We start from the raw sequence: 461,373 nt of genomic DNA on the forward strand, positions 1-461,373 counted from the left end.
GAAGATGGAGATAGTAAAAGAATTAATAGAAGAACTAGAAAAAAGGCTTTTATTCTTGAATGAAGTAGGGCTTGGTTATCTTACCCTTTCAAGGAATGTAAAAACTCTATCCGGAGGAGAAGCACAAAGAATAAGACTTGCAACTCAAATTGGATCAGGTTTAACAGGTGTTACGTATGTACTTGATGAACCAACTATTGGATTACACCAAAGTGATAACGAAAAATTAATCGGCACTCTAAAAAAGCTCAGAGATTTGGGTAATACTGTAATAGTAGTTGAACATGATGAAGATGTGATTAAAAACGCAGATTACCTTATAGACATTGGCCCTAAAGCCGGAGTAAATGGTGGAAAAGTTGTATTTCAAGGGCCAATATCTAAAATTAAAAACGCAAAAAATTCAATTACTGCAAAGTATCTAACTGGAAAATTAAAAATAGAAGTTCCAGATAAGAGAAGAAAAGGAAATGGAAAAGAACTCGTGCTTGTAGGTGCTAAACACAACAATTTAAAAAACCTCACAGTTACATTTCCATTAGGAACATTTATATGCATTACAGGGGTATCTGGTTCTGGAAAAAGTTCTTTAATTTTAGATACACTATACCCAACATTAATGAACCATCTCCATAACTCAAAATTACAAACAGGTGCATATGATTATATAGAAGGTTTAGAGTATATAGACAAAGTTATTGCAATTGATCAATCTCCAATAGGTAGAACACCAAGAAGTAATCCCGCTACTTATACAAAAGTATTTGATGAAATTAGAAAACTATTTTCAATGACCCCTCTTGCAAAAGCAAGAGGATATAACTCAGGACGCTTTAGTTTCAACGTAAAAGGTGGAAGGTGTGAACATTGCAAAGGGCAGGGTGTAATAAAGGTTGAAATGTTATTTTTACCAGACGTATACGTTGAATGTGAAGTATGTAAAGGGAAAAGATACAACAGTGAAACTTTAGAAGTTACATACAAAGAAAAAAATATTTCGGAAATATTAGACATGACTGTAGAAGAAGCACTGGAGTTTTTTAAAAACATTCCCAGCATCTACTCTACACTAAGTGTATTAAACGAAGTGGGACTTTCATATATAAAACTTGGGCAACCGGCACCTACTTTATCAGGCGGTGAAGCACAGCGTGTAAAACTTGCATCTGAACTTAAGAAAAAAGCTACTGGAAAAACAATCTACATACTTGATGAACCAACAGTCGGTTTACACTTTGACGATGTCAAAAAATTAATCCATGTACTAAATAAACTTGTTGATAAAGGTAATACTGTAATAGTTATAGAACATAACTTGGATGTAATTAAAACAGCAGACTACATAATAGATTTAGGCCCAACAGGTGGAGATGATGGAGGATATATAGTTGCAAAAGGCACACCTGAACAAATAGCACATTCCAAAAAATCATTAACTGGAAAATATCTAAAAAAAATCCTAGGAGGATAAGGATGGATTACCTGGAAAATTTTAGAGATTATCTTGCACACGTTAGAAGACATTCGGAAAATACCCTAAAAGCCTACATAAAAGATGTAAGGAAATTTTTTGAATTTACAAAAAAAAATATTTCAGATATTGAGAGAAGTGACATTGAATCTTTTTTAAAAGCACTATCCAAAGGACAAATTACTGGTGATAGCCCTAGAGAAACTACTATATCAAGATACATATCCAGTTTAAATTCATTTTTTAGCTATCTTGAATTATCCGGTGTAATCTCTTCAAACCCAATGGAAAGAATTAAACATCCAAGAATTAGAAGAAAAATCCCAGATTTTTTGACCGAAGATGAAGTGCAAAAATTAATTTCTTCATTTTCTGAGGAAAATAAGTTACGGCAAAAAACTGCTATCTCTCTTTTATACTTTGCAGGTCTTCGTATAAGTGAACTTTGTAATCTAAGGGTATCGGATATTTCTTTTATTCCACCTTTTTTAAGAGTGGAAATGGGAAAGGGAAGAAAAGATAGATTAGTACCTCTTCCAGATAAGGTAGTTCCACTATTACAAAAATACATTGACACATTTAATCCAAAAATATACGTATTTGAAAACGGAAAAAAACACGTACATCCTTCTACAGTATTCAGATGGATTAAAGAAGGGGTAAAAAAAGCCCAAATAAAAAAAGATGTACATCCACATACTTTAAGACATTCATATGCCACACATTTAATCAGAAAAGGAGTCAACATAAAGGTTGTTCAAGAACTTTTGGGACATACAAATTTAAATACAACCAGCATATACCTACATGTTGCAGACCAAGAAAAATTTGACGCAGTAAGAAAATTATAGCCCTCCAAATGGAGGGCTATAATTTTATTTATCTATCGAATAAAACGCTTTTAATCCTTTGTATTCAGCAACTTCTCCAAGTTCTTCTTCGATTCTCAACAATTGGTTGTATTTTGCAATTCTTTCACTTCTTGAAAGAGAACCCGTCTTAATTTGTCCCGCATTTGTGGCAACTGCTAAATCCGCAATAAATGTATCTTCTGTTTCTCCAGACCTATGTGAAATAACATTAGTCATGTTATTTGTTTTTGCCATTTCTATTGCATTAAGTGTTTCTGTAACTGAACCTATTTGGTTTAATTTAATTAATATCGAATTTGTTGCTTTTACTTCTATTCCTTTTGCTAGTCTTTTTACGTTAGTAACGTATAAATCGTCTCCGACAATCTGAACTTTCTTTCCTAATCTTTCATTAAATTTACTATATGATTCCCAATCCTCTTGATCAAATGGATCTTCAATTGAAATAATAGGATATTTGTTCACAAGAGATTCGTAATATTCTATTAATTCGTCTGACGTTTTTTCAGAACCATCAATAAAGTATTTTTTTGTCTCCTCATTGTAAAACTCACTTGCAGCAACATCCAGCGCAATGAATATATCTTTTCCAGGAACATATCCTGCTGTTTCAATTGCTTTAATTAAAACTTGTATTGCTTCTTCATTACTATTAAGATTTGGTGCAAATCCTCCTTCATCACCAACGGCCGTAACATGACCTGCTTCTTTTAAAATTTTCTTTAATGCATGGAAGGTTTCTGCTCCATATCTTAGGGCTTCTCTAAAGCTTGGTGCACCTGCTGGTACTATCATAAATTCTTGAATATCCAAATTATTGTCCGCGTGAGCTCCACCATTAATAACATTCATTAATGGCACAGGTAATACTTTTGCGCTAACTCCACCAAGATATTTATAAAGTGGCAAATCTAATGAATTTGCTGCTGCTCTTGCAACTGCCATTGATACACCTAAAATTGCATTTGCACCTATATTACTTTTATTTTCCGTTCCATCAATTTCAAGTAATGTTTTATCAATAAAGGTTTGATCATATGCGTTTAATCCTAACAATTTAGGGGCAATTTTTTCGTTCACATTTTCAACTGCCTTTAATACTCCTTTTCCTCCGTATCTTTTATCACCATCTCTTAATTCTAACGCTTCAAATTTTCCAGTAGATGCCCCTGAAGGTACAATTGCCCTTCCAATAGAACCATCTTCAAGCATAACTTCAACTTCAACAGTAGGATTTCCGCGGGAATCGAGCACTTCTCTCGCAAAAACATCAATAATTTCAATGTACATAAACTCACCTCCAAGTTTTTTATTTCACAATTATATTATACCTAAAAAATGTTTCAATTTATATATATAAATATTACAAATAAAAACCCCCGCACAATGCGGGGGCAATTTCAAACAAACCTTATATTAGAAACTTACACTCCAGCTAAGTTTTGCATACCATTGTGCATCGTCTTTATTGATATCTGCTGAACCATTTCCATCTTTATCATAAAGTGTTCCATAGAATGCGCATATTGTTGTGTTATCATCAAGTGCATAGCTCACCTTTGCATTGTATCCAAACTCATTTCCATCTGTTAAGTATTTTACAGAAGTAGAAAGTGTAAATTTATCAACTGGTGTTACACTTGCATTTGCATCAACCGTCAAATTTGTTGCTGCTGAAACTACATCATTCCATGCTGCAGATACATCCGCATTTACCATATCATTTTCAAATGATGCGTTTACACTAACTGGAACTGTAAATTCTGTTGGTGTAGAAAGATCAGCAATTTTTAATGTTGCTTTTGCGCCTAATGTTACAGGAGAAATTTCATAGGATACTTCCGCACCAACTGTGAGTTTCTTTGCATCACTATCTCCTGCATATTCGAACATAGAAACGTTTTCTTTCCATGCAAATGTTTGGGTAAGTGTTACGATAGAAAATTCTGCCTTGATACTTTCGGAAATACCATATGCCGTTGTGTTTGTACCATCCACCATACCAAACACACCATCAAGATCTACTGTAGCAATACCAAGATCTAACGATGTCTTTGCATTTAGACCATATTCGAACGTATTTGCTGTCGCAACTGTGTCTGCATCGTAAAATGCCGCTGCTAAATCAACACCTGCAACGCTATACTTTACACCTACAAAATCGTTGAACCATTTTTCTCCAGTTAACACACCAGTGTTGTAATCAACTGTTCTTAAAATGTCTTGGTATACCAAGGTAAGTCCTTCAACTCCACTAAGTGTTACTGCAATGTTTCCTTCAGCACTCATCAATGGATTTCCATCATTATCCGTACCAACGAAATATTGGAATGCACTTGCACCATTTGCATATGTAAGAGCAAAAATGCTGTTTTCAAAGCTAATGCTAGAAAGTGTTAAAGATTTTCCGATTAAATCGATTCCAAAGCTTACTCCAAATTGTGAGTCAGAAGATGGTGACCAACTTACCTTTGGCTTAATTAATGCACCTGAAACATCCAAACCTTTTTCATCTACACCCAATGTAAAACTTGCACTACCACTCCAAGAAACTACAGGTGTAGCTTCTGCTGCAAAAACTGCCGTTAAAACAAACAACGATACTAATAATACCAAAAGCTTCTTCATACGCACAAACCTCCCTTTTTAATATAATTAATAACAATTACTTATTTTATTTAATAAATGCTGCATATACACCCAAACCAACACCAACGACACCTAAAATTAAACCAAATATCGAAAGCATATTTGTTGAATCCACTTTCTTAGATACAGCATCTAAATCTTCCTTTGCTGCTTTTGTTTCAATTGCGGATTTATTTTCATCTACTGCTGCCTTTACATTAGTTACCTCTGTTTTTAACCCTTCAACATTCTTATTAGTCTTTTCAATCTGTTTCCTTAAAGCATATTCTACTTCTCCAAGTTTTGCGGCAAGACCATTTAAAGTATCCGAATTAAATTGTGCTATATCTTTTATCTCACTTAATTTTCTATCTACACCTTTTATCTTTACGTTTATGTATTTAACCAACCTTGCATCAAGAGATTTTATACTCTCTGAATTTTGATAAACAAGATTTCTCAACATTGGAATTGCATTATTAACATTTGTTTCAACATTCAATAATTTAGCAGATAGCTCTGTATATTTTTCATCTGTATATTTAGCGGCATTTTCTTCAGCTAATGTTACTTTTTTGTACAAGAAATTAATTTGATCGTTTATTGGATCCAAAGATTTATTAATCATTTTTTCTACATCTTCAGATGAAACTTTCTTTGTTAAAGATTCATAAATCCTAATAACATCTTTATCAATAACATCTAACCTCTTTGATAAAACCTCAACATCTTCCTTTTTTGCTACATCTTTAAGTGCTTTTTTTAAGCTTCCGGAAATTTCATATAAAGCATTTATGTCGTTTTCATGAACATCAACTGTTACAGAAACCTTTTGAATCTCTTTTTCAAGTAAATTCATTACACGTGCCAAAAACACCGCAAGTTCATACCTTGTTATGTTACTAGCCCCCCTAAATGTTCCATCTGGATAACCTGTTACAATACCCGCTTTCTCTAACATCATTACTGAATCGTATGCCCAATGATTCTCTGGTACGTCTTTTAGTTCTGCAAAAATAAACGCTGAAACTAAAACCATAGCAACAATAACTAACAATCTTTTCATGAAAATACCTCCCTTCCTATTTTGTGTTACATTTAAATTACCATACAGGTTTATTATAACATTTTTTGTTAAGATATTTCAAGCCTTTTTTTAATTAAATTTAATCTTTTACAACCAATCTAAAGAATTTTCTTTTGCCAACTTTTAATACATGCTCTTTTTCGACCGTAACAAAATCTTTAAAACTTTTTACTTTATTTCCATCGAACTTCACGCCACCTTGGTTAACAATCCTTTTTGCCTCACTCCTACTTGATGTTGCTTCAACCAAAATCATCAAATCTACTATGTTGTACTCTCCCTCCTTTATTTCAATTTCAGGCATTTCATCTGGTAATTCTTTTTTCCTAAATACTTTTACAAAATTTTCTTCAGCTTCTTTTGCAATGTTCTCATCGTAAAAAAATGCCACTATTTCCCTTGCAAGTCTCATTTTTACATCTCTTGGATTTATCTTTGCTGCTTTCATCAACTTTTCGTATTCATCTATTTCGTTTTCTGGAATATTTGTCACAAGCCTCATATACTTTATTATTAGTTCATCAGGTATAGACATTACTTTACCGTACATATTATTCGGTTCATCGGTAAATGCAATGTAGTTATCGTAGCTTTTACTCATCTTTAATTTTCCATCCGTTCCTTCAATAATAGGCATTGTCATTACTATCTGAGGTTTTAGTCCAAATTCCTCTTGAATTTTCCTTCCGACTAAGAAGTTAAAAAGTTGATCAGTCCCGCCAATTTCCACATCGGCCTCTATCGCAACAGAATCATATGCTTGCGCTAAAGGATATAAAAACTCGGCAATACTTATAGGTTGCCCTTCTGATAAACGCTTAGAGAAATCATCCCTTTCTAACATCCTTGCAACTGTATACTTTCCAGCAAGTTTGACTACATCGGCAAAATCCATCTTCCCAAGCCATTCATTATTAAATCTAACTTCCGTCTTATCTTTGTCCAATATCTTAAATGCTTGATTTGCGTAAGTTTCGGCATTTTTTCTGACTTCCTCAGCAGACAGCATGGGCCTTGTTGTGTTTCTTCCAGTAGGATCCCCAATCATAGCGGTAAAATCGCCAATAATCAAAATAACATGATGACCTAAATCTTGAAATTCCTTTAATTTTTTCAAAACAACGGCATGTCCCAAGTGAAGGTCTGGCCTAGACGGATCAACTCCCAACTTTATTCTAAGTGGTCTATTTTCTTTCAATCTTTCTACTAACTCTTCCTCTGAAATTAAATCTACTACATTTCTTTTGAGTATTTCAAGTTGACTCTGCAAAAAAAACCACCCCTATCTGGAAATAAAGAAAGCTGTCAAAATGCTCGAGACAAAGAACAAAATACCAAACAAAACGGTAATTTTTCCCTCTGTATCTAACCCCTTTTCTCTTCCAAATATCGTATTCATAGATCCCGAACCAAACGCTCCACCAAGTTCCGCAAATTTTCCCATCTGTTTTAAAGAAAGATAAATCAAAATAACACTAATAATTCCATGTACTATTAGCATCACCTTGTCCACTAGACACACCTCCATCCAAGTTTTTTCTAAGCTTTATTATAACATATCAAAATATCCAAATCAAATCTTAAGGTTATTTTCCACATTTAAAATCTGGCATACTCCACAATAACTACAAACATTTCTACAATCTTTTGTACTCTCGCCTTTGAAGAATCTTTCATACTCTTTCCAAAGAAAGTATTTTGTAACCCCTGAATCTATATGGTCCCATGGAAAATCATCTTTTAAACTATATGGTCCTTTGTATTTGTCTAAATCTATATCTTTAAACGACTCTATCCACTCATCAAAATTAAAAAACTCTGTCCATTCATCATAATAAGACATCTTATATTTTTTCATAATTACCCTAAATAAATGCCTATCACCTCTTGATAAAATTCCCTCAACAAAACTTTTTTTTCCATCATTTACATCAATTTTTGCATATCTTTTGTAATTTTTCAAAATACTATAAACATACTCCATATATTCTGGTTCTCTAATTTTGACAAATTGAAAAGCCGTGTGAGGTTTTGGAACAAGTAAATTAACAGATGCAGTAACAAGTTTAAACTTCATCCTTTTTATTTCTCTTAACAACTCACCTATTTCCTTTATATCACCCTCTGTTTCATCTGGAAATCCTACCATAAAATAAAGCTTTATTTTATTCCAACCTGCCTTTTTTGCTTCCAAAGCACTGTTGTAAATTTCATTAAAATCTATATTTTTGTTTATTTTATTTCTCATCGTTTGTGAACCAGCCTCTGGTGCAAGGGTAATTCCTCTTTTTCTAACCGAAGCTATTTTTGAAAGCAACTCAATGTTAAACGCATCAACCCTTGTAGAAGGAATAGACATTGAAATTTTTTTCTCTTTAATGTAAGGTAAAAGTCCATCTACAATCTCATTTAAAGTTGTATGATCCATAGCAGATAATGATAAAAGCGAAATTTCTTCATATCCTGTTTCTTTCAAAATTTTTTTTGCATTTTCAACAACATTTTTCTTGCTTCTTTCTCTTACAGGTCTATATACATAACCTGCATGACAAAATCTACATCCTCTAGTACAACCCCTACTAATCTCAATAACTCCCCTATCGTGAATACTTTGTACATTTGGAATAATCTGTCTTATTGGGACAAAGCATTCATCAAGATCACCTATAGCATTCTTTTTAATCTTTTTTGGAACATCTTTAATTGGAACAACCTTTTTTCCCCTTTGCCTGTAAAACTGGGGAATATATATCCCCGGAATCTTTGCTGCCTCTTTTAACCTATCTAACCTTCTTGCCCCTTTTGTTTCGCATAAAAGATCTAACAATTGCCTTAAATTCTTCTCTCCATCTCCTATATAGACTATATCAAAAACACCGGCTATAGGCTCAATATTAAAAACAACAGGGCCTCCTGCAATAACTATTGGATCACCATCTTTTCTTTTTTCAGATTCAACATTTATTTTGGAAAGTTCCAAAAGTTTTAATACATTTGTATAAGACAACTCATATTCTATTGATATTCCCAAAACATTCATGTTAAAGACTGGAGTTTTTGTTTCAAGAGTAAATAGTGGTATATCTTTTTTTTCCATCAGCTCTATCATATCAACCCATGGCAAAAACACCCGTTCTGCGTAAAATTCTTCAAATGAATTAATGTAATGGTACAATAATTCAAGACCATAGTGTGACATTCCTACTTCATACACATCTGGAAAGGCAAGTGCAATTCTAAATTTATTCTCAACATCTTTCCTAACCTGATTAAACTCTCCTCCAATATATCTTGCGGGTTTTTGAACATTCAAAAGCTCCTCATTTAAAAACCTTAAGATCATATACTACCTCCTCAATAAAACATATAAAACCAAACCCAAATTCCGCTATTTTGAAATCTTATCTTCTTTGTTGCCCTTCTACCAAAAAATTTTTCAAATTGATTATCCGGTGAAAGAATGTAAAACTTGGAATTTTTAAATTTTTTCAAGAATAAAGAAAAATCCACATCTGTTTTTATCCTTTCACCATACGGAGGATTGGTAACAACCCACACATTATCAAAGGTATAATCTCCAAAAGATTTATTCCCAAAAATTAAACCCGATATTCCAAACCTTTCTGCGTTAGCTCTTGCAACCTTTAAAATAGAATTATCAATATCGTATCCATATATTCCAGAAACATTTATATTTCTTTTTATTCTTTTAGGCCACTTTAAAAATCCCCAATTTTCAGAAACAAAATCTCTAAAAATCCCCGGCGGAGTATTAGATTTTATCAAAGCAGCCTCTATGGGAATTGTTCCACTTCCACAAAATGGATCAACCAACATATTTTTATTCCACCTTGAAAGCAAAATCATCGAAGCCGCTATTGTTTCCCTTAAAGGAGCTTTAGATGTCTTTAATCTATAACCTCTTTTACTTAACGCTTTTTCTCCAGTTGTATCTAAAAGTACTTGAAGTTCATCTCTTTTTAAAACTAACCTAACGGGAAATATCGTATTTTTTCTTTGTTTTATCTTTTTCTTTATAGCAGCATACGCAACGGAAATTATCGCACCTTTTGCGGAAAGTTTTGACTTTACAGATGAAATATCCGAAATATAAACTTTACCATCCACAAAATCCGACCAATTAATATTGTATATTGCCTTGTAAAGTTCTTCAAAGCTTGTTACCTTTTTTCGCTCAAGCAATATTAAAACTCTCTCGGCTGTCCTAAGGTTAATGTTGAGGAAAGGTATATCCTTTAGCTCTCCCTTAATATACACACGTCCTGAAACCGATTCCAATATCTTATACCCCATCTTTCTCAATTCAAGTGCTACAGCTGCCTCAAGACCTGTTGTACAAGTAAGTAAAAAAGTCATATTTTCTTCTCCATATAATACGCGTTTACCGGCATTTCAACTATCAATCCGTCAAAATTTAACTCCTTTACTTTTTGTAAAAACATATCAATTTTATTCTTTTCATCTACTATATCAATAACTATTGGTAAATCTTCAGATAGAGAAAAAAAATCACTCCTATGTATATGCCTCTTGTGTCCAAAGCCAATTATTCCTTTCATAACAGTTATTCCTCTTAATCCTTCATCGTATGCAAGTTTTACAATATATTCAAAAACAGGTTTTCCAAAATGTACATCTTTTTCCCCCAAATAAATTCTGAGCAACTTCATAAAACTCTCCCCCTTCCAAGTACCATCCCCAAAAATGCGGCCAAAAATCCCAAAACTACATTTGAAGAAAAATAACAAAAAGCCCTAAACGGACTTGTTAAAAATAAAGATAAAGATTCATATGTAAACGTTGAAAAAGTAGTAAATGATCCTAGAAAACCCGTTCCAAAAAACATCAAAAAACTCCTTGAAATCTCCAACCTTTCGATATTTAAAAACATTAGAAAAGATAATAAAAAGGCACCAACAACATTAACAATAACAGTTCCAAAGGGGATATAACCAAAAGGAAGGTGGGAATTAACAAATTTTGAAACAAAATATCTTGATAATGCACCCAATGCTCCACCCAAAGCTATATAAACTATCTTCACGATATTTCACTTCTTTCAAGCTTTTCGTATAAAACATAAGACATACTATCATCTACTATTCCATTCTCTGGAAATACTCGAATATAATTTGGTCTATCTTTGAAGAGCAATATTGCAAAACACATCCTTTTCGAAATATCACTTGCAACCATTATCTGTGCTTTTCTCAAAAGAAATTTAGATGTATATACTGTCTTGTCAAACAAAAAGAAAAAATCCACATCCTCTAAATAATTTTCGGCAATTCCAATCTGAGTTCCATTAATTATTGAGACAACGTAATTTTCCAATCTAATTTTCCTTTTAGTATTTCTCAAGACTACATCAACAAGCCTGTACTGTCCGTGGATAAACACATGCTCACCGTTATAAAAAATCGTATACGGAACGTTATAACTTTCAAAATCAGTTGTAATCCAAATATCCGGATCAAATTCTTCCACTAAAAAACTTTTAGATAAAAGAATTCTCAAAATTCCTCCACCTCTTTTAAAATTTTAAACAACTTTCTAAATGCACGGCTTCTGTGACTTATCTTTCTTTTAATCTCGTCTCCCAATTCCCCAAAAGTTTTTTCATATCCGTGCGGAATAAAAAATGGATCATATCCAAATCCAAAATTCCCTTTTATTTCTCTTGAAATTTCACCTTCAACTTTTCCTTCCACAGAAATCAGCACTCCCTTTTTGGGATTAAAATAAGTTGCAACACAAACAAATTGTGCAGATCTATCAACCTTGCTCTCTAACATTTTAAGAATTTTCTCCATCTTTAAAACATAAGGTTTTCCTTCCATAAATCTTGCACTTTCAACTCCGGGAAATTTTCCCAACGCATTAATTTCAAGTCCGGAATCATCTGCAATAACCGGTGTATTTAAAGCAAGTCCATAATAATAGGCTTTTTTCATGGAATTCTCGTAAAAAGACTTTCCATCTTCAATAACCTCTACATTTTTAGGAGACCTTTCAACTTCTATACCTTCTAAAATAATCCTAATCTCTTCAACCTTGTGCGGGTTTGAAGTTGCAATGTAAATCATTTTCACACCCCTAATAGTGATATTTTTCGTTATTTATTATTTTAAATCCCCTAAAAATCTGTTCTAATAGCAATATTAGTACCATTTCATGTGTAAAAGTAAATTTTGATAACGATATCCTCTTTAAAGATAACCTCCTTAATTGCTCATCTACCCCTAATGGCCCTCCTATAACAAAAACAATCTCCCCTTCAAACATCTGCATATCCAAAAATTTAGAAAATTCCAAACTATCAATTTGTTTCCCAAAAAGATCAAGTAAAACAAATTTCCTCCCCTTTATTTTACTTAAAATCTCCTTTGCTTCATTTTTAAGTATAACACCTCTCGAAAGTTTGTTAAGATCTCCACCCAATTTAATAAAAGTTACTTTTACCTTTGCAAATCTTTTTATCTTTCCCAAATAAAAATCAAAAGCATCTCGAAGATGCTTAGAAAGTTTTCCAGGAATAATTATTTCTATGTACACTACAATCCCTCACAATATTTATCTTCACATTCCAATCTTTCTAGTTTTTTAAAGATAATCTCTCCAACTGGATTTTCTATCCCAGATAAAAAATCTGCTAAATGCAGATGCAAACACTTTACCTTTGAAAAATTTGAAATCCCACCTGTTCCTACTTTTTTTAATTCTTCTCTCCAGCGTTTAAAATCTAAGAACTCTTTTTTTAAGAAAAACTTATCTCTTAAATCTATAACTTTCTTGTGTGCTAAAAATAGACGCTCTCTAAACCTTTCATCTTTGCTTATTATTCTTTCAATTTCTTTTATCATTCCCTTTTCTTCCAATCGAGATACCTCTTTTACAAGAAAAGGACACGTTAAATAATACAATGTGGGAAAAGGTTTTCCATCTTTAACAGGCAAACTAACAACAACCTGTGGAAATCCATAAGAACAAAAACGTGTAACATTGCAAAAGTTAGTAATCTCCCGTCCAAGTTGTTTGGCAACTATTTTATTTAAAACTTTATCACCAGTGCATTCCATTCGTTTTTCCTCCGATGTTCTATAATATTTAAATGCTTAAACAAATCTAATTTTGAATCTATAATCCCGGATAAAATAACTATTCCATCCTTTTTTAAATATTTAGGCATATCCTCCAATGCTTCTATTAAAATTTCGGCAATTATATTCGATACAATCAAATCGTACTTTCCATCTACATTTTTAAATAAATCTGACTTTCTAATTTCAACATCTCCATTATTCTTTTTTACATTTTCAAGAGCAGATTCAACGGCAAGTGGATCATTATCAACACCTAAAACTCTATTTGCACCTAATTTTTTAGATAAAATACTTAATATACCGCTACCACAACCTAAGTCCAAAACATCCATACCTGGTCTTAAATACTCCTTCAAAAAAGACGCGGCAAGTTTCGTTGTATCGTGAAGTCCTGTACCAAACGCAAGTCCTGGTGTTATCTTTATAACTACTCCCTTTTTTATATCGTGAAAATCTGGATCTATCCATACCCCTTCAATGAATTCAAAAGGACGAGAAATTAAATTCTTCACCCAATCATCTGATGATGTTACCCTTTCTTCAACAATGTCAAATGAAAAATCAAAATCAAAATCCTTTTTCTCACTAACTACAACTAAAAAAATTCCCTCTTTTGTTTCATAAAAATAATAATTGTTAATTTGTTTATCAAAAAAATATTCTTCCAATTTTTCTACATTTTCATTAGATATCCTATAAACTCTCTCAAAAAATTCCATTTTTTATTCACCACCTAAATACAAACCTTCATCCTTCAACACATACATCCTTCCGTACGAAGGAAGAAAAGCCATGGGATTTGTATGCCTTCCATTTCTTCTCACTTCAAAATGCAAATGTGGACCGGTACTCACCCCTGTCGAACCTACTCTTCCAATTAATTCTCCTCTTCTTAAACTCTGTCCTTTATACACACATATTTTCGACATATGACCATAAACTATGTCGTAACTACCATAATCAACTATAACTGCAAGTCCATAACCCCCATATTCACCTGCAAATTTCACAACTCCATTTGTAGCAGAAAAGATAGGAGTCCCCATTGGTGCAGAAATATCTACCCCTGTGTGAAAACTTTTTCTATGATAAATAGGGTGCATTCTCCACCCATATGTAGAAGAAATCTTTCCAAAAACCGGCCAAATGAAATCTTTATCATATACATTAAAAGCTTTTCCAACATAATCTAGAGGGACAAATAATTTCTGTCCTACATAAATATAGGTGCTCTTCAAATCATTTGAAACTTTTATATCATCTACCGTTGTAAAAAATCTTAACGCAATCGAATAAAGACTATCTCCTTGTTGAACCTCGTATATAATACCAGAAGGTTGAGGTATCTTTAAAACTTCACCGACCTTCAAATTATACGGATCAATATCATTCCAATCAAGGATGACAGACGGTGAAACCCCAAATACCTGGGATAGCTTATATATAGTATCCCCAGGTTGTACATAATAGCTTAAAATAAAATAACTGGGAAATACAAAAACTGAGACAAGCAAAATAATAAATGAAATCTTCTTCATAGTTTAATACGCTCCTCTCATTAAAGACAAAATTATTTTACCATACAAAAACTCATAAAATCAAATAAAAAATAAAAATTTAAAAGTATCTTTGAAAAAATAAATAAAAAACACATTAAAAAAGCTAAATTAAGTTAATCATTTTTAATAATATTTTACAAATTTTGCTTAATACCCCCTGTTCTGTTAATATTAAAACTGTAATGTAAAAATAAAGGGGGGATTATGTGAAAACCACATTAAAAGTACGAATGAGTAGTGCAGATGCCCATTATGGTGGCAATTTAGTTGATGGTGCAAAAATTTTGCAGCTTTTTGGTGATGTTGCAACGGAATTACTCATTCGTCATGATGGAGACGAAGGATTGTTTCGCGCATATGAAAATATTGAATTTTTAGCACCAGTTTATGCAGGAGACTTTATAGAAATAACAGGTGAAATAATTAAAGTTGGTAAAACTTCTAGAAAAATGGAATTTATAGCAAAAAAGATTATAACTGCAAGACCGGATATAAACGATAGTGCAGCAGATGTGCTGGAAGAACCAATAATCGTTTGTAAAGCTATAGGGACATGTGTAGTTCCACTCGACAAACAAAGAAGGGGATAACATGGAAAAACTTATTATCACCGTTGCCGTAACAGGTGCAGAAGTTACAAAAGAAAAACAACCCAATCTTCCCATTACACCAGATGAAATTGCAGATGAAGTATACGAATGTTACCTTGCAGGTGCATCTATTGCGCATATCCACGCACGGAAAAATGATGGAACACCTACACAATCATACGAAATCTACAAAGAAATAAAGGAAAAGATAGAAAAAAAGTGCAACATAATCTTCCAACCTTCCACAGGTGGAGCAACGTGGCACACCTTCGAAGAAAGAATGCAACCATTACTAACAAATCCAGAAATGGCAACACTTAGTGCAGGAACTTGCAATTTTGGAAATGATGTCTTTTTAAATCCAATGGAATACATAGAAAAGTTTGCTATTGAAATGAAAAAAAGAAATATAAAACCAGAAATTGAAGTTTTCGAACGTGGAATGATTCAAAATGCATTAAATCTAGTAAAAAAAGGAATACTTGATTTACCCCTCCATTTTGATTTTGTTATGGGAGTGCCTGGGGCAATACCAGCAACGATAGATGATCTCGTTTATCTAGTTTCAAAACTTCCAGAAGGTTCTACATGGAGTGTTGCCGGTATAGGAAAATATGAACTTCCATTGGCAGTTCACGCCATACTTATGGGTGGACACGTCAGAGTGGGATTTGAAGATAACATCTATTATAAAAAAGGGGTGCTTGCAAAATCGAATGCCCAACTTGTGGAAAGAATTGTAAGAATTGCAAAGGAGTTGGGAAGGGAAATTGCAACCCCAGATGAGGCAAGAAAAATTTTGGAAATAAAAAAGGAGGAGTAAGATGATAAATAAGAAGGGATGTCCATATGGAACGCACAGGGTTATTGAACCAGAAGGTTTTTTACCACAAGCTGCAAAAAAAATAGATAACAACATGGAAATCTATTCCAACGAAATACTAATAGATGTAAAGACTTTAAACGTGGACTCTGCAAGCTTTACTCAGATAAAAAATTCGTGTAACAACAATATCGAATGCATAAAAAAAACAATTCTCTCAATAGTAAAAGAAAAGGGAAAGCTTCAAAATCCCTTAACTGGTAGTGGTGGTATGTTAATAGGGACTGTTAAAGAAATAGGAAAAGATTTAAAAACAGACCTAAAGGTAGGGGACAAAATTGCAACCCTTGTATCCCTTTCCCTTACCCCACTAAAAATTGACGAAATTTTAGATATAAAAATTGATGCGGAACAAGTGGATATAAAGGGAAAAGCAATATTATTCGAAACGGGAATTTACGCAAAACTTCCAGATGACATTCCAGAAAAACTCGCACTTGCCGTTTTAGATGTTGCAGGTGCACCAGCGCAAGTAAATAAACTTGTAAAACCTGGAATGACAGTTGCAATAATAGGTGGTGGTGGAAAATCTGGAATACTCTGCACCTATCAAGCAATGAAAAATGTTGGAAAAAATGGTAAAGTTATTGTAATAGAATATTCTAAGGAAAATGCTCAAAAAATAATTGATTTAAACCTTGCACACCACGTAATAGTCGCAGATGCCACAAAACCTGTGGAAGTATACCAAAAATTCACAGAAGTTAGTGAACTTGCAGATGTAACTATTAACAACGTTAACGTCGAAGGTACTGAAATGTCTTCTATATTAATTACTAAAGATGAAGGAATAATTTATTTCTTTAGTATGGCCACATCTTTCACTCGGGCAGCCTTGGGAGCTGAAGGTGTGGGAAAAGACGTAACTATGATAATTGGAAATGGATATACTAAGGGTCACGCACAACTAAGTTTGAATATTATCAGAGAATCTAATGAAATAAGAAAGCTATTTGAATCAAAATATTGTTAATGGGGGGATAGGATGAGACATTATAAAGATATACCACTTTGGAAAGATGTAACAGAAGAAGAATGGAATGATTGGAAATGGCAAATAAGAAACAGAATAACAGACGTAGACACTTTAAAAAAAGTAATCAACCTTACCAAGGAAGAAGAAGAGGGAATAAGACAAAGCCTTAAAACTTTGAGAATGGCAATAACACCTTATTACGCCTCACTTATGGATCCTGATAATCCAAAATGCCCCATTAGAAGACAAGCAGTACCTACAATAAAAGAACTTGAACTAAAACCTTGGGATATGGTTGATCCACTACACGAGGATGAAGATTCTCCAGTTCCAGGATTAACACACAGATATCCAGATAGGGTTTTGTTTTTAATTACCGATATGTGTGCTATGTATTGTAGACACTGTACAAGAAGAAGATTTGCAGGTCAACATGATAGAGCTAGAACAAAAAGTGAAATAGATGCAGCTATCGAATACATAAGGGAAACTCCTGAAGTTAGAGATGTATTACTTTCCGGTGGAGACGCATTACTTGCTGGAATCGATATGCTTGAATACATATTAAAAGAATTGAGAAAGATAAAACATGTGGAGATAATTAGAATAGGAACAAGGGCACCTGTAGTCATTCCACAAATCGTTACAAAAGAACTCACCAATATGCTAAAAAAATATCATCCAATATGGATTAATATGCAATTTAACCATCCAAAAGAAATAACACCTGAAAGTTCGAAAGCTTGTGAAATGCTTGCAGATTCCGGTATTCCATTGGGAAATCAATCTGTACTTTTACGTGGAATAAACGACAGTCCATATATCATGATGGAACTTGTCCACCAACTTGTAAAAATAAGGGTAAGACCGTACTATATTTACCAATGTGATCTTTCACAGGGAATTTCTCACTTTAGAACATCCATTGGAACTGGATTGAGAATAATAGAAAGCTTAATTGGACATACTTCAGGTTTTTGTGTTCCAACATACGTTGTCGATGCACCAGCAGGTGGTGGGAAAATTAGGCTAATGCCTCAATATCTAATCTCTTATTCAAATAACACCGCAATTTTACGTAATTATGAAGGTGTTATCGTTGCATATCACGAACCAGAAGAAACAAAATCAGATGTAGACGATAGTGAATACAGAAGAAAATATGAGTTTACAGGCATTGCCTCTCTTTATGAAAGCAAAAAAATATCCATCGAACCCACACACCTTGAAAGACATGAAAGAATCAAAAACTGGAAAGAAAAAAGGGGAGAAAAAAGATGAAATATGAAGAATTAAGCGTCGGCCAAACATATGAAAAGGTTATAAAGGTAGAAGAAAAACATGTATTTCAATTTGCAGAAATTACGGGAGACAAAAATCCTGTACATATTGATGAAGAATATGCCAAAAAATCTATTTTTGGAGGAAGAATTGCCCATGGCATTCTTCTCCTTGGTTATATTTCATATGTTTTGGGAATGGAGTTTCCAGGTCCTGGAACAATATACATGTCACAAAACGCAAAATTTTTAAGGCCTGTATACGTAGGAAAAAACATAAAAATAAAAATAAAAGTATTGGAAAAGCATGATGAAAAAAAGAGGATAAAAGTTTCCACGTTAATTTTTAACGAAAAAGACGAATTATGTGTGGAAGGAGATGCTCTACTTTCGTTAAAATTCCTTTGATAAATTTGTTTAAAAAATTCAAAACAATAGCAATTGTAGGATTGGAAAAAAACACAGGAAAAACAGAAACGTTTAATTTTCTGCTAAAGCATTTGCAGAAAGATTTCGTATTGGGAGTCACATCAATTGGGATTGATGGTGAAGATACAGATCAAGTAACTTTCACAAAAAAACCAAACATATTAGTCGACAATGGGATCTTATTTGTAACTACAGAAAATTTTTACAAAAGGAAAAATTTTCTTTCAGAAATACTATATGTTTCAGACAGAAGCACATCAACGGGAAGAGTAATAATTGCAAAGGCACTTGAAAAAGGAAAAATAATTTTATCAGGCCCCACTACAATCCAATGGCTCAAAGAAATAAATTCAATACTTCAAACATTTGGAGTGGAAAAAATACTAATAGACGGGGCTTTGTCTAGAATAAGTAGTTCAACATTAAGCGATGCAGTAGTACTTTCAACTGGTGCTGCAGTAAGTTTGGATATAGAAAAAATAGTTGAAAAAACATTGGATTTATTTTACAAAATAAATCTCCCTTTATACCCTGAAAAGTTGGATATAAAATCAGGTATATTTACAAAAGATTTAAAACTAATAGCACGTTCATCTTTAAATATCAATGATTTAAGTTTAATAAAAGACCAAAAGGAAATTCTAATAGGCGGGGCATTAACGGAAAAATTTTTAAGGAAATTGATAAATAATAATACCTATCCAACTTTGGTAGTTAAGGATTTTTCAAAAATATTTGTAAATAGTTTTTATTTAAAACTCTATCAAAAAAAAGGTGGAAAGATATTGGTGCTACACAAGCCAAATTTGTGTTTAGTTACGGTAAACCCATATTCCCCAAATGGCTTTGTAATAGACGACAAACTACTAATCGAAAAACTATCAAGTAAAATAAAATTACCCATATTAAACGTTAGAAAGGTTGAAGGTGAATGGATATAGGCTTTGATTACATCAAACAAAATTTGGACTTTTCCTCGCAAATTGGCAAAAGATACCTTGAAAATCTAAATCTTTTATCGGATAAAGATACAATACAATTACATCTAAAAGCTATGGAAAAATTGTTTGATATACCAATTGATAAAATCAAAAACATTCTCTCACACTTTCAGGATATACTTAAAACTATAAATAAATTAACAACTGGAACAACACTTGATGAAATTGAACTGTTTCAATTAAAACAATTCTCATACTTTTCAAACGAATTATTTGAAATTCTCAAAGATTTAAATCTTCTGGATTGCTTTAAGCTTGAAAAATTACATAAACCTTTCCAAATTCTAGATCCAGAAAACCAAAATCTTCCAACCTTTTACATATACAGTAGCTATGACAAAGAACTTGAAAATATAAGAAAAGAAAAAGCTAAAATAAAAGATGAGGAAAAATTACTCAAGCTATCTATAAAAGAAAAAGAAATAGAGGAAAAAATATGCAAAAATCTTTCCGAAAGATTATCCAGACATTCACATAATTTTTTAAAAAACTATGAAACTATTGGATTTTTGGATCTTTCCATATCAAAAATGGAACTTTCCAAAAAACTGGATCTAAAAAAACCCAATATATCGGAGCAACTTACTATAAAGCTTTCTAAACTTTTTAACCCTGAAGTAAAAGAAATACTCGAAAATACCGGAAAACATTTTCAAAAAGTAGATATAACCTTAAAAAACGGCACACAAATTATAACCGGTGCAAATATGGGTGGAAAAACTATTCTTTTAAAAACAATAGCACTTTCTCAAATTCTATTTCAAAAAGGATTTTATATTCCAGCGGAAAACGCCTTTTTGCCAATTTTTGATGATATCTTCTTTATTTCAGGAGATTTTCAAGATGAAAAACTTGGACTTTCTTCATTTGCCGCTGAAATGAAAATTTTAAATAACATATTTAAACAAATCAAAAGTAACAAAAAATTTTTGATTTTACTTGATGAACCTGCACGTACGACAAACCCATTAGAAGGAAAAGCTATAGTTAAAGCAATTGCAAAGTTATTTAACAAACCAAATATAGTATGCGCAATAACTACACATTTTGACAATGTACTATCTTCAAATATGCGTCATTTAAGAGTTAAGGGATTAAAAGATATAGAAAAAATAGACAAAAACAAAGAATTACAAGATTATTTTGACTATTCACTTGAAGAAATAACGCAAAAAAATTCTCCAAAAGAAGCAATAAAAATATTAAAATTACTAGATATAGACAACAATATAGTGGAAAAAATAGAGGAGGTATTGGAAAATGGAGAGTAAACTAGGACTTGATTTCAAAAAAGTAGACTACGCAAAAAAACTTGCCCAAAAAATAGCCAAAGATATAAAAGAATTCGTAGAACCTCGCTCCACAACTTCTATCGAAAGAACAATATGCAGATTTTTAGGTATAGATGGAACAAATAATGAAAAAGTTCCTCTTCCAAATGTCGTTGTTGATCACTTAAAAGAAAAAGGAATTTTAGAACAAGGTGCAGCATATTTTATTGGAAACGCAATGATAGAAACAGAACTCTCCCCACAAGAAATAGCAGAAAAAATAGCTAAAAAAGAATTGGATTTAAGCAAAGTAAAAACACATTCCATAGAAAATGTATTGGATATTCTAAATCCATTAGTTGAAAGTACAATAAACCGCATAAAAGAAAATAAAAACATACGAGAAAAAATGATAAATGAAATTGGTGATGGAAAGCAACCATATCTTTATGTAATAGTTGCCACGGGAAATATATACGAAGATGTCGTTCAGGCACAGGCTGCCGCACGACAAGGTGCAGATATAATTGCGGTAATTCGTTCTACTGCACAAAGTTTACTTGACTATGTACCATATGGCCCAACTACAGAAGGTTTTGGGGGAACTTATGCTACTCAGGAAAACTTTAAAATAATGAGGAAAGCACTAGATGAGGTTTCCCGCGAAGTCGGAAGATATATCAGACAAGTAAATTATGCATCAGGCCTTTGTATGCCAGAAATAGCCGCAATGGGAGCTATTGAAAGATTAGATATGATGTTAAACGATGCCCTTTACGGCATTCTATTTCGGGATATTAATATGCAAAGAACTATAATTGATCAGCATTTTTCAAGAGTAATAAATGGATTTGCTGGGATAATAATAAACACAGGTGAGGACAATTATCTTACAACGGCCGATGCATATCAAGAAGCACATACCGTTCTTGCCTCACAATTTATAAACGAACAACTTGCATTAATAGCAAATCTTCCCGAAGAACAAATGGGTTTAGGCCACGCATTTGAAATGAATCCTGATCTTGAAAATGGCTTTTTATACGAGCTTGCACAAGCTCAAATGGCAAGAGAAATATTTCCAAAAGCTCCTTTAAAATACATGCCTCCAACAAAATATATGACAGGAAATATATTCAAAGGACTAGTTCAAGATGCAATGTTCAACGTAATTTCAATTTGGACTAAACAAGGAATCCAACTTCTAGGCATGTTAACTGAAGCTATCCATACTCCATTTATGTCAGATAGATACCTCGCAATTGAAACGGCAAAATACATATTTAATAACATGAAAAACATAGGAGATGAAATATACTTTAAAGAAAATGGTTTAATACAAAATAGAGCCAAACAAGTTTTAAATGAAGCTATAGAACTCCTCGAAAAAATATCAGAAATCGGGCTTTTTAAAGCTTTAAGTTTAGGAGTCTTTGCAAATATAAAAAGACCAATAAATGGTGGAAAAGGACTTGACGGAGTATTTATGAAAGGCAAAAATTATATAAACCCATTTTTTGATAAAATGTTAGAAAGAAGGTGTCAAGAATGAGTGGATACAATCTTGAAAAAAAGAATATAGATAAAACACTAAACCTTAAAGCGGTTAAACCCTATGGTGACACCATGAATGATGGGAAATTACAAGTAAGTTTTACACTACCTGTACCATTTGGAGATGAAGCTACAGAAGCGGCAAAAATACTAATGAAAAAAATGGGTCTTGAAAATCCACAAATAGTATTTTCAAAAGAATTAACAAATGGTTTTACATTTTTCATTGGCTATGGAGATTGCATTCACACAATAGACTATACAAGTATACATGTTCCAAAAGTTCACGTTGAGGAAATGACAATGTATGAGATAGATAAATTTATAAAAGAAAAAATAGGCAGAAAAATAGTAGTAGTAGGTGCCACTATAGGAACTGACGCACACACAGTTGGGCTAGATGCTATTTTAAACATGAAAGGATTTGCCGGACACTACGGACTTGAAAGATACGAAATGTTCGAAATATACAACATGGGAAGTCAAGTACCAGTTGAAGAATTTGTAAAAAAAGCAATCGAGGTTAACGCAGATGCATTACTTGTCTCACAAACCGTTACTCAAAAAAATATACATATAAAACACCTTACCGAACTTGTGGAATTACTTGAAGCAGAAGGCTTAAGAGAAAAATTAGTATTGGTAGTTGGCGGGCCAAGAATAACACATGAGCTTGCAAAAGAACTGGGATACGATGCGGGGTTTGGCCCTAATACATTTGCAGAACATGTAGGTTCATTCCTTGCGCATGAAGTATATAAAAGATTAAATAAATAAGGGGCAAAAGCCCCTATTTTTTTATTAAAAACCTTATTTGAATAAAAAATACTATAATCGTCAACAATAGTCCAAAAATTCCAAGCCCCTTTATCCCAGAAAAATAATCCAAAAAAGTTCCACCAATTAATGGACCAAAACCAAACAAAAGACCAATTACAGCTTCATGAAATCCTCCTTGCTTTCCCTGATCATCTTCTTCAGAATGAAGCCCATAGTATATTGCAAATGTATATGGAATAGCGTAACACATTCCACTCAAGAAAGAAATTACCAAAAATAACATTGGCGATGGTTTAAAAAACATAAGAAGGGAAGTTACCGGCAATACTAATAAAAAATAAAAAGAAACCTTTGGTTTTCCCACCCAAAAGTTAAATTTCCCCATAAATAAAAAAGTCAAAAAAACTGACAAATTTGCAAAGGCAATTAAAAATCCTGTTAAACTAAGCGCCGTACCATATGAACTTATTAATTTTGGAAAAAGAGCCAAAACTGACGTATACAAAAGTCCTGAAAAAAACAACGTACTTCTATACACCAACCTATATTTTTTTATATTTTTCACTATCTTTTCCATTTTAAAATTGCAACACAAAAGTCTTATGTAATTTCCAAAGCTTTTATAATCATACCAAACAAAAATACTCATAGTAGTAGAAAGAAATAAACCATATCCAAATATTATTTGTGGATATTTTACAGTCATAAATGGTCCCAAAGCCATCCCAATGATATTTCCAAAACTCCACGAAAGATTAAATCTCATAACTGTTTTAGAATGTGGAAAGTTTGCTAACGATTCGCTTTTTGATATTAGTCCCTCAATTTGAGGATAAAAACTTCCAAAAAATAAGTTTGATATAACAGCTATTACTATTAAAGAAAATATGCCTGATAAATTTAATGAAACAACTAAAAAGAAAAAATACAGCAAAAACTCCACTATCAATATCTTTTTATAACCAAACTTATCACCAAGATGACCTATACTAATACTAGTTATCACGTAAGAAAGTGCACCAAAAAAATTTATCATACCAATCTGAGAATATGCTAACCCCAACTTCGAACCCATTGAGTTTACATATGAAGTTATTAAATAAAACAATATAGAGAAACATACTGAAATAAAATGATATCTGTGAAATCTCATACAACTCCCCCTTCGTAATTAAAAAATTTATAGCTATCCCAATAAATCTTACAGTGATAAATATAAATTTAGAAGTCATAGTATGAAAATTATCGTTATTAATCTACTTTTTCTTACCTTTCATTATAAAAAAACCTCAATAGATTGAGAAATCATTTATGCCGCAAATAACACTAATAAAAATCTCCAATTCCGTCATAAAATTGTCACAAAATGTTTTGTTATTCTACTATAAACGATGGAATTGACAACCAATGTGCTACCAAATAATATCTAGTAAATTCTAATATTCTTAAAAAGTAATATTTTGAAGATTTTACCACAACAATCTTTTCATCATCTTATGCAAAAAATCTTCAGCCTTTATAGTAATTTTCTCCACAAATTTGTAAAAAATCTCAAGAAAATTACTACGAATGTTTTCACAGTCAACAAATGAAAAACAATTCCTTCTCGATACTAACACCTAAAACGCTTCCAGACTAGATAAAAAAAGGTAGAACCATTTTCGGTTCCACCTTTTTCTGGTAGCGGGGGCAGGATTTGAACCTGCGGCCTTTGGGTTATGAGCCCAACGAGCTTCCAGACTGCTCCACCCCGCATCGTATATAACAACACTGCTATTATTCTCAAGTGGTGCCGGGGATCGGACTCGAACCGACACGGAGGTGTAACCCCCAGCGGATTTTAAGTCCGCTGCGTCTCCCAATTCCGCCACCCCGGCGTCACCGTAATTTATTTTAACATAAAATGTAAAATAGTCAATACCTTTTGAAGAGTGTTTCAAAAAATAGGATTATATAAAACAAATCTGAGGAAAAATCAAATAAAAAATTGCTTTGAAATACTGCCAAAGCTATTTTCTATCTACAGATTATAAAAAAACACCTATAGTGCACCACGTGCTAAATTTTTAGTTTTTATTTGTAATATACATGATATCGGAAAAGTTATATTTAGTACTGTACAAAACAAACATTTAAAATCTTTTTTTTATATGATCAACAATTTCCTTTTCAGACATAACATTAAATTCATATTGTTTTTTTGAAAGTTTATAACTTTCAAAGTTTATTCTTATTCCTTTTAGACTCTCCTTCATCCACTTCCTTATTTTATTATATTCCCCATTACTAATAAATTCCCTACCATAAAATGGGGTTTTTTTCTTTGGAATCAAAGGATTAACACTTAAAGTTATTGATTTATACCCCATTTTTTTTACTTTCTCTAAAAAAGACTTTAATTCTACAAAATCAGATAATTCCTCACCTACACCAACTATATAATACATCTTTATACTGTTAAAACTTACTTTTCTTCCAATATCAAGTGCAAATAACAAATCATCCTCATCTATATCCTTCAACATTAAATTTCTAATTCTTTGTGAAACCCCTTCAGGTGCAATGGTAAAGCTTTTTTGACCACTATCTTTTAACAATCTCAACAGTCTCTCAGAGATACCATCCGCCCTCATAGATGAAACGGAAAACTTTATATTATATCCCTCTAAAATATCCAATAATTCATCCAACCATGGATAATCTGTTATTGTAGCACTAATTATTCCAATTGGATAAGTTTCATTTTTTAAAAATTCTTCTATAACATTTGGATGTACAAACTTTACCGGCTTTTTATTATACCCCATCACACAAAAATTGCATCTTCTAATACATCCCCTACCAATTTCTAGAAGCTTTTTTTCACCAAATTCGGAAAATCGTGTTACAAAATGAGAAACAGGGAGTTTTTTTCCAATATCAAAGTTTGTCACTTTATCTTCCCATTTTAATCTTTTAAAATATTCCAATCCTTCTTTCCTACTTTTTAATAAAATTCGAATTCCCTCTGAAACTTCTTTAACCTTATCTTCTAAATCTCCAACAATTATTACATCTGCAATGGGTTTAATCAACTCTTCGTTAAAAAATGTAATTGCTCCACCAATCACAATAACTGGTGAATCTTCATCTCTCTCATTGGCAAGCAATGGTATTCCAAGTTTTTTTAAAATATCCAAAATATTCTCAAAATCAAGCTCAAAATGCAGAGAAAATAACAAAATTCTATTTTCATCTAACGGTTTAAAAGATTCAACGGAATAAAATTTTCTAAACCACTTTTCATAGAAATAACGCTCTGGGTATATACCACTTTCCCAAAATAGTTGTTGCACCCAACTCCACGAAAGAGATGATGCAGCTACTGTATAATTATTTGGAAAAACTAAGGCAACCCCCTGGTTGCCCATAAATTCTTTGAATCTTTTTTCAGAATCACTAAATTTTTTAACATGTGAATATTCTAGAAAATCATCTTTTTTACGTGGCTTCCTCAACTGCTTTCCTCCTAAGATAATTTCTTGAAACTACAACCCTAACAAATTCTGCCTCAGCGACTTTTTTATTATCTTTCGTCAAAATTCCAGAAAAATATATATAATTTCCATCAATTTTCGTAACTCTAACTCCCAAAACCAATTTATCACCAACCATCACGGGAAATATTTGTTTTACCTTCACACTCAAAACAACTGAAATCAAATCTTCTGGTAATACTTCTAATAAAATTTCATATCCCACTCTTACAAATTGTTTAATAATACCGGAAGTTGAAACAAAATGATAATTTCTCATTTCATCATCTTCGTCCCAAATATAAGAATCATCGGGAACAAACTCTATAGTTTTACTTATCCCCTCTATCTTCCTCCACAACACTATCATCCCCCTTAAGTAACTTCCTTAACTCTTCTCCACTAATTTCTTCTCTTTCTAACAAAATTCGAGCAAGTTCATCTAATTTTTCTCTATGTTTATTTAATATTTCTTTTGCCCTGTTATAACATGTGTTTACGATATTTTGCACTTCACTATCAATTAATTTTGCAACTTCTTCACTGTAATTTCTCATCCTTGTAATTTCTTTCCCCAAAAATACTTCTTGTTCCGTCTTTCCCCAAGCAAGTGGTCCAAAGTTATCACTCATACCAAGTTCACAAACCATTTTTCTTGCTATTTCCGTTGCTCTCTCAATATCATTTGCCGCACCACTTGTTATATCGTGAAAAACTATTTCTTCTGCCGCCCTTCCTCCCAACAAAGCTGTTATATTATCCATTAGTTCGTTTTTACTAATAAGGTACTTATCCTCTGCGGGAAGATGCAATGTAAATCCCAACGCTTTATAACCCCTAGGTATTATAGACACCTTATGAACCGGGTCAGAATTTGGTAATTCTGTTCCGACTATGGCGTGCCCTAACTCATGATACGCAACAATTTCCTTTTGCTTATTCGAAATCAATCTCGATTTTCTTGCAGGGCCAGCAATCACCCTATCAATAGCTTCTTCAAAATCATCCATAGTCATTTGTACCCTACCATCTCTTGCTGCAAGAAGTGCTGCTTCATTAACGAGATTTTCCAAATCCGCCCCAACAAATCCCGTCGTCCTTTTTGCCAAAATCCTTACATCTACATCTTCAGATATAGGTTTACCCCTAAGATGTATTTTTAAAATTTCTTCCCTTCCTTTTACATCTGGTGGGTCAACCACTACTTTTTTATCAAATCTTCCCGGTCTTAAAAGAGCGGGATCTAATATATCTGGTCTATTCGTTGCCGCCATCACGACTATTCCTTCTTTTACGTCAAACCCATCCATTTCCACCAAAAGTTGATTTAACGTTTGCTCCCTTTCATCATGTCCACCACCAAGTCCAGCTCCCCTATGTCTTCCAACGGCATCTATTTCATCGATAAACACAATACACGGTGCATTAGATTTTGCTTGGTTAAACAAGTCCCTAACTCTTGCTGCACCTACACCAACAAATAACTCCACAAAATCAGAACCACTTATATGAAAGAAAGGCACATTTGCTTCTCCCGCTACTGCTCTTGCAAGCAATGTTTTTCCAGTTCCCGGAGGTCCAACAAGCAAAACTCCTTTAGGCATCCTTGCACCTATTTTGTTAAATTTTCCAGGATTCTTTAAAAAGTCAACTATTTCCTGTAATTCTTCAACTGCTTCGTCCACACCTGCAACATCTTTAAAGGTTATCTTTTTCTTACCTGGAACCACCTTTTCGGCTCTACTTTTGGTAAAAGTAAACGCCTGATTATTTTTTCCTCCTAATCCCTTTATTAAAAAGCTAAACATAAAAAGCATTAAAATGAAAAATAGTAAATTTCCTACAATATTAACCCAAAAAGAACTATCTACACTTTTTTCACCATTTACGATTATTCCCTTATTAACCATTTTATTAATAAGGTCCATATCGTATTTAACCCATGGTGCATAAACGTTATACCTCTTTCCAGAAATAGTTCTTAATATTACACTTCCATCATCTTTTATCGTAACTTCTGCAATATCACCGGTATCTGATTCTAGTCTTTTAACAAAATCACTATACCTCATAGATGTTTCTGAGGTATTACTGTTGAAAAACACCCCCTCAAGTATCCAAAAAATACTTAAAATTATTAAAAGCCCTACAATTATTGATCCAATTCCTTTATTCAAAATAATAAACCTCCTTTCACATTCACAGATAATCCTTCTTTAGAGACACTTTCTTTATCAACGTAAACACCTGGAACAAAAAACACCGTTTCATTATCCACAAAAACGGGTATAATTCTCCTAATAAATGATGGGATCTTTTTCCTCACAAACATTTCCTTTAACTTTTTACCCCCTTTTATCTTATCTCCAAACTTCCAATTTCTTATAACAAAAGAACTCTTATTAAATATTATACCATCTTTGTCATTTTTTCCAATTTTTATATTAAAAGGTTCTACATAAATTTCCTGTGGAGCATTTATTTCGTAACGAAATTTTCTACTTAAAAAATCACCCAAAAAACCATACCCATACGATATTTCCACCCCATAATTTCCCCAAAAATTAACTTTAAAGGTTGTTTTGGAAAGATTTTTCTTCAGTCTATCAAGTTTTTCCTTATCAGGGGCAACTCCATAGTGTTTTAATGTCTGTCGTCTTACAAATTCAATTAAAACATAATCATCATCTGGTATCTTAAAAAGTATTCCATTTAAAAGTGGTACACTCTCTAAATTTATTTTTTTATCCACGAACTTTTCCAGTTCCCATAAATTCTCTACAAATCTAAAAACAGCCACCTCAAATGCCGGATTTATTTTTTTAAACTTTGGAACTATCTCATGTCTTATAAAATTTCTTGTGTATTTTACATCGTAATTTGTTTTATCTACCACAAAATCTATGTTATTTTCTTTTGCAAAAGATTCTATTTCAAATCTTGTATAAAAAAGTAAAGGTCTAATTATATCTCCACTTACAGGTTTCATTCCATAAATTCCAAATGGACCAGTCCCCCGTGAAATTCTAAAAAGTACATTTTCAACTAAATCATTCAAATTATGTGCAACTGCAATCTTTTTTACTCCTAATTTTTTCTTAAAGTTTCTCAAAATGCTATATCTTAACTTTCTTGCAGCTTCTTCAAGTGTCAATTTATTCTCTTTTGCATAACCTAATGCATCAACGCTTGATGTAAAACATGGAATATTTAACCTCTCACAAAATTTTTTCACAAAAATTACCTCATTTTTAGATTCCTTCCTTATACCATGATCAATCGTTGCACAAAAAATTTCTATTCCTATTTTTTCTTTTATCTCATTTAATATGTATAACAAAGTCATAGAATCCACACCACCTGAAACAGCAACCAAAATCTTATCATTTTCCGTGATAACACTATAATCGTTTATCTTCTCGATAAAACTCTCTATCGATAACACATTTTCACCTTCTTTTTATTTGCTAAATTCCACATTAGTAGTGTATAATAAAATTGATAAAATTAAAAGGAGGTTTTCATGTATGAAAGAATTAATAAAAAAACTTACCGAAACACATAGTCCAAGCGGTCGAGAAGAGAAAATTAGAAAAGTAATCCTCTCTGAGCTAGAAGGTTACATCGACGGTTATAAAGTAGATAAATTGGGAAATTTAATTGTCTGGAAAAACGGTTCATCTGGCAAAAAAATACTTTTAGATGCACATATGGACGAGATTGGGGTAGTAGTAACAAACATAGATGATAACGGATTTTTAAAAATTGACATGGTGGGTGGTGTATCACCTTATACGATCTTTCGTTCAAAAGTTAGATTTGGTAATGTTGTAGGTATAGTTGATGTTGAAGGAGAAACAGGTCAAATTTTAGCGGAAAACATAAAAAATATGTCCTTTGACAAAATATACGTAGATATAGGGGCAAAGTCAAAGGAAGAAGCAGAAAAAATTTGTCCTATAGGAACTTTTGGAACCTTTGATGGATACTTCATTGAAAACGGCGATTATTTCATCTCAAAATCAATGGATGATAGAATTGGTTGCGCAGTAATAATAGAAGTGTTTAAAAAACTTAAAAATACAAAAAATTCGGTATATGGAGTATTTGCAGTGCAAGAAGAAGTTGGAATAATAGGCGCAAGAGTTGCGGGCTATGATATTGATCCAGATGTGGCTATAGCAATTGATGTTACCGCCGCAGGTGATACTCCAAAAGCAAATAAAAGAGTATCAATGAAATTGGGAAGTGGAGCATGTATAAAGGTAAAGGACGGATATTCAATTAGTGATAAAGAAATGGTAAACGTATTAAGAGATCTTGCAGAAAAATACAATATACCATATCAAATGGAAGTTTTAATTTACGGTGGAACAGATGCACGTGGATATCAAAACACAAAAGCAGGTATTCCAAGTGCAACTATTTCTATTGCCACAAGGTATATTCACACACCAAACGAAATGGTACACAAAAAGGATGTAGAAGCCACTATTGAGTTGATTTTGAAATACGTAGAGGAGGGAATTTAAGCTGCGTTCTTTTACACCCTTGGAATTAAAAATACTAAGCACTCTTATACTTATTTTATCTTTAATAACATTACTACTTCTAATATCAACTATTTATCTGTACATCAAAAAATCTTCTGTAAACGTAGATGTTGTATACATTCCAAAAAAACTTGAATTCAGAAATGTAACTGGGAGTGAAAAGCTCCCAGATTTTTCATTAGATTCCACAACTACTATGATCAAATTTGAAACATTTAATTATGATAAACTGTTAGTACATTCACTTGATATCTTAGAATACAGCACAGATGTTTCCACCTTTGTGGTAGACTCACAAAATGCCCTTAAAATAGTAAAGTTAAGTAAAAATTTTTTAATCAACAAGTTATCAGAGGATACATACTTTTTAGTAGTACCATCAAAGATAAGGCTCCCAGGTCTTCTTGCCGGAAAAAGTGTATACACAATATTCTTAAAAACAGGTGAAAATGCAGAACCTATTTTTAGAGATATTCTAAATCTAAGATCAAATGGCTTTTCATCATTTGCAATAAAATTTAAAAGGAATAATAAAATCTTCTATTCACTTTGTTTAGGCGCTTTTCCAGATATCGATTCTGCTAAAGAATATTTAAACAATTTAAACGTAAAAGAATTAAAAATATATACATATAGGCCATACGCAGGGAGAATAACACATTAAGGAGGAAGAAAATGGAGATAATTCTTGGAATCATACAAGGTCTTACCGAATTTTTACCCGTTTCAAGTTCTGGACACTTAAGTATGTTCTCAAAAATTCTAAACATAGATTCAAATTTATCTATTTTTGCACTTTTACATCTTGCAACATTAGCCGCAATTATAATTTTTGTATGGAAAGAATTATTTGAAATAATAAAAGGATTTTTTAAATTTGAAAAAAATTATATAAATCTTGTACTTAAAATTATTGTCTCTACAATACCTGCAGCAATTTTTGGTCTTTTATTTGAAAACAAAGTGGAATCTTCCATTTCAAATCTTAAAATTATCTCTTTCTTCTTTTTAGTAACGAGCGCCGCGCTTTTTATTTCCGACAAACTAAAGGGAAAGAAAAATTATTTTGAAATAACATATACCGATGCATTAACAATCGGTTTATTTCAGGCGTTGGCAATATTCCCAGGAATATCAAGAAGTGGATTCACACTATTTGGCGCATTAATGATAGGATTAAAAAGAGAATTAGCGTTAAAATATTCTTTTCTAATAAGTATTCCCGTAATATTAGGGGCAGGTATACTAGGTGTAAAAAACATGTCTATTAATACAATCTATTTAACCTCTGCGCTAGTTGCTTTCATATTCGGTTTATTTAGCTTATTTATACTTAAAAAAGCTACTATCTCAAAAAATCTTAAGATATTTTCCATATATTGTCTATTTGCATCTATTCTCTCATTTATATTAGGGGGGATTTAAATGTTCAAGATACATGCTGATCATCTTTTAACTCCAACGGGAAATACTCCAAAAAAAGGAAAAGAAATGCAAGAATTATTCGAGGCATTTGACGTAGATGTGATAATTGATCATGGAAAAATTTTGGACATAAAAAAGCACAAATCAAAATCTGATTATACAATTAATGCAAAACTTGTAACTCCCGCCTTTGTAGATGCACATACACACATTCCATTCTATGGAAAACGTGCAAATGAATTTTACATGAGAGCACGTGGGAAAACCTACTCTCAAATATTCGAAAAAGGTGGGGGAATTCACAGCAGCGTAAAGATGGTAAGAAACGCAACTGTAGATGAAATAGTAAAAGAAAACATTAAATATTTAAACCTCTTAAAACAAAACGGAATATGTGCAATTGAAGGGAAAAGTGGATACGGTCTTGAAAAAGTAAGTGAAATAAAACAGCTAAAAGCGATATCAATATTAAATGAAATACAGGATGTGAAAGTGATCCCAACATTTTTGGGGTTACATGCAATTCCAAAGGATAGTGATAAAACAGAATATATAAAAAATGTAAAAGAATGGCTAGATGATATCAAAAGTTTCACAAATACAATAGACGTATTTTGCGATAAAGGTGTGTTTCTCCCGGAAGATATTGAGGATTTTTTTAATTTTGCCAAAGAAAGGGGATTTAAATTAAGATTCCATGCAGATGAAATAGCAAATGTCGGTGCAACAAAACTTGCGGTGAAGTTACATGCAGTCTCTGCAGATCATTTATTAAAAATAGATGAAGAAGAAATAGCTTTACTTTCAAAATCAAATACAGTTGCAACATTAATGCCAGGCACAAGTTTCTACCTTGGTGAAACATTTGCAAATGCAAGAAAAATCATTGATAAAGGTGCGGCAGTTGCTTTAGGTTCTGATTTTAATCCTGGTTCATGTCCAATCTTTTCACCATCGTTTGTTATGCATCTTGCCATAAGATTTTTAAAAATGGAACCAGAAGAAATCTTAACAGCTTACACTTTAAACGCTGCACATGTGCTTGGAATTGAAAATGGAAAAATAGAGCCGGGATTTCAATGTGATATTGCCCTTTGGAACACAAATGAATTTTTGGATATTCCCTATATGTTTGATCAAAACTTTCTAAGAGGTATTATAATCAACGGAAAGGTGACTATGTATGAAGTTTTTTAAACGTGCAGACATTGTTTTAATCCTTATAATAGTCCTTTTTTCCGTAATATTTTTTCCAAAAGTTAGTAAAAATTCCATTTTCGTGGTAAAAGTTAACGGGGAACTCTATTTAAAACTAACAAAACCCGGAGCATACAAAATAAAAGATAACAATGGAAAAGTCCTTTCAATTGTACACTTTGACGGCGAAAAAGCTTGGATAACAGATTCAACTTGTCCTTTAAAGATTTGCGAAAAAACTGGTAAAATAGACAAAGGAGGAAAAATAATTTGTGTTCCAAACAAGATAGTCGTAGAATCGAAAGAACAAGAATTACAAACCTGGTAATATACGCCCTTTTGGTGTCAATATCTTCCGTAATGTTTGTTATAGAAAAATACATTCCATATCCTGTACCTGCTGGAAAATGGGGGTTTTCCAATTTTGTAATATTATACACCGTATTAAACATTGGCTTTAAAGGTGGAGTGTTAGTAGGCACTTTAAAAACATTAATTGGAAGTATATTTACCGGAACAATATTTACCCCTCCTTTCTTTATGGGCTTTTTTGGTATAATCGCAGCTGTGACCTTTCAATGGTTATTTTCAAAATTAAATTTTTTTGGATACATTGGAATAAGCGTTATAGGTATGATTGCAAATAACTTTACACAAGTCTTAGTTGGAAGTATAATCATAAGGAGTAACTCTATATTTTCTTTTTTACCACTAATGATTGGACTTGGCATTATTTCTGCAATAATTAATGCCATCCTTGCACAAAAAATGGAGGAGATATTTAATGAATCTAATTTTGGCAACAACATCTCCTAGAAGAATAGACATATTCAAAATGCTAAATATCACGTTCAAAGTGATACCACCAAATATAAACGAAAACATAAATGAAAAAAATCCAGAAGAATTGGTAAAAAAACTTTCACTCACTAAAGCAAAAAGTATTAAAGAAAAAGGTATAATAATTGCAGCAGATACAATTGTCTACTTTAATGGCAAAATTTTTGGAAAACCTAAAGATTACGATGAAGCATACAATATGCTTAAAACCCTTTCAGCAAATTGGCATACAGTATACACTGGAGTAACCATTCTAACAGAAAATGAAACAATCACATTTTGTGAAAAAACAAATGTGAAATTTAAACCTTTAACTGATGAATTGATAAAATACTATATAAATACGTCAAAGCCATTTGATAAAGCAGGTGCATATGGTATCCAAGAGCTTGGTGCTATACTTGTAGAAAAAATAGAGGGGGATTTTTACAACGTTATGGGATTTCCAATTTCAAAAGTCTGGGATATCTTGTGGGATAGGGGGATAATAAATGCTTCCACGGGAAAAACTTCTGGTGGATGGCGCGGAAAAACTTTCTAATTATGAACTAATATCCATTCTAATTAGAACTGGAACAAAAGATAAAAACGTATTTGAACTCTCAAAAAAATTACTCGAATATTTTGACAACAGTCTTCTAAAATTAAGCAAAGCAAGTATAGAAGATTTATGTAATGTAAAAGGACTTGGCAAGGCAAAAGCTGCTACAATATTTGCAGCAATCGAACTCTCAAAAAGACTTTTAAATGAAGAAAGAAAAGGAAAAACATTAAATTCACCTGAATTAGTATACGAATATTGCAAAGATATGAAACAATACGATCAAGAAGTGGTAAGGGTAATAATGCTCAACTCTAAACTTTCAGAAATTACTTCAAAAGATATAACAATCGGACTTATAGACACAAGTCTTGCACATCCCAGGGAAATTTATAGAGAAGCTATTAAAAACTCCGCAGCATACATCATTCTAGTACACAACCACCCATCTGGAGATGTAAAGCCAAGTAAAAATGACAAAGATTTAACTTTTAAAATTAAGGAAGCAGGGGAAATAATAGGTATAAAGTTGCTTGACCATATAATTGTTGGAAATGGATTTTACAGTTTTAAAAAAAATAAATTACTTTAAGGGGTGTCAAAATGGAAAAAGAAGATAAACTAAAAAATATTTTAGAACTCAAAAAAAAATTGGAAAAGGAATTAGTAAAAACTGGGAAAAAGAAAAAAGAAAAGATTAAAAATAATCCTAAAAGCGGCAAAGATATAAAAAAATTAAAAGAAAAACTTATAAAAAAAGCAAACATTTCAAAAGAAGATAGCTACACTATTTTCGATATCAATAAGCAAGATTATGATGCAAGTATTGAAGAAATAATCAACACTTTAAGAAAATTTTCCATCACCGACAAAATATTTCTTGCATTAATAAACATTTTAGAGGGAAATTTCGATGAAGCTAGCAAGTTTTTAAACCAAAATACGGTAATTTCAAAATACAACTTGCTACTTACAAAACTCTATAAAAAGCAAAACATATCAAACGAAATCGTCGAATTTATCAAAAACAATACGCATTCCATATACCCTTATCTATTACTTTTGGAGTATTACATTGCAAATGGATTATCCAAAAACTTTTCAAAAATATTATCTCAACTCTCAAATATAGATAGCTTTTTTAAAATTATCCTCGATGCCTATATGGGGAACCAAATAGATACAAATACCTTAAAAAACATAATTAAAACAAAAGTTTTTCCGTCTCTCACTCTATTTTTCATCAAAAAGAAAAACTTTGAATCAGAAAACACCAAAAGTTTTTGTCTAAACACAAACTACAGTTTAATTGAAGGAAAGATACCACCAAACAGACCATACTGTATAAAATCAGTTTTTGCAAATACCGCCTGGGCACTATTAAATGGCCGTGAAATAAATCTCAATAACCTAAAAAGGTTCGAAAAAACCCCAGAATATAATCTATTTTTTGGTTTCTTCTATTACAACAACAACTTGTTTGAAAAATCAAAGATATTTTTTAGTAAATTTGAAAATCAAGTGGAAAAATACGAAATTAAACTATTTTTTAAGAAAGAAACGTTTGTTGGTTTAAAGCAATTTTATTATATTCCCAGAGGTTATCAAAAAAAATTGAGTGGAAACATATTCGACATTATCCACCAAAATCCAGAGTACGACTTCTACGTTGAATACTTTGATCCAGAAGTTGTTAGGTTATTATTTTCGGAAAAACATTGTAAACTAATATACGGTGATTAATATGAAAAAGATAATATTAATTCTTCAATTGATTTCTATAGTTGCATTTTCAAAATTTTCATTTTTTACCACAAACTATATCGAAAATTTAGAAAATGGGTTACAAATAAACCTAAGTTATGCGTTTGGAAACTGGCAGAAAAGTTATATTCTAAAAGGCGATGGACCTGGAAGGGCTTTAAATCCTGCAGAAAGCGGATTCTATATCTTTGAAAAAATCCCTCCCTATCTAAATTTTGAGATTTTATTTCAAAATAATAATTTTGTGCTCTATACCAATGTACCATTTTCCAAAGAAACAACTGTAAAAATTAAAGATCCTTTCTTAAATTTTTCATTTACATCTTTTGATATGAACGGGCCTGAAAACTTTTTACTTGGATATCTAAAAAAAGATCTATTTATAGGCATCGGAAGATATCCCATTAAATGGGGGGATTCAAAATATCCCATTACAATATCAGATACTACTTTCCAAGATAATCTTACAATTTCAAAAAAATTTGAAAATTTCACTTATACTTACCATTTTATTTCTTCTTTTCCACTTCTAACAAAAGAAGAAAAGCACATTCAAGAAAACTACTACGAAAAACACACACCAAACTTATATTTTTTTGAACCATTTAAAACTATTGTCGCACACAGATTTGAGTTCTTCTTAGATGATTTTAGAATAGCAATAGGTGAGTTAAACGTAGTAGGTGGAAAAGCACCAGATTTAATTGATTTAAATCCACTAATGTTTTTTCACAACACATATGGCGAAGGCTATTCAAACGTCTTATCATCTGTAGATTTTTCGTATAGTTTTAAAAACCTTAAAATATTTGGAGAATTTGCACTTGACGACTATATAACCCCAACAGAAACAGAAGATTACAAACCCAATGCATACGGATATAATTTAGGTATTGAATTTAATCTTGATAATTTTAATATTTGGTTTGAATACGATTTTACAAGCGAGTGGATGTATATTACAAATTACCTTCCGTATTTAAGGATAAACGTAAGACATTTTTATCTTGATAACAATAACAGTCCTGGGAGGGCACTTGCAGATTTTCCACTTGGATTCAGATATGGTCCAGACGCAACAATGGTCTCCATGGGTGGAAATTACAAAATAGAAAATTTAAAAATTTCATTTACATATAATTTTCTTGTCAAAGGTACGGTAAATGATGATGGAAAAATAAGATGGAAGTGGTTTTGGGATGCATGGAATGAAAATGTGTCACCACAAGGTATAAAAATAGAAAAATCAACTGATTTGATGTATAATATTATTGACCTTTTAGTTGTATACAACTTTTTTAAATTTAACATCTTTAAAGTAAACGACAATATACTATTTATTTTTAGTACAGAGGTGAAAATATAATGTTTACAGTGGCATTTTATGTATTAAATATACTAATCTCTTTGATAATAGTACTCTATGGAAAATACAAAAATGAAAAGAGAACAAATTACCTTCACGAAAATAGAAATCCAGATTACAATCCGCTAGTTTCTGTTATAATCCCATGCTATAACGAAGAGGAGGTAATTGAGAACACAATAAAAACTGTAGCAGACAGTAGCTACAAGAATATTGAAATAATAGTGATAGATGATAATTCTAAGGACAAGACATATGAGCTTGCAAAAAAACTCGAAACAAAATACAAAAATTTAAAAGTTATAAAAAAGAAGGGAGAAAAAGGAAAACCACAATCTATAAACGAAGCAATGAAAATCGCAAAAGGTGATATTATACTATTCATAGACGCTGATGCAAGAATTCCAAAAAATTACATTTCATCCCATATCTTTTGCTTTTCAAATCCAAAAGTGGAAATGATCTTTACAAACTTCGAAGCATACAATTTCAAATTTAAACCCGTATTCATTATTCAAGAAATTTATTTCAATTTTGTAAAAACTATTTTCTATTCAAATATAATAGTTAGAATGATATTTATGGGAAATGGTGTCTTCTTTAAAAGAAGTCTTCTTGAAAAAATACTTCCTATTGATCCGAAAACATTAGTTGATGACTTTAGCATGGCCACAAAATTGTCAAAACTAAAAGTAAAAGAATATTATTCTACTTATCCCTATATAAATATCCAATTTGCAACAAATTTCAAAGATTTATGGAAACAACATAAAAGATGGTATATAGGTGGATTTAGAGAAATGTTTCAACGTATAAAAGAGGGAAATTTTTCATTTTTATTCTATTACATGTTGGTAGGATTTATAATTTTCTTACCATTTATATCCATAGTATTAGATATGTTTTTTCACATTGGAATGTTAAAATTTGTTCTAGGATTAATAATTTCAGTATTTATTTTGATGTGGGTTAGTTCTCTTGATAGTAGACAATTTGGTTTTTTCTCACTTGTTTATTCTTTCTTTTACGTACCCATTTTAATGATTTTCGAACTCTTAGTGCTAATTTACAGTTATATTATAGGTCCGTTTAATAAAAAAATTCAGTGGTATAAAGTAAAGAGGGAAAAACTTTAATGAAACTTATGAAAATTTCTGTTGTAATTCCCGTTTTAAACGAAGAAACAAGCCTTGAAAACACGTTAAAAAGCATCAAAAATCAAACGTATAAGAATTTTGAAATTATAGTTGTAGATAACGGAAGTACAGATAAATCCGTAGTGATTGCGAAAAAATACACACAAAATGTACTTTTTGAGAAAAAAAAGGGCCCAATAAATGCAATAGTAAAAGGGTTCAAATATGCAGCTGGAGATATATTGATAACATGCGATGCAGACTCTATATATCCAAAAGATTATTTTGAAAAAATTGTAAAAAAATTCAAAAAGAAGAAAAATCTTTGTGCAATCTATGGACCTTTTCTATTTATCGAAAACAACAAATTCTCAAACTTTTTTGTGTGGCTCTTTTACATAACATCAGATTTTCTTTCAAAAATATTCACAAAGACATATATAGTAGGTGCCGCTAACTTTGCAATAAAAAAAGAGTGCTATCTAAAGTCAGGTGGATACGATACCACAAATAATTTAGCATCAAAAGATTTTCGTCTTGCAAAAAAATTATCCAACCTTGGTAAGGTCTCATTTTCTCCTTTTCTTCTAGTTCTAACATCGAATAGAAGATTTAAAAAAGAAGGATTATTAAAAAGCTTAAAAAAAGCTTTTGATTTATGGGCAGATGTGGCTTTCAATATCAACAAGATAACCTACAGCACTTATTACACAAAAGAATATTACAGGAGGAAGAATGAAAAAGAAAAATAAAATTATTATAGGAATTATTTTATCCATTATTATATCCGGAGTTATCTTGCTCTTTTACAGTTTTTCATTAAACAAAAACATAATAAAAACGATATTTTTTTCGATTAATTACAAAGAATTTTTATGTGCAATTATTCTCGTATTACTGAGCTTTATACTAGACGGCATTAAGCATTATATTGTTTTTAAAACCTTAAATCAAAAAATAAACTTAATATCTTCGATAAACTCATGTTTTGTTACGGGATATTTCTCATCAGTTACACCTTTTTCAATGGGTGGTCAACCTTTTCAAATATACTACTTAAACAAGCATGGGGTTGATTCAGCATATGCTACACAGATCGTATTTCTAAGACTATTTGAAATGATCTCATTAATGTTCTTTATTGATTTAAACTATATTGTTTTTTTATCTAATAAAATTTACGGTATTTCAAATAAAATTATATTTTTAGGATTAATACTGACACTTGCATCCTCAATTGCAATACTTTTTGGAATAGTTTTTCCAAAAACATTTATAAAACTTCTACATACTTTTAAGAAGTGGAATTTTCTTTCAAAAATAGTTAATTTTGAAAGACTGGAAAATTGGTTTCACAAGCTTGATATGGTAATAAAAAAAATATTTAACGAACATAAAAAGTTAATATTAGTGGACTTTATAATGATGTTTTTACTATTAATTTTTCAAAGTTATGTTTTTTACTACTCCATATCAATATTTACAAATATGAATTTAAGCTTTTTTAAGTTTTTTTCCATAACAAACATAGTAAACGCTGTGGCATTTTTGGTTCCAACACCTGGTGCTAGTGGAAGCTTTGAAATAGTGTATACCAATGTTTTATCCGAATTTGCTACAGATAAAGAAGCTATTATTAAAGGCGTATTATTTTATAGATTCCTCTCATATTACCTTCTAATAATAATAGGAACAATTATTTTAATACCTTTAATAAAAAAGAAAACAAACTAATTTTTATTCACTCCATTTAAGAAAATAAACACACTTACAAACCATGAAACTACCAATCCTATTACAACAAGTTCACCGAATTCCTTTAACAATTCGCCTTGTGCAAGCAGAAAACTACCAAACGCTATAACAGTAGTTAAAACAGATACAGTAACGGCTTTTTCCGTTTTCATTATGCTTTCCTTCCCATAAAAAACACTGTGAGACAAATGAACCATACTATCCACACCAATTCCTAAGAAAATGGGAATAATAAGTAAATTCAAAAACGTCAATTCTATTTTAAAAATCAAATATCCTATTCCAATTGTAGACAAAATGGATAATATAACATAAAAAGTTATTTTTAATGATTTTTTTAAACTTTTTTGATCAACAAACAATGTAAATATAATAGCCAAAAAGACAAAGTACACCGCATTTTTTGTAGAATCAACTAAATATACCATAACTTTGTAAAATAATGCAGGATATCCAAAAACCTTTTCACTTTTTAACTCGTTATCAAATATTTTCTTTAAATTGTTATTTTCCCACAAATTGAGCTTTTCTTTTGCATACAATAAAAAGTATCTGTTACCATTTGTATCGTAAAAAAACAACGCTGGAATATCCTTTTCTATACTAGAAACAACATCTTCAAACGTTTTTGCAGATTGCAAAAGTCCCAAAGTTTCAATTAAACTATTGTACAAACCATACTTCTTAAAGACTATATCAAGTATAGGCTCACTAACTATCTGGTTTATCTTCCAATAAAATGCCGGACTTATTTCTTTTAACCTCTCAGGATCATTCATAAATGATAAAATGGAAAATGTGTTAGAAAAATATCTTGAATTTTCTATCTTTTTCTTTATGTTCTTCAACGATTCAAAATCTCTTGCACCCAGCACTATCTGACCTATTCCAAATTCTCCAAACTTTTCCTCTGCAAGTTTTAAAGCTATGTTAAATTCTGAGTTTTTGGGGACAAGTCCGGGAGGAGTATACGAAAAGTTTTTAAAGGCAAAATATGCTCCAAAACTCGTAACAATAACCACACCCCAAACAAAAAAAGTTATAGGTTTAAACCTTCTTGTTAATTCCAAAAATTTGGAAAAATACTCTTTTTTTGGAACTTTAATTCTGTCAAAGAATCTCGAATACAGCGCAGGAATTAAAAAATTCATAAACGTATAAAATACCAATACACCTATTCCGGAAGAAATACCCATTTCTTTTAGTGGACGAGACGGACTTAATGCAAGCGCAAATAAAGAAATAGAAGTTGTAATTGCAGAAATAAACGAAGGTATAAAATTTTCTTTAATAGCTTCAATTATACTTTGCGATGATTTCCCATACAATCTTAAATTTTCATGAATTTTAGCGGTTATATGTATTCCATAATCTATACCAAGTCCCAATAACATTGCATTAACAAAGGATGTAACTATATTTATCTCTTTAAACAAAAACACAATTATCCCCAAACTCGTTCCCATAGCAAGAATCATAACGTATAACAAAAAAAACATAGTACTTGTGCTCCCATACGAAATTAAAAGCAAAATGGAAATCCCTACTAAAGATACCAAAGTAGTAATTTGAAAATCCTTTGACACTTGTAAATTGCCCGTATAATTACTCATTGCTGAACCACTAAAGAGTACATTCACACCAAACTTTTCAGATATATCATCGGCAATTTTCTTTAACTTGGGGATTGCCACACTTAAAAATTTAACATCCGTTACAGGTTTAACCATTGAGAAATTCATTAACATTAGAGTTTTATCATCGGAAATAAGATAATATTTTTTTATTCCACTTCTTGAAAAAAAATCATCTGCAAAATTAGATACCGCAGAAATTGCACTTCCTAAATTTCTCCAAAATCTAAAATCAATCACAGAACGTGGTTCTACATTTACAACTGCATTGTAATAACCAATTATACTGTCAATACTGTTCTCATCCACGGTAAAAATCCCATATTTTATAAGATTTTCCGGATTGTCAAATGCCTCTGCTTTTAAAATGTAACTTGTCTTTTCAAATTTATCTTTCATTTCATATGCAAGTTTACCGGCATTTACACCATTATTTAATTCAATGACTATCAACAAAGTGTTTGAAATCACCTTTTCTTTTGTAAACTTAACTAAATCTTGAAACTCCTTTATATTTTTTGGTGCAAGTTCTGTAAGTTCTGCATTCACCTTTAAATTTATAAGACTATACACGCCAAGAAATAATCCAAAAACCGAAAAAACAATTATTATCAACCTTGAATGATTTATTAAAAACTTTCCAAGGCGTTCTATCAATCATCTCACCCCCATAATAAACACATAGAACGCAAAAAGCCTTAAAATTGCAACTTTTTTTCTACTTTCAAAATCTAATTTTCTAAAATTTGAAATCAAAAAACAAAAAAGAAAAGAAAATCTAGAATCTACGGAGATATGGAAGAACACATTTATTAAAAATATTAGGTAAACAAAAACCGGAACAAATGCATAAAACCAAAAACGGGATAATTCATTAAAAAGAAAGTTTTTTCCATCTAAAGAAGCAATTATACTAAAGACGAGAAAATATATCGCAAAAAATCCCAAAACAAAAGAAGATAGTGTAAATTTTTCAACATGTAATACAAATGAAGAAAGCACATACACAACCAAAAATTCAAAAAAAACCAATATACTTCTAATCATATTTAACAACCCCATATTTTTTCAAAAGTTCTTCTTCAATCTTATTTTTTACATCAAAATTCACACTTTCACCCTTTAACACTTTGATAACTGCTTCTCCAAAGGATAAATTACTTTCACCTTTTCTTATATGTGGAACATAGTAAAACACAAATCTATCGTAAATTAAAGCCTCAAAAAATATACTCCCCCACCAATATTTCCTTAACACATATTTTTTTCTATAATCTACTTTAAAGATTTTAAAATAATATTCCACGCTATCCAAAACTTTTTTACTTTCAACTAAAAAAGGGGAATCACCGTATATCAAGTTTTCGGAAAGTATTTTTTGCATTATTAACATGTTTTTAAATTTTCTTACATAATCAAAGTAAGGATTAACAAATAAGACAAAAGGTGGAGATTGTATTTCTACAATCTCCGAATTTAAGTTCTTTACAACCAAAAAAGAAAGTAAAACAACAACATTAACAAGCAAAATTAAAAGCGAAATAAATGCAATTCTCATTTTTGTTCAAGAAAGTACTGTATTGCCCTCTTAATATAAGGATCATCTATATCCACCTTGGTAAACTCTTTTGTATAATCCACCACTTCTTCTTTGTGTTCTAACCTTGTCGCTTCATCGGTTATATATATATTAGGTTCAATTCCCACTCTATGAATATCTTTTCCGCTTGGTGTTTTGTAGTGTGCTATCGTAATAAACGCAACGCCGCCATTGCTTAATGGGAAGCCCTGTTGAACTGATCCTTTACCAAATGTCTTTTTCCCAATTACAACCGCTCTATTATTTTCTTTAAGTGCACCTGTTACTATTTCAGATGCCGATGCTGAACCTCCATTAACCAATACAACCATAGGTACTCTTGGGAAATTATTACCTTCACTCAAATATCTTTCAATTTTTCCAACCCTTGGTTCAACCGTCACAATTAACTTTTCTTTATCTAAGAACATACTTGCAACATCTATCGCACTATCCAAGTAACCTCCAGGATTATCCCTTAAATCTAGTATTAAAGCTGTAACTCCCTTATCATATATCTTTTTCAAAGCCTCTTCTAACTTTTTAGAAGAAGGTTGATTAAATTGCGTAAGTCTTACATAACCTATTCTTCCCATCTCTGTTTCAACAAATCCATACTTTACAGGAGTAATTTTTATTATCTCTCTAACAATATCAAATTCTAAAACTTCTTCTCCTCTCAACACTGTAAGCTTTACCTTGGTGCCTGGCTCTCCTCTCATCATATTAACTGCATCCATGTATGAAACGTCCTTTACAGGCGTTCCATCTATACTAATAATTAAATCACCTGACTTTAAACCAACTCTCCACGCAGGAGTACCATACATCGGACTAATTATTTTTATCGCCATGGATTTTGGATCATAAGTAACTTCTATCCCCAAGCCTCCATACTCACCTTTATTCTCAATTTCTCTTTCTTTGTAAACTTCACTGTTGTAATAATAACTAAAATCATCCCCCAATCCCTTTATCAATCCATCAATACCTAAATCAATTACTTTGTTCACATCTACGTTGTTCATATCGTAATAATAATTTAAAATATAATACAAAGTTTCGGCAAGAGGTGTTAAACGTTCTTGAAACGTCTTTTCAGTTGCTCCACTTAAAAAAATAGAACCTATAAACAAACCAATAAGAACAAGGGTAATTGTAATATAATTTTTCTTATTCACCAAAAACACCTCCCATTTTTCTCAAAACCTTAGTTGCAAAAACAAGGTAAGTAGTATGTGCCACCATCCTATCAAAAGGCCTTAGCCTCTCCGGATTTGGTTTAAACCTTCTCATTAAATTTTCCCATACTTCAACATCTATAAAAGGATATTCATACAACCTTTCGAGAACTTGTTGGACTTGATTGGTTGTAGGGCAAATTATACCTATCTTTCCTCCACCTTTTAGTGCTTGCCAACATTGCTGGATATAGTTATATGGATCGGGAACATCTAACAACAAAGCATCTATATTCATTTCGTCAAATCCTTGAGCAATATCTCGTAACTTTAACTCAACAAATTTATCCAAGTTCCAGCCTTCCAAATTTTTCTTTGCAAGGTTATAAAAATCCTCTCTTCTTTCATAACCGTAAACCTTTCCTTTGTTTCCCACAATCCTTGCAAAAGCACCACACATTGCGCCACTTCCAACACCAGTGTCTATAACTCTACTACCAGGTTTTATATCCAATTTGAATAATATGTAGGATGCATCTTTAGGATAAACTATTTGCGTTCTCCTCTTCATATTAAATATCAAATCTATATATGTAGGGGGTAATATATAAAAGGTCCTTTCCTTTTTTCCAAAAGAAATGAGATCTCCATATTCTTTTCCTATCAAATCATCCATATTAACATGTCCTAAATGTGTACCTTTTTTCTTTCCCTTTTCCACCGTTATAATAATCTTACTACCATCTTCCCCGTATAATAAGACTTTATCTCCTTCTTTAACCAAGACTTTTCCTCCTCTTTAAAACCTATATCCTATTTCAATAGGTATCGTTTGAATTTTTTCCGCTTTTACGTACAAAACAGAATAAGAAAATGAGACAAAAAAGTTTTTAAAATAATACCTTACTCCTGCTAAAACCACATATCCAAGTGAATCAAGGGAAAAACCAAGTATCGCTCCACCTTTTCCGTATATAGCAAATTCTCCAAAGGAAGTTTTTCTAATGTATTTTCCATAATTTTCAAATGAAAAACTATTCATCAGACATTGCATAGAAAAACCAAATTCCGTATTGTTGTTCATAGAAATAGGAAAACCAATACCTATTGAATAAAAGCTATTATCAGTTCCATCGAATGTAAAATTCCAACTTCCATAAAACTCAATTGCAAACAAAGATATAGAAACTATCATTAATAAAATAACTGTTTTTTTCATAATTTATCCCCCTATTTCGTTTTTCAACTGATTTAATTTTTCTAAATCAATGTACAACCTTTCCAATGTCTTATCCCCAACCTTTATCTTTATTGATGACTTCGTAATAGTTGGAAGTTCCCTTATTCTCACACTAAATTTACCCAAAGCATCAAATAACTTAGCCAAAGCAGGCTTCGTCAAAGTTGTTTCAGGTCTAAATATTTTCACCACATTATCTAATGTAAAATAATCAAACAATTTCAAACCTCTAGAAGTCATTCTTTGCAAAAACTCTCCAAAATTTGTAGAATTAAATCCATATTTCTTAGAAAGTTCCAATACTCTCCCTGATTCCAATATTGCATAATAACTATACACTGCATTTGTATTAAACATATCTTTCAAGATTTCCAAGGATAACACTGGACTTGAAAAATTTATCTCTTTGCTAAATTCAGGGTGATACATGTGATTTTTTACCTTAATTATATTCACCATCCTCATGGTTTTATCCACCACTATATAATAACCTTCACTATTTTCTTTATCAATAAACAAATATTGAGTTTTTGTTTCACCATTAAACTCTGGACTATTTTTCACGGTAAATACTTTCCAAAAGAAAAATCCAAAAATAACCAACAATACAAAGACTATCAAAAGCGTAATCCAAATTCCCACTGAATTTCTCCTTCTCCTTCTCATTTTAATCCTCCTTTTCTTTTACTTATCAAATAATTCCAACATTCAACACTCTCCTTTAAAATGAACAAATTTCTAGAAAGTGCATACATTATCTTATTTTTCATAACTTCAAAAAAAGCCATATTCAAATCTTTATAGGCAACTTCTCTTAAATAAGAAACCTTTGGATAATTTCTTGTCTCTTCCAATGAATCTGCAAGAAAAAGCAGTTTCCCATACACTCCAAAACTTTTAAATCCGGAAGTATGATATCTAACGGCGTTTAAAATATCTTCATCAACAATTCTAAATCTAAATTTAATGTATTCTGCGGCAATCTTCCCGTGTAACAAAATAGGATGCATCCTGTCTTCTAAAGTTATATCTATTCCATACGCCTTTGACATTTTTAACAATTTTTCCTCTGGTAAATCTCTGAACACATCGTGAATATAACCCAAGAATTCTGCAATCCTTGTATCTAATCCATGTATTTTCGCAAGGGTAGAGGCAAATTTTGCCGTTCCTAATACATGCGGTAACCTTTCTTTATTTACCAAAATTTGCACTATTTTATTTACCTCATCCAAATCGTAATTCGTTATCAATCATACACCTCCTTGTAAACATTTTCAACCGTGTATTTTCTCTCCAAATATTCTATCAGAGACTCTTGAGTTCTAAAGGTAGACGACTTATCTAAACTAACAAATGCTATTCCTAAGGTTAAAATTTCTTTTGAATTTTGATTAGCCAATTCAATTGCAGAAATATTATACTTTGACCTTATTTCACTAAGAAGTCTTTTAACAATAGAGCGCTTTTCCTTTAGAGAATTTATGCCAAAAAGTTTTATATCAATTTCCAAAAAACTTACCGGCATTTTACAACTCCTCGACTGTAAAATTATTATTTGTATAGATACAAATTTCACTCGCAATTTTTATAGACTCAAGCGCAATTTCCTTAGCTGACAAATCCGTATGTCTTAAAAGAGCCCTTCCCGCAGCCATGGCATAAGGTGAACCAGAACCTATAGAAGCAATATCATCTTCTGGTTGAATTACCTCCCCTGTACCAGAAATTATAAAGGTATATTTTTTATCAGCAACTAAAAGTAGAGCTTCTAATCTTCGTAGCACCCTATCAGTTCTCCAGTCCTTCGCAAGTTCCACTGCTGCTTTTAATAAATTTCCTCCCCATTCTCTATACTTTGTCTCAAATCTATCAAAAAGTGCCATTGCATCCGCCACTGATCCTGCAAATCCCGCTAAAACATTTCCATCACCCATTTTCCTCACTTTCTTTGCATTTCCCTTCATTATAGTACTTCCATACGTAACCTGTCCATCTGATACCATCACTACAGAATCACCTTTTCTTACACATACCACCGTTGTAGATCTCCACCTCATAACTGCACCTCCATACCGGCTTTCTTTAATCTATTCATCACCGAAAATAATATTCCTTTTTCTTCAAGTTTTTCAACATATGCAACATTAAATTTAGTTTTATCAAATTCCCTCAAAATCCTAAACAAATTTTGAGCTATCGTGTATGGATTTTCAAGGGTTCCCAATACAATTACCCTATCACGTGGATAAAAATCTTTATGATCCACTGGACATAAAATAACACCATTTTCTTTCTCCACAAACTTTTTTATCTTTTCTCTAATACTCAAACCAAAAATATAAACGGGCTTTTCAGGAGCATAATGTCTATACTTCATACCAGGAGCCTTCGGGTTTGTAACAGCCCTTGCATCTCTAACAAAATCAGGTACAACAATTTCTCCAAAAATCTCTTCTAACTTTTCGATTGTAACAGGCCCAGGTCTCAAAATCACAGGTCTATCCCCAGTAAGATCTATTATCGTTGATTCAATTCCAAATGGTGTTTCTCCTGCATCAATTATACATTCTACTCTCCCGTATAAATCCTCAATAACGGCATTCGCATCGGTAGGGCTGGGTTTTCCCGAAAGGTTTGCACTAGGTGCGGCAATTGGCCCAGCACATAAACAAAGTTTCTCAGCAACAGGATGTGCGGGAATTCTAATTCCCACTGTTTCAAGTCCAGCAGTTACATTATCTGGAAGCTGCATCCTTTTTTTTACAACAAAAGTAATAGGTCCAGGAGTTATATCCTCAATTATAGTCCTATATTTTTCGTCTACTTTTCCTATTTTATACAACATATCAACAGAATTAACATGAACTATTAAAGGATTATCTTTTGCACGTCCCTTAACTTCAAAAATTCTATCAACTGCCTTTTCATTAAAAACACTTGCTCCCAAACCATAGACTGTCTCAGTTGGAAAGGCAACTAACCCTCCTGTTCTAATCACCTTACAAGGATATGAAATGTTTATTTCAACCGATGATTCTATCTTTAAGACTTTAGTTTCCACTTTTTCTCCTCCACAAAAAGTTAAAAACTTCTAAATACTTCTTAGTTAAAGTTTTTGAAATATAACATATTTCGTAGTTTCTATTTAAACCATTTCTAGTAAAATTTGCAGAACCCAAAAAAACGTAATTATCCACTATCACAAACTTATGATGCAACATTCTATCTTTAATAATCTTTATAAACCTGTACGGATAATCAAAAAGTGCATACCTTTCAAACCAACTATCTGTAATTATTTTCACATCCACACCTTTTGATTCTTTATACTTCAACATTGCCAAAACATTTGGATTAGTAAACGCATACACACACAAATATATCCTTTTTCTTGCACCTTGCATTAATTTTAACAAAATTCTTTCCACATCATCGTATCCTACCACCAAAAAATCATCTAAACTAATTATAACCCCTTCATTCCAAAGTTTCAAAAATAATTTTTTAAACTCAATAACATAATTATCAAAAAACAACATATCGTTAAATCCTTCAACCAAGCCACTTTCGGTAAAATTTGCAGAACCAAACAAAACTCCATTTTCATTTACCATAAACTTTGCATGGTGCAAGGAACTTTCATAATCTTTCAACACTGGACTCTCTAACTTTGCATTCGGTACTTCCAAAATCACCCTTACATCTACACCTTTTTTATACAATTTGTTTATTGCATCTATCACTTCATTTTTATCTATACTAAACGATGAAATGTACAAAAATTGCCTTGAATTGTTTACAAAATTAACCACTACATCTGTTAAATCACAAAATTCCGTAAAATACACTTCTACTGACAAGACAACAATGGTGAAAAGTAAAAACACCAAACTACTTAGTTTCATCTTTCCCAACCTTCAAAAGTGCAAGGAACGCCTCTTGCGGAATAGAAACATTACCAATCTCTCTTAATCTCTTCTTTCCTTCCTTTTGTTTCTGCAAAAGTTTCATTTTTCTTGTTACATCTCCACCATAACACTTGGCAAGCACATCTTTTCTCAAAGCCTTTATAGTTGATCTAGCAATTATCCTTCCTCCCGCTTTAGCTTGTATTGGAATCTCAAATTGATGTTGAGGAATAAGCTCTGCAAGTTTATCCACTAATTTTCTTGCAGTGGCATATGCTTTATCTTTATGAGCAATTATCGATAAAGCATCAACAGGTTCTTTATTCACCAAAACAGTAACCTTTACAAGTTCACTCTTTCTATACCCAATAAGTTCATAATCCATTGATGCATAACCTCTACTTAAAGCCTTCATTTTATCAAAAAAGTCGAAAATAATCTCCGATAGCGGTACCTCAAAATTTAAAACCACCCTCTCAAACCCCGCATTCTCCGTACTTATCATAGTACCTCTTTTTTCATTTTGGACTAGATTCATTAATTTCCCCAAATATTCAGGAGGCGTAATTATAGAAAGTTTTACGTATGGTTCATAAACCTCTTGAATTTCCGATTCATTTGGGAACTTTGCAGGATCGTTAATTATCAATTCTTCACCGTTTTTCAAAATTACTTTATACTCAACATTTGGAGCAGTCAAAATCACCGTCATTTCAAATTCTCTTTCCAACCTTTCCTTTACCACATCCATATGTAAAAGTCCCAAAAAACCACACCTAAACCCAAATCCCAACGCCGGAGAATGATCTGGGAAAAAAGTTAAGGCTGAATCGTTTAATTTTAACTTTTCGAGGGCTTTCCTCAGTTCTTCATAGTACTCTGGAACACCTGGATACATTCCGGCAAAAACCATGGGTTTTACCTCTTTATATCCAGAAAGAGGTGTATTTACAGGATCATTTGCATTTGTAATAGTGTCTCCTATCTTTGCAAGTGAGACCTCTTTTATACCAGCAATAACATATCCAACATCTCCTGCTTCTAACTTATCTATTGGAGTCATTTCCGGGGTAAAAACTCCAACTTCCACAACTTCGTATACTTGCTTGTTTGAATAAGTCATTATCTTATCACCCTTTTTTACTTCACCATCAAAGACTCTAATATACGTAATTACCCCTCTGTATTTATCATACTTTGCATCAAATATAAGTGCAGAAAGTTTTCCATTATGATTTCCAGAAGGTGCAGGTACTTTCTCTATTATTGCTTCTAAAACCTCTTCAACACCTATCCCTTCTTTTGCACTTATCTTTAATATCTCATCACTTGGAATACCTATTAAATCTTCTATCTCTTGCTCTGTTTCGGGAATATTCGCATTTGGCAGATCAATTTTGTTAATAACAGGGATTATTTCCAAATCGTGCTCTACCGCCTTGTAAGCGTTTGCCACAGTTTGGGCCTGCACGCCTTGAGATGCATCAACAAGCAAAATAGCTCCTTCAACCGCTGCAAGGCTTCTATCCACCTCATATGTAAAATCCACATGTCCTGGAGTATCCACTATATTTATTTCGTAAACTTCTCCATCTTTCTTTGATTTGTAGAAAACCCTTAAAGGATGCGATTTTATTGTTATCCCACGTTCCCTTTCTATATCCATACTATCCAAAAATTGATCCCTCATCTTTCTCTCATCAACAGCACCGGTGAGCTCTAAAATCCTATCACTTAATGTAGTTTTTCCATGATCTATATGTGCTATTATACTTATGTTTCTAACGTTTTTCACTCTTTCCCTCCTTTAGCTGCATTACAAGTTGCTTAAAATATTCCCCTCGCTCCTCAAAATTTTTAAATGCATCAAAACTTGCACCGCCAGGACTTAACATAACTACTTCACCTGGTTGGGCAATTTCAACCAATTTATTTAACGCTTCACTAATCGTGTTTACCCTAAAATAGTTTATTCCATTAAAATATGGTATCAGATCATCGGCAATGGGGCCCACAAGCGCAACAGTCTTCACCTTTTCTTTTATTATTTTAGAAAGAAAAGTGTAATCTTCATTTTTGCCTATACCTGCCATAATTAGGTGCAAGTTGTTATCAAAATTCTCAATAGCCCTAATAACGGCAATTGCATTGGTTGCTTTAGAATCATTAAAAAACTTCACACCATCTATTTCCGTAATATATTCCATTCTATGCGGTAATTTTTCAAAATCTTCCAAAAATTCAAACTGAAATTTAAATCCCATAGTTTCAACTATAGCTTTTGCAGCAGCTACATTTTCAACTGTCTGCTTATATCTAAGGTGTACCGGCAAATCTTCCATTTTGAAACTAAACTCAAATGGAATTTTTTGCGCATTAACCCTATACAAATTATCTAAAATGTACTTATCATTTGGGTTGTACACAAAATAATCCCTTTCACTTTGAAACTTTGCAATCTTAAATTTTGAAGAAATGTAATGCTCCATATTTGGATGCCAATTCAAATGATTTGGGTATATATTCAATATAGAAGCAACGTCTGGCTTAAAGTACTTTGCCCAGAATAATTGAAAACTACTTACTTCTAAAACCAAATAATCTGCCATTAAATTATCATTTAAAAGTTTAGCTACAGGTATACCGATATTACCAGCAAGCAGAGTCCTCTTGTATTTATTTAATACATGGTATATCATGGAAACCGTAGTACTCTTCCCAACAGATCCCGTTACCGCTATAATAAATGGATGCCATCCTATTTTTTCAAATTCCTTTTGGCAAAAGGAGATCTCCGTATCCACCTCTATTCCCAAATCCATTGCCTTTCTTATTACAACATTATCAAAGTGAACACCGGGGCTCACTATTAATTTATCGCAATTTAATATATTCTCAGTATGAGCATTTTCCTCAAAAGGCACTTTATTTTCAATTAAAAAATTTCTATCGGACTTGCTTAATTTTTTTCCTTCGCTTACAAAAACTTCCTCACCTTTTTTAAGCAAATACTTTAAAATTTCCCTGTTACTTATTCCAAATCCCATTAGCGAATATTTCAAACAGATCACCTCTACTTTATTTTAACACATTTACAAACTTCCTCATTTGTTCAAGGCAAAACTCATGTAATTTCTCCCTCTTTTCTTTTTTTCGCATCTTAACATCAACAAGTCCAAAATTTGCATACATGGGCTTTAAATTCTTTGCCGTTATTACATAATCTAAAAGGGCACCTAGCATCGTCTTTTTGGGTAACTTAACCGGCGCTTTCCCTTCCAAAAATCTTGAAATATTTATTCCCACATATATACCCGTTGCTGCAGATTCAACATATCCTTCGACCCCCACAATCTGTCCTGCAAAAAATAGATTCTCATACTTTTTATGTCTTAAATACTCATCTAAAACCTTTGGTGAATCAATATAAGTGTTTCTATGCATTACGCCATATCTCAATATTTCGGCATTTTCAAGACCTGGAATCAATCTAATTACCCTCTCTTGTTCTTTCCACTTTAGTCTAGTTTGAAATCCTACCAAATTGTACATATTACCATTTTCGTCTTCTCTTCTAAGTTGTATAACCGCATATGGCATTTTACCAGTATGCGGATCAATTAATCCCACAGGTTTTAATGGACCAAAAATCAGTGATTTTTCACCACTTTTTGCTATTTCTTCAATTGGTTGGCATCTTTCGAATAATAACTTTCTATCAAAATCCTTCATTTCAATCATTTGAGCATTAACAAGTTCTGTATAAAACCTTTCGTATTCTTCTTTTGTCATAGGACAATTAACATAATCCTTTGTACCTTGACCATATCTATCTGCAAAAAAACATTTGTCAAAGTTTATACTCTCTCCAGAGATAATAGGTGCAACTGCGTCAAAAAAATTTAGAAAACCTCCTGTTAAATTTGAAAGCCAATTTGCAAAAATTCCATCTGTAGTAGGACCTGTTGCAACTACCCATATTTCATCATTTATTTTTATTTCTTCCACTTCTTCTCTAATTATCTCTACGTTATCAAATGAAGTTATTGCATCAGTTATACATTTTGAAAATGCCTCCCTATCTACAGCCAAGGCTTTACCTGCAGGCACCCTATTTTTATACGCACATTCTAAAACCAAAGAATCCAATAACCTCATTTCTGCCTTTAATATTCCTTCGGCATTCTTCAAACTCTCTGATTTTAGGGAATTACTACACACTAACTCTGCAAAATATTCACTCCTATGAACCGGTGAAAATTTCTTCGGTTTTTGTTCAAAAATTCTAACCTTTATACCTTTTTTTAACAACTTCCACGCAACTTCAACTCCTGCAAGGCCTCCTCCTACGATATTAACCACCAAAATATTCACCTTCTTTGATTAATCCACCGTTTTTTGCATCGTAAAATGTCATCTTTTTTTTCCCTGGAAATTGTATATACTTTATCTTTACATATCCACCTTCACAAGATATCAAAGCACCTTCTTTATCTATTGCAACCACTTTACCATACTCTTTAGTATTTTCTTTTATACAATCAACAACACCAAATAACTTTACAAAATTACCGTTAAAATCCACTTTTACACCAGGTAATGGATCATACGCACGAATTTTATCTTTTACCTTACAAAAATGCCTTGAAAAATCTAACACCAAGTCCTCTTTTGATATCTTCGGTGCAAATGAAACTTCTCCTTCTTGAGGAGTAAGATTTAGTGGATAATTCTTTAAGAATTCTACAAGTAACTTCTTACCAACATTCAAAAGCTTTAAATACAATTCTCCAAAAGTTTCAAAATTACCAATATTCACTTTTCCCTTAAGGGCTATGGGCCCATCATCCATACCTTCTCCTATTTTGAAAATAGTAATACCAGTAACTTTTTCCCCGTTTTCCAAAGCCCTTTGTATAGGAGCAGCACCCCTATATTTTGGGAGCAAAGACGCATGTACATTAAAAAACTCCAATGCATCTAAAAATGGAGGTTTTAATAATTTACCATACGCAACAACTACGCCTACATCAGGTTTAAATTCCTCTATAATTTTTAATCCTTCTTTATTCAAACTCTTTGGTTGGAAAACCGGGATATTGTACTTTAATGCTATTTCTTTTACCGGTGTAAAGGAAATCTTCTTTCCCCTTCCCTTTGGTTTATCAGGTTGAGAAATTACGGCAACTATATTAAAACCATTTTCAATTAGATATTCCAAATGAGTTCTTGCAAAATCAGGTGTCCCTAAAAATAGGATTTTCATATGTTCCCTCCTTTTTAATAAAAAAGGATGCTATTTGCATCCTTTAAATCTTTCAAATAGCTCTAAAAATTCTTCGTTTTCCAATTCTTGAGGTCTTCTTTTTAAATCAAATTCTGAAAAACACCCTATATCAGTAATTTTCTTTAAATTGTTGTGCAAAGTCTTCCTCTTTGCTTCAAAACACCTTGAAACAAAATTCCAAAACTCCCCAATATCGTATTTAAAGTCTTTTTTTCTTTTTAAATCCAAAACTACACTATCAACTTTAGGTTGCGGTATAAAATTTCCTTTAGATACATTCAGTAATTTCTTTGCTACGGTAAAATTTTGTACAACAACAGACAAAAAGCTTCTATCTGATCTTGGTGGTGCAAGTAAACGTTCTCCTACCTCCTTTTGCACCATTAACACCGCCCTTGAAAAGCGAGAAAACAAAATTTTTTTTAAAATCATACCTGTTATAGAATAAGGTATATTTGCAACAACCTTAAAATCTTTCGGAAGAATTGAAAGATCAAACTTTAAAAAATCTTGAAAAACTATTTGAATATTATCAAACTTATTAAACCTTTCTAGAATTGGTATCAATCTTTTATCTACTTCAACGGCAATAATCTTTGCACCAGTCAAAACAAGATATTCTGTTAAGGTCCCAGCCCCTGGTCCAATTTCCAAAACTACATCTTTTTCATCAATTTCCGCTTTTTCAACAATCTCTTTTGCTATTTTTTGATTTGTCAAAAAATTCTGTCCCAAACTCTTTAACAGTTTAATGTTGTATTCCCTTAAATAATCTGAAACTTTCAATCTATCAGCTCCACCACTACATGCCCTGGATACTCTATCCTAGTTATATTTCCCATATGGTATGTTATCTTGATACTTTCATCTCTAAAACTCAACTCAAATATCTCACCTTTTTTCTTCAATGATACATTCTCAACAGCATATTCCGTCTTTGAAGGATTAAACAAAAGCTGTGGAATAACTACATTAAAGTAAGGGCTTGGAAAATCCAATATCCTTTTTAAATGTGACAATACAAAATTATTATCCATTATAAATAAATTTTCTTTATTTAAAGTATACGTGTATGAACTTTGCAAAGTTTCAAAAATAAATTTTGCAACTTTACCATCGTACTTACCAATTATCCTTCCCGTATAACTTCCATCAACTGTAAAAGTAACTATGTAATCTTTAAATAAATTGTCAACAAAAACAGTTGTAGAATCTATCGTGTACAACATGCCATAGTCAATAATGGTCTTAGTGGTATATACATCCCCTTTTTCGTTTAACACTGAAGTCCCAAGGAGCGTTTCACCTATTTTTATACTATACATCTCTGAAAATGAAAACAACGAAAACATTAAAAAAGCAAAAAGTAGAAACTTTCTCATTTTATCACCTCTATATTGAAATTATGTTACTAACACAAATAGCAGTTATAGCATTTAGATTTCTTTCTGGATAAACTCCATTACCCGTTTTAAACTTTAGACTTACAGGACACCTTACAAGTTTTTCCAAGTTCTTTGATATTTTATCTCTATAACTTCCTAGTTTAAAATCCGTTATAACTACACAATCGATATTTTCGGGAAAATAACCCTTTTGATTTATAGCATTTAACACCTTCTCTAGCATATACACACTACTTATCCCTTCTGGAACTGTTGTCTCAGGAAATAACACTCCTATATCCTTTTTCAACGATACTCCAAGCAAAGAATCAATTATACTATGTACAATTACATCTCCGTCTGAATGTCCATTTAAACCAAATCCCGCATCTATCTTAATACCACCTAATATTAACTGCCTTCCCTTCACTATCGGATGTGTATCCCATCCCAATCCGCTACAATGCTTCATCTTTGACTTTTTAGTCATACGAATTAACCGATTATTTATTTTCTTTTCCTCTAAAAAGTTCATTGTTTTATACTTATTCAATAAGTTCTCTGTAACATCCACCAGAATTCTTGAGTAATCATGCGAATTTATAAAATTATACAAAAGTTCATATTCAATCGAAATATCCTTTCCAGAAAGAGAAATTATATACACATCATCCACGGTAAAATTTAAAAGTATCTGTCCAATAACAGACGCAAGTTTCATGCCTGTCCCCAATACTTTAAGCCCCAGTATTTTAACCCACTTTTCATATCTATGCCTAAACGCATCTTTAGGTGCATACAACAACACACCTAATACTTCTCCATTTTCCTCACAAACTAACGAATTTTGCATTAAAAACGGAGGTATAGAAAAAAGCAATGCCTTTTTAATTATCTCAAAGGCATTCATCTTAAATAAATAATCAAAATAATCTTTCTTTTCATTGTATATGAATTTTGCACACTCCTCGTAATTTTCTTTGTTTATTTTAACAAAATTCATCCACTCACCTCTACAGTATTTTTAGAAAATACAATATAATAATCAAAAGTCCAGAAAACATCATTGTTGTTATAAATGCCCAAAATATCTCAGAACCAGAAGGCATGTTTAAATTTGCGGGCTTTACAACTTTTACCTTTGGTTTTTGCTTTGTTTTTTCTTTGTTTTTTTCTTTTTCTATAATTATTTGTTCATCAAATAAAATTTTAAAAGTTGGGCTTATTATAAACTTTCCATAAATTTCATTTCCCAAATCTATTTTACACAAATAAAGCGTTCCTTTTCTTGTGGGCACTAGCTCTTTTGAAATTATCTTGCCTTGAAAAGGTAACACCTTTCCATCATCCGAAAAATTCTTAGGAAACGCATTTTTCAATTTTTCTTCAATTTTTCCAAATGTTACAGGAACAACATAAATTGCATCTCCAATATCAAAATTTACAATAGATTCTCCGTTAATAGGATCAATTACTGGGAAAAATTCTGGCAATTCTTTTAAATCCGTACGTTCATACAACTTCCTTATTATCGTTTCCTCGTAGTCTTCTTTTAAATCCATTATATTGTACGCCGAATACTCTTCAAGCGTTAACCCTTCAGCAACAACTTCTATATCAGCCTTTGGAGACCATTCTTCTAAAACATTTGAGAGAATAACTTTTAACAACTCAATATCGTTCTCTTTTACCGATGTTGTTAACTCTATTCCAAGTGCTATTTTTCCCCTTTTGTTAAAGATTGTATTTAAAAACGAGTTAAAAGACAAAGTTAAATCTTCCACCACGGAATCTAGAAGAAGTTCATTTTTCAACTTTTCAAAATTTTCTCTAAAATCCAATATATTGGCTTTTAAATCTACATCATCAAGTCTTTCTGAAAACCTAAGCGGTACCATTAAAAAATCAAATTCAGGCACGTTATTTACTTTTCCAAACAGATATCCCAAAAAAACTTCAGCAGTAGCCTTACTTCTACCTTTTACCTTAACAAAATATAGGTCCATTTAAAAACCCTCCTATATATACTCTCCTGATGGTACATCTTTATTAACTATCTTATCATTTCCCACAACACAATTTTTTCCTATTTGTACTTTGTTTTCTATAACACTATCCATACCTACAACAGTTATTTCAGAGTTATAAATCTTTTTATTTAATTTACTTTCTGAAAAATTACCTACTCCAATCTTTACACCATCCCCAATAAAGACATTTTCCGCAACAATTGCATTCTCAATCACACAATCATCACCTATCTTTACTCTAGACATTATAACGGAATTTTTCACAACAGTTCCTTTTCCTATCTCTACACCTTGTGCAAGTACTGAATTATAAACATCTCCGTAAATTTCACAACCTTCACTGATCAACGAATTTTTTGTTTTGGAATCTTTTGAAATATAAGCCGGTGGCATTTCCTCAGAATGTGTATAAATCCTCCAATTTTCATCATGAATGTTAAACGGTGGAATAGGTCTGGTAAGTTCCAAATTAGATTCCCAATACGAATATATAGTTCCCACATCTTTCCAATATCCTTCAAAAGGAAATGCAAAAATTCTCTCTGTTTCTAAAATCTTTGGGATAATATCTTTCCCAAAATCATGAGAACTATTCTTATTCTTCGAATCTTCTATTAATATCTCTCGAATAAAGTTCCATTGAAATACGTATATACCTAAAGATGCCAATGTAGACTTTGGTACCTTTGGTTTCTCCTGAAACTCCACTATTCTATTTTCCAAATCTGTAACCATGATTCCAAATCTGCTTGCCTCAGAAAGTGGTACTTCCATACAAGCTACGGTGGCTAATGCACTTTTAGCTCGATGATAATCAACAAGCTCATTATAATCCATAGAATATACGTGATCACCAGATAATATTAACACATAATCTGGACTATAACTATCCACAAATTCTATATTACTATACACTGCATCTGCCGTTCCTTTATACCAAACACCGATTTCTTCAGTGGAATACGGTTGGAGTATGGTAACCCCTCCATCCTTCCTATCCAAATCCCATGGTTTTCCTATACCAATATGTCTATTTAACAAATGTGGTTTATATTGCGTTAGCACTCCAATCTTGTATATTCCAGAATTCACACAATTACTTAGTGTAAAATCTATTAATCTATATTTCCCACCGAATTGAACAGCGGGTTTCGCAATTTTTTCAGTTAACACACCTAACCTTGTTCCTTGCCCACCAGCTAAAATTAACGCAACAACATTTTTCACAAATTTCACCCCTAAATCGTTGTTCTCTTTTCCAAAATAACCGGTTCAAAGTCTCCTATAACCTTCTGCCCTTCTCTTATTAAACAATCTTTATCCATTATTGCGTTCTTTACAACAGCCCCTTCTTCAATTACCGTACCTTGCATAATAATGGAATTTTCAACTTTTGCACCAGCCTTAACAATAACTCCCCTAAAAATAACGGAATTTTCTACCATACCTGAAATTATACATCCATCTGCAACTATGGAGTTCTTTACACTTGAATTTGCAGTAAACTTTGCCGGTGGAAAATCTTTTATTTTAGTGTATACCTTACCATTTTCGTAAAAAAGTTCATCTCTAACATTTCTATCACAAACAATATCCATATTTATTTTAAAATACTCTCTTACTCCTTTCTTTATATTTCTCCAATATCCCTTAAAATCATATGCATAAACGTTCAATTCATTAATCCGAGGTAGTATAACATCTAACAACAAATCATTTCCACCGTTTGGAACAGTAGAATATAAAAGTTCCATTAGAAGGTGTTTATTCATAAAATAGACTCCTAAAAACGCCTTCCTACTTGGTGGATTTTCCACCTTTTCGTGAAAGTGAAGTATTCTCATATTATCATCCACAACAACACTTCCGTATTCCCTCATGTCATATGAATCATCTAAATCTTTAGTTACAAGGGTAATATCTGCTCCCTTTGAAAAGTGATAAAGGTATAAATCATTATAATTCATCTTATAAATATGATCACCAGAACCTATAAGCACATAGTCTTCCTCACCACGTCTTAAAATAGTCATATTTTGAAATATTGCATCAGCCGTCCCTTTATACCAATATTCTCCCGAAAAACCTATATACGGTTGTAAAATAAAGAGTCCACCTTTTTTTCTATCCAAATCCCATTCTTTTCCAGAACCAAGATGATCCATTAAACTTCTTGGGTTATATTGAGTCAATACTCCCACCTTTATTATCCCTGAGTTTACCATATTACTTAATGTAAAATCTATAGACCTGTATTTTCCTCCAATTGGCAACGCTGCACTTGCTCTTTTATATACCAAAGGCCCCAACTTTTCGCTTTTTCCCCCTGCAAGGATTAAGCCCAAAACCTTCAAAATTTCACCTACTTTCTAACAATTGAAACACCTGAACTCGTTCCAATACTATTTGCTCCCGCCTTGATCATCTTTATTGCATCTTCAAAAGTCTTTACACCGCCAGATGCCTTAACACCCAAATTACCAACTACCCATCTCATTAGATTTACATCTTCTGCCTTTGCACCAGCTGTACCAAAACCCGTAGAAGTTTTTACAAAAGATGCCCCTGCTTCTTTTGAAATAACACATGCAGCAATCTTTTCCTCATCTGTCAAATAACAAGTTTCAATAATAACTTTTACAGGCTTTTTTGAAGCCTCAACAACAGCTTTTATATCTTGGTATACATATTCGTAGTTTCTACTCTTTAAATAACCAATGTGTAAAACCATATCTATCTCGTCAGCACCTTCTTCCGCAGCAATTTTTGCTTCATATGCTTTTGATTTAATAGAAGTTGCACCTAAAGGAAAACCAACTACCGTTACAACTTTAACATCCGTCCCTTTTAATTGAGCACTTACGAGCGGAACAAAGGAAGGATTCACACATACCCCTCTAAAATTATACTCTTTTGCTTCATCACACAATTTTTTTATTTCTTCTTCTGTAGTAGTGGCCTTCAAATTTGTATGTTCAATATATTTATTAACTTCTTCTACCTTTATATCTTTCAATTCAAACTTATAACTTTCGTGAAACTCCTTAATCTTATCCTCTATTAATTTCTCCAAATTCATCTTTTCACCCCTTATCTATTTCTTTTTAAATATTCTTGAATTTTCCTATTAATTTCTTTTTTCTTTATATCTTCCCTTTTATCATATTTTCTCTTACCTTTTGCAACGGCTATCTCCACTTTTACCAAACCCCTATTGTTAAAATATATCTTTGTTGGAATAATTGTTAAACCTTGTTCTTTTACTTTTCCAATTAATCTATGAATCTCCTTTTTATGTAGAAGTAACCTTCTTGGTCTTTCCGGATCGTGATTGTTTAAGTTACCATTTCTATATTGAGGAATATTCAAATTTAGTAAAAAAACTTCTCCTTTTTTAATTCTACAAAAACTATCTTTAAAATTTGCCCCCGATTCACGTAAAGATTTTACTTCCGTCCCTCTTAATTCTATACCAGCTTCATATGTTTCCAAAATATTGTAGTCCGAATATGCCTTTTTGTTAGTTGCAATTACTTTCATCTAAACCCTCCTATTTGTGAATACCAGGTACCTTTAAATAATTGTTTTCCCTTTTTGGGAAATTATTTCTTATTAATTCCGCATCTTCAAAGTCTTTCCTATTTCTCTCAGAAAGTTTGTATCTTTCTTCAATTGGTGTATACATGGGTTCTACTCCTTCTGTATCTACTTCATTTAACAATTCAAAATAATCCACAATTTTTTGCATTTCCTCAATAAATTCTTCTTCGTTGGAAATCTCAAGACGTGCAAGAAATGCAATATCTTTAACTAATTTTTTATCTATCGTCAAATCTCTTCACCTCCGATATATCTTTTAAATTAAAATCTATTGCCTTTTTATTTTCCATCCTTATCTCATCATACAGTTCTCGTCTCAATACTCTAACAGACTTTGGCGCAGTTATACCTATTTTTACTTCCCCACCATCTACCTTCAAAACCTTAACTTCAATATTATTACCAATCATTATACTTTCACCTATTTTTCTAGTCAAAACAAGCACAAAATCACCTCATTTTTCCAAAGAAGCTAATTTATGTTTAGTACTGTACTTATCCACATCTAAAATTATTTGTTTTCCCTTCCCATTTTCAAGATTTATAACAACGGGCGCCAGTAAATTCACCGTCGTTTCTTTTGGGTTTCCATGCGGTATTGTCAAAATAACCCAAACTGCAACCCTTTCTCTATCTTTTATTTCAAGTTCTTTTACATCTTCAGAAGAAATTTCAAATTCATAATCTTTATACACTAACCAAGGATCCATAATGGGGAAAGCCACATTTTCATCTTCAAGGGATACAAGCCACATTATTGGAAGCGTATCTTTAAGGGAAATCACTGAAAATTTTCTTAAATGCTCAAAACCAGGTAACCCATTTTCAAATAGAATAACTTCTTTTTCCTCTATATCAAGTTCTCCCAACTTGGTTTTATACTTCAAATTATTCACCTCTTTTCATACCATTCAAAGATCCTATTGTAAAACTCTTCACTCCACTCCTCATCTTCAAATATTTCATGATAGGCTCCCTCAAACCTAATTAATTTCTTATTTTCCTTCATAATCTGAAGATTGTTAAAGAATAAATAACTACCTTGTGGTGGCGTAACTCTATCATTTGTACCAACTAACATTAATGTGGGAGTGTAAATTATTCCAACTTTTTCATGTGCAAGCGCTACATTTTTCAATATACTCCTTGCAAGCTTAACACTAATTTTATCGTGAATCAATTCATCCTCCACGTATTTCTTCACCGCTTCTTCATTTCTAGATAAATTTTCAGGAGAAATTCCATTTGAAAGCGTAAAAGAAGGGTAAAAAAGTCCAAAAACAGAAAGTAATAACTTCTGTGAAAAAGAAGTCTTTACATACAACGCAGGTGATGAAACAACTAAAGATTTTATTCTATTCAAATTCTCTTGAGCATATCGTATAGAGATAAGCCCACCAAGACTATGTCCGAAAATATGAAATTTATTGAGATTTACAGTAAGTTCATTTATCACCATCATTACTTCCTCAATGGAAGTATGTCCTCTTTTTCCTGAACTTTTTCCATGTCCTGGTAAATCAAAACCGATTACACCATACCCTTTATTTACCAATCCATCTATTAATTTTTCATATCTTCCAATATGTTCTCCTAAACCATGAACAACGACAACCCATCCCTTTTCTGGAGTACCCCTAGTAAATGAATATATCACATTATCCCCCCTTGATGTGCCGCACATCTAAAATAACAGGTTTAAACCTTTTATCCAAAATTTTGTTAATTAAAAACGCAATGCCCATAAATCCAATGCCAATAAAAAAACTAAACAAGTCTGAAAGCTTTAAAAAAGCACCTAACCCCACTCCTAAAATTAATAAAATCACGGGAAGTCCATACAACATAAACGCCAGAAACGTAGGCTTATACTTCAAATCAAGTATTACAAAATCACCTGGAAAATAGTCAAATTTTTCGTCTTTCTCAACTTTCAAAGTAGAAACACTTTTTACATTACAACTTCCAGATAAAGCACACGCCCCACAAGCACTCACATCTCTATCAAGATATATATATTTTCCCTCAATTTTTGAAATTCTAAACAATTCCTTCATTTTACCTCACCTACTCAACTAAAATTAAAAATGGATAATGCACTTGTCCTCCCTCATATGTCTCAATTTCCAAAAATGAATACTTTTCCTCAATAAACTTTTTAAAAATATCCAATTCAACTGGTGTTGCCTCTTTCCCAACGATTAAAGTAACTATTTCCTTTTCATCTATGTCCTCTATTTTCTCAAATGTTTTTTTCAAAGCAATTTGAAAGTCAAAATCATGCACAACAAATTTATTATTCAAAAAAACTAAGTATTCATCCTTTTTTATTTTTTCTCCTTGCAATTTCGCATTTCTAACCGCCCTAGTTATAGATATAGTTGAAATTTCCTTTATTGTCTCTTTAAATATTTCAAATAACCTCTCAGGAGATTCATCTGGTACATTTCTTATCATCGCCGCTATACATTCTTGTACATTCTTAGTTTCAACAACATAAACGTTTTTATCTTTTGTCGTTTCCGCAACTTGCTTTGCCGCCAGTATTATATTTGAATTATTTGGAAAAATAAAAACATTTTCAGCATTTACACTTTCCACTGCAACTTTTAAATCCGCAGTACTGGGGTTCATGGTTTGCCCACCTAAAACTATCTCATCAACTGCTAAATCCTTTAATATTCTTGAAATGCCATCACTGGGCGAAACTGCAACTATTCCGTTCTTTTTTGGTTCCCCTTGTTCTTTTGATATAAAATGTTCGTGTTGTTCTTTCATGTTATCTATCTTAACCTTTAACAATTCACCTTTAGTTAAAAATTTTTCAATAACAACTCCTGGATTATTTGTATGCACATGTAATTTGATTATATTATCTTGCAAGAAAAAGACCACAGAATCTCCCATTTCATGCAAAAAGTCTCTTAACTCTTTTTCTTCTTCATAAGAGATATCATCATATGAACGAACAATAAGTTCTGTACAATATTGGTACTTTAAATCCTCTGGAATCATATTAATCTCATCTACGGGCATCGCCGTAGTTTTTATATCTAAATTAATATCTGTTTCACCATTAATGTATTTTGAAAAACCTTCTGCTATATAGTATAATCCTTTGGCACCAGCATCAACCACTCCTGCATCTTTTAATTTTTTCAACATATTAGGCGTATCTTTTACCGCAGAATCCAATATTTCCAAAACCTTCTCAAAGAATGTTTTAAAATCCTTTTGTTCTGAAAGTACCTCAAAATTTTCCGCCAAATACCTTATGGCAGTTAATATTGTACCTTCAACAGGCTTCATAACAGCTCCATACGCCACATCTTTTGCAGAGCTAAATGCCTGTGCAAAATCAACAATATCAACCTCACTCTTATCCTTTAGTGCATCGGTAAAGCCCCTAAATATTTGTGATAATATAACACCAGAATTACCACGTGCTCCCATCAATGTCCCATTTCGAATGGCATTTATAACATTATCTAATGTTTCATTATCTACATTTTCCAAATACTTACAACCTTCTAGCATTGTTGCTGACATATTAGATCCTGTATCTCCATCTGGTACAGGAAAAACATTTAAAGCATTTATTTCATCCTTGTGCTTCAACAAATTTTCTGTTCCTTTCATAAACAGAAGTTTTAACTCTTTCCCATTTAATTTATTCAAGGCACAAACCTCCTTATTTTACATCTATTACATGAACATTTACCTCAACACTTTCACAACCAGCCAAATTTTGCAACTTGTGTTTTACATTTTCGATAATATTTCTCCCAACCTCAGAAATTTTCGTACCGTACTCTAATTCAACATACGCATCTACTTTAACATGACCAAATTCATCTTCTTGAATTTTCACACGACTTTCTTCACTACTTAATATCTTTGAAAACCAACTATCTGACGAAATACTAACAGGTCCATAAGTCTCAAGTATCGCAAAATAAACAAGTTTTCTAATAGCATTCAACGTAATATCAAGTTCTCCAAATTCGGTTTGCATCTTCATATATACTCCTCCTCTCAAAAACCTCTTTTATCCTTTCTTCAATGCCGTTTTCATCTAACTTTAACAATTTCAACAATTGCTTCCTAGTACCATGCGTTACAAATTCATCCTCAATGGCTAAAATTTCCACTTTTCCAAAGTTTAACAATTCTTCTCCAAAACCTCCGGCTTTCACACCTTCCTCAACTGAAAAAACCACTCGATGATTTTCAAACACCCACTCTATTACTTCTTCATCAACTGGTTTAATACTTCTTGCAAAAACGAGTGTCCAATTATTTTTCTTTGCAACATTTAACGCACCCATTGTTGGATAACCTGTTGCAACAATTGCAACTTCCTTCCCAAAATTAAGAATTTCCCATTTATCTAAATCTATCATTTTTATTTTATCATATAACTCTTCAAATTTTCCAAATTCATAATCACGGGGATATCTAATTGCAACAGGTCCCGATAATTCTTTATTTAAAAGTGTATATAAAGTGCCCATCAAATCCTGTATATTCTTTGGAGCATATATTTTCACATTTGGAATCATTCTCATGTAAGCTATATCAAAAACCCCATGATGGGTAGGACCATCTTCACCTACCACGCCTGCCCTATCAATTGCAAAAATTACTGGAAGTTTTTGAAGTGCAATATCATGTATTATTTGATCAAATCCCCTTTGTAAAAAGGTCGAATACACGGCAAAAATTGGCTTTAATCCAAGTGTAGCTAGTCCACCAGCAAAAGTAACACACATTTGTTCTGTAATACCAAGATCAAAAAATCTTTCTGGAAATTTCTTTGCAAATTCAAAAAGTCCTGTACCCTTTTTCATCGCCGCAGTAATCGCTACTATCTTTTCATCTTTTTCGGCAACCTTTGCAAGTGTTTTTCCAAAAGCTTCACTATATGAAATTATCCCACTTTCTTTTACAAAGGTCCCAGATGAAATATCAAATTTGGCGGCACTGTGATACATCTCTGGATCTAATTCGGAAATTTCAAATCCTTTTCCCTTAACCGTATTTACAGTTATAACAGAAGGATATTCATAATCTTTGATCCTTTTAAATTCATCTTCCAATTCCTTTAAATTATGTCCATTAAGTGGTCCAAAGTGCTTTAATCCTAAACTTTCAAAGAAGTCCTCACCAGTCAATGAAACCTTTAATGCATCCCTTAATTTTTTTAATTCTTTTTCAACACCCTTTGAAAGTCTACTTTTCATCGTCTTTTTTGCATCTAAATAAATTTTACTAGTTCTCATTTTTTCAAGAAAGTGCGACAATGCACCTACATTTTTGGATATAGACATGGAATTGTTATTAATAATTATCTTTATCTTTGAATTTAACGTCTTTATTTGATTTAGCGCCTCAAGTGATTCACCTGAGGTAAGCGCTCCATCTCCAATTACAACAAGCACATTTGAATTTTCTCCATTTAATTTCAGAGCCTTCTCAATTCCAAGAGCTGCAGCAATAGCAGTTCCAACATGTCCTGCACCAAATCTATCGTACTTTGTTTCAAATATATTAGTATATCCACTCAACCCTCCAAACTTTCTAATAGTGGGGAAAAGCTCCCACCTTCCCGTTAAAAGTTTGTGAGTATATGTTTGATGACTTGTATCCCAAATTATATAATCTCTGTAAGGATCAAAAACTCTGTACAATGCCAAAGTCAATTCTACAACTCCTAAATTTGAAGCAAGATGTCCACCATTTTTCGAAACAACTTCAATTATGTAATTTCTTATCTTTCCTGCAAACTTTTCTAAATCCTCATAATCTAATGATCTAATATACTCTATATAATTCAAACTATCACCTTCATTTAATTATTTCAACTCCCATATACGGTACTAATGCTTTAGGTACTGTAATAGAACCATCTTCATTTTGATAATTTTCCAATATTGCCACAAGAGTTCGTCCCACTGCCAATCCTGATCCATTCAATGTGTGAACAAAATGTAGTTTATTATCCAAACCTTTATACCTTATATTAGCCCTTCTTGCTTGAAAATCTGTAATATTACTACACGATGAAATTTCCTTGTAATCGTTGTAAGACGGCAACCACACTTCAATATCGTAGGTTTTTGCCGATGCAAATCCTAAATCTCCACTGCAAAGATTAACAACTCTGTATGGTAATTCTAATAATTGTAAAATTTTTTCTGCATCTCTTGTAAGTTGTTCAAGTGCATCAAAAGACTCGTCTTCATTTGTAAACCATACCAATTCCACTTTATCAAATTGGTGTTGCCTTATCATTCCTCTTACGTCTTTCCCATAACTTCCCGCCTCTCTTCTATAACAAGAAGTATATGAAACATATTTTTTTGGCAAATCTTTTCCACTCAAAATTTCGTTTGCGTGCAACGCGGTCAACGGGACCTCAGCCGTTGGAATTAAGAATAAATCATCTTTTTTTGTATTATACGCTTCTTCCTCAAATTTTGGTAATTTACCCGTCCATATCATAGTCTCTCTTCGAACAAGATGTGGAACCCACACTTCCGTATAACCATGCTCATTTGTATGTACATCAAGCATAAATTGAACTAATGCCCTTTCCAACTTTGCTAAAAGACCATACATTACGGTAAAACGTGCACCACTCAATTTAGCTGCCCTTTCAAAATCGAGCAATCCAAGTTCTGGTCCTATATCCCAGTGTGCTTTAGGTTCAAAATCAAATTTCCTGGGTGTTCCCCATCTTCTCACTTCTACATTTTCCGTTTCGTCTTTCCCATATGGTACACTTTTATGTGGAATATTTGGAAGTTCAAGTGAAAGATTTTTTATTTCCTCTTCCAATTCTTTTTGCTTTTCACTTAATCTTTTAATTGTATCACCAATTTCCTTACTCTTGTTTATTACACTTTTTACTTCTTCTTCTTTTTCTTCAGACTTTAGTTTAGCAACCATTTTAGATAGTTCATTTCTTTTAGCTTTTAAATTATTAACCTCCGTTAAAATTTTTCTCCATTCTTTATCTATTTCTACAATCTTATCTATTATATCTTTATCCATTCCTCTCTTTTCCAAAGCATCATAAAATATCTCAGGGTTGTTTCTCAAAAGTTTTATATCCACCATCCAAATCACTCCTCAAAAAGTTTTTTCAAATTTTTCTCATACGGCGGATAAACTACGCCCTTTTCTGTAATTATAGCCGTTACCAACTCTGCATCGGTAACATCAAACGCAGGATTAAATACTTTAACATTGTCTGGTGCAATTTGTTTTCCACCGCAATGTGTAACTTCTGTATGTTTTCTCTCCTCAATTGGAATATCCTTACCCGTTTTTGTATTTAGATCAATTGTACTCGTTGGTGCAGCAACATAAAACGGTATACCATGTCTTTTGGCCAAAACTGCAACCATATAAGTTCCTATTTTATTTGCAACATCCCCGTTTGCTGCTACTCTATCCGCACCCACAATCACTGCATTTATCTTTCCTAGTTTCATAGACCATCCAGACATATTATCACTTATCAACGTAACGTCTATACCATCTTTCATTAATTCCCATGCGGTCAATCTTGCACCTTGTAGGTAAGGCCTTGTCTCATCGGCAAAAACTTTAATTTTCTTTCCTTGCTCCACAGCGGCTCTAATAACTCCTAGTGCTGTTCCATAATCCACAGTCGCAAGTGCCCCAGCATTACAATGAGTTAAAACTGTATCACCATCTTTCAACAATTCTGCGCCGTATCTTCCTATAGCTTTATTAACCTCTATATCTTCTTTTGCAATATTTAATGCTTCTTCTTCGAGAAATTCAAGTAATCCTTGGGGTTTCCCAAACCCTATTAACGCTTTTTCCATTCTATCCAGTGCCCAAAACAGATTAACGGCTGTTGGCCTTGTATTTGCAAGTACTTCACGCACCTTTTTCATATTTTCAATAAATTTATCAAAATCTTTATCAAACATTTGTCTTGCCCCAAGCACATATCCAAAAGCAGCTGACGCACCGATTGCAGGAGCTCCCCTCACAATCATCTCTTTAATTGCATATGCTACCTCCTCATATGTTTTACAATGCATATATTCCTCTTGAAGTGGTATTTTCCTTTGATCAATCAAAATTAACTCATCACCTGTCCATTCCATTGTCATAGTCTTTAACTTCATATACAAACCTCCTTTATTTTTTCATTTATTAAATTATAACATATTTAATAAAAATGGCCCCGTTTGGGGCCTTATTTTACTTCGTAGTATATTTCTACCTTACTTTCATCCTTAAACTTCTTAAATTCGTTCTCAATAAAATTAGACCAGATAACTGACTTTTTGTTGTTTAGTAACTCTTTAAAAATATCTTCTTTTACATCTTCAAAACTTTTCGAACGCATAGGCATAATTTTTAACACTTTAAATACATAGAACTTATCTTCCACATTGATTGGACCTAAAATTGCTCCCTCTGATGCATTCTTTATATACATCCACAATTTTTCTGGAAAGATTTTTCCTTCTGGTAACCCTTCATAATGGTAGTCATTTAGCTTCAACTCTTTTGCCAGTGAATCAAAAGATTCACCTGAAATAATCCTATTTTTTACATCTTTTGCAAGTGACTTACTTGAAAAATTAAATATATAAATATCGTACTGAGTTGGAGTAGAGTATTTTTCTATATTTTTTTCATAATAATCCTTTGCTTCACTTTCTGTAACCGTTGCATCTTTTGCGACGAAATTAAACAAATTTTCAATAGATAAATTTACAAGCGTATTAAAGTACATCTTATTTTTAAAATCCTCAAGTGTACCCATATTTGCATATTGAAGGTACACATTAAACGTTTTTTCATCTATCCCCTGCTTTTTCAAATAATCTGCAAGTTGCTTATCAATTAAAGCCCTTACTTCTTCTTCACTGGGTCTTACATTGTATTTTTCTGCAAATTGAACTATTAAATACTTATCTATAAGTTGTTCTAAAACAGCTCTTTTGTATCTAAGTATAAGTTTTACTCCTTCTTCTGTATTGGAAAGCACGTTAAAAAACGTTTGATCAACCTGACTTATACTAACCATTAACTTTTGCACATCTGCAACACTATTTAACATTGAAAGCGTGATTTCTTCACCATTTACCATCGCAACTGTTGAGGTTGCAGGTAATTCTTCAGAAATAGCTATTACAGAGAAAAGCACTAAAAAAATAAAAAGAAATTTTTTCATAAATTCATCCTCCCTCATTTAACAACAATATTGAGCAACTTATTTTTCACATAAATTACCTTTACTACATCTTTCCCTTTTAAATATGAAGAAATTTTTGGATTCTCAAATGCTAATTTCTTTATATCCTCTTCATTTGTATCAACTTTTGCAAGTATTTTTCCCCTTACTTTTCCGTTTATTTGTATGATAATCGTAACTTCATCGACTTGCAAAGCGCTCTCATCATAACTTGGCCATTTTTCATTCACTATTAAAGTTTCGTTTCCCAAATCATGCCAAATCTCTTCTGCCATGTGTGGTGCAAATGGTGATAAAATGAGTGTTAATTTTTCCACTAATTCTCTAAGTAACGGTAGATTCAATTCCCTTGATTTATTCAAATATTCAGACAAACTATTGTTAAGTTCCATCAAACCAGCTATAGCGGTGTTAAATTTAAATCCTCCTTCTATATCTTCTGTTATTTTCTTAATTATTCGATGCAACTTTCTTCTCAAATCTTTCTCCGATTTATCTTTTAATTGGATATTTTCCGCTTTAACATCCTTTATTTTTGGCAAAATAGAATAAACATTGTTCCACAACCTCTTTAAAAATCTATTTACACCTTCTATTCCCGCATCACTCCATTCCGCATCCTTTTCAGGTGGAGCCATAAACAATATGTACGTTCTTAGAGTATCTGCACCATACTTTTTAATCATTTCATCTGGCGAAACCACGTTCCCCTTCGACTTACTCATTTTCCAACCATCTTTGTAAATCATACCTTGCGTAAACAGGTTCTCAAATGGTTCTTCAAAGTCTAAATAGCCCAAATCGTGGAGTACTTTTGTAATAAACCTGGAATACAATAGATGTAACACCGCGTGTTCCACTCCGCCAATGTATTGATTAACAGGCATCCAGTAATTTACATCTTCTTTATCAAACGGTTTATCTTCAAGCTTTGGATTTACATATCTTAAATAATACCAAGAACTATCGACAAACGTATCCATAGTATCCGCTTCACGTTTTGCAGGTCCACCGCATTTTGGACACGTGGTATTTAAAAATTGTTCATCTAATGAAAGAGGAGATTGCCCTGTTGGTAAAAATTCAACATCTTTTGGCAATTTTACTGGTAAATCTTTCTCTGGTACGGGAACAACTCCGCATTTTTCACAATACACAACGGGGATGGGTGCACCCCAATACCTCTGTCTTGAAATAAGCCAATCCCTTAATTTGTATTGAACACTTCTCTTACCAATACCTTCTTTTTCAATGTATTCTATTATCTTTCCAAGTGCTTTAGTACTTCTTATTCCATCAAAAGGGCCTGAATTAACCATAACTCCTTCTTCTTCATATGCTTTTTCCATCTTACTAGCATCTATCGAACTTTCTGGATTGTCAATAACTACCCGAATGGGAAGATTATATTTTTTTGCAAAATCAAAATCCCTTTGATCATGTGCAGGAACCGCCATTATCGCCCCGGTACCGTATTCGTATAAAATATAGTTTGCAACATAAATAGGTATTTTTTCTTTTGTTACAGGATTAATTGCATACCTTCCAAGGAAAAATCCTTCTTTTTCTGCTTCAAGACTAGTTCTTTTAAACCTATCTTCAAGCGAAACCTTTCTCAAAAATTTAGAAAGTTCTTCCTTTCTATCTTCTGTAACCAATGTTTCTACCAAAGGAGATTCAGGTGCAATAGCCATGAATGTTACTCCCCAAAGGGTGTCTGGCCTTGTTGTGAAAATCTTTATTTTCATATCCAAACCATCTACGGGGAACTCTATTTCAGCACCCGTACTTTTACCAATCCAATTTTTTTGCATCGTTTTTACATTCTCCGGCCAACCTTCCAATTTTTCTAAATCATTCAATAACCTTTCTGCATAATCTGTAATCTTAAAATACCATTGCTCCAAATGTTTCATTGTGACTTCTGTTCCACATCTTTCACACTTCCCATCCACTACTTGTTCATTTGCCAAAACAGTTTGACAACTTGGGCACCAATTAACCGCTGCCTTCTTTTTGTAGGCTAAACCATTTTTATACAACTTTAAAAAAATCCATTGGGTCCATTTGTAATAACTTTCTGTACATGTAATAACTTCTCTAGCCCAATCATAACTTATTCCAATCTTTTTTATCTGGCTTTTTATTATTTCAATATTTTTAAAGGTCCATTTCTCTGGATGGATCTTATTTTTTATTGCTGCATTCTCAGCGGGCAATCCGAAGGCATCGTAACCAAATGGATGTAAAACATTATACCCTTTCATCCTTTTATACCTTGCTACAATATCACCAATCACATAATTTTTCACATGACCTACATGCAATGTACCAGAAGGATACGGAAACATAACTAGGTTATAAAACTTTTTCTTTTCCGAACGCTGAGGGGTTTCAAAAACCTTTTCTTTATCCCATATTTCCTGCCATTTTTCTTCTATTTTACTTGGAATATACTCTTTCATGGAATCCCTCCTCTTTTATTTTCATTTTAATTTTATTATACTATAAATATAAACACTTAACAAATAAGATGTGAAGAGGTGAAAAGATGCCTAACATATTTTTTGGATATAAAGACAAAGAAAAATTCATATTTGACGAACATGAAACAAAACATTTTAAAACCATTAGAGTTAAAGAAGGTAAAATAATAAAGTGTACAGATGGAAAGGGAAATAAATATACTGTAAAAATTGAAAAAATTGAAAAAAAGAAATCTTTTGGAATCATTTTAGAGTCTAAACATATAGAGAAATTACAAGAAAAAAATTTAATATTATTTGCGCCATCTGGAAAATGGGAAAGACTTAGATGGTTAATTGAGAAATCAGTAGAATTGGGAGTTGATAAAATATACATTACTAAAACCAAATACTCAAATAGAAACTACACAGAAAAACCGGAAAAAATCGAACTTGTTATTAGAAACAGTGCAAAACAATGTACAAGAGTTTATTTTCCAAATTTTAGATTCATAACGTTTGATGAAATTCCAAAGTATGCAACACAAAATACTTTCTTTTTGGATCTTTCAGGTGAAAAAATACCGGAAAAATTTGATTCGAGCATATCTTTCATTGTTGGCCCTGAAGGTGGCTTTTCACCAAAAGAAAAGGAGTTTTTAACCAAAAACTTCAAATCTGTTTCGTTAGGAAAAAAAATACTGAGATTTGAAACTGCTGCCTTTGTATTCCTCAGTTTTGTAGCGATCAAATTAAACAAAATTTAAAAAGGGGGTGGTTATATGATTAAAGGTGAAAAAGTTTATTCCTACGTAAAATTTGAACATGAAATTGAACCCACCTACAGGGAAAAAATAGCTCTTGCAAAAAAAAGATCAAAAGTAAAGGAAATCCTCTTTGAAACTCTAAAAATTTTGCTTTCAAAAGTAGATGGAATATTTGAAAATTTAACACCAGAGGATGTATACCTTGACGGTAAAAACTTAAAATTTTCTAAAAAATGGCAGGAAGAAATTGAAAAATTTTCAAAAAATAGTGATCTGAACGCTATTATACAAAGAATTACAGAATCAGCCATACATAGAATTAAAAAAATAGAAAATGATGAAAACACGGATTATTTCAACATAAAAACAAAATGAGCGGCATTAACGCCGCTCATCTTTTAACAATCCATACACGTATATATCAAAGTACCTTCCCTGACTGTATTTTGCTTTTCTTAAAACACCTTCTTTTACAAATCCAAGCTTTTCCAATAAATAAATAGATATCTCGTTGTATTCATACACTTCAGCTGTCAACCTGTTTAAATTCATTTCATCAAATGCATAATCTATAGCTTTTTTCAATATAACCTTTCCATACCCTTTTCCTCGCATATCACTCCTTACATAATAAGTTATATACGCATTTCTATTAAAATAGCGCACATTAAAAGTTACAAAACCAATAGGAATACTTTCAAAAAAATTCAAAACCACCCTTCGTGGAATATCTATAATTCTTGTTTCAGAAAAGTATTTTAAATCATCACTTTCAATTTTTAACAACTCTTTATCTGATATTTCCATTATCATATTTTCACCTTAAAAGAATCTTGTAAAATCTGCAAACATAAAATAAAACGCAAGTGCCATTAATACAAAAAAACCAATTGTATGGACTATTGCTTCAATTTTTCTATTAACCTTTTTTCTTGTTATTATCTCAATTAAAGAAAATACTATTCTCCCACCATCTAGCGCAGGCAAAGGGAGTAAGTTAAAAATACCTAAATTAAGCGTAAACAATGCAACCACTGTTAAAATAGTCTCCCATCCCGCTTTTGCAGCTTCACCTACTATAACCGCAATACCTACAGGCCCTGCAACTTGATTTACACCTTTTCCTAAAAACAACTTTCCAAACGCTTTCCAAATGGTTTTTGCAGCTGAATTACACCTTTGGATGGCCAATGAAACAGCATCAAATAAATTTTTAGGTTTCAAATATTTCTGTTCTTGTTTAAAAAATCCAGGAGTAGTAATTAACTTTGAAAAATCTTCTCGTTTCATGTTTAATTTTTTTTCAATTCCATCTCTTATTACAACAATTTCTAAATTATCATCCAAGGGTAGCAACTTTGTCTTTATTTTATTTCCCCAAATATCTATATACATTTGGTTTTGTTTTAGCCCTAACCTTGAAACAAGGTTCAAAAGTGAAACATAATCTCTTATTTCCATAGAATTTACTTTAACTATTCGATCACCTGTACGAAACGGTGAAATATCTTTACTAATAACAGACTCGAATCCTGCATAATAAAAACCTATTGTAGGTCTTTCACCTACAAAAGAATAACTTACAACAACTCCAGATAAAGTATTTCCAAAATTATCTTCTAATTCAATAAATTCTCCATTTTTCAATTGCAAATTCACACCAGGAGTAAATCCATTAATCTTTTTCAAACTTCCTTTTATATCACCGTACACATCATCTAACACAAATATATATTCAGGCGGAGTAATACGTGGTGGAATAGAGATGGTAATTACTTTATCGTCTCTTAAGACTTGAAATTCCACAACCTTTCCCTTAGAAATTTGTTCACTAACCTCTATGGAATCAAACACCCTTTTTCCATTAACTTTCAAAATTACATCTCCGTCTTTCAAACCATATTCGGCAGCAGGAGAGTTATCAATAACCTTTCCCACAGTAACAGCAGGAACTCCCCAATTAGTAACTATAGGTATAAATAGTATATAAGCAGCAAGTATGGAAAATAAAGGTCCTGCAAAAGCAATTAAAAGTCTTTGCCAAGCTGGTTTTGCATAAAGTCCATCTTCTACTTCTTCATCAAAGTCCTCACCTTTTAATCTAACATATCCACCAAAAGGTATTATATTTATTCTAAACAAAGTCTCCTTAAACTTCTTTTTAAAAAGAGCCGGGCCAAAACCAATTGAAAATTCCAAAACACCCACTTTGAAAATTTTTGCAAATAAAAAATGTCCAAACTCATGTACAACAACGACAAACATAAAAACCAAAACAAAAGAAACAAACGTTAAAATACTAATCACCTCCGCATATTTGATTTTTTCCATTTCTTTTCGCCTTATAAAGATTTTTATCTGCTTCTTTAACGAAAGCCAACATAGACCTTTTTGGTTTACAACACACCCCAGCACTAAATGTAACTATATCAATCCCAAGAGACGACCAATTAAACTCTCTAACCTTATTTAAAACTCTTTCTAAAACGTGTTTTGCATCTCTACATTGTGTGGAAGGAAAAATAACAAGAAACTCTTCACCACCATACCTTCCAACATAATCACTATCCCTTAAATTTCCACTTATTATACCCGCAACTTTTTTTAAAACTTCATCTCCTTTAATGTGTCCATACTTATCATTTACTTTTTTAAAGTCATCTATATCTATCATAGCAACTGACAAAGGAATCTTTTGCCTCAAAGACATACGAAGTAATTCATTTAATTTTTCCATTATAAACGCCTTGCTGTAAACTTTAGTCAGCGCATCTTTCTCTATTTTTGACTTACTTAAGTTATACTCGTTCAAAAGTTTTGCAACCAAAGATAACGGTTGAACAGCTGTAGATATTAAATTGTAAAATTCATTTTTTCTTTTCACACCTTCAAGTAGTAAAACTGCTTGTTCATTACCCTTATACGCTAAATTGATGGTGATAAATTCCTTTAATTTTCTCCCTTGATTGTTGTAATTTCCATTATAATACCAGTTTAAAGAAGTTACAGGCTTTTCAAATGCCGACATTAAGATATCTTTTACATTCTGTTTATTAAAGAAATCATCATCACCAGAAAATGAATAAACTCTTGCATTTTCAATATTTAAAATCAAAACATGTAAAGATATGATTCCAAAGATTTCATTCAAAAGAAAATAAATTCTCTCAAATAAATATCTTTCATCTTCTAGATATTCTAAAAAACTATATATCTCGGAAATAAATAACTCATTTCTCAAACTCTCTTCAAGAATATCTAGAAGATCTCTAAAAGATCTCTTTTTCAAATTAAAAACTTCATAATTTAATTCTAAATGATAATCATTATCCAAAAAATTCTTTAATTCACTTAAAATTAACTCTCTATCAATAGATTTTTTCAAATAAAGATCTACACCACTTTTAATTGCCCAAAATTTATTTATAGTCTCATTTTCCGCAGTTATAATAACTATACCTACGTTTTTAAATTGCGGATATGAACGTATAAAACGTGCTACGTGAATTCCGTTCATTTTGGGCATTGTATAATCTACTATTACTACATCTGGAAGAATTGAAAAAAATTTATTCAAACCATCTAAACCATCAACTGCAACTTCTACCTCACAACCTAATTTACCTAACTCAAACTTAAAAAATTCCCTCCAAAGTTTACTATCATCAATAACAAGTACTTTCTTCACAAATTTCTCTCCTTTACTATTTCTTTTAACTTCTTCACTATTTTACCATCAAATTTTCCATTTTCTACGTCTTTTTCTAACAAGACAAATATATCTTCAACTTTAAACCCCTTTATTTTCATAGTATAAAATGCATCCACAACTGATATTATCCTACTTTCTATCGGAATTTCTTCATATTTTAAACCAAGATATCCATTCCCGTCACACCTTTCATGATGATACAAAACAATATTTGCTATATCTTTAAAAAATCTAAATCTATTTAAAAGTTCATAACCATAACTGACATGTTCTTTTATCTTATCTAACTCATCTTTAGTTAACCTACCAGTTTTTTTTAATACTCTATCACTAATCATTATTTTCCCAATATCATGCAAAATCGCCGCTTTCCATGTTTTCTCAGGATCTACTCCAAATTCCTTTGCAATCTTTTTAGAAAGCTTTGCAACTACCTTTGAGTGTTTCTTTCCTACTCTTTCATCAACACTCACCGCAAAGAATTCTAAGACCTCAAAAAACATCTTATTAAAATCATTTTCAAGTACTTTTAAAATCAAAAAATTACCAAAAATCTTCCCAAAAATATCAACATACTTTGGTAAATTCAAATCCCCTGAAACAAATGAGTCCAAACATATTGCACCCATTCTTTCATTTTCAACATATATTGGAATAACATACAAAGATTTTATCTTATCACTTCCTATTTCTTTAAATTTTTCGCTAAAACCTTCCTTCTTATTTAACTCTCTTAAAATATCACCTTTTACATATCCTTCATACTTTAGTGCTAAAACATTGTCTTCATTGCTAAATTCAAATTCCTTTAATTTTTCATCATATCCAAATTGTGCAAAATACTTGTATTTTTTGTTTTGTTTTAAAATAATGCTTCCCGCATTTACGTTTTTAAATAAGGAAATTATCTTTTCTAAAATAAATTGAGCTATATTTTCCACACTATCTTTTGGATTTATTTTTGCTAAAATCTCGTATATGGAAATCAAAAATTTATTAAGTTCTTCTACTTCTTTTTTTGACTTTTCGATATCTTCCATAGATTTCAAAATTTCCTCTTCATTCTCTATAACAACCTCTTGTAAATAGTTTATACTCCTTTTTATACTTTCAAATTCCTCAAATTCCATATCCTCCTCAATTGGAGAATATTCAAGATAATTTTGAAAATAATTTAAACTTCCCTCAATTTTTGCCAATTTATTAGTTATATTTAAAAAATCTTTGTAAACCGTTCCTCGTAAATTAAAAAACATTAAAAAATATATTATAAAAAACAAAAACGAAAGAATTAAAAATGTTAAAATTTCAAAGGAAATATCTTTAAAAACGTATATCACTTTTCCAGCATATTCAAAACTTGAAACCACGGAAAATAGTCTTTTTTCCCTAACAGGTGTTACAAACAAATTATTCCCACTTTTTTCTTCTAAAAATTTAAATAACGATTTATCGCCTTCTTCTAACTCACTTACAAGTATTTTGGATATTATTTCCACATTGTTTTTTTCAATATAAAATAGTAAAATTAGAGTTGAGATGGTAAATATTAAAAATAGAAAAATCAAAAGTAAAAAATTTTTTCTTAGATTTAAGAGGAAAAAATCAGGGATTTTCATACTATCACCTCAACAAATATTTTATCACATAGGAGGATTGAAATGAAAAAAGAAATTAATATAGGCAATGTGAAAATAGGTGGAAAAAATCCAATTGTCATTCAATCTATGACAAACACAAACACGGAAAATATTGAAGAAACACTATCACAAATAAATAGATTGTACAAAGCAGGCTGCGAATTAGTAAGAGTTTCAATTCCAACATTTGAAGCGGCAATAGCACTTAAAAATATTACAAAAAAATCTCCAATACCTGTAATAGCTGATATACACTATGACTACAAACTTGCAATAGAAAGCATTAAAAACGGTGCCAAAAAGATTAGAATAAACCCTGGAAATATAGGAAATAAAGAAAAAGTAAAAGAGATAGTAAAAGTTGCAAAAGAGTACAATATACCAATAAGGGTTGGAGCAAATTCTGGTTCAATTTCAAATGAATTTGCACACCTATCAAAAGTTGACGCACTTTGTGAATCTGCACTTAAAGAAGTTAAAATTTTAGAATCTTTGGGATTTTATAATATAGTAATATCAGTAAAGAGTTCAGATGTAAAAGAGACTATACAAGCATACGAAAAAATTTATAACATCACAGAATATCCATTACACTTAGGAGTTACAGAAGCAGGCACATATGAATGGGCTTTAATAAAATCATCCATTGCACTTGGATATCTTCTATACAACGGTATTGGAGATACAATTAGAATTTCAATTGCCGGTGATCCTGTAAACGAAGTAATTGTTGCAAAAAAAATACTTATATCTTTAAATTTAAGAAAAGGCCCACAAATAATTGCCTGTCCAACTTGCGCACGCACAAATATTGACGTTGAAAATTGGGCAAATATCTTGGAACAAAGATTTTCAAACAAAAATATTAAAATAGCGGTGTTGGGATGTGTCGTTAACGGGATTGGCGAAGGAAAAGATGCGGATATTGGAATAGCAGGTATTCCAAATGGATTTATATTATTTAAAGACGGGAAAATTATAGGGCAATTCAAATCTGAAGAAATAATAGATGTATTGGAAAAATATATCAATACAGGGGAAGAAAAATAAACCTTTTCTTGTTAATAGTAGATATTAAAAGATATTTTCTAGACTTCAAAAAAATTAAATTTTCACTTCCCAATCTATTTAATGCAGATCTTAAAAAATATGCATTAGTTATTGTTTGAAATTTTTCAGGCGATGAAATTTCAAGATGACCTTTATATTCCATATCAGATGAAGATGCAAAAAAGAATAATCCTGCTGAATTACCCGCCAACTTTAATCGAGAATACCTACCAGAAATCATAGATCTTCTTAAAAATCTTTTTAAATTTTTCAAGCTAATACGCATAAATTCTTTTGCGTTGGAAAATTCTTCTTCAAGTAAATAAATCATTTCTTCATTCAGATTTTCACCACATACATTAAAAAGTTGATCACTTTTTAATACCATATGTCTTAATCCATATCCCAATTCAATTTCTCTTCCTTTCAACAACTGTAGTGCTTTTATTAGATGTCTTGAAGAATAATACGGTATTCTCCATGAAAAAGTAGAACTTTTTTTATCCCTTCTAACATAATTAATTATTCCATTATTTTCAGCAACCAATCTAAAACCATTACCAAAAAATAAGTCTACAAAATTCCCTTCTTCAAGGTGCGAAGATACAAAATCAAGGTCATTTAAAAATGTACTTCTTGAAATATCTAAAAGTTTTTCATACCTATCTTCAAAATCTTTCAAATGAAAATCCTCAATTTTTAATTTTAAATTCTCATCTTTTGCCTTTAAAAATACATATCTACCATCTGAATAAATATTTATATCTCCTGAAAGTTCATATACAAAAAATTTTAAAATATCAAGTGGTAAAGTAAATGAAAGTGTAGTTGGATTCATTTCAGAAACAACAAATTTAACCGTCAAACAACCATCACTACCAAACATGCTTAAATAACCACTATTGTAGGAAAAACCAACTTTTCTATTTATTTTTTCAACACTTCCCACCACTTTGTCTATTAACTTTAGGGCTTTCTTCATTTCGTCAACATTTATTTTTAATCTCATACATTCACCTCTTTATATAATTCTACAATAAAAAGCTTCCTTCTCAAACAGGATAAATATATGCTAGACTCTAAATTTACAATTAACAAATTGTACAATGATACTTGATTATCGAAGAAAAATATGATATAAAAGTAATTGAAAAATTTGTGGGGGGAAAAGTATGAAAATTTTATTCTTCAATAAAAGGGAAAATAAATATTACATAAAAAACACCTAAAAATGGGGCTTTTGGCCCCATTTTCTTTATTTTTCAGGGGGGGTGAAAGTATAAAAATTTACGATCCTTTTGAAAAAAAGATATTCTATGAAGATCTTGAATTCCCAGAAAAAGTAAAAGGAAAAAACTTAATATGCGTTCCCACCTTTTTTGACTTTCACACACATGTTAGATTATTAAAAAATCAAGAAAACTATGAATCTCTGCAAAAGGCATGTATTGCCGGTGGATTTTCGGAAGTATTGATACAACCAAATACAAATCCACGTCTTGAAACAAAAGAAGTACACAAGACACACGAACAGTTAACTAAAAAAACTTATGTAAAATTTTATAGAACCACTTCTTTATTTGGAAACCAAGAACCTTCAGGAAATATCCTATGTTATTCGACAGACGGAATTGAATATACATACAATGATTTAGTTAAAAATTTTTCCAAAAAAACTCCTGCTTTAGTTTTGGACCACAGTCAAATATTTGAAAACAAAGGAATGTTCTATAGAAAAATAAACAATATTCCCAAAAGACCAATAACAAATGAAGCAATTGCCATATCTAGAACTGTACTTACAGGAATTGAGTTTAACTTTAAAGATTTTCACATACAGCACGTTTCTTCAAAATATTCCATAGAAATTATCGATTTTTTAAAAAGATATGCCTATATAACCTCAGAAGTAACTCCTCATCACTTATTAATTTCAAATGAAGACATATCAAATTCAAATTTTAAAATTAATCCTCCACTGTGTGATAGGAAAACAATAGAATTTTTAAAAACAGCTGTAAAAAAAGATAAAATAGACATACTAGCCACCGATCACGCTCCCCATCCGAAAAAACCAGATGACTTTGAAAAAGCACCATATGGTACTTCAAATATAGAAATAGCATTTTCTGCTTTTTACACCGCACTTGAAGATGTTTTCTTAGTTGTTGATAAACTGTGCAAAAATCCAAGGAAAAGATTGGGAATAAAATACAAATTTTCCCATGAAAATTTAGTAATAATAGATCTAAACCAAACCTATATAGTGGATAGCAGCAAATTTTTAAGTAAAGGAAAAAATTGTGCATTTGACGGCATGAAACTCAAGGGGAAAATAATCGGAGTAAAAATAAAAGGACAATGGGGGTATTGGGATGGAGAATACTTACTTGACTAAAAAAGATGTTATTAAATTAAACAAAGACACTTATATAGTTACATTTGAAAACATAAAGTTCGAATTAGGTCAATTTATAATGATCGAAACAAAAAATTTAGTAAGAAAGCCTTTTATACTTGGCACTTGGAATAACCACCCTGCAATTTCCGTACAAATTAAAGGTAAAGGAACCGAATACATAGTAAAAACACAAAATAATATAAAGGCCCATTTTCCACTTGGAAAAAAATTTATCCCACCGTCTGGAAAAGGAATGGTAATTATTTCTCCAACATGTATAACCCTTGCAAATTTAATAACAAAAGAATATAACTGTGATGTACTTGTTGGCAGTAAAACACCTCTTGAATACAAAATACCATTTGAATTTGCAACAGGTGATGTGGAATTTGCAAACAAAGTTGAAAAATTAAAAAAATACGACTGGTATTTAATATCAGGATCAAAGGCAATGGAAAATTTTGTGCTTTCCAAAATTGAATCAAATAACATTTATGTATCTTTAGAAGAATATATGGGATGCGGAATTGGAGCGTGTAAAAGTTGTGCAGTTTTTACAAAAAACGGGGTTAAACATATATGTACAGATGGCCCCATATTTAGGAGGGATGAACTATGAATCTTAATCCACCGTTAATTATAGCCTCAGGTCCTGGAGGAAATGGGGAATATTTAAAACTAATAAATCCAGAGTATATAGGAGCTTATACGTTGAAAACTGTAACTTTAAATCCAAAAAAAGGTAATCTTCCTCCAAGAATGCGAGATAAAGAACATTTTGTAATTAACAGTATTGGCCTTGAAAATCCTGGTATAAACCATTTTATTGAAAATATAGAAAAATATAAATTAAATGTTAAAACTATATTAAGTCTTGGTGGAGATACAAAAGAAGAATATATAAAGATTGCAGAAATTATTGCTCCATATGCACAATATTTTGAAGCAATAGAATTTAATTTTTCCTGTCCAAATGTGAAAAAAGGAGGATTATCGATTATATCAGATAAAGACGAATGGGAAGAAATTTTAAAAAAAGTAAGAAAAATACTTCCAAATACCTTTTTAATTGCTAAATTAAGTATAGAAGGAAACTTTGTAGAAACTTCTTCACAAATAGTAGCCAAACACAACTGGGAAGGAATAACCCTAATAAATTGTGTAAGAGGATTAATAATAGAAAATGGGAAAGTAATTACAGGAGGAATTTCCGGTCCAATTCTAAAACCTATCTCATTACGTGCAATATATGAAACAAGGAAAAAATTAAAAGATATCTATATAATAGCTTCAGGTGGAATTTATACGGAAAAAGATGCAGATGAATTTCTAGAAATAGGTGCAAACGCTATTTCCATAGGAAGTGCACTCTTTAAAGATCCAAATGTTGTTGAAAAAATAGGAAAATATTTGAAAGGAGTGAAAAAATGATACCAGTATTAAGTTTGGATATGCAAAAACCATTGGAGTTTATAAAAGAAGTAGGTAGCTTCGAAACAGTAAAAGTAGGGCACAATCTTGCAATTAACGGTAGAAAAATTCTTGATGAGCTCTACAATCTAAACCTCAAGGTCATATTAGACTTAAAATTTTGCGATATTCCTTCTACAGTAGAACGTTCAATAAAAAGTTGGGACCATCCTACAATTATTGGTTTTACAGTCCATAGTGCAGCAGGTATAGAAAGCGTAAAAGCTGCTTTAAATGCAACAGATAAATTAATATTTTCAGTAATCAAACTAACATCACAAGAGGGAAGTTTGGAAAGCTACATTGACAAAATTTTTGAACTAGAAAACTTAAAAAGTTCATTTGTTCTTCCAGGAAAATGGGCAATAAAGTTGAGAAAAAAACTTACTGGAAAATTTTTAGTACCTGGCATAAGGATGGAAGTAAAATCAGATGATCAAAAAGATGTTATAACTCTTTCCCAAGTAGAAAATATTGCAGATTTTGTAGTACTTGGCAGAGAAATTTATCTTTCGAAAAATCCAAAAGAAAAAATTCAAAAAATAAAGGAGGAATTAATATGAAAATAGAAGAAATTTTAAAAACAACAGGAGCCCTTTTAAATGGTCATTTTATCTTATCATCCGGTAACCATTCGGAAAAATACATTCAATGTGCAAGAATATTTGAGTATCCAAAATATGGAGAATTAGTAGGAAAAATGCTAGCAGAAAAATTGGAAAAATACAACCCTGATCTCATAATCGGCCCCGCTATGGGAGGAATACATATAGCATACATAGTAGCAAAATACCTAAATAAAAGAAATATTTTTGCAGAAAGAGAAAACAAAAAAATGACATTAAGAAGAGGCTTTAAAATAAACGAAGGAGAAAAAGTAGCAATAGTAGAAGATGTAATAACAACGGGAAAATCAGTAAAAGAAGTAATAGAGATAGTAAAAGAAAGTAAGGGAAAGGTATGTTGTATTGGTTCAGTAATAAACAGGTCTGATAATAATCCATTTGAAGTACCATACGAATATCTTTTAAAAATCAATATTCCAATATATAAAAAAGAAGAATGCCCATTATGTAAAGCACAAATTCCTGCGGAAAAACCAGGAAGTAGATTCATAAAATAAAAAAAGCAGGCGAAAGCCTGCGAAAAAAAAAATAAACCCGGGCGATACCTACTCTCGCAAGGGGCGTACCCCTTACTACCATCGGCCCAAGGCGGCTTAACGGCCGGGTTCGGGATGGAACCGGGTGGTTCCCGCCTTGGTATCGTCACCCGGGAAACCTTTGGTCACTCAAAAATGCATAGGGTTCACGTAGAGGTGAAGGCCTCGGCCGATTAGTACCGGTTGGCTCCACGCATTACTGCGCTTCCACCACCAGCCTATCTAGGTCCTCTTCTCGAACCGGCCTTACTCCTTTTACAGGATGGGAGGTCTCATCTTGGGGCGTGTTTCCCGCTTAGATGCTTTCAGCGGTTATCACTTAGGAGCGTAGCTACCCGGCGTATGCCCTTGGCAGAACAGCCGGTACACCAGTGGCTCCCTCACCCAGGTCCTCTCGTACAATGGGCGAGCCCCCTCAAACCTCCTACGCCCGCAGCAGATAGGGACCGACCTGTCTCACGACGGTCTGAACCCAGCTCACGTACCCCTTTAATAGGCGAACAGCCTAACCCTTGGGACCTGCTTCAGCCCCAGGATGGGATGAGCCGACATCGAGGTGCCGATCCTTGCCGTCGATGTGAACTCTCGGGCAAGACTAGCCTGTTATCCCCGGGGTAACTTTTGTCCGTTGATCGACGACCCTTCCACTCGGAGTCGCCGGGTCACTAGGACCGGGTTTCCCCTCTGCTCGACCCGTCGGTCTCGCAGTCAGCCCAGCTTATGCCCTTGCACTCTACGGTGGATTTCCAACCCACCTGAGCCGAGCTTCGCGCGCCTCCGTTACCCTTTCGGAGGCGACCGCCCCAGTCAAACTACCCACCTGGCACTGTCCCTCGCTTGCTCTTCACAAACGCAGGTTAGAACTCCAGTACACCGAGGGTGGTATCCCACCAGCGGCTCCCCCGACCCTGGCGAGCCGGGTTCTTCGCCTCCCACCTATCCTGTACACAGTGCACCAAAGCCCAATACCAGGCTGCAGTAAAGCTCCACGGGGTCTTTCCGTCTAGCTGCGGGTACTGGGCATCTTCACCCAGATTGAAATTTCACCGGGCCCCCTGCCGAGACAGTGCCCCAGTCGTTACGCCATTCATGCAGGTCGGAACTTACCCGACAAGGAATTTCGCTACCTTAGGACCGTTATAGTTACGGCCGCCGTTTACCGGGGCTTCGGTTCGGGGCTCTCACCCCTCCCCTTAACCTTCCGGCACTGGGCAGGCGTCAGTCCCTATACTTCCTCTTACGAGTTCGCAGAGACCTGTGTTTTTGGTAAACAGTCGCCAGGGCCTTGCCTCTGCAACCGCCTCGGCCTCCCCCAGTTTCCAGGTCTCCCCTTCCCCTGGGTTCAACCTACCGCGGCACCCCTTCTCCCTAAGTTACGGGGTCAATTTGCCGAGTTCCTTGGCAAGGGTTATCCCGCTCCCCTTAGCTTTCTCAGCCCGCCTACCTGTGTCGGTTTGCGGAACGGGCACCCGCATACCAGTTAGCGAGGCTTTTCTCGGCAGTGTGGGATCAGCCCCGTCGGACCATACGGTCCTCCCCTTCACGGCTCAGCTCAGACAGCGGATTTCCCTACTGCCCTCTACGCCTAACCGCTTGGAAGGCCTTGCCACTTGACCTCGGAACTTACCCTCCTGCGTCCCCCCGCTACCTATCAGTATGCAGGTGGTACCGGAATATTAACCGGTTCCCCATCGGCTACCCCTCTCGGGTTCACCTTAGGCCCCGACTAACCCTGGGCGGACGAACCTTCCCCAGGTACCCTTAGGCTTCCGGGGGGAGAGATTCTCACTCTCCTCTCGTTTACTCATGCCTGGATTCTCTCTTCCGCCTCGTCCAGTGGCTCTCTCAAGTCCACCTTCTCCCTATCGCGGAACGCTCCCCTACCACCAGCATATACGCTGATCCGCGGCTTCGGGGGATGGCTTCAGCCCCGGTACATTTTCGGCGCTGTGCGTCTCGACCGGTGAGCTGTTACGCACTCTTTTAATGATGGCTGCTTCTAAGCCAACATCCCGGTTGTCTGGGACGCACAACTTCCTTCCACACTTAGCCATCTCTCCGGGCCCTTAGCCGTCGGTCTGGGTTGTTCCCCTCTCGTCTGTGGAGCTTATCCCCCACAGGCTCACTCCCAAGATTTGTGTGCAGGCATTCGTAGTTTGACAGGGGTTGGAGGTCACCCCCCTAGCCCTATCAGCGCCCTACCTCCTGCACAGACCTCTTGAGGCTGCACCTAAATGCATTTCGGGGAGAACCAGCTATCACCAGGTTCGGTTAGCTTTTCACTCCTACCCACAGCTCATCCGAGGATGTCTCACAATCCACCGGTCCGGGCCTCCAGTAGGTTTTACCCTACCTTCACCCTGGCCATGGGTAGCTCACCCGGCTTCGGGCCTGCCGCACCTGACTCCTCGCCCTATTCAGACTCGCTTTCGCTACGGCTCCACCTCTACCGGCTTAACCTCGCCAGGTACGACAACTCCCAGGCTCATTAATCAAAAGGCACGCCGTCACCCCTATACGGAGCTCCGACTTCTTGTAGGCACGCAGTTTCAGGTCTCTTTCACTCCCCTTCCGGGGTGCTTTTCACCTTTCCCTCACGGTACTGGATCCTCTATCGGTCGGCAGGGAGTATTTAGCCTTGGAGGGTGGTCCCCCCTGATTCCCACGGGATTCCTCGTGCCCCGTGGTACTCGGGATCAAGCCCCAGAGAGTCCTTACCCTTTCGCCTACGGGACTTTCACCCTCTCCGGTAGGCCTTCCCAGACCTTTCGGCTAGAGTAAGAATTTTTTACTCCCCGGCTCACGCCCGGACTTGTCCCACTACCCCGACGATCCCTCGCCGGTTTAGGCTCCTCCCCTTTCGATCGCCTCTACTCAGGGAATCTCGTTTGATTTCTCCTCCTCGGGGTACTGAGATGTTTCACTTCCCCCGGTTCGCCCCCTCTCGGGTGTGTAGCCTCACCAGCTACACAGGTTGCCCCATTCGGGTATCCCGGGATCTACGCTCGCTTGCAGCTCCCCCAGGCTTTTCGCAGCTTGCCACGCCCTTCTTCGCCTCCTGCCGCCTAGGCATCCACTGCGCGCCCTTATCACCTTCACCTCTACTTCCCCTATGCATTTTTCAATGACCATGCCACTCAAAAATAGATAGCAGCTCCGCTTACTCTCCTTAGAAAGGAGGTGATCCAGGCGCACCTTCCGGTACACCTACCTTGTTACGACTTCGCCCCCCTCGCCAGCCTCGCCCTCAGTAGCCCCCCTCCTTCTCAGGTTGGAGTAACCACCTTCGGGCGCTGCCAACTCGGGTGGCGTGACGGGCGGTGTGTACAAACCCCGGGAACGTATTCACCGCGGCGTGGCTGATCCGCGATTACTAGCGATTCCGACTTCATGCAGGCGAGTTTCAGCCTGCAATCCGTACTGCGAGTGGGTTTCAGGGTTTCGCTCACCATCACTGGCTCGCATCCCGCTGTCCCACCCATTGTAGCGCGTGTGTCGCCCAGAGCATAAGGGGCACGAGTATCTGACGTCATCCCCTCCTTCCTCCGGCTCGTCGCCGGCAGTCCCCTTAGAGTCCCCGGCCTAACCGCTGGCAACTAAGGGCAGGGGTTGCGCTCGTTGCGGGACTTAACCCAACACCTCACGGCACGAGCTGACGACGACCGTGCACCACCTGTGCCGGCTCCCTCACCTCTCGGCGAGAGTCCCTCCCCTTTCGGGTCAGTACCACCAGCATGTCAAGCCCTGGTAAGGTTCTTGGCTTAGCGTCCAATTAAACCACACGCTCCACCGCTTGTGCGGGGTCCCGTCAATTCCTTTGAGTTTCACCCTTGCGGGCATACTCCCCAGGCGGCCCACTTATCGCGTTCGCTTCAGCACGGAGGAATCACTCCCCCACACCTAGTGGGCATCGTTTACGGCTAGGACTACCCGGGTATCTAATCCGGTTCGCTCCCCTAGCTTTCGGGCCTCAGCGTCAGGTACGGCCCAGGAGACCGGCTTCCCCACCGGCGTTCCTGCTGATATCTACGGATTTCACCCCTACACCAGCAGTTCCGTCTCCCTCTACCGCCCTCAAGTCGCGTGGTTTCCAGCGCAGTTCCACAGTTGAGCCGTGGCTTTTCACACCGGACTTCCACGACCGCCTACGCCCCCTTTACGCCCAGTAAATCCGGGTAACGCTCGCCCCCTACGTATTACCGCGGCTGCTGGCACGTAGTTAGCCGGGGCTTCCTAGTGGGATACCGTCATCGGTAAGACTTTCCACTCCTTACCTTATTCGTCTCCCACCACAGCGGTTTACACCCCGAAGGGCTCCTTCCCGCACGCGGCGTCGCTGGATCAGGCTTCCGCCCATTGTCCAATATCCCCCACTGCTGCCTCCCGTAGGAGTAGGACCCGTGTCTCAGTGCCCTTGTGGCCGGCCATCCTCTCAGACCGGCTATCCGTCGTAGGCTTGGTGAGCCTTTACCTCACCAACTACCTGATGGAACGCAGGCCCATCCCTCAGCAGAGCTTTACGCCCCTTTCTTCGCTAGTACCTCTCCCTAGCGAACGTATGGGGTATTAGCTGCAGTTTCCCACAGTTATCCCCCTCTGAAGGGTAGGTCACCTACGCGTTACTCACCCGTCCGCCGCTCAGTCTACTAACCTTCACCCCGAAGGACTCCAGTTAGCAGCTTCGCTCGACTTGCATGTGTAAGGCACGCCGCCAGCGTTCACCCTGAGCCAGGATCAAACCCTCCATCTCTATCTCGGGCTCGTCCTTCTTATCCGCAGAGCTGCTATCTATTTTTCAATGACCTCCTCAACCTCGCGTCTTCTAATTTACCATACTTATCTTTTTCTGTCAACCCTTGCCTTTTGTTAAATTTTATTTAAGAAAAAAACAATGGCTTCGGAAACCCGAAGCCATTAGATTTTTATTCTCCGTATTCTTCGGCTAAATACTTATTAATTTGATCATCTGCCGTTTTTATTGCCGTTTCCATATCAACTTTTCCATTTACAAAATCAGAAAACATGTTTCCGACTACACTCCTTATTTCATACCATACACCTATTTGTGGATCAAATACTGCATTATCAATTTGAGTTAAAGGAATTTCAGCAAGTGGATCAGATTTTACATTTTCTTTCCATATATTTGTTTCAAGTGCACTCTTTCTTACTGGGATATACCCCGTATTTACTGACCAGAATGCTGTAACATCTGGAGATATAAGATATTTCATAAATTCCCATGCAGCTTTCTTTTGCTCTTCGGTTGCATTTGAAAACATAATAACATCGGTTCCCGCAAATGGTACATTTCTTGTTTTCCAAACAGGAACTGGTGCCCAACTCCAATTAAATTTTCCTTTAACCGAACTTTCAACATATTTTCTACCTGCAATTGTTCCAATATACATAACAACTTTTTGTTGACCAAATGGATCATTCATATATCCACCTTGATAATATGCAATTCCTTCATCAATTAATTTTTTTACAAATTTCAAAACATCCCTTGTTTCTGGACTATCAATATTTGAAACCCATTTTCCATCAACAAACTTCAAGATTGACCCGCCTCTCAAAGACAAAAGAATTTGGAACAAATCGGCAGTAGTTCTAAATCCAAAACCGTATTGATCAGGTTTCCCATCACCATCTACATCTTCTGTTAAAACCTTAGCTGCATAATATAATTCGTTAATAGACTTTGGAATATCTACACCATAAAGGGTTAAAAGATCAGCATTGTAATACAACATATACAAACTCTTGTTAAATGGAATTGCATAAACATCATTACCCCACATACAATTCTTTCTCAAAGGTTCATAAATATCTTCCCATTCCTCTTTAGTTAAACCTATTTCTGTATCCGAAAGAAAACCATTTAATTTTTGGACAACACCACTTTGAATAAGCTTTGCAGTCCAGTTGGAATACGCTTGTGAAATCGTAGGAAGTTCTCCTGCCTGAGCGCCAGCAAGCAATTTTTGGCTTAATGCACCATAATTTCCAACATATACAGCTTCAACCTCTATATCTGTATGAGAATCATTAAAAGATTTCACAATCTGTTCCAATGTTTTTCCGTGATTTCCACCCATAGCATGCCAGAACACAACTTTAGTTTTTGCAAATGACACCAAAACTAAAAGTGATAACAAAACTACCAAAAACTTTTTCATGTTACCCCTCCTTCTTATACGTTATTTGGCTTTATATATTATACCACATTGCGTACTATTTTTATATTAAAATAAAATTTACAAAACTTTATGTAAAAACATTAAAATCATATAAAGATATTAAAATCCATTTATCTTATTTTATCTTAGACAACACCATATTCTGGTATAATTAACAAAAGGAGGAATTTTATGGAAAAAATAATAGCCAGAGAATTAAATTTAGAAGAATGGAAAGTAAAAAATGCAATAAGTCTTCTAAAAGAAAACACAATACACTTTGTAGCTAGATATAGGAAAGATCAAACAGGTGGTTTGAACGAAATAACATTAAGAGAAATTGAAAAAAAGTACAAATATCTTGAAAAGGTAGAAAAACTAAAGAAAAAAATACTCAAAACTTTGGAAAAAGAAAGAAAACTCACAACTTCGTTAAGAAAAAAGATACAAAATTCATACAATTTAACAGAGCTTGAGGATATCTACCTTCCATACAAAAAAAGAAAAAAAACTAAGGCAGATATTGCAATAGAGAACGGTCTACTCCCGCTTGCAGAAAAAGCATGTAAAAACCAAAAAATAGATATAAAAACACACTATACATCTCTTTTTAATACGAAAGAAAAAATAATAGATGGAATAACGGACATATTGGCCCAAAAATTTGCACATAACGATATAATAAGAAAAAAGTTAGAGTTAATTTTACTTGAACATGGACACATAAAATGCCAAAAAAAGATAAAAGAAAAAACAAAATACGATACATACGACAAATTTGAAAGGAAAATCAAACATCTCAAAGAACATAATATACTATCTATTAATCGAGGGGAAAAAGAAGGTGTTTTACAGGTAAAACTGTATATTAACAAAAAACACCAAGAATACTTATACAGTCTAACCAAATGGGAGCAAAATAAAATAATACGAAAGGGTCTTGAAAAGGGATGGAAATTGTTATTTCCTTCAATTGAAAAAAGAGTAAGAAACACATTAACAAAAAAAGCAGAAGACAGGGCTATAAAGGTGTTCGCGGAAAATTTAAAACAACTCTTACTAACAAAACCACTAAGAAACAAAAGGCTCATTGCGATTGATCCAGGTAATAAAACAGGATGTAAAATTGCAATTCTCGACGAATTTGGTAACCTATTAGACTATGCTATTATATTTCCCACATCTCCTCACCTTGATTTTGAAAATTCAGAAAAGAAGGTTTTAGAATTTATAGAAAAATATCACCTTGATTTAGTAGTTATAGGAAATGGAACTGCCTCAAGAGAAGTCCAAAAATTCATAGTATCTCTTATAAAAAAACATAAATTAGATATTAAATACACTTTTTCAAATGAAGCAGGTGCATCGGTATATTCCACTTCAGATATAGCAATTGAAGAATTTCCAGACTTAGATCCAACCATAAGAAGTGCAGTTAGTATTGGAAGAAGAATCCAAGATCCTATGGCAGAACTCGTAAAAATAAATCCAAAGTCACTAGGTATAGGGCAATATCAACACGATGTTAATCAAAAAAAACTAGATGAAGAACTCAAAAATGTAGTTAGTGATGTGGTAAATTTAGTTGGAGTAGATTTAAACAGTGCTTCTTCAAAACTTTTAGAATATGTCTCTGGAATAACCCCTTCTATTGCAAAAAAAATAATAAAATACAGAGAAAAGATCGGAAAATTCACCGAAAGAAAACAACTACTTGAAATAGACGGACTTGGAAAAAAAACATACACGCAATGTGCTGGATTTCTTAGAATAAAAGATGGAAAAAATCCTTTAGAGGCAACCGGCATTCACCCTGAACATTACAATATAGCCGAAGAAATATTAAAAAATCAAAACATTAAAGAAATTTCTGAAAAATACAACATTGGAAATCTAACTTTAGATTACATATTAAATGAGATTAAAAATATGGGAAAAGATTTAAGAAATAGCTCACATGAAGTTATATTCTATGATAATATAATAACATTTGAAATGCTAAAAGTTGGAACAATTCTAAAGGGAAAAGTAACAAATATAACAGACTTTGGTGTTTTTTTAGATATCGGATTAAAAGAAAGTGGCTTTATCTATAAAAAACTTCTCAATAGAGAAATGAAAATAAATGATATAATAAAAGTAGAAGTAATTGAACTCGACAAAGAACTAAGACACATAAAGCTAAAACCTGTATGATATAATTTTTCTATGGAGGTGAAAGAATGGAACTTAAAGTTTTGACTTTTATCCTTGGTGATGAGGAATTTGCAATTGATATCATGAAAGTCGACAGAGTAAAAGAATACGAAAAAACAACTAAACTTCCAAATTCATTAGACTTTGTTGAAGGTATAATAAACCTCATGGGAGAAGTAATACCGATAATAAACCTCAGAAAAAAGTTTATATTACCGGACTTTCAAGACAAAGAAAAATCAAAGATCATAGTAATTAGATTTGAAAATGAAAAGAAAATGGGCTTCTTAGTTGATGATGTTAAAGAAGTAATAACTTTAACAGGCGAACAAATTGATCAAACTCCAGAATATAGTGGTCAATCATCAGAATTTCTATTGGGTGTAGCAAAACTCGAAAACAGGATGATACTAATACTAGATGTAGAAAAAGTATTAAAAAAAGAGGAAAAATTAGAAATTTCCTCCATGGTTAAGTAACATATAAAGACGGGGGATTAACCCTTATCTTTACCTTTGTAGGATATTTTGAAATTACTTCGTTTAAAATACGATTTGTTTTACCTACATCATGCGTTTTTACTATAAAATGATACAAGAAGTTATTTCTTATTTTTGGAATAAAAAATTCAGTAGGTCCAAGTATTTTCAGATTAAAATTTTCAAGTTCAAGTACAAGTTTTTTTGCATTTTTTAGACCAAGCTCCTTATTATTAGAATAAACAATAACCTGAATAATATCTACAAAGGGGGGATATTCTAGATCCTTCCTTTGTTTTAATTCGTATTCATAATAACCTTCTACATCTTGTCTTAATGCATATTCTATGACAAAACTATCTCTTTCATAAGTTTGTATCAAAGCTTTCCCTTTTTCCTTTCTTCCAGCTCTTCCTATTACTTGAACTAATAATCTAAAAAGATTTAAAGAAGAATTGTAATCTGGGATATTCCTCATTGCATCTACATCAATAACCCCAATTAAACTCACGGTAGGAACATCTAATCCCTTTGTAATCATCTTTGTTCCAATTAAAATATCAATTTCTCCTTCGTATAATTTTTTCAACACCTTTTGAAATTTTTGGTAATTTTTTACCACTTCCGTATCAACTCTTACTATATTTCTACCCGGGAAAACTTTTTGTAATTCTCCTTCCAATCTTTCAGTTCCCATTCCTTTTTCGTAAAAAAGGACAGAACCACAAATTTGGCAAGAAATTTCAGGAACACTTTCAAATCCACATATATGACACTTCAATTTTCTTTCAGATTTATGGTAAGTTAATGCCACATCACAATTTGGACACTTTAATACATTTCCACAATTTTGACACATAATTAAAGAATATCCTTTTCTTCTAACAAAAAACATAACACTTTTTCCATTTTCCAGTTCTCTCTTAACATTTTTCAAAATACTCTTTGAAACATATGGTATAACTTTTTCTTCTTCTTTCATATCAACAACTTCAACCTTCGGAAGTACCGTCCCGTACCTCTCCTTTAACGTACAAAGTTTCATATCATTCCTTGTAGCCTTCACGTAGTGTTCCAATCTAGGGGTAGCAGAACCAAAGATTACAAGTCCTGGAAATTTTTCTACAAGGTAAATCAAGTCATAAACAACTTCTCCGTCTTGATAATAGCTATCATCGTGTTCTTCGTCAACAATTATCAAATCTTTATTAAATGGTATAAAGAACGCACTCCTTGTTCCTACAAGTATATCGATCTTCCCAGTTACTGCTCTCATCCATAACTCTATCTTTTGACTCTTTGTAAGATAACTATGAAATATCCCCACCTTTTTCCCAGAAAGTCTTGATTTTATCCTATTTACCGTCTGTTCTATCAATGAAACTTCTGGAACAAGATATAATGTCTTTGAATTGCTTTTTTTAATTACAGAAAGATAAACTTCTGTTTTCCCACTACCTGTTACACCATATAACAATACCTTTAATTTATTTTTCTTTAATATATCTTCAACAATTTTTTTTTGACTTTCGCTTAAATCTATATCTTCAAAATCCTTCGGAAATTCCTCATTTAATCTCAACAATCCCTTTCTTTCAAGCTGTAATAAGACATCCTTATTTATATCCAAAAACTCCCTAAGTTCTGAATAAGTGGTGTAATTGTTCACAAGAAGATAATCTATAACTTTTTTTTGCTTTTTGGTAAGTTTCTTTTCAAAAATTTCCGAAGGTAAAGCATTTAAAAATACATATAACTCTTTCCTTGGCCTTGGAAACTTATACTGAAAATCCTTTTCTATGTAAATTACTCCGTTCATTAAAAATTCCTTTAATTTTTTTTCTCCAAACCTTTCAATAAATTCTCCAACTGCCATTCCATTAAAGTCATAAAGTGGGTTATTAGAAAACACTTTTTCAACAAAATAATTTTCTATCCCCTTTGGAAAGGAAAGATCAAACAATCTACCAATTGGTGTATTAAAAAAATTAGAAGCCTCATTCAAAGCTTCAACAAACCACCCTTCTAAAAAACTCCTACCATCTACCTTTCCTATTACTTCACCTTCAACCTTTCCAGGATTTTCTTTTAAAACATAACCTATCTCTTTTCTTCCCCTAAACTTTAAGAAAATCCTTTCGCCAGTTTCCAATTTAAAATCAGAGTTTACAAAGAAAGTCCTTTTAAAACTTGAGTTTGAAATTGCAACTTCGTATATCATATAATCACCTCATTAGAATTGTACCATATTATAAAACTTGACTTATAGTTAATGATATTGGATAATATAAAGGGTAAAAAATAAAATAGGAGGTGATAAAATGCCACTGTACAGATACGTTTGTAAAAAATGCGGAAACGAAAAAGTTGAATTGCACTCATTTAAAGAACAACTGAATCTCGAATGCGAAATATGCGGTTCACAAATGGAAAAGGCAATAGGAAGAGTTGGTATAGTCTTTAAAGGTAGTGGATTCTATATAACAGATAGCAAAAAAAGTACTTCTTCAAATAATTCTAGTTCAAATGATTCTAAATAAAATTAATGCCCCCTTACGGGGGCCAATTATAATCCTACTTTAATTATAAATTAAAGAGGTTTAACATTTGCTGCTTGAGGACCTTTTTGACCATCTTGAACTTCAAATTCCACTTCTTGTCCTTCTTTTAATGTTTTGAATCCATCTGTTTGAATAGCACTCCAGTGAACAAAAATGTCTTCTCCGTCCTCCTTGGTAATAAATCCATAACCTTTTTTTGCATCAAACCACTTTACTGTACCTTTCATAAAAAAACGCCTCCTCGTAAATCTTTTTACAATCCCCGCCTCTCGGGGTTGATTAAAGTATACACCCATAATTATTTTTTGTCAACTGTTTTTGAGCTATTTCAAAAATAAAAAGAAAACACTCAAACTTAATCGAAAATTTCACAACTATATTCTGCCACAACTTCCTTGAAATTCTACTTTCAAGGGGAGACCTAGGTATTTTTAAAAGAACTGTTTACTCTTTTATTTAGAGAGACATTAGAAATGGGAACGTTATACTTTGAGAAAATTCCATATCTTAGAGCTTTCCATCTTCAATGAACTTCAAGAAAATATATAAAATGTTATTGTAGACAGTATACGATGTTTTATCCGGAATAAACCCAATAAAAAATCCATTTTGGAAACATTAAAACTATTTTTGCCTACAGAAAAAATGTAGTTTTTAACCTTTTTTACGATTAACTTTTAAAACAACAGTAATTTCGCCTCTTACTCCTTCTGAGAATCTTTCTAAAGCTCTTTGCACTGTGCCTTTAAAATATTCTTGATGAACCTTTGTGAGTTCCCTTGCCACAAAGATCTCCACATTTCCTAAAATATCATACACATCGTTTAACGTTTTCATCAATCTTTCTGGACTTTCAAAAAAAATATATACATCTGACATATCATTTTCTTTTATTTTTCTTAAAATCCTTCTTCTTTTTTTATCTCTAGGCATAAATCCCAGAAAAACAAACCTATTCCCATAAAAGCCACTTGCAGCAATAGCAGTTAGCACGGAACTTACTCCAGGTATTACATCCCATTCAATATTATTTTCCACACATAAATTAACCAGTTCAGTTCCTGGATCAGCAATTACCGGCATACCCGCATCCGAAAGATAAGCTATATTTTTACCATCTTTCAACATTGATAAAATTTTATCTATCTTTTTTAACGATGAATGTTCGTTATATGAATCTACAGGTTTCTTTATTGAATAAAAATTTAAGAGCTTCAATGCTCTTCTTGTATCTTCTGCAAAAATATAATCTACCTCTTTTAAAATTCTAAGTGCCCTTAAAGTTATATCTTCTAAATTTCCTATTGGCGTTCCAATTATATACAACAAAACTTTTTTCTCTCCCTCTCTGCAGATTTCAAAATTTTATCTACATCTTGAAACTTTATCAATCCAAATTTTTCATCAAATTTTTCATACAATAACTCTCTCAATCTGTTAATTTCAATGTTTTTAGATTGGTCAATTCCATATTGAACTATTTTTTGATTTGTATTTTTAAAACATCTATCAACGTTATCTATAGTCTTTAAAACAATAGAACCATGCTGCAAAACAAATGATCTAGTTCTCATTTGCGCACTTCCCACTACTTTTTTGTTATCCAAAACAATTTCATACCAAGATGGTGCATCAAAGCACACATTGGTGTTTCCGCGAATCCCTCGAGATACTAACCTTACAGGCACATCTAATTTATTTAAAACATCTACAATTAATTGCGAAATTGCTTTATAAAGACTTATGATGGACAATCTATACAGCTCATGTCCATTTGGAATAACAATACTATATGTCAATTCATATTTGTGCAATACCGCTCTACCACCCGTAGGTCTTCTTACACACTTTATATTATTTTCCCTCAAAAAATCAAAATCTACATCTTCAACACTTTGATTTTTACCTAATGAAAGTGTTGGTTCTTTCCAAGTATATAGTCTAAAAAATGGAGCATTGGATTTCCCCAAAACATAATCAACTGCCATATTCAAATCTCCCGAAAGCTTCCACGTTTCAATGTAATACATTTATATCCTCCTAAATGCATCTAACACACTCTCAGCAATAGCTGTGTATTTATCAACTTTTAATTCTGCAGCCCCTATAATACTTTCCTCATATGAATTGTATTCTTTTGAAAGGTGCGTGATTATAAATTGTTTTCCCGCAATTGTTGCTTCAATAGAATCATCCACTGAAATTGCAAAGTTATGAATATTTTCAAGCGCATTTAAAACGGCATTTCCAATAATTATTGGAATATTCTTGCGCGTTTTCGGGCCAGCAAATTCCCCTATAAAAACCTCCTGGCCATGTGTTATTTCTACCTTTACACTTAATGTTCGTTCTTTTTCCTGGACATTTATATCTGTCAATCTATAAGGAATGATCTTTGAGGATTCCATGCCTAAATTTAACTGAGCAATACTAACCACTTTTCTATCAATCTTCAAACCTAAACTCGCAAATAAAACGGTTTCGATATCCCTTACAAGTTGTTTGGGGCTTTTCTCATCATCTGCGACAACATGTATCTCTACAACTTGATCATTTTCAATGACAACTTTTGCAGCCTCAACCCCAGGAATCTTTGAAAGAACATTTTCAACACTTTCAACTTTTAACATACTATCCCCCCAAATCCTTTACAAAACCTCTAAACTTTTCAAAATCATCCACAAAACTTTCCACATATCTCCATTTTTCTTTCAAATCTTCCAAATCTACTTTAAACATTCCAATAACTTTGTCTTTCATATCAGAAATAGGAAAATATTTACCAGGCTGAAATTTATACTTATTTCTTAAAAATGAAAAAAATTCTGCGTATAAATTTTTATGTTCTCCTTCTCCAATACCTACAAAATAAACCCCATCATCTGTTAAAAAAGTCTTTAAAAAATAGTAATTCTTCCCGTTTAAAGCTAAAAGCTCATCATATGTCTTATCATCCACCTTTTTGGAAAAATTAAGCCAACTTTTTCCAGAAACCTCTTCTGAAAACAATTCCTTTGAAATTAGAGACTTTTCACCACCAAGTGCTAAAAAATGCGTCATTATTGGGAATTTTAAAATTCCAGCAGTCATAAATGGAATTTTTCTTGTTGAAAAACTATTTATATATAAATTTTCAAAATCTTCATTAAAATATTCCATTTTATAAAGTGATGGTGTTCTTAAAAACGGATTACTAAGTGAAACTCCAAAAAAGAACTTACCATCTGGATTATAACCAGCATTTAAAAAAAAGATACCATTAGATCCCACTGTAACAAGTATTAGATGTTTATGAAAAACATCTAGTACATCTTCAAACTTATACAAAAAATCCATCAACACATTCTTATCTTTTTCGAGTAAACTAAATACTTCGTTCATTAAAGGTCTCAACTTTTCAGGACCAAAATATACCATTTTTAGCGTCTCCTAGTTATAAAATATTCAATGCTTCTATTCCATGTTTTTTCTTCCTCATCCGTAAAATAACAAGCGGGTAACTCTCCACGTTCCCTATGATATGCTATACACTCACAACATTTACCTTTTTTAGGACATCCAGGATAACTACAATTACACTTTTCTAAGTTTTTTTCAAAATTTCCACAGTACATCATAAATCCCCCTTTATTTCCACTACCTCATTGTTTTCATCCATTATTAAAACTTTTGGACCTTTATATTCTCCATCAGAATACACACCAAAAGCCATAATAATTACCCTGTCACCTTCTTCTACTAACCTCGCAGCAGCACCGTTTATCACTATTTTTTTACTTCCTCGTTCTTCAGGGATTGTATAAGTAACAAAGCGCTGGCCGTTGTTCACATCCGCTACCAAAACCAATTCATATGGTTTAATATTGGACTTTTCCAAAAGTTCTATATCTATACCTATACTCCCCATATAATTGATACTTTTATCCGTCACACGTGCCATATGTATCTTTGATTTTAACAAAAATTCCTGCATTTTACTCCTCCTCATCTTTTAAAGGTAATTCAAAAATAAATGCATTTCCATTTTCATCAGGTTCAACCCATATTTTTCCATCATGTTCATCTTCTATAATTTTTTTACATATTGGTAAACCCAATCCCGTTCCATGTACTTTTGTTGTAAAAAATGGAATAAATAACTTTTCCAAGATATCCCTGGGAATTGGAGTACCTTGATTCCAAACCTTAATCTTTACAGTGTTTAAACATTTCTTTACTTCAATTGATATTTTACCACCATATGGTGTTTCATCAATAGCATTTTGAATTAAATTTATCAAAACTTGTTTTAATCTCTGTTTATCCGCATACACTTCAACATTTTCATCGGCTTTGAATTCAAAAAGTATATTTTTATCTTTTATTTTATCCTCTAGTAAAATATAAACTTCGGATATTAATTCATTTAAATTAAAGAGGACAAATTCTGTTATCCTCCTATCTCTACTAAATTCCAAAATTTCACTCACAATTCCCTCTAATCTAACAATTTCATCTGATATTATTTTTATGTATTTTCTCCTTTTATTTTCATCATCTATATACTTTTCAAGTCTTTTTATAAACCCACCTAAAACAGATATGGGATTTCTAAGTTCGTGAACCACTCTCGCAGCCATTTCACCAAGTACAGCTAATTTTTCCTGTTTTTTTCTCTCTTTTTCCAAAATTACCCTTTCTGTTACATCCTCAAAAGTAACTATTATACCCTTTATTAAAATCCTTTCTGCATCCCAAAGTGGAGAAATAGAAACATCAAAGTATTTTTCCTGTCCCATTACGGGTATTAGGTAATTTGAAAGTTTTATCTCTTCCTTCATCTTTAAAACTTCAAAGGCCATGCTTTCTATATCCTCAAATTCAGATCCTAAATCTGCTAACCTTTTTTCTATCATCTGTTCCTTATTTCTACCAAAATAATACTCTGCGCGCGAATTCCACTCGCTTATATTCCCATTCTTCGAGATTACAATAACTGCTGCTGATAAATTTTGTAAAATGAGCTCTGAAAACTCTTTTAAAAATTCCACTAAATTCTTTTGCTTTTCCAAATTAATAGTCTTATCCTTTAATTCTTTATAATTCAACGAATTTTCAATGGCAAGTCCCGCACTATCCGATATTAATCTTAAAATTTCCACATCTACATTCGAAATTTTATGCTTTGAATACTTATTATCCAATATTACAACACCTATTGTGTCATTCTTTCCAATCAAAGGTACTATTACAAATTCATCGGTATCCAATAAAGGAACAAGATAGTCTAGTTCTTCCACTAAAACCTTTTTATTCACATGTACTATTTTTCTCCTTAAAACAGCTCTTTCTAAAAATTTACTAGATCTATATGGAAAAATCTTATTTCTTATTTTCTGAGTTAACTCGTTGTTCAGATCAAGTCCCAACGATTCTTCTCTCAAATATTGAACAATATCTGCATACTTCATCGCTCTTTGATTTGCTTTTTTCCAAATAGTGTCAACTTCCTTTTCATTAGCAGGACCTATCCACGCCTTCCCTATCAACGCATTTTTTTCATTATCTTTTAACAAAAGAAGTGCTCTGTTAAATCCCAGTGTTCTTCCCGATGTCAATCCAATTAAGAAAATTTTTAAAACATTATTTGGGTCATTACTACTTCTCATCGCCTGGCTCAAATAATGGACTATACTCATCTTCCTTAGTTGTTCTTTCTGGCCCTCTATCAATTTTTCATGCTCTTTTTTTAATACGTTTAATTTTTCCACTTCAGATTTTAAATTTTCATAGAATACAAGTCTGGAAATAGCCAAGTTAAACCTCTTTACAGCAGAAATTACTAAATCCAAATCAAAATCTTCATAACTTTTATCTGGAATATAACCTTCTCCATGTCTTTTATTAATAAAAACAAGCCATTGTTTTTCATCCACTGGTACACTTATCAAAGATTTTACAACTAAATCAGAATTTATAAAATTAACACTAGGTTTTATCAAAATCTGTGGTTGTTTTTTAAAAACAAAAAAGGAAAAATCAGAAAAACCCGGTATTATCTTCCCAACAAAGTCTTTTGGCTGAGAATATTCCACAAAAAAATCTTCCCCTTTTTTTCCAACCAATACAATAAGATCACTCGGCAAATACTCGGAAAGTTTTTCAACAAAATTTCTCTTTAACTCAAATAAATCTTGACTCTTCTCAAAAATGTCCGTCAGTTGTAGAATATTCTCCAATTTTTCCTTTCTCTTTTCAATCAAAAACAAATCACATACAAGCCCAAAAATATTTGAAAATTCATCAAAAAAATCATTCTTTTCAAATTTTTCATTTGAAATTATCGCACCTATTTTCTTGTCACCAAAATACAAAGGAATAACATCTTTATCATTTGCAGGCACCTTTTTCCCAACATCTTTTCCCGCAATTATCCTATAAATATTCTTTCTTTCTTCATATAAAGAAAGTCCTAATTCTTTTATATTAAGTTTTTCTCTCAATAAATTAGCAAGCCTCTCTAAATTTTCATTTGGATAACCAATTTCAAACAAATCTTTCACTGCATTATAAATTAAAGAAAATTCAATCATAAAATCACCTCAAGTATATTCTACCACAAAAAAAGCACCCATATGGGTGCTTTTTTTATTCCTGAAATTCATATAAAATAAATTTTCCATTTTTCAAACGCAGTAACATATTAATTTCATTAGTTTCCATATTTCTAAAAACAAAAAATTCGTGATTCATTACCTCCATTTGCGCAATTGCTTCTTCTAAACTAGTTATCATCAAATTAACTCTCTTTACATTTGAAATCTTTTCATCCTTTTCTCCCTCTGGCATCTCATCCTTGAAAATTTCACCTAGTCCTTTATTATTTGCCTTATGCGTAGGCCTTACATAATCTTTTTCTCTTTTAATCTTCTTTTCAAAAGAATCTGTTAAAATATCAATCAAATTATAAATATCCACGGATTTTTCCGAAACAATAATGTCTTTTCCCAAATAATGCACCATTATTTTTCCCACATACTCTGAAGAATCTTTCTCAAATTTAATATCTAGATGTACATTATCCTCAATAACCCTATCTACCTTCTCTAACCTCTTTTCTAAGTAATTTTTAATTGCATCGGTAATTTCTACACCTTTTGTTGAAACACGAAAATCCATAAAATCACCTCCTACTGGTTTTCCTGAATTTTTCTAAGTCTAAAGTTTACATATGGTGCAAATTCTAAAAGATAAAAAGACAACGTTAAAATCAAAAAGAGAGTTTTCAACAAAACATTACTTTCATTTATCTTTTTATCTACTATCAATATCAATGATACCACAAGTGATGCTGAAATAATAAACAGCAAAGGAAAAAAATATGACAAAAAACTAAACGTAATAGAAAATATTATGTAGAAATAAAAAATTATTTTATTATTTTCGGATATATCTGGAATTTTAAGACACCATTTCCATAAAACTATGATATAACCAAGTAGTCCAATAAAAAATATGGTATTCGACACAAATATATTTTTTAGAACAAAACTAAAAAATAAATTTGATGAAAAACCTATTGAAAAAAGAATAGAAGAAAATACCACCAAATCATCGCTTGGCAACTGATTTGAAAATAACTTTTCTAAATTTTTTTCCATAAATTGGAGGTATACCTCCTGTCCCCCCCTTCAAATTAAAACTGACCTATAACAATCCCAAATACCTCGGGACCTGTATGTACTCCAACTGCTGCACTAATCTGGGCGATATCCTTTATATTAAAATGCTCAATTAGTCTATCTAAATATTTTTTGTATTTTTGGCTTCCATATCCGGCTAATATATATGGTTTTTTTATCCCCTGTTTTTTTATAAAATCCTCACCAAGTTCAATTATCTTGTCAACTACACCCGAAAATTTCCTATCTTTTGCAACCAATTCTACAGTTCCATCACTATCCACACTCAAAATGGGTTTTATTTTTAATATTCTACCCAACAGTGCTTTTGCCTTACCTATTCTTCCTCCTTTTTCTAAGTATTTTAAAGACATTACCCCAAAAAGAAGTTTCGTATTCTTTCTTAACTCATCAACAAGCTCCTGGGTAATCTTTACACCTTTTTCCAAATAATGAACAATTCCTCTATATAGCACATACAATTCAACACTAGCACTTTTTAAATCCAAAACAGTTACTCTATCCTTATACGGGGCACTAATTGCTTTAAACATGTTGTATGTTCCACTTAATTTACTAGATATGGAAAGCATATATACATGTTCATAGCTTTCCAATAATTTTTTTAACAAATCTTCCGTTTCCTTTGGATTTGGCAATGAAGTAGAAAAAGTTTCTGCCTTATCTAGCATGCCGTAAAAATCATCAACGGTCAAATTTTCCTTATCAATATACTCTCTACCATCAATATACACTCTTAAAGGTGCATAAAAAATAGGATATTTCAATTCTACATCGGGTTTATCAAAAGATGAATCAACAATAAATGCAACCATTTCCTATCCCCCCAAATACTCATGAGGATTTATTTCATCCTTAACATCCTCTGTTATTATTATAACATTTTCACCATCACAATGTAAAAAACCATCATCAACTATATACTCAAATTTTTCATCGTTTTTTTTTGCAATTACTTTATCTACTTTTAACTTTGCTATAATCGGAGCCCTATCCTTTAAAATTCCCATTTCTCCCACTTCTGTTCTTACGGTAACAATATCTACTTCTTTATCAAAATACAAACCATTTGGATAATATATCTTTAGGCGCAAATTCTTCACCTCCAAAAAATGCGTGAGCAAAATTGCTCACGCTTTTTGTAATTTTTTGGCCTTTTCAACTGCCTCATCTATAGTACCAACCATGTAAAATGCCATTTCTGGTAAGTCATCATGCTTTCCATCTAATATTTCTTTAAATCCTCTTATTGTCTCACTAACTGGCACATATTTTCCAGGAATATTACTGAATTTCTCAGCAACGTGCACAGGTTGACTCAAGAATCTTTCTATCTTTCTGGCCCTTTGAACTATTAGTTTATCCTCTTCCGATAGTTCTTCCATACCAAGAATTGCAATGATATCTTGCAAATCTTTGTATCTTTGCAATACTTCTTGGACACCTCTTGCCACTTCATAGTGTTCCTGACCCACTACATTAGGATCCAACATCTTTGAAGTAGAATCTAATGGATCCACAGCAGGATAAAGCCCTAAAGCTGCTCTTCTTCTTGACAAAACTACAGTAGCATCAAGGTGAGTAAATGTTGTAGCAGGAGCAGGATCGGTAATATCATCAGCGGGAACGTAAATTGCCTGCACCGAAGTAATTGATCCCTTCTTTGTGGAGGTAATCCTTTCTTGAAGTTCTCCCATATCCGTCGCAAGGGTGGGTTGATATCCCACTGCAGATGGCATCCTTCCAAGAAGTGCTGATACTTCACTACCAGCCTGAACAAACCTAAAAATATTGTCTATAAATAACAAAACGTCCCTTCCTTCAACATCTCTAAAGTACTCTGCAATAGTCAACGCAGACAGAGCCACCCTAAACCTTGCCCCAGGGGGTTCATTCATTTGTCCAAAAACCAACACGGTATTGTCAAGCACTTCCGCTTCTTCCATGTCCAGGTATAATTCGTTACCTTCTCTTGTTCTTTCACCAACACCGGCAAACATGGAAAAACCATGGTGCTCAATTGCTATATTCCTTATCAATTCCATAACCAAAACAGTTTTTCCAACACCTGCGCCACCAAAAAATCCTATTTTTCCACCCTTTGGAAACGGAGCAAGAAGGTCTATAACCTTTATACCTGTTTCCAATATCTCAACCGATGTGGATTGTTCAGTAATGGATGGTGGAGTTCTGTGTATCGGCCAATATTCTACATTTTCAACTTTTTCCAATCCATCAATTGGCTCACCTATAACGTTAAACATTCTTCCCAAAGCACCTTTTCCCACAGGAACTTTTATAGGTTCACCTGTATTTATAACTTCAAGACCTCTCATTAATCCATCTGTAGTGTCAAGTGCAACTGTTCTTACAGCGTTATCACCTATGAGCTGTTCAACCTCTAAAATAAGCTTTTTACCAGTTTGAGGATTTACAACCTCTAAAGCATCATATATATCTGGAAGTTCCTCCTCATCAAATTGAACATCCACTACAGGACCTATTACTCTTAAAATCTTTCCTTTAGATTTCTTTGACACTTTATCACGCTCCTTTAAGATTATTCCTCTTGCAATGCTTGAGCGCCAGAAACTATTTCTATAAGCTCCTGGGTAATCGATGCTTGCCTTTCTTTGTTGTATTCAAGTGTTAATTCTCTGATCACCTCTTCTGCATTTTCGGTTGCATTTCTCATTGCATTTTGTCTTGCATATAACTCACTTACTTTCGTTTCAAAAGCATACGAATATATACTAGTCGCTACCATGAATTCCACTGCTTTCTTTGTTAACATTTCTATATCTGGCTCAAATTCATACCTTGAAGATTTTACACCTTCAAAAGTTATTGGTGTTAATTTAACAATTTCTGGTTTTTGGATCAACCTATTTTTAAACTTTCCATATGCAACATAGATAATTCCAACTCCATCGTTTAGTAAATCATTAGTCAAAGTTTTAGAAAAATCAAAATTAGGAATATCGTATGCACGTTCGTATATTCTTCTTGTTTTTGGATGTTTTCTAAAAAACGGAATACTTTTATTACCTATAGCGTAAACATACTCTATCTGTTCTTTCTCAATAAAATTCAAAGATGCTCTTCCTATTTCAGTGGGAAATGCCCCGCACAACCCCATATCTGTTGATATAACGATTAACGCCTTTTTCCCATTCCCCGTTAAGAATGGATGTTCGCCTATAAGCTCTATATTCTTTATCATTCTAACGGTTTCATCCAAAAACTCCCTTACACCCTGTAAACTTTTTTCTATTTTTTTTACCCTTGCAGTAGCCACCATTTCCATGGCTTTTGTAATTTTTTTCAAAGACTCCGTTGCTTGGACCCTTTTCTTTATTAAAAGTAATTTACCCCTACTCATTTAAATCACTTCCCGTACACTTTCACAAATTCATCTTTGAATTCTTCTATGGCATTTTTCAACTCTTTTTCCGTTTCTTCATTTAAATCTTTTGTTTCTTTTATTTTGTTAAGCAATTCTTTTTTGTTCTCCCTTAAAAATTGTAAAAGTCTCTTTTCGAATTCTTTAACTTTTTCAACTTCCAAATCGTCTAAATATCCATTTATACCTGCGTATAACACAACAACTTGATCTTCCACCTCAAGTGGTGCGTATTGCTCTTGCTTCATTAACTCCATTAACCTTTGACCTCTTGTAATCTGTGCCTGCGTTGCAGGATCAAGTTCCGTTGCAAATTGTGCAAATGTTTCTAATTCTTGATATTGTGCAAGATCAAGTTTTAGAGATCCTGCTACTTTTTTCATAGCTTTGACTTGTGCGGCTCCACCAACACGAGATACTGAAAGACCTATGTTTACCGCAGGTCTCTGTCCTGCATAAAACAGAGATGGTTCTAGATAAATTTGTCCATCGGTAATTGAAATGACATTTGTTGGAATATAAGCAGAAATATCATTTGCTTGTGTTTCTATAATTGGAAGTGCAGTTAGTGATCCACCACCATATTTATCATCAAGCCTTGCGGCTCTTTCAAGTAATCTAGAATGCAAATAAAAAACATCACCAGGATACGCTTCACGTCCAGGTGGCCTTCTTAGCAAAAGTGAAAGCTGTCTATACGCAACTGCATGTTTTGATAAATCATCGTATATCACAAGTGCATCTTTTCCATTGTACATGAAATATTCTCCCATTGCACATCCTGAATAAGGAGCAATATACTGCAAAGATGCATTATCAGCAGCACTTGCAACAACTACAGTAGTATACTCCATAGCACCTTCTTCTTTTAGCTTATCTACTAAACGTGCAACCGCCGATGCTTTTTGTCCAATCGCCACGTAAATACAATAAACACCTTTTCCCTTTTGATTGATAATTGTATCGATGGCTATAGCAGTCTTACCAGTTTGTCTGTCTCCTATTATTAATTCCCTTTGCCCCCTACCAATTGGTATAAGGGCATCAATTAATTTAATACCAGTTTGTAGAGGAGTATCAACTGGCTTTCTATATATAACACCTGGCGCTTTCACTTCAACATCTCTATATTCCGTTGTATTGATTGGGCCAAGACCGTCAACTGGCACACCCAAAGGATTTACAACCCTTCCCAACAATTCTTCACCAACTGGAACCTGCATGATCTTTTTTAATCTTTTTACCGTGTGTCCTTCCTTGATGTCTTTGTAATCACCTAATATAATTATCCCTACATTATCCTCTTCTAAATTAAAAGCAACACCAATTGTACCCGTTTCTACAAATTCTACCATTTCATTTGCCATAACGTTATTTAATCCATATGCACGGGCAATACCGTCACCTACTTGTATAACCTTTCCAACATCATCTAAATTTATCTCCTCTTTAAAACCCTCTATCTTTGATTCCAATACTTTTACAATTTCTCCGGGATTTATTCTCAAAATGTCACCCCTTTCTCAAGGAAAAAACTTCCCTTGCAATCTTATTGAGTCTTCCACTAACCGAGACATCAATCATTTTTCCCGCAAATTCAATTACCGCACCTGCTATAAGTGTTTTATCCACTTTTTCTTCAATAACTGGTGTTCTATCTACATACCTTTTAACAAACTCTTCGATAGCCTTTTTCTCCTCATCAGAAAGTTTATCAGCACTCTTTACATCCACTAATATCTTATTTTCAATATCTACAGACGCGTACTTGTAATAAACTACCATTTGCGGAATAAATTTTTGCCTCTTATTTTCAAAAATTAGAGAAACAAAATTTAGAAAAATATCATCACTGTATTTATCCAACGCTTCCTTAATAACACTCACTTTTTTCCAAACCTTCACCGTTGGATTATCAAAAAAACTTCTATAATTCTCATAAACAATATCCAAAACCTTTAAAAACTGGCCATATTCTTCCAATTTATTTAATTTTTTTCCAATTTTCAACAATGCACTAACATATTTTGAAGCAATAGTAGAATACCTCATTTTTCCTTCTCCTTTAACATTTTAATAAGGTATTCTCGTTTTGCCTTCTCATCCAATGTCCCTTTTAAGATCTTCATAGCAAGAACCACTGCTACTTCACCAACTTTTTGCTCGACTTCTTTTAACATTTCTTCCTTTTCCCTTTTTATTTCTTCTCTTGCAGCAGTAATTATTTTTTCTCCTTCAAATTCTGCTTTTTTCTTTGCATCTTGTACTATTTTTTCTGCTTCTTCTTTGGCTTTGTTTATTATAGAATCTGCATTTTCTCTCAATTTTCTCAATTCTTCTTGTGATTGTAATTTTAATTCCTCTGCTTCTTTTCTCAATTGCTCAGCTTTTTTTATTTCTCCTTCAATCTTTTCCTTTCTTTCATCCATAACTTGAAAATACTTATCGTATAAAAATACTTTTAAAACGTACAAAAGCAACAAAAAGCTCATCAGTTGAATTACTGATGTCAAATTGATTTCAAACATATCCATAAATATCGCCTCACATTATAAGGTAAGAAGTATAAGAAATGCAATTAAAAGTGAGTAAATTCCTGTAGATTCTGCAACTGCGTCTGCAATCAACATACGTGTAGTAATTGTTCCAACCATCTCAGGTTGTCTTGCCATTGCATCCATTGCATGAGCACCTATGTTACCTTCACCTATACCAGGTCCAATAGCACCGATACCCATTGCCAATCCTGCACCAATTGCTTTTCCCATTATAACTAATGCATCTGCCAAGCTCTTTTCCATAACTACCAACCTCCTTATGATATTTTTTCTGAAATATATGCCACCGCAAGCATTGAGAATACCAAAGCTTGAACTAAACCAACAAAAATTCCAAAATACGCCCAATAGAAAACTGGCATAAATAGATATTTAACTAGATATGTCAAAATAAATGTTAAAATAGCTCCTCCACCAATATTTCCAAACAACCTCAAAGAGTGTGAAATAGGTTTTGCAAGTTCTCCTATTATATTCATAGGCAACATTATAGGCATAGGCTCAAGCCATGATTTTAACCAACCACCAAAACCTTTTGCTTTAATCGCAAAAGCATGGCTTATCACAAAAACCATTAACGCATATGTTAAATTTGTATTTAAATCCGCAGTGGGTGAAAACCACGTATCTTGGAAAAGGGTAAACTTAACGTGCCCATCAACTACGTTTACATTAAGTCCTGGCATTGCACCACCGATTATATTCGAGATTGATATATACAAAAATAATGTCGTGGCAATTGCAAATGTGGGCCTAACAAACTTTGGATCATCTATAACACTTTCTACAACCTCATACATAAAATCCATTATGGACTCTGCAAATGATTGTCTTCTGTCTGGAATAACTTTAAAATTCTTCCCCACACGTACTGCAAAAACTATCAATCCAATTATTATAGTCCAACTCATAATAATAGTAAGTGGATTTATCCTAGTATACCACGCTTTTTCATCTGAAAGCTGTATAATCCATCTATTAGCAAGTCCTTTTGTAACTTCAGCTGTATCTTTTGGAACAAAATATAATGCATTTATTATCCCCAAAACAGTATAAATTATCAAAAAAACTACTAGAAACCAACTAATCTTTTTTTTCACTATTTTCACCTCCAATCAGAAAACCCACTATATAAGCTCCTATTTTAACATTTATAAGTCCTAAAAAAACACCTAACAAAGCTAATACTTTCTCTTTAAACAATACACCCACTAGTAGAAAAAGACTTGCAGAAAACAAATATCTTATGTAATAACCCTTTTTAGACCTTTTCTTTAAACCCAAGTTAATTATATCGTAATAAAGAGAAATTACGTATAAAACAGCACCAATTGTACCTAAAACGTAACTAAAAATAAAACTTCGTTCATAATTTGTCAAAATCGTTCCCAGTATCGTACCAATAATTCCCAAAATTATTATAACATTTACATAACTTTTAATCACCTTTTTCACGTCTGTCTACCTTCTCAACCTCTTTTAGCATCTGCCTTATGGCATTGTACAATCCCGAAATCGCGCCAAAAAAGAGAAATATGATAGTAAATAATTTTTCCGTATTAAAAATCTTATCCAAAAAATTTCCAATAAAATATGAAATTATTACATTTCCAAGGATAGTTGCACCAAATATAGTTACCAAATTCAACTTATTTAGTTCTTTAACTATATTGTTTTTCTTCATACTACAAAGATATCTCTTGGAAGACTTGACAAAACTTCACAACCATTATCTGTTAACAATATATCGTCTTCTATCCTAATTCCAAATTTTTTTGGAAGGTATATACCAGGTTCTACTGTAACAATGGAATTTTTCGGAAGAGGTTCTCTATTTGTAAAACTTAATCTAGGTTCTTCATGAACCTCCAAACCAATACCATGTCCCAAAGAATGTCCAAAGTATTCGCCATATCCTTTCTCAGTTATATAATTCCTTGCTGCTTTGTCAATTTCCGCACCAGTTAACCCTGCACGTGCTATTTCGATGGCCTCTTGTTGTGCTTTCATAACTATGCTGTGTACATTTTTTACCTCATCACTTGGTTCTCCTATACAAAATACACGCGTTAAATCACTTGCATACCCATTAAAATACGCTCCCCAATCCACTACCACTGGTTCTCCAATCTCAATTTCTTTATCACTTGCTATACCATGCGGGAGTGCTCCTCTCCAACCAGACGCTACTATAGTCTCAAATGAAAACTTATCTCCGCCTAATAATTTCATTTGATATTCCAAATATGCTGCAACTTCTTTTTCTGTAATCTTCGGTCTTACTATTTCTAATGTCTTTTTAAAAGCCTCTTCTGCAATATATACAGCTTTTCTAATATCTTCAATCTCACTCTCTGTTTTTACAGCCCTTAATTTTAACAACTCAATTGAAACGTCTACAAATTCAACATCTAAATGTCCTGCTAAATACTCAAAATGTTTCGTCAAAGTCCTATCTTTTTCTATTCCCACCCTATTTACATTCATCTTCTTTAAATACTCAACTATAATATCCAAAAAACGCTTATCTGCCTTGTATTTTACAAGTTCAAACTCCGATTCCATTTTTACCTGTTCCCAATATCTAGAATCAGTAATTATTATCCTTCTATCTTTTGAATAAATTACACCAGAAAAACTTCCAGTAAAACCAGAAATAAACCTTGTAGTAGGTTTATTTGAGCCTTCAATGTTTAAAACTACAAGTACATCTAATTTCTTAGATAACAGTATATCATTTAAATCCATAATTTACCCCCTTTCAAATTCTTGGCGTGCCTGGCGGGATTTGAACCCGCAACCTCTGGATCCGGAGTCCAGGGCTCTCTCCAATTGAGCTACAGGCACTAAACCAATATAATTTTACCACCATTTTTTAAAAATTTATCCACAACATCTTTGAATTTTTCATTTACAATAACCAAATTATACTTTTTTTCAATTGTATCTTCATTCCTGTAAACAAAATTTTTTTCTTTCATATGCAAAAACGCAATGGAAAAATTCCTAGTTAGAGCATCTCCTTTTCTACCCTTAACAGGAGTAACTTCATAGTAAAGTACATCTTCAACATCTTCACAATCAAATTCAACATCTAAAAATTTTTCAAGTACAAATTTCTGGGAAAGTATGGGGTTTTTAATATAGTCCATAAAGATCTGTCTGGCACTAAATGCATCGTCATCTTTTGCATTAAAAGATAAAGCCATCTTGGTGGTTAATCTTTCATCTATTAAAAATACATCTATGCCTTTTCTTTTTAATTTGTAAGCAAATTTTAAAACTTTAAAACTTTGCTTAGAATAATTTCCACTCATGGAAAGCGGTATACCTAAAACTACTTTTTGAAACTTTTCCAACAACTTATTCAATTGCGTGGTATTTACTGTTCCACTTTTTGATATAAAATCACTTCCAATAGCATATCCTGTTTTTTTATCTCCATAATCTAGTGCTAAAATCATATTTCCCCCTAAATATTAAGATAAACATCGTACATCTCTCTTTCCTCGATCATCTTGTAAATATCTTTAATAGATGCATTTAAAAGTGTCATAGTGTATTTTTCAAAATAAGAAAGTTCCAACTCCCTTTCAAGAATTCTAAGTATTTTTTTGTCGTTCTTGTAATCAAGAATTGCATGTTTTAACACCTTTGGAGAAATATTTACATCTTTTGAAAAATCTATAAATTTATTTTTATTATCTATCTTTAAATCATAAAATCTTAAAACTGCTTCTTCTAATCTCTTCTTATCTGGAAAAATTTTCAAAAGATGATTTTTTCTCTTTAAAGCATCTTCACTGTTATAATAAAGTTGCAAGATTACATAAGAATCACCAGATACTGCATCTATTAACTCTTTTATGCTTAACGGAAAATCAAATATTCTAACTTCTGCACCATTTTCTAACATTGAGGGTAATCCATCAGAATTAGTTGAAGAAACCAATTTTTTTATCCTTCTTTTTTTTATTAAACTACTAATCACACACTTTTGAAACGGTTTTAATATAGGACTGTAAAACACCAAATCTTTAAATTCATACCTTCTAGAAATTAGTTTTTCATAAAACTTTGTCACATATGAATAGTTTGAAAACAAAAATGCAATTGAATTAATTTCGTGTTCAATCGTTTTTTTGGAATTCCGCTTATCTTCCAGTCCAAAATTTATCTTCTTTTCTTCGTAAAAAATTGGAATGTTACTTTCAAACTTATACAAACTCGTAACAACAAAATCTTTTTCCCCTAATTTTTTTAATAATTTTTCATATAATTCATACGACAGTGAAGACAAAATCTGTATTTCATTCAAAATTATGAAGTCAAAATCATCTAAAGGAATTTTACCTTCAGTAATCATTATAGGGTTTGTAATAACATGTTTTGAATAATTTCTATTTAATGAGTTAACAAAAGTTATTCCATCAGGTGAATGTCTGGACAAGCTTTCATAAACATGCAAAGCCTCGATATTTGTTGGATTTATCACTAGCGTTCTACCTTTATTCATTAAATAAAGCAAAAAAGCATTCCTAGTCAACAAATCCGATTGCAAAACAAATGGTTTTTCTTTAAAAAGGTACTTTTCAATTCTTTCATACCTTTGGGAAAGTTCACTACTATCCCAAAAATCCCTAAATTCGTCTCCTTTTTGGCTTTTCCAATCGTTTGTAAAGGAATATATAAAGTATTTATCTTTATAATCTTCCTCATACTCAGAAGAAATTTTAAAATCCAAGATATTCAAAAATGGACCAACACCATTTTGTCTTATGTTAGCCACAATATCCAACGAAGTCAAAACCGCGTGAATGGCTGGAATATCATAATAGTTCTTTTTTAAACCAAATCCTATTCCTTCAACGGTATTTTTATTTTTACTCTTTAACACCATTCTTACATTTGCTCCAAAATTTCCAAAGAACCTTATTCTTTCAACCAAATTATTTTTTATCAAAAAAACAGGTTCAGGATTCCCATGTCCAAACGGCTCCAAATAACTTAAAGCCTTTATTACATTATCTCCAACATCATCTAAATCCAAAACAGCGTCTACTTCCAATTTAGAATCCACTTCAAAATGACTGTCACCAAATTTTTTTGAAATCACATCGATAAGCTCGTTAATTTTTTCTTGTCTTATACTAAATCCAACTGCCATAGGGTGTCCACCAATTTCTTCAAAATACTCGGAAAACTTGGAAAGTACTTCCAAAATATCAACACCATCTACACTTCTACCAGAACCCCTGCCAATTCCCTCTTCAAGTGATACAACAAGAGAAGGTTTATTGTACCTTTGTACAAGCTTTGTAGCAACAATTCCTAAAACACCCGCATGCCATTTTTCGCCAGCGACTATCAAAATAGGTAAATCTTTTATCTTTGAACTTTCTATTTTGTTAACAGCCTCTTTAAATATCTTATTTTCTATCTCTTGTCTTGTAAAGTTATATCCCATTAAAATCTCTGCAAGTTGTTCAGCAGACGAAAGATTATTAGTTGTAATCAGTTTATAAGCATCCTCTGCGGAATACAATCTACCTGCTGCATTGAGCTTGGGAGCTAACCTATAACCAATATCTTGACTGGTAATATTTGTAATATTAAGTTTTTTCATCAGTTGCACAAGACCAATCCTATCTGTTTCATTGAGTTTTTTCAATCCTTCTTTTACAATATACCTATTTTCATCTACCAGATCCACCATATCCGCTATTGTTCCAAGTGCAACTATATCCAAGACTTCATTGATTTCTTCATCTTTAAGGTTTAACTTTTGTCCCAATGCAGAAATTAGCTTATACGCCACGCCAACACCCGCAAAGTCCCTAAAAGGATACATTTCATCTTCCCTTTTTGGATCAACAACCGCATGAGCTTTCGGAATTTCATCCTTGATAGTATGGTGATCAGTTATTATCACATACATTCCCAACTCTTTTGCCCGTTCTACAGCTTCAAAACTTGTTATACCACAATCTACACTTAACAACACCCTAAACCCGTTCTTATAGAATCTTTCCACAATTTCAGGTTGTATACCATATCCCTCATCAAGACGATTAGGTATATAGTAATCCACCTTCCAACCATACTTAGAAAGGAAAGACACTAAGGTTGCAGTCCCCGTTATACCGTCTACATCATAATCTCCATACACAAAAACAGGGTACCCTTTTTCACGGGCAAGTAAGAGATATTTAACAGCTTTATCCATATCTTTCAATAAAAATGGAGAGCGCAAATCGTCTTTTGATGGATTGATAAACTTATACGCATCTTTAGGTGTAAGATAACCTCTGGAAACTAGTAATTGCGCTGTAAGTAGAGGAATATCCAATTCCTCAGCCAACTTTTCTGAAAGTTCGGTATTAATTTTTTTCAATTCCCATTTCACTATTCTACTCCTTCCTTTTTTTATTTTTTTACTTTTGTACTTATTTTACCATATTAAAAATATTTTTAGAATAGTGTATAATATAACTATAGTAATATAGTAAGTGTTCCAAGTTCCACCAGCACTAAAGTTCTAATCTAAAAGAACCGCAAAAAAACGAGGAGGTGGAATTATGGGGAACACGTATTATTGGCTTGTACTTCTTGGAGACTCGGAATACCATATTTTACCTATCCTTTTTGTTCCCTCTCAATCACATGTAGATGCGCTCTTGGAAACCATATACAAAAACAAACTAATCAATTTTCAAGTAAAAAAAGTAATGTTTTCGGATAATTTTGAATCTGTTAAAGAGGTTACCATGAAATATGCAAATTAAGGAGTGATTAAATTTGGTTACAAACGGTATTGCATACAACGCTAGGGTAAGGTTTTCGGTTATTGATAGTACAAATATTATCCAAGAGGTAACAAATAAACATTCCCTATCTCCTATCACAGCCGTTGCACTTGGAAGATTGTTAACCGGCGTTTCACTTATGATTCCATGGCTTTCGCAAAACGAAACACTTACTTACATAGTTGAAGGGAGTAACAAGATAAAATATATTGCTGCCCAAGCAAAAAACAACGGAGATGTAAGGGGATATGTTACACCCAAAGTGGTAGAAACTTTTTTAAACAAAGACGATAAATTTGATATCAAAAAAGCAATAGGTAATGGAACTTTAAAAGTTGTAAAGGACTTAGGTTTAAAAACCCCTTATGTTACACCATCCAAATTAGTTAGTGGTGAAATAGCAGAAGATTTAGCTCATTACTTTGCCACTTCTGAACAGATTCCAAGTGCTATAGCTTTAGGAGTCTTAGTGGACAAAAATGGGATTAAACGTGCTGGTGGAATTATTATTCAAATATTGGATAAATCCCTTTCCCAAAAAAGCATTATAGAAATTGAAACAAAATTCAAAGAGATCACTCCAATAACTAACTTTTTGGAAAACCATTCTGCAATAGATGCATTAGAGTATGTCTTTGGTGATAAAATTGAAAAAATAGAAAAACACAACGTCCAATTTAAATGTAGTTGTTCACATGAAAAAGCCATAGATTCAATAAGATTATTAAAAATTGAAGAATTAAAAGAAATTTTAGAAAAAAATGAAGACGTGGAAGTTGAATGTAAATGGTGTAGTACAAAATACATTGTTAAAATTCCAGAGATTAAAAAAATCTTGGAGGAAAAAAATGAGCATCTCAACTAAAGTTACGTACATTGTCACTTTAATTTCAACTACAATTTTAGCTTTGGTATTAATATTTTTGTACTCTACTATAGATTCACTAATGATAAAATCCACGAAAGAAGATTTGCTAAGAACGAATCCAAAGGGACATATGATGCAACCTTTTATGAGAAAAGATATATACATATTAAGGAATGGTATTTTAATTTTGGATCCATATAACATAGGGATTGTTAAAAAAGAAGGAAAAGTAAAAATAAGCGATAGAACTTATTTATTTGTAAAAAAGCAAAACACTATTTTTGGAAAAGATATTACCCCCATTGAAGAATCCATATTAAACATTAAAAAAAAGATCATCATTTTATTTTTAATTTCTATTACATTGATAAGTACACTCACCTATTTTATAACTAAAAAATCGTTAAAACACTTACATGACTTTGTAAATAAGATTTCAAAACTAACAGGAAACGATCTCAACTATAGGTTTATAAATCCACACACCAACGACGAAGTTGAAGAACTCGTTGAAAAATTCAACGAGTTAATGGATAAAGTTGAAAAAAATTACAAATTACAAGAGGAATTTGTTTCAAATGTTTCTCACGAATTAAAAACCCCTATAGCAAATCTAATTGGTTATTCAAAAATGCTACAAAGATGGGGCATGAAAAACAAAGAGATTTTAAAAGAAGGTATTGAAAACATTGTACAATCTGCAAACAAAATGAGAGAATTAGTTGAAAATATGATAATGATTTCAAAAAATTATGAACTTGAAAAAGAACAAATACATCTAAGACCTTTTATTGAAGGTATTATAACAGACAACAATGTGGTAATATCCGGAGATGGTACTATAGAAGCAAACAAAGAAGCCCTGGAAATTGTCATTAAAAATTTGATCAAAAATGCATTAATACACGGAAAACCTCCTGTTGAAATCTTACTTCAAAAAGACAAAATAGAAATTAAAGATCATGGGCAAGGCATACCAAAAGAGCTTAAAGAAAAAATTTTTGAGAAATTTTCAAAATCTAGAACTTCAAAAGGTCATGGATTGGGATTATATATAGTTAAAAAGTTATGCAATCAAATGGGATTAAATATGTATTTAAAAAACTCAACTCATACTACATTCGTTATTGAAAGGGGTGAAAGATATGAAATCTGATATCGAAATCGCAAGGGAGGCAAAGTTAAAAAAAATATCGGAAATAGCAAAGGAAATAGGTATCGATGAAGAATACATTGAACCATACGGAAAATTCATTGCAAAAGTAAATCTAAACTTTTTAAAAAAAATAAGCGAAAGAAAAGATGGAAAACTCATATTAGTAACTGCTATAACCCCAACTCCCGCAGGTGAGGGGAAAACTACAACGAGTATTGGTCTTTCAATGGCATTAAACAAATTGGGAAAAAAATCCATAGTAACGTTAAGAGAACCCTCGCTTGGACCTGTTTTTGGTATTAAAGGTGGTGCAGCAGGTGGTGGATATTCTCAAGTGCTTCCCATGGAAAATATAAACTTACACTTTACAGGAGATATTCATGCTATTTCATCTGCACACAACCTAATATCCGCTGTAATAGATTCACACATTAAATTTGGAAATGAATTAAAAATAAATCCCGCGAAAGTATTCTGGAAGAGAACAATGGATATGAATGATCGTGCACTAAGACAAATCGTTGTAGGACTTGGCGGAAATACAAATGGTCTTCCAAGGGAAGATGGATTTATAATAACCGCTGCATCGGAAATAATGGCGATACTCTGTCTTGCAAAAGACTTAAAAGATTTAAAAGAAAGACTTGGAAATATAGTACTTGCAGAAAGCTTTGATAAAAAACTAATAAAAGTCAGAGATTTAAAAATAGAAGGCGCTCTTACAGTACTTTTAAAAGATGCGATTAAACCAAATCTTGTACAAACAATAGAAAACACACCGGCGTTTATTCATGGTGGACCTTTTGCAAATATTGCTCATGGTACAAATAGCATAATATCTACAAAAATGGCACTAAAATTAGCAGATTACGTCGTTACTGAGGCAGGATTTGCCGCAGATTTAGGTGCAGAAAAATACTTAGATTTTGTCACACAAGTTGCCAATTTCAATGTAAATGCTGTTGTATTGGTAGCAACAATAAAAGCATTAAAATACCATGGTGGGGTAAATAAAAATGATTTGTCCAAAGAAAATGTAGACGCAATGCTAAAAGGTATGGATAATCTAAAAACACACATTGAAAATTTAAAACTCTATAACGTACCAGTAGTAGTAGCATTAAATGTATTTCCAACAGATACCGAAAATGAATTAAAAGCATTTTCAAATAACTGTAACGCTCCACATGCATTTTTAAGGGCATTTCAAATGGGAAGTGAAGGCGCAATAGATCTTGCAATGCTTGTAACTGAAAACATCTCAGAAACCCCACATACACCAATTGTAAATTTCAATATGTCCATAGAGGAGAAACTTGAAACACTTGCAACAAAAATCTATAGGGCAAAAAAAGTTATATACACAGATAAAGCAAAGAGTAAATTAAAATTCCTAAAACGCCATGGATTTGAAAACTTACCAGTAATTGTTGCAAAAACTCAATCAAGTATATCTGATGACCCCAAGAAAATAAACGCACCAAAAAATTATGATTTTACAATAAGGGATTTTGAGTTATCCGCTGGCGCTGGATTTGTAGTAGCTCTAGCTGGTGAAATAATGAGAATGCCAGGACTTTCGAAAATTCCAAACGCAACTAACATAGATATAGACGAAGATGGAAATATAATAGGATTATCCTAAGCTGGTCATACGACCAGCTTTTTTATTTTTAAAGCATAATTTAGTAAAAAAAAGAAAATACAAATATTTTGCCTGGAAAATGATTTATGTTAGGATTTTCACAAAATATCGGCATTGAAAAATCAAGTATTTTAAGTAATAATTTAGGTGTACTACAACACAATAGGGAGGTTTAAAAAATGAAATTAAGCGAATTAGGCAGATTAGAAGCACCAGGTCCACTCTATAAAATGGCACAACATCAATTCTTAAAAGCAGCAAAACTCATGGATTTAGATCCAAACATTGGAAACTTTTTGCTTTGGCCACAAAGATCGTTGGTAGTACATTTTCCAGTAGTAATGGATGATGGTAGAGTAGAAATATTTGAAGGATATAGAGTTCAACACAATACGGCAAGAGGTCCTGCAAAAGGCGGTATAAGATATCACCCTGAAACAAATTTAGACGAAGTTTCCTCACTTGCATTCTGGATGACGTGGAAATGTGCTGTTGTTAACCTTCCATACGGTGGAGGAAAAGGTGGAGTTAGAGTTGATCCCAAAAAGCTCTCCGAAAAGGAACTTGAGAAATTAAGTAGAAGATTCTTCTCTGAAATTCAAATGATGGTAGGTCCAACAAAGGACATCCCAGCACCTGATGTAAACACCAATGCAAAGATAATGGCTTGGTATATGGACACCTACAGCATGAACTCAGGTAATACAACACTTGGAGTCGTAACGGGTAAACCTCTTGATCTTGGTGGTTCAGAAGGAAGGCCAGAAGCAACAGGGCGTGGTGTTTCAATCAGTGCAGCAGAAGCATGTAAAGCACGTGGTATAGACATTTCCAAAGCCAAAGTAGCAATTCAAGGTTTTGGTAACGTAGGTTCGTTCTCTGCAAAGATACTTTCAGAAGAATACGGTGCAAAAATAGTAGCAGTAAGCGATGTGAGTGGTGGACTTTACAATGAAGAGGGCTTTGATGTTGACGATTTAATCAAATATAGAGATGAAAACGGTGGATTAATCAAGGGATATCCAAAAGGAAAACCAATCTCAAACGAGGAATTACTCACATTGGATGTTGATATCTTAGTCCCAGCAGCACTTGAAAATGCAATCACTGGAAAAATTGCAAAAGACGTCAAAGCAAAGATAATAGTCGAGGGTGCAAATGGTCCTACAACAGAAGAAGCAGAAGAAATCTTAATTGAAAAAGATGTACTTGTAGTTCCAGACATTCTAGCAAACGCTGGTGGTGTTACAGTATCTTACTTTGAATGGGTACAAGACCTTCAAAGCTTCTTCTGGGATGTAGATGATATAAGAAAGAAATTGCATAAGATTATGACTAAATCCTTCGGCGAAGTATACGCAACAAAACAAAAATACAACACAGACATGAGAACAGCTGCTTACATTGTGGCAATTGGAAGAGTTGCAGAAGCAGTCAAAAAAAGAGGATATTTCCCAATGTAAAAAATACCCGGGGTTATTCCCCGGGCTTGTTTTTAAAAAGAAGGAAGGCTCACGCCTCCCTTTTATACTCTTTGACTGATTAAATCAACAATATCTTTAACCGTATTGATTTTAGAAAGATCCGAATCTTCTACTTTAATTCCAAACTCATCTTCAAATGCCATAACTAAATCTACCATATCTAAAGAATCTGCCCCTAAATCATCTGTTAAACTTTTTTCTTCCGTAACTTCATTAACATCTACTCCAAGTTGCTCGGCTATAATTTCTTTGATTTTTTGCACTTTTTCCATAATACTCACCTCCCACTATGCAAAATATTACCACATTTAAAAGTTAGTGTCAAGTAAAAATGTTAAACTTGTTTAATTGTAACAATAAAATGAAAGCCAGCGTGTTTGCTAGCTTTTTTAATCATAATTCGATAAATAATTTTGCCAGTTTACCAATAAATGTCTCTTCTTTTATATCATTAATTTCCGGTTCATAGCTTAAAAGCTCCATTAACTGTAAAATAAAATTAGGTAGATTCTCTGTTTTTTCAAAATTTTCCCAAAAATCATCCAAAGAGGTCTTTGTGTACTCAAGCATATTAATCATTTTTTTAAAAAGTGGAATATTTATATTCGAAAGCTGTTCTAGTACTTTTTCAATTATCTCAGAAAAAGGCATGCCACCAAATACTCTACCAAAATAAATGATTTGAATTACTTTGTAAAACACCACTGCTTCGTCTATATCAAAGAGTAAAAATGAAGATTTGGCTAGATTCTTCTCTATTAAAATTGGATCGGCACCAGCAATATACCCACTTGAAATAACAAGTACTATCCTTTGGTTAAAAGGAAAATTCCTATACCTTTCAAGTTCTCCTAAAATAACCTCTCCCTCATCGTTGGTAAAATCAAATGCATACTCAAGTTCTTTAAAAGGAAAGTGGATTTTTTCTAACTTACTCTCTATCAAATCTTTCTCTTGCCTAGCCTTTCTTAAAAAAGCAACATATTCTGGATCAAATTTTTCTAATTCGTTTAAAATAAAGTCTTTATATCCATCAATAAATAACAAAGATTTTAAATAATTTTCCCTGTACTCTTCACCTGCAAGCTTTAAACTCTCACTTGCTTCTTCATATAACCCCAATAATTTTTGCTGCAATCCCAACTCGTTGTAAACCTCAAAAGACGGGAAGTTTTTGGATAACTCTTTTAACACCTGCAACGCTTGAAGATGTTTTCCAAGTTTTGACAACGTATATGCCAGATTATACGCAATCTCCGGTTTATACTCAATTGACAAACCATCTTTAAAAACTTTCTCTGCTTTTTCAAATCTTTGTGTGGTATTGTACAAAACACCTAATCTAAGAAAAATTTGAGATAATTTTTCCACCTTCAAAGCTGCTTGGTATGCAATTTCCGCATCTTTATACTGACCATTTTCAAAATACGCATCACCTACTTTTAACAAGGGAAGTGCAAAGTCCTTGTTAATCTCAAAGGCTTTCATATACATTTCAACGGATTCATCGTATTCTTTCTTTAAATACAAAACATTTCCAAGTTCGTAATATCCCAAATAAAAAGTAGGGTTAAGCGAAATAGAACGTTTTAATTCAACTTCTGCATTATCGTAATCTCCAACTTTTGAAAATAATAATCCATAATAAAAATGGTACCTGTAATCATACATTACATTTTTTGCTTTTTCCAAAAAATTTCTTGCTTTCTCATAATTTTCATCGTTTAAGAGTTCTTTAAACTTTTCATAATAGAAATAGGTAAGATAAGATGCCCAATATTCATTTTTCTCCACGGAATATTGAGCCTCTAATCCCCTTAGTATTACATCTAGTGGAATCTTGTTAATCTCGCTAATTAAAGGCATATCCTCAGCTAAAATGGGCAATTTAACTGGCAAATTCTGTTCTTTTGCAATTTCTGGCTTTACAGGTAAATACACAATTGCCTTGATTTTATCATCTCCTTATCCTATACCTCCAAATTTTCTACCTGAAATTACGTGAAAGTGTATATGTGGTACTTCTTGCCCCGCGTTCTTTCCATTGTTCTGCACTATTCTATATTCTTTAAACCCCAATTTATCGCTTAACTCTTTTATTATGTAAAATATCTTCCAAAAACGTCTTTGATCATCTTCGGATAATTCATGTATTTTTTCCACATGTTTTTTATAAATAATCAGAAGATGAATTGGTGCAACGGGTTTTATATCTTTTATGACTATAAAATCTTCATCTTCGTACACCTTTTCAGAAGGTATCTCATTTCTTATTATTTTACAAAAAACACAATCCATATTTATCCCTCCTTATAATTCCACTATTTGCTCAACTTTTGGACCTACTGAAATATAACTAATCTTTCTTTCCAATTCCTTTTCCAAGAAATTTACAAAATCCAAAAATTCTTGTGAATCATGGGTTTTCCATCCCTTAAAATATTCATATATAGGTCTTGCCCTATCAAGAAGTGACATACTTTCTACTTTTGTTATTTTTTCTCCATCTACGTCGTATCCTACACAAACTGGTATTTTTTCAAAACCATTTAAGATATCACTCTTTGTCATAACTAATTCAGTAGCACCAGAAACCTTAATCGCGTATTTCATTAAAGGAATATCCAACCATCCACATCTTCTAGGTCTCCCCGTTGTCGCACCAAACTCATGTCCCATTCTTCTAAGATGTTCTCCTTCTTCACCAAGTGCTTCACTTGGAAATGGTCCATTCCCTACCCTAGTAAGGTATGCCTTGAAAACACCTAGAAATTTGTTCACTTTGACGGGATATCCAACTCCACTTTGAATACCTGTTGTGTTACAATTTGTTCCTGTAGCAAATGGATAAGTTCCAACATCCACATCTAATAAAACCCCTTGTGTACTTTCAAATAAAATCTTATTGTTTTCAATTAAGTCTATTATTTTTCCATGTGGAACAACAAACTTTTTAATACTTTCATAAGCCTTTAAAATACCATCATACCCATCTATTTCTATTCCATACATTTCTTTGTAAAAGTTTGACAAAAAATCCCACTTATCTACAAAGTTGTATTCCAAATCTGCAATTCTCAAACCTATTCTGTGCACTTTATCCGCATATGCAGGTCCTATACCTTTTTTCGTTGTCCCAACTGCACTTTTTCCTTTTATCTCTTCTATTTTTTTATCCAATAACTTGTGATGTGGTAAGACTACATGTGTCAAATCAGAAATATACAATTTTGGTTCTTTTCCATTTTTCTCTTTATATTCTTCAATTTCTTTCACAAGTTGTTCAATATCAAGTACCACACCATTTGAAATAATTGCACCAACATCGTATTTTAAGTGTATTGATGGAAGTAAATGATGTATCATTTTAAAATTTTCATATTCCACAGTATGTCCCGCGTTACTTCCTCCACTATACCTTACAACAAAATCATAACCTTTTGAAAAAAAAGTCGTCACCTTTCCCTTTCCTTCATCCCCCCACTGCAAACCAAAAAGCACACTTTTCAAATTAATTCACCTCACTTAAAAGTTTTCTATGCTCGAAAATTTATCACTCTTTGTGTTCTCTATATTTGACAGTCTTTTAAATACCTTTGATCTTATAAGCTCAATTTTTTTTATACTAGTATTAAAAATCTTAGCGATTGAATACATTTCCATATTTAAATTAACCACGATATTTCCCTTACCGTGAAAATACGTTCCCCTTTTCAAAGAAAGCATTTCTATATTTGAATGAGTCATTACAACTCTTGAAAAATCACTTGCATTAAAGCTTTGAGATGAGAGAGAAAAAATATCCATATTAGTTAATCCTTCCGCCATAAAAGTGTTGTTGTTTAACTTGTTAATAATTACCTTTCTTGTGTTTGCAATATTTAAATTAGTAATCGTAGAATTTTCCAATACCAACAATCCTACATGTTCTACATTTAACCTGTCTACTGTTGAATCCTTAATAACCACTAAATTTGTTTTGCTTAAATTTAATATTGGTAAATTTATGTCTTTTAGAAAAACCAATTTTCCACCATTTGATGAAACTTCACCTTTATACTCCCTTCCCTCAAGATAAAATGTTCCATTTTCTTCAACTTCAAATTTCAAGTTTCCCGTAAACTTTACATTCTTTGGAACATACACTGTACCCTTTACAACTATATTTCCAACACCTATAGTTTTTAATTCAACGTTCTTCTCAAGAAGCAAAACAGATTTTTCCGGAACAAGAATCTTTCCCACAATCTTGTAAGGAGATTTTGAACTCAAAAGTATATTCTTATCAAATATTCCAGATATAGGAGTTTTTGAATCAAGCGGTGTAATATTTTCTACACTGGGAGGAATGTAGATAAAATTTCCTACATTTCCCGCATCATCCATACCACAGACAACCATGGAATCAACATCATACCTCTTAACCGTTTTTTCAAGTTTTCTTTCAAAAAAATTCAATCTACTATTATAATCTACTTCATATACCGGAATTTTAAATATTACAAGGTTTGGATCTCTTATTGAAAAATTCACTAAAGTAGGAGGAACCGTATCAACTATAATCTTAAACAAAAATTCTTGATAACTTCCCACCAATCTCAACGAGTGTGCCCCATCCTCAAAATCAAGCCCACTAATCCTATTTTCGGTTATTGGAATTCCATCAAAAAAACCTAGTAGTCCCTCAAATTCAATGTAAACATCTTCTTTTCCTATATACCGTGGAATGCTTAACGAAAACATACTCAAAGATATCAATAGAATGACTAGTATCGTTTTTTTCACATTATACCTCCAAACTTTCCCCTGGTCTTAATACTACACAATTTACATTTAATTTCTCAACTTCCAATTTAAATCTATCCACATCAGCTTTTATCACATCCCAGGTGTTATAATGCATAGGTATTACCATCTTTGGTTGTATAAACTCTACAGCTTTTACGGCATCATCTACATCCATAACAAAATTTCCACCAATTGGCAAAAGTGCAATATCCACACCCTTTAAAAGTTCCATATCTTTAGTAAGTCCTGTATCTCCTGCATGGTATATAGATTTTTCACCATATATTACAAATCCACCTGGATTACCCCCATATATGATGTCACGTCCTTCTATTATTCCAGAACCGTGAAGTGCAGGTGTCATCTTTAATTTTCCAAATTCAAAATTTGTTGCCCCTCCAATATGCATTGGATGTACTTTTTTCACACCTTTTGATTGTAGATAACTACATATTTCAAAATTTGAAATAACTGTAGCATTAAATTTTTCAGAAAGCTCCACAGTATCACCTATATGATCCCCATGTCCGTGAGTTACTAATATATAATCAATCTTTGGTAACGAAAAATTTTTTGGAAAAGATGGATTCCCTGTAATAAACGGATCAATTAAAATATTCTTTTTAGTTTCCAATAAAAAAACCGCATGACCTAAAAAGGTGATTCTCATATTTTCGCCCTCCTTTTTGCTCTTCAACATTTAAGATTATACTCTAAAATAACTTTAAGTTGCAAGAGATTTTTTATTAATTTCATGATAAAATCAATTAGGGGGTGAAAAAGTGATGTTAGATCTACTTTTTGCCGAAATAGGATCAACAACAACGGTGGTTACGGCATTTCACAATTTAGACGGTAATGTAAAAATTGTAGGACAAGGCGAACACTGGACAACCGTCAATGAAGGTGATGTAACAATAGGTATTGAAAGGGCAATTGGAAAATTAAAAGAAAAAATCGGCGAAAAAAAACTAACTTGGGATAAATTTGCAGCATCTAGCAGTGCTGCAGGGGGATTGAAAATGACTGTACACGGTCTTGTGTATGACATGACCGTGCGTGCCGCACGAGAAGCTGCATTAGGTGCAGGTGCAGTTATTAAATACATTACGGCGGGAAAAATGGATGACTTTCACATAAAAAAAATTAAAGAAATCCAACCAAAACTCATACTTCTTGCAGGTGGTGTAGATTACGGTGAAAAGGAAACGGTGATTCACAATGCAAAAGTTCTATCAAAATTGGATTTAGATATCCCAATAATTTACGCGGGGAATGTTGCAGTTGCAGAACAGGTGGAATATATACTTAAGAATTCTGGAAAAACTGTTTTTATTACGGAAAATGTATATCCAAAAATTGACCAACTCAATGTAGAACCTACAAGGAATATAATAAAGGAAATATTCGCCCAACACATCACCAAAGCCCCGGGAATGGAAAAAATATATGAAATTGTAGATTACAATATCCACACAACACCTGGTGCAGTTATGAGAACTACCCAACTTCTTTCTGAAATTTACGAAGATGTCCTTACCATAGATATCGGTGGTGCAACAACCGATGTAGATTCAGTAACAGAGGGAAGTAACGAAATACAGGAATTAATGATAGCACCAGAACCAAAGGCAAAACGCACTGTAGAAGGTGATTTAGGTTTATTCGTAAACGCGCACAATGTAATCAAACTAATAGGCGAAGAAAACTTAAAACTTGAATTTCCAAATTTGTCCGAATTAAAAACAAGAATATCTCCATATCCAAAAACAGATGAAGATGAAAAATTTATCGCAAAACTTGCACTGTATTGTTTTCAACAAGGCATCAGAAGACACGTGGGAATTAAAAAACATATATATACCCCACTTGGAAGAAAAGTCATAGCCGAAGGAAAAGATTTAACAGCCATTAAGTTTTTATTTGGCACAGGTGGATTTTTAAGCCGTTCAAAATATGCACCACAAGTTTTGAAGTCTATAAATAATCTCTCTAAGTTACATCCGATGGATCTTTTACCACAAAATAAAGTAAAGATATTTAGGGATAAATATTATATATTTGCAGCTATCGGTGTAATATCTACGGAAATAGATAAAGACTTTGGAAAGAAGATCCTAGAAAAAGATATAGAAGAGATTGGAGGTTAAACAATGTATGAAAATGAAAAAGTATTAGTTATCCCAACCAAAGAAGTAGAGAAATTATGTAACAAAAAAACAGGTCTAATTAAAGTCCCAGAATATGATATAATTTCAATAATAAAAGAATATGGTAAATTCGTAGATAGAAATACTGCAGAAAACGATGAAACAATTAGACAAGTAATTCCATATATAATTTTAATGGAAAACAACAAATTTCTCCTCTTTAAAAGAACTACTGCCCAAGGAGAAAAAAGATTACACAATAAAGTTACAATAGGTGTTGGAGGGCACATAAATACAGAAGATTCTGTAGAACCTATTGAGGCATTAAAAAAAGGAATGATAAGGGAAATAAACGAAGAAGTTGATGTTGAAATCAAAAATATAGAGTATCTAGGATTAATCAATGTAACTGACAATCCAGTAAGCAGAGTACACGTAGGACTTTGCTATATTGCAAATGTTAAGTATTTTGGTTTAAAGGAAAAGGAAAAATTCATTGAAATATTTTCAGATAATCCAGGCAGATATTTTGAGGAGATGGAAGGATGGAGCAAAGTAGTGGTGCAATCGTTAGATCATATGCAAAAATAAATCTCTTCCTTGATGTCATAAAAAAACGCAGTGATGGATACCATGAGATTTTATCTCTATTTCAAAATATATCCCTTTATGATCGCTTAATAATAACAAAAATCGATAGAGGACTTGAAATAAAATCAAATGTTGATATAGAAAACAATATATTGTACAAAACTTGGGATATTTTTTGCTCAAAATTTAAAGAACCAGAATTTGGCCTTAGAATAACTCTCGAAAAAAATATCCCCATGCAAGCAGGATTAGGTGGTGGAAGCTCAAACGCAGCGGCTTTGTTGTTTTATTTATCTGATCAAATGGGAATTCACAAAAAACAGATATTAAACATAGCCTCAGAAATAGGAAGTGATGTTCCATTTTTTCTTTTTGGCGGAACGGCTATAGTAAAAGGGAAAGGCGAAATAATTGAACCTTTAGATCCATTAACTGGTTATAAAGTGAATATAATTACATCCAACGGTATTTCCACAAAAAAAGCATATCAAAGCTTAAATCCCACTTTATTTGGTAAGGCGCCATGTTCACCATACATACTTTATGAAGCGTATAAAAATAGAAATATAACCGAAATAAAAAGATGTACATACAATATATTCGAAAAAATAGTGACGAAAGCCAATAAAGAAATTTCACAAAATCTAAAAAAACTAAAAAAAGCTTCTTTAATATCTGCACTAACAGGTAGTGGTAGTGCAGTATACGGTATTTCATTTAAAGAAGGTGAATTTAAATTTATTCCAAGGGGGATTGAATATGAAAAAGTTAAGCTATAAAGATTTAACTTTAAAAAATTCTGTATTCCCAAGAGTAAATTCTTCGAAAAATATAAGCCCATGCGAAACATTTATTGGACGAGAAGATGCATTTAAAGCTATGCAATTTGGTCTTTCTATGAAACAAAAGGGATATAATATATTCATAGTAGGTCCAAGTGGCACTGGAAGGAAATCTTTTGCCATTTCATTTGCAAAAAAATTTTCCAAGAAAAAGAAAAATTACCACGATTTGGTCTATACCATTGATTTAGATGAAGCGTACGCTGCAAAAGCCATAATACTTCCACCAGGTGAAGGAAAGAAACTAAAGGAAAAGTTAGAAAACATCTCGGAAGACATATTCAAAAACATCCAAAAAACATTTGAAAGTGAAGAATACGAAGAAAAAAAGAAAGAGTTAGAAATGGAATATGAAGAAAAAAAAGAGCAAATTTTAAGTGAACTCTCCAAAAAAGCAGTAAGATTGGGATTTGTAGTAAAACTTACTCCCACGGGCATCGTTTATGCTCCCCAAATGGATGGAAAACCATTATCCCCAGAACAATTTGAACAACTACCTGAAGATATAAAAAGAAATTACGAAGAAAACGCAAAAAAACTGGACCACTTAATCTCAGGAGTGATATATCAATTAAGAAAAATCGACACTGAGTATAGAGAAAAATTCAACGATTTGGACAAATATGCAACTTTATTCTCCATTGATTCACTCTTTGAAGAACTTAAAGAAGAATTCAAATACTCTGAAAAACTTTTAAATCACTTTGAAAAATTGAAAAATCATATAGTGAAACAAAGCGTTAAAATCAAAAACTTTGAAGAATGGAAGGGATATATAAAACACATCCTAACCGTAAACTTAATTGTGGACAACTCAAATTTAAGCAGTGCTCCTGTTGTTTTCGAAAATAATCCCACTTATCCAAACTTATTTGGTAAAGTAGAATACATATCAAAATCCGGAGTGTTATACACAGATTTTTCAATGATTAGGAGTGGTGCTATTCACAGGGCAAATGGTGGGTATTTAATTCTAAATGCCGAAGATATACTTAAATTTCCATACGTTTGGGATAAGTTGAAAAAAACACTAATTTCCCAAAAAATTACCATTGAAAATATAGATAGTGCGTATGGAATAAACCCTACAATAACATTAAAACCTGAACCAATTAATTTAGACTTAAAGGTAATAATAATTGGAACACCAGAGTTATATTACATACTCTACGAATATGATGAGGATTTTAAAAAATTATTTAAGGTTAAAGTTGAGTTTGATTGGGAAATGAACGCAACAAAAGAAAATATAAAACAATATTATTCTTTCATATCAAGCGTAGTTGAAAATAACGAACTTAACCCTTTAAATTCAAAAGCTTTAAAAAGGGTAATATGGTATTCAATGAGACTTTCGGAAAACAAAGATAAACTTTCCATGAAAATGGGAGAAATATCAAGCCTCATAATAGAATCGGATTACTATTCAAAACTACGGAATGCAGATACAATAACAGAAGAAGATATCCTCAATGCAATAAAAAATAGGGAAAATAGAGTTCGATTGATCATGGATAAATATGATGAAGCACTCAAAAAATACGAAATAATGATAGAAACCCAAGGAAAAGTTGTGGGGCAAATAAACGGACTTACGGTAAGTCACTTTGGAGATTTTTCATTTGGTATGCCTGTAAAAATAACCGCCAAAGCATATGTGGGAAATACCGGAATAATCGATATTCAAAGGGAATCAGATTTAAGTGGTAATATACACAGCAAAGCGGTATTAACTCTAATGGGGTACTTAGGTAGTAAATATGCAACTGAATTTTCATTATCACTTGGAATATCTATAAGTTTTGAACAAGTATACGGTGTAGTTGAAGGAGATAGCGCCTCTCTTGCGGAAACTATAGCCATAATATCTGCAATATCTAATATTCCAATTAAACAATCTATAGCAGTAACCGGATCAATTAACCAACACGGTGTAGTCCAACCTATAGGTGGTGCTATAGAAAAAATCGAAGGATTTTATAGATTATGTAAACATAGGGGACTTGATGGTACCCATGGGGTAATAATTCCAATGGCAAATGTAAAAAATCTAATATTAAAAGATGAAATATTGGAAGACGTAAAAAATGGACTTTTCAACATTTGGGCTGTATCTAATGTTGATGAAGCAATTAAAATTTTAATGGATAAACCTGCCGGAAAACTAAACGAAAAAGGCAAATATCCAAAAGGTTCTGTTAATTACTATGTTAGCGAAAAATTAAGAAAAATCCATGAACATCTAGAAGGAAAAAAGAGCAGGAGGTAATACAATGAGAATACTAAGTGGTATGAGACCAACTGGAAAATTACACATTGGCCATCTTTTTGGTGCACTCCAATCATGGGTTAACCTTCAAAAAGAACACGAAGCCTTTTATTTTGTGGCAGATTGGCATGCATTAACTACACATTACAACGATACTGATGAAATAATCAAAAATTCCATTGAACTTGTTAAATCCTACCTTGCAGTGGGAATTGATCCAAACAAATCCACAATATTTATACAATCGGAAATAAAAGAACATGCAGAATTAACATTACTATTTTCAATGTTTGTTCCTGTTTCACGACTTGAAAGGGTTCCAACTTACAAAGAAATCAAACAACAACTAAAAGATAGAGATTTATCAAATGCAGGATTTTTAATCTATCCAGTTTTGCAGGCTTCAGATATACTCATTTACATGGCAGAAGGTGTACCTGTTGGTGAAGATCAAGTCTATCACATAGAACTTACAAGAGAAATTGCAAGAAAATTTAATTACCTTTATAAAGAAGTCTTTCCAGAACCAAAACCAATACTTTCAAAGGTCCCAAAACTACTTGGCACAGATGGCAGGAAGATGAGTAAAAGCTATGGAAATACCGTACCTCTAATTACAAATGAAAATACACTCAAAAAGATGGTAATGCCCATGATCACAGATCCCGCAAGAAAAAGAAGAACAGATCCGGGAAATCCAGAAAAATGTCCCGTATGGGATTATCACAAAGCCTTTGGAATTAACAGTGAAGATGAAGCTTGGGTAAAAGACGGTTGTACAAACGCAAAAATTGGATGTGTAGATTGTAAAAAATTGCTACTAAAAAATATGAAAGAAAAATTGGAACCCATCTGGGAAAAATACAACTTGCTAACAGATGATTATGTTAAAGATGTCATCGTAGATGGAAATAAAAAAGCAAAAAAGATCGCACAAGAAACCATGGAAAAAGTAAGAAGTGCTATGAACCTTGATTATTCTTTTTTGAAAGGCACAAGGTGATTCTATGAATACTTGGCTTCAAAATTATTGGGATAAAAGTTTGCTTTCAATTATTACAATTATAATATCGTATATTTTGTATAAATATCTGATAAAATTAATATACAAATCAATAAAAGCGTTTGGTAAGGAAATCAAAGCCCCAAAAACTGTTCAATTTTTTATCGGAATAATCATCGCAGTTTTTGCAATTTTAATAATTCTAAGCATTTTTGATATTGATCTATTACCATACATTACAGGACTTGGAATCTCAGGAATAATTGTAGGTCTTGCACTTCAAGAACCACTCACAAATTTTATCTCTGGAATACTTGTTATGACCACTCGAAAATTATTCGAAGGTGAAGTAGTAGACATAAATGGAATAACTGGAATAGTTGACGAGATAAAAATAAACCACAGTTATTTAAAAACCTTTGATGGAAAATTGGTGTTACTTCCAAATAAAAGCGTTTGGAGTGGAACTGTAACTAAATACTGGCCCTCTACGGTAAGACGTGTAAATATGGATGTTGGAGTATCATACGATATCAATCTTGAAACAGTTCTCAAGCTACTAAAAAAAGCAATAGATGAAGAACCTCTCGTTGTAAAGGAAAATGTAAATAACTTTATAGCCTTCAAACAATTTGGAACAAGTTCCATAGATTTTACAGTATACTTTTGGGTTGAAAGAAATTCCTACTTTGAAGCAATAAATGCCCTTGCAATAAGAATAAAGCAAATATTCGATGAAAATAAAATAGAAATTCCATTTACACAGATAGACGTTCATATGAAATAACTTTTTTAAATTCACAAACTTTATGGTAAAATTATTATGTTAATCAAAGATAACAATTGCAGGAGGTGGGCTTTATGTTTAAAAATCTTTCAATTAAATCAAAGTTGTGGTTGCTTATTATTCTTTCTTCTGTGATACCTTTAGTCGTTGTTTCAACTTTTGCAATCTTTCATGCTTTTCAATTGGGAAAGGATATGGGAAACAATGCACTACTAGCCATTGCCCGAAATGGTTCAAGTAATTTAGACAACTTTCTAAGTGGTTATATAAATCTCATTGATTTTCTCTCAACAGATGCAAATGTAGTAGGCGCATATGAAAATAAGCATGATGAAAGAACATGGATGCTTAAAACATTTGAAAATATAAAAAACAAATACAAAGACATAATCTTTGTTTATCTTGGGCTTTCAAATAAAAAATTCCTTATTATCCCCGAAAGTGATCTGCCACCTGACTATGATCCAACTGCAAGACCATGGTACAAAGATGCTGTAAAAAACAAAGGTAAAGTAATAATAACAGAACCATATAACGACGCTTCAACAGGAGACATAGTTATCACAGTTGCAAAGACAGTGAAATTAAATGGGAAAATAACAGGTGTTGTTGCTTTAGATTTTAAAGCATCAGAACTTACAAAAAAATTACTGTCTACTAAACTTGGAAAAGGTGGTTATTCATATCTACTTTCCCCAACGGGAAAAACACTTTTACACTCCGATGAAAGTAAAATTGGAATGGATGTATCAAACTTTGATTGGTTTAAAAAGATGAAAGACAAAAAGGAAGGAATAATTGAATACGAATATAAAGGTGTTAAAAGGGTAATTGCATTTTCCAAAACAAACAATGGCTGGATTTTTGCATCTGCAGCACTAAAAAGTGAAGTAAATGACCATGCAACAAAAACTATGATATCTCTTTTTACCATTTCTTTAATTGCAATCGTATTTGCATTCTTATTTGGTACATTTACGGGAAATTCCATTGTTAAACCCCTTAGAAGCCTTGTAACAATCATAGAAAAAATCGGTCAAGGTGATTTAACTATGCGTTCCAATATCAAGTCTAATGATGAAATCGGACGTATTGCAACTGAACTAAACAAAACTCTAGATAATCTTTCTAGCTTAATCTCTCAAGTCGACCAAAATGCCATAAAATTAAATGAAACTTCTGAAAAACTTTCAAGACTTTCAGAAGAACAAGAAACAGAAGTACAATCCTTTACTCAAAACATCGAAGAAATCAATTATGAAATTCAAAATGCTTCTTCTGCTATCGAAGAAACAACAAGTGGTGTTGAAGAGGTTGCAGCAAGTGCTCAAAACGTCTCCAAAACTTCTCAAGACCTTACCGAAAAGGCAAATGAGGTATCCAACGCAGCAAAGATTAGTGAAAAAGCATTGGATACAATAAACCAAATAATAAACAATATAAAGGAAAAATCATTATCTATGTCTGAAAAAGTAGATGACCTTGCAAATAATGCTACAAATATTGGTGAAATTGTTGAAACTATCTCAAGTATAGCAGAACAAACAAACTTACTTGCACTTAACGCTGCAATTGAAGCTGCAAGGGCTGGTGAAGCAGGTAAAGGGTTTGCCGTGGTTGCAGATGAAATAAGAAAACTTGCAGAAGAAAGTAAAATGGCAACTGATAAGATAACTTCTATTTTGAAAAACATCCAAACGGGTTCTGAAAACGTAAGAAATGAAACAAATGATATGGTGGAAATTGTAACAAACGCAAGTAAAGAAAGTGAAAGCGCAACACTAAATCTTAGAGGAATATTAGGTCAAATTTCCGATATTTCCGGTATGATAGAAAATCTTGCCGCAATAGCCCAAGAGCAAAGTGCTGCAGCTGAAGAAATGGCAAGCGCAATGGATGTTGCAAGTAGAAATGTAACAAGTGTTGCAGAAAAAATGGATATGGTTGTTAACAGTGCAAAAATGCAACTTGAAAAAACCACTGAAGTCAAACTTGAAGGTGATAAACTTTCTGAAATTTCTCAACAACTCTACAATGAAGTACAAAAGTTTAAATTATAGAATAAATTCAAAATTCAAATCCTCCGCACAATGCGGAGGATTTTTAATTTTCCCCATTTTTTCCGATAATTATTAAGGAGGTGTTTAAAATGGATGTTAAAAAAATAGGAGGATATGGATATATTCAAGGAATTAAAAGGGAACATATAGAAAAAATAAATAGAGAGAAGTTTAAACAATCAGATTTTTCCTCAGCACTTGAGATAAAAAAACTGTTAGAAGATTCAAAAAAATTACCAGAAGTAAGAGAAAAATTGGTTTTAGAATTAAAAGAAGCTATTAAAAACGGAACTTTTAAAATTGATGCCGAGAAAATTGCAAAATCTATTTTGGGAGGATAAAAATGAAAGAAATAATAAAAAAACAAACAGAATTAATTGAAAAAATTACCTCTTCATTTAAAAGCGCACAAGCTGCGCTTATAAAAAAAGAAATACAAGATTTATCCAAGAACATAGCAATGGTTGAAGAATATTCCCTAGAATTTGAAAAATTAGAAGAATTATTATTAAAAGAACTCAATAATCTAGGATACTCTTCTATAACAAATTATATTAATTCAACAAATGATAAAGAGATGTCCATTTTACTTGCCACATTTATGGAAAAACTAAATGAACTTTCCATAGTTATGTCAAACTTTAAAGAAATGCTGGATTTTGAAAATAATTACTTTGATTTTGTCAAATCGTTATTTTCAAATACATCTCAAACATCTACGTATTCGAAGACTGGATACGAAAAAGTAAACTCTAGTTTTTTTAACAAATCATACTAGGGAGTGATTGAATGCCAGATATTAGCCTTTTCGGTGCTTTAAATACAGGACTTTTGGGTATTTATACAAGCAAACTTGCAATGAATGTTGTATCACATAATATAGCAAATGCAAATACACCTGGATTTTCAAGACAGGTACCTATTATTCGTACAATGCCACCCATTCCCGCAACTACTTTAACACAACCGTCTATACCATTACAGATCGGAACAGGCTCAAAAGTAAAAGACATCCAAAGGATTAGGGATAAATTTTTGGATATTCAATATAGACAGGTAAATAACAAATACAACTATTGGGACTCGATAACTTCAAATTTACACTTTGTCGAACAACTCTTTGCAGAACCAGGTGATTCTGGAATAAGATATTTATTTGATTCAATGTGGTCAGGTATGGAGGAAATAATAACTGATCCAACTAATAGTGCTGCAAAACGAGAACTTGTAAGTAGAGCTGAAGAATTTGTCAAAAACATAAAAGATTTATACTTAAGACTCGAACAACTAAGAGAAGATTTAGACTTTGAAATTACCCAAAGAGTTGATCAAATAAATTCTATGGTAGAAAGACTTGCCGATATAAATTCAAAAGTACGTCTATCAATGGCCCTAAAATCCACTCCCAATGACCTGTTGGACGAAAGAGATAGGATATTAGATGACCTTTCAAAGCTTGCAGATATTTACTACACAGAAGATGCCTCAGGACAAATCACGTTGAGGATAGGGGATCAAATAGTCCTTACGGGAAGTGATATCAATAAATTAAGAGCACTTGAAAGGCCATATGGAAAGGGTTTTAAAGAAATATTTGTAAGAAATTCAAAAGTTGATATACACGATGGAAGTCTAAAAGCAGCTATAGATTTGAGGGATAAAACAATAGTAAAGTACATGAACAGGTTAGATGAATTTGTACTATATCTAACCGACAAATTCAATCTAATCCATAGAGATGGGTTCAACAAAGACGGTAGTGTAACTGGTCTAGACTTTTTCTCACAAATAGAAACAGATAACATTGAAAATTCCGTTTTATTTAGATTAGCTGGTACCAAGAGAGTTGAAGGTGGACCAATAAAATATATTTCAGGTATGTCAAATAGAAATAATGTAAGTGATATAACCACAAAACAATTCATTGATCAAGGTTCCATAGTATTTTTTGACGGTTCTACAAATGTTAGTGCTATATCTGTAAATGCCGGAGACACAATCCAAGACTTTATAAATTCCGTTTCTGCTTCTGGACTTTGGTTTTCATTTGAAACTGCAATGCACAACAGTGCAACATATTTACTCAGAATGGTTGGAAGCACAAATCTAAAAGATACTTTGGCACTAGATTTTAACGGAAATATGTTCAATACAATGGGATTTGACACAAAAGATGTCAATATATTCGTAATAAATCAATCTGATTTTAACGTTGAAAATGGTAATTACAAAATAAATATCAACGGTATCGAAGCCAACTTAAACATTACTTCAGGTTACACATTAAATGACCTTGCAAATGATTTAAACACAAACTTTTCCACCGAAATAAAGGCATTTGTACACAACAATAAACTTTTAATACTTCCAACCAAAAATAACGAATTTAACCTAAATAGAATAAATTTGCAAGACCCCGATGGACTGTTCACACAGGCAAATATTCACATTGAAACGTACAAGGCATTGGACACAAGTAAAGAAACACTTGATAACATATTAGACAGAACAGATCCATTTAAAATAACTATAGGAGCAACTGAAATAGAAATTGATCCAACACAACTAACTCTAAAAGACTTTGTGAAAAAACTAAATGAATCGGGAACAGGAATTCTCTTTGATATAACACCACACAACAAGGTAGTAATTAGGGGTACAAGATCAATGAACTTTAAAATAGACAAAACTATTAAAGGACCAGAAGAATTATTTGTAAAATTGGGATTTATAGATCCAGATAGCGATCCTACAAATGATTGGAACGAAAAATATATATTTCTAAATCCTTTCGATGCTCCAAAAACACTTAGAGAGAAGTTTTCAAAGGCAGACACACTCTTTGTGGACAAAATAATAACAAATGAACCTTTTAGATTTGTGGAAAAACTAAAAGTGAATACAACTGTTTCTTCCAACCCTGAAACTATAGCCGTTGACTTTGGAATCATAGAAGATAATACAAATTGGGACGCAAAAGTATTCAATCCAACAGGTCAGGCAAATACCAAAATAATGGAAATGCTTTCTTCAATGAGATTTGAAAAAATACTAAACGATGGTCGAGAGAGTTTTGCAGAATATCTTGGGGGTATAGTTGCTGAAATGGGTGTAGAAGGTGAAACCGCAATGAAAATGAAAAACAATACAGATATAGTAATGAAAGACATAAGCAATGAACGTGAAAGGGTAAAAGGTGTCTCATTAGATGAAGAAATGGCAAATATGATTAAGTTTCAACATGCTTTTAACGCATCTGCTCGTGTTATGACAGCAGTAGATGAAATGATAGGTAGAGTGATTGACAGACTCGGTGTTGTAGGAAGATAGGAGGGGATTTAGATGAGAATAACAAATGGAATGATAAACGAAAGAACATTGTTTAATATACAAAAGAGTTTGTATAGAATTAGCAAATTACACGATAAATTATCATCTGGTAAAGAGGTATCATATCCAAGTGACGATGCAGTAGTTGCTACACGCTCTTCAAACATATCAAGTAGATTAAGAGAATTAAAGCAATTCAAAAGAAACGTTGAACACACCCAAAATTTTGTCAATATATATGATTCCACCATCCAAGAATTAACAAATGTCTACCATAGAATAAAAGAATTAATTGTAAGGGGTGCAAATGGAGTTAACGATGTAGCCGAAAGGGAGTCAATAGCAGAAGAATTAAAAGAGCTAAAAAACCATTTAGAAGATATAGCAAATACTCAATTGGGAGGAGAATACATATTTGGTGGTGCAAGATCAGATTTAAAACCCGTGGAAAATGGAAAGATCCAAACACCACCAGAGGCAAATGTTAAAAGAAAAGTAAACGCACTTGGATTTACCATTGAATACGGTATCACAGTATACGATGTTTTTAAGCTTGATACGGGAAAAGATGCATTTACCGTAATCAATGACGCAATAAATGCTTTAAAAGAAGGAAATTCAAAAAAACTTTCAAATATAACACTCAAAGAAGTAAATAAACTGGAAACATCAACAATGGATGTATTTGCACAGATAGGTGCAAACACAAGAACATTAGAATTAATAAGTACAAGGATAACGGATATCGATACATTCATGACAGAGTATCTCTCAAAAGAACAAGATGCAGATTTAACAAAGGTACTAACTGATCTTTCTATGCAACAATCTGTGCTGCAAGCCGCCTTAAAATCTGCAGCACAAGTATTACAAAAAACTTTGGTTGATTTTGTATGATAAAATTGCCACCATTTGACAAAAATTTTGGGAAAGAAATAAAAACAATAGATATAGAAGGTCATAAACCGACGCACGCGTCGGCTTTGTTGCTTTGGTATTCAAAACCTACAAAAAATGTTAAAAAAGTATGTGAACTTGGCTCTGGAACGGGTTTTGTCTCATTTGGATTAGAAAAATACTACAAATTAGAGGTATTGGGGCTAGAAATATTAAAAGAACTCTACGATAATGCATTAAAGGCTATTTCCATAAACAAAGCGAAAAAATTAAATTTTATGCATATTGATGTAAAAGATGTAAAAAAACACCTAAAAGCGGAATCATTCGACATGGTGGTGTTTAATCCCCCATTTCACTTTTCCTCCACATCGGATAAAATTATCAGGGAAAAATCCAGAAAAGGATCCCTAAGTATCCTTCAAGACTTTGTTGTTTCTGCTTCCTTTTTGTTAAAAAACAAAGGGCTATTTGTAACAGTTATTTCTCCATATGTTCTCCCTGTATTTATGAATCTCCTCACATCAAATAAATTAACACCTCAGCAAATGTGCATCGCATATGGAAAAAAAGCAGAACTAGTCTTAATACGCGGAAGAAAAAATGGTGGTAATCATCTTGAAATTGACCCTCCTGTATTTTTGTATTAATTTTGTGATAAAATATATTTGAGGTTGAGACTATGAAAATTCTTACAATTTTATCGATTTTTTTGATTATTTTTTACATATTTACGGTTATATTTTTCCCATTTATAGAATTTTTTGAATTAAAAATAATGGATTTATTTTATAGAACACGGGGTACAATAAAGATAAATCCAGATATCGTTATTGTAGGTATTGATGAATATTCCCTTACATCTCTTGAAGCGCAAAATGATGTATGGCCATGGTCTCGTTATCACTACGGCAAAGTAATTAAAAACATATTTAAAGCAGGTGCCAAGGTGGTTCTTTTTGATATATCCTTTACAGAAGAAGACGAAGTAAACCCAAAATATGACAACTATCTTGCAAGTATACTTTCGGTATATAGGAATGTAGTCCTGGGGAGTTACTTAATTAATGAAAAAGACACCTATAAAAAATACAACGAAGAAATCAAAAAAAAGCTTGAAAAAAATATAACTTACCTTAACTATACTTACAAAATGAAAAATTTCAAAAACCTTGACTACTTAACTCCCATTCAAATATATAAAGTAAGACCACCTATATTAAAATTCTCATCTCTTGTTCCATCCGCTACCTATGAGATAGGAGAAATAGATATAGACGGTGTTGTACGTAGTATTCCTTTATTTTTCAAAGAAAATTGGTCAATGGAAAGAGGACTATCCTCCGGGTTTCTTCCACATATGGATGTTCTAGCAGTTGGTCTTTACAAAAACTCAAATCTGAAAAACTTGATAGTTGACTTTAAAGAAAGAAAGGTAGAATTAAATAACCTAACCATTCCATTTGACTCAAATGGACTTTTTAGATTATTCTACTATGGTGATAAAATATTCCCTGAAATACCGTTTTACGATGTAGAAACGGGAAAGTTTGATCCAAAACTTTTTAAAGATAAGATAGTTATAATTGGTTATACCGCAACGGCTAAAGGTCTATACGATCTTAGAATAACACCTTTTTCAAACAACACACCTGGAGTATTCATTCATGCAACTGCAATACAAAATATGATTAATAAAGATACTTTAAATAGAATACCTATTTGGGGAAAGTTAGTTATTCTTATTTTTACACTAATATTTGTCTTATTATTCTCAAGATCTAAAAATATAAAGATAAACTTAATTTCATTCCTTTCAATCCCATTAATATTAATAATTTCCTACGTCTTTTTTCTCAACAAAATATACATAGATTGTTTTTATCCCATTGTTTCAAGCTTAATAATTTCAACCACAAGCATATCCAAAAACCTTATAAAGGAAAACAGGGAAAAGAAAAAAATGAAGGAGTATCTATACAGATATGTTCCAGACAGTGTTGCAGATTTTTTGGTGAAAAAAGGTAAAATAGAATTAGGAGGAGAAGAAAAAAATATAGTCGTACTTTTCTCAGATATAAAGGGATTCACTGCTTTATCAGAGAAATTGGAAGCATCAAAACTTGTCGAAATATTAAATAATTATCTTACCAAAATGAGTAATATAATTAGAAATAAATACCAAGGTACTATAGATAAATTTGTTGGTGATGCAATAATGGCTATATTTGGAGCACCTGTAGAATACGGGAATGAAGTAGAACGTGCTTTAAAATGCGCCCTTGACATGAGAAAAGAACTTGAAGCGTTTAACAAAGAATACAACCTTAATCTTGATAGTGGTATAGGTATCCATATAGGTCCTGCAATCGTGGGAAATATTGGTGCACCATTTAGAATGGATTACACTTCAATTGGAGATACGGTAAACACTTGTTCAAGGATAGAACACCTTACACGCGATGTCCCCGCTGGTATAATTGTTTCTGAAGATATATACAACCTTTCAAAAGAAAAGTTTGAATTTAAATATATAGGCAAATTTAAAGTAAAGGGAAAAAGTCTTCCGTTAAAAATATATGAGTTAAAGGGTGAAAAACATGAAACTTAAAAACATTTCTATAGATAACAAAGGTGAAAAAGGAAAAAAATTGCTTTTAAGGTTAAATATAAAAAAACATACAGTGGAATTTTACGAATCCATAGATATTGATGCTATTTACTTACTTTCAAATTATTTTGAAATTTTTGATCCAGAATTTATAACTCCAGTACTTCCAAAATTGCTAAATTCCAATAACTTAGATGAATCTTTAAAAATTCTTAAAGATTTTTGGCATCTTAAAGAATTAAAATTAACAGACAAGGTAAAGGAAATAAAGTTTGAAAACAACATATTTGAATATCCGCTTAAAAGTAAGGCCTCAGGGGAACTTGGTACATTGATATTTTATAGTGTAACTCCAGAATTTGTACTCAACTTCCTTTCAATATCAGATTCTATTACTTCAATACTCGAAGGATTAATAATCCAAAAGAGAATGTCCATTATTCTATCAGACACCATAGATGCTTTATCAGAAGCTCTAGCCAAAAGAAGAAACAAAAATCAAGAAAAAAATAAAAAAATAGAAAAAAATATAATCTCACTAGGAAAAAAATTTGGATTCAATATGGATTTGTTAAAACTTTGTGCAAAAATATACGACATAGGTATGATTGGCATACCGGATCAACAAGAAGATAGTGGAGAAAAACACGTAAAATACGGTTATGAAATATTAAGCAAAATAGAAGATATTCCAAAAGAATTGCTAGATGCAGTACTATTTCATCACGAAAAACTTGACGGAAGTGGTCCTTTAAATGTGAAAGATGTACCGTTAATAGCACAGATTATCGGGATTGTAATTGAAGTCTTTGAAAATAATGTGCCAATTGAAAGTTTATCTGGAAAATATGATCCACGACTTTTAAAGGAGCTAAAACATGGATAAATTTATTCATTTGTTCCTTGGGCACTTATTTGGAGATTACGTTTTTCAAAACAAATGGATTGCAACTAAAAAGCCTAGAGAATTTAAAGTATTACTCATCCATATTTTAATCATCTTTTTAAGCCAAACATTTTTCTATCTTGGAAAAAATTTCAATTTAAAATCACTTTACTTGATAGGTATTCTATCTGTTATACATTTTTTTATAGACTTTATAAAATTTGTAAATAACAAAAAAAAGTTTTTCAGCTCACACAAATATTATTTGATAGATCAAATGATGCACATTCTATCGATTATAACAATCGCATTTTTCATACCATCCACTAGCTTTTTTATTCCAAAAAACATATCGGTAATCTTAAGCTCTTCTGTATTTAATGCCTATCTTCTAGGAATCTATTCTTTCTTCCTCAAAAATGATACCGCATACAAAAGAGATATTGAAGGTTATATAGTTAGAGGATTTTGTCCTGTAGTATATCTTTTTGGGCCTGTTTATTATTCTATATACACTCTAATTACAGGAGTGTATTCAATATACTTTCTAAAAAAACATCAAGTAATTTCATGGGCATTGTCAATAACCCTGACAATAGTATTTATGGAGGTGATGTTATGAAAAAAATAATTTTTCTATTACTATTTTTTTCCTCTCTTATGTTCTCAAAGCTAATCGTAATCCCAGATGCAACCCAAGTTTATACAGGTGGAGAAGTTGGGATAAAGATTTCTTCAGATGAAAAGGTATTTGTCGATTTTAATCTAGGAGGTTTTGACGATCCTGATATTATCTTCGATGGTACAGATAAAGATTACGTAAAATACATTGCTCCATTAGTTGAAGGAAGCGACACAATAATTTTTAAAACTTCAAAGGAAACTGCAACTCTAACAATATATTTTGTAGAAAAAAGAGAAGATTTAAAAACGGCTGTAGCAAAAGTCAGTAATTTTTCGGGAAATGTTGCAATAAAAAAGAAAGATATATGGGAAGCTATCACAAACAACACAATTATTGAAGAAGGCGATGAAATACTTACAATGGAAAATTCTTTTGTTGAAATATCTTTCCCAGACGGAAGCATTTCAAGAATACTTGAAAATTCTCAAGTTTTAGTGGAAAAACTACGATATGATGGTAAAGTAGATATTGTCCTAAACCTAAAAAAAGGAGAAAATTACAACATAATCCAAAAGTTTCTAACTTCTGGCTCAAACTTTAAGGTTAAAACATCCAGCGTTACAGCAGGTGTAAGAGGTACAAAATTTGCAGTAATTAATAAAGATGGAAAGATTAATATTACTACATTTGAAGGGACTGTGTTTGCATATTTTAAAAACGGAAAAATACTCCCCGTAAAAAGTGGATTCTCTGTTTCTTCATTCGCAAAACCTACAAAAAATACCATACCTGAAAGTGAATTTGAACCAAAAAAAGAAACTATTGAAAAACCAAAAGGTAAAGCAGAAAGCATCACCGAAAATGCGGAAATACCACCAATCTCAATTGAACCTGTGAATAAGAATAAAACAAATTATATGGTTTATTCTATTGCACCAGAATTTAACATTGGTTCTGTAACCCTTGGAATAGGTTTTACCGCATATTCCACAGAAGTAGGGGGAAATCTATATTATGGACTCCCATCTTCAAACCCAAGTACCAATATAATAAACGCATTTACATTGAATTCCGTTGCTTTTTCTTTGTTTGGAGCAAAATTTAGATATGGAAACATGATCCCAATTTCACTTGCAATGGGATTTACCACAAGAGATTTCTACAACTTCAGCGCAAAAACTTTTGATTTTGCGTACGAAAATGAAACAATGTATTTATTTATACACCTTCCATATGAACTTTCAAAGATTTATCCCATTGAATTTACAAATTCTGATTCAGTCTTTATGGGAGAATTTGCCATAAAATTTGATCTTCCATTTATCGGCAAATCAAAACTAGGTATATCCACCGTATACGACAAAGATGCAAGTCCCATGTATGTTGAAAACAATTCCACTCCTATAACCTTGGCATACTCTTTCTTTGCCAAAAAAACACTAATCGATAACATAGACTTAGGTGTTGAACTTTCAATGGAAAAAGGAGAAAAAAGTACATATGGTGCGTTTGCGGGAATATACGGAAAACTAAGTTTGTTAAATATTACAGGAGGTTTCTATTATCATTTTAAAGACTTTATCCCGTACTACTTTAACCGAAATTATGCAAAATTAAAGTATAATAATAAACTTCCCGCTATGAATTCAAATGCGGCCTTTGGATATCTTTTTGGATTTGATTTCGATTCAAATTACGCTACAGGAAGATTCTATCTATACGGATTTGATCCAAAACTTGAGGGCGAGGGAAGGATAATAGTTCCTGCAATAGGTAAATTCAGTGGTCTATTTATATCAGCTTACTACTATGATCCCACACCATTTATCGATGGATTGTTAAGTAATGACACAAATTCATATATAAAAATAACATATCCATTAATTGGAGAGTCTTTTACCGGTGGAATACTATTTGAATGGAATGGCACCGAATGGGTTGAAAATGTAATCTTTGGAACTGAAATTGGGAGGTGATTACTTGTATGCACCATATTGGATAATAGGAATTGAATATAAAGATAGGTTTGTTGGTAAAAAAAGTAGATATACATATAAAATAAACAATATAGTATTCCATCTTTTGGGAAAAGATTTTAACGCAAGCGTTTTAAAGATATTATCTAACGAAGAAATAGAAAATATCAAAGTTTTAGACGATTTTGATAGAATACCATACATTGCTGCTAATTTAAATAGCAGTATAAGACTTTCTACGTTACTTAGAAATATCCAAGAAAAAATCTGCAATCTAATAGATGCAGAAGCAGCATCTGTATTACTTTACAAAGAAGATCACCTTGAATTTCTTTCCACTGTAGGAAAAGCAAGTGGAAAAATAGAAAGTATCCCCGTACCTATGGAATCAATAGCAGGTACTATATTTTTAAAAGAAAAAACGTTAGTATTTAACGATATTACTAAAGCTCCACACTTTAAAGGGGTAGATAAAGCGTCAAAATTCAAAACAGAGAATATAGTAGGAGCCCCCATATATTCTGGGGATAAAAAGGTCGGAGTGCTTGAGATATTAAATAAAAAAGATGGATTCTCGCAAAAAGACGCGGAAATCATAGAAAAATTTGCAAAGTTAATAGGAAAAAAACTGCTCAGTACATGGGAACTTGAAAAAATGAGTAATCTATTTAAAAGTATCATTCTATCATTTGTGACAATGATAGATAAAAGAGATAAATATACTCACACACATTCAAATAACGTTGCAAAAATTTCAAGATTAATAGGAGAAAAAATGGGGTTATCAGAAAACATCCTTGAACAACTCGAATATTCAGCAATTCTTCATGATGTTGGGAAAATAGGAATCCCCGATTCTATATTATTAAAGCAAGGAAATCTAACAGATGAAGAATATAAAATAATACAATCCCATACAATTATTGGAGCAGAAATTTTATCTAAAATCAGGTACACAAATAAAGATATAATTTCTGGTGCCCTTGAACATCACGAAAGATTGGATGGTTCAGGTTATCCTTGTGGAAAAAAAGATATAAGCTTATTTGGAAGAATTATAGCAATTGTAGATGTATACGATGCACTCACTGCCAAAAGACCGTATAAGGAGCCGTGGCCCAAAGAAAAAGTTATATCCATATTAAAAAAAGACAGTGAAAAAGGGAAATTTGACAAAAAAATTGTTAAAATACTAGAAGAAATAGCCCCTTAATAGGGGCTATTTTTTGGCTGGGAGGGGTGGATTCGAACCACCACTGGCGGATCCAGAGTCCGCAGTCCTGCCGTTAGACGACCTCCCAAAACCTATTTTATTTTATCATATTTAATGATAAAATCAAGATAAAAGGAGGGGAAATAATGAGCATTCTAAAAGTTCTAGGCCCCGTTATGGTTGGCCCATCAAGTTCCCATACATTAGGAGCACTAAAAATTGCAAGATTTACTTACAAATTGTTAAACGGAATCCCAGAAGAAGTCACATTTATACTACACGGTTCATTTTCAAAAACTCACAAAGGCCATGGCACCGACAGAGCTTTACTTGCCGGTATTATGGGATTTAAACAAGATGATCCACGAATAAAACATGCATTTGAAATTGCAAATGAAAAAAAATTAAAATATTCTTTTGCAATCGAAGACCTTGGAGATGTCCATCCAAATACCGTTAAAATAAAATGTCTAAAAGACAATATATTACATGAAATTGAAGGTTCTTCAATAGGTGGTGGAGACATAAAAATTACAAGTATAGATTCTGTTCCATGTAACCTTTCTTGGGATTTTGATACATTAATTATTGTAAATAAAGATGTGCCTAAAGCCCTGGAAAAAATTTTGGATACAATTAAAGTTAACGTTGCAAATCTTTATCTTAGGAGAATTAACGCACTTCTTGAAAGGGCTTTGACGATTATTGAACTGGATGAACCTATTAACAATATAAACGAAATAAAAGCACTTTCATGGGTATACGAATGCTACTTTGTTAGGAGGGACGATTAATGAGTACTTGGAATGAAATACTTGAAATGTCAAAAACTATGCCACTTCCAGATGTAATTTTAACTATCGAAATGTTGGAATATGGCACTGATCCACAAGAAACAAAAGAAAAAATAGGAAAAATTTTAAAGGTAATTTTAGAGGAATCAAAAGAACAATTTGGAAAAAAACAAAAAACTTTAACGGGATTAACAGGAGACAATGCATATAAATTCAAAAATTATTCACCAAAGTTAATGGGAAAATTTAACTATATTGCCACAGTAACAGCACTTTCTATATCTGAGAGCAATGCCTCTATGGGAAGAATTGCAGCATGCCCCACTGCTGGGGCTTCTGGAATTATCCCAGGAGTATTCTATGCTCTACACTTAACTTTTAAACCAGACTTTGAAAAATTACTTAACGCATTTATTGTAGCAGGTGGAATAGGAAACGTAATAGCTAGAAAAGCTACACTCTCTGGAGCAGCAGGCGGTTGCCAAGCGGAAATTGGAAGTGCAGCCGCAATGGCTGCAGGTGGTCTTTCCTACTTTTTCTCCGAAGATGAAAAAATAAGCGGCAACGCAGCTGCATTAGCACTTAAATCATTAATGGGATTAGTCTGCGACCCAGTAGGAGGTTTCGTTGAAGTCCCTTGTGTAAAAAGAAATGGAAATATAGTAAACCTTGCAATTTCAAGCGCAGAATTAGCACTAAGCGGTATCAAAAGCGTTATACCTTTCGATGAAGTTGTTGAAGCAATGTACAAAGTTGGAAAAAGCCTTCCAGAAACACTCCGTGAAACAGGCGAAGGAGGAATCGCTGCAACAAAAACAGCAGCCAATTTATTGGAAAATATCTTCAAAAAATTTCATTAACAGTATTTATTTATAAATATTATATTTTTCCACAATCTTACAACAATTTACAACATATATTTTATATGTTAAAATTTCATATGATAAAAATTCAACAAATATTAAGAAAAAAAGGGGGGGTAGTATGAATGATACTAATTTAGAAAAATTAAAAAATTGGTTAAGAGAAGAAAGAACTATTCAAGAATTAAAAGCAACAGCTAAAAAATTGGGGTTAAAGGTAAAAAGAATGATGAAAAAAAAGGAAGTTACAAAACTTATTGAAAACTATATAATCCAAAATGAAAAGATTAAAACATTTGAAAGACCTTCCTCAGCAACCTCTGCAACACTCCAAGAAAAAAAAGAAACACAAGAACCAGAAATAGACCTTCCAAAGTCATACAATAAAAACAGACTTGTGTTAATGCCTGTAAACCCAAACTGGATCCATGCATATTGGGATTTTAACTACGAAACACTTGAAAATATTAAGAAACTTCCTAAAGAATACAAATTAGTTCTCAGAGTATACGATGTGACATTTATAGAATTTAACGGAAAAAATGCACACAGAACCTTTGAAATTAGACTTAATATAGATATGAAAAATTACTATATAAACGTTCCCATGCCTAATGCAGATTATCTTTCAGAGATAGGTTATATTACACCAGATGGTAGTTTTTACCCATTAATACGTTCCAACGTTTGTAAAACTCCACCAAATTCACCAAGTAATAGTACAAGAGAAAGGTGGCTAGACATAAGAAAGAAAAGAAAAATTGTTACTCCTTCCGAAGGTATATTGGTAAAAGAAGTGGAAACAATCCCTGGTTCTCTTTTTAAAAGTGAAAGTAAAAATGAATTGGGTTGGGAATTATTTAGTAGATTAAGAAGCGGAAGGGGGATGTAATTATGCCTAAAGGAAATATTGTATTAGTATTACACGCACACCTTCCATTTATTCATCACCCAGATCATGATTTTTTTCTTGAAGAAAATTGGCTCTTTGAAGCAATAACCGAAACATATATTCCGCTTTTAAGAATGTTTAGAAGGTTAGAAAAGGATAATATAAAATTTAATATTACAATGTCCATAACCCCACCTTTAATGGAAATGCTTGCCAATAAAGATTTACAAGAAAAGTACATAAAGAGAATGAACAAATTAATAGAACTTGCAGAAAAAGAAGTGGAAAGAACAAAAGACGAACACCCAAAAAAACACAAGATGGCAAAATTTTACTTAAATGATTTTAAGGAAATTCTTTACATATTTAAAGACGTATATAATGGTAACATTTTAAACGGTTTTAAAGAATTTTTAGAAAAAGATAGATTAGATATTATTACCTGTAATGCTACCCATGGTTTTTTACCATTTATGGAACAATATCCACAAGCTATAAGGGCCCAATTGGAACAATCTATAAAAACATATGAGAGACATCTTGGAAAACGTCCCAGGGGAATTTGGCTTGCCGAATCTGCGTACTTTTCAGGACTTGATAAATACCTTGCAGAATACGGCATAGAATATTTCTTTGTCGATTCTCATGGTTTTTGGTATGCCGATGAAAGACCAAAATATGGAGTGTATAGACCAGTAATTACTCCAAATAACGTATTTGTATTTGCAAGAGATCCAGAAAGCAGTGAACAAGTTTGGAGTGCAGAAATAGGTTATCCAGGAGATGGAAGATATAGGGAATTTTACAGAGATATAGGTTTTGATAGAGAGTTTGAATATATAAAATCATACATTGATCCAAGTGGTGTAAGAACAAATACTGGAATCAAATATCACAAAATAACAAGCAAAGATATTCAATTAAACCAAAAAGACTTTTACGATATTGATGAAGCAAAAGATGCGGCAAAAGGACACGCACTTGATTTTCTAAGAAAAAAAGAGTATCAATCTTCCAAACTTTTAAATTTGTTTAATGGTTTAGAACCTATAATAGTCGCACCATTTGATGCGGAACTATTTGGGCACTGGTGGTTTGAGGGTCCCATCTTTCTTGAAGAATTTATGAGATACTCATCTAAAAGTAAAACCATTAGGACACTAAAAGCAAAAGATGTTGTAGATATGATAGAAAAGATACAGATTGTTACACCAGCTACATCAACTTGGGGTGCTAATGGATATAACGAAGTATGGTTAAATGGAACAAATGATTGGATTTATCCCCATTTACACGAAGCAATTGAAAAAATGACAGAAGCCGCAAATCTTTATCCAAACCCGGAAAAAAATTCAAGAAAGATAAACCTAGCTTTAAATCAAATGGCAAGAGAATTAATGCTTGCACAATCAAGTGATTGGGCCTTTATTATGACTACACGAACAAGTGTAGAATACGCTGTTAACAGAACAAAAACACATTTGAAACGTTTTCTAGATTTGTATAACATGGTTATTAGTGGTAAAATAGATATGAGAAGACTTTCACATTACAGTTGGCTTGATGATATTTTTCCGGACATTGATTACACTATGTATTTAAAGGTTTAAAAATCTTTTTGTGAGGAGGGATAAAAGTGCCCGCAAAGTATTTTGAAATAAGATGGCACGCAAGAGCCGGTCAAGGTGCAAAGAGTGCTTCGCAAATGCTTGCTGAAGCTGCTCTTGAAATGGGAAAATACGTTCAGTCATTCCCAGAATACGGTGCTGAAAGAACTGGTGCGCCAATGAAAGCTTTCAATCGTGTTTCAGATGATCCTATCACGGTCCACAGCTCAGTTGACAACCCAGATGTTGTTATAATCATTGACGATACTATGCTTGGACAACCTATGCTAGTAGATGGGACGGATGAAAACACGGTCTTTATTGTAAATACAGTAAAAACCATAGAATACGTAAGAGAAAAATTAGACACAAAAGGAAAAGTATGCACAATTGCCGCAACAGATATAGCACTTGAAGAATTGAAAAGAGGTATACCAAATACTGTTATGCTCGGTGCAATTGCAAAAGTTACCGGGGTTATAACTATTGAAAGTGCGGAAAAAAGAATTAGAAAAACCTTCTCCAAAAAATTCTCAGAAGAATTGGTTGAAGCAAACGTTAGGGCATTACGCCGTGGATTTGAGGAGGTGAAATGCAATGGCTGAACTCAAAGGTTGGAAAGAGATACCAATTGGTGGTGTAATAGATAAACCGGCAACAGCTAAAGAATATCAAACAGGTACCTGGAGAGTTATTAGACCTGTCCATCAACCCGAAAATTGTATACACTGTATGATGTGTTGGCTTTATTGTCCTGATCAAGCAATAGTAATTGAGGTTGTTGACGGAAAGCCAAAAATGAAAGGTTACAATTATTACTACTGTAAAGGGTGCGGTCTTTGCGCTAATGTTTGTCCAAAGACAAATGATAAATTACCCGAAGAAAAAAGAGCTATTGTCATGAAACCTGAAACGGAATTTCAAGATTGAGGAGGTGTTTGATGTGCCAGAAGTAAAAAATAGACAAGCTGTGACTGGAGCACAAGCAGTTGCAAATGCAATGCGTCAAATAAATCCAGATGTGGTTGCAGCGTATCCTATTACTCCACAAACTCCAGTAGTTGAATATTTTGCACAATACGTAGCCGATGGGCTTGCAGATACCGAAATGATCCCCGTTGAAAGTGAACACAGTGCAATGAGTGCTGTTGTAGGTGCAGCTGCAGCAGGTGCAAGGGCTATGACAGCAACAGCAGCAAACGGTCTTGCACTAATGCACGAAATTGTATATATAGCTGCTTCATCTAGATTACCAATAGTAATGCCAGTTGCAAATAGGGCACTTTCTGGACCAATTAATATCCACTGTGATCACAGTGATGCTATGGCAGAAAGAGATTCTGGTTGGATTCAACTTTGGGCAGAAAATGCTCAAGAAGCATATGATTTTACAATAATGGCAATAAGACTTGCAGAACATGAAGATATAAGATTACCGGTAATGGTCAATTTCGATGGTTTTATTATTTCTCACGGCGTTGAAGTTGTTGATTTTCTAGATGACGAAGTAGTTAAAAAATTTGTTGGAGAACCAAAAGTAAAATATCCATTGCTTGATGTAGATAATCCTGTAACACATGGTCCATTAGATTTGTACGACTACTACTTTGAACACAAAAGACAACAAATCGAAGCAATGAAACACGTATACAAGGTGTTTAATAAAGTTGCTGAAGAATTTGCAAAAATTTCTGGAAGAAAATACAATATTTTGGATGCATATAAAGTAGAAGATGCAGAATACGTCATGATAGCACTTGGTTCTACTGCAGGAACAATTAAATATACTGTAGATTTATTAAGAGAAGAAGGTCATAAAGTAGGAGTAATTAAACCCCAAATATTTAGACCTTTCCCAAAAACAGAACTCCAAGGATTGTTAAACGGAAGAAAAGCAGTAATTGTACTTGATAGATCCGCTTCTTTTGGTGCAGAAGCACCTTTATACGAAGCAGTTAAAAGCTCTCTTTACGAATTAGCCGTTAAACCTCAATTGGGAAGTTATGTTTACGGACTTGGTGGTAGAGATATTAAGATAGAACACATTAGAAAGGCATTTGAAGATGCATTTGCTGGGAATTTAATTGCAGACGAAGAAAGATATCTAGGACTCAGAGAATGAGGAGGTGTAATGAATGGCTTTAAATATAATGCAACTTGCTGTAAAATTTGCAGATAAAAATCCAGGTATTACCCAAGGTCATAGGCTCTGTCCAGGTTGTGCTGCTCCAAATGTTGCAAAATTTGCTTTAATGACAGCAGAAGCATTGGGATATACCCCAGTAGTTGGATTTGCAACTGGATGTATGGAAGTTTCCACAACAATTTATCCTTATACTGCATGGAATATACCATATATACACAATGCATTTGAAAACGCTGCAGCAACTGTAAGTGGTGTCGAAACAGCATATAGGGCTTTGCTAAAAAGGGGAAGACTAGTTGATCCAAATAAAAAATATGCATTTTTCGCTTTTGGTGGAGACGGCGGAACATACGATATAGGACTCCAATCTCTCTCTGGTGCAGTGGAAAGAGGACACAAATTTATCTATATAGTATATGATAACGAAGGATATATGAACACAGGTAATCAAAGATCAGGGGCAACACCTCCAGGTTCACAAACTACCACTCAACCCGTAGGTAAAAAATTACCTGGTAAAATTCAACTAAAGAAAAATCTCGTTGAAATCATGGCTAGTCATGAAAATGTATACGTAGCTACAGTTTCCACATCTGAACCTATGGACTTCTTCAAAAAAATTGAAAAAGCACTTGAGTTTGATGGTCCATCATTTATTGCTGCAATGTCACCATGTGTAAGATTTTGGAGGGTAAATGACGATAAAGCTGTTGAAATATCCAAACTTGCGGTAGAAACTGGTTACTGGCCACTATATGAAGTTGAAAGAGGAGTATACAAAATCACCAAAAAGGTTAAAGAATTAAAACCCGTAAGGGAATTTTTGGAAAAACAGGGAAGATTTAGAAACTTACTTAAGAGACCAGATGCAGATGAAATTATAAATGAATTACAAGAATACATTACAAGAAGATGGGAAAGGTTATTATCACTTGAAGAAGCAACTAAGGATAAACCAATTAGATAATAATTATCTTTTAACAATCCAAGTAACCTCAAACAGGTTACTTGGATTTTTTATGATATAATCCAATAAAGGAGTGATGATATGAATGATTTATTCAACATTATTTTCCAGATTTTTTGGATGATTTTAATTCTCAGCACTCTCTCACCAGTATTTAAATCACTTTCATTAAATAACTCAAGAGAAGGGATAATTAGATTAATAGAGAAAAAAAGAAAAAGTAGAGTAATTACACTTATTCACAGGGAAGAGGCGGTAAATTTTTTTGGATTACCACTTAGAAGATATATAGACATAGAAGATTCCGAAGAAATTTTAAGGGCTATCAAAATGACACCAAAAGATATGCCAATAGATATTATCATCCATACTCCAGGCGGATTAGTTTTAGCAGCAGAACAAATAGCAAATGCCTTAAAAAAACATCAAGCAAAAGTTACTGCATTCGTACCACACTATGCCATGTCAGGTGGTACACTAATTGCTCTTTCTGCTGATGAAATAATTATGGATGAAAATGCCGTTTTAGGTCCTATTGATCCACAACTTGGCCAATATCCTGCAGCATCTATTTTATCAGTTGTAAAGAATAAAGATATCAATAAAATTGACGATCAAACCTTAATTTTAGCAGATGTTGCTGAAAAAGCGTTAAATCAAATGAAAGAATACGCAATTAATTTATTAAAGGAAAAATATCCAAACGCAGAAGAACTTGCTGATAAACTAGTAAGTGGTTATTGGACTCATGATTACCCAATAACAGTTGAAAAGGCAAAAGAATTGGGCTTAAAAATATCCACTAACATGCCAAAAGAAATATACATGTTAATGGATTTATACAAACAATCAGGAAAAAGAAGACCATCTGTAAATTACGTTCCTATTGATTACAAAGAATTAAGTAAAAAACAGAGGTGAAATTTTGGTAATTACTTTAATCTCATCATTCATTTTAACGTTAATTTCCATTCCATTTATTAGAAAAATAGCCTTTAAATATGGAATAGTCGATATTCCAGACAATAATTTAAAAAATCATGAAAAAGCAACTCCATATCTCGGTGGAATGGCCTTTGTTCTTTCTTTCATCTTAACAACTCCATTTAGTCTGTTTAGAAAACTATACGTTATTTCCCTTAGCATTTTAGGTTTATACGATGATTTAAAATCATTAAACCCTTTTTTTAGAATGTCATTTGAAATTTTTGTTGGACTACTTGTCTCTTTAAGATTTTTGACAAATCCAATTGAAATCGTAGTTGCCACTATTTTTTACGCATTTTTAGTAAATTCCATCAATATGATGGATGGAATGGATGGTATATGTGCGACAACTTCCGCAATCTCCACTTTAGGATTAATTTGGACCGTTGCCTATCCAAACGATAAATACTACCTTTTTGCATTACTTGGGACATTATCTGCCTTTCTTTTTTATAATTTTCCACCTGCAAAGATATTCATGGGAGACCTTGGAAGTTATACAATAGGTGGAATTTTAGGAATCTCAATAATTTCTTCTTTTTCCAAAAGCATTACACATACAATCGCTTCATTAATAATACTTGCTCCATTTTTTGTTGACACTTTTTCAAGTATATTTAGGAGGATTTTAAACGGAAAATCTCCTTTTTCAGGCGACAGAGGACACATATACGATAAAATATTTAAAGTAACTCAAGATAAAAGAAAAACTATATTATTAATGGCATTAATAAGTATAATATTTTGCTCATTAGGAATATATTATCTATATTCAAAGATAATTTCTCTAATTTTGACAATTATTCTCACAATAGCATTAATTTTAAGATTAAAACTTTTAACATATGAGGGATAAAATGAAAAAAAGAACTATACTAATCACGTTATTTATTTGGATCTTTGTTATATTTTATTTTTCATCACGCTCACCTGTTGAATCTTCAACTCAATCAAGTTTCGTAACAAAAATCCTAAAAAAAATTGATAGTATTATGGACTTTTCCAATACCAAAGTTTTTAGGAATATAGAAATATTTTTAAAAAAACTTTGGTTTAAAACACAATACGTTCCTGCAGAAATGCTGGTAAGAAAAACCGCACATTTTAGCTTGTATTTTATATTGGGAATAATTACATTTTTTACGTTTTATAACAAAGGAATATTAATATCAAGCATAATAGGAATTACATTTCCAAATCTTGTTGCAACACTAGACGAATATACTCAACAATATTACAAAAGAGGATCATCGCTAAATGATGTGTTAATAGATTTATCAGGAACAATAACTGGAGTAGTATTATCATTGACAATAGTGCTAATAATTAAATTAATTAAAAATAAAATACAATAAAAAAAAGCAGGCGAAAGCCTGCGAAAAAAAAAATAAACCCGGGCGATACCTACTCTCGCAAGGGGCGTACCCCTTACTACCATCGGCCCAAGGCGGCTTAACGGCCGGGTTCGGGATGGAACCGGGTGGTTCCCGCCTTGGTATCGTCACCCGGGAAACCTTTGGTCACTCAAAAATGCATAGGGTTCACGTAGAGGTGAAGGCCTCGGCCGATTAGTACCGGTTGGCTCCACGCATTACTGCGCTTCCACCACCAGCCTATCTAGGTCCTCTTCTCGAACCGGCCTTACTCCTTTTACAGGATGGGAGGTCTCATCTTGGGGCGTGTTTCCCGCTTAGATGCTTTCAGCGGTTATCACTTAGGAGCGTAGCTACCCGGCGTATGCCCTTGGCAGAACAGCCGGTACACCAGTGGCTCCCTCACCCAGGTCCTCTCGTACAATGGGCGAGCCCCCTCAAACCTCCTACGCCCGCAGCAGATAGGGACCGACCTGTCTCACGACGGTCTGAACCCAGCTCACGTACCCCTTTAATAGGCGAACAGCCTAACCCTTGGGACCTGCTTCAGCCCCAGGATGGGATGAGCCGACATCGAGGTGCCGATCCTTGCCGTCGATGTGAACTCTCGGGCAAGACTAGCCTGTTATCCCCGGGGTAACTTTTGTCCGTTGATCGACGACCCTTCCACTCGGAGTCGCCGGGTCACTAGGACCGGGTTTCCCCTCTGCTCGACCCGTCGGTCTCGCAGTCAGCCCAGCTTATGCCCTTGCACTCTACGGTGGATTTCCAACCCACCTGAGCCGAGCTTCGCGCGCCTCCGTTACCCTTTCGGAGGCGACCGCCCCAGTCAAACTACCCACCTGGCACTGTCCCTCGCTTGCTCTTCACAAACGCAGGTTAGAACTCCAGTACACCGAGGGTGGTATCCCACCAGCGGCTCCCCCGACCCTGGCGAGCCGGGTTCTTCGCCTCCCACCTATCCTGTACACAGTGCACCAAAGCCCAATACCAGGCTGCAGTAAAGCTCCACGGGGTCTTTCCGTCTAGCTGCGGGTACTGGGCATCTTCACCCAGATTGAAATTTCACCGGGCCCCCTGCCGAGACAGTGCCCCAGTCGTTACGCCATTCATGCAGGTCGGAACTTACCCGACAAGGAATTTCGCTACCTTAGGACCGTTATAGTTACGGCCGCCGTTTACCGGGGCTTCGGTTCGGGGCTCTCACCCCTCCCCTTAACCTTCCGGCACTGGGCAGGCGTCAGTCCCTATACTTCCTCTTACGAGTTCGCAGAGACCTGTGTTTTTGGTAAACAGTCGCCAGGGCCTTGCCTCTGCAACCGCCTCGGCCTCCCCCAGTTTCCAGGTCTCCCCTTCCCCTGGGTTCAACCTACCGCGGCACCCCTTCTCCCTAAGTTACGGGGTCAATTTGCCGAGTTCCTTGGCAAGGGTTATCCCGCTCCCCTTAGCTTTCTCAGCCCGCCTACCTGTGTCGGTTTGCGGAACGGGCACCCGCATACCAGTTAGCGAGGCTTTTCTCGGCAGTGTGGGATCAGCCCCGTCGGACCATACGGTCCTCCCCTTCACGGCTCAGCTCAGACAGCGGATTTCCCTACTGCCCTCTACGCCTAACCGCTTGGAAGGCCTTGCCACTTGACCTCGGAACTTACCCTCCTGCGTCCCCCCGCTACCTATCAGTATGCAGGTGGTACCGGAATATTAACCGGTTCCCCATCGGCTACCCCTCTCGGGTTCACCTTAGGCCCCGACTAACCCTGGGCGGACGAACCTTCCCCAGGTACCCTTAGGCTTCCGGGGGGAGAGATTCTCACTCTCCTCTCGTTTACTCATGCCTGGATTCTCTCTTCCGCCTCGTCCAGTGGCTCTCTCAAGTCCACCTTCTCCCTATCGCGGAACGCTCCCCTACCACCAGCATATACGCTGATCCGCGGCTTCGGGGGATGGCTTCAGCCCCGGTACATTTTCGGCGCTGTGCGTCTCGACCGGTGAGCTGTTACGCACTCTTTTAATGATGGCTGCTTCTAAGCCAACATCCCGGTTGTCTGGGACGCACAACTTCCTTCCACACTTAGCCATCTCTCCGGGCCCTTAGCCGTCGGTCTGGGTTGTTCCCCTCTCGTCTGTGGAGCTTATCCCCCACAGGCTCACTCCCAAGATTTGTGTGCAGGCATTCGTAGTTTGACAGGGGTTGGAGGTCACCCCCCTAGCCCTATCAGCGCCCTACCTCCTGCACAGACCTCTTGAGGCTGCACCTAAATGCATTTCGGGGAGAACCAGCTATCACCAGGTTCGGTTAGCTTTTCACTCCTACCCACAGCTCATCCGAGGATGTCTCACAATCCACCGGTCCGGGCCTCCAGTAGGTTTTACCCTACCTTCACCCTGGCCATGGGTAGCTCACCCGGCTTCGGGCCTGCCGCACCTGACTCCTCGCCCTATTCAGACTCGCTTTCGCTACGGCTCCACCTCTACCGGCTTAACCTCGCCAGGTACGACAACTCCCAGGCTCATTAATCAAAAGGCACGCCGTCACCCCTATACGGAGCTCCGACTTCTTGTAGGCACGCAGTTTCAGGTCTCTTTCACTCCCCTTCCGGGGTGCTTTTCACCTTTCCCTCACGGTACTGGATCCTCTATCGGTCGGCAGGGAGTATTTAGCCTTGGAGGGTGGTCCCCCCTGATTCCCACGGGATTCCTCGTGCCCCGTGGTACTCGGGATCAAGCCCCAGAGAGTCCTTACCCTTTCGCCTACGGGACTTTCACCCTCTCCGGTAGGCCTTCCCAGACCTTTCGGCTAGAGTAAGAATTTTTTACTCCCCGGCTCACGCCCGGACTTGTCCCACTACCCCGACGATCCCTCGCCGGTTTAGGCTCCTCCCCTTTCGATCGCCTCTACTCAGGGAATCTCGTTTGATTTCTCCTCCTCGGGGTACTGAGATGTTTCACTTCCCCCGGTTCGCCCCCTCTCGGGTGTGTAGCCTCACCAGCTACACAGGTTGCCCCATTCGGGTATCCCGGGATCTACGCTCGCTTGCAGCTCCCCCAGGCTTTTCGCAGCTTGCCACGCCCTTCTTCGCCTCCTGCCGCCTAGGCATCCACTGCGCGCCCTTATCACCTTCACCTCTACTTCCCCTATGCATTTTTCAATGACCATGCCACTCAAAAATAGATAGCAGCTCCGCTTACTCTCCTTAGAAAGGAGGTGATCCAGGCGCACCTTCCGGTACACCTACCTTGTTACGACTTCGCCCCCCTCGCCAGCCTCGCCCTCAGTAGCCCCCCTCCTTCTCAGGTTGGAGTAACCACCTTCGGGCGCTGCCAACTCGGGTGGCGTGACGGGCGGTGTGTACAAACCCCGGGAACGTATTCACCGCGGCGTGGCTGATCCGCGATTACTAGCGATTCCGACTTCATGCAGGCGAGTTTCAGCCTGCAATCCGTACTGCGAGTGGGTTTCAGGGTTTCGCTCACCATCACTGGCTCGCATCCCGCTGTCCCACCCATTGTAGCGCGTGTGTCGCCCAGAGCATAAGGGGCACGAGTATCTGACGTCATCCCCTCCTTCCTCCGGCTCGTCGCCGGCAGTCCCCTTAGAGTCCCCGGCCTAACCGCTGGCAACTAAGGGCAGGGGTTGCGCTCGTTGCGGGACTTAACCCAACACCTCACGGCACGAGCTGACGACGACCGTGCACCACCTGTGCCGGCTCCCTCACCTCTCGGCGAGAGTCCCTCCCCTTTCGGGTCAGTACCACCAGCATGTCAAGCCCTGGTAAGGTTCTTGGCTTAGCGTCCAATTAAACCACACGCTCCACCGCTTGTGCGGGGTCCCGTCAATTCCTTTGAGTTTCACCCTTGCGGGCATACTCCCCAGGCGGCCCACTTATCGCGTTCGCTTCAGCACGGAGGAATCACTCCCCCACACCTAGTGGGCATCGTTTACGGCTAGGACTACCCGGGTATCTAATCCGGTTCGCTCCCCTAGCTTTCGGGCCTCAGCGTCAGGTACGGCCCAGGAGACCGGCTTCCCCACCGGCGTTCCTGCTGATATCTACGGATTTCACCCCTACACCAGCAGTTCCGTCTCCCTCTACCGCCCTCAAGTCGCGTGGTTTCCAGCGCAGTTCCACAGTTGAGCCGTGGCTTTTCACACCGGACTTCCACGACCGCCTACGCCCCCTTTACGCCCAGTAAATCCGGGTAACGCTCGCCCCCTACGTATTACCGCGGCTGCTGGCACGTAGTTAGCCGGGGCTTCCTAGTGGGATACCGTCATCGGTAAGACTTTCCACTCCTTACCTTATTCGTCTCCCACCACAGCGGTTTACACCCCGAAGGGCTCCTTCCCGCACGCGGCGTCGCTGGATCAGGCTTCCGCCCATTGTCCAATATCCCCCACTGCTGCCTCCCGTAGGAGTAGGACCCGTGTCTCAGTGCCCTTGTGGCCGGCCATCCTCTCAGACCGGCTATCCGTCGTAGGCTTGGTGAGCCTTTACCTCACCAACTACCTGATGGAACGCAGGCCCATCCCTCAGCAGAGCTTTACGCCCCTTTCTTCGCTAGTACCTCTCCCTAGCGAACGTATGGGGTATTAGCTGCAGTTTCCCACAGTTATCCCCCTCTGAAGGGTAGGTCACCTACGCGTTACTCACCCGTCCGCCGCTCAGTCTACTAACCTTCACCCCGAAGGACTCCAGTTAGCAGCTTCGCTCGACTTGCATGTGTAAGGCACGCCGCCAGCGTTCACCCTGAGCCAGGATCAAACCCTCCATCTCTATCTCGGGCTCGTCCTTCTTATCCGCAGAGCTGCTATCTATTTTTCAATGACCTTTCTTTTTTCACACAGCGATTACTATTCTACAGTATAATTGTGACATTCAAACTCACATTTAGTAAACAATATGAATACTACAAGAAACAACAATGTAAACTATACCACTTATTCAGGGGTTTTTACACAAAAAAAAAACAACAAAAAAGCGGGAAAATTTCCCGCATATTGGTGGCGGCGATGGGACTCGAACCCATGACTCACTGATTATGAATCAGTTGCTCTAGCCACTGAGCTACGCCGCCGCATCTGTTATATTATCATAATTTGTTTTTTGTGTCAACCTTTTCTGTGGCATTTCAAATTAACAAAAAAAATAGTTTCACCTATTTTGCAAAACAAAATATGAAATATCTTTGATTTATAGCTCATTTAAAATTTTAATCTTTATAAATAACGTAAAAACAACTTCCAGAGAATTTATCTCAGCACAAACATGTTTTATCGTCTACAAATAAAAAAAGGAGAACGCCAAGTTCTCCTTTTCTGGCTCCGGCGGAGGGACTCGAACCCCCAACCTAGTGGTTAACAGCCACCCGCTCTGCCTATTGAGCTACGCCGGAACTTCGCTATCGCTTATATATTATACCATATTTTAGATTTTTGTCAATCATAGTATCTTATAATAACTTCCAGAAAAAAATATATCACATTTTTTACCGTTGTCAATAATTTTTCAGAGTTATCAACAAAACATCAACCGTGTCTCTTACTTTTTTTCATTTCATACATTTTCTTATCTACTTCTTTTAAAATTTCTCCAAAATTCTTTTGCTTGTTGTGCTTTACAATTCCATATGAAAAATCAATATCTGATTTTCGTTTTATCCTATCAACAACTTGTTTTGCATTTTTTCCATTTACAAAGATTAAAAACTCGTCTCCTCCGTATCTTACAACTTTATCTTCTTTCCTTATACTTTTCTTACATAATTTTACAAATTTTTTCAATACTTTATCGCCATAATCATGTCCATATGTATCATTAAGTTTTTTAAAACCATCCAAATCTATAAATATTATAGAACAATCACCGTTAAAATTCATCTTGTTTAAGAAATTCCTGTTGTAAGCACCTGTTAATGGATCAAATAAAGAATTTCTAAGTGTCTCCTTCTTTTCTTTAACAAGTTTATCAAAAACTTCTCTAAATTTAAAATTTATAGTCAAAATTTCAGACAACAAATTAAACACGTATAATTCTTTAGATGTAAATGCATTTTTTCCACCTTTTTCAAACAACACCGCACCAAAAACCTCTTCTTCAAATTTTAAAGGCACACCATAAATGGAAACAATTCTATGTTTTCCAAACACTATTCTTTCATATCCTTTTGGAAGGACTAATCTTTCTGAATTTCTCACATACAACTTTTTACCAAAATCCATTATATATGAAACAATTGGCTTCTTTTTAGGCGGAACAACAAAATTCATCCTTTCTTCAAAACCTATATTTGCATAATGTATGTAAGTACTTCCATCACCTCTTCTAGTCGCTACAACGAGAGAGTCAATTATTTTCTGTCCTTTTAAAAAATCAAACAACTTTTTTGAAACTTCCGAAAGAGTTTTCCTATTTAAAATATCCAAAAAAATACTTTGTGGAATTTTATTTAAAGGCTTGATAATATCTTTTGCATACGAATATACATTGCTTGAAATATTTACCAAAAAAAGTATTGAATACCTCAAACCTTTGGACTTTATCCTGAAAAACTTCAAAAGAAATATCTGTCCACCAATTTCAATTTCTACCTCAAATTCTAATTTATCTTTATAGTAATTCTTCAAAACCATATCAAAAAATACTTCTAATTGCGAATATTTCTTTGAAAAAACTTTAATTTTATCTTCCGTAACATTTTTAAAATCAAAAAAATCCATATTATACATCTTAGCATAGTTTAATAGACTAGATGAAAAATATTTAAGTTTTCCCCCATGCCAAACTGCAACACCCATTTTTGAAGATTTACCATCAAATACCAAATTAACTAAATTTCTTAACTTTAATATATACATCAAAGAAAAAATCAAAAGAAGGCCTAAAATCACAACTAAACCCAAAACAAAATACATATTACCCCCTCCAAATCATACATTTCTAATATAAAACACAAAATATTTAAAATCAATTAAAAACAAATTATTTACAAAAACGTAACAACAAATCCCGAACCAAAAACAAATGTTATCAGTCTATATATGTGAGTGATAAAAAGAAAAATAATTTTGGAGGTGGTTAAATTGAGATACTTGGACAATAAAATGCAAGAATTAGTCCAACAAGCAGCAGAAAACCTAACTCAAAAAAGGCAAAATCTTTTAAAACCAGAGCATGTGCTCTATGAAATTCTACAAGATGATGTAGTGCAGAAACTTATAAAAACACGTATAAATTTAGATGAAATACTGGATAGAATTGAAGAATTAATTGAAAGTCAATATGGTGTATACTACGGTTCTGGTTCTGGAGTTTACATGTCAAATGAACTTTCCAGAATCTTTGAACTCTCTAGAAAAGAGGCAAAATTGATCGGTTCAAGTAAAGTTTCACCTATTCATTTTCTTTTAGCACTGCTCAAGGATAACTCTACTCAAGCTGCTGCTATACTAAACAAATACGGGATCACATACGAAGAAGTATTAAAATCGGTGAAAGAACTTGTGGAAAATGGAGAATTAGATGAAGAAGGAAATGTACTTTCAAAATACACAGTGGATTTAACAAAACTTGCAAGAGAGGGTAAACTTTCACCTGTTATCGGTAGGGAAAAAGAAATTGAAAGAGTTATTGAAATTCTCTCTAGAAAAACAAAAAACAACCCCGTGCTCATAGGTGATCCAGGTGTCGGTAAAACTGCTATTGTTGAAGGTCTTGCACAAAAAATTGTTGAAGGAAAAGTCCCTGAAAAACTTAAAAATAAAAAGATATTAATGCTTGATCTTGGAAAAATGCTTGCGGGTAGTAAGTATCGTGGCGAATTTGAAGAAAGATTGAAAAAGGTAATGGAAGAAATAAATAAAATGAAAAACAATGTAATTCTCTTTATCGACGAACTTCATACAATAGTTGGAGCAGGTGCTGCAGAAGGTGCTATGGATGCATCCAACATGTTAAAACCTGCACTAGCCAGAGGAGAACTACATGCAATTGGTGCAACAACTTTAGAAGAATACAGAAAACACATAGAAAAGGACAAAGCCCTTGCCAGAAGATTTCAACCTGTATTAATTGAGGAACCTAGTGTAGAAGAAACTATAAAAATATTAAAAGGTTTAAAAGAAACATACGAAAAACACCACAACGTAAAAATAACGGATGAAGCTATAGAAGCCGCAGCAAAGTTATCCTCAAAATACATACAAGATAGATTTATGCCAGATAAAGCCATAGATTTGATTGACGAAGCTGCAGCAAAGATAAGTTTAAAGTCCGCCGATCCAAAAATTTCAGAACTAAAGGAAAAAATAAAATCTTTAAGTGAAAAAATCGATGAACTTACTATAAACTCCCAATACAAAGAAGCAGCTGAAATGAAACAACAAATGTATAAACTTCAAAATCAATATGAAGAACTCGAAAAGAAATACGGAACTGACAAAGTAACCGCCGACACAGTTGCAAAGGTTGTAGAATCATGGACTGGTATACCCGCAACTAAAATGATGGAATCGGAAAAAGAAAAGTTATTAAGATTTGAAGAACTTGTACATCAAAGAATGGTAGACCAAGAAGAAGCAGTCAAAGTTGTTGCAGATGCTATCAGAAAAGCAAGAGCAGGCATAAAGGATCCCAATAGACCAATTGGTACCTTCTTATTCTTAGGTCCAAGTGGTGTTGGTAAAACAGAACTTGCAAAGACCATTGCAGAACTTTTATTTGGTTCCGAAAATGCGCTCATTAGAATTGACATGAGTGAGTACATGGAAAAACACTCAGTTGCAAGACTCATTGGTGCACCTCCAGGATACGTAGGTTACGATCAAGGAGGACAATTAACAGAGCAAGTAAGAAGAAAACCATATAGCGTAATTCTTTTAGATGAAGTTGAAAAAGCACATCCAGAAGTATTTAACGTATTACTACAAGTCTTTGATGATGGTAGATTAACAGATGGAAAAGGCAACACAGTTGATTTTAGAAACACGATAATTATAATGACCAGTAACCTTGCAAGTGATAAGATATTGAGAAAGGTTGAAGCGGGAATAGAGTTTGAAAAGATAGAAGAATCTGTAAGGGAAGATTTAAAGCACTATTTTAGACCAGAATTCATAAACAGAATTGACCACGTTGTGATATTTAAACCACTTACAGAAAAGCATATGAAAGAAATAGTCGAAAAATTGATTTTAAGGCTTGAAAAGAGATTAAAAGAAAAAAACCTAAAAATAAAACTAACAGATAACGCAAAAGCATACCTTGCAAAGAAAGGATATGATCCAGCCTTTGGAGCAAGACCACTAAGAAGATTAATAGAACGAGAAATTGAAACACCACTTTCAAAGAAAATTATAGCTGGAGAAATTAAAGAAGGAGATATAGTTTTAGTTGATGTAAACAACGGAATAATCTCAGTTGAAAAGGAAAAAGAACTTACAAAATAAGGGGCAAGTCGCCCCTTATTTTTTATTCTAAACTAAAATATAAAGACAACAAATCTAAAATCAATAGAACTTTGTTTTTTCACTCTAAAAAATGCTATAATATAATTGTATAGTGATTTTTTTCTCATAAAAGGAGGGGAAAACATGAAGAGATACGTATGTAGTGTATGTGGATATGTATATGATCCAGAAGTAGGGGATCCAGACAATGGGGTAGAGCCAGGGACACCATTTGAGAAATTGCCAGAAGATTGGGTATGTCCAGTATGTGGGGTAGGCAAAGACCAATTTGAAGTAGAAGAATAAGTGGGACATTATGTCCCACTTTTAATGAGAAGGGGAGGAATAAGATGGTTAAGAAGATAGGTGATGGGGTATACTATGTAGGAGCTATTGATTGGGATAGGGAATTATTTGACGAATTAATTCCTCTTCCAAATGGGACAACGTACAATGCATATATAGTAAAAGGGGAAAAGATAGCTTTAATAGATACCGTTGATCCTGCAAAGAAAGAAGAGTTTTACAACAATTTAGAGAAATTGGATATAAAGAATATAGATTATGTAATATCAAATCATGCGGAACAAGACCATTCAGGTTTGATAAAAGAAGTGGTGGAGAAGTATGGTGCGAAGGTAGTAACGAACAAGAAATGTGCAGAATTATTGCACACACACGTACATGTAAGTAAAGAAGATATAATAGAGGTAACAGATGGAGAAGAGCTAGATTTAGGGGGAAAGACGTTAAAATTTTACTTAACGCCGTGGGTACATTGGCCAGAGACGATGGTAACGTACTTAAAAGAAGAAAAGATATTGTTTAGTTGTGATTTATTTGGTTCACACTATGCAACAAGTGACATAGAACAAGAAGGAGACGATGTATTAATAGAGATGGCAAAGAGGTACTACGCAGAAATAATGATGCCGTTTAGAAACCACGTTATAAAGAACATAGAAAAGATAGAAAAGATAGAGATAGGAAAGATAGCGCCAAGTCATGGGCCGGTATATACAAAACCAGAAAAAATAATAAAAGAATACAAAAAATGGGCGGGTAACGAGACAAAAAAAGAAGTAATAATATTGTATGTATCGATGCATGAAAGTGTAAGAAAGATGGTGGAATACGTAATGGAAGGATTAATGGAAAAGGGAGTAAGAGTAAAATTACACAATGTAGTAAAAAGCGACATAGGAGAGATAGCGATAGATTTGGTAGAGGCATCGACAGTAGTAGTGGGGACGCCAATGGTATTGGGAGGTATGCACCCAAAGATAGCAGGAGTGGTATATTTAATGAATGCCTTAAGGCCAAAGACAAAATACATAGGGATATTGGGCTCCTATGGATGGGGAGGAAGGTTTATAGAAGAATTAAAAGGAATGATAAAGAATGTAAAGGCAGAAATAGTAGGTGAAGTGGTGGTAAAGGGACTTATAACAAAAGAAGAATATGAAAAATTAGATGAATTAATCGAAAATATTTCTAAACTTAACTAAAAAAGGGGGGGCATTATGGATATAACAGTCAGAACGGTCATGGCCATTTTAATCGATAACAGGGAAAAATCTGCAACTAAAGTGCAAGAACTATTAACAGAATATGGATGTTACATCAAAACTAGACTAGGACTTCACGAAGGAGTACCTCAATACTGTTCAAATTCTGGGCTAATCATTCTAGAACTAGTAGATGATGAATCAAAACACGATGAATTAAAGGAAAAGTTAAACCAAATACCCGGTGTAAAATCAGATTTAATGAGACTAAAATTTGACTAAAAAAAAGGCTCCCAATGGGAGCCTTTTTATATATCTATCTTCTCTATATTTTCTTGTATCAATTCTAGCAAACTAATAGTTTTGCTTACGTTATCAAAGACTGTCCTTAATTCCGTCAAAAATCTTTGAATAGATGCACTTATTTCTTCTGCTGTTGCACTACTTTCCTCTGAGATTGCCAACAGATTTTGAATACTATTTGTTATATCTTCCAATTTACTTGCTTCTGTATTTAACGATTCAATCAAAGAATTTAAATGTCCGGTAATATCCGATATCACCTGACTAGATTCCTTACTTTTTTTAGAACTTTCCGAAAGTGCCTTTGTCTGTGCTTTTAAATTTTCATATCCAGAAACAACTCCAACACTCAAATTCTCTATACCGCTTGAAATCTTTGTTAGGAAATCAGATATTTTATTTGCAGATTCTTTACTTTCTTCTGCTAGTTTCCTTATTTCATCGGCAACTACTGCAAATCCTCTTCCAGCTTCCCCGCTTCTTGCTGCTTCAATTGCAGCGTTAAGTGCAAGTAAATTTGTTTGTTCTGCTATGCTCATAACAGTATCGGCAATTTCTTTTATTTCATCTGCTTGTTTTCTAAGTTCTTTACTTTCATTTGCTATTTTTTCAAAATCATCACTTACATTTTCTATGTTAAATGATACATTTTCAACACTCTTTGCCGCAGATATAATATTTTCAACCGCCTCGTTTAAATTTTGCACTATTTCATTTTGAACACTTATCGTTTGTGAAATAGTATCCACATTTGATGTTACTGCATCTGAAATCCTTTCTGCATCATTACTTATTTGAACGGCGGTATCCGCAACCTGTGAAGATAATTCCTTCATCGTATCAATCTGTTCTTCAACAACTTCAATTGATGACATTGTCTTGCTGGAAAAACTCAACAATTCTTCGGTATCACCTTGGAATGATATCAACAACTCTTTGATTTTTTCATTTGCCTTGTTTAACTCATGTGTTATTTTCTCAAAGTTTTCTTCACCAGAAACATATGTAACAGAGGAAAGATCTTCAAATTTTAGTGCACTAAATCCCTTCTTTAAATCTAAAACAATAGGCAAAGACAAAGCAAATGTGGAAAGCGCCACTATTATCGAAGAAACAACCGGTGATAAAAAGCTTGAAGACAGTAACGAAACAATAAATACAATTAACGGAAGGAAAATAACATTACTCTTTAATATATTTTTCAAAATACCAAATGATACCAATCTAAACGACTTTAATTTTATCAACTTTCCGTATGGTTTTGAAGCCTTTATTCTTATTTCCACAAAAGAAGTGCTATTATTTGTACCTTGATCCAGCACTTCCATAGTTATGGGATCTTTGAAAAAGTCAGAAGCTCCCCTCACTAACCCTAAAAAGTAACTTCTAAAATCCCTATTTGATTGATACCTTACAATCGCAGTTTTTTCGTCTATATATTTGTATATAATCCTTGGAGGCTTTGCCCCCTTAATTCTCCTTGTAAGTGCCCTATGGACCATATCCATAGTGCTCAAAAATGAAAGAATACCATCTTTTTTAAAATACCCTGGATAATACTTATGAAAGCTTTTAATATTTTCATATCCTGTTTCTTCCCAAACTTTCTCAAATGTTTTCCCAGTCTTTTCTGCAAGTTTTCTTGAAAATCTAATTACCATTTCATCATCTACATCATTAATTGGACTTTGGAGTATGTCTAAATCTACGTTGAATTCATTAATAAGAGAATCTACAAGACTTTCACCGTATAGTCTTTTCCAAGTATTTATCCAAATGTTCATAACAAAACTCTTCATACAATCACCTCTCTTAAATCATTAAATCATTTGTATAACACTTATTAAAATCCCAAGTGGAATACCTAAAAGTTCTATATACCGCAACTCTCTCTTTGCTATCCTCAAAATTACAGTTTCCATCTCATCGACTGTGTAATTTTCTATCTTTTCCCTTACAATATCTTTAAAGGGTATTCTTTCGAAGACTTTTTCCAACACTTTTATTATATCATATTCTCCATCCGTTAAATTCTTTTCAATCATTTTGTATATACTTCCTTTACTTTCAAGATCTACTTTTATATCCTTAAAAACATTGTCTAAAACAGAAGAAACAATCCTATCAACAGGTATTAAAGGTATACTTATTTTTGAAGATAAATATCGCAAAATAGCATTTTTTGTATCTTCATTCAAAAGTTTTGAAAAATTTCCAACAATAAAACGCATAATGTCATCTTTGAAATTCAATTGATCTAAATTTCTTTTCATGAAATTCTTAAGAGATTCAGTATTAATAAATTCGTCTTCTATCACCCTTGAAAGATTTTGGGCAATCTCATACTTTTTCCTTGGAATTACCCCTTGAATTCCCAAAATTTTTCTTTTAGGGTTAAAAAGCATCCAAATTGCAAGCATATTTGTAATATATCCTACCAATGCACCTGTTGCAAGAATTCCAAGTGGAGAATGGAAAATAAATTTTGTCAATACAAAAATAGTTAAAAGTATCAAAAAAGGCAAATCAAAAAACATAAAATCCCTCCTTATAATGATAAAATATATTGGAAAGGGGTGAAAAAATTAAGTTGCAAAAGTACCTTCAACTTTGTGGATACGCTCGAAGAAAGGCAGATATAATTATATTTTCTGGAAGGATAAAAGTCAATAACAAAGTGGTTAAAGAACCATGGTACGAAGTTAAAAATAGTGATGTTGTATCTTTAGACAATCAAAAATTAACGTCAAACAACTTTGAATATTACGCTTTACACAAACCAAAGGGATACGTTACTACCCTCTACGATCCAAAGGAAAAGAAAACAATAAAGGAATTTTTCAAAGACAAACCACTAAAAGTGGCAGGACGCTTAGACAAAGATGCAACTGGTGTTTTAATTTTAACTAATGATGGAGAGTTAATAAATATTCTAACTAGTGCAAAATACAGGGTAAAAAAAGTTTATATTGTAAAAGTAAATGGAAAAATAAAGTTCAAAGAACTTTTAACTTTAAAAAAAGGAATATGGGACAACGGCGAATTTTTAAGATTGGAATACTTTGAAATATTAGACGTGGGATTTAATTATTCCACGGTTAAAGTAGAAATGATAAAGGGAAAAAAACATGAAGTAAAAAGATTATTCAAAAACATAAACCACGAAGTGTTAGAGTTAAAAAGAATCTCACATGGACCAATTGATATCTCCTTTGTTCCAAACCCAGGTGATATAAAAGAAATAAAGGGAAAGCTTTTAAAAAAACTATTAAAACTAAAGGAGAGGAAAGCATGAATATTTTGGTTGCAGGAGGAGCAGGATATATAGGTTCACACGTTTGTAAGATGCTAAATGAAAGGGGATATAACGTAATAGTACTTGACAACCTATCAAACGGACATAGAGAATTTGCAAAATACGGAAAGTTCATACCAGGTGATATATCAGATAAAAAACTTTTGGATATTATCTTTGAACATTACAACATCGCTGCAGTTATGCATTTTTGTGCATATATAGAAGTTGGAGAGTCTGTAATAAACCCATATAAATACTATGAAAACAACGTTTCAAATACACTTGTTCTTTTAAATTCAATGTTAAAACACAACGTTAATAAATTTATTTTTTCATCCACAGCAGCAGTCTACGGCATGCCAGAGAAAATTCCCATAAAAGAAGATGCCCCCAAAAATCCCATTAATCCGTACGGAAAGAGTAAATATATGGTAGAGGAAATTTTGGACGATTTTGATAAAGCGTATAACCTAAAAAGTATAAGATTTAGATATTTTAACGCAGCAGGAGCAGATGAATCAGGGGAAATAGGTGAAGCACACAACCCAGAAACACACCTTATACCGCTAATATTAGATGCAGCACTTGGAAAAAGAGAAAGTATAAAGATCTTCGGAACAGACTATGAAACAAAAGATGGAACATGTATCAGAGATTTTGTACATGTCAATGACCTTGCAAATGCACACATAAAAGGACTTGAATATCTTTTAAAAGAAAACAAAACCGATTGTTTTAACTTGGGAAGTGGTAATGGTTATTCTGTAAGAGAAGTCATAGAGAAGGTAAAAGAGATAACAAATATAGATTTCAAAGTAGAGGAAGTAGAAAGAAGGCCGGGAGATCCTGCATACTTGATTGCAGACAACCAAAAAGCAAAAAAAATACTCTCATGGGAACCAAAATATTCACTAGATGATATCATTAAAACAGCTTGGACTTGGCACAAGGAGAGATATAATGGGCGTACTCGATGAGATTAAAAGCAATATAAACAGAAATTACTTTATTTCCGCATCAGCAGGTACGGGAAAAACTTATACTATTACCCACTACTACGTGGAAATACTAAACGAATACGAAAAAATAAATTATCCAGAAATAGTCGATGAAATAGTTGTTGCCACATTCACAAAAAAAGCGGCTTCAGAAATGAAAGAAAGAATCTTTCAACTTGTAAAAGAGAAAAATTCTCCATATTGGAAGAAAATAAAAAACTATCTGCCACGTGCAATAATTTCCACAATAGATAGCTTTTGTCAACGGATATTAAGAGAGGAAAATGTAAACGCAAAAATAGATCCAAATTTTACCATAATCAGTGATTTAAAAATGAATAAATTAATAGAAAGATCTGTATATTTGACTTTAAAATTTGTCTTTCAACTGTACGACTATGATAAAACAGACATAAACCTAAACATTTCAAAGTTAAGAAAAAAACAAATCGAGATTATACTACAAAGTCTGAAAAAAAACAAAAATAGCATAAAAAAACTTTTTGAAATATATCAAAACATAGACGAAGTAGAAAATTTGCTAAAATATACACTTTCAAATTGGAGAACAGAGATGAAAAATGCAACTATTCTAGAAAAGCTATTTGAAACTGCAAAAGAAGAATCACTAGCCTTAAAAGCCTTTAAAGACATGCTTCTGATTTCAAAAGAAATATATGAAGCTTTTACAGTTGATAATTTTGAATACGACTTTAAAGGTATTTTAGAAAAAACACTAGACATTTTAGAAGATAAAAACATAAGAAAAAAATACCAAAAAAGGTTTAAATATATAATTATCGATGAATTTCAAGATACAAACTACCTACAAAAAGAACTATTCGATAAATTACACACAAAAGAAAATTATCTCTTTTACGTAGGGGATAGAAAGCAATCAATATACAGATTTAGAAATTCAGACGTCTCCGTATTTTTAAAAACTCAAAATGAATTTGAAGAAAATGGTGAAAAAATCTTGGCACTAAAAGACAACTATAGATCAAACAGCGAACTTGTAAAATACTTCAATTTCATATCAAAACACAAAATTTTCAACAAACATATAGTCCAAAAAACAAATAACATAGATAAGTACGAAACATTTAAAGTACTTGAACCAAATATATACAAAAAACTATGGTTTGATGATGAAAAAGACACGTCAAACCCCACTATTTTTTGCAAAGGAAAAGTTCCTTCATTAAATAACAAAGAAAACGGAAGGATAAAATACGTTATTGTATCACTAGAAAAAAAAGAAAAAAAAGAAAAAAAAGAAGCGCTAGTTACAGCGTACATAATAAAAAAACTCGTTGGAAAAGAATTAACCATTAATGTAAAAAATAAATGTATAGACAAAAAGATCACATACGGTGATTTTGCTATATTAAGATCCAGACTGTCAAATGCAGAAGGCATCTACAAAGAAGTATTTGAAGCGTACAATATTCCATTACACATAGTAGGCGGAAAAAGTTTCTACAAACAACTAGAAATTCAAACAATTTTAAACGCACTATTTGCTGTACAAAATCCAAATAACAACTATTATTTTACAAGATTTTTCTTCTCACCACTTGTACTAGGAAAGTTTAAAGACTACGAGAAAATTGTAAGCGAAAAAAAAGAAAATGAAACATTATTTGAAGCGGCAAAGAGAATACATAAAAGTCATACACTAGAAGTACTTGAAAAATACGCACATTTAAAATACTACATAAGACCAACAGAAATTTTAAAGGGATTAATTAAAGACCTAAATTATTTTGAAAAATTAGTCTATTTTAAAGATAAAGAATCCGCTATCTTAAACGTCAAAAAACTTATCTTGGAAGCGGAAAACTTTGATCAACTTGCAGATTCTTTTTCTGAGTTAATAAAGCTAATTCAAAAAATAGGTGATACAAACGAAGCAGAAGCTTCTACAGAAGATGAAACATCAGAAAGTGTCAAATTAATGACCATTCACGCATCTAAAGGTCTCGAATTTAAAATTGTCTTATTAGGCGATCTTTTCGCTAATTTAAACACAAAAAATTCCAAAGATTTAAAATTCTACAACAAGAAAGATAAAAATTATTTTATGTTGACCAAAATAATGGATAACCTAGATAAAAACACACTGGAATTGATAAAGGAATTTTACCTTGATGAGGTATACGATGAAACAGAAGTATTAAGAAAAATATATGTTGCAATAACGAGGGCTTCTGAAATGTTTATCCCAATAATCTTTAACGAAAACAAAGAAAACGTTGCAAAATATCTAAAATTATCAGATGACGAAATAGAAGAATTAAAAAAGGAAATTAAAAGTTTTGAATACGTAGAAATTAATAATGTAGAAATTCCAACAGAACAAAAAAAGCACACAAAGGAAAAAGAAGATATTCCACAAGAAAATTTAAAAGATTTTTCCCATCTATCGTATAAATCGTACATCTCACCCACTACATTATACGGATATCTAGGAAATGAAAACGAGGCAAAAGAAGAGATAACATTGGATTTAAACGAACAAACTTTTAAAGGATCGCAAATTCACAGAAAACTCTCAAACGCAAATACACTCTCACAACTGAGATACCTTGAAGAAACTGGAGAAATAAAGGTGAAACTTTCACATAAAATAGGACATCTTTTTGAAAATTCAAAAATCTTGCCAGAGTGGAGAATAGTAAAGCCTTTTTTCCATAAAAACAGAAAATACATGCTCTTTGGTATACCAGATAAAGTAATCTTTAAAGACAATTTCATATACATTCTTGATTTTAAAAACACAAAAAATTTAGACGATGAAAAATACATATTCCAAGTAAATTTTTATATGTATCTCTTAAAAGATTTTGGAAATGTAAAAGAAGCATACATTATCTCCACTAAAACAGGAGATATGCTAAAAATATCGTATAAAGAAGGATTTGAAGAGATGATAAAAAAAGCTATAGATAATTTTGAGAAGGTGGAAAAATGAAAAGAGCTATAATTACAAAATTAGATGAAAATCACTTTGAATATATGGCAAATGAAATGGAAAAATACTATGACCCATTTTCTTTTTTATTTATCGGACCCACGGGATACTATGTAAGGCAAATATCTGATAAATTTTCAGAAAAACTTGGAAAGACAATAAACCGAGATGCTTTTAGGGTAATAAATCAATATGTTGTTGAAACTTTAAAACTAAACAATATGGACACGGTATTTTTCGACAGGGATTTTTTTAAAGCATTTATAGCTTCTCAAATAGAAGAGTATATTAAAAATGAAAAAGACGATGAATATTTGGAATTTTTAAGGACAGTTTCAAGATCAAAAGGCATTTTAAATTACATACTTGAACTTTTTGAAAAAGCATGGGAAATCAAAGTTTCAAGCGGAGATTTTCTCACACCGTATTACTATGAAATAAATCAATTACTTGAAAAAAACGAAAAAATTTCAAAACTAATCTTAAATCTACTAAATGATACAAGCCTTATTATGCAAAAATCTGGAAATATCTTTGATCAGATAACCACATACAAATGGTACGTTGAAGAATACTTTGAAGAAAAAAAGAAAAATCTTGTTTTAAGTGGCTTTTTCGATATTCCACCCATCTTAAAAGACGTTTTTAAAAAGATGTTTAAAAACTTTGAAAATGTCTATTTTTACGTTTGGGAACAAATAAACGATAGGGCCTTTAATCAACTCAACGACATATACAATTTTTTGAAAAGCGAAGGCTTCAAAATAGAAGAGACAATTCCACATACACTCAAATTAAAAGATAAAACAAAAGTAACTTCCTACAAAAACTCTATTGTGGAAATCTACGAAATAACTGGAAAAATAAAGGAACTCTTAATAAATGGTAAATCACCAAATGAGATAGCAATTGTCGTACCAAATTTTTCAATTGCAAAACAATTCTCTGAAAAATTAACGGAAATTGGTATACCAAACAACGTTAATTTACAATCAAAACTCTCGGAGAGTAAAATTGTAAAAATCTTACTCCAACCAATAAAAACCATTTATTACAACTTTGAAACAGAAGATCTTCTAGCATTAATAGAATCTCCATATATAGATACAAGACAACTCACAATAGAAAAGATAGAAAAATTCTTTAGAGAATTCCGTATGTTAGATGAAAAATTTTCAAAAGAAAAAATACAAGAAATATCTGCGCATATAAAACAACTTGAAGAAATAAAAGATGATGATACATACCAAGACAGAATGGAAAAGATAGAAGAATACAAAGTCTTTATAGAAATTCTGGAGAATTTGCTCAATTTATTGGAAGAGGTCAAAAACGGTATAACTAATGACTTCATCACATGGTTTATTGAATTCATAAAATTTTCAATAGAAAAGTTTGATATATTTACAAACGATAAATACCTCTTTGAAATAAAAGAAGAAAAAAATGCACTTATAAAATTCATAGAAGTACTAAATAACCTAAAAAGTTATAATTTAAAAATAAACTCTTGGAGAACTTTCTATAAAATACTAACAAGTATTATAAACGTTGAAAAATACAGATTCTCCGAAAGAAAAGAAAATGCAATAGACATATTTGATATAACCCAAGCAAGATTTGTACGGAAAAAATTCAAATTTTTTGTTAATTTCACTGACGCATTTTATCCAAATTTTGATATTAATCCACTTATCTTAAACGTTTTATCTGATCCAAACAAATTAAGATCATTTAATGAGGAGATAGAAAGAAGAAACGTAATACTTTCGTTGATCTTTTCGGAAAATAATCATATATCATTTCCTCATTCAACCCTATCAGGAGAACCCATTTTACCTTCTACATACGCAACTGAATTTGGAGAAGTAAAAGATATTGAAACAAGTTTTTACATAATTCCACAAGCCAGCAAAATATACTCAGAATTTGATAAAAATTTGTATAAAGCATTTAACGAAGAAAGAAAGTTAAAATTAAACGTAGAATGGAAAAGTAGTTTAAACGTAAAAAAAGTAAGTCACAGTTTAATCTCAACATATGTTAATTGTCCGTTCAAACTCTTTTTATCGGAAAAAGCCAATGTAAGAAACATAGATAGTGACAAATCCAATCTATACATAGGTATTTTTTACCACAGGGTTCTAAAAAGATATTTTGAAGAAGTTGTTTTTGAATTAAAAAAACTAGTCGAAGAAGTATACGATGAAGTATTTATAGAAGAATTCTTTCAATATTCCATACCAAAGTCGATAAACATAGAAAATTATACAAAAAAACTAAACGAATTTTTAATGCATTTACATGAAAACGTGGAATCTAAAAATATATACCAACTTGAAAAAACATACATGACTAAATTAAGGGGAAATATTTTGGCAGAAGCACGTATTGATAGAATAGATAAAGATAAAGATTCTTATACAATTATAGACTACAAAAAAAATTCAAAAAATAGTGATATGGGTCAACTTCTCTTGTACGACTATATCTTCAAAAGTAATATAAACAAAGATTTTGAAACTACGCTGTTATTTTTGGGAATAGAAGATAGAAAAAGTTATAAAATTAAAAGAATTAAAGAAAAAATTTACTATAACTATTATAAATCAGAAAAAGAAATAGACTACGATATTTACTTATCTTGGCTTGATAGTATACTGGAAAAGCTAACAAGTGGAGATATAACCCCTATATTCGTCGAGCAAAACAACGTAAAACCATTTATGATGTATTTAAAAGATATGGGATTTAAAATACAAAGTAAAAAAAGATTTTGCAAATCTTATGCCGTTTCTTGCCATTTTTACGAAATTTGCAAAAATTTCGAAATCTACAACAACGTAAAATTAGTAGAAAAGTAAACAAAATGCTCCAACACAACAAAATTTCATTTATATTGCCATATTATTAAGTAATGGTTAAATTGTTGATTTATTTTAAAGTTATTGTTATAATCCGATTGTAAATGTACGTTGTGGGGGTGAAAAATATGAAAAAAAGGATATTTGCCGAAGATATTGCTATATGTCTAGCGGGAACAAGAAAAGAACCTTTAAATTATAGGGAAAAATACGACAATTTTTACAGAGCGGCAAAACTTTTCCTTGAAACAAAAGATGAAGAACTTACAAAGCACATCCTGGATGAAGAATTTGAAAATTTATTTCAAATTTTCAAAGAAACAATTTGCAAAACAAAATTTTTCAATTTTATAAATCCTATCCCAAAAGAATTTTCAAAGATTTTTTTGATAAACAATAAAGAATACGAGGTAGTATTAAAAACAGACTTTTACGTAAAAAATAGAAGAAAAACCTTTTATTATTTTATACTACCAGATGCTATGGGGTGGACAGAATCAGCACTAAAACACTTTCACAGACTTGGAAATGACATTATCAACTACACACTCCCACCTGAGGAATCAGAATTTAGAATCATTAATCTTTTTAAAAGAAACATAATAAAAGGAAATAGTGTAAGCTACAGATATCACAGAAAAGTTTCACATATAGTTTCTAAAATGGTTTCAACTTTCTAAAAAATCCCCCCCAGTTTTTCGGGGGGAATTACTTATTTGTTTACTTTCTCCTTTAATTCCTTACCAGGTTTGAATTTTGGGACCTTTCTTGCAGGGATTGTTATTTTTTCTCTTGTTCTTGGATTAACTCCTGTCCTTTCCTCTGCTTCTCTTACCTCAAACGTTCCAAAACCAATAAGCTGAACTTTTTCTCCATTTGACAAAGCCTCAGTTATAGTTTCAAAAACCGCATCAATAACTGCTTTGATATCTTTTTTCTTTAATTCTGGCATCTTTTCTGCTACCTTGTTTACAAGTTCCTTTTTACTCATAACTTTTCCCTCCTCACATGTGATAGTTAAAATACGTATATAATATATCATTTTTTTACATCAGAATGCAAATTATTTTCTAAAACTTTTTCTATAGAAATCATCTATGATTTTTGCAATATCAAATTTTGTCTTGTTTTCAGAAGAAATAACAAGATCCGCATCCTTTGAGAATGTAAAATGAAATTTTTCATACAAATCGTCTAAATTTTGAAATTTCTCAGAGACCATCTTTATCCTTCTAATAAATTTTTCTTTGGGGACCTTTATGTATACTACCTTTCCCTTGTAGCGATCCTTTTCCGCTATCAAACCAAGGGTAACTATTATCTTTTCATCAAACCTTTTAAACCTTTTTAAAAATTTTCTTTCAAGGTTTTCTAAAGTAACAAACCCATTGGAAAGAAGTATTGCATTAAATCTCTTTCCCGTTTCAAGGTTTAAAATTTCATCAAAATCGATTATATCGTAACCAAAATCTTCCTTTAAAATTTTACCCACAGCCGACTTTCCACTCCCAGGAAGTCCGATTATGTACAACGGCAAAATATCCCCCCTAATCGGTAATTATTTTCAAAAATACCTTTCTTCTCCTTGGACCATCAAATTCGCAAAAATATATTCCCTGCCAAGTTCCTAGTAAAATTTTACCACTTTCTATAATCAAAGTAATACTAGGGGAAACAAGTGTAGACTTCACATGAGAATCTGAATTACCCTCTAAGTGTGTGTATTCCCAATTTGGTGGTACTATTTTGCTCAAAGTCCTCTCTATATCACCTTTTACAGATGGATCTGCATTTTCATTAATGGTAATACCTGCAGTAGTGTGTGGGATAAACACTACACAAATTCCAGATTTTACACCAGAATCTTTTACCACTTTGTTCACTTTTTCTGTGATATCAATCAAAGAATTTCTAGATCTTGTCATAACCTCAAAAGAATAAAGCATTTTTACTCCCCCTTTTTCTCGAATATTATAACACAAAAATTAGTAAATATGCAATTTTCCTTGACTTTTTTTCAATATTTTACTATAATATTTTTTGCAAATAATTTGCATTTGCAAAAATAGGGGTGTGAAAATTGACAAAGTGGAGAAAAGCCATTTGGGATATACTTAAAAATAGTAAAAAACCACTGTGTGCAGAAGAGATTTACAAAATAAATGGCTTTAAACCGAATCTATCGACTATTTACAGGGCGCTTAATTACCTTGAGAAAAAGAATATTATCTCATCTGTATCATTTGAAAATTCCACAAAGTACTTTTTCCCAAAAGAAAGACATATTCATTTTCTATATTGTATTAAATGTGGAAACATTGAAGTTTTTAACGAATGTACGGCAAAAGAAATAAAAATGAAAATCGAAAAACAATTTGACTATCAAATACTAGATCACGTGTTTTATTTTAAAGGAATTTGCAAAAAATGTAGAGAGGAGGAATGATTGTGAAGAAGTTTTTTTTACTTTTCTTGCTATTTTCCTCTGTTATGTTCTCATATGTAGTAGTTACTATAAATCCATATTATTTGTTGGTAAGTGAACTTTTAAAAGGTGTAGACGATGTAAAGCTATTATTACCCCCAAACGTAAATCCACACGTTTATTCCCTAAAAGTAAGTGATGTAAAATTACTAGCAAAAGCAAATTTAATAATTGCAAATGGAAATTTAGAACCAAATTTAGAAAAATACGATAATGTTTTATACGTAAAAAACTACATTCCAGAAGTATTTATAGAACATAAAAATCCTCATTTTTGGCTTGATCCATACTTTGTGAAGTTCTATATCATACCTTCACTTTCTGAAGAATTTTACAAAATGTATAAAGATAACAAAATAATGGAAAATGAAAAAAAATTATTGGAGAAAATAGATATATTTATAAAAGATGCATGGGAAGTATTAAAAACTGACGGATTGGTACTTGTAAATCATCCAAGCTTTTATTACTTTTTCAAGGAATTTGGAATAAAAATAAAATGGTTAGAAGAGGGACACAACGTATCCATTGGTCTTAAGAAGATTATAAATACCATAAAGGGGAGAAAACTTATCGCATTATTCACTGAAAAACAACAACCTGAAAGTAAAATTAAAGTAATCTCAAAAGAATTAAAGAAAAAATACTATGTTCTTGATCCATTGGGAATAGATGCAAAAAATTTTGTGGATTTATATTACAAAAACCTTGAAATTATAAGGAAGGCGTTGGAAAATGAATAATATCGCCATTTCAGTTGAAAATTTAAATTATAAAATTGGTGAAAAGGAAATCCTAAAAAATATCAATTTTAAGATAAAAAAAGGCGAATTTGTAGGGATTATAGGCCCCAATGGTGCGGGTAAATCCACCCTTATAAAGATAATCGTAGGAGAAATCAAAAGCTACACGGGACAGATATCGGTAAATGGAAAAATTGGTTATCTTCCCCAAGTTCAAACTATTAACAGAGAAGTACCTATTAATGCTTTACAATTTGCAAAAATGGGAGCGTATAAGAAAAAGGTAAGTAAAGAACAAATATCAACCCTTCTAAAAAACGTAGGACTAGCTGGAAAAGAAAGACAACTTGTTGGAACAATGTCAGGTGGAGAACTTCAAAGACTTTCACTTGCACGAGCACTTTTATACAACCCTGATATTTTGATCTTAGACGAACCAGAAGCAGGTGTTGATCAAATGGGAAAAGCTAGGTTCTACGAACTTTTGTATAAAGTTAAAGAGAAAAAAAACTTAACAATTTTGATGATTTCACACGATATAGGTATGGTTTTTGAAAAGTGTACCTCTGTAATGTGTTTAAATAAAACATTACATTGCCATGGGCCTACCGAAAAAATCAAACCAGACGAATTAAAAATATTATTCCCGGACTTTGATCTATGGCTTCGTGCAAAAAATCATTACGAAAGGGAGCATGAAAATGGAGATATTTGAACTTGAATTTTTAAGAACGGCATTAATAGCAACTATTTTAGCAGCTATTTCCTCTTCTATTATGTCTCCTACTATTGTTTTTAAAAGAATGGAATTTATAGGTGATGGAACCGCTCATGCGGCTTTCGCAGGGTTGGCAGTTGCACTTCTTTTTGGATTAGATTATAGGTTAATTTCAATAATTACTGCTATTATCTTTTCTCTACTTATAAGTTATTTCACAAATAAAAAACAAATACACGAAAATAGTGCAATTGGTATGTTACTTCCAGTTTTTATGTCTATTGGCGTAATTATTCTTTCAAAAAGTTCAACTTATACTCAAAATATAACAAGTTATCTGTTCGGTGATATTCTGCTTGTAAACATGAAAGATGTGTACTTTTTGATATTTGTAGTTATCTTAGAATCACTATTTTTTTTCTTTTATAAAGAGGAAATACTATACTTTCTTGCAGATGAAAAAATGGCCAGATTCTACGGTGTAAAAACACAATTCTTAAGGGCATTATTGTTGAGCTTAATTTCAGTTGTAGTGGTAAGTATCGTTAAAATATCCGGAGTTATTCTTTTAGGTGCGTTAATTATAATCCCAGGGATTGTTGCAAAAAAACTTGCAAAATCATACAAAAGATTGTTTGTTATATCCATACTATTTAACACTTCAGTTTCATTTGTAGGATTTTATTTTGCTTATCTTTTTGATATTGCACCAGGTCCATCAATTGTGCTTGTGTCATTTATATCATTTGTTGTACTTTCGTTGATTTTTTAATAGTTTCCTAATTTTTTGAATTTGCAAAAGTTACCTCATCTCCAAAAAATAAAAATTATAATTGAACCTGTAATCTAAATTCATAACATAACAATCATCTTGTTTTTTCGTATTCTCATATGGTATTATATTATAAAAGTTACTTCAACTTTAACGGGAGGTGAACACATGAAATATTTTTTAATAGTTTTGTTGCTTTTTTCGATTTCGGCATTTCCATTTTTCATAGGTGTTGAAGGACTTACATTACCGAAAATTGATTTTCCAGAATATCCCGCATCTCAAATCGAGTTGTTTGCAAGGGCAGACTTTGGTATTTTGTATTTTATGTTACCATTTGGTACATATAACGAAGATGGTAGCTTTTATCTAAAAGATAATATTGATCTTAACTATGTAAAAAGTTTTTTGGGAATTGGACTTCAACTTACCCCAAACTTTTCAAAAAATCTATATATGAGGCTTTCCACTGACATACCACTTATTAAGGCAATCTCGATGAAGCAATTTGACTTCTTAAATTTAAAAGTAGGTTTGGGATTAAAACTTTCCATTTTCAAACTAGAAGCAGGTGTTATTGGAAGAGTAAAAAAATTAGAAGATAATTCCTTGGGAATGAAATTTGGAAAAATGTATTACATAGCAAGTGGATTTGCATTTTAAAGGCTCTGGAAACAGAGCCTTTTTATATGGTATAATTTTTCTGAGGTGATTTGTTTGAGAGTATTGACTATCGGAGTTTTTGATGGAGTACACATTGGACATGTAAAAATTTTAAACACTTTAAAAAAAATGGCAGAGACTTTTCAATCTAAACCTGAAATATACACTATAGTATTTCCTATGGAATATTATACTGGTAAATTTGATGGACTTTTGATACCACTTGAAGATAGAATAACATTACTTGAACTATATGGAGATGTATTTACATTAAATCTGGAGGAAATAAAAAATATTGAAGCAAAAGATTTTTTTGAATTTCTATCAAAAAACACAACTGGCATAGTGGTTGGAAAAGATTTTAGATTTGGCAGAAATGCAAAAGGAGATATTAAACTACTTGAAAAACTTTCAAAAGAAGAAGGAATTAAATTAAAAATAGTGGATGATTTAATAGTAGACGGAAAAAGGGTTAGTAGTACATTAATTAGAAAGTTGATCAAAGAAGGAAAAGTAAAAAAAGCAAACAAACTACTTGGAAGGGCATATCCCATCTATGGTAGGATTTATAAAGACAAGCAACTTGGAAAAAAACTTGGATTTCCCACCGCAAATATTAGAAGGGGTAAAGAACTTATTATCCCTAAATTTGGTGTTTACCTATGTAGAGTTTATACACCAAAAAGATACTACGGGCTCATTAACATAGGACTAAGACCCACTATTGAGAAAACTAAAAATGTAAAATACGAAGTTTACATTTTAGATTTTGAAGGTAATCTATACGGAAAAGAAATTAGAGTAGAATTACTTGATTTTTTACGAGAAGAAAAAAATTTTTCCTCAATTGATGAATTGATAAAACAAATGCACGAAGACAAAAAAATAGCAAGAAAGATATTGGAGAGAGAATATGAATATTGAAAAAATTGCAAAAAAAATTATCGAAGAATATCCAAGAATTCACAGTGAAAAAGATCCATTTAAAGTTTTAATTACAACCGTTTTAAGCCAAAGAAGCAAAGATGAAAACACGGAAATAGCAGCTAAAAATTTATTTAAAAAATACAAAACAGTGGAAGAACTTTCAAAAGCTAAAGAAGAAGCCCTTTATGAACTAATTAAACCCGCAGGACTCTACCGACAAAAGGCTAAAAGAATAATAGAAATTTCAAAAATAATTGTAGAAAAATTCTCAGGCAAAGTTCCAGATAATCTAAACGATTTAATTTCTTTGCCTGGCGTTGGAAGAAAAACTGCAAACATAGTATTGTACGTTTCTTTTTCAAAACCTGCCCTTGCGGTAGATACACACGTCCATAGGATTTCAAACAGACTTGGCTGGGTAAAGACTAAGACTCCTGAAGAAACAGAATTTGAACTTATGAAAATCCTTCCCAAAAATCTTTGGGGGCCTATTAACGGTTCGATGGTGGAATTTGGGAAAAATGTATGTCTACCTAGAGCACCAAAATGTAATATTTGTCCAATTTATAAGTATTGTAAATGGGAGGGGAAAAAGTGATACCACTATTTGATCTCACAAGACAATACAAGGAAATAAAAGAAGAAATAATAAACGCCATTGACAACGTTCTATCAAGCGGAAGAGTCATTTTAGGTCCAGAAGTAGAAAAACTAGAAAAGACTATAGCTAATTTCATAGGTGTTAAATACGGGGTAGGTGTTGCAAATGGAAGCGACGCCTTGGTTATAGCACTTAGAGCAATGGAAATCCAAGAAGAAGATAAAGTTATCACCACACCTTACACGTTTTTTGCAACCGCCTCATCTATCGTGAGAAATAAGGGAATTCCCATATTTGTTGATGTAGATAAAGAAACTTACAACATAGATTTAAACCAAGTTGAAAATGTACTAAAAAAAGAAAAAGTATTCGGCATAATACCCGTACACCTTTTTGGAAGAACTGTTAATTTGGAGGATTTAAACTTTCTAAAAGAAAAATACGGTATAAAAATATTGGAAGATTGTGCACAATCTATAGGTTCTGAAGGTATCATTAACAATACCGTAAAAAAAAGTGGAAGTATAGGAGATGCTTCCATCTTTTCATTTTTCCCCACAAAAAATTTGGGAGCATATGGTGATGGGGGATTAATAGTTACAAATGATGAAAATATCTATCAAAATGCTAAATCTCTCAGAGTTCACGGTACAAAAAAGAAATACTTTCATGATGAAATAGGCTATAACTCCAGACTCGATGAATTACAAGCGGCTATTTTAAACGTAAAATTTAAATACATAAAAAAGTGGACTGAAAAAAGGATAGAAATTTCCAAAAAATACGCAAAAGAATTTGAAAAGCGCAAATTAGACTTAAAATACCCCAAAACAAGCGGAAAATTAAAGGTTCACGTTTTTCATCAGTATGTGGTTGAATTTGGTTCAAATGAAAAAAGAGAAAAGGTAAAAAGACATCTTGCAAGTAAAGGAATTGGAACTAGCATTTATTACCCTGTTCCTTTGCACCTTCAAAATTGTTTCAAATATCTAGGTTACAAAGAAGGAAGTTTACCCGTTTCAGAAAAACTATCAAAAACAACGCTTGCTTTACCAATTTTTCCTGAATTGTCCTTTGAAGAAGTAGAAATAATTGTAGATGAAATAGAAAAAGCTTTAAGGAGGTAGAATATGGAAAATCAGACACTTGAAGAACTTTTAAAGAGGTATCTAAAAGTAAAGGAAACTATAAAAGAATTAAATAGGGAGAAAAAAGAACTAGAAGAAATGATAGTTGATTTCGTTGAACACATGGATATCGACAATATCGTTGTGGATGGGGTTTTAATTGAATTTACAAGAAAAACAAAAATAAACATAAAGTAACACTCATATCTCAAGGGGGAGGAGAAAGTATGGAAAAATTTTTCAAAATTAGGGAAAGTGGTTCAAGTGTAAAAACCGAGATAGTTGCTGGTATCACTACCTTTCTTACCATGGCATATATTATTTTCATCAACCCAAACATCTTAATCAACGTGATCCCCGGATTAAGCCCAGACAATCCGCTATATGCTCAATTCTTCGGTGCATTTATGGTTGCAACCATTTTAGGTGCTGCAACTGCAACGTTAATAATGGGACTTTGGGCAAATTATCCATTTGCACTTGCACCTGGTATGGGACTAAATGCGTATTTTGCATTTACAGTTTGTGGAAAGCTCGGTATTGACTGGCGTGTTGCACTTGCCGCGGTATTTATTGAAGGTATTCTATTCATACTACTCACAATAAGCGGTGTTAGAGGCTTTGTAGTTAAGGCAATTCCAAATTCTGTTAAAATAGCAACAAGTGCAGGTATTGGATTGTTCATCGCATTTATCGGTCTTAAAAGTGCAGGTATCGTTGTTTCAGATCCCGCAACCTTTGTAACATTAGGTGATATAACATCACATACCGCATTAGTTACTATTATAGGGTTTTTCATTATTTCTATTTTATTTGCACTAAAAGTGCCCGGTTCAATATTAATAGGAATTTTGGCTTCCACATTTATTGGGGCAATCCCCATATTTGGAGTTACAAAATTCCAAGGGATCGTGGGAAAAATACCTGATATATCCCCAACATTTCTAAAACTATTTGAAAAATTCTCTTGGACAGATCTTGCTTCTGGAACTTTCTGGATTGTAGTATTCACCTTCTTCTTTGTAGACTTTTTTGACACACTTGGAACTTTAACGGGACTTGCTGAAAGTGCTGGTTTTATAAAAAAAGGAGAATTTCCAAGAGCAAACAAAGCCTATTTAGCAGATGCCATTGGTACCACAGTAGGTGCATTGTTTGGAACTTCGACTGTTACAACATATATCGAAAGTAGTACGGGTATAGCAGAAGGTGGGAGAACAGGACTTACAGCTGTTACAGTGGCTATTTTAATGCTTTTAATGCTCTTTTTTGCACCTCTTGGATTAACAATTCCTGCCGCAGCAACGGCACCTGCACTAATCTTTGTCGGAGCATTAATGCTAAAAGGTTTAAAATTAATCAATTGGGATGACATAACAGAGGCTATTCCCGCCTTCATTACAATGATTGTAATGCCACTTACCTACTCTATTGCAAATGGAATTGCATTGGGATTAATTGTATATCCAATTGTAAAGACATTTAGCGGCAAAACAAAAGATGTCCATATCCTAAACTGGCTCCTTGCATTTTTATTCATCCTATATTTAATCTTCCTTAGAGGATAAAAAAAGGGGAGGTAGCTCCCCTTTTTTTAAAACTTCAAATGTTACAAATAAATTAAACAAAAAGATAATTTATGTGTATATAGACTTTTTTAATATATACTAATATTTTCATTGCAATATTTTTGACAATCATCTTATTTTTTGTTATATATAAATTAGGATGTTTTTTTATACTGTGGGGGGATTTTTTTTGAGAAAAGGGTCAATTAGTATCATTCTTTTAATGTTACTTGTAGTTTTTACAATATTTTCTGCTGCTACATTTAGCATACTTAAAAACACAGAAAATATGTATTTTAGAAAAATAAAAGAAGAAAACGTCGAATTTATCGCAAATAATCTTTTAGAATTTTCCATTGCAACTGTTAAGATGGGGGTAGATAACTCAAGTAATTTAAGAGAAGATATATTTTCATTTAAAGACTATTCACAAGAAGTCTCCTATATAAAAAATGTAAAGTGGCCTACTCAAACAAAGCAATTTATAGAAAAAAAAGTAGACACAAAAAAGGCAACAATTATATTCTCAAATAACAAAAAATTAAGCACTTCATCATTTGAAAAGCTTTCCCTCAAAGATTATTACAAAGAATTTAAAAAATATATAGAAAGCTTTCCTAATCTTTCGGTATTTTCTGCTGTATATAAAATCAAAAATAGTGGAAAATACCTACTTTACGTTAGAATAAAAAAAGAAAACACTGAATTTAACAAAATTGCCATATTTACCTCCGAAAAGTTAAACAAGTATATTTACTATTCTCAAGAAGAACCGTTAATTTACTTTACAAGCAATGAGATAATATACGGTCCATTAAAGAGTAATGACTATATCAACGTGTACCAATATTCAGGAACCGATCAAAAATTTACCGTACTTGGAACATTAGAAGTTCCTGGGATCAAATACTATAATGAAAGCAACAATACATCAACTACATATGATTCACAACACAATCCAGACATGGTTTACGATTTATTAAAATTAAAAGGAAATCCACCTGTAAAATTTGTAGATTCTGATATAGGTTTTACAAATATTTATAAAGATTATTCTAGTGCTACATCAAAACTTGTACTCCCTTTAGAAGATTTTTTAAATACATCTACAGAGTGTGGAATTAAATTGCCAAATAATGCAATTATTACCTCAAAGGTTGTAAATGGTGAAAATATATTAACTATATATACTAATGGTAAAAGTTATGAACTATCCTGGGAAGTAGGAGAACTTCCAAAAGCAAGAATAAGATACAACGGTAAATCAAATAACGTAAAGTTTAATGGGGTTATAACTTCTGATTACGATATAGAACTGACGGATAATAACCCCCTACAAAAAAGGTTATTTACCTATGATGGAAACTTAACCATATTCTCTAAAAGTAATATCTACATCAACACACGTATAGTACCGTATAAAACCCTATTAAATGTTTCTTTTGATTTGAATAAAGAAATATCATTAGAAAAAACAGAGGAAATTAAAAATTTCGTGTTAAATAACGAAGATTCCTCTTTGGATTTAGTTGCAAAAAACGATGTAATTATAAGATCAAATAAAGATTTTTCAAGAATAAACAACCACAAAATATTTGCAAATATATATTCTTTCAACGGCTCTTTTAGGGTAGAAGACTATCAAAATGGTCAAAAAAACAAGCAACTCTTTATTTTCGGAAGTATTATGCAAAGAAAAAGGGGACCAGTGGGACTTGTTGGGCAATATGTTCCTGGTTATTACAAGTTTTACGTCCATGACTCAAGGGCTTTGCTTGGAAGAATTGGAACAAATGCCACTCCATCAAAGAAACAGAGTATCATGATACTTTATTTGGAGAATGTTATAAATAGGGGATAGGAGGGGGTTTTTTTGAAAAAAGGGTTTAGCCTAACCGAAACACTTGTTTCATTATTGCTTATAGCTTTAATATCAACAGGGGTATTCTCCCTGGTTTCTTTTTCTTCATTTCAAAATGGAAAATTAAAATTTCAAAACAAACTTTCAAATTTCAAACAATTTGTAGTCAATGAAATACTAATACGTGGCGTAAAAGATAAAAGCATAGAATCTCTGCCAAATATACTAAACAAAAAATTTTACGGGACACAAGATCCAAACATATATCCAAAACTCTCAAGGATTAAGGTAGAAAAAGTATATAAAAGTTCAAATATTGTTATTGCAAGGATATTAAAAGTAACGATACTAAAAACCGCAAACAAGACAGAAGAATTTCTAATATTCCAAGGAAGACCATAAAGGGGGGGAGAATATGAGCTTTTCAATTTCCGGAATAATCTCTTTTCTTCTTATCTTTGTAATATTATTTGCAACTGTTTTATCTCTTTTTTTACTTTTGACAAAAAATTTAGAAGTTACATTTAAAAATTGCAGTTTAGAACAATGTACAATATATTCTTTTTACACTTTACAACATTTTTTTAAAAATGCAAATGTATCATATGGAGTAAAAGTTTTAGAAAATGAAATTTCATTTATCGTTTCCACGCCTGATGGAAAGGGAAAAGAATATAAATACATATTAGAAAGTAACAATACGGAAAAAGTTATTAAATTATTTGATGGAAAAAAATACTACAAAATAGTTTCAATCCCTGGGGTAATTTCCGTAAAATTTAGCGTTAGAGAAAATCTTCCCACAGTGGAATTTTCATTTGGAAAACACAAAAGCAAGTTTATACTAACCTCTGATATCTCCACGTAGTTTACAACTAACAAAAAAATATGTATAATTAAAGAAAAACTCATGGAGGATTAGATATGAGAGATTTTTTGCTTGGTATTTTAATGGGTATTGCAAATTTACTCCCTGGAATTAGTGGTGGTACTATTGCGGCAATTTCAGGAAGATACGATATAATATTAAAAGCATTTTCAGATTTATTGTCCTTTAAAATTAAAAAAAATTCTTTAAAAACCGTTGCATTTCTTATCTTTGGTATAGCAATATCCATCTTGCTACTTTCTAAAATTCTTTCAAAAGTTTTTGAAAAATATCCAGAATATTCTTATGGTCTTTTCTCTGGCCTCATTATAGGTGGACTTTTTTACCTTTTAAAAGAAATAAAGATAAAAAAAATCTCAAATTTTTCAATAATTACCTTCTCATTTGTTATCACGTATTTTATATTATCTTTCACTCAATCTGTAGAAAAATCAAATACAAATTTGTTTTACTTGTTTGTTAGTGGCATAATAGGTGCAGCCACCATGGTTCTCCCAGGCATTAGTGGCTCTTCCATGTTATTAATATTGGGAATATACAAACAAGTCATAGATGCTATTTCAAGTTTGGAGTTTAAAATTTTGATACCCTTTGGTCTTGGCGTTTTATTTGGATTGATACTAATCGTTAAACTCTTAGAAATTTTAATGGAAAAATTCAGAGAAAAAGTTATTTCCTTTTTAATAGGCTTGACCTTAGCAGGTACATTTTTGATCTTCCCAGTCACTACAAAATGGTTTTCATATGTATACTTTGTATTGGGTATTCTTATCTCAAAATATCTAGAAGCAATTTTAAAAGAATAAGTCCTTCCGTTTGGAAGGACTTATTTTTATAATTCAAAATCAATTTTCAAATCTTTTCCCTTAATTTTTTTGAATCTTAATTTCCTCATCTGGAATTGTAATACAAAATTTCATGCCTGTTATAGTAACAGTTGCTCCATCATAACCTTATCTGTGTTAGTGTTGCATTTTCAGATAATTCAACCTCATTTCACCTTATCATTTTGAAATACTTTTAAGGTACTCAAAAATTTCTTCTTTTGTTTTTAAAGGTGTTGCATCAAACAAAACATTACTCCAATCATCTATAACATTTTCCCACATATTATCTGTCATCTTAGAATATGTATCAAGCAATTTTTCTGCATTAAATTTCAAATCGTTTTCTATTAAAGCATAATGTGCTATAAACCTTGCATAGGATTCATATACGCTTACATATGTAGGATTGTTAATAAGATTTTGGATCTTTTCTCTGATGCTTAATATAATATTTGTACTTACACCCATCTTTTGTAATTCTGAAAGGAATTCATTTAAGTGTTTTACAATTATTGCACCCCATACACTGTTTTTAGGAACATCATACCAACTTGAAGGATTCCTTAACACAACCTTTTTCATATAATTTGTTTCAACTGAAAGATAGTTGTAATTTTGAAAATCTCTATTTGCGTTATCTAAAGCTCTTTCAAATTCATCTTTGATCACTTTTATTGCACTATTTGGGATAGAGTTTTCTGTCAAGATATCCTCTATTTTTTTACCGTATTTTTCTTTCAAGTAATTTATCTGATTGTCAAGTGATTTTTTGTACTTTGAAAGTTGTTTCTCTGCCATACCATATGAAGATTTATACACATCTTTAAGTTTCTCAAGTAAGTATATGGCCTCTTGCATCATTCCACTTTTGTAATATTCAAAGGCAGATGCGTGCAAGAAGTCAATTACACCATTTGGTACCCCCCAGACACCTTTTAAGTTCATATACTTTACAGCCTTTATTTCCATATTTGCAAGCCAATAAATAAAATCACTTACAGGTTTAACGGTGGGGGGTTGAAGTTTAAATATCATTCCCGTAAAAAATCTATATATATCTTCTCCGCGCGAAGCCTTTGTAATATTTGGATTTTTCCAATCGGGAAATCTATTCCAACCACCTGGCATATTAATTATCGTCTTTTTGGCATATTCTACGTACTTATCAAATGTAAGTACAACTAGTTTTTTAACTTCTTCTTTATATTGCTTTTCATCTATTAAAGAAAGCAACTTTCTCATCATTATATGTAAACTGTGAAATCTCATCGCAAGTGCTTTATACGTATTTCTTTCGTTAAAACAAAGAAGTGAAGTTTCATACAAACTTATGGAATCTATAAGTGCTTGTGTGGTTGCAAAATCAAATTTATCTAAAATATCTTTGTTTTTTTCAATATAAGGTATAAGAACAGAAAGCCATTTATGTTTGACTTTCACAACCTTTTGGAAATCACTAAATTCTTGATTAAATATCTCCTTGTAGTTATGGTCCAAGTTTTTCTTTAAATTTTCTATTTCAAATTCCTGTACCGCTAGTGTTGCAAGGTAAAAATACGACTTGCCATACGTGTGATTTATCTTTACACTTTTTAGCAATTTTTCCTTTGCTTGGGTATAATATTGCTTAGCTAATGCCGGCATACTAGCTTTTTGCATCTTTATTTTTTCAAGCTGAGCTTTTAACTGTTTCCTTATATTTTCTATCTGTGCAATCCTTTGGTTTTCTATTTCAAATTCATTAAACGGTATATTTTTATTTTTGTATTCTCTTATCTTTTGTTGCTCCCATACTTTTTTATTTAGATAAGAAAACTCACCTTGTTGTTTTTCCAATGCGTCCAGTTTTGATTCAAGACTGGATATATATTCAGAAGCTTTTGGATATTCTTCGATAATTTTTGCAAAAGTAAGGTATGCCGCATTTCCATCTTTAAAATAAACTTCTGATATAAAATGATTCCACCTCAAATAGGTTGAAGAATAAGATACAGTCAAAGCAAGTATTGATATTAATATTGCCTTACCTCCTGTTACTTCTTTTAATTTCCTCTTCGTAAAGTATGGACCAATCGCTAAACTTGCAAATACCGTTGCGGCAAGTGCGTTTGGCAAAAGATGTCCTGGAAAACTAAAGAAACTTTGAATGGCAAATCCCACTATGGAAATGGATAATGAAAGAAAAAGTAGTAGATCATCCCTCTCATCTATTTTTTTTGGAATTGTAAAAAAGTAATACACAAGTATAACTAATAGTAAAACTATTAAAACAAATCCAACGGTACCAGTTTCACCAAGTACTTGAAAATAATCGTTGTGTGCTCTTTTAAAATTATTCCATCCATAGTACAATTCTGGGTGTTTTTTCAAATATTCTCCCATCTTTGAAAGAGAAAGTAACTGGTATGTTCCTATACCACTCCCAAATATTTTGTGATCCTTCCACAATTCAAGTGAGGTAAACCATGACAAAAACCTTTCATCTTTACTCGAAACAGAACTCATAGCTTCAAATCTCTTTGTCATATTTACCTTTCCTTGACCGGTAAGTGGATTTTCCGTGTTGTATATAACTACTAAAAATATAGAAGCAACTATCAATATTGCAAACAACACATTGGTTAACTTCTTTACATTTCTATCAGAGTCACACTTTTTTCCTTTTTTCCAAATAAAGTAAAACACTACATACATAACACTCATGATAATTATCGCAAGATATTCTGATCTAGTCTGCGAAACTATTACCGCGACAAATCCCGTTAAAAAACTAATTAAAGCAAAAATCTTTAAAACTAAAATCTGCCAAAACTTTGTTAAATTCATATTATATGCAAGTAAGAAATAAAGTGCAATAGGAAGAAGCATATCTATGTAGTTTGCCGCAAAAATAACATTCCCAACACTTGCTTTAATTGAAGCCCTTGTAAAAGGTGCACCCACCCTTCCAAGGAAAAAGTCATATCCCGTATAAAAATTTAAAAGTGCATCAATAGAGATTATAAATCCCGTTATCATAAAAACAAAAAGAAGTGAGTTTATTCTATTTTTCTCCTTATACTCACTACTTATATAAAAAGCAACTAATACGTTAAAAAGCACATAAAGTCCTATATCAAAAGATTGTCTAAAGTAAAAGGGATTATACCTTAAAACGTTAAAACTTGAAATTATAGATACAATTGCAAAGAAAAACCAAATTACGTGCGCAGTTGAAATGTAAAATGAAATTTTCTTTTCTTTTATCCATTTGACTGCAAGATATGTAAATAATATGGAAATTGAAAGTGTTAAAATAGCATACTTTGGAACACTAAATTCGTAAGTATATTTTGGACTTGCAAATAACGCTACTAGCACAATAGTAATTTGAAGCAACAAATCTTTAAAAATCAAAACAATCCCTCCTTATATATTTTCTCACTCTATTGAGAATTATACCACCAAATTCTGTTATAATTATTAAAACAAGGAGGGATTATGTGAAAAAACTTATCATACTTTTTTTCATCCCAATAATTATTTTTTCAAAGCCGTTAATAATAATTAACGTACACGCACCGGAATACTCTGAGATTTTCTATGCAAATGTACAAGGTATCTTCGGTGAAAATAAATTTGAAATACTACTAAAAGATGCCTTAAAAAAATTGGGGTTTGAAGTAAAACTTCAGGATCTACTTTCTGGTGAAAATATTATCCTCAGTGAAAACGTACAATCTCCTTTAGTTTTGAATTTGTATTTAAAAAATTTTAGTGTAACTATTCAAAGTAAAGAAAAATTTTTTCTGGAAAATAATGCATCTGGAAACTACATAAATGTAAATGGAAAATACATAAAAGTATACGTTGGAAAATGGTACGATGCAAATGGCGGAAAAGATGGGATTTTTGTAAAAGGATATGATGGAAATCTATACTCTGCAACATCATTTTTCACAAAATTCTACCACATCTTGGAATATTTTATCGTAAAAGGTAAAATATATTACAACTTCGCCGGAAAAGATGGGGAAATAGAAATAAACAAAAAAATTAAAAAATCGTGGTATGAATGGAACGAATCAATCCAAAGTCCTATAAAAAAAGAAAATAGCTTTTTTATAGATCAAATTGCAGAAACAATTGCATATAATCTATTGAATAAACTAAAATACAATATTAAAGCAAATGTAGTTACATTAAAGGATAATAGAGTAGTTTTAGACGTTGGAAAAAATGACGGAGTTAAATTAAACACGGTATTTAGTGTAGATGAAAAAGCACAGGTAATTGTAAGAAATGTGGAAAAAAATTTTTCAGAAGCAGAAGTTATTTATTTAAAAAAAGGAGAAAAGATAATCCCAAAAGACTTGGCAAAAGAATCTTCCAAAATGGTTTCTTTACCATTTGAACTTGGAATTTATTATTCCACAGAAGGTCTTCTCTTTTCTTTTGGTCTTGTCCAAAAAAATATTCACAACGAAAAAATCGCATTTTTAGATATCAAAACATCGGATTTTAAAATTTCTAGATATGATATGGGATTTAGAATCTTCGATTTTGAAAAGTTTGGAGTATTTTTAACATACTCCATAAATGCCCCTGGAATACTTTTGAGATATCAATTTTTGGACTTTTTCATCAAATTTAACAAAGAAAATTACACGATAGGAGGTGGAATATCGTGGTAAAAAAAGCAATATTTCTTATCTTATTGCTTCCAATTCTTTCTTTTCAAACAGTAATAATAAAATCCGATTATAACTTTAACATAAAAAAAGAGCTTTTTGAAAGCAATAATCTTGTAGTAATAGAAATATTCTCCGTTGAAAAAGAAATTACTTTAAAGAAAGTTATAAATTATATCAAAGATGAAAAAGGGCATTACATAACCTACAATGGAAACTACTATTACACAAATGATAAAAAAAGATATAACCTTCAAGATGATAAGTTTGTAGTTGACAAAAATGGCATTTATGTTTATGCAACCAACTTTCCTTGGGCAAGAGACGAACATCAAAAATACATAATAAGTGATTTTTACAGAAAAGAAATAATAAATAAAAAAGAAGAAAAGTACTATGTTTCAGGTTATTTAACCGAAATAGATTCTTTTTATATAAAATCTTTTACACCTTTTGTGTTTAAAGTAAAAAAATTCGATGAAGTAGAAAAAAAACTCTTAAATTTGAAAAAAAACAAAAACAACTTTTACAGTGACAAATACGATGTAGTTGTAAATTTTTCAAATACTCAAAACAAACTAAAGGCATTTATTATGGAAAAGCTACAACAAGATAAAAGGTACAACATCTACGATAGAGATTACATAAGAGAAATATTAAAAGACGTAGCAATAAAAGACCTATTTGGAGAAATATCGTTTGACTTTCGTGTACCAAAATACATAATCAACATTAAAACCATAAATTTTCAAAAAAGAATAACGAAAAAAGACTTAGTCGACTTTTTTCCCAATGAAATGTCAGGAAGATGCCTAATAAGTGGTGAAAAAGTAGAATTGGGAAGATACTACAAAGAAGGAGATGATAACAGCTACATTCTAGATAAAAAAGAAGGTAATTACGTTAAGATATTAAACTTTCCTTGGAGAAAAGAGCGTTTTAAACTTGCAAGTAATTTCTATGATCTGTTTTTTGTAAAAAATGTTGAATATATCAACTACCATCTATCTATTTTACTAAATATCATAGATACAAAAAATGCAAAAATAATTTTCGCTAAAACCTTTAAAGCTTCTGTTAATATTCCACAAACATTCTACTCAAAAAGATTGGTAATACGAAATGAAAAGATTGAAAAAATAAACAACCTTTTCAAAGATATCTCAAAAGCCATTAATAAAAAATTAAAAGAAGTCTTCTACTTATCAAGTGTGGTAAAAGATGTAAAGGGGTTAACTGTCTTTCTCTACGACGGAGAAAACATTGGAATAAAAAAAGGGCAAGTTTTTAGAATTTTCAACAATCACCTAACACAAGGATATATAAGAATAAAAGAGGTAGGACAAAATAATTCAAATGGTAATATATTCCGCTCAATTGAACCAATAAGGAAGTATTCACTTGCCATGGAAAGTTTCTACTATCCTTCTAATTTAAGCTTTTCAATAACTTTTGAATACAATGATATTCCAATGGTAGGTGCAAAAATAAACTTTTTAGACTTATACGGCTCTGAAAATTATTCAATTTTATTTGGTTTCTCACCACAAGTCTATTATATAGGAATTTCCAAAAGAATCTATTCTTTTGACTTTTCAGTAAAATTATTTCTAAAAGAAACCGAATACTACATTTCCCCAGAAATATCAATCACCTCTTTTAAAAGAAAGTCTAAGTTCTTACCAATTGGTAGTGGTATATCGTTAGGGATAAATTTATTAAGCAAAAAGTTAATATTTGGTTATGAATCTTCATTCTAAATTTATGATATAATTTAAATAAGGGGGTGAAAAAATGAAAAAAATTGTATTCTTATTTTTACTCTTTTTTGGAATAGCTTTTGGTATTACTATAAGTGAAAAAACGGGTTTGGTAATCTTACCTGCAAAAGTAGGAAATGGTTGGAATATGGATGAAGCAGATTACTTAATATCACTACTTGAAGAAAAAGCATTATCCCTTGGAAGATTTAGGGTTTTTTCAAGAAATGATTTAGATATGATAGTAAAAGAACGAAACCTTGCAGATCTGGGAATAGTAGAACAAACCTTTGAAGCGGGAAAGATTTTGGGAGCAAAATACGCTGTTTTGCTCACATTAACGGAACTTTCCGCACAATACGAAAAAAACGGCTACACCGCAAGCCTACGTCTTTCCTTAAAACTTTACAATTTAAGCACAGGAGAACTTCTAGCTGCAAAAACCTTTGATAAAAGTACTTACGTTGAAGAAGAAACATCACAAAAGGCTATAAACAGCCTATTAGAATTGATATCTGAAGATATTTGGATTACCTTAAGGGAATTTTTTAAAGTAGAAGCATATGTAAAACGCGTGGAAAACGGGAAAGTATACCTTGCAGGTCTAGATCCAAATATCGTCAAAAAGGGATTTATATTCAAAATCGAAACCTCAGAAGGAGATGTGGTATACGCTAAAGTTATAGGCGTGGATAGAAATGAAAATCTCGTCATTGCAAAAATAAAGTACGGCGGTAACCCATCAGTATATGATCCTGCCTTAGAATATCCTATTTCCAATACTTTTGGAAGTTTTTCGATTGGAATGTACGCTGGAAAAATATCCTTAGGAATCTTTGGATATAGCAAAAATATATTTGCGGATATTGGCATTATTTTATCTTCTGAACTTGGATATGTGCCTGGTTATTCAACTGTCGGTGGAATAATAGAACTTTTTGAAATGGGACAAGTTAGTTTTTCTGGATTTGGAGGATTACAAATTCTTGGAATATATGATACAAACAGTGAAAGTAGTGATTCTTTCTTAAACGTATTTGGAGTTAGCGGTGGAATACAACTAAAGTATGAATTTGAACCAAAAAATGGTGTATTGGTAAACGTCGGATATACTATGTTATTCCCAGGAGACCTTGTAAAATATATTTATGAACAACTATTTGGAATAGATAAAACATCGTTTACACAAATTAGTCTTGGATACTTTATGTCATTCTAAGGAGGAAAAATATGAAAAAAATTACGTATATAATGCTACTCATTTTGGCATTTTTTCTCTTTTCTTGCAACAACACTGAGAGTAAAACTACCACAAATAATGATTTTTCCATTCCATATGGGTTTATCGGCGCTTTTGGAGAAGGCATCTCAGATTCAGAGGGAAAGTCTGAAGAAATAGCTAGAAAAGAAGCTCTAAGAAAGATTTCCGAGCAAATATTTGTTGAAGTAAAAAGCAATTCAACGCTGTACGAAAATCTCGTTCAAATAACAGATGATGAAAAAGTAAAAGAACAAATTGAAACAAAATTAGAAAGTGTTATACAAACAAACGTGAGTATTGAACTTGTAAACGTAGACTTTACATTAGTAGATAAAAGGTATGAAAACGGAAAATACTACACAAAAGTTCTAGGATTACTGGATAAAGACACAGCACTAAATACTTACAAAGTATATTTTGCAATAAAACTTGGCCAATCACTTTTAAAAGACAAGATGATATACAGTGCTCAAAGGATAGTAAAAGAATACGAAATACTCTTATCACAAAACAAAACACAAATACCTGCAAATATGTTTTCTAGCTTAACCCAAATCGTATCTGAAATAAAGATTGAATGGGAAAAGGTTAACGAACTATACAGACAATTATCACAAAAGGAAATAAAGAACACTAATGAAGCACTTAAATTGCTTGAGGGTATAGATAAGATAAAGGAATTTTCAAAAGACTTTCCCGAAAACAAATTAATTTCTTTAAGGGAAAAAGCACAACCTTTTTTAAAAGATGTTGTATTGAAAATAGAAGGTCCTGATAAAGTGTCTGTGGGAATGAGAATAGATTTAACCGTAAAGTTAACTCCAAATATAGATGATATTGTTTTAAAAGTAACATCTAAAAATGGAGATTTTCCAAAAAATATTTCACTAAAAAATGGTAAAGCAATATTAAGCGGTGTAGTGAAGAATAAAAACATAGAAGTGGAAATCTCACTTGGGGGCGTAATTTCCAAAAAATACGCACCTGGAACAACCCAGGGAACTGGTATTTCTTCACAAGAAACAGGTAAATTACTGAGAATTTCTGCCGAAGGTGCAGGCAACACACGTGAAAAAGCAATAGAAAAAGCATTGATACTAGCTGTAAAGAAAGCAATGGGAATGTTATTTGCAAATGATGTAAATTTACTTTTGAGTTTACCCGTAGACGCTGAATTAATCGATTCTCTAATTGGTGTTCTACAATATGAAATAGTCAACGAAGATACAAAAAATGGGATATATCATGTGGTACTCAGCGTAAGCTTTGAAAAAGATAAATTCAAGGATTTAGTAAAAAAGATAATAAATAACAAACCCCTTGGATATGCTGTCTTAGTGGTAAATAACGATCAATATGGCTATATAGAACCATACATTGAACAAAGGCTAATCAACTCCGGTATAAAACTTGTTTCCAAAGAATATTCCAAAAACTTAGTAGGTTACAAAGATCCAAACCTTTTATCAAAACTTGCACTCTTATCCGCAGCCAAATACGTTATAAATGTTAAAGTAAGTTATGGTGAAAAATACTTACAAGACTATGAACTGTGGTCTGTAAGATTACTACTCAATGTCCAATTAATAGATACATTCTCTGGGCAAATAATAAAAAGTCTTACCTTTGAAGATACAGGAGCAGGTGCAACAAAACAATCTGCTCTTTCCAAAGTGTTAAATAAAGAAAAATTTGTAAATTTCATGAATAATCTAGTAGGTAACTTAAGAAAAGAAGAAGATTTGGGGGAAAATAAAGTAAAACTAATATTTAATGTTTCACGTTCTACCTATGTATTAGTTCTAAAAGATTATTTAAATGAGATGTTTAAAAAAGTAAACTTGATTGAAAGAACACCAAAAAAAGGAGTGTTTGTAATTGAAACATCCAAAAATTTAGAATTAATAATCAAAAAAGTAAAAAACATTCCAAATTTAAACATTAACGTTTTGGAAATAAAAGATAAAGAAGTAGTATTCAACGTAAAATAAACACCATAAATTAGGATAAAAATCAATTTATAACTTTTCTAAACAACATGGCTTTGGAATCCCACCAAAGCCATGCTTTTTTTATCTCTGATAATTTGTAAAATTGAATCCTATAGGAAATTTAGAAAAAGGAAAGATTTCCCTTTTTCACACCGCATCACTTTTGCATAGATATATCCCAAACACTAAACAACATCATATCTGCTGCTAAAATTGGATTTGCTGGATCACTTATGTTCACTATCATCAAACCATTATACTTATCCGCAACATATGCATATTCTCCTGATATGTATACCCCAATTGCAGAACCATCTATATATAAATGTCCCACTTTCTTTGGATTTGTTGGTTCGCTTATGTCTACTATCACTAAACCATTTTCATAGTCTGCAACGTATGCATATTCTCCTGAAACGTACACTCCATTTGCACTCCCTTTCGTATCTAAACATCCTACCTCCTTTGGATTTGCTGGATCACTTATGTTCACTATCACTAAACCATTAGAACCATCTGCAACGTATGCATATTTTCCTGATATGTATACTTCAATTGCATAACCTTCCATATCTAAATGTCCTATTTTCTTTGGATTTGTTGGTTCACTTATATCTACTATTACTAAACCATTAGGACCATCTGCAACATATGCATATTTTCCTGATATGTATACTCCAAATGCCAAGCCATTCATATATAAATATCCCACTTTCTTTGGATTTGCTGGATCGCTTATATCTACTATCACTAAACCATTTTCATAATCTGCAATATATGCATATTCTCCTAAAACGTATACTTCTCTTGCAAGATCATACGTATCTAAATGCCCCACTTTCTTTGGATTTGTTGGATCACTTATGTCTACTATCACTAAACCATTTTCATAGTCTGCAACGTATGCATATTCTCCTGAGATGTATATTCCAATTGCACTTCCTTTCGTATCTAAACATCCTACTTTCTTTGGATTTACTGGATCTGTTACATCTAACACAAATATTCCTTTACTATATCCAGCCGCATAAATATATTTTGCAGAACTTTCAATTTGCTGATTTGCATTTGTTAAACAACCTTCCAAAAATGCCAAAAATATTATTAGAAGTAATATTATTCCAAGCTTTTTTCCTCGTAACATACTACACACCTCTTTCTTAGAAAATTTCTTGTCATTTTAAGCATACGAAAAATTTCAAACTTTCTACTAATAAATTATAACATTATACCTTTGTAATCATTAATCAATAAGATAAAATAAGCGGTAAATTCAGATCGTATATTTTAATGAAAACCTTACTGATTCAAATATTTTCTTAATTTCAAATGGTCAGTCGCAGTCTAAGATAGTATTAAAGGTAACAGGTCACAAAAATTACACCATTTCAAAACTTTGGATTAAAAGATATGAATACCTATACGGTGACATTTTTGAAGAAAAAAGGGAAAACATTTTGATCTCTTTGAATTTTTCTACAAAGTAGTCTCATACATCAATCAATAAAGCGAAAATTTAGATTACGCAAAACCCATATCTTTCCACAAAAAGAAGCACCACCACCCACGCTAGGGATTTAATCCTTTACTTTCCAATTTAAATAGAATTTTTTCATTTGCATTTACGTTAAACGTATGATATAATCTATACTGACCATGTGGTCAGATAACTCTAAAAAAGGGGGCATATATATGATTGTAGTAAAGAACCTGAAAAAGCGCTATGGAAAACGTATAGGTATAGAAGATGTTAGCTTTGAAATAAAAGAAGGAGAAATTTTGGGACTGATAGGTCCAAATGGTGCGGGGAAAACAACTACAATACGTATATTAACTGGTTTTTTGACACCTGACGGTGGGGAGGCATTAATTTCCAATAAAAAGATGCCAATGGAAATAGATCAAGTAAAAAAGGATATAGGTTACATACCTGGAGAGGTCAATTTCTACGGTGATATGAAAATAAAAGATTTCTTGAAGTTCAACCGTTCTTTTTATAAAAATATAGATTTGGAATATGAAAAATATATAATCAACACACTGGAAATAGATTTGAATAAAAAATTTAAAGAACTTTCCCTTGGAAACAAAAAGAAGGTAGCAATATTACAAGCTCTCGTTCACAACCCCAAGTATTTGATATTAGATGAACCTACAAGTGGACTTGATCCATTAGTGCAACAAAAATTCTACGCATTACTTGAAGAACACAAAAAAAGAGGAGCTGCAATACTATTTTCCTCTCACATATTATCTGAAATAGAAAAATTATGTGACAAATTTTCAATGATAAAAGAAGGAAAGGTGATAATAAGTGGTGAGATTTCAAAATTGAGGGATATTTCTTTAAAACAAGTATTTGTATATGGTTTGAATTTTTGTGAATTCTTGGAAAACTATCCTTATCAAAAAGAGGGAACAAATTACGTTTTTGAGATAAAACAAAATCAACTTAAAGATTTTTTAGGCAACATTTTAAAGTGTGAATTTAAAGATATAGAGATTAAAAGTCAAGCACTTGAAGACATATTTTTAAAGATGTATATATAGGTGGTGATAAAAATGCATATTACAAAAAAAGAGTTAAAATTCAATTTAAGAACTTTTATTCTATGGTGTGTTATAATCTCTCTGTTCGTCTTTTTGTATGCTTCCGTTACAAATATTTTCTTGCAACAAAACAGTTCTGCTCTAAAATTCATTGAAAAACTCCCAAAAAATCTATTAAAGACCTTTAACATAGATATGGAAATTCTGTCAAAACCTGAGGGACTTTTTGGGACAGAAAGTATGGTATTTATGTTCATTTTATTTGGAACATTCTCAATTTTACTTTCCAGTAAGATACTTGCAAGTGAATTTGACGAAAAAACAATAGAATATATTTTACTAAAACCTTTAAAAAGAAAAAAGATTTTCTTTGAAAAAACCTTGGCCATATTCATTTACAACATACTTTTATTTTTTGCTTTTTTTACATTTGAAGTTATATTCTTTAAAACCTTTGTTGAAAAATTCAGTGTAAAAGTTATGTTTGGGTTTGCTCTATACCTTTTATCAATTGCAATTTTCTTTTCTTCAATTGCAATTCTTCTTTCTATTTTCATAAAAAAAAGAAAGGTTGTAAATTCCCTTTCGATAGCCATTTTGTTTTTGTTTTATTTTTTGGATACAGTAACCAAAGGTGTAAAAAATTTTGCATTTTTGAGAAAAATTAGTATGTTTTATCACCTATCCACAATACAGTTAGTAAATCAACATACAATAAACTATATTGCTGTATTTTTTATAATTTTAATATCTTTTGCTTTGATATTAGTATCAAAAAAATCTTTTGAAACACAAGATATTTTGATATAAGGGGTGAAAAAATGCTTTTTTTAAAAGATTTAAAACATAACTTAAAGGTCTTTTTTATTTGGTTTGCCATTTTGTTTATGTTTTCATATATGGTTGCACCATTTATAGATACTGTAATGAACGATTCTGAAGAAATATTAAAATTTGTAAACTCACTTCCAAAATTTATGTTAAAAGCATTTAATATTTCGGAAAGCTTTATAACTCCAGAAGGTTTTTTTGGTGCAAAAGTTATGATGATGGCTCAGATATTCGCCGCAATATTTTCTGTATTACTAGCGTCAAGTATCTTTTCACAAGAATTTGAGTACAAGACTATCGAATATTTACTCATCAAACCTATAAGCAGAAAAAGAGTATATTGGTATAAAACATTCGTGCTTTTTTTGTTCTACAGCACCTTTGCGCTTGCATTTGGGTTAAGCGTTTTGTATTTATTCAACGTTTACGTAAACTTTGAGTATAACGCACGTATATTGTTGGGATTTGCACTATACCTATACGTTGTGGAAACATTTTTTGGATTTTTAACACTACTTTTTTCTGTCTTATTTCAAAAATCCACGTTTTCAATTTCCCTTTCAATTGGATTATTTGTTATAATGTATATAACTGATCTTGTGGGAACTACCATGGAAAAAATGGAAAACATAAGATATTTTAGTATATTTAAATATATTTCTATTGGCGATACTTTAAAGACAAATACTGTTTTCGTTAAAAATTCTATTTGTTTAATACTTATAAGTTTTGTAATGTTAATAATTGGAGAAGTTATATTCAGAAAAGAAGATATAAAGATATAAGGTGGTGATTTATGAAAAACAAAATCATAGAGGTTGCAATAAAAGAATTCGCAAAAAAGGGATTTTTTGCAGCTTCTACTAATACCATTTCTACAAACGCCCATGTTTCAAAAGGAGCAATTTTTTATCACTTCAAAAGCAAAGAAAATTTATACTTGATTTGTTTTAAAAGCATTATTAGTCTTTTTGAGAAAGAATTAGATCTTTTCCTTAAAAAAAATCCAAATCTAGATTTTTTTAACCTTATATTAAAATGGAGTAAGAAGAAGATAGAAATTATAAACAAACAAAAATATATACTTGATTTTCTTGAAACCACAAAAAATCTTCCAAAAAGCTTGGAAGAGAAAATTCAAACTATTCTAAGAGAAAATTACACAAAATACATGCCTGTTTTAAGAGAAAAATTTGAAAAAGTAGAATTAAAAGAAGGACTTGATAGAGAATTTACCTTTTCAATAGTTTTAGATTTTTTTGACACGTTTTCAAGAAGGTACAACAATACAAGCTATATACCTGATAAAATGTTATCAGAATTTGAAAATGTTATAAAAATTATAAAATACGGAATATCAAAATATTAAGTATTTGTGGTATAATTTTTTTGTTAACATTGGAACCGTTTCTATGGAGGTGTGTATATGCTAAAAAATCTTGAAAAATATTTAAAATCAAAGATAACAGGTCACAAAAACTATGCCATTCCAAAACTTTGGATTAAAGGATATGAATACTTATATGGTAACATTTTTGAAGAAAAAGGGGAAAACATTTTTGTTGATCCCTTTGAGTTTTTCTACAAAGTGGTTTCATATATCAATCAACAAAGGGAAAATTTAGATTATGCAAAACCCATATCTTTCCACACAAAAGAAAAAAACTGGGAAAAAAAGGCAATAATGTACGGAACACTTCCAAGAATGACAACTGCCTTTAATCACAAAGGTTTCGGGAATTTTGAAGAAGTAGACATTCTTGGATATAAAGAAGCGGGAACATTTTTAAAAATGATCGCTTTTCTTATGTATTTGAAAAACTTTAATGTTAATACACTATACATGCTTCCAATTAGTAAAAACAGTAATTTATTCAAAAAAGGAAGTATTGGTTCTCCATATGCTGTAAAAAACCCATTAAAACTTGATGAAGGTTACCATGATCCTTTGCTTGAAGATTTCACAGTGGAAGATGAATTTAAAGCTTTAGTAGAGGCTGCACATATTTTGGGTATAAGGGTAGTACTGGACTTTATTCCAAGAACAGCTTCAAGGGATTCCGACTTAATAAAAGAGCATCCAGATTGGTTTTATTGGATTAAGATAGATGACTTATCCGAATACAAACCACCAAAAGTTGAAGAACTTCCCTTTAAAATACCAGATAAAGAAGATATACAATTGTTGTACAGAAACAAAGAAGTGAGAAAACACTTAAAAAAATTTGTAGATTCACCGGATAAACTTGATCCAAAAAAATGGGAAAAAGTAAAAAACATGGATGGCAATATCCTTGTGAATATAATCAAAGAATTTGGAGTTGTAACTCCTCCTGGTTTTTCAGATTGGATTAACGACCCACAGCCCACTTGGGATGACGTTACATTTTTAAGACTTTATCTTGACAATCCAGCGGATGCAAAAGATTACATTTCAAAAGATCAAAAACCATACATTTTATTCGATGTTATAAAATCTAGTAAATTCCCAGGAAATGTACCAAACAAAGAGCTTTGGGAATATATTTCAAATATTATTCCCACCTACCAACAAAAATTTGGAATAGATGGTGCAAGAATAGATATGGGACACGCTCTTCCTGCAAAATTGCAAGAGATGATAATTTCTAAAGCAAAGAAAATAGATCCATATTTTGTATTTATCGCAGAAGAACTTGAAATAGAAAACGACAAAAAATCAAAGGCAGATGGATATGATGTAATTTTAGGAAATTCTTGGTATGTTGCTCCAAGAAAAGATGAAATATACAAATTTATAGAAGAAAAGGCAAAAAAACTTGTTATACCATTTATAGCTTCCGTCGAAACGCCTGATACCCCGAGAATAATGGCAAGGGAATTTGGCAACAAATTAAAATATTTATCTCCGTTTTTACTTTATTTTTCGCCAAATGGTATCCCGTATATTAATTCAGGTCAAGAAATTGGTGAAATACAACCAATGAACCTTGGGCTTGATAACACCATCTGGGGTAAAACTTTGTTACCACCAGATGATGAATTTTACTCAAAACTTGCGTTTTTTGATCACTATGCATTACATTGGAGCAAATACGATAAAGAAACATTTGAGTTTTTAAGAAAGTTACTTTTCATTAGAAAAAAATACGATAATTTCGTCTTAAACGGAGAATTCAAATACGTGTACTTTAACTATCAAGATGGGTTTTTGGCAAATTACTCCTATTGGATAGGGGACAAAGGAATAATCATAGTTGGAAATTTAGACCTTTCCTGGGAAAGAAATGTTGAAATCTATCTAGAAAACACCGTCGGAAAAAATCTAGATGTTAAAAACATAAAAATTTGGAATAGAGATGAAAGCTTTTATCCACCGGAAAAAGTTGTTAAATTAAACCTAGAATCTGGCGGTTTTGCACTTATAATAGTCAACGAATAAAGGAGGGAGTTTTCTATGAAAAAAGTGTTTGTCTTTCTGTTTGTTTTACTTTCATTGATTGCTATTTCCTCAACAACCATTGTTGTCCATTATCACCGCTTTGATGATAACTACAACGGATGGAATTTATGGATATGGCCTATGAAACCCGTTGCCATGGATGGAAAATCATACGCATTCACGGAAAAAGATGACTTTGGTGTGGTTGCCAAGATAGTGCTTGATATGGACCTTGAACAAGTTGGAATTATCGTACGACTTAACGAATGGCAAGCAAAAGATGTAGCCAAAGATAGATTTATAGACATTAAAGATGGAAAAGCGGAGGTGTGGATTTTGCAAGGAGTTGAAGAAATATACACAAAAAAGCCAGATACAAAACCAAGAGTATTTTTTGCAGCTGCAAAAGCTTCAAACATCATAGAAGCATATTTAACAAATGCGATTGACACAAAAACATTTAAAGGAGTTAAGGTAACGGTCGACGGCAAGGAAAAAAAGGTATCTAAAATTGAAAAGGCAGATCCAACGGACCTCTCTAAGACAAACTATATAAAAATAGTTTTAGAAACACCACTTACAGAAGATGATTTTAGAAAAGATGTTAAATTGTTAATAGAGGGCTTCTCACCGTCTACTGTTTACATGTTAGATATCTTAGATAATTTATACTTCGATGGAAAACTAGGTTATATCTACTCAAAAGACAGTACACTCTTTAGAACATGGTCCCCCGTTTCAAAAACGGCACAAGTTTTACTATACAAAAATGGAGAAGACAAAAAGCCATACAAAGTTGTTAATATGACGTACGTTGGAAATGGTGTTTGGGAAGCAAAAGTTGACGGTGACTTAGATGGTATCTTTTACAAATACAGATTTGAAAGTTACGGTAAAGTTAGAGAAACTGTGGACTACTACTCCAACGCCGTTTATAAAAATAGCTTAAAAAGCGCCGTGGTAGACCTTTCTAAAACAAATCCAAAAGACTGGAAAAATGATACAAGACCTTACATGGAAGCACTCGAAGATGCCATAATTTATGAAATACATATTGCAGATATGACAGGACTTGATAATTCAGGTGTGAAAAATAAAGCTACTTACTTGGGATTGGTTGAGGAAAACACAACAGGTCCCGGTGGAGTTACAACGGGATTATCACACCTTGTAGAACTTGGAGTTACACACGTTCACATTCTTCCAATGTTTGATTTTTACACAGGAGATGAAGAAAACAAGGATTTCGAAAAAAGTTATAATTGGGGATATGATCCTTACCTTTTTACAGTTCCAGAAGGAAGATATTCAACAGATCCAAAAAACCCATACACACGAATCTTTGAGGTCAAAAAGATGGTTCAAAAATTACACGAAAAAGGTATAAGGGTAATACTTGATATGGTCTTTCCACATACATTTGGAATTGGCCAACTTTCCGCATTTGATCAAACTGTTCCTTATTACTTCTACAGATTAGATAAAACCGGAGCCTACCTAAACGAAAGCGGTTGTGGAAATGTTATTGCAACTGAAAGACCTATGATGAGAAAATACATTATTGATACACTACTTTATTGGATAAACGAATACCACGTTGATGGATTTAGATTTGATCAAATGGGACTAATGGATAAAAAAACAATGTTGTCACTTGAGAAAAAAATTCATGCAATTGACCCAACAATTATACTGTACGGTGAACCTTGGGGCGGCTGGGGTGCACCAATAAGGTTTGGTAAATCAGATGTAGCAAACACACATATTGCAGCATTCAACGACGAGTTTAGGGACGCTCTAAGAGGTTCTGTTTTCAACGAAAAGGTTAAAGGATTTTTAATGGGGGCAATAGGAAAAGAAACACGCGTAAAAAGAGGGGTTGTGGGTAGTATCCATTATGACTCAAGAATCAAAAGCTTCGCAAGTGATCCAGAAGAAACTATTAATTATGTTGCATGTCACGATAACCATACACTTTGGGATAAAAATGCACTTGCCGCAAAATACGACAAAAAATACAAATGGACAGATGAAATGCTCAAAAATTCTCAAAAACTTGCAGGTGCTATACTCCTAACATCTCAAGGAATACCATTCATACACGCAGGTCAAGATTTTGCTAGAACAAAGAAATTCAACGAAAATTCATATAATGCACCTATTTCTATAAATGGCCTTGACTACCAAAGAAAATATGAATATTTGGATGTCTTTGAATACTACAAGGGACTTATTAACCTTAGAAAACAACACCCTGCGTTTAGAATGACAACAGCAGAAGAAATTAAAAAACATCTAAAAATTCTATCCAGTAGAAAAAGAAGGGTTGTTTCCTTTATAATCCACGACAACGCAAGAAATGACACATGGAAAGACATTTTGGTTATATACAACGGTAATGTAAATTCTATAGAATATGATTTACCAGAAGGTAATTGGAATTTAGTTGTAAACGGCGAAACAGCAGGCACTAAAGTAATAAAGACAGTTTCTGGTAAACTAGTATTAGAAGGAATTTCCGCCTATGTTTTGTACAAGAATGAATAATTGTGATATAATTTAATGTAGTATTTCTCTGAGGGGTGATAGTATGTCTAAAAAAAGAATATTAGTTGTAGAAGACGAAGATAATATGAGACTTTTAATAACAGAAGAGCTCGAAGAAAGTGGATACGAAGTAGATGAAGCAAGAAACGGACAAGAAGCATTGGAAAAATTTAGATCAAAAGAGTACGACCTTGTAACAGTGGATATTGAAATGCCCGGCATGAATGGGCTTGAGGTTGCTGGAAAAATTCGTGAGATGAAAAAGGACGCAAAAATCATTATTTTGACCGCCTATTCCCATTATAAAAGCGATCTTGCTTCATGGGCAGCAGATGCATACGTAGTTAAATCTTCTGATTTAACGGAATTAAAAGATACTATTGCAAAAATAATTAATATGTAAGATAAGCCCTCCCCCAATAAAAGGTGGCGGGAGGGCCACCTTTTTTGTTAATAATACAAGTTAAAATATATGGAGGTGTAGAAGATGGATTACAAAGAAACGTTGAACTTGCCTTCAACCCAGTTTTCTATGAGGGCCAACCTTGTAAAAAAAGAACCCGAAATGTTGAAAAAATGGGAAGAAATGGATGACTACAAATTGGTATTGCAATCAAGAGAGGGTAAACCAAAATTTGTACTACACGATGGCCCTCCATATGCAAATGGAAACATACACATTGGAACGGCTACAAACAAAATCCTAAAAGACATAGTTATCAGGTACAAAACCATGCGTGGATATTATGCACCATACGTACCCGGTTGGGATACCCATGGTCTTCCCATTGAACATAGGGTGTCAGTGGAAATGGGTGAAAAGATAAAGGAAATGTCACCAGTTGAAATCAGAAAAAAATGTAAAGAATTTGCACTAAACTTTGTAGATATCCAAAGGGAACAATTTAAAAGGTTGGGAGTACGTGGTGATTGGGATAATCCATACCTTACACTTGATCCCAAATACGAAGTACACATTTTGAACATTTTCAAAACACTTGTAAAAAATGGAAATGTTTATAGGGGAAACAAACCCGTATACTGGTGTCCAACTTGTAAAACCGCACTTGCAGAAGCAGAAGTTGAATACCATGATCATTCATCACCATCTATATACGTAAAATTCGAACTTGAAAAAGACACATATATAGTCATATGGACAACAACTCCATGGACTCTTCCAGCGAATGTTGCAATTGCGGTACACCCAGATTATGATTATGTAAAAATAAAAGTAAACAACGAATACTGGATAGTTGCCGAAGGTTTATTGAACAAATTTGCCGCTGAAACGGAAATAGAATACACAATTGTAGAAAAATTCAAAGGAAAAGACTTGGAATACAAAAAGGCAAAACATCCTTTTATCGATAGAGACTCTCTTGTAGTGCTTGCAGATTACGTTACACTGGAAGATGGTACGGGATGTGTACACACAGCACCAGGGCACGGTGCAGAAGACTATTTAACAGGGTTAAAATATAACTTACCCGTACTTTCACCAGTAAATGAAGAAGGAGTATTTACAAAAGAAGCTGGAAAATACGCTGGTTTAAAAATATGGGATGCTAATAAAGTAATAATTGAAGACCTCGAAAAAAGTGGTGCATTAATAAAGACACACAAAATAGAACACAGTTATCCACATTGTTGGAGATGTAAAAATCCCGTTATTTTCAGGGCAACTCCACAATGGTTCATTTCAGTTGATAAAAACGGATTAAGGGAAAAGGTCTTGGACGAAATTAAAAAAGTAGAGTGGCATCCAAAATGGGGCGAAAATAGAATCACGGCAATGGTAAAAGAAAGACCAGATTGGACCATCTCAAGGCAAAGAGTATGGGGAACTCCAATACCTGCAATAAAGTGTAAAAATTGCGGAGAAGTCTTTTTAGACGAAAAGGTTATAGATAACTTCATAAAAATAGTACAAGAAAAAGGCACAGATGCTTGGTTTGAACTTTCAGAAGAAGAACTAATACCCAAAGATGTAAAATGTCCAAAATGTAATAGTACTTCTTTTGAAAAGACCTACGACACATTAGATGTATGGATAGATTCTGGTTGTTCTTTTGAAGCGGTTATACGGTCAAATGGTGAAAAATTCCCAGTGGACTTATACCTTGAGGGGGACGATCAACATAGAGGATGGTTTCAAAGCTCTATCTTCATGTCTGTAGCCCATACAAACATGGCTCCATACAAGACCGTCGTCACCCATGGATTTATTAAAGACGAACACGGAAGAAAAATGAGTAAATCTCTGGGAAACGTTATAGATCCAAAAGAAATTGTGGACAAATATGGTGCTGATATCCTAAGACTATGGGTATCAAGCATTGACTTCTTTGACAATATCAGAGTTGGAAAAAATATCATTCAACAACAAGTTGAAGTGTACAAAAAAATAAGAAACACAATAAGATACTTACTTGGTAATCTCAGTGATTTTGAAGAAAAACACATACTCCCATTTGAAAAGCTATTACCACTTGATAAATGGGCACTTGGCAGATTACAAGAAGTAATTTCACAAGTAACAGATCACTTTGAAAAGTTCGAATATTCAAAAGTATATAGCTTGTTAAATAAATATTGTACAGTAGAACTTAGTGCAACTTATCTTGATATTATAAAAGATAGGTTATACGTTGAAGCAAAAGATTCTATATACAGACGCTCAGCACAAACTGTAATGTATTATATACTACAGGCATTGGTTAAAATGCTCGCACCTATTTTGGTATTCACCGCAGAAGAAGCGTATCAATTAAGTCCATTCAAAAAATACGAAACAGTACACTTGGAACTCTGGCCTGAAGTAAAAGAAGAATTCATTGACAAAGAAATTATGGAAGACTTTAAAATGTTATTACTCGTACGTGATGATGTTTTAAAGGCATTAGAAGAAGCAAGAAAAAATAATATAATTGGTCACTCACTAGATGCAAATGTAACACTTGAAGGGGCAAACGAACATGTACAAAATATAATAGAAAAGTACGAAGAATATCTAGCAGAATTCTTTATCGTTTCAGATGTGAAAGTGGGAAGTGGAAATATCAAAGGTGAATTTTCAAGTGTTAAAGTTGAAAAGGCACAAGGTGAAAAATGTCAAAGATGTTGGAAATATAGCAAAGATGTAGGAAAAGATGAAGTTTACAAAAATGTCTGCCCAAGGTGTGCAGCTGTTTTAAAAGGTGAAAGAAAATAAGCGGGGAATTCCCCGCTTTTTTCGAAAGGAGGAGCATATGAAAAAAGTCGCTGTAATAGGTTACTCTGGAGAAATAGACCAAAAACTTGAAAAAATATGTTTTTTGCTTGGAAAAGCCCTTTCAAAAAAATACATCGTCCTAACTGGCGGAAGAGATGGAGTAATGGAAGCAGTTTCAAAGGGAGTGAAAAGTGAAAATGGAACATGTATAGGCATTTTACCGTTTGAAGAAAAGGGCAATGCCTATAACTTTTTGGATATTACAACAGGTCTTGATTTTCAAATGAGATCCTTTATACTATTAAAAAATGCAGACGCGGTAATTTCCGTTGGCGGTGAAATAGGTACAGCAATAGAAATACTAGGGGCATATGCATATGGAAAACCACTAATTTTGTTTAATGAAACCGGAGGATGGACTGATAGAATCCAAAAAGTACTAATAGAAGGTAAATATTTAGATAATAGAAAGATCGTTGAAATCAAAATCGCAAGTAGTATAGAAGAAATACTAAAAATATTGGAGGATTTAATGTGAGATATCTTCCATTAACCTTAGTAGTCCTCTTTTGGGGGCTTTCTTTTATTTCAACAAGTGTGGTGGTAAAGGAAATAAGCCCACTTTTTGCTGCATTTATGCGGTTTTTAATAGCATTGCTGGTTTTATTTATAGTACCTAAAAAGAGAAAAATAGATTTATTCAACATTCATAAAATACTTGCGGGATTTTGGGGAATTACAATGTATTTTGTCGCAGAAAATTTTTCTCTAAAATTTACCACCCCCACAAATGCCGCAATGATAGTTTCTACAGCACCGATTTGGTATATACTTTTTACCCAAATTGTACACAAGAAAAAAACACATATATTTCAATATATTGGCTCCACCATTGCAATCGTTGGAGTAGGACTTGTTATTTTAAATGGTAGATTGTACCTTAACGTTAACCCTATAGGTGATTTGCTTGCATTTGGAGCTGCACTTTCTTGGGTATTTTATACACACCACATTGTAAAACTTTCCGATCATTCATCGATAACTGCCGTCTTTGAAATTACTTTTTGGGGTGTAGTTACTTTAATACCATTTACCTTTGTTGAATATGCATATTTTACTCCAAAGATTATTTTTTCAATTAATGTTGTTTTTGGATTACTTTACCTTGGTATACTTTGCTCTGCTGTGGGATACATTCTCTGGAACAAATCAATTGAAATACTAGGAGATAGAACAACAACAAATGCCGTATATATCATTCCGATTGTAACTGCCATATTTGAAAATATTCTTTTTAAAAGATGGCCAACATTTTTGCTAGTTTCAGGTATAATATTAGTTGTTACAGGAGTATATATTTTTGAAAAGTTCGAAGAAAGGAGAGAAAAATATGGGAAAGAATGATTTAGGAATAGACCTTGGAACTGCAAACTTTTTGGTGTATCAAAAAGGAAAGGGAATTGTACTTTACCAACCCTCTGTGGTGGCAATTTCCAAAAAAACGGGTAAAATCATTGCAATAGGTGATGAGGCAAAAGAAATGATAGGTAAAACCCCTGAAGAAAGTATCGTTGCTATTAGGCCAATGAAAGACGGGGTTATAGCCGACTATACTATTATTTCAGAAGTACTTAAGATGTTTATAAAGAAAGTAACAAAGGGATTTTTCCTAAAACCAAATATGGTTATTGGAATACCAGCAAAAACTACAACAGTGGAAAAAAGAGCGGTATTTGATGCAGCTATGAGTGCTGGTGCTAAAAAAGTATATGTTGTATCTGAACCACTTGCAGCTGCAATTGGGGCGGGAATTGACGTTACAAAACCAGAAGGAAATATCATCGTCGATATAGGTGGTGGAACAACGGATATTGCGGTGATAAGCTTGGGTGGAGTCGTTGTGGGTGATTCGGTAAAACTTGCAGGAGATTCCATGGATGACTCAATCGTAAAGAGTGTAAGAAAAATTCTTGGCCTAATAATCGGTGAATCAACAGCTGAAGAAATCAAAAAAAGAATAGGAAAAGCACATCCAGAAGTAGAAGATTTTGAAATGGATGTTAAGGGAAGAGATGCGGTAACAGGACTTCCTCGAACAGACAAACTTAACTCCAATGACGTTTATAAAATTTTAAAACCAATAATTGAAAATTTAATATCCAGAATAAAAGTGGTACTTGAAAAAACACCTCCAGAACTTTCTGCAGATATAATGGAAAAAGGTATTGTTATAACAGGCGGCGGGGCATTGTTAAGGGGTATTGATAAGGCCATTTACGATGAAATAGGTGTACCATGTAAAATCGCAGAAGATCCATTAACATGTGTTGCAAGAGGTACAGGAATTTTACTAGAGGATGAAGAATTATTAAATGAGGTGGCAGTAACATACGAATGAGGTGAAAATATGTACAAAGGAATTTATCTTGCATCCATGGGAATGCTAGCAGATATTACAAAACTTGATACCCTTTCAAACAACATATCAAACGCTGAAACAGCTGGGTATAAATCTGATTCTTTGGCATTTAAAGCATATTTTGATAAAAATTTGTACTCTTTCAACCCTATGCCACAAGAAAAGAAAGTGGAAATAAAAAAAATAGGTAATTTTGAACAAGCACTCATTCTGGATCAGGTGAAAACCAATCTTTCACAAGGCGTAATAGAGCATACGGGAAATGCATTAGATTTTGCAATTGATGGCGAAGGTTTCTTCGTATTGGAAAATAATGGAAAAAGGTTATACACGCGTGCTGGAAACTTTAAAGTAAATGATGAAGGCTTTTTAGTAAACTCTGATGGAGCCTATGTTTTAGGAAAAGATGGCCAAAAACTTAAGGCAGATGATAATTTAATTGAAAAAATATTGGTGGTTGATTTGGAAAATCCTAAAAAGATAGGTTATACGTTCTTCGAAGGACAAGAAAAAGCAAAGAAGAATTTTAGGATTTTACAAGGTTATATAGAAAAATCAAATGTAAACATAGTACGTGAAATGGTTAAGATGATCGAAGCAACAAGACATTATGAAACTCTATCAAAGGCCGTTACAGTTCACGATGAACTGCTTAATAAATCTATTAACTCTGCGGGAAGTTTAAAATAGGAGGTGTTTAAGAAATGATTAATGGTCTTTACACAGCAGCAACGGGAATGTGGGCTCAACAATTTAAATTGGATACTCTTTCAAATAATATCGCCAATGTGGATACTGCAGGTTACAAAAAGGTAAAGACAGAATTTCAAGACCTCTTGTATGATTACTCTAAAAACGCCGGCGCTGCAACTGCTCAAAATTCGTTACATCCTACCGGCATATATGTAGGACATGGAACAAAATTATCCGCAACAACACGAATCTTTACACAAGGAAATCTTGAGAGAACAGGAAACTCATTAGACTTGGCAGTTTCTGGTGATGGTTTTTTCCAAGTACAACTCCAAGATGGTAGAATAGCATACACAAGAGATGGACAATTCAAAGTAGATGGTAATGGAAGAATAATTACAAGCAATGGTAATCTACTCTCACCTAATATTGTTGTCCCACAAAATGCGGTAGCACTAAGTATATCACCAGATGGTATTGTTACTGCTGAACTTCAGGACGGAACTCTACAAAATTTGGGAACAATTACATTAGTAAGGTTTATAAATCCTTCAGGTCTAAAAGCTATAGGTGATAATTTATACCTTGAAACTCCTGCAAGTGGCGCACCTGTAGAGGGCACAGCAGGACAAGATGGATTTGGAACAATTCTCCAAGGATATGTGGAAAAATCAAATGTTGATATAGTAAAAGAAATGGTAGATATGATAAGTGCAATGAGGGCATACGAATTAAATTCAAGAACCGTTCAAACTGCAGATGAAATGTTAAGAACCGCAAGCAATATGAAGAGGTAAAAATAACTTCTAAAACTATAAAACTAAAAAAATGAAACAATAAAAAGTACCCCCACGGTGATAAAACCGATAAGGGGGTATTTTTTTGCAAAAAAGGATGAAAATCTTACCGTCTTATTTACTTTTATCTTTTAACATAAGTTATTTTTCTTTGTTTTTAATGATATTAAATTTTATTTTCTATAGTTAATTATATATTTTATTTATTTTAACAACAAATCATTTAATTATTATAATATTATGATTATATTACTTAATATCTAATAACATATACATCGCTTTTAAACAAAAAGAATATCGTTTATTATAAACAATAAAAATAAAATTACGTAATGTAAAACAAAATAAAAATTAATCTAATTTGTTAATTATAAATAAATAAAAATAAATTAACTAATAGGTTTTCCATTTACACAAACTCATCAAAAATACCTTATTTAATAATATATTAATTGTAACCAATTGTAACGTTTAGGTTAAGATAAAAAATATATAAGATTTTCAACGACCTTTTCCGTTAACAAAAAGCTTGTATGTGGCTTAAAATAACATGTTTACTTTTAGGTAACTTCCAGTTAATCAAAATGAAAATATCTTGGTTTATAATAATTTATGAGGTTTTTTAATTGGTTTAGAACATACCTATGAGGAATGGAAACATGGTTTTAAGTTAAAAAAAAAGACGGGGAACTATAAGTTTAGAACATACCTATGAGGAATGGAAACTCCTTCTCGAAGGCGGTGAAGCCAGAGTCTTCGGCCAGTTTAGAACATACCTATGAGGAATGGAAACTTATTTACTAAAATCAAATCATCGTTAAATCTGACTAAAATGTTTAGAACATACCTATGAGGAATGGAAACCGGAAGCTCCATTTCTTTTTCTTTTCTTGCCATGTTTCGTTTAGAACATACCTATGAGGAATGGAAACTTCACCGTTTCTTGACATATCTTTGATTTTTATCTTGTTTAGAACATACCTATGAGGAATGGAAACCCGACGGGACTTGCACCCGAAGACTGGGAAGTCTCCAGTTTAGAACATACCTATGAGGAATGGAAACATTTCGAAGGGGAAAATCTTTATAACATCTATTATTTCGTTTAGAACATACCTATGAGGAATGGAAACCCATTTTCCCCTCCAAAATTTCAAAGGGGAACATTTGTTTAGAACATACCTATGAGGAATGGAAACTGTGGCCACCACCAATTCCAATTTCTCCCCATTTCTGTTTAGAACATACCTATGAGGAATGGAAACTTTCATCGTACACGGATTTAATTACGTCTTTAATTTGTTTAGAACATACCTATGAGGAATGGAAACAAGCCTTATGATGCCGCGACTGATTTCTACGTCTTTTTCGTTTAGAACATACCTATGAGGAATGGAAACTAAGCTCTCTTGCAACACATTGAAAAATATTTTCAGTTTAGAACATACCTATGAGGAATGGAAACGATCAAAATCATCTATAATAGGAGCTTCCAAAATTTCTTGTTTAGAACATACCTATGAGGAATGGAAACTTATATCCCCAATGAAGCTATTAAATTGTTCCTCCAATTTCGTTTAGAACATACCTATGAGGAATGGAAACAATCTCGAAGGGGAAGAGTTTCATTACATTTATTATTTCGTTTAGAACATACCTATGAGGAATGGAAACTCAATCACGCCACCTTCCTTATCGAAGGCGATATATCCGGTTTAGAACATACCTATGAGGAATGGAAACTTTTTCTTTTATGGACGTATATACATCATCAATCAGTTTAGAACATACCTATGAGGAATGGAATTCAAAGGGAAATGATAGATATCATTTCACATAATTTGAAAAGAATATACACAAAAAACAGCAAAATTCCATGATGTTTCGATTTTTTTCTAAAAAAATGCACAGAAACAAAACAGCATGACTTTGGTAGAATATCAAAGCCATGCTGTTTAAAAGTAAATCTAAAATTGCGAATTATTTTAATATATGTCTTAAAAATTCTTTTGTCCTCTGATTTTTTGGTTCTTTAAAAATTTCTTCTGGTTTTCCTTCTTCTGCTATAACTCCTTTGTCCATGAAGATTATCCTATCTGCTACTTCTCTTGCAAATCCTATTTCGTGTGTTACCACTATCATTGTCATACCAGATTTTGCAAGATCCTTCATTACCTCTAAAACTTCACCTACAAGTTCTGGATCAAGAGCAGATGTAGGCTCGTCAAATAACATAAGCACTGGATCCATCATTAATGCCCTTGCAATGGCAACCCTTTGTTTTTGACCACCTGACAAATTATCTGGATAATATTCTATCTTTTCACTCAACCCCACCCTATCTAGCAAACTCTTTGCCTTTTCTACTGCCTTTTCTTTTGGCATCTTTAAAACCTTTGTAGGTGCAAGGATCAAGTTTTCCAAAACAGTCATATGTGGAAATAAATTAAAGTGCTGAAAAACCATACCAATTTTTGTTCTTATTTCGTTGATACTCTTATCTTTTTTTATTTTTTTTCCAAGAAAGATTACCTCACCTTTTTGGTAATCTTCCAAATGATTTATACACCTTAAAAAAGTACTCTTTCCACCTCCACTTGGACCAATTATTACTATAGTCTCTCCTTTTTCAACCCTTAGATTCACACCTTTTAATACCTTTAACTCTCCAAAACTTTTATGCAAATCTCTAACTTCCAAAATCATGCTATCTCCATCCTTTTTTCTATAACCCTTACAATTCTAGATATTGTAAACGTCATCACAAAATAGATTATTGCTATACCAAAGTATATGGAAAATGTTTGAAAGGTTCGTGTTATCACAAATTGACCACGCCTCATAAGTTCGGTAACTCCAATTATAGATGCAAGCGAACTATCTTTTGTTAGTGTGATAAATTCATTCCCAAGGGCTGGTAAAATGTTTTTAAAAGCTTGAGGAAGTATAATATACCTCATAGTTTGAAAATGGGACATTCCAAGGGATCTTGCAGCTTCATACTGCCCCTTTGGTATAGATTGTATACCAGCTCTAACTATCTCTGCAATGTATGCGCCACTGTTTAAACCCAAAGCTACAATTGCTGCTGGATATGCTTCAAGTTGTATTCCAAGTTGCGGTAGTCCAAAATAAACTATAGATATTTGAACTAAAAGAGGTGTCCCTCTTAAAAATTCAACATAAACAGTTGATGGTATATTAATTACCTTCAATTTGGATAATCTACCCATACCAATAAATGTTCCAAGAATCAATCCAATTAAAACTGAAAAAAAAGTGAGTTTTAAGGTATCCCAAGCTCCCAAAAGCAAAAATGGTAAATTTTCTAAAACAACCTCTATTGCTTCCATTATTTTCCCCCTTTAGAACCACTTTTCAACTAAAATATCATATGGACTTTTAAACATATTTGAAATAACACTGTTGACAAAATCTAACAATTCTTTGTTTCCTTTTTTTACTCCAATACCGTATTTTTCTCCTGTATCTATTACAGAAGAAATCAAGAATTTTTGGAATTTCTTTACATACGCATTAGCCACTGCCTCATCTAAAACTACTGCATCAACACGTTTGTTTTGAAGTTCAAGAAACGCATCTGTAAATTTTTGAAATCTTGTAACTTTTATTCCTTTAATCTTGGAAACCACCAAATCACCTGTTGTTCCCAATTGAACAGCAACCTTTTTTCCTTTCAAATCCTCAAGTGATTTTGGAGAGAAATTCTCACCTTTTCTTACAACTATCGATTGGTTTGCGTTAAAATATGGAATAGAAAAGTCAATCACTTTCGCCCTTTTATTTGTTATCGTCATACCCGCAATTATTAAATCAATCTTATCAGACATAATCGCAGGAATAAGTGAATCAAAAGGAAGATTTAATATTTTAAGTTTAACTCCAAGCTCACTTGCTATCTTTTTTGCAATGTCAATATCAAAACCTACAATATTGTTATTTTGATCCACAAATTCAAATGGTGGAAAGGTAGGTTCCGTACCAACAATTAAAATTCCCCTTTCTTTTATCTTCGATAAACTTGCTGTAAAAAACACTGAAACTATAAAAACAATAAATAAAACAGCGACCAACTTTCTCATACTACCCCCTCCTTTTTGTAATACTTGGTAATTTAATTTTAACACATTTAACCTAAAAATAACATGATATGATAAAAAAATACGGAGTGATAACTCACTCCGTATTTATTATCTTACTCAACTGTAACACTTTTTGCTAAATTCCTAGGTTTGTCCGGATCATATCCCCTCATATCCGCAATTAAATATGCAAACAATTGAATCACCGGCGAAATCGTGAGTGGATACATATCATCAGGACTATCAGGAACGTATATAATATCATCTACTATCTTTTCCAGTTCTTTGTTGCTCTCGTTTGTAATCGCAATTATTCTAGAATTTCTTGCCTTTGATTCTTCTATATTACTCTTTGTTTTTTCAAACAAATTATCTTTTGGTGCTATTGCAAACACCGGGAAAGTTGGATCAAGCAACGCTATTGGTCCGTGTTTTAACTCCCCGGCAGGATACGCCGTTGCATTTATATAACTTATTTCTTTTAACTTTAGCGCTCCTTCAAGTGCTGTTGGATAATTTATCCCGCGTCCAATATACATAAAGTGATGATAATTTTTGTAATACGATGAAATTTCTTCAAGATCTATATTGTTTAGAATTTTTCTAAAAATCTCAGGTGCCTGCTTTAAAAACTCAAAATCTCTTTGAAGTTCTTCATTCCAAATTCCTTTTATTCTTAACAGGTGCATACCTAAAATATAGAGCACTATAAGTTGATTAACGTAAGTTTTCGTAGCAGCCACACCGATTTCAGGACCTGCATTCATAAATACAGTAACATCACTTTCCCTTGTAATAGTAGAGCCAACTACATTTGAAATTGAAATAACTTTTGCACCTTTTCTCTTAACAAGCCTTACCGATTCAAGCGTGTCTGCAGTCTCTCCGGATTGGGATATAGCAATAACAAATGTATTATCATCTACATGTATATTCCTATACCTAAATTCAGACGCAACATCCACTTCTACATCTATATTTGAATGCTTTTCAAAAAAATATTTAAATACAAGACCTGCATGATAACTAGTGCCACACGCCACAAGTTTTATTTTTTCAACCCTTTCAACGTTGAATTCCTTTAATTCATTTAAAACAGGTCCTTCAAGTGTTACCCTACCCACAAGTGCACTTTCTATTGCTTCTGGTTCCTCCATTATTTCTTTTAACATAAAATGTTTGTACCCGCTTTTTTCAGCAGATGCTTCATCCCAATCTATATGGTATACTTTTCTCAAAACTACATTCCCACCTAAATCAGTTATTTTATATTCTCCATCCTTTAAAAGCACCACATCTCCATCTTCCAAAAAGACTACATCTTTTGTATACCGCAAAATAGGTGTAACATCCGATGCAAGCACAACTTTATCTTTTCCTCTTCCCAAAACAAGCGGACTTCCTTTGCGTGCAGCTACAAGCATATTACTAAAATCAGAATGCATAACCACAATCGCGTATGCACCCTTTAAAAGCTTTATAGCATCTAAAACCGCTATATATAAATCTCCTTTAAAGTGTTCTTCAATTAAGTGTGCTATAACCTCTGTATCTGTATCCGATTTAAAAACATGACCCTTTGACTTTAACATTTCTCTTAATTCATAGTAATTTTCAATTATTCCATTATGTACTATGGCGATTTTACCAGTACAATCCGTATGCGGGTGTGCATTTATATCATTTGGAATCCCATGCGTTGCCCATCTTGTGTGTGCTATTCCAATTGACGTCTTCTTTTGAGGTATCTTTGATTTTAAATTTTTAATTTTACCTATGGATTTCTGTATTGATATCTTTCCGTTATCGTAAAATGCAACTCCTGCTGAGTCATATCCTCTGTATTCAAGTTTTTGCAAATCTTCGACAAGCTCTTTTAAATTAAATTCAGTTCCCACTATCCCTACTATTCCACACATCTTTTATTGCCTCCTCAATTTTCGAGGTCAACGAAATTTCTATACCTTGTTTTGCAACCTTTAGTGCGTGATATATTGCAACTTCATCCGAATTTCCGTGGGCTTTAACCACAATTCCATTCACTCCTACAAAAAATGTTCCACCATATTTTCTCGGATCCAATTTTTCTTTTAACTTGTTAAAAACGGGTTTCATAAGAAGTGCGCCAAGTGCGGAAATTACATTCTTTTTTATGTTTGACTTTAAAATTTCAATTATTAGTTTTGCAGAACCTTCCATTGTTTTCATGGCAATATTTCCATGAAAACCATCTGCAACCACAACATCTACCTTTCCCATGTTTATATCATTTCCCTCAATGTTTCCTTTAAAACTTTCTCCAAATTTTTCTCTCAAGAGTCTAAAAGCTTCTTGCTCTTTTTTTGTGCCTTTATTTTCCTCAGTTCCTACATTTAATAAACCAACCTTAGGATTTTTTATCCCCATAAATTTTGCATATTCAACGCCCATTATAGCAAATTGCAAAAGTGTAAATGGTTTAACATCAATATTAGCACCCGCATCTGCAAGTATGCAAAAACCATCCTTTGTAGGAATTGGCACGGCAAGTGTAGGCCTTTCTATTCCTTTTATCCTTCCTACAACAAATGTAGCACAAGCTAGTAGTGCACCTGTGTTCCCCGCACTTACAACTGCGTCCACTACGTTATCTCTCGCCAATTTACAACTTTGATACATAGTACTATTTTTGCGTCTTATAGCTTCTGTGGGTTTTACATCCATGGGCAGATAATCTTCCACAACAACCTTTCTACAATTACTTGGAAGGGAAATTTCCTTAAAATTTTTCTCTATACCCACCAAGTAAAGTTCAACATCTGGATTATCTTTTGCAAAAGCCAAAGCGCCAGCCACAATCTTCGCTGGCGCAAAATCACCACCCATTAAATCAATAGCTATTTTTTTCATAGTTATTCTGCAACTTCAAAAATTTGTTTCTTACCATAGTGTCCGCAGTTCAAACAAACTCTGTGTGGAAGTTTCGGTGCACCACAATTTGGACAAACAGATACGGGTACGGAAAATGCTTTGTAGATTTTTGCCCTCTTGTGATGGGTTCTACTTCTTGACCTCTTTTGCTTTGGTACTGCCATGAAAAATCCCTCCCTTGATTAATTATTGCTTAATTTTTCCTTTAACTTCAAAAGTTTTTCAAATCTAGGGTCTATCGAAAACTCTTCCATTTTTTCACACTTGTGATCCGGATGTAAATTTAAATTTTCACCACAATACTGGCACAAACCTTTACAATTTTCATCACACACAAAAACATCAGGAGCACTTACAACAAGTGCTTCTATTATTCGCTCTTCAAGGTCTATTACTTCTCCTTTGTAGTATATCACATTTTTTAGATTTTCTATTTCAGAATCTTTAAAATTTGGTTCACTTTCTAAATCGTATATTCCCTCTATTGTTCCTTCAAGTTCTAAAATAGATGTTTCAAGGCATCTATCACAAGGTCTTTCGATCTTTCCCTTCACTACTCCACCTACTATTATTGTGTTGTCTGTATAAACTATAGAGATTTTCACGTGAAATACGTTATCTATTACTTTGTAAGTTCCAGTGTGCAAGTTAATAGTCTCTGTATAATAATCATCTTCTATTTTCATATGTCTTTTCGCTATAATATCTTTTACTTTTATTTTCCAAATCATTTAAATCACCTCTAATTTATGGTATCATATTTAATTAGGAGGGATTCTATGAAAAAAGCATTTTACATTTTTCTTTTAATAGTCACATCAACTCTATATGCCTTTATGCTGGATCCTTTGAATTATATTACCAAATCTAACCTTGGTTTGCAAGTACAATTTTATAACAACGCGGGAAAAATATCCATATACACCCCTTATGTTTACAAAATTGTTTCATACAATACATTTACCGACACCATGCGATTTCCAGAAATAGTCAAAGGACTAGCATATATAGAATCTGGTTTTAACATACATGCCCTTTCAAATATCGGTGCAATGGGGGTTGCTCAATTCAAGGCAAATGCGGCATTAGATTATGGGGTAAACAACGCATGGAACCCAAAGCAAGCGCTTCTTGGTGCTGATAGAATGATAAGGTTCTATTACCAAAAATATCAAGATATATATACTGTTTTGGCGATATACAATATTGGAGAAACAAACTACAAAAAAGGAAAATATCTAGATGCGGGAAAAAACTACGCAAGAAAAGTAATCACTGCTTCAAGGAAAATTAGCAGAAATACAAATTTGTACGATAGATATGTGTTATACTTACAAAGTGGTTTCTTAAACGAAAGTACAAATACTTCGTTTTTTGAAATTGGTAGTATTTTTGATTATCTAGGAATTATTTACTTTGATATATCTTCAAAGTTAATCATCCAAGAGAATAACTATCCTATAGAAATTGGTGGAAAGTCTTATTTTAGATTAGATCATTTTTCGTCAATTGTTTTCGGATATAATTTAAGGTATAATATTAATATATCAATTGGTCCCATTTTAGGTTACTCGCACTTTGAACCTGTCGGCACAAATTATGAGTTATCTTATGATTTTTCAAAGGGATTTAGTTTAAAAAATTTCCAATTTGAAGTGGGATACGGGAATAAGTATTGGCGTATTGGCCTTGGTTTTGATCCAGACTTTGAAAACTTTTATCTTAGATTTCTATACTGAGGTGATATTCCTTGGAATGGTTTAGAAAATTCTTAGATAGTTTGTCAAACATCCCAAATTTTTGGAAAAAGCTCAACAAAAACCAAAAAATAGCATTTACTTCATTAATTTTAGCAATAGTTTTTGCATTAGTAGTTGCCGTAGTTTTAAATGCTCCAAAATATGTATTGTTAATCACCGCAAACAACGAAACAGATGCAGGCGCAATTATCCAACAACTGGAATCGCAGGGAATACCATACAAAGTCGAAGCAGGTAATAGGATATTTATACCTTCTTCTTACAATGTATACGAAGTAAGGATGAAACTTGCCTCCAGTGGAATTTTAGGTGCATCCTCAAAGGGATTTGAACTACTTGATCAAAGTAGTTTTGGTGCAACAAGTTTTGACAAACAAGTTAATTATCAGAGGGCTTTACAAGGAGAGCTAGAAAGAACCATTGCAACTATCAACGGTGTAAAGTATGCAAGAGTGCACTTAACTCTTCCTAAATATACCTACTATGTGCGTGGTGAAATGGCTGAAACACGCGCATCTGTTCAATTGGTACTAGAACCTGGAGCAACCATTTCAAAAGAACAAGTTAAGGGAATCATATACCTTTTAACAGGAGCAGTAGAAGGGCTAAAACCGGAAAATGTAAAAGTGGTGGATAATTTTGGAAGGGCGTTAAGTGACCTTGTAAACTTTGACGAAAACACATATGCTGCCAACACAAAAACGGAATTAAAAATGCAACTTGAAAACTATTATCGAAACAAAATACAACCTGCCCTTGAAACTGTATTTGGCTTTGGAAAAGTAGAAGTAATAACCGATATAAACCTTAATTGGCAAAAGATCGAAAAAACCATCACAACTTATTCTTCTCCAAAAGGAGGACTTTTAAGGAGCAAAGAAACAGAAACTGAGAAATCCACCGTTAAACCCGCAGACGGTGGACCTGTAGGAACAGAATCAAATATTCCAACAACTTACTATCAAAGTGTAGAGGGATCAAATAGTTCACTGTATGAAAAATCACATGAAATTACAAATTACGAATTAAACCAAATAGTGGAAAACGTCGTACAAAATATGGAAGGAGAAATAGAAAACATATCTGTTTCTGTTATAATAGATTCTTCTTCAACAGTCTTTAATACAGTCTCAAAAGACGAAATCAACAAATTAGTATCAAATATAATCCAAAAAAGTATAGCAGCTAACGCAAGCCCATCGAATATTTCTTATTCTCTTGCCTTTATCCCATTTAGCAGAGAACTTGAAGAACAATACCAACAACTAATCCAAACAGAACAATTAAAAAAGGATATTGTTTTTAAAATAACACTCCTTTTGATTGCAACGGTATTGATGTTCTTTAGTTCATATGGAATATTACTACAAATTAGAAAATCAAAAGCAAGAAAACTTGTACTTCAAAGGTACAAAATGCTAGAAGAAGAAGCACAGAAATTAGTAGAAGAAGAAGGAGGACAAGAAGCAGAAGAAATACTCAGCGAAGCATAAAAGGTTATAGAAGAACTAAAAGATTACGCAAAACAGCTTGCAGTAAAATCACCTGAGGAAACTGCAGCCATAATCAAGATTTGGATGTCTGAAAGAGGGTGAGCTAATGCCAGATAAAATTAACATACCTGGAAAGAGAAAAGCTGCAATACTTTTGGTTTTAATGGGTCCAGAAAATGCAGCAAATGTGTTAAAACAACTTGAAGAACAAGATGTCGAAACACTTACAATAGAAATTGCAAATCTTGGTAAAGTAACAGACGACGAAAAAGAACAAGTTCTATCGGAATTTAAAGAACTTTCAAAAGCAAGGGAAATGTTGCTTTCTGGCGGTATAGATTATGCAAAAGAAATGCTTATTAAAGCCTTCGGTCCAGAAAGAGCAATGAAGGTTATTGAAAGGCTTGTCTCAAATCTTCAAGTAAAACCATTTGAATTTATGAAACTTGCCGATCCCATGCAAGTTGTTAATTTTTTACAATCAGAACATCCACAAACAATTGCTTTGGTGTTGAGCTTTTTAGAACCACCACTTGCAGCTAAAGTGTTGTCCTCGCTTCCAGAAAATATTCAAGCAGAAGTGATAAAGAGAATAGCGTTACTCGAACGTGCATCACCTGATGTGGTAAGGGAAATAGAAAAGAACCTTGAAAAGAAATTCAGTGGAATCGGTATGCAAACGTTAAGTCAAGTGGGTGGTGTAGATACAGCAGCGGAAATTATCAATAATATAGATAGGGCAACGGAAAAAAGTATTATGGAAAAACTCGGGTATGAATCTCCAGAACTTGCAGAAGAAATCAGAAGAAGACTATTTGTCTTTGAAGACTTGCTTAAACTTGATGATAGATCAGTACAACTTGTGCTACGTGAAGTTGATACAAGAGATCTTGCCGTTGCACTAAAAGGTGCATCAGAAGAACTAAAAGAAAAGATATTCAATAACATGTCCAAGAGGGCTGCACAGCTTTTAAAAGACGAACTGGAATTTATGGGACCTGTAAGGGTAAAAGACGTGGAAGAAGCACAACAAAAAATTATAAACATCGTAAGAAGATTGGAAGAAGCAGGAGAAATAGTAATTGCAAGGGGTGGAGGAGAAGAGTTAATAGTTTAGGAGGTAAATCGTGGAAGAAAATGTATATTGCGTTCTTGATACAGAAACAACAGGCCTTAACCCTTGGTTTGGCGATAGAATCATTGAAGTTGCAATTGTACCTGTATACAAAGGAAAAATAGTTAATAGCTGGATATATCATTCATTGGTGAACCCAAGTATCCCTATTCCAGCATTATCCGAAAAAATCCACGGCATTTCAAATGCACAAATTGCAGATGCACCAGGTTTGGAAAGGGTTTTGGATAATATAAGGGCATATACAAAAGACACTATATTAGTGATGCACAATGCAACTATGGATCTTTCATTTTTGGATATTGCAACAAAAGAAGTAGGTCAATTTCCTATAAATGCAAAATACATAGATACCCTGGAAATATCCGAAAGTTTATACGGAAAACGCAGAAGTTTGGAAAGTCTTGTAAAAGAATTTAAACTAGGAAGTAAAGTTCCACATAGGGCGCTGCAAGATGCTATTTTAACCGCTAAAGTATTTTTAAAACTATCGGAAAAAATTGGTATTGAAAACTTACGAGAATTTGTAAGAATATGGGGGGATGGACAATGATTAAAAATTTTGTATTAGATACAAATGTATTAATACACGATCCAGAATCTATTTATGCCTTTGAAGACAACAATGTGATAATACCACTTCCCGTACTTGAAGAACTTGATAATTTAAAAAGACAAACGGGAAGTCTTGGAAAATCTGCAAGGCATGCAATAAGGGAATTAGATAGTTTAAGACAGAAAGGTAAGTTATCAGAAGGTGTTAAACTAAAAAATGGTGGAAAAATACAAGTCGTATTTTTAAAGAAAAAAGATCACGAAGATATAGACTTTCTATACGAAAAATACATAGACAACTGGATTTTGGTTTATACACTACACATTTTAAAATCCACAAAACAACCCACTTTTTTAGTATCAAAAGATATAAACTTAAGGGTTAAGGCAGATTCCTTGGGCATACCTTCCCAAGACTATCTTTCCGATAGATCAGAACTTCAATCTTTGACTCCCGGATATTTTGAATTTCATAACATAGAAACCTTGGACAAAAGTTTATTATATCCAAACGCATACATAGACAACTTGGATAAATATTACAGATTCGATGGAGAAAACCTACTACAAATGTCCAGAAAAATAACAGCGTGGAATGTAAAGCCAAGAAACAGGGAACAATTTTTCGCAATGGACGCTCTACTAAATGACAACATAAAATTAGTCTCGTTAATTGGAATGGCAGGAACTGGTAAAACCTTCATTACGCTTGCTTGTGCGCTACAAAAAACATTTACAGAACAAAAATACGAAAAAATAATAGTGGCAAGGCCACTTGTGGCAATGGGCGGAAAAGATATTGGTTATCTACCGGGAAGCTACGAAGAAAAAATGAAACCCTGGATGTCACCTATTTACGATAATCTAGAATATCTTTTTAGACTTTCCAATACAAACATGAAAGAATTCATGAAAAAAGGTATAATTGAAATAGAAGCATTAACATATATTAGGGGAAGATCCATCCCTGATCAGTTTATAATAATAGATGAGGCACAAAACTTAACTCCACACGAAGTTAAGACAATTTTAACTAGAGCAGGTGAAAATACAAAAATAGTACTTTTGGGTGATCCATATCAGATAGATACTCCATACTTAGATAAAGACAGCAATGGACTTGTATATGCCGCAAGTAGATTTTTAAACAGTAAAATTTCAGCACATATAATCTTGCAAAAAGGTGAAAGGTCCTTATTAGCCACCGAAGCAGCTAATCTTCTTTAAGGGGGTTTAAGATATATGGAAATTAAAGTCGCAAATTTAGAACTGTATTCTGTGCCTTTTCGGGTAAGCATGTTATGGAATATAATATATCAACTAAAACTTTCTGTTTTAGATTTGCTCTCGAAACAATACCAAGATGCCCACTTTATCTTTTATAATGCATTAGGTGAATATGGAACATACGACAAGGTGGAGGAAATACTTTCAGTTTATTTTAAAGACTTTGAAATACTAGATGAAAAACTTGAGTTTAGCACCTCTCCTATTAATAATTTACCGGTTATTGAAAAAGATGGAAAATTAGAAAGACTCGACTGTGAAACATTGGGGATTTATTACCTAAACAACTTAAATAAATTACCAGAAAAAAAATATTCAAAAAACATACTTGTTGTAAATGAACTAGTTGATAAAAAAAGGATAGATGCCTTAAAAGACGACTATATTGTAATTTCTCAAAACAAAGAATTAGATTACAAAAATTTATTTGAGAGAAAAGTACTAGAGGATATAGAAAACGACACCACAAAAGCTGTACTTCTTGATCTTTTGCGAGGTGGTAGCGTATGTTGATTAAATCATTAAAAATAAATGGATTTGGAAAGATAAAAAGCAAAGAATTAAAGTTCAAACCTGGATTAAACGTTATATTTGGCCCTAACGCTTCTGGAAAAACAACTATAGCCTACTTTATTCTTAACGCTTTATCAAAACCAGGCGATGAAATCAAAAAATACGAGCCCTGGAACCATTACGAATTTGGTGGTGAAATAACAACGGATGAAGGCACATTCAAAGTGGATTTTCTAAATGGAGAATTTAACACTCTTGTTGATAGAGAACTCTTTGAAACAGTGGGGTTTATAAAGGAAAACGAAAAATTAGACCTGTTAAGGGAAAAAGATTCTTTTGTTATAGGTTATATGAAAAAGAAAATGCAAAAAAATGAGTGGGGAATAAGATTAACTGAAGCTATTGCAGCTTCAAATAATTATTTCGAAAAAGTCCAATATTGCATTGAAGAATTAAATAAAAAAATATCTGAACTTGACGCACAAATTTTGGATATAAAGAAAGAAATTGAAAAATACAATAAAAATATACTGTACAAAAAAGAATTGAAAAAAGAAAAGGAAAAAATTGAAAATGAATTAATCATAAAACAAAGTAGATTGGAAGAAGAAAAGGGAAAATACATAAAGGAATTAAATGACAAAATAAGAAGCTTAAGTTTAAAAAAAGAAGAATTAAACATGTCTTTACAAGAATTTTCAAGAATTTCCAAAATTGATAGGGAAAAAATAGTACAAGTTAGGGAATTTATGAATACACTAGAAGTACTCAACAAAAACATAGATGGAATTTCAAAACAATACAATGAACTTTTAAATAATTTAAAAAATATTGAAACCCTATTAGAGGAAAAAATGAAAAATTTGAATATAAAAGATGAAAAAGAACTTGAAACGGTCAACCTTAAAATTAAAAATTTAATTTTATTAAAGAAAATGTATGACGAAAAGAAAAATAAATTAGAAGATATACTAGAGGAAAATCCACTTTGGAAACTCTTTACTGAAAAGGAAAATTTAATTGATGAACTGGAAGAAGAAGAAGCAAAACACAAAGAAAACCAAAACAAAATACAAAAGAAGATTGACGATCTAAAAGAAAATTTAAATAAAATTTCTTCTTCTATAAAAATTCACAAGGATTTTTCCTTTGTCTTTTTCTTTGCAGCTTTAATCTCGTTGATTTTGGGATTTGTTATGAAAAACATTTCACTTTGGCTATTTAGTGGGGCAATTATTACGGGTATTGCTGGATTTATTGAAACAGTTCTCTGGAGAAAAAAGGAAGGAACAGCAGAAATAATAAGAAATGAAATAGATGAGTTGATGAAGAAAAAAATAATACGACCTAGGTATTTAAGTCTGCTAAGAGAATACAATCTAAAGTCACTAAAAGAATTAAGGCAAAGATACTACGAATTTATTGAATGGAAGGCAAGAAAAAAAGATTATCAAAGTGCAAGTGAAGAATTTAAAAAATTAGAGTCTGAAATTTTAAAGGAATTAAAAGATTTTAATTTGGGAAGTGCCGCCCAAATTATAGATTCTGGTATTTCTTACCTTGAAAGGTTGGTAAATGAAGTACAAAGGCTAATTCTTACAAAATCCTCGTTGGAAAAACAACTATATGAAGTAAAATCCGAAATGGAAAATCAACTAAAGAAGAAAGATGAAACAACGCTTACCCTCAATAAATTAGTAGAAGAACTAAAGCTCTCACTTGATGAAATCAAAAATTTTGATAATCTATACGGTAAATATCTAACTATAACGGAAAATATTACAAAGGTAGAATCTGATATTGAAAAATACCAATCTATGTTGGACAACGAAATCTTACCCGAAGAAATCAGAAATTTGGAATTTGAAATAAAAGAATTACAAAGGAAAAATAAGGAAATTGAAGAGGAACTTTCAAAAGAACTAAAACAAATTCCCTCTTTTGAAACTTTATTGGAAAAAATACAGGAAAAAGAAAAAATTATAGGAAAAATCGAATCTCTAAAAGTATACTTATCAAATATCTCAAAGGCAAAAGAAATATTAAGAAAAAGACTAGAAGAATATGTGGAAACCTATGGAAAGAAATTTAAGGAAGAATTTACTAAGATATTACTTTCCATAGTAAATGAAACCATGCCAATTATTGTCGAGGATAACCTTTCTGTAAGGTTAAATATAAACGGTGAAAAATTAAATCCAGAGGAGTTTTTAAGTGCTGCTACTTTTGATCAAATGTTATTCGCATACAAAGTTGCACTCTTTAAAACCATGGCAGAACACAACCTTCCATTGATAATTGACAACGCTTTTATAAGGTACGACAACGAAAGACTAAAAAGAGTAATAGACATCTTAAATCACGAATCAAAAAGAAGACAAATAATACTATTAACAAGTGACATTAGACTGGTAAATACTTTTAAGGATATTGTTAAGTTGGAGGGATAATATGTACAAAAGAATCCTCTTAAAACTCAGTGGGGAAGTACTAAGCGGTGAAGGTGAAAAAGGATTCAACCATGAAAATATCATATACCTTGTTGATGAGTTAAAAAAGATACTAGAATACGGGACAAACATGGGAATCGTTATTGGTGCGGGTAACTTATTTAGAGGCAGAGAAATGCAAGAGTTATCCCCAACTATTGCAGATCAAATAGGTATGTTGGGAACTGTAATAAACGCATTGTATCTGAAAGATATTTTTGAAAAAAATCACCTAAGAACTGTCGTTGTTTCACAAGTAACATCTCTACCGTCGATAAGACCTATACATTACGATGATATAAACCTATACTTTGATGCAGGATACGTTGTAATATTTGCAGGCGGAACGAGTAATCCATTCTTTACCACAGATACAGCTGCCGCATTGAGAGCTGTTGAAATGAAAGCAGACATACTAATTAAAGGTACAAAAGTAGACGGTATATACGATAAAGATCCAAAAAAATACAACGATGCAAAGAAATTTAATATGCTCACTTTCGATGAAGCGATAGAAAAAGGATTAAAAATTATGGATACCGAAGCATTTTCCATATGTAAAAGGTATAATATGAAAATACTCGTTATGGACTTCTTTAAAAAGAATAATCTACTTTCCGCTGTAAGAGAGGAAAATGTAGGTACTTTGGTGGTGCCCAAATAATGTGGTATCCAGGGCACATAAGTAAGGCAAAAAGGAAAATAAAAGAATTTCTAAAAGCAGTTGATACAATCTTAATTATTTTAGATGCAAGGGCTCCACTTGCAACTACTGCTTTTGAAAGAGAATTATTTTCTGGAAAAAAGGTCCTGTATATTTTAAATAAATCAGATTTAGCAGATGAAAACTACACAAATCTGTGGATAAAAAAAATAAGTGAAACATCACCTGTTATATCTTTTTCAAAAGACGAACCTGTAAACAAAATTAAAAAATTTATTAAATCCTTTTCAAAAGAAAAATTAAAAGAAACGCGTGTATTAATAGCAGGTGTTCCAAATGTGGGAAAGTCGTCTATAATAAATAAAATTTCAGGTAGAAAGCTGGCAAAAACGGGGATGGCTCCAGGTATAACAAGAGGGTTACAATGGATAAACTTGGGAAATGTAAAATTACTCGATACCCCTGGAATATTATACTCAAAGCTATTTAACAAAGACATAGCTGCTAAATTACTCCTTATTGGTTCTTTACCTGTAGAATCAATAGAAAAATATGATATAATTACTCGGGCATATGAACTTTTTAAAGATGAATTAAACATCAATAAAAGCTTTGAGGAATTTTTGGAAGAATATGGAAAACAAAGAGGATTTATCTCAAAAGGTGGAATTGTGGACTTTGAAAGAACCAAAAATAATATATTCAAATCAATTTCAGAAGGAAAATTTGGACGGTTTACATATGATAAGGAGGTGAATCTATGGATGCAAAAATAATTAACTCACTAATTTCAGCGGTAAAATCTACCTTTAAAATGGTACTTAAAGTTGAACCTAATGTTTCAAAACCTTCAATCTCCAAAGGAATTGAACCAAAATACCCCATAGTTACAGTTATAGGTTTTAATGGAGACATAGATGGTAACTTAATTTATTCTTTTAACAAAAACACAGCAATTAAAGTGGTTAGTACCATGATGGGAATGCCATATGAGAATCTAGATGAACTTGCATTGAGCGCATTAGGTGAGTTGGGAAACATGACTAGTGGATCAATTGCAATGGAACTTGAAAAAGTAGGGTATAAAGTAGATATTACACCTCCCACTGTAATCACAGGTAAAGATATCCAAGTTACCGCAGAAGGTGTAATATTAAAACTTCCTTTGAATATCTTTTCAGAAGGAGATTTTGAAGTACATATGGTAATTAGAGGTGGAGGGAAATAATGATTGTTATAACCAGTGTCTTAAGGGAAGAAATTTTAGGGGCTTTTAGGGAACTACTTCCCGTTTTGGAAAATGGTGAAATATTAAAAAGACCTTATATGAGGGGATTAATAGGTGCAAATGAAGTACTACTTGTATATGGATTAATTGGAAAAGTTGAATCTGCAATGATGGCCCAAGTTTTAATAGATAAATTCAATCCTAAATACCTAATACATTGCGGCTCAGCAGGTGCAATAAACGAAAAAAGAAAAATTGGGGATATAGTTTGCGGAACAAAGTACGTAGAACACGATATAGGGTTTAGAGAAAAAACAGTATCATCATTTAAGGCCTCTGATCTTTTAGTTGAAAGAATATACGATATATACAACGATACAATCTTTGGGATTATTGCAAGCGGTGATTCTTTTATAAACTCAAAAGAAGAAAAGGAAAGAATTTACAAAGAAACACAAGCAGAAATAGTAGATATGGATAGTGCGGCAATAGCAAAGGTTTGTGCAGAAAATGGTATAGAATTTTGTTCGTTGAAAATAGTAGTAGACAAAGGTCTAGAAAGCAGTGAAATAGAGATAAAAAGTAATTTCAAAAGGCTTGCGCCATTTCCATCTGCCATTATTGCCGAAATGTTGCAAAAACACCTGTTATAGGAGGCATATATGCTAAACGTTGGAATCTTTTTCGGTTCAAAAAGCGTTGAACATGAAATTTCAATAATAACAGCTAATCAAGTCCTATCCTCCATAGATAGGAGAAAGTATAATGTCATTCCCATTTACATTTCAAAAAAAGGCGAATGGTTTACGGGAAAAATACTCGAAAATATAGAAAATTTTAAGGATATTGATTTCATGTTAAAAAAAGCCAAAAAAATTGATGTTATTCTTCCCCAAAAAAACAAATTAGTTTTAAAATCAGGATTAAAAAAGTACTATATCGATTTTTGTTTCCTTGCATTTCACGGAACAAATGGAGAAGATGGTACATTTCAAGGTATGTGTCAATTTTTTGGCATTCCATTCTCTGGAAGTGATTTTTACTCTTCTGCATTTTCAATGGACAAGGTTATAACAAAAATTCTATTAAAAGAAAATAGTATACCGATGGTGGATTTTAAATATACAACAAAACCTAGTGAAGATTTTTTTAAAAAATGCGAAGAAGAATTAAGCTATCCCATGATAGTGAAACCTGCAAGATTAGGTTCAAGCATAGGTATTTCAAAAGTTGACAATAGAGAAGGACTAAAAGAGGCAATAGAGCTTGTTCTTAAATTTGATGATAAAGTACTGGTGGAAAAGTGGATTGATGCAAAAGAAGTAAATTGCGCAGTAATGGGTTATAAAAACATTTTGGTGTCAAAGCTTGAAGAAATAGTAAAAGAAAAAGAACTTTTTGACTTTGAGGAAAAATACTTTAAAAAAGGAAAAAAATTTTCCAATCATATTATTCCGGCAAACCTGGATGAAAAATTAGCAAAAGAGGTAAAAAAAGTAGCTATAGAAACATTCAAGGCATTGGAATGTGCAGGAAATGTAAGGATAGATTTTCTAGTAACAGACAAAGTATACGTAAACGAAGTAAATTCTATACCAGGTGCACTAGCATTTTATCTGTGGCAACAAAGTGGTTTTACATTTTCACAAATAATAGATAACATGATAAACATAGGACTTGAAAGGGCCAAAGATAAAGAAAATAAAATCTTATCTATCAATACAAATCTTTTAAATTTAAAGGTGGGTAAATGATACACTATGAAATAATCCCTAAAGGTAAAAAAAATATACTTTTCTTGCACGGTTGGGGTGCAGATTTTTCTTATTTTAAACCAATTGCAGAAAAATTAGAATATACCTCAATACTGGTTGATTTACCCGGTTTTGGAAAAAGTTCAAAACCTCCTTTTGTAATGTCTAGTTTTGATTATGCAAATACTATTGAAAATTTTATTGAATCATTGAACTTAGATAGCATATCTTTGATAGGACACTCTTTTGGCGGAAAGATTGCCGCTATTTTGGCCTCAAAAAATCCAAAATGGCTTGATAAATTAGTAATAATTTCTGCACCTGGTATAAGAAGAAAAAACTTAAAGTTAAGATGCAAAGTATTAACTTATAAATTACTGGTAAAAGTATTTAAATTTTTAAACCTCAACACACAATATTTAAGAGAAAGATTTGGTTCTGAAGATTTCAAAAATTCTAAAGGTATAATGCGCGAAATTTTAAAAGTCGTGGTAAATGAAGACATATCCGAGGAATTAAAGAAAATAAAAAGTGAAACGCTAATTATTTGGGGCGACCTAGACAATGCTGTCTCCTTTGATGTTGTAAAAGAATTTGAAAGATTAATCCAAAATTCAAAGCTTATAATCTATAAAAATGTTTCACACTTTCCATTTTTGGAAAATTACGACAGATTCTTAAACGATTTAAAAATATTTTTAGGAGGATAATATGCTTGAAAAGATATTTTTGCTCCTATTTGTTTCAAATTTTGTAATTAGATCCCTTTACTCTCTTCATATGCTACAACTTGAAGAATATTCCGAAAAAAAATATTTAAAATGGATATTTTCACATCTTAACAGGTACTTGGTTAATCTACTATTTGTACTATCTATTGTCTTTTATTTTTTCAACCTGTACATTGCAATTGCGTTGCTGGTAATTTCAATATACGTTGACTTGCGATACTTTGTTTTGGTTAAAAAGAAAAAACCACTTGTTTTCACAAAACGCCTAAGAAGATTATTATACGTTTCATACGCAATTTTTGGTTTTTGTTTACTATGGACTATACATTCAAGCAGTTTATTATCCGAATCTATTTTATTTTTCATAAGCTTATTTAACTCATTTTATTATTTTTTAATAAATGCGTTAATGCTTCCTATCGAACGCTTAATCAATGAATACTACTACAAAGATGCTAAAAGAAAGATAAAACATCTAAAACCACAAATTATAGCCGTAACGGGAAGCTATGGGAAAACAAGTACAAAATACTTTCTTACCCATCTCATTAGCGAACACTACAAAACACTTATGACGCCGGAAAGCTACAACACTACAATGGGAATTACAAAAGTAATCCGCGAAAAACTAGATAAGTCGCACGAAATATTTGTCGTAGAGCTTGCGGAAAATGACAACTACGGATATGATAAATTACTTGACTTACTTCACCCAGATATATCCATATTAACTTCTATTGGTATACAACACCTTGAAGAATTTCACAGTATGGAAAATATAATAAAAAATTTTAAAAACTACCTAACAGATAAGAGGATAGGGAAAAAAATTGTAGTAAATTTAGACGATGAAAACATAGAAAAATTAATAAAAGATATAGGTGCAGAGGTTATAACTTGTGGAATAAAAAATGAAAAAGCACAATACAAGGTAAAAGATTTAAGACTGGAAAAAGATGGCTCACAATTTATACTTAAAACTCCCAACAACCAAGAGTTTGAAATAAAAACGAATGTATACGGAAAGGAAAATATAATAAATTTACTACTTTCCATTGTTAGCGCTTTTGAATTAAAGGTACCAGTAGAGGAAATAATAGAAAGGGCTAAAAATATAGTCAAACCAAAACACAGACTAGAAATAGTTAGAGACGATACAATAACTGTAATAGATGATACCTTTAATTCGAATCCAAAGGGGTTTAAAATGGCACTTGAATATTTATCACTTTTTAATTATAGAAGAAAGATATTAGTAACTCCTGGTTTTGTGGAATTAGGAGAAAGAGAAGACGACGAACATTACAAATTGGGAAAATTAATATCAAAGTACGTAGATGTTGTATTTTTGGTGGATAAAAAAAGAACAAAAAAGATTTTAGAAGGACTAAATGATGCTGGGTTTAAAGGAGAAGTCTTTGTTGTAAATTCCTTGGATGAAGTTATCGAAAAATTTAAAACATTTCTAAAACAAGGTGATGTAATATTATTTGAAAATGATCTTCCCGATAACTACGCATAACCCCCCAAAACGGGGGGGTGGATGGTGTGGTGTCCATGTTGGCACTTTTCACTTTTTTGCCAAAATATGTTTTATAGTAAGTATTCCAGAAGTAATATCTTGATTTTCTACTATTATAGTCTCTGGCACTTTTAGTGGGACAGGCGAAAAATTCCAGATTGCCTTTATCCCTTTTTTTATTAGTAAATTTGCTACCTCTTGAGCGCTTTCTTCTGGAACACAGATAATACCTATCCTTACTTTAAATCTTTTTATAACCCTCTCAAGGAAAGACAAGGGGAGAACAGAAAGTTCTCCCACAAAACTTCCTATTTTTTTTGGGTCATTATCAAATATTGCTACAACTTTTACTCCCATCTTTTCAAAGCCCATATATTTTGCAAGAGCACTTCCCAGGTTTCCTGCACCAACTATTATTAAATTTTCTAAGACCCTTGTCCCAAACAACTTACCAAGTTCTTCTACAAGTAGAGGGATATGATAGCCTTTTTTGGGTTTTCCCGTAATATCAAGATACGTAAAATCTTTTCTCACTTGCTCTGGTTTTATGTTAAATTTCTTTGCAAGCTCATCAGATGATATATAATCTTCATCGATTTGCATCAAATACGCATAGTACTTTTTTAGTCTTTCAAAAGTGGGTTTAGGCACATATATGGGCCATTTATCCTTTTTTGACATCCTCCTTTAACACCTCTTTTATTTTTTCGATGTTTGCCTCAGATACTATTTTATCATTCACAACTACATTTGGAGACTTTCCACAATTTTCCAAACAAAATGTGCCCTTTATCTCCAAGTCTTTAGCCCATTCTTCTTCATTTGCCAGTTTAATAAGTTCTGAAAGAATTTCATATGAACCTTTTGAATAACAAGATGTTCCCAAACACACCTTTACCGTTGTTTTCTTTTCTTTTTCAATTGGTAATGGGAGAATTTCTATATCACCATTGTTAATCCTTTTTCTATTTTTATAGGTTGTATGCAACACTTCATGTGCTATATGACTAAGTGGTTCTTTTAAATATTTTTCGTATAGCGACAACATGTGATAATTTTCAGTCGGTGATATTAAAACATCAATACCTACTACTTCACTTAATATTTTTGAGCGTTTTGTCCTTACCCTTGTATCATTTGGATATGGTTGTCCTCCTCCACCAATACATCCAAAATCACATGCCATAACCTCAACTATATCCACTTTTAAATTTCCTTCTTTTATTTTATCTATAACCTTCCTTGTGTTTCCAAGTCCAAAAACCACAACTCCAGTTATACTCTTTCCATTCTTTGTCTTTACTGTTGTAATCCTTATTCCTTTTTCTAATTCCTCTGTTTTAACACTCTCAACTTCAAGTTCATCTTCCAAAACATTTAGTACACTTGAAAACACTCCACCAGTTTTTCCAAAGCTAAGCCCTGATTGAGATGAAAGACCATATGGTCTATCAAATGGAACAGGTGGTATGTCTTTTAAATTAAAACCACTGGATCTAATGATTTGTGACAATTCCTTAGTTGTAATTACAACATCTACTTCACCAGAAAGTTCTTCTCTTTCTGCTTCAAATTTCTTGGCAGTACAAGGCATTATCGAAACGAGGTATATATCTTCTGGATCTATTCCTATTTCTTTTGCATAATATCTCTTTATTATGCTTCCCAAAGCTTGTTGCGGAGACTTAACAGAAGATAAATTTTCCAAAAATTCCGGGTAATTGTGTTCGGCAAACTTTACCCATCCCGGACAACAAGATGTAAATTGAGGTAATTTCTCACCTTTTTCTAGCCTTTCTTTAAATTCATGTGCTTCCTCGTAAGCCACCAAATCCGCTGCAAAGGCCACATCAAATACTTTATTAAAACCTATAGACTTTAAGAAATTTACTATTCTTCCTGCTGTTACTACATCATTCTCAAGTCCTAACTCCTCTTGAATAGATGCCCTGACAGCCGGTGCCATCATTCCAATTATGTATTTTCCCTCTTCCATGGCCTTGTAAACTTTTTGTATGTCATTTCTAAATGTTAATGCACCAGTTGGACAGTGAGCAACACATTGTCCACAAAGGACACAATTTGTATTTGCAAGTTCTTCGCCAAATGCTGGCATAACTTGTGCCTCAAAACCCCTAAATGCAAAATCTATAGCCCCAATTGATTGAACTTCATCACAAACTCTTACGCAATCTCCACATAGGATACACTTTGAATTATCTCTGATTATTATAGAAGAATAATCTATAATATTAGATTTATCTAATTTGTCAAATCTTACTTTCCTAATTCCAAACTCCTCTGCATACTTTTGCAGTTTACAATTTCCATTTCTCTCACACGTTGTACAATCTCTGTTGTGTGATGCAAGTAGTAATTCTAAAATTCCTCTCCTCATTTCATAAATCTCAGGTGTATGTGTTTTTACATTCATACCTTCGTATGGCTTAATAGAACACGAAGTCATTAATTGCCCATCTACCTCAACTATACACATTCTACAAGCACCATATATGGACGTTTCAGAAAGATAACAAAGATTTGGAATTTCAATACCAACATCTCTCAAAGCTTCTAAAAGGTTTCTAGCGTTATCATTAATAATGGTTTCTTTACCATTAACTATTATCTTCACTACAATCGCCTCCTATTATACCAATTCTATAGCGTTAAATTTACACTTTTCAAAACAAATGCCACATTTAATACATTTTTCCTGGTCTATTACATATGGTTTTCCTCTTTCCCCGCTAATAGCATTTTGTGGACATGCCCTTGCACAAAGGCTACAACTTTTACACAAATCCGGGTTTATGACATACTTCCTTAAGGCTGTACATGTTCCACTTGGACATTTTCCGTTTATATGTTCAACATATTCATCTCTAAAGTGCTTTAAAGTGCTAAGAATCGGATTTGGAGCGGTTTTCCCAAGACCACATAATGACGCTTTTTTGATTATTTGAGATAGATCTTCTAGATTTCTCAAATCTTCCTCCGTTGCCTTACCTTGTGTAAATTTTTCCAATATGCTATATGCTTGCATTGTACCTTCTCTACATGGTACACACTTTCCGCATGACTCCCTCTTTGTAAAATCAAGGAAAAATCTTGCAACTTCCACCATACAACTATCTTCCGTAATAGCAACAATTCCACCTGAACCTACCATCGCATCAACCGATTTCAAAGTATCGTAATCTAATGGTAAATCAAAGTATTTTTCAGGCAGACATGCTCCAGATGGCCCACCAATTTGTATTGCTTTGAGTTTTTTCCCATCTGTTGTACCACCACATATATTCTCAAGAATATACCTAATTGTAGTTCCAAATTGTATTTCAATTATCCCAGTAAGTTTCAAAGGTCCTGTTACAGAAAACATTTTAGTACCTGGAGATTTTTCCACTCCATTTCTTCTATATTTTTCGACACCGTCTCTTATTATCTTTGGAACATTTGCATATGTTTCTACATTATTAATCAACGTTGGATAACCAAAAAGTCCTCTTTGAGCAGGAAATGGAGGTCTGGGTCTTGGAACTCCTCTTTTCCCCTCAATTGATGCAAGAAGTGCCGTTTCTTCACCACAAACGAATGCACCTGCACCTTCTTTTACTTCCACATCAAATGAAAAACCTGTTCCAAGAATATTTTCACCAAGGAGTCCCAAAGATTTTGCATCTTTTATAGCTTTATTAAACATTTCAACTGCTATTGGATATTCCGCACGTATATACGCGTATCCTTTTTGTGCTCCAATTGTATATGCAGCTATAATCATTCCCTCAAGAACTGAATGTGGATCTCTTTCAAGTAACGTCCTGTTCATAAACGCACCTGGATCCCCTTCATCGGCGTTACACACTACAAACTTTTTATCTCCCTTTGCATTATATGCAAATTCCCACTTTAGTCCTGTTGGAAACCCTCCTCCGCCTCTACCACGCAATCCCGAATCCTTTATGGTCTTTATAACCTCTTTTCTATCCATAGAAGAAATTACCTTAATCAACGATTTATAACCTCCACGCCCCATGTAATCCTCTATCTTTTCACACTCACTTGTCCCAATTCCTTCCATGACGTAAAAAGTCTGATTTTTAAAGAAAGTCGCATCTTCCAATCTTTTAACCTTTTTACCGGTTACAGAATCTGTAAGCAATAACCTTTCAATTATTTCTCCTCTTTTAATGGTTTTTTCCACTATCTCTTCTACATCTTCAACTCTTACATGATGATATGTTATCCCGCTTGGGGTAAATTTCACAAGAGGACCAAGAGAACAAAGTCCACAACATCCTGTTTTTTTGACTACCGGATGATCAGAATCATCATCCATTGTTTCAACTTTTACATTCAATCCTTTTTCCTTTAAAACCTCAACAAATCTTTTATATACTTTTCTTGAACCACTCGCAGTACAACCTGTACCTACACATACATAAATCTTCTGTTCTTTTAACTTTTTTTCTCTTAACTCTTGTTGTTTTTCTATGTATTCAAGTGCTTCTGTAATATTTTTAAACATATTATCTATCATCTCCTTCTTTAATTTTTCTTAAGATCTCCTTAGTTTTTTCAGGAGTGAGTTTTCCATATACTTCACCGTTTATGACCATAGCAGGTGCAAGCGCACATGCCCCTAAACACCCCACCTTATCAAGACTAAACTTCAAATCTTGAGTTACTTCTCCAGGTTTAATACCAATTTCCTCTTCAATTGCTTTAACAAGTTTCATAGATCCTTCCATATGACACGCTGTACCATCACAAATCAAAATTGTGTATTCTCCTTTAGGCTTAAGAGAAAATTGTGCATAAAACGTAGCAACGCCAAATATTTTTGCAGGTGGTATCTCAAGTGCGACTGACAAATAATTTACTATTTCCTTTGGTATATGTCTGTATTCTTTCTGTACATCGAGCAATATTTTTATCAAATTCTTTTTCTCGTAGTTATGTTTTTTTAAAATTTCTTCAACCTTCTCAAAGGTCCTCTCCACCAAAGTCACCTCCTAAAAATATTCAATGTTAACAATTTTTCCTTTCTCTTCAAGTATTTTTGAAATATCGCTAATGAGCCTAAATTTTAAAGAAATATCATGTGTAAAAAGTGGATTCTGATGAGCAGGGTTTATTGCTCGTCCAACAAAAAAATTTATTATATCGGCCCATTCAAACAGTTCAATCATCTTTTTTGCCCCCACTCCCAGTTCATTAGACTGATTTTCATAGTATCTAAATACCTGTGTAAGTGTAATAATTCCCTCTGTTACTAAATCTATTCCTTCCATATACCCTATAGGCGGTGATATCTTTGAAATACTCCTTACATCTATATCAATCTTTTTACCCGATATTTTCTCAACAATTTGACCAGTTGTTCCTCCACAAACTATCTTTTTTCCTTTTGAACACAAAAGCTTTCTTACCACTAATTCATCATTTTTCTCATCTTCAGGAGGACCTACCATGACTGTAAGTATTCTCTTTTCTCTAATTTTTAACCCCGCTATCAGTGCATCGTCCCCCTTTGTTCCCTTATCCAACCTTCTTACTAGGTTTATCATATGATTAACTATGTTTTTGTGAGCAATTTTATTCCTCAATAAATTTTTAAGTTCAAATTTTATGTTTTTTTCACCAAAACCAAAAGGATATTTATCCGAACCCATACCAGCTTGAGAAATCCCATCTGTCATCAAAAAGATTGAGTCTCCTATATTCACTTCTATTTCGCTTATGTACAAACTTTTATCATCAACCTTTTTTTTTATCTTTTTCAACGGTACAAGTCTATCACCTTTAAAATAAAATATTAATGGAAATTCATATTCAAAGATGGTACACCTTTTGTTTCTATAATCAACTAAACAAGTGGCAAGTGTAGAATAACTAATTTTCCTTACTTTACATGTTGGAAGTGTGGATAATATAGAACTAAATACCTCTTCTATTGGAATATTATTAAAGACCATGGTTGTTGCCATTGTTGCAGTTAAAGTTGAAAGTATATTTGCCTTCACACCACTTCCAAGACCGTCAGAAACACTCACTACACATTTTTCCTCGTTTCTCTTGATCTTTATAGAATCTCCACAAACCCATTCTCCTCGTTTGTTTTTAGATAAAAAGTTAATTTCACACGTAATCATTACTAATCCTCCATGAATTTCTTGAATTCCATAAAACGGGATTTTGTTTCGGCAATCGATTCACCTAGAAGTCCTGCTATCTCTTGGGCTAACAACATTTGCTTATTCAACACATCTTCTATTTTCTCTATCGTTTGTATTTTTAAACGCTTCATTTTCTCTTCTTGTTCTAATTGCTTTGTAACATCCGTTAAAATGAATACTTCCCCACTATTTTCAGGTAGAATAAACCTCTTTGCCAAAAATTTATGTAATTTTCCATTTATTTCTATTTCTTTTAGAAAATTATCTTTTATGTCTTTAATTAATTCCATAACCTTATTGTTTGAAAGACTCATAAATATTAATCTTGCAATTTTATTCTTGTAAGTTATCTTTCCGTTTTGCGATATGATTATAAGATTTGGAGTTTCTTCAACTACCATATTACTCACACTTGAAACCTTCTCTATTAAATATGTCACACACATTTCCTTTTCCGCTTTATTTGAAAGCACGGCAATTGCCTTTTCACGGCAGGTATCATATCCACAAGCGCTACAATTTAATTCCTTAGACTTATCACTCTTCCCCATGGAATTAAGCACATTTTGAATTTCTTCTTCCGAAAAAAACATCTCTTTCTTTTTATTTGAAAAAGTTCTATTAAGATTCACATCTAAATTCAAAAAAACATCACTTTTTGGCAATTTTTCAATGCATTTATTAAGTTTCACTCTCTTCTCAATAAGGCTTATATCTTTTCTTGTTGCAGGTCCTTCAATACAACCACCCACACAAGCAGACATTTCAATAAAGTAGTTGTTATCAAGTTTTTTTAGTCTAGAAAGAAAATCTTTAATATTTTCGATTCCCTCGACAATTAAGTGATTTTCCAATTTTACGTTTTTAACTATTCCACTAGTAATAGGATAATATCTGCCATTAGTTGGATATGGTGGATCAGGATATTCTTCCGTATCAATATTGACTAAGATTTCTTCAAGCTCTTCAAATGTTAGTACCACGTCAAAATAATCTTCAAGTTCTCTCTTTTTTGCAATACACGGTCCTAAAAAAACAAGTGGAAGATCTCCAAATAACTTTCTCAAAATTTTTGCATGTGCAATTGCAGGCGATAAAACAGGTGCTAAAAACTCTAACTTTTCTGGAAAATATTTTTCCACCAATTCAACAACTACGGGACATGCAGTAGAAATTACACTTTTTCCAAATTTTCTATACTCTTTTGATACCAATTCTGCTCCAAGTGATGTCTCATTCACAATAGCACCATTCTTCTTTAAAAAAGCTATAACTTTAAATGGATTATCAAAATGAGCAAAAAAAGACGGTGCAATTGAAACTACAAATTTTTTACCAAATAACTTCGTCAACAAATCAACATTTTTCAAATAGTTCTTGGCATCTTGAGGACAAATCTCAATACATTTACCACAAAGTATACATTCACTATCAATTACAAAAGACTTATTATCCGAAAAAGATATGGATTTAACAGGACAATTTCTCAAACATTTATAACAATATTTACAATTCGCTTCATTTGAAATAATAAATTTTTCCATATTATTCCCCTTCTTTAATGAATTTTTTCACAATTTTTTGGACATTTTCTGGGGAAACGTTAGAAATAAGCTTTCCGTTTATTTCAATATTTATTCCTTTTTCACACTTTCCAAAACAAAGTGATCCATACAATTGCAGATTTTCTATATTTAAAGCTTTTATCTTTTCCACTACTTCATATGAACCTTTTAAATGACAAGAACTTCCCATACATATTCTTATAACCATATTTTCACCTATCGTGAAATTTATAACGTTATTTTTTTCACTATAATTGTAAAACAAGAAAATATATTTGTCAACAAAAAAGTCTTGGATTTTTCCAAGACTTTTTATACAATTAAAAATCAAATATTAAGGAAAACAAAAAATGAGATAGACAACACTACTTTCACCAAGAAACGAAAATTATTTCATATATTTTTTATTAAAATGCACAATCTTACCCCTCATTTGGCTCATAAACCTCATAAGGTGCAAATACTAAAAAACCAACCGAAATTATCGCAGTTATAATAGTTGCAAAAAGAAATATAAAGTGTGCAGCAATATGATCAAGTAAAAAGCCATATATTACTGCACCTAATGGAACCATAACTTGAGAAAAAACTTCCAATGTTGAAAAAACCCTTGATCTTATACTCGATGGAGTCATAAGTTGTAAATTAGTAGATATAGGAACATTAACTTGCACGTTGAAAAAACCAAAAAAGAAGTATATAACACCTACAATCCAGAAAAATTGCATCACAGAAAAATTCTTTAAGACATCTGGGAATATAAAATACGAAAATGCAAAAAGTAGCAATATTTGAATGATTAACCCTTGTGTCATCAGTGCTCTATTCTTTAGTTTATTTAAGAATGAAACAATTGCTATATTCCCCAAAAGCATACCAAATGTAAAAAACGTTTGCACAAGCCCGTATTGTTGTGCACTCATCTTCACAACCTGCCTCAAAACATATGGTTCTACTACTTGCAATAAAGGAGCCATCAAAAAGTTGGTAACCATTGCAAAGGTAAACAAAAACTTTAAGCTTCTTTTGTTTACAATAAACAAAAGTCCTTCCTTAAATTCTACAAAAAACGTCTTTATCGAAAGTTCCTCTTTTTTTGATAGATGCGGTCTGTAATTAATAAACATTTCGCTTAACGCGGAAAAGACAAATGATAACCCATTAAATAAGAATACTAAAGAAATCCCAAAAAACCCATACACTACCCCTCCAAGAATTGGGCCTATTATCATTGAAAATGAGTTTACACCACCTAAAATAGAATTTGCACTTCTTAAATCTTCTTCTGAAACTATATCCGGAAGCATTGCAGTTGTAGCCGCACCAAAAAAACCATCCAAAACGGAAACAATTGCCTGAATCACAAATAAACCAACCATATTGAGTAGGTTTCCAAATGACATTGCAGAAAGTAATAGTATTAATCCACCTCTAATTAGATCAGTTAATACCATAATATTTTTTCTGTTAAACCTGTCACCAAGCACCCCAGAAAAGGGGGCTGCAAAAAGTCTTGGCAATATTCCAAGGAGTGTAAATATACCCATTGCAGCTCCTGAACCCGTTTTATCCAATATGTACAATGGAATTGCTATCATTTGAATTCCAGAACCTATAAGTGAAACAAATCTTCCAAATATAAATAGTACAAAATTTTTATTCAAGATTGTTTTCTTCACAGTTTATCACTCCTGAATTTAAAATACCTCTTCCTGAAATAGTCTCACAACCAATAAACCCTGCACTAAGAGTCCCATTGAGAATTATTTCTTCTGCGTTTACATTTCCAGTGCTTATCTTCCCAGATTCATTTACTATTATTTTTTCTGCATTTATATTCCCACACTTTAGCAAACCAGATACTTCTAATTCCTCAACTTGTAAATTGCCACAAGCAACTTCACCAATAACTATCATATTTTCCGTATATATGTTGTTGCAAACAAGTTTTCCTTTAATTATTATTTCTTCTGCATTTATATCCTCTTCAATCTTCAATGATTTTCCTTCTTCAACTATCAATGTATTATATTTTTTCTTCTTTTTACCATTAGCCTCTTTCATCTTCATACCCGAAAAAAATGGTTTTATAATCTTAAAGACACCTTTTAAAAGCAGGTTGTTAACTCTTGTTAACCCACCATATACCTTAGGTGGTCTTCCACTTTCTCTACATGCAACTATATTTAGACTACCATGTATGATTCCTCCATTCCAATTAACCCTAGAACCAACAACGTTTAGATCACCATCTATTTCTCCTGAAAAGGTGAGTTTTCCAAAAACTATGGAGCAATCTCCTGCTACTTTTCCCTTTATTATAGCCTCTCCATTTACAATGTTTAAATCCCCTTGAAAATTTTCTGTTTCATCGATTACAGTTACCTCACCAACTATAGGCTCCTCTGAAGTGTCTGTCGTCTGATAAAAATCCTTGTTTTCTTCTTTTGATTTAATTGCATTTATTAACGCCTCAGCCTCTTCTGCTGATATTTCCCCATTTTGAAGTGCCTCAAGCACTTTTTTTATATCATCCATCTTTATCTCCCTCCCCTTTTTTCTTTAATATATTAAGAGCATCTTCAACGCTTATAACTCCCTTTTTCAATTTTTCAAATACATCCTCTGATCCCTCTGTTTCAGAACTCTCAAATGGTTTTAACCCCATTTTATTTAACAATTTCTCAAGTTTTCCCCTAAGCGTAAAGTATCCTATACCAGTAATCCTCTCCATTTCTTTCAGATTCCCCCTACTCCTTAAGAAAAGAATTATAAATTTCATATCTTCTTCATCTAAAAATGCAAGGGGGGAAACTGTAAAAACCCCAGAAACAGTCACATTATCATGTTGACATTTCAACTGTGTGACTTTCATAATATTTCCACATACAGGACATTTTGGTAACAATTTATCACCCCTTTAAAAATTTAGTCATATCAAACAAAAAAATTGTAAAACATCCATATCTTTATCAAAATTTTTCATGCCTTTTTCAAAAAAATTATACTCTTTTCAAAAAAATATGTCAAGCAAACAAAAATTTTTTTAATAACCTAAAAATTATTTAAAACAAAAACTTGCTCAGTCTTTATTGACAATTAAATGATTTTTGATAAAATTACACTAGAATAGTGCCAACGTAGCTCAATCGGTAGAGCGGCGCATTCGTAATGCGTAGGTTGCGGGTTCGAGTCCCGCCGTTGGCTCCGTCCCCCCTAATTAGGGGGATTTTTTATTTTGGTGTAAAATATATGTGAGGTGATAAAAATGGAAAAAAGCAACTTTATTGATAAAGTTGTTATTTATGTAAAAGGTGGAAAAGGTGGAGATGGTTCTGCAAGTTTCAGACACGAAAAATACGTGCCAAAAGGTGGTCCAGATGGCGGTGATGGTGGAAATGGAGGATATGTTTTTTTGAAAGCAAATTCAAATTTATCAACCCTTTTACCCGTTTCCGAAAAGAAAAAGTATATAGCAGAAAATGGTGAAAACGGGAAGGGAAAAAAGATGCACGGAAAAAATGGAAAAGATGTAATAATCGATGTGCCTGTTGGAACAATCGTAAAAGACTTTGAAACTGGTGAAATAATAGCTGACTTAAATAAAGACGGTATGATTGTCTGTGTAGCTAGAGGTGGTCGTGGTGGAAGGGGAAATGTACACTTTAAATCTCCAACAATGCGTGCACCAAAAATTTCCGAAAGAGGATCAGAAGGAGAAGAAAGAAAATTACTATTGGAATTAAAACTTCTTGCAGATGTTGGATTAGTTGGTTATCCTAACGTTGGAAAAAGTTCTTTTATTTCAAGAATAAGTAATGCAAAACCTAAAATTGCAAATTATCCTTTTACCACATTAATTCCAAATTTAGGTGTAGTTCAAGTTGAAAAATTTCAATTTGTTGTTGCAGACATACCGGGGTTAATAAAAGGGGCAAGTAAAGGAGTTGGTTTGGGAAATGTTTTTCTAAGACACGTTGAAAGATGCAGCGTTATAGCTCATATATTGGACATTTCAGGTATTGAAGGTAGAAATCCAATAGAAGATTATTTTGATATTAGAAATGAATTAGAATACTTTAGCAAAGATTTAGCACAAAAAGATGAAATTATAATAGCCAACAAGATAGATTTGCTCGATAAAGATGAACTTGAAAAAAGGATTAAAAAGTTAAAAGAAAAATTGGGAAAAGAAATTTATCCAATAAGTGTATACACTGGAGAAGGCATAAAAGAAGTTTTATACAAACTTGCCGAAATAGTAAAAGAAAGTAAAAAACTTAATGTCTCCAAAGAAACCAATCAAAAAATTGAAAGACCAAAACCTGTTTGGATAGAACTTCCAGAAAAATTCGTTATTGAAATTCAAAAAGAAGATAACGACTTTATCGTAACAGGCACATATGTTGAAGCATGGGCCAAAAGATTGAATTTATCTCAAAAAGATGGTTTTAACAAATTCATGGAACTTCTTGAAAGGAATGGTTTAGACAAAAAATTAAGGGAGGCAGGGGCAAAAGATGGAGACACAGTTTGGATTGCCAAAAGAGCTTTTGAATTTAAAGAATAGTCTTGTGATTTTCGGTGGTTCCTTTAACCCACCACACAATGGTCATATAGTTATTGCACAACTTGTAAGGGAAATGTTTAAAAGTGCTGATTTTCACATTGTGACAAGTGCAACTCCTCCTCACAAAAGTGTAGAAGTACCATTTAAAACAAGGTATCTTCTAACCAAAAAGGCCTTTGAAAAGATGGAAAATGTAAAAGTAAGCGACATTGAACACAGATTAGGCGGTATAAGTTATGCAATAAATACCATCGAACATTACGAAAAAACATATGAAAACATTTTTTTTCTCGTGGGAGAAGATGCCTTATACTCCATTGAAAAATGGTATAGATACGAAGATATATTAAAAAAAGCAAAAATGATTGTATATCCCAGATTCAAAGATAAATCTTTGGTAAAAAAAGTTGAAAAGTGGAATTCGATATATCTTTTAGATTTACCTTTAATACAGATTTCTTCCACAACTATCAGAGAAAGGATAAAGAAAGGACTTAGCGTATACGGTTTTGTCCCAGAATCAATCATCCCACTAATTGAGGAGGTATATTGTGATAGGTAAGGTGGGACTTGCTCCAATGGCAGGTGTCACAAATTGGAGTTTTAGAACCCTTTCCTTTGAATTCGGTGCAGAATTTGCATACACAGAAATGATAAGTGCGGAAAGTATAATCAGAAAATTAAGTGTAAATGAAAAATACTTTCCCAGAAAAGAAGAAAAAGAAAAAGTGGCAATCCAAATATTTGGTTCGGATCCATTTGTAATGGCACAGTCAGCTTATATTGTTGAAAAAAGAGGTGCCTGGATAGATATAAATGCAGGATGTCCTGTGAAAAAAGTTATAAAAAAAGGGGCAGGTAGTGCTCTATTAAAAGACTTAAAAAAACTAAAAAAAGTTATAGAAGAAGTTAAAAAAAATGTAAAAACAAAAGTTTCCGTTAAAGTACGTCTGGGGTTTGAAAAAGATGAATTTGAAAAAATATACGACACTGTTGTTGAAGCAGGTGCTGATATGATAGCCGTACATGGCAGAACTGCAAAACAGATGTACACGGGTAAAGCAAAGTGGAATATAAAAAATAAAGGGTATATACCTTTTTATATCAACGGAGATATATTTTCTTTTGATGATATCAAAGCTGCAATGGAAATTTCTGGAGCAAATGGTGTTTTAATAGCAAGAGGCGCAATAGGAAATCCCTGGATATTTAGTGGAAAAAAACCAAAAATTTGTGAAAAAAAAGATACAATCTTACATCACATTGACTTGCTTTATTTTGAAGTAAGAAATAAAGCACCATGTGAATTTAGAAAGTTTGTATCGGGATATACAAAAAACTTACCAATGGCAAGACAATTTAGAGCAAAAGTTATGAAAATAGAAGATGTTGAAGAATTAAAACTGGCATTTAAAGAATTCTTTTTATCTTTTTCTACTTAATTTTTACAAGTTTTTTTTAAGTTTTAATAAGCAATTCTCTGATAGGAATTTTCCTATTCATAGAATAAAATATTAAATGAGGTGATATAGTGAAAAAATTAATATTCTTATTTTTGTTATTATCTTACATTTCTTTCTCAAACATAGTACTTTTTATCTATCACAGGTTTGACGATGAAAGATATCCCACAACAAATACTTGGACAAGTGAACTTGAAATGCACATAAAGACCGTTAAAAAATTAGGGTATAAAATATGGACACTAAAAGACCTTGAAGATTACGTTTATGGAAAAAAAGAAGAAGAAAATGCCGTAATTTTTACAATTGATGATGGATACGTAACTACCTATACAAAAGCCTTCCCCGTTTTCAAAAAATACAATGTGCCTTTCTCCGTATTTTTGTACTTTGAAGGAGTAGGTATATCAAAGGAATATCTTACCTGGGAAATGGTAAAAGAAATGTCAAAGTATGGTGTTGAATTTGGTCATCACTCTTATTCACACGATAAATTCCCATTTAAAGATATTGACTACTTTGAAAAAGATTTAATAAAGGGAATAAAAATTTGGAACAAGCATATGGATACTCCATTAAAATATTACGCCTATCCATATGGATATTACAACAAAAAGATGATAGAAGTTTTAAAAAAATACAACTTCAAACTTGCATTTATACAACTCCCTGGCCCTTTCACAAGGGAAATATCAGCATACGAAATACCCAGAGAACCACTATTACAAGACTGGGCAACAAAATCGCATCTAATATACGTACTATCAAGAAAACCACTAGTTTTAAAGAAAAAACCTTATTTTTGGAAAAATGGAAAGTTATACGTTAAAACAAATCTAAAAGGCTATTCAAATCCCGTTGTATACATAAGGGAAAAGGGCATAGTGGAAAGCTCCTTTAAAAATGACATACTAGAAGCCGGCCCTTTTGAAATTCAAAATAGGGTAAATAGTTTAATGATAAGTGTAAGGGGAAAGGATAAAAAAGAATATGTAAGATATTATTTAATATTAAAGGAGGTCTTTCAATGAATATCATCGATGAAATTCCATCATCAAAGACTTTAGAAATAAACGCAACTGCCAAGAAGCTAATAAGTCAAGGCAAAGACGTAATTAACCTCACAACGGGTGAACCTGATTTTCCCACACCAGATATAATAAAGAAAAAAGCCATTGAAGCACTTGAAAAGGATTTTACAAAATACACGGATAGCAAGGGAATCCCTGAACTTAGAAAAACCATCTCAATACTTTTGGAAAGAAAAAATATTTCATTTTCAAAAGACGAAATAATCGTAACAAATGGAGGAAAACAAGCCTTATTTAATTCCCTGTTATCCATTGCCGAAAAAGGTGATGAAATAATACTAATATCTCCATTTTGGGTCAGCTACCCACCTATGGTTATTCTCGCCGGGGCCACTATAAAAATTCTAGAAACAAGTTTTGAAAACAATTTCCACCCCAATATAGATAAACTAAAATCTTTAATCTCTAAAAAAACAAAAGCCATAGTTGTAAACTCTCCAAATAACCCCACGGGAACAGTCTATCCAGAAAATATAATAAAAGAAATTGCAGATATTGCAAATAAAAACAATATTTTTGTCATAACAGATGAAGTTTACGACGTACTCGTATACGACGGTAAATACGCATCTTTGACAAAATTTGTAAATCCCGAAAATCTCATATATATCAATGCCTTTTCCAAATCATATGCAATGACTGGTTGGAGAATTGGATACGTTGCAACAAAAAACAAATCCATCCTAAAAAGGATTGCAAAAATACAAGCCCACAGCACTTCAGGTATAAATTCTATTGCACAATATGCTGCACTTGGAGCACTAAATGCGGACAACTCGTATATGATAAAGGAATTTAAGAAAAGAAAAGACTTTGTGGTAAAAAAAGCCAAAGAACTGGGACTTAGATTTGTAGAGCCAAAGGGAGCATTTTATCTTTTCTTTGAAGTTAATATAGATGATGAATTATTCTGCAAAAAACTTTTAGAAGAAAAGCTAGTAGCATTGGTACCAGGCAGTGCTTTTAATGCAAAAGGATTTGTTAGAATGTCTTTTGCAAATTCCCTTGAAAATATTAAAAAAGCATTTGAAAGACTTGAAGAATTCTTAAGGGGGTAATCCCATTTATTTTTTGAGGTGAAAATATGATAGATGTAAAATTTTTACCTGAAAAACTAAGAAAAGCTCAGGTAATTGTAGTTATTGATGTATTAAGAGCTACTACTACAATGGTTACAGCCATTGCAAATGGCTGTAAATACATAAAACCTGTGGAAACACTTGAAAAAGCTCGAAAATTCAAAGGTGAATTTCTCATATGTGGTGAAAGAGATGGAATAAAGCCCAGAGACTTTGATTGTGGAAATTCCCCATTAGAGTATACTAACGTAAAAGGGGAAAAGCTTATCCTAACCACAACAAATGGTACTAAAACTTTAAAAAAGGTTGAAAAATTATCAAACAACATAATTCTGGGAGCATTTGTAAACTTTACCGCCACATTAAATTTTCTCCAAAATTTTTCAGATATATTATTTGTATGTGCTGGAAATAACGGAGAAATCTCATTTGAAGATATTCAGGTAGCAGGTGCTTTTGTCCATGGTTTATCTAATAAAATGTTATCCGATAGCGCTTTAGTTTCTATGTACATGTGGGAAGGTCTAAAAAAACCAAACTTTTTTGGTGTCCATGCCAAAAAACTAAAATCTTTACATTTTGATAAAGACTTAGATTTTGCAAAAAAGTTAGATCTATACGATATAGTGGTAGAATATAAATATGGTAAAGTCAAAGCGAGGTGATATATATGAAAAAAATTCTGTATTTTTTTCTTTTAATCCCTTTACTTTCCTTTGCACTACATACTGGTGAGTCTACCAATTTAGTCTTTAAAATACCTGGAAAAATTGAAATAACGGTAGTTGATGCACTTGGAGGAGTTCTGCCAGAAGACCTACTAATAGATAAAGTATCTTTCAAAAATATTGCAACTGTTACATATATAGCTCCAATTGTCCCCATAAAAAGTTATCTCATATTAGACGTAAATGGAAAGAAAATAAAATACAACTTCAAGATAGTTGAATATGATTATCCAAAAGATATTGCACCGGTTATATTAGAAGAATTTTCCGGAAATGTTGCTTATTCAAAAAATAAAAAAGAATGGATAGCAGTTTCAAATAATGTAAAGTTGTATGAAAATTACTATCTTAGAACACTAAACAACTCTTATGCAGTCATTTCCGGAAAATGGGGAAAAGTCTATATAAAAGAAAATACAATTGTAAAAATAGAAAAAAGCAGGCAAAAAGATGATAAATTTGACGTTAAATTAAGTGTGGAAAAAGGTAGTGTTATAGCAGATGTTGTAAAATTCTTAATGTCAAAATCTAGATTTCAAATACAAGGTGGTTCTGTTACAGCAGGTGTGCGTGGAACAAAATTTGGTTGTGAAGGTGAAGCTGGCTCGTGGAAATGGTTTGTCTTTGATGGAAGTGTTTTTGTCTTTAATGGAAAGAAAATTGTAGAAATAACAAATCAGAAAATGATAAAAGTGATAGATAATACCTTTTTAACTCCAGAAAAATTTGAAAAAAACTTTGAAGAATTTATAGGAATTTTTGAAGAAGGTTTTGAAAACTTGGAAAATGAAATGGATGACTATATGGAATCTATTGAGGGGAACATATGAAATATTTTACATATTTTTTAATTGGTTTTCTCTCAATCTTTCTCACACTCTTTTATATGTACAAAAAGATCACTGCACATTTACCAGATCCAGAAACTCTAGTACCATCGAGTCTTATTATAGAATATTCAGATGGTACACCTTTTTATTTTCCGAAAGCCTATTGGTACAAACTAGAAGACTATCCAGAACGTCTTATAACTACCGTTATAATCTCTGAAGATGAGGATTTTTTTTCACACCCCGGAATAGATATATTAGGAATGCTAAGGGGAATATTTTACACGGTATTTAAAAGAAATACACAGGGTGGAAGTACTCTTACACAACAACTTGTTAGAAGTTTGTATCTAACACAAGCACGGACCATTGAAAGAAAAATAAAAGAAATTTTTATATCACTTTACATAGAAAAAATAAGAACCAAAAAAGAAATTTTAGAACTTTACTTAAATTCCGTGTATATGGGAAATGGAATATACGGCTTTGGAACAGCTGCTAAATATTATTTTAACAAAGAACCAAAAGAACTAAACTTAGCAGAAATAGCACTCCTTGTAAATACCGTAAAATCTCCTGAAAACTTCAATCCACAAGATTTGAAAAACCATAGCAGGGCAAATGTGGTTCTAAGAAGGCTTTTAACAGAAAATTATATAAGCCAAAAAGAATACGAAAAATACAGTAAAATGCTCCAAAAAGTAAAATCGTATAACATATTTGAATCAAAATACGATGAAGAAATATTTTGGAGGGTTATTGAAGAATTAAAAGAAAAGGGATTTACCTTGGATCTATTGAGAAAGGGATTTGTAGTCAAAACTACTTTAAATAAAGAATATTACACATTACTCAGCAAAAACTTGGGGGAAAACAACGCTGGATTAATATTGAACTACAAAACAGGTGAAATCCTTGCAATGCACGGTAAAGGTACCAACAACGGTAGAAGACAAATTGGATCACTAATAAAACCTCTTTACTATTACAAAGCATTGCTAGAAGGATATAACTTGGACTCCAAATTATTTGATTTACCTATAAAAATAGGTGACTGGACTCCAAAAAACTTTGAAAGAAACTATTATGGTGAAATTACACTTGAAAACGCATTAATACATTCAAGAAACATCCCATCTGTTAATCTTTACCTTATGCTAGGTGATAACACTGTAAGATTTTTTTTGGAAGATGAATTGAAAATAAAAGGGTATTATCCAAAAGATTTAACGTTGTCTTTAGGAACTTTGGAAACATCACATGAAGAAATTGCAAAAGGTTTTTCGGCAATCTTCAACAGTGGAATAGTTATAAAGCCACACATAATAGATGAAGTGATAAATAGTGATGGAGTGGTATTTTACAAAGCATCACCAGAAGTTTTAAATATAGTTTCCCCATCAAAACGATATCCCATGGAAGCAAGCTATTTAATTATTAACATACTAAAAAAAGTAGTAAAATACGGAACAGGTATACGTGCAAAAATACCGGGAAGAACTATAGTAGGAAAAACTGGAACAGCAGAGCAATATGCTTGGTTTTTAGGAGCAGATGGGAAAATATTAATGATAATATCACAAGACGGAAAAGATTTATTGGGTGGAAGAGATGTAGCACCACTTTGGAGGAAAATCGCATTAAAAACAAATATAGGGAAAAATCCTTTTACCATTTCATCTGTATATCGAAAATTAAAAGTTATCAAGACAAATCCTATGAAATATATAGATTACGAATACCTAATAAATTTAATAAAAACTGGAAAATTCAGTATGGACGAGCTTGTAGAAATTTTAAAGACATTTGATAGAGAATATCTTATAGAATTTCTATCATACCTGAATACCGTTTCACAAGAATTTACAATAAAACTATGGAATATACTCGGAGGTGGGAAGTAATGAAATTTTTCTACAACCTTGAAAGATCAGAGTTTGGAGAATATGTCACAATAGAAGTTACAGATGACCAAAACAGTGGAATTGGCGCTATTGTACCTGAAAGAAAAAAGGGAGAAAACTACAAGGTTATTATGGGTGCAATCGAAGAATATAGATACATTGTGGAAAAGGCATCAATAGAGGATACGTTCAATATAGCATATTCACTATCAAAACACTTTCCAAATCATCCAAAAGTAATATTTGCAATTGATGCAGCATTTAAAGAATTATACTCAAAAACATACAACATACCATTGGAAAAACTTTTAGGACAGGAAAACATAAAACAATGTAAAAACTCAGAAGGCAAAAAAATCTTTCCTGAAGAATATGGATTTGTAGATTTAATAAAAGTATTGCCACAATTTGACAATTACACTTTTGTACTTACAAAGTATCCAAAAGGTGAGATGTATGAAGTATTAAAAGCTTTATCTACAAATTACAAATACGTGGAGGTGCTTTCATGGAAAGAACGTTTGTCTATTTAAAACCAAATGCAGTAAGAAGGGGACTAATCGGAGAAATAATAAAAAGATTTGAACAAAGGGGAATAAAAATAGTTGCACTAAAAATGCACTGGGTAACAAAAGAAGAAGCAGAAGAATTATACAAAATGCACAAGCAAAAGAGCTTTTATAAAGATTTAATAGAATTCATCACAGGCGGTCCAATAGTTGCAATGGTAGTAGAAGCACCAAGGGTTATTGAAATGGTTAGACACATAATCGGAAACACCGACCCCCTAAAAGCGGGAACTGGAACAATTAGGGGAGAATTCGCATTAACTACAACCAAAAATCTCATACATGCAAGTGATTCAAAAGAAAATTTTGAAAGAGAATACAAAATATTCTTTAAGGATGAGGAAATTATAGATTACTACTTAGATGTACAAGACGATATATAGAGCTACTTTTTCAAAAACTCTTTTCTTACAGTAAATATCATTACTACAAAGGCAATGATAGAAACTACAATTAAATACTTTAATTCTTGTGATATACCAATGTTGTTTAATTGATAATTTCTCAATGCATAGGTAAGTTTATACGATGGCGTATAAGATGCTAATTTAAACATTGCCTTGGGAAGTGTGGTGACAGGTGTAATACTTCCACTTGTAAAAAAGAAAAACATGGAAAGGGATATTCCCAATATATTAGCTACCGCCTTATTAGGAGAAATACTCGAAATAAATATTGATAGAGCAGAATGAAATATTATTGCCGTTAAAGAAAGCGGAAAAAAGATACTAAAAGGTATTTTTACACCAAATAAATTCCCAACAAGATAAACACTAAATGACACAAACAAACCTAAAAAAAACAATGCTAGAAATTTTACAACGGAATATTTATACCATTTTTCGTTATTAACTTTAAAGATAGTAATAAGTCCAAGTTCTCTATCATTAATTACAGTTAATACACCTATTGCAAGTAGCAAAAATATCACAGATAAAAACAAAATTGCCGGTGAAAATAAATTGCCAAAATCCGTTTTAAAATTCTTGGTTTTTGGTACGAATTGAGGTGCTGGTGTTTCATTACTTACAAATAAATACCTTAAAACTTGAGGATTGAAAAATGGTGAACCATTCAAATCGTTAAATATCGAATTTAATACGTTGTATATACCGACGGACAATTGCAAGTCAACTGGACTTGGAATAAAATCAATGTTTACCTTTTGTCCGTTGTATAGTGCGTCTGTAAAATTACTCGGAATCATCATAACGGCGTTCACTTCGCCAGATTGCAAAAGCTCCACATAATTTTCATCTACATACCTAAGTGTACCACCCTTAAAAAAGGACATAACAAGCTTTATTGTAAACCGCGACAGTGCAGAATCATCCAAGTTGTACACCCCAAGTTTAACATTCGAGACTCCAAATCCATTGAAAAATATTATACTTGCAACTGTAAGCACAACAGGTAAAAGGATGATGAGTACTATATTTACAGGTTTTCCAATAAGTCTTTTAAATTCATACCAAACTCTCACCTTTTCATCCTTTCTATTTAAGAATAATTACAGAATTTTTTCCATAAATTCTTACAGCATCTTCTATGAATTCTGGGTTGTGCTTTGAAGAGAGCACAAACAAAACTCTTCTCTTTACAACGGGAACATCCACGTGCCCATCTGTAAAGATTATTATCCCCTCCACTCCTACCTTTGATTGTGCAAGATCCACCGCAGGTTGAAGATTAGTTTCTCCTCCACCGTATATTTCTAAATCTTTCCAATTTCCAGATTTGTATTCCGTCACCATAGTTACCGATTTATCCACTTGTATTAAAATCAACTGGGAATCTTGTTTTGCTATCTTTTCAATCTCGGTTAAAAATTGATTCATTTCCTCTTCTATTATACTTGCACTTGTATCCAAGATAACGGCTAACTTTGACTTATATTCATATCTCCAACCTGGCTGATCATCGTATCGTCTATTTGGTCTTAGTGGTGTCATGTATTTATCTCCTTTTATAGATGCATTAGAAAAACGTCTTAAAATCGTCTCCCAATTTAATGTAGATTTTTGCAAGATTACATCTATATTCTGCTTTAAACCAGAGTCAAGTTTTTTTCCAAACATGTTAAAAGCTTTTCCAACTTTATCTTTAGTAATTTCTATTATCATTTCAACTGGAATCTCAGATTGAAAATCGTGATCATCTATTGAATCAGGTAATGCTTCTATATCAAAATCACCTTTTTTTTCAAATTCCTTCATCATCCACTCAAAATATTCTTCAGCAGTCTTATCTATTAAAAAAGCTGGTGGAGCTGCAAATATTACCTCGTTATCTACTCCATGTCCTTCTTCAATAAGGACATTTAGAGGCACACCTCTTGCATCTAATTCAGGAATATATTGGTTTATAGCTGCATCCATTGCAAGGTCCCAAATCTTTTTTTCCCTTTTATTTCTCGGCTTTATCCTAAAATGCTGGTTTATTATATGCATTAACTCATGCAAAATAATCGCCTCAACGAACCATATTGGTTTCTTATTAACAGAAGGGTTATACAAAAAAACAATTTCACCATTCTTGGTGAATTTTATAGATATATTCTTTACATTTTCATCCTTTTGAAAAGAAATTCCAAGAAGTAGATACGCGTAAAAAGGACTCTTTTTTACAATGTTTTCAAATGCTCTATTTATAACCATCCGATTCTACCTCTATTCCAAAATTGATAAACTGATTTTCAAAAAGAGGTGTGGATAAATACGATATCCACTTGTATTTTGTTGAAAGAGTTACAAAAAACGTCATATTTTCAAATAAATCATACGACACAATAAAAGAAAGATGATATCTTAAAATGTCTTCGGGATTAACAAAAGACAAAAAGTTTACATTAACACCTGGGTCATAATATATGTAAATCCAAGAAAATTCAACGTTAAATCCCAAAGATAGTCTATCAAACCTAAAATCAGGTAAAATTCCAAGGTATATTCTTCCTGTCTCAGTAGATGTCTCCGTTGTTAAAGGCTTATGGAAAGTAGATTTTACATAACTTGAAAAAGAAAAATTATCAATCCCAGTATCAAAATAAAAACTCACAAGATATGTACTATTGTTAAATACATATCCAGTTAAAATTTTATATAAAAATATATCACTATTTAATGAAAATGAGACACAAGAAAGTGGATAACCTAATCTAAACCCAAAATTTTCTATACTACCCCTCAACCACACACCATCCTGTGTGGAAAAACCAAATTTCACGGCAAAAGAAATAGTTAAGAGAAAAATAAAGAAAAATGTTAAAAATCTTTTCAAACAATCTCCTCCCTTCCTATAGATTATACCACATCTAAAAAAAAATGACTCCGCATCGGAGTCATAAAATCAAATTAAGATTTTCATCTTCTGTAACCTTTCCTATTATCTTTCCTGGTAGATCCTTACTATTTGACACATAAATAAGCCCATATCCCATATTAAAAGTGGAAATAGCTTCACTAAACTCAACATATTTCAAAATCCAATCTACAAAATCCTTTCTTTCAAGATTTACATTACAACCTCTTCCGTTTAAAAGCCTTCTAAGTGCTCTTAAAATACCACCACCTGTTACATGTGCCATAGCTTTTATCTTGTCGAAATGCTCTATAATATTTGAGTATATTCTCGTTCCCTCTAATAGATTGAAAGGCAAATCATTTATGTTTATATTTTCTTTCCTTAAAATTTTTCTAATCAAGCTCCAACCATTTGAATGAAATCCCGAAGCATCCAACGCAAATATGTAATCCCCCGGTTTTATTTTCTCGTGTTCAAATAACTTTATCACTTCACCAATGGCAAAACCTGCAACATCCATGTGATTTTCCTGATATAAATCAGGCATTTCCGCTGTTTCTCCAGCAACTAAATACATATCGTGCTTTTCAAGTTCTACTATTAAAGCTTTTACAAATTCTTTTGAATTTCCATCTATACTGTGCACCCCCAAATAGTCCAAAAAAGCCTTAGGCCTTGCACCAACACATATTAGATCGTTGTAATTCATAGCTATTAAATCTTTCGCAGCATCATTCCAAGTTTGAAATTCTATGTGTAGTAATATCTTTGTCCCAATTCCATCTGCAGTTACAGCTATCTTTGGGGTTGTAAAGTTTAAAATTGTCGCATAACCTGTAGGCTCTTTTATTATCCATTCTGGAATAATTGCATTTCTCTTTATTTCCCTTGCAAACTCATCGCCCTTTTTCACGTCTACCCCCGCATCTTTATAGGTATACTTCATGCGTAAATCACCCCTATATCCGTTCTAAAAAACTTACCCTCAAAATCTATTTTATTTGCAAGATCATATGCTACGTTTTTTGCATCTTCTTTTGTCTTGCCAATTCCTACACAGTGTAGCACCCTACCACCGTCTGTGTACAGTTTTTCTCCATTCCTTTTAACACCTGCTCCAAAAATAATGAAATTTTCTCCTTCTATTTTCGTGATATTCTTTATTTCCAATCCTTTTTTGTATGAAATAGGATATCCCTTGCTTGCTAATACAACATCTAAGGCTACATTTTCAGGGGAAAAATCCGGGATCTTCTCACACTCTGTGGCTTTCAAAATTGTTTCTGCAAAATTTTCTGGATTTGTAGCCACAATTACCTCTGTTTCCGGATCACCTAGTCTAACGTTGTATTCCAAAATATAAGGTGTTTTTTCAAAGAGCATAAGTCCAAGGTATAAAAATCCTCTATAGTTTATCCCTTCCTTTTTAAGACCGTATAACGTTTTTTCAAAGAGCGTTTCTATCTTTTCTTTTATTGACTTGTCAATACTGATAGGTCCAAAGCTCCCCATACCACCGGTATTTGGTCCCATATTTCCTGTATTTGCCCTTTTGTAATCTTGTATGAAAGGATACAATGAAAAGCCCTTTTCATTAACAACTGCCATGGCAGAAAGTTCCCTTCCAGGAATAAATTCATCCAAAATTATAGGTCCTGAAACTCCTTTTATTAATTGACCTTTAATAAGTTTTGCACCAAGTGCTATTGCTTCGCTTTCATCACTTGTAATTAAAACACCTTTACCTTTTGCAAGTCCATCTGCTTTTAAAACATATGGAGGGTAAAATTTCTTTATCTTTTCCCTTAATTCTAATTCGCTCTCTACTATTTCAAATCTTGGTGTAGGCAAATTATATTTACTCATAAATTTTTTGGCAAATATCTTTGAACTCTCCAATTTTGCCCCTTGAATTGTTGGACCAAAGACATTTTTCAATTTTTCTGCAACACCTTTTGCAAGGTATTCTTCAGAACCTGGAATTATTAATCCATTGAAATTTTCTATATCATCAATGTTATTTCCAGTTAGCCCATTCCCAGGCGCATAAAACACTTCAAATCCAATCTTTTCAAATGAATAACCTATAGCATGCTCTCTTCCACCTGATCCCAATATGCATATTTTCATACTCTCACCTCAATGTCTAAACACTCTACCATTTGCTTTATAGAACGATATTCCAAGTTTATTTGCCGCATCAATTATTTCACTATCTCTAATAGATCCCATGGGTGCAACTACTGCCTTAACCTTTGCATTTGCAAGAATTTCCAAACCATCTGGAAATGGAAAAAATGCATCAGAAGCAGCATATGCCCCAATAGCCTTTTCACCTGCAAGTGATGTGGCAATCCAAGCCGCCCTTTTCCTTGAAGGTTGACCTGTACCTATTCCCACTGTTGTAAGATTTTTGGAAATAAGTATGGCATTTGACTTTACCCCTTCAACAACTATATATGAAAAAATTAGTTCGGTCATTTCACTTTCTGAAAGTTTAGGACCTGCTACATGCTTAAAAACTAAATCTGGTAATTTCCTTTCACCTATTAAAAAAGCTCCAAATGCAGGTTTTCCAACTTTTGGTTCATAATCTCTAACTTTTAATATACGTATTTTCTTAGATTTTAATACTTCTATTGCTTCTTTTGTAAAGTTTTCTGCAATTACAACTTCAAGATATTTTTTCTTTATAGCCAATGCACATTCTTCGTCAAATTCAAAATTCACCGAAAGTATTCCACCAAAACTTGATTCTTCATCGGCTAAAATAGCGGAAAGTATGGAGTCCACCTTGCTTTTACTTACAGATGCACCACAAGGTGTTTGGTGTTTCACTACCACACTTCCATAGCCATTTAATTTTTTCAAATTTTTTGCAATTACAAATGCTGATTCTGCGTCTAATATGTTGTTAAAAGAAATTTGTTTTCCTTCGTGCAAAATTTTAAATGCAGGTTTTCCAAACATTTCCGCTTTTTCATGAGAATTTTCCCCATACCTTAATTCCATATCAAATTTTTCAAGATACACCCCCACTCACTCCTTTCACGAATTTAAAATAGATTCAATAACTTGTGGATAATGCTTATGCTCCAACTTATGTATTTCCTTTTCCACCTCTTCTAATGTTAAACCATCTATCTCTAAGGCCTTTTGGAAAATTATAGGTCCCGTATCTACACCCTCATCCACAAAGTGAATTGTTATTCCCGTTACTTTAACTCCGTATTCATATGCCTGTTTTATAGCATCTTTTCCCGGAAAAGCAGGTAGTAAAGAAGGGTGTATGTTTACAATTTTAAAATTATTTACAATCTTTGATGGAAGAATTTTCATAAATCCCGCAAGAACTACTAAATCTGGTGCAAGTTCTTTCAAAAGCACAAATAATTCCTCAGCCCAATTATCTTTAAGCCTTGTATGAGAAATTCCAAGTTTTTTAGCCCTTTCTTCTGCAAAACACTTCTTGTTGGTAATCAACCTTAAAATGTTAGCATTAAGAATTCCTTTTCTTGTCGCATTTACTATTGCTTCAAAGTTTGAACCATTTCCAGATGCCAAAATCACTATATTGGGTAATTTAGATTTAGACATCCTAGGCATAATTTATCTCCTCCAATAGCTTCTTTAAGTCCATCTATAGACAAATAATAAAGCTCATCTGCATTTATTTCCTTAATTATCTCCTCAATTTCTTTTTGATTGGCAATTAACTCATTTTTCCTTGAGGTGTCAATACCATATGGACAAGGCCCTATTACCGGTGGTGAATGTATACCAACTTTTACTTTCTTTGCCCCGCTTTCTCTTAACATCTTTACTATCTGCTTCATAGTTGTTCCCCTTACAATTGAGTCATCAATTACAATAACTTCCTTGTTTTTTACTACTTGAGGAATGGGAATTAATTTTCTTTTAATAATTTCTTCCCTATTTTCGGGCATTATAAAGCTCCGTCCTAGATATCTGTTTCTCATAAGGCCAAGTTCTATGGGAATTTTTGAGGCAAGTGAAAATCCTAACGCACCTGAAAAACCAGAATCAAGTATTGGAATTACAATATCTCCCGTCATTTGACTTTCACGATACAGAATCCCCCCCATTTTAAACCTTGCTTTGTGTACATTTCCATAGTAAAAATTACTATCTGGTCTTGAAAAATAAATATATTCAAATGCACAAAAACGCATCTTTGTTGTTGCAAACTTTACCTTATCTAAACCCATATCTGAAAAAATAACCATTTCACCTGGTACAATTTCTGTTATTTCTTTTGCACCCAACGCCGTTAGAGCAGAATCCTCGGAAGATACAACAAATCCACCCTTGAATTTTCCATAAAATAGCGGTCTAAAGCCATAGCTGTCTCTTGCGGCTATAAGCATGCTGTCAGTTAATATCACAATAGAATAAGCTCCAGGGATCCTTGAAAGAGACCATTGAATGGAAAGTTTTGGGTCAGAATAAGGAGCAAGGGAAATATAATGGAGGAATACTTCAGAATCAATTGTTGTGTTAAAAACTGCTCCTTTTTCGACAAGCGATTTCATCCTAATCTTTGCATCAGGAATATTCCCGTTGTGTGCAATTGCAAATTTGCCTTTTGAAGTTAAACCCATAAGGGGTTGAATTTCACTATTTTCTCCAAACGTCGAATATCTAACATGTCCAATACCACTTCTACCGTTTATATAATTTTCCTTAGTTAAAACTTGTGAGACCAACCCTTGCATCTTTAAAAATTTGAAACCCTCAATGACAATCCCCGTGCTTTCTTGCCCTCTGTGTTGAAGACCTAATAAAATATCATGTAAAATGTTATAAGAATCATCTACATTCCAAACACCTGCTATCCCGCACATAACACCCCTCCACTATCAAAATGAAAAAGAGGAGCAAAAGCTCCTCATCAACCACAAAATATTACTTCCCAAACAGGGAAAATCTCTTATTTATAGCCTTTTTCCACAATATCAATTTTCTTTTCATTATACCCCCTCCTAACTTTTATTCTAAAGCCATTTTAAATTAGAGTCAATTAAATTTACAATTTTAAAACAAACCTTATCATTTTTGTAAACAATACAAACTCTAAAAAACTAAAAAGTCTTATACATCATAGCTCTTTCTATTTCTTGAATGTAAAATTACTTATATACATCAAAAAATAAATTTGCCACTCCAAAGAGTAGTAAATAACAAATTCATACTTTCGATAATTTCGCAAAATAGAAAATAACTTAAACAAACGTTTGTTTATACGAGTACTTATTAGATTTTAGATAGTTCTTGAAAAAGTTAAAGTTATAGTAAAATATATTTGCAAGAGCTTCTATTTGATATATGATTAAAAAACAGGTCACAAAAATTATGAAATATAAATAAAAAGTCAAAAAATTTTAATGGAGGGAATCACATGAAGTTTAAAGTTTACAAAACATCCGGTTTTTTTAATATTAATACATATATTTTTGAAAACTTTGTTGTAGATCCGGGATTCGGAATAGGAAAATATCTAGGAAAAATCCCTGTTAAAGTAATTTTGACACACGGGCATTATGATCATATAGCAGGACTCTTAGAATTGAATGTAGAAGATGTTTACATTTCAAAAGAAGATAAGAAAATGTTGTACGATCCATCCAAGAATTTTTCACATCTTTTTGGGGAGACATTTATTTTTGAAAAAGATGCAAAAGATATAGATTTATACTTTGATACAATAGCAGTACCAGGTCATACCTTAGGTTCAAGGATAGTAATTTTTGATAATTTAATATTCACAGGAGATACTGTATTTTGTAATACCGTTGGAAGAAGTGACTTAGGTGGTTCAAAAAAACTAATGATTGAATCTATAAAAAAGCTAAACAATATATTTAGGGAATTAGATGAAAATATGTTGATACTTCCTGGACATGCTGCATATTGCAATATAAAAACATTATTTAAGAAAAATCCGTATTTTAAGAACGTTTAAAAATATGAAAAAAATAAAGGGGAGAATACTTCTCCCCTCTTGGCTCCGGCGGAGGGACTCGAACCCCCAACCTAGTGGTTAACAGCCACCCGCTCTGCCTATTGAGCTACGCCGGAACACCTTCCAGAAAGTAATATATCACATTTTTTTTAGTTAGTCAATAACTTTCAAGTACATACTTCCCATTAATTTTTTCTGTAAAAAGTTCTGCACCTTTATAAAGTTATAACATATAACCTTCAAGACGTGTGATTTTTGATCTTCTCTATATAACTTTTCTTGAATATTATAGTAATGATGTAAGCTTATGCATAAAATAATAAATTAATGGTAATAAAGTGACAAAGATAACCTCAATATTATAACTTAATCTTTGTATCAAATAAACTGTGAAAATCTTTTTCCCCATGAAGTACCATTATTAACGTCTTAGAGCTCAATTTTTCAAATATTAACTTTATTATCTTTTCTTTGCTTTGCTCATCTATATTTGCAAGTGGTTCATCAAAAATATATAAATCTGCATCTTTTTCAAGTGCTATACCAATAGCAACTTTTTGTCTTTCCCCTGCAGAAAGGTTAGATGGTGTTTTTTCTTTTAACCTTTCTAAACCAAGTTTTTTTATTAATTCTTCATCCCTTATAAGTTCTCTTATAGAAATTTCTGGAAGTTCAACCGGTGCAGTTATTGATACAACATTTTTTGGTCTTAACACTTTTCCACTATCTGGTGACAAATATCCAGATATTATATTTAAAAGCGTGGTTTTTCCTGCTCCATTTTCTCCAAATATTAATACCTTACTCTTAGGAGTTATTTCCAAATTATCTATTTCTATTACTTTATTTTCATCATAAGAAAGTTTTACATCTTTTAAAATTACTCTATTATCCAGGTCAAAATATTCTCTCTTCTCAGTATTTAATAATTTTTTTATTCTTTCAAGTATTTGCGAGTACCTATGAAATTCTGGAATGGCTTGAACAATCCCAAAAAGGGATGAAACCGCTCTCCAGAATGTGTTTATTATTGCTACAAATCCTCCAAAACTTAACTTTCCAATTAAAACAAAATATCCAGATACTATAAGTGAAAGAGTATCCGCTGTGTTTCTAATAATGTCACCCAACATTTGACTTGATTTTACAGCTTTAAAACTTTCAAACCTACTGTTTAAATACTCTTCTAAAGTTCTCCTATGCTTTAATGTTGCAATGTCAAATATAAAACTAAAAGTTCTCATAACTTTGAATGATTTAAGAACACTTGTTAGAAAACTTGTATAAATTCCTTCTTTTTCCCTTTCAAGTGCTGTTTTTTTCCTAACTTTTTGACTTACAACATTCGCTAAATACATTAACGGAGGAATAATAATAAACAACACCAATGAAGCTCTCCAGGAAATAAAAAACATCGCAAGTAATAATGCCACTTCTGATACAATCATTGAAACTATATTTATTGTCATCCTAATCATTGGAACAACACCTTCATTAACATCTTTGTGAATGGAATTTATAAAATAACCCGCACCTTTTTTGGTAAATTCTTTTAAATCATAATTAAAAGTCTTTTTTAAAAGTTCAGATTCAAGATTTAATACTACTTTATTTTCATACCTTTTTTTCCAAAGATTATTTATATAAAACAATAGTACAAATATCAGACCAAGTGCAAGATATACCACACTTAAAAGTACAAATTTTTGAAAATTAAGCTTTAATACAGCCTCATCAAATAACCACTTTACCATTAATGGTTGAATCAATCCTTCAAAGAAACTTAAAATACTTGAAAAAATAAGAAGTAAGATAAATTCAAATCTCTTTGTCTTTAAAAATTCCCAATAAATTTTCATAAAACCCCTCCTATCTATTCTATAAAATGAATCCAGAAACTTAATCTAATAGCAACTCATCTTCCTTGCCTTTTAATAACCTATTTAAAGTCCTCAAAACACCAGCAATTCCTGTGCCAAAGTCACACGTTATTCTTATACCACCTTCGCCCAAAACTGCCAAAACTTTTTCTTGTTTTATTCTTTCATCTTTAAAACTGCAAACGCTTTTCGGATTGAAAATATGCATATTTATCAACCCTTCAATTTGCTGTTCTAAAACTTTTAAAATGTCTTTTCTTTCATAATAAATTACTATGTCAATTAAGGTGTCAATAATACCAGTTGTACCAAACAAATATCCAGGTAAAACAAAATACTTTCTTCTAAGATCATTTAGGAGCTCTTCGAATATCTTGTTTTTTATATCATACCTAAGAGCTACTTTTAAAACGCCGGAAGTTCCTACTTCTAAATATGGCTCGTAATTTTTTCCGTTATAAAAGCTTCTCAAGCCTTCAAAAACAACACTTGATCTTAAAATCTCATCGTTAATAGCTTTTTCTCCGATTTTTTTTATTTTGGGATCTTTTACTACTTCATACAACCTTAGTAAAAACAAAGAAATTCCTGCAGCACCATATCCAAGCCCGTAAAAGGTATTTTTCTTACTAAAACTATTTTCCCAAAATATTTTTCCAAATTTATCGTATTTTGCATGTTTTATTAACCATTTATAAATTTTCAATGCCTCAGATAAATATTTTTCTTCCTTTGTTAACCTATACATTTTTAAATTAGTAAGCCCAACACCGCTTGCTCCATAATACAAAGAATAATCTTCGTATAACATCTGATGTTTATTACATCTTTCCATTAACCAATTTGCAAGTTCAATTTCTCCTAATTCAAGTAAAACGAAAACAATTCCAGAAAGACCCGTAAGAAATCCTGGTGGAAATAATTCAAAATCAATGTTTTTAACTTTATTTAAAAACCAGTTTTTAAACCTTTTCGGTATATCATTTTTATACTTACTAATTGAATATAATATACCACCTGCTCCAAAACCAAAAGAAATTTCATTAGTTGAATAAACTATTGGATCACATGGGAAAAGCGTTTGAGTTGAAAGATTGGCAACATCGTACAAAAAATTAGTTAAACCATCTAACACATCTTTAATTTTGTATTTTTTTGTAATATCATCAAATAATTTATTTTTATCATTTTTTTCCTCTAAATCATTAACCATTTTAAATGGTTGACTTACTTTTTCACGTATTGTATGTCTATTATTCTCAAAAAAATTCAAAGCATCATCTAGAGAAATTTTAGATTCCTGTAGGTCACATATGAAATAATATATCTCCTTGGGCCAACCAATATCATCTACAATTTCTTTGTAGACCTTTTTGAATATATCATCTCTTAGAACTGAAAACACAGTTATTGGATATATATAATAAAACATTATTGATCCAATACTGTACAATTCGTCGCTTAAACTATATGCACGATTAGAATTTATATCATATTTACTAAAACCAGGAGTAGTTAAAACTGTGGTATCAATATATTTTCTAACTGCTCCTTCTAAATCAATTAAAATAGCTTTGTATGTATTCTTCTTAAATAAAATATTTCTTGCTGATATATCACCTAATAATATCCCTTTATCATGTAAAACTTGTACTACTTCAAGAAAACTTCTAAAAATTTTAAAAAACATCTTTAAAAACTTTTCTGAATCTCTTTTTGTAGCAAACGGATTTATACTAGGATTATATTTTCTAAATATTAATTCTCTAATATCATATCCATTAACAAATTCTTCAACTAAAAAATAATGTTCCCATTCTTTAAAAAAATCAACAGGTTTTGGTGTAAAATTAAATCGCTCTAAATATTTTAAAATTTTCCATTCTTTTTCTAAAAGATCTACTGAATGGACTTTTTCGTCAAAGCTTTGGTTAGTAAATGGCCTTGCTTCTTTTATAATTACTAAACATCTTTTTAATTCGTCAAATGCTTTATAAACTCCCCCACTGTTTGAAAAATGTACTGCCTCAAGTATTCTATATCTTTTTTTCAATATTAATTCTTTTAAAATCTTTTTCTTTTTTGAAAAAATAAGATCTTTTACCCAATATGGTGTTCTATAATAAGGAAGTCTCTTATCTTCAATTTTTGACCATTTGGTGCAAAAATGATCGGAATTTTTCTCCCAGTTATATCTATCATAAAATGTTTTTTTAATCCCCCATATCTATAATACAAAATACCTTCATCTTTGTATCTTCTATCACTTAAAATATATGGTCCTTCCTCAAAATATAATTTGTCATGCAAATCCTCAAGCACCTTTTCAAAAATTTTTTCATCCCTTGGATATATAGTAATAAATTTCCCAGAACTTCCCCTGGGAAATTGTTTAGAGTTAAGTACATACAATACCTTTTTGCTTTTCGCAAATTTAAACGATATTTTGTTTTTAATTAAATACTCGCTTACAATTCTTAAAATCCTCTCTGCATTATTTAATTTTGCACTTATGTGTATTTTCCAGCCTTGCTCCGGAAATTCATTCAAATACAAAAAATACCAAAAATTATCCTTCGATAGCATCATTTTATACTTTTCAGGTAATATTTTTGAATAATCGCATTCTAATTTATTTTCATTTGATCCAAAAGGAACATAGAATAATGATTTCTCAAGAACATATAAATATCTATCAACCCACCTTAATTCTCTCATTATTCACACCCCACAAAGCTTACTTTCCTCATTATCCAAACAGCAAAAAATAAATTATCAAAGACAGGTTAGGACTTTTTGTCCTAACCTGTTATATTTATTACATAAAATGTTAATCAGTAACTTTTGAAGAAGAAGAATTGCAACAACCACTCCAACTACTTGTCCAACTACCTGCTAGTTGCGTAGAAGTGTCTTTAACAGTTACTTCTAGTTGTTGTAATCTTAATATCTCCATAGTATTCTCCCCCTTTTTCCATTTATTATTTTGCAGCCGGCCGCAGGAAAACTTAAAATAATTATTATTTTTTAACTTCAAAAATTTAGTTTATTTATTTCTTTTATGGATTTTTAAAAACTTACCTTCTACCAACATATTTGTGAATTATATAACAAATAATAGAATATATTTATATTACAATTTTATGTTATAATTATTTTGATTTCTTGTTAATTATAAAATAATATGTTTATTAAAATTTAACATTCGTCAACTTTTTCGGTAGTAAATTTCACACTCTCCATAAGCACTCTGTTCGCTCACAGGATTCTGGTTGTATGTATCGTCTGACAGAAAAAGAAGATATTTTCCAAAATGATTTATAAGTTTGAACTCCATATTTTCACTCTTCCTTATTAATTTATTCCACTTCTACAATTTATTATATAAATCACATTAAAATATAACAACCTCGAAAAATTTCAATTATAAGTTTTTTTTTTTTTTTTTTTAACCATAATTATTTGCAAAATGCTTTTTATTTTAAAATATTTCTAATTTATTTAAAATATATTAACGAATAATGTATATTTACGTATTAAAGTTTTATGATTTAAAGTTTATTGTTCAATTATCTTACTCATAAAGCCAAGGAAATAACCAATTCCACCAATGTCTTTTTTTACAGCCTTCGTTACACCAAACATTTGGTGAACATTCATCTTTGTTTGCACAACCGTCGCAATTTTTAACATCTCCACAAAGTCTTCTTTCTCCATCACAAAAGGAAAGATATACTTTATCGTTTACAACTGGTTCGTTTAAAAATTCCATGTTCCCCCCTTAATCAATAAAGTTTTTAATTAATTATACGTATAGTTTTGTAGTTCATATACTAAAAAATATATTATAAAAATACATAGAAATATCGGGAGTTTGGAGAAAGATTTGATCGTTATCTTATCAAAAATTTTTAAAATCCTAAAAGTCAAATTTAATAGCAAAAAAATAAAAACTATTTTTGAGGTATGAAAATCAAGAAAATGAAAACCATTTTTCAAGTCTTATACAATGTTAGTAATAAAACTTTCTTATTTTCGATATGTGGAAAGCTTTAATAGCATGATTGAAAATAGAAGAATACGCACCGGTGGGTTCTTTCAATCTGTCGAAATTGCTGAAATAAATATCCTTCTTTCTTATGAACGTTTGAAATCTCGTGGTAAATGGAAAAATCCTATCCCTTTGATTAGAGCTTCTTTATATGAGATTACTTAAATGTTTGATATTAGATATTTTAACTCTGACACATAATTGTTGACATGTCTCTTTTTTTTTAGGCTTCCCCTAATATCCTTCCCAATATTTCTTTACTGTCCTTCTGTCTATCCCATATATCCTGCCTAATTCAGAAAAGTTCGGCCTCAAATCCATCCCCCTTAACACTTCCAAATGTTGTTTGACTTTTTCCATCTCTGGTATCCCTCCTTCCTTTGGAAGGATACCATTTATGTACAATTTTGTTCATTTTTATTTTCCTCTTCTTGGCCATTTGTATTTTACCATTTACATCTCAACGATCTTGCGTGGGATATAAAAAACATCCACCCACTCTGGGCTTATTCCATTTCACAAAAAGCGGTATACTGGCTTGGATACTATCGTGAGACATCAGGCAATTTGTTCGGTGCCCTCGATACCCTGTTCGTGATTGAAAAAAAGATCAACACGTTTTCCATTTACAGAACATCAAAGGTTATACGTTCGTTAGGAGTTTCAAAGAAATACGAAAAACTTTTGAAAGAAGCGGAGAGATACATCCCAAAATTCAACGTGTCAATCTACGCAAACACAAAAGATTTAAGGAGATTCATACGCAAAATCGTAGGGTTGTGCAGGGGAGAGAAGATATCGGCTGGGAGGATATCGGAGATAATAACCGGGAAGACGAAGAGGATCAGAGGCAACACGTTGAAAAAAATAATAGAAGGGAAAGAAGTAGAAAATTTAGAAGTTCCATATCCTGTATATAACGAACGGATAAAGCTGAAGGTAGAAGAGCGGTTTGAAAAAGCACTGGAGGAGTTAAAACAGCTTACACTTTCTGAAAGAAAACGGCTTTTCATATCGACGTACATAGCACAGGTTGAGAGAGAGAAGTTCTACCTTTCAAGAAAGGACAAACTCAAAAAATCTTACAAACTTCTTGAGAATGTTGAGGAATTTGGGAAGTATATGGCAAGAAGATACAAAACTATGGAATTCGTGGTGGACATGGTGGAAGCGCACCCTTATGTGGAAGGACGGAAAACAGCGGTGAGGAAAGCGGTGGACAGGATGGGAGTAAAGAAGCTGGGGGAATTTATCCGGAGATACATAGAACTTGACGAGTACGACAGGAAGTTACTGGACAGGTTTATGAGAAATTACGGCAGGTACGATGGGATAAGGTTTGGAATGAGGGTGAATGGGTCTGAGGTAGTGAGGGGTTTTGCGAAGAAGTACCGGTTGGAGATACAACCGACGCTTTTGGCATACTGGTGTGAAGACGACAAAAGGGTGAGAGGGAGACTGGAGAGGATTTTGAAATCTATCGCTTCTATTTAACCAAGCTTACAAACAGCCATGCGGGAATACCAATTACATCTTCATCTTTAAATATCGTATTCTTTGTTATCACAATCCCACTACCGAAGACTTTTTTCATTCCCACGTAATCACCGGGACTTACGGTGTTTTGATACTTAACTTCCAGCGGAAGCAGAGCGGTTTTTGTATCTACCACAAAATCTATTTCTTTACCTTTATCGGAATACCAAAAGTATGGACCTTTTACCAAATCCAACCCAAACATGGAAATCTCCCGCTTTTTAAAAAGATGCCTCAATATTATCATTTCTATTTTGTGTCTCATTTCAATTGATTTGGCTGACGATCCTGTGAGAACGACCAGATCGTCGCTTACAATTCCAGAATCCACAAGGAATTTAATCGCTCTTTGCCATTCAGGTACGGTTGTTGTCTCATCAAGAAAAATGAAAGAATTTTTCTTTTTAAAATCAAATGACTTCTTGTAAAAAATCAGTACATTAGCCAGTTCCTCGTTGTCTTTAATCATGTCGCAGGGAAGGTACAGCACACGAATCGGATCAACATTTTTTTCAAGGAGTTTGTCCATGCAATCACCCCGTTAAATAATTTAAATAATTTACCATATAAGTCCTTATTTAGCAAATCTGTTCGCTAAATTAGGCCAAATTTAGCGAATGCAATAGCCAAATAAGACTCATCGCTAATTCATTTTCAACTCTTCAGCAGGCGAATTAATTGTATATCTATATTTTTCTCCATAGTTCATTTTCAAACACTATTCTGACTATATCCCTCCTTTTCTTACAATCTGCAAAATATTTTTCTTTATCTTTTATTATTGTTTCAAAAGTACAAGCATTGCAAAAGTACCTTAAATAACATTTTTTACACTTCCCATGTTGATCTTTATCAGATAATTTACGATAGTTTTTGATGGTTTCTTTAAGTTTTTGCCTTATGGTTTCCACTGGTTCATTTACGTTTGTAATAAGGTATTGACCATTCCCTGCAACTATGTAACATGGATAAACATCCCCAATGGCTGTTACAGCAAAACTTGTAATACCAGCATCGCAAAAATATTTTTTCGGGAAAGATGATATAATCTTATTGACTATTGTCCGAATCCTTATCCTAATATCCTCCGGGTCATTTAAAACTTTTATATTGCCTTTACTTATTTTCGTAAATACCTCGTAAATATCATCATTAATGTAATTTTTAGGAACTTCGAGTTCAGGTTTATCGGTAATCACCGGTTCGATTTTCACGGTATCTATCCCATAATTCATGTGAAAGAACTCTATCAAGACTTCTTCTGTGAACCCCATTTCTAAATGCTTTTTTGTGAATGTTACACCAATCATTTTTGGCTGATTTATTTTACGCAACATCCGTAAATTTTTATCCACGATCTCAAACGAAGGCTTACCACCTTTCATTGGACGTAGCAAATTTTGTATATCTTCCGGTCCATCCATACTCACAAGTATTTCAAAGTTAAAACCCGTATTCTCCATGACCATCTTGATTAAGCAACCTATAATCTCTTCTTCAACGCCAAGCCCTGTGACCACTTCTATAACAGGGAATTTTTTGATAAAACCTTTTTGATGCAGTTCTCTCAGAAGGTAAATGGCGCTTAAAATTCCTCTGATATTTAGAAGTGGTTCTCCGCCGAAGAACTTTATCTTTTCTATAGAATCGTATAGTTTGTAAAAAACTAATATTGACTTTTTTACAACTTCCGCGTTCATCAGATGGTTTTGCCCGTATGTCCCTCCCTTTGCGTAACAATATAAACAATCCATAGTACAGCGTTGGGAAACCAATAAGGTCAACTGGGATAGTCTTTGAGCACTTATATCTTTGATTTTTTCTGCCATTTTTTCTACTTCCTTTATGGTTGTAAATATATCTTTGATTATTTTGTAATTCTCTTTATCTTTGCTTATGTACTCTGTAAACATAGTTTTAAATTTTTCGGCAGATGTATTTAGTAGAAATTCGAAAAAATTTTTGTAATTTTCATCTATCTCATAAATACTTAGTGTAGGTATATGAAATAATATCGCTCTGTTTTGTTTAACGACGGGAAAAAGAATAAAATTCGTCCTCAATCTTTCCAGATTTCTTTGAAAATATTCCATAAATACTCGGGTGTTTTTCATAACTTTCCCTCCTTGATTATGGGGGTTCTGTTAATCAGAAATATTTAAAACCAGCAAGTATAGTATTGAATTAAATAGCCTCTCAAAATTTTTCCCGTACTTTAGCGAAGAAGGTAAGAAACGACTTCATAATTACTGCCTTGCGGTTTCAATTTGCTCAATAAGTTGCCCTTGAATTATCTGCCTATATTCCATGCAGTTTTTAAGCAACTCATCGTGATCTCCCTCGCAAATAATTTCTCCGTTATCCACAACAAAAATCTTATTCGCCTTCTTTATAGTTGATAGCCTATGCGAAACGATTATCAAGGTTGTATTCAGTTCAAGAAGATTTTTGAATATCTCCTCTTCCGTTTTTGAATCAACACCTGATGTGGCTTCATCAAGTATTAGCACCTTCGGTTTTCTTATAACGGCCCTCCCTATTGCTACTCTTTGTCTTTGACCATCCGAAAGTTTCGTACCTCGCTCGCCTACCAGAGTTTCGTAGCCATTTTCAAGTTCATTCACAAATTTATCCACGCACGCTATCTTCACAGCTTCTTTAAATTCTTCTTCACTGAACTCGTCATCCAGAATGATATTTTCCCTAATGCTCATGTTGAACAGGAAATCGTTCTGTCTAACGATAATCACATTTTTCCTAAGGTTCTCCAAAACATATTCCTTTATGTTTTTATCGTTTACCAACACTCTCCCTGATGAAACTTCGTAGAACTTCGGTAAAAGGTTCAATATTGTGCTCTTTCCGCTTCCACTCGTTCCCACTATGGCTACTCTTTCTCTTCCACGAATGATAAAGTTTATATCCTTCAAAACCGGTGAATTGTTGTAGGAGAAAGAGACATTTTCATAAGCAACGGTTTTTACATCGCTTCCTAAAAGCACCTCTCCAGATTTTTCATTCTCCTCTGGGAGTTTATAGATATCGTCTATCCGTCTTAGAATTTGACCAGCACGCTGCAAAGAAACGTAATACTGACTTAAGACTCTAACTGGTGAGTACAACCATCCAACGTATGAGTAAAAACCTATCAAAGTTCCGAGTGTCAATTGCCCCTTCATTATTAAATACCCTCCAAAACCAAGCACCAAAGCTGGTGTCAAACTGGCTATGAATCCAACTACTTCTTCATCGCACCGCGAGAAAAAGCTGTACCTGTTTTTAGCTTTGAACCATTCGTTCACATTTTTTGAAAAAAGATCCTTAAAAAAGCTTATTTTGTTAAGACCCTTGATCGCCCATATACCTTCTATCTTCTCACGAAAACTTTCCGTGAGCTTTGCATACTTCTCCCTTTCTTTTTTCGCTGTTTCTCTGATTTTCCTGTTGAATGCTTTCAAGGAGAAGTAATATACAGGAAGCATAATGAAAGTGACAAGTGCGAGCTTCCAGCAGAAATAAATAAGTACACCACTTACAAGGAACAAAGTAAAGACATTTGAGAATATAACAGCTATAGCTATTCCCAAAACTTCTGCCATTTCTGGAACATCGTTTAAAACCCTTGACATCAAATCTCCCGTGTTAAGATAGGTATGCTTCCACATTGGGACTTTAAGTAGCTTTTCGAAAAGGGCATTTTGTTCATCAACAACCACTCGGTTAGCCGTTTTGTAGTACATGTAATTTCCGATCAAAGTAAACAAATGTTCAATAAAAGTCACGCCAATAAGAGCAGCGATGTAAATTCCAAGAAATTCAAATCTGCTCTTTCCAACGATGTCATCGATCAAAAACCTTATTAGAAAAGGCCTTACAGCACTAAAGAGAAGTATAAAAGGAGATATCAAAAAAAGCGGCAGCTGGTAACGAATGTACTTTCCGGAGTACTTTAGAACAGAAAGCGTATCATCTGTCATTGTACCATCCTCCTTACTTCGCTTTTAAATCCTGTCCAGATAGGACCTCAGAACCTGCGTGACAAAATTACGTTTTTGCACACATTCATCAAAACTTATCCATTGTCCTGTTGAGATGTAGTTTCCCGCGGTGCATTGAGAACACAAATATTCCATAAAACAATCTTCACATTCTTTGTAATGCTTCGAAAAAATCCTTGCGTATTCAAAATGTTTATGTCTCATCTTTTCCTTCAATGTTCCGATATTCTCGTATACCGTTCCAATTTTAAAACCGTCCTTTCCAACTAACATTTGGCAAGGATAAATTTCACCGCTTGCAGTGACTGTAAAATTGGAAATTCCTGCATCACAGAAATAAGTATTTGGCTTCGAGTTAGTAATCCTATCAAAAATTTGTTGGATTTGTTCTTTTATATAAGGATCACACTTTCGAAGTTTAAACAATCGATTCCAAATGCCAAAACTTGATAAACACGTGTCTTGTACAGCTATTTTTGGATCTGTTGACACTACAGGAACGATGAAAATCCTTTCATGAGTTAAATGGTATCTCTTTACTAAAAAATCAATGATATCTTCGGGCTTTACATTAAGATCTTGATGTAATTTGGTATATGTCACTTCAAATGCTTTAGGTTGATTTATATACCTCAACTTTTTGATATTTTCATCAATCAAGTTAAAAGAAGAATAACCATTTTTGAAGGGTCTAGTTAAATTATGAATTTCTGGGGGGCCGTCTATGCTTACAGTTACTACAATATTGCACTCTTTATATCTTGAAATTAAACCTGTTAGCTCTTCGACTACCCGCGGAGGTACCGCCAGGCTTGTTACTATTACGTAGGACGGTTGTTCTCCCAAACGAGTACTAAACCACTTCAAAACATATTCAATTAAACGCAAATTAAGGAGGGGCTCCCCACCAAAGAAATTCACATCTTGTATTCCAATATATAATTTTGTGAATACTTCTAAGGTCTTTGCAGCAATTTTTTCAGTCATTAATGATTCTTTGTCATAGCTTCCCTTAGCTCCATAGCAATACACACATCCTAAATTACAGGTTTGTGAAATCAGTAAATTTAATCGTCTCAACAAAGTATTGGGAAAAACTTGTATTTTCTCGCTGCTTTCAGAGTTCTGTTCAAAGTCCTGGATTAATTCATAAAAATCTTCTATAAGGTTCACAAGAAGCTTTTTTGAAAAGTTCCTTACCGATTTAAAGAATTTCTCCTCACTGTCTGAAGAAATTATCAACTTATAAAACTTGAGATGTTCTGAATTTAATAAAAACATTGAAAGGCTTCTTTTATTGAATAAAATAGCATTTTCATTATTGGCACTCTCAAATATTGTCAGAAACTTCGATAGTTCCCTAAGTTTTTTTCACACCGCAAAGATGTCTTTACGGATAACCGTCCATGACTTTTCCATTAAATCCCTCCTTCAGACTCCACCCAAGCTTAGCTTGGGGGGATCGTTTTCTTAAAACTACCTACAATATTTCACTTTTTCCACAACTACCTAATCCGCACCCACAACCCAGTACTTGCTGATTCTTTTTGGAGCTGTTAAGTTTCTTCATCCTCTTCCCCTCCTTTCCTCTTATTTCCCGCCGGCGGGAAGCTGCAAGATAACACCTACCCATCCACATACTGCTCAATCACAGGGTTTTGGCTATGTGTACCGTCACCTGTGTGGTAAAATAAAATAAATCACTCATCAACACTCTGAGATACAACGGGTGGTGTGCTTTCGGTTTGGCTATCTGAATCTGTCTTGTCACCAAATGTAATTACTGATAAAAAAAGGAGCATCAGTATTAATACAAGTCCTACAATCTTTCTCATATTCTCACCCCTGTTGAGAGGATAACATGTTCCATGTGATTTTTCAAATTTATGCGTTTCGAAATTCTTTTTTCATGCGGGTTCTAGAACGTAAATTTGTATGATTTTTTAAGATGTAGATTTTCAATGTATAACAGAAACAAGGGATTTGAAAACATGAAAAAAACACCTGATATGTTCATACCTGTTTTCGAATACGGAGCATTTGCAAGGCCATTTATAGTTCAAATGATCAACATGAAATTACCTAAAGCTGTAAAATATTCCGCTGTATCGCTGCTGTATACGTGGGAAGGAAAGTACAGCCAAGCAATTCAGTATGTAAACAAAGCTATTAGATTTTGTAATAGCGAAAGTATGAGATTTTTCCTTCTTGCGAGGAAACTATCGTGCAAGTCCAAGCTTGGAGAATTTGACCCGCAACTCTATAGATGTTTAAAATCAAATTTAAACAAGGTAAGCGGAAAGGTACGGGAAGAGATAGAAATGTTACTCATAAATGTCAAAGCTAGATATGAAAAAAAGTCAGTATCTGAACCGAGAATTTGGGGAAGTAACAAGACTTCTTCTGCCTTTGTATTTTACTATCTTGGAAAAGCGCGGAATAGTGTAGCTAAAAATGATGTACCTCATGCGGTGCATCATTACATCCAAGCATATAAACTATCCAAAACTATCCCACACCCATCTGGTGTCGTTAGTTCTCTCAACGATCTTGCGTGGGATATAAAAAACATCCACCCACTCTGGGCTTATTCCATTTCACAAAAAGCGGTATACTGGCTTGGATACTATCGTGAGACATCAGGCAATTTGTTCGGTGCCCTCGATACCCTGTTCGTGATTGAAAAAAAGATCAACACGTTTTCCATTTACAGAACATCAAAGGTTATACGTTCGTTAGGAGTTTCAAAGAAATACGAAAAACTTTTGAAAGAAGTGGAGAGATACATCCCAAAATTCAACGTGTCAATCTACGCAAACACAAAAGATTTAAGGAGATTCATACGCAAAATCGTAGGGTTGTGCAGGGGAGAGAAGATATCGGCTGGGAGGATATCGGAGATAATAACCGGGAAGACGAAGAGGATCAGAGGCAACACGTTGAAAAAAATAATAGAAGGGAAGGAAGTAGAAAATTTAGAAGTTCCATATCCTGTATATAACGAACGGATAAAGCTGAAGGTAGAAGAGCGGTTTGAAAAAGCACTGGAGGAGTTAAAACAGCTTACACTTTCTGAAAGAAAACGGCTTTTCATATCGACGTACATAGCACAGGTTGAGAGAGAGAAGTTCTACCTTTCAAGAAAGGACAAACTCAAAAAATCTTACAAACTTCTTGAGAATGTTGAGGAATTTGGGAAGTATATGGCAAGAAGATACAAAACTATGGAATTCGTGGTGGACATGGTGGAAGCGCACCCTTATGTGGAAGGACGGAAAACAGCGGTGAGAAAAGCGGTGGACAGGATGGGAGTAAAGAAGCTGGGGGAATTTATCCGGAGATACATAGAACTTGACGAGTACGACAGGAAGTTACTGGACAGGTTTATGAGAAATTACGGCAGGTACGATGGGATAAGGTTTGGAATGAGGGTGAATGGGTCTGAGGTAGTGAGGGGTTTTGCGAAGAAGTACCGGTTGGAGATACAACCGACGCTTTTAGCATACTGGTGTGAAGACGACAAAAGGGTGAGGGGGAGACTGGAGAGGATTTTGAATTCATTCTTTTAATTACGTTATAAAAACCGAAATAACTAAAATTAAACCAAAATTGCGAATAGTACTTAAGGAAATAGTTAAATAACTCTTCTAAAGTTCTCCTATGCTTTAATGTTGCAATGTCAAATATAAAACTAAAAGTTCTCATAACTTTGAATGATTTAAGAACACTTGTTAGAAAACTTGTATAAATTCCTTCTTTTTCCCTTTCAAGTGCTGTTTTTTTCCTAACTTTTTGACTTACAACATTCGCTAAATACATTAACGGAGGAATAATAATAAACAACACCAATGAAGCTCTCCAGGAAATAAAAAACATCGCAAGTAATAATGCCACTTCTGATACAATCATTGAAACTATATTTATTGTCATCCTAATCATTGGAACAACACCTTCATTAACATCTTTGTGAATGGAATTTATAAAATAACCCGCACCTTTTTTGGTAAATTCTTTTAAATCATAATTAAAAGTCTTTTTTAAAAGTTCAGATTCAAGATTTAATACTACTTTATTTTCATACCTTTTTTTCCAAAGATTATTTATATAAAACAATAGTACAAATATCAGACCAAGTGCAAGATATACCACACTTAAAAGTACAAATTTTTGAAAATTAAGCTTTAATACAGCCTCATCAAATAACCACTTTACCATTAATGGTTGAATCAATCCTTCAAAGAAACTTAAAATACTTGAAAAAATAAGAAGTAAGATAAATTCAAATCTCTTTGTCTTTAAAAATTCCCAATAAATTTTCATGAAACCCCTCCTCCATATAAACTCTTTAATCTAATTCTAACTTAACAGAACATATTATTTATGTTATAATGGTAATAACTATAATTGTTATATTGTTTTTAAGTGATTTTATTGACAAATTTTTAAAATATGGTATAATATAATATAGGATAAAAAAATAGAATGTATAAAAGACCCTACTGGGTCTTTTTTTTATAAAAAACAAAATATTTCAGAGAAATTCCCTTATTACCTTTTCGCATCATAAAAATATATAATCAAAAGGATTTAAAATAATAAACTTCTCATAAACATTACCAAAGGGGGGAATATTATGAAGAGGTTTATTATTTTTTTACTTTTTGTATTAACAATATTCATGGTCTCATGTACAAAAATACAAAACACGCCAGCTTCTTATGAAAATCCTTCGTATAAAATTTCAGAGATTTTTAATCAGAAATTAGGATTTAATTATACTTATCAAAAAGCATCTTTAGATAACGATTCAAAAAAGTTATTCATTTCATTAAAAGATGAAGATGAAAAAAAACTACTTCTTTATGAGTACCTCTTAAAGAGCACACCAAGTGAATCAACTTTAACTAATCTTAGAAATATCCCCTATACGTCAGACTCAAATATTCTTGCACTTGGCGCTGTAAATGGGAATCCTTGGTTTATATATACTACTATCACAATTCAAGGAAAATACCTCACATTTTCCTATTATAATTCTAATGGATGGCATAACGTAGATTTACTTTCAGCATGTAATCTAACATCCCCGTACAAATATTTATTTGACATCTTTTACAACCAAAACACTGTACTTTTAAGTTTTTACAACGAAAAAAAATATTGTGTAATAAAAATTTCAGAAAATGCATATAATATAAATTGCTATAATATCCCCACCCCAAAAGACAATATAGAAATATATTTGACGTTAGATGCCTACTTTTACGAAAATAACGTATATATCCTACAATCGTATACGTATAATTATTATTCACTAATATCAATAGATGTTATTCCTAGAATAGTCGCCTTTTTTAAAAGAGAAGAAAGCGAAGCAATATCCAACAGTATCCTCAAAAGTCAAGATTATTTGTATATAACATCTTACAAAGATAAAAATCTTGTCCTTTACAAAGCAAATTTAACAACCAACACCCTTGCAAGTTCAACTATAAACATACCCATACCAGATTGGGCATATCCAACTGGGAGTGACATTCTCTTGGAAAATTCAGGAAAAATATGGAACTTTTTTGAAGTTATATATGAAAATGTTGTTCTTAGCACAAGCAAAAGTATCTTCTACACAATATATGATCCAAAAACTAAAGAAACTACCTCAGCTACTCCGGCAATTATGTGGTATTCAACATATTGGGTGGAGTACCAAGATTATGACTTTCACACATGCGGATACGGTATAGACAGTGAACAAAATGTTTGGTTCCACATACTTGGCCAAGATTTATCTTTTTCGCCTCACCGTGAAAACTCCAATATTGCGGTTTATAGCAGCAATGGTAATAGGATAGCAACTTTGCCTCCAGAAGCTGTAGCTTTCCAACCTGGAAATACCTTTGAGTATTTTACACTGCTTGATGGGGATTTTAAAAACACCGCAATATTACTTTTTAAAGATCAAAATGAAATGCAAAATATAAGCTTTTTAAAACTTTTGAAAGAATAAACAAAGGCTCATATTGAGCCTTTGTTTTTTTTTTCAAATTTGTGTTAAAATTAAAGTGAATAGGTATATTTTCCGGAGGTGGTTAAATGAAACTACAATTTAAACTCATACTATCCTTAGTATTGGTAGCAATAATTGCTACGGTAACAAGTGTTTCAATTTCATCATATCTTGCCTTCAAAAACGTTTCAAAAAGCGCAAGTACTATAAACAAACTCATCCTTACCTCGATCTCCAAAGACGTACATGCAGAACTAGAAAACATTATCGATCCAATTTACAAGTATGCAACGGAAGGATCACTTGCTCCATATTTGATGAATATAACAAGTGATTTAGGAAAAAGACAACTTGCATGGGGAATTAGAAACGCAAAAAATACATTAAAAAATGAAGGTTTCATTCAGACATTTATCGTATTAGAAACAGGTGAAGTACTTGATGAGACAGGTGAGTTATCAATTAATTTTCCAGAGAAGTTAAAAGATATAATTGACAAGATAAAAAACAAGGAAAAAGAATATGACATATACATACCATTTGAATACAATTCTACAAGCACCATAGCAGTTGCTGTACCAGTAAAAGACTTCAGTGATAACGTAGTTGCGGTATTAGTTGGATTATATCCACAAAGCATACTACAAGATATGATAAAAGGGGCAAAGATAGGAGAAAATGGAATAGTAAGTATAATATACGACACGTTAGTGGTGGCACATCCAGATGAAAGTAAAATAAACGAACTAGACATAGCAAAGGAAAAAGGGCTTGAGAAGCTAAAAGAAGAACTCTTATCAAAAGACAAAGGGAGTGTAAGGTATAAATACAATGGATATGAAAAATTTGCAAGCTTTATAAAGATAGATGATTTACCGTTGAAAGTAATGGCTACAATAAATTACTCGGAAGTGATAAAGGAAGCGAAAAATATAGTAAATCTAGGGATACTAACGGGAATAATAGTTGCATTAATAGCAGCGATAATAGCATACTTTGTATCGAAATCAATAAGTAAACCAATAATAGAGATAAGTGAAATAGCAAAGAGAGTATCGGAAAAAGACTTAACGGTAGAGATAAAAGAAAGAAAAGGGAAAGATGAGATAAGTCAACTAACAAATGCGTTTAAGATATTGGTGGATAATTTCAAGCAAACGGTAGGAGAAGTAATGAAACTAAACTCACAAGTATACTCAGTATCACAGTTATTGGACAACCTAGTAGAAGACACAGAAAGAGCAGCAAAAGATGCAACAGAAACGGTAAACAAAGCGACATATGAATTACAAGAAGTAGTATCGGCGACAGAAGAGGCAAACAGTGGAATGGAAGAGATAGCATCAGGCGCGCAAAACATAGCAAACTATGCGGAGAATTTGGCAAGGAAAGCAGAAGAGATGAAAGAGAAGGCAACAGACTCATCAGGAAGAGTAAAAGAACTAAAAGAAGTAATAATGAAAGTAAACGAAACGATGAAGGAGACAGAAAAATCGGTACGTGAGATGGAAGAATCATCAAATATGATAGGGGAAATAGTAGGAACAATATCAAACATAGCGGAACAGACGAATTTACTAGCGCTTAATGCAGCAATAGAAGCGGCAAGAGCAGGAGAAGCAGGAAGGGGATTTGCAGTAGTTGCGGATGAAATAAGGAAACTAGCCGAAGAAAGTAAAAGTCAAACACAAAAGATAGCAGAAGTATTAAATGCAATAAAGGATCAAGCGGTAAACGTGGCAAAATACACAGAAGAAGTAGGGGAAAAGATAGAAGATTCAGTAGAATCATCGGAGAAAGTAAGTGAATCAATAGTGGAATTATTGGAAAAGATAGAAGACATATACGGAATGACAAATGACTTGGCAGCGACATCAGAAGAACAAAGTGGAGCATCAGAAGAAGTAAGTGCGGCAATAGATAGGGTAACAAAGACGTTGATGGAAGTGGAAGAAGAAATAAAACACATGGCAGAACAAGTGGAAAATCAAGCAAAACAAGCATCAGAAGTAAAAATATATTCAGATGATTTAAATAACGCTGTAGAAGGTCTAAATCAATACTTATCAAATTTTAAATTATAATATGTAAGTCATATATAAGGTGTTTCCTCTTAGGAAACACCTTTTTAAAAAGGAGGTGTTTTTAAATGACAACAAGTGAATTGTTGGGAGTTGCTCTAAAAATTGAAGGTGCGGGATATTCATACTATACAAAACTATCAAATATTTCTTCTGGAAAATTAAAAGAGTTATTTTTAGAACTTGCTAACGAGGAAAGGGAACATGCAAAAATATTTGAAGATATATTAAAAGAACATGAAGATGAAAACCTAAATTTAAACGAAGAGGAAATCGGATATTTAAAAGCTTTTGCAGATGATATTATATTTCCAAAATTAAATATCGACAAGATTCCACAAAGTATAAAGGAAGCTTTAAAACTTGCAATAGAAGTTGAAAAAGATTCTATTATATTCTACAATGATATAAAAATGCTCATTTTAAATAACGATGCACTGGAAAAAATTATTGAAGAAGAAAAAAAGCACATGAAAAAGCTAACTCTAAAATTAAATGAAAACGATACATTTGATATGTACAGTGAAGGTAGTAAGATTTAGATTATAATTAGTGGTACAAAGAGTTCTTCGTAAGAAAGAGAACCATGCATTCCCTTGAGTTTTTGTTCTCCGCCTGTGTAGGTATAAGTAAACGAATAGTTATCTTTACAAATAAGCACATAATCTCCTATCCGGTGCACCGTTTCAGGGTGCGCCTTTCCTATACCAAAATATCCTTCCATTAAACACTCTTTAGATGGATAGATTTCAAATTTTCCAGAGTATTTTTCCTCCATATATTCTAGAAACCTTTCCTTTTTATTTTTTTGTACATAAAAATACATCATCCTCATCTCACCTGCTGGTGGAATCTTTAGGAATTTTAATAATTCACTCCCCATAAACTTATTTTTTTCATTTGGTGTGGTAATCATACCATGATCAGCCAATATAAATATTCTTGTTTTCTTGTCTGCATTTAATTTTTTAAACCATTCTAATATATACTTTGCCTCATATTCATATGAATCACTATCTGGTCCCATCTTGTGGCCTATCCCATCTATAGTTCCATAATATGTAAATAAAATTCCCTTAAAATCTTTTCTTAACATTCTTTCCAACTTTACAAGCATATCTAGTGTGGAATAATAAGTTAACACATTGGCGTTATTTTGTATGAGAAAAGAAAGCCCGGAATTTGCAATATTTTGAGCGGTAAGCACTCCACCATATAAACCTTCTTTTTTTAAAAGTTGAAAAACGTTTGGAAGTCTTTTGATATTTTTCTTTACAAGGGTTGCAAAACTATTTTCACTCATCCCTGGAAAACTAAAATCTATCATATTAACCAATGTTCCTATTTCACGTAAAAATTGGACGTATCCTAAAAGACCATGTTCTTTTGGTGTAAGCCCGGTCATAATACTCGTAACAGCTGCAACTGTTGTAGTGGGGAAAACACTACTTAATCTTGTGTAATTTTCAAAAATTACACCTAATTCTTTAAATTTTTTAAAACCCAAACTATCCAATATAACTACTATAATCTTTTCTTTTTTTTCAAGAAATGGGAAAAGATATTCCTCCATTTCCTTAAATTCATGATATGGAGAAACACCAAAGTGTTTCAATAAGACATTTACAAAAGACACAATACTCTTTTCATATACGGGTTTCATATACCTACCTCCAAAAAACAAATCCCCGGCTTTATTTTTCAAAAAACCGGGGATAATTTCAACTATCCTTTTACCGAACCCTTTGTCAAACCACCAACAAGATACTTTTGCATCGAAAGGAAGAGTATTACCATTGGGAGCATTCCTACAAGTGCCGCAGCTGAGAAAAGTCCCCATTCAGTCTCAAATGGCCCTGTTGAGAATGTCCAAAGTCCTACCGCATAAGTGTACTTTTCTACATCCTGGAGAATTATTTTTGCCAAAACAAATTCGTTAAATGTTCCCATAAAGGTTAATATTACCACAACAGACAATATAGGAGATGCAAGTGGAATAACTATTCTCCAAAATGTCTGCCACCTTGTAGCACCATCAATCATTGCCGCTTCTTCAAGAGAACTTGGAATTGTATCATAAAATCCCTTTATCAAATACATATTAAACGCTATATTCCCAAGATACACAAAGATCAATCCACCCAATGTATTTAATCCAAGCCATGGAATATACCTTCCTAAGAAGCTTAAAAATCCATACAGTGCAATCATATACATAATAGCTGGGAACATCTGAATTAATAACAACGACATTATACCGTATTTCCTTCCCTTAAACCTCATTCTACTGAACGGATAAGCGGCCAATGCATTTACAAATGTGGTAATTATTGAAACAAGTCCTGCAACTACAACACTATTAAATATCCATTTCCAAAGATAATGTCTTTGCTTCTGTTTCCATATTTGATCAAATCTAAAAAGTCTTTTATCAATTTCCTTAAATTTTACATTTAACCCTTCAACGGGAAATTTATCAACCAAGTCAGCCGCAGCTTTTGAAGCAATACTCATACTAGATGCTATATTAGATGGATATTTTGATTGTACTTCTGTAAAAAGTTGAGAAAGAGATAATATTCTAATTTTAACACCATTTTTTGCAGAATAAATTGCATTCTCTCCTGTTTTTTTAATAGACTTGACATAATTATCAAAATTATCGATAAATACTTTAACATCTTTTGAAAACTTTCCATACCTCTTGATTAAATCCCTGTAATCATCAATCCATTCCAACTTTCTTAATTCACCTCTTACACTACTTTTTAACTCATTGTTTGAAACATAACTTAAAAATCCATTTATACTTTTTCTAAAAGACTTTAAAGCTATGTATAGTTTATTAATATCCTTCGGAAGGCTATACTTTGATACCTTACTTTCAAATCTTTCGATATCTTTAAATAATTTATCAGATAATATGTATGCCTTTGCATCTAAAAGTTGCATTTCTACATCGGCAAGTTTAACTTTTAAGTCTTCATATTCTTTTCTTTTACTTTCTAGTCTATTTGAAAGAAGCAAATATTCATTTGAAGTTTCTAAATAGTCTTTTTCAATAATTGCAAAATTTTCAAGCACATTTTTTGCTTCATTTAACTGTTTAAAAGATTTCATGTTAAATTGGTTAATAATAGACAAAAAATCACCATAGCTTGTGACATTTTTTTGGTTATAGTTTTCCCACAAAGTTTTTACCTTAAGTGCATTGTTTAATAATTCATCAATTAAGTCTTTAAATTTATCCTTTAGTTGTATCTTTGAAATGTTCTTTATTACATCAAAAACTTTCAAGTATTGTGAAAATTCATCACTTTCTGTGATAAAAGTACTGATATTTGAAGGATTTTCCAATATCTCGTATGCTGCCATTAGTGTTCTATTAAAACTTTCCATTTGTGGAATAATTGAACTTTCAATTATAGGCTTCAATCTTTCATATTCAACTTTTTGATTATCCATTTTTTTCTTTAAAATATTAATTTGTGACTCAATACTTTTTATCTCGCTTTCTTTTTTTGAAACATCCTCTTTTAAAGATTTTACTTCCTTCATCCACATTTCTTTGTATTTTTGATCTATGTCTATATTTTTTATCTTCCCCTCATCCAAAAGATCAAGCATCGCAAAAGAAAACATCTTTTCAGAAGGCTTTTCAATATCTATTTTGTCTTTAATCTTACTTGAAGTGTCTAAAATCGTTTGGATAATATCTCTTGATTTTTCTTTCACAAAACTTTGGATTTCACCAAATTTTTTATCCGTAATATCAACCAATTTTCTAGACTCTTTTGAATAACCTTCTAACCTTTTTATATCCTCATTGAATTTTTCCACCAAAAATTCTACTGGCTTTTCATCATATGGTCTTGAATTGGTGGTAATGGATTCTATGTCACTTAATAACCTTAAAACATTTTCTTCTGGAAATAAAAGGTCCCTGTAATTTTGCAAACTCATCCTAGAAGAAAACAATTTTGAAGAAAAAGCAGCATTATCCCTCCTCAGTGAGGTTGAAACAACCCACACCACGGGAAATAATATACCAACAATCAAGATTATTAAAATTATATGAACCAACCAATTGCCCTTTTTTACAACCATTATCTATTCACCTCTTCAAAAGAACCTGATATTCTAAAGTTAACAAAACTAATGCCCGCCACTATAAAGAATATCAGTATGGATATTGCACTTGCAAAGCCAAAATCTTGTCCTCTTCCTGCTTCAAATGCAAGTTTGTAGGTATAAGATATCAAGATATCTGTAGCACCTGCAGGTGTACTAGTGTTTGGAATAGCAGGCCCACCTGAAGTCAATAGGTATATGTTAACAAAGTTGTTGAAATTAAAGGCAAAACTTCCCACAAGCAATGGTGCAATAGTCGTCATTAAAAGTGGAAAAGTAATCTTCCAAAACCTTTTAGACTTAGACGCACCATCTATTGAAGCGGCTTCATATAACTCTTCTGGAATACTCTGCAATGCACCTAAACTCACCGTCATCATATACGGAAAGCCAAGCCATGTGTTAACTATTAACACAGAAACCTTCGCCCAGAATGGATTGGTCATCCATTTAATAGATTCTTTGTTAAACAAGCCATTTACAACAAATCTATTCAAAACTCCATACGTTTCGTTGAAAAATCCATTCTTCCAAATCAAAACGGAAATAAACGCGGGAATAGCCCATGGAATAATAAGTAAAGTTCTATACAGGGTTCTTCCTTTCAAAGTATTGTTATTCAAAACCAAGGCAAAAATAAGTCCTATTGCAAATGTAAATACCACACTAAGTGCCGCATATGTAAAATTCCACAAAAAGATCTTTGTAAATGGTCCTGAAATTGTTGGATCTGTAAATATTTTTGTGAAATTTTCCCCACCCAAGTAAGAAATATACCCCAAAATGGGAACTTTATCACCGTTTTCATCAAAATCATAAAAAGTACCATCTTCTTCCAAAAGTGGTCTATTAGTCAAATCGTTAATAAGCGTTGCTTTCACAACAGTTTTTCCATTTTCTACCACTTCTGAAAGCGCCATTCTATAAAGGTGCTTGATTTCAACTAACTTTAAAGTTCCATCGTTACTAAACCTCAAAGATAGGCGTTCCCTTCTATTATTTACAATTTCAACTTTACTTAATATAGGAAATGCAATTTTCGATTTAAAAAAAACTTCATTAATAGCCGTCTCTTTATCAACAGGTGAATAAAAATAATTGTACGTTTTATCCCCGTCCATTATCGTAATTATTTTTCCATTTTCCTTCATAACTTCGTACTTTTCAAGTGGTATTAAATGTGCTTCACCTAAAATCATCTTTCCCGCTTGCATTCTAATGGGCTTTATATTTCCAACAACATATTTTTCTCCGTTTTTATCGTAAACCAACATCTTAAAATCTCCCGTAGGATTAATTCCCTCGTATCTAACAAAAATTTCGTAAATGTAATTTTTCCCTTCATCGGGTACATACGTATAAACCGGATCCGTTAAAAGCCTATCGATTACCTCTTGACGAGTCATTATATGACCTGTTCCATAATTGGTAAAGGCCGTTTTAATTGTAAAAGCAATAGGGTACAATACCAAGATAAAAAGTAAAATAACGGCAGGAATCATATATCTATATGGATACGCACCTTTACTGAAAATAAAATAGTCAATTAAAAATACCAAAACAAAAAAAGTAATGGAAAGTTCATAAAAACCTCTGGAAAATAAAAATAATGCTCCCCAGATAGAAAAAGCATTAAACAAAGCTAGAAATACATACCCTATAAATTTCCAAAACCTAATCATTTCATCTCCTCCCGATAAAAATGGGGGGCTACTCCCCCCTAAATATTTTTTACTTAATTCCAGCTAAAATCGTATCAACAGCTTCTTTCAAAGCTTGTTCTACTGGTATTCCTTGGTCAAGTACCTTTGAAAGTGCATCTCCCATTGCTCCCCATACGCCTGCCATTTCAGGGACATTTGGCATTGGAAGCCCATAATTTCCAAGGAATTCTGCAAATGCCTTTGTTACGTCATCAACCATTGGCAATACGTCTTTTCTAGATGGTACCCTTGGATCTGCAAGATAAATTCTGTACATTACATCCTTTGTTGAAATGAATTTTGTCAAGAATTCAATTGCATAAAGTTTGTTTGGGGATTTTGCATTTACCATAAATCCCTGTGCACCAAAGAATGGCTTTGGTTTCACACCTGGTTCAAGTTCAGGAATTGGGGCAACTCCAAAGTCTATACCTGCTTCTTTCCATCCAGGTACTGCCCAAGGTCCATTAATAATCATAGCCGCTTGTCCATCTTTAAACATATTGTCCATAACATTGTAATTGTCACCTGATTCAAGAAGCCCTTCATCAACTAATCTCTTTATCAAAGACAATCCTTTTACTGCTCCTTCATTTGCAAGACCTATATCTTTTACATTTATTTTTCCATCTTTTTCACCAAATACATATCCTCCAAAGCCAAAGATTGCATAACTACTAAAGTAAAAGTTCTTGAAATCGTAAACTAATCCCCTTACTTCTCCTTCATATTCTTCTTGAATTTGCTTTGCAACCTTGATTAATTCATCAAATGTTTTTGGTGGATTTTCAACGTAATCTTTGTTGTAAATCAAAGCAGGTCCATCAAAAGCATATGGAATACCATAAAGCTTTCCGTTATAAGTAAATGCTTTAAGTGGAGTGGGTAAATACTTGTCTTTTTCCGGAAGAACTGGAATTGGTTCAATAAGACCATTTGCTGCAAGTTCTCCAACCCAGTCATGTGCACCAACAATAATATCAGCACCTTCACCAGCTGGGGCTGCTGTTAAAAATTTGGATTTTATATCGTTAAAGTTAACTTGCACAACTTCTACGTCAATTCCGTAAATAGATTTAAACTCATCACCTAATTTCGTAAGAATAGGTGCTTGTGCCTCAGATGTCCAAATGGTAATTTTTACTGCAAATACACTGAAAACCATCAGAATCATTAAAAGAGATACTAATAACTTTTTCATACACTTTCCCCTCCTTTTTTAAAATACTCCAAGATTATTTTACTACAACAAAAAAACTAGTTTACAACTTGTTGGAAACTGTTCCAACATTATATTATATCATAAAATATCCGTTTTTATTACTTTCGAATAAGATTTTTTTACATTCTTTTACATTAACATCATTATTTTTATTATTTTTCTCTTCTACCCTTATAAATATCTTGTTAAAATGTTTGCCTTCTTAATCTTCAAAAGTACCTTTTTTCACTATTTTCTCTTTGTACATCAAAAAATCTCCACGACTTACAACACTATCAATTTCCAAATTTTCATTTAACACAACTAAATCCGCATCGTAACCTTTCTCTAATCTACCCTTAAATTTAAGTTTTAACACCCTAGAAGGATTAACCGTTATAGTCTTTAACGCTTCTTCTAACGGCAAATATCCTTTTTTCACACTTGTCTTTACAATTTCATATAAAGAGGTAACTTCTCCAATTTGCAAACCTATAAAATTACCATCTTTGTCAAATTTTGGAAGACTTCCCTGACCATCCGAAGTTAAAGTAACTCTATCAATTACTTTGGATTTATAACATTCCATTAAATAATTTACCGTTCTAATTTTATCCTCATTTGTTGAAAAACTTGTGGTTAAATCAAAAAAACCACCCATTTTTGCAAATTCTATCCCCTGTTCCAACAATTTTTTATTTCTATTCATATGGGTGGGATATAGATTGATTATGGGAATTTCTGTGTCTTTTACAATATCAAACAAATAATCTATTCCAAATTTACCAGAACCAACATGAAAATTAACAATACCTGCTTTTCCAGAAATAAGTCCTCCCAATCTAGCATTTGAAACTATCTTTTTTATCTCTTCCAAAGTCGGTTGAGTTGATCTGTGATCTGAAATTGCTATCTCTCCAACACCAATAACCCTATCAATTAATACAATATCCTTTGCTATACTACCTGTAAAGGTTACAGGTGGAACTGCATAAGAACCCGTGTAAATAAAAGCATTTACACCTTCTTTGTTCAATGCTTTTGCCTTTGCATACAAATTTTCAAGACTTCTAGTTATACCATCTGTTCCTAAACAACCTACTACAGTAGTAATTCCTCCCTTTATTAATTGCCTCAAATTAATTTCCGGTGTTCTAGTTGAAAAATCCCCCTCACCACCTCCGCCAGTAATATGGACATGCCCATCAATAAACCCTGGAACAACAATTTTTCCAGAAAAATCGTACATTTGAATATCCAATGGAAAATTATCAATATTTATCCCTTCTTCAATAATTGCAATCTTTCCATTTAAAATTAAAATATCCTTTTTTCCAATATACTTAGGTGCATAAACTGTGGCATTCTTTATCAACTTTACCATTTAATCCCCCCCTTTTTTTGATATAATTAACACAAGGTGATAAAATGAAAATTCTTTTCCCTTTAATAAATATCTTTGCAATAATTCTTTTGTACATAACACTTTCTAAAAAAATATCCAATAAGTTATTTAAGATCACAAGGGATATTTTTAAAATTCAAACAATACTTTCTCCCATAACTATATTATACTCTATAACATTTGCTTACATATTAAAGATAAACATTAAAGAAATGGGATTTCAAATAGGTGATTTAAAAACAGGATTAACATTCATAGCAATATTTGGAATACCTATTTTTATTCTCTCTTATATCTTTGCAAAAAAAGCGAAAAAAGAAGAGATAGAAAATTTTAGTTATCTAAAAATAAGGTCAAAATGGCAGATAATCTATGTGTTTTTTTTTGTGGGGTTAACTGAGGAAACTTTTTTCAGAGGATTAATACAAACATATCTAAATAAAAGCATCAATCTTTTTATTTCTATTACTTTAACTAGTGTAATATTTTCACTGTTTCACATCTTAAATGTTAAGACTAAAAATGAAACGTTTAGGGTTTTTTTACAACTTTTTCCCATTAGATTTGTAATTTCTCTAATCCTTGGATACACATTTCAACTTTCAAAAAGTTTAATCTATCCAGCAATCATCCACAATCTCATGGATGGAATAACACTTTTAACAATACAAAAAATTATTTACAACAAACGATCAAGAAGCAATACCTTGTGAAAGGTCATCGTAAATTTTTTTGATCTCTAAATGATACTTTTTAAATATCTCCAAAATCTTTGGGTTAAAATCATCCGGAGATGTTCTTCCATCACCTTCAAGTATTATTTTTACTACTTCCTCGTGCGTATATCCCCTTTTATATGGTCTTGGAGATCTTAATGCATCATATACATCTGCAATAGCTACAATTTGTGCTTCTATTGGTATTTCATCTCCTTTTAAGCCAAATGGATAGCCTTTTCCATTGTATTTTTCATGATGGTATAAGGCTATTTTTTTTGCTGTTTCAAAATATGGATCATCCAAAAGCTTTGCACCATATATTGTATGTTTTTTCATCTCTTCAAATTCTTCATATGTTAATCCTCCGTTTTTCCTAATCAGTTTTTTACTGACAAATATCTTACCAATATCATGCAAAGGGGCAAACGATTCTATCTCTTTCACTTTTTCCATTGGAAGATTTAACTTTTCTGCAATAAATCCAGAAATTTTTCCAACTCTGTAAATATGTTCACCAGTTACATCATCATAAGCTTCTGCTATAGTTGAAAGTTTTTCTGCAAATCTCATATATGCATTCTTTATCTCTTCAGTTGACATTTTCTCAAGCCAAAAGGCTTTTACTAAATTACCCAACCCCTTTATCAATTTTCTTGATTGTTCAGAAAAAGCCTCTTTGCTATTTACGTCTATATCTAGCAAAAGCCTTATCCACAAATAAGGGGTTAACTGAATCTCATTAACCAAAGTTTCTTTCATAGGTTTTGAAGCATCTACCAATATTTCATACTCTTTTTTTGAAAGTTCTTTTATTTTCTCAGTATTGATAATATCTTTCACTATCCTTATATTCTCACTTAAAGGCATTGCATCAAACATATTAATCTGCTTGAGTTTTTCTAAATCATGACCATATGCTGCAACAAACTTTGCAGTTTTGTTTTTTTCATTTACAAGGATTATACTTCCATAATTTGCTTCTGGAACAATTTGTATAGCAGTCTCAAGTACATATTTACAAAAACTTTCTAAATCCTGTCCAGGCACCATCTTAGACAACAAATCAATCATTTTGTAAAGACTCTCAGAAAAATTTTTATTTTCTTTATACAAAATTTTCAATTTTTTGTTTTTCTCCAAAAGTTCTTTAGTTGCTTTTTTCAATGCTTTTCTATGTAAATAAAGCAAAAAAGAAACAGTAAAAACTAAAATCAAACTTACAAAAACAACCATTTCTACCCAAATTGGTACCGTTTCATTACCAATTAACAAATATTTATCAAGTAATATATAATATATAGAACTATTATCGGATTTCCATTTTTTTAAATAAAAATCAATTTTATCTATTATTTCTTTATCAATATCTTTGGAAAATCCAAAACGAATCTCAACTGGATAAAAAATTATCGGTGTCTTGGACAAAGAATACGTCTCCCCCAAATATATTCTACTAACTACTCCTGCGTATGCTTTCTTTTCACTTACCATCCTAAGCACTTCTTCATAAGATGCAACCTCTAAAAATTGTATATTTAGTTTAAATCTTTCTGCAAGTTTTTTTATTCCTTCTTTTCCCACATAATAAATATCATCTTTTAAAACCGCTACAGTTTTATTATCCAAATCCAATATAGACTTCAATTTTTTATCATACGAGTATACAAGTGCCCAATTAACAAAAACACTTTCACTGTTAAAGAGAATTTTTCTTTCTCTTTCCTTTGAATATGCCAAATCCAAAAGTATATCTATTTCTCCTTGTTTTAATTTATTGTACAATACAGAAAAATTATCGTTATATACATAATTTAACGTCCAATTTTCTCTTTTAGCTATCTCGTTTAAAATATCAACAAAAAAACCTTTAGGTTTTTCTTTTCCAAAATAAACTAATGGTTTGTTGTTATACAAACCTACAGTTAATTCTTTACTAAACACACAACTAAAAAACACAAAAATTATCAACGCAAGAAAAATAATCTTTTTTCGCACCTCTACCCTCCCCAAAAACTAAATTTTATATCCATATTTTAGACTACTGGAATAAAACTAAGTTCTCGCTGATTAAATACTTGGAATAAAAAACCCAGCATCATGCTGGGTTAATCGTGTAAAAGTCCTTTTATAATTAATTCTGTTGCTTCATCTTCTGTAAGACCTTTTGCCATTAACATTTCTAGTTGCTTTTGATTTACCCTTCCAATAGATGCCTCATGTGTAAGTTCTGCTAGGTCATCTTTTATTTTTAAAACTGGCACAGTTGCAACTTCTATCTTATCACCTTTAGTTATTTCTTCACATGATATATGCGCCCTAGAATAAGGAGCATTACCATATGCTTCATTTAAAACTTTTGCCTTTGATTCATCTAAAGCAACTACTATTGTTTTTGCAAGTCCTTTTGAGTTCTTTCCATCAAGCCTTAATATTTCATTTATGCTTACTTCATCACTTTTTGAGGCTTTCACTTTAGAAATCATTTCACCAACGGCAAAGTCCTCTAATTTTACATCCATGAGAACGTCTAATTTTCCCACTCGTGTTTTTGTCAAAGTAAAGGAATTCTTGTAAACACCGCCTTTTTTTACTACAGCATAAGTCTTTGTAATAAGATTTATAGTCCCAGAATCACTGTGATAGTGTTCATCTATATATTCCATAACGGCATTTTCCTCAACTACAACATTTGAAACAGCATTGTGAGTAAAATCCTCTGCTTGTGGAAAAACACAGTGTGATAAAAACTTTACCCTTGCACCTTTTCTAACCTTGATATTAAAAACCACATTTTGCAATCCTGTTTTCTCAATATATCCCGTACAAACGTGTATCGGCATTGGAATATGAGTATTTTCCATTATTTCCATATCAACTTGCACACCATTTTTTATTTGTTTTGGAACAAGTTTTATTCCTTCAACATTGTTCAAACCTAAAACTTTATCACCACTTATAATAATCGATGCAATTCTCTTATCTAGAAATTTAGATGCATCTGTTCCTAATTTTTCAACTGTTTTTACAATAGTTTCAAATTCTCTTTTAACGTCCATCGATTTTCAACTCCTTAGTTACAGGAACGTTGGGGTGATCACAAGCATTGCATAAATTTTTAAATATTTCAATAACTTTCTTCGTGTTATCATGTGCTAGGATCTTTCCCGCACATAATAGATACGCCTCATCTGTATTATATGCCATTTCCTCTCTATGGGTAATAACTATTGGCGTACCACCATAAGATACAACATAATCAACTATATTATTTATCATATCAAGACTCATTATATCTATCCCTGAATCAGGTTCATCAAATATAACATATTTTGGTTTTAAAAGAATGATTGAAGCAAGTTCAACTCTCTTTCTTTCTCCTCCACTTAAGCTTTTATCCACAAATCTTTTCATATAAAGAAATGGATCAAGTCCTACTTTCTCCAAGGCTTCCTCTACTTCATCTTTTGTCACATCCAACTTACCACCAAGTGTTAAATAAGTATAAACATTCAATCCTTCATATCTTGCAGGTTCTTGCCACATTAAAGTTATTCCCAATCTTGAACGTTCATACACATTTTTTTGGGTTATATCTTTTCCATCTAAAAATATCTTTCCTTCCGTTGGTTTGTAATCTTCCAATCCCATAATTAAATATCCTATAGTACTTTTTCCAGCACCATTAGTACCTAAAATAGAATATTTCTTTCCTACAGAAAAACTTAAAGATATATTGTCTAAAATCTTTTTATCTGAAACACTATAAGAAATGTTTTCCAGTTTGAGCACGCAATAACACTCCTTATTAAAAAGTCTAATAAAATTTTACCACAAATTAGACTTACAAATGTAACAAAATTAAAACATCTTTTTTTGTTTTTATATTTATGCTCTATACCAAAAAATTGAATAACCTACCCATACAATAAAAAAAAAGCAGGCGAAAGCCTGCGAAAAAAAAATAAACCCGGGCGATACCTACTCTCGCAAGGGGCGTACCCCTTACTACCATCGGCCCAAGGCGGCTTAACGGCCGGGTTCGGGATGGAACCGGGTGGTTCCCGCCTTGGTATCGTCACCCGGGAAACCTTTGGTCACTCAAAAATGCATAGGGTTCACGTAGAGGTGAAGGCCTCGGCCGATTAGTACCGGTTGGCTCCACGCATTACTGCGCTTCCACCACCAGCCTATCTAGGTCCTCTTCTCGAACCGGCCTTACTCCTTTTACAGGATGGGAGGTCTCATCTTGGGGCGTGTTTCCCGCTTAGATGCTTTCAGCGGTTATCACTTAGGAGCGTAGCTACCCGGCGTATGCCCTTGGCAGAACAGCCGGTACACCAGTGGCTCCCTCACCCAGGTCCTCTCGTACAATGGGCGAGCCCCCTCAAACCTCCTACGCCCGCAGCAGATAGGGACCGACCTGTCTCACGACGGTCTGAACCCAGCTCACGTACCCCTTTAATAGGCGAACAGCCTAACCCTTGGGACCTGCTTCAGCCCCAGGATGGGATGAGCCGACATCGAGGTGCCGATCCTTGCCGTCGATGTGAACTCTCGGGCAAGACTAGCCTGTTATCCCCGGGGTAACTTTTGTCCGTTGATCGACGACCCTTCCACTCGGAGTCGCCGGGTCACTAGGACCGGGTTTCCCCTCTGCTCGACCCGTCGGTCTCGCAGTCAGCCCAGCTTATGCCCTTGCACTCTACGGTGGATTTCCAACCCACCTGAGCCGAGCTTCGCGCGCCTCCGTTACCCTTTCGGAGGCGACCGCCCCAGTCAAACTACCCACCTGGCACTGTCCCTCGCTTGCTCTTCACAAACGCAGGTTAGAACTCCAGTACACCGAGGGTGGTATCCCACCAGCGGCTCCCCCGACCCTGGCGAGCCGGGTTCTTCGCCTCCCACCTATCCTGTACACAGTGCACCAAAGCCCAATACCAGGCTGCAGTAAAGCTCCACGGGGTCTTTCCGTCTAGCTGCGGGTACTGGGCATCTTCACCCAGATTGAAATTTCACCGGGCCCCCTGCCGAGACAGTGCCCCAGTCGTTACGCCATTCATGCAGGTCGGAACTTACCCGACAAGGAATTTCGCTACCTTAGGACCGTTATAGTTACGGCCGCCGTTTACCGGGGCTTCGGTTCGGGGCTCTCACCCCTCCCCTTAACCTTCCGGCACTGGGCAGGCGTCAGTCCCTATACTTCCTCTTACGAGTTCGCAGAGACCTGTGTTTTTGGTAAACAGTCGCCAGGGCCTTGCCTCTGCAACCGCCTCGGCCTCCCCCAGTTTCCAGGTCTCCCCTTCCCCTGGGTTCAACCTACCGCGGCACCCCTTCTCCCTAAGTTACGGGGTCAATTTGCCGAGTTCCTTGGCAAGGGTTATCCCGCTCCCCTTAGCTTTCTCAGCCCGCCTACCTGTGTCGGTTTGCGGAACGGGCACCCGCATACCAGTTAGCGAGGCTTTTCTCGGCAGTGTGGGATCAGCCCCGTCGGACCATACGGTCCTCCCCTTCACGGCTCAGCTCAGACAGCGGATTTCCCTACTGCCCTCTACGCCTAACCGCTTGGAAGGCCTTGCCACTTGACCTCGGAACTTACCCTCCTGCGTCCCCCCGCTACCTATCAGTATGCAGGTGGTACCGGAATATTAACCGGTTCCCCATCGGCTACCCCTCTCGGGTTCACCTTAGGCCCCGACTAACCCTGGGCGGACGAACCTTCCCCAGGTACCCTTAGGCTTCCGGGGGGAGAGATTCTCACTCTCCTCTCGTTTACTCATGCCTGGATTCTCTCTTCCGCCTCGTCCAGTGGCTCTCTCAAGTCCACCTTCTCCCTATCGCGGAACGCTCCCCTACCACCAGCATATACGCTGATCCGCGGCTTCGGGGGATGGCTTCAGCCCCGGTACATTTTCGGCGCTGTGCGTCTCGACCGGTGAGCTGTTACGCACTCTTTTAATGATGGCTGCTTCTAAGCCAACATCCCGGTTGTCTGGGACGCACAACTTCCTTCCACACTTAGCCATCTCTCCGGGCCCTTAGCCGTCGGTCTGGGTTGTTCCCCTCTCGTCTGTGGAGCTTATCCCCCACAGGCTCACTCCCAAGATTTGTGTGCAGGCATTCGTAGTTTGACAGGGGTTGGAGGTCACCCCCCTAGCCCTATCAGCGCCCTACCTCCTGCACAGACCTCTTGAGGCTGCACCTAAATGCATTTCGGGGAGAACCAGCTATCACCAGGTTCGGTTAGCTTTTCACTCCTACCCACAGCTCATCCGAGGATGTCTCACAATCCACCGGTCCGGGCCTCCAGTAGGTTTTACCCTACCTTCACCCTGGCCATGGGTAGCTCACCCGGCTTCGGGCCTGCCGCACCTGACTCCTCGCCCTATTCAGACTCGCTTTCGCTACGGCTCCACCTCTACCGGCTTAACCTCGCCAGGTACGACAACTCCCAGGCTCATTAATCAAAAGGCACGCCGTCACCCCTATACGGAGCTCCGACTTCTTGTAGGCACGCAGTTTCAGGTCTCTTTCACTCCCCTTCCGGGGTGCTTTTCACCTTTCCCTCACGGTACTGGATCCTCTATCGGTCGGCAGGGAGTATTTAGCCTTGGAGGGTGGTCCCCCCTGATTCCCACGGGATTCCTCGTGCCCCGTGGTACTCGGGATCAAGCCCCAGAGAGTCCTTACCCTTTCGCCTACGGGACTTTCACCCTCTCCGGTAGGCCTTCCCAGACCTTTCGGCTAGAGTAAGAATTTTTTACTCCCCGGCTCACGCCCGGACTTGTCCCACTACCCCGACGATCCCTCGCCGGTTTAGGCTCCTCCCCTTTCGATCGCCTCTACTCAGGGAATCTCGTTTGATTTCTCCTCCTCGGGGTACTGAGATGTTTCACTTCCCCCGGTTCGCCCCCTCTCGGGTGTGTAGCCTCACCAGCTACACAGGTTGCCCCATTCGGGTATCCCGGGATCTACGCTCGCTTGCAGCTCCCCCAGGCTTTTCGCAGCTTGCCACGCCCTTCTTCGCCTCCTGCCGCCTAGGCATCCACTGCGCGCCCTTATCACCTTCACCTCTACTTCCCCTATGCATTTTTCAATGACCAACCCCTGGTGGAGACGAGGGGATTCGAACCCCTGGCTTCCTGCTTGCAAAGCAGGCGCTCTCCCAGCTGAGCTACGTCCCCAGAGTGGTGGGCTCGGGAGGAGTCGAACCTCCGACCTCACGCTTATCAGGCGTGCGCTCTGACCAACTGAGCTACGAGCCCACGGAACACTGGAATGTGGATAGCAGTCCTTATATCTCCTTAGAAAGGAGGTGATCCAGGCGCACCTTCCGGTACACCTACCTTGTTACGACTTCGCCCCCCTCGCCAGCCTCGCCCTCAGTAGCCCCCCTCCTTCTCAGGTTGGAGTAACCACCTTCGGGCGCTGCCAACTCGGGTGGCGTGACGGGCGGTGTGTACAAACCCCGGGAACGTATTCACCGCGGCGTGGCTGATCCGCGATTACTAGCGATTCCGACTTCATGCAGGCGAGTTTCAGCCTGCAATCCGTACTGCGAGTGGGTTTCAGGGTTTCGCTCACCATCACTGGCTCGCATCCCGCTGTCCCACCCATTGTAGCGCGTGTGTCGCCCAGAGCATAAGGGGCACGAGTATCTGACGTCATCCCCTCCTTCCTCCGGCTCGTCGCCGGCAGTCCCCTTAGAGTCCCCGGCCTAACCGCTGGCAACTAAGGGCAGGGGTTGCGCTCGTTGCGGGACTTAACCCAACACCTCACGGCACGAGCTGACGACGACCGTGCACCACCTGTGCCGGCTCCCTCACCTCTCGGCGAGAGTCCCTCCCCTTTCGGGTCAGTACCACCAGCATGTCAAGCCCTGGTAAGGTTCTTGGCTTAGCGTCCAATTAAACCACACGCTCCACCGCTTGTGCGGGGTCCCGTCAATTCCTTTGAGTTTCACCCTTGCGGGCATACTCCCCAGGCGGCCCACTTATCGCGTTCGCTTCAGCACGGAGGAATCACTCCCCCACACCTAGTGGGCATCGTTTACGGCTAGGACTACCCGGGTATCTAATCCGGTTCGCTCCCCTAGCTTTCGGGCCTCAGCGTCAGGTACGGCCCAGGAGACCGGCTTCCCCACCGGCGTTCCTGCTGATATCTACGGATTTCACCCCTACACCAGCAGTTCCGTCTCCCTCTACCGCCCTCAAGTCGCGTGGTTTCCAGCGCAGTTCCACAGTTGAGCCGTGGCTTTTCACACCGGACTTCCACGACCGCCTACGCCCCCTTTACGCCCAGTAAATCCGGGTAACGCTCGCCCCCTACGTATTACCGCGGCTGCTGGCACGTAGTTAGCCGGGGCTTCCTAGTGGGATACCGTCATCGGTAAGACTTTCCACTCCTTACCTTATTCGTCTCCCACCACAGCGGTTTACACCCCGAAGGGCTCCTTCCCGCACGCGGCGTCGCTGGATCAGGCTTCCGCCCATTGTCCAATATCCCCCACTGCTGCCTCCCGTAGGAGTAGGACCCGTGTCTCAGTGCCCTTGTGGCCGGCCATCCTCTCAGACCGGCTATCCGTCGTAGGCTTGGTGAGCCTTTACCTCACCAACTACCTGATGGAACGCAGGCCCATCCCTCAGCAGAGCTTTACGCCCCTTTCTTCGCTAGTACCTCTCCCTAGCGAACGTATGGGGTATTAGCTGCAGTTTCCCACAGTTATCCCCCTCTGAAGGGTAGGTCACCTACGCGTTACTCACCCGTCCGCCGCTCAGTCTACTAACCTTCACCCCGAAGGACTCCAGTTAGCAGCTTCGCTCGACTTGCATGTGTAAGGCACGCCGCCAGCGTTCACCCTGAGCCAGGATCAAACCCTCCATCTCTATCTCGGGCTTATCCTGATTTCTTACTTCTCAAAGGACTGCTATCCACATTTCAATGACCCGTTTTTACACCCAATTATTTGCGGCACGGTATCTAATTTACCACGTTTGTTTTTTTTAGTCAAGTTACAGATAGGTTAATTTTATTTCAACGTTGTTACAACCACGACTTATGCATCCCAGTCTGCAACCTTTACTCCGTCCTCTTTTTCAAGACCTTTTCTATTGCACAGCGATTATTATTTTACAGTATAATTGTAACATCCAAATACACAACCGGTAAACAACATGAATACTAAAAGAAACAACAAAGTAAACAACACCACTTCCTCAGGGGTCTTGCAACGTCTCATGAAAATCTTAAAAATTAAAGAAATGATATTTGCAAACAAATGCTTTATTTTGTACAAGGAAAGGGTGACAAAAAATAGTTCAAAACACATAAATGGAAAAAATAAAAATCAAACAACATGATTCACTTTGAGTACTGGAACCATGTTGTAAAAAATTATACTAAAACTTATATTTTAACTCTTCCTTCAAGGCGTATATCCCTGGAAGATGCACCAATTCTTATTACATACTCACCTTTTTCAACAACCCATCCCACATTACAAAAACTCGCCAAATTATTTATTGGTATTAAGATGTTGACATGCTCTAATTCACCAGGTTGTAGTAGCTTTGTTTTGTGAAATCCTTTTAATTCTTGAAATGGTTTATCAATCTTTCCTTTTAGTGCTTTTACGTATATTTGTGCTATTTCCTTCCCGGATATTTTTCCCACATTTTTTACATCAAATTCGACTTTTATTTTCTCTTTATCTTTTTCTAAATTAAGATTTGAATATTCAAAAGTTTTATATGAAAGTCCATATCCAAACTCTAATAGTGGTTCCACACCAAAAGTGTCGTAATATCTATATTCCACGTAAATATCTTCTTAAAGGTGCAAATATTTTATTTTTTCCAATCTTCTAACCTATCTAATTTATTTAACACTAGCCTTTTAAGATCCTTTGTCACTGCGTTACCGCTGACATCCCTTTTGCTCACCTACTTCTTTTGGCTGACTTTCTTCTCGCGTTCAAAATGACAAACATACTCATCTCTTTATCTTGTTTCATGTTATAATAACAACATGAAAGAACTTATATGGGTTTTGATAGCCGGTGTAATTTCTGGATTTATTTCTCCATTTTTGGCAAAAACGCTTGTTAATGTTATTGAGTTAATAAATATCCTATGGGGAAATTACATTGTTTTTGCACCAGTTATAGCATTCTGGATAGTTGGTCTTTTGGAAAAACACTCTAAACTTATTCTTGGAACTGGTGTAAATTCTTACAAAAACAAAGAAATACACATTACTCTAAAAGATTTAATCTTAAAATACATCTCAACAATGATTACATTAGGATTTGGAGGAAGTGGTGGTTTAGTTTCCCCGATATTATTTATTGGAAAAGGTTTATCGGAAATTTTCTCAAAGAAGTTTGGCAGAATATTTACTATATCGTTTGCCTCGGGCATGTTAACATACTATCTTGGAACCCCTCTTTCTGCAGCATTCCTATCTGTAGAATACTTCGAAAAAGACACTGTTAGCTACGAAGATTTAATGCCTGCTTTACTATCTTCCATGATAAGTATTTTTCATGTAAGAATACTTGGATTTACACCGATATTCATAGAAAAGTTTTCAAAATTAAATATTGAAAATGTAACAACAATTGATATAATCTTTTCAATAATTTTTGCTATGCTTTTTGGTGGCATAGGTATGCTTGCATATATTCTTAAATTTTATTTTAGAAACTATATAAACCGTTTAGATTCCGTTAAAAAAACTCTTACTTCTGGTTTATTGGTTAGTTTAACAGGTATAATTTTTGGAAGTACAATCCTTGGCTTAAAAGTCTTTTTTGGAGGTGAAAATGTTGAAAAACTTATAATAGGAAAAATACTTGCTACAGTATTTACTATAGAAAGTTTGGGAAGTTGTGGATATTTTACTCCGCTAACAATAGTTGGAATGAACTTAGGAGTTGTAGTAGGAAATTTTGGCTTTAATAGCTCCATTTTTTCTATAGTTGGTTTATCTGCTCTTCTTTCTTCTATGTTAAATCTTCCAATAGCTGCTGTCATTTTCCCTTTAGAGCTCTTTGGATATAAAGCCCTTATACCAGCTGCTATAGGTTCATCAGTATCATACCTACTCTTTAAGAAATTCAGACTGGAATAATTATAAAAAAATTACCCTTTTTCATAACACTACAAGATTTTATATTTACGTTCTTTTTTCTTACATAGATATGAAACATTAAACAACACCATATCTGCTACTAAAGTTGGATTAGCTGGATCACTTATGTCTATTACTAATATGCCTTCATTACGCCATACTACATAAATATATTTTGCAGAAATTCGGATATTTGGTTTGAATCTGCCAAATAAACTTCAAAAATGCTAAACTAATGATTATAATAACTAAAACCTTAGTAATCTATAAATGTTCTTTCAAAAATGGCTAATTTTTCTGTATAATTACACGTTGTCAAACAAAAAAATGACTTCGGTAAATATCCGAAGTCATGTGCTTTTTCTACATATAAATATATTTACCAGCTTAATATCTTTATTAAAAAAACTCCTCAACTTCCTGCCTTGTTGGTATAGAACTTTGTGCTCCTTTTTTTGTTACAGATACAGCCGCTGATAAAGATGCAAATTTAAGCGCATCTTTTATGTTTTTTCCTTCACATAAGGCTACTGCAAAAGCCCCATTAAATACATCACCTGCTGCAGTTGTATCAATAGCTTTCACCTTAAATGATTGTTGCTCAATTATTTGTGTTTCATCAAAATATTTAACCCCTTTATCTCCTAATTTAACTACAAGTTTTTTCAATCCTAATTTTTTTAATTTCTGATAACTATCCTCCAGTGAAATAAAATCACCAAAAAAATTGATACTTAGTAACTTAATTTCTTCTTCGTTTGGAGTCAAATAATCAACATACTTTAATATTTCCTTAGTTACACCTTCAACAGGTGCAGGATCAAAAATTATTATTTTCCCTTCTTTTTTTAGCAAACTTGCAACGTACAATGTTGTATCAAATGGTATTTCATTTTGAAGAAGCACTATATCAGCTTTTATTAAATTTTGTATATGATCATCCACTATATCTTTTGTTAAATATTTATTTGCTCCTTGATATATAATTATTCTATTTTCGCCTTCTTGCGTAACTTCAATAAAAGCAAGGCCATTATTTTCATCTACAACGGTATAACCTGAGATATTTAGTTCATCGTATCGTTTTTTTAAAAGCTCGCCATATGAATCATTTCCCATACAAGTTAAAAAATACACCTTTTCATCTGACAATTTTGCAATTGTAACAGCTTGATTTGAACCTTTTCCACCTGGAAAAAATTCTAATTTTTTTGCTTTTTGGGTTTCACCAGGTCTTGTAAATCGCTCAGTAGATAATACTATATCCATATTAGAACTACCCACAACCGCTATCATCTTCTCATCTCCTTAGTAGATTCTCTTATTACAAGCTTTGGTAACAAAACTATACCTTTATTAGACACTTTTTTTTCTTCAATTATTTCCAATAATAGCTTTGCCGATTTTCTACCCATTTCATACATCGGTTGATAGACAGTGGTTAGTGGTGGTTTAAAGTGTTTTGAAAAAGGTATATCATCAAAACCTGTTACACTAACATCTTCAGGTACTTTATATCCCTTTTCCTCAAGAGCATCTATAACACCGTAGGCAATTAAATCATTCCCACACAATATTACATCTGGTAACCCCTTCAACCTTTTAGCCTTTTTATACCCTGCGTCATAAGAAAATTCTGTAAAATAGTGTTTAAATTCCAACTTTTCAGTTCTTGCCCTTTCAGCAAATGCCTCATACCTTATTTTTGCACTAAAGGTCTCTTTATTTCCGTTAATAAAAATAAAACTCCTGTGTCCAACATCTATCAAATAATCTAATAGCAAATTCATTCCTATTTTATTATCAACAATAACATAAGACGAATTAATCTCTTCAAAGATCCTATCCAAAAAAACCACTTTCAAACCTTTTCTTATTTTTTCTACTAACAGCGGATTGGAAGATCCGGTACCTGTAAAAAGTAACCCATCAATATGTTTGGAAATTAATATTTTTAAAAGTTCTGTTTCCTGTTTTCTATCTTGGTCGGAATTACACAAAATTAAATTATATCCCTTTTTCCTCAAATAATCTTCAGCTCCTCTAACAATGTTTGCAAAAAATGGATTTGTAATGTCAGGTAAAATAAACCCTATTGTACCTGTTCGTCCTTTTCTTAATCCCTTAGCTATACTGCTTGGATAATATCCCAACTCTTCTATTGCTTTTTTTACCCTCTTTTCCAATTCTTCTGAAACTGGTGCGGAATTATTTAAAACTCTAGAAACTGTAGAAATTGAAACTCCAGCTTTTTTAGCTACTTCTTTAATACCCGGCCTTTGCATGATCCCCTCCAATATATACTTAGGGGGGATGCCCCCCCTGAGTAATTATTCAGTTACAAGTTTTAATTCAACAGGTATATAAACAGTTTGTGTTTCTAAAAATTCAAAAGCCTTTTGAATAGCCAATTGTCCCATTAAATACGGTTGTTGTGCTATAGTTGCAGCCATTTCACCTTTTTTTACAGCTTCAATTGCATCTGGTATGGCATCAAAACCTACAACAATTATATCATCAAGTTTTCCGGCTGCTTTTATTGCTTCAATTGCTCCAAGTGCCATTTCATCATTTTGTGCAAAAACGGCATCAATATCAGGATATGCTTCAAGTAAATTTTCCATAACTGTTAACCCCTCTGCTCTATTAAAATTAGCCGTTTGTTTTGCCACAAGAACAAGACCAGGATATTTTTTCAATTCTGTTTCAAATCCCAATCCTCTATCTCTTGCTGCAGATGTTCCAGGTATACCAACCAATTCCACTACTTTTCCTTTCCCATTTAATTTCTCTGCAATAAATTTTGCAGCCATTGCTCCACCAAAGACGTTATCAGAAGCAATATGTACCACTACTTTTCCTCCATTTGAGCCCCTGTCAACAGTTATTACGGGGATTTTTGCATCATTAGCTTCCTCAACAGCGGCAACAATTGCATCACTATCTGTAGGATTGATAATTATTAAATCAACCCTTTGCTGGACTAAATCTTCAATATCATTAAGCTGTTTAGAAGGTCGATCCTGTGCATCTACTATTATTAGCTCTATCCCCAATTCTTTTGCCTTATCAATCGCCCCATCTCTAAGAGCTACAAAAAACGGATTGTTAAGTGTTGACAACGATAACCCTATCTTATAACTAAACACAGTTGCCACAAAAATCACCAAAATAAACATTACCAAAAATATCCTTTTCATACTTACACCTCCTCAATTTTCTCTCTCAAGCAACACAGCAATGAGAATAACAACTCCTTTTACTCCTTGTTGATAAAACGGAGAGACGTTAAGCAAATTCAACCCATTATTAAGAATTCCCATAATTAATGCCCCGAATAATGTTCCTACAATCGTTCCTTTCCCTCCAGCTAAACTAGCCCCACCAAGTACAACAGCTGCTATCGCATCTAATTCATATCCCGTTCCAAACGTTGGCTGCGCACTGTTTAATCTTGAAGTCAAAATAATGGCACTTACCGCCGCCAAAACTCCACTAATCGTATATATGATAATTTTATACTTATCCACCTTTACACCACTTAATTTTGCAGCGGTTTCATTTCCACCAATCGCATAAGTGTAAAGTCCCAATTTTGTATATTTTGATATATAATAAATAATCCCAAACACTGCAAACATTATAATTATTGGGACAGGAATTTCTAAAACATCTCCCCTCCCTATTATTCTAAAAGCCCGCGGAAAACCTGTTATAGGCATTCCCTGAGAATAAACTAGCGTTAATGATCTTGCAATAGCCATGGTAGCCAATGTAACAATAAATGGTTGAATCTTCCCTTTGGCAATAATGAACCCATTTATAGCTCCCAGCAAAGCTCCAACAAATAACGCAACCAAAATTCCCAAAAATACCGAACCATTTTTCACTACCGAAGCCATTACAACGGCAGAAAATGCCAAAACAGATCCCACAGACAAATCAATACCACCTGATATGATTACTAAAGTCATACCAAACGCAATAATTGCTTGGATAGAAACTTGTCTAAATACATTAATAAAATTAGAAACCGTCAAAAATCTGTCACTTAATAACGAGAATAATATCACTATTCCAAAAAAACCTACGATTGCCGGATACTCTTTAAGTTTTTTCAAAAAAACTTTTTGCCTCATTTAATATCAACTCCTGTTGCCAATTTTAATATGCTTTCCTGAGTAATTTCACCCTTTTCCAAAATTCCCATTGAACGTCCTCTGTGCATTACCAATACTCTATCACATAAACTTACTATTTCAGGAAGTTCAGAGGAAATAAAAACTACACCTACCCCATCATTAGCCAATTTGTTTATAATATTATAAACCTCTACTTTTGCTCCAACATCAATTCCCCTCGTTGGTTCAACTAAAAAAACAATCTTTGGCTTTTTTCTTAAAACTTTTGAAAGAACAACCTTTTGTTGATTTCCTCCTGATAGTGTTTTTACCTTTTGTTTAATAGAAGAAATTTTTATTGAATATTTCTTCACTTCGCTAGCTACCATATCCCTTGCCCTTTTCCACGATATTTTTCCAAATTTAGATATCTCATCAACATTTGGTAAGACTATATTCTTCACAACATCCATATCCAAAACTAATCCCATTTTTTTCCTATCTTCTGGAACAAGTGCTATACCATGTTTAAGCATATCTTTTCCTGGTAAATATGTGCGCCCATCTAATACCAACTTATCCCAGTTAGATCGTAAATATCCATATATTCCTAAAGCAATCTCAAGTTTTCCTGAACCAACCAAACCAGCAATGCCAAATATTTCTCCTTTATTTACATTAAAAGTAACATTTTCTACATAATCTTTGACTTGTAATTTTTCTATTCTAAATAACTCCTTACCTGTTATTACATTAAATTTTGGATACATTTCCTCTATATTCCTACCTACCATCATTTTAATCAAATCTTCTCTTGACACTTCTTTTATACTTATTGAATTTATATAGTTTCCATCTCTCAAAACAGTTACCCTGTCAGCTATTTCAAAAACCTCTTCAAGCCTATGTGAAATAAAAATAATCGATATGTTTTTTCTTTTTAAATCTTTTATTATCTCAAAAAGTCTTTTTGTTTCATGGTCCGTAATCGTTGCAGTAGGTTCATCCATTATTATTATTTTCGCATTTAATGATAACGCTTTAGCTATAGAAACTAGTTGTTTTTCAGAAGTATTCAAATTTTTCACCTTTTCATTTGCTCTAATAGGAAACTTTAGCTTTTTCAATAATTCATCTACAACCTTAACCATTTTAGATCTAGAAAAAATAAATTTATCAACCCTACCAACAAATACATTTTCTGCTACACTCAATTCTTCAAACAAATTCAATTCTTGGTGGATAGTAGCTATTCCCTTTTTGATAGCTTCAGTAGGGCTGGAAAAATTTATTTTCTCTCCATCAAGAAAAATATCACCCGAATCAGGCTTATAAACTCCACTGATTATCTTAATTAGCGTGCTTTTCCCGGCGCCGTTTTCGCCCAATAAAGCGTGAACTTCTCCTTGATAAAGATCAAAATTTACATTATTTAACGCAACAACTCCAGGAAATGTCTTAATAACATTTTTTAATTCTAATATTTTTTTCATTTAAAATATCACCCCAGAAACCAATATCGCGTTGTTATAAGGAGTTACATCGCCCGTTCTTATAACCGCTACCACTTTACTACTTATATTTTTCAATTCATCATGTGTAACCTTTTCAATATGTGCAAAAGAAAGTTTTTGTCTACAAACCTCCTCGAGGGATTTAGAAGATTCTTCGGCAATTATTATTTTTTCCACTTTCAATTCCTTTAACACAACATCTAAAACTTCTTCAAACGTAGGTTTTCCATAATCAAGAACTAAGTCTATCTTTTCGACATTGCGAGGAATAGGAAATCCCATATCAACAATTGCAATCATATCTTTGTGTCCTAAACTCGCTATTATCCTAGCTATTTCAGAATTAAATATTCCTGTTTTTTTCATCCTTTACCTCCTTTAGAAAACGTTTTCGAAAACGTTTTCAACATATTTTTATCAAAAAATGCTTATCAAAGTCAAATGAGAAAACATAAGAAAACTCTCAAAAATTTATTCTTAGCCATCTTAACAACTATTTATCTATAAATTTGGATATTTGATCAAGATTAAAAAACTATACCTAATCTTTTAACACTTCTTTGTTAAAATTTTTTGATATTTGAATTTTTAATTCTATTTAGATGGTTAAAAATGAACAAAAAATACGTATACATAAAGGAGTAGAATTAATAAAAGATATAACACAGAACATTTCTGACAAACTAACATTTGAATTTAACAATAAAAAAACTTTTAAATACAGTTAGTGCTTCTATAGAAGAAGTATCAGCAACTATAGAAAAGGTTAAAGCATCGGTAGACAAAATTACCCATGAAGCTGAAAATTATTCAATAAACAAGTAATTAACACACTAATTTAAAATAAGAAAACTAATGATATTATGAGTCTGCTTCAAAAATAGAAAGGAAAAGGTATAAACTTTTCTCATTTTTTGTCATTCTGAGAAACAAGGAGCGAAGAATCTAAGATCCTTCGCACTACATGCTCAGGATGACAAGAAAAAATTTTTAAACAAGCCCTTATACTATTTCTATTAGTTTAATTAGATGAAAAACCATGTGCGATTTTTAATATATCTTGGTGTTTACACAAAATTTAAAACACTACACACTTTAATTAAATTTTCAAAATAATACAAGGCTCCAATGATATATTGGAGCCTTGTTTGTATTTTACACAACTAAATATTTATCATTTTCTACGACCGTGCACATGTGTTCTTACATTATTTCTTGAATTGTTTATATTTCTTCCTCTTACATTTTTTCTTCCCATTTTTGAATAAGCATTTCCTCTGCTAACTTCCCCTCCTTTTCTTGTGAATACTGGAAAGCCATTTTCTCTTATAACTATTTCTTTTCCTTCTATTACTGCTTTGTATACTACTATATATGTATTATCTCCTAATTCTACCTTTCTGCCAATAATTTCTATATTTATTCCCTCTTTTAATCCTTCGTATAATCTAATTGGTCCTGTATGTACTTCATATTCTTTTCCTTCTGCTTCTACAACTACTTTTATCCCTTCACCCGGTATTAACTCAATTTCCTTTACTATGCCTGATATACTTATTTCAGAAACCGTTGCACCTTCTGGTAAATTCCTATAAAGCGGTTCTACCTGATTCCTTGGGGCTGTCTGTACATAGTTATTCCATGGTCTTACCGCAAATGCACTTGCCGCCAATACTAAAACAGTTAACAAAATTACACTAATCTTTTTAAACATAATCCCACCTCCTAATGTGTTTTCTACAATTTCTATACTACATACTTTTCCTTAACAAATCCTTATATTTATCTTAGAGTTACCTTAGAATATATTTGAAAAATTGAAGAGGAATGCCAATCACGTGAAAGAATAGTTATTTTATAGGATTTTTCGGATGTCCAATTATCTAGTGACAAATATCCAGAGATTATATTTAAAAGAATTGTCTTTTCCGCCCCATTTTCTCTAAATATTAATACCTTACTCTTAGGGGTTATTTCCAAATTATCTATTTCTATTACTTTATTTTCATCATAAGAAAGTTTCACGTTTTTTAAAATTACTCTATTATCCCACTCAAAATATTCTTTCTTCTCAGTATTTAATAAATTTTTTATTCTTTCAAGTATTTGTGAGCATCTGTGAAATTCTGGAATAGCTTGAACAATTCCAAAAAGATAAAATCACTCTCCAGAATGTGTTTATTATCGCTACAAATCCTCCAAAACTCAACTTTCCAATTAAAACAAAATACCCAGATACTATAAGTGAAAGAGTATCCGCCGTGTTTCGAATAATGTCACCTAACATTTGACTTGATTTTACAGCTTTAAAACTTTCAACTTTCTTGAAACACTGAGTCATAACCCTCAATTATTTTACCTTGATAATTCTTGTCAAGATAAATATCTTTCTCCCTAGTTTTTTAGACATAATTTTATTTTAAATCATGCTTTTACTGGTATCATCTAAAGAAAGTAGGTAAAGTAAGTGTGGAAAGAAGAAACCTTTACGTATCATTTAGAACTTAATACACAAGATACGATAAAGTAGTGATCCCGGAAGTTTGAAACGGCAAGAAAATTACGTAAATATTAATAAATGTAAAAAACATGTGGAGAGTTTGAAAAGTTAACATTAATCTTCTTGGCAGAGACTAAAATAAAATCCCCCTCCCACACAATTATATATTAAGATAAAACTTTATAGATTAGAAGGAAACTTGAATTTTTCTAAACAATAATTTTTTTGCACATTACTATTTTTTATCCAAGAATTTTCATAACTAAAACTTTTGCTTCTTTTTCTCCTATGTTTTTTACACTATGAAGCACATCTTTTGGAAATTCAACCAACTCATCTTTTTCTAACTTTAAAACCTCATTTCCTATTTCTACTTCAACTGTTCCAGACAAAACATAAAGCAACGCATCTACATCTGATCTATGCGCTTTTAATTCATAAAAAGGGGCAATACTTATATGGACTATCTGGATCTTTTTATTTTCAAAAAATCTCGTCCCAATAATTCCTTCTTTATCCAATACAGGTTTGTTATTTCTATAAGAATACTTGTTGTTCATATTATCTACCTCTTTTTTTATTATATACTCCAGTCTGTAACTTTAGTTACAATATAGTGATTTTAGAACCATTTTGTTTAAATTTTCCTCGAAATTTATTTTCTTTAAGCATCAAATGAGAATCAAGATCGTGAAAAACAAATGCACCTGTACCAAGTGCGAAATTTACACTTTGGTTTATCCCAAGACTTGATTCGCCCATGCAACCTATCATAAGCTTGAGATCTGCTGTTTTAACCATTTCAACTATTGCCAAAGCATCTGATAATCCAGATTTCATTAACTTTATATTTACAAAATCAACTGCTTCTTCCCTTATTAGTCTGTAAACATCGTACTTACTTTTGGCACTCTCATCAGCTGCAACTGGATATGGAGAATTAAACCTCACATACTTTAATCCATCTATATCACTTGCCACAACAGGTTGCTCAAAAACCGAAATATCTACACCTTTTTTATAAAGAACTCTTACAAACTCAACAGCTTGTTTTGGAGTATATCCCATATTGGCATCCACAATGTATTTAGCCCCCTTGGTATTACGGGCAATTTCTTCAACTGTTTCTATATCCTTACGTAAATCTTCACCTACTTTAATCTTTATATTTTTAAAACCTTCACTAAAAATTTCTTTGGCCTCTTTCACCATATTTTCAATAGTATCTATACCTACAGTTTTATCCGTTTCGATTTCACGTTTCATACCACCCAATAAATAATATACAGGAGTATTTATTTCTTCAGAAAATGCGTCAAGAACGGCATATTGCACCCCTGCCTTTACACTCGGAGTTGCAAAGAATTTATCAAGAACATCAAAAATTCTTCTATATTCTTTTACATCCATGTTGACAATACTTTCTTTTATTGCCGCTTCAAGTTTATACAAACCTTCCACCTTTTCTCCATTTACTCTAAAAGATGGAGATATTTCTCCATATCCTTTAATACCTATATCTGTTATAACCACAACTTCTATGTTAGTTGAACTATCTGAAACACTGCCGGTAATGTGAAATGGTTTGTAATATTTATAAGTTTTCAATTCAAACTTTACATCAACAATTTTACTCATTATTCCACCTCCACAAAATTAAGTACTTCTATTGAATATTTAAATTTATCATAATATACATTTTCAATCTCAGTTTCCACTTCTCCAACCTGATTATCGTATGGATCAGAACGCCAAAAATTTTTATTTGGATAAAATTGTTCCATAAATTCGGTGTTTGCAACCATTCTAAATCCGTCAAGATTACCAAAATAAAATTCCCGTTTTTTGTCTTCTTCTCTTCTAGCTCCGCCAAATGAAAGATCAGCTGGTAACCAACCATATGGTTGTACATAAAACAAAGCCCAATCATGTGGAGACGCAAAATACTTATTTATATACCAACCTGATTGCCATCTTGTAGGTATCCCCACTATTCGACACATAGTTATAAACAATAAAGCTTGAAACCCACAATCTCCCTTCAAATTTGTTGCAACAAACTGAGGAATTGTTTCGTATGTTCCATAAGGTTTAACATACGAATAACTCACATGTGTAGTTATCCAATCATATATCAATTTTGCTTTTAAATATGGATTTGGTTCTTTATCAATTATTTGATAAACAAGTGATTTTAAATAAGGAGTGAACAAAATATGTGGTGGTTTCTCAAGTATGTACTTTTCTAATTCTCTTGGCAAATTTTGCTCCACTTTATCTAACTCTACTTTATTAATCCACTCATGTACTTCATATTCAAATTCGACATAAAAATCACTTTTATTGGCAACATCATCTTCAAAATATATAGTATTTTGAAAAATCCCTTTAGGATATAATACGAAATTTTCATGACTTACATCTATTATTTTTACATTTTTTATTTGGAACTCCTTCTTGGGAACAGGAAGCCACACTTTTATAGTCTCTCCTAAAATTTTACTATAATCAGGATATAAAGTAATTCGAGCATGTACTTTGTATGTTTTTGGCATATCACCATTGATTAATGCTGTTAATCGCTCATCTAGTAATTTTTTAGATTTTTTAACACTATCTTCTTGAACTATCCTATCCTTATAATGCTTGTAGGAAAAACCTAAATTTTCAACAAATCTGCTTTCAAAACGATATTCACCGTTGATGTATATATAATCTAACATTCCTTCATAAAATAATTTTTCAAATTCTATATTGGTAAAACCTGCTATTTTATTTTTGGCAATCTCAACTGCCTCTTTCATAGTATATGGATAATCAATAAGCAATCTATTTATACGTTCTTTTTCGTACAGTAAACGCAACTGCAATAATTCTGGAAGTTCATATTTAAGTTTTTTCTCAATCAAGACCAAAGCCCTTCCAAAATTACCAGAATATTCTTCTTTTAAAATATCCTCAGGCAATCCAACTGTCAAAAACTCCATCATACCCCCTCCCCCATTATTTAGTTCGTAAAACGAAATATTTTATTATATTATACCAAATAGTACAATTAAAACAAAATAAAATAGTGGGCTCCTTAACGAACAAGGAACCCACTAAAACATATTACAAAGAATAATTAAGTTTTATTTACGGATTTCTATCCACAAATCATCCATTATATACGCTGCGTTTTCATTTCCTCCACCAAAGATATATGCCTTTGGTTCAGGCTCGATAGGCCTAAATCTTGATGATATACCGTCATAGTCCCAATTTGTCAAGTATATCTTCCATCCAGAGTAACTTTTAGGATTTCCAAGATTATCACCTTTTACTATTATTTTTATCCAACCATCATCTACAATTACTTCTGGTGAACCTATTTGCATACCAAATTTGTTTTTATTTGCACCTTTAGAAGAATACAACGCAGAAGACCACCCGGTTACGAATATTTCGTAATCCCAATCTTTGATTTTATAATTTTGAAATGGCAAATATGTAGTTCCTACTTTGCTTGGATCATCGAGAAATATTTGATACGTTACGTGATCAAATCCATTTATTGGATTCCAACTTTTTGTTATTTCTTTTGGCTTTATACTTATTACCAACGTTTGCCCTATTGACTGTACCTTTACGGCAAGAATATCCATTTGCCGTTTAAAAGTAGGATCAGTTGGGTAAACATAAGTGCCATTTGGACCATTATCATCACCTTTGGGATCTATAGAAAATGCCAAATCTTTCACTTCAAGTTCAACAAGAAAATTTGTTTCCTCCGTATAAATTACATCTTTCATCGAACTTCCTCGAGCTTTTATTAGTAAAGTATGTTTTCCTGGATCAAAGCGTAGTGGATCTACAACATAAGTAAACTGGTTGTTTTTCACATTTAATTTTATTTTATTATCGTACTTTCTATCTATATAAATATAAACATACTTTGCATTTGTTCTCCCCTTTATAGTAAACTTATCTTTTATAATCATCCCATCTTTTAAATTAGTCTTAACAAAAAGATTACTCTTTTTTATCACTCTTTTTTCATCTGATATCTTATATACCGTTATACTCCTTCCCGGAATGGTTACAACAAACTCTCCATCTTTTTTCGTAATAAGCTTCGTTGTTTTTCCATTTAAATTAAATACTGGAACTAAAACCGTTCCCTCACTTAAACTAGTTTTTATTTTCGTAATCTTTGTATCATTTGATGTGTTTAATATAACAACAAGCTCTTCTTTGTCATCTTTTAACAAATATGCCAAAATCCCCGCACCACTTTCTTCAAACGAAAGAACTTTAACTTTACCATACCTTGTCGCCGTATAAGACTTTCTAAAACTTATAATTTGAGAAATAAATTTGTACATATCACTTTCTGGATTAAAATGATTCTTATTTTTTGAACCCCAACCTTTTTCAAACATTGAAGTTCTTGTCTCTTCAAAATATTGCTCAGTTCCATAGTATATGACTGGCATTCCAGGTAATGTCATCAAAAATGCAAGTGCCAATTTTGTGACTATTGGTGTAGTACCTTTAGCAAACCGCTCCATATCATGATTGTCAATAAATGTAACTAACAATCCTTTTTCCAACGTTTTATTACGACGTTCTATTCTATAAGCAAGATATTTTGTTGGTTGTCCTCCCTTTATAACCCTCTTTATTTCCTCATTTAGTGGGAAATCAAGCATTGCGTTAAATCCTGCTTCAAAATACGTCTCGATTTCTTTTTCAGCAGAGTCATCAAATGGTTTTGAAGTTAACCAAACTTCCCCAAAAGATATGAAATTATCCTTCTGCGAATAAATTCCATCTTTGCTCAAAAAGAAATCTTTCCAAAAATCTTTTGGAACATACATAGCAGTATCAGCCCTGAATCCATCAACTCCAACCTGTTTAATCCAATATTTATACGATTCTTTTAAAGTTTTTCGTACTTCAAGATTCTCTGTGTTTAAATCATCAAGTCCTGAAAGTTGATAATTAAGCCTTTGATTTGGATCTGCAAAATTATTTATATCAGGTGTCCAATGATAAATAGACTTCTTTCTTACGTCAGAAATATCATAATTATTCAGATTAAAAGGATATTGCGTTGGGGCATTTGTTGGGACACTTTTAGTATTAATTTCAAATTTTCCATTTTTAAATCTAAAATAATTTCCCACATGATTCACGACAATATCCTGAATTAACACCATCCCATTTTTATGCAATTCTTTCGATAATTTTTTATAAATCTCTAAATTTCCAAAGTGTTCATCAACTTTTGTAAAATCACGAGCCCAATAACCATGATATCCTCCATAGTGTACCCAGGGATCCCACCATTGATTGGCTACAGGAGGCGTAATCCAAATTCCATCTACTCCCATACCTTTTATATAATCAATCTTTTGTAATATTCCTTCCAAGTCACCTCCACTGTACTTTGCACCATTATACGGATTATACTCGTTCATACCTTGATCATTGTTAGAAACGTTTCCATCATTAAACCTATCAATCATTATAAAATACAACACCTTATCCTGCCAATTTCCCAAAAACATAACAGAAAAAAACAAAATAAAAATCACTGAAATCTTTTTCACAACAAACTCCTCCTATAAAAAAAATTCACCTATTACTTTTTTATCAAAATTTTTCCATTACCGTATAAAATAATGGAATCATTCCAAAAAGAATGGAAAATTGAAAAAAGTAAATTTCATATTACTATAACCACACTGCTATTTCAAGGAATTAAGCAAAAATAATTTGGAAAGCATTGGAAAGTATTAAATAAATTGAAAAGTGGAAGATTTTTTTTACTACCCATACAATAAAAAAAAAAAGCAGGCGAAAGCCTGCGAAAAAAAAATAAACCCGGGCGATACCTACTCTCGCAAGGGGCGTACCCCTTACTACCATCGGCCCAAGGCGGCTTAACGGCCGGGTTCGGGATGGAACCGGGTGGTTCCCGCCTTGGTATCGTCACCCGGGAAACCTTTGGTCACTCAAAAATGCATAGGGTTCACGTAGAGGTGAAGGCCTCGGCCGATTAGTACCGGTTGGCTCCACGCATTACTGCGCTTCCACCACCAGCCTATCTAGGTCCTCTTCTCGAACCGGCCTTACTCCTTTTACAGGATGGGAGGTCTCATCTTGGGGCGTGTTTCCCGCTTAGATGCTTTCAGCGGTTATCACTTAGGAGCGTAGCTACCCGGCGTATGCCCTTGGCAGAACAGCCGGTACACCAGTGGCTCCCTCACCCAGGTCCTCTCGTACAATGGGCGAGCCCCCTCAAACCTCCTACGCCCGCAGCAGATAGGGACCGACCTGTCTCACGACGGTCTGAACCCAGCTCACGTACCCCTTTAATAGGCGAACAGCCTAACCCTTGGGACCTGCTTCAGCCCCAGGATGGGATGAGCCGACATCGAGGTGCCGATCCTTGCCGTCGATGTGAACTCTCGGGCAAGACTAGCCTGTTATCCCCGGGGTAACTTTTGTCCGTTGATCGACGACCCTTCCACTCGGAGTCGCCGGGTCACTAGGACCGGGTTTCCCCTCTGCTCGACCCGTCGGTCTCGCAGTCAGCCCAGCTTATGCCCTTGCACTCTACGGTGGATTTCCAACCCACCTGAGCCGAGCTTCGCGCGCCTCCGTTACCCTTTCGGAGGCGACCGCCCCAGTCAAACTACCCACCTGGCACTGTCCCTCGCTTGCTCTTCACAAACGCAGGTTAGAACTCCAGTACACCGAGGGTGGTATCCCACCAGCGGCTCCCCCGACCCTGGCGAGCCGGGTTCTTCGCCTCCCACCTATCCTGTACACAGTGCACCAAAGCCCAATACCAGGCTGCAGTAAAGCTCCACGGGGTCTTTCCGTCTAGCTGCGGGTACTGGGCATCTTCACCCAGATTGAAATTTCACCGGGCCCCCTGCCGAGACAGTGCCCCAGTCGTTACGCCATTCATGCAGGTCGGAACTTACCCGACAAGGAATTTCGCTACCTTAGGACCGTTATAGTTACGGCCGCCGTTTACCGGGGCTTCGGTTCGGGGCTCTCACCCCTCCCCTTAACCTTCCGGCACTGGGCAGGCGTCAGTCCCTATACTTCCTCTTACGAGTTCGCAGAGACCTGTGTTTTTGGTAAACAGTCGCCAGGGCCTTGCCTCTGCAACCGCCTCGGCCTCCCCCAGTTTCCAGGTCTCCCCTTCCCCTGGGTTCAACCTACCGCGGCACCCCTTCTCCCTAAGTTACGGGGTCAATTTGCCGAGTTCCTTGGCAAGGGTTATCCCGCTCCCCTTAGCTTTCTCAGCCCGCCTACCTGTGTCGGTTTGCGGAACGGGCACCCGCATACCAGTTAGCGAGGCTTTTCTCGGCAGTGTGGGATCAGCCCCGTCGGACCATACGGTCCTCCCCTTCACGGCTCAGCTCAGACAGCGGATTTCCCTACTGCCCTCTACGCCTAACCGCTTGGAAGGCCTTGCCACTTGACCTCGGAACTTACCCTCCTGCGTCCCCCCGCTACCTATCAGTATGCAGGTGGTACCGGAATATTAACCGGTTCCCCATCGGCTACCCCTCTCGGGTTCACCTTAGGCCCCGACTAACCCTGGGCGGACGAACCTTCCCCAGGTACCCTTAGGCTTCCGGGGGGAGAGATTCTCACTCTCCTCTCGTTTACTCATGCCTGGATTCTCTCTTCCGCCTCGTCCAGTGGCTCTCTCAAGTCCACCTTCTCCCTATCGCGGAACGCTCCCCTACCACCAGCATATACGCTGATCCGCGGCTTCGGGGGATGGCTTCAGCCCCGGTACATTTTCGGCGCTGTGCGTCTCGACCGGTGAGCTGTTACGCACTCTTTTAATGATGGCTGCTTCTAAGCCAACATCCCGGTTGTCTGGGACGCACAACTTCCTTCCACACTTAGCCATCTCTCCGGGCCCTTAGCCGTCGGTCTGGGTTGTTCCCCTCTCGTCTGTGGAGCTTATCCCCCACAGGCTCACTCCCAAGATTTGTGTGCAGGCATTCGTAGTTTGACAGGGGTTGGAGGTCACCCCCCTAGCCCTATCAGCGCCCTACCTCCTGCACAGACCTCTTGAGGCTGCACCTAAATGCATTTCGGGGAGAACCAGCTATCACCAGGTTCGGTTAGCTTTTCACTCCTACCCACAGCTCATCCGAGGATGTCTCACAATCCACCGGTCCGGGCCTCCAGTAGGTTTTACCCTACCTTCACCCTGGCCATGGGTAGCTCACCCGGCTTCGGGCCTGCCGCACCTGACTCCTCGCCCTATTCAGACTCGCTTTCGCTACGGCTCCACCTCTACCGGCTTAACCTCGCCAGGTACGACAACTCCCAGGCTCATTAATCAAAAGGCACGCCGTCACCCCTATACGGAGCTCCGACTTCTTGTAGGCACGCAGTTTCAGGTCTCTTTCACTCCCCTTCCGGGGTGCTTTTCACCTTTCCCTCACGGTACTGGATCCTCTATCGGTCGGCAGGGAGTATTTAGCCTTGGAGGGTGGTCCCCCCTGATTCCCACGGGATTCCTCGTGCCCCGTGGTACTCGGGATCAAGCCCCAGAGAGTCCTTACCCTTTCGCCTACGGGACTTTCACCCTCTCCGGTAGGCCTTCCCAGACCTTTCGGCTAGAGTAAGAATTTTTTACTCCCCGGCTCACGCCCGGACTTGTCCCACTACCCCGACGATCCCTCGCCGGTTTAGGCTCCTCCCCTTTCGATCGCCTCTACTCAGGGAATCTCGTTTGATTTCTCCTCCTCGGGGTACTGAGATGTTTCACTTCCCCCGGTTCGCCCCCTCTCGGGTGTGTAGCCTCACCAGCTACACAGGTTGCCCCATTCGGGTATCCCGGGATCTACGCTCGCTTGCAGCTCCCCCAGGCTTTTCGCAGCTTGCCACGCCCTTCTTCGCCTCCTGCCGCCTAGGCATCCACTGCGCGCCCTTATCACCTTCACCTCTACTTCCCCTATGCATTTTTCAATGACCATGCCACTCAAAAATAGATAGCAGCTCCGCTTACTCTCCTTAGAAAGGAGGTGATCCAGGCGCACCTTCCGGTACACCTACCTTGTTACGACTTCGCCCCCCTCGCCAGCCTCGCCCTCAGTAGCCCCCCTCCTTCTCAGGTTGGAGTAACCACCTTCGGGCGCTGCCAACTCGGGTGGCGTGACGGGCGGTGTGTACAAACCCCGGGAACGTATTCACCGCGGCGTGGCTGATCCGCGATTACTAGCGATTCCGACTTCATGCAGGCGAGTTTCAGCCTGCAATCCGTACTGCGAGTGGGTTTCAGGGTTTCGCTCACCATCACTGGCTCGCATCCCGCTGTCCCACCCATTGTAGCGCGTGTGTCGCCCAGAGCATAAGGGGCACGAGTATCTGACGTCATCCCCTCCTTCCTCCGGCTCGTCGCCGGCAGTCCCCTTAGAGTCCCCGGCCTAACCGCTGGCAACTAAGGGCAGGGGTTGCGCTCGTTGCGGGACTTAACCCAACACCTCACGGCACGAGCTGACGACGACCGTGCACCACCTGTGCCGGCTCCCTCACCTCTCGGCGAGAGTCCCTCCCCTTTCGGGTCAGTACCACCAGCATGTCAAGCCCTGGTAAGGTTCTTGGCTTAGCGTCCAATTAAACCACACGCTCCACCGCTTGTGCGGGGTCCCGTCAATTCCTTTGAGTTTCACCCTTGCGGGCATACTCCCCAGGCGGCCCACTTATCGCGTTCGCTTCAGCACGGAGGAATCACTCCCCCACACCTAGTGGGCATCGTTTACGGCTAGGACTACCCGGGTATCTAATCCGGTTCGCTCCCCTAGCTTTCGGGCCTCAGCGTCAGGTACGGCCCAGGAGACCGGCTTCCCCACCGGCGTTCCTGCTGATATCTACGGATTTCACCCCTACACCAGCAGTTCCGTCTCCCTCTACCGCCCTCAAGTCGCGTGGTTTCCAGCGCAGTTCCACAGTTGAGCCGTGGCTTTTCACACCGGACTTCCACGACCGCCTACGCCCCCTTTACGCCCAGTAAATCCGGGTAACGCTCGCCCCCTACGTATTACCGCGGCTGCTGGCACGTAGTTAGCCGGGGCTTCCTAGTGGGATACCGTCATCGGTAAGACTTTCCACTCCTTACCTTATTCGTCTCCCACCACAGCGGTTTACACCCCGAAGGGCTCCTTCCCGCACGCGGCGTCGCTGGATCAGGCTTCCGCCCATTGTCCAATATCCCCCACTGCTGCCTCCCGTAGGAGTAGGACCCGTGTCTCAGTGCCCTTGTGGCCGGCCATCCTCTCAGACCGGCTATCCGTCGTAGGCTTGGTGAGCCTTTACCTCACCAACTACCTGATGGAACGCAGGCCCATCCCTCAGCAGAGCTTTACGCCCCTTTCTTCGCTAGTACCTCTCCCTAGCGAACGTATGGGGTATTAGCTGCAGTTTCCCACAGTTATCCCCCTCTGAAGGGTAGGTCACCTACGCGTTACTCACCCGTCCGCCGCTCAGTCTACTAACCTTCACCCCGAAGGACTCCAGTTAGCAGCTTCGCTCGACTTGCATGTGTAAGGCACGCCGCCAGCGTTCACCCTGAGCCAGGATCAAACCCTCCATCTCTATCTCGGGCTCGTCCTTCTTATCCGCAGAGCTGCTATCTATTTTTCAATGACCTCCTCAACCTCGCGTCTTCTAATTTACCATACTTATTCCAAACCGTCAATTTCATGTTTTTAACATTTTCTTTTATTCTTTGTAACATCTTTTACACTTATCCAGGTGTTTTAAGTTTCTTTTTTTATAAAAATTACCCTATTTTGGAATACTTTTAAAGTTTTACTATCCGTTGTTTTAGAATCTTAATACACAATATATTGTGTATGTAAAGCAACTAATACACAATATATTGTGGTATAATATGATTTCAAATACCGATTATAAATACAATAAATACAAAACAGGGGGGGATTTTATGTTCATTAATTTTGGTTTTTCAACAGATTTTGATAGAAAACTACGTGAACTTGAAAATAAATACGGGGAATATATCTTAGAACTTGAAGGTCTTGGCTCCCATCTTGATATTGACAAATTTAATAAAACATTTTTTCAATCTGAACTTGTAGGAGATATTTCTATTGATTCAAATGCAAATGTTAGATCAAAACACATTGGTACATATTTTACCGAAATATACAAACCGTTCACAAAGTTAAATTCTCTCTACGTCATTTGGAAAGAATTAAAAAAACATTTTGGAAGAGACTATGCTGACAAATTTCTAGAATATCAAATCAACGGTGCCATATACCTGCATGATGCGCACCACGCGGCATTTATGCCATATTGTTTTGCCTACACCCTAAAACCCATTGTGGAAAAAGGATTACCATTTATAGATACTATCCAATCCACTCCAGCAAAGCACCTTAGCACGTTTATTCAACATGTTATTCAATTTGTTATGTTTGCTTCAAATCAAAGCTCTGGCGCTGTTGGATTACCAGATTTCTTTGTGTGGATGTGGTATTACATAAAAAAAGACTTAAAAGACGGAGTTATACCAAAAGACAAAACAAAGTGGTATATAGAACAACATTTTCAAATTTTAACTTATTCATTTAATCAACCAATTAGAACAAATCAAAGTCCTTACACAAATTTTACATATCTTGATAGGAATTATATAAAAGCGATATTTGAAGGGGAAAAGTATCCAGATGGAACGTATATAACAGATTATGTAGAGGATATTATTAACCTTCAAAAACATTACTGGGAATGGGTAGCCAAAGAAAGGGAAAGACAAATGTTTACATTCCCCGTACTAACTGCCACACTTTTGTACAAAGACGGAAAATTTGTAGACGAAGATTCAGCAAGATTTATAAACAAAGTTAATATGAAATGGCAGGACACAAATTGGTACATCTCAGATTCAGTTGATGCTGTTGCTTCTTGCTGTCGCTTAACATCCTCTACCAAAGATTTAAAGTTATCTCTTTCTTTGGATGAAGATGAACCAAAACTAACAGGTATGGCAAATTCAATAGGTGGTTCTGATCTAAACATAGGGTCATTTAAAGTTATTACAATTAATTTACCGAGAATTGCGCTTGAAGCAAACGGTGATGGAAAAAAATTCTTTGAAATTTTAAAGGAAAGGGTAGATATCGTTCAAAAAACCCTTTATGTTATTAGAAAAATACTAGAAGAAAGAATCGCTCAAGGGGTACTTCCGTTATACTCAATAGGACTTATGAAACTTGAAAGACAATACGGGACTATTGGAATTACAGGAGTATGGGAAGCAGCCGACTTTATGGAACTAACCGCGGTAACGCCCGAAGGACTTGAGTATACAAAAGAAGGAGAAAACTTTGTAGAAGAAATTCTTGACACTATAAGGAAAATGGCAGAAGATGGGTTTAAAAAATACAAATTCACATTTAACATTGAACAGGTTCCCGCTGAAAAGGCTGCTATTGTTTTAGCTGAAAAGGATAGTTATATTTATGGTAAAGACAAACAACCATATAAACTTTATTCAAATCAATGGATCCCACTTACAGCGGAAACCGATATGATGAATAGGGCTAAATATTCCGGTAAATTTGACAAAAAAGTATCAGGAGGAGCAATTCTACACATCAACCTTGGAACACCTTTAAAAAACGAAGAAGAATCCTGGAAATTAGTAAATGCCATTGCAAAAATGAATGTTATGTATTTTGCGTTTAACCAAAAGATAAGCACATGTGAAAATGGTCATGCATTTATAGGAAATAAATGTCCAATATGTGGAAAAGAAAAAGTCGAAGAATACCTTAGAATAGTAGGATATCTAGTACCATATTCTTCGTTCAACAAAGTAAGGAGAAAATATGAATACAAAGAAAGAAAATTCTATAATGTATGAAGGTGAAAAAATGAAAGTGTATGTAAATAGAGTATTTTTTAACACAATTGATCACCCCAAATATTTCGCATTATCTATATACTTTCAAGGTTGCGACAAACAACCAAAATGTCCTCTTTGTCACAACAAAGACACATGGGAACCTTTTAAAGGGTTTGAATACGATGTTGAGGCTCTAATAAAACGGCTAAAAGAAAAAATCAACACTATCATTGATTCATATGACAAATTAGCAGTTGTGTATTTGGGTGGAGAACCACTTGCACCATACAATAGAAAAGCCGTCTTTGAAATATCAAAAGCCTTAAAAGAAGAATTCTCAGATAAAATAGTCAACACCATATATACATGGCGCACACTAGAAGATATTGATACTCAAAATCTACGCAATTACATCACATATATGGATGAAGGTATATTGGGGCCATATGAGCACGATAAAAGAAACATTGATGAAAACGGCAACTTACTATTTCCCGCATCTAAAAATCAAAAATATGTGAAATTTTCAAGGAGGAGAAAGACGTGTATGAAGACGTACTAAACAGATGGTTAGACATTAAACCATCAAAAAACGCCTACAAAATACTTTCAGAAAGGTACTTTTATAAAAATATGGAAGGGGAGTTTTTGGAAACAAAATGGGAAGAAGTTTGCAGAAGAGTTGCAAGGGTTGTAGCTACATCTGAAATTCTCTACAACAAAAATTTGGATAAAGTAAAAGAATATGAAGAAACATTCTACAAAATGCTCAAATCTAGAATCTTTATTCCAAACAGTCCAACACTTTTCAATGCGGGAATGGGAGTAAGACCAGAACTTTTGTGGAAACCTATTGAAAATATGACATTGGAAGATTACGAGGAAATTTACAATACAAGAAATCACCTTCACATGTTATCTGCTTGTTTTGTAGTTCCTGTTGAAGATAGTATCGAAGGTATATTTGAAGCCGTAAAAGAATATGCTTTAATTACAAAAGCTGGTGGTGGGATTGGTTCAAACTTTTCTAGTTTAAGACCCAAAGGAAGTTTTGTTGCAGGCACACATGGCCAAGCATCCGGTCCTATCTCTTTCATGCACGTTTTTAACTCTGCAATTGGAGTAGTAGAACAAGGATATAAAAGACGCGGCGCTTTGATGGGAATTTTAAACATTAATCATCCTGATATTGAAGAGTTTATAGCAGCAAAAGAAAATAATGACGGAGAAAAAGTGTTAAAGTATTTCAATATTTCAGTGGGAATTCCCTTTGAGAAGGAAGAATTTCTAAAATTGTACAATGATGATAAAGAAATAATTCTAACTCATCCAAAATTTAACAATAAAAAAAGCATAAAAGCAAGGTATATATTAGAAAAAATAGCTAAAAATGCATGGAAAACAGGTGACCCAGGACTTGCATTTTTACATGAAATGAACAAATACTATCCACTTTATCCAGAAAAAGAAATTATTTCTACCAACCCATGTGGTGAAATTGGACTTGCACCGTATGAGGCGTGTAATCTTGGATCAATAGATGTTGCAAAATTTGCAAATGAAAATGGTGAAATAGATTGGAAAGCGTTGGAAAAAACCGCAAGACTTGCCGTAAGATTTTTAGACGACGTAATTGACGTTAACGTATTTCCACTTGAAAAAATTACCAAAGCCGTCAGAGAAAGCAGAAGACTTGGACTAGGGATAATGGGGTTTGCAGATTTGCTATATAAATTAAATATCCCTTACAATTCAGAAGAAGGAAGAAAGATTGCTGTTGATTTAATGGGATTCATTGCACTCCATAGTCATGATGAATCAAATAAACTGGGAAGGGAAAAAGGAAACTTTCCATTATTTGAAAAAAGTAGATTTTACACCGAAGATGGATTTGTACCATTTGCAATGGGATTAAGCAAATACGATGATGAAATAAAAAACGTTATGAAAGAATCTAAACATGGAAAAAGAAACGTTGCAGTATTAACTATTGCTCCAACGGGATCTATCTCAAATATAGCAGATACAAGTAGCGGACTTGAACCAAATTTCTTACTTGCATACGTTAGGTATATGAATAAGCATGATGGCAATAAAGAAGCTTTATTTTACGTTAATAGGGTACTTGAAGAAAAGTTAGATTCATCAATACTTGAAAAGATAAGAGATAAATTAATTGAAAAAGGTTCTCTACAACAACTTGACGTTCCTGAAGAAATAAAAAGAGTTTTTGTGACAGCTATGGATATTTCCCCAATGGACCATCTTTTAATGCAAGATGCCTTTCAAAGATATACAGATAACAATATATCAAAGACTATTAATATGCCATCAACAGCAACTGAAGAAGATGTATTAAATATTTACCTTGAAGCGTTTAGATTAAACGTAAGAGGACTTACAATATACAGAGACGGATCACTCCAAACACAGGTATTAACATCTGCCAAACATGTAAAAACAAAAGATGCACCAAAAGTACAATTTTTCCTCTTAGATGAAAAACATAAACTTAGACCAAAACCACGTAAAAACACGCTACGTAGTGTAACGAGAAAATACAAATCACTGGAAAATACTACTTACATTACCGTTTCTTTTGATGACAGCGGCGAAGCTGTGGAAATATTCCTCTCAAATGGAACCGAGCTTGCAGAATCTATAGGAAGATTATCGTCTATTGCTTTAAGAGCAGGGGTGTCAATTGAAGAAATTCTTGAACAACTTCAAAAAGTTAATGGAAAATACACAAATGGCTTAGCAGAGGAAATCAAAAAAGCCATAGATGACTTTATAGAACTTTGGGGAAATACAGAAATACAAGATGACGAAGTTTTTGTAATAGATGGAACGATAAAAACGGCAGAAGAGGTAGAAAAATTTGTAATGGCAAATGACCTAGAGTGGAGTGAAGGATATTATGTAGATGAAAATGGAAATGTATATTGCCCTTCATGTCTATCTAAAAATAGTATTATCAAACAAGAGGGTTGTATGAGCTGCAAAAAATGTGGCTGGAGTAAATGTAGTTAAATAAAAGCTCCCTTTTGGGAGCTTTTATATTTCTCTACGAAAAATCTACATATAAAAATTAATTGGCTATGTTTGCAACCGGAGGAATTTTATCCAATATTAGAACGTTAAAACACAACTTTTCCAAAAATGTCAAAGTAAATATTAGAGTTTTCCATTCTCGCTTTTAAACCAAGTGTGTAATCGGTGTCATATAGTAATCCAAAATTGTATTTATCCGATAAATTTGTGTGACTGTATCCTCCAAAAATTTTGTAATTCTTCACAACTGGTATATACATTGAAATATTATAATTCAAATCTGTCATGGAAAAGTCTGTTACAAGATCCCAATTGAATAGACTTAAATCCATAGCAAATTTATTTTTGAAATATTGCAACGTTGTATTCCAATCATTTGATTTCGCCTCACAATAAAATCCCAATTCTCCTAAATTGAAAAAGTATCCACCGTACAATTCCACATCTGCATCAAAAATACTAAAGTTATATCCCAAAAGTATTCCATTCCTATCGTAGAAATCTCCGTATAAAAGTGAGAAATCGCTATATCTTGCTCCAATTATAAATGGAACAGCACCAGACTCTGCTCCTAAATCTACAAAAACACCGGCAAAAGAAAGATATACACCACTTTGGATACCGTTAAATGGTAAATCAACTGGCAAATTGTAATGTGCCATAATATTCCATTTGTCTACTTTAAAATTAATTACTCCGTATTCGATATTAGCTCCTGAATAACCTATTGAAAATTCAAGTTCATCTGAAGGTTTAAATATCAAAGATAATTTATTTGAAAATCCTATACCTTTTATTAAAGTCGTAGAATCGTATTTATAAGTAACAGTAAAGTTATAAATTCCACTCAAATTCACAGAACTTTTACTTGAATTTTCTGATTTTTTTATCACTAAATTCCCGCCTTCTAAAACAAGTTCAAACGCTCCATTTTTTCCTCCATATCCATCTGGTACATAACCAGGAGCATTTGGATCTTCCTGCCAAACTTGATTACCATTAATTAAGAATACATATTTATACTGATACTTACCTGGATTTAATTCCATCGAAACTTGCCAATATCCATCTACATTTTTCATCTCAATTGCCTGTGAATCCCAATTATTAAAACTTCCAGCCAAAAATGCTTTTGTTGCTTCTCTTTTTTCTACTTTAAAATATACCTTACCATCAACTACACTCACACCCAATGGTATCTCTTTTTTTCCTTCCACTACACTTTCCGGTGCTTTAACAATAAGACTTTCACCCCCTCTACAAACTTTTAAAACAGAATTTTTACCTCCAAAACCATCTGGAACGTATGCAAATGCATTTGGATCCTCTACCCATTCTTCACCATTAACAACAAACTTGTACTGATATTCTCCTGGTTCAAGTTCCAAGATTGCTTCCCACCATCCATCACCTAAACCGTACATTTCATCACTCTCTGCATCCCAATTGTTAAAGTCCCCTGCGATCATAACATAATCAGCATCTGGATTGTAATACCTAATAACTACATAACCTTCCTCATCGACAAATATAGTGTCTTTCCTTTCTTTGTTAATTTCATACTCTTTTGCACCATTTTCTTTTTCCATTAACTTCCCAATAGGTTCTATTACAAGAGAACCATCCTGTAAGACTAATTTAAATGCCCCGTTTTCTCCCCCATAACCATCATCAACATACGATGGAGCATTCGGATCCTCTACCCATTTTTCACCATTAACAACAAACTTGTATTGATACTCACCTGGTTCAAGTTCAAGTGCTACCACCCATACACCATCTTTAAATTCCATTTCTGTGGATGTTGTAGACCAATTATTAAAATTTCCAGCTAAGTACACTTGTTCTGCATCAACTTCGAACGTAAAATAAACCATTTCCTCTTTAACAAATACATTTGAAAAGATTGAAACAGATAGAATAATTAAAAATACAAATAAAGATTTTTTCCTCATCTTCACACCTCCATTACCACCAAGTATTAAATTCCAACGAAGCAACTTTTTTGAAATTATTCACATTGTAAAAATCTCCATTTCCAATGGAAAGTTTTACCTCTCCGTTTGAAAATCCAGTAATTTTCATTTCTGCATATACCGTATTTCTTATTTCATACACATCTACTATTCTCTGTGCCTTTCCAAAAAATGAAATATTTCCAAAAGTTTTTGAAATTTCAATATAATACACTTCTCCCAAAGTTCCAATTGTGTTATGTGCAGGTTTCCCAAAAGAATAAGAGATCTTTCCGTTAAAATCAAATAACGAATAGTCATATTTCAAAGTAAAACTAAACTTTTCCCATAAATCAGGTGTTAAACCTATACTATCAAAACCTATTTTTGAAAGAGAAACTGAAAATTTAGAAACATTAAAATTTAGCCCAACCTCACTTAAACTTTCAAAATTTTTTCCATTTTCATCACTTTTAATATTTCCCCAAACCCCAAAATTATCAGCATTATACCACATAGTTATAAAATATCTATTTGATTTATCTATACTTGTAAAATCTGGTAGCATCACATTTTTACCCAAAAAAGTGGATTTTACCCCCCATCTTAAGTTCTTATCCACCAATCCAAATTGGTAAATTCCCTTTTCAAAATCAACACTTCCATCATACGTATAAACCGCTTCAAACTGAATATCAACAAAAGTAGGTAACATTATTTGAAATAAAAAATCTTTCAATTGATCTCTTATACCAATTAATATTAATCCATTATTTAACTTGTATTTTAGATAATTCAAAGAAAGACTATTATACAAAAACAAATAAAAGTTCGAATAATTCATCATTACCCCATCTGAGCCCGTACTAAAATTATACAAACCAAGAAAATCATCCAAGTTCCCAAAAATTCTATTTTTATACAAATAAAGTCCAAACGTTTTCTTTGAAAAATCCAATTCTGCAGATTCCAAATTCTCACCATTCAAAGAAAAATTCCCAGAAAAATCACTTCCCAAAACACTCATGTTGAATCTAAACTCTGTCGACATATTATAACTTGGAACAAATACTGGAAAACCATTTGAAAAATCTGCAAAGTATACAAATTTAAAAGAATAAGATGGAGAAATCATACCAAATGAAAACAGCGAAAAAATAATCAAAACAAAAAATATATATTTTTTCACATTACCACCTCACTTAACATAAACATTCAAAATGCTAAACTTTGGATCAAATTCTATGTAAAGAGAACTTCCAGATTTATCCGCAATAAATAAAGCATCTTGTCCATACCCGGCGTTATAATTTTTTCCATCAAACTGTTCTTCATAAGGTTTCCAATCGATTCCCCTGGCAATTTTATACTTAAAACTATCACCCTTATTAACATCTATATTCAGCTCATATACAAATTTTCCATCAATTTTTTCCATCTTTTCTAAAGACCAACCGTTGAAATCTCCCGCACAATACCAATCACCTATTTCTTTTTCAATATCCCCTGCACCCACAGCATATCCATCACGCATAATATTAGGTGAAGCAAATACAGTTATTGAAGTAGCATCAGCTAAATTTTCCTTCCAAACAGGAACACTTGATTGAACTTTTGTCACACCACCTACGTATATAACTTTATACCACCCAATATTTCCAAGACTTCCAGGGTAAAAAGTAATAGATGCTACAGGAATTTCAAATTCATAAATTCCATTATTTAAAACCATCCTATCGTTTTGCATTGGGACCCAATTATTCCATTCACCTGCCACATATACACCCGATTCTAAAGATAAATTAAATAGTTTCATACAACCTGATAATAATAGTGCCAGGACAAAAAAAGAAAATATAAATATTTTTTTCAAATTAATCACCTCCAAAACTCATAATAACAAGGGGACCTTAAGGTCCCCCTTTCGTCATCAGGTAAATATAAAAACAATTTACATATTTTCCCAACTATGCACCTTTAGTATTACTATGGTTGCATCGTCGTTTAAAATTAAAGCTCTATTATCTTCATACCCGCCGGTCTCATTACCTTCTGGATATGCCCAGGCATTTGATTCATTTTTCAATCTTAGTTTAAACTCATAATAAGTGTTTGATTCCAATTGTTTTGTTATAGTCCATACATTACCTTCTTTCACCATATCTTCTCCATTCCAACCATTCATATCTCCAACTAGTTGTACTACCGAACCATCTGGAGTTGTATCAGGTACATAAGCAATAAATTTAACTGTTATTGTAGATGTAGCTGGATTTACAAGATCTTCGCCTTTCCAATTTAAAACTGCATCATTTACAATATTTCTTAAATTTTCATTTACGTACACAAAACGATTTTTTATATCACTTGAACCATCTTTTTTCATTTCGACATTATCCCAACTTTTACCAATCAAATATTTGTATCGAAATTCTACTCCACCAGTAATGGAAGCTTCTGGAAGATCATATTCTCCAATTGCATATTTCTTTCCATCAACATCAGTTACATTAAGCACCCACACATTATCCAATTTCCAATTATTCATCTCACCAACAACATATATCTGAGTAGCGGTAGTTGTATCTGGCAAGAGTACTCTAAAAGAAAGCCCCGGTTTTTGCACTTATTTACTCAACTCAGGATTTACACAACCAAAAAATACAAAAACAATTAATAAAAGATTAACCATAAGATACACACTTTTTCTCACAACAATCCCTCCTTTTAATAAGCTAAATTTATGGAAAAATTCCAAAAAAAAATGCAAGGCAAAAAGCCTTGCATTTTTGGCGTGCCCGGGGAGATTCGAACTCCCAACCTTCAGATCCGCAGTCTGACGCTCTATCCAATTGAGCTACGGGCACAACTCCTTTTAATTTAAAAATGGGGGAATACATCCCCCAAAAACCTGGCGGAGAGGGAGGGATTCGAACCCTCGGTGGGAAAAATCCCACACTTGCTTAGCAGGCAAGCGCCTTCGACCACTCGGCCACCTCTCCATACTATCACGTATAGATTTTAACTTAATTTCATTTAGATGTCAAGTAAAAAAAATCTAAAGTACTACCATTTCATTTGGACTTCTCAATAGAATTATAGGCTTTTCACCATCATCCCAAAGTTCACCGTAAAATCTTACAATTTTATCTTTTAAATCATACAAGTTGTAATCTTTGAAAAAATAATCATATTCTTCTTCCCTTATTTTAATTGTAAACCAATCGCCATATATTTCCCACATTCCACCACTCTGGTGTACATTACTAACTTTTCCCTCAAGAAATACTATATTTCCAATATATGATTTATAATTACTTGAATTTTTCAAAATAGGTGCTGTACTCCATTTTGAAAAAATCCCTACTTTTTTTTCAAAAGCATAATTGTACGCACTAACAATTCTGGAAGTTAATTCTGGATCAACATTTTCAAAATATATTAATGGCCTTGCAAGACCTGCTTTTAAAATTTCTTCTTCGTAAAAATACGTTTTATCTTTTGATTTTCCAAATACATATGCTAAGACTCTACCGTATCTATCTTTTCCCTCTTCTTTCAAATAAATTTCATACTTTTTTACAAAATCTTCTAAAAACTGTTTTGCTTGTACTCCAAACTCACCTACAGGTTTACTACTTTTATGGACTTCCGGAGTATCAATACCAATAATCCTCACTTTATCCCTCACTGTATGAAATGTATCTCCGTCAACAACACTACTAACTAAAACTCCACTTCTTCCGTCTAGATTAATTATATCCAAATTAACACAAGAAGTTAAAATCAAAAAAACTAAAAAAGCATACAAAAACAGCCTTTTTACATCCATTAACCTTACCTCCTAAAATACGCTGCAAATGCGGCGCGTATTAAAACTACCTTATTTCAATATCTTCCTGCCATCTAGGTAAAATTTCATACTCGCCCTTGTAAACAGCTAAAATACCTTGGACTTTTACCTTTTGCCCAACATTTAAATTTGATATGTCTATATTTGTACCCTTTTTCAAATACACCTTTATAATAAAATCCCCTGTGTCAACTTTAAAGTTATACTTATTTTTTTCTTTTACTACTCCCTCAACATACACAAATGCAGAAATAAATGTCTTAGACAAACTTGTTAAAACGTCTGGAATAACTTTTGCACTGCCAACTTTTTCAACATTATTTGCAACCAATTCAATCACACCATTCCACAATTTACTCTTCCCAGAAATCACCACAACATCTCCTACGTTTAAATCTCCTCCTAATACTGGAGAATAAATCATTAGTCCTGCAGTTTCATCTTGTATATAAAAGCTACCTTTTCCCAAAAGATCTTTTGGAGAAGTAACTATACCTTTAACTACAAAACTTTTTCCTTCTTCTCCAAGTATTACATCCATTATAGAATTAAATTCCTTCTTTTTTTCCTCAACTGGAGTAACAAGCTTAGAATTAAACGAGAATAATTTATCAAACTCAAGGCTGTAGAAGTAATTAAGCTCTGCTATTATCTTTTGTTCTCCTGCTATGTTGCTTTCTAAATCTCCATTTCCCACTTTTAAAGTAAAATCTTTATATGCCAATTTCAAACCATACAACGGCAAATAATTTGGATCCGATGCCCAAACACTGTTATACCTTAAAAACACACCTAAAACATAATCGTTTAAAGCATAATCAACATCCAAATAATATGCCCATGCATTTGGCAAAAACGCAACATCATTTGGATCACCGGTTTGAAAATCTGCATCGTATCTATTAACACCTAAACTTAAAAATTGTGTGCTTAATGCTAAATTATTAAAGTTTACCTTTCCACCCACCAAATACGAAAAATTGGCAATATCAGATGATTTAGCCGACAAAGCTGTCCAAGCCAAAATTGAAAAATTACCTAAATCAAAGCTTCTATTTACATCCAATGAAATTTGATTATATTTCGTTTCATAATAGCCACCTAATTTAAAACCAAACAAATCAGCCTGGACATATCCTGCAACACTTCCTAGATCTAAATCATATGCTGCTCCAAGATTTATTTTTCCAATTTTAACATCCAAACCTGCACCATAGTAATCAAATTTCAATCCACCAACCCTCAAACCCTCTAGCTTTTCCGTTTGACTTTTTTTCAACCTTGTCTTTAGAACATCTAGTTTTACATCATAACCAAATAAATCAAATTTTCCCTCAAGATAATAATATCTTGGCTTGAAAATCGAATATGTTCCCAAATTCCAAGAATCATGGGAAAGTTCTAAATAATCAGTTACTTTAAATGCCAAAAAATCAAATGGTTGGTATGTAACATAAAGTATGGGAAAGTAATCAAATGCTCCATCATCTAAACCCATCGTAGTTAAATTTAAAATAGAAAGAGAAAAATTTCCCGAAAAAGAAAGTATAAAAAAAAGCAAAGCTAAAGAAATAAAAATCCTTCTCACAATTTCACCTCCGAGAAAAATAGGGCCTCTACGGCCCTAAAATTTTATTAATTTAAAAGACTTAAAATTCTATATCTTCTGCTGTTCTTGGATAAATTTGCCATTCATATTTATATCCTGCAAGATATCCTGTTACCGTTGCAGGTGCATTTTCACATGTACTTACAGCTGTATAAGTATACACTGTAACTGTTGCAGTTCCAGAATCTACTGGATATTCAAATTCAAATTTTTTACCAGTGGTATCTAAAGAAGTTAATGTACCTTTTGCCGTTACAAACCTATAATTCCACAACGCAAGAGCAGTTGCATCTGCCGTATTACCGGTAGCATCAAATAACCAAGTATTATCAAGTTTTACATTTAAAACACTTGGCTCACATTCACTAGCTGTTTCAGTTGAAACCACTGTAACATCCTTCATCCTTAAATTTCCATTATAAGTATCTTTATACAACGTTCCTGTAACTGTTACTTTATCACCTACATTTAAGCCTGCTGAAGAAATATCCTTGATGTATATTCCAGAAGTTGAATCACTTAATATTCCATAATAATTATATTTATAAACAAGTATACCTGTTACAGTCGCAGAAGATGTATCATTTAAAAGATAATCTAGCTTAGCACCTGCAATACCTGTTAAAACAACTTCATCTCCACCTTGTGGAAGATTTTGTTGTAAACATCCACTAAATAAGACAAAAACCAATATAACACCCAAAATTACCCCTACATATTTCTTCATAAAATCCCTCCTTTGTATAAAGCTCAGCAAAATTATTATATAACACTTTCTTAACTTTTCAAAATTCTAAAACATATCCCACAATTCTTCTTTACTGGTAGATACAGCTATTGCTCCTGCATCTAGTATTTTTTTAACTTGATTTTTTTTACTAACAAGTCCTCCTGAAATAATTGGTTGCTCTATATTTTCTTTTATATACCTTATAAATTCTGGAATAAGTCCTGGTAAAACCTCCACAAAATTAACATTATGTTTTTTTATTTGTTGGATTCCCGTCTTTACCGCTTTAGAATCTATCAAAAATATCCTTTGAACAGTCATTAACCCTAATTTATTTGCGATAACAATAAGGTTTGATCTTGTGGTTATTATTCCATCTGCACCGACAAACTCCTTGACAAGTTTCACACTTGCCTCATCTCTTCCCAAACCACTTACAAGATCCAAATGTACAAAAACGATTTTACCGTTTTCTTTTAATATTCTAGTTGCATTCTTTATTTTAAAAATATCTCCCTCTAACAAAAAAACCGAAGAAACAGGTGTGGTAATAATCCTTTCAACAGCTCTTAAATCTCTTATTGCAGGGACTATTGGATATACAAATGGATGCAATATTAATCACTCCATTTCATGGATCTTTTAACTGCTTCTTTCCATTTTTTATACATATTTTCTCTTTTTCCTTCTTCAATCAGTGGCAAAAATCGTTTATCCAGATTCCACTTTATTTCTTCCTTACTTTTCCACACACCAGTTGCAAGCCCTGCAAGATATGCGGCACCTAACGCCGTTGTCTCGGTAATTTGCGGCCTTTCAACGGGAATACCAAGGATATCCGCCTGAAATTGCATTAAAAAGTTATTGTTAGATGCTCCTCCATCTACTCTCAAAGTCCCCATATTTATCCCCGATTCTTTTGCCATAACCTCAAGAACGTCTCTAGTTTGATATGCTATTGATTCAAGTACTGCTCTAACAATATGTGCTTTTGTCGTACCACGTGTTATTCCAATTAAAAGTCCCCTTGCATACATATCCCAATACGGTGCACCAAGTCCTACCATAGCAGGGACAAAATAAAGTTCTCCTGAATCAGGCACAGACATGGCAATTTCTTCAGTTTCGTATGCTGCATCAATGAGTTTTAAGTTATCCCTTAACCACTGTACAGCGGCCCCTGCTATAAAAATACTTCCTTCAAGTGCATATTCCACCTTTCCGTCAACACCCCAAGCAATTGTTGTAAGCAATCCAGAATTGGAATAATAAGGTTTTTCTCCTGTGTTCATTAATATAAAACAACCCGTACCATATGTGTTCTTTATCATCCCTTTATCAAAACACGTCTGACCAAAAAGCGATGCCTGTTGATCCCCTGCATCACCAGCAATTGGAATCTTCCCACCAAAAATATCCGTATATCCGTACACCATGCTAGATGGCACAGGTGTTGGTAAAATACTTTTTGGAATATCTAATATTTCCAAAATTTCTTCATCCCATTGTAACGTATTAATATTAAACAACATAGTTCTTGATGCATTAGAATAGTCGATAACGTGTACTCTTCCACCTGTTAAATTCCAAATAAGCCAAGAATCTACTGTTCCAAACAAAATATTACCTCTTTTTGCGTCTTCTTTTACTCCTTCAACGTTATCTAAAATCCACTTGATTTTTGTTCCAGAAAAATACGCATCAACTACTAATCCCGTTTTTTCTTTAATTAATTTTTCATATCCTTTTTCTTTTAAATCATCACAAATTTCAGCTGTTCTTCTACATTGCCAAACAATTGCGTTATACACAGGCTTCCCTGTTCTTTTATTCCAAAGGATTGTCGTTTCCCTTTGGTTGGTAATACCTATTGCCGCTATATTTTCTACACCTACTGTATCAACTGCTAACTTTGCCACTTCTATTTGTGAATTTAGAATATCAAATGGATCATGTTCTACCCATCCCGGCCTTGGATAAATTTGTCTATATTCTTTGTTTTTCACAAAAACATCTTTCCCACTTTCATCGAACAAAATAGCTCTGGAACTTGTAGTTCCTTGATCAAGCGCCAATATGAACACCATATCCCCCCTTGCTTTTTCAATCCTTTTTCAACACTGTTCGCGTAGCAACAAGATTTGCGCCCGTTGACAATATATCATTAACTATTATATCACCTCGTTTTACAGGAGCTTTTATTTTTAACCCTTTAATATATTCTATTATCTCATGCAACATTTTCTTTGGAACTGGTTTATCAGTTTTTGCCGAAACAAGTTCCATTACTCCATCTTCAACTTTCACACTAATAGTAAGTATTCTTTTTGGATTAGTAACCTCATTTTTTGCATATTCCAATCCCCTTGGACAACGATTACCCTCAACTTTTATTTCACCATTTACAAATACCGTCAACTCACAACCAATAGGACACGATATACATGTCATCTTTTTAATCAATTTCATTCACCTCCACGGTGACATTTGGACCAAAATTGTTAAAATCCTTTACAACTAAATCTATCATCTCACTTGGTCTAATCCGCCAATTAAATTTTCTTATTACTTTATCATCAAACTTTAAAATGGATTTCTTAAAGCTCTTTAGAGGCCTTAAATAAATTTTGAAAGATTTTTTTTGTGAAAATCTTTGCGGAAGTAATACTCCTACATTTTGTCCCCTTAGAAATCTTTTATCTGAATCTGGTAATTTTTCATTCTTTGAAATTAGCGCCGCATAATACCCTGCTATTTTTCCCTCTTCGTATACAAAGTCTACAAGATCATGGATAGCCACGTTATTTCCCGCTGCAAATATCCACTTAATACTAGTTCTCATAAATTCATCTATTATGGGTCCTTTATTTATGGGATCCATTTCAACAAAACCTTCTATTAACTCATTCTGTGGTATTAATCCCACCGAAGTAACTAACGTATCTACTTTGATTTTTCTTTCCGTACCTGGTATAGGTTTTTTATTTTTATCTACTTTTGCAATAGTTACCGCATTAAGTCTCTGATCCCCATGAATTTCAACTACTGTATGACTCAACCAAAGTGGTATTTCAAAATCCTCCAAACACTGTACAACGTTTCTAATAAGTCCACCTGGTTCTGGCATAATTTCCACTACACCTACAACATCCATTCCCTCTATTTTCAACCTTCTTGCCATAATAAGTCCTATATCACCCGATCCCACAATTAAAACTTTTCTACCTGGCAATCTGTTATAAATATTCACCATTTTCTGTGCCACACCTGCAGTGTATACACCAGCTACCCTTGAACCAGGTATTTGCAAAGAACTAAGAGGTCTTTCTCTTGCTCCAGTTGCCATAACAAGGGCCTTTACTTCAAAAATAACTAATCCCTCTTCAGATAAAGTTACAACTTCTCTTGTCTTTGGTTTTATCTCCAAAACCGTGTAATTAGGGCGTATAACATCTTCCTTTAATTCATCCCACATTCTTTCCATGAACTCTGGACCTGTTAGTTCTTCTTTGTAAACGTGTAATCCAAATCCATTGTGTATACATTGGTTTAAAACACCTCCAGTACTCCTATCACGTTCCAACAATACAGTTTTAACACCTTCTTTTGTAGCCGAAATTGCAGCAGCAAGGCCTGCTGCACCACCACCTACGATTAACACATCCACCTTTTCTCTTCTCATACTCTCACCTTGCCATCCATTATCCAGGATTTTTCATAATTTAATTTTATTTCTTCTATGGGGATATTTAACTCTCTAGAAATTATTTCCATAATCTTCAAACTACAAAAACCACCTTGGCATCTTCCAAAAGATGCCCTAGTTCTAAATTTAACACCGTCCAAAGTTCTTGCGCCCCTTCTAATCGCCTCTACTATCTCTCCTTCTGAAACATTATTACAAAAGCATACTGTTCTTCCAAATCTTGGATCTTTTTTCACCAATTTTTCCCACTCTTCTAATCCAACCTCTTTTATATTCGGTATCTTCTTTCTATAAGGATTAAAATGTTTTTTTCTTTGTAAATTAATCTTTAGGTCTTCTGGAAAAATCTTTTCCACTACATATTTAGCTATTGCAGGTGCAGCAGTAAGTCCTGGGGATCTTATACCCGCAACATTTACAAATCCCCAAACCTTTGTAGGTCCAATAATAAAGTCTTTCTCCTTTGTCTCAGGTCTTAAACCCGCAAATGTTTTTATTGTATATGAAATATCAATCTTTGGTACCAATTTTTTTGATTTCACATATACCTCGTCTAATCCTTCCCTTGTCGTTGATAAATCGTACTTCTTCTCCTTTGGTAGATCAACTGCGTTAGGACCTAACAAGATTCCACCATCTACCGTTGGCACAACAAGAATTCCTTTTGATTTTTTAGTAGGCGTTGGAAAGATGACACTATTTACAAGTCCTTTTAATTTTTTGTCTAATAATATATATTCTCCTTTTCTGGGAAATATTTCAAAATTTGCGACTTTCACCATCTTTGCAATTTCATCTGCAAACAATCCCGCTGCATTTATTATCACATCAACTTTATACTCTGCCTTATCCGTAATAATTTTTGAAACTTTCCCATCCTTTACTACAATATCTTTTACACTTTCACCAAGGTGTAGCATAGCACCATTTTCAACTGCATTTTCAATTGCAGCCATCGCCACATCCCACGGCTCAGTTATACCTGCAGTGGGACACCACAAAGCGGCAATGACTTTATCACTTAAATTTGGCTCCTTCTTCTTTAATTCTGTTTTTTCCAAGATTTCCAAGTCTTCTACTTTGTTTTCTCTTCCTTTCTTTTTTAACTCTTTTAAATACTCTACATCTTCTTCTTTAAACGCCACAACAAATGATCCCACACGTTTGAAACTAACATCCAACTCCTTTGCTAGATCATCGTAAAGCTTGTTTCCATATGATGCAAACATTGCCCGCACTGATCCAGGTGGATCATCGTACCCTCCATGTACTATCGCAGAATTTGCCTTTGTAACACCCCAACCAATATCAGGTGCTTTCTCAACAATATGTACTTCAACATCGTACTTTGAAAGTTCTCTAGCTATAAGACTACCTGAAATGCCTGCACCTACAATAAAGATTTTCATAATAACACCTCCATAACAAAAAGAGCCATATACCACATATGTGGTATATGGCATCTCCTATTCTCCTGCCTAAAATCTATTAACTTTCTATTTAAATTATATCACATTTTATTTTTATATTTTAACGATTTTTGCCTTTTCATTTTGTATAATTTTTCATCTGCTTTTTTATACGCCCTCTCAAATTGACTATATTGTGAAATACCGTAGGAAAAATCCAAATTTATTTTACGTTTCACCTGTAGTCTAATTTTTTCTATTAAATCTTTTGGATCCTCAAAATACGTTATTATGGCAAATTCATCTCCACCAAGTCTTATAAAATAATCCTTTTCTGGTAAATTTTCTACAACTATCTTGGAAAAATCTTTTAGTACCCTATCCCCATATTCGTGTCCATATCTGTCATTTAGCCCCTTAAAATCGTTCAAATCTATTAAAATAAAACACCCACCGGGTCTCAACTTATCAATTATCTTTCTATTGTATGCCCCGGTTAAAGGATCAGTTAACACTTCTTCTGTTAAAAGACTATGTTCTAATACTACTCTTTTAAAATCTCTAGAAATCATAATGATAACAGAAATTGCAGATGCTGAAAATGCATATCCTGTAAGCAATTCCCTTACAGAAGGATAAAACAACAAAATAATTGTATGGATAACAGATATTGCGGAAAAAACAGAAGAAAAGTACAACCACTCAACTTTTAAATAAAACACTCTAATTGCAGCATATATTAAAAAGAAAATCATAATAATATTTGAAATTTGCGTTATTTTCACATAAAAAACAAAATCATACGACATAGAAACTAAAAATAAAATAGGCACAAATACGTAAACTATCCATTTTGAAACGAAAAAATTTCTTTCATACACTTCAACAGCATAAATGTAAAAAACTATAGAGCTATACGTTGCAAGAGAGATTACCTTTAAAAACAGAAGATAAAAATTTGGGTTAAACATAGTTTCACGTACACCAAAATGAAAAAGATGCAAAGCGGTAAAAAGCAAAAAAATTCCAAAACTTAAGTATGAAATTTTCAAATTTCTATCTTTAATAGAACTTCCAAAAATCCACGAAACAATAGCCGAAATCAAACTTATACCAATTGAAATATAAACAAATTTTTCTTTGAAAAACTCCTTGTATATAACATACCTTGTTGCTATTTTGTAATTTGTTAGAAATGGAATATTTGCCAAACCCACATCGTATATTCCGAAAATCTCAATAATTAGCTCATTTTCTTCTTTTAAATTTTTCAATTCTATCTTAAAAACTTTATTCCAAATATTAGCAGTTTCATCACCAAACTTATATACAAGCTCTCCATTTAAATATACTTTCAACATATTTCCCGAAATGCGATTAATCACTAAAGTATCATATCCCACATTCTTAAAGTGGGACTTTAGAGTAACACTCTTTGCTTTTCCAGTTGCATTATAAAAAGGAAGAGAAAGATCAAAGTTTAAATCCATTCTCTCTTTTGGTGGCGAAATATTTAACAAAAAAGAAATAAAAAAATACAAAGCTAATGCTAAAAATACGCTATAGATTACCTTTTTAATCTTCTCTCCCCCCAAGGTATTATAACATAGAACAAAATAATATCTACTTTAGTCAAAATTATACGGAAAAGGGGGTGAAAAAATGAGAATAAACAACAACATCAATTTATGGATCACCCACCGGCTTTTATCGATTCAAAACCAAAACAGAACAAACCTAGCTGAAGTAAGTGATGCACAAAAGCTTCTTACATCGGATATTTCAGGGGCAACAATATATGAAAGGATGAAAAGCCAAATAGAAGGATATGGAAAAGTAATTGAAAATATCTACAGTGGTGTAGATATGTTAAATTCAGCAGATTCTGCTCTTTCGTCAATCCAAGATAACCTACAAAGAATGAGGGAACTTGCACTGCAGGCCTCAAATGGAACATTGACAGAAAACGAACGTTCCGCTCTAAACGAGGAATACAATCAATTGTTAAATCAGATTAATGATACGATTAAAAATACCCAATTTAATAACAAACAGCTTTTAAATGGTGAAATTGAGAATCTAAAAATTACCATAAATCCAAATGGTGAATCGGAAAGTATAACAATTCCAGATGTAACCCCTACAACACTTGAAGATTCAAACTTACTAAGTGTGGAAAATGCGCAAAGCACATTAAAAAAAATAGATGATATTACTTCTAATATATCAAATATAAGGAGCAACATAGGTGCACATGTAAATTCTCTAAAACAACATGGTTCTGTTGCAGCAAGTGCCCTTGAAAATATTACATCAAATGCAAGTATAATACACGATACAGATATAGCAAAAACGTTGCTGGAAATAACTAAAAATAATATATTAACTCAAAACCTTCTCTCACTCTCCACCCAGTCAAACGTATCTGCTTGGTCTGTGTTAAGGCTTCTTGGATGACTCGGAAAAATAAAAAAAGAGCCGGATGCTTCCGGCTCTTTTGTTTTTGGTGCCGAGGGCGGGACTCGAACCCGCATGGGGCGTCAACCCCAGTTGATTTTGAGTCAACCGCGTCTCCCAATTCCGCCACCTCGGCATCGCATTAAATATTTTAACATATATTAAAGCAATGTCAATAAATCTTTTTTAGACAAAATTTTCCAATTTTTATCTTCATCGTATACAATTTCGACAATTTTTACATTTTCATCTGAAAAAATATCCGGTATTAAATGTTTGTCTATATCCGTAAGGTTTGCATTTAAAATATCTTCCTTTTTGATCCAAAGTAGTTTTCCTTCATCGCTCTCTTTTACATCATTTGAAAATACATCTCCTCTAAAGACAAATAAGATCCAATTGTAATTTTTAGGACCAATTTCGGTAGTCACCATTCTCAACCTCAAATTATGTAACTTCAATCCCGTTTCCTCAAAAAATTCTCTTACCATTGCTTTCTCAATTTCTTCCCCATTTTCCACCTTTCCACCAGGTGGTACCAAAAAGTTTGCAAATGGTTCTTTGTTTCTAGAAATAAATAACACTTTGTCATTGTATTCTGCATAACACATAACGGCCAATTTTTGCTCTTCATTCTTTCTTATTTTTCCTATAACTTTAGAATAATCAACATTCAAAAATGCCTTTTTTATCTTTTCTTTTTCATCAACATGGATAAATTTTATACCTACTTTTTCACACGCCTTGTCATTTTCAGAATCACCTATCATAACACAATCTTTTGGGCTGATAGATAAAGTTTGTATTATCTCTTCAAAAAATCTAGGGTCTGGTTTTGCATAGTGCGCATTTTCCATAGAAGTTATATAGAAAAAATCACCTGGGTTTAAATCTACAAATTCAATTCTTTTTTCCACTGCAACTTTTGGAAAAAGTGGATTTGAAGCAAAAATAACCTTGTTATTTGTGTTCTCTATTAAGTCCACCAAAAATTGATTTTTTCTTATTATTTTTTTCAAATTCAAAAATTTTTCATCGTAAAACTCAAAAAATAAATCTTTCCAATATTTTCTTGACCGATTACTTTTATTAGAAATCTCATCCAAAAACCTTTCAAATAAATTCTTGGAAGTATTTAAATTGGACAAAATTTCATTTATACTTTCCATTACCAAAACCATCAACTTTTTTGAATCTATATTGGAAAAATCTGAGAGTAACTTAAAATATTCTTTCATAAACTCCTTTTCATCGTTTTTTATTAAAGTTCCATCGTAATCTACAAAAATGTACATGTTTTTTCTCCCCCTTATTTATATTATAATTATTAGTGGTGATATTAATGAAAAAAGGGATATATTTACTCTTTATAACAGTAAAAAAAGACATTAAAGTAAAAGTTGGATCTCTTGGAGAAATTAAAATAAAAAATGGACTATACGTTTATGTAGGTTCTGCTCAGAATAATCTAGAACAAAGGATAAAAAGACATACTTTAAAAGAGAAAAAACTCTTTTGGCATATAGATTATATCACTTCACACCCCTATGTAGAAATTATCGGTGCAATACTCATAAATGGTCCAAAATCACTTGAGCCTAATATTGCATGCAAACTTTCTCAAAAATTTCCACATATAAAGAAATTTGGTGCAACTGATGATAATGCGTGTAATTCACACCTCTTTAAAATTATATAGGGTGTTTATTATCTTGAAAAAAATAAGATACACCTTAGAAACACACTATCAATTTTTTATGATAGAATTATGATGAATTATTTTAAGGAGGAAAAAATATGGCACAAAAATTTTGTTCCTTTTGTGGGAGATCTGCAGACAAGGTAGAAAAGCTAATAGCCGGACCCGGAAATGTATACATATGCAACGATTGTGTGGAAATCTTCCACGACATACTTTATGAAGAAAAACAAGCAATCCCTCAAAAGAGGGAAAGAGAAGAACTTCCAAAACCATCACAAATAAAAGCAGAACTTGATAAATACGTCATTGGTCAAGAAAGGGTTAAAAAAATACTTTCTGTTGCCGTATACAACCATTATAAGAGAGTTTTTTCAAACTTAGATTTTGACGATGTAGAAATAGAAAAATCAAACGTAATATTGATAGGCCCCACGGGAAGTGGAAAAACCTTAATTGCAAGAACACTTGCAAAGATACTTGATGTGCCCTTTGCAATAGCAGATGCTACTCCGCTTACTGAAGCAGGATACGTTGGTGAAGACGTGGAGAATGTTATCCTAAGGTTACTTGAAGTTACAAATTTCGATGTAGAACGCGCACAATACGGTATTATATACATAGACGAAATAGACAAAATTGCAAGGAAATCCCCAAACCCATCTATAACAAGAGATGTATCAGGAGAAGGGGTACAGCAGGCACTATTAAAGATCGTGGAAGGTACTATAGCCAACGTCCCACCACAAGGTGGCAGGAAACATCCGTATCAAGAATTCCTAAAAGTAGACACATCAAATATACTATTCATAGTAGGTGGAGCATTTGATGGGATTGAAGAAATTATAAAAAGGAGAATACAAAGCAGCGCTCTAGGTTTTAACGCTCCAATAAAAAGTAAAAAAGAAATGAAACTTGGTGAAATACTTTCACATATAACCCCTGAAGATTTAGTACAATATGGATTAATTCCAGAATTTGTTGGAAGATTCCCCGTTATTGGCACACTTGAAGACCTTTCAGAGAAGGAAATGGTAAAGATACTTACAGAACCTAAAAATGCCATTTTAAAACAATACAAAAAATTGTTCTTAATCGATAACGTTGAGCTTGAAGTTACCGAAGATGCGCTCTATGCTATTGCAAAAAGAGCAACAAATAGGGGAACAGGAGCACGTGCATTAAAGAGTGTATTTGAAGAGGTAATGATAGACGTAATGTTTGAATTACCTGATCTCAAAAACATAGAAAAGATTATAGTAAATGAAGCATGCGTTACAAAAAAGGAAAAACCAAAACTTATAGTCAAGGAGTCTGCATAAATGATTGTTTTGGGTATAGAAACTTCTTGCGATGAAACCTCAGTTGCTATATTAAAAGATGGAAAAATCCTAAGCAACATAGTATCCTCGCAAGTTGAAATACATAAAAAATTTGGTGGTGTTGTACCCGAAGTTGCGGCGCGACACCACCTTTCAAATTTACCGATCATCTTTAAAACGGCAATAAAAAAAGCAAATATTTCACTAAAAGATATAGACTTGATCGCAGTAACACAAGGCCCTGGACTAATTGGTGCATTACTCGTTGGGATATCTTTTGCAAAGGGTCTTGCTTTGAAATTAAACAAGCCTATATTCGGTGTTAACCATATTATTGGACACGTGTATGCAAATTACATTACATATCCAGAGCTCACCCCACCCTTTATAGTATTAATGGTATCGGGAGGTCATACTGAAATTTTGAAAGTAACAAAAGATAAAATAGAAGTTTTGGGAAAAACCTTGGATGACGCAGCAGGTGAAGCATTTGATAAAGTTGCAAGAATATTGGGTTTGGGATATCCCGGTGGTCCTGAGATTGAAAAGATAGCAAAATTTGGAAATGAAAACAAATTCAATTTCCCAAAACCTTTGTACAACTCCAAAGATTACAATTTCAGTTTTTCAGGACTTAAAACTTCCGTACTATACACTGTAAGAAAATTAGACGACATTCCAGTTGCTGATATTGCCGCCTCTTTCCAAAAGGTTGTAACGGAAATACTTTTGCACAAAACTTTTAAAGCCGCACAAGAAAAAGATATCCATACGGTAGTGCTTGCAGGTGGAGTTGCGGCAAACAAATACCTTAGAAAAAAAGCACAAGAAAAGGCACAAAAATTGGGGATAAACATACTTATACCACCACTTGACTTTTGTACGGATAATGCCGCAATGATAGCTATGGCGGGATATAAATTGTTTGATGGAAAATCAAATATTCACATAGATGCTATTCCAAATCTCAAGCTCTAAAAAAGATAATTTCAACAATTACACCTTTATCCTTTTCGGACAAAACTACCATTTTATCCGAATATCTTTTTATATTTGGAAGTCCCATACCAGCACCAAATCCAAGCTCTCTTACGTGATCAGGTGCCGTTGAAAATCCCTCTTTCATTGCAAGTTCTAAATTTTCTATACCTTTTCCCTTATCTTCTATCCTTACAACAATACTATCATCTTTAATAAAACAGTAAATTTCACCTGTACTTCCACTATGAATCACAACATTTGCCTCTGCTTCATACACACTTATTGCAATACGTCTTACAAGTTTTTCTTCTATTCCTTTTGAAAGAAGAAATTTTTTCAATTGCGCTGCACCTATTCCAATAGAATTAATGTCGTAATAATCTATTTTAAAATAAAAATCACTGTCATTTTTATTTATATTAACTCCTGTAATTAGTGATTTTTCCACATCTTCATCGAGGGCTTTTTTTCTTCTTTCATCGTGTAAATACAAAATACCCAATTTTAATGCAACCGCCTTCAAAATATCATTTTTCGTCACAATTCCCACTAACTTTCCAATTTTGTCTACAACTGGAAATCTACCATATCCGTATTTTTCAAATAATTCTATAACATCTCTTAAAGTATCATCCAAATTAACAGTAACAACTCTTTTGGTCATTTGCTCTTCAACAAGACTTTCAAGCTGATTTTTTTCAATACTCCTTATTATATCCTCAATACTGATAATCCCTATAACCTCTTTCTGGCTGTTTACAACTGGTACCCCTGATATCCTTTTTAATCTCAATATTTCCTTAACCTGTGCAATTGTCCTATTGGGTAAAACATAAATAACATCGCTATTCATAAATTCAACGACTTTCATATGTGAAAATATCGACTGCACCTTTTCCAATATATCCATACTTTACACCTCTTTAAAAGAATAATAGGGGAAACCTCCCCTATTATTTTACACCAAAAATGTACTTAAATATCTCCAAATTCTTTCCGAATATTATCGTTCCATCTTTAAAAATTTCATCGTATGCACTTAAGCTTCTCCATAAATCAAAAAATTTCGGATTTTTCTTGAACGCCAACGCATATATTTTCGTTGCACTGGCTTCTCCTGTACCTTTAATAATTTCCGCTTGACTCTTTGCTTGGGCTAAAATAACGGTAACCTTTTTATCCGCTTCTGCACGTATCTTTTGTGCCTCTTTTTGCCCCTCTGCTCTGATTTGCGCAGCTATACTATACCTTTCTGCTTTCATTCTTTCATACACCGACCTAACATTCTCAGTCGGAAGATCCGCATGCTTCACCCTAACATCAACAACTTCTATTCCAAAATCCTTTAAATCTTCTCTTGAAAGCAACGTAACTTCTTTCAAAAAATTTGCCCTCTTATCGGAAATAATCTCATCAAAAGTGTGCTTTGCAAAGACATTTCTTATGTGAGAATATACTATATCATCTATCCTTGATTCTGCTAGAAAAATTGTTTTCATGGTTTCAATAAATTTTTTGGCATCATTTATTTTCCACAAGGCATACGTATCTACAATAAGCGTTTTTTTATCCAGCGTTATTATCTTTTCAGGCTCTATATCGTACAACAATATCCTCTTTTCAAACTTTACCACATTATCCACAAACGGCATTTTAAAATGAACACCAGGTGTTGGATAAACCTTTAGAATCTGTCCAAACCTTAACACTACTGCCTGTTGTGTTTGATCTACAACAAACATGGAGAGGGATAAAAAGATCAAAGCAATCACTAATATTGAAATAAACGTAATTGACTTTTTCATTTTGTACCACCACCAATCAACTCGTTGACATCTAACAACTTCAACGCTCCACTGTCATCTAACACAAATACATTCTTCGTATTTGAAAATACCTCTTCTAACTTTTCAATTAACAATCTTTTCATTGTAATATCTGGTGCTATTTCGTATTCTTTTAAAACGCTTAAAAACCTATTTGTTTCACCTTCTGCTTCTAATATTTTTTCCTTTGCATAGGCTTCGGCCTTTCTTAGTATCTGTTCTGCTTCACCTTCTGCTTTAGGTACTATATCATTTGCATATCTATTTGCTTCGTTTATAAACCTTTCTTTATCCTGTTTGGCATTGTTAACATCGTCAAATGCCTCTACTACTTGATCGGGAGGAGCAACTTCTTGTAAATACACTTTGTTAATCAAAATTCCCGATTCGTATTCATCTAGAATTTTTTGTACTTCTTCTGCAGTTTCTATGGCAATTTTATCCCTTTCAACGGTTAGAACATCGTCAATATTCCTTACCGCGACCCTTTCCCTTAAAACAGATTCAGTAGTAAACCGCACTATATTCTTTCCATTAATTATGTTAAATGCAAACTTTACCGGGTCCTTTATCTTATACTGCACCGCAACTTCTACACTAATAATATTTCCATCACCTGTCAACATCAAAGATTCTTCGGGAATTGTTCTATAACTTACACCACTGCGCAATTCAATAGTTCTAAACCCTATTTCTTCCTTTCTTATTGTCTCTACATCAACAATAACATGAGACTGTATTGGATAAGGTAAATGATAATGCATACCTGGTCCCGTTGAATGTGTATATTTACCAAATGTCTTTATCAAAGCAACTTCAGAAGGCCCTACTTGATATACTCCTGTTCCCAAAAAGATTAAGATAATAACAATTAAAACTATCCATACGGTTATTTTCTTCCACATTTAACCACCTCCAAAATAATAAGGGGGATTCCCCCTTATTCTTAAAATTCCACAAATTTATCTTTAGGAGCACCACATACAGGACACTTTTCAGGTGCTTCATCTTCTACTGTATATCCACAGATTGGACATATATAAATCTTTTCTGCAGGATAATCTTCTCCTTTTTCAACTAACTCTTTGGCTTTCTTGTACATCTCTGCGTGTATTTTTTCCGCTTCAAGTGCATAATTTGTGCTTCTTACCGCTTCCTTTTCCTCTTGAAATTCCGCTGCATTTTTGTATACGGGATACATCTCCTCGATTTCAAAAGTCTCTCCATCAATACAGCTTTGTACATTTTCTTTCATATCATCGGAGAGTTTTTTTAATACCTTAAAGTGATTTTTGGCATGAACATACTCAGCATATGCAATAGCTTTAAAAAGTTTCGAAAGCTTTATTAACCCCTTCTTTTCCGCCTCTTCCGAAAAAATCAAGTATTTCATATGTGCCATGGATTCACCTGCAAAAGCAGCTTCTAAAAACTGTTTTGTCATATCTCTCATTATTTCACCTCCCACAACTCATTATATCATTTTTTCTCAATTAAATTCAAATCACCAAGTTTTAAGAACAGTTTATCAAGATTTTTTAAAAATGCTAATCTGTTCATACGTATATCATCCTGTTTAGTCATTACAAAGACGTTATCAAAATAATTGTCTATATATGTTCTAAATTCTATTAAATAAGAAAGCGCCGCTTTGAAATCTAATTTTTCCAATGATTCTAAAACTTTTGGCTTTACTTCGATATATTTGTTAAATAAATCTTTTTCCGCTTTATCGAGAAACTTTGTACTATCAAAATCGAATGAATTGTGTTTTTTGGATATATTGTGAACTCTCTCAAACCCCGTAAGAAGTGTTTTAAATTCTTCTTTATCCACAATGTTCATTAACGCATCAGCAATTAATCTTCCCCTAAGCGGTCTTTTCCAGAATTTTTTTACAGCTCTTGCAATATCATACCTTGCGGATGTGTTAAATAATTCGTATCTTGTTTCAAAAAATTCAAATAATTCTTTCGGGATTTCTTTTTCAAATAACGAAGAAGAAAATTTTATAAGTTCTTCTAAATCTATATCCCAAGAAAAATGTACAGCAATATCAAATATCGTATCCACCTTTTTTCTCAATCCAAAAGGATCCTTTGATCCAGAGGGAATATTACCCACTATGAAATTTCCCACAATTGTATCTAACCTATCCGCTATGGCAACTATTGCGCCTGAAACATTTTTTGGAACATCTTTGTAATGTTCTTCTATTCCCAATGCCACATTGTAATCTTCTCCATCTTTTAGCGCATATATTCTTCCCATTACACCTTGCAATTCAGGAAATTCGTATACCACATTAGATGCAATATCTGCTTTACATAAATAAGCTGTTCTTAAAACCCTCTTTTTATCTGAAAAATCTATTTTTAAATCATCTGATAATTTCTCCGAAATTTTTTGAATTCTTTCAACTTTATCCATTAGAGTTCCAAGTGATTTTTGAAAAACTATATCTTTCAAACTCTCATTAAACTTCTCAAGGGGTTTTTTTAAATCTTTTTGGTAATAATACCTTGCATCTTCTAATCTCGCATTGACAACCTTTTCATACCCTTTTCTTATTAACTCTATTTTACCATTTGGTGAATCAATAAAAGAAAGGAACTTATTTGTAATTTTGTCATTCTCATATACAGTAAACGATCTTTGATGATGCTTTATTGTAGTTGTGATTAGCTCTTCAGGAAGTGAAAGATATTTCTCCAAAAATCTTCCCTCAAGTAAAATGGGATATTCCGTTAAAGTTACTACTTCATTTATTAAATCATCATCTAGGCTTGACTTGTATTTTTTCAAACTTTCAAGAACTTTCTCCTTTCGTTCCGTATGCAATGCTATTACTTTTAATTCCCTTAACTTTTCAAGATAATCTTCCACTCCTTTTATTTCCACAATGTTATTTTCTACAAACCTATGTCCATACGTTCTATTGGATGCTTTTATTCCAAACAATTCAAATTCCAAAACATCTCCATTGTAAACGGATAAAACCCAATGCGGAACTCTAACAAAGGAAAATCTTCCGTCCCCCCATCTCATCGGCTTTTTAAAACTAAGGCTGTAAATAATTCCAGGGATTTTTTCCTTTAACAATTCTCTTGCGCTTTTTCCCTCAATTTTCTTTGATATAAATACGTAGTTATCTTTAATCTTTATATCCTCAATACTTGCATTATTTGATTTTAAAAAACCATTTAACGCCTTTGTAGGATTGTTGTTTTCGTCAAAAGCTATATTTTTTGAAGGTCCTCTTCTTTCAATTATCTTATCCTTTTGTTTTTCGTCCACTTTTAAGACAAAAAAACCAAACCTTCTTGGAGCATAAAAAACTGTTAAACCTTCGTAATTTAACCCTTCGCTTTCAAAAAAATCCTTAACCTTTTGATAAAGTTGTATCAAAATGTTATTTACCTCTGTTGTAGGAAGTTCCTCGAGACCTATTTCAAATATATACATTACTCCTCACCTTCCTCGTACTCTATAAATCTTTTTGCACACAATGTCGCCATATTTCTAATATCCCTTATGTAATTTTGCCTCTGTGCAACACTAATTACATTTCTAGCATCAAGTAAATTAAATGTATGCGAACACTTGATCAATTGTTCATAAGCAGGTAAAAAGAGATTATCTTCTATTAAAGCTTCAAATTCTTTTCTGTATATTTCATATAACTTGAACAATTTCTCTACATCTGCTTTTTCAAAATTGTACACGGAAAATTGTCTTTCATTTTCCAAAAATAGTTCACCGTATTTTACATCTTTATTCCACATTACATCATAGACATTATTCACACCTTGTAGATACATAGCTATTCTCTCAATCCCATACGTTATCTCAAGTGGTATTTTTCTTAAAGAAATTCCACCTACTTGTTGAAAATAGGTAAATTGGGTAATTTCCATACCATCTAACCAAACTTCCCAACCTATTCCCCACGCTCCAAGTGTAGGAGATTCCCAATTGTCTTCTACAAACCTGATATCATGATCTTTTGGATTTATTCCAATACTTTCAAGAGATTTTAAATATATCTCCTGTGAATCTTCGGGATTTGGTTTTAATATAACTTGGTATTGCAAAAATCTTTGCATTCTGTTAGGGTTTTCCCCATACCTTCCATCTGTAGGTCTTCTACTTGGCTGAACAAATGCCACCTTCCAGTCTCTTTTTCTCAAAACTCCAAAAAAAGTTGAAGGGTGAAACGTACCTGCACCCATTTCCATATCGTACGGAAGGTCTATAAAACAACCTTGATTAGCCCAAAATTCATCTAATCTCCTTATTATATCCTGCAAATACACCTTTTCATCCTCCCTTATCTACCTGGAACGTATAGATTATACGTCTTTTTTAAATTACTAACAGTCATATCGGTAATGTGCACCACTTTTGTAGGATGGTAAGAAGATCCTACTCCATAGAATAAAAGGTATACCTTTCCCGCTTTTCCCACAACTATATCCACATCGGGTGTTACTACAATATCGTAATCTGTCTTTATTCTAGGTTCTTTAAAATAATAAAATTTGTATTTTGAAAGACCTGGTAAAAGTTCTCTTGAAAAATACGTCTTTTTGCCTCTTTTAACGGTAAACCAACTAGATTCCTGACCAACCACAAAGACCATAAAGTAACCTGTTCCCGGTTCATCGTAAATATTGTTTAAAACTTGCTCTAGGTCTGCGCCAAAATTTCTTAAGTAATTAACCGAAAGAATGTATTTATCAACTATGGAATTGGGGCCTAATTTTGACTCCAAATCCTTTATCTTTACTTCATAACTTTCAAGTTTTTTGTTTACGTAATTTTTCAGCGCATTATAGTCATTTAATATTTTCCTGTATCTAAAAAAATTACCAAATGCAAAAAACACAGTTATTACAAAAATCAAAACAATAGATAGCACAATCAAAAAAGGCCAAATTGATTCTTTTTTTCTCCTCATCAAACCACCTTCCTGCTTTTATCTACAAGCGCCAGTGCCTTTAGCAAAAAACCCACCATTAATCCAAAAATAAACGTAGATGTCCCACCATAACTGATAAAAGGTAAAGGGATACCTGTAACTGGCATTATACCTATGTTCATACCGATATTTTCAAATACGTGAAAAACAAAAACAGCGAGAATCCCAACAGAAACTAATTTCCAATAATCATCTTTATAGTATTTCATTTTTGAAAAAACCCTTAAGACTATTAAAATATACACACTTAATAATATTATACTTCCCAAAAAACCAAACTGCTCTCCTATTGCGGAAAATATAAAATCCGTTTCCATTTTTGGCACATAATATCCTTTAACAGCTGGTGAAATTAGATATCCATTTCCAAATAATCCACCAGACCCTATCGCACTCCTTGACATTATAACGTTGTATGCCGCACCTTTTGCGTATTTTTCAGGATTTAAAAATGATAAAATCCTGTTTCTCTGATAATCTTTCAAGAAAAAAAAGTATACAATAGGTATCATAGTAAAACCCGTTCCTATAAGTGGTAATATTATCTTTAAAGATACTCCTGAAAAATACAACAATATAAACCAAATAAACAAGTGCAAAATCGTCATTCCCAAATCAGGTTCCTTTAAGATAAGAAAAACGGGAATTAATGTAGCTACAATAGAAATAAATATACTTTTTACATCTCTTTTTAAAAAGATATAACTTAATAAAAGTATCAAAGTAAGTTTTGAAAGTTCAGATGGTTGAAAAGAAACTCCAAAAATTCTAAACCATCTAATTGAACCATATATTCTTGTTCCAAAAAATAACACAGCTAAAAGTAAAATAGTTGATAAAAAATAAAGCAAAAATATCATTTTACGTAAAAAATTCTCTTTTAAAAAATATACAGATATAGCGCCAAATGCAGCTAAAAAATCCCAAATAAGCTGTTTTAAAAAAAGTGTCTTTGAAACACTATACAGGTTTAAAAGACCAAAAATCATTAAAATTACCATGAAAAGAAACACTACTAAATCAAAATTTTTATTTTCTTTCACCACACATCACCCAAAAAATTATATCACAAAATTTAAACTAATTAGTTAAAAAAAGTTATTGACATCAAGAACATATTATGTTAAAATGTGACTTGCGAGGCGACGTGGCCAAGCGGTCTAAGGCGGGGGTCTGCAAAATCCCTATTCGTGGGTTCAAATCCCACCGTCGCCTCCAAAAGGAAGTGGGCTCGTAGCTCAGTTGGCAGAGCGTCCGGCTCATAACCGGATGGTCGGGGGTTCGATTCCTCCCGAGCCCACCAGAAAGGGAGCTTAAGCTCCCTTTATTTCTGAAGTCCCGTTCCGCAAGGAATTTGCGGGACCTTAATAGTCCGAGGGAGGAGGTGTAAAAATGAGGATTTACGAAACAATGTTTATTGTAAAACCAGATATTGCAGAAGAAGAACGCGAAAATATTGCAAACGGTGTTGTAGAGTTTTTAAAAGAAAAACTCGGCGCGCAAGTTGACAACGTAGACAGATGGGGTATAAGGAAAACAGCATATCCACTTAAAAAGTATAACGAAGCAGATTATACCGTGGTTTATTTCAGAGGAGAGGGATTAGAACTTACGAGTCTTGAATCTTATTTCAAGGTAAGACCTGAATTTTTAAGATGGCAAACATTCAGAAGAATAGACCTTGAAAAAAAAGAGCGTAAGCAATCAAAGAAAGTAGAGGTGTCTGAGAATCCTGAGAAGGTGGAAGAGTGAATTATAACAAGGTCGTCCTTGTTGGGCGGCTAACTAGGGATCCTGAAGCAAGACAAACGACAAATGGTACCTTGGTTGTTAATTTCACGCTTGCGGTAAATAGAGGAATAAGAAACGATGATGTAGACTTTATAAGAATCGTTACGTTTAATAAATTAGCAGAGTTTGCACAAAATTATTTAACAAAAGGAAGATTAGTACTTGTCGAAGGGAAATTAAGGATAAATAGATGGCAAACAAGTGATGGACAAAATAGAAGTACACCTGAAATTTGGGCTGATCAGGTTGTTTTTATGGAAAAGAAAAGTGACGTTATCAACGAAAGCACAGATGAAAGTGTAGTAGAATACGATGAATTATTCGATGAAAACGATAATGACGAACCACCGTTTTGATCTTTGAAAAAAGGAGGTAATACGTATGAAATATAGAAGGAAAAAGAGAGTAAAAGTATGTAAGCTTTGTCAGGCAAAAGTTGAATACGTTGATTACAAAGATACAAAACTTTTAAGGGAATTTCTAACTGAAAAGGAAAAGATAGTTCCAAGAAGACTTACTGGAAATTGTGCAAAACACCAAAGAATGGTTAAAACGGCAATTAAAAGGGCAAGACATATGGCACTCCTACCATACGTAAAGTATTGACAAGTTCTTTGAAATAAGATATAATATTACTCGCGGCGAGCCAGCGTAGCTCAACCGGTAGAGCGATTGATTTGTAATCAATAGGTTGAGGGTTCAAGTCCCTCCGCTGGCTCCAAATATGGGTGGTGAGGTGCCCGAGTGGCCAAAGGGGGCGGACTGTAAATCCGCTGGCAGAATGCCTTCGAAGGTTCGAATCCTTCCCTCACCACCAGATTTTTTTAGTAGGAGGGAAAGGAAAAATGAGAATACAAGTTGCTTTGAAATGTAAAGAATGTGGAAATAAAAATTATTACACGACTCGCGAAAAAAACAGAAAAGAAAAACTCTCTCTTAGAAAATATTGCCCAAAATGTAACAAACACACCCAACATATCGAGACAAAAGCTTAATCCACACGCAGGGGCGTAGCTCAACTGGCAGAGCACCGGTCTCCAAAATCGGGTGTTGCGGGTTCAAGTCCTGCCGCCCCTGCCAATTTTTTTATGGGGGAGATAGCATGGAAAAACTTAGAAAATTTTTTAGAGAAGTTAAAGCAGAAATAAAAAAGACACATTGGCCAAATAAAAAAGAGTTATGGGGAGCAACAGGCGTTGTTCTAATTATTCTTTTGGTAACCGGTGTCTATTTCTTTGCACTTGATTTGATATTCTCAGGTGCATTAAGCGCCCTCTTTAAGCTTTTCTAAATTTTGAGGTGGTATAAATGAAAAAAAGATGGTATATTTTACAAACCTTGGCAGGATACGAAACATCTGCCAAAGAAAATTTGGAAGCAAAGGTAAAGGCTCAAGGACTTGAGCACGTTGTTTCTTGTGTGCTTTTACCAGAAGAAGTAGTTATCGATGCCTCGGCTAAATCAGTCGAAAGGCATATTATATCTTTAAATGCGAAAATTTTTGTATCAAATGGTGATCTTGTAAAAAAAGGAGATGTACTTGCGGAAGAACCTTCTGTTAGAGCAAGAAGAGATGGAATTGTATCTGATGTAAGAAATGCAAAAAAGATAGTTATTGAAACTTTAGACAAAAAATTCACTAAAACATATGTCATTCCTCAAAAGAATAAACCTATTACTGGATTAAAAGTCGGTGGTATGGTGAGACAAGGAATGCCCCTTTCTTCTGATGGGGAAATAATATGTGAAATCGATGGAAAAATTATTCAAACCGAAAATATGAAAAGAATCGTTGTTAGAAATTCCGTAAGTGAAGTAGATATTTATGTTGTTCCCATAGACACTTTTAATTCCGATGTTGTAAAAAAAGGGGTTCATATAAAAGCAGGACAAATAATAGCAGAACCAAAAAAGATTATGGCAAAGAGCTCCGGAAGAATTGAGATAACAGATTATCCAACGAAAAAGGAAATTAGAGTTCAAAAAGTAAAGGTTAAAAAATTGTTTCCAGGTTATATCTTTGTAGAGATGATTATGAACGATGAATTTTGGGATTTTGTTAGAACGGTCCCTGGAATAATTGATTTTGTTTCTTCTGGTGGAAGACCTCTTCCTTTAAGTGATAAAGAAGCTCAAATATTACTAAGAATCGCCGGTATAGAAGAAACACCGAAAGAAGAAAAGGCAAAAGAAGTAAAAATCGAATTTGATTTTGAAATTGGTGATTCCGTTAAAATTATCTCAGGTCCATTTGAAGGTTTTGTAGGAACTGTAAAGGAAATTAACCCAGAACACAATGAATTAAAAGTTACAGTTACCATATTTGGAAGAGAGACCCCTGTAACTGTTCATACTAGCGAAGTAGAAAAAGTTGTTTAAGTCAGTGGGAGGGTTTACCCTATAACCACAAAAAGGAGGTTGTATTATGGCAAAAAAAGTAGTTGCGCAAGTCAGGTTGCAACTTGAAGCTGGAAAAGCTACTCCGGCACCCCCAGTAGGACCTGCACTTGGTCAGCGTGGTGTTAACTTGATGGAATTTTGTAAAAAGTTCAATGCAGCCACAGCTGACAAAGCAGGAATGATTATTCCGGTTATTATTACAGTATACGAAGACAGATCATTTACATTTATAACAAAAACACCACCAGCTTCTTTCTTACTTAAGAAAGCGGCAAAGTTAAATTCTGGATCCCAAGAACCAAAGAGAAAGATTGTCGGAAAGGTTACAAGGGATCAAATTAGAGAAATAGCCGAAATTAAGAAGGAAGATTTAAACGCAAATGACATTGAAGCGGCTATGAAAATAATTGAAGGAACAGCAAAAAGTATGGGAATTGAGGTAGTAGACTAATAAATATTTAGGAAGGAGGAGGCAAAATGCCGAAGCACTCCAAGAGGTATAATGAAATCAAAAAGTTAGTTGATAGGTCAAAAGAGTACGATTTAAATGAAGCAGTAGAGCTTGCTAAAAAGGTTGCTACAGCAAAATTCGATGAAACAGTAGAACTTCACATTAAAACAAACATAGACTACAGAAAGTCAGATCAACAAATTAGAAGCACCATTTCCCTACCACATGGTACAGGAAAAGAAGTAAAAGTACTTGTATTTGCTAAAGGTGACAAGGCAGAAGAAGCAAAAGAAGCCGGTGCAGACTATGTCGGTGCAGAAGATTTGGTAGAAAAGATCCAAAAGGAAGGATTTTTAGATTTCGATGTTGCAATAGCTACTCCAGATATGATGAGGGTAATAGGAAAATTGGGTAAAATCCTTGGTCCAAGAGGATTAATGCCAAATCCAAAAGCAGGGACTGTAACAAATGATGTAGCTTCCGCTGTAAAGGAGTTTAAAAAGGGTAGAATGGAAATTAGAACAGATAAAACTGGAAACCTACACATACCAGTAGGAAAAGCATCATTTGATAATGCAAAATTAACGGAAAACATAAAATCTGCATACGAACAAGTGTTAAACTTAAAGCCCGCTGCTGTAAAAGGTACATTTATAAAAAAAGTAGTACTTTCAACAACAATGGGACCTGGTATAAAGGTAGATCCTACGACATTACAATAGAAAACTTTTACGTCAAACATAAAAAAACACCCCCGAATTGGCAAAATAAAACCAATAAAGGGGTGTTTTTCTTTTTATGCAAAAAAATAATAGATATTTAATTTTTTGATAAAAAACAAAAAAATAAAGCCCCAAACGGAGCCTCTTACCTTATCGTTTCATTTTTTGGAGCGGGCGACGGGATTTGAACCCGCGACCTCCTGCTTGGCAAGCAGGCGCTCTACCACTGAGCTACACCCGCACACTTTTTTTGGTGCGAGAGGTGGGACTTGAACCCACACGGGCCGAGCCCACTGGATTCTAAGTCCAGCGCGTCTGCCAATTCCGCCACTCTCGCCCCTCTGGTGACCCGGGCGGGATTCGAACCCGCGGCCCCCTGATTAAAAGTCAGGTGCTCTACCGGCTGAGCTACCAGGTCAATCGCTGCGAACCGATTAAAATAATATCATATCATTTTAGTTATGTCAAGTTTCTATGAGAATACAAAAGTAAAATCTAATTTAATTTTTTGTTTTTATCTTCATACATCTTCTCATCTGCAAGTTTTATTAATTCATCCAACGACTTTCCACTTACAACTTTTTGAATTCCTATTGACACACCTATACATATATCTTTATTTCCAATGTTTATCCTTTTTGAAATATGTTCTTTTAATCTTTTAACCAATACCTTTACACCTTCTTCAGAAGAATTAATAAGTAAAACAAACTCATCTCCTCCATATCTTATAAGCAAATCACCATTTTTTATTGTCCTTTTCATTCTTTCTGAAATTATCCTTAACACTTCATCCCCCATTAAATGACCATACGTATCGTTTATATTTTTGAATTTGTTTAAATCTATAAACAAAATATGCGTGTAGTTTTCAATTAAAACATCATCAAGTACTTTTCTACTATATAAGTTTGTTAAAATATCCCTATTTACATCGTTTACTTTTTCGTGTAATTTTAAATAATTGTACAAAATAAATGACAAATTTTCCGTAATCGATTTAAATATGATATCATCTGTACTTTTCTTTCTTCTTAACTTATACCAATCAATATTTAAGATACCGTAAACCTTTCCGTTATAGACTAAAGGTATTCCCACCCATGACTTTACGGAAATTTCTTTCACTTCCACCCAATAACTCTTCCCTATTACATCCTCAATATAAAAGTATTCTTTTGAAAGTATTATCTTTTTTAAGTTATTCGGTGATTGTTTTTGGAAATACTCTCCAAGTATTTCAAGAGGTTTTTCATCCAAAGTAGATGACCAAAGTAAGAACCTCCATTCCTTATTTTCCGGTGTAAAAAGAAAAGACCACGAATCTGCTCCAAGAAGTTTTTTTATATATTCAAACACATTGTACAAATTTTCTTTTTCATTTCTCAGGTTTTTTAGAAGTATTTCGTAAAGTACTGAAATAAATCTATTTTTTATCTGTAATTTTAAATTAAGGTTAAAACAAGATAGCTTAAAACATACATAAAAATAGTCTTTAAAAATCAAAAATACGAAAAATAAGAAAACAATAACAATATAAACCAATATATCTCTCCTCACATACCCAGTAAATCTTTATATATTCCCGGTGATGAACCTTCAATTTCAATTGCTCCAACAGTTTTTTTGTAATAATCCACTGGTCCTGCATCCCCAATTATTGCATACGCATACCCCACTCTATACATATCTTCCAAAGTTTTAAAAAGTAATATTTTGCCTATACCTTTTCCTCTGTACTCCTTCAAAACACCTATAGGTCCCAAAAAACCTCTACAAGTCGTGTCATAGCAAGAGAAACCTACAACCTTGTTAGTTTTATTTTCATAGGCAACAAACATTGAAATAGGGGGTTTTGAAAAGGATACATCTACTTCACTTGCCCATAATCTTCCAAAATTTTTCTCAATCCAATTAACCAGAAAAATCTTCTCAGGACCAATAGGTCTTTTTAGTAATATTCCATTTGGTGTTTGAATTTCAAAGTTTAAGTTGTATAATTTAACAAGTAAGTCTCCCATGATATTTCCCCCTTTTCATATTATACCATAATAATAATAATATAATACTGGAGGTGAAAACATGCATCTTTCAATGATAGTTGTAACAGACATTTTTGGTGGATTTTCCACAAAAGACTATGATCCAATAAATTGGGGTTCAAAAGAAGATAAAAAACATTTTCGAAAGATTACAACAGAAATTGGAACAGTTATAATGGGAAGAAAAACATTTGAAAGTATAGGACATCCTCTCAAAGATAGATTAAATATAATACTTACCACTCAGAAAAAAGAAAACAAAGAAAATATAATATTTACTAAAGGCTCACCAGAAAAAATTATAAAATTTTTGGAAAATCAAAAAATCCATTCTGCAGCGATTATAGGCGGAAAAAAGGTGTTTGAAGATTTTTTTCCGTTTGTAGATAAACTATATATAACAATCGAACCTATTGTACTTGAGAATGCACAAAAATTGAATTTTCCAAAAACATCATTTAAATTAGTCGCTACCAACGTATTAAATTCAAAAGGTACAATAGTACTTGAATACAAAAAACTATCCCAAAAAGACTTTCTTTAGGATTTTCGGTTCCAAACGAAATTTTGAACCCTTTCCCTGTAAAAAGTGATGCTTTTTCAAAAGGTGAATGGATAATTCACTATACATTATCTTTTCACCATTTTTCAAATTTTTTACAGTAGCTACCTTCTTCCTAAAAATTCCATCCTCAAATGGACAAGGAATAAATCCTCTAGCTTCATATACAAATATCTCAAAATCCTTGTATTTGATAGGTTCACCCAATCCCTTTTCTCCAATATTTAAAAATTCACTCATCATATTCGAAATCTCGTCAAAATCCATTCCCAATTTTGCAAATTCCCTTTCATCTTCGGCTATAATATCCACTATATTTCTATCATCATTTCCTAAAAAACCATCAGCTGTAATTACGCCCGGTTTCATGTTCTCTTGGGCTTTAATCATCTCAGGTGACATTTTCATAACTTTCAACCCCTTATGCAAATTTATCGTAATATACCTCGTTAATCCCATGTTTTTTCAATAAAGTCTCACATGCATTTATCATACCGGGGCTTCCACATAAATACCCTTCTTTTTCCGTTTCCTTATCAACCACAGTTTCCAAATACTTTACCATAACATCCGTTATAAGACCAACTTCTCCATCCCAATCTTTTTGTGGCTCAGAAAGTGCAGGAATAAAATGAAATTTATCCCACACCTTTTCAAGTTTTCTAAACAACTCCACATAAAACAGATCTTTTTCTGTCCTTGCTCCAAAGAAATACCACACATTTCTGTCTAAAATATTTCTCTCATACATATCAAAAATAATAGACTTTATTGGAGCCATACCAGAACCACCTGCAACACATATCATATCCTTTTTTGTATCCCTCATGTAAAATTCCCCAAATGGACCTATTACCTCTAATACATCTCCTTCCTTTAAATAATTATGAACATACGTTGTTGCGATACCACCTGGTACTAATCTAATTAACAACTCTATCTCATCTTTTTTACTAGGAGTTGAAGCAATTGAATACGCCCTTTGTATAGGTTGTTTTATTTTATCATACGGTGGAATTACCAATTGAACATATTGTCCTGCTTTAAAATTTATTTCTTCCGAAAGCTTTAACTTAACCTCCTTTATATCATGTGTTACATTTTCAAGTGAGATAACCGTCCCTTTAAATTTCTTCACATTAAATAATTCTTCTGGAAGTTCAATTTTTAAATTTTTCTTTACTTTTATCTGACAAGATAACCTTATATTTTGCGCAATTTCTTCTTTTGACATATACGGAAGTTCTGTTGGAAGATATTCTCCTACATCGCTTAATACTTTAACCTTACAAGCTCCACAACTTCCTCGTCCTCCACATGCTGAAGGAATAAAGATATTTTCAGATGCAAGTGTAAATAAAAGAGGTCTTCCGCCTTGAACTTTTAATTTTTTCTTACCACTGTTAATGTCAATCTCGACTTCTCCATAATTATTTACAATTGAATCCACTACAACTATCAAAGCAGAAAGTACAGCAGATATAAGGCCTACTATCAAAGGAGCAACTAATATATCCATACTATCACCTCTATTGAACATTTATCATACCGGCAAAACCTATAAAAGCCATTGCCATTATTCCAATAGTTATCAAAGTAATTCCAACACCTTTTAAGGGAGCTGGTACAGGAGATTTGTCCACCTTTGCCCTAATCGCCGAAAGTAAAACAATGGCAAGCCACCACCCTATTCCCGAACCAAAACCAAAGAAAACAGATTGAATAAGAGAATAATTCCTAAGTTGCATAAACAGAGCAACACCTAAGATCGCGCAATTTACCGTAATTAGTGGTAAAAATATACCTAAACTTATATACAAATTCGGTGAAACCCTATCTATTACCATTTCAAGTATTTGCACCACCGCTGCTATCACTATTATGTATATGATATACCTTAAATACTCTAGTTGAAATGGTACAATAATATATTTCTCAACAACCCAGTTCAAAACAGTTGTTACAGTCATAACCATTGTAACTGCCATGCCAAGACCATTTGACGATTTTAAAGACTTTGAGATAGATATAAAAGAACACATACCAAGGAAATTTGAAAGAAGAATATTACTTGTAAAAATTGAAGCAAAAAATAATACAAGTGGGTTAATATCAGGCATTATTATTCCCCCTTCCCTTTACAATCCAAATAAAGAGTGCCAACATGAAAAACGCACTAGGCGGCATAACCATAATCGTCCAATTGACAAATCCTTCTGGCATTATCCTATATCCAAACACAGTACCAAAGCCAAAAAGTTCTCTAAAAAACGCTATAACCATTAAAACCACCATATATCCCAAGCCGCTTGTAACACCGTCCCAAAACGATAAAAGGGGAGAATTCGATTGTGCAAAAGCTTCTGCTCTTCCCATAATAATACAATTAGTGATAATCAATCCAACATATGGACCTAAGGCTTTACTCACATCTGGCAAATACGCCCTAAGAACAATATCCACTATTATAACGTAAAAAGAAATTATCAAAACTTGAGTTATCATTCTAACTTTTCCGGGAATAAAAGATTTTAGCAACGACACTGTTAAATTTGAAAAACCCGTAACAAGTAAAACACCAATCGTCATAATCAATGTATTTTTTAAATTATTAGTTACTGCAAGAGTAGAACATATCCCCAAAACAAGTACAAAAACAGGATTTTCATACCACACATTTTTAAAGAATATTTCTTTATACTTATTCATACGTATCACCTCTTAGCACTTTTCTCATTTCACTAATCGTGTTATTTATAATCTTTATGAAAAATTTCGAGGTTAGGGTTGCACCTGTAATTGCATCAACAGAGTAGTTTTCCTTATTACTATCTCCTAATTTCTCAGATTTTTTAATTCCTATCTCTTTATCTACTTTTTCTCCTCTAAATTGCTCTTTGAACCAATCCTCTTCTATTCTTCCACCAAGACCTGGTGTTTCATTTTGAGATATAATATCAACACCCACAATTCTATCTAAATTTTTGTTTAGTGCAACAACACCTGTAATTGTCCCCCATAATCCATTACCCGAAAAAACATAAGCATACACCTTTTCGCCTACATTTGAAACATAAAAATCTTTCCCTCCAATGTTTATTTTTTTTACATACTTTTTAAACTTTTCAATGGCATCCATTTTGTCACTAAAATCAATTCTCATGGCGTTTAGTATAGCTCTTACCTTAAAATATTCACGATTTTCCAAAACTTTATCATAAGTAAGGGAATTTATATAAGAAAGAATAACCACAAAAACGAAAGTTATAGTAAAAGTAAACAAGATAACGTAAAATTTATTTTCCGTTTTCATTTTTTCACCTTCTTTGTTAAAAAATCAAGAAGGGGTGCAAAGGTATTTCCCAGCAAAACGGCAAAACTTGTGCCTTCAGAAAACAACGAAAAAGACCTTATAACCACTATAGAAACACCAATTATAACTCCATATATTAACTGTGCCTTTTTATTCTTAGGAGCAGTAACTGGATCCGTTGCAATAAACACAGAAACAAATACTAAACTTCCAGACAATATAGCAGACCAAAAATCCATCTTTCCCAAAAACAAATCAAAGACAAGGATAAGTGCAGACGCGCTCAAAAATGTTGAAAGCATTATCCTAAAACTTGCAGTCTTTGTTACAACAAGATATATAGCTCCTAAGATAATAAGAAATATGGCTCCTTCACCAAATGAACCTGCCCTAAATCCAAAAAATAAATCTTTTAAATTAACTACACCACCTGATCTCAAAATCTCCAAAGGTGTTGCAGAAGTAACTACATCGCTACCAAAAAAACCAAATCTTGGTAGCATCCATCCACTTGTCATATACGATGGAAATGTTATATATATAAACAACCTTCCCGTTATAGCTGGATTAAACACATTTCTTCCAAAGCCTCCATAGGCCTCTTTTGCAATGGCAATTCCAAAAACTATTCCAATAACTGCCATCCACCACGATATATTTGGAGGAAGGGATAATGTATACAACATACAACTTACAAGAACTGCTTCCGTAACCTTCTTACCTTTTCTTTTTTCAAAAAAATATTCGGTTAATACCCCAAAAATAAATACAAAAACACTTAAAAATATTAGACGAAAACCATAGAATAAAAAAGCATACACATATATGGGAATTAAAGCATAAAGCATCCTTCTCATCATAGGTTGTTTTTGAAACATTTTCTCCCCCCTTTTTTCACCTATTTTTTATTTTAACATAAACTTAATCTAAAAAAAAAGTTACCTACTTACGTAGGTAACTTTTTATTTCTTTTAATTTTTGAACACTTTCTTTTTTTGAAACTATTATATACTCATCTGTTTCAATGACAACTAAATCTTCTACATCGTTTAATATGGTCTTCTTTTTACTCTTTACTATATTTCCCTTTGATCCAAAATAGTACATGTTTTCACCCACAACATTTCCATTTTCATCTTTTTTACTGTATCTTTCAACCGCAGTCCAACTTCCCACATCGTCCCATCCAAATTCTGATGGAATTACGTAAATATTCTTTGCTTTTTCCATAATACCAAAATCAACGGAAATTTTATCCACTTTACCATAGAGTTTTCTTAGTTTATCTTTAAAATTTTCATCTTCAAAGACTTTACTTAATACATTATACGTATTCTGCAAAAATACCTTTGTATTTTTCAATATGGTATCTATTTTCCAAACAAAAATCCCTGCATTCCAAAGATAATTGCCCTCTTCTATATATTTCTTTGCCGTTTCTTTATCTGGTTTTTCAACAAACCTATCTACCTTTAAAATAGTTTCATTAATCTTTAATTCTTTTCCTATAAATTTTATGTAGCCATATCCCGTTTCCGGTCTATTTGGTTTTATCCCTAAAGTAACTATGGCATCTTCATTTGAATCTACAAATTCAAAGGCATGTGATAACGCTTTTTTAAAATCATCCACCCTTCTAACCAAGTGATCAGCGGGAAAAACAGCAAGGTTAACATTTCCCAAAAATTTTTTTATGTAAAAAGCAGACAACGCTATACAAGGCGCAGTATTTCTTCCTTCAGGTTCGATTATGATATTTTTTTCCGGTATATTTGGTAATTGTTCTCTTACAAGTTTTACATATCTTTCTCCTGTGACAATAAAAATTTGTTCATTTGGAATAAATCCTTCCAATCTTTCCACAGTCTGTTGGATCATAGTTTTTTCTCCAAAAAGATTTATAAATTGTTTTGGTCTTTCATCTGTTGAATAAGGCCAAAACCTTTCTCCCTTTCCACCAGCCATTATAAGCGCACAATTCAAAATTTCACCCCCAAAAAATTTTCCCATAAAAAACAAGCCCGAGAACCGGGCTTATTCCTATTCGCTAAGTATTATATATTCCGTCTTTATTTCTTTTAACGCTTCCAAAAATTTCTCTTTCTCAGTAACTTTTGATTTTAAGATAAGCAATGTTTCTTCACAAAGCTTCTTTAATAAAGGTATATTTGGAGAACTTGCTTCTGGAAGATTTATAACTATATAATCAAAGTTTTCTTTAAAATTCTCGATTAAACTTTCAAACTCTTTTGATAACAAAATATCATTTACATTTTCTTTTCCCTTTATAAGTAGATAAAGATTTTTTTCTACACTTTGAATATTTCCCGGAGCTTTCATGTATTCAACTAAACTCTTTCCACTATTTATATCAAACACTTTGAACATGGTATTTGAAAAATCCAAAATTAAAGTCTTTTTGGAATTTTTCGATAAAAATCCCGCAATATTTGCAACGAATATATCTTTTTCCTCAAAAGTTCCAGATGATGTAACCCCAAAAACTTTAGGATTACTCTCACTAATTAGTTTCATGCCAATTTTTTCAACCACATTGGTGTACCTAGAACCAGGCGCTTTAAAGACTGAAAGTTTCACATCTGGTTTTTCTAAAAGAACGGGAGTTTTTCCAATTAATTTTTCCACATCAAACCAATCTCTTACCTTCTTATCAGAAGATTCCACAACAAAGACGAATAATATTCCTAGAAAAATTCCTAAAACCCCACCAATGGCTAAAGTTAACTTTTTATTTGGTTTTACAGGATTATCCGGTATAAATGGTTCATCTACCACCACAGGTGCACTAAAATTAAAGCCCGCGGTTGACAGTTTCAACTCTTCTAATTTTGTCTTTAAGAGTACGTATGCATTCTGTTTTAATTGATAGTCCCTTTGAAGGTTTATATACTCAACTTCTATATCCGGTAAACCCTTTAAACGATTCTCCAAATCTGCTCGCAATTTTTCAAGTGCTTTTAAACTTGCTTTTGAAACTTCTAGCATAGATTGTGTCTCAATTAATTGCGTGTAAACACTTGAAAGCACCGGATCATCTGCATTGAAACTACTTTTTACTATACTATAAATTTCTTCTCTTATCCTTTTTTCAACTTCCTTTATTCTTGCTTCTAATTCCTTAATTTCAACCGAATCTGGTGAGTATCTTTGGAGCATCCCTTGATACTCAACTTGATATTCAACAAGTTTTTCCCTCAAACTCGATATTACTGGACTATTTGGAATATAATCAAGTTTACTTATAAGCCCCTTAAAGTGAGAAATAGCCCCCTTTAAACTTTCCAGTTTTACACTCAAGGACTTGTACTCAAGTTGCATAGAGTAGTATTTACTTTCCAACTCTGAAAAACTCTCTATTAAAAGTTCTGCTTCTTTTGATGGTAATATGGACTTTTGTTTCTTAAATTCTTTTAATCTATTTTCTATTTCCTCTAGTTCTTTTTCCGTCTCTGGAAGTTGTTTTTCAATAAACTCTACCATATATTCATCCTGGTCTTTATTTAATTCTTTGGAAACTTCAGTATACGCATCAAGTATTGCCTTTGAAAGTTTGTATGCAAGCTCTTTATCATCAAGATTTACTTTAATTTCAATAAAAGATGTATCTTTTACCATTTCCACGGAAATAACATCTTCCTGTAATTTGTGGATAACAGAATTTAAAGTTAACTTCTCTCTTTCTTCTTTATCTTTAATCTTACTTTTAAAATAATCCATCAAATTTAACTCTTTAATAACCTTTTCAAGTGTTTTCCTACTCTTTATCAATTCCATTTCATCTGAAACTCCAGGTGCCGTTGTACCACCACCAAGTATCAAAGCCGCAGCACCACTAAGCGATGAAAAGGATGGAGCTGAACTTTTTGCAGGAATTTTTATCTTTACACTAACTTCATAAATTGGAGTTGCAAAAAATAAATAAACACCTGTTGCAATCACGGTTAAAATGAATATAGTCCAAAACCAAAATTGTCTTTTTTTAAATATATGCAAAATATCGGACAATGTAAGTTCTTCTACTTGATTTTCCATGCTCTATCCTCCCTTATTTTATCGTTTTAATGTTGTTGTATAGTCCTATAAGGTTATTTATAACAGGAACCCATTCAAGTGCTGTCTTAAACGGATCAGATGGCACATAAACCACATCTCCTGGTTCAACTTTTGGAACACTTCCATTTTTCTTTATTGCATCGTTTAAGTTTACCTTTATTGCCGTACCGTTTACTCCTCCTTTGTACAAGAACACAGATGATGGTGCGGCATTATCAGTAAAGTATCCCGCACGTATAACAGCTTCTAAAACATCCATTCCATCATTTAAGGAAATTATCCCAGGATTTCTCACTTCTCCCAAAACGTATGCAATATTTTGTGGGGCATCAACTATCTTTACAACATCTCCTGGTTTTACAATGTATCCCAATGCCTTTTCCACATCGTTTACATCAATTGAAACATCTTTATTTAAAATCTTTATCAATCTAAAGTTTTTATTCACGTTAAAGTTTGAAATTAGCTCATACAAAGTAATAGGTTTTTCAGTATAAAACATGTTTGGTTTTCCATTCTCATCAATTACGTAAATATAATTTTCCGTGTCTTTTTCAAATAAAACCGTTGCACCACTTTTTAATTTCACGTTTTCATCCCATTTTACAGTAGTTGCCTCATTATCAAATAAAATCGTAATTTTCTTACTAATTCCCTTTTCTATTCCTCTTAATTTTGCCAATAAAGTTTTTAAATCAAATTCCTCACTACTATTGAATTTTACAATTCCATCTTTTTTACCATATCCAAGCACATAAACATGTCCTATTTCTTTTTCAGTTACAAAGACAAAATCTCCATCTTCTAACTCAATATTCTTTTTACCTTCATATACATCTCTTGCATCTACCTCTGCAAAAACTTTATTTTTTCTAACAACGTAAACTTTATCAGAAACAAAGTATAAATTTGGTCCTAAATAAAGACCACCCAACTTACCAAAAAGGGTAATTAAATCTGGAGATTCCGTGTAATCTATTTTAACTGTTCCTCTATTTCTTATATACCCCATCGCTGTGACGTATATTGGTTTTTTCAAAACAACATTTAATATTGCACCGCTCTCTATTACTTCATCTTTACTAGTATCCAAAATTTTCCCATTTAATTTTATTTTCTCAATTCTTTTTAAATCAGAAACACCTGCTTTTGCTAAAACCTTGTGGAGGGTAATCTTTTCAGAATACGGAAATACAACATATTTTGAAACATCTCCTACAAGATAAACGGCATTCTCCGCCAAAGATTTTATAACAACTGTATCGTTTCTCTCTAAAACCTTATCAACCTTATTTAAAATCAAATCCTCTATTTTGTATTCTTTATCTCCGACAACGTAAATGTCTAAAATACTTTCTATATTATCTATTCCCAATTTTTTTACCAGATAAGATAAAGTTCTTGGTTCTTTAGAAGTTAAAGTAATTACTCCTCCCTTATACCCCACAACGTTAACCGTAAAAGGGGCATATATTAAATCTACTACATCTCCGCAGCTTAAACTTATTTTATCTATATCATCACTTAACTTTACCTTAATTTTCCCGTTTATGATTGCAAAACCATCGTTTATCAATTCTTGTCTATCAATATTTATCGGAGTTTTTGCAAGTAACATCTTTAGTGTTTTTGGCTCGTCTGGTAAAAATTCAATCTTTTGTCCTTCTGAATAAACATAAAATTCTGAGTATGTCTTTATATTGACAACTGCACCCCTTTTAAGGGATAAATCTTTTTCTAATATATCTGGTGGATAAATTCTAGAAATTTCATCTTCAATAACCTCAACTTCTTTTATGTACTTCTTTTTTTCATCGATTACTCCACCCGCCTTTGCAATTAAAAGGGACAAAGTGATATCCTCCGTATCTGAAAAAGAAAATTCTCCAGGTTCTTTTACAGGCCCAACGATATAAGCCACTTTACTCTTTTGTTTCGGGATATATATGATATCCCCTTCTTTTAGTAATACATCTACATCAAAGTTTGCACCATTGTAATAAGATTCAAGATCCACATTAAAAATTTCTTTTCCCCTTTTTATCTTTACATTTGAGAAATCAATACTGGTATTTGTAGATAAATTCAAAAATGAAACAAGTTTTGAAATGGTCATTTCAGGATCAATCGAAATATCAAATGCAACGTTTAACGCACCTTGTACGTAAACATACATAGGTGCGTATTTTTCTATATATACCGATACTATTGGATTTTTTATAATTTTTTTTATGGAATCCTTTATAATCTCTGCTATTTCATTAGTGGTTTTTCCCACAACATTTACCTGTCCAACAAATGGGTATGAAATAGTTCCATCAACAGAAACAGTAACCTGCATTGGAAATTCTGGATGTTCAAAGATAGCTATATTTAAAACATCTCCTGGTCTTACAGTATAGGCTAAAACAAAAGTACTAGCTATAACTATAGCTAAAATTAATAATTTTTTCATATATTTCCCTCCCAGACATTTTTTCAAGTTATATTTTATCATAGATGATATAATTTTTTAAGGGGGTGAATACTTTGGATTTACTTTACTTTAAATCAAAAAAAATTCTACACACTACACACAAAATGGCAGATTGTGATGGAATTGCATCTATATACTGGGGATTAAAAGTATTTGGCGGGACCTATTACATTCCACCATATGAATTACGCAGCGCATATGGGCTGTTAAAATATCTAAATCTTTCTTTTACCCACCCAAATGATTTTGATTACATCTTTGTATACGACACAGATAAAAGAGAAGATTTAAATATTAATCTTTCAAAACCTTATGTCATATTTGATCATCACAACAAAAGAGACCATGAATTTTTTCAAAACGCACTCTTTAGTTATTCGATTACTTCCAGTGCAAATGTTATAAATCTGTACAACCTTTCTATAGAACTTGGAATAGAACTAGATGAAACCACACTTTTTTCCTTTGCAATTGCACTCTATACGGACACCGCAATGTTCAGAACTGCAAGAAAAAACGAATTTTTGTACTTTTCAAAGTTTTTGGGAAACAAAAAATTTGAAGATATATACGAAATAATATATCAAAAAGAAATTTCACAAGAAAATTTTATATCCTCCATTAAAAATGCAAAATTTTTAAACAAAAACAACTTAAAAATATGCATCACACAATTTAAAACACACGATGAATTTTACGCATTTATAGATGGACTTTTTAACGTTTTAAACCTTGATATATTACTAGCGCTCCTTCCAGAAGGATTAAGAATCCATCTAAAAAAGAAACACGTACAAAAGATATACCATGCCCTTTTCGTACCCATTCAAAAGGAGTATAATATAAGAAGATATCAAGGAATCTGGTTGAATTTTTACGATTACAACTTACTTTTAAACGCACTAGATAACTACAAGGGAGGGTAAATTTTGTTAGTAGATTTTCACATGCATACCACTGCATCTGATGGTACATTTTCTCCAGAATCTCTAGTCAAAATTGTAGAAGAAAGAGACATAGAATATTTTTCCATAACAGATCACGACACCATTGACGGTATTAAAAAAATCTCCAAAGAAAATTTTGTTCCAGGTTTGGAAATAAGTGTAGAATACCAATCCACCCTTCACATTTTAGGATATGGAATAGATTTGAATAACAAAAAATTAATCGATACCCTTGAAATGTTAAAAAAGTATCGATTAGAAAGGAATAAAATTATAATTGAAAAAATGCAAAAAATGGGTTTTAATATAACCTTTGAAGAAGCGTTAAAAGAAGCAAAGGGAACTCTTATTGGAAGGCCACATTTTGCAAGCCTTATGGTAAAAAAAGGATATGTCAACAGTCAAAAAGAAGCTTTTGAAAAATATCTAAAAAAAGGCAAACCACTCTACGAAAACAAAAAACGCTTAAATATTGATGAAGCTATCAAAATAATAAAAGAAGCAAACGGAATAGCAATACTTGCACATCCATATCAAACTACAACCGATAATGAAAAATTAGAAGCTTTAATTAAAAAGCTCGTTTCTTTGGGTTTAGATGGAATAGAAGTATACTATTCAAAACACACAAACATCATGATCCAAACATACGAAAAACTATCTCAAAAATACAATCTTGTAAAAACTGCTGGATCAGATTTTCACGGAAAAAACACGCCAGATATTCACCCCGGTATAGATGTAAAATTAAAAGACATAGAAACATTTATCAGTCGTGTTTTTTAATATTGAAATTTTTAAAAATATGTTATATAATTTTTACAAGAACCCTTATCAAGGGAGTGATTTTTTTTGAAAATAAAAGAGATTTTAAAAGCCTTAAGTTCTGTCGTTTTAAAAGTTAATTGCGATGAAGAAATGGAATTTGATTATATTTCGTCAAATTCGAAAGATATTAAAGAAAACTCACTCTTTATTTGTAGAAAAGGATTTAACTTTGATTCTCACAAATTAGTAGATGACATCTCAGAAAAAGGGGCAAAGGTTTTCGTTGTTGAAGAAGAGATAAAAGACTATCCTTATATTTTAGTTGTTGATTCAAGAATAGCAGAATCGATAATCTCGGATGTTTTTTTCAACAAACCATACGAAAAATTAATAACTTTCGGAGTGACCGGCACTAATGGGAAAACAACAACTGTACATTTATTTCACCACATAATGCATGAACTTGGTATAAAAGGAAGTATAAGCGGTACCGTCATGAACGATATTATGGGAGACAAATTTTACCATCATAACACCACACCGGGGGCTATCGAAATAACGAAAAATATGTACAAAACCGTCCGTGAAAACGGAAAGTACTATGCAATGGAGGTTTCTTCTCATGCTCTTTCACAATACAGAGTGGAAAGTATAAAGTATGATATAGTGGGAATTACAAATATAACAAGGGATCATCTTGACTTTCACCAAACATTTGAAAATTACAAAAAGGCAAAACTACATATATTAAACCTTTTAAAACCTAATGGCATTGCAGTTATAAACCATAAATTATTAAAAGATATACCAAATAAAAACATTAAAATTATCACTTTTGGCATCGATAACGACTCAGATTATGTAATTCACGAAATAAATTCAAACTGGTCTGGGATTTACTTTAGATTAGAAACACCTTATGGAGAAAAAAAAGTAGCATCACAACTCTTAGGAGATTTTAACGCATTTAACATAACACTTGTGATTGCAGCTCTATCTGAAATAGGTTATGACATAGATGAAGTAATATCCTCCATTTCCACATTTAGAGGTGTAGACGGACGCCTTGAAGTAATCTCAGAAGCAAAAAAATTGGGAATAGAAATTATAATAGACTTTGCACATACCCCTGATGCCTTGGAAAAAGTCATATTATCACTTAGAAAAATTACCAAAGGAAGAATTATAACGGTATTTGGTGCAGGAGGACAATCCGATATTGGAAAAAGACCTATTATGGGAAAGATAGTCTCAAAATATTCAGATATTTCCATAATCACCACAGATGATCCACGTGGGGAAGATCCAGAAGAAATTATAAAAGACATTGAAATGGGAATTGTTCCTGGAAGTTTAAGCCTATCAATAATCGATAGAAAAGAAGCAATTGATACGGCAATTACACTCGCAAATAGGGGAGATGTAATTTTAATTGCAGGTCGTGGACACGAACCATACCAAGTGTTCAACGAAAATTACAAAGTACCGTTTAAAGACAGGGATGTTACAATAGATATTATCTATAAAAAGATCAACAAAGGGGAAAAGACATTCAAATGATTTGCTTAAAAAACGTAAATATATCACTTTTAAAAAACTTTTTAGGAATAGATGTAGAAATTGTAAAGAAAGACAATAAATCATTTATCAACATTCCCGTGGATTGTACTATAGAAAAAGACGGAAAGATTATAAAAATTAAACTAGATAAAGAATACAAGATATCCATCACAGATGGCGACTATTTTGTTATAGATTACAAATCTTCAAAAGATTTTCACAGATATTTGTTAAATCTAAATGGGGAAAAAGGCATCTTTATATTCAAAAAATGCCTTAATACAGAAGAGTTACTTCACTTTATGCTATCCATATTTTTTATAGAAAAACTCATAGAGGAGTGATTGTACTGCATATTTTATCTTTTTCTATATCTGCATTCTTGACTTATCTATACATCAAATTTATGAGAAAAGTAAAATTAGGACAGTATATAAGAGAAGAAGGCCCAGATCTTCACAATTACAAAACAGGTACCCCAACAGCTGGTGGAATAATTTTTGTAAGTATTGCTGTAATATTTGGAATTATATACAATATCCCCTTCTCGCTTATACTCTCTTTAATATTATTTGGATTTATTGGATTTCTAGATGATATATCTAGTATCTTAAAAAAGCAGGCATTGGGGCTTAGAGCTTATCAAAAATTATTTTTACAAATAATATTCTCCATATTAATCATTTCATATTCAACAAATTCTACGATATTTGGCTTAAACGTTTCAAAAATAACGTATTACGCATTTTGGATATTTACAATCACCGGTGCTTCAAACGCCGTAAATTTAACCGATGGAATTGATGGACTTGCTGGATGGGTTTGGATTACTTCCATCATACCACTTTCAATATATGCAAAAGATTTTTCAACTGTTTTTTTGATTTCCACAGTATTAGCATTCTTGTTATTCAATACCAGACCAGCAAAAATTTTCATGGGTGATACAGGTTCTCTTTCACTTGGTGCATTTATCGCAACATTCGCCATGTTACACGGTTTGGAAAAAGAACTTATATTTTCATCAAGTATATTCATAATAGAAACTATAAGTGTTATCCTACAGGTAACATCTTTTAAAATTTTCAAAAAAAGAATTTTTAAGATGTCACCTATACACCACCATTTTGAATTGCTGGGATGGAAAGAAGAAAAGATAGTAGGGGTATTTTCCGCAATAAATCTAATAATAGCACTTACAGTATTAGGCTGGTGAAAAGTTGAATATAATCATATACTTTCTTGTAACAATACTTGTATTAATAATATCCAAAAAATTAAACCTTTTTATGGACTATCCAACTCAAAGAAAAAATCATACACTTCCCACTCCACAAATAGGCGGAATAATTTTGTTTATTCTACTTGCAATATATTCCAAAAATTCAATATTTATTCTTTTATTGCTTCTTCTTTTTGGAATATTAGACGATATGATAAAATTATCCTACAAACAAAAATTTGTATTTGAATTTTTAATAGCTGTGTACTTCGTATGGAAACATAAATTAACCTTATTTGGGTATCAAAATATATTCACTGACATATTTGCAATTGTCTGGATCGTTGCGTTTTTTAATGGAATTAACATGATAGACGGATTCAACGGACTTTCAACAGGAGTCTCCATTATATACTTTTCAACAATTGGAAAATTTGATATATCTTTAATGTATTTACCTATATTCATTTTCAACTTCTATGGAAAGCTCTTTATGGGAGAAAGCGGTGTACTAATTACGGGGTATTTACTTCTTTCTTCTATATTGAAAATGGAAAACGAAATGGTATTTTTGACTATATTCTTTGGATATCCCTTCTACGAAGTTGTCGCAAGTTTTACAAGGCGAATTTTATCTAAAGAAAACCCCTTTATTGCAGACAGAAAACACCTTCATCATATCCTACATGAAAAAATGGGTAGTGCCTTTTTAGGGATTTCTTATTTACTTGCCTACACATTTACGCTTTTTCCAAGAAATTATGTAAGTATTATTTATTATCTCTCTATATCTTTATTCATCTTCTTTATACATTTTAAATTAACAAAAGAAAAATAATCAACTCCACTGTTTTACCTATTAAAAAAACAATCCCCAAAGGGATTGTTTTTATCTTTACAAAAACTTTATATGTAATTTTGTCCATAAAATTACTTTTTTTGATACACTTTCCCACCAAGATATTTATACACACTTTCTGTTAAACCTTTTAAATCTGTCTTTGCGGCGTTTTTTGAGTACTCATAAAGTAGGTTTTCTCTAAACCACTTTTCCCCAAAACTTTCTGGAACCAAAGATGATTTTGGAATAGTATCATACATCTCCCTAAAAATTTGAAAGAAAAAATTTGCAACAAATTCTTCTGAAACCTTTTTCAATTTATCAACTTTTACTTGATTAACAGATTCAACTCTCATACTATCACCTCACATTACTTTAACTTCCGCAAATATCGCACCTGCTTTATGTAACTCCTGAATTATCCCTATTATGTCTTGAGGTGTAGCTCCCAGTGCTTTAAGTGCAGATATCAAATTGGAAATAGTAGCTTCTTGTCCCTCTATTTCACCATTTTGAATATTCACCACAAAATTCCCATAACTTAATGTAAAATCCGAAATCCTAATATCTCCTCCAAAAATGACGGTTCCCGTTCGCTCGTTGATAATCACCTTTGCAGCTTGATCTGGAACTACTTCAAGTTCTTCAATTATAGACAAAAACGTTATCAAATCATCCAAGAAAGCATCTGGTATTTGCACCTTAATAGATGCGGGATCATTTGCCTTTGCAAGCTTTAAATCAAACTTCTGATTTATAGCGGCTGCAACCCTCGCAGATGTTGTAATATCTGGATTTTGTAAAAGAATAGTTATACTGTTCTCAGAAACAATATTTGAAGGGATTTCCTTTTCTATCAAAGCACCATTTGGTATATAACCTGTAACTTTAAATCTGCTTTGCAAATTAACAGATGATTTTACTTCCACACCACCTGTTGACACTGGACCTTGGGCAACTGCGTAAACATTACCATCCGCACCGTAAAGAGGTGTTTGTATTAAAACCCCATTTTCCAAACTTTTTGCACTTCCAAGAGACGCTACAACTACATCTAATCTCATTCCTTCTTTGTAAAAAGGTGGAATATCAGCTACAACCATAACAAGTGCGGTATTATTAGATTTTATATCACTTTCTGAGATGGGAATTCCAAAATTTTTAAACATATTTGCAAGAAGTGGAGAATTTAAAGATCCCCCATCACCAGTACCGTTAAGACCTACGACAATACCTACTCCAAAAAGTTGGTTATCTCTGGCTCCCCTAAATTTTGCAATATCTTTTATCCTTACAACCGCCGAAAATGAAATTAAAGATACTATCAAAAACGTAAAAATTATCCTTTTTTTCATACCTTCCACCTCATCTAAATAAATCTGCAATTGATGAAAGAACCAAACCCAACCAACTTCCCTCATTTGGATCATCTTCAAAAATTATCTTTCCGTTTTCCCATATCTGTGCATCCATCAAATCGGTGGAATCAACTGTATTTTTAGGCGATATAACTTCAGGATTTACCCACCCTGTTATTATAATCTCTCTTAAATCATTCCCAACCTTTATATTTTTCCTACCTTCAACGTATAAATTCCCATACTCATCTACTTTTTTCACAATTGCCGTTATTTGGAGTATAACACTTGTTTGGCTCTTATTTGAACTCTTTACTTTATCAGAATCCTTAATTGGCAAAAATTTAGATAAATCCGTTCCTAAAATCTTTGCCCCACTATTTATTGCACCTAATATCGTATTTTTAAAAGAATCCACCTCTGAACTTGTAGAAAACCTCGGTGTCTCATATACCAGTATATTTACCACATCTCCCACTTTGGAAGCCCTCTTGCTGGCTATTATATTTCCAAATTTACTATTTGGGTTATATATGGAATTTGAAAAGACAAAAATTGAAATAATCAAAAATATTATTAAAATCTTTTTCATTTTGACACCTCCACAACCCTCAACATAGGGCCCTTAACAACCAATCCGTAAACTATTTTTCCAGTATCCACATTTCTTGCCTTAATTACGTCTCCCACATTTCCACTTTCCATAGCCCTAAGCAATGCATGCACCTTTACACCTGGAAGCTCTACGTATCCAAATACTAACTGTCCTACAACCACATCCGGAATTTCTTCTAAATACTCTTCGTAAATAGGTTCACCTATTTTAAAATACTTCTTAGAAATCATGGGAAGTTTAGATATATCAACCGGTGTACCATGTAATGATAAAATATTTATATCGCTGTATACAATATCTTCTTTCTTTATTTGCTCTCCATAATTAATATTTCTCGCAGCAACAGGTATTTTCCTAATATATTCGGCTATCAAATTAACGTTAAAATATCCCCTCGTTCTACCTTTTTCCTTTAAAGAAAAACGTACAAGAAAACTACCACCAATTGATTCAATAACATCGTAATCAAAGTTATCGTGTTGTACAATTGAACCATATGTTGATACAATTTTGACAGTTGCACCATCTGGAAGCCTTGAAAGTACCAATTTTTTTGAAAGTTCTTTTGCAAAATCCTCTGTCAACGTGGCAGTCGTACTTTCATTTGTTAAAACAGGCGGAAAATATACTTTTATATAACCAAAAGTAGGAGTAGCTTCAATTTGAGTGGCTACTCGAGACAATCTTTGCAAAACATACTTTACATTTACATCTAATGTCGTATCTTCTGGAATATACGCAAGGGTAATATTTTTTAGCGATGTTGCATCAATACCAGTAAAAGTGGCAGCTACATCGTATACAGTAATAGAATTAGTGGTTACCGTTGAAAAATCTAAAAACTGTATAAACATAGAAAACGAAAAGAAAGGTAAAAGCAAAAAGAGCAATATTACACGTTTCATTTTAAATATCTATCTCCTTTACTTGAAGTGCATGTCTAAAGATAAATTCTTTCCTACTCTCAGTGTCACTACCCATAAGCATTTCAAAAAGTTCATCTGCTTCCTCTGCATCTTCAATCTGCACTTTTAATAGCTTTCTATTTTCCGGATCCATCGTAGTTTCCCAAAGTTGCTGCGGGTTCATTTCACCAAGACCTTTGTACCTTTGTATCTCAATTTTTTTATCTTTTATACTTTCTTTAAAATCTTCTAATTCTTCATCACTGTAAAAATAGTACGATTTTCTTCCCATATTAACTCTATAAAGAGGTGGTTGTGCTATGTAAATTTTACCCTCATCAATTAACTTTCTCATATACCTGTAAAAAAGGGTTAAAAGTAAAGTCCTTATATGTGCACCATCAACATCTGCATCGGTCATTATAATTATCTTTCCATACCTAAGCTTTGAAGTATCAAAATCATCTCCTATTCCCGTTCCAAGTGCTGTTATTATATCCCTAATCTGTTCATTTTTTAATAACTTAAGCCAACCACTTTTCTCAACGTTCAAAATTTTTCCCCTTAACGGCAAAATAGCTTGAAAATTTCTATCCCTTGCCTGTTTTGCGGATCCTCCAGCAGAATCACCCTCAACTATAAACAACTCGGACTCTTCCATTTTCTTTGTTATACAATCTGCCAACTTTCCAGGCAATGAAGAACTTCCAAAAACACTTTTTCTTTTTATCATTTCCCTTGCATGCTTTGCCGCTTCTCTAGCTTTTTTTGCTTCCAAAGCCTTTTGAATTATTATCTTTAAAGTACTTTCTGAATTATCAAAATATTCCAAAAGTTTTTCCCTAACAACCTTTGCAACTGCTTCTTGTACCTCTTCATTTCCAAGTTTTGATTTAGTCTGTCCTTCAAATTCTGGAGTTTTAGACATCAACACACTAACAATAGCAACAATACCTTCGCGCACATCTTCCCCTCTTAAAGTATCTTTTTTCAACTGACCCGTTTTCTTTCCCAATTCATTCACAACACGTGTAAATGCGGTTTTAAAACCCGTAACATGTGTACCACCATCAACCGTTCTTATGTTATTTACAAATGAATAAATCTTTTCAAAATCTGATGCAGTATATTGAAAACATACATCAACCTTTATACCATTGTATTCCCCAGAAACCAAAATAGGTTCGTGCAAACTCTTTGCACCTTTACTTAAATAATTTACAAATTCTTTTAAACCACCTGTAAAGTGGTATGTTTTTTCTATATTTTCCCTTTCATCTTTAAAGACTATTGTAACTTGTGGATTTAAAAACGCAAGTTCCCTTAACCTTATTAAAATCGTATCAGAATCAAATTCTACAGTGGAAAAAATTTCTGAATCTGGTTTGAACCTCACAATTGTTCCTCTTTTTTCGGTATTACCAATTATTTTTACTTCAGTTAGTGGTACCCCTCTTTGATACTTTTGATAGTATATTTTACCTTCTCTATGCACTTCTACTTCCAGCCACTCTGATAATGCATTTACAACGGAAGCACCAACACCGTGTAATCCACCACTTACCTTGTAGGAATCCTTCGAAAATTTTCCACCCGCATGTAATGTGGTCATTACCACTTCTAGCGCACTTTTACCCGTTTCAGGGTGGATATCTACAGGAATTCCCCTACCGTTATCTTCTATTTCAACGCTACCATCTTCAAAGATAGTTACATAAATTGTATCACAATATCCTTGTAAGGCTTCATCTATACTGTTATCCACTATTTCATATACCAAATGATGAAGGCCTGCCTTTCCTGTTGAACCTATATACATTCCAGGTCTTTGCCTTACAGGTTCAAGACCTTTTAACACTTTTATATTCTGCGCATTATAATCCATTTTAATTCCTCCTCTTTTTTATTATTACCTTTTTCACATAATCTTCTCCTAACTTTTTATTCATGTTTTCACGTATTTTTTCCCTAAAAAATTGCAATTCAATAGCATACATCTCATCACATTCTATATAAAGATTTCCTCTGTTAAAGTAAGTTACCTTACAATGCTCATTAAAAGGTACACCAATCACTTCTTTAAAATGATCCCTTGAAATAGACGAAATATACAATTTTCTAAAAAGAGGACTTTTTTTGGAAAGCTCTTTAAAAACTTCCGCTAATTTTTTCATTAATATACTCCTCAAAAGACTTGGAAAGTTCTTTGGAAAGAGATGTCTCAAACTTATATTTTCCTAAGTAATTTACAGGCACAATCCCACCACTTGTATGAGTTAAAAAAAGCTCATCTGCAAAAAAAAGCTCTTTTAACTCTATCTTTGTTTCTCTTACCAAATATCCCATCTCTTTTAACATTTCTATTACATATTTTCTTGTAATCCCCTCTAATACTCCGCTTTCGATAGAAGGCGTATAGACCATACCATCTTTTACAAGAAAAATGTTTGAAAAACTTCCCTCACAAACAAAACCCTGACCATTTAATAAAATAACATCATAGTTTTCGCCTTTGCGCTTTCTTGCAAGATGTAAATCTGCTCTCCCCAAAGATTTAAAATTTGGGGGAATCGATATAGGATCCGCATGCCTAATTTTTGAAATATCTACTTTTACATCCAAAATTTTCTTTTTTTCAAAATACTCACCAATAGAATATAAAGTAACTCCGTTGTTTACAATTCCATATATCTTAATTCTATCAAATTCTAATTTATTCTCCACTTCACATAAAAATTGCTTGTATGAAACCTTTTCCCCCAAATAACTTAAAGAGCCTAAAAACCTTTCGTAATGCTCTTTAACTGCAAATGGCTTTCCATTATACACCCTCAAAGTCTCATACACAACTATCCCATTTAAAACTTTATTGACTAGAAAGCTTTCGGTCATATATTCTGGAAATCACTCCTCCATCTGTAACCGTCATAACAGTTACCTCTTCAAAATTTCCAAAAGTTCCCTTCGATGTTTCATGTAATACATAGTACTCATCATACCCCGTAAATATTTTATTTTTACAGCTTTCTATCAAAACCTTTGCCTGTCTTCCTATTAACCTTTTTCTATATTCCTTTGCCACTTTCTTACTTACTTTTTCAAGTTCAATAACTCTCTCTTTCTTTATATTTCCAGGTACCTTGTTATCCATCTTGGACGCCAGTGTATGTGGCCTATCAGAATATCTAAACGCATGAACTTTGGAAAACATTGAAAAATTAACCACATTCAGTGTATCTTCAAAGTCTTTTTGTGTTTCACCGGGAAATCCCACCATTATATCCGTAGTTATTGAAAAACTCTTATCCTCTTTTCTTAATTTTTCAACAAGATTTAAATAATACTCTCTGGTATAGTTCCTTCTCATCCTCTCTAAGACGTTATTACTTCCACTTTGAAGAGGAATGTGTAAATGATTACAAATTTTTTCTTCATTCACAATGAATTTTATCAATTCATCGTCTATATCTTCTGGATTTATAGAGCTTAACCTTATTCTAAAATCTCCCTTTATTTTTACAACGTTCGTTAGAAGTTTTAAAAGTGTGGTATCTTTATCTTTTCCATACTTTCCAAGATTTAATCCCGTGATCACAATCTCTTTATATTCTTTATTTACCATTCTCAATATCTCACTTACCACAAGTTCTATGGGTTTACTCCTTATCTTCGTACCTCGTGCATATCTAATTGCACAATAACTACAAACATTTGTACATCCATCTTGCACTTTTATGAAAGCACGTGTCCTTTCAGAAAGCGAAGAAAACACATATTCTTCTTCAAGATCATCTGCCTTCCAATAGGTTTTATCAACAAAAACACCAACATTTCCTATTAAACTTTCTATGTTTTTCTTTTCCTTATTTCCCACGATCAAATCTACTTCTTCATTAGCCAATTCATCTGCCGCAATTTGAGGATAGCAACCTGCAACAACAATTCTTGAACCTGGAAATTTTTTCTTTATACGCCTTATTTGTTGTTTTATCTTCCTTGTAGCCTCATTTGTCACAACACAGCTATTTATAACAAACACATCAGATTCCACTTCTCCACTCACCACTACATAACCTTCATTTTCAAGTTTCTCGGTCATAAGTTCAGATTCATATTGATTTAACTTACAGCCATACGTAATTATACTAACTCTCATCTTAATCCTCCCTACTAACTGCGTCCAAAATCCTCATTCTAGTAATAATACCAACTAATTTGTCGGAATCATCCACCACAGGAAGGATTTTCAAACTATGCCTTATCATTAAATCAGCTGCATGTAAAAGTGGTGTATCTTCTTTTATTACAATAGCAGGTTTTGTCATAACTTCCGATACAGATTTATTGGAAATTTTCTTTAAACTCCTCACAAACTGGTTTAAATCCGGTATAAAAGACGCGGTCTGTAACAACGAAAAATAACTAGGTAATGATGCCCTTATTATATCGTTTTCACTTATAAACCCAACAACTTTGTAGTCTTCATTAACCACAGGTACGCCTGTTATTTCTTGTCTTGAAAGTATTTTTAAAACTCTTGATACCGACTCATCTTCTAAAACCGCAGTTATATCTCTTATGTAAAATTCCCTTACCTTCATTCTACTCCACCCTTTCAATCTTAAACATTGTTAATGCCTTTTCTATATCTTCAAATTTTGGTGGAACTTTCGCTTTATACCATGTCTTTGCAAGTGCAGCTGCATATCCAAATCTTGCAATTTCGATAAGATCTTCTGTCTCAAAACATTTATACACCATAGCAGCCATATAGGTATCCCCAGTTCCCAATAAATGAGCATGGTCTATTTCAACAAGTGGTTTTATAAACCAAACTCCATCAGATGTCACAATAATATCGTAATCTATCTTGTACGAAAGAACCGCCATCTTTACACCGTACCTTATTAATTCTTTTCCACCATCAATATAATCCTGTTCGCTTTCTAATTCTTTACCAAAGAGCACTTTATCTTTCCTGAAATCTGGCCTAATTATACAAGGAGAATCTATCTTTATCGATTCCCTTGAAATTTCATCCCTTGTTTCCCAAAAAACTCTTTTTCCGTGTTTTTTTGCTATCTTTGTCAAATCACCATAGAATTGTACTGGTACTCCCTGAGGGATACTCCCAGAAATAACAACTGCATCAGAGGAAGGTACTATCAAGGTATACCTTCTTAAAAAATGATTTATATCCTCAATAGGTACCCTCGGACCTGCGGAATTTAGCTCAGTAAGCGTGTGATTCTCCTCATCCACAATCACTATGTTTTCCCTTGTTTCATTTTCAATATGTACAAAATTCGTTGTTATTAAATTTGAAATGTTCCGTAGCTCAGATAAAACTATGTCTCCTACATAGCCTCCAATAAAACCTGTAACAATAGATTTTACGCCAAATGACGATAAATCAATCGCAACATTTATGGATTTTCCACCAGGTGACATTCTTGAAAATTCAGGTTCTAATCTATGGAGTTTATTTACTGTAAAATTGTTAATATAAAACTCCCTGTCTAATGCAGGATTCAAACAAACGGCAAGGACTGACAAAAAAATCACCTCACAATTGTATAATCTTTTGGCTTTCCCTCAAATTCAATTTTACCATTTTTCATTGAAATTAACAAATCCGATAAAGGAAGGAAACGCTTAAAAAAGCGCGTGGCAATTATTAACGATTTTTCGTTTGAAACTACGTTTTGCTTTAAAATTTTAGAAACAACCTGCAAGTGATCATCATCTAAGTGGTCTAATATGCAATCTAAAATAACTATCTGAGAATTTTTCAGGTATGAGACAAAAAGAAGAGTTAATATCTTCTCCAAAACATAAAACGATGACAGGCGTGTCTCAAAACCGTTGGGAAGTGATTTTAAGATACCAAAATCATCCAATATTGAAAGATAACTATCAAAAGAAAGCAACTCCTCATCTGTAGCCAGTTCCAAAAATTCACCAAAAGTTAAATAATCTAACGCCTCAAAGAAGTTCGTGTCAATGTATAAAACCTTACTCCTCAAATCCTTTACATCATACTCAAAAAGGTCCTTTCCACATATATTTACACTTCCCACATACCTTATATCATTATACACTTCTTCATTTAATCGTGCAAAAGAGCGCAAAAGGGCAGATTTAGAAGAACCACGGGGTCCATAAAGTACCATGATTTCGCCTGTATTTAAAGAGAAATTAATGTTTTCAAAAAGCGGGATATTATTTGAATAGGCGGAAAAATCAATTACTTCAAGATTTTTCTTTTCCATTTTTTCCACCACTACTCACCATATCTTTCAATCTTTTTTCCAACTCCTTTTTCGCTTCCTTATTACCTGAGGAGGTTAATTTTATAAGCTCGATCTGTGATAATATCTTAACGTTCTTTGCCATACTACACCACCTCCGCTACAACATCTCACCTCTATTTTACACCTTTTTTATTAATTTTACTTTTAAGTGTTTTTACATTTTTTCAAAGAAAGTTACGGTTGAGTGTGAATTTTTTCTCTACCAAAACAAAAACAATCACAAATACTACATCTTTAAAATAGAATATTTATCCAAGATTAATACTTTAATATTTATTTATACTTACAAATTTTAAAATAAATGGGCACACAATGTGCCCATTTTACTTACTTAATTTGAATCCTTTTTACCTTAACATCGCCCAAAGCCTCTGTTTCAATCCGTTTTGTTCCAACTATACTTTTACTTAACACAGATATCAAATAATTCCCCGCTATTATATTTTCATCACTTGATAAAATGTCTCTATTTTCTATCCACTCTTTATCAAGCATATCATCCAGCCAAACGTTAAATTTTGCTGCATTGAGTTTATATGTATAAAGTACAATTTGACCTTTTAGGTTTTTTTGAATTTCGGCAAAGTTTTCCGGTAAATCCTTTTTTATTTTGAGGTTAATAGTTACCTTTTTTCCATCAAATGTGTATGTATAATCAAACATATTTGTATCAAGTACCACACTATTTATCTTTGAAATCTTTTTTTCTACCCCAACTTGCCTATTAGCCAATACAATATCAAAGCCATTTATCTTTCCACTAACGTATACATCCTTTCCATATGGGTCTTTTATTTCAACTAATGTTTGAATATTTACTACCTTATCTGTGGAATTACTCACACCTCTATTAAAAATACCACAACTACTTAAAATAACTAGCAACGCTATACCCAAAGTATATATTATTTTCTTCATAAATTTTCCCTCCCTTAATTTCCAGAATACTCTATATTAGTAGAAGGCGGTGTATATCCATACATAACCAAGAATACGTTTAAATCCATTTCATCTATTACTCCATCTTTTTCAGAAAATCCAGGAATATATCCCCTATTTGGTGGCATAAAATCAACACGCGGCCCTATATCATATGTGGGATCATATACACCATTTTTTTGATAATTATACAAAGCATTTCTAAACATTAGATAATCATCTATATCCACAACTCCATCTAAATTAAAATCTCCAGGTAGCGTTAAATATTTATTTGCAATAAATTTATTCTTTGAAAGTAATCCTCTTTCAACAGGGTTGTTTTTTAGTTGTGTATAAAGTTCTATGTTAAATAAATCAAAATACCTTGCTTGATTATTAAAGTAAAGATAAGTATTAGTTGCAAAATCCAACCACAAACTTATAGTAGCAACCCTCGTATCTTGTGAAACTCCACTCCTTGAAATTTCTTCAAAAACAAGCTTTAAATAATCATCTCTTGTAACACTTAAATCCGTATTTTCCACAAACGATGGATTTACATCAATAGAAGTTATTGTGGAAAGAGACATGGAAATTTCAGGACTTGTGAGTGTTGCATACAATGTACTTGACAAAGCTCCTTTTGCAGCATCTATTAATATAAACGCCCTTGCTTTGCTTTCCGCGTACATTGGCACAACAAAGGTTACAGTACCTGTAAGTTCCGTGTAGTAAATTTCAATATAAGTAGGCGCACGCTTGGTATCATCAACTCCTAAGTTTAAAGTATCAATAGATTTATAGTCAAAAGATTTATATCCCCACAAACTATTTGAATCCCATTGATATACCTTCCACTTATACGCAAAAGCAGTAGAAGGTATAGTAATACTGGTAAATGGTGTGTATGCATCTATCGTCTTTACCGTTTCGCCCTTTCCAAAATTTACCATTTCAGATGCAACGCTATCCGGTAAGTTGTACTTTATTAGTATAGCATACGTAGAATCTGCTAAAATATCTGCTTCTTTATCATCATATCCAAATAAAATAGTTGCTTGATTACTTTCAAGATAAGGAACATCCAATCCTGGTATCCCAGAATCAAATTGTCTAAATGCAAACGTTGCATCCACAATTGGAGAACTAATAACATTATTTGTTACGTTGCTTATAAAAGAATCGTTAAAAAGCAAGGTTGTAGTAGTTTCTGTTGCAAATTTTATTAGTAATTTATCAAGACCAGCTCTTCCAGATGGTATTGGATCATTTACCGATTGATCTGTGTTATTCAAATTTGGATTAGTTGTGTATTGCACCGTTGTATGCGATGAAATATCACCACTATCAGATATTGAAACAACTGTCGCATCAAACAATATTCCATATTTACCATTTGTATCATTTAAATTCTCCTTAGAAAGCTCTATTCCAGAATACCAATCTTTTGCTTTTAAAGTGATACTAGTCCGGAATGTTGGTGCATCGGCATCAACAAAACCTGTTCTATACGAATTTTGACCTTCCATTGCCCAAAAACCATATGGTCCCTTTGCATCTACAGTATATGCATACACTTTATCATGGCTTGTTGTAAATGCTATGATATAAACTTCTTCATTTACAGAAGAAAGTGGAACCATTGCAGGAGAGCTTATAATTGAAAATGTTTCACTTACATCTTTTTCCCATTCTTTAGCAAAACTATAATCATCATAGCTCATTGAATAAACCACTATCTTACCAGAGCTTTCCGCATTAAGTAATGTAAAAATATAAATCTTATTTTCTGAAGATTTTTTAAACAAAAGAGGTGTAGTGGCAAATCTATATCCAGATCCAAAATCGTTGTAAATGGAATATGAGGCAACTTTAAACAAGTCATCAGAAACTCTTACTACATGAATTGTTCCAAGGTCATCAAAAACATAAACGTATCCTTTTGAGTCAACCAAAACACCAGCGGCCATACTGGAATTTCCCAATTTTATAAAATCTACATCTGAGTTTACCCCTTCAGGTGGAATCCTATACAATGTACCTCCACGACTTACAGCGTAAATAAAACCTTCACTATATGCCATTGGTGTTTCAAAATCTCCACCCAATTGAATCTTATTAACGTTTGCCGTTAAATTAAAAGAACTATCAAGCGCTATTTTGTAAAAATTACCACTTTTATCTAAAACAAACAATGCGTCTTTTTTTGGAGATAAAATAGGTGCTATTTCTACAGGTCCATCGGTTCCATAAAAATCATTTGTAGTGGTAAATGTATCAGTTCCCATATCGTAAACCAAGTGGTAGACTCCATGCCCTCCATCCAAACCTATTCCAACATATATGTGGATGTTACTTCCATCTGCAAATGCTACAGCTGCCCTTGATACATTACCGCTAATTTCTACTTTTTTACTTGTGGCATTTGTCCTTACATTAACATAGCTTTTTCCATTGTAATTTGAAGTAACATACACAATGTAATTATTATTGAGTATTATAGGATAACTTATATGTTTCCAACCAACTCCTCCATCTGGAGTTCCATAATTCCCCGTTATATTCCCCAATCTATTTATAACATAGTAATACGAATCTTTACTTAAAAAATGTATATCTCCCGTCTGCTTTACTGCAACACCACCACCTTGGACATATCCCGTAGGAGACAATTCGATATAATCATTTTCCCAAAGCGGTGATATATTAATAGCTAAAACAAAAACTGAAATAATAGAAAACAAAAAAACCCATTTTTTCATCTTACACACCTCCAAAATCAGTATCCTGTTATAACGGTAAATACATCTTCTCCTGTATATTCATTCCCTTCTTTATCCTTCACTCCTTTAACAAATAGGTAAAAATATCCATACCCAATAGACGTGTTAACTGTAAAAGTTGCCTGTTTTTCATCGTTTGAAATCTCACTTAAATTCATCTCCAAAACATCGTAAAAATCTGAATAGTGATCTTCTCTTATATACAACACAGGTGTAGAAGTCTTTGATATACCTCCTGGATCTTCAAAACACACGCTTATAGTGTTACTACCAATAGGTATCCTATTATTATCCGTCTTATCTAAAACCTTCCCATTAACGGTCATAGCTTTTAACTTAGGTGCGTTAGTGTCATTTACAGATACAAATATTTCATTTATACCTGCTCTTCCACTTTCATCTTCTGCATATACCGTTATATAGTGTCCACCTTCTTCTACTATCCACTCAACATACGTTTGATCTACCGTTTCAAAATATTTCTTACCGTCTATAAAGTATATAATTTTTCTAAAATTTATACTTTCAACCGGCACCACAGAAATTATCGTAGAATGTCCCGGGATAAGATTTGATTCATTGGAAATTGCTATCTCAAAATTTAAATAAGTATCCCCTATTAATATTCTTTTTCCTATCATAGATTTTTTACCTAACCAGTCAGTTGCCTTAACTATTAACGAGTGATCTCCTGTTTCTAATTTGTTTAACTGTACCGGGATATTTTTTAATTCTTTTTGATCCACACTATCTTGTAATTTTAACTCTCCATCCAAATAAACCTCATAACTTGAAAGCTTTACATCATCTGAGATATCGACATTTATTAAAATATTTGAATTTGTTGGGTAAGAGAATTTTGAATGTATTACAATTTGCGGTGCCTCATTATCAATAGGTAAAATATTTAAAGAAATTTTTGTGGAATCTTCAGCACCTATTAAATTATCGACTTTTATGAAAAACTCTTTATCACCGCTTTCATCGAACTTTCCCAAATTCAAAAATATCTCTCCAGGTTTTAGCATAGTTGAAATTTCTTTTTTTCCATATTTTGAAAGACCTTCTGTTTCTATATTCACCTCTGGATTTTTGGAATTTACGTCTAAATACAATATTACATCATCACCTACAAAAATCTTGCTTGGAATAACAGATATATTTTTTATCAATGGCTGTGATGGATCATAAACGTAAAGTTTTGGTTTATAATCCTCGTATTTTTTTCCATCCAAAAGAGATATAACACTTGCCTTTAGTGAATATTTTCCAGGCTTATCAAAGGAGACATTTATCGTTTCTGGAACTTTTCCAAAATTTTTTACTATCTTTCTATTGTACTCATCAACTATTTCCAAGGTTCCACTTTTTGCGCCGATCAAATCTCCACTCACGACTATCTGCGCTTCTTTTGAAGCCTCCACCACATCAGGTGCAATTATCTCTAATTTAAAACTATCATCATTTGTTGTACATGCCATAACAATAAAAAGTAAAACGGACAATAAAATTATTATTTTTTTCAAATTCCCACCTCCATACCTCTCACGTATTATTTTTCTATACATATTTTTTGTTACCCTAAAATTTAAATGAATGTTCTTCAACATTCCCCAAAAGTGCTATAGCAAGAATCATTCTAGTTACTAAAACTATTGCTATAAAAAAGCAACACAAGGAAAACCTGTGTTGCTTTTCATTTACAACAACTTACTAACAAATCATTTCAATGAAATTTCTAGACATTTCATAGGTAAATTAAACGTTTTAAAATATCACTTCTTTCATTAATCTGCATGCTTTTTTACGTTTTACTCCAATTCCGTTTCAAAATTCTGCAATAACAAGCACTGTATCTCTAAAAATTGAATTTGAAAATTTTTCTGGTATGTTTTTCAAATATCTATCAAGAAATACTAGATTCTTTACCTTAAAACCTGCCAAAGTTACGGTTTTCATCAAAGTAAAACCTGAAAACCAATATTTATGGTCAGTATTTACAATTTCCATATTGTTAAACCCTTGTATTATATTTTCCCATCTATAGGCATTCGGAGCAGATACAACAAGTTGAGTCGCTTTAAGTTTCTTAATAGCTTTTAGAAATTTTATTGGATTATGAAGATGTTCTATTACATCAAAAACAACTATACTATCCCAGTTTGTTTGTTTTATAATATCTGGTAATTCATAATAATTTTCAATATTAGCACAAATTATATTTTGAATTCCATACACATCTTTCAAATAACGCACTGCTTCACAATCAATATCAATCCCCCAAACTTCTCTAGCTACTTTGAGTATGAAATTATGAATCCACTGTTTAGATTTAATTTTCATACCAATTATATCCTTATGATCAGCAAATCCTATATGCAAAACTCTTTTATCTTTCAATCGAGATTCTATAAAATTTTTTAAATCTTTGTACTGAGGTGTAACATTGTAGTTTATTATTAGACCTTTGTCAAAATATTTTCCTTTAAGATATGGTTTAAGTTTTTCAAAATCTTCATATGCGGATAATTTATTATTAGATGTATCTAATCTTTCCTTTTTTGGGTTTTTGTTAAGTATTATTAATTTTTTTTCTCAAAACTCTCCTCGTCTGCTAAAATATCACTTAAAACTTTTTTACTGCATTTATTTGATCTTTAAATGTCCATTTTCTATTGGTAACATATTGCCTATAGTAAATAGAATTGTAGTTGTTTTCAGTAATTATTCTGCATGCTTCTTCTATATCATTAAATATCCAACGCTTCTCATAAAGCTCTTTTGCCCCAAAAAAATTGTGTATCACAGGTTTTATTCCTCTTGCCATTGCTTCCATAATATTATAGGGATGTCCTTCATGAATACTTGTAGAAAGTACATAGTTTTTATCTCTCCACCATTCTTCCATATCGTCTACCCACCCATAAAAGATTACATTATTCTTTAACCCCATTTCTTCAACCATATATTTTAAGTACAACTCGTATCTGCTATCTTGAAAATCTCCTGCAATATGAATTTTGTAATGTTTATCAATTTCTGTTAGCTTTTTAATCACCTGAAGTATCATAGCAGGATTTTTCTTATGACTTATATGTGCTACCCACGCTATGTTGTATCCTTTACTTCTTTCCATGAAAGGTATCTTTTCTAAATCGATTCCATTGTAAATTATTTTACTATCTATTTTTCCTGCAAGACTTGGAAATGTCATTTTCAAAATTTCTCGAATATGCGGAGCTACAAAAATTATTTTGTTCACGTTATTCCAATTTATTTTTAAAGGAAAATTGGTAAACACTTCGTAACTATGTAATCTCACGAGAACTTTTTTTCAACAATTCCTGGATAATTTGTTCCTATCACTGCTGCTTCGTTGGCCCACTCAAACCATACTATATCAGCCCAGTCTATACTTGCCTTTATTTCCTTATCGTTCCTCACTGCCCACCGTTGGATCCAATATTCATCTGATAAACCTTTGATCATATCATCTATGAAGTTATCAAGCCCCATTAAACATATTATCGCAAGTCTTTTTTGCTTCTCTGCTTTCTCTATCCGACTCTTTAATTTTTTCAGTTTCGCATTCAAAGCTTCTAAATTTTCTGCTGGAGCGTATGATAATGCTTCGTTTATATGCTCAGCTGCTTTGTCGAAAAAACCCTCAAACATGTAAGTTTCAGCCAGTATATCATGCACCATCCATTCCTTAGGTGAAACGTCGAGAAGTTTCAACGCATACTCTTTAGCCTTAGGGTATTTTTCAATTTGTAGAAACATTTCTGCAAGGTTAAAAAGCGCATCCAAATTTTGTGGGTCAAGCGATAATGCTTTTTTAAAGTTTAATATCGCTTTGTTTTTTCTGCTTGTACTGTAATAAGCAAGACCAAGTGCGTTATATTAATAAGGCGTTTTCGCTTTTCCATCAAGAAGTTCTATAATTTTTTTGTATTCTCCGTTTGCTAAAAATTTCTTAATATTCACTCTACCCCTCCCAACGTTATTGCACATTCAACATAACAACATACATTTTTTCTTTAAATCGAACCATATGACTATCTCTAATCTCTACAACACTCGCCGCTCTCTCCAGCCTCATTTCATTTTTTGTAATATGTTTGATTTATTAACAGCTGCTCATCTGGTACATCTTTTAAAACCTTTGCAGGAACACCTGCCACTATCTTTTTTGCAGGAACATTTTTTGTAACTACAGAACCAGCTGCTACAAGTGCATCTTCTTCGACAATCACACCTGGGAGTATTGTTGCATTAGCCCCTATTCTTGCTCCCTTTCTTATAATCGGCCCTTTAAAAAATTTCTTTCTTTTTTCCGTTCTACCAAGAAAATTATCATTTGTAAAAGTAACCTCCGGAGCTATAAAACAGTAATCTTCTACTACTGATAAAGCAGTAATATACGCCTCTGTTTCTATTTTTACATATTTTCCTATACGAGTTTTATTTTCAACGGTTACTCCTCGACCTATTATAGTCTTTTTACCTATTCTCACCTCTTCTCGTATACTAGCCAAATCCCCAACAAAAACAAAATCCTCAAGAATAGCTCCTTTATAAATAACACAGTTTGCACCCATCGTCACAAAGTTACCAATTTTTAACGGTTTTAGCTCCTTATCCTCAGTAGTGGCTGAAGTAGATGCTTTAAATGGCTTTTTTCCAAGAACTGTGTTATCTGATATCACAGATCCACTTCCAATAATAGTTCCAGAATGAATTACCACATTATGTCCTATAATAACATTATCACCTATCACAGCATCTTTTTCTATAACCACATTGTGGCCAAATGTCACATTTTTTCCAATAATTGCATCTTTGGATATGCACATCTTTTATTCCTCCTTTCTATTTATATTGTTTCATTATAACAAACCAAAATCCTATAAACTCGGATAAGTTGGCAAGATTAGAGAGGTTGGAGAGTGTTGGGACTTTTTTGTCATTCTGAGCGCGTATGCGCGAAGAATCTTATATTTTTACTAACTTTCTAACTTATCCAACACTATCCAATCTATCTAATCTCGCTAACACTCGCTATCTAAGATTCTTAACTTTGTTCAGAATGACAGAAAGAAAAAGATAAGATCCCTCGACTACGCTCGGGATGACATCTTGAGGAGTGAAGCAACGAAGGGGATGTCATCCTGAGGAACGAAGTGACGAAGGATCTTATACACTCGAAAAACCATCCAAGATTCTTTGCACGTATTGCTCAGAATGACAAAAAAACACTAACTTCGCTAATCTTGCCAACCTTTCCAACTCTCTTTTTTATTTCTCTATTTTTAAAAAAGATTAATCAAATCATTTAAACTAAACAATAGGATATTTCCACTAACCTTTGAAAAATTAACAACTTCATCTGTAAAACCATTTTTTGAAAAAAATACGTAAAATTTGTTTTTAAAATCAAACAAGACACTTTTGTCTATCATCTTTTTTACAATAGTCATATCAACCAAACCATTTTTCCATTTGCATTCTCCAAAAAGGATATTTTCTTTATCATAAGCAACTATATCTATTTCCTCTTTTTGCTTTTTTATAGGATTATTTCCCCACCATTTTCCTATTCTTTCAAAAACAAATGGTAATTTTCCATTTTTATTCATCTTTTTTAGATATTCAAAGGCTATATCCTCAAATACAACCCCCAAGTAATCATTTATAAACGGTTTAATCTTTTTTTCTAACACGGTATCCAACAATCCTTGCTCAATTAATTCCCTATTTTCAAAGACAAATCTGTACCAAAATCTGAAAAAATTGTCTTTAATTTTAAAAATGCTGCTTCTTCCAGTTTTGCCTATTGGTTCTGGTTTGATTTTTTCAACTATTTTCAAATTAATTAGCGTATCTATATATTTCGAAACCTTGGCATTATTAACTTTTATTTTTGTAGCAATTTCATTTAATTTTGTTCTTCCAGTCGCAAGTGCTTCTAAAATAGAATTGTACAACATTGGCTCTCTTAACTCTTCACGCAATAAAAATCTTGGCTCTTCGTATAAATAGGACAACTTATTTAAAATTTTTTGTTTTACATTTTCAAAAACATCCAAATTTTCATCAAAAGTTATTAGATATTGAGGTGTTCCACCTAAAATCCCATACACACTAACTTGACGTTTCAAATCATACTTTAGAAAGAACTTTTTACTATCAAAAAAATCAAATGTTGTGATTTCAAATTGTGCGGTTCTCCTACCATACAATGGACTTTCATATCCTAAAACCTCTTTTTCCATAAAACTAACATACGAACCACAGATAATCAAAAATAATTTAGTATTTTTTAAATGATGATCTATCAATTTTTGTAAAATCGATGGTATACTTTTGTTGGAATTCACAAGATATTGAAACTCATCTATTACCACAACCAGCCTTTTTTCCTTTGACCTTTCACCTAAAAAATTAAATGCCTCTTCCCATGTTCTAAAACTACTTAAACCATTTAAATGAAAATATGAAAAAACTTCTTTTGAAAACTTCTCTAAAGATATACTGTCTACAGATTCATCAGCTACATAAAAAATACAAGGTTTTTCCTTGCAAAACTCTAAAAGTAAAGTAGTTTTTCCAACTCGTCTTCGACCATATACAACAACAAATTGAAATTTATCATCTTTGTATAATTCATTCAAACTTTTCAGTTCTCTTTCTCTGCCTATGAACACATTGTCACCCCATCTATATACTTATAAGTTACTAACTTATAAGTAAGTAACTTGTGAGTTAGTAATATTACACCATAAAATAACATCAAAAATACAAATAAAAATTAAAACTCCTACTTTGTCATTCTGAGCATATGCGAAAGGTATGCCATCCTGAGGAACAAAGCGTCGAATGGGATGTCATCCTGAACGCATGTGAAGGATCTTATACATTCGAAAAATCATTCAAGATTCTTCGTCACTTCGTTCCTCAGAATGACAAAAAGCTCCAACTCTCTCCAACCTCTCCAACCTTGCTAATCTCGCTAATTCTTATAGGAATTGTCATTTGTTTTTTTGTCACAACTGTCACAATTTGTAGACAGTTGTCACATAAGTCACAATTTGTGCTATAATATCTTTGAACGGTAAATAAGTTTTTCAATGGCGGTGAGATAGTGAATGAAAATGAAATAAGAGAAATCCTTCAAGCGCTTTATGATACTCCCTTATCTTCAAAAAATCTGCTTGTTAATAGGGATGAAGAAATAAACTCCCTTAATGCCATATGTTTTTATCAACCAAAAGGGGTGTATGGTCTCTGCGGTGAGACTGGTGTGGGAAAAACAACAATACTGAACTTTATCGAACCTGGTGTGGGAAAAAGAGTTTACGTAAGGCTTACAGAAAAAGAAAGTAAAGAAATAATAATTGGTGATATGCTGTACAAACTTGCCAAAGAGATAGAAAAGCATGAAGAAAAAGGCAAGCTTTTAACTACTGCAAAAAAATCAATAGAGTTTATTATTGAGGAAAGAAGCGAGACCAGGTCTATAGGAGCAAGTGGGGGAATTTTTGTTAGTGGAAACTTCTCAAAAACTACTACTCACACAAGAAAATTTAATATCTATCATGCTTATGAGTTGTTAGATGATATTCTCAACTTATTAATTGAGAAATATAACAGAATAATATTACTTATAGACGAACTTGACAAAGAAAAAAAAGAAGAAGTACTAATAATTTTAGATTCATTAAAAAACATATTCGATAAACAGGGATTGATAGTAATACTATCTCTCCCATTTGCTATATATAGAGAATATGCAAAAGACAGATTAAGATGGAACGAATCTGGTAATCTGGAAAATATTTTAAAAGACACTTATTTTTTAGAACCTCTTAGCAATGAACAAATACAAGAAGTAATCTTAAAAAGGCTAAGAAAATATCCTGACTTTTTAGATAGCGATGCTTTATACGAAATAGCAAGATATAGTGATGGAAACCCAAGGGATGCTTTATGGATCTCTCAGCAAATAGTTTTAAACAACCTTCACAAGAAAAGAATAACAGGCAATATCGCTGTAAAAACCATTAAAAAAATCACAAAAAAATATTTTGAAAATTCATTACAACTTACAGACCTTCAAGAGGCAGTGCTAAACACCATAACCCAATATGGCAACAGAAATATAATTGTGAAAAAGCTGGAGGAAAAGGGTATAAAAAGACAAACAGCGTATACCTATATAAATCGTCTAAAAGAAAATGGATTAATCATTGAAAGGAATGGACAACTAAAAGTTTCCGGTAAAATATTTTATATAATATCCAAGTAGTATTCAAATAATCTGTCACAACTGTCACAATTTGTAGACAATTGTCACATAAGTCACAGATAAAATTCTTCACCCGCTTGCTACTCAAAAAGACAAAAAGCCTCTTAGATTCCTCACCCTTGCAGGTTCGGAATGACAAAAAAGGTGTTCACACCTTCAAGAATTAATAGTCCATCGGAAGTAATACTAAAACACTTTACAAAATAAAAATGTTCTCTCAATCAATATTAGCTAGACTATTACACCATTCCCATGTAATATTTTTATAGATTAAAGGAAAAACCTAAATTTTTTCTAATTCTTCTAAACAATAATGAACCTTATTTATCCTTTTTTTGTACATTTTTATTTTCCCTCTTTTATATATACATTTTTATCTTTACTTTTACATTTTTTCTCTTATATCAAGTAAAACAGTAACGGAGTCAAAAAAAATATCATCCGAAAGAAGCAGGCAGGCGAAAACTCTTAGATTCTTCAGCGGTTTGCACCTCAGAATGATAAAAGAACTACAACACCCTCCATCATACTCTTTCCCATTCAAAGTATGCTATATTCCTTTCTTCCTTGTCAAATTCTACTCCTATTATGTATATCTCTTTGCACTTTCCTTTATACTTTTCATGATATCTTTTTTCTTTTAGCTGCTCTAGTGCTCCCTTTTTCTCTTTCCCTTCTATTACTTTAAATTCAAATATATAACATTTTTCTTCAAACCTTACAGTTAAATCTATCCTTTCTTTATTTGTTACATCCTCTGCTTTTACCTCTATCCCTAGCGCTGCAAAGTATGCATAGAACACGCTTGCATAAAATCCTTCGTATTTCTCTATATCATTTTTCCTGTACCAATCATTCGGTATCGATGCAAAAAATGCGTGAAATATTTCTTTCATCTTTTCTATTTCTGACTTTATTAATGCTTCTGAAAGTTCTATCTCACTTTCTGCCTTTTTTTCCGGTTTTTTTGTTATGTAGTTTAGTATGTGATCCATAAACGATGTCCTTACTTCTATATTTGGATATGTAAGATAATATGTCCTTTTCCCAAATATATCTTTGTATCCTTTTATTGTTAAATATCCCGCTTGAAACAAAAGCGTTGTTATGTTCATGGTTTCTACATCAAAGCTTTCTATTATCTCTTCACCCGCCCTAAGATTCTCTATTTCCGGTAGATAGTATCTTTCTTTCATTAATAGCTTTATCAAAAATGTTGGCGTTCCCGTTTCAAACCAATATGGCCTGTATATCTTTTTATCCAAAAATAATAATACATCAAATGGATTGTATACCTTTTCCCCTAAAAAATTGTACCCATTGTACCACTTTTTCATCTCTTCTTTGTCTACCCCTTCTAATAACTCTTTAAATCCTTCTTCTAATTCTTTTTGCGTTATACCACATATGCTCGCATATTTTGGATCAAGTGTTATATCGTTTAAATTGTTTAACCCAGAAAATATCGATACTTTCGAAAATTTGGTTACTCCTGTTATAAATACAAATTTTATATATTCATCTGCATCTTTTATCACCGAATAAAAGTTTTTAAGGCTTTCTCTCATCTCTTTTGCTATCTCTTTCTCTTCTATGTTGTCTAATATCGGCTTGTCATATTCGTCTATCAATATCACTACTTTTTCTTTCTCTTTTTTGTATACCTTTTCTATTAGTTCTATAAATCTATTCTTTATACTTTTCTCCTCTAGTTTTATATCGTATCCTTCTGCGTGTTTCCTTAATATCATATCCTGTGTTTCTCTTAGTTCTTCCTCTGTTTTATGTACCCCCGCTCCAAAGGATATATAGATAACAGGATATTTTTTACTCCAATCCCAATTGTTCTCAAGGTATAACCCTTTAAATAGTTCCTTTTTTCCCAAAAATGCTTGCCTTAATGTGTCTAAAAATAAGCTCTTTCCAAACCTTCTTGGTCGTGAGAGAAAAAAATATCCCGATGTCTCTTCACTCAACATCTTTATAAATCTCGTCTTATCTACATAATAAAACTCTTTATCTTCTCTTAGTTTTGCAAAACTTTGTATCCCTATCGGTAATCTCTTCATATCTTCCACCACCTATTTGGTCTTTACGTATATATTCTAACACTTAATAGCAGTATAGATAAAATAGGATATTTGATAATAGATAGAGATGTAGTAAATATATTCTTTCAACTAATCTCAAAAAAATATTATCATCTTTTTTTTTTAACTTCTTTAATTTCTTTCTTCGATTATAAAGCTTCATATTACCTCATCTATAATTATATGGCAACTACCATAATGTTATATATAATAACGGTCAACAAACATATTAATTTTTGTAAACCTTATAGCACTATATTTTCTAATATAACTTCAAATATCTTCAAAGAATAAGTTTGATTTTAGAGTCATCAAACTTAAATAATACTTCTCAGGTTTATAAACAAAACTACTAACCATTGCCAGAGGAATCTTTCTCCGTCATTTTGAGGATGTAGGCTCCTTTGTTACTATGTTACTCAGAATGACAAAAAGAGGAAGTGTCATTCAAGATTCTTCAGCGCTTTACACCTTTCAAATGACAAAAAAATTTCAACACTTGCCAATCTCACTAATCTTTCTAAGCTTCTTTTTTCTTATAATCCTTATACAAAAGTATAACAAGAACAATTAAAAAAGCTATCATTACTGCAGGTACAACCCATAAAGTATCCAAAGCTAATTTAAGACTAACAAGTAAAATTGATACTGACATAAAAACTGACATCACCATAAAAATTTTAGTGCCATAATACCAGCCATATGGAAAAAAGTGTGCGCTCGTTATCATGGCAAGAAAAATTATCATTTCTTCGGGCCTTTTTATCATAGCCCATATCACTATTGGATAATATATAAGCTGTGCTATGTTTAAATAAAATCCCAAAATAGAAAGAGGATTATCGTCTATCTTCCATTGTGCCTTAAAGATTTTTGAAAAAAACATTGCAAGCGGAAATAACAAAGCCGTAGACCATAAAATCAATGAATTTTTTGTTTCTAATGAAAATGGGGATAACAATATAACAAGCATAACTCCCCAAACCACAGAAGCAGATAGTAAAAACGCTATTCCATTTTTACACTTTACAGATAACTCTTCCTTCCAAACCTTTAAACCCATCATCAATCCCCCCACCACTATTTGTTATATATTTCACACACAAAACAAAACATCACACACATTTTAACATACCGTTATAAGAACGTCAATTAAAGTTAGAATTCCCTAAAAAAAGAAGAAACAAGTATTATAAAAAGCGTATTCAATGGGATGTCATCTAAGATCCTTTGAGTATATGCACTCAAAATGATTAAAAAGTTCAATACTTACCAATCTTTCCAACTTTTTTTCATTATTTTCTGAACATATTCATTAACTATTATCATCTGGAATATTCCAATAAATCTAAATATAACTTTTCATTCTTGATATAATTTAGGTATTAAATAATGTTGTTTGTTTAAATACAGAAGAAATTATTCAAATCTTAAAAACTATACACAAAAAACAAATAGCGGTAAGCTTTCAGATTATTGGGATAACTTTAAACCACTTTCCATAGCTTTTTATGACAATTCATATGTATACATAATAGGTTTTGACAATCCTCCTAAAAACTTTATAGAAGAACAAGGGATTTTCATAGGAAAATGGATAGAATGAAAACTTTGTAGGAAATACTGCTATCAATTTCAACGGAAAATATATGGGAATATGGAATATCTCAACAATGGATAAGCTCGAAACATTTCCATTTTTTTATTCGAAAATAGTACACGAACTCTTCCATGGTTTTCAATTTCTAAATAAAGATAAAAGATTTGCAAATGAATTTCTTGCCTTTCAATATCCATTCACCTTGGAAAACATTGCCCTGAAAATCTTAGAAAGAAAATACCTTTTAAAAAGTGTTTTTGAAACAAATAAACAATTAAAAACAGAATATGTGAAAAAATTCATATCCTTTAGAGAAAAAAGACGACACTTAATAAATAATTTCCTAGATTACGAGCTTTGATTAGAAAGTACAGAGGGAACTGCAACGTATGTAGAATATAGAGCATTATTAGATGAAAGCAAGTTTCCAAAAAGCTTCTTAATTTCATTGTTTGGTGAAGATTTAATAAAAATTAAAGATTTAAAAAACTTTAAAGCCAGTTGTTACTCAACAGGCATGTATATCTCACTCCTCCTTGATCAAATAACTCCCAATTGGAAAACAAACTATACAACTTTCAAAAAATAATATCTTTATAACTTTTTGCTTGATATTGTAAAATATCAACCATCTGACTTAAAAGATTTACTTGCATATGAACAAACTAAAAAACTAGCGCAAATACTAATACAAAAACGTTAAAATGACATAGTCCAAGCATTCGAAACGTTTGAAAAAAACAACGGCTACAAAATAGTGTTAGAAGGAGAATTTAATCTATCGGGATTTGATCCCATGAACATTCTCAAAAAAAATAATTTGCTGCTACACAAAACATTCTTGAAAATTAAATTTAAAGAGAAAGAGTTGTTTATAAAAGGTCCTGCTGTATCTGAAATGGATAATAATGTATGGAAATACAAAAAAATTATTTTCTTTTCAAGTCAAAAACCAAAAATTGTAAGAGGAAATACGATTGAAATTGACGATGTAATTAAAATAGAAGGCACACTGTATGAAAACAAAGCAGGATTTTTCATAAAAAATAGTGTATAGATAATGACAAGGTTTTGAGTAATCTACGTAAAAAGAGAGCACGTAATGCAAAGGGAGCTTACACACTCGAAAAAACATTCAAGATTCTTTGTGCATATACACTCAGAATGACAAAAATCCAATACTTGTCTTGTTAAATACCCTCTACTTTTCCCATATGGATGTTTTATTTGAAAAAGTGAACTTATCTATATTATTTTGCCTTATTTAAACTTTCTACATTATTTTCATAATATTTGTGCAGATTAACAACTAACTTCCTACTTCTATAAAAATATATAACAGTATCTACTTTACTACCCTACACTAAACTTTCCATAGCTATTTCTAACATTTCTTTTGCAGAATACTTCCCCGTGTCATATAATTCTCCATAAATTCTTAAATACTTATCCGATTTAAATTGGATTAAATCATAAGTAAGCTCTTTTGCAAGTACCATAGTATTGTAAAATTGTGCCAAACATTCATATGCCATATAAAACTGTTGAAATTGCTTTACCTCAGCTTGGGTTTGCAATCTATCATTGGAAATAAATTTTTTTATCATAGGAAGGCCCAAATCTATCAATATATGAGTACCAACCTCATGACTTATAAAATCAAGCAACCAATCTAACCTGGAACCAGAATAAAAAACATTTCTATCATACCCTAAGGAATTAGCGTTTGGACCATTTTCTATGGAAAATACAAAAACTATCTGATATTCTTCAAACTTAAAATCAAGCCCAGTTACCTCTTCCCAAGACCTGATAAGATCCAACTTTTCTAACTCTTGATTTACAACTTTTGCTTTTTCCTCAAGTTTTCTACTCACATCTGGCCATACCATCGATTCATAAGACGAGAAATTTTCCTTATAAATTTTTCCCACTTTTTCAATAAGCTCTGCTTTATCTTCTATATTCTTAAACCACTCATCATTTATTTCTGGAAACCAAAACCTTCTCTTTTTAACATAATCAGCATACTCTCTTAAAAAATCCCCTTTTGTTCTTCTCTTTAAAGCCTTTAGCAATAAATAAAAATACTTTTGCAGCTTTTCTTCTGAGTCAAGATTGAGGTATGCTGGGAAAAAAATTAATGGATCTACAAGCTCTGAGGCAGTCCCATTTTGAAAACTAAGAATCTCTCTATTCATTTTAAGAAACTCAAGGTCCTCTTTTCTCAAAAAACAAGAATAGTCTTTAGTATAATCATTTTGAAAATTTACACCAGAAGCCGCAAGAACATGAAATATATAATTTACCCCCTTCTCAACTGTTGCAACCACTTTCTTCAAAAAATCACTCCCTCCCAAATAACCCGCCATAATCTTCACAGCTTGTATACAGTCGTTACACTAGTCACAGAAGGTAATATTCTAGATGCTAAATTTATTTTACCGGCCCCCTTTCAATAGATGTGGATATTATTGCTTCAAACTCTTCTTTTGTTATATGTTGTGGTGTGTAATCTCCTCCTATATTCTTAAGATTTCTGTAAAAAGACCTCATGTGATTCCTTGAACCTTTCATTAAATTTTTGTATACAGCTTTTATATCTTCGTTGTCTGTCTTTTGAATACAAGATTGAAGGTCAGCTATATCAAGGTCCTCTATTATCATACCAACCACCAAAGCGTCCTTGTAGGATTTTGAACCAATCTCAATAAGTTCATTATAAAGCTCCTGGATTTCTTGATTTACAAATTTTCCTTCTACATCTTCTTTCACGGGATCATCTATATTGTATTTGTCAAGTAATATCTTTACAGTATCCATATGTGTTTGCTCAGATTTTGATATATTCAAAAATATCTGTACTTTCCAAAGTTCATAAAGCTTGAAATACACATCTCTTGCAAGTTTTTCTTCCTCTCTCATAATCAAAAGCCCACTTATTTCATCTGATGAAAGTGTTTGTTTCGGCATAGAAATAAGCTGATCTTTTATAGAAGCAAAATCAAAACCAGCATTCATCCCATTATTTAAAGGCACGTTAGGTCCAGCTGCTATAAATAACACCAAAACAATTCCCAAAAATATTACCACACTAAGTTTTTTTAACATACTATCACCTCCTAGATAAATAATACACAAATAACCTTAAAACAATCTTAAAATACCCTATTTTATATCAATTTCCAAAATCTCTCCCACTACATACGGATTTTTTTTTTGTTCATCAATTGGACGTTTATCTGTTGCTATTACATACGAAATTTTTCTTCCAAAATTTAATTTATGCGAAACTTCTTTTACAATATACCCCAAAAGAGTTGTTCCACCTGTTAAGTTAACTACAATACTTCCAAAGCCTTTCAGAAATTCTTTTGCTTTATCAATTGCACTTTTAAGTTCATCAATCCCTTCAAATGGATCATCTATTAAAAGCTTTTCACATTCTCCTCTAAAATTTGCTTCCTCTTTAATTTCATCTAAAAGCTTTTCACATTCCCTTGAGGTTATTACTACAAGTTTTTCTGCACTGTATTTTTTAACACAGTAAAAAGCGCTCCTTGCGTTGTACCAAAAGGTGATAGTATAGCTGTTTTTGAGACATCTCTTTTCAGACATTCTTTCATAAAGTTGTTATTTTTAAATTCATCTAACGGCGTATCTATCAACTCTTTAACTCTTTCACACAAGGTACTTTTAGAAAATCCAAAATGGGAAACATAATTACGTGCTTTTCTAATACTTTCATTTATACAACCTTGAAATTCTCTTGTTTGTGTATCAAAAAATTTATCACTTAAATTTTTTTCATAAAGAACAATATTTATGTAAAATTCCCTTGCAAGTCTTAAGGCCATACCTATATCTTCTGTTTCATAGTAAAACTTTATAAGTTCTTTTTCAGATTCTAGCTCATCTTTATTTAAAATTACTTTTCCTTTATTTGCGTCAAGTTTTTCATACCTTTTGCGGTGAAAGTTCAGGGATAAACTCTTCTATCTCATATAAAAATTCCCTATTATTCAAACACTCCACAAGATTGTTTATATTCTTTTTTAACTCTTCAACTGAACCAAGCCTTAAATAAAAACTAAGTCTTTCTAAATTTTTTCTTAAATCATTTAATTTTTTAATATCTTTTTTAAACTTACCATTTTTTGATTTTTCTTCTTTAATTTTTACTTTAATCAAACTTGCTAAACTCTTTGTATAAGCATACTCTTTAAACAACTTTGCCGCATACAACCAATCTATGAACTCTAAAACTTCTCTTTTATTTAAAGCCCTTGTTTCATCTTTATCTTTATAATATTTCCCATACCAAATTCCTGTAATTTTTGAATTTTTCGCCTCTTTTAAATACATAGCCGCTACAAGTAAAACCATTGGAAACCATCTAAATGCATGGGTAATATCTATTTCAACTTCATCATTTTCATCTATAACCCTTAAAATCTCTTTCAAAAAATCTTTTATTGATATTTCTTCTGATATATCAATTACATCATAATGTACGTTCTTTCTCTTCAATTCAGGCTTTGCATGTTTTATCCAATTTTCATTACTTTTTGCATCTTTAGTTAAAAAGAAGATGATTTCCAAATTTTTCGAATCTTTTTTTTAATACTCAAAAAGTGCTAATGGAAAAATTCTCTGTCTTACTTGAACTTTCACCATATCTTCCCGTACCCAAAAATGTTAAAAGTTTTTTCATAAAATCCCCCATGTTTTTTTATAAAGGTTATAAAAGATGGTATAATTTTTTATTATTCATACTCTCCTTGCATCTCTTTAAAAATTTTGCTTTTTTCATCATCTCCTGAAATATAATCCATTTTTAATGGTGTAAATGGGAAATTTTTACAATATGGTGGTTTTCTGTTATATTTTAATATCGAAATCAACTTATTTTTTACAAAATTTAATACAAACATCCTCTCATTTCCTCTTCCATCAAACTTTTTTAGCGCGCATAGTAATATATACCATATAGTTTGTTTTAAGTCTTCATATGACTCACATTTATAACCATACCTTTTAAAATACCTCCCTGCTATCATATCAACCTCTTTTTTATACTTTTCATATACATTCATTAAAAACCCTCCCACAAAAAATTAAGAATATATACATAAGTATACCACACATACCAAAAAAACAGGAGGGGACATTCCCCTCCTGCAAAACTTTATTTAATTAAAACATCACATTTGTAAGATAATCTATTGCAGGAGATAAAATCAAGTGCAGCATTTCCCTTGATATATCAATGTTTAAATCATCGAATATGTTATCAACAAGTTCAATAACTTCTTTCTTTTTGTTTTCTCCATCTCCTGGTCTTTCTACAAGAATCATAAAAAGTTTAACCACATCCCACAACATATTAATCACCTACTTACTGAATTAAATCAAGAACAACGTTTGTGTTTGTTTCAATAACACGTGCTTCATCAAAAACATATCCTGCTGGTACAAGCCCATTGTCTATTAAACTTTGTGCGTCTGTCTCAAGTTCTGCCGAATCAATATTTTCTATTGGTTCAGGAATGTTAATTCTTAAACTTTTTCCCTCTGTTTGATTTCTAAAAACCAAAGCCAACCTTTTCATCCCTATCACCCCTTAATATTTTTTCATTCAAATATCATTATCACTCAACTATCTCATAAGTTACAACCATGGCACTATCTACGGAATAATTTGTGTATTTGTCAATAATCTGGACAATAACATTTGCCTTAACAACATCCACAGTATCCCCAACATTTAATGTTTGTCTTTTAAAAACTGGTTCTCCATTTGCATCTGTGCCTGTAAGATACTTAATAGAAAGCTTTTTCATATCAATACCCCCCCCAAAAATTTTTCTGCACGCTGCCGGCCGCGTACATATAAATATATCTACACAAGAAATTGGATTTAACGTAATATATACAAATGTATAGAGATTGTTACATAAAAATTTTTGTAGTGTTCTATCAAATGTACGAATGACCAAGAAAGGGAATGGGGAAGACCAGAGAAATGGTATTTAAGCTCAAATAGATTTGACAACATGAAATCTGTTGTTGACTTTACTGAAACATGAAAAACATTCAACAATAACAATAACAATAACAATAACTAATACTCCGTTCTCAGAATAAAGCGATATACTTGTTTTTCCTATACTATATCAAACAATATTAAATAGATTATTGCACCATTCTTACGTAATTTTAATTAAAGGAAAAATTTGAATTTTTCTCTAATTCTTCTAAACAATAATATCCAAATAACAATAATGAATCTTATTTTTCTTTTTTTGTATATTTTTATCTTGACTTTTAGATACACCTCAACTACAAGTAAATCTTTACCATCTCTATTTTCAACATATATCAAGTATAATCATCTATCACGTACCATATTATTTATTCTATCCATTAAATGAACTAGTTCTTTATCTGGCACACCACCTATTTCCTTTGTTCCGTCTTTTATTACAAAAATTACATTTCCACCTAAATCATTTGCAAATGCAACAACAGTTTTTAAAAATGACTTTTTATTTCTACTAGAAAGTTTTTCTTTAAACTCAAGATTTTTATTTTCACCTTTCTTAATTTCATTAAGTATTATTCAATCACCTTAGAGTCCAAAAACAAATTTAAAAACTTGGCATAATTCTTTTCTAATTTATAAATCTCTTTGTTCATTATCGAAAGTAGTTTTTTTTTAGTTTCTTTTATTACCCAAATATGATTCTTTTGAAAAATATCATCTTTATTTATTAAAGTTTTTATTTCAAAAATTTTTCAAGTTCAATAACTAATTTATAAACAAGAGTAGAAGGATTCTTTGAAGAAGGTTTTGTATTACCTTGCTTTTTGTGCTCATTTTCCATCCTTTTTGCATTTTCAATAGCTACATATTTTTTATCAACAAATCTATAATAAACATCACCAAAATTTTTCCTGTATACAGGAAATCTATCTTTTAGTTTTTTTATACAATCTTTAGTTGTTAATGGTGTATTATAATAATCAAAATGCAACAAAAACCAATATTCAAAGCATGGAATAGAATATGCAACGTTTATCTTATTTTCATAAATTGCCTTGCTAACAATGCTATCAAATTCTTCATCACTTAAATCATCTTTATCAAAAACAATCCAGACTTGGTCATATGTTATATTTTCATTTTTTATTTTACTTTGAGTAAATTTTAATAGAGACTTGGCGGATCTTCCTTTCCCTATGACTTCTATTTCTACGTTTGAAATTCCTGCATCTTTCCTAAAACCATCAAAATAAAACTTCTCCGTTTTTTCACCTTCACAAACTATTAATATTATAGGTTTTGGAGGCCGAATATTTTTCCTACGTCTATTTTTACTTTTAAAAAAGTTACTTTTCTTTCCCATACCTGTCAAACCCTTCTAAAAAATATTTTACAAAAGGTACTGCTCCATACCTTCCTTTCAAATACTCTTTCTCAAAATTAGCTTCTTTCCTGACAGATTTTATTTCAAGCAAAGAATACAATTCAGAGCTTCCATTCTTATTTTTATCAACAAACCAGATTTGATCTTTTCTAAAAATTTTAGGGGTTAAAATGGAAGTGTTATGTGTAGTAAAAACCAGCTGAGCATTATTTTTGTTTTTTTCGGAGTTAAAGAACTCGACTACTGCTTTTAATAACGTGGGATGAAGCTGGGTATCTAATTCATCTATAAACAATATTTTTCCCTCTTTTAATGCATAAATAATTTCACCAATTATATTGAAAAGTTTTTTTGTTCCAGCAGATTCTTCTTCTTCAAAATTAAATTTTTCTACATCAATAACATTTCCATTTTTATCGTATACATTATGATATGTATAAAGTTTTACATTAAATAGCTTATCTGGTTCTCCAATATTAGCATCTACAATCGCATTTTTTACCAAATCAGGCAACTTCGATATATCTATTTCATTTTTTGTATATTCGAAATCTACTATATCAAAGTCTGCCTTTTTTAAAAAACTAAGTATTTCTTCCTTTGTAATTTTTCCTTTTTCAAATAAATTTAGAGTTTGAGCCGGAGAAGAAAAATAAGGAAATTCCCACGTTATAACGTTAATCTTTTTGAAAAAACTAACTATTTGTCTTGCAAGCTTACTATTCCATTGAGCAAGAGAAGAAAGAAAAAGTGTGTTTTCACTTGTTTTCTCTTCCACACCTTTTGCTTCAGAAAAATTCCCTCTTTCTATCTTTTGGTCTATTCTTTCAAATATCTTAGCTTCTTTTAATCTTTTGTTTTCAAGATTTGCGCGAAACAACCATTCGCTTTTAATTTTTTTACCATCAACTTCAAATCCATATCTATATATGAAATTTCCATTGATAAACCTACTCTCAAATATTGTAGATTCTTCTAAGCTTTTGTGATTTAACTTAAATTTTTCAACAACCGGAAACAAATCTTCGGAAAAAAGGTTAGAACTCAAAATAAAAAACCTATAAATACTCCAGGCTCTAATAAAGTTACTCTTCCCTCCAGCATTTGGACCATAAATAGCAGCACTTTTGAGTAAATTGAATTTTCCTTCTTCGAATACCGCTGGATGCTTTTCTTTCCCATCTGCTATCATGGAAAATTCTGTTATTTCTTTAAAAGAACGGTAATTATAAACCTTGAAATCAACCAACATATTACCACTCTCCCAGAATGCAAAAATATAAGCACTTATATTCTATCATATTTGTATTATAAAATCAAAATTTGTTCACTTTTTGCAAATCGCGTGTTTATCTTAAATATTTATTCAATTTTAATTATTTGTTTTTAACCATTAATAAAGTTTGGTAGATAGCATTTGGCAGTGTGAAATAAAAGCTGTAAAAACAAAAAAGGAATGAAAAATCTTTTCACCTGGTTTTTGAAGATAGTTATGGAGTATGAAGCTCGTTTGCAAGCTGGTGCGGGATATTATGAAAGAACCGCGAATAGAAAAGCGCAGGGTAGAAAAGGCGTTAAAGAATGCTATTGTCGAATCATATCTTCAGGGTGTATCTACACGTAGGATAAAAGAAATAGTATATAGTTTAGGAGTAGAAAAAATATCAGCGGGGACAGTTTTTTGTACATTTTTATTTTCCCTTTTTTATGCATTTTTATCTTGACTTTTACATTCGAAAGACAATCCAAGATTCTTCGGTGCTCCGCACCTCAGAATGACAAAAAACTCCAACATTCTCCAACCTCGCCAATCTCTCTAACCTTCTAACCTCTCCAACACTCGCTAATTATGTGTAACAACATCTATACATTTGTATATATTACGTTAAATCCAATTTCTTGTGTAGATATATTTATATGTACGTGGCCGGCAGCGTGCAGAAAAATTTTTGGGGGGGTATTGATATGAAAAAGCTTTCTATTAAGTATCTTACAGGCACAGATGCAAATGGAGAACCAGTTTTTAAAAGACAAACATTAAATGTTGAAGATACTGTGGATGTTGTTAAGGCAAACGCTATTGTCCAGATTATTGACAAATACACAAATTATTCCGTAGATAGTGCCATGGTTGTAACTTACGAAGCAGTAATTTAATCGCACGTACGTGCTCAGAATGACAGCAAAAAGGAATGTCATTCCAAGCAGTTCCCTTCTTTTGTCATTCCGAGCGCATGCGAGGAATCTTATTTAAAAAAACACCAAAAATAAATAAGGAGGGATAAAGATGAAAAGGTTAAGTTTGGTTTATAGAAATGAAGCAGAAGGAAAAAGTTTAAGGATCAATATCCCAGAACCAATAGACAATATTGATTCTGCTGAATTAGAACAAGACGCACAAAGTTTAATAGACAACGGGCTTGTTCCAGCAGGATACGTATTTGATGAAGCACGCGTTATTGAAACAAACACAAACGTTGTTCTTGATTTAATTCAGTAAGTAGGTGAATTGTATGCTGTGGGATGTGGTTAAACTTTTTATGATTCTTGTAGAAAGACCAGGAGATGGAGAAAACAAAAAGAAAGAAGTAATAAATTTAATAGACGAAATATTTGACGACTTAAACATCAACATTCCAAGAGAAATGCTTTATGCTATTTTATCTCCTGCGATAGATTACCTGTCTGGTATTTTATTTTGATTAAATAACATTTTGCAGGAGGGGATTATCCCCTCCTGCCTTTTAACAAATATGGTATACTTATGTATATCTTTATATTAATCCGTATGGTGTGTGCTTTTCATATTTTACCGGGGGGTGTCATGGATGGAGATATATAAGAAATATAAAAAAGACGTTGAAATGGTAGCGGGAAGATATTTTAAACGGTATGGTTATAAATGTGACTCTTATGAAGACTTGAAACAAACCATATGTTATATATTACTATGCGCAATAGAAAAATTTGATGGATTGATTTCAATCGTAAAATACAACAGGAAACCACCATATTGCAAAGAAACCCCATTTACGCCATTAAAGATGGAATATATCTCAGGAGATGATGAAAACAACTGTGCATTCAAAGAATTCCAAGGAGAATACATAGTATAAAACACATTATTAGCATAGTTAATGGGAGTGGCATCTTCTCCTTTCTGTCATTCTAAACGAATTGAAGGAGATGTCATTCCGAGCGTAAGCGAAGGATCTTAGATTCCTTACCCTTACAGGTTCGGAATGACAAAAAAGGATTGTCATCCTGAACGCATGTGAAGGATCTTACACATTCGAAAAACAATCCAAGATTCTTCGCACATACGTACTCAGAATGACAAAAAACTTCAATCTCTCCAATCTCTCTAACCTCGCCAACACTTGCTAACACTGTCATTCCGAGGAGCATAGCGACGAGGAATCCTGTCCCTTTATCATCCCAAGACCCATAAGGCGATAGTACCAACAAAACAAAAACCACAGAATATTCTGTGGTTTTTGTACACTTTACAAAATCATTTTTCTACTTTAAATAATGCTTCAACCTTTTATAAAGCCTTGTTATAACAATAATACCAAAACTACCAAAAATTACTATTCTTGAAATCCTTTCTGTCAAAGAAAACATACCAAATCTTTTGGATATATAATATTGTATTAAACTTAAGACAATTATCAAAAATGCCCACGAAAATATATATTTTGCAGATATTGTGTTATCTTTTAAATGGTATTTAACGTTTAATGTGTGGAATAAAAGCAAGAAAAAGTATGAAATAAGTGTTGTTAACGCTGCAACTTCGTATCCAAATATTGGTATCAACCATATATTAAGTATTATGTTTATTAATCCAGCCAAAAATGTTCCTATTGAAATTGAACCAGTTTTTTTATAAAAAAATGCAAAATTAACGTATATAGTGTACAAAAATTGCATATAATATGATGTTGTTATAATAGGTAATATGATTAATGATGCGTAGTATTGCTTTGGTGCCATTATTAAACCTAATTCTGGAACTAACATAAAGATTAATAAGAGAAGTACAACATACAGTTCGTTATAATATGGAATTTTTTTTAATATTTCAACTTTTTTATTCTTGTACATCTTGTCGTAAAACCACGGGACCCAGGCCAAATTCATTGCTCCTGAAAAAATTGTAGGAATTATGCCTAAAGTATATGAATAACTATATAATCCTACTTTTTCTGAGTTAAGGATCTTCTGTATTATTATTCTATCAAACTGAATTAAAATTACTCCTGAAATTCCTGAGAGTATTAATGGAATTGATATTGATAAAGAATACTTCCATGCCTTTAGCCACACAATTTTTTTCCCTTTAAATATTATTGCCAAAAATAAAATTGATGATAATAATATTTTTGAAAGTAGTTCGCCATAAATTCTGCCAAGGTATTTGTTGTTTTTAATAGTTGTTAATAATAAAATTGATAATCCGGTGTTTAGTAAGATATCTATTAAATTTATTAATGTTTTTTGTTTGTATTTTCTTTCAAAAACTTTTATCATTATAAAAAAAATGATTATAGAATTTAGATATCCAGAACTTATTGATAACATTAAAATTTTTGGACGTACATTAAAAAGCTTTGAAAGATTTTGCTTAAAAGAGTATATAAGAATAAATTGTGTTGTAAAGCTTATTAGAGATAGAAATAAAATAGAAGATAAAAAACTTCTAAAATTGTTTTTGAAATCATTTATAGCTGTTCCTATTGAACTGTATATGTATAATGAAGCTAATATTCCAAAGACTGCTGCAAGTGTTTTATAAACTGATACTATACCAAATTCTTCGACTGATAACAATCTAGTAAAAATTGGGATAGTAATCAATCCTATCCCTTTTACTAAAAACTCTGTTGTTATATACCATATACCTGATTTTATTACTATACTATTTTTTAATATTTTGTTTAAAATGCTAACATTTAATATTATTATACCTCCCATTTCAAACTTATAAATATTAGAATTTGCTTTAAATTTTTTATTACTTATCCGACTTTCAAAAATTTATAGTTGATGTCACAATTTTAATAAAACGTACGCGGTTCTGTCAAGAAAATGCTGTAAAAATACCCCTGCACCCCAAAACAGATTAATGATCCGTATCCAAGCATCTCTTTTAGAGTAACCATTCTTTCCTAGTATCAAACAAAATTGTTACAGTTAATCTTAAAAATATTCTATCCTTTGGAAAAGCTCCTACTACTTTAGTACGTCTTTTTAGCTTTTTGTTTATTCGCTTTATCATATTCGTTGTTTTTATTCTTTTCCAATAAAATTTCGGATATTTTATCTTTCTTCTATTTCCGGTTCTTTTGTAATAGTCCGCCCTTACCCGCAACAATGCTTTATATTCCATAACTGTATTCAAAAACCAGGTCAAAAGATTTCTTATTTCCTCTTCACTTTCTATAAGAAATTGTATTATAATATCGTTGATTTCCGCAACTCTGTATCCTTTCTTTATAATAGGTTACCTCACTTTTATTTATTCTAGAATACAAGGTTTTTTATATTTTTACAGCTTTTATTTTACACTACTTATTTTTGCTTTAAAATTTTTCAGATTCTCTTAATCCCTTGTTACCGAAGCAGATTTCTTTATAATTTTGTTCATCAAATTACATTCTTTTTTATGGTCATTCTGAAAATGATAACTGGTCAAAAACTTTGGTTTCCTATTTACTTCCACTAGCTATTTTATATATTTTTTAATATATTAATTATGATTTTTAATCTTTCTATATCTAAAAAAGAATGATTACCAATGAAAAAACCATTTTCATGGATGTAATCTGCATTTTTAAGTTTCCCGTAGATTTCATAATTCATATATTTTATTACTTTATGCCTTGTAAAATTTCCAGCAACAATTGGTCTAACTTCAATATTATTTTCTTTCAGTTTTTTTACTATCATATTTCTTTTTCCTTCTAAATCATTTGTTAATATAATTGGAAATCCAAACCATGAACTTTCACCTATTTCTTTTTGAGTCGAGTAATTTTCCATTTGATTGATTTTATTCACAAAGTAATCTGCGTTTTTTCTTCTATTATGTATAAAAATGTTTAATTTTTTCAGCTGTTTAATACCTACAGCTGCTTCAATTTCTAAAGGCCTTATATTAAATCCTGGCACAATGAAATTGAACATTTCATAAAACTCGTCGATATGCTTGGTATAAATAGAGCTGTTATTTGGTAAATTTCTTGTCCAGCCATGAGCTCTTATTGAGAGCATATAATGATATAACTCCTCATCATTTGTTACCGCAATTCCACCTTCCATTGTTGATATATGATGTGAATAAAAAGTCGAAAAAGTTCCTATTAGTCCAAAAGTTCCTGTGTATTTCCCCTTATATTTTGCCCCCATTGACTCACAATTGTCTTCTATTAATATTAAACCTTTTTCTTTACATATTTTTTTAATCTCATCAAATTCATTGGGATTTCCCAATAAATTTACCACAAATATCGCTTTAGTTTTATCAGTAATTGCATTTTTTAACTCCTTGACATTTATATTTAATGTTTTGAAATCTATATCAACAAACTTTAACTTTAGGTTAAATTGAAAAACGGGATAATATGTTGTACTCCAAGAAACTGCTGGAACTATTACTTCATCACCTTCTTTTAATTTTCCAGAATATACTAACGTAGCTATTGCTAACAAATTTGCAGAAGAACCTGAGTTTACCATAACTGCATATTTGCATCCAAAATATTCAGCAAATCTTTTTTCAAATTCCTTTGTTTTATCTCCCATAGTGAACTTTCGTGATTTAATAACCTCTAGAATAGCTTCTATTTCTTCTCTTCCCCAAGTATCATCGGTTAATTCGTAATAGAAATTCTTCATATTACCCCCCTTTCTTGTGATAATTTTCTAAAAACCATTTGTAAGTCTTGATTAGCCCTTCTTTTAATTCTACTTTACATTTCCAACCTAAATTATGAATTTTTGAAACATCCAATAATTTTTGTAACACTCCTTCTGGCATGGCTGTGTCAAATTCTACATTGCCGGTATATCCTATGATTGTTTTGAGCATACTTGCCAATTCTTCTATGCTAATATCATAGCCGCTTCCCACATTTATATACCCTATTTTTTGTGTATTTTTCATTAAAAATATAGCAGCATCTGCTAAATCTTCAACATACAAAAACTCTCTTTTAGCCTTTCCAGAACCCCAAACTTTTACATAAGGCTCGTTATTTGTTTTTGCTTCATAAAATTTTGTTATTAATGCTGGAATAACATGAGCCTCGTCAGAATAAAATTTATCCCCAGGTCCATAAACATTTGAAGGAATTATACATAAAAAATTAGTATTATATTCTCTATTATAATATTCACACAATTTTAGTCCAACTAATTTAGCTAATGCATAACCTTCAGTTGAAGCTTCCAATTTACCAGAGAATAAATAATCTTCTTTCATAGGTTGGGGACAATTTTCTGGATATATATTAGCGCTACTGAAAAATAGAAGTCTCTTTACTCCAAAATCATAAGAACATTTTATTACATTATTTTGTATCATAGTATTTTCATACAAAAATTCTACAGGATACTTTGTATTTGCCTCTATTCCTCCTACCTTTGCTGCTGCTAAAAATACATATTCTGGTCTTTCTTTTTCGAAAAATTCCCTTGTTGCTTTTTGGTTTGTAAGGTCAAGTTCTGCATGCGTTTTTGTTATTATGTTTGTATATCCAAGTTCTTTTAATTTTCTTACTATTGCTGAACCAACTAATCCCCTATGCCCCGCTACATATATTTTTGAATGTTTTTTCATCTCATTTTCCACCTCTATTTACTTTTTATTCTTTTATCCATTCTCCTCTGTCTTTTTCTTTTAATGCTAATTTTAAATCATATTCTACCATTATTTTTACAAGTTCTTTAAATGTCACCGTTGGTTCCCATCCAAGTTTTTCTTTTGCTTTTGTTGGATCTCCTATAAGTATGTCTACTTCTGTTGGTCTGAAATATTTTGGATCAACTTCTATTACTATGTCTCCCTCTTTTAGTGGTGTTTCATAACTTGTATTTATGCTTTCCGCTATTCCTTTTTCTTCTATTCCTTTTCCTTCCCAGCGAAGTTTAATTCCAAGGCATTTAAATGTTTCTTCACAAAATTCTCTTACGCTGTGTGTTTCTCCTGTTGCTATGACAAAGTCATCTGGTTTGTCTTGCTGGAGCATTAACCACATTGCTTTTACATAATCTGGTGCATATCCCCAATCTCTTTTTGCTGATAGATTTCCAAGGTATAGCTTTTTTTGAAGCCCTAAAAGGATTCTTGTTGCTGCCCTTGTGATTTTTCTTGTTACAAATGTTTCACCCCGTCTTGGTGATTCATGATTAAATAGTATTCCATTGCAGGCAAATATGTTATATGCTTCTCTGTAATTTATGGTTATCCAATATGCATATAACTTTGCCGCTGCATATGGACTTCGTGGATAAAATGGTGTTGTTTCTTTCTGGGGGATTTCCTGAACTTTCCCAAAAAGCTCACTTGTTGATGCTTGATAGAATTTTGTTTTTTTCTCTAATCCTAAAAGTTTAATTGCTTCAAGTAGGCGAAGTGTTCCCAGTGCATCTGCATTGGCTGTGTATTCTGGTGTTTCAAATGAAACTTTTACATGGCTTTGTGCTGCTAAGTTATATATTTCATCTGGTTGGATTTCCTGTAATAAACGAATAAGGTTTGTTGAATCTGTCATGTCGCCATAGTGAAGGAATAATTTTACTCCTTCTTCGTGAGGATCTTTATATAAATGTTCTATTCTTCTTGTGTTGAAACTACTTGAACGCCTTATTATTCCATGAACTTCGTATCCTTTCTCAAGCAAAAGCTCTGCTAAGTAACTACCATCTTGGCCTGTAATGCCCGTGATTAAGACTGTTTTCATAAGATCACTCCTCCAATATCCTTTTCATAATATCTAAATAATTTTCCAAAGTATTAGAAAACATTTTTTCATATGCTGGTTTTCCATATTTTTCATAATATAATCCATCTTTAAAATCTTCAAAAATTTTTTTTAAAGTATCTTGTAAATTATCAGTATATATAAAAATCCCTTTTTCCGAAATAATGTTTTCATTATTTACTATTGTTGGAATACCAAATGATGGCCCCTCAAATTCTATACCTGATGTTTTAAAAAGACCATATGGCAACTTATCTGAAATTATTCCAAGCAAAAAATGTGATTCTATCATTTCTTTCCTAAACTCTTCCTCTGAAACATAATCAATGTAATATTTTACATTAACACCATTTTCTATAGCATATCTTACTACGTTGTAATCAACAACTTTACCCAAAAAGGTTAAAATGTAATCATCTTTTGAAAATTTTTTAAAAGAGTCAATAATCTCTTTATAATTTTTTTTGTCACAATGGACAAACCCTGGAACAGTAAATTTCAAAATAGGCAGTCGTTTTAATAAAAAATTTGATCTAGCTTTAATAATTTGATTTTCCGCTATTCTAAATGGTAAAACATAGACTTTTTTATCAAAATATAATTCAAAATTTTGTTTTAATGTTTCATTTAAAACTACAAATTTATTCATTTTTTTGAAAAATATTCTATCAAAAAAAGTGCTTTTTCTTAACTTGTACTCGAAAAAAAATTTTTTTATTATTTTGTAACTTATAAAATCATTTAAATTGTGAACTACCAGTATCTTTTCCGCATTTCTAAAAGATTTTATCGAATTAAAAATTTTAAACAGTACTTCATTTGATTCCAAAAATATAATTTTTTTAATATTTTCATTGTTTATCACTCCAGATATTTTTTGATAATTATGGAAGGCATTATAGATACGAATCATAGGATTGTTCTTAAAACTAGGTAGATTTTTCAGATTTATAAATCTTATTTTCTCAATAAGATCTGGTCTTGTTTTTTTTAAAACATAATATTTATTTTCGTAAGTTGCTAAAAATAAATTCTTATAATCCAATCGCAATAAAATTTCCATTATACATAAAGTAAATCCATAATGTGTGTCCTCCGTGTAAATTAAAATTTTTTCATCAGTTAACTCCATTATTTTAATATTACCTCCTATAATAGTTTTTTATTTACAAACTAAAAATTTGACAATAACTACTGTATTAAATAAAGCATATAATTCCAACTAAAACTTTCTTTATTTTAACACAAATTAAATAATACATTTAAATGATCATTTTATTTTCATTAAATCAATCCCTATTAAACAAATCTCTTGTGTATACCTTTTCTTTTATATTTTCTAATTCCTTAAACATTCTATTTGCAAGTATTATATCTGAAACTTGCTTGAAGTTTTCTATATTGTTTTCTACTTTCATTCCATTAAATGTATCTTTCTTCAATACTGGTTCATATATTATTATATCGTATCCTTTTTTCTTTAGAATATCCATAACATCTAATATTGCAGAATGTCTAAAGTTATCGGAATCTTTTTTCATTATTAATCTATACACACCTATTGTTTTTGGATTCCTTTTTTCTATCATATTTGCTATGTGCTCTTTTCTGACCTGGTTTGATTCTACAATTGCCCTGATTAACATTTGAGGAATATTGTTATAATTTGCAAGAAGTTGCTTTGTATCTTTTGGCAAACAATAACCTCCATATCCAAAAGATGGATTATTATAATAATTTCCTATACGTGGATCCAAGCAAACCCCTTCTATTATTTGCCTTGTGTTAAGCCCTTTCATTTCGCAAAATGTATCAAGTTCATTAAAGAAAGCTACTCTCATAGCAAGATATGTATTTGCAAACAATTTTATTGCTTCTGCTTCTGTTGGATTAGTAAATAATATTGGAACATCTTTTTTTATTGCTCCTTCTAATAATATATTTGCAAATATTTTTGCTTTTTCTGATTTTGTATCACCAACAATTATTCTTGAAGGATATAAATTATCGTATAATGCTTTTCCTTCACGCAAAAATTCTGGAGAAAACATTATATTATTTGTTTTATATTTTTCCCTCATTTTAAGGGTAAAACCAATAGGAATAGTTGATTTTATTACTATAGTTGCATTTGGATTTATTTTTAATACATCTTCTATTACTTGCTCAACAGAAGTTGTATCAAAATAATTTTTCTCTGGATTATAATCAGTTGGCGTTGCAACTATAACAAAATCAGCATTCTTATATGCTTCTTTTTTATCTAAAGTTGCTTTTAAATTTAACTTTTTTGTTTTAAAAAATTCTTCAATTTCTTTATCTTTTATTGGAGAAATTCTGTTATTAATCATATTAACCTTTTCCAAAGAAATATCTAATATTTTAACTTCATGATTTTGGGCCAACATTGTTGCAAGTGATAAACCTACATATCCTGCTCCTGCTACTAATATTTTCATATTTTATCCCCCTTACAATATTTTCTCAAAATATTCATAGTTAAAATCCAAAAACTTATCATTCATAAAGTGGTTATGAGTTTCTTTAGGAGCTAAATCATAAAAATACTCAATACTTTCTTTAGCAATTTGTTCATAAGATAACAATTCTTTGATTTTTTTTGTACTATTTCTCATTTTTTCTAATATTTCTCTATTTTTAATGATAAATTTCATTTTTTCATATAACTCTTTAACAGAATCACTATAAAGATATAAACCATTACCATCTATAAAATGCGCAGTAGAACCATAATATCTTAAAATTAATGGTGTTTCAACAGCAATTGCATCTTCTATCAAAGTGGTATGAATAGTATTCCAAATAGCAACATCTGACATTTTTAGGATTTCCAAAGTTTCTTTTCTATTTCTCCATCCTAAAAATTTTAAATTTTTCAGTTCTTTTGCTTTTTCTTCGAATTTTTTGTCTAATATTTTTCCAAAAACAATTAGCTCAACTATGTCACTATTCAGCATTTTAAATGCATCTAATATTTTATCCATTTGCTTTTTTGGAGTTATTTTTCCGCCAGTTACAAAAATAATTTTATTCTCACTAACTCCATATTTTTCTCGTAAAGTTTCCTTATCAACTTTTGGAACTTCTAAAACATTTGCACCTATAGGAAGTAATCTAATTCTATCCATAGGAGCTCCTAAATATTTTACTGGAAATAAACATCTTAGAGGAGTTACACCGAATATCAAATCTATATACTTATAATGCTTCTTTAACAAGTTTGTCCAAAAAGCTCTATAATACAAAAATAACCATAGCCTATTTTTTCCAGATATATTCAAATCTGAATGGTTATCGGTAGCTAAAAATATACCATATTTCCTCTTATATTTTATTACCTCCAATATTGAAGGAGAAATTAAACCATGATGAAATATATAATCAGGTTTTTCTTTTTCTAACACACTATATAAGTCTTTAAATATAACAAACCGTCCTCTAAACTCCCACTTAATTGGTAACCTAATAATTCTAATATTATTTTTTTCAATATATTTCTTCGCTCCAATTATTCTTTTTGCTTTATCTACAAAAGATGACATCCTATCTGATGTTACATGAATAACTTCATGACCTAGCAAACTTTGATAAAAAGGAAGCAAATTTTCTTGATAGCCATATTCATCATTATAATATTGTGAAATGTGTAGAATTTTCAATTTATCAACTCCTATTAATTTTTGAAGCCTGAAAATTTTTTATATCTTTTTTGAAAACTAAATGAGTTTTTTAACGCAATCAATAATTTTATATAAAGAAAATAATTTTTAAATCCTTAAAAACTCAAAGCTTTTTTCTTTTTATACTTTCCATTTTTCAAAATATAATTACTTAAATAATATAGCCCATATTCCTTTTTGCCAAGAAGATACAAAATATTCAATTTATAATCCATTGGTGTTAAATTTGAAAATCTATAAATAGGTCACATTCTTTTTAAAATCTTATGTTTTAAAATCAGATCCTATGCATTATACGGGTAATAAGATACAAAAATAACAAAAACCAAAAATTAGAAGGAGTATATCCCCGCATTATGATTTGAATTAAAAGAGGATAAAACATTGAATAAAAGATTATATCGTCATAACTGTTAGTGTAGAAATAATACCTCAAAAAAATTATTTTTGAAAAATATCCAAACAAATACATAAAAATTATTACTCCTAAAATACCAAATTCTACATAGTATTCACCAATATTTGGCCATGCAACACCGCTTGTTAAACCTACTTTACCTAAAGAATTGTATAAAACATTTTTTATTTCAGGTAATGGTTTAGATTTATATAATATCCTTGGAATAACGTATATAAAGGTATAACTCATTTGTTTACCAAATGTATAATTATAATTATCTGGATAATTTTCAACCAAAGCATAAAAAGCTTTGTAAGTATCATTTAAATTTGATATGAAAACTTGAATAATACTATCAAATAAAGAACCTGTGTATTTAATCCTTTCAAATCTTTTCAAACTTCCTCTAATTGATCCCAGAAGTGCAAAAAAAATTAATAAAATTAACAGAATTATAATTAATTTAATAATAAAGAGTTTGTTAAATCTTCTATTAGACTTAGCATGAAATATTAATGGAGCTATAAACATTACCAAAAATATGTACCTAAAACCTAGTGAAAAGAAAGTAATAAATGTAAGACACGTCAATATTATTTTAAATATTTTTCTAAGGGGCAATAGAACCGTCAAATAAAGCCAAGGAGCAATCATAATGTAGGTTAACATATACAAAAAGCCTACATCAGCCTGAACAAGATTTATTTTACCAGTATTTATTAATCCTAAAGTAAGAAAATAAACAACACTTCCCTTAGTATAAAACAACGCAATGGCATTTGAAAAGCTAACCATCCAGAATAAAAAACTAACAAAGACTTTAAAATTAATTGACTCCCTAACCTTTATATTCTGATTATTCCAACTAAATTTTTTCGAAAAACTATTGGATAAGTATCCAAAAATAAAAGAAAAGTAGGAAATGACGTATATTAAAGTTGATTTTCCTAAACTCCCAAAAACATTAATACCAAATAAACTCGTATTTCCGTTAATTGTATCTATAATTGGCGAAATTGAAAATTCTAAAATATATATCAAAGTTACTAAATGAAGTGGCTCAAACAAATAATTTTGTCCGCTGAAAATTGTTAATAAATATATCGTACCAACCATAAATAATCCTAAAATAAGTATTAAAAAATTAGACAGATGTTCTGCTTCGACTAGAAATATAAAAGGGATTAAAAATAAAAAACTTAATAATATCAAAAACAAGAAATATATTTTGTTGATTTTCAATACGCCTATATACATTAAATATTCCCTCCAAGTTTTAGAAAAATTCCAATAATACTTTAGTTCTTACCCCAATTGAATCTTCCAAATAACACTACTTCCAAAAGCATTTCTTAATTTTATTGTAAACACTTCATTAATTTCCCATTGAAACAATCTACTGCTCTTTTGAACATTTACCAGGATCACATATTTCTCAGATATTGTATAATTTTTCTTAAATCATTTTTATACCTATCTAAACTTACTTTATACCTTGAAATAAAAGCATTCTCACTATGTTTTACAACTAAGTCTGGATTTTCATAATATAATTCTAAAGCTTTTGCAATAGAATCAATATCTTTAGCAGGAATTATAAATCCGTTTTCATTATTTTCTACAACACTTCCAGAATTGTAGGTTGTAATTACTGGAAGTCCTGATGCTAAAGCTTCATAAACAACAGTGGCAGAACCTTCCGACAAGGAAGGAAAAACAAACACATCTGCCCAATTGAACAGTTTTTTCATTTCAATTTTGGAAACATGACCTAAAAATTGGACACCTTTCATATATTTTCTTAACTTATTTTTATTGATCGAAATTTTTCCTGCAAAAACCGCTACTATTTTTTCGGCACCAAAACTATTAATTGCTTCCAACAAATACTGAACACCTTTTAATAAACAAACTTCTCCTGCAAATAATATTTTTAATGGTTCTTTTGGTTTTCTTAATCTTCTTTTATGATATTCAAATCTGTTAATATCAACTCCATAGTTTACTACAGTAATTTTCTTTTCAGGAATTCCTAATTTTTTTAAACCAGTTTTTAAATACTCAGATCCACACACAATTAAATCAGCCAAATTCATCTCCTTTTCGTTCCTCGCTGCAAGCTTGCCTACTTCTGGAATTATCAAATTATCCTGCCAACCTGGCCATTTAATTTTTTCTTCTTGTAATATTTCATAATAAAAGTTATAAGGATATCTAGTTTGTTCTAATATACATTTTATATTCTTTGCCTTAGCCACTTCAAAAATTTCAAGCGAAGCCGCATTAAAGCCATAAACTGCACTAGCATTGTAAAAACCAGATTTTACAACTTTCCGACAAAATTTTTTATTATATTTTAAGAAAACCTCTTCTAACTTAATGCTATCTACAGCTCTTTTCCTTGCAATTGTTGCTTTGATACCCAATAGATCAAACGACACTACTTTTTCTCTAGGAATTTTTTCTTCTTTTCTACTCAGGATTTTTTTTAAAAATTCGTTATCTATAATTGTAGAAATTTTGGAAAGTAACATTTCAAAGCCTTTTTTATTACCTATATAAAAATCGGTATAAAACTTCTCTAAAACATTTAACTCTTGGAAAATTCTAGGAACTGCATAATGCATTCTTGAACCTAACATGGCAACTATGAATTTCATTTACACCACTCCTTATTTTTCTATATTACTTTACTATCAACTTGCGCGCAAAAAGCAACTTTATATTTTCTCATTATCAAACAAAATACTCATAAGTAAGTTCAATTAATTGCTTAAGCACTTCAAAATTTTCTCAGAAGTAATTCTATACAAACTCATATATTCATTAAACGCATTATGTTTATTATACAATTTTCTGACTCGTTCTACACAATAGTAAGAATAACTTTTTTTCCCTTTTTCTTTTATCACTTTTATCGCATTCAACAATCCATCTATACTTCCTTTTTCAACGACAAAACCAGTATTACTGTCAACGCTTTCTACACTTCCCCCAGTATTAAATGTAATAACTGGTGTACCACAAGCTAATGCTTCCAAATTAGTTGTTGGAAAGTTATCTTCTAAAGTGGGATTTACAAAAACATCCGCAGAGGAATAAATTTTAACTAATTCTTTAACACTATTAGTTTTGGTTATTCCTATAATATTATCAGTAAGTTTTTTAATTTGTCTTTTGGTTAATCCCACCATTACAATTATTTCATCTTTTTCTAATTTTTGTGCTAACTCAATAAAATATTTGTATCCTTTCCTTTTTTCCCAGACATTTGCTATACCTAATATTATAAATTTCCCTTCAAGGTTATATTTCTTTCTAAAATCACTCTTAACAGGTTTAAAAACTGTCAAATCAATCCCATTATTTATAACTTTAACTGGATATTCCTTTAAAAATGACTGTCTAACTAATTTTGCAAGCCAATTAGAAGGAGTAACAATGATCATGTTTTTAACATCAGTAAAAATTTCTTTCTTCTTTAAATAATTATGTTTAGAGTTACTTAATAAAATACTTTTAGGATATTTAGTTTTTTGAGGACATTTATAACAACCTGTTTTCCATTTATCACAATTAACATAATCAAAGTACGAACAATGACCTGTAAAAGCCCAGCAATCATGCAAAGTCCAAATAACTGGTTTATTAGCTGTTTTTAAATAATTAAATAATACTTCTATATTGACATAATACCCATGTATATTATGAAGATGTATAATATCCGGATTCAAGTTTTCTACTTTGTTAATAAATTTAATAGTTGCTTTTTTAGATCCAAATCCATGCTTATCAAAAATTCGTGTTTTCAAAACATGCATATACACATCGAAGCTAGTTCCTATTTTAATAGCGTTATCAAAGTTTTTGTATAAATTTCTTCCACATGCAATATAACTTTCATGACCATTTTTAATTAGAATATCATGGATTCCAGCAACTATTCTTCCAGTGCTTCCAATTCCACAAACAGAATTTATTTGAAGAATTTTCATGATATTTTCCCCCACACTACTCTATTTACATAATCTGTATACGATAAAATTATTCTCAACACTTTTTCTGAAACGTTTGGTACATTGTAATCATTGACTAATTTTATTGTATCTTTTTTTTGAGTTTCTAAAATCTTCAAACCTTGTAGTATTCTCTCTTTTTTTAAACCAACCATCATCACCGTACCTTCTTCCATCGCTTCTGGCCTTTCATGAGCTTCTCTAATGTTTAATGATTTTAATTTCAATATTGATGTTTCTTCACTTATCGTACCACTATCACTTAAAACTGCTTTCGCATTAATCTGAAGTTTAATATAATCACTAAAACTTAATGGTTTCAAAGTTTTAACCAAGGGATTAAATTTTATTCCCTTTTTCTCTATCATCTTTCTTGTTCTAGGGTGAGTACTTACTATAATCGGCAACTGGTAAATTTCAGCAATTGCATTTAAACTCTCTATTAAGTTAAAAAAATTTCTTTCGGAATTTATATTTTCTTCTCTATGTGAAGATACAACAAAATATTTATCACTCTCAAGATCTAACCTATCAAGTATATCTGAATGTTCTATTTTTTCCATATTTTTCATAATTACTTCATACATTGGGCTTCCTGTTACGATTATTCTATCCGCAGGAAATCCTTCTTTTATTAAATATTCTCTGGCTATATGACTGTATGGTAAATTTACGTCTGCTATGTGATCAACTATTTTTCTATTTGTTTCTTCAGGAACCCTTTGGTCAAAACACCTATTTCCTGCTTCCATATGAAATATTGGTATGTGTCTTCTTTTAGCAGCAATAGCTGATAAACAACTATTAGTATCACCTAAAACTAAAAACGCATCTGGTTTTTCTTTTTCTAAAATTGGATCTATCTTAATTAAAATGTTTCCTATGGTTTCCATTGGATTTCCTGTTGCAGCATCTAAAAAGTAATCTGGTTTTTTTAAATTTAAATCTTTAAAAAAAACTTCATTTAATTCATAATCATAATTTTGCCCAGTATGCACCAAAATATGGTCAATAGCTTCACACTCTTCTAATTTTCTTATTACTTGCGACAATCTTATAATTTCTGGTCTCGTTCCTACAACAGTTATTACCTTTAGCTTTTTCATACGTTAAACCTCCAAATAATATGTATCCGGTTTTTCGGGATCAAACAGTTCATTTGCCCATATTATGGTTACTAAGTCTGTACTCCCAATATTTTCTATATTATGCGTATAGCCAGGTGGAATATCTATAACTTCCAATTTGTCACCACTCACATAATATTTTATAACTTTGTCGGAATTTATTTTTCTTAATCTTATAACTCCCTTACCACTCACTACCAAAAATTTTTCATTTTTAGTATGATGCCAGTGATTACCTTTAACTACACCGGGCTTAATAATATTTACAGAAATTTGGCCTCTGTCAATTGTTCTAATAAATTCTGTAAAAGAACCTCTGTGATCAATGTTCATTTTTAGTTCATAACTAAACTTATTTTCAGGTAAGAAGCTTAAATATGTACTATATAATTTTTTAGTAAATTCATCTGACATATCAGGAATATTTTTTTCTTCCCTGCTTTTTTTAAATGAATATAATAAATCTACTATTTCACCAAGTTTCTTCGTATATTTCACAGGTACTTCGCAAAATTTACCACGTTTAGTTTCTCTACTTTCCAAAGCATTTATAAACTCATTAACCACATCATCTATATAAACTAAAGTCAAAACAACATTTGGATCATTAACCTTTATAGGTAAATCTCTAGAAATATTATAACAAAAAGTAGCTATCGCACTGTTGTAATTTGGTCTTGACCATTTTCCAAACACATTTGGTAATCTGTATATGAGAACCTTTGCTCCGGTTTCTGCACTATAATTGAATAGCAAATCTTCCCCTGCTTTTTTACTTTTTCCATACGGATTATCTCTTTCCGCTTGTATGGAAGATGTCATTAGAATTGGAGACTTGTTATTATATTTTTTCAACAAATTTAATAATTCAGATATAAAACCAAAATTACCTTCCATAAATTCTTTTTCATTTTTCGGCCTATTTACCCCGGCCAAATGGTACACAAAATTACATTCCCTAGCGTATTTTTCCAACAGGTCTTTGCCTGTGTCTTTATCATATTCAAAAATTTCCTCGTAACCCCTATTTTTTAACTCAACAACTAAGTTTTTCCCTATAAACCCTTTTGCACCAGTTACGAGAATTTTCATGCTATTTCACTCCAAACTCTTTCAAATCTTCTTGAATTTCTCTTAAATTTAATAGCATTTCCGTCAATTCTTCTTCATTTAGTCTATAGGTATTATGGGAGTTATATTCTTGTGTTTGTGTTATTACTTCGTCACCATTTTCAAAGTATTTATCATAGTTCAAGTCTCTTGTATCAGCGGGTATTCTAAAATATCTACCTAAATCAATTGCTCTTACCATTTCTTCTCTTGTAACTAATGTTTCATATAATTTTTCTCCGTGTCTTGTCCCAATTACTTTTATTTCATGTTCAGGTCTATTCAACATTTTCCTTATAGTATCAGCTAATAACCCTATTGTTGCAGCTGGTGCTTTTTGAACAAATATATCTCCACTCTTACCTTTTTCAAAAGCATATAATACTAAATCTACTGCTTCATCTAAACTCATCATAAATCTTGTCATGTTCGGATCAGTAACAGTTATTGGATTATTGTTTCTAATTTGGTTAATAAATAATGGAATGACAGAACCACGTGAAGCCATAACATTTCCATAACGTGTTACACAAATAGTAGTTCCATTATTTATCCTTGATTTTGCAATAGCAATTTTTTCCATTAATGCTTTGGTCATTCCCATTGCATTTATAGGATAAACTGCTTTATCTGTACTTAAACAAATAACTTTTTTTACCCCAGAATTTATTGCAGCATTCAAAACATTCTCTGTTCCCAAAATATTAGTTCGTACTGCTTCTATGGGATAGAATTCGCAAGAAGGGACTTGTTTCAACGCTGCTGCGTGAAATATATAATCTACACCTTTAAATGCATCTATTAATGATTCATAATTTCTCACATCGCCTATATAAAATTTTAATTTTGGATTTTTATAATATCTTCGCATATCATCTTGCTTTTTCTCATCCCTTGAAAGTATTCTTATTTCTTTGATATCAGTGTTTAAAAATCTTCTTATTACAGCATTTCCAAATGATCCAGTCCCACCTGTTATTAGTAATATTTTATTTTTAAACATTATCGCACCCCTTTATATTTTTATCTTCTAATACATTATTCAAAATACATTCTAATCTTTTAAAATAAATATCTTTACTAAAATATTTTTTATAAAACTTCTTTGCATTCTCAGAATATAATTTTCTTAGCTTTTCATCATTATACAACTTTAAAATATTATTTGCTAACGTTTTGTAATCTTCCGCAGGCCCACATAATCCACAATTTGCTTTTTCTATAATCTCTTTGGTTTCTCCCTCAATTGCTCCAACAATTGGTTTTCCTGCAGCCATATAAGATTGGACTTTCCCGGGTAATGTGTAAGAAATTATTTCATTTTTTTTCAATGTTACCAAACATGCATCAGCCATTTCATAAAACTTTTTCATTTCATTAACTTTGTGAAAGCCATGAAATATAACATTTTGTAATCCTAAATCTTTAGATAATTTTTCTGCTTTTTCTCTCTCTGAACCATCTCCTACTATATGAAAAACTATATCATTATACCTTTTTAAAATCTCAGCAGCTTTTATTATAGTATCTATACTTTGCATTTTACCAATATTTCCCGCAAACAACAAATTGAATTTATCATTAATTTTCTTACTACTATCATTAACATTTTCATAAATACTTTCGGCATACATAGGTAAATATATTAGATTAGAATAAATACCATGGTATTCGTTAAAATATTTTTTAAACGAATAAGAGCTCATTAATATATAATCTGCCCGTCTATATATCCAGTTGCTTACTTTCGATAATATCTTATATATAACATTGTCCGGTTTCAAATTAACTGTTTCCAAGCTCGCGGGCCATAAATCGAAACAGTAAATTATAAACGGTTTTTTTGCCAGTTGTTTGAGCAACACACCTGCTATTACTTGAGTAATGGGAGATGTTTGGTGTCCTATGATAATATCAAAATCCTTTTTCACAAACAATGCCCTTAAATAAGAACTAATAGCAAAACTTATATAATTCAAAGAAAGCCTAAATAAACTTTTACCTCTACTTATCAATGGAACTCTTAGAATTTTTACTCCATTTATAATTTGCTTTCTGTTCTTGAAAAATCTGTAATCTTTTAATATTTTTCCTTGAGGATAATTAGGTAAGCCAGTAAGAACCGTTATGCTATGCCCCCTTTTTGATAACTCAAAAAAAACATCATTGATTCTAAATTGCTCTGGATAAAAATGCTGAGTAACTAATAATATATTCACTTCGCTCCCCTCATTCCCAAAATCGTTTCTAAGGTTTGAAGTAATATTTTTAAATCAAGGAATATATTTCTGTTTTTTATGTAATATAAATCATATTCAGTTTTTATTTTGTAATCTTCAAGCGTTGTTGTGTGTTTGTAATTTATTTGAGCCCAACCAGTTATTCCTGGTTTTAGATTGAGTCTGTAATTATAAAATGGAATTTGTTTATTCATTCTTCTGTGAAATTCTATCATTTCTGGCCGTGGACCAACTACACTCATATCGCCTTTTAATACATTTAAAAATTGTGGAACTTCATCAAGCCTGACTTTCCGTATGATTTTTCCAATTTTTAAAGGTCTTTGTTCTATTGCCTTATTTGGATTTTCAGGGTCAACAGCTCCTTCTTTTAAAGAGCGAATTTTTATAAGAGTAAAATATCTCCCCTTTTCTCCAACCCTCAATTGTTTAAATATAACTGGCCTTCCATCTTCTATAAGTATGGCAATTGCCGTTATAAGCATAAATGGGGAAAATATAATTAACCCGAGTATTGATCCAAATATATCGAGTATTCTTTTTGCAGGTGATTCTTTTGTATTTTGAAAAGCTATTTCATAATAATCTTTGAACTTTATTGCAACTTCTATTGGAATTCTTTTTAGTATTTTTTCAACAAGATTTGGAAGATATTCTATTTCGTATTTTTCCTTTAGCTCGTTTAACTGATTTTTTACGTATTTTTCTAGTTCCTGGTCAGCAACTAATACAGCATCATATTGTGCAATTTTACTTTTAAGCACTGCTGGAGATGGATTTAAAAACTCAGAAAAAATAACTTTTCCTTGTGTTTTTTTCTCAATCTCCTGTAGAATATCTTTTAATTCATCTTTTCTCCCTATTACAAGGTATCTTTTCCGAGAAGTATTTTTTATTAATATTAGATATTCTATTTTATGCAATATCGGAATAGTTAAAAGCAAGATTATAAGGTTATAGATGAAAAACCAGCGGTTTAATATTTTATCCATTAATGGATAAAATATTAATATTCCAATAAATCCTATTACTATCCCTGCAAAAACCCTTATCAATTGTTCGTTGTAATCTTTTAGATAATCATAATCATAAACCCTAAAAGCATATATTCCCATCCATATTATAACAGAAAGGAAAACAGAAGAAAACACAGAAGAAGTTAAAAAGTAGTTAAAAACCATTATTAAGAAAAGGTCTATTAAAATTATTATTCTTGAAAAATTCACCTCAATTCCTCCAAATCATACAATATATGCAATCCAATTATATCACAATAAAAACGCGTTTTCCATATAAAAAAATGGATGTTTATATAAATTTTAAAACAATTTTAAAAAAATAAGTTTCTAAAATTAACACACATTTCTATTTAATATACGATTTTTATCATCAAAAATGGACATTTTATTTAAAATACCCATATCCCACAGAAGTTTTTGCACCCACACCATGGTTTTCCAACGCCTTTTTAAATAATTTTAAAAGGCTATTTCCCATAATCTTATAATTTTCCATATTTTTTTTAGAACCTATTATAAATTTAAATTTAGTATTTTCTACTGTATAGAAAAATATAGGCTTAGGATTTAAATTATCACACGGTGCACTTTTTCCCTCGTAATATTCTTTGTAATGAACATTTATAACATCACGTTTTATATTTATCCTATCAATTGGAAATGCATCGAAAAATAGTACTTCACCCTTATTCTCTTTATCTCCAAAAATTTTACAAAATTCTTTATCTTTCAACGCTTCATCTTCTGATGAAAAAAAGTTTAAAATAACATAATTTCTCAACATACCTTTTAGCGCCTGACCAGGTATGTATGGCAATCCATATATATGATGCAAAGTCATAGACGTTTCACACACAGATGGTTCACCTAATCCAACTATCATTCTCCACTGAATTTCCTTTTCAAATGATTTTAAATCCAAAGAAAGCTCTTCTATTTTACCATAATAATCCTTTTTTAATTTCTTTATAAGCTTGCTAAACACTGTAAAATCAAAATTATTTATTATTTTCTTATCAAATTTCTTTTCTTTTGAATGTTTTTTTAATATGATGAACTTATTCATTAACAAATTAAAATTATCAATCTTTTCATTATTTAATTTAAAAATTTTTAAAGTATCTATAGGTAAAACAAATTCTCCTTCCTCTTTGTTATTATTTTTTTTATTATTCTTCATTATTTCCATCACCTCTATTTTTATCTTCCTCATCCTCTATAAGTCCTTCTGCAAACCTTCTAAGCCAATTAAAAAAAGCCAAAACTTCATAGGAAAGGGCCATGTATTCAGAAGACTCCAACATTGTAACGGTCTTAACTAATCCATCAAAATTTTCTATTTTACTTGCGTCTTTTAATATCCTTTTTTCATCTCTTTTTAGCCAATTTAAAATATTTTCTCCAATTATGTCATATGCCTTACTTTTCGCCTTTTTAGAAAGTATAAAGGCAAATGTTAGTCCCAATCCGTTTGTTTTTATAAGCATGGGAATCTTTTTTACATAGGATTTATACTCTCCTTTTTTATTGCCAAGAACATTTATGGCATTTTCAACACATTTAAATGCAAATTGGGCCCTTCCATGCTCAAGTGTTTTTAAACTTTTTTTCTCATTACTCATTGTTTATCACCTTCAGTTTTCCATACTTTTAATTCAGAGATTCCCTTTCCAATAGTTGCATTTCCACCTATTTGTATTATCTTTGGTAGGTTTTTTTCAAAAAAATTCATCACAAATTTTTCTTCTGAAAACTTTTCATTTTTCATTAATTCTTTTAAAATTTTTTCCTTTTTATCCTTTTTCAAAAAAATCGGACTTGCCATGCAAAGAAAATACATTACAGTTTCAGAAGGCAAATATTCTTCTGTAAATAGCGCACTACCCTCTACTGTACCCGTTTCAGGGTTAATCTTTATCCTTGTTATAACCTCTGTTGAAAGATTTACAAAATCCCCAAAAACATCATCTGGAAGGATAACAAGTTTGTCTTTTATTTCTTCTATATTGAGTAATTTTGAAAGCCATTCTGCAAATTCTTTTGTATCTTCACTAAATTCAACTTCAAAGGCGTATTCTTCAAGAATTACTTTTTCTGAAATACATAGCTTTTCACGATTTGAAACTGTTAATTCTTTTAATTTCTTTTCTTCATCGAAAAAGTATTCTTTAATACCGCCTAATGTTTTTGATATTTCCAAATCCTTTTTAAACCTTTCCAAAACCTTTGGAGATGTAATATATGCATATACTCCCTTTACCGATTTTACGGGAAATAGTAAAATTCTTGCATCTGTAAATGCAATAGAGCTTGCATGTACATCTCCACTTTCTGGACCAAAAACCAAGGATATAATATCATCTACTCCATATTTTTCTAATTTATTTTCTTTTTCCAAATCCTCAAAGGATTCTCTAATACACCCCTTTATAGATGATGATTCAATTTTAGGGAATTTTGTATGTCTTTCACGCTGGATAGGCAAATCAACTATTCCCAAATCTTGTCCACTTCCCGCATGAAGTGGTGTAACAACTTTTAAAAACACAGGTTTTGCAATTTTGTACATCTTTATTCCTCCTTTTTGATTCTTCTTAATTTTGACAAATTTTTATAACTTTCTTTGAATTCATTCGTAAATTTCTCACTATTTAAATACTTTTCGTATTTATCGTGATCTTCAAACACTTTATATATGTATATTTCATCCCCATCTTTAAAATAAAAAATGCGATTCTGGTTATTTCCGTCATCATACACCAAATGTCCTGACTTATCTTGTGTCTTTGAATTATAATTTTCAAAAAACTTACTTTTTAATATGCGCATTATTTCTTTTTTGTTTTTTATATCTTTATAAATTTCATCTGTAGCATAAAAATATACAAATTGACCCTTATACCTATTAAACAATATCCTACCTATTGGACTTAAAAAGGCAATATCATCAACTATTTCCACTAAACCACTTTTTTCCAATTTTTCGCAGGCTCTATAATTTTCAACCTTTAATTTTTGATAACTTTCTATACCATTTTCAAGTTTTATTATTAATTCTTCATATTTTTCAAAAAGATTATAGTCAATCTTCAAAGGAATTTGAGGAATTCTTATTAATTTATTAGACTCTTCGTGAATATAGTATATTTCACACTCGTTAACAACGGCCATAATGGTTAAATATGGTATTATTCCCTTATATCCCCCCGTTATATTAAAAATTAAATTCTCATAATAACCTCCTGCGATATTTTCAATCTTTCCTATTAAATTATTAAGTCCTTCTACAAAATTTTCATTTACATTAAGTGATTTAACCAAGTGAATTTTAATTTCAATATCACTATTTTCAACATACTCTTCAAATATAGTTTTTATAATTTCTGCAGATAAATATGATAAAATCGTATCTGTTGTTAACAAATAAACTTTTTTATTTTCATCTTTATACTTTTTTGATATTTCTAAGATACTTTCAATTTCTGCAGAAGCTTTTTCAAAATTTTCGTCGTCTTTCAAATACTCTAAAACTCCATCTTTTATCTTTCTTATTTTTCTCTCATAATATTCCCAATCAGAATAGCTCTTATCTCTTAATTCATCATAATAATTATATAATCCTTCTTCTTCCTCTAATACATTGGTAATAATAGATGTCCCCACCATTGAAATTACCTTTTTCATATCGTTCCCCCTTTCTAGCTTAAATCTTAGCTAAATACGATATTCCAAACCCCTGTTTTTGATAAATTTCTGAAATTGCCTTTTTATGAAATTTCCTGATTAAATCTTTAACATCACCTTTTAACAACTCAAAATAATACACACTTCCTGCAGGAACAGCTTTATACAATGGTTTGGCCCTTCTTTTTTTCATATCAAAGCCGCCCACTATTAAAGGTCTTCCAACAACTGCAGCTAATAATTTTAAATGAATATTTTCACTCTTATATTCAAAGTTTTCTTCACTTATAAAAGAAGGAATCCATCCTTTTTTAAATATTGCAGGAGTAGTTAAAACAACCTTAAAAAATCTATCAATTTTTACATCAAATCTTTCCAAATTGTTTTCAACTACTTTATATTCAGCTGCTTTTGATTCACCACCAAGCTTTAAAAGCCCTTTTTTTGGGATAGATAACCCTTCAAATTCAACCACAATACTTACATCATTCAACCTTTTCATATCTATCCTATACAGTGCACTCTCAGCACTAACATGGGTTTCTTTTGAGCGGGCAATACCTATCTTTGGTTCATCCATTATACCAAGTTCACTATAATAAATTTCTTTTTTTCCATTTATATAATCTTTAAAGTACTCATCAGATAAATATAGATTTTTTTTATTTTCTACCTTACCTTTTGCAACCAAAATTTTTGACAAATTTGGATAATTTGAAAAAAACATATTATTTACATCTTGCAAATCTAAAACTATCGCTTTTTTATCATTTGAATCTTTTGAAACAACACAATCCAAAGGCATTGGAAAAAGTAAATAATGCTTATTTTTTAAAATTATGTTTGTTATTTTCAAATTTTTGGTTGGGTCATCTTCTTTATTTGCGTACTCAAAGGTATCCATATTATTTGCAAAATATAGTGTTCTTAAGGCACCGTATATTACAGAAGGATACGGAGGAAAAATTCCCTCTCCCCATGTATCCTCACCTTTAAAAAAAGTCTTTGAATTTCTAAAAAAAAGTGTATCTAAAGGTGTTATTTCAATTATCATTTAATTCACCTACCTCTTTTGAAAGAAAATTTATAATGTTTAGAGTAGATATAAAGTTTTGTAAAGAATAAGATTCTACAAACAAATCTAATAATTTATCACTTAACTCTTCAATTTCATTTGATTTTAAAGATACTCCATTGGGATTTGAAGCTCTCTTTAACAATCTTTTACATTCTGATTTGATGAATTTCTCGTTTACATCGTATTTAAACCTCCTGAGTTCATCAGCTAATGCTTTTGTAAAAGTGCTTGAAAATTTTTTATCAATTATACTTTTGACAATATTTTTTATGATATCAACTGTGCTTTTATCATTTAAATACCATTTGTACTTAATTTTGTGTATTTCACCAGAACGTTTTAATACTGCTATGGCAAAGGCATCTTTTTTATCTTTTTTATCTTCTTTTGCTTCCTTTTCCATTTTTCTTGCCCACTTTATTACCTCAGAAAGTGGCATTTTATAATGTGCAATAGCAACTCCCATAGAAGCAGAAGATTTATTTCTGTTTTTTACATTTTTAATTTCTTCAAATTTTGGAAAAAAATCCCTTAGATTTTTCATAACAAAAAGAAGATGATCAATGTTTACAAAAGAAAGCACATCATCTCCTCCAGCATAAACTAACTCGCCTTTTCCTTCAATTATTTCTTTTGTCTTGTCTGTATATTCTCCCAGCTTTTTTGAAAGTTCCAAATGAAAATCTCTAAGATGTGATTTATCAGACAAAAACTCTCCTGATAACCACTTCCCCATTGAATCTCCATCAAGCATAACAATAGCATAATACTTTGATGGAACACCGTATTTCTTATAAAGGTTATTTAGGTATTTTTTGGCTTTTTCTAAATTTTCGTCGTCTTTATAATGATCATATTTTATTAAATGCTCTTTTCTTAAATTCTCATCAAAAAAAAGTTCTTCGTCAAAATTTTTGAAAAAATCTTTGTATTCTTTTATTTCAACTTGTGTTAATTTTTCTACCCAACTCAAAGAAGCTATTTTGGCAGTTGAAGAAAATGAAGAGCTTTTGGTTTTATAAAACCTCTTAATAAAACATATACCACATAAACTTTCTCCTTGATTTAATCTAAATTCATTTATTTCCTGTGCCTGAAAACTTATATTTCTTGGCTTTTTATCACTTTTTCTGTAAAATAAAGCTTCTCTTTGACCACACACAGAACATTTTCTATAACTTTCAACGCAATCTAAAGAGTTTTGTCTAAATCTTTTAATATTCTTTATTGATCCTAAATAACCCTCTATCTTTCCATACAATTCAGAATAATCACTTTCCTCATACGGTAAAATAACCCAATATATCTCAAGAAAATTTTCTATCTGCTCAAAAAAAATCTCAGAAATATCAAAATTTGCATATTTTTTCACTATATCAAAAGAAAGTTTTTTTAATTGATCCTTTACCTTATTCTCTATATCCATTCCTATCCCCTTTGGATCATCACTTTCGATAATAGCTATAAACCTATTGGGTTTTGATTTTATTTCCTTGTGTGGGAATATTATTTTACAAGTTTTAACTTTTTCTTCTAAAGCATATATTGCATATTCTATTAAATCTGAAAGAATTTTACTTCCTGCCCACAAATCATGGGTTTTCCTAGCTTGTGCTATAAAAGATTGAACAGGTCCTATCGTAAAAAGAAAAAGATATTTTTTCATCCTAACACCTCTCTTATAAATTCTTCGCTTCTATCTATACCTTCAACATCTTCAGACAATTCTAGCTGAGTAACAACAGGTATAAACTTATTATCTTTTTCCACAACACTAACGTACACAGGGGATGCAAGTCTTTTTCCGTTTTTTGCATACCCTGTAAAATCTGAATTGTGATTATGAGAAGCTGTACTGATCTTTCTCAAAAGCTCATCATAATTATCATACTCTTTTCCAAATTCGATAAATCTTATATATGGATATTTATCTTTATCTTTTTTCTTATAAAAATTTGTTTTTATTCCTGCGCCTTTATCGTTTTTTTCTACCTCAAACTGTCCATTTTGATTTATCTTTTTCATCAAATTTACTATTTTTTCTAAATCAATATACTCATTGTAATTAAAATCTTCACCATCAAGTTTGACTATTTTAAAACTTCCAAATCCTCGTCTTGTTCTTCTACCAACTCCCCCCAAAATTGATATTAAAATAAACAAGTCTTTTATAGTTGTTACTAATTCTTCGTCTTTCTTCCAAAATTTCATTTCAACATTAAAACTAGTTTCATAAGGAATGAATGCTTTACGTTTAAACGTTTTTTTATGAGGTAGAACATATTCATATTTTGTTTTTCCATTAACACCTACAATCTTTATAGAAAATTTACTTTTCCCATCATCTTTTCCTACTCCACCAAATATATTTGCCTCTTTTTTTCTTAGAGTATCAATAGATAAATGCCCATTTAGAGTTCTCCACCAAAAGCGCATTATTCCTTTAAAAGATGGCGGGCGAACTTCTGGGTCTTTAGTTGCACCATAACAAATCATAGGTGTTATAACTATACATTTAAAACTTAGATTTTTATACATAAAACAATTACCCCTTTCAAAATTTGTCTATTTTAATAAAACAATGTCAACACAATTGATAATTTGTTGTTTTTATGTATAATAATTGCTTAATAATTATAACAATTATTTAAAACAATCGCAACAATTTGCTAAAAACAACATGGACTTAAAAAGTAGTTTTCCTAGAATTACTGGAGTTTATTGAAATTCAATTTCAATTTTCTCTATCTTTCTTGTTGTTATTTCAAGTAAACAAGGCGGGGCGTTGGGATGGCAATATTATTTTCGACACCGTCGACAACTTCGTCAGGGCTTGACAGTGTTCGACAAAGGACAAAGGGCTTTACAAATTGAGAAATTTGTATTTTCCCGAAAATTTTAGTTTTATTCCTTTTGTAATTATTATTTTTCGTTCTATGAATGTGTTTAATATGGAATATGCGGTTGTTCGTTTTATATTGTTTTGCTGTAAAATTGTTAAGAATTCGTCCCTGCTTCCCGTGAGGTCTTTGAGTAATTCAAAAGCTTTCTTTTGGAGTGGTGTAAGTTTTAATTCGGTTAGGTATTCGTTTGTAATTTTCTTTATTGTAAGTATTGTATCTTCTTTTTTGAGAATATCTTTTTCTATGTTCTCAAAAATGACTTTGGAAAGCATCCATAAAGCGTCTCTGGGATTTCCATCGGCAAATTCGATTATTGGATCAAGGGATTCTGATGGGATGATATCTATAAATTTGTGAATTCTTCTTAAAAGGAGTTCTTTTATGTCGCTATCTGTCAATTCTTCAAGGAGTATTATGTCCTTGAAGATATTTTCCAAATTTCCAGATTCGTTCCATCTTAGTCGATCAAATTTGTATTCTCTGTATATAGAATAAGGTAATGTCATTATTGTGATTATGTTTTCAAATAGAAGCTCATTTTTTAGGGCATCAACTATTTGAAGGGTATCACTTTTACTTTCTTTATCTAACTCGTCTATAATAAGTGCAAATTTTCCTTTTACAGAGACTATTTTCCTAAGTAGCTCTCCAAGTTTTTCTTTTGCAGCAAAAAAGTTAAACCTTGGCGTTTTGCTTTTTTGAAGATTGGTATTAGCAGATCCGTATAAGCTTATGCCAAGAGAAAATACTTTTACCGTAGAAACTTCCTCAATCACCCATTCTTTTGTTTCTTTTGCAAACTTTGAAAGTTTTTTGTCTTTTTCCAAGCCTTTGGATAAATTATAGAGAAGATCATACAGTATACTTTCTACAGATTCTCTAAAGGTTAGTGTAATGCGTTGTGAAAAAACGTTTTCACATTTTATGAAATTGAGTACCGTTGTTTTTCCTATGCCAGTTTCTCCAGATATTCCAAAGATGCCAAAGGGATGATATTTTATAATATTATTCAAGTATTTAATTTCTTTGCTTCTGTCAACCAATAAACTTTTTTCTTTTAATTCAAGTGGTTTGTCTACTATGTATTTTATAACTTCTGAAAGGCCCACAACAACACCCCCCCGTTGGTGCTTTAAACAAATTATATCATATTCGACACAGTCGACAAGTTCGTCAGGGCTTGACAGCATTCGACAGGTTGGAGAAATTGGAAAATGTTGGAGTTTTTTGTCATTCTGAGCGATATGCGCGAAGAATCTTGGATGATTTTCCGAATGTATAAAATCCTTCCTCACTTCGTTCCTCAGGATGACATCCTCCCAAATTTCGCTAGGGTGATAAGAAAAAATTTTGAAACACTCCCAGAGTATTTTATTATATTTCTGTATCTATTTTGTGCTTTTGGATTAATCTCTTACTATTTTTGAAACAGGCCCACACTTTAAAACAAAAAGAATTTTATAAATAATAATATTTGATAAACAAAAATGTGACATATTAATTGCTTTTTTCTATTGTTATGATATTGCATAAATTGTATAATATAACTTGAAGTTTAATTAAAATCTGCAAATATCTCTTATTATCAAATATTTATATTAAAAGGGGGGAGAAACTATGAAAAAACTTATAGTATTATTTTTTGTATTTGTATTTTTATTATTAGTTACTCATGGATTCTCACAACAAAATGTGATTAAAAAAAGGTTCAACTATTATTTACGGCTCAGAAGATCAAAAACTTACCCCAGGCAATGGAGGCGGAGGAATAGGAAGTTCGTTTATTTGGATAGGTGTTTATTTAGTGCAAAGATTTGTTGAACACACATACAGTGAAGTTGAGTCAAAGGTATTTAATTACGTTAAAGAATTTTTAGCTTATAGCTGGAATAAAGCTTTTGAAAAGGCTAAAATGTTTTTTAAAAGATACTATGAATTTTTAAGACAAAGCTATCCAGATGCGAAAATAGATGCTGATTACAGTTTGAAAGAAAAATAATTTATATCATCTAAGGGGGGTAATATGATCAAAGCAAATACGTTTCTTAGTCTTAAGATATTAATTCTTATTCTTGTTTTTGTAGCTATTTTTGGATTTTTTTCATCTAAAGTCTTTGAGCTTTATTTTTCTATTCTTGGTATAATACTTATTTTAAATTTTTCACTAAACACAAACAAACTACTCAGTAATAGTATATTATTTCTCTCAATGCTTATATGGTTACCCATTGGTTTAAAGGTAAATTTTGATTTATTTGGCTTGGCAGCGCCATTTTTGTTCTCCAGCTTAACCTTGACATTAAGAGAAAAAAAGGAAAAAATCATATGGGGAATTTTTGCTATAGTTTTATTTTTTGAAATGGTTGCGTTAGATATACAAGTTTCAACAGCTTTCCTTTATATATTCATAGGCATAATTGTTCCTATGGTAAGAGAAAATTGTAAATAAAGACTTCTAAAAAAGAAATGAGATTCTTTTTTTGTCATTCTGAGGAGCAGAATCTAAGATCCTTCGTCACTGCGTTCCTCAGGATGAGAAAGGGACAAGATTCCTCGCGTACACTCGGAATGACAAGAAAACTCCAACCTCTCCAACCTTGCCAACCTCTCCATCATACTCTTTCCCATTCAAAGTATGCTATATTCCTTTCTTCCTTGTCAAATTCTACTCCTATTATGTATATCTCTTTGCACTTTCCTTTATACTTTTCATGATATCTTTTTTCTTTTAGCTGTTTTAATGCCTCTTTTTTTTCTTTCCCTTCTATTACTTTAAATTCAAATATATAACATTTTTCTTCAAACCTTACAGTTAAATCTATCCTTTCTTTATTTGTTACATCCTCTGCTTTTACCTCTATCCCAAGCGCTGCAAAGTATGCATAGAACACGCTTGCATAAAATCCTTCGTATTTCTCTATATCATTTTTCCTGTACCAATCATTCGGTATCGATGCAAAAAATGCATGAAATATTTCTTTCATCTTTTCTATTTCTGACTTTATTAATGCTTCTGAAAGTTCTATCTCACTTTCTGCCTTTTTTTCCGGTTTTTTTGTTATGTAGTTTAGTATGTGATCCATAAATGATGTCCTTACTTCTATATTTGGATATGTAAGATAATATGTCCTTTTCCCAAATATATCTTTGTATCCTTTTATTGTTAAATATCCCGCTTGAAACAAAAGCGTTGTTATGTTCATGGTTTCTACATCAAAGCTTTCTATTATCTCTTCACCCGCCCTAAGATTCTCTATTTCCGGTAGATAGTATCTTTCTTTCATTAATAGCTTTATCAAAAATGTTGGCGTTCCCGTTTCAAACCAATATGGCCTGTATATCTTTTTATCCAAAAATAATAATACATCAAATGGATTGTATACCTTTTCTCCTAAAAAATTGTACCCATTGTACCACTTTTTCATCTCTTCTTTGTCTATTCCTTTCAACAACTCTTTGAATTCTTCTTCTAATTCTTTTTGCGTTATCCCACATATGCTCGCATATTTTGGATCAAGTGTTATATCGTTTAAATTGTTCAAACCAGAAAATATCGATACTTTCGAAAATTTGGTTACTCCTGTTATAAATACAAATTTTATATATTCATCTGCATCTTTTATCACCGAATAAAAGTTCTTAAGGCTTTCTCTCATCTCTTTTGCTATCTCTTTCTCTTCTATGTTGTCTAATATCGGCTTGTCATATTCGTCTACTAATATCACTACTTTTTCTTTCTCTTTTTTGTATACCTTTTCTATTAGTTCTATAAATCTATTCTTTATACTTTTCTCCTCTAGTTTTATATCGTATCCTTCTGCGTGTTTCCTTAATATCATATCCTGTGTTTCTCTTAGTTCTTCCTCTGTTTTATGTACCCCTGCTCCAAAGGATATATAGATAACAGGATATTTTTTACTCCAATCCCAATTGTTCTCAAGGTATAACCCTTTAAATAGTTCTTTTTTCCCAAAAAATGCTTGCCTTAGTGTATCTAAAAATAAGCTTTTTCCAAATCTTCTTGGACGCGATAGAAAAAAATATTTCCCATCTTCTACCAGTTTTTTTATATATCCTGTTTTATCTACATATGCGTATTTTTCTTCTCTTACTACTACAAAACTTTGTATCCCTATCGGTAATCTTTTCATATCTTCCACCGCCTATTTTTTTACATATATATTCTAACACTTAATAGCAGTACTAGCGAGGTTAAAGAGTATCAATGGAGATTATTTTATTTAAATCTATACATTTTACTTCATCATTTTCTTCTAAATCTTTAAAACCATTTTTTGAAAACAAATAATAAATGATTTTTGTCGGTTCATATTTAAGGTCTTTTAAAAGAAATGGGATTTTTTTTCGAAGATTATTCAACACTTTTCCATCTACTTTTTTATTTGTCCATTTGCATTCACCGACGTATAGAATATTGTCTTTAATGCCAACAATATCTATTTCATTACCAGCATCCCACCATCTTCCTACTTTTTCAACACCGATGTGTCTTTTTAAATATTGTTTTGATATCTTTTCAAACGTGAAAGAGGCGTATTGAGAAATGGTGAGTTTTATTTTTTCAAGGAGCCTACTTCCAAGACCTCTGTATATCATTTCTTGATAGGGATAAATATAACGGAAGAAAAATCTGAGATATTCATCATTTATGTAATAGAATGCCTTTTTTCTGGGTTTTTTTAAAGAGAATGGTTGTTCTTTTTTTACAAGCTCAAGTTCAAGGAGCCTTGCAAGATACGTACCTATATTTTTATACTCCACACCACTTTCATTTGCTATTTCATTTGGGGTAGTTTTTCCATTTGCTATAGCAGTTAAAATGGAAAAGTAATTTGATGGATCCTTTTTGAATTCTTCAAGAGTTAGGAATTTTCCTTCCTCAACAAGGAATTCTCCAGGAGTTAAAAGCTTTTCCTTTAGTGCATCCCAAAAATTTGTATATTCGGAAAATTCCAATAAATAAAGTGGGATACCGTCTGTAACTCCGTATGCAAGAACATTATCTTCTTTCTTTTTGAACTTAAAAAATTTCATAGAATCCCCAAAATCCATTGGGAGTATTTTGTATTGCCCCGTTCTGCGACCGTATATCGGGCTATTATGAGAAAGAGCTATTTTTTCTATCATACCACTGTATGATCCACACAAAATGAAATTCACACGCTTTTTTGAAAATTCTTTGTCCCACCATCTTTGAAATACAGATAGGAAAGTTTCATCTCTATAAGGGATGTATTGAAATTCGTCAATAACAATAGAAGTTACTTTTCGCAAGTCAATTGCCATGTTCAAAAAAGAAAAAAATTCTTCCCAGGAATTAATCCTGAGAGTTTCTGGAAGGTTTATGAGTTCTTTTATTTCATTTAGGAATCTGTTCATTAACATGGTACTTCCGGAAAGGTCTGCAGTGAAAAAAAGGCCGTTTCTTACTACATGTTCAAGAAGAAAGGTTTTTCCCACCCTTCTTCTACCATAAATTACTATCAATTCAGCATTTTTACTGGAAAGTTTTCTTTCAAGAAACTTTCTTTCTTTTACTCTGTTTATGAACATATTACCACCTCAAATAAATTATACCATAATTTACTAAAGATATATTTACTAAAGTTATCTTTAGAAAATATACAAGTTGATAAAAGTTGGAGAAGGTTAGAACCCTCTTTTTGCCATTCTGAGCGCGTATGCGCGAAGATTTTTGAAATAACTGACGGTGTGGAAATAAGATCCTTCGCTTACGCTCAGGATGACATCCCATTCGCACTGCGTGCTCAGGATGACGTCCCTTTTTACTGTCATTCCAAGCCCGATGTTCAAGTTGGTATGGAAGAGCTTTGAAATGGAAAAATGGAAAAATTGAAGATTTCACTCCAGAATTTTAGAATATAGTTTATTAAAAGTTTCTATTTTTAGCCAATCAATTGTTTTAATTTTCTCAGTTATTTTGTTTAGGCTCCATTCAGGAGACAATATAGAAAGAATACATCCAAGTTTTGCTTTGTCTTTTATCCTTTCTTTTTTACTCAAGTATCTATTTATACTGATATCATCAATAGTGTTTTCGATTTTTTCTATTATGTAAGTATGATTGTTTCTTAAAGAGTCTATAACAAATCTTTCTATTGCGCCAGGGTTGTCTGGTGGAATAACAAGAACAAGTACTTCAACAAAGATTTCATCAAACAGCTGATTTGGAATTGATATTTTTTGCCATGCATTGATATTTTTGATACCATTGCCGATGAGTTTGATTAGTATTTCATCGGTATCTTCGTCCCTATCAAGTAATATAATAATTTTTTGGATCAGTTCTTTGTCATATCTGGTTTGTGAGATGTATTCTTTTGCTTTTGTAAAGAAGGGTTTTATTCTTGATTTCCCTCCAACAGAAACAATAGCTATATTTTCATTAGTGTTTCTGGATAAGTTTGTTTGGAATTGATTGTTCTCAAGCTCTACATTGAAAAATGTCCTTTTACTTTGAACTTTGAAGTTTCCTCTCTTTTCAAGATAAAAGCCTATTAATTCTTTGTCTGTATTTCCTTCACATATGATAAGTCTGTTCATTATTATCTCAACTCCAGATGAAATTCTTGAATGTTTCTTAGGGCTTCAAGACCTGTTAATTTTAGCAATCTTAATTTTCTATCGTGTTCTTTAAGGGTAAATACTCTTATATCATATTTTAATTCATTTTCTGAGAGGTTTTCCAAGAAGATTTCAAGAAATTCTTGGTTATGTGAAGTTATGAATAGTTGATTATTGTATTCTTTGCTATATTTAAGTAAGGATTTGGCCAAAATGGGTATTGATTCTGGATGGAAATTGGTGTCCAGTTCTTCTATTAGGTGAACGGCCTCTCTATGCAGAACAATATTGCCAATAAGATAATATAGTTTTCTAAAACCATCCCCAAAAACCGAAAGAGGAATTTTTCTATCTTTTGTATATACGTATATTTTAGATGAGCCGTCTGGAAGAGGTATATTGTCTATACTCTTTATGTTTGGAAACACATCTCTTAATTTTATAGTAAATTCTTCAAGTTTTTCGGCTCTTTTGAGTGCACCATACAATACTGTTTCTTTTATAGGATCTCTATGATTTAATAAGTCATGGTAAATTGCCATTTTAAGTGGTTTAATATTTTCAAAGTAGGTTGGTAATGTAATGTCAAAACTACTTTCAGTATTATTTAATGTTATTTTGATTTTCCCAAAATAAGTTCTGTTAATATTATTTTTTTCTGCTATTATCATAGGTTTATTTTCGAATAACCTAAGAGGCCCACTTTGACCTCCGAAAAAAGGAGATAAAAAAGTTGAATAGTTAAACTCAAAAACTGTTTCGTTTTTTTCTTTATTGTAGTTTTCTGATTCTATAAAAATTAACAATTTTTTTGGATTGGAATGATAGTTATTGAATAGATTCAAAATAGCTTCACCATAATCATAGGGTCCCATAAAATTTCCATTTTGCCTGTTCAGAAAAATTCCATTGAAAAAGGCTCCTATGTTTAAACCACATGAATGAAGAAAAATGGCTTCAAGAATTGTGGTTTTTCCTAAATTATTACTGCCAAAGAAGACATTTATAGTTGAAAGATCATCTATTAACATGTGTTTGAACTTTCTAAAGTTCTTTATTTCTATTTTTTTATAATTTTTTTCAAAAATAAAAATCACCACCTTTTTGAATAGCAACATAATTTAAAGAACAATTAAATTGTATCACATATTGTGTGGTTATATTTTAACATATGGTAAGATTCTTCGCCCGCTCGCTCTTTTCGGATGACATTCCTCTTCCTGTCATTCTGAGTGCGTACGCACGAAGAATCTTGAAATGAGTGACGGTGTGGAAATAAGATCCTTCGTCACTTCGTTCCTCAGGATGACAAAAAAGGAAAAGCGCTTGGAATGACAAACACACCCCAACACTCTCCAATCTCCCCAACCTCTCTAACCTCTCCAACCCTCGCTAAAACTCTCTATCAAACTCTTTCCCATTCAAAATATGCTATATTCCTTTCTCTCTTGTCAAATTCTACTCCTATTATGTATATCTCTTTGCACTTTCCTTTATACTTTTCATGATATCTTTTTTCTTTTAGCTGCTCTAGTGCTCCCTTTTTCTCTTTCCCTTCTATTACTTTAAATTCAAATATATAACATTTTTCTTCAAACCTTACAGTTAAATCTATCCTTTCTTTATTTGTTACATCCTCTGCTTTTACCTCTATCCCTAGCGCTGCAAAGTATGCATAAAACACACTTGCATAAAATCCTTCGTATTTCTCTATATCATTTTTCCTGTACCAGTCACTTGGTATCGATGCAAAAAATGCGTGAAATATCTCTTTCATCTTTCCTATCTCTGCTTTCTTTATCGCTTTTATTAGTCCTATCATGTTTCTATCTTTTGACCTTAAATCTGTACAGTAATTTAATATGTGTCTGTTAATTGCACTTTTTACTTCAAGGTTGGGATATGTTAGTGTGTATATGTTCATCCCTATTTCTCTTTCAACACTCTTTATTGTTAGATATCCCGTTTGAAATAATAATACTTCTGGTTGGATGTTTTCTATTTCAAAGCTTTCAAGTATTTCTTCTCCTACTTGTAGGTTTTCTATTTCTGGTAGGTAGTATCTTTCTTTCATTAATAGCTTTATCAAAAATGTTGGCGTTCCCGTTTCAAACCAATATGGCCTGTATATCTTTTTATCCAAAAATAATAATACATCAAATGGATTGTATACCTTTTCCCCTAAAAAATTGTACCCATTGTACCACTTTTTCATCTCTTCTTTGTCTACCCCTTCTAATAACTCTTTAAATCCTTCTTCTAATTCTTTTTGCGTTATACCACATATGCTCACATACCTTGGATCAAGTGTTATATCGTTTAAATTGTTCAACCCAGAAAATATCGATGCTTTCGAAAATTTGGTTACCCCTGTTATAAATACAAATTTTATATATTCATCTGCATCTTTTATCACCGAATAAAAGTTCTTAAGGCTTTCTCTCATCTCTTTTGCTATCTCTTTCTCTTCTATGTTGTCTAATATCGGCTTGTCATATTCGTCTACTAATATCACTACTTTTTCTTTCTCTTTTTTGTATACCTTTTCTATTAGTTCTATAAATCTATTCTTTATACTTTTCTCCTCTAGTTTTATATCGTATCCTTCTGCGTGTTTCCTTAATATCATATCCTGTGTTTCTCTTAGTTCTTCCTCTGTTTTATGTACCCCTGCTCCAAAGGATATATAGATAACAGGATATTTTTTACTCCAATCCCAATTGTTCTCAAGGTATAACCCTTTAAATAGTTCCTTTTTTCCAAGAAATGCTTGCCTTAGTGTATCTAAAAATAAGCTTTTTCCAAATCTTCTTGGACGCGATAGAAAAAAATATTTCCCATCTTCTACCAGTTTTTTTATATATCCTGTTTTATCTACATATGCGTATTTTTCTTCTCTTACTACTACAAAACTTTGTATCCCTATCGGTAATCTTTTCATATCTTTCACCGCCTATTTGACCATAGGGAATTAACCTTTATAAATATCTATTTGCACAATACTTTATCCTTTCATCAACAGAAGGGTGGTTATAATACCAAACTTTGTACAAAGGCCAAGGATTTAAATTTATCAAATTTTCCTTCATAAGTCTTTTTAACGCAGATGTTAAATATTTTGATGTTTTTAACTTTTCAACGGAATACTCATCTGCCTCAAATTCGAATTTTCTTTGTATTTTATTTATAAATGGCATTACAAAAAACATTAAATGAGAAACAAATATAAAAGCATAGATAAAAGCTGTATACGGTTTATCAACGTAATTTAGCACATAAGTATAAACTACATTTGTTATATAAAAAATAAAAGTGTAAAATACAGAAGAAATGACCAGAAGTTTTGGAATGTGTCTTTTTTCGTAATGTCCAAGTTCATGTGCAACTATCGCAAGAATTTCCTCTTTTGGATATTCGAGAAGTGTATCGAAAAGTACTAATCTTTTCGATTTTCCAATACCCGTTAAAAATGCATTTTGCTTTTTTGTTCTTTTTGATGCATCCATTACATATACATCTTTTATCTTAGTTGAAAGTTTTCTAATCTTATCTTTCAATTCTTTATCTTCTAAAGGAGTTAACTTGTTAAAAAGGGGAATAATTACAAGAGGGTATAAAAACAAAACAAAGGATTGAAATGCAATAAAAACCAAAGAAACTTTCCACCACCAATTGTTATCTACACTTATTACGTAAATAATTAAATATATAAGAGGAACAAAAAAGATAACAGTTATCAATGCGTTTTTTAGCACATCCAAAAAAAATGTTCTATAGGTCATGGTATTAAATCCGTATTTTTTCTCTACAACAAAATTCAAATAAAAATTAATGGGTATACCCACAATTAAGGTTATTAGCCAATATATTCCAAAAAACAACATCCCTTGTAATATAAGAAAATTAGACACACTAGAAACTAATTTTTCTAAATATGGAAAACCATATAAAATAAATACCAACAAAACAAACAAATTAACAATATCTGAAGCAATCTTCACCTTTGCCTTATCCACTAAATAACTCAAAGATTGCCTTATATGCTCCTGGGAAATTTTATCCTTTAAAACATCTGGTATATCTGTGTGTTTCTTAGAATACAAAACATTGGAAATTTCAAGTATTATCTCCCACAACACTTGTAAAATTACAACAAGCAAAATAAATTTCATTCAATCCCACCTCCGTACAAATTATATCATACAAATTATTGACAAATTTATACTAATGATATATAATCAATAATGAAAGAAGAACAACATTTGGAGGTGAAAGTATGAGAGGGTTTGGCAGAGGTTTTGGAAGAGGCTATGGTAGAGGATTTGGATATGGAAGAGGGTATGGTAGAGGTTTTGGATACGGCAGAGGGTATGGTTTTGGAAGAGGATGGGAAGATGAAGAAATGTACATACGTGATGAAAGAGAAATGCTTTTAGATTACAGAGACTATTTAAGAAGTGAATTAGAATACGTTGAAAAAAGATTGCAAGAACTAGATTCAGGGAGGTGAAAGCATGCCTGGTTTTGATGGAACGGGCCCATTTGGAACAGGACCAATTGGTTGGAGAAGGGGAAATTGCACCTTAAGAGCTACAGCGAATGGATATATGTATGGTTATGGAAGAGGTTTTGGATATGGAAGAGGATATGGCTTTGGACGTGGAAGAGGGTATGGTTTTAGCAGAAGAAGCTTTGGATGGAAAAATAATTTCGGATATAGAAGAGGTTTTAACAGAATTTGGTAAATCCCCACACTTAAGTGTGGGGATATGTTATAATAAAAATGAGAAAAAACATTAAAGGGGGAAAAGTATGCTAATTGCCATACCAGTAATTGAAAATAAAGGAGAAGACTCCATAATTTCAGAACACTTTGGGCATGCACCTTATTTTGCCTTTATCAAAGTAAATGAAAACAAGATAGAAGAAATAAAGATCGAGAAAAATCCATATGAAGAACATGGCCCAGGCATGATCCCTGAATACATTCACAAAAACGGTGCAAAAGTTTTAATAGTTCGCGGTATAGGAGCACGTGCTATTAGTTTTTTTGAGCAATACGGTATCAAGGTTATTAGAGGTGCATCTGGTAGCATCAAAGAAATTGTCACTTCATTCATATCAGGTCATATTAAAGATATGGAATATAAGGTAAAAGAAAAATTCCACGAGCACTAGTGCACCTTATTTAGGTGCACTTTTTAAAATACACTCTATTTTTTCCCAGTCTCTTTGCCATGTAAAGATTTTCATCTGCCTCTGATATTATATTCTGATACTTTGTATTTTTTGGTAATTCTGAAACCGCTCCAATACTTACTGTAATTAACAGCGTATTTTCCTCATATAATATATGCGTATTTTCTAAATCCATCCTAAATTTTTCAAGCAAACTCAAAAAGTCTGTTTTTTCTTTTGAAATGTAGTAAACTACAAATTCCTCTCCACCATATCTAAAAAGTTTATCAGACTTACGATGAAAATGTTTTCTTAATACACTTGAAAACACTCTTAAACATTCATCACCCGCCTGATGACCATATGTATCGTTTATCTTCTTAAAATCATCCAAATCCATTATGGCAAAATTTAAATACATATTTTCCCTTAGTGCAAAATTATAATCTTCTGGAAAAACTTCATTAAAAAACCTTCTATTGTACAATCCTGTAAGTTCATCTCTTATGGAGAGTTCTCTGAGTTTACTATTCTTTTTCTTTATTTCCTTTGTTTTTTCTTCTATTATCCTTTCAGTGTTTTCTACATATCTTTCCAAATCTTCTGTAATCTGGTTGTATTTTTTTATAAACACCTTTATCTCATCTTCAAAATCATCATTAATGTCTATCTTTTTAAATTCTTTTCTTCTAAAATTCTCTAGATTTTCACTCACTTTTCTAATAGAATACGTTATTTTATCTGCCAAATACCTAGAAACAAAAGAGGAAATCAAAATAAAGATAAGTAAAAATCCAAACATCAAAACTATAGTTTTCCGTAATGGTTCATACAATTTTGATTTTGGTTTTACAACGTAAAAGACAAAATCGAATACTTTTTCTTCACTGGATTTTGCAAAGTCTTTCAAATCTTTTACCTTTTTAATATTACCATTGCTATACAAATAATATGTTCCATTGTAAAAAATGGCAAAACTTTGTCCTTCATATCTTTCTTTTTTTACAAAGCTTGAAAAAATACCCGTAAAATCCAAAAGTGAATAAAGATTTACACCCACACTTGAACTTTTATAGACTAAATATAACCTTCCATCATTTATAGAAATCCTTTCGTTAATATTAAAATGCCCTTTAAAATAAACAATTTCTCCTTCTTTCTCAATAGCTAGTGCTTTTACAAAGGGAAACTTTACCAAT

General features: G+C 32.8%; 432 protein-coding genes, 21 tRNA genes, 12 rRNA genes, 5 pseudogenes and 1 CRISPR repeat array (2 of these 471 only partly in view). Of the genes and pseudogenes, 183 read left to right on the top strand and 287 right to left on the bottom strand.

Translation table 11 applies throughout. From position 1 onward, the window contains the following. On the top strand, positions 1-1,471 hold the 3' portion of the coding sequence (uvrA, locus tag Y592_RS01990; RefSeq protein WP_075665395.1) for an excinuclease ABC subunit UvrA. 1,295 nt of this gene lie to the left of the window's left edge; 1,471 of the gene's 2,766 nt are visible here — the last part of the coding sequence; the start codon falls outside the window, past its left edge; it ends in the stop codon at positions 1,469-1,471. Positions 1,472-1,473: 2 nt separating this feature from the next. Beyond that, positions 1,474-2,322: a site-specific tyrosine recombinase/integron integrase gene (xerA, locus tag Y592_RS01995; RefSeq protein ID WP_075665396.1), complete on the top strand. Its 849-nt coding sequence runs from the start codon at positions 1,474-1,476 to the stop codon at positions 2,320-2,322. 24 nt (positions 2,323-2,346) lie between these two features. On the opposite strand, the gene eno is transcribed toward xerA, so the two are convergent. The 15 genes from eno to Y592_RS02070 all read right to left on the bottom strand — a co-directional run bounded on the left by eno (position 2,347) and on the right by Y592_RS02070 (position 14,720). After that, positions 2,347-3,633 carry a phosphopyruvate hydratase gene (gene eno, locus Y592_RS02000; RefSeq protein WP_075665397.1) on the bottom strand — a complete coding sequence of 429 codons (1,287 nt, stop codon included), beginning with the start codon at positions 3,631-3,633 and terminating at the stop codon, positions 2,347-2,349. Positions 3,634-3,759: 126 nt separating this feature from the next. Further along, a complete protein-coding gene (locus tag Y592_RS02005; protein ID WP_075665398.1) occupies positions 3,760-4,971 on the bottom strand; it encodes a hypothetical protein in 1,212 nt (403 codons plus the stop codon). Positions 4,972-5,017: 46 nt separating this feature from the next. Further along, a complete protein-coding gene (locus Y592_RS02010) occupies positions 5,018-6,037 on the bottom strand; it encodes an S-layer homology domain-containing protein (RefSeq protein WP_088368840.1) in 1,020 nt (339 codons plus the stop codon). Between the two features lie 100 nt (positions 6,038-6,137). Beyond that, on the bottom strand, positions 6,138-7,328 hold the full coding sequence (gene tyrS / locus Y592_RS02015; protein WP_075665400.1) for a tyrosine--tRNA ligase: 1,191 nt from the start codon (positions 7,326-7,328) through the stop codon (positions 6,138-6,140). A gap of 12 nt (positions 7,329-7,340) precedes the next feature. Continuing rightward, positions 7,341-7,571, bottom strand: coding sequence for a preprotein translocase subunit SecG (gene secG, locus Y592_RS02020; protein WP_172799327.1), 231 nt, complete (start codon positions 7,569-7,571; stop codon positions 7,341-7,343). Positions 7,572-7,631: 60 nt separating this feature from the next. After that, positions 7,632-9,401: a TIGR03960 family B12-binding radical SAM protein gene (locus tag Y592_RS02025; protein WP_075665401.1), complete on the bottom strand. Its 1,770-nt coding sequence runs from the start codon at positions 9,399-9,401 to the stop codon at positions 7,632-7,634. Positions 9,402-9,412: 11 nt separating this feature from the next. Beyond that, positions 9,413-10,435 (bottom strand): THUMP domain-containing class I SAM-dependent RNA methyltransferase, encoded by a 1,023-nt coding sequence (locus Y592_RS02030; protein WP_075665402.1) that lies wholly within the window; start codon positions 10,433-10,435, stop codon positions 9,413-9,415. Continuing rightward, the gene (locus tag Y592_RS02035) at positions 10,432-10,749 is read right to left on the bottom strand and encodes a DUF190 domain-containing protein (RefSeq protein ID WP_075665403.1); all 318 of its coding nucleotides are present in this window, start codon (positions 10,747-10,749) and stop codon (positions 10,432-10,434) included. The genes Y592_RS02030 and Y592_RS02035 overlap by 4 nt, the downstream gene beginning before the upstream one ends. Then, complete coding sequence (gene crcB / locus Y592_RS02040; protein WP_077287150.1) at positions 10,746-11,123, bottom strand: fluoride efflux transporter CrcB; 378 nt, start codon at positions 11,121-11,123, stop codon at positions 10,746-10,748. Before crcB ends, Y592_RS02035 begins: the two co-directional genes overlap by 4 nt. Beyond that, a complete protein-coding gene (locus Y592_RS02045; RefSeq protein WP_075665405.1) occupies positions 11,120-11,596 on the bottom strand; it encodes a hypothetical protein in 477 nt (158 codons plus the stop codon). Before Y592_RS02045 ends, crcB begins: the two co-directional genes overlap by 4 nt. After that, positions 11,593-12,165: an RdgB/HAM1 family non-canonical purine NTP pyrophosphatase gene (gene rdgB, locus Y592_RS02050; RefSeq protein WP_075665406.1), complete on the bottom strand. Its 573-nt coding sequence runs from the start codon at positions 12,163-12,165 to the stop codon at positions 11,593-11,595. Before rdgB ends, Y592_RS02045 begins: the two co-directional genes overlap by 4 nt. A 10-nt stretch (positions 12,166-12,175) precedes the next feature. Further along, positions 12,176-12,634: a 23S rRNA (pseudouridine(1915)-N(3))-methyltransferase RlmH gene (locus Y592_RS02055; RefSeq protein ID WP_088368841.1), complete on the bottom strand. Its 459-nt coding sequence runs from the start codon at positions 12,632-12,634 to the stop codon at positions 12,176-12,178. Further along, on the bottom strand, positions 12,634-13,158 hold the full coding sequence (locus tag Y592_RS02060; RefSeq protein ID WP_075665408.1) for a DUF501 domain-containing protein: 525 nt from the start codon (positions 13,156-13,158) through the stop codon (positions 12,634-12,636). The genes Y592_RS02055 and Y592_RS02060 overlap by 1 nt, the downstream gene beginning before the upstream one ends. Beyond that, on the bottom strand, positions 13,131-13,901 hold the full coding sequence (locus Y592_RS02065) for a 50S ribosomal protein L11 methyltransferase (protein WP_075665409.1): 771 nt from the start codon (positions 13,899-13,901) through the stop codon (positions 13,131-13,133). The genes Y592_RS02060 and Y592_RS02065 overlap by 28 nt, the downstream gene beginning before the upstream one ends. 3 nt (positions 13,902-13,904) lie before the next feature. Beyond that, positions 13,905-14,720 carry a peptidoglycan DD-metalloendopeptidase family protein gene (locus Y592_RS02070; protein ID WP_075665410.1) on the bottom strand — a complete coding sequence of 272 codons (816 nt, stop codon included), beginning with the start codon at positions 14,718-14,720 and terminating at the stop codon, positions 13,905-13,907. Between the two features lie 251 nt (positions 14,721-14,971). Between Y592_RS02070 and Y592_RS02075 the strand changes: the two genes are divergently transcribed. From Y592_RS02075 to Y592_RS02115, 9 genes are read left to right on the top strand one after another with little or no spacing between them, the layout of a single operon-like run. Beyond that, positions 14,972-15,331, top strand: a complete 360-nt coding sequence (locus Y592_RS02075) for a hotdog domain-containing protein (protein WP_075666683.1) — start codon at positions 14,972-14,974, stop codon at positions 15,329-15,331. Between the two features lies 1 nt (position 15,332). Continuing rightward, the gene (locus Y592_RS02080; RefSeq protein ID WP_075665411.1) at positions 15,333-16,154 is read left to right on the top strand and encodes a 3-keto-5-aminohexanoate cleavage protein; all 822 of its coding nucleotides are present in this window, start codon (positions 15,333-15,335) and stop codon (positions 16,152-16,154) included. 1 nt (position 16,155) lies between these two features. Further along, positions 16,156-17,187: an L-erythro-3,5-diaminohexanoate dehydrogenase gene (locus Y592_RS02085; protein WP_075665412.1), complete on the top strand. Its 1,032-nt coding sequence runs from the start codon at positions 16,156-16,158 to the stop codon at positions 17,185-17,187. A 12-nt stretch (positions 17,188-17,199) separates the two neighbouring features. Next, on the top strand, positions 17,200-18,471 hold the full coding sequence (gene ablA, locus Y592_RS02090) for a lysine 2,3-aminomutase (protein ID WP_077197904.1): 1,272 nt from the start codon (positions 17,200-17,202) through the stop codon (positions 18,469-18,471). Continuing rightward, positions 18,468-18,878 (top strand): MaoC family dehydratase, encoded by a 411-nt coding sequence (locus Y592_RS02095; RefSeq protein WP_075665414.1) that lies wholly within the window; start codon positions 18,468-18,470, stop codon positions 18,876-18,878. The genes ablA and Y592_RS02095 overlap by 4 nt, the downstream gene beginning before the upstream one ends. Before the next feature lie 41 nt (positions 18,879-18,919). Further along, positions 18,920-19,840 (top strand): hypothetical protein, encoded by a 921-nt coding sequence (locus tag Y592_RS02100; protein ID WP_232218206.1) that lies wholly within the window; start codon positions 18,920-18,922, stop codon positions 19,838-19,840. Continuing rightward, positions 19,831-21,171: a MutS-related protein gene (locus Y592_RS02105; RefSeq protein ID WP_075665416.1), complete on the top strand. Its 1,341-nt coding sequence runs from the start codon at positions 19,831-19,833 to the stop codon at positions 21,169-21,171. The genes Y592_RS02100 and Y592_RS02105 overlap by 10 nt, the downstream gene beginning before the upstream one ends. After that, positions 21,161-22,723 carry a lysine 5,6-aminomutase subunit alpha gene (locus Y592_RS02110; protein WP_075665417.1) on the top strand — a complete coding sequence of 521 codons (1,563 nt, stop codon included), beginning with the start codon at positions 21,161-21,163 and terminating at the stop codon, positions 22,721-22,723. Before Y592_RS02105 ends, Y592_RS02110 begins: the two co-directional genes overlap by 11 nt. After that, positions 22,720-23,502, top strand: a complete 783-nt coding sequence (locus tag Y592_RS02115; RefSeq protein WP_075665418.1) for an OAM dimerization domain-containing protein — start codon at positions 22,720-22,722, stop codon at positions 23,500-23,502. The genes Y592_RS02110 and Y592_RS02115 overlap by 4 nt, the downstream gene beginning before the upstream one ends. Positions 23,503-23,515: 13 nt before the next feature. On the opposite strand, the gene Y592_RS02120 is transcribed toward Y592_RS02115, so the two are convergent. The 7 genes from Y592_RS02120 to tilS all read right to left on the bottom strand — a co-directional run bounded on the left by Y592_RS02120 (position 23,516) and on the right by tilS (position 30,465). Beyond that, positions 23,516-24,658, bottom strand: a complete 1,143-nt coding sequence (locus tag Y592_RS02120; RefSeq protein WP_075665419.1) for an MFS transporter — start codon at positions 24,656-24,658, stop codon at positions 23,516-23,518. 525 nt (positions 24,659-25,183) lie between these two features. Beyond that, positions 25,184-25,260, bottom strand: a tRNA-Met gene (locus tag Y592_RS02125). Between the two features lie 32 nt (positions 25,261-25,292). Beyond that, positions 25,293-25,382 (bottom strand) — tRNA-Leu (locus Y592_RS02130). A 255-nt stretch (positions 25,383-25,637) separates the two neighbouring features. Next, positions 25,638-27,002: a B12-binding domain-containing radical SAM protein gene (locus tag Y592_RS02135; RefSeq protein ID WP_075665420.1), complete on the bottom strand. Its 1,365-nt coding sequence runs from the start codon at positions 27,000-27,002 to the stop codon at positions 25,638-25,640. Continuing rightward, positions 26,986-27,384, bottom strand: a complete 399-nt coding sequence (locus Y592_RS02140; protein ID WP_232218207.1) for a thioesterase family protein — start codon at positions 27,382-27,384, stop codon at positions 26,986-26,988. The genes Y592_RS02135 and Y592_RS02140 overlap by 17 nt, the downstream gene beginning before the upstream one ends. Continuing rightward, on the bottom strand, positions 27,353-29,197 hold the full coding sequence (ftsH, locus tag Y592_RS02145) for an ATP-dependent zinc metalloprotease FtsH (RefSeq protein ID WP_075665421.1): 1,845 nt from the start codon (positions 29,195-29,197) through the stop codon (positions 27,353-27,355). The genes Y592_RS02140 and ftsH overlap by 32 nt, the downstream gene beginning before the upstream one ends. Beyond that, on the bottom strand, positions 29,194-30,465 hold the full coding sequence (gene tilS, locus Y592_RS02150; protein ID WP_075665422.1) for a tRNA lysidine(34) synthetase TilS: 1,272 nt from the start codon (positions 30,463-30,465) through the stop codon (positions 29,194-29,196). Before tilS ends, ftsH begins: the two co-directional genes overlap by 4 nt. A gap of 82 nt (positions 30,466-30,547) precedes the next feature. On the opposite strand from tilS, the gene Y592_RS02155 reads away from it, so the two are divergent. Genes Y592_RS02155 through Y592_RS02215 form a run of 13 tightly spaced genes read left to right on the top strand, consistent with a single transcriptional unit; the run spans position 30,548 to position 41,576 of the window. Then, positions 30,548-31,552, top strand: a complete 1,005-nt coding sequence (locus tag Y592_RS02155) for a M42 family metallopeptidase (RefSeq protein WP_075665423.1) — start codon at positions 30,548-30,550, stop codon at positions 31,550-31,552. A 19-nt stretch (positions 31,553-31,571) separates the two neighbouring features. Next, positions 31,572-32,237, top strand: a complete 666-nt coding sequence (locus Y592_RS02160) for a hypothetical protein (RefSeq protein ID WP_077287154.1) — start codon at positions 31,572-31,574, stop codon at positions 32,235-32,237. Between the two features lie 11 nt (positions 32,238-32,248). Next, positions 32,249-32,998, top strand: coding sequence for an undecaprenyl-diphosphate phosphatase (locus Y592_RS02165; RefSeq protein ID WP_075665424.1), 750 nt, complete (start codon positions 32,249-32,251; stop codon positions 32,996-32,998). Beyond that, entirely contained in the window at positions 32,999-34,195 is a 1,197-nt protein-coding gene (gene hutI / locus Y592_RS02170) for an imidazolonepropionase (protein ID WP_075665425.1), read from the top strand. After that, positions 34,182-34,523, top strand: coding sequence for a NusG domain II-containing protein (locus Y592_RS02175; protein ID WP_075665426.1), 342 nt, complete (start codon positions 34,182-34,184; stop codon positions 34,521-34,523). The genes hutI and Y592_RS02175 overlap by 14 nt, the downstream gene beginning before the upstream one ends. 14 nt (positions 34,524-34,537) lie before the next feature. Next, entirely contained in the window at positions 34,538-35,011 is a 474-nt protein-coding gene (locus tag Y592_RS02180; protein WP_255407170.1) for a Gx transporter family protein, read from the top strand. Further along, a complete protein-coding gene (locus Y592_RS02185; RefSeq protein ID WP_075665427.1) occupies positions 34,980-35,576 on the top strand; it encodes a Maf family protein in 597 nt (198 codons plus the stop codon). Before Y592_RS02180 ends, Y592_RS02185 begins: the two co-directional genes overlap by 32 nt. Continuing rightward, the gene (radC, locus tag Y592_RS02190; RefSeq protein ID WP_075665428.1) at positions 35,527-36,168 is read left to right on the top strand and encodes a RadC family protein; all 642 of its coding nucleotides are present in this window, start codon (positions 35,527-35,529) and stop codon (positions 36,166-36,168) included. Before Y592_RS02185 ends, radC begins: the two co-directional genes overlap by 50 nt. 11 nt (positions 36,169-36,179) lie before the next feature. Continuing rightward, a complete protein-coding gene (locus Y592_RS02195) occupies positions 36,180-37,319 on the top strand; it encodes a hypothetical protein (protein ID WP_075665429.1) in 1,140 nt (379 codons plus the stop codon). A gap of 1 nt (position 37,320) precedes the next feature. Continuing rightward, complete coding sequence (locus Y592_RS02200) at positions 37,321-38,706, top strand: hypothetical protein (RefSeq protein WP_075665430.1); 1,386 nt, start codon at positions 37,321-37,323, stop codon at positions 38,704-38,706. Next, a complete protein-coding gene (locus Y592_RS02205) occupies positions 38,706-39,842 on the top strand; it encodes a glycosyltransferase (RefSeq protein WP_232218209.1) in 1,137 nt (378 codons plus the stop codon). Before Y592_RS02200 ends, Y592_RS02205 begins: the two co-directional genes overlap by 1 nt. Further along, on the top strand, positions 39,842-40,594 hold the full coding sequence (locus Y592_RS02210; protein WP_232218210.1) for a glycosyltransferase family 2 protein: 753 nt from the start codon (positions 39,842-39,844) through the stop codon (positions 40,592-40,594). Before Y592_RS02205 ends, Y592_RS02210 begins: the two co-directional genes overlap by 1 nt. Continuing rightward, on the top strand, positions 40,578-41,576 hold the full coding sequence (locus tag Y592_RS02215) for a lysylphosphatidylglycerol synthase transmembrane domain-containing protein (RefSeq protein ID WP_075665432.1): 999 nt from the start codon (positions 40,578-40,580) through the stop codon (positions 41,574-41,576). Before Y592_RS02210 ends, Y592_RS02215 begins: the two co-directional genes overlap by 17 nt. Here the strand turns inward: Y592_RS02215 and Y592_RS02220 are convergent. From Y592_RS02220 to leuS, 36 genes are all read right to left on the bottom strand, one after another. Continuing rightward, complete coding sequence (locus Y592_RS02220; RefSeq protein WP_075665433.1) at positions 41,573-43,888, bottom strand: efflux RND transporter permease subunit; 2,316 nt, start codon at positions 43,886-43,888, stop codon at positions 41,573-41,575. The two genes, Y592_RS02215 and Y592_RS02220, sit on opposite strands and share 4 nt — an antisense overlap. Further along, positions 43,889-44,278, bottom strand: a complete 390-nt coding sequence (locus tag Y592_RS02225) for a hypothetical protein (protein ID WP_075665434.1) — start codon at positions 44,276-44,278, stop codon at positions 43,889-43,891. Further along, positions 44,271-44,789, bottom strand: coding sequence for a hypothetical protein (locus Y592_RS02230; RefSeq protein WP_075665435.1), 519 nt, complete (start codon positions 44,787-44,789; stop codon positions 44,271-44,273). Before Y592_RS02230 ends, Y592_RS02225 begins: the two co-directional genes overlap by 8 nt. Further along, positions 44,786-45,991, bottom strand: coding sequence for a S41 family peptidase (locus Y592_RS02235; protein WP_075665436.1), 1,206 nt, complete (start codon positions 45,989-45,991; stop codon positions 44,786-44,788). The genes Y592_RS02230 and Y592_RS02235 overlap by 4 nt, the downstream gene beginning before the upstream one ends. Beyond that, positions 45,984-46,775, bottom strand: coding sequence for a tRNA (adenine-N1)-methyltransferase (locus tag Y592_RS02240; RefSeq protein ID WP_075665437.1), 792 nt, complete (start codon positions 46,773-46,775; stop codon positions 45,984-45,986). The genes Y592_RS02235 and Y592_RS02240 overlap by 8 nt, the downstream gene beginning before the upstream one ends. A 15-nt stretch (positions 46,776-46,790) precedes the next feature. Next, a complete protein-coding gene (locus tag Y592_RS02245) occupies positions 46,791-47,210 on the bottom strand; it encodes a hypothetical protein (RefSeq protein WP_075665438.1) in 420 nt (139 codons plus the stop codon). Between the two features lie 3 nt (positions 47,211-47,213). Beyond that, complete coding sequence (locus Y592_RS02250; RefSeq protein ID WP_075665439.1) at positions 47,214-47,897, bottom strand: hypothetical protein; 684 nt, start codon at positions 47,895-47,897, stop codon at positions 47,214-47,216. Beyond that, positions 47,894-48,484 carry a bis(5'-nucleosyl)-tetraphosphatase (symmetrical) YqeK gene (yqeK, locus tag Y592_RS02255; RefSeq protein ID WP_075665440.1) on the bottom strand — a complete coding sequence of 197 codons (591 nt, stop codon included), beginning with the start codon at positions 48,482-48,484 and terminating at the stop codon, positions 47,894-47,896. The genes Y592_RS02250 and yqeK overlap by 4 nt, the downstream gene beginning before the upstream one ends. Then, complete coding sequence (locus Y592_RS02260; protein ID WP_075665441.1) at positions 48,481-48,759, bottom strand: DUF503 domain-containing protein; 279 nt, start codon at positions 48,757-48,759, stop codon at positions 48,481-48,483. The genes yqeK and Y592_RS02260 overlap by 4 nt, the downstream gene beginning before the upstream one ends. A gap of 1 nt (position 48,760) precedes the next feature. Continuing rightward, entirely contained in the window at positions 48,761-49,291 is a 531-nt protein-coding gene (hslV, locus tag Y592_RS02265) for an ATP-dependent protease subunit HslV (protein ID WP_075665442.1), read from the bottom strand. After that, positions 49,288-50,295, bottom strand: coding sequence for an L-threonylcarbamoyladenylate synthase (locus Y592_RS02270; RefSeq protein WP_075665443.1), 1,008 nt, complete (start codon positions 50,293-50,295; stop codon positions 49,288-49,290). Before Y592_RS02270 ends, hslV begins: the two co-directional genes overlap by 4 nt. After that, positions 50,285-51,139, bottom strand: a complete 855-nt coding sequence (locus Y592_RS02275) for a phospholipase D-like domain-containing protein (RefSeq protein WP_075665444.1) — start codon at positions 51,137-51,139, stop codon at positions 50,285-50,287. The genes Y592_RS02270 and Y592_RS02275 overlap by 11 nt, the downstream gene beginning before the upstream one ends. Continuing rightward, complete coding sequence (lepA, locus tag Y592_RS02280; RefSeq protein ID WP_075665445.1) at positions 51,126-52,937, bottom strand: translation elongation factor 4; 1,812 nt, start codon at positions 52,935-52,937, stop codon at positions 51,126-51,128. Before lepA ends, Y592_RS02275 begins: the two co-directional genes overlap by 14 nt. Continuing rightward, positions 52,924-54,204, bottom strand: coding sequence for a UDP-N-acetylmuramoyl-L-alanine--D-glutamate ligase (gene murD, locus Y592_RS02285; protein WP_075665446.1), 1,281 nt, complete (start codon positions 54,202-54,204; stop codon positions 52,924-52,926). Before murD ends, lepA begins: the two co-directional genes overlap by 14 nt. Before the next feature lie 16 nt (positions 54,205-54,220). Next, on the bottom strand, positions 54,221-55,507 hold the full coding sequence (gene trmFO, locus Y592_RS02290) for a methylenetetrahydrofolate--tRNA-(uracil(54)-C(5))-methyltransferase (FADH(2)-oxidizing) TrmFO (protein ID WP_075665447.1): 1,287 nt from the start codon (positions 55,505-55,507) through the stop codon (positions 54,221-54,223). Further along, positions 55,497-56,408 (bottom strand): methionyl-tRNA formyltransferase, encoded by a 912-nt coding sequence (gene fmt / locus Y592_RS02295; RefSeq protein ID WP_075665448.1) that lies wholly within the window; start codon positions 56,406-56,408, stop codon positions 55,497-55,499. Before fmt ends, trmFO begins: the two co-directional genes overlap by 11 nt. Before the next feature lie 30 nt (positions 56,409-56,438). After that, on the bottom strand, positions 56,439-57,215 hold the full coding sequence (rsmA, locus tag Y592_RS02300) for a 16S rRNA (adenine(1518)-N(6)/adenine(1519)-N(6))-dimethyltransferase RsmA (RefSeq protein ID WP_075665449.1): 777 nt from the start codon (positions 57,213-57,215) through the stop codon (positions 56,439-56,441). Next, positions 57,212-57,811: a hypothetical protein gene (locus Y592_RS02305; RefSeq protein WP_075665450.1), complete on the bottom strand. Its 600-nt coding sequence runs from the start codon at positions 57,809-57,811 to the stop codon at positions 57,212-57,214. Before Y592_RS02305 ends, rsmA begins: the two co-directional genes overlap by 4 nt. Positions 57,812-57,821: 10 nt before the next feature. Then, entirely contained in the window at positions 57,822-58,817 is a 996-nt protein-coding gene (locus tag Y592_RS02310; protein ID WP_075665451.1) for a 2-C-methyl-D-erythritol 2,4-cyclodiphosphate synthase, read from the bottom strand. Between the two features lie 10 nt (positions 58,818-58,827). Beyond that, on the bottom strand, positions 58,828-59,820 hold the full coding sequence (locus Y592_RS02315; RefSeq protein ID WP_075665452.1) for a DUF4899 domain-containing protein: 993 nt from the start codon (positions 59,818-59,820) through the stop codon (positions 58,828-58,830). A gap of 12 nt (positions 59,821-59,832) precedes the next feature. Further along, entirely contained in the window at positions 59,833-61,071 is a 1,239-nt protein-coding gene (locus tag Y592_RS02320; protein WP_088368843.1) for a glucose-1-phosphate adenylyltransferase, read from the bottom strand. An 11-nt stretch (positions 61,072-61,082) separates the two neighbouring features. Beyond that, positions 61,083-62,198: a glucose-1-phosphate adenylyltransferase subunit GlgD gene (glgD, locus tag Y592_RS02325; RefSeq protein WP_075665454.1), complete on the bottom strand. Its 1,116-nt coding sequence runs from the start codon at positions 62,196-62,198 to the stop codon at positions 61,083-61,085. Positions 62,199-62,206: 8 nt separating this feature from the next. Next, positions 62,207-62,923, bottom strand: a complete 717-nt coding sequence (gene deoC, locus Y592_RS02330) for a deoxyribose-phosphate aldolase (RefSeq protein WP_075665455.1) — start codon at positions 62,921-62,923, stop codon at positions 62,207-62,209. An 11-nt stretch (positions 62,924-62,934) separates the two neighbouring features. Continuing rightward, positions 62,935-63,384: an SsrA-binding protein SmpB gene (gene smpB, locus Y592_RS02335; protein WP_075665456.1), complete on the bottom strand. Its 450-nt coding sequence runs from the start codon at positions 63,382-63,384 to the stop codon at positions 62,935-62,937. Between the two features lie 10 nt (positions 63,385-63,394). After that, on the bottom strand, positions 63,395-63,676 hold the full coding sequence (gene gatC / locus Y592_RS02340) for an Asp-tRNA(Asn)/Glu-tRNA(Gln) amidotransferase subunit GatC (protein ID WP_075665457.1): 282 nt from the start codon (positions 63,674-63,676) through the stop codon (positions 63,395-63,397). Beyond that, positions 63,663-63,890 carry a carbon storage regulator CsrA gene (csrA, locus tag Y592_RS02345; RefSeq protein ID WP_075665458.1) on the bottom strand — a complete coding sequence of 76 codons (228 nt, stop codon included), beginning with the start codon at positions 63,888-63,890 and terminating at the stop codon, positions 63,663-63,665. The genes gatC and csrA overlap by 14 nt, the downstream gene beginning before the upstream one ends. Positions 63,891-63,899: 9 nt before the next feature. After that, a complete protein-coding gene (fliW, locus tag Y592_RS02350; RefSeq protein WP_075665459.1) occupies positions 63,900-64,331 on the bottom strand; it encodes a flagellar assembly protein FliW in 432 nt (143 codons plus the stop codon). A 5-nt stretch (positions 64,332-64,336) separates the two neighbouring features. Continuing rightward, the gene (locus Y592_RS02355) at positions 64,337-65,101 is read right to left on the bottom strand and encodes an alpha/beta hydrolase (protein ID WP_075665460.1); all 765 of its coding nucleotides are present in this window, start codon (positions 65,099-65,101) and stop codon (positions 64,337-64,339) included. 1 nt (position 65,102) lies between these two features. Continuing rightward, the gene (locus Y592_RS02360; protein ID WP_075665461.1) at positions 65,103-65,501 is read right to left on the bottom strand and encodes a SoxR reducing system RseC family protein; all 399 of its coding nucleotides are present in this window, start codon (positions 65,499-65,501) and stop codon (positions 65,103-65,105) included. 10 nt (positions 65,502-65,511) lie between these two features. Next, on the bottom strand, positions 65,512-67,122 hold the full coding sequence (locus tag Y592_RS02365; RefSeq protein ID WP_077197933.1) for a DAK2 domain-containing protein: 1,611 nt from the start codon (positions 67,120-67,122) through the stop codon (positions 65,512-65,514). A gap of 13 nt (positions 67,123-67,135) precedes the next feature. Continuing rightward, complete coding sequence (locus tag Y592_RS02370; protein ID WP_075665463.1) at positions 67,136-67,465, bottom strand: Asp23/Gls24 family envelope stress response protein; 330 nt, start codon at positions 67,463-67,465, stop codon at positions 67,136-67,138. Continuing rightward, entirely contained in the window at positions 67,434-69,281 is a 1,848-nt protein-coding gene (gene dxs / locus Y592_RS02375; protein WP_075665464.1) for a 1-deoxy-D-xylulose-5-phosphate synthase, read from the bottom strand. Before dxs ends, Y592_RS02370 begins: the two co-directional genes overlap by 32 nt. Before the next feature lie 10 nt (positions 69,282-69,291). After that, positions 69,292-70,566, bottom strand: coding sequence for a serine--tRNA ligase (gene serS / locus Y592_RS02380; RefSeq protein WP_075665465.1), 1,275 nt, complete (start codon positions 70,564-70,566; stop codon positions 69,292-69,294). 5 nt (positions 70,567-70,571) lie between these two features. Next, positions 70,572-71,612, bottom strand: coding sequence for an S-methyl-5-thioribose-1-phosphate isomerase (gene mtnA, locus Y592_RS02385; RefSeq protein WP_075665466.1), 1,041 nt, complete (start codon positions 71,610-71,612; stop codon positions 70,572-70,574). A 71-nt stretch (positions 71,613-71,683) separates the two neighbouring features. Continuing rightward, on the bottom strand, positions 71,684-72,670 hold the full coding sequence (locus Y592_RS02390) for a peptidyl-prolyl cis-trans isomerase (RefSeq protein WP_075665467.1): 987 nt from the start codon (positions 72,668-72,670) through the stop codon (positions 71,684-71,686). 14 nt (positions 72,671-72,684) lie between these two features. Then, a complete protein-coding gene (gene leuS, locus Y592_RS02395; protein ID WP_075665468.1) occupies positions 72,685-75,156 on the bottom strand; it encodes a leucine--tRNA ligase in 2,472 nt (823 codons plus the stop codon). 86 nt (positions 75,157-75,242) lie between these two features. Here leuS and Y592_RS02400 point away from each other — a divergent pair, with 86 nt between their 5' ends. Together Y592_RS02400 and Y592_RS02405 are read left to right on the top strand one after the other, a co-directional pair. Next, positions 75,243-75,923 carry a 16S rRNA (uracil(1498)-N(3))-methyltransferase gene (locus tag Y592_RS02400; RefSeq protein WP_075665469.1) on the top strand — a complete coding sequence of 227 codons (681 nt, stop codon included), beginning with the start codon at positions 75,243-75,245 and terminating at the stop codon, positions 75,921-75,923. A 15-nt stretch (positions 75,924-75,938) separates the two neighbouring features. Then, positions 75,939-76,298, top strand: coding sequence for a hypothetical protein (locus Y592_RS02405; protein WP_075665470.1), 360 nt, complete (start codon positions 75,939-75,941; stop codon positions 76,296-76,298). Between the two features lie 6 nt (positions 76,299-76,304). Here the strand turns inward: Y592_RS02405 and Y592_RS02410 are convergent, their stop codons facing one another. From Y592_RS02410 to Y592_RS02425, 4 genes are read right to left on the bottom strand one after another with little or no spacing between them, the layout of a single operon-like run. Continuing rightward, positions 76,305-76,736 carry a GNAT family N-acetyltransferase gene (locus Y592_RS02410; protein ID WP_075665471.1) on the bottom strand — a complete coding sequence of 144 codons (432 nt, stop codon included), beginning with the start codon at positions 76,734-76,736 and terminating at the stop codon, positions 76,305-76,307. Between the two features lie 9 nt (positions 76,737-76,745). After that, positions 76,746-78,254, bottom strand: a complete 1,509-nt coding sequence (locus Y592_RS02415; RefSeq protein WP_172799328.1) for a M50 family metallopeptidase — start codon at positions 78,252-78,254, stop codon at positions 76,746-76,748. Beyond that, entirely contained in the window at positions 78,223-79,611 is a 1,389-nt protein-coding gene (locus Y592_RS02420) for a GGDEF domain-containing response regulator (RefSeq protein ID WP_075665472.1), read from the bottom strand. Before Y592_RS02420 ends, Y592_RS02415 begins: the two co-directional genes overlap by 32 nt. Further along, on the bottom strand, positions 79,608-81,254 hold the full coding sequence (locus tag Y592_RS02425; RefSeq protein ID WP_077287165.1) for an HD domain-containing phosphohydrolase: 1,647 nt from the start codon (positions 81,252-81,254) through the stop codon (positions 79,608-79,610). The genes Y592_RS02420 and Y592_RS02425 overlap by 4 nt, the downstream gene beginning before the upstream one ends. Before the next feature lie 42 nt (positions 81,255-81,296). On the opposite strand from Y592_RS02425, the gene ispG reads away from it, so the two are divergent. Next, positions 81,297-82,325, top strand: a complete 1,029-nt coding sequence (ispG, locus tag Y592_RS02430) for a flavodoxin-dependent (E)-4-hydroxy-3-methylbut-2-enyl-diphosphate synthase (RefSeq protein ID WP_075665474.1) — start codon at positions 81,297-81,299, stop codon at positions 82,323-82,325. Here ispG and Y592_RS02435 read toward each other — a convergent pair. Beyond that, complete coding sequence (locus Y592_RS02435) at positions 82,303-83,334, bottom strand: hypothetical protein (RefSeq protein WP_075665475.1); 1,032 nt, start codon at positions 83,332-83,334, stop codon at positions 82,303-82,305. The two genes, ispG and Y592_RS02435, sit on opposite strands and share 23 nt — an antisense overlap. Before the next feature lie 231 nt (positions 83,335-83,565). Between Y592_RS02435 and Y592_RS02440 the strand changes: the two genes are divergently transcribed. Genes Y592_RS02440 through pyrE form a run of 5 tightly spaced genes read left to right on the top strand, consistent with a single transcriptional unit; the run spans position 83,566 to position 87,319 of the window. Next, positions 83,566-84,723: a dihydroorotase gene (locus Y592_RS02440; protein ID WP_233120222.1), complete on the top strand. Its 1,158-nt coding sequence runs from the start codon at positions 83,566-83,568 to the stop codon at positions 84,721-84,723. Further along, positions 84,701-85,345, top strand: coding sequence for an iron-sulfur cluster-binding protein (locus tag Y592_RS02445; RefSeq protein WP_075665476.1), 645 nt, complete (start codon positions 84,701-84,703; stop codon positions 85,343-85,345). Before Y592_RS02440 ends, Y592_RS02445 begins: the two co-directional genes overlap by 23 nt. Then, complete coding sequence (locus tag Y592_RS02450) at positions 85,342-86,157, top strand: tRNA-dihydrouridine synthase (protein WP_075665477.1); 816 nt, start codon at positions 85,342-85,344, stop codon at positions 86,155-86,157. The genes Y592_RS02445 and Y592_RS02450 overlap by 4 nt, the downstream gene beginning before the upstream one ends. Beyond that, on the top strand, positions 86,154-86,759 hold the full coding sequence (pyrF, locus tag Y592_RS02455; RefSeq protein ID WP_075665478.1) for an orotidine-5'-phosphate decarboxylase: 606 nt from the start codon (positions 86,154-86,156) through the stop codon (positions 86,757-86,759). Before Y592_RS02450 ends, pyrF begins: the two co-directional genes overlap by 4 nt. Continuing rightward, complete coding sequence (gene pyrE / locus Y592_RS02460; protein WP_075665479.1) at positions 86,756-87,319, top strand: orotate phosphoribosyltransferase; 564 nt, start codon at positions 86,756-86,758, stop codon at positions 87,317-87,319. The genes pyrF and pyrE overlap by 4 nt, the downstream gene beginning before the upstream one ends. A 36-nt stretch (positions 87,320-87,355) precedes the next feature. Here pyrE and rrf (Y592_RS02465) read toward each other — a convergent pair. From rrf (Y592_RS02465) to Y592_RS02480, 4 genes are all read right to left on the bottom strand, one after another. Next, positions 87,356-87,472: ribosomal RNA gene (gene rrf / locus Y592_RS02465) — 5S ribosomal RNA — on the bottom strand. A 39-nt stretch (positions 87,473-87,511) separates the two neighbouring features. Further along, positions 87,512-90,458 (bottom strand): 23S ribosomal RNA (locus Y592_RS02470). A 73-nt stretch (positions 90,459-90,531) separates the two neighbouring features. Beyond that, positions 90,532-92,108 (bottom strand): 16S ribosomal RNA (locus Y592_RS02475). Together the 16S, 23S and 5S rRNA genes form the textbook arrangement of a ribosomal RNA operon. Before the next feature lie 172 nt (positions 92,109-92,280). Continuing rightward, the gene (locus Y592_RS02480; RefSeq protein ID WP_075665480.1) at positions 92,281-93,540 is read right to left on the bottom strand and encodes an ABC transporter substrate-binding protein; all 1,260 of its coding nucleotides are present in this window, start codon (positions 93,538-93,540) and stop codon (positions 92,281-92,283) included. Between the two features lie 192 nt (positions 93,541-93,732). On the opposite strand from Y592_RS02480, the gene Y592_RS02485 reads away from it, so the two are divergent. Both Y592_RS02485 and Y592_RS02490 read left to right on the top strand, forming a co-directional pair. Continuing rightward, positions 93,733-95,736 carry a helix-hairpin-helix domain-containing protein gene (locus tag Y592_RS02485; protein ID WP_075665481.1) on the top strand — a complete coding sequence of 668 codons (2,004 nt, stop codon included), beginning with the start codon at positions 93,733-93,735 and terminating at the stop codon, positions 95,734-95,736. A gap of 26 nt (positions 95,737-95,762) precedes the next feature. Next, positions 95,763-96,215, top strand: coding sequence for a chemotaxis protein CheW (locus Y592_RS02490; protein WP_075665482.1), 453 nt, complete (start codon positions 95,763-95,765; stop codon positions 96,213-96,215). Here Y592_RS02490 and priA read toward each other — a convergent pair. Next, positions 96,208-98,436 carry a replication restart helicase PriA gene (priA, locus tag Y592_RS02495; protein ID WP_075665483.1) on the bottom strand — a complete coding sequence of 743 codons (2,229 nt, stop codon included), beginning with the start codon at positions 98,434-98,436 and terminating at the stop codon, positions 96,208-96,210. The genes Y592_RS02490 and priA overlap by 8 nt on opposite strands. A gap of 100 nt (positions 98,437-98,536) precedes the next feature. Between priA and Y592_RS02500 the strand changes: the two genes are divergently transcribed. Further along, positions 98,537-98,755 (top strand): FmdB family zinc ribbon protein, encoded by a 219-nt coding sequence (locus tag Y592_RS02500; protein ID WP_075665484.1) that lies wholly within the window; start codon positions 98,537-98,539, stop codon positions 98,753-98,755. A 50-nt stretch (positions 98,756-98,805) separates the two neighbouring features. Here Y592_RS02500 and Y592_RS02505 read toward each other — a convergent pair whose 3' ends face one another. From Y592_RS02505 to recJ, 25 genes are all read right to left on the bottom strand, one after another. Then, positions 98,806-99,003 carry a cold shock domain-containing protein gene (locus tag Y592_RS02505; RefSeq protein WP_075665485.1) on the bottom strand — a complete coding sequence of 66 codons (198 nt, stop codon included), beginning with the start codon at positions 99,001-99,003 and terminating at the stop codon, positions 98,806-98,808. A gap of 427 nt (positions 99,004-99,430) precedes the next feature. After that, complete coding sequence (gene rsmI / locus Y592_RS02510; protein ID WP_075665486.1) at positions 99,431-100,105, bottom strand: 16S rRNA (cytidine(1402)-2'-O)-methyltransferase; 675 nt, start codon at positions 100,103-100,105, stop codon at positions 99,431-99,433. After that, positions 100,093-100,806 carry a lipoate--protein ligase family protein gene (locus Y592_RS02515; protein WP_075665487.1) on the bottom strand — a complete coding sequence of 238 codons (714 nt, stop codon included), beginning with the start codon at positions 100,804-100,806 and terminating at the stop codon, positions 100,093-100,095. Before Y592_RS02515 ends, rsmI begins: the two co-directional genes overlap by 13 nt. Then, positions 100,807-101,406 (bottom strand): heavy-metal-associated domain-containing protein, encoded by a 600-nt coding sequence (locus tag Y592_RS02520; RefSeq protein ID WP_075665488.1) that lies wholly within the window; start codon positions 101,404-101,406, stop codon positions 100,807-100,809. A 1-nt stretch (position 101,407) separates the two neighbouring features. Further along, entirely contained in the window at positions 101,408-102,193 is a 786-nt protein-coding gene (locus Y592_RS02525) for a DUF4895 domain-containing protein (RefSeq protein WP_075665489.1), read from the bottom strand. Between the two features lie 2 nt (positions 102,194-102,195). Next, the gene (locus Y592_RS02530; RefSeq protein ID WP_075665490.1) at positions 102,196-102,393 is read right to left on the bottom strand and encodes a DUF6485 family protein; all 198 of its coding nucleotides are present in this window, start codon (positions 102,391-102,393) and stop codon (positions 102,196-102,198) included. Then, positions 102,390-102,749 carry an aspartate 1-decarboxylase gene (panD, locus tag Y592_RS02535; RefSeq protein WP_075665491.1) on the bottom strand — a complete coding sequence of 120 codons (360 nt, stop codon included), beginning with the start codon at positions 102,747-102,749 and terminating at the stop codon, positions 102,390-102,392. The genes Y592_RS02530 and panD overlap by 4 nt, the downstream gene beginning before the upstream one ends. Position 102,750: 1 nt before the next feature. Further along, on the bottom strand, positions 102,751-105,348 hold the full coding sequence (locus Y592_RS02540; protein WP_077197958.1) for a GAF domain-containing sensor histidine kinase: 2,598 nt from the start codon (positions 105,346-105,348) through the stop codon (positions 102,751-102,753). 55 nt (positions 105,349-105,403) lie between these two features. Then, on the bottom strand, positions 105,404-105,934 hold the full coding sequence (gene hpf / locus Y592_RS02545) for a ribosome hibernation-promoting factor, HPF/YfiA family (RefSeq protein WP_077288929.1): 531 nt from the start codon (positions 105,932-105,934) through the stop codon (positions 105,404-105,406). 11 nt (positions 105,935-105,945) lie between these two features. After that, positions 105,946-106,416, bottom strand: coding sequence for a hypothetical protein (locus tag Y592_RS02550; RefSeq protein WP_077288930.1), 471 nt, complete (start codon positions 106,414-106,416; stop codon positions 105,946-105,948). A gap of 35 nt (positions 106,417-106,451) precedes the next feature. Continuing rightward, entirely contained in the window at positions 106,452-107,273 is an 822-nt protein-coding gene (locus tag Y592_RS02555) for a DegV family protein (protein ID WP_075665495.1), read from the bottom strand. A 3-nt stretch (positions 107,274-107,276) separates the two neighbouring features. Further along, complete coding sequence (locus Y592_RS02560; protein ID WP_075665496.1) at positions 107,277-107,552, bottom strand: F0F1 ATP synthase subunit epsilon; 276 nt, start codon at positions 107,550-107,552, stop codon at positions 107,277-107,279. Between the two features lie 36 nt (positions 107,553-107,588). After that, the gene (gene atpD, locus Y592_RS02565) at positions 107,589-108,998 is read right to left on the bottom strand and encodes a F0F1 ATP synthase subunit beta (protein WP_075665497.1); all 1,410 of its coding nucleotides are present in this window, start codon (positions 108,996-108,998) and stop codon (positions 107,589-107,591) included. Positions 108,999-109,018: 20 nt separating this feature from the next. Continuing rightward, entirely contained in the window at positions 109,019-109,840 is an 822-nt protein-coding gene (gene atpG, locus Y592_RS02570) for an ATP synthase F1 subunit gamma (RefSeq protein ID WP_075665498.1), read from the bottom strand. A gap of 5 nt (positions 109,841-109,845) precedes the next feature. Further along, entirely contained in the window at positions 109,846-111,369 is a 1,524-nt protein-coding gene (atpA, locus tag Y592_RS02575) for a F0F1 ATP synthase subunit alpha (protein WP_075665499.1), read from the bottom strand. A 4-nt stretch (positions 111,370-111,373) separates the two neighbouring features. Next, positions 111,374-111,913, bottom strand: a complete 540-nt coding sequence (locus tag Y592_RS02580; protein ID WP_075665500.1) for a F0F1 ATP synthase subunit delta — start codon at positions 111,911-111,913, stop codon at positions 111,374-111,376. Then, complete coding sequence (gene atpF, locus Y592_RS02585) at positions 111,910-112,395, bottom strand: F0F1 ATP synthase subunit B (protein ID WP_088368845.1); 486 nt, start codon at positions 112,393-112,395, stop codon at positions 111,910-111,912. The genes Y592_RS02580 and atpF overlap by 4 nt, the downstream gene beginning before the upstream one ends. A gap of 15 nt (positions 112,396-112,410) precedes the next feature. Next, positions 112,411-112,662 carry a F0F1 ATP synthase subunit C gene (locus Y592_RS02590; protein WP_075665502.1) on the bottom strand — a complete coding sequence of 84 codons (252 nt, stop codon included), beginning with the start codon at positions 112,660-112,662 and terminating at the stop codon, positions 112,411-112,413. Positions 112,663-112,676: 14 nt separating this feature from the next. After that, positions 112,677-113,519, bottom strand: coding sequence for a F0F1 ATP synthase subunit A (gene atpB / locus Y592_RS02595; protein ID WP_075665503.1), 843 nt, complete (start codon positions 113,517-113,519; stop codon positions 112,677-112,679). After that, positions 113,503-113,874 carry an ATPase gene (locus Y592_RS02600; protein WP_088368846.1) on the bottom strand — a complete coding sequence of 124 codons (372 nt, stop codon included), beginning with the start codon at positions 113,872-113,874 and terminating at the stop codon, positions 113,503-113,505. The genes atpB and Y592_RS02600 overlap by 17 nt, the downstream gene beginning before the upstream one ends. Beyond that, positions 113,858-114,103 (bottom strand): AtpZ/AtpI family protein, encoded by a 246-nt coding sequence (locus tag Y592_RS02605; RefSeq protein ID WP_075665505.1) that lies wholly within the window; start codon positions 114,101-114,103, stop codon positions 113,858-113,860. The genes Y592_RS02600 and Y592_RS02605 overlap by 17 nt, the downstream gene beginning before the upstream one ends. Continuing rightward, entirely contained in the window at positions 114,100-115,167 is a 1,068-nt protein-coding gene (locus Y592_RS02610) for an aminopeptidase P family protein (protein WP_075665506.1), read from the bottom strand. Before Y592_RS02610 ends, Y592_RS02605 begins: the two co-directional genes overlap by 4 nt. Positions 115,168-115,189: 22 nt before the next feature. Further along, positions 115,190-115,266 (bottom strand) — tRNA-Arg (locus Y592_RS02615). Further along, complete coding sequence (locus Y592_RS02620) at positions 115,266-115,883, bottom strand: RuvX/YqgF family protein (protein WP_075665507.1); 618 nt, start codon at positions 115,881-115,883, stop codon at positions 115,266-115,268. The genes Y592_RS02615 and Y592_RS02620 overlap by 1 nt, the downstream gene beginning before the upstream one ends. 8 nt (positions 115,884-115,891) lie before the next feature. Next, positions 115,892-118,825, bottom strand: coding sequence for a single-stranded-DNA-specific exonuclease RecJ (recJ, locus tag Y592_RS02625; RefSeq protein ID WP_075665508.1), 2,934 nt, complete (start codon positions 118,823-118,825; stop codon positions 115,892-115,894). A 172-nt stretch (positions 118,826-118,997) separates the two neighbouring features. Between recJ and Y592_RS02630 the strand changes: the two genes are divergently transcribed. The 5 genes from Y592_RS02630 (at position 118,998) to Y592_RS02650 (ending at position 124,357) form a co-directional block, all read left to right on the top strand. After that, positions 118,998-119,204 carry a hypothetical protein gene (locus Y592_RS02630; RefSeq protein ID WP_075665509.1) on the top strand — a complete coding sequence of 69 codons (207 nt, stop codon included), beginning with the start codon at positions 118,998-119,000 and terminating at the stop codon, positions 119,202-119,204. Between the two features lie 13 nt (positions 119,205-119,217). Next, a complete protein-coding gene (gene hslO / locus Y592_RS02635; RefSeq protein ID WP_077197966.1) occupies positions 119,218-120,090 on the top strand; it encodes an Hsp33 family molecular chaperone HslO in 873 nt (290 codons plus the stop codon). After that, positions 120,074-121,249: a HAMP domain-containing sensor histidine kinase gene (locus Y592_RS02640; protein ID WP_075665511.1), complete on the top strand. Its 1,176-nt coding sequence runs from the start codon at positions 120,074-120,076 to the stop codon at positions 121,247-121,249. The genes hslO and Y592_RS02640 overlap by 17 nt, the downstream gene beginning before the upstream one ends. Further along, complete coding sequence (locus tag Y592_RS02645) at positions 121,239-122,894, top strand: formate--tetrahydrofolate ligase (RefSeq protein WP_075665512.1); 1,656 nt, start codon at positions 121,239-121,241, stop codon at positions 122,892-122,894. The genes Y592_RS02640 and Y592_RS02645 overlap by 11 nt, the downstream gene beginning before the upstream one ends. Before the next feature lie 179 nt (positions 122,895-123,073). After that, complete coding sequence (locus Y592_RS02650; protein ID WP_075665513.1) at positions 123,074-124,357, top strand: Glu/Leu/Phe/Val family dehydrogenase; 1,284 nt, start codon at positions 123,074-123,076, stop codon at positions 124,355-124,357. 62 nt (positions 124,358-124,419) lie between these two features. Here the strand turns inward: Y592_RS02650 and acpP are convergent, their stop codons facing one another. The 6 genes from acpP to Y592_RS02680 all read right to left on the bottom strand — a co-directional run bounded on the left by acpP (position 124,420) and on the right by Y592_RS02680 (position 129,836). After that, positions 124,420-124,650: an acyl carrier protein gene (gene acpP, locus Y592_RS02655; RefSeq protein ID WP_075665514.1), complete on the bottom strand. Its 231-nt coding sequence runs from the start codon at positions 124,648-124,650 to the stop codon at positions 124,420-124,422. Between the two features lie 121 nt (positions 124,651-124,771). Continuing rightward, on the bottom strand, positions 124,772-126,319 hold the full coding sequence (locus Y592_RS02660) for a tetratricopeptide repeat protein (RefSeq protein ID WP_232218212.1): 1,548 nt from the start codon (positions 126,317-126,319) through the stop codon (positions 124,772-124,774). A 24-nt stretch (positions 126,320-126,343) separates the two neighbouring features. Beyond that, positions 126,344-126,676, bottom strand: coding sequence for a histidine triad nucleotide-binding protein (locus Y592_RS02665; protein ID WP_075665515.1), 333 nt, complete (start codon positions 126,674-126,676; stop codon positions 126,344-126,346). 12 nt (positions 126,677-126,688) lie between these two features. Continuing rightward, positions 126,689-127,888 (bottom strand): adenylosuccinate synthase, encoded by a 1,200-nt coding sequence (locus Y592_RS02670; RefSeq protein ID WP_075665516.1) that lies wholly within the window; start codon positions 127,886-127,888, stop codon positions 126,689-126,691. A 15-nt stretch (positions 127,889-127,903) separates the two neighbouring features. Next, positions 127,904-129,163: a hypothetical protein gene (locus Y592_RS02675; RefSeq protein WP_075665517.1), complete on the bottom strand. Its 1,260-nt coding sequence runs from the start codon at positions 129,161-129,163 to the stop codon at positions 127,904-127,906. Position 129,164: 1 nt separating this feature from the next. Next, entirely contained in the window at positions 129,165-129,836 is a 672-nt protein-coding gene (locus Y592_RS02680; RefSeq protein ID WP_075665518.1) for a metal-dependent hydrolase, read from the bottom strand. A gap of 115 nt (positions 129,837-129,951) precedes the next feature. On the opposite strand from Y592_RS02680, the gene Y592_RS02685 reads away from it, so the two are divergent. From Y592_RS02685 to Y592_RS02765, 17 genes are all read left to right on the top strand, one after another. Continuing rightward, positions 129,952-131,316 carry a GlmL-related ornithine degradation protein gene (locus tag Y592_RS02685; RefSeq protein WP_232218226.1) on the top strand — a complete coding sequence of 455 codons (1,365 nt, stop codon included), beginning with the start codon at positions 129,952-129,954 and terminating at the stop codon, positions 131,314-131,316. 3 nt (positions 131,317-131,319) lie between these two features. Continuing rightward, positions 131,320-131,907, top strand: a complete 588-nt coding sequence (locus Y592_RS02690) for an NUDIX domain-containing protein (protein ID WP_075665520.1) — start codon at positions 131,320-131,322, stop codon at positions 131,905-131,907. After that, positions 131,862-132,686 carry a 4-(cytidine 5'-diphospho)-2-C-methyl-D-erythritol kinase gene (gene ispE / locus Y592_RS02695; protein WP_075665521.1) on the top strand — a complete coding sequence of 275 codons (825 nt, stop codon included), beginning with the start codon at positions 131,862-131,864 and terminating at the stop codon, positions 132,684-132,686. Before Y592_RS02690 ends, ispE begins: the two co-directional genes overlap by 46 nt. Further along, a complete protein-coding gene (locus tag Y592_RS02700) occupies positions 132,667-135,018 on the top strand; it encodes an ATP-binding protein (RefSeq protein ID WP_075665522.1) in 2,352 nt (783 codons plus the stop codon). The genes ispE and Y592_RS02700 overlap by 20 nt, the downstream gene beginning before the upstream one ends. A gap of 4 nt (positions 135,019-135,022) precedes the next feature. Further along, positions 135,023-136,021 carry a tryptophan--tRNA ligase gene (trpS, locus tag Y592_RS02705; protein ID WP_075665523.1) on the top strand — a complete coding sequence of 333 codons (999 nt, stop codon included), beginning with the start codon at positions 135,023-135,025 and terminating at the stop codon, positions 136,019-136,021. A gap of 4 nt (positions 136,022-136,025) precedes the next feature. Beyond that, on the top strand, positions 136,026-136,808 hold the full coding sequence (locus Y592_RS02710; RefSeq protein WP_075665524.1) for a mechanosensitive ion channel family protein: 783 nt from the start codon (positions 136,026-136,028) through the stop codon (positions 136,806-136,808). Between the two features lie 74 nt (positions 136,809-136,882). Continuing rightward, positions 136,883-138,868, top strand: a complete 1,986-nt coding sequence (locus tag Y592_RS02715) for a methyl-accepting chemotaxis protein (RefSeq protein ID WP_077287182.1) — start codon at positions 136,883-136,885, stop codon at positions 138,866-138,868. An 89-nt stretch (positions 138,869-138,957) separates the two neighbouring features. After that, the gene (flgM, locus tag Y592_RS02720) at positions 138,958-139,209 is read left to right on the top strand and encodes a flagellar biosynthesis anti-sigma factor FlgM (RefSeq protein WP_075665526.1); all 252 of its coding nucleotides are present in this window, start codon (positions 138,958-138,960) and stop codon (positions 139,207-139,209) included. Between the two features lie 2 nt (positions 139,210-139,211). Then, positions 139,212-139,646, top strand: a complete 435-nt coding sequence (locus Y592_RS02725) for a hypothetical protein (RefSeq protein WP_075665527.1) — start codon at positions 139,212-139,214, stop codon at positions 139,644-139,646. Between the two features lie 11 nt (positions 139,647-139,657). After that, positions 139,658-142,198: a flagellar hook-associated protein FlgK gene (flgK, locus tag Y592_RS02730; protein WP_075665528.1), complete on the top strand. Its 2,541-nt coding sequence runs from the start codon at positions 139,658-139,660 to the stop codon at positions 142,196-142,198. 12 nt (positions 142,199-142,210) lie between these two features. Continuing rightward, positions 142,211-143,095 carry a flagellar hook-associated protein FlgL gene (flgL, locus tag Y592_RS02735; RefSeq protein ID WP_075665529.1) on the top strand — a complete coding sequence of 295 codons (885 nt, stop codon included), beginning with the start codon at positions 142,211-142,213 and terminating at the stop codon, positions 143,093-143,095. Next, positions 143,092-143,745, top strand: a complete 654-nt coding sequence (locus Y592_RS02740) for a tRNA1(Val) (adenine(37)-N6)-methyltransferase (RefSeq protein WP_075665530.1) — start codon at positions 143,092-143,094, stop codon at positions 143,743-143,745. The genes flgL and Y592_RS02740 overlap by 4 nt, the downstream gene beginning before the upstream one ends. Before the next feature lie 32 nt (positions 143,746-143,777). After that, on the top strand, positions 143,778-145,706 hold the full coding sequence (locus Y592_RS02745) for a CHASE2 domain-containing protein (RefSeq protein WP_075665531.1): 1,929 nt from the start codon (positions 143,778-143,780) through the stop codon (positions 145,704-145,706). Continuing rightward, positions 145,696-146,592 (top strand): HD-GYP domain-containing protein, encoded by an 897-nt coding sequence (locus tag Y592_RS02750; RefSeq protein ID WP_075665532.1) that lies wholly within the window; start codon positions 145,696-145,698, stop codon positions 146,590-146,592. The genes Y592_RS02745 and Y592_RS02750 overlap by 11 nt, the downstream gene beginning before the upstream one ends. Beyond that, positions 146,585-147,214, top strand: a complete 630-nt coding sequence (locus tag Y592_RS02755; protein WP_075665533.1) for a DUF3307 domain-containing protein — start codon at positions 146,585-146,587, stop codon at positions 147,212-147,214. The genes Y592_RS02750 and Y592_RS02755 overlap by 8 nt, the downstream gene beginning before the upstream one ends. Then, positions 147,211-149,193 (top strand): FecR family protein, encoded by a 1,983-nt coding sequence (locus tag Y592_RS02760; protein ID WP_075665534.1) that lies wholly within the window; start codon positions 147,211-147,213, stop codon positions 149,191-149,193. The genes Y592_RS02755 and Y592_RS02760 overlap by 4 nt, the downstream gene beginning before the upstream one ends. Positions 149,194-149,197: 4 nt before the next feature. After that, entirely contained in the window at positions 149,198-150,406 is a 1,209-nt protein-coding gene (locus tag Y592_RS02765; protein ID WP_075665535.1) for an HD domain-containing phosphohydrolase, read from the top strand. A 14-nt stretch (positions 150,407-150,420) separates the two neighbouring features. Here Y592_RS02765 and Y592_RS02770 read toward each other — a convergent pair. Continuing rightward, a tRNA-Gln gene (locus Y592_RS02770) sits at positions 150,421-150,494 on the bottom strand. Between the two features lie 58 nt (positions 150,495-150,552). On the opposite strand from Y592_RS02770, the gene sdaAB reads away from it, so the two are divergent. From sdaAB to Y592_RS02825, 11 genes are all read left to right on the top strand, one after another. Beyond that, on the top strand, positions 150,553-151,200 hold the full coding sequence (gene sdaAB / locus Y592_RS02775) for an L-serine ammonia-lyase, iron-sulfur-dependent subunit beta (protein WP_075665536.1): 648 nt from the start codon (positions 150,553-150,555) through the stop codon (positions 151,198-151,200). Continuing rightward, entirely contained in the window at positions 151,200-152,060 is an 861-nt protein-coding gene (gene sdaAA / locus Y592_RS02780; protein ID WP_075665537.1) for an L-serine ammonia-lyase, iron-sulfur-dependent, subunit alpha, read from the top strand. The genes sdaAB and sdaAA overlap by 1 nt, the downstream gene beginning before the upstream one ends. 124 nt (positions 152,061-152,184) lie before the next feature. Further along, on the top strand, positions 152,185-152,955 hold the full coding sequence (locus Y592_RS02785; RefSeq protein ID WP_088368847.1) for a DUF4912 domain-containing protein: 771 nt from the start codon (positions 152,185-152,187) through the stop codon (positions 152,953-152,955). A 2-nt stretch (positions 152,956-152,957) separates the two neighbouring features. Then, complete coding sequence (locus Y592_RS02790; RefSeq protein WP_075665539.1) at positions 152,958-154,565, top strand: glycoside hydrolase family 57 protein; 1,608 nt, start codon at positions 152,958-152,960, stop codon at positions 154,563-154,565. A 26-nt stretch (positions 154,566-154,591) separates the two neighbouring features. Next, positions 154,592-155,167, top strand: a complete 576-nt coding sequence (locus tag Y592_RS02795; protein WP_075665540.1) for a 2-oxoacid:acceptor oxidoreductase family protein — start codon at positions 154,592-154,594, stop codon at positions 155,165-155,167. After that, a complete protein-coding gene (locus tag Y592_RS02800) occupies positions 155,160-155,492 on the top strand; it encodes a 4Fe-4S binding protein (RefSeq protein ID WP_075665541.1) in 333 nt (110 codons plus the stop codon). Before Y592_RS02795 ends, Y592_RS02800 begins: the two co-directional genes overlap by 8 nt. A gap of 13 nt (positions 155,493-155,505) precedes the next feature. Next, positions 155,506-156,684: a pyruvate synthase subunit PorA gene (porA, locus tag Y592_RS02805; RefSeq protein WP_077287186.1), complete on the top strand. Its 1,179-nt coding sequence runs from the start codon at positions 155,506-155,508 to the stop codon at positions 156,682-156,684. 13 nt (positions 156,685-156,697) lie between these two features. Continuing rightward, a complete protein-coding gene (locus Y592_RS02810; RefSeq protein ID WP_075665542.1) occupies positions 156,698-157,675 on the top strand; it encodes a thiamine pyrophosphate-dependent enzyme in 978 nt (325 codons plus the stop codon). Between the two features lie 81 nt (positions 157,676-157,756). Continuing rightward, the gene (locus tag Y592_RS02815) at positions 157,757-158,596 is read left to right on the top strand and encodes an SDH family Clp fold serine proteinase (RefSeq protein ID WP_075665543.1); all 840 of its coding nucleotides are present in this window, start codon (positions 157,757-157,759) and stop codon (positions 158,594-158,596) included. 4 nt (positions 158,597-158,600) lie between these two features. Beyond that, complete coding sequence (locus Y592_RS02820) at positions 158,601-159,518, top strand: glycosyltransferase family 4 protein (RefSeq protein ID WP_075665544.1); 918 nt, start codon at positions 158,601-158,603, stop codon at positions 159,516-159,518. A gap of 1 nt (position 159,519) precedes the next feature. Then, positions 159,520-160,017, top strand: coding sequence for a VanZ family protein (locus Y592_RS02825; RefSeq protein WP_075665545.1), 498 nt, complete (start codon positions 159,520-159,522; stop codon positions 160,015-160,017). Between the two features lie 37 nt (positions 160,018-160,054). On the opposite strand, the gene rrf (Y592_RS02830) is transcribed toward Y592_RS02825, so the two are convergent. The 6 genes from rrf (Y592_RS02830) to Y592_RS02855 all read right to left on the bottom strand — a co-directional run bounded on the left by rrf (Y592_RS02830) (position 160,055) and on the right by Y592_RS02855 (position 166,945). Further along, positions 160,055-160,171 (bottom strand): 5S ribosomal RNA (gene rrf, locus Y592_RS02830). Between the two features lie 39 nt (positions 160,172-160,210). Then, a 23S ribosomal RNA gene (locus Y592_RS02835) occupies positions 160,211-163,157 on the bottom strand. A gap of 73 nt (positions 163,158-163,230) precedes the next feature. Next, positions 163,231-164,807, bottom strand: a 16S ribosomal RNA gene (locus Y592_RS02840). A 225-nt stretch (positions 164,808-165,032) separates the two neighbouring features. Further along, positions 165,033-165,108: transfer RNA gene (locus Y592_RS02845), tRNA-Met, on the bottom strand. Positions 165,109-165,350: 242 nt separating this feature from the next. Further along, positions 165,351-165,426: transfer RNA gene (locus Y592_RS02850), tRNA-Asn, on the bottom strand. Positions 165,427-165,559: 133 nt separating this feature from the next. Then, positions 165,560-166,945: a sensor domain-containing diguanylate cyclase gene (locus Y592_RS02855; protein ID WP_075665546.1), complete on the bottom strand. Its 1,386-nt coding sequence runs from the start codon at positions 166,943-166,945 to the stop codon at positions 165,560-165,562. 168 nt (positions 166,946-167,113) lie between these two features. On the opposite strand from Y592_RS02855, the gene Y592_RS02860 reads away from it, so the two are divergent. The 4 genes from Y592_RS02860 to Y592_RS02875 all read left to right on the top strand — a co-directional run bounded on the left by Y592_RS02860 (position 167,114) and on the right by Y592_RS02875 (position 171,267). After that, positions 167,114-169,477, top strand: a complete 2,364-nt coding sequence (locus Y592_RS02860) for an ATP-dependent Clp protease ATP-binding subunit (protein WP_075665547.1) — start codon at positions 167,114-167,116, stop codon at positions 169,475-169,477. Between the two features lie 144 nt (positions 169,478-169,621). Next, on the top strand, positions 169,622-169,783 hold the full coding sequence (gene rd / locus Y592_RS02865; RefSeq protein ID WP_075665548.1) for a rubredoxin: 162 nt from the start codon (positions 169,622-169,624) through the stop codon (positions 169,781-169,783). Positions 169,784-169,827: 44 nt separating this feature from the next. After that, positions 169,828-170,985, top strand: coding sequence for an FprA family A-type flavoprotein (locus tag Y592_RS02870; protein ID WP_075666233.1), 1,158 nt, complete (start codon positions 169,828-169,830; stop codon positions 170,983-170,985). A 12-nt stretch (positions 170,986-170,997) separates the two neighbouring features. Beyond that, complete coding sequence (locus Y592_RS02875) at positions 170,998-171,267, top strand: hypothetical protein (protein ID WP_088368848.1); 270 nt, start codon at positions 170,998-171,000, stop codon at positions 171,265-171,267. Between the two features lie 26 nt (positions 171,268-171,293). Here Y592_RS02875 and Y592_RS02880 read toward each other — a convergent pair whose 3' ends face one another. Together Y592_RS02880 and Y592_RS02885 are read right to left on the bottom strand one after the other, a co-directional pair. Continuing rightward, positions 171,294-173,087, bottom strand: a complete 1,794-nt coding sequence (locus Y592_RS02880) for a heme NO-binding domain-containing protein (protein WP_075665551.1) — start codon at positions 173,085-173,087, stop codon at positions 171,294-171,296. Positions 173,088-173,108: 21 nt separating this feature from the next. Then, positions 173,109-173,825, bottom strand: coding sequence for a DUF445 domain-containing protein (locus Y592_RS02885; protein WP_075665552.1), 717 nt, complete (start codon positions 173,823-173,825; stop codon positions 173,109-173,111). 53 nt (positions 173,826-173,878) lie between these two features. On the opposite strand from Y592_RS02885, the gene Y592_RS02890 reads away from it, so the two are divergent. From Y592_RS02890 to Y592_RS02910, 5 genes are all read left to right on the top strand, one after another. Further along, positions 173,879-174,583: a pseudouridine synthase gene (locus Y592_RS02890; protein WP_232218213.1), complete on the top strand. Its 705-nt coding sequence runs from the start codon at positions 173,879-173,881 to the stop codon at positions 174,581-174,583. Beyond that, positions 174,580-175,563 carry a UDP-glucose 4-epimerase GalE gene (gene galE, locus Y592_RS02895; protein WP_075665554.1) on the top strand — a complete coding sequence of 328 codons (984 nt, stop codon included), beginning with the start codon at positions 174,580-174,582 and terminating at the stop codon, positions 175,561-175,563. Before Y592_RS02890 ends, galE begins: the two co-directional genes overlap by 4 nt. Further along, positions 175,547-178,561, top strand: coding sequence for a UvrD-helicase domain-containing protein (locus tag Y592_RS02900; RefSeq protein ID WP_075665555.1), 3,015 nt, complete (start codon positions 175,547-175,549; stop codon positions 178,559-178,561). The genes galE and Y592_RS02900 overlap by 17 nt, the downstream gene beginning before the upstream one ends. Next, positions 178,558-181,425, top strand: a complete 2,868-nt coding sequence (locus Y592_RS02905) for a PD-(D/E)XK nuclease family protein (RefSeq protein WP_075665556.1) — start codon at positions 178,558-178,560, stop codon at positions 181,423-181,425. Before Y592_RS02900 ends, Y592_RS02905 begins: the two co-directional genes overlap by 4 nt. A gap of 128 nt (positions 181,426-181,553) precedes the next feature. Beyond that, positions 181,554-182,105, top strand: coding sequence for a hypothetical protein (locus Y592_RS02910; protein ID WP_075665557.1), 552 nt, complete (start codon positions 181,554-181,556; stop codon positions 182,103-182,105). 32 nt (positions 182,106-182,137) lie between these two features. Here the strand turns inward: Y592_RS02910 and Y592_RS02915 are convergent, their stop codons facing one another. The 3 genes from Y592_RS02915 to Y592_RS02925 all read right to left on the bottom strand — a co-directional run bounded on the left by Y592_RS02915 (position 182,138) and on the right by Y592_RS02925 (position 183,371). After that, positions 182,138-182,416 carry an HU family DNA-binding protein gene (locus Y592_RS02915; protein ID WP_075665558.1) on the bottom strand — a complete coding sequence of 93 codons (279 nt, stop codon included), beginning with the start codon at positions 182,414-182,416 and terminating at the stop codon, positions 182,138-182,140. Between the two features lie 72 nt (positions 182,417-182,488). Further along, positions 182,489-182,962, bottom strand: a complete 474-nt coding sequence (locus tag Y592_RS02920; protein ID WP_075665559.1) for a shikimate kinase — start codon at positions 182,960-182,962, stop codon at positions 182,489-182,491. A gap of 10 nt (positions 182,963-182,972) precedes the next feature. Beyond that, positions 182,973-183,371, bottom strand: coding sequence for a secondary thiamine-phosphate synthase enzyme YjbQ (locus Y592_RS02925; protein WP_075665560.1), 399 nt, complete (start codon positions 183,369-183,371; stop codon positions 182,973-182,975). 134 nt (positions 183,372-183,505) lie between these two features. On the opposite strand from Y592_RS02925, the gene Y592_RS02930 reads away from it, so the two are divergent. The 14 genes from Y592_RS02930 (at position 183,506) to Y592_RS02995 (ending at position 194,585) form a co-directional block, all read left to right on the top strand. Then, positions 183,506-183,871: a Fur family transcriptional regulator gene (locus Y592_RS02930; protein ID WP_075665561.1), complete on the top strand. Its 366-nt coding sequence runs from the start codon at positions 183,506-183,508 to the stop codon at positions 183,869-183,871. Positions 183,872-183,873: 2 nt separating this feature from the next. Next, positions 183,874-184,653, top strand: a complete 780-nt coding sequence (locus tag Y592_RS02935) for a metal ABC transporter substrate-binding protein (RefSeq protein ID WP_369799919.1) — start codon at positions 183,874-183,876, stop codon at positions 184,651-184,653. After that, positions 184,646-185,368, top strand: coding sequence for a metal ABC transporter ATP-binding protein (locus Y592_RS02940; RefSeq protein ID WP_075665563.1), 723 nt, complete (start codon positions 184,646-184,648; stop codon positions 185,366-185,368). Before Y592_RS02935 ends, Y592_RS02940 begins: the two co-directional genes overlap by 8 nt. Further along, a complete protein-coding gene (locus Y592_RS02945) occupies positions 185,355-186,143 on the top strand; it encodes a metal ABC transporter permease (protein ID WP_075665564.1) in 789 nt (262 codons plus the stop codon). The genes Y592_RS02940 and Y592_RS02945 overlap by 14 nt, the downstream gene beginning before the upstream one ends. Before the next feature lie 168 nt (positions 186,144-186,311). Then, positions 186,312-186,806 (top strand): hypothetical protein, encoded by a 495-nt coding sequence (locus Y592_RS02950; protein WP_075665565.1) that lies wholly within the window; start codon positions 186,312-186,314, stop codon positions 186,804-186,806. Positions 186,807-186,851: 45 nt separating this feature from the next. Continuing rightward, positions 186,852-187,730 carry a bifunctional riboflavin kinase/FAD synthetase gene (locus tag Y592_RS02955; RefSeq protein WP_232218214.1) on the top strand — a complete coding sequence of 293 codons (879 nt, stop codon included), beginning with the start codon at positions 186,852-186,854 and terminating at the stop codon, positions 187,728-187,730. Continuing rightward, the gene (nth, locus tag Y592_RS02960) at positions 187,720-188,331 is read left to right on the top strand and encodes an endonuclease III (protein ID WP_075665567.1); all 612 of its coding nucleotides are present in this window, start codon (positions 187,720-187,722) and stop codon (positions 188,329-188,331) included. The genes Y592_RS02955 and nth overlap by 11 nt, the downstream gene beginning before the upstream one ends. Further along, a complete protein-coding gene (locus Y592_RS02965) occupies positions 188,328-189,461 on the top strand; it encodes a DegT/DnrJ/EryC1/StrS family aminotransferase (RefSeq protein ID WP_075665568.1) in 1,134 nt (377 codons plus the stop codon). Before nth ends, Y592_RS02965 begins: the two co-directional genes overlap by 4 nt. Before the next feature lie 3 nt (positions 189,462-189,464). Beyond that, the gene (locus tag Y592_RS02970) at positions 189,465-189,659 is read left to right on the top strand and encodes a hypothetical protein (RefSeq protein ID WP_075665569.1); all 195 of its coding nucleotides are present in this window, start codon (positions 189,465-189,467) and stop codon (positions 189,657-189,659) included. Between the two features lie 29 nt (positions 189,660-189,688). Continuing rightward, positions 189,689-191,029 carry an NCS2 family permease gene (locus Y592_RS02975; protein ID WP_075665570.1) on the top strand — a complete coding sequence of 447 codons (1,341 nt, stop codon included), beginning with the start codon at positions 189,689-189,691 and terminating at the stop codon, positions 191,027-191,029. 190 nt (positions 191,030-191,219) lie between these two features. Continuing rightward, positions 191,220-192,890 (top strand): hypothetical protein, encoded by a 1,671-nt coding sequence (locus tag Y592_RS02980; RefSeq protein ID WP_075665571.1) that lies wholly within the window; start codon positions 191,220-191,222, stop codon positions 192,888-192,890. A gap of 12 nt (positions 192,891-192,902) precedes the next feature. Further along, complete coding sequence (locus Y592_RS02985; protein ID WP_075665572.1) at positions 192,903-193,292, top strand: type IV pilus modification PilV family protein; 390 nt, start codon at positions 192,903-192,905, stop codon at positions 193,290-193,292. Positions 193,293-193,305: 13 nt separating this feature from the next. Then, complete coding sequence (locus Y592_RS02990; RefSeq protein ID WP_075665573.1) at positions 193,306-193,758, top strand: hypothetical protein; 453 nt, start codon at positions 193,306-193,308, stop codon at positions 193,756-193,758. Positions 193,759-193,814: 56 nt separating this feature from the next. Then, on the top strand, positions 193,815-194,585 hold the full coding sequence (locus tag Y592_RS02995; RefSeq protein ID WP_075665574.1) for a DUF368 domain-containing protein: 771 nt from the start codon (positions 193,815-193,817) through the stop codon (positions 194,583-194,585). 198 nt (positions 194,586-194,783) lie between these two features. Here Y592_RS02995 and Y592_RS03000 read toward each other — a convergent pair whose 3' ends face one another. Then, a complete protein-coding gene (locus Y592_RS03000; RefSeq protein ID WP_075665575.1) occupies positions 194,784-198,002 on the bottom strand; it encodes an O-antigen ligase family protein in 3,219 nt (1,072 codons plus the stop codon). Between the two features lie 86 nt (positions 198,003-198,088). On the opposite strand from Y592_RS03000, the gene Y592_RS03005 reads away from it, so the two are divergent. Genes Y592_RS03005 through Y592_RS03020 form a run of 4 tightly spaced genes read left to right on the top strand, consistent with a single transcriptional unit; the run spans position 198,089 to position 204,288 of the window. Continuing rightward, a complete protein-coding gene (locus tag Y592_RS03005) occupies positions 198,089-199,279 on the top strand; it encodes a hypothetical protein (protein WP_075665576.1) in 1,191 nt (396 codons plus the stop codon). Beyond that, positions 199,273-201,036: a hypothetical protein gene (locus Y592_RS03010; protein WP_088368849.1), complete on the top strand. Its 1,764-nt coding sequence runs from the start codon at positions 199,273-199,275 to the stop codon at positions 201,034-201,036. The genes Y592_RS03005 and Y592_RS03010 overlap by 7 nt, the downstream gene beginning before the upstream one ends. Positions 201,037-201,070: 34 nt before the next feature. Then, complete coding sequence (locus Y592_RS03015; RefSeq protein ID WP_077287197.1) at positions 201,071-202,255, top strand: CsgG/HfaB family protein; 1,185 nt, start codon at positions 201,071-201,073, stop codon at positions 202,253-202,255. A gap of 11 nt (positions 202,256-202,266) precedes the next feature. Continuing rightward, positions 202,267-204,288 (top strand): LPP20 family lipoprotein, encoded by a 2,022-nt coding sequence (locus tag Y592_RS03020; protein ID WP_088368850.1) that lies wholly within the window; start codon positions 202,267-202,269, stop codon positions 204,286-204,288. A 157-nt stretch (positions 204,289-204,445) separates the two neighbouring features. Here the strand turns inward: Y592_RS03020 and Y592_RS03025 are convergent, their stop codons facing one another. After that, positions 204,446-205,432, bottom strand: a complete 987-nt coding sequence (locus tag Y592_RS03025; RefSeq protein ID WP_077287199.1) for an LVIVD repeat-containing protein — start codon at positions 205,430-205,432, stop codon at positions 204,446-204,448. A gap of 548 nt (positions 205,433-205,980) precedes the next feature. On the opposite strand from Y592_RS03025, the gene Y592_RS03030 reads away from it, so the two are divergent. The 13 genes from Y592_RS03030 (at position 205,981) to flgG (ending at position 220,760) form a co-directional block, all read left to right on the top strand. Continuing rightward, positions 205,981-206,838, top strand: coding sequence for an ABC transporter ATP-binding protein (locus Y592_RS03030; RefSeq protein ID WP_077287201.1), 858 nt, complete (start codon positions 205,981-205,983; stop codon positions 206,836-206,838). A gap of 12 nt (positions 206,839-206,850) precedes the next feature. Next, on the top strand, positions 206,851-207,648 hold the full coding sequence (locus Y592_RS03035) for an ABC transporter permease subunit (RefSeq protein WP_075665581.1): 798 nt from the start codon (positions 206,851-206,853) through the stop codon (positions 207,646-207,648). Between the two features lie 11 nt (positions 207,649-207,659). Then, complete coding sequence (locus Y592_RS03040; protein ID WP_075665582.1) at positions 207,660-208,454, top strand: ABC transporter permease; 795 nt, start codon at positions 207,660-207,662, stop codon at positions 208,452-208,454. 11 nt (positions 208,455-208,465) lie between these two features. Further along, entirely contained in the window at positions 208,466-209,038 is a 573-nt protein-coding gene (locus Y592_RS03045; protein ID WP_075665583.1) for a TetR/AcrR family transcriptional regulator, read from the top strand. 57 nt (positions 209,039-209,095) lie between these two features. Further along, positions 209,096-211,090 (top strand): alpha-amylase family glycosyl hydrolase, encoded by a 1,995-nt coding sequence (locus Y592_RS03050; RefSeq protein ID WP_075665584.1) that lies wholly within the window; start codon positions 209,096-209,098, stop codon positions 211,088-211,090. Between the two features lie 15 nt (positions 211,091-211,105). Further along, positions 211,106-213,637: a type I pullulanase gene (gene pulA / locus Y592_RS03055; protein WP_088368851.1), complete on the top strand. Its 2,532-nt coding sequence runs from the start codon at positions 211,106-211,108 to the stop codon at positions 213,635-213,637. A 43-nt stretch (positions 213,638-213,680) separates the two neighbouring features. Beyond that, positions 213,681-214,040, top strand: coding sequence for a response regulator (locus tag Y592_RS03060; protein WP_075665586.1), 360 nt, complete (start codon positions 213,681-213,683; stop codon positions 214,038-214,040). An 84-nt stretch (positions 214,041-214,124) separates the two neighbouring features. After that, positions 214,125-216,851 carry an isoleucine--tRNA ligase gene (ileS, locus tag Y592_RS03065; RefSeq protein WP_088368852.1) on the top strand — a complete coding sequence of 909 codons (2,727 nt, stop codon included), beginning with the start codon at positions 214,125-214,127 and terminating at the stop codon, positions 216,849-216,851. A 37-nt stretch (positions 216,852-216,888) separates the two neighbouring features. After that, entirely contained in the window at positions 216,889-217,389 is a 501-nt protein-coding gene (locus Y592_RS03070) for a TIGR00725 family protein (protein WP_075665588.1), read from the top strand. Beyond that, entirely contained in the window at positions 217,386-218,255 is an 870-nt protein-coding gene (locus Y592_RS03075; RefSeq protein WP_075665589.1) for a DMT family transporter, read from the top strand. Before Y592_RS03070 ends, Y592_RS03075 begins: the two co-directional genes overlap by 4 nt. Next, positions 218,242-219,249, top strand: coding sequence for a rod shape-determining protein (locus Y592_RS03080; RefSeq protein WP_075665590.1), 1,008 nt, complete (start codon positions 218,242-218,244; stop codon positions 219,247-219,249). Before Y592_RS03075 ends, Y592_RS03080 begins: the two co-directional genes overlap by 14 nt. Positions 219,250-219,258: 9 nt before the next feature. Continuing rightward, the gene (locus Y592_RS03085; RefSeq protein WP_075665591.1) at positions 219,259-219,960 is read left to right on the top strand and encodes a flagellar hook-basal body protein; all 702 of its coding nucleotides are present in this window, start codon (positions 219,259-219,261) and stop codon (positions 219,958-219,960) included. Between the two features lie 14 nt (positions 219,961-219,974). Beyond that, on the top strand, positions 219,975-220,760 hold the full coding sequence (gene flgG / locus Y592_RS03090; protein WP_075665592.1) for a flagellar basal-body rod protein FlgG: 786 nt from the start codon (positions 219,975-219,977) through the stop codon (positions 220,758-220,760). A gap of 629 nt (positions 220,761-221,389) precedes the next feature. Beyond that, a CRISPR array of direct repeats spans positions 221,390-222,568; the repeat unit is 30 nt; unit sequence GTTTAGAACATACCTATGAGGAATGGAAAC. A gap of 172 nt (positions 222,569-222,740) precedes the next feature. On the opposite strand, the gene Y592_RS03095 is transcribed toward flgG, so the two are convergent. The 7 genes from Y592_RS03095 to Y592_RS03125 form a co-directional block, all read right to left on the bottom strand. Continuing rightward, on the bottom strand, positions 222,741-223,466 hold the full coding sequence (locus tag Y592_RS03095) for an amino acid ABC transporter ATP-binding protein (protein WP_075665593.1): 726 nt from the start codon (positions 223,464-223,466) through the stop codon (positions 222,741-222,743). Then, positions 223,463-224,116, bottom strand: coding sequence for an amino acid ABC transporter permease (locus Y592_RS03100; RefSeq protein WP_075665594.1), 654 nt, complete (start codon positions 224,114-224,116; stop codon positions 223,463-223,465). The genes Y592_RS03095 and Y592_RS03100 overlap by 4 nt, the downstream gene beginning before the upstream one ends. A 9-nt stretch (positions 224,117-224,125) precedes the next feature. Then, positions 224,126-224,863, bottom strand: coding sequence for a basic amino acid ABC transporter substrate-binding protein (locus Y592_RS03105; RefSeq protein ID WP_075665595.1), 738 nt, complete (start codon positions 224,861-224,863; stop codon positions 224,126-224,128). 113 nt (positions 224,864-224,976) lie between these two features. Next, complete coding sequence (glmS, locus tag Y592_RS03110) at positions 224,977-226,782, bottom strand: glutamine--fructose-6-phosphate transaminase (isomerizing) (protein ID WP_075665596.1); 1,806 nt, start codon at positions 226,780-226,782, stop codon at positions 224,977-224,979. Further along, positions 226,751-227,752 (bottom strand): phosphate acyltransferase PlsX, encoded by a 1,002-nt coding sequence (gene plsX, locus Y592_RS03115; protein WP_075665597.1) that lies wholly within the window; start codon positions 227,750-227,752, stop codon positions 226,751-226,753. Before plsX ends, glmS begins: the two co-directional genes overlap by 32 nt. Positions 227,753-227,754: 2 nt before the next feature. Next, positions 227,755-227,937, bottom strand: a complete 183-nt coding sequence (gene rpmF / locus Y592_RS03120; protein ID WP_075665598.1) for a 50S ribosomal protein L32 — start codon at positions 227,935-227,937, stop codon at positions 227,755-227,757. 18 nt (positions 227,938-227,955) lie between these two features. Then, positions 227,956-228,504, bottom strand: a complete 549-nt coding sequence (locus Y592_RS03125; RefSeq protein ID WP_075665599.1) for a YceD family protein — start codon at positions 228,502-228,504, stop codon at positions 227,956-227,958. 48 nt (positions 228,505-228,552) lie between these two features. Between Y592_RS03125 and Y592_RS03130 the strand changes: the two genes are divergently transcribed. From Y592_RS03130 to Y592_RS03195, 14 genes are all read left to right on the top strand, one after another. Beyond that, positions 228,553-229,512 carry a lytic transglycosylase domain-containing protein gene (locus Y592_RS03130; protein ID WP_075665600.1) on the top strand — a complete coding sequence of 320 codons (960 nt, stop codon included), beginning with the start codon at positions 228,553-228,555 and terminating at the stop codon, positions 229,510-229,512. Between the two features lie 11 nt (positions 229,513-229,523). After that, positions 229,524-231,026, top strand: coding sequence for a flagellar basal-body MS-ring/collar protein FliF (fliF, locus tag Y592_RS03135; protein ID WP_237254771.1), 1,503 nt, complete (start codon positions 229,524-229,526; stop codon positions 231,024-231,026). Between the two features lie 106 nt (positions 231,027-231,132). After that, complete coding sequence (gene fliG, locus Y592_RS03140; RefSeq protein WP_075665602.1) at positions 231,133-232,143, top strand: flagellar motor switch protein FliG; 1,011 nt, start codon at positions 231,133-231,135, stop codon at positions 232,141-232,143. 7 nt (positions 232,144-232,150) lie between these two features. Beyond that, on the top strand, positions 232,151-232,714 hold the full coding sequence (locus tag Y592_RS03145) for a 3'-5' exonuclease (protein WP_075665603.1): 564 nt from the start codon (positions 232,151-232,153) through the stop codon (positions 232,712-232,714). Continuing rightward, complete coding sequence (locus Y592_RS03150; RefSeq protein ID WP_075665604.1) at positions 232,711-233,943, top strand: PhoH family protein; 1,233 nt, start codon at positions 232,711-232,713, stop codon at positions 233,941-233,943. The genes Y592_RS03145 and Y592_RS03150 overlap by 4 nt, the downstream gene beginning before the upstream one ends. 15 nt (positions 233,944-233,958) lie before the next feature. Beyond that, complete coding sequence (locus tag Y592_RS03155) at positions 233,959-234,516, top strand: hypothetical protein (RefSeq protein ID WP_075665605.1); 558 nt, start codon at positions 233,959-233,961, stop codon at positions 234,514-234,516. Then, positions 234,510-236,966 (top strand): ATP-binding protein, encoded by a 2,457-nt coding sequence (locus Y592_RS03160; RefSeq protein ID WP_088368854.1) that lies wholly within the window; start codon positions 234,510-234,512, stop codon positions 236,964-236,966. The genes Y592_RS03155 and Y592_RS03160 overlap by 7 nt, the downstream gene beginning before the upstream one ends. 1 nt (position 236,967) lies before the next feature. Then, a complete protein-coding gene (gene pyrH, locus Y592_RS03165) occupies positions 236,968-237,669 on the top strand; it encodes a UMP kinase (RefSeq protein WP_075665607.1) in 702 nt (233 codons plus the stop codon). Beyond that, positions 237,669-238,445, top strand: a complete 777-nt coding sequence (gene ylqF, locus Y592_RS03170; RefSeq protein ID WP_075665608.1) for a ribosome biogenesis GTPase YlqF — start codon at positions 237,669-237,671, stop codon at positions 238,443-238,445. The genes pyrH and ylqF overlap by 1 nt, the downstream gene beginning before the upstream one ends. Beyond that, positions 238,430-238,897 carry a chemotaxis protein CheX gene (locus Y592_RS03175; protein WP_075665609.1) on the top strand — a complete coding sequence of 156 codons (468 nt, stop codon included), beginning with the start codon at positions 238,430-238,432 and terminating at the stop codon, positions 238,895-238,897. Before ylqF ends, Y592_RS03175 begins: the two co-directional genes overlap by 16 nt. Then, positions 238,897-239,550 (top strand): 5'-methylthioadenosine/S-adenosylhomocysteine nucleosidase, encoded by a 654-nt coding sequence (locus Y592_RS03180; RefSeq protein WP_075665610.1) that lies wholly within the window; start codon positions 238,897-238,899, stop codon positions 239,548-239,550. Before Y592_RS03175 ends, Y592_RS03180 begins: the two co-directional genes overlap by 1 nt. A 9-nt stretch (positions 239,551-239,559) precedes the next feature. Next, positions 239,560-240,651 (top strand): D-alanine--D-alanine ligase family protein, encoded by a 1,092-nt coding sequence (locus Y592_RS03185; RefSeq protein ID WP_075665611.1) that lies wholly within the window; start codon positions 239,560-239,562, stop codon positions 240,649-240,651. Continuing rightward, positions 240,648-241,361 (top strand): alpha/beta fold hydrolase, encoded by a 714-nt coding sequence (locus tag Y592_RS03190; RefSeq protein ID WP_075665612.1) that lies wholly within the window; start codon positions 240,648-240,650, stop codon positions 241,359-241,361. Before Y592_RS03185 ends, Y592_RS03190 begins: the two co-directional genes overlap by 4 nt. A gap of 1 nt (position 241,362) precedes the next feature. After that, a complete protein-coding gene (locus Y592_RS03195) occupies positions 241,363-242,904 on the top strand; it encodes a Mur ligase family protein (protein WP_075665613.1) in 1,542 nt (513 codons plus the stop codon). Positions 242,905-242,952: 48 nt separating this feature from the next. Here the strand turns inward: Y592_RS03195 and Y592_RS03200 are convergent, their stop codons facing one another. The 10 genes from Y592_RS03200 to Y592_RS03245 form a co-directional block, all read right to left on the bottom strand. Continuing rightward, positions 242,953-243,585, bottom strand: a complete 633-nt coding sequence (locus tag Y592_RS03200) for a redox-sensing transcriptional repressor Rex (protein ID WP_075665614.1) — start codon at positions 243,583-243,585, stop codon at positions 242,953-242,955. Next, a complete protein-coding gene (locus tag Y592_RS03205) occupies positions 243,569-245,539 on the bottom strand; it encodes a [FeFe] hydrogenase, group A (RefSeq protein ID WP_075665615.1) in 1,971 nt (656 codons plus the stop codon). The genes Y592_RS03200 and Y592_RS03205 overlap by 17 nt, the downstream gene beginning before the upstream one ends. 15 nt (positions 245,540-245,554) lie before the next feature. Beyond that, a complete protein-coding gene (locus Y592_RS03210) occupies positions 245,555-247,435 on the bottom strand; it encodes an NADH-ubiquinone oxidoreductase-F iron-sulfur binding region domain-containing protein (RefSeq protein ID WP_075666693.1) in 1,881 nt (626 codons plus the stop codon). Between the two features lies 1 nt (position 247,436). Further along, positions 247,437-247,910, bottom strand: coding sequence for an NADH-quinone oxidoreductase subunit NuoE (gene nuoE, locus Y592_RS03215; RefSeq protein WP_075665616.1), 474 nt, complete (start codon positions 247,908-247,910; stop codon positions 247,437-247,439). Between the two features lie 12 nt (positions 247,911-247,922). Then, positions 247,923-249,062 (bottom strand): SpoIIE family protein phosphatase, encoded by a 1,140-nt coding sequence (locus Y592_RS03220; RefSeq protein WP_075665617.1) that lies wholly within the window; start codon positions 249,060-249,062, stop codon positions 247,923-247,925. A gap of 2 nt (positions 249,063-249,064) precedes the next feature. Beyond that, complete coding sequence (locus Y592_RS03225; RefSeq protein WP_075665618.1) at positions 249,065-250,630, bottom strand: [Fe-Fe] hydrogenase large subunit C-terminal domain-containing protein; 1,566 nt, start codon at positions 250,628-250,630, stop codon at positions 249,065-249,067. A 1-nt stretch (position 250,631) separates the two neighbouring features. Further along, positions 250,632-250,859, bottom strand: a complete 228-nt coding sequence (locus Y592_RS03230) for an NAD(P)H-dependent oxidoreductase subunit E (protein ID WP_075666694.1) — start codon at positions 250,857-250,859, stop codon at positions 250,632-250,634. 214 nt (positions 250,860-251,073) lie between these two features. After that, positions 251,074-252,330, bottom strand: a complete 1,257-nt coding sequence (locus Y592_RS03235; RefSeq protein ID WP_075665619.1) for an MFS transporter — start codon at positions 252,328-252,330, stop codon at positions 251,074-251,076. Next, entirely contained in the window at positions 252,308-253,189 is an 882-nt protein-coding gene (locus tag Y592_RS03240) for an SHOCT-like domain-containing protein (protein ID WP_075665620.1), read from the bottom strand. The genes Y592_RS03235 and Y592_RS03240 overlap by 23 nt, the downstream gene beginning before the upstream one ends. Further along, positions 253,182-253,559, bottom strand: coding sequence for a DUF2089 domain-containing protein (locus Y592_RS03245; protein WP_075665621.1), 378 nt, complete (start codon positions 253,557-253,559; stop codon positions 253,182-253,184). The genes Y592_RS03240 and Y592_RS03245 overlap by 8 nt, the downstream gene beginning before the upstream one ends. Positions 253,560-253,785: 226 nt before the next feature. On the opposite strand from Y592_RS03245, the gene Y592_RS03250 reads away from it, so the two are divergent. From Y592_RS03250 to ndk, 11 genes are all read left to right on the top strand, one after another. Further along, a tRNA-Thr gene (locus Y592_RS03250) sits at positions 253,786-253,858 on the top strand. A 61-nt stretch (positions 253,859-253,919) separates the two neighbouring features. Next, a complete protein-coding gene (obgE, locus tag Y592_RS03255; RefSeq protein ID WP_075665622.1) occupies positions 253,920-255,221 on the top strand; it encodes a GTPase ObgE in 1,302 nt (433 codons plus the stop codon). Further along, positions 255,172-255,783 carry a nicotinate (nicotinamide) nucleotide adenylyltransferase gene (nadD, locus tag Y592_RS03260; RefSeq protein WP_075665623.1) on the top strand — a complete coding sequence of 204 codons (612 nt, stop codon included), beginning with the start codon at positions 255,172-255,174 and terminating at the stop codon, positions 255,781-255,783. Before obgE ends, nadD begins: the two co-directional genes overlap by 50 nt. After that, a complete protein-coding gene (locus tag Y592_RS03265) occupies positions 255,773-256,663 on the top strand; it encodes a tRNA dihydrouridine synthase (RefSeq protein ID WP_075665624.1) in 891 nt (296 codons plus the stop codon). Before nadD ends, Y592_RS03265 begins: the two co-directional genes overlap by 11 nt. 89 nt (positions 256,664-256,752) lie before the next feature. Then, positions 256,753-257,715: a polysaccharide deacetylase family protein gene (locus Y592_RS03270; protein WP_075665625.1), complete on the top strand. Its 963-nt coding sequence runs from the start codon at positions 256,753-256,755 to the stop codon at positions 257,713-257,715. Next, positions 257,712-258,833, top strand: coding sequence for an aspartate aminotransferase (gene aspC, locus Y592_RS03275; protein ID WP_075665626.1), 1,122 nt, complete (start codon positions 257,712-257,714; stop codon positions 258,831-258,833). Before Y592_RS03270 ends, aspC begins: the two co-directional genes overlap by 4 nt. 26 nt (positions 258,834-258,859) lie before the next feature. Further along, positions 258,860-259,519 carry a 2-phosphosulfolactate phosphatase gene (locus Y592_RS03280; RefSeq protein WP_077198038.1) on the top strand — a complete coding sequence of 220 codons (660 nt, stop codon included), beginning with the start codon at positions 258,860-258,862 and terminating at the stop codon, positions 259,517-259,519. 5 nt (positions 259,520-259,524) lie between these two features. Then, a complete protein-coding gene (locus tag Y592_RS03285; RefSeq protein ID WP_075665628.1) occupies positions 259,525-260,412 on the top strand; it encodes a FecR domain-containing protein in 888 nt (295 codons plus the stop codon). Further along, positions 260,409-262,316: a transglycosylase domain-containing protein gene (locus Y592_RS03290; protein ID WP_075665629.1), complete on the top strand. Its 1,908-nt coding sequence runs from the start codon at positions 260,409-260,411 to the stop codon at positions 262,314-262,316. The genes Y592_RS03285 and Y592_RS03290 overlap by 4 nt, the downstream gene beginning before the upstream one ends. Next, positions 262,316-262,849 (top strand): hypothetical protein, encoded by a 534-nt coding sequence (locus Y592_RS03295; RefSeq protein ID WP_075665630.1) that lies wholly within the window; start codon positions 262,316-262,318, stop codon positions 262,847-262,849. Before Y592_RS03290 ends, Y592_RS03295 begins: the two co-directional genes overlap by 1 nt. Next, positions 262,825-263,268 carry a nucleoside-diphosphate kinase gene (ndk, locus tag Y592_RS03300; RefSeq protein ID WP_075665631.1) on the top strand — a complete coding sequence of 148 codons (444 nt, stop codon included), beginning with the start codon at positions 262,825-262,827 and terminating at the stop codon, positions 263,266-263,268. The genes Y592_RS03295 and ndk overlap by 25 nt, the downstream gene beginning before the upstream one ends. Before the next feature lie 2 nt (positions 263,269-263,270). On the opposite strand, the gene Y592_RS03305 is transcribed toward ndk, so the two are convergent. From Y592_RS03305 to purF, 8 genes are all read right to left on the bottom strand, one after another. Continuing rightward, the gene (locus tag Y592_RS03305) at positions 263,271-264,368 is read right to left on the bottom strand and encodes an ABC transporter permease (protein ID WP_075665632.1); all 1,098 of its coding nucleotides are present in this window, start codon (positions 264,366-264,368) and stop codon (positions 263,271-263,273) included. 13 nt (positions 264,369-264,381) lie between these two features. Beyond that, positions 264,382-265,542, bottom strand: a complete 1,161-nt coding sequence (locus Y592_RS03310; RefSeq protein ID WP_075665633.1) for a vWA domain-containing protein — start codon at positions 265,540-265,542, stop codon at positions 264,382-264,384. Beyond that, the gene (locus Y592_RS03315) at positions 265,529-266,164 is read right to left on the bottom strand and encodes a hypothetical protein (RefSeq protein ID WP_088368855.1); all 636 of its coding nucleotides are present in this window, start codon (positions 266,162-266,164) and stop codon (positions 265,529-265,531) included. The genes Y592_RS03310 and Y592_RS03315 overlap by 14 nt, the downstream gene beginning before the upstream one ends. A 61-nt stretch (positions 266,165-266,225) precedes the next feature. Continuing rightward, on the bottom strand, positions 266,226-267,134 hold the full coding sequence (locus Y592_RS03320) for an AIR synthase-related protein (RefSeq protein ID WP_075665635.1): 909 nt from the start codon (positions 267,132-267,134) through the stop codon (positions 266,226-266,228). Continuing rightward, entirely contained in the window at positions 267,131-268,318 is a 1,188-nt protein-coding gene (gene purD / locus Y592_RS03325; RefSeq protein ID WP_075665636.1) for a phosphoribosylamine--glycine ligase, read from the bottom strand. Before purD ends, Y592_RS03320 begins: the two co-directional genes overlap by 4 nt. Before the next feature lie 9 nt (positions 268,319-268,327). Next, positions 268,328-269,221: a phosphoribosylaminoimidazolecarboxamide formyltransferase gene (locus Y592_RS03330; RefSeq protein ID WP_075665637.1), complete on the bottom strand. Its 894-nt coding sequence runs from the start codon at positions 269,219-269,221 to the stop codon at positions 268,328-268,330. A 15-nt stretch (positions 269,222-269,236) separates the two neighbouring features. After that, a complete protein-coding gene (gene purN / locus Y592_RS03335; protein ID WP_075665638.1) occupies positions 269,237-269,794 on the bottom strand; it encodes a phosphoribosylglycinamide formyltransferase in 558 nt (185 codons plus the stop codon). Further along, positions 269,758-271,053: an amidophosphoribosyltransferase gene (gene purF, locus Y592_RS03340; protein WP_075665639.1), complete on the bottom strand. Its 1,296-nt coding sequence runs from the start codon at positions 271,051-271,053 to the stop codon at positions 269,758-269,760. Before purF ends, purN begins: the two co-directional genes overlap by 37 nt. Positions 271,054-271,607: 554 nt before the next feature. On the opposite strand from purF, the gene Y592_RS03345 reads away from it, so the two are divergent. Beyond that, complete coding sequence (locus Y592_RS03345; protein WP_075665640.1) at positions 271,608-272,171, top strand: MBL fold metallo-hydrolase; 564 nt, start codon at positions 271,608-271,610, stop codon at positions 272,169-272,171. A 40-nt stretch (positions 272,172-272,211) separates the two neighbouring features. On the opposite strand, the gene Y592_RS03350 is transcribed toward Y592_RS03345, so the two are convergent. The 7 genes from Y592_RS03350 to Y592_RS09225 all read right to left on the bottom strand — a co-directional run bounded on the left by Y592_RS03350 (position 272,212) and on the right by Y592_RS09225 (position 278,462). Next, positions 272,212-272,287 (bottom strand) — tRNA-Asn (locus Y592_RS03350). Between the two features lie 243 nt (positions 272,288-272,530). Continuing rightward, a complete protein-coding gene (locus Y592_RS03355) occupies positions 272,531-274,030 on the bottom strand; it encodes an ATP-binding cassette domain-containing protein (RefSeq protein ID WP_075665641.1) in 1,500 nt (499 codons plus the stop codon). A gap of 40 nt (positions 274,031-274,070) precedes the next feature. Further along, the gene (locus Y592_RS03360) at positions 274,071-276,104 is read right to left on the bottom strand and encodes a lanthionine synthetase LanC family protein (protein ID WP_088368856.1); all 2,034 of its coding nucleotides are present in this window, start codon (positions 276,102-276,104) and stop codon (positions 274,071-274,073) included. A gap of 47 nt (positions 276,105-276,151) precedes the next feature. Continuing rightward, positions 276,152-276,769, bottom strand: a complete 618-nt coding sequence (locus Y592_RS03365; protein ID WP_088368857.1) for a class III lanthionine synthetase LanKC N-terminal domain-containing protein — start codon at positions 276,767-276,769, stop codon at positions 276,152-276,154. Between the two features lie 112 nt (positions 276,770-276,881). Beyond that, positions 276,882-277,007 (bottom strand): class III lanthipeptide, encoded by a 126-nt coding sequence (locus tag Y592_RS09185; RefSeq protein ID WP_198022714.1) that lies wholly within the window; start codon positions 277,005-277,007, stop codon positions 276,882-276,884. Between the two features lie 618 nt (positions 277,008-277,625). After that, the gene (locus Y592_RS03370) at positions 277,626-277,823 is read right to left on the bottom strand and encodes a hypothetical protein (protein ID WP_075665643.1); all 198 of its coding nucleotides are present in this window, start codon (positions 277,821-277,823) and stop codon (positions 277,626-277,628) included. A gap of 513 nt (positions 277,824-278,336) precedes the next feature. After that, entirely contained in the window at positions 278,337-278,462 is a 126-nt protein-coding gene (locus Y592_RS09225) for a hypothetical protein (protein WP_369799920.1), read from the bottom strand. 234 nt (positions 278,463-278,696) lie between these two features. Between Y592_RS09225 and Y592_RS03375 the strand changes: the two genes are divergently transcribed. Next, positions 278,697-279,596, top strand: coding sequence for a hypothetical protein (locus Y592_RS03375; protein WP_088368858.1), 900 nt, complete (start codon positions 278,697-278,699; stop codon positions 279,594-279,596). Here Y592_RS03375 and Y592_RS03380 read toward each other — a convergent pair. From Y592_RS03380 to Y592_RS03400, 6 genes are all read right to left on the bottom strand, one after another. Next, on the bottom strand, positions 279,589-280,167 hold the full coding sequence (locus tag Y592_RS03380; protein WP_077287228.1) for an AAA family ATPase: 579 nt from the start codon (positions 280,165-280,167) through the stop codon (positions 279,589-279,591). The two genes, Y592_RS03375 and Y592_RS03380, sit on opposite strands and share 8 nt — an antisense overlap. Positions 280,168-280,324: 157 nt before the next feature. Continuing rightward, on the bottom strand, positions 280,325-281,752 hold the full coding sequence (locus tag Y592_RS03385; protein ID WP_077287230.1) for a radical SAM/SPASM domain-containing protein: 1,428 nt from the start codon (positions 281,750-281,752) through the stop codon (positions 280,325-280,327). Positions 281,753-281,884: 132 nt separating this feature from the next. After that, on the bottom strand, positions 281,885-283,615 hold the full coding sequence (locus tag Y592_RS03390; protein WP_077287232.1) for an ABC transporter ATP-binding protein: 1,731 nt from the start codon (positions 283,613-283,615) through the stop codon (positions 281,885-281,887). Between the two features lie 24 nt (positions 283,616-283,639). Then, positions 283,640-284,917 carry a radical SAM/SPASM domain-containing protein gene (locus tag Y592_RS03395; RefSeq protein WP_077287234.1) on the bottom strand — a complete coding sequence of 426 codons (1,278 nt, stop codon included), beginning with the start codon at positions 284,915-284,917 and terminating at the stop codon, positions 283,640-283,642. 419 nt (positions 284,918-285,336) lie between these two features. Continuing rightward, complete coding sequence (locus tag Y592_RS09295; protein WP_255362951.1) at positions 285,337-285,471, bottom strand: hypothetical protein; 135 nt, start codon at positions 285,469-285,471, stop codon at positions 285,337-285,339. Between the two features lie 1,549 nt (positions 285,472-287,020). Next, the gene (locus tag Y592_RS03400; protein WP_088368859.1) at positions 287,021-287,956 is read right to left on the bottom strand and encodes an ABC transporter transmembrane domain-containing protein; all 936 of its coding nucleotides are present in this window, start codon (positions 287,954-287,956) and stop codon (positions 287,021-287,023) included. A 313-nt stretch (positions 287,957-288,269) separates the two neighbouring features. On the opposite strand from Y592_RS03400, the gene Y592_RS03405 reads away from it, so the two are divergent. The 3 genes from Y592_RS03405 (at position 288,270) to Y592_RS03415 (ending at position 292,266) form a co-directional block, all read left to right on the top strand. Continuing rightward, positions 288,270-289,643: a hypothetical protein gene (locus tag Y592_RS03405; RefSeq protein WP_075665645.1), complete on the top strand. Its 1,374-nt coding sequence runs from the start codon at positions 288,270-288,272 to the stop codon at positions 289,641-289,643. Between the two features lie 86 nt (positions 289,644-289,729). Beyond that, complete coding sequence (locus Y592_RS03410; protein ID WP_075665646.1) at positions 289,730-291,727, top strand: methyl-accepting chemotaxis protein; 1,998 nt, start codon at positions 289,730-289,732, stop codon at positions 291,725-291,727. Between the two features lie 65 nt (positions 291,728-291,792). Further along, positions 291,793-292,266, top strand: a complete 474-nt coding sequence (locus tag Y592_RS03415; RefSeq protein WP_075665647.1) for a ferritin-like domain-containing protein — start codon at positions 291,793-291,795, stop codon at positions 292,264-292,266. On the opposite strand, the gene Y592_RS03420 is transcribed toward Y592_RS03415, so the two are convergent. The 5 genes from Y592_RS03420 to iadA form a co-directional block, all read right to left on the bottom strand. Next, positions 292,263-293,387: an alkaline phosphatase family protein gene (locus tag Y592_RS03420; protein ID WP_075665648.1), complete on the bottom strand. Its 1,125-nt coding sequence runs from the start codon at positions 293,385-293,387 to the stop codon at positions 292,263-292,265. The two genes, Y592_RS03415 and Y592_RS03420, sit on opposite strands and share 4 nt — an antisense overlap. A gap of 62 nt (positions 293,388-293,449) precedes the next feature. Further along, complete coding sequence (locus tag Y592_RS03425) at positions 293,450-295,831, bottom strand: ABC transporter permease subunit (RefSeq protein WP_075665649.1); 2,382 nt, start codon at positions 295,829-295,831, stop codon at positions 293,450-293,452. Beyond that, positions 295,831-297,537 (bottom strand): ABC transporter permease subunit, encoded by a 1,707-nt coding sequence (locus Y592_RS03430; protein ID WP_075665650.1) that lies wholly within the window; start codon positions 297,535-297,537, stop codon positions 295,831-295,833. Before Y592_RS03430 ends, Y592_RS03425 begins: the two co-directional genes overlap by 1 nt. A 49-nt stretch (positions 297,538-297,586) precedes the next feature. Then, positions 297,587-298,759, bottom strand: a complete 1,173-nt coding sequence (locus Y592_RS03435) for a sugar ABC transporter substrate-binding protein (RefSeq protein WP_075665651.1) — start codon at positions 298,757-298,759, stop codon at positions 297,587-297,589. Positions 298,760-298,982: 223 nt separating this feature from the next. Beyond that, entirely contained in the window at positions 298,983-300,143 is a 1,161-nt protein-coding gene (gene iadA / locus Y592_RS03440) for a beta-aspartyl-peptidase (RefSeq protein ID WP_075665652.1), read from the bottom strand. Positions 300,144-300,187: 44 nt separating this feature from the next. Between iadA and Y592_RS03445 the strand changes: the two genes are divergently transcribed. Then, positions 300,188-300,877 carry a CPBP family intramembrane glutamic endopeptidase gene (locus Y592_RS03445; protein ID WP_077287244.1) on the top strand — a complete coding sequence of 230 codons (690 nt, stop codon included), beginning with the start codon at positions 300,188-300,190 and terminating at the stop codon, positions 300,875-300,877. On the opposite strand, the gene Y592_RS03450 is transcribed toward Y592_RS03445, so the two are convergent. From Y592_RS03450 to Y592_RS03490, 9 genes and pseudogenes are all read right to left on the bottom strand, one after another. Further along, complete coding sequence (locus Y592_RS03450; RefSeq protein ID WP_075665654.1) at positions 300,857-302,878, bottom strand: HD domain-containing phosphohydrolase; 2,022 nt, start codon at positions 302,876-302,878, stop codon at positions 300,857-300,859. The two genes, Y592_RS03445 and Y592_RS03450, sit on opposite strands and share 21 nt — an antisense overlap. Before the next feature lie 110 nt (positions 302,879-302,988). Beyond that, on the bottom strand, positions 302,989-303,939 hold the full coding sequence (locus tag Y592_RS03455; protein WP_075665655.1) for a SufB/SufD family protein: 951 nt from the start codon (positions 303,937-303,939) through the stop codon (positions 302,989-302,991). After that, positions 303,929-304,672, bottom strand: a complete 744-nt coding sequence (locus Y592_RS03460) for an ATP-binding cassette domain-containing protein (protein WP_075665656.1) — start codon at positions 304,670-304,672, stop codon at positions 303,929-303,931. Before Y592_RS03460 ends, Y592_RS03455 begins: the two co-directional genes overlap by 11 nt. Positions 304,673-304,849: 177 nt before the next feature. Further along, positions 304,850-304,966: ribosomal RNA gene (gene rrf / locus Y592_RS03465) — 5S ribosomal RNA — on the bottom strand. 39 nt (positions 304,967-305,005) lie between these two features. Then, a 23S ribosomal RNA gene (locus Y592_RS03470) occupies positions 305,006-307,952 on the bottom strand. 36 nt (positions 307,953-307,988) lie between these two features. Beyond that, positions 307,989-308,064, bottom strand: a tRNA-Ala gene (locus tag Y592_RS03475). A gap of 4 nt (positions 308,065-308,068) precedes the next feature. Continuing rightward, positions 308,069-308,145, bottom strand: a tRNA-Ile gene (locus Y592_RS03480). A 43-nt stretch (positions 308,146-308,188) separates the two neighbouring features. Beyond that, a 16S ribosomal RNA gene (locus tag Y592_RS03485) occupies positions 308,189-309,765 on the bottom strand. Positions 309,766-310,285: 520 nt separating this feature from the next. Next, positions 310,286-310,708: pseudogene (locus tag Y592_RS03490) on the bottom strand (fibronectin type III-like domain-contianing protein); the annotation flags it as partial. A gap of 195 nt (positions 310,709-310,903) precedes the next feature. On the opposite strand from Y592_RS03490, the pseudogene Y592_RS09300 reads away from it, so the two are divergent. Both Y592_RS09300 and Y592_RS09305 read left to right on the top strand, forming a co-directional pair. Next, positions 310,904-311,263, top strand: a pseudogene (locus Y592_RS09300) (chloride channel protein); the annotation flags it as partial. Beyond that, positions 311,246-312,010 (top strand): chloride channel protein, encoded by a 765-nt coding sequence (locus tag Y592_RS09305; RefSeq protein WP_369799923.1) that lies wholly within the window; start codon positions 311,246-311,248, stop codon positions 312,008-312,010. The pseudogene Y592_RS09300 and the gene Y592_RS09305, both read left to right, overlap by 18 nt. 29 nt (positions 312,011-312,039) lie before the next feature. Here Y592_RS09305 and Y592_RS09335 read toward each other — a convergent pair whose 3' ends face one another. The 7 genes from Y592_RS09335 to rbsD all read right to left on the bottom strand — a co-directional run bounded on the left by Y592_RS09335 (position 312,040) and on the right by rbsD (position 318,011). Then, on the bottom strand, positions 312,040-312,201 hold the full coding sequence (locus Y592_RS09335) for a hypothetical protein (RefSeq protein ID WP_077287259.1): 162 nt from the start codon (positions 312,199-312,201) through the stop codon (positions 312,040-312,042). A gap of 208 nt (positions 312,202-312,409) precedes the next feature. Continuing rightward, complete coding sequence (rbsK, locus tag Y592_RS03505; RefSeq protein ID WP_075665659.1) at positions 312,410-313,306, bottom strand: ribokinase; 897 nt, start codon at positions 313,304-313,306, stop codon at positions 312,410-312,412. After that, positions 313,303-314,295: a LacI family DNA-binding transcriptional regulator gene (locus tag Y592_RS03510; protein WP_077287251.1), complete on the bottom strand. Its 993-nt coding sequence runs from the start codon at positions 314,293-314,295 to the stop codon at positions 313,303-313,305. The genes rbsK and Y592_RS03510 overlap by 4 nt, the downstream gene beginning before the upstream one ends. Before the next feature lie 45 nt (positions 314,296-314,340). Next, complete coding sequence (gene rbsB / locus Y592_RS03515; protein WP_075665660.1) at positions 314,341-315,210, bottom strand: ribose ABC transporter substrate-binding protein RbsB; 870 nt, start codon at positions 315,208-315,210, stop codon at positions 314,341-314,343. A gap of 12 nt (positions 315,211-315,222) precedes the next feature. After that, positions 315,223-316,149: an ABC transporter permease gene (locus tag Y592_RS03520; RefSeq protein ID WP_075665661.1), complete on the bottom strand. Its 927-nt coding sequence runs from the start codon at positions 316,147-316,149 to the stop codon at positions 315,223-315,225. Next, positions 316,146-317,624, bottom strand: a complete 1,479-nt coding sequence (locus Y592_RS03525) for a sugar ABC transporter ATP-binding protein (protein ID WP_075665662.1) — start codon at positions 317,622-317,624, stop codon at positions 316,146-316,148. The genes Y592_RS03520 and Y592_RS03525 overlap by 4 nt, the downstream gene beginning before the upstream one ends. Further along, positions 317,625-318,011, bottom strand: coding sequence for a D-ribose pyranase (gene rbsD, locus Y592_RS03530; RefSeq protein WP_075665663.1), 387 nt, complete (start codon positions 318,009-318,011; stop codon positions 317,625-317,627). A gap of 324 nt (positions 318,012-318,335) precedes the next feature. On the opposite strand from rbsD, the gene Y592_RS09310 reads away from it, so the two are divergent. After that, positions 318,336-318,470, top strand: coding sequence for a hypothetical protein (locus Y592_RS09310; protein WP_255362952.1), 135 nt, complete (start codon positions 318,336-318,338; stop codon positions 318,468-318,470). 349 nt (positions 318,471-318,819) lie between these two features. Here the strand turns inward: Y592_RS09310 and Y592_RS03535 are convergent, their stop codons facing one another. From Y592_RS03535 to Y592_RS03580, 10 genes are all read right to left on the bottom strand, one after another. Then, on the bottom strand, positions 318,820-319,359 hold the full coding sequence (locus Y592_RS03535) for a hypothetical protein (RefSeq protein ID WP_075665664.1): 540 nt from the start codon (positions 319,357-319,359) through the stop codon (positions 318,820-318,822). A gap of 68 nt (positions 319,360-319,427) precedes the next feature. Then, on the bottom strand, positions 319,428-319,670 hold the full coding sequence (locus Y592_RS03540; protein ID WP_075665665.1) for a hypothetical protein: 243 nt from the start codon (positions 319,668-319,670) through the stop codon (positions 319,428-319,430). 73 nt (positions 319,671-319,743) lie between these two features. Continuing rightward, a complete protein-coding gene (locus tag Y592_RS03545) occupies positions 319,744-319,986 on the bottom strand; it encodes a hypothetical protein (RefSeq protein WP_075665666.1) in 243 nt (80 codons plus the stop codon). A gap of 401 nt (positions 319,987-320,387) precedes the next feature. Next, on the bottom strand, positions 320,388-320,705 hold the full coding sequence (locus tag Y592_RS03550) for a cupin domain-containing protein (protein ID WP_075665667.1): 318 nt from the start codon (positions 320,703-320,705) through the stop codon (positions 320,388-320,390). 46 nt (positions 320,706-320,751) lie between these two features. Continuing rightward, positions 320,752-321,783 (bottom strand): L-Ala-D/L-Glu epimerase, encoded by a 1,032-nt coding sequence (locus Y592_RS03555; protein ID WP_075665668.1) that lies wholly within the window; start codon positions 321,781-321,783, stop codon positions 320,752-320,754. Continuing rightward, a complete protein-coding gene (locus tag Y592_RS03560; protein ID WP_232218216.1) occupies positions 321,783-323,135 on the bottom strand; it encodes a transglutaminase-like domain-containing protein in 1,353 nt (450 codons plus the stop codon). The genes Y592_RS03555 and Y592_RS03560 overlap by 1 nt, the downstream gene beginning before the upstream one ends. Before the next feature lie 141 nt (positions 323,136-323,276). Then, entirely contained in the window at positions 323,277-325,739 is a 2,463-nt protein-coding gene (locus tag Y592_RS03565) for an alpha-amylase family glycosyl hydrolase (RefSeq protein ID WP_075665670.1), read from the bottom strand. A gap of 273 nt (positions 325,740-326,012) precedes the next feature. Beyond that, a 5S ribosomal RNA gene (rrf, locus tag Y592_RS03570) occupies positions 326,013-326,129 on the bottom strand. A gap of 39 nt (positions 326,130-326,168) precedes the next feature. After that, positions 326,169-329,115: ribosomal RNA gene (locus Y592_RS03575) — 23S ribosomal RNA — on the bottom strand. Between the two features lie 73 nt (positions 329,116-329,188). Further along, positions 329,189-330,765: ribosomal RNA gene (locus tag Y592_RS03580) — 16S ribosomal RNA — on the bottom strand. A 352-nt stretch (positions 330,766-331,117) separates the two neighbouring features. Here Y592_RS03580 and Y592_RS03585 point away from each other — a divergent pair. The 3 genes from Y592_RS03585 to Y592_RS03595 are packed head-to-tail and all read left to right on the top strand — an operon-like array spanning position 331,118 to position 336,079. After that, on the top strand, positions 331,118-333,064 hold the full coding sequence (locus Y592_RS03585; protein ID WP_075665671.1) for an anaerobic ribonucleoside-triphosphate reductase: 1,947 nt from the start codon (positions 331,118-331,120) through the stop codon (positions 333,062-333,064). After that, a complete protein-coding gene (locus tag Y592_RS03590; protein ID WP_232218217.1) occupies positions 333,030-333,608 on the top strand; it encodes a 4Fe-4S cluster-binding domain-containing protein in 579 nt (192 codons plus the stop codon). Before Y592_RS03585 ends, Y592_RS03590 begins: the two co-directional genes overlap by 35 nt. After that, on the top strand, positions 333,590-336,079 hold the full coding sequence (locus tag Y592_RS03595) for an adenosylcobalamin-dependent ribonucleoside-diphosphate reductase (protein ID WP_075665672.1): 2,490 nt from the start codon (positions 333,590-333,592) through the stop codon (positions 336,077-336,079). Before Y592_RS03590 ends, Y592_RS03595 begins: the two co-directional genes overlap by 19 nt. A gap of 107 nt (positions 336,080-336,186) precedes the next feature. On the opposite strand, the gene Y592_RS03600 is transcribed toward Y592_RS03595, so the two are convergent. The 15 genes from Y592_RS03600 to Y592_RS03670 form a co-directional block, all read right to left on the bottom strand. Then, positions 336,187-338,055, bottom strand: a complete 1,869-nt coding sequence (locus Y592_RS03600) for an isoamylase early set domain-containing protein (protein ID WP_088368860.1) — start codon at positions 338,053-338,055, stop codon at positions 336,187-336,189. 13 nt (positions 338,056-338,068) lie between these two features. After that, on the bottom strand, positions 338,069-339,244 hold the full coding sequence (locus tag Y592_RS03605) for a hypothetical protein (RefSeq protein ID WP_088368861.1): 1,176 nt from the start codon (positions 339,242-339,244) through the stop codon (positions 338,069-338,071). A 9-nt stretch (positions 339,245-339,253) separates the two neighbouring features. Continuing rightward, complete coding sequence (locus Y592_RS03610; protein WP_083638888.1) at positions 339,254-339,937, bottom strand: hypothetical protein; 684 nt, start codon at positions 339,935-339,937, stop codon at positions 339,254-339,256. 69 nt (positions 339,938-340,006) lie between these two features. Continuing rightward, positions 340,007-340,681, bottom strand: a complete 675-nt coding sequence (locus tag Y592_RS03615; RefSeq protein WP_088368862.1) for a hypothetical protein — start codon at positions 340,679-340,681, stop codon at positions 340,007-340,009. 164 nt (positions 340,682-340,845) lie between these two features. Further along, positions 340,846-340,922 (bottom strand) — tRNA-Arg (locus Y592_RS03620). A gap of 45 nt (positions 340,923-340,967) precedes the next feature. After that, positions 340,968-341,057 (bottom strand) — tRNA-Ser (locus tag Y592_RS03625). A gap of 56 nt (positions 341,058-341,113) precedes the next feature. Further along, positions 341,114-341,887: a thermonuclease family protein gene (locus tag Y592_RS03630; RefSeq protein WP_075665677.1), complete on the bottom strand. Its 774-nt coding sequence runs from the start codon at positions 341,885-341,887 to the stop codon at positions 341,114-341,116. 46 nt (positions 341,888-341,933) lie between these two features. Beyond that, a complete protein-coding gene (locus Y592_RS03635; protein WP_075665678.1) occupies positions 341,934-343,496 on the bottom strand; it encodes a DNA-binding protein in 1,563 nt (520 codons plus the stop codon). Between the two features lie 61 nt (positions 343,497-343,557). After that, on the bottom strand, positions 343,558-344,244 hold the full coding sequence (locus Y592_RS03640) for a hypothetical protein (RefSeq protein WP_077287272.1): 687 nt from the start codon (positions 344,242-344,244) through the stop codon (positions 343,558-343,560). A gap of 66 nt (positions 344,245-344,310) precedes the next feature. Further along, positions 344,311-344,862 carry a glycerol-3-phosphate responsive antiterminator gene (locus tag Y592_RS03645; protein ID WP_075665680.1) on the bottom strand — a complete coding sequence of 184 codons (552 nt, stop codon included), beginning with the start codon at positions 344,860-344,862 and terminating at the stop codon, positions 344,311-344,313. Positions 344,863-344,864: 2 nt separating this feature from the next. After that, positions 344,865-346,331, bottom strand: a complete 1,467-nt coding sequence (gene glpK / locus Y592_RS03650) for a glycerol kinase GlpK (RefSeq protein ID WP_216635297.1) — start codon at positions 346,329-346,331, stop codon at positions 344,865-344,867. A gap of 19 nt (positions 346,332-346,350) precedes the next feature. Next, positions 346,351-346,710: a DUF1667 domain-containing protein gene (locus Y592_RS03655; RefSeq protein WP_075665682.1), complete on the bottom strand. Its 360-nt coding sequence runs from the start codon at positions 346,708-346,710 to the stop codon at positions 346,351-346,353. Next, the gene (locus Y592_RS03660; protein WP_075665683.1) at positions 346,703-347,929 is read right to left on the bottom strand and encodes an NAD(P)/FAD-dependent oxidoreductase; all 1,227 of its coding nucleotides are present in this window, start codon (positions 347,927-347,929) and stop codon (positions 346,703-346,705) included. Before Y592_RS03660 ends, Y592_RS03655 begins: the two co-directional genes overlap by 8 nt. Continuing rightward, the gene (locus Y592_RS03665; RefSeq protein ID WP_075665684.1) at positions 347,926-349,362 is read right to left on the bottom strand and encodes an NAD(P)/FAD-dependent oxidoreductase; all 1,437 of its coding nucleotides are present in this window, start codon (positions 349,360-349,362) and stop codon (positions 347,926-347,928) included. Before Y592_RS03665 ends, Y592_RS03660 begins: the two co-directional genes overlap by 4 nt. 101 nt (positions 349,363-349,463) lie before the next feature. After that, a complete protein-coding gene (locus tag Y592_RS03670; protein ID WP_143609919.1) occupies positions 349,464-350,852 on the bottom strand; it encodes a GGDEF domain-containing protein in 1,389 nt (462 codons plus the stop codon). A 172-nt stretch (positions 350,853-351,024) separates the two neighbouring features. Between Y592_RS03670 and Y592_RS03675 the strand changes: the two genes are divergently transcribed. After that, positions 351,025-351,819 carry a flagellin gene (locus tag Y592_RS03675; RefSeq protein ID WP_075665685.1) on the top strand — a complete coding sequence of 265 codons (795 nt, stop codon included), beginning with the start codon at positions 351,025-351,027 and terminating at the stop codon, positions 351,817-351,819. 47 nt (positions 351,820-351,866) lie between these two features. Here the strand turns inward: Y592_RS03675 and Y592_RS03680 are convergent. Then, positions 351,867-351,955, bottom strand: a tRNA-Leu gene (locus tag Y592_RS03680). 25 nt (positions 351,956-351,980) lie between these two features. Beyond that, positions 351,981-353,114, bottom strand: coding sequence for an HAD-IA family hydrolase (locus Y592_RS09230; protein ID WP_232218219.1), 1,134 nt, complete (start codon positions 353,112-353,114; stop codon positions 351,981-351,983). Between the two features lie 47 nt (positions 353,115-353,161). Here Y592_RS09230 and Y592_RS03690 point away from each other — a divergent pair, with 47 nt between their 5' ends. From Y592_RS03690 to tsaD, 3 genes are all read left to right on the top strand, one after another. Beyond that, a complete protein-coding gene (locus Y592_RS03690) occupies positions 353,162-353,518 on the top strand; it encodes a GIY-YIG nuclease family protein (RefSeq protein ID WP_075665686.1) in 357 nt (118 codons plus the stop codon). A gap of 98 nt (positions 353,519-353,616) precedes the next feature. After that, entirely contained in the window at positions 353,617-354,840 is a 1,224-nt protein-coding gene (gene clpX / locus Y592_RS03695) for an ATP-dependent Clp protease ATP-binding subunit ClpX (protein WP_075665687.1), read from the top strand. Next, positions 354,841-355,818: a tRNA (adenosine(37)-N6)-threonylcarbamoyltransferase complex transferase subunit TsaD gene (tsaD, locus tag Y592_RS03700; RefSeq protein ID WP_075665688.1), complete on the top strand. Its 978-nt coding sequence runs from the start codon at positions 354,841-354,843 to the stop codon at positions 355,816-355,818. Here the strand turns inward: tsaD and Y592_RS03705 are convergent. Genes Y592_RS03705 through Y592_RS03740 form a run of 8 tightly spaced genes read right to left on the bottom strand, consistent with a single transcriptional unit; the run spans position 355,808 to position 363,671 of the window. Next, positions 355,808-356,731, bottom strand: coding sequence for a CBS domain-containing protein (locus Y592_RS03705; protein WP_075665689.1), 924 nt, complete (start codon positions 356,729-356,731; stop codon positions 355,808-355,810). The two genes, tsaD and Y592_RS03705, sit on opposite strands and share 11 nt — an antisense overlap. Positions 356,732-356,774: 43 nt before the next feature. After that, the gene (gene hflC, locus Y592_RS03710) at positions 356,775-357,626 is read right to left on the bottom strand and encodes a protease modulator HflC (RefSeq protein ID WP_075665690.1); all 852 of its coding nucleotides are present in this window, start codon (positions 357,624-357,626) and stop codon (positions 356,775-356,777) included. Then, on the bottom strand, positions 357,623-358,552 hold the full coding sequence (gene hflK / locus Y592_RS03715) for an FtsH protease activity modulator HflK (RefSeq protein WP_088368863.1): 930 nt from the start codon (positions 358,550-358,552) through the stop codon (positions 357,623-357,625). Before hflK ends, hflC begins: the two co-directional genes overlap by 4 nt. A gap of 41 nt (positions 358,553-358,593) precedes the next feature. Next, on the bottom strand, positions 358,594-359,100 hold the full coding sequence (locus Y592_RS03720) for a rubrerythrin family protein (protein WP_075665692.1): 507 nt from the start codon (positions 359,098-359,100) through the stop codon (positions 358,594-358,596). Positions 359,101-359,126: 26 nt separating this feature from the next. Further along, complete coding sequence (glyS, locus tag Y592_RS03725; protein ID WP_075665693.1) at positions 359,127-361,112, bottom strand: glycine--tRNA ligase subunit beta; 1,986 nt, start codon at positions 361,110-361,112, stop codon at positions 359,127-359,129. Then, positions 361,112-361,963, bottom strand: coding sequence for a glycine--tRNA ligase subunit alpha (locus Y592_RS03730; RefSeq protein WP_075665694.1), 852 nt, complete (start codon positions 361,961-361,963; stop codon positions 361,112-361,114). The genes glyS and Y592_RS03730 overlap by 1 nt, the downstream gene beginning before the upstream one ends. 14 nt (positions 361,964-361,977) lie before the next feature. After that, entirely contained in the window at positions 361,978-362,607 is a 630-nt protein-coding gene (locus Y592_RS03735; protein ID WP_075665695.1) for a hypothetical protein, read from the bottom strand. Beyond that, a complete protein-coding gene (locus Y592_RS03740; RefSeq protein WP_075665696.1) occupies positions 362,607-363,671 on the bottom strand; it encodes an FtsW/RodA/SpoVE family cell cycle protein in 1,065 nt (354 codons plus the stop codon). Before Y592_RS03740 ends, Y592_RS03735 begins: the two co-directional genes overlap by 1 nt. A 98-nt stretch (positions 363,672-363,769) precedes the next feature. On the opposite strand from Y592_RS03740, the gene Y592_RS03745 reads away from it, so the two are divergent. The 13 genes from Y592_RS03745 (at position 363,770) to rplA (ending at position 367,992) form a co-directional block, all read left to right on the top strand. Further along, positions 363,770-363,846: transfer RNA gene (locus Y592_RS03745), tRNA-Cys, on the top strand. A gap of 9 nt (positions 363,847-363,855) precedes the next feature. Then, positions 363,856-363,931 (top strand) — tRNA-Met (locus Y592_RS03750). Positions 363,932-364,020: 89 nt separating this feature from the next. Further along, positions 364,021-364,380 carry a 30S ribosomal protein S6 gene (rpsF, locus tag Y592_RS03755; protein ID WP_075665697.1) on the top strand — a complete coding sequence of 120 codons (360 nt, stop codon included), beginning with the start codon at positions 364,021-364,023 and terminating at the stop codon, positions 364,378-364,380. Beyond that, entirely contained in the window at positions 364,377-364,775 is a 399-nt protein-coding gene (locus Y592_RS03760) for a single-stranded DNA-binding protein (protein ID WP_077287294.1), read from the top strand. The genes rpsF and Y592_RS03760 overlap by 4 nt, the downstream gene beginning before the upstream one ends. A gap of 25 nt (positions 364,776-364,800) precedes the next feature. Beyond that, positions 364,801-365,025, top strand: coding sequence for a 30S ribosomal protein S18 (rpsR, locus tag Y592_RS03765; RefSeq protein ID WP_077198092.1), 225 nt, complete (start codon positions 364,801-364,803; stop codon positions 365,023-365,025). A gap of 39 nt (positions 365,026-365,064) precedes the next feature. Further along, positions 365,065-365,140, top strand: a tRNA-Thr gene (locus Y592_RS03770). A gap of 9 nt (positions 365,141-365,149) precedes the next feature. Then, positions 365,150-365,236: transfer RNA gene (locus Y592_RS03775), tRNA-Tyr, on the top strand. A gap of 28 nt (positions 365,237-365,264) precedes the next feature. Then, positions 365,265-365,414 carry a 50S ribosomal protein L33 gene (gene rpmG, locus Y592_RS03780; protein WP_075665700.1) on the top strand — a complete coding sequence of 50 codons (150 nt, stop codon included), beginning with the start codon at positions 365,265-365,267 and terminating at the stop codon, positions 365,412-365,414. Between the two features lie 9 nt (positions 365,415-365,423). Beyond that, positions 365,424-365,499, top strand: a tRNA-Trp gene (locus Y592_RS03785). Positions 365,500-365,521: 22 nt separating this feature from the next. Beyond that, positions 365,522-365,710, top strand: a complete 189-nt coding sequence (gene secE, locus Y592_RS03790; protein ID WP_075665701.1) for a preprotein translocase subunit SecE — start codon at positions 365,522-365,524, stop codon at positions 365,708-365,710. A gap of 17 nt (positions 365,711-365,727) precedes the next feature. Next, the gene (gene nusG, locus Y592_RS03795) at positions 365,728-366,798 is read left to right on the top strand and encodes a transcription termination/antitermination protein NusG (RefSeq protein WP_075665702.1); all 1,071 of its coding nucleotides are present in this window, start codon (positions 365,728-365,730) and stop codon (positions 366,796-366,798) included. A gap of 46 nt (positions 366,799-366,844) precedes the next feature. After that, entirely contained in the window at positions 366,845-367,270 is a 426-nt protein-coding gene (gene rplK / locus Y592_RS03800; RefSeq protein ID WP_075665703.1) for a 50S ribosomal protein L11, read from the top strand. 26 nt (positions 367,271-367,296) lie between these two features. Then, positions 367,297-367,992, top strand: coding sequence for a 50S ribosomal protein L1 (rplA, locus tag Y592_RS03805; protein ID WP_075665704.1), 696 nt, complete (start codon positions 367,297-367,299; stop codon positions 367,990-367,992). A 166-nt stretch (positions 367,993-368,158) separates the two neighbouring features. On the opposite strand, the gene Y592_RS03810 is transcribed toward rplA, so the two are convergent. The 5 genes from Y592_RS03810 to Y592_RS03830 all read right to left on the bottom strand — a co-directional run bounded on the left by Y592_RS03810 (position 368,159) and on the right by Y592_RS03830 (position 370,013). Next, a tRNA-Gly gene (locus Y592_RS03810) sits at positions 368,159-368,233 on the bottom strand. A 10-nt stretch (positions 368,234-368,243) separates the two neighbouring features. Next, positions 368,244-368,329: transfer RNA gene (locus Y592_RS03815), tRNA-Leu, on the bottom strand. A gap of 5 nt (positions 368,330-368,334) precedes the next feature. After that, positions 368,335-368,410, bottom strand: a tRNA-Lys gene (locus Y592_RS03820). Between the two features lie 77 nt (positions 368,411-368,487). After that, positions 368,488-369,537, bottom strand: a complete 1,050-nt coding sequence (locus tag Y592_RS03825; protein WP_075665705.1) for a sensor domain-containing diguanylate cyclase — start codon at positions 369,535-369,537, stop codon at positions 368,488-368,490. Between the two features lie 11 nt (positions 369,538-369,548). Continuing rightward, positions 369,549-370,013 carry a GNAT family N-acetyltransferase gene (locus tag Y592_RS03830; protein WP_075665706.1) on the bottom strand — a complete coding sequence of 155 codons (465 nt, stop codon included), beginning with the start codon at positions 370,011-370,013 and terminating at the stop codon, positions 369,549-369,551. A gap of 61 nt (positions 370,014-370,074) precedes the next feature. On the opposite strand from Y592_RS03830, the gene Y592_RS03835 reads away from it, so the two are divergent. Continuing rightward, on the top strand, positions 370,075-370,578 hold the full coding sequence (locus Y592_RS03835; protein ID WP_075665707.1) for a dihydrofolate reductase: 504 nt from the start codon (positions 370,075-370,077) through the stop codon (positions 370,576-370,578). On the opposite strand, the gene Y592_RS03840 is transcribed toward Y592_RS03835, so the two are convergent. The 9 genes from Y592_RS03840 to Y592_RS03880 all read right to left on the bottom strand — a co-directional run bounded on the left by Y592_RS03840 (position 370,555) and on the right by Y592_RS03880 (position 380,438). After that, on the bottom strand, positions 370,555-371,004 hold the full coding sequence (locus Y592_RS03840) for a hypothetical protein (RefSeq protein WP_075665708.1): 450 nt from the start codon (positions 371,002-371,004) through the stop codon (positions 370,555-370,557). The two genes, Y592_RS03835 and Y592_RS03840, sit on opposite strands and share 24 nt — an antisense overlap. A gap of 13 nt (positions 371,005-371,017) precedes the next feature. After that, positions 371,018-372,115: an NADH:ubiquinone reductase (Na(+)-transporting) subunit F gene (locus tag Y592_RS03845; protein ID WP_075665709.1), complete on the bottom strand. Its 1,098-nt coding sequence runs from the start codon at positions 372,113-372,115 to the stop codon at positions 371,018-371,020. 10 nt (positions 372,116-372,125) lie between these two features. Then, positions 372,126-372,716 (bottom strand): Rnf-Nqr domain containing protein, encoded by a 591-nt coding sequence (locus Y592_RS03850; RefSeq protein ID WP_198022715.1) that lies wholly within the window; start codon positions 372,714-372,716, stop codon positions 372,126-372,128. Further along, entirely contained in the window at positions 372,709-373,305 is a 597-nt protein-coding gene (gene nqrD, locus Y592_RS03855; RefSeq protein WP_075665711.1) for an NADH:ubiquinone reductase (Na(+)-transporting) subunit D, read from the bottom strand. Before nqrD ends, Y592_RS03850 begins: the two co-directional genes overlap by 8 nt. Beyond that, a complete protein-coding gene (locus Y592_RS03860; RefSeq protein ID WP_077287298.1) occupies positions 373,298-373,909 on the bottom strand; it encodes an FMN-binding protein in 612 nt (203 codons plus the stop codon). Before Y592_RS03860 ends, nqrD begins: the two co-directional genes overlap by 8 nt. Further along, complete coding sequence (locus Y592_RS03865) at positions 373,906-374,787, bottom strand: RnfABCDGE type electron transport complex subunit D (RefSeq protein WP_075665713.1); 882 nt, start codon at positions 374,785-374,787, stop codon at positions 373,906-373,908. The genes Y592_RS03860 and Y592_RS03865 overlap by 4 nt, the downstream gene beginning before the upstream one ends. A 64-nt stretch (positions 374,788-374,851) precedes the next feature. Next, positions 374,852-375,892 (bottom strand): mannose-1-phosphate guanylyltransferase, encoded by a 1,041-nt coding sequence (locus Y592_RS03870; protein ID WP_075665714.1) that lies wholly within the window; start codon positions 375,890-375,892, stop codon positions 374,852-374,854. A gap of 57 nt (positions 375,893-375,949) precedes the next feature. Beyond that, positions 375,950-377,962: an exopolysaccharide transport family protein gene (locus tag Y592_RS03875; RefSeq protein WP_088368864.1), complete on the bottom strand. Its 2,013-nt coding sequence runs from the start codon at positions 377,960-377,962 to the stop codon at positions 375,950-375,952. Positions 377,963-377,975: 13 nt separating this feature from the next. Then, the gene (locus Y592_RS03880) at positions 377,976-380,438 is read right to left on the bottom strand and encodes a polysaccharide biosynthesis/export family protein (RefSeq protein WP_088368865.1); all 2,463 of its coding nucleotides are present in this window, start codon (positions 380,436-380,438) and stop codon (positions 377,976-377,978) included. 74 nt (positions 380,439-380,512) lie between these two features. Between Y592_RS03880 and Y592_RS03885 the strand changes: the two genes are divergently transcribed. The 6 genes from Y592_RS03885 (at position 380,513) to Y592_RS03910 (ending at position 385,794) form a co-directional block, all read left to right on the top strand. Beyond that, positions 380,513-381,385, top strand: a complete 873-nt coding sequence (locus Y592_RS03885) for a phosphoesterase (protein WP_077287306.1) — start codon at positions 380,513-380,515, stop codon at positions 381,383-381,385. Positions 381,386-381,388: 3 nt separating this feature from the next. After that, the gene (locus Y592_RS03890) at positions 381,389-382,192 is read left to right on the top strand and encodes a PHP domain-containing protein (protein ID WP_075665717.1); all 804 of its coding nucleotides are present in this window, start codon (positions 381,389-381,391) and stop codon (positions 382,190-382,192) included. Positions 382,193-382,258: 66 nt separating this feature from the next. Further along, a complete protein-coding gene (locus tag Y592_RS03895) occupies positions 382,259-383,734 on the top strand; it encodes a UDP-N-acetylmuramoyl-L-alanyl-D-glutamate--2,6-diaminopimelate ligase (protein ID WP_075665718.1) in 1,476 nt (491 codons plus the stop codon). Then, positions 383,731-384,078, top strand: a complete 348-nt coding sequence (locus tag Y592_RS03900) for a hypothetical protein (RefSeq protein WP_075665719.1) — start codon at positions 383,731-383,733, stop codon at positions 384,076-384,078. The genes Y592_RS03895 and Y592_RS03900 overlap by 4 nt, the downstream gene beginning before the upstream one ends. A gap of 5 nt (positions 384,079-384,083) precedes the next feature. Further along, on the top strand, positions 384,084-384,950 hold the full coding sequence (mraY, locus tag Y592_RS03905) for a phospho-N-acetylmuramoyl-pentapeptide-transferase (RefSeq protein WP_075666699.1): 867 nt from the start codon (positions 384,084-384,086) through the stop codon (positions 384,948-384,950). Between the two features lie 4 nt (positions 384,951-384,954). Beyond that, on the top strand, positions 384,955-385,794 hold the full coding sequence (locus Y592_RS03910; protein ID WP_075665720.1) for a glycosyltransferase family 4 protein: 840 nt from the start codon (positions 384,955-384,957) through the stop codon (positions 385,792-385,794). A 92-nt stretch (positions 385,795-385,886) separates the two neighbouring features. Here Y592_RS03910 and Y592_RS03915 read toward each other — a convergent pair whose 3' ends face one another. From Y592_RS03915 to Y592_RS04005, 20 genes and pseudogenes are all read right to left on the bottom strand, one after another. Then, a complete protein-coding gene (locus Y592_RS03915) occupies positions 385,887-386,153 on the bottom strand; it encodes a rod-binding protein (protein ID WP_075665721.1) in 267 nt (88 codons plus the stop codon). Positions 386,154-386,162: 9 nt separating this feature from the next. Next, positions 386,163-387,152: a flagellar basal body P-ring protein FlgI gene (locus Y592_RS03920; RefSeq protein WP_075665722.1), complete on the bottom strand. Its 990-nt coding sequence runs from the start codon at positions 387,150-387,152 to the stop codon at positions 386,163-386,165. 10 nt (positions 387,153-387,162) lie between these two features. Then, positions 387,163-387,747: a flagellar basal body L-ring protein FlgH gene (locus Y592_RS03925; protein ID WP_075665723.1), complete on the bottom strand. Its 585-nt coding sequence runs from the start codon at positions 387,745-387,747 to the stop codon at positions 387,163-387,165. Beyond that, the gene (gene flgA, locus Y592_RS03930) at positions 387,744-388,676 is read right to left on the bottom strand and encodes a flagellar basal body P-ring formation chaperone FlgA (protein WP_075665724.1); all 933 of its coding nucleotides are present in this window, start codon (positions 388,674-388,676) and stop codon (positions 387,744-387,746) included. The genes Y592_RS03925 and flgA overlap by 4 nt, the downstream gene beginning before the upstream one ends. A gap of 1 nt (position 388,677) precedes the next feature. Continuing rightward, the gene (gene gyrB, locus Y592_RS03935; protein ID WP_075665725.1) at positions 388,678-390,561 is read right to left on the bottom strand and encodes a DNA topoisomerase (ATP-hydrolyzing) subunit B; all 1,884 of its coding nucleotides are present in this window, start codon (positions 390,559-390,561) and stop codon (positions 388,678-388,680) included. A 1-nt stretch (position 390,562) separates the two neighbouring features. Next, on the bottom strand, positions 390,563-390,850 hold the full coding sequence (locus tag Y592_RS03940; RefSeq protein ID WP_077287312.1) for a DUF721 domain-containing protein: 288 nt from the start codon (positions 390,848-390,850) through the stop codon (positions 390,563-390,565). Next, on the bottom strand, positions 390,825-391,568 hold the full coding sequence (locus Y592_RS03945; protein WP_075665727.1) for an aminotransferase class IV: 744 nt from the start codon (positions 391,566-391,568) through the stop codon (positions 390,825-390,827). The genes Y592_RS03940 and Y592_RS03945 overlap by 26 nt, the downstream gene beginning before the upstream one ends. Continuing rightward, on the bottom strand, positions 391,543-392,832 hold the full coding sequence (gene mtaB / locus Y592_RS03950) for a tRNA (N(6)-L-threonylcarbamoyladenosine(37)-C(2))-methylthiotransferase MtaB (RefSeq protein WP_075665728.1): 1,290 nt from the start codon (positions 392,830-392,832) through the stop codon (positions 391,543-391,545). The genes Y592_RS03945 and mtaB overlap by 26 nt, the downstream gene beginning before the upstream one ends. Before the next feature lies 1 nt (position 392,833). Then, positions 392,834-393,277: a CBS domain-containing protein gene (locus tag Y592_RS03955; protein WP_075665729.1), complete on the bottom strand. Its 444-nt coding sequence runs from the start codon at positions 393,275-393,277 to the stop codon at positions 392,834-392,836. Position 393,278: 1 nt separating this feature from the next. After that, on the bottom strand, positions 393,279-394,232 hold the full coding sequence (locus Y592_RS03960) for a 1-phosphofructokinase family hexose kinase (RefSeq protein ID WP_075665730.1): 954 nt from the start codon (positions 394,230-394,232) through the stop codon (positions 393,279-393,281). 5 nt (positions 394,233-394,237) lie between these two features. After that, complete coding sequence (locus tag Y592_RS03965) at positions 394,238-394,948, bottom strand: ATP-binding cassette domain-containing protein (protein ID WP_232218222.1); 711 nt, start codon at positions 394,946-394,948, stop codon at positions 394,238-394,240. Beyond that, positions 394,929-395,072 carry a hypothetical protein gene (locus Y592_RS09165; protein WP_172799329.1) on the bottom strand — a complete coding sequence of 48 codons (144 nt, stop codon included), beginning with the start codon at positions 395,070-395,072 and terminating at the stop codon, positions 394,929-394,931. Before Y592_RS09165 ends, Y592_RS03965 begins: the two co-directional genes overlap by 20 nt. Positions 395,073-395,317: 245 nt before the next feature. Beyond that, positions 395,318-395,908 (bottom strand): hypothetical protein, encoded by a 591-nt coding sequence (locus Y592_RS03970; protein WP_075665732.1) that lies wholly within the window; start codon positions 395,906-395,908, stop codon positions 395,318-395,320. A gap of 14 nt (positions 395,909-395,922) precedes the next feature. Beyond that, positions 395,923-398,673 (bottom strand): hypothetical protein, encoded by a 2,751-nt coding sequence (locus tag Y592_RS03975; RefSeq protein ID WP_075665733.1) that lies wholly within the window; start codon positions 398,671-398,673, stop codon positions 395,923-395,925. A gap of 17 nt (positions 398,674-398,690) precedes the next feature. Further along, positions 398,691-400,220 carry a hypothetical protein gene (locus Y592_RS03980; RefSeq protein ID WP_075665734.1) on the bottom strand — a complete coding sequence of 510 codons (1,530 nt, stop codon included), beginning with the start codon at positions 400,218-400,220 and terminating at the stop codon, positions 398,691-398,693. 301 nt (positions 400,221-400,521) lie between these two features. Further along, positions 400,522-401,277: a class I SAM-dependent methyltransferase gene (locus tag Y592_RS03985; RefSeq protein WP_077287316.1), complete on the bottom strand. Its 756-nt coding sequence runs from the start codon at positions 401,275-401,277 to the stop codon at positions 400,522-400,524. Positions 401,278-401,320: 43 nt separating this feature from the next. Then, on the bottom strand, positions 401,321-401,908 hold the full coding sequence (locus tag Y592_RS03990; protein WP_143609921.1) for a glycosyltransferase: 588 nt from the start codon (positions 401,906-401,908) through the stop codon (positions 401,321-401,323). 104 nt (positions 401,909-402,012) lie between these two features. Beyond that, positions 402,013-402,585 (bottom strand): annotated as a pseudogene (locus Y592_RS03995) (tetratricopeptide repeat protein); the annotation flags it as partial. A gap of 212 nt (positions 402,586-402,797) precedes the next feature. Next, positions 402,798-403,550, bottom strand: a complete 753-nt coding sequence (locus Y592_RS04000) for an acyltransferase (protein ID WP_075665738.1) — start codon at positions 403,548-403,550, stop codon at positions 402,798-402,800. Positions 403,551-404,006: 456 nt separating this feature from the next. After that, positions 404,007-405,401, bottom strand: coding sequence for an ATP-binding protein (locus tag Y592_RS04005; RefSeq protein ID WP_075665739.1), 1,395 nt, complete (start codon positions 405,399-405,401; stop codon positions 404,007-404,009). A gap of 437 nt (positions 405,402-405,838) precedes the next feature. Here Y592_RS04005 and Y592_RS04010 point away from each other — a divergent pair, with 437 nt between their 5' ends. After that, positions 405,839-407,002 carry a P-loop NTPase fold protein gene (locus Y592_RS04010; protein ID WP_077287319.1) on the top strand — a complete coding sequence of 388 codons (1,164 nt, stop codon included), beginning with the start codon at positions 405,839-405,841 and terminating at the stop codon, positions 407,000-407,002. 524 nt (positions 407,003-407,526) lie between these two features. Here the strand turns inward: Y592_RS04010 and Y592_RS04015 are convergent. Both Y592_RS04015 and Y592_RS04020 read right to left on the bottom strand, forming a co-directional pair. Further along, complete coding sequence (locus Y592_RS04015; protein WP_088368867.1) at positions 407,527-409,071, bottom strand: ATP-binding protein; 1,545 nt, start codon at positions 409,069-409,071, stop codon at positions 407,527-407,529. Positions 409,072-409,612: 541 nt separating this feature from the next. Next, a complete protein-coding gene (locus Y592_RS04020; RefSeq protein WP_232218223.1) occupies positions 409,613-410,158 on the bottom strand; it encodes a DUF7010 family protein in 546 nt (181 codons plus the stop codon). Positions 410,159-410,491: 333 nt separating this feature from the next. Between Y592_RS04020 and Y592_RS04025 the strand changes: the two genes are divergently transcribed. The 3 genes from Y592_RS04025 to Y592_RS04035 all read left to right on the top strand — a co-directional run bounded on the left by Y592_RS04025 (position 410,492) and on the right by Y592_RS04035 (position 411,749). Then, positions 410,492-410,698: a hypothetical protein gene (locus tag Y592_RS04025; RefSeq protein ID WP_077287323.1), complete on the top strand. Its 207-nt coding sequence runs from the start codon at positions 410,492-410,494 to the stop codon at positions 410,696-410,698. Between the two features lie 67 nt (positions 410,699-410,765). Next, complete coding sequence (locus tag Y592_RS04030; RefSeq protein ID WP_143609923.1) at positions 410,766-411,053, top strand: hypothetical protein; 288 nt, start codon at positions 410,766-410,768, stop codon at positions 411,051-411,053. 435 nt (positions 411,054-411,488) lie between these two features. Next, the gene (locus Y592_RS04035; RefSeq protein ID WP_075665744.1) at positions 411,489-411,749 is read left to right on the top strand and encodes a hypothetical protein; all 261 of its coding nucleotides are present in this window, start codon (positions 411,489-411,491) and stop codon (positions 411,747-411,749) included. Positions 411,750-412,050: 301 nt separating this feature from the next. Here the strand turns inward: Y592_RS04035 and Y592_RS04040 are convergent, their stop codons facing one another. The 13 genes from Y592_RS04040 to Y592_RS04090 all read right to left on the bottom strand — a co-directional run bounded on the left by Y592_RS04040 (position 412,051) and on the right by Y592_RS04090 (position 419,374). After that, positions 412,051-413,034 (bottom strand): hypothetical protein, encoded by a 984-nt coding sequence (locus Y592_RS04040; RefSeq protein ID WP_088368868.1) that lies wholly within the window; start codon positions 413,032-413,034, stop codon positions 412,051-412,053. Between the two features lie 94 nt (positions 413,035-413,128). Continuing rightward, on the bottom strand, positions 413,129-413,803 hold the full coding sequence (locus Y592_RS04045; RefSeq protein WP_088368869.1) for a DUF2202 domain-containing protein: 675 nt from the start codon (positions 413,801-413,803) through the stop codon (positions 413,129-413,131). A 57-nt stretch (positions 413,804-413,860) separates the two neighbouring features. Then, entirely contained in the window at positions 413,861-414,310 is a 450-nt protein-coding gene (locus tag Y592_RS04050) for a hypothetical protein (RefSeq protein ID WP_088368870.1), read from the bottom strand. Then, entirely contained in the window at positions 414,205-414,549 is a 345-nt protein-coding gene (locus Y592_RS09170; RefSeq protein ID WP_172799330.1) for a hypothetical protein, read from the bottom strand. The genes Y592_RS04050 and Y592_RS09170 overlap by 106 nt, the downstream gene beginning before the upstream one ends. A 100-nt stretch (positions 414,550-414,649) precedes the next feature. Further along, positions 414,650-415,294, bottom strand: coding sequence for a CRISPR-associated DxTHG motif protein (locus tag Y592_RS04055; protein WP_075665747.1), 645 nt, complete (start codon positions 415,292-415,294; stop codon positions 414,650-414,652). 164 nt (positions 415,295-415,458) lie between these two features. Then, on the bottom strand, positions 415,459-415,788 hold the full coding sequence (locus Y592_RS04060) for a sigma factor (RefSeq protein WP_075665748.1): 330 nt from the start codon (positions 415,786-415,788) through the stop codon (positions 415,459-415,461). Positions 415,789-415,888: 100 nt separating this feature from the next. Next, the gene (locus Y592_RS04065) at positions 415,889-416,077 is read right to left on the bottom strand and encodes a hypothetical protein (RefSeq protein ID WP_077198147.1); all 189 of its coding nucleotides are present in this window, start codon (positions 416,075-416,077) and stop codon (positions 415,889-415,891) included. A gap of 13 nt (positions 416,078-416,090) precedes the next feature. Continuing rightward, positions 416,091-416,303, bottom strand: coding sequence for a DUF2922 domain-containing protein (locus tag Y592_RS04070; RefSeq protein WP_075665756.1), 213 nt, complete (start codon positions 416,301-416,303; stop codon positions 416,091-416,093). A gap of 40 nt (positions 416,304-416,343) precedes the next feature. Beyond that, positions 416,344-416,535, bottom strand: coding sequence for a DUF1659 domain-containing protein (locus Y592_RS04075; RefSeq protein WP_075665755.1), 192 nt, complete (start codon positions 416,533-416,535; stop codon positions 416,344-416,346). A 380-nt stretch (positions 416,536-416,915) separates the two neighbouring features. Beyond that, the gene (locus tag Y592_RS09095; protein WP_156858184.1) at positions 416,916-417,077 is read right to left on the bottom strand and encodes a hypothetical protein; all 162 of its coding nucleotides are present in this window, start codon (positions 417,075-417,077) and stop codon (positions 416,916-416,918) included. A 6-nt stretch (positions 417,078-417,083) separates the two neighbouring features. Further along, entirely contained in the window at positions 417,084-417,314 is a 231-nt protein-coding gene (locus tag Y592_RS09340; protein ID WP_083638890.1) for an ATP-binding protein, read from the bottom strand. Between the two features lie 160 nt (positions 417,315-417,474). After that, complete coding sequence (locus Y592_RS04085; RefSeq protein WP_088368871.1) at positions 417,475-418,101, bottom strand: RloB family protein; 627 nt, start codon at positions 418,099-418,101, stop codon at positions 417,475-417,477. Continuing rightward, the gene (locus Y592_RS04090) at positions 418,085-419,374 is read right to left on the bottom strand and encodes an AAA family ATPase (RefSeq protein ID WP_088368872.1); all 1,290 of its coding nucleotides are present in this window, start codon (positions 419,372-419,374) and stop codon (positions 418,085-418,087) included. The genes Y592_RS04085 and Y592_RS04090 overlap by 17 nt, the downstream gene beginning before the upstream one ends. Positions 419,375-419,578: 204 nt before the next feature. Here Y592_RS04090 and Y592_RS04095 point away from each other — a divergent pair. From Y592_RS04095 to Y592_RS04115, 5 genes and pseudogenes are all read left to right on the top strand, one after another. Then, positions 419,579-419,801 (top strand): annotated as a pseudogene (locus Y592_RS04095) (transposase); the annotation flags it as partial. Between the two features lie 286 nt (positions 419,802-420,087). Next, positions 420,088-420,279 (top strand): DUF1659 domain-containing protein, encoded by a 192-nt coding sequence (locus Y592_RS04100; protein WP_088368873.1) that lies wholly within the window; start codon positions 420,088-420,090, stop codon positions 420,277-420,279. Between the two features lie 130 nt (positions 420,280-420,409). Further along, a complete protein-coding gene (locus Y592_RS04105) occupies positions 420,410-420,622 on the top strand; it encodes a DUF2922 domain-containing protein (protein ID WP_088368874.1) in 213 nt (70 codons plus the stop codon). 13 nt (positions 420,623-420,635) lie between these two features. Next, positions 420,636-420,824, top strand: a complete 189-nt coding sequence (locus Y592_RS04110; RefSeq protein WP_088368875.1) for a hypothetical protein — start codon at positions 420,636-420,638, stop codon at positions 420,822-420,824. A gap of 126 nt (positions 420,825-420,950) precedes the next feature. Further along, positions 420,951-421,238, top strand: a complete 288-nt coding sequence (locus Y592_RS04115; protein WP_077198152.1) for an RNA polymerase subunit sigma-24 — start codon at positions 420,951-420,953, stop codon at positions 421,236-421,238. 406 nt (positions 421,239-421,644) lie between these two features. On the opposite strand, the gene Y592_RS04125 is transcribed toward Y592_RS04115, so the two are convergent. The 24 genes and pseudogenes from Y592_RS04125 to Y592_RS04240 form a co-directional block, all read right to left on the bottom strand. Further along, entirely contained in the window at positions 421,645-423,102 is a 1,458-nt protein-coding gene (locus Y592_RS04125; protein ID WP_088368877.1) for a lipopolysaccharide biosynthesis protein, read from the bottom strand. 175 nt (positions 423,103-423,277) lie between these two features. After that, positions 423,278-423,445, bottom strand: a pseudogene (locus tag Y592_RS09235) (transposase); the annotation flags it as partial. 413 nt (positions 423,446-423,858) lie between these two features. Next, complete coding sequence (locus Y592_RS04135; RefSeq protein WP_088368879.1) at positions 423,859-425,025, bottom strand: DegT/DnrJ/EryC1/StrS family aminotransferase; 1,167 nt, start codon at positions 425,023-425,025, stop codon at positions 423,859-423,861. 1 nt (position 425,026) lies between these two features. Beyond that, positions 425,027-425,968, bottom strand: coding sequence for a GDP-L-fucose synthase family protein (locus Y592_RS04140; RefSeq protein ID WP_088368880.1), 942 nt, complete (start codon positions 425,966-425,968; stop codon positions 425,027-425,029). A 25-nt stretch (positions 425,969-425,993) separates the two neighbouring features. After that, positions 425,994-427,091, bottom strand: coding sequence for a GDP-mannose 4,6-dehydratase (gene gmd / locus Y592_RS04145; protein WP_088368881.1), 1,098 nt, complete (start codon positions 427,089-427,091; stop codon positions 425,994-425,996). A gap of 4 nt (positions 427,092-427,095) precedes the next feature. Then, positions 427,096-428,244, bottom strand: a complete 1,149-nt coding sequence (locus Y592_RS04150; protein WP_088368882.1) for a glycosyltransferase — start codon at positions 428,242-428,244, stop codon at positions 427,096-427,098. A 157-nt stretch (positions 428,245-428,401) separates the two neighbouring features. Then, positions 428,402-429,571 (bottom strand): nucleotide sugar dehydrogenase, encoded by a 1,170-nt coding sequence (locus Y592_RS04155; RefSeq protein WP_088368883.1) that lies wholly within the window; start codon positions 429,569-429,571, stop codon positions 428,402-428,404. A gap of 12 nt (positions 429,572-429,583) precedes the next feature. After that, positions 429,584-430,792, bottom strand: coding sequence for a glycosyltransferase family 4 protein (locus Y592_RS04160; protein ID WP_088368884.1), 1,209 nt, complete (start codon positions 430,790-430,792; stop codon positions 429,584-429,586). A gap of 298 nt (positions 430,793-431,090) precedes the next feature. Beyond that, entirely contained in the window at positions 431,091-432,470 is a 1,380-nt protein-coding gene (locus Y592_RS04165) for an O-antigen polymerase (protein ID WP_088368885.1), read from the bottom strand. A gap of 167 nt (positions 432,471-432,637) precedes the next feature. After that, positions 432,638-433,873, bottom strand: coding sequence for a glycosyltransferase family 4 protein (locus tag Y592_RS04170; protein ID WP_088368886.1), 1,236 nt, complete (start codon positions 433,871-433,873; stop codon positions 432,638-432,640). 105 nt (positions 433,874-433,978) lie between these two features. Next, positions 433,979-435,208 (bottom strand): glycosyltransferase family 4 protein, encoded by a 1,230-nt coding sequence (locus Y592_RS04175; RefSeq protein WP_088368887.1) that lies wholly within the window; start codon positions 435,206-435,208, stop codon positions 433,979-433,981. Continuing rightward, on the bottom strand, positions 435,205-436,335 hold the full coding sequence (wecB, locus tag Y592_RS04180) for a non-hydrolyzing UDP-N-acetylglucosamine 2-epimerase (protein ID WP_088368888.1): 1,131 nt from the start codon (positions 436,333-436,335) through the stop codon (positions 435,205-435,207). The genes Y592_RS04175 and wecB overlap by 4 nt, the downstream gene beginning before the upstream one ends. Before the next feature lie 3 nt (positions 436,336-436,338). Beyond that, positions 436,339-437,448, bottom strand: coding sequence for a capsular polysaccharide biosynthesis protein CapF (locus tag Y592_RS04185; protein WP_088368889.1), 1,110 nt, complete (start codon positions 437,446-437,448; stop codon positions 436,339-436,341). A 1-nt stretch (position 437,449) separates the two neighbouring features. After that, positions 437,450-438,469: a polysaccharide biosynthesis protein gene (locus Y592_RS04190; RefSeq protein ID WP_088368890.1), complete on the bottom strand. Its 1,020-nt coding sequence runs from the start codon at positions 438,467-438,469 to the stop codon at positions 437,450-437,452. Beyond that, positions 438,462-439,685: a glycosyltransferase family 4 protein gene (locus Y592_RS04195; protein WP_088368891.1), complete on the bottom strand. Its 1,224-nt coding sequence runs from the start codon at positions 439,683-439,685 to the stop codon at positions 438,462-438,464. The genes Y592_RS04190 and Y592_RS04195 overlap by 8 nt, the downstream gene beginning before the upstream one ends. Beyond that, the gene (locus Y592_RS04200) at positions 439,682-440,932 is read right to left on the bottom strand and encodes an exopolysaccharide biosynthesis polyprenyl glycosylphosphotransferase (RefSeq protein ID WP_237254792.1); all 1,251 of its coding nucleotides are present in this window, start codon (positions 440,930-440,932) and stop codon (positions 439,682-439,684) included. Before Y592_RS04200 ends, Y592_RS04195 begins: the two co-directional genes overlap by 4 nt. 178 nt (positions 440,933-441,110) lie before the next feature. Then, positions 441,111-441,905, bottom strand: coding sequence for a type III-B CRISPR module RAMP protein Cmr6 (cmr6, locus tag Y592_RS04205; RefSeq protein WP_157648499.1), 795 nt, complete (start codon positions 441,903-441,905; stop codon positions 441,111-441,113). Further along, positions 441,895-442,347 carry a type III-B CRISPR module-associated protein Cmr5 gene (gene cmr5 / locus Y592_RS04210; RefSeq protein ID WP_088368893.1) on the bottom strand — a complete coding sequence of 151 codons (453 nt, stop codon included), beginning with the start codon at positions 442,345-442,347 and terminating at the stop codon, positions 441,895-441,897. Before cmr5 ends, cmr6 begins: the two co-directional genes overlap by 11 nt. Then, positions 442,344-443,294, bottom strand: a complete 951-nt coding sequence (cmr4, locus tag Y592_RS04215) for a type III-B CRISPR module RAMP protein Cmr4 (protein WP_075665770.1) — start codon at positions 443,292-443,294, stop codon at positions 442,344-442,346. The genes cmr5 and cmr4 overlap by 4 nt, the downstream gene beginning before the upstream one ends. A 2-nt stretch (positions 443,295-443,296) precedes the next feature. Then, positions 443,297-444,409 carry a putative CRISPR-associated protein gene (locus Y592_RS04220; protein ID WP_075665771.1) on the bottom strand — a complete coding sequence of 371 codons (1,113 nt, stop codon included), beginning with the start codon at positions 444,407-444,409 and terminating at the stop codon, positions 443,297-443,299. A gap of 19 nt (positions 444,410-444,428) precedes the next feature. Further along, positions 444,429-445,463 carry a type III-B CRISPR module-associated protein Cmr3 gene (gene cmr3 / locus Y592_RS04225; RefSeq protein ID WP_075665772.1) on the bottom strand — a complete coding sequence of 345 codons (1,035 nt, stop codon included), beginning with the start codon at positions 445,461-445,463 and terminating at the stop codon, positions 444,429-444,431. Then, a complete protein-coding gene (gene cas10, locus Y592_RS04230) occupies positions 445,453-447,153 on the bottom strand; it encodes a type III-B CRISPR-associated protein Cas10/Cmr2 (RefSeq protein ID WP_075665773.1) in 1,701 nt (566 codons plus the stop codon). Before cas10 ends, cmr3 begins: the two co-directional genes overlap by 11 nt. Then, positions 447,150-448,025, bottom strand: coding sequence for a type III-B CRISPR module RAMP protein Cmr1 (gene cmr1 / locus Y592_RS04235; RefSeq protein WP_075665774.1), 876 nt, complete (start codon positions 448,023-448,025; stop codon positions 447,150-447,152). Before cmr1 ends, cas10 begins: the two co-directional genes overlap by 4 nt. Before the next feature lie 325 nt (positions 448,026-448,350). Further along, positions 448,351-449,499, bottom strand: a complete 1,149-nt coding sequence (locus tag Y592_RS04240) for an ATPase (RefSeq protein WP_075665775.1) — start codon at positions 449,497-449,499, stop codon at positions 448,351-448,353. A 695-nt stretch (positions 449,500-450,194) separates the two neighbouring features. Between Y592_RS04240 and Y592_RS04245 the strand changes: the two genes are divergently transcribed. Together Y592_RS04245 and Y592_RS04250 are read left to right on the top strand one after the other, a co-directional pair. After that, positions 450,195-450,389, top strand: a complete 195-nt coding sequence (locus Y592_RS04245) for a hypothetical protein (RefSeq protein ID WP_075665776.1) — start codon at positions 450,195-450,197, stop codon at positions 450,387-450,389. Between the two features lie 24 nt (positions 450,390-450,413). Beyond that, positions 450,414-450,839 carry a hypothetical protein gene (locus Y592_RS04250; protein ID WP_075665777.1) on the top strand — a complete coding sequence of 142 codons (426 nt, stop codon included), beginning with the start codon at positions 450,414-450,416 and terminating at the stop codon, positions 450,837-450,839. Between the two features lie 163 nt (positions 450,840-451,002). Here the strand turns inward: Y592_RS04250 and Y592_RS04255 are convergent, their stop codons facing one another. The 6 genes from Y592_RS04255 to Y592_RS04280 form a co-directional block, all read right to left on the bottom strand. Continuing rightward, the gene (locus Y592_RS04255) at positions 451,003-452,541 is read right to left on the bottom strand and encodes an ATP-binding protein (RefSeq protein WP_088368894.1); all 1,539 of its coding nucleotides are present in this window, start codon (positions 452,539-452,541) and stop codon (positions 451,003-451,005) included. A gap of 61 nt (positions 452,542-452,602) precedes the next feature. After that, positions 452,603-453,964: an ATP-binding protein gene (locus Y592_RS04260; RefSeq protein ID WP_088368895.1), complete on the bottom strand. Its 1,362-nt coding sequence runs from the start codon at positions 453,962-453,964 to the stop codon at positions 452,603-452,605. Positions 453,965-454,273: 309 nt separating this feature from the next. After that, positions 454,274-454,975 (bottom strand): DUF3226 domain-containing protein, encoded by a 702-nt coding sequence (locus Y592_RS04265; protein WP_075665780.1) that lies wholly within the window; start codon positions 454,973-454,975, stop codon positions 454,274-454,276. Positions 454,976-454,977: 2 nt separating this feature from the next. Continuing rightward, positions 454,978-456,093, bottom strand: a complete 1,116-nt coding sequence (locus Y592_RS04270; protein WP_075665781.1) for an AAA family ATPase — start codon at positions 456,091-456,093, stop codon at positions 454,978-454,980. Between the two features lie 308 nt (positions 456,094-456,401). Then, the gene (locus Y592_RS04275; protein WP_088368896.1) at positions 456,402-457,937 is read right to left on the bottom strand and encodes an ATP-binding protein; all 1,536 of its coding nucleotides are present in this window, start codon (positions 457,935-457,937) and stop codon (positions 456,402-456,404) included. A 37-nt stretch (positions 457,938-457,974) separates the two neighbouring features. Further along, a complete protein-coding gene (locus Y592_RS04280; RefSeq protein ID WP_088368897.1) occupies positions 457,975-459,168 on the bottom strand; it encodes a M48 family metallopeptidase in 1,194 nt (397 codons plus the stop codon). Between the two features lie 104 nt (positions 459,169-459,272). On the opposite strand from Y592_RS04280, the gene Y592_RS04285 reads away from it, so the two are divergent. From Y592_RS04285 to Y592_RS04295, 3 genes are all read left to right on the top strand, one after another. Beyond that, entirely contained in the window at positions 459,273-459,506 is a 234-nt protein-coding gene (locus Y592_RS04285; RefSeq protein WP_075665784.1) for a DUF5320 domain-containing protein, read from the top strand. Between the two features lie 4 nt (positions 459,507-459,510). Next, entirely contained in the window at positions 459,511-459,741 is a 231-nt protein-coding gene (locus tag Y592_RS04290; RefSeq protein WP_075665785.1) for a DUF5320 family protein, read from the top strand. Between the two features lie 67 nt (positions 459,742-459,808). Further along, entirely contained in the window at positions 459,809-460,174 is a 366-nt protein-coding gene (locus Y592_RS04295) for a NifB/NifX family molybdenum-iron cluster-binding protein (protein ID WP_075665786.1), read from the top strand. 10 nt (positions 460,175-460,184) lie between these two features. Here Y592_RS04295 and Y592_RS09100 read toward each other — a convergent pair whose 3' ends face one another. Further along, a protein-coding gene (locus Y592_RS09100) for a GGDEF domain-containing protein (RefSeq protein WP_077198188.1) crosses the window boundary here: on the bottom strand, positions 460,185-461,373 show its 3' portion. It continues 305 nt past the right edge of the window; the window shows 1,189 of its 1,494 coding nt (coding positions 306-1,494); the start codon falls outside the window, past its right edge; it ends in the stop codon at positions 460,185-460,187.

Source organism: Thermosipho sp. 1070 (assembly GCF_001682135.1).
GTDB classification, from domain to species: domain Bacteria; phylum Thermotogota; class Thermotogae; order Thermotogales; family Fervidobacteriaceae; genus Thermosipho; species Thermosipho affectus.

What these genes read in the sequence shown, in the direction of transcription:
- xerA (WP_075665396.1), top strand. Translation starts at nt 1,474, where the DNA reads ATGGATTACCTGGAAAATTTTAGAGATTATCTTGCACACGTTAGAAGA.
- eno (WP_075665397.1), bottom strand. Translation starts at nt 3,633, where the DNA reads ATGTACATTGAAATTATTGATGTTTTTGCGAGAGAAGTGCTCGATTCC.
- Y592_RS02005 (WP_075665398.1), bottom strand. Translation starts at nt 4,971, where the DNA reads ATGAAGAAGCTTTTGGTATTATTAGTATCGTTGTTTGTTTTAACGGCA.
- Y592_RS02010 (WP_088368840.1), bottom strand. Translation starts at nt 6,037, where the DNA reads ATGAAAAGATTGTTAGTTATTGTTGCTATGGTTTTAGTTTCAGCGTTT.
- Y592_RS02025 (WP_075665401.1), bottom strand. Translation starts at nt 9,401, where the DNA reads ATGATCTTAAGGTTTTTAAATGAGGAGCTTTTGAATGTTCAAAAACCC.
- Y592_RS02030 (WP_075665402.1), bottom strand. Translation starts at nt 10,435, where the DNA reads ATGACTTTTTTACTTACTTGTACAACAGGTCTTGAGGCAGCTGTAGCA.
- Y592_RS02035 (WP_075665403.1), bottom strand. Translation starts at nt 10,749, where the DNA reads ATGAAGTTGCTCAGAATTTATTTGGGGGAAAAAGATGTACATTTTGGA.
- rdgB (WP_075665406.1), bottom strand. Translation starts at nt 12,165, where the DNA reads ATGATTTACATTGCAACTTCAAACCCGCACAAGGTTGAAGAGATTAGG.
- Y592_RS02060 (WP_075665408.1), bottom strand. Translation starts at nt 13,158, where the DNA reads ATGGAATGCACTGGTGATAAAGTTTTAAATAAAATAGTTGCCAAACAA.
- Y592_RS02065 (WP_075665409.1), bottom strand. Translation starts at nt 13,901, where the DNA reads ATGGAATTTTTTGAGAGAGTTTATAGGATATCTAATGAAAATGTAGAA.
- Y592_RS02070 (WP_075665410.1), bottom strand. Translation starts at nt 14,720, where the DNA reads ATGAAGAAGATTTCATTTATTATTTTGCTTGTCTCAGTTTTTGTATTT.
- Y592_RS02075 (WP_075666683.1), top strand. Translation starts at nt 14,972, where the DNA reads ATGAGTAGTGCAGATGCCCATTATGGTGGCAATTTAGTTGATGGTGCA.
- Y592_RS02080 (WP_075665411.1), top strand. Translation starts at nt 15,333, where the DNA reads ATGGAAAAACTTATTATCACCGTTGCCGTAACAGGTGCAGAAGTTACA.
- Y592_RS02085 (WP_075665412.1), top strand. Translation starts at nt 16,156, where the DNA reads ATGATAAATAAGAAGGGATGTCCATATGGAACGCACAGGGTTATTGAA.
- ablA (WP_077197904.1), top strand. Translation starts at nt 17,200, where the DNA reads ATGAGACATTATAAAGATATACCACTTTGGAAAGATGTAACAGAAGAA.
- Y592_RS02095 (WP_075665414.1), top strand. Translation starts at nt 18,468, where the DNA reads ATGAAATATGAAGAATTAAGCGTCGGCCAAACATATGAAAAGGTTATA.
- Y592_RS02105 (WP_075665416.1), top strand. Translation starts at nt 19,831, where the DNA reads ATGGATATAGGCTTTGATTACATCAAACAAAATTTGGACTTTTCCTCG.
- Y592_RS02110 (WP_075665417.1), top strand. Translation starts at nt 21,161, where the DNA reads ATGGAGAGTAAACTAGGACTTGATTTCAAAAAAGTAGACTACGCAAAA.
- Y592_RS02115 (WP_075665418.1), top strand. Translation starts at nt 22,720, where the DNA reads ATGAGTGGATACAATCTTGAAAAAAAGAATATAGATAAAACACTAAAC.
- Y592_RS02120 (WP_075665419.1), bottom strand. Translation starts at nt 24,658, where the DNA reads ATGAGATTTCACAGATATCATTTTATTTCAGTATGTTTCTCTATATTG.
- Y592_RS02155 (WP_075665423.1), top strand. Translation starts at nt 30,548, where the DNA reads ATGAAAGAATTAATAAAAAAACTTACCGAAACACATAGTCCAAGCGGT.
- Y592_RS02165 (WP_075665424.1), top strand. Translation starts at nt 32,249, where the DNA reads ATGGAGATAATTCTTGGAATCATACAAGGTCTTACCGAATTTTTACCC.
- hutI (WP_075665425.1), top strand. Translation starts at nt 32,999, where the DNA reads ATGTTCAAGATACATGCTGATCATCTTTTAACTCCAACGGGAAATACT.
- Y592_RS02175 (WP_075665426.1), top strand. Translation starts at nt 34,182, where the DNA reads ATGAAGTTTTTTAAACGTGCAGACATTGTTTTAATCCTTATAATAGTC.
- Y592_RS02185 (WP_075665427.1), top strand. Translation starts at nt 34,980, where the DNA reads ATGAATCTAATTTTGGCAACAACATCTCCTAGAAGAATAGACATATTC.
- radC (WP_075665428.1), top strand. Translation starts at nt 35,527, where the DNA reads ATGCTTCCACGGGAAAAACTTCTGGTGGATGGCGCGGAAAAACTTTCT.
- Y592_RS02195 (WP_075665429.1), top strand. Translation starts at nt 36,180, where the DNA reads ATGGAAAAAGAAGATAAACTAAAAAATATTTTAGAACTCAAAAAAAAA.
- Y592_RS02200 (WP_075665430.1), top strand. Translation starts at nt 37,321, where the DNA reads ATGAAAAAGATAATATTAATTCTTCAATTGATTTCTATAGTTGCATTT.
- Y592_RS02205 (WP_232218209.1), top strand. Translation starts at nt 38,706, where the DNA reads ATGTTTACAGTGGCATTTTATGTATTAAATATACTAATCTCTTTGATA.
- Y592_RS02210 (WP_232218210.1), top strand. Translation starts at nt 39,842, where the DNA reads ATGAAACTTATGAAAATTTCTGTTGTAATTCCCGTTTTAAACGAAGAA.
- Y592_RS02215 (WP_075665432.1), top strand. Translation starts at nt 40,578, where the DNA reads ATGAAAAAGAAAAATAAAATTATTATAGGAATTATTTTATCCATTATT.
- Y592_RS02225 (WP_075665434.1), bottom strand. Translation starts at nt 44,278, where the DNA reads ATGATTAGAAGTATATTGGTTTTTTTTGAATTTTTGGTTGTGTATGTG.
- Y592_RS02230 (WP_075665435.1), bottom strand. Translation starts at nt 44,789, where the DNA reads ATGAGAATTGCATTTATTTCGCTTTTAATTTTGCTTGTTAATGTTGTT.
- Y592_RS02245 (WP_075665438.1), bottom strand. Translation starts at nt 47,210, where the DNA reads ATGAAAAAAACAGTTATTTTATTAATGATAGTTTCTATATCTTTGTTT.
- Y592_RS02250 (WP_075665439.1), bottom strand. Translation starts at nt 47,897, where the DNA reads ATGAGAAGGAGAAGGAGAAATTCAGTGGGAATTTGGATTACGCTTTTG.
- Y592_RS02260 (WP_075665441.1), bottom strand. Translation starts at nt 48,759, where the DNA reads ATGCCGGTAAGTTTTTTGGAAATTGATATAAAACTTTTTGGCATAAAT.
- hslV (WP_075665442.1), bottom strand. Translation starts at nt 49,291, where the DNA reads ATGAGGTGGAGATCTACAACGGTGGTATGTGTAAGAAAAGGTGATTCT.
- Y592_RS02275 (WP_075665444.1), bottom strand. Translation starts at nt 51,139, where the DNA reads ATGAAACTAAGTAGTTTGGTGTTTTTACTTTTCACCATTGTTGTCTTG.
- fmt (WP_075665448.1), bottom strand. Translation starts at nt 56,408, where the DNA reads ATGAAAATCCTATTTTTAGGGACACCTGATTTTGCAAGAACTCATTTG.
- Y592_RS02305 (WP_075665450.1), bottom strand. Translation starts at nt 57,811, where the DNA reads ATGAGAAAGTTTCTACTTTTTGCTTTTTTAATGTTTTCGTTGTTTTCA.
- Y592_RS02310 (WP_075665451.1), bottom strand. Translation starts at nt 58,817, where the DNA reads ATGAATTTTGTTAAAATAAACAAAGAAAATTACGAGGAGTGTGCAAAA.
- Y592_RS02315 (WP_075665452.1), bottom strand. Translation starts at nt 59,820, where the DNA reads ATGGACCTATATTTTGTTAAGGTAAAAGGTAGAAGTAAGGCTACTGCT.
- deoC (WP_075665455.1), bottom strand. Translation starts at nt 62,923, where the DNA reads ATGAATTTGGAGAAATTAATAGAGGATAAGATTAAGGAGTTTCACGAA.
- smpB (WP_075665456.1), bottom strand. Translation starts at nt 63,384, where the DNA reads ATGAAAGTAATTGCAACTAACAAAAAGGCATATTCGGACTACAATATT.
- Y592_RS02360 (WP_075665461.1), bottom strand. Translation starts at nt 65,501, where the DNA reads ATGAAGGAATTGTTTAGAATTTCAAAAATTGAGGGAAAATATATATAT.
- Y592_RS02370 (WP_075665463.1), bottom strand. Translation starts at nt 67,465, where the DNA reads ATGAAGATGCAAACCGAATTTGGAGAACTTGATATTACGTTGAATGCT.
- serS (WP_075665465.1), bottom strand. Translation starts at nt 70,566, where the DNA reads ATGGTGGATATAAAACTTTTGAGAAACAACCCTGAGATATTTTATGAT.
- mtnA (WP_075665466.1), bottom strand. Translation starts at nt 71,612, where the DNA reads ATGAAGTTAAAGACTATGACAATGGAATGGACAGGTGATGAGTTAATT.
- Y592_RS02390 (WP_075665467.1), bottom strand. Translation starts at nt 72,670, where the DNA reads ATGAAAAAATTTCTTTTTATTTTTTTAGTGCTTTTCTCTGTAATAGCT.
- leuS (WP_075665468.1), bottom strand. Translation starts at nt 75,156, where the DNA reads ATGAAAGAGTATATTCCAAGTAAAATAGAAGAAAAATGGCAGGAAATA.
- Y592_RS02400 (WP_075665469.1), top strand. Translation starts at nt 75,243, where the DNA reads ATGCCTAACATATTTTTTGGATATAAAGACAAAGAAAAATTCATATTT.
- Y592_RS02405 (WP_075665470.1), top strand. Translation starts at nt 75,939, where the DNA reads ATGATTAAAGGTGAAAAAGTTTATTCCTACGTAAAATTTGAACATGAA.
- Y592_RS02410 (WP_075665471.1), bottom strand. Translation starts at nt 76,736, where the DNA reads ATGATAATGGAAATATCAGATAAAGAGTTGTTAAAAATTGAAAGTGAT.
- Y592_RS02415 (WP_172799328.1), bottom strand. Translation starts at nt 78,254, where the DNA reads ATGGAAAAAATCAAATATGCGGAGGTGATTAGTATTTTAACGTTTGTT.
- Y592_RS02425 (WP_077287165.1), bottom strand. Translation starts at nt 81,254, where the DNA reads ATGAAAATCCCTGATTTTTTCCTCTTAAATCTAAGAAAAAATTTTTTA.
- ispG (WP_075665474.1), top strand. Translation starts at nt 81,297, where the DNA reads ATGAAAAAAGAAATTAATATAGGCAATGTGAAAATAGGTGGAAAAAAT.
- Y592_RS02435 (WP_075665475.1), bottom strand. Translation starts at nt 83,334, where the DNA reads ATGAGATTAAAAATAAATGTTGACGAAATGAAGAAAGCCCTAAAGTTA.
- Y592_RS02445 (WP_075665476.1), top strand. Translation starts at nt 84,701, where the DNA reads ATGGAGAATACTTACTTGACTAAAAAAGATGTTATTAAATTAAACAAA.
- Y592_RS02450 (WP_075665477.1), top strand. Translation starts at nt 85,342, where the DNA reads ATGAATCTTAATCCACCGTTAATTATAGCCTCAGGTCCTGGAGGAAAT.
- pyrF (WP_075665478.1), top strand. Translation starts at nt 86,154, where the DNA reads ATGATACCAGTATTAAGTTTGGATATGCAAAAACCATTGGAGTTTATA.
- pyrE (WP_075665479.1), top strand. Translation starts at nt 86,756, where the DNA reads ATGAAAATAGAAGAAATTTTAAAAACAACAGGAGCCCTTTTAAATGGT.
- Y592_RS02480 (WP_075665480.1), bottom strand. Translation starts at nt 93,540, where the DNA reads ATGAAAAAGTTTTTGGTAGTTTTGTTATCACTTTTAGTTTTGGTGTCA.
- Y592_RS02485 (WP_075665481.1), top strand. Translation starts at nt 93,733, where the DNA reads ATGGAAAAAATAATAGCCAGAGAATTAAATTTAGAAGAATGGAAAGTA.
- Y592_RS02490 (WP_075665482.1), top strand. Translation starts at nt 95,763, where the DNA reads ATGGAACTTAAAGTTTTGACTTTTATCCTTGGTGATGAGGAATTTGCA.
- priA (WP_075665483.1), bottom strand. Translation starts at nt 98,436, where the DNA reads ATGATATACGAAGTTGCAATTTCAAACTCAAGTTTTAAAAGGACTTTC.
- Y592_RS02500 (WP_075665484.1), top strand. Translation starts at nt 98,537, where the DNA reads ATGCCACTGTACAGATACGTTTGTAAAAAATGCGGAAACGAAAAAGTT.
- Y592_RS02505 (WP_075665485.1), bottom strand. Translation starts at nt 99,003, where the DNA reads ATGAAAGGTACAGTAAAGTGGTTTGATGCAAAAAAAGGTTATGGATTT.
- Y592_RS02515 (WP_075665487.1), bottom strand. Translation starts at nt 100,806, where the DNA reads ATGTATTACATTGAAACGTGGAAGCTTTCGGGAGATTTGAATATGGCA.
- Y592_RS02520 (WP_075665488.1), bottom strand. Translation starts at nt 101,406, where the DNA reads ATGTTAAAAGTTGAAAGTGTTGAAAATGTTCTTTCAAAGATTCCTGGG.
- Y592_RS02525 (WP_075665489.1), bottom strand. Translation starts at nt 102,193, where the DNA reads ATGGTATATTTTGGTCCTGAAAAGTTGAGACCTTTAATGAACGAAGTA.
- Y592_RS02530 (WP_075665490.1), bottom strand. Translation starts at nt 102,393, where the DNA reads ATGATGTACTGTGGAAATTTTGAAAAAAACTTAGAAAAGTGTAATTGT.
- panD (WP_075665491.1), bottom strand. Translation starts at nt 102,749, where the DNA reads ATGCAGGAATTTTTGTTAAAATCAAAGATACATATGGCACGTGTGACG.
- Y592_RS02540 (WP_077197958.1), bottom strand. Translation starts at nt 105,348, where the DNA reads ATGATTGAATTTTCTTTAATTTATAATGCAGTGAAAGATTTGTTTGAA.
- hpf (WP_077288929.1), bottom strand. Translation starts at nt 105,934, where the DNA reads ATGGATTTTCGTGTTTCAACAAAAGGTGTAGAAATTACCGATGCAATT.
- Y592_RS02550 (WP_077288930.1), bottom strand. Translation starts at nt 106,416, where the DNA reads ATGGAAAAAAATTTAGAAAAGTTATTTTCAAATCAGTTGCCAAGCGAT.
- Y592_RS02555 (WP_075665495.1), bottom strand. Translation starts at nt 107,273, where the DNA reads ATGGTTGCATTTATTGTTGATTCATCTTTTGATAAACCCGATGTAGAA.
- atpG (WP_075665498.1), bottom strand. Translation starts at nt 109,840, where the DNA reads ATGAGTAGGGGTAAATTACTTTTAATAAAGAAAAGGGTCCAAGCAACG.
- Y592_RS02580 (WP_075665500.1), bottom strand. Translation starts at nt 111,913, where the DNA reads ATGAGGTATTCTACTATTGCTTCAAAATATGTTAGTGCATTGTTGAAA.
- atpF (WP_088368845.1), bottom strand. Translation starts at nt 112,395, where the DNA reads ATGGATATGTTTGAAATCAATTTGACATCAGTAATTCAACTGATGAGC.
- Y592_RS02590 (WP_075665502.1), bottom strand. Translation starts at nt 112,662, where the DNA reads ATGGAAAAGAGCTTGGCAGATGCATTAGTTATAATGGGAAAAGCAATT.
- Y592_RS02605 (WP_075665505.1), bottom strand. Translation starts at nt 114,103, where the DNA reads ATGAAGAAAAACAATATAGTTAAAGAACTAAATAAGTTGAATTTGGTA.
- Y592_RS02610 (WP_075665506.1), bottom strand. Translation starts at nt 115,167, where the DNA reads ATGGATTTAAATGATATACTGTTATCTAAGAAATTAGATGTACTTGTA.
- Y592_RS02620 (WP_075665507.1), bottom strand. Translation starts at nt 115,883, where the DNA reads ATGATTTTAGCACTAGATTATGGAGATAAAAAAACAGGATATGCTATT.
- Y592_RS02630 (WP_075665509.1), top strand. Translation starts at nt 118,998, where the DNA reads ATGGGGAACACGTATTATTGGCTTGTACTTCTTGGAGACTCGGAATAC.
- Y592_RS02640 (WP_075665511.1), top strand. Translation starts at nt 120,074, where the DNA reads ATGAGCATCTCAACTAAAGTTACGTACATTGTCACTTTAATTTCAACT.
- Y592_RS02645 (WP_075665512.1), top strand. Translation starts at nt 121,239, where the DNA reads ATGAAATCTGATATCGAAATCGCAAGGGAGGCAAAGTTAAAAAAAATA.
- Y592_RS02650 (WP_075665513.1), top strand. Translation starts at nt 123,074, where the DNA reads ATGAAATTAAGCGAATTAGGCAGATTAGAAGCACCAGGTCCACTCTAT.
- acpP (WP_075665514.1), bottom strand. Translation starts at nt 124,650, where the DNA reads ATGGAAAAAGTGCAAAAAATCAAAGAAATTATAGCCGAGCAACTTGGA.
- Y592_RS02665 (WP_075665515.1), bottom strand. Translation starts at nt 126,676, where the DNA reads ATGGATTGTGTTTTTTGTAAAATAATAAGAAATGAGATACCTTCTGAA.
- Y592_RS02680 (WP_075665518.1), bottom strand. Translation starts at nt 129,836, where the DNA reads ATGAGAATCACCTTTTTAGGTCATGCGGTTTTTTTATTGGAAACTAAA.
- Y592_RS02685 (WP_232218226.1), top strand. Translation starts at nt 129,952, where the DNA reads ATGTTAGATCTACTTTTTGCCGAAATAGGATCAACAACAACGGTGGTT.
- Y592_RS02690 (WP_075665520.1), top strand. Translation starts at nt 131,320, where the DNA reads ATGTATGAAAATGAAAAAGTATTAGTTATCCCAACCAAAGAAGTAGAG.
- ispE (WP_075665521.1), top strand. Translation starts at nt 131,862, where the DNA reads ATGGAGCAAAGTAGTGGTGCAATCGTTAGATCATATGCAAAAATAAAT.
- Y592_RS02700 (WP_075665522.1), top strand. Translation starts at nt 132,667, where the DNA reads ATGAAAAAGTTAAGCTATAAAGATTTAACTTTAAAAAATTCTGTATTC.
- trpS (WP_075665523.1), top strand. Translation starts at nt 135,023, where the DNA reads ATGAGAATACTAAGTGGTATGAGACCAACTGGAAAATTACACATTGGC.
- Y592_RS02710 (WP_075665524.1), top strand. Translation starts at nt 136,026, where the DNA reads ATGAATACTTGGCTTCAAAATTATTGGGATAAAAGTTTGCTTTCAATT.
- Y592_RS02715 (WP_077287182.1), top strand. Translation starts at nt 136,883, where the DNA reads ATGTTTAAAAATCTTTCAATTAAATCAAAGTTGTGGTTGCTTATTATT.
- flgM (WP_075665526.1), top strand. Translation starts at nt 138,958, where the DNA reads ATGGATGTTAAAAAAATAGGAGGATATGGATATATTCAAGGAATTAAA.
- Y592_RS02725 (WP_075665527.1), top strand. Translation starts at nt 139,212, where the DNA reads ATGAAAGAAATAATAAAAAAACAAACAGAATTAATTGAAAAAATTACC.
- flgK (WP_075665528.1), top strand. Translation starts at nt 139,658, where the DNA reads ATGCCAGATATTAGCCTTTTCGGTGCTTTAAATACAGGACTTTTGGGT.
- flgL (WP_075665529.1), top strand. Translation starts at nt 142,211, where the DNA reads ATGAGAATAACAAATGGAATGATAAACGAAAGAACATTGTTTAATATA.
- Y592_RS02740 (WP_075665530.1), top strand. Translation starts at nt 143,092, where the DNA reads ATGATAAAATTGCCACCATTTGACAAAAATTTTGGGAAAGAAATAAAA.
- Y592_RS02745 (WP_075665531.1), top strand. Translation starts at nt 143,778, where the DNA reads ATGAAAATTCTTACAATTTTATCGATTTTTTTGATTATTTTTTACATA.
- Y592_RS02750 (WP_075665532.1), top strand. Translation starts at nt 145,696, where the DNA reads ATGAAACTTAAAAACATTTCTATAGATAACAAAGGTGAAAAAGGAAAA.
- Y592_RS02755 (WP_075665533.1), top strand. Translation starts at nt 146,585, where the DNA reads ATGGATAAATTTATTCATTTGTTCCTTGGGCACTTATTTGGAGATTAC.
- Y592_RS02760 (WP_075665534.1), top strand. Translation starts at nt 147,211, where the DNA reads ATGAAAAAAATAATTTTTCTATTACTATTTTTTTCCTCTCTTATGTTC.
- sdaAB (WP_075665536.1), top strand. Translation starts at nt 150,553, where the DNA reads ATGAGCATTCTAAAAGTTCTAGGCCCCGTTATGGTTGGCCCATCAAGT.
- sdaAA (WP_075665537.1), top strand. Translation starts at nt 151,200, where the DNA reads ATGAGTACTTGGAATGAAATACTTGAAATGTCAAAAACTATGCCACTT.
- Y592_RS02785 (WP_088368847.1), top strand. Translation starts at nt 152,185, where the DNA reads ATGAATGATACTAATTTAGAAAAATTAAAAAATTGGTTAAGAGAAGAA.
- Y592_RS02790 (WP_075665539.1), top strand. Translation starts at nt 152,958, where the DNA reads ATGCCTAAAGGAAATATTGTATTAGTATTACACGCACACCTTCCATTT.
- Y592_RS02800 (WP_075665541.1), top strand. Translation starts at nt 155,160, where the DNA reads ATGGCTGAACTCAAAGGTTGGAAAGAGATACCAATTGGTGGTGTAATA.
- Y592_RS02810 (WP_075665542.1), top strand. Translation starts at nt 156,698, where the DNA reads ATGGCTTTAAATATAATGCAACTTGCTGTAAAATTTGCAGATAAAAAT.
- Y592_RS02815 (WP_075665543.1), top strand. Translation starts at nt 157,757, where the DNA reads ATGAATGATTTATTCAACATTATTTTCCAGATTTTTTGGATGATTTTA.
- Y592_RS02825 (WP_075665545.1), top strand. Translation starts at nt 159,520, where the DNA reads ATGAAAAAAAGAACTATACTAATCACGTTATTTATTTGGATCTTTGTT.
- Y592_RS02855 (WP_075665546.1), bottom strand. Translation starts at nt 166,945, where the DNA reads ATGTATTTTGTTTTGGGTTTAGTTGTGATTTTAGGCCTTCTTTTGATT.
- rd (WP_075665548.1), top strand. Translation starts at nt 169,622, where the DNA reads ATGAAGAGATACGTATGTAGTGTATGTGGATATGTATATGATCCAGAA.
- Y592_RS02870 (WP_075666233.1), top strand. Translation starts at nt 169,828, where the DNA reads ATGGTTAAGAAGATAGGTGATGGGGTATACTATGTAGGAGCTATTGAT.
- Y592_RS02880 (WP_075665551.1), bottom strand. Translation starts at nt 173,087, where the DNA reads ATGAAGAGTTTTGTTATGAACATTTGGATAAATACTTGGAAAAGACTA.
- Y592_RS02885 (WP_075665552.1), bottom strand. Translation starts at nt 173,825, where the DNA reads ATGTTTTTTGATTTGCCTTTTTTGATACTTTTAACTATTTTTGTATTG.
- galE (WP_075665554.1), top strand. Translation starts at nt 174,580, where the DNA reads ATGAATATTTTGGTTGCAGGAGGAGCAGGATATATAGGTTCACACGTT.
- Y592_RS02900 (WP_075665555.1), top strand. Translation starts at nt 175,547, where the DNA reads ATGGGCGTACTCGATGAGATTAAAAGCAATATAAACAGAAATTACTTT.
- Y592_RS02905 (WP_075665556.1), top strand. Translation starts at nt 178,558, where the DNA reads ATGAAAAGAGCTATAATTACAAAATTAGATGAAAATCACTTTGAATAT.
- Y592_RS02910 (WP_075665557.1), top strand. Translation starts at nt 181,554, where the DNA reads ATGAAAAAAAGGATATTTGCCGAAGATATTGCTATATGTCTAGCGGGA.
- Y592_RS02915 (WP_075665558.1), bottom strand. Translation starts at nt 182,416, where the DNA reads ATGAGTAAAAAGGAACTTGTAAACAAGGTAGCAGAAAAGATGCCAGAA.
- Y592_RS02925 (WP_075665560.1), bottom strand. Translation starts at nt 183,371, where the DNA reads ATGCTTTATTCTTTTGAGGTTATGACAAGATCTAGAAATTCTTTGATT.
- Y592_RS02940 (WP_075665563.1), top strand. Translation starts at nt 184,646, where the DNA reads ATGAATAATATCGCCATTTCAGTTGAAAATTTAAATTATAAAATTGGT.
- Y592_RS02945 (WP_075665564.1), top strand. Translation starts at nt 185,355, where the DNA reads ATGGAGATATTTGAACTTGAATTTTTAAGAACGGCATTAATAGCAACT.
- Y592_RS02950 (WP_075665565.1), top strand. Translation starts at nt 186,312, where the DNA reads ATGAAATATTTTTTAATAGTTTTGTTGCTTTTTTCGATTTCGGCATTT.
- nth (WP_075665567.1), top strand. Translation starts at nt 187,720, where the DNA reads ATGAATATTGAAAAAATTGCAAAAAAAATTATCGAAGAATATCCAAGA.
- Y592_RS02970 (WP_075665569.1), top strand. Translation starts at nt 189,465, where the DNA reads ATGGAAAATCAGACACTTGAAGAACTTTTAAAGAGGTATCTAAAAGTA.
- Y592_RS02975 (WP_075665570.1), top strand. Translation starts at nt 189,689, where the DNA reads ATGGAAAAATTTTTCAAAATTAGGGAAAGTGGTTCAAGTGTAAAAACC.
- Y592_RS02990 (WP_075665573.1), top strand. Translation starts at nt 193,306, where the DNA reads ATGAGCTTTTCAATTTCCGGAATAATCTCTTTTCTTCTTATCTTTGTA.
- Y592_RS02995 (WP_075665574.1), top strand. Translation starts at nt 193,815, where the DNA reads ATGAGAGATTTTTTGCTTGGTATTTTAATGGGTATTGCAAATTTACTC.
- Y592_RS03015 (WP_077287197.1), top strand. Translation starts at nt 201,071, where the DNA reads ATGAAAAAAATTGTATTCTTATTTTTACTCTTTTTTGGAATAGCTTTT.
- Y592_RS03020 (WP_088368850.1), top strand. Translation starts at nt 202,267, where the DNA reads ATGAAAAAAATTACGTATATAATGCTACTCATTTTGGCATTTTTTCTC.
- Y592_RS03025 (WP_077287199.1), bottom strand. Translation starts at nt 205,432, where the DNA reads ATGTTACGAGGAAAAAAGCTTGGAATAATATTACTTCTAATAATATTT.
- Y592_RS03030 (WP_077287201.1), top strand. Translation starts at nt 205,981, where the DNA reads ATGATTGTAGTAAAGAACCTGAAAAAGCGCTATGGAAAACGTATAGGT.
- Y592_RS03035 (WP_075665581.1), top strand. Translation starts at nt 206,851, where the DNA reads ATGCATATTACAAAAAAAGAGTTAAAATTCAATTTAAGAACTTTTATT.
- Y592_RS03040 (WP_075665582.1), top strand. Translation starts at nt 207,660, where the DNA reads ATGCTTTTTTTAAAAGATTTAAAACATAACTTAAAGGTCTTTTTTATT.
- Y592_RS03045 (WP_075665583.1), top strand. Translation starts at nt 208,466, where the DNA reads ATGAAAAACAAAATCATAGAGGTTGCAATAAAAGAATTCGCAAAAAAG.
- Y592_RS03050 (WP_075665584.1), top strand. Translation starts at nt 209,096, where the DNA reads ATGCTAAAAAATCTTGAAAAATATTTAAAATCAAAGATAACAGGTCAC.
- pulA (WP_088368851.1), top strand. Translation starts at nt 211,106, where the DNA reads ATGAAAAAAGTGTTTGTCTTTCTGTTTGTTTTACTTTCATTGATTGCT.
- Y592_RS03060 (WP_075665586.1), top strand. Translation starts at nt 213,681, where the DNA reads ATGTCTAAAAAAAGAATATTAGTTGTAGAAGACGAAGATAATATGAGA.
- ileS (WP_088368852.1), top strand. Translation starts at nt 214,125, where the DNA reads ATGGATTACAAAGAAACGTTGAACTTGCCTTCAACCCAGTTTTCTATG.
- Y592_RS03070 (WP_075665588.1), top strand. Translation starts at nt 216,889, where the DNA reads ATGAAAAAAGTCGCTGTAATAGGTTACTCTGGAGAAATAGACCAAAAA.
- Y592_RS03080 (WP_075665590.1), top strand. Translation starts at nt 218,242, where the DNA reads ATGGGAAAGAATGATTTAGGAATAGACCTTGGAACTGCAAACTTTTTG.
- Y592_RS03085 (WP_075665591.1), top strand. Translation starts at nt 219,259, where the DNA reads ATGTACAAAGGAATTTATCTTGCATCCATGGGAATGCTAGCAGATATT.
- flgG (WP_075665592.1), top strand. Translation starts at nt 219,975, where the DNA reads ATGATTAATGGTCTTTACACAGCAGCAACGGGAATGTGGGCTCAACAA.
- Y592_RS03095 (WP_075665593.1), bottom strand. Translation starts at nt 223,466, where the DNA reads ATGATTTTGGAAGTTAGAGATTTGCATAAAAGTTTTGGAGAGTTAAAG.
- Y592_RS03105 (WP_075665595.1), bottom strand. Translation starts at nt 224,863, where the DNA reads ATGAGAAAGTTGGTCGCTGTTTTATTTATTGTTTTTATAGTTTCAGTG.
- glmS (WP_075665596.1), bottom strand. Translation starts at nt 226,782, where the DNA reads ATGTGTGGAATAGTAGGGATAGTGGGAACTGAATTTAATTTAAAAGAG.
- plsX (WP_075665597.1), bottom strand. Translation starts at nt 227,752, where the DNA reads ATGAAAAAAATAGCTATTGATTTAATGGGTGGTGATTTTGCGCCAGCG.
- rpmF (WP_075665598.1), bottom strand. Translation starts at nt 227,937, where the DNA reads ATGGCAGTACCAAAGCAAAAGAGGTCAAGAAGTAGAACCCATCACAAG.
- Y592_RS03125 (WP_075665599.1), bottom strand. Translation starts at nt 228,504, where the DNA reads ATGATTTGGAAAATAAAAGTAAAAGATATTATAGCGAAAAGACATATG.
- Y592_RS03130 (WP_075665600.1), top strand. Translation starts at nt 228,553, where the DNA reads ATGAAAAAAGCATTTTACATTTTTCTTTTAATAGTCACATCAACTCTA.
- fliG (WP_075665602.1), top strand. Translation starts at nt 231,133, where the DNA reads ATGCCAGATAAAATTAACATACCTGGAAAGAGAAAAGCTGCAATACTT.
- Y592_RS03150 (WP_075665604.1), top strand. Translation starts at nt 232,711, where the DNA reads ATGATTAAAAATTTTGTATTAGATACAAATGTATTAATACACGATCCA.
- Y592_RS03155 (WP_075665605.1), top strand. Translation starts at nt 233,959, where the DNA reads ATGGAAATTAAAGTCGCAAATTTAGAACTGTATTCTGTGCCTTTTCGG.
- Y592_RS03160 (WP_088368854.1), top strand. Translation starts at nt 234,510, where the DNA reads ATGTTGATTAAATCATTAAAAATAAATGGATTTGGAAAGATAAAAAGC.
- pyrH (WP_075665607.1), top strand. Translation starts at nt 236,968, where the DNA reads ATGTACAAAAGAATCCTCTTAAAACTCAGTGGGGAAGTACTAAGCGGT.
- ylqF (WP_075665608.1), top strand. Translation starts at nt 237,669, where the DNA reads ATGTGGTATCCAGGGCACATAAGTAAGGCAAAAAGGAAAATAAAAGAA.
- Y592_RS03175 (WP_075665609.1), top strand. Translation starts at nt 238,430, where the DNA reads ATGGATGCAAAAATAATTAACTCACTAATTTCAGCGGTAAAATCTACC.
- Y592_RS03180 (WP_075665610.1), top strand. Translation starts at nt 238,897, where the DNA reads ATGATTGTTATAACCAGTGTCTTAAGGGAAGAAATTTTAGGGGCTTTT.
- Y592_RS03185 (WP_075665611.1), top strand. Translation starts at nt 239,560, where the DNA reads ATGCTAAACGTTGGAATCTTTTTCGGTTCAAAAAGCGTTGAACATGAA.
- Y592_RS03190 (WP_075665612.1), top strand. Translation starts at nt 240,648, where the DNA reads ATGATACACTATGAAATAATCCCTAAAGGTAAAAAAAATATACTTTTC.
- Y592_RS03195 (WP_075665613.1), top strand. Translation starts at nt 241,363, where the DNA reads ATGCTTGAAAAGATATTTTTGCTCCTATTTGTTTCAAATTTTGTAATT.
- Y592_RS03200 (WP_075665614.1), bottom strand. Translation starts at nt 243,585, where the DNA reads ATGTCAAAAAAGGATAAATGGCCCATATATGTGCCTAAACCCACTTTT.
- Y592_RS03210 (WP_075666693.1), bottom strand. Translation starts at nt 247,435, where the DNA reads ATGTTTAAAAATATTACAGAAGCACTTGAATACATAGAAAAACAACAA.
- Y592_RS03220 (WP_075665617.1), bottom strand. Translation starts at nt 249,062, where the DNA reads ATGATTACGTGTGAAATTAACTTTTTATCTAAAAACAAACGAGGAGAA.
- Y592_RS03225 (WP_075665618.1), bottom strand. Translation starts at nt 250,630, where the DNA reads ATGGAAAAATTTATTATTTCAAATGAAGCGAATTGTAAATATTGTTAT.
- Y592_RS03230 (WP_075666694.1), bottom strand. Translation starts at nt 250,859, where the DNA reads ATGGTTATAAGAATATGTATGGGAAGTTCTTGTCATTTAAAAGGTTCA.
- Y592_RS03240 (WP_075665620.1), bottom strand. Translation starts at nt 253,189, where the DNA reads ATGGATGATATAAAAAAAGTGCTTGAGGCACTTCAAAATGGGGAAATA.
- obgE (WP_075665622.1), top strand. Translation starts at nt 253,920, where the DNA reads ATGGAAAAAAGCAACTTTATTGATAAAGTTGTTATTTATGTAAAAGGT.
- nadD (WP_075665623.1), top strand. Translation starts at nt 255,172, where the DNA reads ATGGAGACACAGTTTGGATTGCCAAAAGAGCTTTTGAATTTAAAGAAT.
- aspC (WP_075665626.1), top strand. Translation starts at nt 257,712, where the DNA reads ATGAATATCATCGATGAAATTCCATCATCAAAGACTTTAGAAATAAAC.
- Y592_RS03280 (WP_077198038.1), top strand. Translation starts at nt 258,860, where the DNA reads ATGATAGATGTAAAATTTTTACCTGAAAAACTAAGAAAAGCTCAGGTA.
- Y592_RS03285 (WP_075665628.1), top strand. Translation starts at nt 259,525, where the DNA reads ATGAAAAAAATTCTGTATTTTTTTCTTTTAATCCCTTTACTTTCCTTT.
- Y592_RS03290 (WP_075665629.1), top strand. Translation starts at nt 260,409, where the DNA reads ATGAAATATTTTACATATTTTTTAATTGGTTTTCTCTCAATCTTTCTC.
- Y592_RS03295 (WP_075665630.1), top strand. Translation starts at nt 262,316, where the DNA reads ATGAAATTTTTCTACAACCTTGAAAGATCAGAGTTTGGAGAATATGTC.
- ndk (WP_075665631.1), top strand. Translation starts at nt 262,825, where the DNA reads ATGGAAAGAACGTTTGTCTATTTAAAACCAAATGCAGTAAGAAGGGGA.
- Y592_RS03310 (WP_075665633.1), bottom strand. Translation starts at nt 265,542, where the DNA reads ATGGTTATAAATAGAGCATTTGAAAACATTGTAAAAAAGAGTCCTTTT.
- Y592_RS03320 (WP_075665635.1), bottom strand. Translation starts at nt 267,134, where the DNA reads ATGAAGTATACCTATAAAGATGCGGGGGTAGACGTGAAAAAGGGCGAT.
- purD (WP_075665636.1), bottom strand. Translation starts at nt 268,318, where the DNA reads ATGAAAATATGCATATTGGGATCAGGTGGAAGAGAGCATGCTATAGGT.
- purN (WP_075665638.1), bottom strand. Translation starts at nt 269,794, where the DNA reads ATGCCTAGGATGTCTAAATCTAAATTACCCAATATAGTGATTTTGGCA.
- purF (WP_075665639.1), bottom strand. Translation starts at nt 271,053, where the DNA reads ATGTGCGGGATAGCAGGTGTTTGGAATGTAGATGATTCTTATAACATT.
- Y592_RS03345 (WP_075665640.1), top strand. Translation starts at nt 271,608, where the DNA reads ATGAAGTTTAAAGTTTACAAAACATCCGGTTTTTTTAATATTAATACA.
- Y592_RS03355 (WP_075665641.1), bottom strand. Translation starts at nt 274,030, where the DNA reads ATGAAAATTTATTGGGAATTTTTAAAGACAAAGAGATTTGAATTTATC.
- Y592_RS03365 (WP_088368857.1), bottom strand. Translation starts at nt 276,769, where the DNA reads ATGAGAGAATTAAGGTGGGTTGATAGATATTTATATGTTCTTGAGAAA.
- Y592_RS09185 (WP_198022714.1), bottom strand. Translation starts at nt 277,007, where the DNA reads ATGGAGATATTAAGATTACAACAACTAGAAGTAACTGTTAAAGACACT.
- Y592_RS03370 (WP_075665643.1), bottom strand. Translation starts at nt 277,823, where the DNA reads ATGGAATTTTTAAACGAACCAGTTGTAAACGATAAAGTATATCTTTCC.
- Y592_RS09225 (WP_369799920.1), bottom strand. Translation starts at nt 278,462, where the DNA reads ATGGAAAAAGTCAAACAACATTTGGAAGTGTTAAGGGGGATGGATTTG.
- Y592_RS03380 (WP_077287228.1), bottom strand. Translation starts at nt 280,167, where the DNA reads ATGGACAAACTCCTTGAAAAAAATGTTGATCCGATTCGTGTGCTGTAC.
- Y592_RS03385 (WP_077287230.1), bottom strand. Translation starts at nt 281,752, where the DNA reads ATGAAAAACACCCGAGTATTTATGGAATATTTTCAAAGAAATCTGGAA.
- Y592_RS03390 (WP_077287232.1), bottom strand. Translation starts at nt 283,615, where the DNA reads ATGACAGATGATACGCTTTCTGTTCTAAAGTACTCCGGAAAGTACATT.
- Y592_RS03395 (WP_077287234.1), bottom strand. Translation starts at nt 284,917, where the DNA reads ATGTTTTTATTAAATTCAGAACATCTCAAGTTTTATAAGTTGATAATT.
- Y592_RS09295 (WP_255362951.1), bottom strand. Translation starts at nt 285,471, where the DNA reads ATGAGAAAGATTGTAGGACTTGTATTAATACTGATGCTCCTTTTTTTA.
- Y592_RS03400 (WP_088368859.1), bottom strand. Translation starts at nt 287,956, where the DNA reads ATGAAAATTTATTGGGAATTTTTAAAGACAAAGAGATTTGAATTTATC.
- Y592_RS03405 (WP_075665645.1), top strand. Translation starts at nt 288,270, where the DNA reads ATGAAGAGGTTTATTATTTTTTTACTTTTTGTATTAACAATATTCATG.
- Y592_RS03410 (WP_075665646.1), top strand. Translation starts at nt 289,730, where the DNA reads ATGAAACTACAATTTAAACTCATACTATCCTTAGTATTGGTAGCAATA.
- Y592_RS03415 (WP_075665647.1), top strand. Translation starts at nt 291,793, where the DNA reads ATGACAACAAGTGAATTGTTGGGAGTTGCTCTAAAAATTGAAGGTGCG.
- Y592_RS03420 (WP_075665648.1), bottom strand. Translation starts at nt 293,387, where the DNA reads ATGAAACCCGTATATGAAAAGAGTATTGTGTCTTTTGTAAATGTCTTA.
- Y592_RS03425 (WP_075665649.1), bottom strand. Translation starts at nt 295,831, where the DNA reads ATGGTTGTAAAAAAGGGCAATTGGTTGGTTCATATAATTTTAATAATC.
- Y592_RS03430 (WP_075665650.1), bottom strand. Translation starts at nt 297,537, where the DNA reads ATGATTAGGTTTTGGAAATTTATAGGGTATGTATTTCTAGCTTTGTTT.
- Y592_RS03435 (WP_075665651.1), bottom strand. Translation starts at nt 298,759, where the DNA reads ATGAAAAAGTTATTAGTATCTCTTTTAATGATTCTGATGGTTTTCAGT.
- iadA (WP_075665652.1), bottom strand. Translation starts at nt 300,143, where the DNA reads ATGGTAAAGTTGATAAAGAATGCCACAGTTTATGCACCTAAGTATATT.
- Y592_RS03445 (WP_077287244.1), top strand. Translation starts at nt 300,188, where the DNA reads ATGAAAATTCTTTTCCCTTTAATAAATATCTTTGCAATAATTCTTTTG.
- Y592_RS03455 (WP_075665655.1), bottom strand. Translation starts at nt 303,939, where the DNA reads ATGGACGTTAAAAGAGAATTTGAAACTATTGTAAAAACAGTTGAAAAA.
- rbsK (WP_075665659.1), bottom strand. Translation starts at nt 313,306, where the DNA reads ATGATAGCGGTTGTGGGTAGTTCTAATATGGATATAGTATTATCTACT.
- Y592_RS03510 (WP_077287251.1), bottom strand. Translation starts at nt 314,295, where the DNA reads ATGCAAAGGCCGGGTATTAAAGAAGTAGCTAAAAAAGCTGGAGTTTCA.
- rbsB (WP_075665660.1), bottom strand. Translation starts at nt 315,210, where the DNA reads ATGAAAAGGATATTTTTGGTAATGTTTATTTTGGTGATTTTTGTGGCA.
- Y592_RS03520 (WP_075665661.1), bottom strand. Translation starts at nt 316,149, where the DNA reads ATGAGGCAAAAAGTTTTTTTGAAAAAACTTAAAGAGTATCCGGCAATC.
- Y592_RS03525 (WP_075665662.1), bottom strand. Translation starts at nt 317,624, where the DNA reads ATGAAAAAAATATTAGAATTAAAAAATGTTATTAAGACATTTCCTGGA.
- rbsD (WP_075665663.1), bottom strand. Translation starts at nt 318,011, where the DNA reads ATGAAAAAAACAGGAATATTTAATTCTGAAATAGCTAGGATAATAGCG.
- Y592_RS03535 (WP_075665664.1), bottom strand. Translation starts at nt 319,359, where the DNA reads ATGTTTAAAAAGATTAGTGTAATTTTGTTAACTGTTTTAGTATTGGCG.
- Y592_RS03545 (WP_075665666.1), bottom strand. Translation starts at nt 319,986, where the DNA reads ATGACTCAGTGTTTCAAGAAAGTTGAAAGTTTTAAAGCTGTAAAATCA.
- Y592_RS03550 (WP_075665667.1), bottom strand. Translation starts at nt 320,705, where the DNA reads ATGAACAACAAGTATTCTTATAGAAATAACAAACCTGTATTGGATAAA.
- Y592_RS03555 (WP_075665668.1), bottom strand. Translation starts at nt 321,783, where the DNA reads ATGAGTAAAATTGTTGATGTAAAGTTTGAATTGAAAACTTATAAATAT.
- Y592_RS03560 (WP_232218216.1), bottom strand. Translation starts at nt 323,135, where the DNA reads ATGATGGAGTTTTTGACAGTTGGATTGCCTGAGGATATTTTAAAAGAA.
- Y592_RS03585 (WP_075665671.1), top strand. Translation starts at nt 331,118, where the DNA reads ATGTTCATTAATTTTGGTTTTTCAACAGATTTTGATAGAAAACTACGT.
- Y592_RS03590 (WP_232218217.1), top strand. Translation starts at nt 333,030, where the DNA reads ATGAATACAAAGAAAGAAAATTCTATAATGTATGAAGGTGAAAAAATG.
- Y592_RS03600 (WP_088368860.1), bottom strand. Translation starts at nt 338,055, where the DNA reads ATGAGGAAAAAATCTTTATTTGTATTTTTAATTATTCTATCTGTTTCA.
- Y592_RS03630 (WP_075665677.1), bottom strand. Translation starts at nt 341,887, where the DNA reads ATGGATGTAAAAAGGCTGTTTTTGTATGCTTTTTTAGTTTTTTTGATT.
- Y592_RS03640 (WP_077287272.1), bottom strand. Translation starts at nt 344,244, where the DNA reads ATGAAGAAATATGTAGGGGTAATTTTGGGTGTTATATTGGTTTTTGTC.
- Y592_RS03660 (WP_075665683.1), bottom strand. Translation starts at nt 347,929, where the DNA reads ATGAGAAGAGAAAAGGTGGATGTGTTAATCGTAGGTGGTGGTGCAGCA.
- Y592_RS03665 (WP_075665684.1), bottom strand. Translation starts at nt 349,362, where the DNA reads ATGAAAATCTTTATTGTAGGTGCAGGCATTTCAGGTAGTCTTATAGCT.
- Y592_RS03670 (WP_143609919.1), bottom strand. Translation starts at nt 350,852, where the DNA reads ATGGATTTAAACTTTGATCTTTCTCTTCCTTTTTATAATGCAACTGGA.
- Y592_RS03675 (WP_075665685.1), top strand. Translation starts at nt 351,025, where the DNA reads ATGAGAATAAACAACAACATCAATTTATGGATCACCCACCGGCTTTTA.
- Y592_RS09230 (WP_232218219.1), bottom strand. Translation starts at nt 353,114, where the DNA reads ATGTACATTTTTGTAGATTACGATGGAACTTTAATAAAAAACGATGAA.
- Y592_RS03690 (WP_075665686.1), top strand. Translation starts at nt 353,162, where the DNA reads ATGAAAAAAGGGATATATTTACTCTTTATAACAGTAAAAAAAGACATT.
- clpX (WP_075665687.1), top strand. Translation starts at nt 353,617, where the DNA reads ATGGCACAAAAATTTTGTTCCTTTTGTGGGAGATCTGCAGACAAGGTA.
- tsaD (WP_075665688.1), top strand. Translation starts at nt 354,841, where the DNA reads ATGATTGTTTTGGGTATAGAAACTTCTTGCGATGAAACCTCAGTTGCT.
- Y592_RS03705 (WP_075665689.1), bottom strand. Translation starts at nt 356,731, where the DNA reads ATGGATATATTGGAAAAGGTGCAGTCGATATTTTCACATATGAAAGTC.
- hflC (WP_075665690.1), bottom strand. Translation starts at nt 357,626, where the DNA reads ATGAAAAAGTCAATTACGTTTATTTCAATATTAGTGATTGCTTTGATC.
- hflK (WP_088368863.1), bottom strand. Translation starts at nt 358,552, where the DNA reads ATGTGGAAGAAAATAACCGTATGGATAGTTTTAATTGTTATTATCTTA.
- Y592_RS03720 (WP_075665692.1), bottom strand. Translation starts at nt 359,100, where the DNA reads ATGAGAGATATGACAAAACAGTTTTTAGAAGCTGCTTTTGCAGGTGAA.
- glyS (WP_075665693.1), bottom strand. Translation starts at nt 361,112, where the DNA reads ATGTATATATTTGAAATAGGTCTCGAGGAACTTCCTACAACAGAGGTA.
- Y592_RS03735 (WP_075665695.1), bottom strand. Translation starts at nt 362,607, where the DNA reads ATGAGGAGAAAAAAAGAATCAATTTGGCCTTTTTTGATTGTGCTATCT.
- rpsF (WP_075665697.1), top strand. Translation starts at nt 364,021, where the DNA reads ATGAGGATTTACGAAACAATGTTTATTGTAAAACCAGATATTGCAGAA.
- rpsR (WP_077198092.1), top strand. Translation starts at nt 364,801, where the DNA reads ATGAAATATAGAAGGAAAAAGAGAGTAAAAGTATGTAAGCTTTGTCAG.
- rpmG (WP_075665700.1), top strand. Translation starts at nt 365,265, where the DNA reads ATGAGAATACAAGTTGCTTTGAAATGTAAAGAATGTGGAAATAAAAAT.
- secE (WP_075665701.1), top strand. Translation starts at nt 365,522, where the DNA reads ATGGAAAAACTTAGAAAATTTTTTAGAGAAGTTAAAGCAGAAATAAAA.
- nusG (WP_075665702.1), top strand. Translation starts at nt 365,728, where the DNA reads ATGAAAAAAAGATGGTATATTTTACAAACCTTGGCAGGATACGAAACA.
- rplK (WP_075665703.1), top strand. Translation starts at nt 366,845, where the DNA reads ATGGCAAAAAAAGTAGTTGCGCAAGTCAGGTTGCAACTTGAAGCTGGA.
- rplA (WP_075665704.1), top strand. Translation starts at nt 367,297, where the DNA reads ATGCCGAAGCACTCCAAGAGGTATAATGAAATCAAAAAGTTAGTTGAT.
- Y592_RS03830 (WP_075665706.1), bottom strand. Translation starts at nt 370,013, where the DNA reads ATGGGAGACTTACTTGTTAAATTATACAACTTAAACTTTGAAATTCAA.
- Y592_RS03835 (WP_075665707.1), top strand. Translation starts at nt 370,075, where the DNA reads ATGCATCTTTCAATGATAGTTGTAACAGACATTTTTGGTGGATTTTCC.
- Y592_RS03840 (WP_075665708.1), bottom strand. Translation starts at nt 371,004, where the DNA reads ATGAAAATGTCACCTGAGATGATTAAAGCCCAAGAGAACATGAAACCG.
- Y592_RS03845 (WP_075665709.1), bottom strand. Translation starts at nt 372,115, where the DNA reads ATGGATATATTAGTTGCTCCTTTGATAGTAGGCCTTATATCTGCTGTA.
- Y592_RS03850 (WP_198022715.1), bottom strand. Translation starts at nt 372,716, where the DNA reads ATGCCTGATATTAACCCACTTGTATTATTTTTTGCTTCAATTTTTACA.
- nqrD (WP_075665711.1), bottom strand. Translation starts at nt 373,305, where the DNA reads ATGAATAAGTATAAAGAAATATTCTTTAAAAATGTGTGGTATGAAAAT.
- Y592_RS03860 (WP_077287298.1), bottom strand. Translation starts at nt 373,909, where the DNA reads ATGAAAACGGAAAATAAATTTTACGTTATCTTGTTTACTTTTACTATA.
- Y592_RS03865 (WP_075665713.1), bottom strand. Translation starts at nt 374,787, where the DNA reads ATGTTTCAAAAACAACCTATGATGAGAAGGATGCTTTATGCTTTAATT.
- Y592_RS03875 (WP_088368864.1), bottom strand. Translation starts at nt 377,962, where the DNA reads ATGGAAAATCAAGTAGAAGAACTTACATTGTCCGATATTTTGCATATA.
- Y592_RS03880 (WP_088368865.1), bottom strand. Translation starts at nt 380,438, where the DNA reads ATGAAAAAATTATTAATTTTAGCTATAGTTATAGCTAGTACTTTTGTT.
- Y592_RS03900 (WP_075665719.1), top strand. Translation starts at nt 383,731, where the DNA reads ATGATTTGCTTAAAAAACGTAAATATATCACTTTTAAAAAACTTTTTA.
- Y592_RS03915 (WP_075665721.1), bottom strand. Translation starts at nt 386,153, where the DNA reads ATGAGAGTTGAATCTGTTAATCAAGTAAAAGTTGATAAATTGAAAAAG.
- Y592_RS03920 (WP_075665722.1), bottom strand. Translation starts at nt 387,152, where the DNA reads ATGAAAAAAAGGATAATTTTTACGTTTTTGATAGTATCTTTAATTTCA.
- Y592_RS03925 (WP_075665723.1), bottom strand. Translation starts at nt 387,747, where the DNA reads ATGAAAAAGATTTTAATAATATTTTTGATTATTTCAATTTTTGTCTTT.
- flgA (WP_075665724.1), bottom strand. Translation starts at nt 388,676, where the DNA reads ATGAAACGTGTAATATTGCTCTTTTTGCTTTTACCTTTCTTTTCGTTT.
- gyrB (WP_075665725.1), bottom strand. Translation starts at nt 390,561, where the DNA reads ATGGATTATAATGCGCAGAATATAAAAGTGTTAAAAGGTCTTGAACCT.
- Y592_RS03940 (WP_077287312.1), bottom strand. Translation starts at nt 390,850, where the DNA reads ATGAAAAAATTAGCGGAAGTTTTTAAAGAGCTTTCCAAAAAAAGTCCT.
- Y592_RS03945 (WP_075665727.1), bottom strand. Translation starts at nt 391,568, where the DNA reads ATGACCGAAAGCTTTCTAGTCAATAAAGTTTTAAATGGGATAGTTGTG.
- mtaB (WP_075665728.1), bottom strand. Translation starts at nt 392,832, where the DNA reads ATGAGAGTTAGTATAATTACGTATGGCTGTAAGTTAAATCAATATGAA.
- Y592_RS03955 (WP_075665729.1), bottom strand. Translation starts at nt 393,277, where the DNA reads ATGAAGGTAAGGGAATTTTACATAAGAGATATAACTGCGGTTTTAGAA.
- Y592_RS03965 (WP_232218222.1), bottom strand. Translation starts at nt 394,948, where the DNA reads ATGGAAAAGAAAAATCTTGAAGTAATTGATTTTTCCGCCTATTCAAAT.
- Y592_RS09165 (WP_172799329.1), bottom strand. Translation starts at nt 395,072, where the DNA reads ATGGCAAAGAACGTTAAGATATTATCACAGATCGAGCTTATAAAATTA.
- Y592_RS03970 (WP_075665732.1), bottom strand. Translation starts at nt 395,908, where the DNA reads ATGAAGAAAATAATATATACTTTGGGTATAGCGTTGCTAGTTATTTTA.
- Y592_RS03975 (WP_075665733.1), bottom strand. Translation starts at nt 398,673, where the DNA reads ATGAAAAAATGGGTTTTTTTGTTTTCTATTATTTCAGTTTTTGTTTTA.
- Y592_RS03990 (WP_143609921.1), bottom strand. Translation starts at nt 401,908, where the DNA reads ATGACATTTCCAAGTCTTGCAGGAAAAATAGATAGTAAAATAATTTAC.
- Y592_RS04000 (WP_075665738.1), bottom strand. Translation starts at nt 403,550, where the DNA reads ATGTGCATATCCAAAGATGCAATTATTGGAAAAAATGTGACATTTGGC.
- Y592_RS04015 (WP_088368867.1), bottom strand. Translation starts at nt 409,071, where the DNA reads ATGAAGAGATTACCGATAGGGATACAAAGTTTTGCAAAACTAAGAGAA.
- Y592_RS04020 (WP_232218223.1), bottom strand. Translation starts at nt 410,158, where the DNA reads ATGATGGGTTTAAAGGTTTGGAAGGAAGAGTTATCTGTAAAGTGTAAA.
- Y592_RS04030 (WP_143609923.1), top strand. Translation starts at nt 410,766, where the DNA reads ATGGATAAGCTCGAAACATTTCCATTTTTTTATTCGAAAATAGTACAC.
- Y592_RS04035 (WP_075665744.1), top strand. Translation starts at nt 411,489, where the DNA reads ATGAACATTCTCAAAAAAAATAATTTGCTGCTACACAAAACATTCTTG.
- Y592_RS04045 (WP_088368869.1), bottom strand. Translation starts at nt 413,803, where the DNA reads ATGTTAAAAAAACTTAGTGTGGTAATATTTTTGGGAATTGTTTTGGTG.
- Y592_RS04050 (WP_088368870.1), bottom strand. Translation starts at nt 414,310, where the DNA reads ATGTCTGAAAAGAGATGTCTCAAAAACAGCTATACTATCACCTTTTGG.
- Y592_RS09170 (WP_172799330.1), bottom strand. Translation starts at nt 414,549, where the DNA reads ATGGCCTTAAGACTTGCAAGGGAATTTTACATAAATATTGTTCTTTAT.
- Y592_RS04060 (WP_075665748.1), bottom strand. Translation starts at nt 415,788, where the DNA reads ATGAATGTATATGAAAAGTATAAAAAAGAGGTTGATATGATAGCAGGG.
- Y592_RS04065 (WP_077198147.1), bottom strand. Translation starts at nt 416,077, where the DNA reads ATGTTGTGGGATGTGGTTAAACTTTTTATGATTCTTGTAGAAAGACCA.
- Y592_RS04070 (WP_075665756.1), bottom strand. Translation starts at nt 416,303, where the DNA reads ATGAAAAGGTTGGCTTTGGTTTTTAGAAATCAAACAGAGGGAAAAAGT.
- Y592_RS04075 (WP_075665755.1), bottom strand. Translation starts at nt 416,535, where the DNA reads ATGAAAAAGCTTTCTATTAAGTATCTTACAGGCACAGATGCAAATGGA.
- Y592_RS04085 (WP_088368871.1), bottom strand. Translation starts at nt 418,101, where the DNA reads ATGGGAAAGAAAAGTAACTTTTTTAAAAGTAAAAATAGACGTAGGAAA.
- Y592_RS04090 (WP_088368872.1), bottom strand. Translation starts at nt 419,374, where the DNA reads ATGTTGGTTGATTTCAAGGTTTATAATTACCGTTCTTTTAAAGAAATA.
- Y592_RS04100 (WP_088368873.1), top strand. Translation starts at nt 420,088, where the DNA reads ATGAAAAAGCTTTCTATTAAGTATCTTACAGGCACAGATGCAAATGGA.
- Y592_RS04105 (WP_088368874.1), top strand. Translation starts at nt 420,410, where the DNA reads ATGAAAAGGTTAAGTTTGGTTTATAGAAATGAAGCAGAAGGAAAAAGT.
- Y592_RS04110 (WP_088368875.1), top strand. Translation starts at nt 420,636, where the DNA reads ATGCTGTGGGATGTGGTTAAACTTTTTATGATTCTTGTAGAAAGACCA.
- Y592_RS04115 (WP_077198152.1), top strand. Translation starts at nt 420,951, where the DNA reads ATGGAGATATATAAGAAATATAAAAAAGACGTTGAAATGGTAGCGGGA.
- Y592_RS04125 (WP_088368877.1), bottom strand. Translation starts at nt 423,102, where the DNA reads ATGGGAGGTATAATAATATTAAATGTTAGCATTTTAAACAAAATATTA.
- Y592_RS04135 (WP_088368879.1), bottom strand. Translation starts at nt 425,025, where the DNA reads ATGAAGAATTTCTATTACGAATTAACCGATGATACTTGGGGAAGAGAA.
- Y592_RS04140 (WP_088368880.1), bottom strand. Translation starts at nt 425,968, where the DNA reads ATGAAAAAACATTCAAAAATATATGTAGCGGGGCATAGGGGATTAGTT.
- gmd (WP_088368881.1), bottom strand. Translation starts at nt 427,091, where the DNA reads ATGAAAACAGTCTTAATCACGGGCATTACAGGCCAAGATGGTAGTTAC.
- Y592_RS04150 (WP_088368882.1), bottom strand. Translation starts at nt 428,244, where the DNA reads ATGGAGTTAACTGATGAAAAAATTTTAATTTACACGGAGGACACACAT.
- Y592_RS04155 (WP_088368883.1), bottom strand. Translation starts at nt 429,571, where the DNA reads ATGAAAATATTAGTAGCAGGAGCAGGATATGTAGGTTTATCACTTGCA.
- Y592_RS04165 (WP_088368885.1), bottom strand. Translation starts at nt 432,470, where the DNA reads ATGTATATAGGCGTATTGAAAATCAACAAAATATATTTCTTGTTTTTG.
- Y592_RS04170 (WP_088368886.1), bottom strand. Translation starts at nt 433,873, where the DNA reads ATGAAATTCATAGTTGCCATGTTAGGTTCAAGAATGCATTATGCAGTT.
- Y592_RS04175 (WP_088368887.1), bottom strand. Translation starts at nt 435,208, where the DNA reads ATGAAAATTCTTCAAATAAATTCTGTTTGTGGAATTGGAAGCACTGGA.
- wecB (WP_088368888.1), bottom strand. Translation starts at nt 436,335, where the DNA reads ATGAAAAAGCTAAAGGTAATAACTGTTGTAGGAACGAGACCAGAAATT.
- Y592_RS04185 (WP_088368889.1), bottom strand. Translation starts at nt 437,448, where the DNA reads ATGAAAATTCTCGTAACTGGTGCAAAAGGGTTTATAGGGAAAAACTTA.
- Y592_RS04190 (WP_088368890.1), bottom strand. Translation starts at nt 438,469, where the DNA reads ATGTTTAAAAATAAAATATTACTAATAACAGGTGGGACTGGATCATTT.
- cmr6 (WP_157648499.1), bottom strand. Translation starts at nt 441,905, where the DNA reads ATGAAGAATAATAAAAAAAATAATAACAAAGAGGAAGGAGAATTTGTT.
- cmr5 (WP_088368893.1), bottom strand. Translation starts at nt 442,347, where the DNA reads ATGAGTAATGAGAAAAAAAGTTTAAAAACACTTGAGCATGGAAGGGCC.
- cmr4 (WP_075665770.1), bottom strand. Translation starts at nt 443,294, where the DNA reads ATGTACAAAATTGCAAAACCTGTGTTTTTAAAAGTTGTTACACCACTT.
- Y592_RS04220 (WP_075665771.1), bottom strand. Translation starts at nt 444,409, where the DNA reads ATGAAAAAGGTAATTTCAATGGTGGGGACATCTATTATTACCAATGTA.
- cmr3 (WP_075665772.1), bottom strand. Translation starts at nt 445,463, where the DNA reads ATGATAATTGAAATAACACCTTTAGATACACTTTTTTTTAGAAATTCA.
- cas10 (WP_075665773.1), bottom strand. Translation starts at nt 447,153, where the DNA reads ATGAAAAAATATCTTTTTCTTTTTACGATAGGACCTGTTCAATCTTTT.
- cmr1 (WP_075665774.1), bottom strand. Translation starts at nt 448,025, where the DNA reads ATGTATAAAAATCTAAGTTTTAAATGTATAGTTATAACACCTATGATT.
- Y592_RS04250 (WP_075665777.1), top strand. Translation starts at nt 450,414, where the DNA reads ATGATCAAAGCAAATACGTTTCTTAGTCTTAAGATATTAATTCTTATT.
- Y592_RS04255 (WP_088368894.1), bottom strand. Translation starts at nt 452,541, where the DNA reads ATGAAAAGATTACCGATAGGGATACAAAGTTTTGTAGTAGTAAGAGAA.
- Y592_RS04260 (WP_088368895.1), bottom strand. Translation starts at nt 453,964, where the DNA reads ATGTTCATAAACAGAGTAAAAGAAAGAAAGTTTCTTGAAAGAAAACTT.
- Y592_RS04265 (WP_075665780.1), bottom strand. Translation starts at nt 454,975, where the DNA reads ATGAACAGACTTATCATATGTGAAGGAAATACAGACAAAGAATTAATA.
- Y592_RS04275 (WP_088368896.1), bottom strand. Translation starts at nt 457,937, where the DNA reads ATGAAAAGATTACCGATAGGGATACAAAGTTTTGTAGTAGTAAGAGAA.
- Y592_RS04280 (WP_088368897.1), bottom strand. Translation starts at nt 459,168, where the DNA reads ATGAAATTTATTTTGCTTGTTGTAATTTTACAAGTGTTGTGGGAGATA.
- Y592_RS04285 (WP_075665784.1), top strand. Translation starts at nt 459,273, where the DNA reads ATGAGAGGGTTTGGCAGAGGTTTTGGAAGAGGCTATGGTAGAGGATTT.
- Y592_RS04290 (WP_075665785.1), top strand. Translation starts at nt 459,511, where the DNA reads ATGCCTGGTTTTGATGGAACGGGCCCATTTGGAACAGGACCAATTGGT.
- Y592_RS04295 (WP_075665786.1), top strand. Translation starts at nt 459,809, where the DNA reads ATGCTAATTGCCATACCAGTAATTGAAAATAAAGGAGAAGACTCCATA.